The 461373-nt window shown below is 41.5% G+C and carries 446 protein-coding genes, 9 pseudogenes and 1 riboswitch (2 of these 456 only partly in view); of the genes and pseudogenes, 284 read left to right on the forward strand and 171 right to left on the reverse strand.

Annotation, left to right across the window (positions count from 1 at the left end; all coding sequences use genetic code 11):
• The 10 genes from thrS to btuD all read left to right on the forward strand — a co-directional run.
• Positions 1-743, forward strand: the final stretch of a protein-coding gene (gene thrS, locus OCU87_RS07185) for a threonine--tRNA ligase (protein WP_261858113.1). 1186 nt of this gene lie to the left of the window's left edge; 743 of the gene's 1929 nt are visible here — the last part of the coding sequence; the start codon falls outside the window, past its left edge; the stop codon is at positions 741-743.
• A gap of 84 nt (positions 744-827) precedes the next feature.
• Positions 828-1298, forward strand: coding sequence for a translation initiation factor IF-3 (gene infC / locus OCU87_RS07190; RefSeq protein ID WP_062691121.1), 471 nt, complete (start codon positions 828-830; stop codon positions 1296-1298).
• Positions 1299-1392: 94 nt separating this feature from the next.
• Complete coding sequence (rpmI, locus tag OCU87_RS07195) at positions 1393-1587, forward strand: 50S ribosomal protein L35 (protein ID WP_036832349.1); 195 nt, start codon at positions 1393-1395, stop codon at positions 1585-1587.
• Positions 1588-1630: 43 nt separating this feature from the next.
• Positions 1631-1984, forward strand: coding sequence for a 50S ribosomal protein L20 (gene rplT, locus OCU87_RS07200; RefSeq protein WP_048897216.1), 354 nt, complete (start codon positions 1631-1633; stop codon positions 1982-1984).
• Positions 1985-2273: 289 nt separating this feature from the next.
• A complete protein-coding gene (pheS, locus tag OCU87_RS07205; protein WP_062691143.1) occupies positions 2274-3257 on the forward strand; it encodes a phenylalanine--tRNA ligase subunit alpha in 984 nt (327 codons plus the stop codon).
• An 18-nt stretch (positions 3258-3275) separates the two neighbouring features.
• A complete protein-coding gene (pheT, locus tag OCU87_RS07210) occupies positions 3276-5663 on the forward strand; it encodes a phenylalanine--tRNA ligase subunit beta (RefSeq protein WP_261858114.1) in 2388 nt (795 codons plus the stop codon).
• 685 nt (positions 5664-6348) lie between these two features.
• On the forward strand, positions 6349-6645 hold the full coding sequence (gene ihfA, locus OCU87_RS07215; protein ID WP_062691119.1) for an integration host factor subunit alpha: 297 nt from the start codon (positions 6349-6351) through the stop codon (positions 6643-6645).
• Between the two features lie 227 nt (positions 6646-6872).
• Complete coding sequence (locus tag OCU87_RS07220) at positions 6873-7928, forward strand: succinylglutamate desuccinylase (protein WP_261858115.1); 1056 nt, start codon at positions 6873-6875, stop codon at positions 7926-7928.
• 224 nt (positions 7929-8152) lie between these two features.
• Positions 8153-9145: a vitamin B12 ABC transporter permease BtuC gene (gene btuC / locus OCU87_RS07225; protein ID WP_062691117.1), complete on the forward strand. Its 993-nt coding sequence runs from the start codon at positions 8153-8155 to the stop codon at positions 9143-9145.
• Between the two features lie 8 nt (positions 9146-9153).
• Positions 9154-9918, forward strand: coding sequence for a vitamin B12 ABC transporter ATP-binding protein BtuD (gene btuD / locus OCU87_RS07230; RefSeq protein WP_062691116.1), 765 nt, complete (start codon positions 9154-9156; stop codon positions 9916-9918).
• 104 nt (positions 9919-10022) lie between these two features.
• On the opposite strand, the gene OCU87_RS07235 is transcribed toward btuD, so the two are convergent.
• From OCU87_RS07235 to OCU87_RS07260, 6 genes are all read right to left on the reverse strand, one after another.
• A complete protein-coding gene (locus OCU87_RS07235; protein WP_261858116.1) occupies positions 10023-11711 on the reverse strand; it encodes a methyl-accepting chemotaxis protein in 1689 nt (562 codons plus the stop codon).
• A gap of 210 nt (positions 11712-11921) precedes the next feature.
• Entirely contained in the window at positions 11922-13580 is a 1659-nt protein-coding gene (locus OCU87_RS07240) for a putative transporter (RefSeq protein ID WP_094956300.1), read from the reverse strand.
• Between the two features lie 431 nt (positions 13581-14011).
• Positions 14012-15052, reverse strand: coding sequence for a porin (locus tag OCU87_RS07245; protein WP_261858117.1), 1041 nt, complete (start codon positions 15050-15052; stop codon positions 14012-14014).
• Positions 15053-15403: 351 nt separating this feature from the next.
• Positions 15404-16096, reverse strand: coding sequence for a thioredoxin domain-containing protein (locus OCU87_RS07250; RefSeq protein ID WP_261858118.1), 693 nt, complete (start codon positions 16094-16096; stop codon positions 15404-15406).
• 143 nt (positions 16097-16239) lie between these two features.
• Positions 16240-17295 (reverse strand): porin, encoded by a 1056-nt coding sequence (locus OCU87_RS07255; RefSeq protein ID WP_094958891.1) that lies wholly within the window; start codon positions 17293-17295, stop codon positions 16240-16242.
• Between the two features lie 822 nt (positions 17296-18117).
• Complete coding sequence (locus OCU87_RS07260; protein WP_062691142.1) at positions 18118-18732, reverse strand: thiol:disulfide interchange protein DsbA/DsbL; 615 nt, start codon at positions 18730-18732, stop codon at positions 18118-18120.
• A gap of 217 nt (positions 18733-18949) precedes the next feature.
• Here OCU87_RS07260 and yegD point away from each other — a divergent pair, with 217 nt between their 5' ends.
• Positions 18950-20302, forward strand: coding sequence for a molecular chaperone (gene yegD / locus OCU87_RS07265; protein ID WP_261858119.1), 1353 nt, complete (start codon positions 18950-18952; stop codon positions 20300-20302).
• A 112-nt stretch (positions 20303-20414) separates the two neighbouring features.
• On the opposite strand, the gene OCU87_RS07270 is transcribed toward yegD, so the two are convergent.
• A complete protein-coding gene (locus tag OCU87_RS07270) occupies positions 20415-20723 on the reverse strand; it encodes a high-potential iron-sulfur protein (protein WP_062691110.1) in 309 nt (102 codons plus the stop codon).
• Positions 20724-21044: 321 nt separating this feature from the next.
• On the opposite strand from OCU87_RS07270, the gene OCU87_RS07275 reads away from it, so the two are divergent.
• The 3 genes from OCU87_RS07275 (at position 21045) to OCU87_RS07285 (ending at position 22995) form a co-directional block, all read left to right on the forward strand.
• Positions 21045-21698: an HAD family hydrolase gene (locus tag OCU87_RS07275; RefSeq protein ID WP_062691109.1), complete on the forward strand. Its 654-nt coding sequence runs from the start codon at positions 21045-21047 to the stop codon at positions 21696-21698.
• Between the two features lie 179 nt (positions 21699-21877).
• Positions 21878-22471, forward strand: a complete 594-nt coding sequence (locus OCU87_RS07280) for a hypothetical protein (protein WP_261858120.1) — start codon at positions 21878-21880, stop codon at positions 22469-22471.
• 113 nt (positions 22472-22584) lie between these two features.
• On the forward strand, positions 22585-22995 hold the full coding sequence (locus OCU87_RS07285) for a nuclear transport factor 2 family protein (protein ID WP_062691107.1): 411 nt from the start codon (positions 22585-22587) through the stop codon (positions 22993-22995).
• 132 nt (positions 22996-23127) lie between these two features.
• On the opposite strand, the gene OCU87_RS07290 is transcribed toward OCU87_RS07285, so the two are convergent.
• Complete coding sequence (locus OCU87_RS07290) at positions 23128-24522, reverse strand: alanine/glycine:cation symporter family protein (protein ID WP_261858121.1); 1395 nt, start codon at positions 24520-24522, stop codon at positions 23128-23130.
• A gap of 82 nt (positions 24523-24604) precedes the next feature.
• Positions 24605-24704: riboswitch (glycine riboswitch) on the reverse strand.
• 751 nt (positions 24705-25455) lie between these two features.
• Between OCU87_RS07290 and OCU87_RS07295 the strand changes: the two genes are divergently transcribed.
• Both OCU87_RS07295 and OCU87_RS07300 read left to right on the forward strand, forming a co-directional pair.
• Entirely contained in the window at positions 25456-26163 is a 708-nt protein-coding gene (locus OCU87_RS07295; RefSeq protein ID WP_062691141.1) for a helix-turn-helix domain-containing protein, read from the forward strand.
• Positions 26164-26457: 294 nt separating this feature from the next.
• Positions 26458-27531 carry a hypothetical protein gene (locus OCU87_RS07300; RefSeq protein WP_261858122.1) on the forward strand — a complete coding sequence of 358 codons (1074 nt, stop codon included), beginning with the start codon at positions 26458-26460 and terminating at the stop codon, positions 27529-27531.
• Between the two features lie 119 nt (positions 27532-27650).
• Here OCU87_RS07300 and OCU87_RS07305 read toward each other — a convergent pair whose 3' ends face one another.
• Both OCU87_RS07305 and OCU87_RS07310 read right to left on the reverse strand, forming a co-directional pair.
• Positions 27651-30758 carry an efflux RND transporter permease subunit gene (locus tag OCU87_RS07305; protein WP_261858123.1) on the reverse strand — a complete coding sequence of 1036 codons (3108 nt, stop codon included), beginning with the start codon at positions 30756-30758 and terminating at the stop codon, positions 27651-27653.
• Positions 30759-30761: 3 nt separating this feature from the next.
• Complete coding sequence (locus OCU87_RS07310) at positions 30762-31913, reverse strand: efflux RND transporter periplasmic adaptor subunit (RefSeq protein ID WP_261858124.1); 1152 nt, start codon at positions 31911-31913, stop codon at positions 30762-30764.
• A 126-nt stretch (positions 31914-32039) separates the two neighbouring features.
• On the opposite strand from OCU87_RS07310, the gene OCU87_RS07315 reads away from it, so the two are divergent.
• From OCU87_RS07315 to OCU87_RS07340, 6 genes are all read left to right on the forward strand, one after another.
• Entirely contained in the window at positions 32040-32639 is a 600-nt protein-coding gene (locus tag OCU87_RS07315) for a TetR/AcrR family transcriptional regulator (protein WP_062691103.1), read from the forward strand.
• A 214-nt stretch (positions 32640-32853) separates the two neighbouring features.
• The gene (locus tag OCU87_RS07320; RefSeq protein ID WP_062691140.1) at positions 32854-33639 is read left to right on the forward strand and encodes a transporter substrate-binding domain-containing protein; all 786 of its coding nucleotides are present in this window, start codon (positions 32854-32856) and stop codon (positions 33637-33639) included.
• A 64-nt stretch (positions 33640-33703) separates the two neighbouring features.
• Positions 33704-34297 (forward strand): HAD family hydrolase, encoded by a 594-nt coding sequence (locus OCU87_RS07325; RefSeq protein ID WP_062691102.1) that lies wholly within the window; start codon positions 33704-33706, stop codon positions 34295-34297.
• Between the two features lie 113 nt (positions 34298-34410).
• A complete protein-coding gene (locus tag OCU87_RS07330) occupies positions 34411-34917 on the forward strand; it encodes a hypothetical protein (RefSeq protein ID WP_261858125.1) in 507 nt (168 codons plus the stop codon).
• A gap of 108 nt (positions 34918-35025) precedes the next feature.
• Complete coding sequence (locus tag OCU87_RS07335; RefSeq protein WP_062691101.1) at positions 35026-35355, forward strand: hypothetical protein; 330 nt, start codon at positions 35026-35028, stop codon at positions 35353-35355.
• Between the two features lie 171 nt (positions 35356-35526).
• Positions 35527-35808 (forward strand): hypothetical protein, encoded by a 282-nt coding sequence (locus tag OCU87_RS07340; protein WP_062691100.1) that lies wholly within the window; start codon positions 35527-35529, stop codon positions 35806-35808.
• Positions 35809-35898: 90 nt separating this feature from the next.
• On the opposite strand, the gene OCU87_RS07345 is transcribed toward OCU87_RS07340, so the two are convergent.
• Positions 35899-36585, reverse strand: a complete 687-nt coding sequence (locus tag OCU87_RS07345) for a DUF3334 family protein (RefSeq protein WP_062691099.1) — start codon at positions 36583-36585, stop codon at positions 35899-35901.
• 43 nt (positions 36586-36628) lie between these two features.
• Complete coding sequence (locus OCU87_RS07350; protein WP_062691098.1) at positions 36629-36988, reverse strand: glutathione S-transferase N-terminal domain-containing protein; 360 nt, start codon at positions 36986-36988, stop codon at positions 36629-36631.
• Positions 36989-37476: 488 nt separating this feature from the next.
• Between OCU87_RS07350 and OCU87_RS07355 the strand changes: the two genes are divergently transcribed.
• The 7 genes from OCU87_RS07355 to OCU87_RS07385 all read left to right on the forward strand — a co-directional run bounded on the left by OCU87_RS07355 (position 37477) and on the right by OCU87_RS07385 (position 44868).
• Positions 37477-38412 carry a response regulator gene (locus OCU87_RS07355; RefSeq protein WP_261858126.1) on the forward strand — a complete coding sequence of 312 codons (936 nt, stop codon included), beginning with the start codon at positions 37477-37479 and terminating at the stop codon, positions 38410-38412.
• A gap of 5 nt (positions 38413-38417) precedes the next feature.
• A complete protein-coding gene (locus OCU87_RS07360; protein ID WP_390960803.1) occupies positions 38418-39395 on the forward strand; it encodes a sensor domain-containing diguanylate cyclase in 978 nt (325 codons plus the stop codon).
• A 153-nt stretch (positions 39396-39548) separates the two neighbouring features.
• Complete coding sequence (locus tag OCU87_RS07365) at positions 39549-39887, forward strand: DUF3802 family protein (RefSeq protein ID WP_062691095.1); 339 nt, start codon at positions 39549-39551, stop codon at positions 39885-39887.
• 252 nt (positions 39888-40139) lie between these two features.
• A complete protein-coding gene (locus OCU87_RS07370) occupies positions 40140-40862 on the forward strand; it encodes a tRNA-uridine aminocarboxypropyltransferase (RefSeq protein ID WP_062691094.1) in 723 nt (240 codons plus the stop codon).
• Positions 40863-41106: 244 nt separating this feature from the next.
• Positions 41107-42015, forward strand: a complete 909-nt coding sequence (gene nagK, locus OCU87_RS07375) for an N-acetylglucosamine kinase (RefSeq protein WP_062691093.1) — start codon at positions 41107-41109, stop codon at positions 42013-42015.
• 129 nt (positions 42016-42144) lie between these two features.
• Positions 42145-43401: a DEAD/DEAH box helicase gene (locus OCU87_RS07380; RefSeq protein ID WP_261858127.1), complete on the forward strand. Its 1257-nt coding sequence runs from the start codon at positions 42145-42147 to the stop codon at positions 43399-43401.
• Between the two features lie 165 nt (positions 43402-43566).
• Positions 43567-44868, forward strand: a complete 1302-nt coding sequence (locus OCU87_RS07385; protein WP_261858128.1) for a GGDEF domain-containing protein — start codon at positions 43567-43569, stop codon at positions 44866-44868.
• Positions 44869-44919: 51 nt separating this feature from the next.
• Here OCU87_RS07385 and OCU87_RS07390 read toward each other — a convergent pair whose 3' ends face one another.
• Positions 44920-45993 (reverse strand): ketoacyl-ACP synthase III, encoded by a 1074-nt coding sequence (locus OCU87_RS07390; RefSeq protein WP_261858129.1) that lies wholly within the window; start codon positions 45991-45993, stop codon positions 44920-44922.
• A 260-nt stretch (positions 45994-46253) separates the two neighbouring features.
• Between OCU87_RS07390 and OCU87_RS07395 the strand changes: the two genes are divergently transcribed.
• On the forward strand, positions 46254-47231 hold the full coding sequence (locus OCU87_RS07395) for a Gfo/Idh/MocA family protein (protein ID WP_261858130.1): 978 nt from the start codon (positions 46254-46256) through the stop codon (positions 47229-47231).
• 125 nt (positions 47232-47356) lie between these two features.
• On the opposite strand, the gene OCU87_RS07400 is transcribed toward OCU87_RS07395, so the two are convergent.
• From OCU87_RS07400 to OCU87_RS07430, 7 genes are all read right to left on the reverse strand, one after another.
• Positions 47357-47671: a hypothetical protein gene (locus tag OCU87_RS07400; RefSeq protein ID WP_261858131.1), complete on the reverse strand. Its 315-nt coding sequence runs from the start codon at positions 47669-47671 to the stop codon at positions 47357-47359.
• 261 nt (positions 47672-47932) lie between these two features.
• Positions 47933-49303 (reverse strand): SLC13 family permease, encoded by a 1371-nt coding sequence (locus tag OCU87_RS07405; RefSeq protein ID WP_094958118.1) that lies wholly within the window; start codon positions 49301-49303, stop codon positions 47933-47935.
• Positions 49304-49961: 658 nt separating this feature from the next.
• Positions 49962-50645 (reverse strand): SanA/YdcF family protein, encoded by a 684-nt coding sequence (locus tag OCU87_RS07410; protein ID WP_062691089.1) that lies wholly within the window; start codon positions 50643-50645, stop codon positions 49962-49964.
• A 179-nt stretch (positions 50646-50824) separates the two neighbouring features.
• Positions 50825-52513: an NAD-dependent malic enzyme gene (locus OCU87_RS07415; protein WP_062691088.1), complete on the reverse strand. Its 1689-nt coding sequence runs from the start codon at positions 52511-52513 to the stop codon at positions 50825-50827.
• A gap of 238 nt (positions 52514-52751) precedes the next feature.
• Entirely contained in the window at positions 52752-55199 is a 2448-nt protein-coding gene (locus OCU87_RS07420; RefSeq protein WP_261858132.1) for a helicase-related protein, read from the reverse strand.
• A 165-nt stretch (positions 55200-55364) separates the two neighbouring features.
• Positions 55365-55817: a hypothetical protein gene (locus OCU87_RS07425; RefSeq protein ID WP_261858133.1), complete on the reverse strand. Its 453-nt coding sequence runs from the start codon at positions 55815-55817 to the stop codon at positions 55365-55367.
• Positions 55818-55898: 81 nt separating this feature from the next.
• Complete coding sequence (locus OCU87_RS07430) at positions 55899-58061, reverse strand: LruC domain-containing protein (protein ID WP_261858134.1); 2163 nt, start codon at positions 58059-58061, stop codon at positions 55899-55901.
• A gap of 1226 nt (positions 58062-59287) precedes the next feature.
• On the opposite strand from OCU87_RS07430, the gene OCU87_RS07435 reads away from it, so the two are divergent.
• Positions 59288-60175: a LysR family transcriptional regulator gene (locus OCU87_RS07435; RefSeq protein ID WP_261858135.1), complete on the forward strand. Its 888-nt coding sequence runs from the start codon at positions 59288-59290 to the stop codon at positions 60173-60175.
• Between the two features lie 32 nt (positions 60176-60207).
• Here the strand turns inward: OCU87_RS07435 and OCU87_RS07440 are convergent, their stop codons facing one another.
• A complete protein-coding gene (locus tag OCU87_RS07440) occupies positions 60208-60642 on the reverse strand; it encodes an A24 family peptidase (RefSeq protein WP_261858136.1) in 435 nt (144 codons plus the stop codon).
• Positions 60643-60859: 217 nt separating this feature from the next.
• Between OCU87_RS07440 and OCU87_RS07445 the strand changes: the two genes are divergently transcribed.
• The 14 genes from OCU87_RS07445 to OCU87_RS07510 are packed head-to-tail and all read left to right on the forward strand — an operon-like array spanning position 60860 to position 72651.
• Positions 60860-61063, forward strand: a complete 204-nt coding sequence (locus OCU87_RS07445; RefSeq protein WP_261858137.1) for a Flp family type IVb pilin — start codon at positions 60860-60862, stop codon at positions 61061-61063.
• Between the two features lie 54 nt (positions 61064-61117).
• Positions 61118-61894, forward strand: coding sequence for a pilus assembly protein CpaB (locus OCU87_RS07450; RefSeq protein ID WP_261858138.1), 777 nt, complete (start codon positions 61118-61120; stop codon positions 61892-61894).
• Positions 61887-63227, forward strand: a complete 1341-nt coding sequence (locus OCU87_RS07455) for a type II and III secretion system protein family protein (RefSeq protein ID WP_390960669.1) — start codon at positions 61887-61889, stop codon at positions 63225-63227. The genes OCU87_RS07450 and OCU87_RS07455 overlap by 8 nt, the downstream gene beginning before the upstream one ends.
• Positions 63227-63685: a hypothetical protein gene (locus OCU87_RS07460; RefSeq protein ID WP_261858139.1), complete on the forward strand. Its 459-nt coding sequence runs from the start codon at positions 63227-63229 to the stop codon at positions 63683-63685. Before OCU87_RS07455 ends, OCU87_RS07460 begins: the two co-directional genes overlap by 1 nt.
• Before the next feature lies 1 nt (position 63686).
• Positions 63687-64883 carry a nucleotide-binding protein gene (locus OCU87_RS07465; protein WP_261858140.1) on the forward strand — a complete coding sequence of 399 codons (1197 nt, stop codon included), beginning with the start codon at positions 63687-63689 and terminating at the stop codon, positions 64881-64883.
• Positions 64880-66145: a CpaF family protein gene (locus OCU87_RS07470; protein ID WP_261858141.1), complete on the forward strand. Its 1266-nt coding sequence runs from the start codon at positions 64880-64882 to the stop codon at positions 66143-66145. The genes OCU87_RS07465 and OCU87_RS07470 overlap by 4 nt, the downstream gene beginning before the upstream one ends.
• The gene (locus OCU87_RS07475) at positions 66142-67056 is read left to right on the forward strand and encodes a type II secretion system F family protein (RefSeq protein WP_261858142.1); all 915 of its coding nucleotides are present in this window, start codon (positions 66142-66144) and stop codon (positions 67054-67056) included. The genes OCU87_RS07470 and OCU87_RS07475 overlap by 4 nt, the downstream gene beginning before the upstream one ends.
• Before the next feature lies 1 nt (position 67057).
• Positions 67058-67930, forward strand: coding sequence for a type II secretion system F family protein (locus tag OCU87_RS07480; RefSeq protein WP_390960674.1), 873 nt, complete (start codon positions 67058-67060; stop codon positions 67928-67930).
• The gene (locus OCU87_RS07485) at positions 67923-69038 is read left to right on the forward strand and encodes a tetratricopeptide repeat protein (protein ID WP_261858143.1); all 1116 of its coding nucleotides are present in this window, start codon (positions 67923-67925) and stop codon (positions 69036-69038) included. Before OCU87_RS07480 ends, OCU87_RS07485 begins: the two co-directional genes overlap by 8 nt.
• On the forward strand, positions 69035-69556 hold the full coding sequence (locus tag OCU87_RS07490; RefSeq protein ID WP_261858144.1) for a TadE family protein: 522 nt from the start codon (positions 69035-69037) through the stop codon (positions 69554-69556). Before OCU87_RS07485 ends, OCU87_RS07490 begins: the two co-directional genes overlap by 4 nt.
• Positions 69549-70094, forward strand: coding sequence for a tight adherence pilus pseudopilin TadF (gene tadF, locus OCU87_RS07495; RefSeq protein ID WP_261858145.1), 546 nt, complete (start codon positions 69549-69551; stop codon positions 70092-70094). Before OCU87_RS07490 ends, tadF begins: the two co-directional genes overlap by 8 nt.
• Position 70095: 1 nt before the next feature.
• Positions 70096-71316: a TadE/TadG family type IV pilus assembly protein gene (locus OCU87_RS07500; protein ID WP_261858146.1), complete on the forward strand. Its 1221-nt coding sequence runs from the start codon at positions 70096-70098 to the stop codon at positions 71314-71316.
• Positions 71313-71888: an OmpA family protein gene (locus OCU87_RS07505; RefSeq protein WP_261858147.1), complete on the forward strand. Its 576-nt coding sequence runs from the start codon at positions 71313-71315 to the stop codon at positions 71886-71888. Before OCU87_RS07500 ends, OCU87_RS07505 begins: the two co-directional genes overlap by 4 nt.
• Before the next feature lie 10 nt (positions 71889-71898).
• The gene (locus OCU87_RS07510; RefSeq protein ID WP_261858148.1) at positions 71899-72651 is read left to right on the forward strand and encodes a hypothetical protein; all 753 of its coding nucleotides are present in this window, start codon (positions 71899-71901) and stop codon (positions 72649-72651) included.
• Positions 72652-72687: 36 nt separating this feature from the next.
• On the opposite strand, the gene OCU87_RS07515 is transcribed toward OCU87_RS07510, so the two are convergent.
• Positions 72688-73137, reverse strand: coding sequence for a tellurite resistance TerB family protein (locus tag OCU87_RS07515; RefSeq protein ID WP_261858149.1), 450 nt, complete (start codon positions 73135-73137; stop codon positions 72688-72690).
• Between the two features lie 330 nt (positions 73138-73467).
• On the opposite strand from OCU87_RS07515, the gene hrpA reads away from it, so the two are divergent.
• The 3 genes from hrpA (at position 73468) to OCU87_RS07530 (ending at position 78082) form a co-directional block, all read left to right on the forward strand.
• A complete protein-coding gene (gene hrpA / locus OCU87_RS07520; protein WP_261858355.1) occupies positions 73468-77307 on the forward strand; it encodes an ATP-dependent RNA helicase HrpA in 3840 nt (1279 codons plus the stop codon).
• A 227-nt stretch (positions 77308-77534) separates the two neighbouring features.
• Positions 77535-77792, forward strand: coding sequence for a type II toxin-antitoxin system Phd/YefM family antitoxin (locus OCU87_RS07525; protein WP_062691086.1), 258 nt, complete (start codon positions 77535-77537; stop codon positions 77790-77792).
• Positions 77780-78082 carry a type II toxin-antitoxin system RelE/ParE family toxin gene (locus OCU87_RS07530; protein ID WP_261858150.1) on the forward strand — a complete coding sequence of 101 codons (303 nt, stop codon included), beginning with the start codon at positions 77780-77782 and terminating at the stop codon, positions 78080-78082. The genes OCU87_RS07525 and OCU87_RS07530 overlap by 13 nt, the downstream gene beginning before the upstream one ends.
• Before the next feature lie 125 nt (positions 78083-78207).
• Here the strand turns inward: OCU87_RS07530 and OCU87_RS07535 are convergent, their stop codons facing one another.
• Positions 78208-79512, reverse strand: a complete 1305-nt coding sequence (locus OCU87_RS07535; RefSeq protein WP_261858356.1) for an inosine/guanosine kinase — start codon at positions 79510-79512, stop codon at positions 78208-78210.
• Between the two features lie 236 nt (positions 79513-79748).
• Complete coding sequence (locus OCU87_RS07540) at positions 79749-80444, reverse strand: DUF2786 domain-containing protein (protein WP_062691084.1); 696 nt, start codon at positions 80442-80444, stop codon at positions 79749-79751.
• Positions 80445-80622: 178 nt separating this feature from the next.
• Between OCU87_RS07540 and OCU87_RS07545 the strand changes: the two genes are divergently transcribed.
• The gene (locus OCU87_RS07545) at positions 80623-81594 is read left to right on the forward strand and encodes a hypothetical protein (protein ID WP_062691083.1); all 972 of its coding nucleotides are present in this window, start codon (positions 80623-80625) and stop codon (positions 81592-81594) included.
• Between the two features lie 76 nt (positions 81595-81670).
• Here the strand turns inward: OCU87_RS07545 and OCU87_RS07550 are convergent, their stop codons facing one another.
• Complete coding sequence (locus OCU87_RS07550; RefSeq protein ID WP_062691082.1) at positions 81671-82114, reverse strand: DUF411 domain-containing protein; 444 nt, start codon at positions 82112-82114, stop codon at positions 81671-81673.
• Between the two features lie 153 nt (positions 82115-82267).
• A complete protein-coding gene (locus tag OCU87_RS07555; protein ID WP_062691081.1) occupies positions 82268-82624 on the reverse strand; it encodes a hypothetical protein in 357 nt (118 codons plus the stop codon).
• 422 nt (positions 82625-83046) lie between these two features.
• On the opposite strand from OCU87_RS07555, the gene OCU87_RS07560 reads away from it, so the two are divergent.
• The 4 genes from OCU87_RS07560 to OCU87_RS07575 all read left to right on the forward strand — a co-directional run bounded on the left by OCU87_RS07560 (position 83047) and on the right by OCU87_RS07575 (position 87696).
• Complete coding sequence (locus tag OCU87_RS07560; RefSeq protein ID WP_261858151.1) at positions 83047-84774, forward strand: chitinase; 1728 nt, start codon at positions 83047-83049, stop codon at positions 84772-84774.
• 340 nt (positions 84775-85114) lie between these two features.
• Positions 85115-85480 carry a helix-turn-helix domain-containing protein gene (locus tag OCU87_RS07565; RefSeq protein ID WP_261858152.1) on the forward strand — a complete coding sequence of 122 codons (366 nt, stop codon included), beginning with the start codon at positions 85115-85117 and terminating at the stop codon, positions 85478-85480.
• 389 nt (positions 85481-85869) lie between these two features.
• Positions 85870-86364 (forward strand): pilus assembly FimT family protein, encoded by a 495-nt coding sequence (locus OCU87_RS07570; protein ID WP_261858153.1) that lies wholly within the window; start codon positions 85870-85872, stop codon positions 86362-86364.
• Between the two features lie 237 nt (positions 86365-86601).
• Positions 86602-87696 carry a porin gene (locus OCU87_RS07575; protein WP_261858154.1) on the forward strand — a complete coding sequence of 365 codons (1095 nt, stop codon included), beginning with the start codon at positions 86602-86604 and terminating at the stop codon, positions 87694-87696.
• 133 nt (positions 87697-87829) lie between these two features.
• On the opposite strand, the gene OCU87_RS07580 is transcribed toward OCU87_RS07575, so the two are convergent.
• From OCU87_RS07580 to OCU87_RS07600, 5 genes are all read right to left on the reverse strand, one after another.
• Positions 87830-88669 carry a pirin family protein gene (locus OCU87_RS07580; protein WP_261858155.1) on the reverse strand — a complete coding sequence of 280 codons (840 nt, stop codon included), beginning with the start codon at positions 88667-88669 and terminating at the stop codon, positions 87830-87832.
• 110 nt (positions 88670-88779) lie between these two features.
• A complete protein-coding gene (locus OCU87_RS07585; RefSeq protein WP_062691075.1) occupies positions 88780-89397 on the reverse strand; it encodes a DNA-J related domain-containing protein in 618 nt (205 codons plus the stop codon).
• A gap of 266 nt (positions 89398-89663) precedes the next feature.
• Positions 89664-90959 (reverse strand): serine/threonine transporter, encoded by a 1296-nt coding sequence (locus OCU87_RS07590; protein ID WP_062691074.1) that lies wholly within the window; start codon positions 90957-90959, stop codon positions 89664-89666.
• Positions 90960-91811: 852 nt separating this feature from the next.
• Positions 91812-92294 carry a YajQ family cyclic di-GMP-binding protein gene (locus OCU87_RS07595; protein WP_062691073.1) on the reverse strand — a complete coding sequence of 161 codons (483 nt, stop codon included), beginning with the start codon at positions 92292-92294 and terminating at the stop codon, positions 91812-91814.
• Between the two features lie 60 nt (positions 92295-92354).
• A complete protein-coding gene (locus tag OCU87_RS07600; RefSeq protein ID WP_261858156.1) occupies positions 92355-93407 on the reverse strand; it encodes a 3-deoxy-7-phosphoheptulonate synthase in 1053 nt (350 codons plus the stop codon).
• Positions 93408-93701: 294 nt separating this feature from the next.
• Between OCU87_RS07600 and OCU87_RS07605 the strand changes: the two genes are divergently transcribed.
• Positions 93702-94592 carry a putative PEP-binding protein gene (locus OCU87_RS07605; RefSeq protein WP_261858157.1) on the forward strand — a complete coding sequence of 297 codons (891 nt, stop codon included), beginning with the start codon at positions 93702-93704 and terminating at the stop codon, positions 94590-94592.
• Between the two features lie 175 nt (positions 94593-94767).
• On the opposite strand, the gene OCU87_RS07610 is transcribed toward OCU87_RS07605, so the two are convergent.
• The 3 genes from OCU87_RS07610 to OCU87_RS07620 form a co-directional block, all read right to left on the reverse strand.
• Positions 94768-95826: an acyltransferase gene (locus tag OCU87_RS07610; protein WP_062691072.1), complete on the reverse strand. Its 1059-nt coding sequence runs from the start codon at positions 95824-95826 to the stop codon at positions 94768-94770.
• Between the two features lie 217 nt (positions 95827-96043).
• Positions 96044-97558, reverse strand: a complete 1515-nt coding sequence (locus OCU87_RS07615; RefSeq protein ID WP_261858158.1) for a protein adenylyltransferase SelO — start codon at positions 97556-97558, stop codon at positions 96044-96046.
• 248 nt (positions 97559-97806) lie between these two features.
• A complete protein-coding gene (locus tag OCU87_RS07620) occupies positions 97807-99243 on the reverse strand; it encodes a hypothetical protein (protein ID WP_062691070.1) in 1437 nt (478 codons plus the stop codon).
• Between the two features lie 198 nt (positions 99244-99441).
• Between OCU87_RS07620 and OCU87_RS07625 the strand changes: the two genes are divergently transcribed.
• From OCU87_RS07625 to OCU87_RS07635, 3 genes are all read left to right on the forward strand, one after another.
• Complete coding sequence (locus OCU87_RS07625; RefSeq protein WP_261858159.1) at positions 99442-100284, forward strand: CvfB family protein; 843 nt, start codon at positions 99442-99444, stop codon at positions 100282-100284.
• 348 nt (positions 100285-100632) lie between these two features.
• Positions 100633-102249 carry a peptide ABC transporter substrate-binding protein gene (locus OCU87_RS07630; protein ID WP_062691069.1) on the forward strand — a complete coding sequence of 539 codons (1617 nt, stop codon included), beginning with the start codon at positions 100633-100635 and terminating at the stop codon, positions 102247-102249.
• Positions 102250-102590: 341 nt separating this feature from the next.
• Positions 102591-103145: an OmpA family protein gene (locus OCU87_RS07635; RefSeq protein ID WP_062691068.1), complete on the forward strand. Its 555-nt coding sequence runs from the start codon at positions 102591-102593 to the stop codon at positions 103143-103145.
• A 397-nt stretch (positions 103146-103542) separates the two neighbouring features.
• Here the strand turns inward: OCU87_RS07635 and moeB are convergent, their stop codons facing one another.
• Both moeB and moeA read right to left on the reverse strand, forming a co-directional pair.
• On the reverse strand, positions 103543-104289 hold the full coding sequence (moeB, locus tag OCU87_RS07640) for a molybdopterin-synthase adenylyltransferase MoeB (protein ID WP_261858160.1): 747 nt from the start codon (positions 104287-104289) through the stop codon (positions 103543-103545).
• A 148-nt stretch (positions 104290-104437) separates the two neighbouring features.
• Positions 104438-105673, reverse strand: coding sequence for a molybdopterin molybdotransferase MoeA (gene moeA / locus OCU87_RS07645; RefSeq protein WP_261858161.1), 1236 nt, complete (start codon positions 105671-105673; stop codon positions 104438-104440).
• A 377-nt stretch (positions 105674-106050) separates the two neighbouring features.
• Between moeA and folE the strand changes: the two genes are divergently transcribed.
• Complete coding sequence (gene folE, locus OCU87_RS07650) at positions 106051-106704, forward strand: GTP cyclohydrolase I FolE (RefSeq protein WP_261858162.1); 654 nt, start codon at positions 106051-106053, stop codon at positions 106702-106704.
• Between the two features lie 120 nt (positions 106705-106824).
• On the opposite strand, the gene OCU87_RS07655 is transcribed toward folE, so the two are convergent.
• On the reverse strand, positions 106825-107805 hold the full coding sequence (locus tag OCU87_RS07655; RefSeq protein WP_261858163.1) for a TerC family protein: 981 nt from the start codon (positions 107803-107805) through the stop codon (positions 106825-106827).
• Between the two features lie 576 nt (positions 107806-108381).
• On the opposite strand from OCU87_RS07655, the gene OCU87_RS07660 reads away from it, so the two are divergent.
• The 5 genes from OCU87_RS07660 to OCU87_RS07680 all read left to right on the forward strand — a co-directional run bounded on the left by OCU87_RS07660 (position 108382) and on the right by OCU87_RS07680 (position 111765).
• Positions 108382-109746: an FAD-dependent oxidoreductase gene (locus OCU87_RS07660; RefSeq protein ID WP_261858357.1), complete on the forward strand. Its 1365-nt coding sequence runs from the start codon at positions 108382-108384 to the stop codon at positions 109744-109746.
• A 431-nt stretch (positions 109747-110177) separates the two neighbouring features.
• On the forward strand, positions 110178-110546 hold the full coding sequence (locus OCU87_RS07665) for a hypothetical protein (protein WP_062691061.1): 369 nt from the start codon (positions 110178-110180) through the stop codon (positions 110544-110546).
• 43 nt (positions 110547-110589) lie between these two features.
• On the forward strand, positions 110590-110862 hold the full coding sequence (locus tag OCU87_RS07670) for a hypothetical protein (protein WP_261858164.1): 273 nt from the start codon (positions 110590-110592) through the stop codon (positions 110860-110862).
• A gap of 175 nt (positions 110863-111037) precedes the next feature.
• Positions 111038-111286 (forward strand): hypothetical protein, encoded by a 249-nt coding sequence (locus OCU87_RS07675; RefSeq protein WP_261858165.1) that lies wholly within the window; start codon positions 111038-111040, stop codon positions 111284-111286.
• A 230-nt stretch (positions 111287-111516) separates the two neighbouring features.
• Positions 111517-111765 carry a hypothetical protein gene (locus tag OCU87_RS07680; protein WP_261858166.1) on the forward strand — a complete coding sequence of 83 codons (249 nt, stop codon included), beginning with the start codon at positions 111517-111519 and terminating at the stop codon, positions 111763-111765.
• A 91-nt stretch (positions 111766-111856) separates the two neighbouring features.
• On the opposite strand, the gene phnR is transcribed toward OCU87_RS07680, so the two are convergent.
• The 3 genes from phnR to OCU87_RS07695 form a co-directional block, all read right to left on the reverse strand.
• Positions 111857-112564 carry a phosphonate utilization transcriptional regulator PhnR gene (gene phnR / locus OCU87_RS07685; RefSeq protein ID WP_261858167.1) on the reverse strand — a complete coding sequence of 236 codons (708 nt, stop codon included), beginning with the start codon at positions 112562-112564 and terminating at the stop codon, positions 111857-111859.
• 306 nt (positions 112565-112870) lie between these two features.
• Complete coding sequence (locus OCU87_RS07690; protein WP_261858168.1) at positions 112871-114580, reverse strand: putative 2-aminoethylphosphonate ABC transporter permease subunit; 1710 nt, start codon at positions 114578-114580, stop codon at positions 112871-112873.
• A 26-nt stretch (positions 114581-114606) separates the two neighbouring features.
• On the reverse strand, positions 114607-115683 hold the full coding sequence (locus OCU87_RS07695; RefSeq protein WP_390960691.1) for a putative 2-aminoethylphosphonate ABC transporter ATP-binding protein: 1077 nt from the start codon (positions 115681-115683) through the stop codon (positions 114607-114609).
• Positions 115684-115921: 238 nt separating this feature from the next.
• Between OCU87_RS07695 and OCU87_RS07700 the strand changes: the two genes are divergently transcribed.
• Positions 115922-116092 (forward strand): hypothetical protein, encoded by a 171-nt coding sequence (locus OCU87_RS07700; RefSeq protein ID WP_261858170.1) that lies wholly within the window; start codon positions 115922-115924, stop codon positions 116090-116092.
• Positions 116093-116193: 101 nt separating this feature from the next.
• On the opposite strand, the gene OCU87_RS07705 is transcribed toward OCU87_RS07700, so the two are convergent.
• Positions 116194-117207: a putative 2-aminoethylphosphonate ABC transporter substrate-binding protein gene (locus tag OCU87_RS07705; RefSeq protein WP_261858171.1), complete on the reverse strand. Its 1014-nt coding sequence runs from the start codon at positions 117205-117207 to the stop codon at positions 116194-116196.
• Between the two features lie 266 nt (positions 117208-117473).
• On the opposite strand from OCU87_RS07705, the gene phnW reads away from it, so the two are divergent.
• From phnW to phnX, 3 genes are all read left to right on the forward strand, one after another.
• Positions 117474-118592 carry a 2-aminoethylphosphonate--pyruvate transaminase gene (gene phnW / locus OCU87_RS07710; RefSeq protein WP_261858172.1) on the forward strand — a complete coding sequence of 373 codons (1119 nt, stop codon included), beginning with the start codon at positions 117474-117476 and terminating at the stop codon, positions 118590-118592.
• A 125-nt stretch (positions 118593-118717) separates the two neighbouring features.
• On the forward strand, positions 118718-120079 hold the full coding sequence (locus OCU87_RS07715) for an aspartate aminotransferase family protein (RefSeq protein WP_261858358.1): 1362 nt from the start codon (positions 118718-118720) through the stop codon (positions 120077-120079).
• A 68-nt stretch (positions 120080-120147) separates the two neighbouring features.
• Positions 120148-120960: a phosphonoacetaldehyde hydrolase gene (gene phnX, locus OCU87_RS07720; RefSeq protein ID WP_390960695.1), complete on the forward strand. Its 813-nt coding sequence runs from the start codon at positions 120148-120150 to the stop codon at positions 120958-120960.
• A 204-nt stretch (positions 120961-121164) separates the two neighbouring features.
• Here phnX and OCU87_RS07725 read toward each other — a convergent pair whose 3' ends face one another.
• Both OCU87_RS07725 and OCU87_RS07730 read right to left on the reverse strand, forming a co-directional pair.
• Positions 121165-122001: an arginase family protein gene (locus tag OCU87_RS07725; protein WP_062691053.1), complete on the reverse strand. Its 837-nt coding sequence runs from the start codon at positions 121999-122001 to the stop codon at positions 121165-121167.
• A gap of 6 nt (positions 122002-122007) precedes the next feature.
• Positions 122008-122742 carry an IclR family transcriptional regulator gene (locus tag OCU87_RS07730; RefSeq protein WP_261858173.1) on the reverse strand — a complete coding sequence of 245 codons (735 nt, stop codon included), beginning with the start codon at positions 122740-122742 and terminating at the stop codon, positions 122008-122010.
• Between the two features lie 1004 nt (positions 122743-123746).
• On the opposite strand from OCU87_RS07730, the gene OCU87_RS07735 reads away from it, so the two are divergent.
• Entirely contained in the window at positions 123747-124148 is a 402-nt protein-coding gene (locus OCU87_RS07735) for a hypothetical protein (protein ID WP_062691051.1), read from the forward strand.
• A gap of 111 nt (positions 124149-124259) precedes the next feature.
• Here OCU87_RS07735 and OCU87_RS07740 read toward each other — a convergent pair whose 3' ends face one another.
• On the reverse strand, positions 124260-125666 hold the full coding sequence (locus OCU87_RS07740; protein WP_062691134.1) for a basic amino acid/polyamine antiporter: 1407 nt from the start codon (positions 125664-125666) through the stop codon (positions 124260-124262).
• Positions 125667-125857: 191 nt separating this feature from the next.
• Positions 125858-126337 carry a cell division inhibitor SulA gene (locus OCU87_RS07745; protein ID WP_261858174.1) on the reverse strand — a complete coding sequence of 160 codons (480 nt, stop codon included), beginning with the start codon at positions 126335-126337 and terminating at the stop codon, positions 125858-125860.
• 1151 nt (positions 126338-127488) lie between these two features.
• Between OCU87_RS07745 and OCU87_RS07750 the strand changes: the two genes are divergently transcribed.
• The 3 genes from OCU87_RS07750 to OCU87_RS07760 are packed head-to-tail and all read left to right on the forward strand — an operon-like array spanning position 127489 to position 131032.
• On the forward strand, positions 127489-128601 hold the full coding sequence (locus OCU87_RS07750) for a hypothetical protein (RefSeq protein ID WP_261858175.1): 1113 nt from the start codon (positions 127489-127491) through the stop codon (positions 128599-128601).
• Positions 128601-129083 carry a three component ABC system middle component gene (locus OCU87_RS07755; RefSeq protein WP_261858176.1) on the forward strand — a complete coding sequence of 161 codons (483 nt, stop codon included), beginning with the start codon at positions 128601-128603 and terminating at the stop codon, positions 129081-129083. The genes OCU87_RS07750 and OCU87_RS07755 overlap by 1 nt, the downstream gene beginning before the upstream one ends.
• The gene (locus tag OCU87_RS07760; protein WP_261858177.1) at positions 129080-131032 is read left to right on the forward strand and encodes a DUF3732 domain-containing protein; all 1953 of its coding nucleotides are present in this window, start codon (positions 129080-129082) and stop codon (positions 131030-131032) included. Before OCU87_RS07755 ends, OCU87_RS07760 begins: the two co-directional genes overlap by 4 nt.
• A 334-nt stretch (positions 131033-131366) precedes the next feature.
• On the opposite strand, the gene OCU87_RS07765 is transcribed toward OCU87_RS07760, so the two are convergent.
• From OCU87_RS07765 to OCU87_RS07785, 5 genes are all read right to left on the reverse strand, one after another.
• On the reverse strand, positions 131367-131876 hold the full coding sequence (locus OCU87_RS07765; protein WP_261858178.1) for a hypothetical protein: 510 nt from the start codon (positions 131874-131876) through the stop codon (positions 131367-131369).
• Positions 131873-135745, reverse strand: a complete 3873-nt coding sequence (locus tag OCU87_RS07770; RefSeq protein ID WP_261858179.1) for a reverse transcriptase domain-containing protein — start codon at positions 135743-135745, stop codon at positions 131873-131875. Before OCU87_RS07770 ends, OCU87_RS07765 begins: the two co-directional genes overlap by 4 nt.
• Before the next feature lie 997 nt (positions 135746-136742).
• A complete protein-coding gene (locus OCU87_RS07775) occupies positions 136743-139091 on the reverse strand; it encodes a TOTE conflict system archaeo-eukaryotic primase domain-containing protein (RefSeq protein WP_261858180.1) in 2349 nt (782 codons plus the stop codon).
• A gap of 36 nt (positions 139092-139127) precedes the next feature.
• On the reverse strand, positions 139128-139463 hold the full coding sequence (locus OCU87_RS07780) for a hypothetical protein (RefSeq protein ID WP_261858181.1): 336 nt from the start codon (positions 139461-139463) through the stop codon (positions 139128-139130).
• 118 nt (positions 139464-139581) lie between these two features.
• A complete protein-coding gene (locus tag OCU87_RS07785; protein ID WP_261858182.1) occupies positions 139582-139827 on the reverse strand; it encodes a hypothetical protein in 246 nt (81 codons plus the stop codon).
• Between the two features lie 530 nt (positions 139828-140357).
• Between OCU87_RS07785 and OCU87_RS07790 the strand changes: the two genes are divergently transcribed.
• Positions 140358-140582, forward strand: coding sequence for a hypothetical protein (locus OCU87_RS07790; protein ID WP_261858183.1), 225 nt, complete (start codon positions 140358-140360; stop codon positions 140580-140582).
• Between the two features lie 208 nt (positions 140583-140790).
• Here OCU87_RS07790 and OCU87_RS07795 read toward each other — a convergent pair whose 3' ends face one another.
• The gene (locus tag OCU87_RS07795) at positions 140791-141996 is read right to left on the reverse strand and encodes a hypothetical protein (protein ID WP_261858184.1); all 1206 of its coding nucleotides are present in this window, start codon (positions 141994-141996) and stop codon (positions 140791-140793) included.
• Positions 141997-143028: 1032 nt separating this feature from the next.
• Here OCU87_RS07795 and OCU87_RS07800 point away from each other — a divergent pair.
• The gene (locus OCU87_RS07800) at positions 143029-143943 is read left to right on the forward strand and encodes a hypothetical protein (protein WP_261858185.1); all 915 of its coding nucleotides are present in this window, start codon (positions 143029-143031) and stop codon (positions 143941-143943) included.
• 521 nt (positions 143944-144464) lie between these two features.
• Here OCU87_RS07800 and OCU87_RS07805 read toward each other — a convergent pair.
• The 7 genes from OCU87_RS07805 to OCU87_RS07830 form a co-directional block, all read right to left on the reverse strand.
• Complete coding sequence (locus OCU87_RS07805; RefSeq protein ID WP_261858186.1) at positions 144465-145073, reverse strand: deoxynucleoside kinase; 609 nt, start codon at positions 145071-145073, stop codon at positions 144465-144467.
• Positions 145074-145332: 259 nt separating this feature from the next.
• Positions 145333-145617 carry a ParE family toxin-like protein gene (locus tag OCU87_RS25110; RefSeq protein ID WP_420892226.1) on the reverse strand — a complete coding sequence of 95 codons (285 nt, stop codon included), beginning with the start codon at positions 145615-145617 and terminating at the stop codon, positions 145333-145335.
• A gap of 12 nt (positions 145618-145629) precedes the next feature.
• Entirely contained in the window at positions 145630-145773 is a 144-nt protein-coding gene (locus OCU87_RS07810; protein WP_162845638.1) for a hypothetical protein, read from the reverse strand.
• 83 nt (positions 145774-145856) lie between these two features.
• Complete coding sequence (locus tag OCU87_RS07815; protein WP_261858187.1) at positions 145857-146723, reverse strand: viperin family antiviral radical SAM protein; 867 nt, start codon at positions 146721-146723, stop codon at positions 145857-145859.
• A gap of 66 nt (positions 146724-146789) precedes the next feature.
• On the reverse strand, positions 146790-147494 hold the full coding sequence (locus OCU87_RS07820) for a hypothetical protein (RefSeq protein ID WP_261858188.1): 705 nt from the start codon (positions 147492-147494) through the stop codon (positions 146790-146792).
• Complete coding sequence (locus tag OCU87_RS07825) at positions 147485-147829, reverse strand: hypothetical protein (RefSeq protein WP_261858189.1); 345 nt, start codon at positions 147827-147829, stop codon at positions 147485-147487. Before OCU87_RS07825 ends, OCU87_RS07820 begins: the two co-directional genes overlap by 10 nt.
• Positions 147826-148317 carry a hypothetical protein gene (locus tag OCU87_RS07830; RefSeq protein WP_146156708.1) on the reverse strand — a complete coding sequence of 164 codons (492 nt, stop codon included), beginning with the start codon at positions 148315-148317 and terminating at the stop codon, positions 147826-147828. Before OCU87_RS07830 ends, OCU87_RS07825 begins: the two co-directional genes overlap by 4 nt.
• 1020 nt (positions 148318-149337) lie before the next feature.
• On the opposite strand from OCU87_RS07830, the gene OCU87_RS07835 reads away from it, so the two are divergent.
• From OCU87_RS07835 to OCU87_RS07850, 4 genes are read left to right on the forward strand one after another with little or no spacing between them, the layout of a single operon-like run.
• On the forward strand, positions 149338-150003 hold the full coding sequence (locus tag OCU87_RS07835) for a hypothetical protein (RefSeq protein ID WP_261855999.1): 666 nt from the start codon (positions 149338-149340) through the stop codon (positions 150001-150003).
• Positions 149996-151951, forward strand: a complete 1956-nt coding sequence (locus tag OCU87_RS07840) for a DDE-type integrase/transposase/recombinase (RefSeq protein WP_062692747.1) — start codon at positions 149996-149998, stop codon at positions 151949-151951. The genes OCU87_RS07835 and OCU87_RS07840 overlap by 8 nt, the downstream gene beginning before the upstream one ends.
• The gene (locus tag OCU87_RS07845; RefSeq protein WP_062692748.1) at positions 151938-152867 is read left to right on the forward strand and encodes an ATP-binding protein; all 930 of its coding nucleotides are present in this window, start codon (positions 151938-151940) and stop codon (positions 152865-152867) included. The genes OCU87_RS07840 and OCU87_RS07845 overlap by 14 nt, the downstream gene beginning before the upstream one ends.
• The gene (locus OCU87_RS07850; protein ID WP_261858190.1) at positions 152867-154594 is read left to right on the forward strand and encodes a TniQ family protein; all 1728 of its coding nucleotides are present in this window, start codon (positions 152867-152869) and stop codon (positions 154592-154594) included. Before OCU87_RS07845 ends, OCU87_RS07850 begins: the two co-directional genes overlap by 1 nt.
• Positions 154595-156081: 1487 nt before the next feature.
• Here the strand turns inward: OCU87_RS07850 and OCU87_RS07855 are convergent.
• On the reverse strand, positions 156082-156264 hold the full coding sequence (locus tag OCU87_RS07855; RefSeq protein ID WP_261858191.1) for a hypothetical protein: 183 nt from the start codon (positions 156262-156264) through the stop codon (positions 156082-156084).
• A 151-nt stretch (positions 156265-156415) separates the two neighbouring features.
• On the opposite strand from OCU87_RS07855, the gene OCU87_RS07860 reads away from it, so the two are divergent.
• Positions 156416-156622, forward strand: a complete 207-nt coding sequence (locus OCU87_RS07860; protein ID WP_261858192.1) for a hypothetical protein — start codon at positions 156416-156418, stop codon at positions 156620-156622.
• A 77-nt stretch (positions 156623-156699) separates the two neighbouring features.
• On the opposite strand, the gene OCU87_RS07865 is transcribed toward OCU87_RS07860, so the two are convergent.
• Positions 156700-156897, reverse strand: a complete 198-nt coding sequence (locus OCU87_RS07865) for a hypothetical protein (protein WP_261858193.1) — start codon at positions 156895-156897, stop codon at positions 156700-156702.
• 815 nt (positions 156898-157712) lie between these two features.
• On the opposite strand from OCU87_RS07865, the gene OCU87_RS07870 reads away from it, so the two are divergent.
• Positions 157713-158186, forward strand: coding sequence for a hypothetical protein (locus OCU87_RS07870; protein ID WP_261858194.1), 474 nt, complete (start codon positions 157713-157715; stop codon positions 158184-158186).
• A gap of 297 nt (positions 158187-158483) precedes the next feature.
• Here the strand turns inward: OCU87_RS07870 and OCU87_RS07880 are convergent, their stop codons facing one another.
• Positions 158484-160013, reverse strand: a complete 1530-nt coding sequence (locus OCU87_RS07880) for a transposase (protein WP_261858196.1) — start codon at positions 160011-160013, stop codon at positions 158484-158486.
• A gap of 846 nt (positions 160014-160859) precedes the next feature.
• Between OCU87_RS07880 and OCU87_RS07885 the strand changes: the two genes are divergently transcribed.
• The 3 genes from OCU87_RS07885 (at position 160860) to OCU87_RS07895 (ending at position 162524) form a co-directional block, all read left to right on the forward strand.
• A complete protein-coding gene (locus OCU87_RS07885; protein ID WP_261858197.1) occupies positions 160860-161240 on the forward strand; it encodes a hypothetical protein in 381 nt (126 codons plus the stop codon).
• A 128-nt stretch (positions 161241-161368) separates the two neighbouring features.
• Positions 161369-162067 carry a hypothetical protein gene (locus OCU87_RS07890; RefSeq protein WP_261858198.1) on the forward strand — a complete coding sequence of 233 codons (699 nt, stop codon included), beginning with the start codon at positions 161369-161371 and terminating at the stop codon, positions 162065-162067.
• 250 nt (positions 162068-162317) lie between these two features.
• Entirely contained in the window at positions 162318-162524 is a 207-nt protein-coding gene (locus tag OCU87_RS07895) for a hypothetical protein (RefSeq protein ID WP_261858199.1), read from the forward strand.
• 782 nt (positions 162525-163306) lie between these two features.
• Here OCU87_RS07895 and OCU87_RS07900 read toward each other — a convergent pair.
• Positions 163307-163504: a hypothetical protein gene (locus tag OCU87_RS07900; RefSeq protein ID WP_094958925.1), complete on the reverse strand. Its 198-nt coding sequence runs from the start codon at positions 163502-163504 to the stop codon at positions 163307-163309.
• 145 nt (positions 163505-163649) lie between these two features.
• Between OCU87_RS07900 and OCU87_RS07905 the strand changes: the two genes are divergently transcribed.
• On the forward strand, positions 163650-164735 hold the full coding sequence (locus tag OCU87_RS07905) for a S1 family peptidase (protein WP_261858200.1): 1086 nt from the start codon (positions 163650-163652) through the stop codon (positions 164733-164735).
• Positions 164736-165222: 487 nt separating this feature from the next.
• Here OCU87_RS07905 and OCU87_RS07910 read toward each other — a convergent pair whose 3' ends face one another.
• Positions 165223-166266 (reverse strand): IS110 family RNA-guided transposase, encoded by a 1044-nt coding sequence (locus OCU87_RS07910; RefSeq protein WP_261858201.1) that lies wholly within the window; start codon positions 166264-166266, stop codon positions 165223-165225.
• 206 nt (positions 166267-166472) lie between these two features.
• Here OCU87_RS07910 and OCU87_RS07915 point away from each other — a divergent pair, with 206 nt between their 5' ends.
• A complete protein-coding gene (locus tag OCU87_RS07915; protein WP_261858202.1) occupies positions 166473-166799 on the forward strand; it encodes a barstar family protein in 327 nt (108 codons plus the stop codon).
• Positions 166800-166867: 68 nt separating this feature from the next.
• Positions 166868-167254, forward strand: coding sequence for an energy transducer TonB (locus OCU87_RS07920; RefSeq protein WP_261858203.1), 387 nt, complete (start codon positions 166868-166870; stop codon positions 167252-167254).
• A 485-nt stretch (positions 167255-167739) separates the two neighbouring features.
• Here the strand turns inward: OCU87_RS07920 and OCU87_RS07925 are convergent.
• Positions 167740-168643 (reverse strand): annotated as a pseudogene (locus tag OCU87_RS07925) (IS110 family transposase).
• Positions 168644-168981: 338 nt separating this feature from the next.
• On the opposite strand from OCU87_RS07925, the gene OCU87_RS07930 reads away from it, so the two are divergent.
• The 10 genes and pseudogenes from OCU87_RS07930 to OCU87_RS07975 all read left to right on the forward strand — a co-directional run bounded on the left by OCU87_RS07930 (position 168982) and on the right by OCU87_RS07975 (position 176050).
• Entirely contained in the window at positions 168982-169386 is a 405-nt protein-coding gene (locus tag OCU87_RS07930) for a hypothetical protein (RefSeq protein ID WP_261858204.1), read from the forward strand.
• The gene (locus tag OCU87_RS07935; protein ID WP_261858205.1) at positions 169365-169850 is read left to right on the forward strand and encodes a lysozyme family protein; all 486 of its coding nucleotides are present in this window, start codon (positions 169365-169367) and stop codon (positions 169848-169850) included. Before OCU87_RS07930 ends, OCU87_RS07935 begins: the two co-directional genes overlap by 22 nt.
• A gap of 163 nt (positions 169851-170013) precedes the next feature.
• Positions 170014-170289, forward strand: coding sequence for a hypothetical protein (locus tag OCU87_RS07940; protein WP_261858206.1), 276 nt, complete (start codon positions 170014-170016; stop codon positions 170287-170289).
• A gap of 632 nt (positions 170290-170921) precedes the next feature.
• A complete protein-coding gene (locus OCU87_RS07945) occupies positions 170922-171203 on the forward strand; it encodes a type II toxin-antitoxin system Phd/YefM family antitoxin (protein WP_094958601.1) in 282 nt (93 codons plus the stop codon).
• Positions 171200-171487, forward strand: coding sequence for a type II toxin-antitoxin system RelE/ParE family toxin (locus OCU87_RS07950; RefSeq protein ID WP_261858207.1), 288 nt, complete (start codon positions 171200-171202; stop codon positions 171485-171487). The genes OCU87_RS07945 and OCU87_RS07950 overlap by 4 nt, the downstream gene beginning before the upstream one ends.
• Positions 171488-171780: 293 nt before the next feature.
• A pseudogene (gene trpS / locus OCU87_RS07955) lies at positions 171781-172829 on the forward strand (tryptophan--tRNA ligase).
• A 471-nt stretch (positions 172830-173300) separates the two neighbouring features.
• Positions 173301-173687 (forward strand): SMU1112c/YaeR family gloxylase I-like metalloprotein, encoded by a 387-nt coding sequence (gloA2, locus tag OCU87_RS07960; RefSeq protein WP_261858208.1) that lies wholly within the window; start codon positions 173301-173303, stop codon positions 173685-173687.
• A gap of 175 nt (positions 173688-173862) precedes the next feature.
• Complete coding sequence (locus tag OCU87_RS07965) at positions 173863-174126, forward strand: hypothetical protein (RefSeq protein ID WP_062692840.1); 264 nt, start codon at positions 173863-173865, stop codon at positions 174124-174126.
• A 324-nt stretch (positions 174127-174450) separates the two neighbouring features.
• Positions 174451-175011 (forward strand): hypothetical protein, encoded by a 561-nt coding sequence (locus tag OCU87_RS07970; protein ID WP_261858209.1) that lies wholly within the window; start codon positions 174451-174453, stop codon positions 175009-175011.
• A gap of 325 nt (positions 175012-175336) precedes the next feature.
• Positions 175337-176050, forward strand: a complete 714-nt coding sequence (locus tag OCU87_RS07975) for a hypothetical protein (RefSeq protein ID WP_261858210.1) — start codon at positions 175337-175339, stop codon at positions 176048-176050.
• Between the two features lie 174 nt (positions 176051-176224).
• Here OCU87_RS07975 and OCU87_RS07980 read toward each other — a convergent pair whose 3' ends face one another.
• Both OCU87_RS07980 and OCU87_RS07985 read right to left on the reverse strand, forming a co-directional pair.
• Positions 176225-177013, reverse strand: coding sequence for a DUF4394 domain-containing protein (locus tag OCU87_RS07980; RefSeq protein ID WP_261858211.1), 789 nt, complete (start codon positions 177011-177013; stop codon positions 176225-176227).
• A gap of 357 nt (positions 177014-177370) precedes the next feature.
• Positions 177371-177871, reverse strand: a complete 501-nt coding sequence (locus OCU87_RS07985) for an outer membrane protein (protein ID WP_062692844.1) — start codon at positions 177869-177871, stop codon at positions 177371-177373.
• Between the two features lie 163 nt (positions 177872-178034).
• Here OCU87_RS07985 and OCU87_RS07990 point away from each other — a divergent pair, with 163 nt between their 5' ends.
• The 5 genes from OCU87_RS07990 (at position 178035) to OCU87_RS08010 (ending at position 182867) form a co-directional block, all read left to right on the forward strand.
• A complete protein-coding gene (locus OCU87_RS07990; protein ID WP_261858212.1) occupies positions 178035-178514 on the forward strand; it encodes an RDD family protein in 480 nt (159 codons plus the stop codon).
• A 252-nt stretch (positions 178515-178766) separates the two neighbouring features.
• The gene (locus OCU87_RS07995) at positions 178767-179318 is read left to right on the forward strand and encodes a hypothetical protein (protein WP_261858213.1); all 552 of its coding nucleotides are present in this window, start codon (positions 178767-178769) and stop codon (positions 179316-179318) included.
• Between the two features lie 217 nt (positions 179319-179535).
• Entirely contained in the window at positions 179536-180012 is a 477-nt protein-coding gene (locus OCU87_RS08000; RefSeq protein ID WP_261858214.1) for a DM13 domain-containing protein, read from the forward strand.
• 53 nt (positions 180013-180065) lie between these two features.
• Positions 180066-180383: a heavy metal-binding domain-containing protein gene (locus tag OCU87_RS08005; RefSeq protein WP_261858215.1), complete on the forward strand. Its 318-nt coding sequence runs from the start codon at positions 180066-180068 to the stop codon at positions 180381-180383.
• Positions 180384-181034: 651 nt separating this feature from the next.
• Positions 181035-182867 carry a leukocidin family pore-forming toxin gene (locus OCU87_RS08010; protein ID WP_261858216.1) on the forward strand — a complete coding sequence of 611 codons (1833 nt, stop codon included), beginning with the start codon at positions 181035-181037 and terminating at the stop codon, positions 182865-182867.
• Between the two features lie 67 nt (positions 182868-182934).
• Here OCU87_RS08010 and OCU87_RS08015 read toward each other — a convergent pair whose 3' ends face one another.
• A complete protein-coding gene (locus OCU87_RS08015) occupies positions 182935-185808 on the reverse strand; it encodes a C25 family cysteine peptidase (RefSeq protein ID WP_261858217.1) in 2874 nt (957 codons plus the stop codon).
• An 853-nt stretch (positions 185809-186661) separates the two neighbouring features.
• On the opposite strand from OCU87_RS08015, the gene OCU87_RS08020 reads away from it, so the two are divergent.
• A complete protein-coding gene (locus OCU87_RS08020) occupies positions 186662-187570 on the forward strand; it encodes a DMT family transporter (RefSeq protein WP_261858218.1) in 909 nt (302 codons plus the stop codon).
• 696 nt (positions 187571-188266) lie between these two features.
• On the opposite strand, the gene OCU87_RS08025 is transcribed toward OCU87_RS08020, so the two are convergent.
• Positions 188267-189793: a YfcC family protein gene (locus OCU87_RS08025; RefSeq protein ID WP_062692857.1), complete on the reverse strand. Its 1527-nt coding sequence runs from the start codon at positions 189791-189793 to the stop codon at positions 188267-188269.
• A gap of 264 nt (positions 189794-190057) precedes the next feature.
• On the opposite strand from OCU87_RS08025, the gene OCU87_RS08030 reads away from it, so the two are divergent.
• Positions 190058-192604, forward strand: a complete 2547-nt coding sequence (locus OCU87_RS08030; protein ID WP_261858219.1) for an AAA family ATPase — start codon at positions 190058-190060, stop codon at positions 192602-192604.
• Positions 192605-192607: 3 nt separating this feature from the next.
• Positions 192608-194017, forward strand: coding sequence for an McrC family protein (locus tag OCU87_RS08035; RefSeq protein ID WP_261858220.1), 1410 nt, complete (start codon positions 192608-192610; stop codon positions 194015-194017).
• A 60-nt stretch (positions 194018-194077) separates the two neighbouring features.
• Here the strand turns inward: OCU87_RS08035 and OCU87_RS08040 are convergent, their stop codons facing one another.
• Both OCU87_RS08040 and OCU87_RS08045 read right to left on the reverse strand, forming a co-directional pair.
• Positions 194078-194968, reverse strand: a complete 891-nt coding sequence (locus tag OCU87_RS08040; RefSeq protein ID WP_261858221.1) for an MBL fold metallo-hydrolase — start codon at positions 194966-194968, stop codon at positions 194078-194080.
• Between the two features lie 59 nt (positions 194969-195027).
• A complete protein-coding gene (locus tag OCU87_RS08045; protein ID WP_261858222.1) occupies positions 195028-196272 on the reverse strand; it encodes an MFS transporter in 1245 nt (414 codons plus the stop codon).
• A 98-nt stretch (positions 196273-196370) separates the two neighbouring features.
• On the opposite strand from OCU87_RS08045, the gene OCU87_RS08050 reads away from it, so the two are divergent.
• Positions 196371-197267, forward strand: coding sequence for a LysR family transcriptional regulator (locus OCU87_RS08050; protein WP_062692909.1), 897 nt, complete (start codon positions 196371-196373; stop codon positions 197265-197267).
• A 169-nt stretch (positions 197268-197436) separates the two neighbouring features.
• Here OCU87_RS08050 and OCU87_RS08055 read toward each other — a convergent pair whose 3' ends face one another.
• On the reverse strand, positions 197437-197619 hold the full coding sequence (locus tag OCU87_RS08055; protein ID WP_062692867.1) for a hypothetical protein: 183 nt from the start codon (positions 197617-197619) through the stop codon (positions 197437-197439).
• Between the two features lie 391 nt (positions 197620-198010).
• On the opposite strand from OCU87_RS08055, the gene OCU87_RS08060 reads away from it, so the two are divergent.
• The 11 genes and pseudogenes from OCU87_RS08060 to OCU87_RS08105 form a co-directional block, all read left to right on the forward strand.
• Positions 198011-198964 carry a helix-turn-helix transcriptional regulator gene (locus OCU87_RS08060; protein ID WP_094958270.1) on the forward strand — a complete coding sequence of 318 codons (954 nt, stop codon included), beginning with the start codon at positions 198011-198013 and terminating at the stop codon, positions 198962-198964.
• Between the two features lie 165 nt (positions 198965-199129).
• Complete coding sequence (locus OCU87_RS08065; RefSeq protein ID WP_261858223.1) at positions 199130-200200, forward strand: chemotaxis protein; 1071 nt, start codon at positions 199130-199132, stop codon at positions 200198-200200.
• Between the two features lie 56 nt (positions 200201-200256).
• The gene (locus tag OCU87_RS08070) at positions 200257-201975 is read left to right on the forward strand and encodes an ATPase (protein ID WP_261858224.1); all 1719 of its coding nucleotides are present in this window, start codon (positions 200257-200259) and stop codon (positions 201973-201975) included.
• Positions 201969-202313: a YkgJ family cysteine cluster protein gene (locus OCU87_RS25045; RefSeq protein WP_141226250.1), complete on the forward strand. Its 345-nt coding sequence runs from the start codon at positions 201969-201971 to the stop codon at positions 202311-202313. Before OCU87_RS08070 ends, OCU87_RS25045 begins: the two co-directional genes overlap by 7 nt.
• Positions 202307-202636, forward strand: a complete 330-nt coding sequence (locus OCU87_RS08075) for a hypothetical protein (protein WP_261858225.1) — start codon at positions 202307-202309, stop codon at positions 202634-202636. Before OCU87_RS25045 ends, OCU87_RS08075 begins: the two co-directional genes overlap by 7 nt.
• Positions 202637-202665: 29 nt before the next feature.
• A complete protein-coding gene (locus OCU87_RS08080) occupies positions 202666-203538 on the forward strand; it encodes a TMCO4 family protein (RefSeq protein WP_261858226.1) in 873 nt (290 codons plus the stop codon).
• Between the two features lie 46 nt (positions 203539-203584).
• Positions 203585-203935 carry a MerR family transcriptional regulator gene (locus OCU87_RS08085; protein ID WP_062692877.1) on the forward strand — a complete coding sequence of 117 codons (351 nt, stop codon included), beginning with the start codon at positions 203585-203587 and terminating at the stop codon, positions 203933-203935.
• 65 nt (positions 203936-204000) lie between these two features.
• Positions 204001-204378 carry a carboxymuconolactone decarboxylase family protein gene (locus tag OCU87_RS08090; RefSeq protein ID WP_261858227.1) on the forward strand — a complete coding sequence of 126 codons (378 nt, stop codon included), beginning with the start codon at positions 204001-204003 and terminating at the stop codon, positions 204376-204378.
• 481 nt (positions 204379-204859) lie between these two features.
• A complete protein-coding gene (locus OCU87_RS08095; protein WP_261858228.1) occupies positions 204860-205474 on the forward strand; it encodes a hypothetical protein in 615 nt (204 codons plus the stop codon).
• A 51-nt stretch (positions 205475-205525) separates the two neighbouring features.
• Positions 205526-206422: a signal peptidase I gene (gene lepB, locus OCU87_RS08100; protein ID WP_261858229.1), complete on the forward strand. Its 897-nt coding sequence runs from the start codon at positions 205526-205528 to the stop codon at positions 206420-206422.
• A gap of 32 nt (positions 206423-206454) precedes the next feature.
• Positions 206455-206607, forward strand: a pseudogene (locus tag OCU87_RS08105) (carboxymuconolactone decarboxylase family protein); the annotation flags it as partial.
• 150 nt (positions 206608-206757) lie between these two features.
• On the opposite strand, the gene yidZ reads toward OCU87_RS08105, so the two are convergent.
• Entirely contained in the window at positions 206758-207708 is a 951-nt protein-coding gene (gene yidZ, locus OCU87_RS08110) for an HTH-type transcriptional regulator YidZ (RefSeq protein WP_261858230.1), read from the reverse strand.
• The gene (locus OCU87_RS08115; protein WP_261858231.1) at positions 207683-208897 is read right to left on the reverse strand and encodes an MFS transporter; all 1215 of its coding nucleotides are present in this window, start codon (positions 208895-208897) and stop codon (positions 207683-207685) included. The genes yidZ and OCU87_RS08115 overlap by 26 nt, the downstream gene beginning before the upstream one ends.
• Positions 208898-209201: 304 nt before the next feature.
• Here OCU87_RS08115 and OCU87_RS08120 point away from each other — a divergent pair, with 304 nt between their 5' ends.
• A complete protein-coding gene (locus tag OCU87_RS08120; protein ID WP_062692884.1) occupies positions 209202-209618 on the forward strand; it encodes a VOC family protein in 417 nt (138 codons plus the stop codon).
• Positions 209619-209675: 57 nt separating this feature from the next.
• Here the strand turns inward: OCU87_RS08120 and OCU87_RS08125 are convergent, their stop codons facing one another.
• The gene (locus OCU87_RS08125) at positions 209676-209858 is read right to left on the reverse strand and encodes a hypothetical protein (protein ID WP_062692886.1); all 183 of its coding nucleotides are present in this window, start codon (positions 209856-209858) and stop codon (positions 209676-209678) included.
• 317 nt (positions 209859-210175) lie between these two features.
• Between OCU87_RS08125 and OCU87_RS08130 the strand changes: the two genes are divergently transcribed.
• The 9 genes from OCU87_RS08130 to OCU87_RS08175 all read left to right on the forward strand — a co-directional run bounded on the left by OCU87_RS08130 (position 210176) and on the right by OCU87_RS08175 (position 217532).
• Positions 210176-211420, forward strand: a complete 1245-nt coding sequence (locus OCU87_RS08130; RefSeq protein WP_261858232.1) for a serine hydrolase domain-containing protein — start codon at positions 210176-210178, stop codon at positions 211418-211420.
• Between the two features lie 119 nt (positions 211421-211539).
• A complete protein-coding gene (locus tag OCU87_RS08135; RefSeq protein WP_261858233.1) occupies positions 211540-211944 on the forward strand; it encodes a DUF1294 domain-containing protein in 405 nt (134 codons plus the stop codon).
• A gap of 111 nt (positions 211945-212055) precedes the next feature.
• The gene (locus tag OCU87_RS08140) at positions 212056-212412 is read left to right on the forward strand and encodes a hypothetical protein (RefSeq protein WP_094957537.1); all 357 of its coding nucleotides are present in this window, start codon (positions 212056-212058) and stop codon (positions 212410-212412) included.
• A 263-nt stretch (positions 212413-212675) separates the two neighbouring features.
• Positions 212676-213146, forward strand: coding sequence for a hypothetical protein (locus OCU87_RS08145; protein ID WP_261858234.1), 471 nt, complete (start codon positions 212676-212678; stop codon positions 213144-213146).
• Positions 213147-213395: 249 nt separating this feature from the next.
• On the forward strand, positions 213396-214286 hold the full coding sequence (locus tag OCU87_RS08150; RefSeq protein ID WP_261858235.1) for a DMT family transporter: 891 nt from the start codon (positions 213396-213398) through the stop codon (positions 214284-214286).
• Positions 214287-214322: 36 nt separating this feature from the next.
• On the forward strand, positions 214323-214811 hold the full coding sequence (locus tag OCU87_RS08155; protein WP_261858236.1) for a GNAT family N-acetyltransferase: 489 nt from the start codon (positions 214323-214325) through the stop codon (positions 214809-214811).
• Positions 214812-215075: 264 nt separating this feature from the next.
• Positions 215076-215552 carry a hypothetical protein gene (locus tag OCU87_RS08160; protein ID WP_261858237.1) on the forward strand — a complete coding sequence of 159 codons (477 nt, stop codon included), beginning with the start codon at positions 215076-215078 and terminating at the stop codon, positions 215550-215552.
• A gap of 169 nt (positions 215553-215721) precedes the next feature.
• A complete protein-coding gene (locus tag OCU87_RS08165; RefSeq protein ID WP_261858238.1) occupies positions 215722-216117 on the forward strand; it encodes a DUF3465 domain-containing protein in 396 nt (131 codons plus the stop codon).
• A 965-nt stretch (positions 216118-217082) separates the two neighbouring features.
• The gene (locus OCU87_RS08175; RefSeq protein WP_261858240.1) at positions 217083-217532 is read left to right on the forward strand and encodes a hypothetical protein; all 450 of its coding nucleotides are present in this window, start codon (positions 217083-217085) and stop codon (positions 217530-217532) included.
• Between the two features lie 288 nt (positions 217533-217820).
• Here the strand turns inward: OCU87_RS08175 and OCU87_RS08180 are convergent, their stop codons facing one another.
• Positions 217821-219350, reverse strand: a complete 1530-nt coding sequence (locus OCU87_RS08180) for a transposase (protein ID WP_261858196.1) — start codon at positions 219348-219350, stop codon at positions 217821-217823.
• A gap of 463 nt (positions 219351-219813) precedes the next feature.
• Here OCU87_RS08180 and OCU87_RS08185 point away from each other — a divergent pair, with 463 nt between their 5' ends.
• The 4 genes from OCU87_RS08185 to OCU87_RS08200 all read left to right on the forward strand — a co-directional run bounded on the left by OCU87_RS08185 (position 219814) and on the right by OCU87_RS08200 (position 225651).
• Positions 219814-219963, forward strand: a complete 150-nt coding sequence (locus OCU87_RS08185) for a hypothetical protein (RefSeq protein ID WP_261858241.1) — start codon at positions 219814-219816, stop codon at positions 219961-219963.
• 56 nt (positions 219964-220019) lie between these two features.
• Positions 220020-220496 carry a GNAT family N-acetyltransferase gene (locus OCU87_RS08190; protein WP_261858242.1) on the forward strand — a complete coding sequence of 159 codons (477 nt, stop codon included), beginning with the start codon at positions 220020-220022 and terminating at the stop codon, positions 220494-220496.
• A gap of 224 nt (positions 220497-220720) precedes the next feature.
• Positions 220721-224137: a DUF5107 domain-containing protein gene (locus OCU87_RS08195; RefSeq protein WP_261858243.1), complete on the forward strand. Its 3417-nt coding sequence runs from the start codon at positions 220721-220723 to the stop codon at positions 224135-224137.
• Positions 224138-224223: 86 nt separating this feature from the next.
• Entirely contained in the window at positions 224224-225651 is a 1428-nt protein-coding gene (locus OCU87_RS08200; protein WP_261858244.1) for a sugar porter family MFS transporter, read from the forward strand.
• A gap of 95 nt (positions 225652-225746) precedes the next feature.
• Here OCU87_RS08200 and OCU87_RS08205 read toward each other — a convergent pair whose 3' ends face one another.
• Positions 225747-227027, reverse strand: a complete 1281-nt coding sequence (locus OCU87_RS08205; RefSeq protein ID WP_261858245.1) for an ROK family transcriptional regulator — start codon at positions 227025-227027, stop codon at positions 225747-225749.
• 248 nt (positions 227028-227275) lie between these two features.
• Between OCU87_RS08205 and OCU87_RS08210 the strand changes: the two genes are divergently transcribed.
• Both OCU87_RS08210 and OCU87_RS08215 read left to right on the forward strand, forming a co-directional pair.
• Positions 227276-228229: an aldose 1-epimerase gene (locus OCU87_RS08210; protein ID WP_261858246.1), complete on the forward strand. Its 954-nt coding sequence runs from the start codon at positions 227276-227278 to the stop codon at positions 228227-228229.
• A 349-nt stretch (positions 228230-228578) separates the two neighbouring features.
• Positions 228579-229139 (forward strand): hypothetical protein, encoded by a 561-nt coding sequence (locus tag OCU87_RS08215; RefSeq protein ID WP_261858247.1) that lies wholly within the window; start codon positions 228579-228581, stop codon positions 229137-229139.
• Positions 229140-229293: 154 nt separating this feature from the next.
• Here the strand turns inward: OCU87_RS08215 and OCU87_RS08220 are convergent, their stop codons facing one another.
• Entirely contained in the window at positions 229294-229572 is a 279-nt protein-coding gene (locus OCU87_RS08220; protein WP_094958816.1) for a hypothetical protein, read from the reverse strand.
• Between the two features lie 333 nt (positions 229573-229905).
• Between OCU87_RS08220 and OCU87_RS08230 the strand changes: the two genes are divergently transcribed.
• The 3 genes from OCU87_RS08230 to OCU87_RS08245 all read left to right on the forward strand — a co-directional run bounded on the left by OCU87_RS08230 (position 229906) and on the right by OCU87_RS08245 (position 232410).
• Positions 229906-230520, forward strand: coding sequence for a glycoside hydrolase family protein (locus tag OCU87_RS08230; protein WP_261858248.1), 615 nt, complete (start codon positions 229906-229908; stop codon positions 230518-230520).
• Positions 230510-231250: a hypothetical protein gene (locus OCU87_RS08235; protein ID WP_261858249.1), complete on the forward strand. Its 741-nt coding sequence runs from the start codon at positions 230510-230512 to the stop codon at positions 231248-231250. The genes OCU87_RS08230 and OCU87_RS08235 overlap by 11 nt, the downstream gene beginning before the upstream one ends.
• A gap of 353 nt (positions 231251-231603) precedes the next feature.
• A complete protein-coding gene (locus OCU87_RS08245) occupies positions 231604-232410 on the forward strand; it encodes an HNH endonuclease (RefSeq protein ID WP_261858250.1) in 807 nt (268 codons plus the stop codon).
• 206 nt (positions 232411-232616) lie between these two features.
• Here the strand turns inward: OCU87_RS08245 and OCU87_RS08250 are convergent.
• A pseudogene (locus tag OCU87_RS08250) lies at positions 232617-233169 on the reverse strand (IS110 family transposase); the annotation flags it as partial.
• A 189-nt stretch (positions 233170-233358) separates the two neighbouring features.
• On the opposite strand from OCU87_RS08250, the gene OCU87_RS08255 reads away from it, so the two are divergent.
• The 20 genes and pseudogenes from OCU87_RS08255 (at position 233359) to OCU87_RS08345 (ending at position 245806) form a co-directional block, all read left to right on the forward strand.
• Positions 233359-233967: a hypothetical protein gene (locus OCU87_RS08255; RefSeq protein ID WP_261858251.1), complete on the forward strand. Its 609-nt coding sequence runs from the start codon at positions 233359-233361 to the stop codon at positions 233965-233967.
• Positions 233968-234190: 223 nt separating this feature from the next.
• Positions 234191-234607 (forward strand): hypothetical protein, encoded by a 417-nt coding sequence (locus tag OCU87_RS08260; RefSeq protein ID WP_261858252.1) that lies wholly within the window; start codon positions 234191-234193, stop codon positions 234605-234607.
• A 15-nt stretch (positions 234608-234622) separates the two neighbouring features.
• On the forward strand, positions 234623-235291 hold the full coding sequence (locus OCU87_RS08265) for a hypothetical protein (RefSeq protein ID WP_261858253.1): 669 nt from the start codon (positions 234623-234625) through the stop codon (positions 235289-235291).
• 95 nt (positions 235292-235386) lie between these two features.
• Positions 235387-235881: a GNAT family N-acetyltransferase gene (locus tag OCU87_RS08270; RefSeq protein WP_261858254.1), complete on the forward strand. Its 495-nt coding sequence runs from the start codon at positions 235387-235389 to the stop codon at positions 235879-235881.
• A 115-nt stretch (positions 235882-235996) separates the two neighbouring features.
• Entirely contained in the window at positions 235997-236497 is a 501-nt protein-coding gene (locus tag OCU87_RS08275; RefSeq protein ID WP_261858255.1) for a hypothetical protein, read from the forward strand.
• Positions 236498-236646: 149 nt separating this feature from the next.
• Positions 236647-237420, forward strand: coding sequence for an aminoglycoside phosphotransferase family protein (locus OCU87_RS08280; RefSeq protein WP_261858360.1), 774 nt, complete (start codon positions 236647-236649; stop codon positions 237418-237420).
• A gap of 136 nt (positions 237421-237556) precedes the next feature.
• Entirely contained in the window at positions 237557-237826 is a 270-nt protein-coding gene (locus OCU87_RS25050; protein WP_390960808.1) for a DUF6979 family protein, read from the forward strand.
• A 167-nt stretch (positions 237827-237993) separates the two neighbouring features.
• Complete coding sequence (locus OCU87_RS08285; protein ID WP_261858256.1) at positions 237994-238794, forward strand: class I SAM-dependent methyltransferase; 801 nt, start codon at positions 237994-237996, stop codon at positions 238792-238794.
• A 137-nt stretch (positions 238795-238931) separates the two neighbouring features.
• On the forward strand, positions 238932-239453 hold the full coding sequence (locus tag OCU87_RS08290) for a GNAT family N-acetyltransferase (RefSeq protein WP_261858257.1): 522 nt from the start codon (positions 238932-238934) through the stop codon (positions 239451-239453).
• Between the two features lie 90 nt (positions 239454-239543).
• Positions 239544-239645: pseudogene (locus OCU87_RS08295) on the forward strand (GNAT family N-acetyltransferase); the annotation flags it as partial.
• Positions 239646-239708: 63 nt separating this feature from the next.
• On the forward strand, positions 239709-240239 hold the full coding sequence (locus OCU87_RS08300; RefSeq protein ID WP_261858258.1) for a GNAT family N-acetyltransferase: 531 nt from the start codon (positions 239709-239711) through the stop codon (positions 240237-240239).
• 115 nt (positions 240240-240354) lie between these two features.
• Positions 240355-240891, forward strand: a complete 537-nt coding sequence (locus OCU87_RS08305) for a GNAT family N-acetyltransferase (protein WP_261858259.1) — start codon at positions 240355-240357, stop codon at positions 240889-240891.
• 12 nt (positions 240892-240903) lie between these two features.
• A complete protein-coding gene (locus OCU87_RS08310) occupies positions 240904-241149 on the forward strand; it encodes a hypothetical protein (protein WP_261858260.1) in 246 nt (81 codons plus the stop codon).
• Entirely contained in the window at positions 241149-241376 is a 228-nt protein-coding gene (locus OCU87_RS08315) for a hypothetical protein (protein WP_261858261.1), read from the forward strand. The genes OCU87_RS08310 and OCU87_RS08315 overlap by 1 nt, the downstream gene beginning before the upstream one ends.
• Positions 241377-241508: 132 nt before the next feature.
• Positions 241509-242165, forward strand: a complete 657-nt coding sequence (locus OCU87_RS08320; protein ID WP_261858262.1) for a hypothetical protein — start codon at positions 241509-241511, stop codon at positions 242163-242165.
• 118 nt (positions 242166-242283) lie between these two features.
• Positions 242284-242688 (forward strand): hypothetical protein, encoded by a 405-nt coding sequence (locus OCU87_RS08325; RefSeq protein ID WP_261858263.1) that lies wholly within the window; start codon positions 242284-242286, stop codon positions 242686-242688.
• A 132-nt stretch (positions 242689-242820) separates the two neighbouring features.
• A complete protein-coding gene (locus OCU87_RS08330; RefSeq protein WP_261858264.1) occupies positions 242821-243858 on the forward strand; it encodes an NAD(P)H-dependent flavin oxidoreductase in 1038 nt (345 codons plus the stop codon).
• Between the two features lie 253 nt (positions 243859-244111).
• Positions 244112-244564 carry an NUDIX hydrolase gene (locus OCU87_RS08335; protein ID WP_261858265.1) on the forward strand — a complete coding sequence of 151 codons (453 nt, stop codon included), beginning with the start codon at positions 244112-244114 and terminating at the stop codon, positions 244562-244564.
• Between the two features lie 59 nt (positions 244565-244623).
• The gene (locus OCU87_RS08340) at positions 244624-245319 is read left to right on the forward strand and encodes a hypothetical protein (RefSeq protein ID WP_261858266.1); all 696 of its coding nucleotides are present in this window, start codon (positions 244624-244626) and stop codon (positions 245317-245319) included.
• A 97-nt stretch (positions 245320-245416) separates the two neighbouring features.
• Positions 245417-245806, forward strand: coding sequence for a GFA family protein (locus OCU87_RS08345; RefSeq protein ID WP_261858267.1), 390 nt, complete (start codon positions 245417-245419; stop codon positions 245804-245806).
• Positions 245807-246424: 618 nt separating this feature from the next.
• On the opposite strand, the gene OCU87_RS08350 is transcribed toward OCU87_RS08345, so the two are convergent.
• Both OCU87_RS08350 and OCU87_RS08355 read right to left on the reverse strand, forming a co-directional pair.
• Complete coding sequence (locus OCU87_RS08350; RefSeq protein ID WP_261858268.1) at positions 246425-246982, reverse strand: hypothetical protein; 558 nt, start codon at positions 246980-246982, stop codon at positions 246425-246427.
• Between the two features lie 241 nt (positions 246983-247223).
• Complete coding sequence (locus OCU87_RS08355) at positions 247224-248714, reverse strand: ADP-ribosylglycohydrolase family protein (RefSeq protein WP_261858269.1); 1491 nt, start codon at positions 248712-248714, stop codon at positions 247224-247226.
• Positions 248715-248824: 110 nt separating this feature from the next.
• Between OCU87_RS08355 and OCU87_RS08360 the strand changes: the two genes are divergently transcribed.
• From OCU87_RS08360 to OCU87_RS08380, 5 genes are all read left to right on the forward strand, one after another.
• Positions 248825-249664, forward strand: a complete 840-nt coding sequence (locus OCU87_RS08360; RefSeq protein ID WP_261858270.1) for a WYL domain-containing protein — start codon at positions 248825-248827, stop codon at positions 249662-249664.
• A gap of 126 nt (positions 249665-249790) precedes the next feature.
• Positions 249791-250759 carry a metallophosphoesterase gene (locus OCU87_RS08365; RefSeq protein ID WP_261858271.1) on the forward strand — a complete coding sequence of 323 codons (969 nt, stop codon included), beginning with the start codon at positions 249791-249793 and terminating at the stop codon, positions 250757-250759.
• A gap of 10 nt (positions 250760-250769) precedes the next feature.
• On the forward strand, positions 250770-252185 hold the full coding sequence (locus tag OCU87_RS08370) for a hypothetical protein (RefSeq protein WP_261858272.1): 1416 nt from the start codon (positions 250770-250772) through the stop codon (positions 252183-252185).
• Positions 252178-254175 (forward strand): phospholipase D-like domain-containing protein, encoded by a 1998-nt coding sequence (locus OCU87_RS08375; RefSeq protein ID WP_261858273.1) that lies wholly within the window; start codon positions 252178-252180, stop codon positions 254173-254175. Before OCU87_RS08370 ends, OCU87_RS08375 begins: the two co-directional genes overlap by 8 nt.
• Entirely contained in the window at positions 254162-256885 is a 2724-nt protein-coding gene (locus OCU87_RS08380) for a DEAD/DEAH box helicase (protein ID WP_261858274.1), read from the forward strand. Before OCU87_RS08375 ends, OCU87_RS08380 begins: the two co-directional genes overlap by 14 nt.
• Before the next feature lie 254 nt (positions 256886-257139).
• On the opposite strand, the gene OCU87_RS08385 is transcribed toward OCU87_RS08380, so the two are convergent.
• The 5 genes and pseudogenes from OCU87_RS08385 to OCU87_RS08405 all read right to left on the reverse strand — a co-directional run.
• Complete coding sequence (locus tag OCU87_RS08385; RefSeq protein WP_261858275.1) at positions 257140-257580, reverse strand: DUF4236 domain-containing protein; 441 nt, start codon at positions 257578-257580, stop codon at positions 257140-257142.
• Positions 257581-257589: 9 nt separating this feature from the next.
• Positions 257590-257814, reverse strand: coding sequence for a hypothetical protein (locus OCU87_RS08390; protein ID WP_261858276.1), 225 nt, complete (start codon positions 257812-257814; stop codon positions 257590-257592).
• 4 nt (positions 257815-257818) lie between these two features.
• Complete coding sequence (locus OCU87_RS08395) at positions 257819-258529, reverse strand: hypothetical protein (protein WP_261858277.1); 711 nt, start codon at positions 258527-258529, stop codon at positions 257819-257821.
• Positions 258529-259398, reverse strand: a complete 870-nt coding sequence (locus OCU87_RS08400) for a hypothetical protein (RefSeq protein ID WP_261858278.1) — start codon at positions 259396-259398, stop codon at positions 258529-258531. Before OCU87_RS08400 ends, OCU87_RS08395 begins: the two co-directional genes overlap by 1 nt.
• 349 nt (positions 259399-259747) lie before the next feature.
• Positions 259748-259896 (reverse strand): annotated as a pseudogene (locus OCU87_RS08405) (IS110 family transposase); the annotation flags it as partial.
• A gap of 195 nt (positions 259897-260091) precedes the next feature.
• Between OCU87_RS08405 and OCU87_RS08410 the strand changes: the two are divergent.
• Both OCU87_RS08410 and OCU87_RS08415 read left to right on the forward strand, forming a co-directional pair.
• Entirely contained in the window at positions 260092-260490 is a 399-nt protein-coding gene (locus tag OCU87_RS08410) for a hypothetical protein (RefSeq protein ID WP_261858279.1), read from the forward strand.
• A gap of 527 nt (positions 260491-261017) precedes the next feature.
• A complete protein-coding gene (locus OCU87_RS08415) occupies positions 261018-261575 on the forward strand; it encodes a hypothetical protein (RefSeq protein WP_261858280.1) in 558 nt (185 codons plus the stop codon).
• Positions 261576-261847: 272 nt separating this feature from the next.
• On the opposite strand, the pseudogene OCU87_RS08420 reads toward OCU87_RS08415, so the two are convergent.
• From OCU87_RS08420 to OCU87_RS08430, 3 genes and pseudogenes are all read right to left on the reverse strand, one after another.
• Positions 261848-262343, reverse strand: a pseudogene (locus OCU87_RS08420) (IS110 family transposase); the annotation flags it as partial.
• A 237-nt stretch (positions 262344-262580) separates the two neighbouring features.
• Positions 262581-263192 carry a tetratricopeptide repeat protein gene (locus OCU87_RS08425; protein ID WP_261858281.1) on the reverse strand — a complete coding sequence of 204 codons (612 nt, stop codon included), beginning with the start codon at positions 263190-263192 and terminating at the stop codon, positions 262581-262583.
• A gap of 4 nt (positions 263193-263196) precedes the next feature.
• Positions 263197-263961 carry a hypothetical protein gene (locus OCU87_RS08430; protein ID WP_261858282.1) on the reverse strand — a complete coding sequence of 255 codons (765 nt, stop codon included), beginning with the start codon at positions 263959-263961 and terminating at the stop codon, positions 263197-263199.
• A 386-nt stretch (positions 263962-264347) separates the two neighbouring features.
• Here OCU87_RS08430 and OCU87_RS08435 point away from each other — a divergent pair, with 386 nt between their 5' ends.
• The 8 genes from OCU87_RS08435 (at position 264348) to ptsP (ending at position 271912) form a co-directional block, all read left to right on the forward strand.
• Positions 264348-264698 (forward strand): hypothetical protein, encoded by a 351-nt coding sequence (locus OCU87_RS08435; protein WP_261858283.1) that lies wholly within the window; start codon positions 264348-264350, stop codon positions 264696-264698.
• A complete protein-coding gene (locus OCU87_RS08440; protein ID WP_261858284.1) occupies positions 264683-265369 on the forward strand; it encodes a hypothetical protein in 687 nt (228 codons plus the stop codon). Before OCU87_RS08435 ends, OCU87_RS08440 begins: the two co-directional genes overlap by 16 nt.
• Before the next feature lie 6 nt (positions 265370-265375).
• Entirely contained in the window at positions 265376-265738 is a 363-nt protein-coding gene (locus tag OCU87_RS08445; protein ID WP_261858285.1) for a hypothetical protein, read from the forward strand.
• Positions 265739-266022: 284 nt separating this feature from the next.
• Complete coding sequence (locus OCU87_RS08450; protein ID WP_261858361.1) at positions 266023-266727, forward strand: 2'-5' RNA ligase family protein; 705 nt, start codon at positions 266023-266025, stop codon at positions 266725-266727.
• Between the two features lie 29 nt (positions 266728-266756).
• The gene (locus OCU87_RS25055; RefSeq protein WP_390960745.1) at positions 266757-266942 is read left to right on the forward strand and encodes a DUF6404 family protein; all 186 of its coding nucleotides are present in this window, start codon (positions 266757-266759) and stop codon (positions 266940-266942) included.
• Between the two features lie 762 nt (positions 266943-267704).
• The gene (dhaK, locus tag OCU87_RS08455; protein ID WP_261858286.1) at positions 267705-268769 is read left to right on the forward strand and encodes a dihydroxyacetone kinase subunit DhaK; all 1065 of its coding nucleotides are present in this window, start codon (positions 267705-267707) and stop codon (positions 268767-268769) included.
• 2 nt (positions 268770-268771) lie between these two features.
• Positions 268772-269413, forward strand: coding sequence for a dihydroxyacetone kinase subunit DhaL (dhaL, locus tag OCU87_RS08460; RefSeq protein ID WP_239928737.1), 642 nt, complete (start codon positions 268772-268774; stop codon positions 269411-269413).
• Positions 269414-269416: 3 nt separating this feature from the next.
• On the forward strand, positions 269417-271912 hold the full coding sequence (gene ptsP / locus OCU87_RS08465; RefSeq protein ID WP_261858287.1) for a phosphoenolpyruvate--protein phosphotransferase: 2496 nt from the start codon (positions 269417-269419) through the stop codon (positions 271910-271912).
• A gap of 107 nt (positions 271913-272019) precedes the next feature.
• Here ptsP and dhaR read toward each other — a convergent pair whose 3' ends face one another.
• Positions 272020-273951, reverse strand: a complete 1932-nt coding sequence (gene dhaR / locus OCU87_RS08470; protein ID WP_261858288.1) for a dihydroxyacetone kinase operon transcriptional regulator DhaR — start codon at positions 273949-273951, stop codon at positions 272020-272022.
• A gap of 179 nt (positions 273952-274130) precedes the next feature.
• Here dhaR and OCU87_RS08475 point away from each other — a divergent pair, with 179 nt between their 5' ends.
• The 9 genes from OCU87_RS08475 to OCU87_RS08515 all read left to right on the forward strand — a co-directional run bounded on the left by OCU87_RS08475 (position 274131) and on the right by OCU87_RS08515 (position 279139).
• Complete coding sequence (locus tag OCU87_RS08475; protein ID WP_261858289.1) at positions 274131-274781, forward strand: LysE family translocator; 651 nt, start codon at positions 274131-274133, stop codon at positions 274779-274781.
• A gap of 248 nt (positions 274782-275029) precedes the next feature.
• Positions 275030-275362 (forward strand): zinc ribbon domain-containing protein YjdM, encoded by a 333-nt coding sequence (locus tag OCU87_RS08480; RefSeq protein ID WP_261858290.1) that lies wholly within the window; start codon positions 275030-275032, stop codon positions 275360-275362.
• Between the two features lie 50 nt (positions 275363-275412).
• Positions 275413-276069, forward strand: a complete 657-nt coding sequence (locus tag OCU87_RS08485) for a DNA-methyltransferase (protein WP_062689138.1) — start codon at positions 275413-275415, stop codon at positions 276067-276069.
• Positions 276070-276179: 110 nt separating this feature from the next.
• Positions 276180-276320, forward strand: a complete 141-nt coding sequence (locus OCU87_RS08490; RefSeq protein ID WP_261858398.1) for a hypothetical protein — start codon at positions 276180-276182, stop codon at positions 276318-276320.
• 217 nt (positions 276321-276537) lie between these two features.
• On the forward strand, positions 276538-276978 hold the full coding sequence (locus OCU87_RS08495) for a GNAT family N-acetyltransferase (protein ID WP_094956386.1): 441 nt from the start codon (positions 276538-276540) through the stop codon (positions 276976-276978).
• A gap of 105 nt (positions 276979-277083) precedes the next feature.
• Positions 277084-277572 carry a GNAT family N-acetyltransferase gene (locus OCU87_RS08500; protein WP_261858291.1) on the forward strand — a complete coding sequence of 163 codons (489 nt, stop codon included), beginning with the start codon at positions 277084-277086 and terminating at the stop codon, positions 277570-277572.
• A gap of 1 nt (position 277573) precedes the next feature.
• A complete protein-coding gene (locus OCU87_RS08505) occupies positions 277574-277978 on the forward strand; it encodes an NUDIX hydrolase (protein WP_261858292.1) in 405 nt (134 codons plus the stop codon).
• Between the two features lie 59 nt (positions 277979-278037).
• Complete coding sequence (locus tag OCU87_RS08510) at positions 278038-278553, forward strand: GNAT family N-acetyltransferase (RefSeq protein ID WP_261858293.1); 516 nt, start codon at positions 278038-278040, stop codon at positions 278551-278553.
• A gap of 112 nt (positions 278554-278665) precedes the next feature.
• A complete protein-coding gene (locus OCU87_RS08515) occupies positions 278666-279139 on the forward strand; it encodes a pyrimidine dimer DNA glycosylase/endonuclease V (RefSeq protein ID WP_261858294.1) in 474 nt (157 codons plus the stop codon).
• Positions 279140-279188: 49 nt separating this feature from the next.
• On the opposite strand, the gene OCU87_RS08520 is transcribed toward OCU87_RS08515, so the two are convergent.
• Entirely contained in the window at positions 279189-280097 is a 909-nt protein-coding gene (locus OCU87_RS08520; protein WP_261858295.1) for a LysR family transcriptional regulator, read from the reverse strand.
• 146 nt (positions 280098-280243) lie between these two features.
• On the opposite strand from OCU87_RS08520, the gene OCU87_RS08525 reads away from it, so the two are divergent.
• Together OCU87_RS08525 and OCU87_RS08530 are read left to right on the forward strand one after the other, a co-directional pair.
• A complete protein-coding gene (locus OCU87_RS08525; RefSeq protein WP_261858296.1) occupies positions 280244-281428 on the forward strand; it encodes an MFS transporter in 1185 nt (394 codons plus the stop codon).
• Entirely contained in the window at positions 281425-281955 is a 531-nt protein-coding gene (locus OCU87_RS08530; RefSeq protein ID WP_261858297.1) for a chorismate--pyruvate lyase family protein, read from the forward strand. The genes OCU87_RS08525 and OCU87_RS08530 overlap by 4 nt, the downstream gene beginning before the upstream one ends.
• Positions 281956-282072: 117 nt before the next feature.
• Here OCU87_RS08530 and OCU87_RS08535 read toward each other — a convergent pair whose 3' ends face one another.
• Positions 282073-282843 carry a siderophore-interacting protein gene (locus OCU87_RS08535; RefSeq protein WP_261858298.1) on the reverse strand — a complete coding sequence of 257 codons (771 nt, stop codon included), beginning with the start codon at positions 282841-282843 and terminating at the stop codon, positions 282073-282075.
• A 237-nt stretch (positions 282844-283080) separates the two neighbouring features.
• On the opposite strand from OCU87_RS08535, the gene OCU87_RS08540 reads away from it, so the two are divergent.
• From OCU87_RS08540 to OCU87_RS08585, 10 genes are all read left to right on the forward strand, one after another.
• Positions 283081-283593, forward strand: coding sequence for a GNAT family N-acetyltransferase (locus OCU87_RS08540; protein ID WP_261858299.1), 513 nt, complete (start codon positions 283081-283083; stop codon positions 283591-283593).
• A gap of 65 nt (positions 283594-283658) precedes the next feature.
• A complete protein-coding gene (locus tag OCU87_RS08545; RefSeq protein ID WP_062689120.1) occupies positions 283659-284054 on the forward strand; it encodes a DUF2391 family protein in 396 nt (131 codons plus the stop codon).
• Between the two features lie 122 nt (positions 284055-284176).
• Positions 284177-284878: a glutathione S-transferase family protein gene (locus tag OCU87_RS08550; RefSeq protein WP_094956418.1), complete on the forward strand. Its 702-nt coding sequence runs from the start codon at positions 284177-284179 to the stop codon at positions 284876-284878.
• A gap of 36 nt (positions 284879-284914) precedes the next feature.
• Positions 284915-285712 carry a carbon-nitrogen hydrolase family protein gene (locus OCU87_RS08555; protein WP_261858300.1) on the forward strand — a complete coding sequence of 266 codons (798 nt, stop codon included), beginning with the start codon at positions 284915-284917 and terminating at the stop codon, positions 285710-285712.
• Between the two features lie 180 nt (positions 285713-285892).
• Entirely contained in the window at positions 285893-287275 is a 1383-nt protein-coding gene (locus OCU87_RS08560) for a serine hydrolase domain-containing protein (protein WP_261858301.1), read from the forward strand.
• Between the two features lie 584 nt (positions 287276-287859).
• On the forward strand, positions 287860-288771 hold the full coding sequence (locus tag OCU87_RS08565) for a hypothetical protein (protein ID WP_261858302.1): 912 nt from the start codon (positions 287860-287862) through the stop codon (positions 288769-288771).
• Positions 288772-289094: 323 nt separating this feature from the next.
• Positions 289095-290132 (forward strand): alpha/beta fold hydrolase, encoded by a 1038-nt coding sequence (locus OCU87_RS08570; protein WP_261858303.1) that lies wholly within the window; start codon positions 289095-289097, stop codon positions 290130-290132.
• Between the two features lies 1 nt (position 290133).
• Positions 290134-290466, forward strand: coding sequence for a hypothetical protein (locus tag OCU87_RS08575; RefSeq protein ID WP_094956401.1), 333 nt, complete (start codon positions 290134-290136; stop codon positions 290464-290466).
• 74 nt (positions 290467-290540) lie between these two features.
• Positions 290541-290771 (forward strand): signal peptidase I, encoded by a 231-nt coding sequence (lepB, locus tag OCU87_RS08580; protein WP_261858304.1) that lies wholly within the window; start codon positions 290541-290543, stop codon positions 290769-290771.
• A gap of 36 nt (positions 290772-290807) precedes the next feature.
• A complete protein-coding gene (locus OCU87_RS08585) occupies positions 290808-291437 on the forward strand; it encodes a LysE family translocator (protein WP_062689105.1) in 630 nt (209 codons plus the stop codon).
• A 53-nt stretch (positions 291438-291490) separates the two neighbouring features.
• Here the strand turns inward: OCU87_RS08585 and OCU87_RS08590 are convergent, their stop codons facing one another.
• Positions 291491-292123: an SDR family NAD(P)-dependent oxidoreductase gene (locus OCU87_RS08590; protein ID WP_062689103.1), complete on the reverse strand. Its 633-nt coding sequence runs from the start codon at positions 292121-292123 to the stop codon at positions 291491-291493.
• A gap of 364 nt (positions 292124-292487) precedes the next feature.
• Here OCU87_RS08590 and def point away from each other — a divergent pair, with 364 nt between their 5' ends.
• The 5 genes from def to OCU87_RS08615 all read left to right on the forward strand — a co-directional run bounded on the left by def (position 292488) and on the right by OCU87_RS08615 (position 294891).
• Positions 292488-292994, forward strand: a complete 507-nt coding sequence (def, locus tag OCU87_RS08595) for a peptide deformylase (RefSeq protein ID WP_094956403.1) — start codon at positions 292488-292490, stop codon at positions 292992-292994.
• 6 nt (positions 292995-293000) lie between these two features.
• Positions 293001-293354 (forward strand): hypothetical protein, encoded by a 354-nt coding sequence (locus OCU87_RS08600; protein ID WP_261858305.1) that lies wholly within the window; start codon positions 293001-293003, stop codon positions 293352-293354.
• 67 nt (positions 293355-293421) lie between these two features.
• Positions 293422-293823: a GFA family protein gene (locus OCU87_RS08605; RefSeq protein ID WP_261858362.1), complete on the forward strand. Its 402-nt coding sequence runs from the start codon at positions 293422-293424 to the stop codon at positions 293821-293823.
• A gap of 41 nt (positions 293824-293864) precedes the next feature.
• Positions 293865-294215 carry a putative quinol monooxygenase gene (locus OCU87_RS08610; protein ID WP_094956406.1) on the forward strand — a complete coding sequence of 117 codons (351 nt, stop codon included), beginning with the start codon at positions 293865-293867 and terminating at the stop codon, positions 294213-294215.
• Between the two features lie 94 nt (positions 294216-294309).
• Positions 294310-294891, forward strand: a complete 582-nt coding sequence (locus OCU87_RS08615) for a dioxygenase family protein (RefSeq protein WP_261858306.1) — start codon at positions 294310-294312, stop codon at positions 294889-294891.
• Positions 294892-294964: 73 nt separating this feature from the next.
• On the opposite strand, the gene OCU87_RS08620 is transcribed toward OCU87_RS08615, so the two are convergent.
• From OCU87_RS08620 to OCU87_RS08630, 3 genes are all read right to left on the reverse strand, one after another.
• Entirely contained in the window at positions 294965-295459 is a 495-nt protein-coding gene (locus OCU87_RS08620) for a peptidylprolyl isomerase (protein ID WP_062689092.1), read from the reverse strand.
• Between the two features lie 142 nt (positions 295460-295601).
• Positions 295602-298148, reverse strand: a complete 2547-nt coding sequence (locus OCU87_RS08625; RefSeq protein WP_261858363.1) for an Ig-like domain-containing protein — start codon at positions 298146-298148, stop codon at positions 295602-295604.
• A gap of 505 nt (positions 298149-298653) precedes the next feature.
• Positions 298654-298998 carry a HopJ type III effector protein gene (locus OCU87_RS08630; protein ID WP_261858307.1) on the reverse strand — a complete coding sequence of 115 codons (345 nt, stop codon included), beginning with the start codon at positions 298996-298998 and terminating at the stop codon, positions 298654-298656.
• A 178-nt stretch (positions 298999-299176) separates the two neighbouring features.
• Here OCU87_RS08630 and OCU87_RS08635 point away from each other — a divergent pair, with 178 nt between their 5' ends.
• The 4 genes from OCU87_RS08635 (at position 299177) to OCU87_RS08650 (ending at position 303074) form a co-directional block, all read left to right on the forward strand.
• On the forward strand, positions 299177-299599 hold the full coding sequence (locus OCU87_RS08635) for a hypothetical protein (protein WP_062689088.1): 423 nt from the start codon (positions 299177-299179) through the stop codon (positions 299597-299599).
• A gap of 338 nt (positions 299600-299937) precedes the next feature.
• Entirely contained in the window at positions 299938-300759 is an 822-nt protein-coding gene (locus tag OCU87_RS08640) for a phosphate/phosphite/phosphonate ABC transporter substrate-binding protein (protein ID WP_261858308.1), read from the forward strand.
• A gap of 36 nt (positions 300760-300795) precedes the next feature.
• The gene (locus tag OCU87_RS08645; RefSeq protein ID WP_261858309.1) at positions 300796-302694 is read left to right on the forward strand and encodes an ATP-binding protein; all 1899 of its coding nucleotides are present in this window, start codon (positions 300796-300798) and stop codon (positions 302692-302694) included.
• 38 nt (positions 302695-302732) lie between these two features.
• Positions 302733-303074: a response regulator gene (locus OCU87_RS08650; RefSeq protein ID WP_261858310.1), complete on the forward strand. Its 342-nt coding sequence runs from the start codon at positions 302733-302735 to the stop codon at positions 303072-303074.
• A 61-nt stretch (positions 303075-303135) separates the two neighbouring features.
• On the opposite strand, the gene OCU87_RS08655 is transcribed toward OCU87_RS08650, so the two are convergent.
• Positions 303136-303315, reverse strand: coding sequence for a CCGSCS motif protein (locus OCU87_RS08655; RefSeq protein ID WP_062689084.1), 180 nt, complete (start codon positions 303313-303315; stop codon positions 303136-303138).
• A 203-nt stretch (positions 303316-303518) separates the two neighbouring features.
• On the opposite strand from OCU87_RS08655, the gene OCU87_RS08660 reads away from it, so the two are divergent.
• Positions 303519-303809, forward strand: a complete 291-nt coding sequence (locus OCU87_RS08660; RefSeq protein ID WP_062689082.1) for a YkgJ family cysteine cluster protein — start codon at positions 303519-303521, stop codon at positions 303807-303809.
• A 91-nt stretch (positions 303810-303900) separates the two neighbouring features.
• On the opposite strand, the gene OCU87_RS08665 is transcribed toward OCU87_RS08660, so the two are convergent.
• Genes OCU87_RS08665 through OCU87_RS08675 form a run of 3 tightly spaced genes read right to left on the reverse strand, consistent with a single transcriptional unit; the run spans position 303901 to position 305390 of the window.
• Complete coding sequence (locus tag OCU87_RS08665) at positions 303901-304128, reverse strand: glutaredoxin family protein (RefSeq protein WP_062689080.1); 228 nt, start codon at positions 304126-304128, stop codon at positions 303901-303903.
• 54 nt (positions 304129-304182) lie between these two features.
• Complete coding sequence (locus OCU87_RS08670) at positions 304183-304851, reverse strand: glutathione S-transferase (RefSeq protein ID WP_315972482.1); 669 nt, start codon at positions 304849-304851, stop codon at positions 304183-304185.
• Between the two features lie 53 nt (positions 304852-304904).
• Positions 304905-305390: a hypothetical protein gene (locus tag OCU87_RS08675; RefSeq protein WP_261858311.1), complete on the reverse strand. Its 486-nt coding sequence runs from the start codon at positions 305388-305390 to the stop codon at positions 304905-304907.
• Positions 305391-305530: 140 nt separating this feature from the next.
• Between OCU87_RS08675 and OCU87_RS08680 the strand changes: the two genes are divergently transcribed.
• From OCU87_RS08680 to OCU87_RS08725, 10 genes are all read left to right on the forward strand, one after another.
• Positions 305531-306046, forward strand: a complete 516-nt coding sequence (locus tag OCU87_RS08680) for a ClbS/DfsB family four-helix bundle protein (RefSeq protein WP_094956415.1) — start codon at positions 305531-305533, stop codon at positions 306044-306046.
• Between the two features lie 41 nt (positions 306047-306087).
• The gene (locus tag OCU87_RS08685) at positions 306088-306450 is read left to right on the forward strand and encodes an MmcQ/YjbR family DNA-binding protein (protein ID WP_261858312.1); all 363 of its coding nucleotides are present in this window, start codon (positions 306088-306090) and stop codon (positions 306448-306450) included.
• Positions 306451-306654: 204 nt separating this feature from the next.
• On the forward strand, positions 306655-307776 hold the full coding sequence (locus OCU87_RS08690; protein ID WP_261858313.1) for a M28 family metallopeptidase: 1122 nt from the start codon (positions 306655-306657) through the stop codon (positions 307774-307776).
• 123 nt (positions 307777-307899) lie between these two features.
• Complete coding sequence (locus tag OCU87_RS08695; RefSeq protein WP_261858314.1) at positions 307900-308931, forward strand: polysaccharide deacetylase family protein; 1032 nt, start codon at positions 307900-307902, stop codon at positions 308929-308931.
• Positions 308928-309854: a hypothetical protein gene (locus tag OCU87_RS08700; protein WP_261858315.1), complete on the forward strand. Its 927-nt coding sequence runs from the start codon at positions 308928-308930 to the stop codon at positions 309852-309854. The genes OCU87_RS08695 and OCU87_RS08700 overlap by 4 nt, the downstream gene beginning before the upstream one ends.
• A gap of 231 nt (positions 309855-310085) precedes the next feature.
• On the forward strand, positions 310086-311594 hold the full coding sequence (locus OCU87_RS08705; protein WP_261858316.1) for a peptide MFS transporter: 1509 nt from the start codon (positions 310086-310088) through the stop codon (positions 311592-311594).
• Positions 311595-311742: 148 nt separating this feature from the next.
• Entirely contained in the window at positions 311743-311967 is a 225-nt protein-coding gene (locus OCU87_RS08710; RefSeq protein ID WP_239928830.1) for a DUF4177 domain-containing protein, read from the forward strand.
• Positions 311967-312203, forward strand: coding sequence for a membrane protein insertion efficiency factor YidD (gene yidD / locus OCU87_RS08715; RefSeq protein ID WP_062689062.1), 237 nt, complete (start codon positions 311967-311969; stop codon positions 312201-312203). Before OCU87_RS08710 ends, yidD begins: the two co-directional genes overlap by 1 nt.
• Positions 312204-312223: 20 nt before the next feature.
• A complete protein-coding gene (locus OCU87_RS08720; protein ID WP_062689060.1) occupies positions 312224-312619 on the forward strand; it encodes a hypothetical protein in 396 nt (131 codons plus the stop codon).
• A 78-nt stretch (positions 312620-312697) separates the two neighbouring features.
• Positions 312698-313069, forward strand: a complete 372-nt coding sequence (locus tag OCU87_RS08725) for a spore gernimation protein (RefSeq protein WP_261858317.1) — start codon at positions 312698-312700, stop codon at positions 313067-313069.
• 7 nt (positions 313070-313076) lie between these two features.
• Here the strand turns inward: OCU87_RS08725 and OCU87_RS08730 are convergent, their stop codons facing one another.
• Positions 313077-313478 carry a nitrous oxide-stimulated promoter family protein gene (locus OCU87_RS08730; protein ID WP_261858318.1) on the reverse strand — a complete coding sequence of 134 codons (402 nt, stop codon included), beginning with the start codon at positions 313476-313478 and terminating at the stop codon, positions 313077-313079.
• Between the two features lie 227 nt (positions 313479-313705).
• Here OCU87_RS08730 and OCU87_RS08735 point away from each other — a divergent pair, with 227 nt between their 5' ends.
• The 3 genes from OCU87_RS08735 (at position 313706) to OCU87_RS08745 (ending at position 316284) form a co-directional block, all read left to right on the forward strand.
• Positions 313706-313999 (forward strand): hypothetical protein, encoded by a 294-nt coding sequence (locus OCU87_RS08735; protein WP_048898335.1) that lies wholly within the window; start codon positions 313706-313708, stop codon positions 313997-313999.
• 229 nt (positions 314000-314228) lie between these two features.
• Positions 314229-314885, forward strand: a complete 657-nt coding sequence (locus OCU87_RS08740) for a thiopurine S-methyltransferase (RefSeq protein WP_062689056.1) — start codon at positions 314229-314231, stop codon at positions 314883-314885.
• Between the two features lie 421 nt (positions 314886-315306).
• Positions 315307-316284 (forward strand): leukocidin/hemolysin toxin family protein, encoded by a 978-nt coding sequence (locus OCU87_RS08745; protein ID WP_261858319.1) that lies wholly within the window; start codon positions 315307-315309, stop codon positions 316282-316284.
• An 84-nt stretch (positions 316285-316368) separates the two neighbouring features.
• Here the strand turns inward: OCU87_RS08745 and purT are convergent, their stop codons facing one another.
• Positions 316369-317544, reverse strand: coding sequence for a formate-dependent phosphoribosylglycinamide formyltransferase (gene purT / locus OCU87_RS08750; protein WP_261858320.1), 1176 nt, complete (start codon positions 317542-317544; stop codon positions 316369-316371).
• 355 nt (positions 317545-317899) lie between these two features.
• On the opposite strand from purT, the gene OCU87_RS08755 reads away from it, so the two are divergent.
• The gene (locus OCU87_RS08755) at positions 317900-318304 is read left to right on the forward strand and encodes a hypothetical protein (protein ID WP_094957950.1); all 405 of its coding nucleotides are present in this window, start codon (positions 317900-317902) and stop codon (positions 318302-318304) included.
• Between the two features lie 95 nt (positions 318305-318399).
• On the opposite strand, the gene OCU87_RS08760 is transcribed toward OCU87_RS08755, so the two are convergent.
• The 9 genes from OCU87_RS08760 to cspE (OCU87_RS08800) all read right to left on the reverse strand — a co-directional run bounded on the left by OCU87_RS08760 (position 318400) and on the right by cspE (OCU87_RS08800) (position 326286).
• Positions 318400-319275, reverse strand: coding sequence for a DMT family transporter (locus OCU87_RS08760; protein ID WP_261858321.1), 876 nt, complete (start codon positions 319273-319275; stop codon positions 318400-318402).
• A 155-nt stretch (positions 319276-319430) separates the two neighbouring features.
• Positions 319431-320315: a cytidine deaminase gene (gene cdd, locus OCU87_RS08765; protein ID WP_062689051.1), complete on the reverse strand. Its 885-nt coding sequence runs from the start codon at positions 320313-320315 to the stop codon at positions 319431-319433.
• A 245-nt stretch (positions 320316-320560) separates the two neighbouring features.
• The gene (locus OCU87_RS08770; protein WP_205049207.1) at positions 320561-321241 is read right to left on the reverse strand and encodes a CidB/LrgB family autolysis modulator; all 681 of its coding nucleotides are present in this window, start codon (positions 321239-321241) and stop codon (positions 320561-320563) included.
• A complete protein-coding gene (locus OCU87_RS08775) occupies positions 321241-321582 on the reverse strand; it encodes a CidA/LrgA family protein (protein ID WP_094957951.1) in 342 nt (113 codons plus the stop codon). The genes OCU87_RS08770 and OCU87_RS08775 overlap by 1 nt, the downstream gene beginning before the upstream one ends.
• A gap of 204 nt (positions 321583-321786) precedes the next feature.
• Complete coding sequence (locus tag OCU87_RS08780) at positions 321787-322332, reverse strand: hypothetical protein (protein ID WP_261858322.1); 546 nt, start codon at positions 322330-322332, stop codon at positions 321787-321789.
• Between the two features lie 441 nt (positions 322333-322773).
• Positions 322774-324198 (reverse strand): exodeoxyribonuclease I, encoded by a 1425-nt coding sequence (sbcB, locus tag OCU87_RS08785; RefSeq protein ID WP_261858323.1) that lies wholly within the window; start codon positions 324196-324198, stop codon positions 322774-322776.
• A 257-nt stretch (positions 324199-324455) separates the two neighbouring features.
• A complete protein-coding gene (locus OCU87_RS08790; RefSeq protein WP_261858324.1) occupies positions 324456-325190 on the reverse strand; it encodes a DNA/RNA non-specific endonuclease in 735 nt (244 codons plus the stop codon).
• A 274-nt stretch (positions 325191-325464) separates the two neighbouring features.
• A complete protein-coding gene (gene cspE, locus OCU87_RS08795; protein WP_094958976.1) occupies positions 325465-325674 on the reverse strand; it encodes a transcription antiterminator/RNA stability regulator CspE in 210 nt (69 codons plus the stop codon).
• A 402-nt stretch (positions 325675-326076) separates the two neighbouring features.
• Positions 326077-326286, reverse strand: a complete 210-nt coding sequence (cspE, locus tag OCU87_RS08800) for a transcription antiterminator/RNA stability regulator CspE (RefSeq protein ID WP_062689041.1) — start codon at positions 326284-326286, stop codon at positions 326077-326079.
• A gap of 419 nt (positions 326287-326705) precedes the next feature.
• Between cspE (OCU87_RS08800) and OCU87_RS08805 the strand changes: the two genes are divergently transcribed.
• Together OCU87_RS08805 and OCU87_RS08810 are read left to right on the forward strand one after the other, a co-directional pair.
• Positions 326706-327014, forward strand: a complete 309-nt coding sequence (locus OCU87_RS08805; protein ID WP_048898345.1) for a DUF496 family protein — start codon at positions 326706-326708, stop codon at positions 327012-327014.
• Between the two features lie 198 nt (positions 327015-327212).
• Entirely contained in the window at positions 327213-328568 is a 1356-nt protein-coding gene (locus OCU87_RS08810; RefSeq protein WP_261858325.1) for a MipA/OmpV family protein, read from the forward strand.
• A gap of 137 nt (positions 328569-328705) precedes the next feature.
• Here OCU87_RS08810 and pncB read toward each other — a convergent pair whose 3' ends face one another.
• A complete protein-coding gene (gene pncB / locus OCU87_RS08815; protein WP_062689039.1) occupies positions 328706-329899 on the reverse strand; it encodes a nicotinate phosphoribosyltransferase in 1194 nt (397 codons plus the stop codon).
• A gap of 334 nt (positions 329900-330233) precedes the next feature.
• Between pncB and pepN the strand changes: the two genes are divergently transcribed.
• The 3 genes from pepN to OCU87_RS08830 all read left to right on the forward strand — a co-directional run bounded on the left by pepN (position 330234) and on the right by OCU87_RS08830 (position 338387).
• The gene (gene pepN, locus OCU87_RS08820; protein ID WP_261858326.1) at positions 330234-332843 is read left to right on the forward strand and encodes an aminopeptidase N; all 2610 of its coding nucleotides are present in this window, start codon (positions 330234-330236) and stop codon (positions 332841-332843) included.
• 111 nt (positions 332844-332954) lie between these two features.
• Positions 332955-333176 (forward strand): DUF2835 domain-containing protein, encoded by a 222-nt coding sequence (locus OCU87_RS08825; RefSeq protein WP_062689037.1) that lies wholly within the window; start codon positions 332955-332957, stop codon positions 333174-333176.
• 381 nt (positions 333177-333557) lie between these two features.
• Entirely contained in the window at positions 333558-338387 is a 4830-nt protein-coding gene (locus OCU87_RS08830; protein WP_261858327.1) for an NAD-glutamate dehydrogenase, read from the forward strand.
• A 130-nt stretch (positions 338388-338517) separates the two neighbouring features.
• Here OCU87_RS08830 and OCU87_RS08835 read toward each other — a convergent pair whose 3' ends face one another.
• On the reverse strand, positions 338518-339573 hold the full coding sequence (locus OCU87_RS08835) for a GGDEF domain-containing protein (protein WP_261858328.1): 1056 nt from the start codon (positions 339571-339573) through the stop codon (positions 338518-338520).
• Positions 339574-339981: 408 nt separating this feature from the next.
• Here OCU87_RS08835 and pyrD point away from each other — a divergent pair, with 408 nt between their 5' ends.
• From pyrD to rmf, 7 genes are all read left to right on the forward strand, one after another.
• A complete protein-coding gene (pyrD, locus tag OCU87_RS08840) occupies positions 339982-340992 on the forward strand; it encodes a quinone-dependent dihydroorotate dehydrogenase (RefSeq protein ID WP_094958043.1) in 1011 nt (336 codons plus the stop codon).
• A 188-nt stretch (positions 340993-341180) separates the two neighbouring features.
• Positions 341181-341720, forward strand: a complete 540-nt coding sequence (locus OCU87_RS08845) for a cell division protein ZapC (RefSeq protein WP_062689034.1) — start codon at positions 341181-341183, stop codon at positions 341718-341720.
• A 1328-nt stretch (positions 341721-343048) separates the two neighbouring features.
• On the forward strand, positions 343049-345187 hold the full coding sequence (rlmKL, locus tag OCU87_RS08850) for a bifunctional 23S rRNA (guanine(2069)-N(7))-methyltransferase RlmK/23S rRNA (guanine(2445)-N(2))-methyltransferase RlmL (RefSeq protein ID WP_062689032.1): 2139 nt from the start codon (positions 343049-343051) through the stop codon (positions 345185-345187).
• On the forward strand, positions 345188-345478 hold the full coding sequence (locus OCU87_RS08855) for a glutaredoxin family protein (protein WP_062689031.1): 291 nt from the start codon (positions 345188-345190) through the stop codon (positions 345476-345478).
• On the forward strand, positions 345465-347393 hold the full coding sequence (locus OCU87_RS08860) for an ABC transporter ATP-binding protein (protein WP_062689028.1): 1929 nt from the start codon (positions 345465-345467) through the stop codon (positions 347391-347393). Before OCU87_RS08855 ends, OCU87_RS08860 begins: the two co-directional genes overlap by 14 nt.
• The gene (locus OCU87_RS08865) at positions 347393-349426 is read left to right on the forward strand and encodes a DUF3466 family protein (protein WP_261858329.1); all 2034 of its coding nucleotides are present in this window, start codon (positions 347393-347395) and stop codon (positions 349424-349426) included. Before OCU87_RS08860 ends, OCU87_RS08865 begins: the two co-directional genes overlap by 1 nt.
• A 173-nt stretch (positions 349427-349599) precedes the next feature.
• On the forward strand, positions 349600-349773 hold the full coding sequence (rmf, locus tag OCU87_RS08870) for a ribosome modulation factor (protein WP_048898357.1): 174 nt from the start codon (positions 349600-349602) through the stop codon (positions 349771-349773).
• A gap of 255 nt (positions 349774-350028) precedes the next feature.
• On the opposite strand, the gene fabA is transcribed toward rmf, so the two are convergent.
• Both fabA and OCU87_RS08880 read right to left on the reverse strand, forming a co-directional pair.
• Positions 350029-350544 carry a bifunctional 3-hydroxydecanoyl-ACP dehydratase/trans-2-decenoyl-ACP isomerase gene (fabA, locus tag OCU87_RS08875; protein WP_083540845.1) on the reverse strand — a complete coding sequence of 172 codons (516 nt, stop codon included), beginning with the start codon at positions 350542-350544 and terminating at the stop codon, positions 350029-350031.
• Between the two features lie 69 nt (positions 350545-350613).
• Positions 350614-352308 (reverse strand): Lon protease family protein, encoded by a 1695-nt coding sequence (locus OCU87_RS08880; RefSeq protein ID WP_261858330.1) that lies wholly within the window; start codon positions 352306-352308, stop codon positions 350614-350616.
• Between the two features lie 190 nt (positions 352309-352498).
• Here OCU87_RS08880 and matP point away from each other — a divergent pair, with 190 nt between their 5' ends.
• Positions 352499-352963, forward strand: coding sequence for a macrodomain Ter protein MatP (gene matP, locus OCU87_RS08885; RefSeq protein WP_062689023.1), 465 nt, complete (start codon positions 352499-352501; stop codon positions 352961-352963).
• 92 nt (positions 352964-353055) lie between these two features.
• Positions 353056-353361: a DUF3634 family protein gene (locus OCU87_RS08890; protein ID WP_261856914.1), complete on the forward strand. Its 306-nt coding sequence runs from the start codon at positions 353056-353058 to the stop codon at positions 353359-353361.
• Between the two features lie 46 nt (positions 353362-353407).
• Here the strand turns inward: OCU87_RS08890 and OCU87_RS08895 are convergent, their stop codons facing one another.
• Entirely contained in the window at positions 353408-353653 is a 246-nt protein-coding gene (locus OCU87_RS08895; RefSeq protein WP_261856915.1) for a hypothetical protein, read from the reverse strand.
• Between the two features lie 235 nt (positions 353654-353888).
• On the opposite strand from OCU87_RS08895, the gene OCU87_RS08900 reads away from it, so the two are divergent.
• Positions 353889-354578, forward strand: a complete 690-nt coding sequence (locus tag OCU87_RS08900; protein WP_261856916.1) for a PilZ domain-containing protein — start codon at positions 353889-353891, stop codon at positions 354576-354578.
• Between the two features lie 14 nt (positions 354579-354592).
• Here OCU87_RS08900 and OCU87_RS08905 read toward each other — a convergent pair whose 3' ends face one another.
• Positions 354593-354973: a response regulator gene (locus OCU87_RS08905; protein ID WP_062689015.1), complete on the reverse strand. Its 381-nt coding sequence runs from the start codon at positions 354971-354973 to the stop codon at positions 354593-354595.
• 732 nt (positions 354974-355705) lie between these two features.
• Entirely contained in the window at positions 355706-355858 is a 153-nt protein-coding gene (locus tag OCU87_RS08910; protein ID WP_164488544.1) for a hypothetical protein, read from the reverse strand.
• Between the two features lie 302 nt (positions 355859-356160).
• Here OCU87_RS08910 and OCU87_RS08915 point away from each other — a divergent pair, with 302 nt between their 5' ends.
• Positions 356161-356856 carry a pseudouridine synthase gene (locus tag OCU87_RS08915; protein ID WP_261856917.1) on the forward strand — a complete coding sequence of 232 codons (696 nt, stop codon included), beginning with the start codon at positions 356161-356163 and terminating at the stop codon, positions 356854-356856.
• 44 nt (positions 356857-356900) lie between these two features.
• Here OCU87_RS08915 and OCU87_RS08920 read toward each other — a convergent pair whose 3' ends face one another.
• From OCU87_RS08920 to OCU87_RS08930, 3 genes and pseudogenes are all read right to left on the reverse strand, one after another.
• Positions 356901-357413 carry a hypothetical protein gene (locus OCU87_RS08920; RefSeq protein ID WP_261856918.1) on the reverse strand — a complete coding sequence of 171 codons (513 nt, stop codon included), beginning with the start codon at positions 357411-357413 and terminating at the stop codon, positions 356901-356903.
• Positions 357414-357590: 177 nt separating this feature from the next.
• A pseudogene (locus OCU87_RS08925) lies at positions 357591-358188 on the reverse strand (helix-turn-helix domain-containing protein); the annotation flags it as partial.
• A 163-nt stretch (positions 358189-358351) separates the two neighbouring features.
• Positions 358352-358612 carry a helix-turn-helix domain-containing protein gene (locus OCU87_RS08930; protein WP_261856919.1) on the reverse strand — a complete coding sequence of 87 codons (261 nt, stop codon included), beginning with the start codon at positions 358610-358612 and terminating at the stop codon, positions 358352-358354.
• Between the two features lie 144 nt (positions 358613-358756).
• On the opposite strand from OCU87_RS08930, the gene OCU87_RS08935 reads away from it, so the two are divergent.
• From OCU87_RS08935 to OCU87_RS09035, 21 genes are all read left to right on the forward strand, one after another.
• Positions 358757-358996: a hypothetical protein gene (locus tag OCU87_RS08935; protein ID WP_261856920.1), complete on the forward strand. Its 240-nt coding sequence runs from the start codon at positions 358757-358759 to the stop codon at positions 358994-358996.
• 361 nt (positions 358997-359357) lie between these two features.
• A complete protein-coding gene (locus OCU87_RS08940) occupies positions 359358-359687 on the forward strand; it encodes a hypothetical protein (RefSeq protein ID WP_261856921.1) in 330 nt (109 codons plus the stop codon).
• Complete coding sequence (locus OCU87_RS08945) at positions 359687-359845, forward strand: hypothetical protein (protein ID WP_261856922.1); 159 nt, start codon at positions 359687-359689, stop codon at positions 359843-359845. The genes OCU87_RS08940 and OCU87_RS08945 overlap by 1 nt, the downstream gene beginning before the upstream one ends.
• Entirely contained in the window at positions 359845-360027 is a 183-nt protein-coding gene (locus OCU87_RS08950; RefSeq protein WP_261856923.1) for a hypothetical protein, read from the forward strand. The genes OCU87_RS08945 and OCU87_RS08950 overlap by 1 nt, the downstream gene beginning before the upstream one ends.
• Positions 360028-360229: 202 nt before the next feature.
• The gene (locus tag OCU87_RS08955; protein ID WP_261856924.1) at positions 360230-361939 is read left to right on the forward strand and encodes a rolling circle replication-associated protein; all 1710 of its coding nucleotides are present in this window, start codon (positions 360230-360232) and stop codon (positions 361937-361939) included.
• A 14-nt stretch (positions 361940-361953) separates the two neighbouring features.
• Positions 361954-362127 (forward strand): hypothetical protein, encoded by a 174-nt coding sequence (locus OCU87_RS08960; protein WP_261856925.1) that lies wholly within the window; start codon positions 361954-361956, stop codon positions 362125-362127.
• Positions 362120-362629 (forward strand): hypothetical protein, encoded by a 510-nt coding sequence (locus OCU87_RS08965; protein WP_261856926.1) that lies wholly within the window; start codon positions 362120-362122, stop codon positions 362627-362629. Before OCU87_RS08960 ends, OCU87_RS08965 begins: the two co-directional genes overlap by 8 nt.
• Before the next feature lie 25 nt (positions 362630-362654).
• A complete protein-coding gene (locus OCU87_RS08970; protein ID WP_261856927.1) occupies positions 362655-363155 on the forward strand; it encodes a hypothetical protein in 501 nt (166 codons plus the stop codon).
• Positions 363155-363823, forward strand: coding sequence for an ATP-binding protein (locus OCU87_RS08975; protein ID WP_261856928.1), 669 nt, complete (start codon positions 363155-363157; stop codon positions 363821-363823). Before OCU87_RS08970 ends, OCU87_RS08975 begins: the two co-directional genes overlap by 1 nt.
• Positions 363824-364081: 258 nt before the next feature.
• Positions 364082-364933, forward strand: coding sequence for a major capsid protein P2 (locus OCU87_RS08980; protein ID WP_261856929.1), 852 nt, complete (start codon positions 364082-364084; stop codon positions 364931-364933).
• A 10-nt stretch (positions 364934-364943) separates the two neighbouring features.
• On the forward strand, positions 364944-365216 hold the full coding sequence (locus OCU87_RS08985) for a hypothetical protein (RefSeq protein ID WP_261856930.1): 273 nt from the start codon (positions 364944-364946) through the stop codon (positions 365214-365216).
• Complete coding sequence (locus OCU87_RS08990; protein WP_261856931.1) at positions 365216-365365, forward strand: hypothetical protein; 150 nt, start codon at positions 365216-365218, stop codon at positions 365363-365365. The genes OCU87_RS08985 and OCU87_RS08990 overlap by 1 nt, the downstream gene beginning before the upstream one ends.
• A complete protein-coding gene (locus OCU87_RS08995) occupies positions 365365-365577 on the forward strand; it encodes a hypothetical protein (protein ID WP_261856932.1) in 213 nt (70 codons plus the stop codon). The genes OCU87_RS08990 and OCU87_RS08995 overlap by 1 nt, the downstream gene beginning before the upstream one ends.
• Positions 365577-366020 carry a hypothetical protein gene (locus OCU87_RS09000; protein ID WP_261856933.1) on the forward strand — a complete coding sequence of 148 codons (444 nt, stop codon included), beginning with the start codon at positions 365577-365579 and terminating at the stop codon, positions 366018-366020. Before OCU87_RS08995 ends, OCU87_RS09000 begins: the two co-directional genes overlap by 1 nt.
• The gene (locus OCU87_RS09005) at positions 366013-366567 is read left to right on the forward strand and encodes a chemotaxis protein (RefSeq protein ID WP_261856934.1); all 555 of its coding nucleotides are present in this window, start codon (positions 366013-366015) and stop codon (positions 366565-366567) included. The genes OCU87_RS09000 and OCU87_RS09005 overlap by 8 nt, the downstream gene beginning before the upstream one ends.
• The gene (locus OCU87_RS09010) at positions 366567-367298 is read left to right on the forward strand and encodes a hypothetical protein (RefSeq protein WP_261856935.1); all 732 of its coding nucleotides are present in this window, start codon (positions 366567-366569) and stop codon (positions 367296-367298) included. The genes OCU87_RS09005 and OCU87_RS09010 overlap by 1 nt, the downstream gene beginning before the upstream one ends.
• The gene (locus OCU87_RS09015; RefSeq protein ID WP_261856936.1) at positions 367295-368425 is read left to right on the forward strand and encodes a hypothetical protein; all 1131 of its coding nucleotides are present in this window, start codon (positions 367295-367297) and stop codon (positions 368423-368425) included. Before OCU87_RS09010 ends, OCU87_RS09015 begins: the two co-directional genes overlap by 4 nt.
• Positions 368426-368436: 11 nt before the next feature.
• The gene (locus OCU87_RS09020) at positions 368437-369048 is read left to right on the forward strand and encodes a structural protein (RefSeq protein ID WP_261856937.1); all 612 of its coding nucleotides are present in this window, start codon (positions 368437-368439) and stop codon (positions 369046-369048) included.
• Positions 369049-369136: 88 nt separating this feature from the next.
• Positions 369137-369334 carry a hypothetical protein gene (locus OCU87_RS09025; RefSeq protein ID WP_261856938.1) on the forward strand — a complete coding sequence of 66 codons (198 nt, stop codon included), beginning with the start codon at positions 369137-369139 and terminating at the stop codon, positions 369332-369334.
• Between the two features lie 337 nt (positions 369335-369671).
• Positions 369672-369920 carry a hypothetical protein gene (locus tag OCU87_RS09030; RefSeq protein WP_261856939.1) on the forward strand — a complete coding sequence of 83 codons (249 nt, stop codon included), beginning with the start codon at positions 369672-369674 and terminating at the stop codon, positions 369918-369920.
• 91 nt (positions 369921-370011) lie between these two features.
• Positions 370012-370575 carry a hypothetical protein gene (locus tag OCU87_RS09035; protein WP_261856940.1) on the forward strand — a complete coding sequence of 188 codons (564 nt, stop codon included), beginning with the start codon at positions 370012-370014 and terminating at the stop codon, positions 370573-370575.
• Positions 370576-371187: 612 nt separating this feature from the next.
• Here OCU87_RS09035 and OCU87_RS09040 read toward each other — a convergent pair.
• The 3 genes from OCU87_RS09040 to OCU87_RS09050 all read right to left on the reverse strand — a co-directional run bounded on the left by OCU87_RS09040 (position 371188) and on the right by OCU87_RS09050 (position 375457).
• Positions 371188-371646, reverse strand: a complete 459-nt coding sequence (locus tag OCU87_RS09040) for a phage protein (protein ID WP_261856941.1) — start codon at positions 371644-371646, stop codon at positions 371188-371190.
• A 541-nt stretch (positions 371647-372187) separates the two neighbouring features.
• Positions 372188-374281, reverse strand: coding sequence for a PAS domain-containing hybrid sensor histidine kinase/response regulator (locus OCU87_RS09045; RefSeq protein WP_062690678.1), 2094 nt, complete (start codon positions 374279-374281; stop codon positions 372188-372190).
• Positions 374282-374284: 3 nt separating this feature from the next.
• On the reverse strand, positions 374285-375457 hold the full coding sequence (locus tag OCU87_RS09050; RefSeq protein WP_261856942.1) for an FIST signal transduction protein: 1173 nt from the start codon (positions 375455-375457) through the stop codon (positions 374285-374287).
• A 160-nt stretch (positions 375458-375617) separates the two neighbouring features.
• Here OCU87_RS09050 and OCU87_RS09055 point away from each other — a divergent pair, with 160 nt between their 5' ends.
• Entirely contained in the window at positions 375618-376346 is a 729-nt protein-coding gene (locus OCU87_RS09055) for an SDR family oxidoreductase (RefSeq protein WP_261856943.1), read from the forward strand.
• A gap of 105 nt (positions 376347-376451) precedes the next feature.
• Here OCU87_RS09055 and OCU87_RS09060 read toward each other — a convergent pair whose 3' ends face one another.
• Positions 376452-376895, reverse strand: coding sequence for a hypothetical protein (locus OCU87_RS09060; protein ID WP_062690677.1), 444 nt, complete (start codon positions 376893-376895; stop codon positions 376452-376454).
• Between the two features lie 277 nt (positions 376896-377172).
• Here OCU87_RS09060 and ccoN point away from each other — a divergent pair, with 277 nt between their 5' ends.
• From ccoN to uspE, 10 genes are all read left to right on the forward strand, one after another.
• On the forward strand, positions 377173-378600 hold the full coding sequence (ccoN, locus tag OCU87_RS09065; protein WP_094957422.1) for a cytochrome-c oxidase, cbb3-type subunit I: 1428 nt from the start codon (positions 377173-377175) through the stop codon (positions 378598-378600).
• Positions 378601-378612: 12 nt separating this feature from the next.
• Complete coding sequence (ccoO, locus tag OCU87_RS09070; protein WP_062690676.1) at positions 378613-379221, forward strand: cytochrome-c oxidase, cbb3-type subunit II; 609 nt, start codon at positions 378613-378615, stop codon at positions 379219-379221.
• 10 nt (positions 379222-379231) lie between these two features.
• The gene (locus OCU87_RS09075; protein WP_048898373.1) at positions 379232-379405 is read left to right on the forward strand and encodes a cbb3-type cytochrome oxidase subunit 3; all 174 of its coding nucleotides are present in this window, start codon (positions 379232-379234) and stop codon (positions 379403-379405) included.
• A gap of 5 nt (positions 379406-379410) precedes the next feature.
• The gene (gene ccoP, locus OCU87_RS09080; protein WP_261856944.1) at positions 379411-380391 is read left to right on the forward strand and encodes a cytochrome-c oxidase, cbb3-type subunit III; all 981 of its coding nucleotides are present in this window, start codon (positions 379411-379413) and stop codon (positions 380389-380391) included.
• Positions 380392-380511: 120 nt separating this feature from the next.
• Entirely contained in the window at positions 380512-381003 is a 492-nt protein-coding gene (locus OCU87_RS09085; protein WP_062690675.1) for a FixH family protein, read from the forward strand.
• Positions 381000-383384 (forward strand): heavy metal translocating P-type ATPase, encoded by a 2385-nt coding sequence (locus OCU87_RS09090; RefSeq protein WP_261856945.1) that lies wholly within the window; start codon positions 381000-381002, stop codon positions 383382-383384. The genes OCU87_RS09085 and OCU87_RS09090 overlap by 4 nt, the downstream gene beginning before the upstream one ends.
• 1 nt (position 383385) lies before the next feature.
• Positions 383386-383586 (forward strand): cbb3-type cytochrome oxidase assembly protein CcoS, encoded by a 201-nt coding sequence (gene ccoS, locus OCU87_RS09095; RefSeq protein WP_261856946.1) that lies wholly within the window; start codon positions 383386-383388, stop codon positions 383584-383586.
• Between the two features lie 3 nt (positions 383587-383589).
• Positions 383590-384267: a sulfite exporter TauE/SafE family protein gene (locus tag OCU87_RS09100; RefSeq protein ID WP_094957419.1), complete on the forward strand. Its 678-nt coding sequence runs from the start codon at positions 383590-383592 to the stop codon at positions 384265-384267.
• A 73-nt stretch (positions 384268-384340) separates the two neighbouring features.
• Positions 384341-385096, forward strand: a complete 756-nt coding sequence (locus OCU87_RS09105; protein ID WP_062690671.1) for an FNR family transcription factor — start codon at positions 384341-384343, stop codon at positions 385094-385096.
• 209 nt (positions 385097-385305) lie between these two features.
• Entirely contained in the window at positions 385306-386250 is a 945-nt protein-coding gene (uspE, locus tag OCU87_RS09110) for a universal stress protein UspE (RefSeq protein WP_261856947.1), read from the forward strand.
• A gap of 83 nt (positions 386251-386333) precedes the next feature.
• On the opposite strand, the gene OCU87_RS09115 is transcribed toward uspE, so the two are convergent.
• The 3 genes from OCU87_RS09115 to OCU87_RS09125 all read right to left on the reverse strand — a co-directional run bounded on the left by OCU87_RS09115 (position 386334) and on the right by OCU87_RS09125 (position 389194).
• Entirely contained in the window at positions 386334-386693 is a 360-nt protein-coding gene (locus OCU87_RS09115; RefSeq protein WP_261856948.1) for a hypothetical protein, read from the reverse strand.
• Positions 386694-386951: 258 nt separating this feature from the next.
• A complete protein-coding gene (gene ttcA, locus OCU87_RS09120; RefSeq protein WP_094957416.1) occupies positions 386952-387845 on the reverse strand; it encodes a tRNA 2-thiocytidine(32) synthetase TtcA in 894 nt (297 codons plus the stop codon).
• Positions 387846-388003: 158 nt separating this feature from the next.
• Complete coding sequence (locus tag OCU87_RS09125) at positions 388004-389194, reverse strand: D-alanyl-D-alanine carboxypeptidase family protein (RefSeq protein WP_261856949.1); 1191 nt, start codon at positions 389192-389194, stop codon at positions 388004-388006.
• 383 nt (positions 389195-389577) lie between these two features.
• Here OCU87_RS09125 and OCU87_RS09130 point away from each other — a divergent pair, with 383 nt between their 5' ends.
• Positions 389578-391059 carry a carboxypeptidase M32 gene (locus OCU87_RS09130; protein ID WP_261856950.1) on the forward strand — a complete coding sequence of 494 codons (1482 nt, stop codon included), beginning with the start codon at positions 389578-389580 and terminating at the stop codon, positions 391057-391059.
• A gap of 45 nt (positions 391060-391104) precedes the next feature.
• Here OCU87_RS09130 and OCU87_RS09135 read toward each other — a convergent pair whose 3' ends face one another.
• Positions 391105-391455: a DoxX family protein gene (locus OCU87_RS09135; protein WP_062690666.1), complete on the reverse strand. Its 351-nt coding sequence runs from the start codon at positions 391453-391455 to the stop codon at positions 391105-391107.
• 111 nt (positions 391456-391566) lie between these two features.
• Between OCU87_RS09135 and OCU87_RS09140 the strand changes: the two genes are divergently transcribed.
• A complete protein-coding gene (locus OCU87_RS09140) occupies positions 391567-392460 on the forward strand; it encodes a LysR family transcriptional regulator (protein ID WP_261856951.1) in 894 nt (297 codons plus the stop codon).
• Positions 392461-392580: 120 nt separating this feature from the next.
• Here the strand turns inward: OCU87_RS09140 and OCU87_RS09145 are convergent, their stop codons facing one another.
• The 3 genes from OCU87_RS09145 to OCU87_RS09155 form a co-directional block, all read right to left on the reverse strand.
• Positions 392581-394206, reverse strand: coding sequence for an NAD(P)/FAD-dependent oxidoreductase (locus OCU87_RS09145; protein ID WP_062690664.1), 1626 nt, complete (start codon positions 394204-394206; stop codon positions 392581-392583).
• A 242-nt stretch (positions 394207-394448) separates the two neighbouring features.
• On the reverse strand, positions 394449-395549 hold the full coding sequence (locus OCU87_RS09150; RefSeq protein ID WP_062690663.1) for a Fic family protein: 1101 nt from the start codon (positions 395547-395549) through the stop codon (positions 394449-394451).
• Positions 395550-395722: 173 nt separating this feature from the next.
• Entirely contained in the window at positions 395723-396496 is a 774-nt protein-coding gene (locus OCU87_RS09155; RefSeq protein ID WP_062690662.1) for a TerC family protein, read from the reverse strand.
• A gap of 290 nt (positions 396497-396786) precedes the next feature.
• On the opposite strand from OCU87_RS09155, the gene OCU87_RS09160 reads away from it, so the two are divergent.
• Positions 396787-397086, forward strand: coding sequence for a hypothetical protein (locus tag OCU87_RS09160; RefSeq protein WP_390960812.1), 300 nt, complete (start codon positions 396787-396789; stop codon positions 397084-397086).
• Positions 397087-397120: 34 nt separating this feature from the next.
• On the opposite strand, the gene OCU87_RS09165 is transcribed toward OCU87_RS09160, so the two are convergent.
• The 5 genes from OCU87_RS09165 to OCU87_RS09185 form a co-directional block, all read right to left on the reverse strand.
• Positions 397121-398325, reverse strand: a protein-coding gene (locus OCU87_RS09165) for an IS3 family transposase (RefSeq protein WP_261856952.1) whose coding sequence is annotated in 2 segments (ribosomal slippage) — positions 397121-397938 and positions 397938-398325 — 1206 coding nt in all. Because the reading frame shifts where the segments join, the coding sequence is not laid out codon by codon here.
• Positions 398326-398452: 127 nt separating this feature from the next.
• On the reverse strand, positions 398453-399685 hold the full coding sequence (gene pepT, locus OCU87_RS09170; RefSeq protein ID WP_261856953.1) for a peptidase T: 1233 nt from the start codon (positions 399683-399685) through the stop codon (positions 398453-398455).
• A 224-nt stretch (positions 399686-399909) separates the two neighbouring features.
• Entirely contained in the window at positions 399910-401166 is a 1257-nt protein-coding gene (locus OCU87_RS09175; RefSeq protein ID WP_261856954.1) for an ABC transporter substrate-binding protein, read from the reverse strand.
• Positions 401163-402602, reverse strand: a complete 1440-nt coding sequence (locus tag OCU87_RS09180) for an ATP-binding protein (RefSeq protein WP_261856955.1) — start codon at positions 402600-402602, stop codon at positions 401163-401165. Before OCU87_RS09180 ends, OCU87_RS09175 begins: the two co-directional genes overlap by 4 nt.
• 26 nt (positions 402603-402628) lie before the next feature.
• Positions 402629-403333, reverse strand: coding sequence for a response regulator (locus OCU87_RS09185; protein ID WP_094956798.1), 705 nt, complete (start codon positions 403331-403333; stop codon positions 402629-402631).
• A 180-nt stretch (positions 403334-403513) separates the two neighbouring features.
• Between OCU87_RS09185 and ptsG the strand changes: the two genes are divergently transcribed.
• Positions 403514-404953 (forward strand): glucose-specific PTS transporter subunit IIBC, encoded by a 1440-nt coding sequence (gene ptsG / locus OCU87_RS09190; RefSeq protein WP_261856956.1) that lies wholly within the window; start codon positions 403514-403516, stop codon positions 404951-404953.
• 115 nt (positions 404954-405068) lie between these two features.
• Here the strand turns inward: ptsG and OCU87_RS09195 are convergent, their stop codons facing one another.
• Positions 405069-405728: a DUF2987 domain-containing protein gene (locus OCU87_RS09195; RefSeq protein WP_062690657.1), complete on the reverse strand. Its 660-nt coding sequence runs from the start codon at positions 405726-405728 to the stop codon at positions 405069-405071.
• Positions 405729-405977: 249 nt separating this feature from the next.
• Positions 405978-406796, reverse strand: a complete 819-nt coding sequence (locus OCU87_RS09200) for a hypothetical protein (protein WP_062690656.1) — start codon at positions 406794-406796, stop codon at positions 405978-405980.
• Between the two features lie 370 nt (positions 406797-407166).
• On the opposite strand from OCU87_RS09200, the gene potA reads away from it, so the two are divergent.
• The 6 genes from potA (at position 407167) to recQ (ending at position 414501) form a co-directional block, all read left to right on the forward strand.
• A complete protein-coding gene (gene potA / locus OCU87_RS09205) occupies positions 407167-408285 on the forward strand; it encodes a spermidine/putrescine ABC transporter ATP-binding protein PotA (RefSeq protein WP_094956800.1) in 1119 nt (372 codons plus the stop codon).
• Positions 408269-409126, forward strand: coding sequence for a spermidine/putrescine ABC transporter permease PotB (gene potB / locus OCU87_RS09210; RefSeq protein ID WP_062690654.1), 858 nt, complete (start codon positions 408269-408271; stop codon positions 409124-409126). Before potA ends, potB begins: the two co-directional genes overlap by 17 nt.
• Entirely contained in the window at positions 409126-409896 is a 771-nt protein-coding gene (potC, locus tag OCU87_RS09215; protein WP_094956801.1) for a spermidine/putrescine ABC transporter permease PotC, read from the forward strand. Before potB ends, potC begins: the two co-directional genes overlap by 1 nt.
• 127 nt (positions 409897-410023) lie before the next feature.
• Positions 410024-411055, forward strand: a complete 1032-nt coding sequence (locus tag OCU87_RS09220; RefSeq protein ID WP_062690653.1) for an extracellular solute-binding protein — start codon at positions 410024-410026, stop codon at positions 411053-411055.
• 229 nt (positions 411056-411284) lie between these two features.
• A complete protein-coding gene (locus OCU87_RS09225) occupies positions 411285-412328 on the forward strand; it encodes an extracellular solute-binding protein (protein WP_062690652.1) in 1044 nt (347 codons plus the stop codon).
• Between the two features lie 367 nt (positions 412329-412695).
• Entirely contained in the window at positions 412696-414501 is a 1806-nt protein-coding gene (gene recQ / locus OCU87_RS09230) for a DNA helicase RecQ (protein ID WP_261856957.1), read from the forward strand.
• A gap of 26 nt (positions 414502-414527) precedes the next feature.
• Here recQ and cobB read toward each other — a convergent pair whose 3' ends face one another.
• From cobB to OCU87_RS09285, 11 genes are all read right to left on the reverse strand, one after another.
• Positions 414528-415241 carry a Sir2 family NAD+-dependent deacetylase gene (gene cobB / locus OCU87_RS09235; RefSeq protein ID WP_062690651.1) on the reverse strand — a complete coding sequence of 238 codons (714 nt, stop codon included), beginning with the start codon at positions 415239-415241 and terminating at the stop codon, positions 414528-414530.
• 271 nt (positions 415242-415512) lie between these two features.
• Complete coding sequence (locus OCU87_RS09240; RefSeq protein WP_261856958.1) at positions 415513-416241, reverse strand: hypothetical protein; 729 nt, start codon at positions 416239-416241, stop codon at positions 415513-415515.
• 10 nt (positions 416242-416251) lie between these two features.
• Complete coding sequence (locus OCU87_RS09245) at positions 416252-416521, reverse strand: hypothetical protein (RefSeq protein WP_261856959.1); 270 nt, start codon at positions 416519-416521, stop codon at positions 416252-416254.
• Between the two features lie 240 nt (positions 416522-416761).
• Positions 416762-417838 carry a formate dehydrogenase subunit gamma gene (locus OCU87_RS09250; RefSeq protein WP_062690648.1) on the reverse strand — a complete coding sequence of 359 codons (1077 nt, stop codon included), beginning with the start codon at positions 417836-417838 and terminating at the stop codon, positions 416762-416764.
• Between the two features lie 144 nt (positions 417839-417982).
• Positions 417983-418609 (reverse strand): formate dehydrogenase FDH3 subunit beta, encoded by a 627-nt coding sequence (gene fdh3B, locus OCU87_RS09255; protein ID WP_048898409.1) that lies wholly within the window; start codon positions 418607-418609, stop codon positions 417983-417985.
• An 11-nt stretch (positions 418610-418620) separates the two neighbouring features.
• Positions 418621-421476, reverse strand: coding sequence for a formate dehydrogenase subunit alpha (locus tag OCU87_RS09260; RefSeq protein WP_261856960.1), 2856 nt, complete (start codon positions 421474-421476; stop codon positions 418621-418623).
• Between the two features lie 12 nt (positions 421477-421488).
• The gene (locus OCU87_RS09265; RefSeq protein WP_062690646.1) at positions 421489-421686 is read right to left on the reverse strand and encodes a formate dehydrogenase subunit or accessory protein; all 198 of its coding nucleotides are present in this window, start codon (positions 421684-421686) and stop codon (positions 421489-421491) included.
• A 118-nt stretch (positions 421687-421804) separates the two neighbouring features.
• A complete protein-coding gene (locus tag OCU87_RS09270; RefSeq protein ID WP_062690645.1) occupies positions 421805-422392 on the reverse strand; it encodes a TorD/DmsD family molecular chaperone in 588 nt (195 codons plus the stop codon).
• A gap of 10 nt (positions 422393-422402) precedes the next feature.
• The gene (locus tag OCU87_RS09275; protein WP_261856961.1) at positions 422403-424067 is read right to left on the reverse strand and encodes a 4Fe-4S binding protein; all 1665 of its coding nucleotides are present in this window, start codon (positions 424065-424067) and stop codon (positions 422403-422405) included.
• A gap of 294 nt (positions 424068-424361) precedes the next feature.
• Complete coding sequence (locus tag OCU87_RS09280; protein ID WP_261856962.1) at positions 424362-425108, reverse strand: DUF3306 domain-containing protein; 747 nt, start codon at positions 425106-425108, stop codon at positions 424362-424364.
• Entirely contained in the window at positions 425098-425550 is a 453-nt protein-coding gene (locus OCU87_RS09285; protein ID WP_062690642.1) for a DUF3305 domain-containing protein, read from the reverse strand. The genes OCU87_RS09280 and OCU87_RS09285 overlap by 11 nt, the downstream gene beginning before the upstream one ends.
• 515 nt (positions 425551-426065) lie before the next feature.
• Between OCU87_RS09285 and fdhD the strand changes: the two genes are divergently transcribed.
• The 4 genes from fdhD (at position 426066) to OCU87_RS09305 (ending at position 429954) form a co-directional block, all read left to right on the forward strand.
• Positions 426066-426974 carry a formate dehydrogenase accessory sulfurtransferase FdhD gene (fdhD, locus tag OCU87_RS09290; RefSeq protein WP_261856963.1) on the forward strand — a complete coding sequence of 303 codons (909 nt, stop codon included), beginning with the start codon at positions 426066-426068 and terminating at the stop codon, positions 426972-426974.
• On the forward strand, positions 426971-427885 hold the full coding sequence (locus OCU87_RS09295; protein ID WP_062690640.1) for a helix-turn-helix transcriptional regulator: 915 nt from the start codon (positions 426971-426973) through the stop codon (positions 427883-427885). The genes fdhD and OCU87_RS09295 overlap by 4 nt, the downstream gene beginning before the upstream one ends.
• Positions 427886-428196: 311 nt before the next feature.
• Complete coding sequence (locus tag OCU87_RS09300; protein ID WP_261856964.1) at positions 428197-428763, forward strand: regulatory protein ToxS; 567 nt, start codon at positions 428197-428199, stop codon at positions 428761-428763.
• A gap of 210 nt (positions 428764-428973) precedes the next feature.
• Positions 428974-429954 carry a hypothetical protein gene (locus OCU87_RS09305; protein ID WP_094956812.1) on the forward strand — a complete coding sequence of 327 codons (981 nt, stop codon included), beginning with the start codon at positions 428974-428976 and terminating at the stop codon, positions 429952-429954.
• A gap of 54 nt (positions 429955-430008) precedes the next feature.
• Here OCU87_RS09305 and OCU87_RS09310 read toward each other — a convergent pair whose 3' ends face one another.
• The 4 genes from OCU87_RS09310 to OCU87_RS09325 all read right to left on the reverse strand — a co-directional run bounded on the left by OCU87_RS09310 (position 430009) and on the right by OCU87_RS09325 (position 435382).
• The gene (locus OCU87_RS09310) at positions 430009-430152 is read right to left on the reverse strand and encodes a hypothetical protein (protein ID WP_261856965.1); all 144 of its coding nucleotides are present in this window, start codon (positions 430150-430152) and stop codon (positions 430009-430011) included.
• Between the two features lie 263 nt (positions 430153-430415).
• Positions 430416-430721 (reverse strand): DUF4198 domain-containing protein, encoded by a 306-nt coding sequence (locus tag OCU87_RS09315; RefSeq protein WP_261856966.1) that lies wholly within the window; start codon positions 430719-430721, stop codon positions 430416-430418.
• A gap of 308 nt (positions 430722-431029) precedes the next feature.
• Positions 431030-434185, reverse strand: a complete 3156-nt coding sequence (locus tag OCU87_RS09320; RefSeq protein ID WP_261856967.1) for a multidrug efflux RND transporter permease subunit — start codon at positions 434183-434185, stop codon at positions 431030-431032.
• Between the two features lie 27 nt (positions 434186-434212).
• Positions 434213-435382 (reverse strand): efflux RND transporter periplasmic adaptor subunit, encoded by a 1170-nt coding sequence (locus tag OCU87_RS09325; protein WP_261856968.1) that lies wholly within the window; start codon positions 435380-435382, stop codon positions 434213-434215.
• Between the two features lie 304 nt (positions 435383-435686).
• Here OCU87_RS09325 and OCU87_RS09330 point away from each other — a divergent pair, with 304 nt between their 5' ends.
• Positions 435687-436358, forward strand: coding sequence for a response regulator transcription factor (locus OCU87_RS09330; RefSeq protein ID WP_083540933.1), 672 nt, complete (start codon positions 435687-435689; stop codon positions 436356-436358).
• Positions 436359-436381: 23 nt separating this feature from the next.
• Here OCU87_RS09330 and OCU87_RS24995 read toward each other — a convergent pair whose 3' ends face one another.
• Complete coding sequence (locus OCU87_RS24995; protein WP_315972473.1) at positions 436382-436867, reverse strand: type II secretion system protein; 486 nt, start codon at positions 436865-436867, stop codon at positions 436382-436384.
• Positions 436868-437029: 162 nt separating this feature from the next.
• Here OCU87_RS24995 and OCU87_RS09340 point away from each other — a divergent pair, with 162 nt between their 5' ends.
• On the forward strand, positions 437030-438307 hold the full coding sequence (locus OCU87_RS09340; protein WP_261856969.1) for a sensor histidine kinase: 1278 nt from the start codon (positions 437030-437032) through the stop codon (positions 438305-438307).
• A gap of 156 nt (positions 438308-438463) precedes the next feature.
• Here OCU87_RS09340 and OCU87_RS09345 read toward each other — a convergent pair whose 3' ends face one another.
• The 5 genes from OCU87_RS09345 to OCU87_RS09365 form a co-directional block, all read right to left on the reverse strand.
• Positions 438464-438781 carry an AzlD domain-containing protein gene (locus OCU87_RS09345; protein WP_062690631.1) on the reverse strand — a complete coding sequence of 106 codons (318 nt, stop codon included), beginning with the start codon at positions 438779-438781 and terminating at the stop codon, positions 438464-438466.
• On the reverse strand, positions 438778-439539 hold the full coding sequence (locus OCU87_RS09350) for an AzlC family ABC transporter permease (protein ID WP_062690696.1): 762 nt from the start codon (positions 439537-439539) through the stop codon (positions 438778-438780). The genes OCU87_RS09345 and OCU87_RS09350 overlap by 4 nt, the downstream gene beginning before the upstream one ends.
• A 96-nt stretch (positions 439540-439635) precedes the next feature.
• Entirely contained in the window at positions 439636-440469 is an 834-nt protein-coding gene (locus OCU87_RS09355; RefSeq protein ID WP_261856970.1) for an AraC family transcriptional regulator, read from the reverse strand.
• A 202-nt stretch (positions 440470-440671) separates the two neighbouring features.
• A complete protein-coding gene (gene trhO / locus OCU87_RS09360; protein WP_261856971.1) occupies positions 440672-441661 on the reverse strand; it encodes an oxygen-dependent tRNA uridine(34) hydroxylase TrhO in 990 nt (329 codons plus the stop codon).
• A gap of 303 nt (positions 441662-441964) precedes the next feature.
• Positions 441965-443782, reverse strand: coding sequence for an RICIN domain-containing protein (locus OCU87_RS09365; RefSeq protein ID WP_062690628.1), 1818 nt, complete (start codon positions 443780-443782; stop codon positions 441965-441967).
• 538 nt (positions 443783-444320) lie between these two features.
• Here OCU87_RS09365 and OCU87_RS09370 point away from each other — a divergent pair.
• The gene (locus tag OCU87_RS09370) at positions 444321-445049 is read left to right on the forward strand and encodes an endonuclease III domain-containing protein (RefSeq protein ID WP_261856972.1); all 729 of its coding nucleotides are present in this window, start codon (positions 444321-444323) and stop codon (positions 445047-445049) included.
• Between the two features lie 169 nt (positions 445050-445218).
• Here OCU87_RS09370 and OCU87_RS09375 read toward each other — a convergent pair whose 3' ends face one another.
• From OCU87_RS09375 to OCU87_RS09385, 3 genes are read right to left on the reverse strand one after another with little or no spacing between them, the layout of a single operon-like run.
• Positions 445219-447930, reverse strand: coding sequence for a M14 family zinc carboxypeptidase (locus OCU87_RS09375; protein ID WP_390960814.1), 2712 nt, complete (start codon positions 447928-447930; stop codon positions 445219-445221).
• Between the two features lie 9 nt (positions 447931-447939).
• A complete protein-coding gene (locus OCU87_RS09380) occupies positions 447940-449442 on the reverse strand; it encodes an ATP-grasp domain-containing protein (protein ID WP_261856974.1) in 1503 nt (500 codons plus the stop codon).
• Positions 449439-450482, reverse strand: coding sequence for an ATP-grasp domain-containing protein (locus tag OCU87_RS09385; protein ID WP_094958068.1), 1044 nt, complete (start codon positions 450480-450482; stop codon positions 449439-449441). Before OCU87_RS09385 ends, OCU87_RS09380 begins: the two co-directional genes overlap by 4 nt.
• Positions 450483-450664: 182 nt before the next feature.
• Between OCU87_RS09385 and OCU87_RS09390 the strand changes: the two genes are divergently transcribed.
• Positions 450665-451780 carry a M20 family metallopeptidase gene (locus OCU87_RS09390; protein WP_094958069.1) on the forward strand — a complete coding sequence of 372 codons (1116 nt, stop codon included), beginning with the start codon at positions 450665-450667 and terminating at the stop codon, positions 451778-451780.
• Between the two features lie 184 nt (positions 451781-451964).
• Here the strand turns inward: OCU87_RS09390 and OCU87_RS09395 are convergent, their stop codons facing one another.
• Both OCU87_RS09395 and OCU87_RS09400 read right to left on the reverse strand, forming a co-directional pair.
• Positions 451965-452360 carry a DoxX family protein gene (locus tag OCU87_RS09395; RefSeq protein WP_261856975.1) on the reverse strand — a complete coding sequence of 132 codons (396 nt, stop codon included), beginning with the start codon at positions 452358-452360 and terminating at the stop codon, positions 451965-451967.
• 38 nt (positions 452361-452398) lie between these two features.
• Positions 452399-452821 (reverse strand): organic hydroperoxide resistance protein, encoded by a 423-nt coding sequence (locus OCU87_RS09400; protein ID WP_062690625.1) that lies wholly within the window; start codon positions 452819-452821, stop codon positions 452399-452401.
• A 149-nt stretch (positions 452822-452970) separates the two neighbouring features.
• Between OCU87_RS09400 and OCU87_RS09405 the strand changes: the two genes are divergently transcribed.
• From OCU87_RS09405 to OCU87_RS09415, 3 genes are all read left to right on the forward strand, one after another.
• On the forward strand, positions 452971-453438 hold the full coding sequence (locus OCU87_RS09405; protein WP_062690624.1) for a MarR family winged helix-turn-helix transcriptional regulator: 468 nt from the start codon (positions 452971-452973) through the stop codon (positions 453436-453438).
• A gap of 562 nt (positions 453439-454000) precedes the next feature.
• A complete protein-coding gene (locus tag OCU87_RS09410; RefSeq protein ID WP_261856976.1) occupies positions 454001-454516 on the forward strand; it encodes a DUF2505 domain-containing protein in 516 nt (171 codons plus the stop codon).
• Positions 454517-454575: 59 nt separating this feature from the next.
• The gene (locus tag OCU87_RS09415) at positions 454576-455208 is read left to right on the forward strand and encodes a TetR/AcrR family transcriptional regulator (protein WP_261856977.1); all 633 of its coding nucleotides are present in this window, start codon (positions 454576-454578) and stop codon (positions 455206-455208) included.
• A 170-nt stretch (positions 455209-455378) separates the two neighbouring features.
• On the opposite strand, the gene OCU87_RS09420 is transcribed toward OCU87_RS09415, so the two are convergent.
• The 5 genes and pseudogenes from OCU87_RS09420 to OCU87_RS09440 all read right to left on the reverse strand — a co-directional run bounded on the left by OCU87_RS09420 (position 455379) and on the right by OCU87_RS09440 (position 458645).
• A complete protein-coding gene (locus OCU87_RS09420; RefSeq protein WP_261856978.1) occupies positions 455379-456254 on the reverse strand; it encodes a LysR family transcriptional regulator in 876 nt (291 codons plus the stop codon).
• 199 nt (positions 456255-456453) lie between these two features.
• The gene (gene tatB, locus OCU87_RS09425) at positions 456454-456648 is read right to left on the reverse strand and encodes a Sec-independent protein translocase protein TatB (protein WP_261856979.1); all 195 of its coding nucleotides are present in this window, start codon (positions 456646-456648) and stop codon (positions 456454-456456) included.
• Between the two features lie 42 nt (positions 456649-456690).
• Positions 456691-456834, reverse strand: a pseudogene (gene tatA, locus OCU87_RS09430) (twin-arginine translocase TatA/TatE family subunit); the annotation flags it as partial.
• A gap of 68 nt (positions 456835-456902) precedes the next feature.
• A complete protein-coding gene (locus tag OCU87_RS09435) occupies positions 456903-457457 on the reverse strand; it encodes a porin family protein (RefSeq protein ID WP_261856980.1) in 555 nt (184 codons plus the stop codon).
• Between the two features lie 81 nt (positions 457458-457538).
• Positions 457539-458645, reverse strand: coding sequence for an arginine deiminase family protein (locus tag OCU87_RS09440; protein WP_261856981.1), 1107 nt, complete (start codon positions 458643-458645; stop codon positions 457539-457541).
• A 494-nt stretch (positions 458646-459139) separates the two neighbouring features.
• On the opposite strand from OCU87_RS09440, the gene OCU87_RS09445 reads away from it, so the two are divergent.
• Positions 459140-459730 carry a hypothetical protein gene (locus OCU87_RS09445; RefSeq protein WP_261856982.1) on the forward strand — a complete coding sequence of 197 codons (591 nt, stop codon included), beginning with the start codon at positions 459140-459142 and terminating at the stop codon, positions 459728-459730.
• A 66-nt stretch (positions 459731-459796) separates the two neighbouring features.
• On the opposite strand, the gene OCU87_RS09450 is transcribed toward OCU87_RS09445, so the two are convergent.
• Both OCU87_RS09450 and tssM read right to left on the reverse strand, forming a co-directional pair.
• Positions 459797-460468 carry a protein kinase domain-containing protein gene (locus OCU87_RS09450; RefSeq protein WP_062690619.1) on the reverse strand — a complete coding sequence of 224 codons (672 nt, stop codon included), beginning with the start codon at positions 460466-460468 and terminating at the stop codon, positions 459797-459799.
• A gap of 21 nt (positions 460469-460489) precedes the next feature.
• Positions 460490-461373, reverse strand: the final stretch of a protein-coding gene (tssM, locus tag OCU87_RS09455) for a type VI secretion system membrane subunit TssM (RefSeq protein WP_261856983.1). 2587 nt of this gene lie beyond the right edge of the window; the window shows 884 of its 3471 coding nt (coding positions 2588-3471); its start codon lies beyond the right edge, outside the window; the stop codon is at positions 460490-460492.

Below are 461373 nucleotides of genomic sequence, written 5' to 3' on the forward strand. Positions count from 1 at the left end.
AAGTTACATCTTGTATTAAAATGGTATATGATACGTACCAGACATTTGGTTTTAACAACATTGTTGTTAAGCTATCTACACGTCCTGAAAAACGTGTAGGCTCTGACGAAATGTGGGATAAAGCTGAGGCTGACCTAACATTCGCCCTTGAGTCAATGGATATTCCATTTGAGATTCAAGAAGGTGAAGGTGCATTCTACGGTCCTAAGATCGAGTTTACGCTTCACGATTGTTTAGATCGTGCATGGCAGTGTGGTACAGTTCAGCTAGACTTTGCATTGCCAGAGCGCTTAGGTGCAACATACGTGGGCGAAGACAACGAACGTCATACCCCAGTTATGATTCACCGTGCAATTCTTGGTTCACTAGAGCGTTTCATCGGTATTCTTATCGAAGATTATGCAGGCTTCTTCCCAACATGGTTGGCGCCTCAGCAAGCTGTTGTGATGAATATTACTGACAGTCAGTCAGAATATGCTCAAGAAATTGTAAAAAAACTGCAAAAATGTGGAATTAGAGTCAATGCGGACTTGAGAAATGAGAAGATTGGCTTTAAAATCCGCGAACATACTTTGAAGCGAGTGCCTTACATGCTTGTTTGCGGCGACAAAGAAGTCGAAGCAGGCGAAGTAGCAGTTCGAACTCGCAAGGGTAAAGATTTGGGTAAAATGAAGATTGATGACCTTGTTGCATTCTTGCAGCAAGAGATTAGCAGTCGTACGCTTAATGTTTTGGAGGACTAAGGTATTAAAGGCGGAAGAAGAACTCAAGCACCAGTTAAACAAAATGCGCACCGTTTAAACGGTGAAATCCATGGTGTTAGCGAAGTGCGTCTAACGGGAATTGATGGTGAATCAATTGGTGTTGTTTCATTTGTTGAAGCGACTCGTATTGCTAATGAAGCCGGTGTGGATTTAGTTGAAATCAGCCCGAATGCCGAGCCACCAGTTTGTCGTGTGATGGACTATGGCAAGTACCTGTTCGAAAAGGCGAAGGCTGCTAAAGAGCAAAAGAAAAAGCAAAAACAAATCCAGATCAAGGAAGTTAAATTCCGACCTGGTACAGACGAAGGCGATTATCAGGTAAAACTACGCAACCTGACTCGCTTTTTAGAAGAGGGCAACAAGGGTAAAGTCACACTACGTTTCCGTGGTCGTGAAATGGCCCATCAGAATCTTGGTATCGAGCTTCTGAATCGTATTAAGGCAGAACTAGAAGACCTAGCGGTCTGCGAAAGCTTCCCTAATCGAGTTGAAGGTCGTCAAATGACGATGATGCTTGCCCCTAAGAAGAAGTAATTACGGCATTAAAGTAGCTAAAAGCGCTGCTCCGGCAGCGCTTTTGTTCGCCTGATTACTAGTTTATTAACTATCAACAATGCGGAGTCTCATCATGCCTAAGATGAAATCCAACAAAGGCGCAGCTAAGCGCTTTAAAAAAACAGCTGGTGGCTTTAAGTTTAAGCACGCTACAAAACGTCACATCCTGACTAAACGTACTACTAAGAACAAACGTCAGCTTCGTCCAAACGCTATCCTTCCTAAGTGTGAAGTGGCAGCTGTTGCACGTATGCTTCCGTTCGCTTAATCGTTTTTAGTTTTATTTTTATTATTTTAGTTAGGAGTCTCCTATGCCTCGCGTAAAACGTGGTGTACAAGCGCGTGCACGTCACAAGAAAGTTCTTAAACAAGCTAAAGGTTACTACGGTGCACGTTCACGTGTTTACCGCGTAGCTTTCCAAGCTGTTACTAAAGCTGGTCAATACGCTTACCGTGACCGTCGCAACAAGAAACGTACTTTCCGTCAACTTTGGATTGCACGTATCAACGCTGCTGCTCGTCAAAATGGCATGTCTTACAGCCGTCTAATCAATGGCCTTAAGAAAGCATCTATCGAAATCGATCGTAAGATCCTTGCTGATATCGCAGTATTCGACAAAGCTACTTTCACAGTACTTGTTGAAAAAGCGAAAGCTGCACTGTAATTTCAGTCCAGTTTGATTTTGAAAAGGAGAGCCTCGGCTCTCCTTTTTTTATACCTGAGATTCCTTCCCCGTAGCGAAATTCATACTCAGTACTGCTTCTGAATTCAGTCCGTCTCTCAGAGAGATAGCGAATAATCTTTCAATCTATACCTATCAGGGTATTTTTTTAAACAAACAAACCTATTTCTTACAAATCAGTTTGGTTTTAGACGCTTGTTTCTTTAGTATGTATCGTTACGCGAATTTATATCTCCCTTATGGACGCCACCTGTGGGTGGATGAGGAAATGATGCAACATCTAGACGAGATTATTGCCGACGCAACGGCAGCTATTGAGCAGGCTGATTCTTTAGTCGCTCTGGACGAAGTCCGAGTTCAGTACCTAGGTAAAAAGGGTCACTTAACCCTTCAACTACAACAACTAGGTAAACTACCACCAGAAGAGCGTCGCACTGCTGGTCAAGAAATCAATAAAGCTAAGCAAGCCGTTCAAGGACTGCTAGTGGCTCGTAAAGATGCCCTACAACGCGCAGAACTAGAAACAAAACTTGCAGCTGAAACGATTGACGTGACTATGCCTGGTCGTCGTATTGAAAACGGTGGTATTCACCCTGTTACTCGTACGATCGAACGTATTGAAAGCTTCTTTGGTGAGCTTGGCTTTACAACTGAAGCTGGTCCTGAAATCGAAGATGCTTTCCACAACTTCGATGCATTAAACATTGCAGAAGATCACCCAGCACGTACGGATCACGATACTTTCTTCTTTAACCCAGATTTGATGCTTCGTACGCACACATCTGGTGTTCAGATCCGTACATTGGAAGCAAGTCAGCCGCCACTACGTTTTATCGCACCTGGCCGTGTTTACCGTAACGATTACGATCAAACACACACACCAATGTTCCACCAAGTGGAAGGTATGCTAGTTGACGAAAACGTGAACTTTGCACAGCTTAAAGGTGTTCTGCATGACTTCCTATGCAACTTCTTTGAAGAAGAAGTGGAAGTCCGTTTCCGTCCATCTTACTTCCCATTCACTGAGCCTTCTGCAGAAGTAGACGTGAAAGGCAAAAACGGTAAATGGTTAGAAGTACTTGGTTGCGGTATGGTTCACCCGAACGTACTTCGCAGTGTAGGTATCGATCCTGAGAAATACTCTGGTTTCGCATTTGGTATGGGCGTTGAGCGCCTAACTATGCTTCGTTATGGTGTAAACGATTTACGTGCGTTCTTCGAGAACGACCTTCGTTTCCTAAAACAATTTAAGTAATCCAGAGGTTTAATCACTATGAAATTCAGCGAATCTTGGCTTCGTGAGTGGGTTAGCCCTTCGGTTACGACTGACGAACTAACTCACCAAATTACAATGGCTGGCCTAGAAGTAGACGACGTTCTACCTGTAGCAGGTTCATTTACTGGCGTTAAAGTGGGTCAGGTTGTTTCTTGTGAACAACACCCTGATGCAGACAAACTACGTGTGACTAAAGTTGATGTTGGTGCTGAAGAGCTTCTAGACATCGTATGTGGCGCGTCTAACTGTCGTCTTGGTATTAAAGTCGCGGTTGCTACTGTTGGTGCAGTACTTCCTGGTGATTTCAAAATCAAGAAAGCGAAACTACGTGGTCAACCATCTCACGGTATGCTTTGTTCTTTCTCTGAGCTGGGTATCGATGTTGAGTCTGACGGCATTTTAGAATTAGCAGAAAGTGCAGTACTAGGTACTGATTTCCGTGAATTCCTAGGTCTAAACGACGTTACTGTTGATGTTGATCTAACGGCAAACCGTGCTGATTGTTTCAGCATTCGTGGTCTTGCTCGTGAAGTCGGTGTTCTAAACCGTGCTGACGTGACTGAGCCTGCTGTTGACGCTGTTGCAACATCGATTGAAGATACAGTTTCTATCGACGTTACAGCATCTGAAGCTTGTCCTCGTTACCTTGGTCGTGTTGTTAAAAACGTGAACGTGAAAGCTGAAACGCCACTATGGATGCAAGAAAAACTGCGTCGCTGTGGTATTCGCTCTATCGATCCTGTTGTTGATATCACTAACTTTGTTCTACTTGAACAAGGTCAGCCTATGCACGCATTCGATCTAGCGAAGATCGAAGGTGGTATCGTAGTACGTATGGCAGAGCAGGGCGAGAAACTGACTCTTCTAGACGGTACTGAAACTGAGCTAAACGCAGACACACTTGTTGTTGCAGACCACACTAAAGCGCTAGCAATTGCTGGTATCTTTGGTGGTGCTGATTCTGGCGTAAACAATGAGACTCAAGACGTTCTTCTTGAGTGTGCGTTCTTTGCACCTGACCACATCCGTGGTCGCGCACGTAGCTACGGTCTACACACTGACTCTTCAATGCGTTTTGAGCGTGGTGTGGATTTTGCACTACAGCACAATGCAATGGAGCGCGCGACTCAACTGCTAGTTGAAATCTGTGGCGGTGAAGTAGCACCTGTTGTTGGCGTTGAATCTGACGCTGATTTACCTAAGCCAAATACGGTATCTCTACGTCGTACTAAGCTAGATAACCTACTAGGTCACCACATCGAAGATGCTGACGTTGTAGAGATCTTAGAACGTCTAGGCCTAACGGTTGTAACAACAGCGGAAGGTTGGACTGCGACTGCGCCAACATGGCGTTTTGATATCGCAATCGAGCAAGACCTAATTGAAGAAGTAGGTCGTATCTACGGTTACGATAACATCCCGAATCAAGCACCTGTTGCTGCACTAAACATGAATGATCATAAAGAAGCTAACTTACCGCTTAAGCGCGTACGTGATCTTCTTGTTGACCGTGGTTACCACGAAGCCATTACTTATAGCTTCGTAGAGCCAGAGCAACAAACCCTGATTGTTCCAGGTGTTGAGCCACTAGTACTACCATTCCCAATTTCAGCAGACATGTCAGCAATGCGTCTTGGTCTAATCCAAGGCTTGCTAAACACTGTTGTTCACAACCAGAAGCGCCAGCAGCCACGTGTTCGTTTATTTGAATATGGCCTACGTTTCATCCCTTGTGAAACCGCTGAAAATGGCATGCGTCAAGAACCTATGCTTGCTGGCGTTATTGCTGGTAACCGTAGCGAAGAGCACTGGGACATTGAGAGCAACACTGTTGATTTCTTCGACCTAAAAGGTGACTTGGAAGCGGTTCTTGAGCTAACAGCTAACGATGTAGCATTTGGCTTCAAGTCAGCGAAGCACCCAGCACTTCACCCTGGCCAAACAGCAGCAATTGTTGTTGATGGCAAAGAGGTTGGTGTAATTGGTACAGTTCACCCAGAACTTGAGCGTAAGTTTGGCCTTAACGGTCGTACTGTCGTATTCGAAATCGAGTGGAGTGCAATCAACTCTCGTGAACTACCAGAAGCCGCTGCTGTTTCTAAATTCCCTGCAAACCGTCGCGATATCGCGGTTGTTGTAAGCGAAGATGTTGCTGCTGGTGACGTTGTTGAAGCTTGTCGTGCACACGGTGGTGAACTACTAACAGGTGTTAACTTGTTTGATGTTTACCGTGGTAAAGGTGTAGAGGAAGGTAATAAGAGCCTTGCAATCGCACTTTCACTGCAATCAACAGAGCGCACACTAGAAGAAGCCGATATTGCAAATGCAGTAGAAGCAATTGTTGCAGCGCTTGCTGAGAAGTTTAATGCGTCGCTACGCGATTAATACTTTACGCTAGGTTACCAGTAGGCAGCCAAAGCGAGAGAATAGTTTTAGAGGGTGACTTGTTTATCAAGTCACCCTTTTTTTATTCTGAAAATTTACGCTATAGGGATATAAGGTATCGCAACAATTGAATAGATGTTGAGTTTTGATTGTTTTTTGTATCAATATTCCTTAAGTGGATGCGGGGGAGGGGAGTATTGGGGATTAAAACATATTACTTAGCTCCTAATAGAGCGTTGTAAGCGTTCTGTATAAGTCTTTGTTTTCGAAATGCAGCTAAAAATAGTGATTTTTTTTGATCTGTTTCTCAAATTCTCTAAGAGATTGATAGTTGGTTATTTTTGCTGTTTTCTGTATGTAAAGTGGCTGATAATGCTATATGTAGCTGATTATATAGCATTTATTCTCGGTTTTGTGGTTTGATAAGCATGGGCGAGCGTATTGAAATCAAGCATTATTTTGCGAATTAGTCTGTTATTTTCACGTTTGCATAGTGAAAAAAGTTGGCGAAAATCAGCAAGTTGGCTTAAACTTGACTACAGTTGAGCTTGAGCAAGACCTTATCAAATTGCAATCGAGGGTTTACGCACTCTGATTAGGTTTCAAGTCAACAAACCCATTAACAGTGATACATAACTTGAGTTATGTACGCTATCCATTCAACTTAGTCTTGAGGGAGTTATCTATGGCGCTCACAAAAGCCGATTTGGCTGAGAACCTGTTTGAAAATGTGGGATTAAGCAAACGGGACGCCAAGGATACGGTGGAAGTCTTTTTTGAAGAAATCAGAAAAGCACTAGAAAACGGCGAGCAAGTGAAGTTATCTGGCTTCGGTAATTTCGACCTTCGTGATAAAAATCAACGTCCGGGACGAAATCCTAAAACGGGTGAAGATATTCCAATTTCTGCGCGTCGTGTTGTGACTTTCCGTCCTGGCCAAAAACTAAAAGCGCGTGTTGAAAATATCGAGCTCGAAAAATAACAGCTTTTAGCGATGAATACTGAGTAACCCAAACGAACGTGAAGATTCGTTTGGGTTTTCTTTTATCTGGCTGATGCTTTTAATACTAACCTCCATTCCAACCCCTTTAATTTTACTGCTTCTCTTTTCTTGCTAAATCACACCTTAATGTTGCGCTTGTTTACTGTTGTTTAACATTCTTGTAATGTCGATATGTATGATATGTCGAATAAACAAGGAGGTTGTCGATGTCATCACTAGATCGGGTCAAGGCTGGAGAGTTTTTATCTGCAACGCTTGATATGGACAGTGTGTTTGTTGGCGGTGAATGGCAACTACAGTCAGGCGTTTCTTTTCAGCTACGTTCACGTGGTGTCTTAATTATAGAGCCTACTGTTATATCAAGGTCTACGAAAAGCATTATTGTATCTGCAGGGGTACATGGTGATGAAACGGGTCCTATAGAGCTACTACAACAACTTAGTGGCGAGATACTGAAAGGTTTATTTGAGCCTGCTCACCGTCTTCTCTTCATTATTGCGCATCCTGAAGCGACGTTGGCACATACCCGCTTTATTGCGGAGAATATGAATCGTTTATTTGCTCACCGTAATGAACCGAACAATATCGACCGTAAAATAGCGAATACTCTCCAGCAAGAAGTCGATCACTTTTATCAGGGTAGTGATATAGCTGATGTACAGGACGGTGTATCACGCTGGCACTTAGACTTACATAGTGCAATCCGAGACTCTGCCCATTATACATTTGCGGTTAGCCCTTGTAGTGCTTACCCAACACGCAGTAATGCACTATTTGCCTTCTTAGAACAGGCCGAAGTTGAAGCTGTATTATTGTCTCGCGCCGACTCACCGACCTTTAGTTGGTACAGTGCATCTAAATATGGTGCGCAAGCGTTAACAATGGAATTAGGGCGGGTTGCTAAATTAGGCGAAAATGATCTTGAGCGTCTTAGTGCTTTCGATTGTGCATTACGTGTACTGTTACAACAAGAAGAACAACCTTATAGCTGGCAAGGTCGCAAGCTTATTGTATATAAAGTGACGCGTACGATTACGAAACTAAGCGATGACTTTAATTTTAACTTTCCTGCTTCTCAGGCCAACTTTACTTTTTTTGAGCAAGGCTGCTTACTTGGACAGGATCAAGACAAGCAATACTTTTCATTAGAAGGGGGCGAAGCGGTAGTGTTCCCTAATCCCAATGTCGCGCTTGGTCAGCGAGCTTGTTTGCTGGTACAACAAGCCGCTGTCACTGCTGAAGGGCAAATTAAAGTCGTTTAATCAGTCGAAGTCAGCGATAGCCGTTAACTCTTGTTACGCCATTAGCTGTAGATGTTACTGTCTGCGCTGTAGAGACGCTTGTCCGTAAGTTGGTTTCCAAATACATACGCTATAGCGATAGCTTTCAGCGTGTAACACCTTGATAGCACGAGTGCTTCGCTCGTGCTTTCCATTTTGTGGCTTTAATTGTATTGTTACGCCATCATTTTATTACACGTCGGCCCATGCAACTTAACGACCTTATACACCGCCAGCAATTACGCTGGAAAGCATGTAGTTTTGTTATTGTCTTACTTCTCTTACTGGCTTCTTTTTTTGCTTTGTCCGTAGGCGAACTTTGGATTTTGCCTTGGGCACCCAGTGGCGATCTTGAAGCGCAATTACTCTATCAGTTACGTTTCCCACGATTGTTAGCGGCATTAATGATAGGGGCAGCTCTAGCATCGTCTGGCGCGGTACTACAAGTGTTACTAGGAAACCCTTTAGCAGAACCAGGTGTGCTTGGGATCTCTGGTGGGGCTAGTTTAGCCTTAGTTTTATTACTCTTTTTTGCTCCCGTCGATCCTACAGCCAGCATGACGATGAGTGCCGCTATGTTTGGGGCACTGACATTCACCTTGATTTTAGTTGGGCTGTCGCGTGGTGGTCGGGTGTCAACCGCGAAGTTATTATTGATAGGGGTTGCACTCGGTATTCTATCGGGCGCAGTGGTGACTTGGGCGTTCTACTTCAGTACCGACCTGAGTTTACGTCAGCTCATGTATTGGCTGATGGGCAGCGTTGGCGGAGTAAGTTGGTCACAATTGTCGATTGGTATGCTCGTCGTGCCAGTATTACTTTGGTTGTGCACTCGCGGAAAACAACTCGATGTATTAATGCTTGGCGAGGTACATGCGAAACAGCTAGGTTTAGATGTAGTTAAACTGCGCTGGAAGCTAATTATGGTTGTTTCGCTATTAGTTGGGGCATCGGTAGCCTTAGGCGGAATTATTGGCTTCATTGGGCTTGTGGTTCCTCATCTACTACGTCTAGCGCTTGGTACAGAGAACCGTTATCTATTACCGCTGTCGGCCTTGAGTGGTGCGCTTTTGCTCGCTTTTGCTGACACGATCTCACGGATAGCCTTGTCATCTGCTGAACTGCCTGTTGGCGTAGTGACAACGACGATTGGTGCGCCAGTTTTTGTTTGGATGCTGCTGCGTTCTCATATTGATTAAGTGATGCTATGACAATTATTAGTGCAAAAAATCTCGCGATGCCACCTCGGTTGTTACCTGTCTCTTTTTCGTTGTCAGCTGGAGAGATTTTACATTTGATAGGCCCTAATGGCAGTGGGAAAAGCACGGCGATTTCATTGTTATCGGGCTTATTTTCTGCTGATGGTGATATTCAGTTTTTAGGGGTGAATATCGGAAGTTATGATTACCCATCACTAGCGCAGCGTCGCTGCTATTTATCGCAGCAAGATCGTCCTGCTTTTTCAGTCGCTGTGTACCATTATTTAGCGCTGGCGACGTCAGCGTTAGTTAATGTTAACGCGGTACAGTTACAAGTAGCCATTAATGAGATCTGTGATGCGTTAGGGATCAACGACAAACTGAATCGAAATATTCAGCAATTATCCGGTGGTGAGTGGCAACGTGTCCGTTTAGCGGCAGCTTGCTTACAAGTATGGCCAGCCATTAATCCCGATGCAAAACTACTGCTATTAGATGAACCTGCAGCAGCGCTTGATATTGGGCAAGAAGCGGCAATGTATCGATTGGTGAAGAAAATTGCGCGGCAAGGTGTTGCGGTTATTATGGCCAACCATGACCTTAATCGTACGCTTACAGAAGCAGATCAGGTGATTTTACTGAATAACGGTTCTTGTGTTGCGAAAGGAACACCAGATGAGGTAATGACCGCAGAACGATTAACTGATATTTTTGCAACCAATGTATACCGCACCGAAATAGAAGGGCGTAGCTGCTTGTTGTTTAGAGACTAAAGCTGATTATAAATAGCGCAAGATACAATGAAGGCAACGTGATTAGCGTTGCCTTTTTTATTGGTTATTTTTCTGTGTAAACCTTACATCTAAGACAGAGAGGGTTAGCTTGTTTTGAATTGCCCAACCAGCTGTTTTAGCTCTTCGCCCGCTTCATTTAGTTCAGAAACAACATGTTCAGAATCACTATTGGATTGAATAAGGTGACTGACAATATCTTGTATTGAAATCATATTTCTGTTGATTTCATCGGTTACTGAACTTTGCTCGGTTGCTGCTGTGGCGATATGACTGGTCATATCATTGATAGCTTCGACAGCGCCAGTCACAGATGAAAGACTTTCTGTAATCGAGTTAGCAGCACCGACTGCTTCTGTACACGTATTTTGGCTGTGATCCATTGAACTGACAGCATGAGCAACAAGCGCATGTAATTCATCAAGCATCTCTTTGATTTCTTTAGTGCTTGTTTGCGTACGGCTGGCGAGGCCGCGGACTTCATCGGCTACCACAGCAAAACCACGACCTTGTTCACCGGCACGAGCTGCTTCAATGGCGGCATTCAGTGCTAGTAGGTTGGTTTGTTCTGCAATTTCACCGATAACTTTTAATACATTATCGATTTTCTGTGATTGTTGGTTTAGTGAATCAATATGTTTTGCGGCTTGATCAACTTCATCGACCAATGCTGTTATTGAAGCAACCGAGGTATCAACACGTTGTTGTGCAAGCTGTGAATCTTGGCTGGCATTGCTGGTTGCGTTGGCCACTTCATTAGCATTGATCGCCACTTCACTGGCTGCAGAACTCATTTCTGTCACGGCGGTGACCACTTGTTCTGTTTCGTTATTGTGGTCGTGAAGTTGCTGCGTTAGACCCTGTGTCTGTTGATGGATACTCCCAGCAGCGCGACCAACATTTTCTGTTACATCAGAAACTTGTTTAATGATGGTTTGTAGCTTGGCAACAAAGCGGTTGAATGCATTGGCAAGGTCAGCAATTTCATCTTCACCTTGAACATTGAGACGACGGGTTAAATCACCCTCACCATCGGCAATGTCATTTAAGGTATCAACCATATTTTGTACTGGTGTTGTAATGCGGTTGGCACTAAACAGCACTAAAATAATGGTAATAATCGCAAGGATAGCTGAGCTGATTAGCACTAGCTCAAAGCGCTCTTGCATAGCGAGTTCAGCCGTTGTGCGGTAGGTTGCCACTTCCTCTGTAATATCATCAATGTACAAACCAGTACCAATAAACCAGTTACCGTTATTTACGCCAGCAGCATAGCTTAACTTAGGTTGTGGCTGTCCATTTGCTGTTTTTGGATAGCTGTATTCAACAAAACCACCGCCATTACGTGAGGCGCTAATTAAACCTTGGATATAAGCAACACCATTTACGTCACGGGCATTGATACTATTAGAGCCGTGCTTATTGGGTGCCGTTGAATGCACAATATTGGTGCCTTTCATGTCATAGATGAAAAAGTAACCTGAGTCTTCATCAGCAAAGCGGATAGGAGAGAGAAGCGTCCGAATTTTATCAATCGCTTCTGTTTTGTTTGGTGTTGTTTGCAGTATGTTATCAACAGAGTGCTTGATGATCGTTGTTGCATCTTCAAGCTGAAACTTCCTTTCTGAAATGAGTCGTTCTTGATAGTGGACCACTTCTTCATTTAATGCATTTTGTTCTAACGTTACGATAAGACCAATAGCGACGGCCAAAGTGACAAATAGAGGGAGCAAGCTGAGCAATAAAAGTTTGCTCTTTAACTTTAATTTTTTCATAACAACACGCCTAATTATAATATTTATGATTCCTATAGGAATGAAACATGCATTCCTAGTATCTATATCGTCATAAAAATGCTTTGCTTTATAGTATGTTGTTTTGTTTTTGTGAGTTTGATGAGGTTAATCGACTGGTGGGATGAGTGTTTGTGTAACAAAGACGGCCAGTTATTTAGGCACTAGCCGCCTTTGGTCACATTTTTGGCGTTACATCGTCCACAGAAGCAGAGCGAGGATCTGTGGCGACAAAATACGTAAGCACATAACGAGTGGATATACCGTTGCATAAGAGAGTGCAGCAGCACCACTGGTACTGTGGATATTATTAGCAAAAGCTAACGCGGGTGGATCTGTCATTGAACCAGCAAGCATGCCACAGATTGTCAGATAGTTTAGTTGGCCGAATAAGCGAGCAAGCACACCGACGCTGATCAATGGAATTAAAGTAATCACCATACCGTAACCCATCCAACTAAGCCCATCACCGTTGACGAGTGTTTCGACAAAGCCTCCGCCAGATTTTAAGCCTACGACGGCAAGGAATAAAACAATACCAATCTCACGTAATGCCAAGTTAGCGCTTGGCGGCATGAACCAATAGAGTTTGCCAATACTGCCTACTCGAGCCAGGATGAGTGCAACGATTAATGGGCCGCCAGCGAGTCCTAACTTTATTGCTGCAGGAAATCCAGGAAGGTAGAAAGGAATAGAACCTAATAGCACGCCTAAACCTATGCCGATAAAGACAGGCAGCATCTGAACTTGTTGAAGCTTTTGATGCGCGTTACCGACAATACCACTGACGGCTTCGATCGCCTCGTGTCGACCCACTAAATTTAGAATGTCACCAAACTGTAAGGTGGTTTGGCTAGTCGGTACTAGTTCTACACCAGCACGGTTTAAACGAGAAACAACGACATCGTATTTTTCTTTTAGCTCTAAGTCATGGATTTTCTTACCCAGAACGATTTCATTGGTGACCACTAAGCGCTGTACACGCAGCTCTGTACCGCGTGTAGACAGCGAGGCATCGACTTCTTCACCTATCACTAACTGCGCTTTTCTCAGGGCGTGTTTTTCGCCTACAAGATGCAGTAAATCGTTCACTTCAATTGTAGAGTCTGGTCGAGGAACATTGAGGTGCTCCCCCCGTTTTAATCGTGAGCATACAATGTCACCATCGGTGAGTGCAGGGACATCTTTTAGCATGAGTCCACTAAGGTTGGTGTTTTTTACTGCGACATTAATGGTATGAAGGGTTTGCTTTCTTTGACCGTTGTTCGCTTCAAACTCGTCAGCTTCTTTATCAATATCGACTCTAAAAGCTAAACGTAGCATCCACATAGTGAGTAAAATACCGCAGATCCCAAATGGATAAGCCACAGCATAGCCCATACCCGTTAGATCAAGCATGTTCTCTTGTGCGCCCAATTCGCTCAATATTTGCTGTCCAGCCCCTAACGACGGTGTATTGGTTACCGCACCCGAGAAAACCCCGAGAATAATAGGTAAGGGAACGTCGAAGATTTTATGAAGTGCAATGGCGACTAGGCAACCCATAATAACAATAAGCGCGGCAAAACCATTGAGCTTTAAACCAGAGCTACGTAAGGAGGCAAAGAAGCCGGGGCCGACTTGAATCCCAATTGTATACACGAACAGGATCAGCCCAAATTCTTGGATGAAGTGCAGGGTATGTGAGTCGAGACCGATGCCCCATGAGTCAGTAAAGTGACCAACGAAAATGCCGCCAAACAGCACACCGCCAATCCCCAAACCCACACCATAGATCTTCCAGTTCCCAATCCATAAGCCCAGCACAGCAACCAGCGCAAGAATGCTGATCGATAGTGCAATATCACTCATGATAGTCTCCATTTTAGTAAAACAATCCGTTTAAACTTCGTTGGGGATAGCGAGTATTCGCGAACAGCGAAAAGGGCTTGCGCCAGGGGTAGTGAACTGGGACTCAGTAGGCACTGATTTCGCGGAGGCGAAAGGAGTAAGTAGGGAGTAACGCCGATCTACAGCTGGTGTGTCCTAAGCTTAAATTTTTGGCTAACCACTTGTTAAGTGATAAAAGTCAGTGGCTTGCCTGCTACCGTTAAAGTTAATAAACAATAAATACCTTAAAAAAACCGCAGTGTTAAGGTTTGTCATACATATGTGTGGTGGTGGGCACAAAGGAAGTAATATTTCGTTACATTTTGCGAGGGCGACATCGTTTAATCTCGCAATAACTAAAAGCTGCCTATCGACAGCTTTTAGTTGGGGAATATCTTTATAAGTAATCTTGATTAGAAGTTATAACGTGCGAGTAGGGCGTATTGATCTGCGCCTACATCATCACCCGTTGTTGCTTTCGCTTTAGTGCCAAGCTTAAGCTCTAAGGCGATAACAATGTTAGCAGGTACCCAAGCAGCACCAATTAAGCCGTAAGATAGCTCCGCATCACTGTTATCGTCAGTCACACTGTTATAGCCACCATAGACTTGGTACATGTCTTGGATGGTATAAGCCCCAATTAACTCATAGCCTTTGGCTTTATCGACGGCATCACCTGCACCGTTGAAGTTAATGTGGTTCTCATATTGACCATACTGCGCTGCAGCATAGATATTGTTGTTGTCGTACAGAGCAGCAAGTGACCATACTTTGTCATCTTCTTCTGCTTTATATTTGGTTTGACCATACGTAGCACCAAGGCTAACACCCACTTGCTCAATGTCGTAGATCACACTACCTTGTAAGCCATACTCACGATCGCCTGTACTTGAGCCATTTTCAAATTGGTATTGCACCCCAATTTTTACAGGACCAAATTGGTTACGGTAAGTAAGGGCTTCATCGGCTCGGCCTGTACCTGATACACCGCCGTCACCGCCTGCTGCGCCACCTTCATCGCGGCCATCGTATGTACCTGACGCACTACCACCGTACACCCAGAAAACATCGGTCCAGCCTGTTACATCATAATAGACAGACCATTGTTTACCGACTGTAATTGTACCTGCGTTGTCACTGGCAAAATAAATATTACCAAGGCGGTTTCCAAAATCTTGGCTACCGTTGGCAACGGGGTTATAGCCCCATTCTGCTTTTGCGCCTACGATCCAGTCATTGACTAAACCGTGCGTAAAGCCGAAATTAATACGTGAACTGCTATTCACTAATTTGGTTGTACTATCTTCAGAGCCAACTGATTTAGTATGTTCAGCTCGAACAGCCAAGCGACCACCGACGGAGAAAGATGTATCACCATCACGGTATACTTCTGCTGCTGAAGCGGGGAATGCAACTACTGATGCCACTGCTAGGGCAATGAATGACTTATTCATTTCTGTGTCCCTTATTATTGTGTTTTTTATATGATTGTTACATGACGAACAATCATTCCATTTGCGTATAAAACGTAGACGAATGGAGTCATAAAAACATAATTTAAGTTCCACAAAAAAATACATAAATTGGGTTATGAGACAGAGTATTAATATTGGGAACCTCTTTTTTACTTTTAATGAAATTTGGACTAGTAGTTAGAGTTTGGATGAAATTTACAAATGAAACGGGAAGCAACAACGTGGGATTATGCTAAGAGCAAAAATGTACGATAGGAATATAGAAATGAATCGAGTGAAAGAGAAGAAAGCACGCGATCTGTAATTTGAAACAGATCGCGTACGGTGAGGCTACAATTTTAATAGGTGCCTCATAGTCGTAGAGATATCTTCAATACTGTCATGTGCACTGGTGTTAACTAAGTATTTACCACTAACAATAAAAGCTGGAATAGCATTCAACTGCGATTCTTGCATGACCTTATCGGCATACTCCATTTTTGCGACGACAGCATTTTTCTCGTCATCTGATAGCGCATATGGTGTTTTTAAGTTATTGTTTTTATAGATTTTTTCTAGCTGAGCTTTACGCTCTGCTTCGGTTGATTCTGATGGCACTTGGATATAGCCGAACAAATCTTCCATGAATTTTGCGCTAGGCTTGTCGTCGGATTGAATAACAGCGGTATAGTACATAAAAGCGAGCATTTGCGAGCCACGGTCGAAAGTAGCATGCATTTTTTCGATTTTAGTGTTCGTCTGTTTTTCCATCTCAGGGATGATGGTTTCCATCGTGCGGCAGTGTCCACAACCAAAAGAAAACACTTCTAGTACTTGTGGAGCGTTAGTGATTTCCTTAGGAAGAACTGTGTAGTGTGTACCTTGCTTTGGTACATCGGCGCCATTACATCCAGTTACCATGATGAGCATCGAAAAAATTACGATGAAGGGTTTTAGTAAGTGCTTCATAATCCGTAAGTCTTGGTAGAAAGAAGGGCGTACTATAGTCGATGTCGAATCAATGATAAATAGTTTCAGCTCCATGGTTTGATGTGAGTCCATTTAAATTTAATTGCAATTAACGCAGCCTGAATATGACATTATTAGGTTTGCATTAAATGCAAAAAAGGGTTCCTAAATCGGAACCCCAAAAAAGACTCAGTTTTCTCTTTGAAAGCAGTTTTCGTTTAGAAGTTGTAACGTACTAGTAGTGCTAAGACGTCATCAAGTTCTGCGGAAGAGCCATTACCATTTTTGCTGCTGGTATCAATTTTGTATTCAGCGGCTAGAATAATTGGACCAGTGAAGTAGGCAGCACCGACAGTTGCATAAGCATATTTAGCGTCTGAGTTATCATCTGTTAGTTGGTTATAGCCGCCTAATAGTTGGAAGCTGCCAATATCGTAAGAGCCAAAGAGCTCAATGCCTGTAGCATCTTTAATTGCACCTTCGTTGGTAGTTTCTGCACCTGTTAAGCCGTAATCATCTTGGTATTGATGGTTCTTGGATTGGCTGTAGTTAGCCGCAAGGTATAAACCTGAATTTTCATAGCTTGCAACGGCATTGGCGATCTTTGCATTTTCGCGATCATCAAATTGTGTTTCAGCGTATACACCACTTAGGCCAAGACCGAAGTCAAAGTCATAGCCAGCCATTGCTTGGTAACCACCTTTACGGTTGTAACCAGTCTGAGTTGACGTGTCGTAGTTGTCGTCTTCGAATTGGTATTGTAAGCCAACTTGTAGGCCTGAAAAGTTACCACGGTATTGAATTACGTCATCAGCACGACCAGTACCATGTACGCCACCATCTCCAGAAATACCGTCGTAGTTACCTGCGGTATCCCCACCGAACACCCAGAACATATCTGTTTTGCCTGCTACATCGTAGTGAATTGACCATGCTTTACCGATAGTAAATTGACCAATGCCTTCTTTATCTGCGGTGATTTGACCAAGACGATTAGAAAGGTGGCTCTCTTTACTGCCGTTGGCTAACGCATCGTAGCCCCATTCCGCTTTGGCACCTACATCCCAGCCATTTTCTAGGGCGTGAGTAAATGCAAAGTTAATACGTGATGATTCGCTTTGTAAGCTGCTATCGCCATCCGAAAATTGTGCGCTAGCGGCTAAGCGGCCACCAATAGAGAAAGTATTTGTACCATCATTAACAATTTCAATTGCGTTGCTGTAGGTAGAGGTTGTTAATGCTGCGACTGCTAAAGCAAGAATTTTTTTATTCATTTTAACGTATCCCAATTTGTTATTAGTAAGGCATTTAACTCCTAAATGCTTGATAATATTTTTAATGTTTTAGTGACGTTAAAACCAGTAAAAGAACATAAAATGATCAAGTGATATTTAATTTTATTTAGAAATTTTATGATCTTAAATGTATTTAAAGAGTTATTTTTGTTTTTTTATGTTTCATTTTCGAGGTGAATGAGTGCTAAATGGAGCGAGGTATGGTTATGTGAACTGATACGAAATATTAGTCAGTAAAAAAACAATAAAATTCAATTTTTAATCAGTCTTTTTTTAGATAAAAACTTAATTAAATTGCTCAAATAACAATTAACTCAATATACCGCTTAAATTCCAGACTTAATACTAAGCGCTCAGTGAAGCCTTGTGGTAAATAACGTAGTGTTAAGTACGCTGGTTAGTCATGCCTATTGAGAGGAGTGCTGAGCAAAGTTACGGTAGGTTGTATAAATGTTTGATATATAAGTATTGTATGGTTTTAAGTGTTGTGTTGTTCTTAGTGTTTTCGATGTAATTTTTATTAAGCAGAAACTGAACACTTACTCACCTGAATAGGGAAAAGCACTTTTTGTAAGTAGTACTCAGGTGAAAAAGGCTGATGGTAAATAAGCGAGGTATAGAGGGCGAGTAATACTTTAATTACAGAACGGGTTGGGTGCTGCTGTACATGTAATTGATAAAAGAAGAATAGAAATACAAGAAAAATAGAGATAACAGAGCAGTTAATAGTCAAACTTAGATATAATTAAGCCGCTGTAATGGCTTACATTACAGCGGCTTTATACTTATACGGTATTAATACTAAAGTTGAGAAAGGTATTTAATAGTATTTGCTAAATCTTCTAGGCTTTCATGAGCATCACTTTTGACAAGGTATTTACCCTTAACGACAAATGCAGGCACAGAAGCAATTTCCGCATTGGCAACAATTTTTTCTGCTCTCGCCATTTCTTCAAATACTTGCTTATGTTGATCTTCAGAAAGCTCATAAGGACTAAGTAAAGAATGCTGGTTAAAAATCGCAATTAATTGAGCTTTACGATCTGCTTCAGTCGCCCCTTCTTTTTTATCTTGTGTGTAAGAAAAAAGCTGCTCCATTAACTCTGGTTTAGGGTGACCATTTGACTGAATAGCAGCGGTGTAAAAAATGTATGCCGCAAGTTGAGCACTTTCATTGAAGGTGACATGCACTTGTTCAATATCGGTGTTAGCTAACTTTTGTATTTCAGGTAGGATTTTATCCATATTGCGGCAGTGTCCACAGGCTAATGAAAACACTTCCATCACAGGTGCAGTTGTTGATGTCACGGGGGTTGCCACAGTGGTGTACTGAACACCTTCTTTGGGTGTTGAAGTATCGTTACAACCGACAAGTGCCAGTAATCCCACAAAAAGAGGTAATAATATTTTTTTCATAGTGCTTATTGTTGTGATGTATAACTTATCATTATGGATGGTTATTGATGAAAAATCGTGAGCCAATTTCAAAACTTACACTCTTTTACACTTTAAGTCGGTATAGATAACATTTGTGGGCCGAAAATTGTCCATCATGGATAAAAGATCAGAGTAAAGATTGAAGTAATTGCGCAATCCAGTATTATTGCGGGCTTTTTTTGAAGTGGAGTGTGGCATGTTTATTGGGTTTGATTACGGTACCGCCAATTGTTCAGTCGCGATGATGGAACAAGGAAAGCCAAGGTTATTAGCATTAGAGAATAACCAGCACTATATCCCTTCAACTTTGTGTGCTCCTACCCGAGAGTCAGTCAGCGAGTATCTGTACCGTTTTATGGACGTGTCACCAGTAAACGCAACGGGTGAGCAAGTATTGCGTCGTGCCATGTCAATGAACCGAGAAGAAGATATCATTGTTGAACGTGGTGATCTTCTGTTTGGTCAAGCGGCATTGGATTGTTATTTAGATGATCCTGAAGAAGTTTACTATGTTAAATCACCAAAATCTTTCCTTGGTGCGAATGGTCTTCACGATGTGCAAATTAGCTTTTTTGAAGATCTTGTCTGCGCAATGATGAAAAATATAAAATCGAAAGCAGAGCAGGATGCCCAACAGGCTATTTCAAGTACGGTTATTGGTCGCCCTGTCAATTTTCAGGGAACAGGTGGTGAGCGTGCCAATCAACAAGCTGAAGGCATTCTACGTCAAGCTGCACAGCGTGCCGGATTCCAGCATATAGAGTTTCAATTTGAACCTGTTGCGGCAGGTTTAGAGTATGAAAGTACTTTAACTGGAAATAAAACCGTATTAGTTGTGGATATCGGTGGTGGTACGACGGACTGCTCATTAATTGAAATGGGCCCTGAGTGGGTCGGCAAGCATGATCGAACTAAGAGCTTATTAGCGCACAGTGGCCAACGTATAGGTGGTAACGATTTAGACATCCACCTTGCTTTTCGTCAGTTAATGCCTTTATTTGGGTTTGGTAGTAAAACCTTAAAAGGCACTGATATGCCAATCAGCCAGTTTTGGAATGCGATTGCTATTAACAATGTTGCCGCGCAAACTGATTTTTATGGCAGTAGTAACTTCCGCGCATTGGATCAATTACGACGTGATGCTGCAGACCCTGAAAAACTGAAACGTTTAATTCAGGTTTACCACGATACATTGGGTTATCAAATCGTACGTAAAGCAGAAGAAAGTAAAATTGCATTGAGTGATGCAGCGCAATACTGCACTAACCTCAATGTACTGTCTGAATGCTTACAAGCGGATATCTCGCAATCTGATATGGCAGCTGCGATTGAATCACCTCGTGTTAAAATGGCAGAGCTTGTACTTGAAGCGATGCAGCAGAGTGATAAAAAGCCAGATGTGATTTATATGACAGGTGGTACGGCACGTTCCCCTATTTTACGCGCAAGCATTGAAGCCTTATTGCCAAATGTACCAATTGTAAGTGGTAGCTATTTCGGTTCGGTAACTGCAGGCTTAGCGCGTTGGGCTCAGCACTGCTTTAAATAGTTTTCTGATGTCGATTAGGTTTAATATTTAAAGCCCGATGCAATATCGGGCTTTTACTGTGCGTCATATGCGTTGTTTATCTATCAGCGTGAGTAAGCTAAATATGCTGTTATCAGCTAGGTTTAGGCGCGTAAGCAGAGCACCAGCCATTGGCATTCACAACTTTGCCTGGGAATAGGGCACAAGGTCGCCATTCCTCACCATCAGCCCCTTGAATCAGGGCGCAGTTAGCGCAATGTTTTTCACTATCTGGTGAAGCATGAACGTATTTTAATGCTGCTGCTTGGGCGTCATCTTCTGCTAGGTGTGGAAGATCAGCAGCAGAAGCCGATTTGATGAGTTGTTTACCCCCTAATGTTACTCCAATAAGCCCACCAATACTGAGCTGTAAAAAACGACGTCTTGTAGGGTTTGATTTCATTGCTCTTTCCTTATCCATCATTGTTATCCGTACGTTTGCTGCGAGTAGGGTTATATACAGCAAAGCATCACGCAGAGTGTTATACGTTTGTTATTCTCACTCAGTTCATAATTGTAGATTAACTCGTCGATAACAAAGGTCTCTGTGTTCATATTTTCATCTTTTTACTGACATATTTTGGTGACAAATTAGTGTTTAAATTCGGCATTATGATGTCGCGCATAGTTTCACAAATGAATCGCATCAATCGCTTGCAACATTTCCTTTACAAGCGCAAGCTGTCGCGGCTTAAAGAGCAAAGGAAACTTATAAGGTAAGAATATGAATCTATTTCTACTCGATGTGGATGGCACACTCGTTAATTCGAGCGCATTGGATCAACATTGCTTGACGCAAGCAATTGAAGACGTGTTAGGGATCAAAGTGGATCCAGACTGGAGTCAATATCAACATGTGACGGACTCTGGCGTATTGGATGAAGTCATTAAAAAGCATAGCATCACAGAAAGCCGCTTTCTGGTTCATCGAAAAGTTGAAGCGCGTTACCTTGCGTTAATGCGTGAAGAAATGGCAGAGCACCCCCATGCTCAATATGAAATATCAGGTGCGAAAGACTTTATTCATCACTTAGCTCAGCGTGATGATATTCATGTTGGGATAGCAACAGGAGGCTGGGAATCGGCAGCAAAATTGAAGTTACGTGCAGTGGGTATTGATACCTCAATGCTTACATTTGCTTCGTCGTCAGATGCAATGAGCCGTACTGAAATCATGGCGCTAGCGACATTTAGGGCTAAACAAGACAGTGGTGTCGTGTTTGATCGCCGCGTGTTTATTGGTGAAGGGGAATGGAACCGTAATGCCTCGCAAGAGCTAGGGTTTGACTTTGTCGCTGTAGGAAAAAAAGTACAACATCACACACAACTAGCAAATCTATCACATTACCAGTCGGTATTTTCACAGCTAGCAATGTGATTTGAATATCAAATAGAAAGTAGTGGGTCAGTTATTAAAATATTAATAGCCGAATTGATTAAGTAAAATGCTGTTGTGAATCACTCAAGTGATCGTTGTTCCATCTTAATTTGACGGTATTACCGTAGATTGAGTAAGTCAGCTAGATTAGTGGTAAGTCTTTTCATGTAGTTTTATCTATGCCGCGATCTACTTCATCGTTACCCAAACTACTTACAATCTCTCTGCTGCTTTCTGGCGGTTTAGCCCAAGCAGCAGATGAAAACCTCACATATTGCCACAGTTATGCTGGCGTTAACTTTCCTGATTACCGTGCTCTTTGGAATGATGCTCACCCTGAGCAAACAGCATTGAGTTATAAAGCCTTACTTAATCTTGCGACTAAGAGTCATGATAAAACTTATCTGAGTGAATTATTAAGCCAAATTGCGCGTACTTACACTGTACGTAATCAATTCAGTGATGCTGACTATTATCTGAGCCAAACGGCACTCTACTTGGATGATGCTCAAGCCAGCGCTCATGGGCACTATTGGGTAGAGCGAGCCAGGCTAAATTATACCCAACAGCACAAGGTGTTAGCCCTTTCTGCACTTGATCAAGCATGGAAGTTTACGCAAGACGCGAATGATGATCGCTTGCAAGTTGAAGTTGCAATAATGCAGAGCCACTATGATGAAGCGCAAGGGGCGCAATGGATGAAGAAAGCTCTGGCCATTATTGCGACAACGGATGATTTGCGCCTAAAAAAGGAGAGTAATACGTTACTTTAAATTAGAAACGTATATGTATCGCATTGTTCATAAATAGGTTTACACATTTATCCGAATTTTACTAATCTCATAATAGAGCAGTTATATTCGGTTAACGCCAAGGAGTAGCGGCGATGAGTAAACAAGCATGGCTTGAGTGTTGGTTTAACAGCATTTTGGCTGCAGGAAGCGGCTTACGGTTGGCTGAGTGTGCGGCAGATCCTTTTATTTTTCATCTTCCTGGTGGTCGTGAATTAACACTAAGCCACGAACAATACAGTGAATATCTTAAGTTTTGGAATCAACGTTTTAGAGATATGTCCTTTACCTTTGAGCAGGTGATAGAAGCCGATAATAAACTAGTCGTCGCTTATCAGAGTTCTGCTTTGTATTGTGGTGGTTGGTTAAAAATACCAGCAAAAAATCAAGCTGTGACTATGACAGGAATAATGATTTTTAAAATGGAAGAGGGCTTGATGACGGAATGTTGGCTTGAAGACAGTAGTTTTGATTTATACCAACAGTTAACGCGGTATTTAGAATAACGAAGATGGTCACTACTGTTACATGGCATAAAAAGTCTGAGTTGAATAGACCAACAGCCCATGAAAAGAAGCCCAAGCATGTTAATACAATGCATGGGCTTTATTCGTTTACGTTCGTATTTTACTTATCAATTAAGCAGTTTGTTGCTGTTCTACTTTTGTATCTTGCTTTAATTGTGAAAAGTACATACGGCTTTCAGAAATAACCACTTCACGTAGGAGCACCAAGCCGATGAGGTTAGGAATGGCCATTAAACCATTAACGATATCGGCAATTAACCAAATTAGATCCAGTTTAAGGAATGCACCCACGGCGATTAAAACTAAGAAAATAAACTTATAGGGTTTAATGGCTTTCACACCAAAAAGGTAGGTGATACAGCGCTCACCGTAATAGTTCCAGCCTAATATTGTGGTGAATGCAAAGAACATCAAACCGACGGAAACCAATAAAGGGCCCCAGTACGATGATCCTAACCCCGAAGCAAATGCATACGTGGTCATTGCTGCACCAGCGTATTCACTTTCCCAAGCACCTGTTACAACAAGGGTTAACCCTGTCATAGTACAAATGATAATGGTATCGAAGAAAGTACCTGTCATTGATGTTAAGCCTTGGCGTACGCAAGAGTCCGTTTGTGCTGCAGCTGCAGCCATTGGGGCGCTACCTAACCCAGATTCATTCGAGAATACACCGCGCGCAATACCGGATTGAATGGCAAGCATAATACTCGCACCAACAAACCCACCAGTAGCTGCGTGACCCGTAAATGCAGAGCTAACCACTAGCGCAACAGCACTTGGTAGTGCAGAGACTTGGCTAGCAAGTACAGTAATACAAGCAAGAATATAAAAAGCAGCCATTACTGGAACAACTTTACTCGCCACATTAGAAATGGATTTGATCCCGCCAAGCGTGACTGTCGCAACCAGTAATGTGAGCGCGACAACAGTGTATTCACGAGGTATTTCAAACGACAAGTATGCTGCGTCGACAATGGCATTAACTTGCGGAAATGTACCAATACCAAAACACGCCACACCTAATGTGAAAAAGGCAAATAGCTTCGCTAACCACTTGCTGCCTACGCCTTTTTCAAGGTAGTACATTGGCCCACCAAGCATCTGGCCATTCGCATCTTGTTCACGGTATTTGACGGCTAACAGACATTCAGCGTATTTGGTTGCCATGCCAAATAATGCAGCAAGCCACATCCAAAATAATGCGCCTGGACCACCCATTTTGATGGCTGTTGCAACACCAACAATATTACCAGTACCTATAGTGGCAGAAAGAGCAGTACAAAGTGCAGCAAAGCTAGAGACATCACCCTTGGCTGTGTTTTGTTTTTTATTACGTGAAAATACGTAGCTTAACGCTAACGGTAAATAACGTATTTGGATAAAACCTAAACGCAGGGTGAGGTATACACCTGTACCAACAAGCAAAATAAGGAGTGGGGGACCCCAAATAAGGTTATCGACGATTTGTAGTAAATTTTGCAGTGTTTCTAAAAGGGGATTCATTTATGCCTTCCTCAATACAACAAAGGAAGAGATACAGAACAACAGAAATGTTTGATGACAGAAATAAATTCTGCCTGCTGATCATATCTCCTCTGTCCTTTTGCCTGAGAGTTTCACTTGTGAAAATTCACAAGCTTGCTCCTTCGGCGTCCGATTTAACGGATCTCTCCAGAGGCTCCTCCAACAACAGTCCATACCAGCACCTTTTTCAAGGTGGTTATCTGGTGCCTGAAAGATTTACGCTAGGTGTTTGAACAGTCACAAACGGTCAACGCTTACTTCTTCGGCGGGCTCAGTATCTATTATCGAAATAACAAATAGCGTGCCACTCTCCTGCTGCCTTCAACGGAACTCAAATTTTAAGCCGCAATGGTAATCAAAAAAAACGGGGTTGTCTGCAAAAAAAGTAACCATATAGCATAAAAGTATTCGTAAGTGATATAACCAGTGTTTCATTCTTAATGAAACTTGTTTAGTAAAAATAGTCACTAATAAACGTTGTAAAAGAATAACAATGCGATATTAAATTAGGGTTATCTGTGGAAATTACTCGCTCTTAATTCTTTATGGTCAAAAAAATGACGCAGCTGTTAGAATGAATAATTATGAGTGGCATATTCAATAGAACCTATGGTTATTTAAAAGGTGCTAAAAGAGGGGGAAAGACAAACTAACTCATTGAAGCGTGGTAAAACTCGCTTTTTTTGTCTTGAATCATCAACTCTGAGACAAAGTAGAGCGACTGGAATTATTGGATAATTTAGACGTTACTTATTCATAAGTAAGAAAAATTTGTATGTGAAATCATACTAATAATAAGTTGCGATTTTTAGTATTCATCGACATGGAGTGTCAGAGGTTAACAAAGTGAGCGGTTGTTTGCTCATCGACTTTGTTAAGGTTATTTTTGCTGACACATTCAAAGGTGGATTTGTGATTTGGGTAAATTGTTGCCAACAAGATAAGCCGACTGTGGCAAAAGAAAACCTGAAGTTTTCTCACAGTGTGGTCGATGTGTCTCCTTACGAATTGCTCTCTACGATGACAGGGCATGAGCTCATATTTCTTGAAGTACTAAGCTCATCATCTGAAGGTTTTGAACTGTTACGTGCCGTTAAGAATCGTTTCCCATCGGCCAAGATAGTGGTCGTTTACCATAAACTTGATGCCGATCTTGCGCTGAATGTACTCCGAGCTGGTGGTGAGGATGTGATTGGTGCTGATGCAAACCGACAGCAGCTAGATGAATGCTTTACAAGGCTGCATACTCACAGCATTCATACTGATGCAAAAGGGAATTTAGAAAGTCGTGAAATATCGATCCGACCAGCATTAAAAATCATTGATGAAAATATCAGTGCACCACTAAGGGAAGAAGAGCTCGCCAATGCGTGCCAATATTCACCAACGTATTTCTCTCGCTTATTTCACAGCATTATGGGAGTCACACTTAAGCAATACATTATTAAGAAACGATTAGACCTTGCCTGTGGGTTATTGCGCTCAGATCGTGAAAAGATCGCGACCATAGCAAATTCGACAGGATTTAAAGATGTATCGTATTTCTCCCGTGTCTTTAAAAAGCACATTGGTTGCTCACCTGGCGAGTTTAGAATGCGAAAAACAAACTTAGATGTTTGATGTTACAAAATAGGATGCTTGTTGAAACTGGATTCTAACAATACTGCGAAAACGACCATTATTGATATCTCGGCTCGGGCAGTGTATTGCAAAAGATGAAAACAAACTTATTGTCTATGCTTGTGTTTATGTATAATCGCCCTCGCTTTGCTTATGTGACAAAAGGTTACAGTTAATAAGCAAGGCGTTTTCATCGGCGAATTTCATTGGCACTAAGATTACATGACATCTTTCCACGATATACTTGGCACAACAGCTTCTATGTCTCGCGAGGACGTAAAAAAGCGATATAAGATGCTATCTAACCGTTCTCATCCTGATAAGGGGGGATCTAAAGCTTTGATGCAGATGGTGCGTCAGGCTTATGAGCAAGTCATGAAAGGCAACGGTGCGAGCGAAGCAATACGCACTGTCATTAAGAAAGATGGTCGTGTTGACCAACTTCAGAATCAGCTTATCACTCTTGAAAAAATCCACGAAGAGTTACGTATTGCCTTCGATGAATCACAATCTAAATTACGAAAGTCGGAAGCTGAACTTAAACATCTTCGTAGTACCCAATCCCAGCAGTCTCATGATGACTACGAGCTGACTCAACTTAAGCGAGAAAATATTCGCTTAAAGCGAGATATTACAGATTTACAACATGATCTACGAGCTGCGAAATCAACGCAACCTCTACGATCCGCTTCCAGTGAGTTGTCTGAAGATATTAATCCAAACTCGCCTTTCAAAGGGGCGAGTAATGTATTTAAACAGGCTAAAACGACAGGTTTAACTCATAGACGCAAAGTATGGATTGTATTGGCACTGCCGCTGTTGGTAATTATGGCTATGCTGCTGCCTGCAGGTGAACATATTCAAACAATTATTGCATTGTTTGATTCACCGGCTGAAAAGGTTAACTCTCATCCGAAGATTTTGACTGCTCATCCAGATGATCTGGCGAAGAAAAATGCACAACAGCAAGCTGCGATGGTGATGGTGATACCAGAAAAACCCAAAGCACTTCCTCAGCTTAAGTTGGTTAAAGAGTTTGGGGCATGGCACAAAGGATACTTTGCTGAAACGCAACAGCCTTATATTGCGATTCGCAGTGAAGGGGGATCATATGTCTTACATAATTGCCAAGGTGAATTTCAATATTATATGAATCAAAATTTACGCAGTCGCCGTTTGCCTGCGAACTTGATTTATGAACGCCGTGATCGTCACTTTACTATCTATAGTATGCCTTATGGTAATGGCTCTACATTGGCGCAATGGAGCGGCAGTAAGAGTTTGTTGATCAACGATGAATACTTTCCAAATCAAGGCTTTGAAAATGCGTATCAAGATTTATTGAATACGTGTGATCTTGTCTATTAGATAGGCTTTTTCTTAATATAAATAAATGAATGAAGATAAGCCAATAAATACATGAGAGGTGCGCCATTATTCAAATAATGGCGCACTTTTTTGTTTCAACTTCCTTTCTCAATCGCTATTTAGATCTTTACAGATGCGACTGTTGGCGTGACCTCTAGCGGTTTTTTCATCACTGCGACCCGGAATACTGCGGGTACAAAGTAGAATGAAATCATCGTTGCCAGCAAGGTTCCGCCGGCAATGGTGACGGCGAAAGGTGGCCAGAACCCCCCTCCTGCGAGAATGAGTGGCATGAAGCCGCCAACTGTCGTGATCGTTGTAGAGGTTATATGGCGCGTACAGCTCATGACCGCGTTTAGAATGGCTTCTTGGTCACCTTTTACAGCATCAGGACAAGACTTTAATTCGGCGAGAATAACTATCGCAGCATTGATAGCCAGACCCACTAAGCCCAATATCCCAATGATGACAGTAAAGCCGAATGGGTAGTTAAATAGCCATACAGAGAATAAACCTAACCCTGAGGCTAAAAAGCCGACAGTGAAAATGATCTGACTCAGTCTAAATGAATTGAATGACAGCACGACAACCATGATCAATAGCGTAATAACCATGACTAAGTTGGATAAGAGGTTGCCTACTGATTCATCCCGTTTGGCAGACTCTCCGCCAAACTCAATCTTATACCCAGATGGAAGTGTTTGTTGGTATGAAGCTAAGCGCTCTCTAAAATGATCTAATGCTGTTTGCGGTAATACACCTGCACGAATATAGCCTTCGATAACGTTAACGCGTTCACCATTACGGCGCGGAATAGCCCCACGACTTGGTGTCAGAGATAAATCAGCTATTGCTGATACAGGTATACCCGCTACTTCATTTCGCGATTCAACAGGCAAGCGTAAATTACTTAAATGTGTAATGTTTTCCCGGTTTTCATCGTTCACACGTACGCGAATAGGGATTGACTCAGTAGCTTCGATGATAGAACCACTGACACTGCCTGATAATGAGGCTTGTAATAGGCTGGCGAAATCCGAAAGTGATAATCCACTTAGTTGACTTGCTTCCTCATTTACGTTTACCCACACTTTGGGTGTGCCTGGTTGTAAGGTTTCGCGGGTATGTGTGACATCTGGTGTTTGAGCCATGATCAAACGAATATCTTCCCCTATCATTTTTAAACGATCTAAATTGGCGCCGAAAACACGTACTTCTAATGGCGCATTAAATGGAGGACCTTGCTCTAATTTGCGAACGAGAATTTGCGCTTGGGGTAAGGCGTTATCGAGTTGCTGCTGCAATTGAGGGATCAATTTATTAGCAGCGGCAAAGTCAGACATTTTCACCATGGCTTGGGCGAAGTAGGGAGCACCACGTTGTCCTGCGACTAAGTTGTAATAGAAAGAGGGGAAATTGGTGCCGACGAGCCAATTTATTTGTTCAACACTCACATGCTCAGCCATGATTTTATCGACCTGCTCTGTTACCTCAGCGGTGGCATAAATGCTTGACTGAGGCGGCATGAAGAGCTGGATTTCAAACATGTCACGATCTGATGGGGGGAAGAACTGTTCAGTGAGTTGAGTCGCACCCCAAAATCCAGTCAAAGGTACTATCATCACCAATAACGCGGTAATAAAAGGGTGTCTAACACTTAACCCAATCGATTTTCTGAACGTTTCACTGAGTTGAGGTAAATGGATACCTGTATGATACCAAGCGGATGCTTCTTGGTTGTTTGCCCCCGTATTGTCAGGTAACCAGCGTGAAGCAAAGCCCGCCACGATGGTGTGAGAAATAATATAAGAACCGATCAATGAGAACGAAACGGTTACAGCAATCGCGCCAACAAATTCACCTGCCGGTCCTGGCATTAAAATGATAGGGGCAAACGCAAGTACCGTGGTCAGGGTAGAGCCTAACAGCGGAACCCATAAGTGACGAATGGCATTCATTGCCGATTGTATTTTTTGAACGCCTTGTTGACGATAATGTTGAATAGTATCAACCATGACAATGGCATTATCTACCATGATGCCAAGTGCGACGATTAAACCTGTTACCGACATTTGATTAATGGGTAAACCCGTGAATTTCATCATGGTAAGGGTTAGTAGGCTTGTTAAAGGCAAAGATAACGCGACAATGATGGCTGAGCGGAAACCCAGTGTGAGTAGTAGTACAACCAGAATAATAGAAAAGCCGAGTAATAGGCTTTCTGTCAGTTCAGACAAGCGGTTTTCAGTGTAGCTTTGTTGTTCAAAGATGAGGTTTACTTTGATGTTGCTTGGTAGCTCTTGCTGATAGCTCGTTAAAAAATCACGAACACGGTTGGTCCAATTATCGACTCTCAGATGTGGCTGCATGCGTGCGGCAACAATTACAGCGGGTTGACCATGAATATAAGCGAGTTGGGCTGGTGGTGTCGCGGCTGTGCGTTTGACTTCCGCAATATCTTCCAAGCGAATGACATGCCCGTTCTCATCCACAGCGATAGGCACGCGCTTAACGCGATCTACAGAATGTAGCGCATCAGCCACCTCAAGGGAAAAACGATTGTGCTTGTTGACCAACTCTCCTGCTGAATTTTTAGCATCAGCCCCAGCTATCGCGTTTGAAATTGAAATAGATGAACGGCCTAATGCACTTGCGACAGCAGGATCCATGCTGACAAGAATTTCTTCATCTGGCATTCCATATTCGTCAACAAACTCTGTACCACTAAGGTTACGAAGGCGATTGCCTAACTCGGTAGCATAACGTCGCATCGTCAACAAATCTGGGTCTGATGGCCCTTGCCAAGTGAGTGCCGTTATCGCGGTGAAAGCGTAAGCGTGATCGCTGTCTAGATCCGGTCTGGAGGAGCCGTTAGGCAGTAAAGGTTCCGCATCCGAGAGTTTATCGCGCGCACGTGACCATACTGGTTCACTATTTGTGATCTCGTCTTTTAATTCGATATTAATTACTGATATCCCAGGGCGAGAGACAGAGGTGAGATCTTTTATTTCATCAAGTTGGCGTAAGGCGGTTTCTAGTTTTTCTGTGACTAAGGCTTCAACCCGTTCTGCTGTGGCGCCAGGGTAATGAGTAACAATACTGGCATGTCGATTCTTGATGATTGGATCTTCTGCACGGGGCAAGGTATTAAGTGCAGATAGGCCACTGACAACCAATAAAGCAACGGCTAAGACTAATAATCGTGTATTACTGATAATCCTAAACATGCTTTATGCTCCCTTATTATTGAGAGGGAGGGGAAGCTTTTTTACGATAGACACCTTTTGCCCTGGTACTAATCGGTGGAGTCCGTTAGCAACTATTTTCTCATCTGCTGCAATTGCCCCATTAATAAATGCTTGCTCGTTATTGGCAAACAAGACTTGCACACTCCGACGTTCAATGGTGTATGCATTGTTATCTCGACGTAGAGCAAACACATTCCACACCCCGCGTACGCCATCCGTGAGTGCAGAAAGAGGCACCCAATATCCTGCATCATTGTGGTTATCTTGAAACGCGAGATAAGCCAGTTCACCATCTATAACTTGTGCGCTTTGTGGTAGAGCGAACCGCAATTGTACTGTCCGTGAATTAATATCAACACGCGCCCCTGGGTTGAGAAGAGTGACGGGGTAACTTTCCTGTCCTACGCGAACAGTCCAATTCGATGTTTGTTGTTTCAGCTTGGCAAGTTGTTTCGCTGGTAAACCAATATGCGCTTCTTGCTGCGTGCTAGCGAGTAATGTCAGTGTGGGAGAGCCCATAGTGACAACATCACCTTTGGAGATGTGACGAGTGCTGACAGTGCCAGTATAAGGCGCATAGATGGTCGATTTCTGTTGTTGTAATTGATTGGCTGCAAGTGATGCGCTCAATTGACGGTAGTTGGCTCGTAAGACATTTCGTTGGCTGTTTAAGCTATCTATTTCAGATTCGGCACTGAAGCCTTTTTGTTTTAATGATCGTTGGCGTTTTAAGTTAGCTTCTACAAGATCTAACTGGGCTGTTATCTGCGCCTGTTGCGCTTTCAGTTGATCCGCTTCCGTATTCAGTAGTTGAGTATCAAGGATCACCATGGGATCACCGATCTTTACATGATCACCAACATCAACCAGTAACTGAGCAATCTTCCCGCTTAGTTCAAACCCTAACTTTGCTTGCTGGCCTGCCTGAATGGTGCCGACATATTCACGTTGTACTTGATAATTTTCTTGAGCGATCAGCGTGATGCTGTTCACATTGATGTTTTGTTCAGCTTGCTTAGTTTCTTCTGTATCGGCTGATGAGTTGTTGCACCCAGAAAGTAAACTAGAACCAATAATTATACTGATAGCAAGCCGTAAGTGGGGAAGTGAAAAACGGTTCGAAAAGTGTGACATATCGGATCCTGTATCTGTCAACAACATCAAAAGAGAGTATAGTTAAAAAATATACGAATAGAACTGGACTGTCTAGTTTGATTGTAACTAAAATGATAATTAAATGTTTTGGTGTGAGGCGTTGCAGTGACAACACGAAGTGAACAAAAGAAACAGCAAATTTTAAAAGCGGCAGGTGCTTTGTTTTGTGAACAAGGTTATGGCGTGAGTATGGACGCGATTGCAATAAAGGCAGAGGTATCGAAGCAAACTGTTTATGCGCATTTCAAAACCAAAGATGATCTTTTTGATACCTGTATCAGGGCTAAATGTATAGATAATCAACTAGATGGCTCTTTGCTTGAGGATTCTCGAACCATTGATATTGTATTGAAAGAGTTCGTCGTTCGTTTTCAGTCCATGCTGTTGAGTGAAGAAGCCTGTCAAACGTACAGAGCCGCGGTCAGCCAGAGTGATACCCACCCTCAATTAGCCAAAGTGTATTTACAAGCAGGGCCACAAGCAACGACGGAAATGTTAGCCGAATACTTACAAGCCCAGCATGATAAACAAGTTATTAAGCTGTCTTTACCCGCAAATGATGCGGCGATGCAGCTCTTATTAATGGCGCATGGGAAGGTGCTTTATTGGGCGTATTTAGGGCAAAGAATTGAAGATTCAGAACAACAAAATAAGATTTATCTTGAGGCCAGTGTAGATATGTTTTTGAAAGGGCATAGCCAGTAAAACAGAAGCGAACGCATAAAAATATCAAACATCAAATGTAATTAATTTGTTATTTATCAGTGTAAAAGACTGCTATGTTTAATGGGTGTATTTAACCATAGCACTGACGAGTTGCGGGAACATGCTCGTTAACTCAATCCAATTTTTCGGAAAATAAAACGTTCGCTTACATTGAGAGGTCTTTATGCTGGCTGTGTTGTATCGGAACCGTTCGATGAAAGTTATTTGTGCGCTGTTATGCTACATGGTGCTAAGTATATCACCGGCATTGGCCGCAAAAAGCCGTCTGCAAGAGATCATCGATCGCGGTGTGTTACGTGTAGGAACAACAGGCGATTGGCATCCGATGACAATGCGCGATCCCGCAACTAATTTTTATAAAGGCTTTGATATTGATATCACTACCGAATTAGCAAAGGATCTTGGCGTTACGGTTGAATATGTTTCTGCTGATTGGCGCACGCTTGTCAGCGGTGTAGTGACAGATAAATACGATATAACGGGCAGTGCATCACTGAATATGCAGCGTGCAAAAGTTGCAGGTTACAGCAAACCTTATTTCTATCTTGCTTTTGTACCTGTTGTGCATGCTGATAACGTGAGCCAGTATCGACGCTGGCAAGATTTTAATTCTAGCTATGTCAGAGTTACTGCGACGGTTGGCACAGTGCAAGCGATGATCATGAAAGAACTTTTTCCTGCCGCAGAGCATAAAACCGTGCCAGCAGGTAGTACTCCGTATGATGAATTATTATCAAAACAAGCAACCATGACCTTAACCTCGAATATAGAAGCGGCATCGCTGACTAGCCGTTATCCGAAACTCAAGGTTGCTAAAGTGTCAGGGATGCAAAGGCCCACCCCAATCGCCATGCTAGTACCAAACGATGAACAAGTATGGATCAACTATGTGGATCATTGGATAACATTGAAGCAAACACAGGGTTTTTTTGATCGCATCGCGAAAAAATGGGGTATTGCCCATCTGGATAACCGCTAGTAAACGTGGATATTCTTCGATATCGTGGTGGTTAATCACAGGTATCTAGAATAGGGAATTACAGATGGATCTTTCAAAATATCAGGCGTTAATCTTCGATATGGATGGCACCTTGATAGACTCAATGCCTGCGCACGTTGGATCATGGGAAAAAACCTGCGAAGACTTTGATATTCCTTTTGATGCTGATTGGCTTCATAGCCTTGGTGGAATGCCTACAATAAAAACCGCGCAAGCCATTATCGATAAGTTTGGCCTGGATCAACAGCCTCAGCTACTGGCTGAAACTAAATTCCAGCATTATGAGGCCCTTAGTCATAAAGGCGATATTATCCCCGTGACGGTTGATCTTTTAAAGATGCACCGTAAAGAGAAGAAAGTAGCCGTGGGTACGGGCTGTATGCGTCGTCATGCAAATGAACTATTAAATGTAACAGGGTTAATGCCTTTACTTGATGCGGTTGTAACGGCTAGCGATGTGACTAACCATAAACCACACCCAGAGACCTTTCTTGAAGCGGCAAAGCGTGTTGGCGTAGAGCCAAAAAATTGTGTTGTATTTGAAGATACTTTACTGGGACAAACAGCTGCACTGGCGGCTGGTATGGATTGTATTTTGATAACAAATGGCCAAATATCATCTTTTACTACGGCCTAACAATAGGGTAATGGGTGAAAATCACGCGATATCTAACCTAAGTTTCATCAACGGTTCGACATTTTTCTATTTATGATTAGAATCGAACCGTTAAGAATTCCAGATGAAATGTTATGACCCGATCTACCAAACCAGAAAGTGCCACAGAATCCTCTTCCCTGCATGAAACAAAAGTAGGCTCCTCTCGTTCGTCTCGTAAGCGGGGCAAACAAGAAGAATTTGGCATGTCAGAGACGCGTTTCTGGATTCGTCGTTTGAGTAAAACAGGGCTACGTGCGCTCCATATAACGGGTATTGCGATGGCCAGTGCGGGTATTTTGTATCAGGTTGAGAGTTACCAGTGGCAAATGTGGTGGATATTAGCCATGGCGACTGGTGTACTTATGATGATATCTGAAATATTAAGTTCTAAATTATGGTTAATTCAGCTTAAAGGTGTGCTCACTTTTGTTAAGTTAGGCTTACTTGCATCGTTTATTATTCTCCCTGAAAACAAGCCTGTATTATTCGCAACCATATTGATTCTGTCTGTCTTTATTGCACATGGCCCTGCGGGACTTCGCCATTACTCAATTTGGCATCGCCGTCGCATCGATGAGAAAAAACATGTAAAAGGCTAGTAAATAGGCTTTATTTGCGACTCTCTACTGCAATTATTTGTTGTGCTTGTTTAGAACTACTACACTGAAAAAGAACACAATTCTTCACCGTCGAAAAGGAGAGTGTCTGTGATTCGTGTATTTAGTGTGATTTTCTTTACTGTGGCAGTAACCGCTTGTAGCCAAACTGTTGATCAACAAGCTGATGATTATGTTGAAGCAAGCTACGCCTTATGTGGTGCGAAGGTAAAGGCTTTTTCTAAAAGTGATGATGGAAAAATACGAGTTATTTGTCAAAATGACAGTTATTTTGTGGTGAAGAATCAAAGTACGTTAGCGTATATGCAAGAGCTAAATGGAGCATACTGCCACGGTAAAGGGTTCACTGTATTCAGCGAACGCAAGAATTACTACACCTTCACCTGCGCGGATGACAAGAATTTTAATATCCCTAAGTAACGTTTAGCTTTCTTAAGTTGCGAAGACACAAGACCGAAACGGCGTTTCGGTTTTTTTGTGTCTGAATAAAACACATAAAAAAGGCGATTTTTCTTGCCAGCTACGTTGTAACGTAATACTGTGGTTATAACCAGTACGCAAATGATGTTTATTGGTTCACAGGAGGCGCTTATGATTCAAGTAAACTTTGAACTAGCAACGCAAGCCTATGAGAAAGTGCTGAAATATCCTTATGGTGGTGACATTGAACAACATGAATATACTGCGTTAAGGGTGTTTCGCTGGGATCTTGCGCATGCAGGTATGCCAATTAACCAAGCAATTGATTTACGATTGAAAATCGCTGGTTATCGTCCTATTACAACTAAACCCTCTCAAGCCCACCGTCCATTACCTAGCTGTATTGTTGATAAAATGAGTCGTAGCTGGAAAAATGAGCACGGCTACCGTTAAGATTGAAGCTATACAGTACTTACCCAATATTAAAAAGGGCTTGGCAAAACTGCCAAGCCCTTTTTTACGAACCATAGTATAAGGGATTTATTAGATACCTAATTCATCCAGTAAGTCTTGTTCTGATTGCGATACAGATGCTGCTGATTTCGGTTCGTTTGATGCCGTTTTCTTATTTTGCTCTTCTTCAATCAGGCTATCGGGATCGACGTCAGCATGTTGCTCAAATTCTTCAATTTGAATGAACTCAGTTTTATCCATTGCCAGTTCTAAATAGAAGATGTTGTTTTTCTGCGTCGTGAAGCTAACACGGCGAGCTTGTGGACGGTCTAGGTTAGTATCTACTGATAGCAATATTTGTTTGTTCAGCGCCAACATTTTTGGTTGGTTCTGCATAATCGAAATTTGTAGCTCACGGCGAATCTTGCTAGTGAAATCACCGATAACTTGGTTCATTAACTCACCCAGCACATTTGATACATCATCAGATGTATGCAAGATCGCTAACTCATCAGCAGGAATTCCCATTTTCAACATGTACTCTTGGTACAATTCCAATGCTGCATGTTGCGAGAAGTTAGCAACAACTAACCCTGTAAAACCACCATCAAATAAAACAAAACAGCCAATATCTGGCTTTAAGCTTGTTTTATTAATCTTTTGAACCATTGCCGAATAGTTAATACTCGTTTCAGTTGCGGTAGATAATACACCGGAAAAGGACTGACAAAGTTTTAATAAAATGTCGTCAGTCGTGATGGTTTTAGTTTTTTTCATTCTATTTCTCAAACTGTTTAATTATGAATATTACAGTGAAGGTTTATGCAAATCGTTTTTCAAGGTAAGCGATGATATCGTTGGATTCATACATCCACTCGATGTCACTGTTTTCTTTTTCAATGCGTAGGCAAGGTACTTTTCTTGCTCCACCTTGCTCTATAAGTTCCTGTTCCCATGGTGAAACTTTTGCATCACGTGTTTCTAAAGGCAGGTTCAGGCGTTTTGCAGATCGACGGACCTTCACACAAAAAGGGCAGGCTTCAAATTGGTAAAGTGCTAATTTCTTAACCTCATTATTCACCTCTTGTTGTTTATCGGCTTCGCGAGCCAAACCTTTAGGTGAAAATACAGCATTTAAAATTAAGATAAGACGACCTAGGATCCAGCGAACCACTTTCATGTTTATTTACCTGTTTGTTATGTTTTTGTGATTCTGGAGTTTATCACAATCATATTTGAAGGTAATGAGTTCAGATGAAAACAACATCAGTTTATAGTTGATAAGCCATTTAATATATTGTATGCGGATGTTTTTTTAGCCTAAATAACTAGGCAATTGGAGCGGAGGGACTCGATAAATTCGAGGTATTGCTGTTAATGTTGAGTTAAATGTGACGTAAATATTCAGACTATAAAGGTATATTTAGTTATCTACCTGCAATAATCGTCATAAAAACAATAATTTCATTAGCCAAAAAAATGCCACCTTCTGCCTAAAAAGACGATCAGTGTCACTTATTTAATAAAATTAGTAACATGAAAATACCTTATATAAAATCGTTTGATTATGATACCTGTTCTAAAACGTCCTTTGTAAGGCTGGCTAGAGCTGTGTTACATAACTATAACATTTTAATTTGCGACGACTCACCGTTAGTGCACCGAACAATGACACGTTATCTAAGTGCTATTGATAACGTGGTTTTGCATTACGCATTGAATGGAAAAGAGGGGCTTGAGTGCTTACGTCATCATAATATTGATCTCTTGTTTCTTGACCTAACTATGCCTGTTATGGATGGTTATACATTACTTGAATCGTTACCAGTGAATGAATATGGCACAGAGGTCGTTGTATTGTCGGCTGATGTTCAAAAGCAGGCGAAAGCTCGGTGCAAAGCATTAGGCGTTGAGCGTTTTATGAGTAAACCTTTTGAATCATGTGAGCTTTTTGAGAATTTAAACCGTTTAGGCATAACATTGCCACTACAACAATCGCCACTGCAACAAAAGGTGACTTCTCCCCGCGAGGAAAGTAGTTATATTGAAGTGTTTAGAGAGGTTGCTAATGTCGCATTAGGGCGAGGTGCCGCTATTATTTCTGATCATTTAGGGGAATTTATTACTATGCCGTTACCTGTTGTTGCCACAACAGAGGCGAGCAGTTTAGCTATGACGCTTAATGAACTCCGAGATAATGAAAACGCAATTGCTATTTCACAGCGTTTTGTTGGTGGGGGAATTTATGGTGAAGCGCTTGTCCGTTTGCATGGTAAAGATATTGCGGTGTTTGGTGAGCGATTGGGTTTTAGCCAAGTTGATGAACACACCAATGAAGTTGTGATTGATATTGCGAATTTAATGGTGTCTTCATTTCTCGGTGCATTGACCGAACATATGAATATTCCCTTCTCTGTACGTCAACCCATCGTCTTAGAGGAATATATGCACTGGAACGACAATACAAAAAGTGCAGCTACGGTGTATTCCACGATTGAATATGGTTACCGAGCCGAATCGTTAGATCTTGATTGTGATGTATTGTTCTTGATGGACAGTAGTTCAACGCCGGTCATAAAAAAAATAATGGAAACTCTACATTGAACCAGATGAACCTTGCTGATTTTCACTTAACGCTACAGGTGATGGATAATATAGATGCTGGTGTTGTGATCCTTGATCGTAATTATACTGTCATTGCGTGGAATACCTTCATGCAAGCCTATAGCGGTATTAATACAGATCGTATCATGGGGCAGAACTTATTCGATGTGGTTGATGACCTACCTAAAGCGTGGTTAAAAAACAAAATTGAATCCACATTCAAATTACGTATGCGCTCTTTTACTAGTTGGGAAGATCGACCTCAGATTTTCAATTTCCAGAATTTTAGCCCGATCTCTGGTGGTTCTTGTTTGATGTATCAGAACATGACATTAACACCACTGAAGGCGCTAAGTGGCGAATATAGCCATGTTTGTATGACTATCACTGATGTTTCTGACATTGCTAAAAACAAAACGCATTTACGAGAATCTAATGAGCAGTTAACGCACTTGAGTATGACAGATCGCCTTACTCAACTTTATAACCGAGGCCACTGGGAAAGCTGCCTACTTGAAGAGTTTGATCGCTGCCGTCAACTGCAACAACCCGCGACATTGATTATGTTTGATATTGACCACTTTAAAAAAGTGAACGACACCTATGGGCATGTGACAGGGGATGGCGTCATTCGTACTGTTGCAAGCCTGCTAAGAAGAACTAAGCGTCAAAGTGATATTGCTGGTCGATATGGTGGCGAAGAATTTGGGGTGATTTTACCCAATACGACCGCAGATATGGGATTGTACTTTACGGAACGGCTTCGTGATCGTGTTCAGAGTGCAGCCGTTTCGGTAGATGTACGTTCGATTAGTGTGACGATCAGCTTGGGAGTCAGTGAGTGGCACTCAGGATTTCGAACGTATGAGGCTTGGTTAGAAAATGCCGATAATGCGTTGTATCAATCAAAACAAAATGGACGAAATCAAACGACAGTATCAAACTCGGCAGCCTTAGAGCGCGCGGTGATGGCATCGTCTTAATTGTTTAGCTTATAAGTATTGCTTAATCGTGGGGCTAATGGGTTAAAACAGCACCCAAGATTTGATATACAGCAACAAGATGAAGTAATGGGATTGAAATTCTCTCTCTTCTATTTAGAATTGACCCAATTGTAAATAATGTGAAGAACGAATATGGTTGTTGAATCTGAAGGTTACTTGGCGCTGATAGAATATTTTACCGAGCACCTGTCGTTATTCGAAAATGTGAATACGGATACTTGTACTGAAACAGTTGAAGATGTTGTGACTGATATGGTGGCATCTAATCTGATGGTCGTATTTAGTCAGAATCCAGATATAGAGCAAGACTTACGTTTTAAATTGATGAAAGAAGCGGATGCGGTTGTTGAAGATTTAAGTGAAGTGCTTGCAGGTGCATGGACTCGCTGTCCGACCAATGAACAAATTACTTTCCTTGAAGACTATGTCGGTTTGGTAAAAAATCTATTTGATAGCGCGATTAGTCAGTAGTCTCGGTAGATAAACAAAAAGGTCAATGAAGGGTGGAATTGGTTCCACCTTTTTTATTGCCTGCTATTTCACTCTACAGCTTATTCGCGAGATGCAGCGCGACAATAGATGTCGCGATTAAGAAACAAACCCAGCCACGATTAAAATGGGGTTAATGCAGGTGCAGTATACCATCAGATAAAATAGTGCTATTGCAACTTGGCTCAACGCCAGTACAATGCTGGCGTTTTTTCGTTTAAGGTTAACTGCAATATGCGCATTCACGCTGTCCATGAACTCTATGAAGAACGTCTTGCACGTTCGACCCGCCCATTCCTTGCCCGTGGTGCTAAAGTGGAACGTTGTCGCCACTGCATGTTGCGTCCTCATTTATGTATTTGTAGCCATAAACCTGTCATTGAATCAAATGCGGCCTTTTTGCTGGTTATGTACGATGACGAAGTGCTGAAACCAAGCAATACCGGTCGTTTGATTGCTGATTTATTCCAAGATACATTTGCTTATATTTGGTCGCGTACTGAACCTAATGCTGAAATGCTGACGTTATTAGATGATCCGCAATGGCAGCCTTATGTGATTTTTCCTGAAGAATACGCGACTCCAGAAAGGGTAGTGAGCAAAGTACAGCTAGAAGAAGGCAAACGTCCGCTTTTCATTATGCTTGATGGTAGCTGGGCTGAAGCAAAAAAAATGTTCCGTAAAAGTCCATACCTTAATAAATATCCCGTGATGTCTATTAGCCCAGATAAACCGTCGCGCTACACCGTACGCGTTGCCTCTAAAGACAATCAACTCGGCACGGCAGAAGTTGCTGCTCGTATTATTGATGTATTTGGTGAGCAAAATAACGCAGAGACATTAGATTTGTGGTTTGATGTATTTCGTGAGCACTACATGACAGGTAAAATGAATAGACAGTTGCCTGATGCGAAAGCCTTGAATGACTTGAAAATGTACCAATCGCAGCAAGCATAATCGTATTTTTTCAATATGTTAGTGCATGAATGTCGTACATTTATTCACCGAGACTACTGTGATAACGTTAAATTTTAGGGCTTACCAATCAAAAAATGTAATAACTTGCTGTTTCTTTCAACAAACGCGAGCCGTTACTAAGGAATTGCCACTTAAATTAGGATTACATCACAGTCTGTAGGTGTAGAAGTATGGATAATTTTTTCAATTTGATTTTTTGATTAATTTTTCTTGGGAGAACAGGATGTACTACGGTTTCGATGTTGGTGGGACTAAAATTGAATTTGGCGCGTTTAATGAAAAATTAGAACGTGTAGCGACAGAGCGCGTACCAACGCCAGGAGATGACTACGAAAAGTTAGTCGATACCATTGTTGAATTGATCAATAAAGCAGACAAAGAATTTGGCTGTGAAGGACTTGTTGGAATCGGCTTGCCGGGCATGGAAGATGCGCGTGATGGTTCAGTTCTGACTTCGAATATCCCAGCGGCAAAAGGCCGTTTTTTACGTAAAGATCTTGAGTCTAAGCTTGGTCGCGGTGTAAATATCGATAATGATGCGAACTGTTTTGCGCTATCGGAAGCGTGGGATGAATCGCTACAAGGCGAAAAATCAGTCTTAGGTCTGATTTTAGGTACTGGTTTTGGTGGCGGTTTAGTTTATAACGGTCACGTATTTTCAGGCATGAACCATGTCGCGGGTGAGCTAGGTCATACACGTATGCCTATCGATGCGTGGTTCCACCTGGGCGACAAAGCACCGCTGTTTACGTGTGGCTGCGATAATAAAGGCTGTATCGATAATTACCTATCTGGTCGTGGTTTTGAACTGCTATACGCCCACTATTACGGTGAGAAGCTAAAAGCGATTGATATTATTAAGAACCACGAAGCGGGTGAAGAAAAAGCGGTTGAGCACGTTGATCGTTTCCTTGAGCTGCTTGCGATTTGCTTAGCGAATTTGTTTACAGGCCTAGACCCTCACGTGGTCGTTTTGGGTGGTGGTCTATCTAACTTTGAGCTTCTATACCAAGAGTTGCCAAAACGTATATCTAAGCATCTATTGTCTGTTGCTCGTGTGCCTAAAATCATTAAAGCGAAACATGGCGATTCAGGCGGTGTTCGTGGTGCTGCATTCTTAAATATCGCTTAATCTGTTTTTGATAGCGATATAGCTCCGAAGCCTAAGTTAATAGGCTTCGGATATTTCCTTTCTGCTATTTCTTCTCTTATCTCACGCTGTTACTATGCGCGCTCTTCAACATAGTCACAGGTAAACATAATGTCATTTCACGCTTTGGAACTTCATCCTCAGTTATTGAAAGCAATAGACGAGCTCGGCTTTCAAACGCCTACGCCAGTACAGCAACAAGCCATCCCTCACGTACTTGCAGGTGAAGACATTATGGCTGGAGCGCAAACAGGGACGGGTAAAACCGCAGCCTTTGGCCTACCTTTATTGCATCAAATGCTAGAAAACCCAGCACCAGTACAAGCGGCAGGCCGTCCAACAGTACGTGCATTGGTATTAACACCTACGCGTGAATTAGCCCAGCAAGTATTCGACAGCTTGGTGACTTACAGTAAATATACTGAATTAAAAATGGCTGTGGCTTATGGCGGCACCAGCATGAATGTTCAGGTTAAAGCTTTGCAGGCTGGTGTGGATATTCTGGTTGCGACACCTGGACGCTTGCTCGATCATGCCCACGTGGGTACGGTTGATTTATCTAAAATTGAATACTTTGTGCTTGATGAAGCCGATCGCATGTTAGATATGGGGTTCATTGTTGATATTAAACGCATTATGAGGCGCATTAAGCACAATCGTCAGACTTTATTTTTCTCTGCTACCTTCGGTAAGCAAGTTAAAGATTTGGCTTATTCCATTCTTGAAGAACCGACGTTAATTGAAGTGACACCATCGAATAGTGCAGCTGATACGGTTGAGCAAATTGTTCACCCAGTTGATAGGCACCGTAAGCGTGAATTACTGTCTTATTTGATTGGTTCGCGCAACTGGCAGCAAGTATTAGTGTTTACACGCACTAAGCAAGGCTCTGATGAGTTAGCAAAAGAGCTAGGCCTTGATGGTATTAAAGCGGCTTCAATTAATGGTGATAAAAGCCAAGGTGCACGTCAGCGTGCTTTAGAAGAATTTAAAACGGGTAAAGTCCGTGCATTGATTGCGACCGATGTTGCTGCGCGTGGTTTGGATATTGAACAGCTTGGCTACGTGGTGAATTTCGATATGCCATTTAAAGCTGAAGATTACGTTCACCGTATTGGTCGTACTGGTCGTGCTGGGCTGACAGGCCGTGCTGTTTCATTGATGAGCGTTGATGAAGAGCCTTTGCTACGTGCTATTGAAGATTTGCTGGATAAGCGTCTGCCGCAAGAGTGGCTTGAAGGGTATGAGCCTGACCCAACAATCAAGCCGCCTGACCATTTACGCCGTGGCCGTTCATCTGAAAAACGTCGTGCGAAAGCGAAATCTAAAATTCATAAGAATCGCGGTCGAAATTCAGCAAGACGATAACTATCTTATTGCCCACCTTTCCCATAAAAAAGCCAGATTAATTCTGGCTTTTTTTCGAATATTATCGACTACGTTGCATATTAATTATTGAAGCGAAATTAGATCTTGTTGCTTATTAAGTGGTTTGTTAATTTATTATAAGTGATATTAATAACGGTCTAAAGAATGGTCACAGCAAGAATGCATCGGTTATCAATTGTGTTTTTAGTGAGTATTTCGGTATTTGCGATGACTTGGCATTACTTAGGTGGCGCTGATCGTCAATTAGTGATTACACCTGAAATCGCAGAATATAAAGCCATTGATGATAAAAGCCAGGGCGGAGCCTCGGTGACGGACATCACAATATCCCCTGATCAAACGATATTAACCTGCCAGATCGTGAACCAAGCTAAATGGCCTTTTTGTGAAATTGCAATTGATTTAGTATCTAATAATGAGGGGATTGATCTTAGCCGTTTTCACTCTATTGGGATTGATGTTGATTATTTAACGCCCGTTAAAAATGAACGCTTACGTGTATACCTGCGTAACTATGATCCGAGCTATTCCTCGCCTGATGATCCTGTATCTCATAAATTTAATGCTATTGAATTTACTCCGACAGTAGAAAGAGATCTTCAAGTTGTTCCTTTACGATCTTTTCAAGTATTGTCGTGGTGGATTGCGGATTATAGTGTGCCGATTGAAAAATCTGGTCCTCAGTTTAACCACGTGACCTCCATTGAGATAGCGACGGGTAGCTATGTTCAAGAGGGAAAATATACTATTCAGCTTAATAAGCTCGTTTTTTATGGTAAGTGGATATCTGAATCGAATTTAGTGAAGTTATTACTGCTACTGTGGTTGGTGTTTGCCATTATCTACTTGGTATCTGAACAATTACAGCTACGCAGTGTTTTGTCTGAAATACGCGAGAAATCATTACGTTTACGTAAAGCGAATCGCCACTTATTTAAAAAAGCGCAAGCGGTTGAAGCGTTAGCGTACACGGATGCTTTAACTGGCGCTAAAAATCGTAATGTGATTGAAGGGTATTTATCTGAGCTGGTGGATAATGCGAAGGTAAATATACAACCATTCTCCGTTATTTATGTCGATATCGATCACTTCAAATCAATCAACGATAATTTTGGTCATGAAACGGGCGATGAGGTACTGCGATGTTTTGTGGCCTTAATTAATCAACGGATCCGAAAGTCTGATGTATTGGTGCGCTGGGGTGGTGAAGAATTTATTCTATTTTGCCCAGCTACGACCCTTGAAGGGGCTGTGGGCTTAGCGGAATTACTACGTAGTATTGTTGAAACCTACCATTGGCCAAGTGCAATGTCAGTGACTGCTAGCTTTGGCGTTGCTCAGTTAGAAAATGAAAATATTGATGAAGTGATAAAGCGAGCTGATAAGGTTCTGTATTTGGCCAAACAAAATGGTCGAAATTGCGTTATGAGTAAAGCCGTTGAATAAGCACCCCATAACGAGATTATTATGGGGTGTTTTTATTTTGGTTTTTACATTTTAACGACGAGTACAGTGCTTAATTGATTTTTCGAGTAAGTCTTTTGCTGATTGCTCGCAAGGGGGTAATTCAGCCGTCGGTTCATTGATTGGTGTAACACGCGGCCCCCACTGGATCACACTTGCCCCCCAAGTTAGTCCTGCGCCAAATGCGGCGGATAAGATCTTACTGTTAGGCGTAATACGGCCTTCCTCTACTGCTTCACATAATGCAATAGGCACGGTTGCTGCTGAAGTGTTGCCGTATTTATGAATGTTGATGAAGGCTTTATCCAATGGGATTTTTGCGTGATCACACAAGGCTTCAATGATGCGTTTATTTGCTTGATGGGGGATTACCACATCAATATCGTCACTGCTTAACGCTGCGCGTTCTAATACCATATTGGCAGCAGCGCCCATGCCACGAACAGCACGACGGAATATGTCACGACCAATAAAGTCAAACGAGAAATGACCTGCATCAGGGTTAAATCGGTCCATTGATGTGCCGAAATCTGGAATAGCGAGTACATCACGACCTTCTGCATCACAACCAAGTTGTGCTTGCAGCAAGCCTGTCGGCTTATCCGTTTTACTCAGAACCACAGCACCTGCGCCATCACCAAATAATACCGCAGTATCGCGTTGGCTCCAGTCGAGATACCAGCTTAATCGCTCTGCACCTATCACGAGTACATGTTGGTAGTTTCCTGCTTGAATCATGCGTGTTGCCGTTTCTAAACCGTATAGAAAGCCCGTACAAGCTGCATTCATATCAAAAGCGGCCGCTTTGGTCGCCCCTAAATCTAGTTGTACTTTTGAGGCAATATTGGGGATCAGCGTATCTGGTGAGCAGGTCGCGACAATGATTAAATCAATGTCTTTTGCATCTAAACCTGCTGTTTGTAATGCGCGTGCTCCTGCGATTTCTGCAAGTTTAGAGGTGTCAACATGGCTAATACGACGAGATTGAATACCAGTACGTGTTTGAATCCATTCATCGCTGGTATCAACAAATGTGCTTAATAATTCGTTATTAAGTTCAGCGGGAGGTAGGCATTTACCCCAACCTGTAATTTCTGCGTAATACATCTAGCGTTGTACCTTCTCATTATTGTTATCTCTTTTTATAGTACCCCTAGTAAACAGATGTGCAATGTCAAAGCCTCTAAATGCTAACAATGCCACAGACTTAAATGAAAAGGAGTTGTGGGCTGTTTAAAACATCAACGTTGTAAACCTCGTTATATCTATGAGGCATAAGTGTATAATACAGAAGGAAGATGATTGGTGCTGATACTCTCGTCAGTAACGATTATCAGCGTAGTAAAGTAAAAGGGTGTAATAATACAATGATCAAATTTGCAGTAATTGGCACAAACTGGATTACCGACACTTTCATTGAAGGTGCCGTTGCTAGCGGAAAAATGCAACTATCGGCAGTGTATTCTCGCACTCTGGAAACAGCGGAAAGCTTTGCGGAAAAATACAGCAATGTTGTTTGTTTCGATGATATTAATGCGTTAGCAAGCAGTGACATTATTGATGCTGTATACATTGCTAGCCCTAATTCATTACATGCAGAGCAAGCAGCTTTGTTTATTAAACAAGGTAAGCATGTGATTGGCGAAAAACCATTGGCATCGAATATTGCTCAAGTTGAAGAACTTGTTGAATTGGCTCAACAACATGATGTTGTGTTATTTGAAGCAATGAAAACACCTTACACCCCTAATTTTACTGCACTACAGAAAGCACTGCCCAAAATAGGCAAGTTACGAAAAGTGCATCTAACGTACTGCCAATATTCATCACGCTATCAAAAGTATTTGAATGGTGAAAATCCAAATACCTTTAATCCTGCATTTTCAAATGGCTCATTGATGGATATTGGTATTTATCCGCTAAGTGCCGCTGTTGCTTTGTTTAGTGAGCCCTACAGTTTTACGGCACAAGGTGCGATGTTACCTTCAGGCGTTGATGCGCACGGTACCTTAGTTTTACATTACCAAGATTTTGATGTGACGATAGCTCACTCTAAAGTGAGTGATGGCGTGATCCCAAGTGAACTACAAGGTGAGCAGGGGACGATTACGGTACAAGGTATTTCTGAGTGTTTAGCGGTAGAACTTCACCGTAGAGATGAACCAGTGTTGACCTTGTCTGTCGACCAAGTTCCCAATACCATGCAGTATGAAGCCGAAGTTTTTGCTGGATTAGTGGCGAACAAAACCATCATGCATGAGGGTCTTAACCGCTCTCGTATTGTCAGCAATATCATTACTCATGCACGTGGGATTATTGGTGTTCGTTATCCTGCTGATGATTAGACTTTAATTGTGAAGGTTCTAGCAATTGCGATATAACTTCAGGGTATAATATTCACGAACAAATAAGATAACTTATTACATCTTTGTTTTAATTCAAGAAGAACTAAAGCAAAGATGTATCAGTCTTAATTATTAAAATCGTCATTAAGAGCATCAGTGAAAGATATTGGCTCTGCTCTTACTTTCCTCATCAATCGACTCATTCGACTATTATAAGTGCCTGAACACCTTTTCGACGAATCAAGGCCTCTTTGTTTTATTTCACTGGAAATCGCCCAAGACCACTCAGGGTGAAATTTATATGTTTTATCCGCAAGTTCACTGCATAATTCACTATCACTAAACTTAATAACCCTGGCTTCTGGTTCACCAAGAAAGACCGTACATCCAGATAAAGTTGTAATTAACCCTGTTAATAGCAATACTTTGAAATTCATCATAATCTATATAATTCTAATAACCACTCAATAGAAGAGCGAGCAATTATACGCCTGTATGGGAGTTTTGTTAATGATAATTTATTTATTTTCAATCAGTTAATAATGTAAATCATAACAATGAGACCTTAGACAAAGTATGCTATTTGATCAGCTATAACGTGCCATATTCTTTACCTATAGAGATCATCATGCACCCAAATAAAAAGAAGCGACCGTTTGGTCGCTTCTTCTGTTACTCACTAATTTTATTTCAAGCTAGGCTTACCAGAATAGATAAGCGAAGGTGGATAGGGCGCCAATACAAGCAATGTTGAGGTAGATACCGGCTTTCATCATTTCGCTTTGTTTTATGTGACCAGACCCAAATACAATGGCGTTTGGTGGTGTCGCTACTGGCAGCATGAAGGCACATGAGGCTGCAACTGCAATCAGTGCAGATAGAATCACAGGTGAGACACCAAGCGCTTCAGCAACGGTGGCAAACACAGGTACTAAAAGCGCAGCACTGGCTGTGTTACTCGCAAATTCTGTCAGGAATACCACAAAAGCGGCAACAACAAGGATGGTGAAGAATAAGCCTGCTTGCTCTAGGAAGCCACTTAGGCTGTGCGCAAGGAATACACTCGTGCCCGTTGCTTTTAAAACGTTACTTAGACAAATACCACCACCGAACAGTAACAACACACCCCAGTCAGTTGATTTCTCAATGTCTTTCCAAGCAACAACACGTGATGCGCCAAGCAGGACGATTGCACCTAAAGCAACCAGCGTATCGAACTTACTGAAACCACCTAGGAAAGCGTTGATTGGTTTGCTGAAAATCCAGCATGAGACTGTCAGTGCGAAGATTGCTAGCGTGATAAGTTTACCGTTACTCCATTCTACTGGTTTGTGGTCTAGCTCAAAGGTGTGGTTTAGGTTTGGTTTCAGCATTACGTACAGAAGGAACACTGTGATTGGAAGTAAAATGAGCGCAATCGGTAAGCCAAATGCCATCCACTCTGTAAAGCTTAACCCTACTTCAGCGGCTGCAATCGCATTCGGTGGGCTACCTACAACTGTCGCGATACCACCAATACTTGCACAGTAAGCTAAGCCAAGCAGAACAAACACATAAGTGCTACGTTCACTTTTTGCGTTAACTTTATTTAGTACGCCTAGCACCAGCGGGAGCATCATGGCTGTTGTTGCTGTATTACTGATCCACATCGATAAGAATGCCGTCACACCAAATAACATGAAGACAGCGACAGACATACGACCTTTAGCGATTAGTAGTACTTTGTCAGCAATGGCTTTATCGAGTTCTTGTTTATGAAGCGCAGCGGCTAGCGCGAAACCACCAAGAAACAGGAAAATTATCGGGTTTGAGAAGTTGCTCAATGCTTGTGGTGTTTGGAAAATACCAAATCCAACCGCTAAAATGGGCACTAAAATGGCAGTGATACTGACATGCACAGCTTCTGTTAGCCAAAGTACTGCGACAAATACAAGAATGCTTAGACCGACGACAACATCTTTTTCAAAGGGTAGGGTGTTGAACAAAATAGCGAATAAGGCGATATCGGCAAGTAATATCATGCTATTTCGGTCAAACAGCCACTTTTTTAGAGTGAGAGTTAAGGCTGTCATGATTTCTTCCTTTTTCATATGGATTGCTTCGTGCAATGTGGATCGTTGTAGTATGGCTAAATGTTACACCTTCAGAATTCAATGTTAATAGCTTGGTGCTCATATGTTGCTCATCTAGCAAGGGGATGACTAAAACTGTGAGGCTATTAATTAGGAATGTGTAGAAAACCACACACGTTTTAATGTGTTACAGCATTAGAAATTAAGAAATGAGTCAAATATGGAATTGGGATGTTAAATTGCATTGTGTTTTAATGCTGTGGTGGATGTAAAAGTGTGAACTAACTCTACTAAATTTATTTCGTCATTTCTTCCTAGTAGTGAGGTGCACATGCATCTTGTATCATCTGATTCATCAATTAAGTGCGCTAGATTGCGTGTAAAATAAAACTAAAGGCTAGGGAAATGGCACAAGATAAGAAACTTCTACGTAAAATGGTCCAAAAAGATGCAAGTACGCATTTGAAAAAAGTGAGAGCGAAATTTTTACGTAATTATCAACAAGCTGCTTAGTCGCGGTTTATCTGCTTGTCGCATTATAGGTATTACAAGCTCATCGTTGACTGGTTTATTATGTGCAATAAAAAAGCACCACTATCTATGTATAGTTGGTGCTTTTTATTTATGAGCCAAAACTTAAGAAATTATCTGTATTCAGTTATTTACGGTTATCGGGCGGGCCGACAAATTCATGCTCTTCAGCGTCTACTATTGGTTCTTTAGGACCAAGAAAGCGAGGTTGGATATTGAGTAGATATAGATCAATAAATGCTTTCCCGCGGGCTAATACTTCACGGATACGTACTTTCAAGCCAGCCAAACCCTTGGGTGAAGGTACAGCTAAGCAAATTGCATCAATGTTATTTTTTTCCGCAATAAATAATGCACGCTCACAGTGAAAGCGTTGAGTAATGACCACAAAATGATCGGCATCGAAGACCTCACGTGCGCGTACGATAGAATCAAGTGTACGAAAACCAGCATAGTCGAGCACTATATCTTGATCGGGCACACCCGCCCTTAGTAAGTCCCGTTTCATTGTCCACGGCTCGTTATAAGAACGATGGGCATTATCCCCACTTAGGAGTAATACATTCACCTTTTGTTGCTGGTAAAGATCAATCGCCGCTTGAATACGGTATTGGTAGTAAGGGTTTAAGGTTTTTGCGATGTACTTACTGGTGCCTAGCACTAACCCGATAGAGCGTTCAGGTATTTGAGCCGAATCGGTAAAAATACGCTCAGCAGTATGTTCTGACACCCAGCGATCGACAAGCAAACTGCTGCCAATTACAACAATGCCTATAACCGCAGAAACACGTACGATGGAAAACAGCTTCATACCAATCCAAATAATAAAGACTGAAAATATATTACCTTAATACCTTGATAATGTTAGGTAAAAAGCACGTCAAATGTGGTGTTTTTTCAGCCGATTATGTCAATTACTTTAAAAAGTATACCTCTGATACAAGAAAGCCCGCATAAAAGCGGGCTCATGTTTAAAGCTTTTAACCAATTTTAGAATGCTGTGCGCTTGTAGCGACGGTACTCTGATTGCCAGAAGTTTGTATCAATTTTTTCTTTAATACGCTCATCTGTATTTTTCGGTGCTTTACGTTGCTCAATTGCTTTTTTGGCGACAGCAAAGGCAATGTGGCGTGATACTTTTTGAATATCTTCTAATGGTGGTAGAAGAGCACCTGTGCCATTAATAGCCAATGGTGAACATTCTGCCAATGCGCGGCTTGATTCCATTAACATTTCATCAGTAACGCGACGAGCGTTAACTGCGAGTACACCTAGGCCGATGCCTGGGAATATGTAGCTGTTATTACACTGTGCAATAGGGTACGTTTTGCCATTGTAGATCACAGGTTCAAATGGTGAGCCTGTTGCAACGAGGGCATTTCCATCTGTCCACTCGATCAAATCAGCGGGTGTTGCTTCAACACGGCTTGTTGGGTTTGATAGCGGGAAGATGATTGGACGTTCACAGTGTTGGTGCATTTCACGAATAACATCTTCGCTAAATAGACCAGGAACACCAGAAACACCGATAAGTACTGTAGGTTTCGCATTACGCATTACATCAAGCAGTGATACATTGGTGTTTTCAACATCCCACTTATTGATTGTTTTACGTTTTTGAACCAGTTTGCTCTGGAAGTTAAGCAAGTTAGGCATGTCGTCAATTAACAAGCCCCAGCGGTCAACCATGTAAACTTGGCTACGCGCTTGTGCTTCAGAAATACCTTCAGATACCATTTGTGCAATGATGGCTTCGGCAATACCACAGCCGGCTGAACCTGCACCTAAGAAAGTTATACGCTGTTCTGACAGTTTACTTTTTGCTGCTTTACATGCGGCAAGAAGTGAACCAACAGTAACTGCTGCTGTACCTTGGATATCATCGTTGAAACAACATACTTTGTTTTTGTAGCGTTCAAGTAAAGGCATCGCATTTTTCTGTGCGAAATCTTCAAATTGAATAAGCGCTTCAGGCCAGCGGTGTTTTACTGCTGTGATGAATTCATCAACGAATTTGTCGTACTCTTGGCCTGTAATACGTGGATGACGCCAGCCCATGTACATTGGGTCTGATAGGCGTTGTGGGTTGTTTGTACCCACATCAAGTACTACTGGTAATGTGTAAGCCGGGCTGATGCCGCCACACGCGGTGTAAAGTGATAGTTTACCAATTGGAATACCCATACCACCGATACCTTGGTCACCCAGACCAAGAATACGTTCGCCATCAGTAACAACGATAACTTTAACGTTTTGGCGAGATGCATTGTTGATCATCTCTTCGATACGATCGCGGTTAGGATAAGAGATGAAAAGGCCACGGCCACGACGGTAGATATTCGAGAAGTTTTCACACGCTGCACCAACAGTTGGTGTGTAAATAATCGGCATCATTTCAGTGATGTGATTTTCAACCAAACGGTAGAATAGAGTCTCGTTGGTGTCTTGGATGTTACGCAGGTAAATATGCTTATCAATATCGTTTTCGAATTTTTGGTATTGCTGATAAGCACGTTCAGCTTGTTCTTCGATACTTTCAATCGCTTCTGGAAGAAGACCTTCCAAGTTAAAGAACATACGTTCTTCGACAGAGAATGCACTACCTTTGTTTAGCAGAGGTGTTTCTAGAAGCGCAGGGCCTGCGTAGGGGATGTATAAAGGTCTTTTATCGTTGTTCATGCAATAGACTCTGTTCTTGTTTGGAGAATGAGAGAACGAAACACTTCGCTCTAAGGCCGTAATCCTAGTCCTTCAACACGGTGAATTCAAAGGGAGAACGCATTATTTTCGAGAAAGAGATCATGTTTCTACAGATTGGTGTGCAGATTTAATTGAGTTATCTATTTTTCGGCTAAAAGCTTGTTAAAAATTGCGTTTATTTTGCACTCATTTGATGATCAAATGAGTGCAAATATGTTCATCGAATGTCAATAATACGGCTCGCTTTTCGATATTTTATGCGCCAACCTTGCCAGCGAGGGAGCTCCCAACGTTGCGGATCTTGCTTACGGCTACCACTTTGATAAACCACAGTAACTAACTTTCCTGCGGCGGCGTATTCGGCACTAAGATGCAAATCTGCAATATATATCTTGCGCGGGAAGCGTTCATCAAATTCAGCTTGTTCCCACTCGGGAATACCATCAAAGATAAAATCGTCGTTATTGAATAATGCTAAGTCATCCAGAGAGTCAAAACCAAGAGCTTCAATTTGCTCGTTAAGCCATAGGTTAAGGTCGGCAGGGTTATTACGGGTGCAAAGCGTTGGATCAGCAAGGCCTAACTTGAGAAAAAGATTCCATTGCTCAATTTGGTGCTCACGTTCGGTAGCTAATCCTGGAAAGATTTGATTGTTTTGTATCATTTCTACAATCATTGCCGTTGTCACAAGATCACTGACGCTTTGTGTTTGCTCGTCAATCACTCTGCCACTATAAATACGTTGTGTAGTTGATATACATTGCCCATCGATTATTTTGCTTTCATGGTGGTACTGTTCGCCTAATTCTAGATCGACAAGCATTGATAATGGGATAGGTGATGTACATGTTGCTAAATTGAGGGTTTGTTTGACCCCTTTGCCTGGAAGACTAAATTGATCAAACACGACGGCAGCTTCTGCTTTATCTGATAAGCGGCTATCACGCCCTAAGGTGACTTCGCAGTAGCCATTCCCCAAGGCTTGTCGACGTTTTTCTCTTCGAACAAATGCTAATTCTGGTGCCGCTTTTATGACAGCAGCAAGCCAAGCATCTCGCTTAACTGATGTCGCGACATCAAGTTGAGGTAAAGATAAGGCTTCTCTAATTTGTGCTGATATTTGACGTGCTTCTTGTAAGCGATCAGCATCGACAGTCAGAAAATCAGGCGTTGGTTCACGCAAAAGTTTAATCAATAGCATTGCATCACAATGGTGTTTTTCCCATTGTTCGAGCTGTTCTACTACTTCTTCATTGTTTGTTTTTTGCCACAGTTTATTAGAGACAGACAAGGCTGCCGCAAGGTCAACCATCGCTTCGGTTGCAGCCTTATTTGGCATTGCTGTGATTAAGTGAGCAAAAAGGGCATCAATAGGTAATGGGTATAGATGCTTGCCATGTTCTGTGATCAGGCCGTTATCATCAATGGCCTGCATAGATGTGAGCCTTTCTTGCGCTTGAGTAAGCGCCTTCTCTGGTAAGGTATCTATAAAGACTAAATCTGTAAGGCGATGGTCGCAACAGGCAGCCGCAAGCATGGGCTCAGTGAGTTCTTCGCGGTGTAATTCTGGAGGCGTGATCAACTCTAATGGCGCAGCACTGCCATATAGCCGTATGCAGTGGCCAGCAGAAATACGACCTGCTCGTCCTTTTCTCTGTTCAGCACTTGCGCGTGAAATTGCGTGCAAACCAAGGACCGTTCGACCATTACGCTGGTGGGTGCGGCGCTCTAGTCCTGTATCAATAATTAAGGTTACGCCGGGAATAGTTAATGAGGTTTCAGCAACATTGGTTGCGAGAATAACGCGTTGATGTTCGCTGGCTGTCAGGGCGCGCTGTCTATCGGTATCAGAGACGGAAGCATGAAGTGGAATCACATCAATACCAAAATTAAGACTAAGCGGTTTTAGCTTGCTTTGGCACTGGGCAATTTCTTTCCGGCCGGGTAAAAAAACAAGAATGTCGCCTTGGTTCTGGCCTAGCGCTTGTTGGTTATTGAGATAGGTTTGAATTGTACCGAAGACTTTGTTTTCTATAGACCGAATATCAGGGCTATGTCTGTTGTCCACAGCAATATGCTCAACCGTCACAGGGAAATTACGCCCTTCAGCTTTTAGGTGTTCAGCACCTAAGTATTGGGTTAGGCGTTGGCTATCAATGGTGGCAGAGGTAATGACTAAGCGCTGTTTTTGTGATGAATTTGACGTGTTGCTGGAGCTATCTTTGAGTAAAGCGAGTAGTAAATCTGTGTCCCAGCGACGCTCATGAAATTCATCAATGATAATGGTTTTAAATTTAGTTAGTTGCCCTTCGCTTAACCAGCGTAATGCCACACCAGGAGTGGCAAATATAATGTCTGTGTTTTCGTCAAAATGTGCTTCAAAACGAATAGCGTAGCCAATACTTTTACCTATTGTTTCACCTTTCTCTGCGGCTAAGAATTCAGCCAGAGAAGAGCAAGCAATACGACGTGGCTCAATCACTAATACTTTACCTGATTCAGCGGCCCATAATGGTAAACGTGTGGATTTGCCTGACCCTGTTTCTGCCTCAACGACCAAGTGGTGTTGAGCAAGTTTTTCAATAAAAAGAGGTTTTAGCGGGTCGATAGGTAATTGCACAATGTTATCCGAAGGTGATGAGAAGCTGGCACGATCATAAAGCACTCAGGTGACTCGATACCAGCGCTTTCCCGTGTCATCTGGCGGTTGTGTATAAATCGAAGGCAAAAAAAGATGCAGCAGAGCTGCATCAAAGAGGCAATAGTGAGGGAATACACTACGCATCGGGCTAGAAATAAGTAATACCAGCGAGTTTAGTTATGGCGACTTTTAATCGGTAATGACTATTTCATTTGTTGGTAAGGAAATAATCTGGCGAAATGGCTGTCGGGTTCCATCCTGAAACCAAGCCTCTACGAGTAAGCTGGTACGTTGACTGGTGATGGTGAGTTTTCCCTTGAATTTACCCTCTTGCATGGGCCCTGAAATTAAGCGGCTGCTTGAATCGGGAATAGGCGTACCGTCTGTTGCCTCGCTATATCGGCCATAAATATTGAGAAACATGGTTTCACGGGTATCAAGGTCAATATTGACAGTGACAGGGTAGGCACTCTTAAACTTAAACCCTTCTGGAATAACCAGATCCTCAAATTTACTCTCACTAGTTGCCGCGGGGGCTGATGGCTGTGAACCGCCTGATGATCCTGAATCATCGCCCCCTCCGCCGCCGCCACATGCGACGAGTTGTAAGCTAAGTAAAATCAGTAAGCATTGACGTATCATGAACATACCCTCGTGAGTCATTTAATATTCGTTATAAATCGTTTGTTAAATTGGTCGCTATCGTTCGTCGTGTTATTTCGTTTATTCAAACAGTTTGGCTTCAACTGCTTTGCTACGAATAAACCAGTTTTGATTACTGCTACCACCTGATGTCGCGTAACCTTCAAGTTCAGGGTAAGCCGTCAGAATATTGATTCGCTCACTGGGGTGCATCCAGTTATCTTCAATGACAAGTCCCCAAGGTGTGCCATTACTTGTGCGGTAACTGTCGCAATTTGGACCCGGGCAATTGGCGACGCTGTATGAAGAAGTATCTTCTTGAGTAGAGAAGAAGCTCTCTGACGCGAGTGATGTTAAACAATCGCCTTTCAAATGGATTTCGAGGTCGCGTCCTGGGAACTCTTCACTAAAGCTACTTCCGTGATAGCGCCCTTCAGGTGCAAAGATAAATGGGTTAAGGGGCATTTCAGGACCGGATGCCAGCGGTGTTGTGAATGGAATACTGACTTCAAAGGTGAATTGGTCTGCTGCGTCGTCATTACAACCACGCCATACGCGGTAATAGGTGCCTGAGCTTCCTGAACAGGTGGGAGCAGGAATTGCATCTTTTAAGTTGCTTGAAATGATGGCAACAGCATTAGTTTGGCCTGCTTCTAATACATTTGCAGAATGTTGAGTCTTGTCACTAACCACGAGTTTAGTTAGTGCTTCATCAACAGCACCACGTGGTATTTCATCTAGTTGAACAGCAAAACCATTGGAAAAGCTTGCGCCGTAGGCTTGAAGTTTACCGCTAATATCATAGCGAACAATATTACCATCTGAATTAGAAACGGTATCTACGCGGTAATACAGTACGACATCATTAAAATCAAAGTCGCCTTTGTTTGGCCAATTATCTTCATAGGCCAAAGTTGCCCATTCACCTTCACCGGGGTAGTACGAATGGGTGAGGGTTTGTTCTTCAATAGTTACACTGTAATCCTCGACTTCACCGTCTGTCACACCACCAAAAGATTTAAGTCCAGTATCTCTTCCGATTCGAAAACGTGCCCAAGTCGATCCTGCGACTGCCGTTTCTGGTACTCGAAATTTGATACTGTGTGGCCCAGGCGCTAACCATTCATCAACAATGGCCTGCTCGCTCTCTTGATCAAATTTACCGTTTTGGTTCCAATCAAACCAGCCGCTGACATAGCCGTTCGCACCACCGCCAACAGTTATCTGAATAAGTGCATCAGACCCTTGTTTTAACTCAGAGTTAAAAGTAATACCGTCTTCATCATCGCTGCCATCGTTATCATCCGAACTTGGCGAGACAAGAGCTTCACCTTCGGTATCAACAATAGAACCTAAAATGAAATTTGGTCCTACAAAGTGGCGCGGCCCATTTTCTGTCAGCGATGTTTTATAGCTATCGGGTGCATCGCCGAAATCCGTATTCGAAGCAACGACAGGGGCACTGGCACAGCGTGCACCATCATTTTGGTTTGATGAAGGGCCTTGAGCGAAAAATTCAGCGCTAGGTTTAAGGTCGCTGAGGTCACGTAAATCAATACGATAGATTATCCCATCACCATTATTACTAATATACATAAAACCGGATTTATCAAAGTATTGCGCGCCAAAGGTGGTTGTTCCACTCAGCCCTGTTGATCCAACAAGACTGAAAGATGCATTTCCTGCACCATCAAAACTGAATCGATAAAGGTTATTATTGGTATTTTCTACGGCAAACAGATCGCCTGTTTCTGGGTAAAAGGCAAAGTCAGTCAGTTGAAGCGTAGCACCTGAGCTAGTCATTATTTCTTGAGCAACAAGGCTATCATCGCCTGCACTCAAATCAATTTTATACATCCCCGTGCCTTTCAAATAAACGTAATAATGGTTATCAAATACGTCACCAACAAAATAATTTTTATCGGGTAGGCCACTCAATACAGTGAGGTTCTCAACTTTAAATGCTTGGTTTATACGTGTAACAGTGCTGCTGTTTTTATTCCAACCATAAATATAACGATCTGATTCGTTAAAACCGACAGCATTGATGGTGCCGCCAGCTCCTGTATCAGTCTGTTTTGTTGAGTAATTACCTGTAGAAAGATCAACGGCATAAACTGTCGCGGGATTACCTTGAAAAAGAATGGCTTCTGTTGGGCAATCATTAAAAGGGGCAACAGCAAAAGCAGGTGATGTAGCCGCAACCCCGCTAGCAATAACAAATGGAAGTAAAGGTGTCTTCATTCTGGCCTCTGCGTTATCTGTAAATTTGCTGATTTTCAAAACAGCTAAATGACTAGGTGACTTGCTTAGAGGTTATTCAAAATGGTTGCCAAAAATTAAAACGTTGCGAATTTGCATTTAAGTTAATGTTTTTAAATGGTTATTTCTAGGTGCTGTTAGTGGCAAATGCAGATGCTTATCTTGGCTAAATTCAAAATTCGCATTTTGCTAATGAAATGAATAATTATTAATAGACAGCTATATCAAGGAAAAAGGGCAAAATATTTTGGAGTAAAGAAAGGTCAAGAAGGTCTGCGTAAAATAGATATAGGAATACATAGTTATTGACGTTCAAGAAAGTTTAATAAATTACATCAACTGTTGATATGTGTGACAAAATTAACTGCTGGACAACAGATATTTATTAAACATATAAAGTAAAAAGTAGCGTGACATCCCTAATCTTGAGATAAGCGGGGTGGATATATATTTAGAATAATGACTGTTTAGCAAGGTAGTCATGTTGAATCTCTTACTCTAAAAGTCCAGTATCATTTACTATTAAAACTGAGATATTCAAAGATTAAAAGGCTTCACCTGATAATCATCCACTTTTAACTATTTTAATGACCTCGTAATGATGAGCATGTACTTATCAAAAACCCAAATGTAACTAGTAAAAGTCAAACCGTTAAAATGAGTAATTTTAAAAGACAGATGTCAACAGATTTTACGATTGTAACTTAAAGGGACTATCGATATTTGTTGAATTAAAGGTGTGTAGTATCCTACTTATTGCTTGGCAGTATCGATTTGTGGTAGCTGTATTTTCACTCTTCATCAAGAGTAATGTCACTATAAATTCATAAAATGTGATTTGATATTCGGTAGTGAAAGGAAAAGGTAGGCGGTAAATGTAAAAAGGGAAATTGATAGTGCAATATTAATATATAAATAGGAAGTGGGCGGGGGAATAATATTGTATGGAAATTAAACAAAAAAAAGACATTGAGGTGACATTCGTTGCATATTTTCATTTATATTTCTTTAGAAAATTTTATATTTTTTATCATTGTAAAACAGGGGGTTACATTGCTGTTTCCTTGTAGTGTGATCTGTTTCATATAAGTATTCCTTATGGGTAAATAATAAGAAAATAATTGTCATACAAGCATGAGGCTGATAACTTCCGTGCCGTAATTGGGATTAAGTTACGTTTGTCGAAAATAAAAATAAGAATACTAATAATGAAAAAGAGAAATCAACTTGTAGAGAATAAGTACCTGTTTACTTTTTCTCAGGTGGCTAAATACAAGAGTTTTACAATAGCAGCGGAAGCTCTTTATATGACTCAGCCAGCAGTTTCACAGCACATCAAGAAAATTGAAACGAAATTAGGTGTTAGTCTATTTGACCGTTCAGATGGCTTTGAATTGACTAAAGAGGGAGATATTCTACTAAAACATGCAGAAAGAGGTTTAAAAATTATTGATGATTTATATGATGATTTGGAGAGAGTAAGAAGTAAAAGTTTTTTTAAAATTGCAGTATCAAATTATTTTTGTAGTGAGAGTTTTGAGAAAGTCATTCGTGAATTTCATTGTTTAGAAAATTTGGATGTAAATGTTATTTACTATCATGCCTTAAACACTATAAATATTGAAGACTATGATTTGATTTTTTCAGTCAATCACGCCCCCGATTCATTAGGCCGTAGTTTTAAAGCAAGAAGTAATAAATATGTTATTGCGTCTATTGAAAATATAGATGAAGGATTCAGACCAACTAGAATAGTATCGTGCAGTAGTATAGAAAAAAGAACGCTGTTAGCCTTACTAGATGGATATAATATTGATTTAAGAGATGTTACTGGCTGGCTGTCGGCGCCTTCTTCAGAAATTATTAAGTGTGAACTAAATAACGCACAAACATTAGTCGTAACTCCTAACGCTGATATGGTAGGGCCTGAATGTTCGATGATAGAAACAGATCTAGATATTTCTATGTATGTATGGGGAAACAAAAAATCGATTCCCGATATCAAACGTTTTGGTCTTACTGAAGGCATAAAGAAAATTTTGCTAGATACAGCTCAAGATGGAAATGATACCGCTAAATTACGTTTTATCGCTTGAGGAGGGAGCTCTTTTGAGAGCTCCACTGAGTTTCAGGATAAAATTATAGATAAGAAAATAGCTAGTAATCCTGAAAGTGAAATAGCTATACCGTATGGCACACCTTTATCAAAAGGTGTTTTTTTGTTTTTTATAATACAGTATAAATACTCCATTGAAAGCTGCACCCCACCGAAAAAACCAATCATTATGAAAAATAGCCAAATTACATCCCCATGTATTGCCAGAGACAGCGTTGAAATTAATTTTATATCACCACCACCTATAATCTTTATCTTTGTTAAGAAAAAACCAATAACAAAGATTAGGAAAGATATTTTAATTGATTGGATAAAAAAACCATACTTGATAGATAAGCTAGAGCTTAATAAGAAAACACATAGTATGGCTTTATTTGAAATTTTCCTATATTTGAAGTCAGAATAACAAATGATAGCACTTACAATAGTTAGAAGAAGGTAAATCATTATTTATTAATGTGTTATTGGCAATGTTTGCATTATACATTCTATAGTTGAAAATAGTACATCAAGCGTATTTCCTTTACTTATAATAATATAATTAATTACAAGTCTATATTGTATAAATATGACTTATGCACCTATAATTTTTAAAAAATTGAATTTAAACCCTAAAGTTAGTAATTTGTATCCGTCTTTTAATGAACAATTTATAGGTATTAAAATGGTTACTGAAATTTATTTAAAAATTAAAAATCTTATCGCAGATTTTATTGAAGATGAAAGTGGTGTTACTGCTGTTGAGTATGCTGTTATTGCAGTTGCTATGTCAGCTGTTCTGTTGGCTGTCTTTAAAACAGGAATGATGACTGAAATTTTGAATAATGCGATGACAGCAATTAAAGCCAATGTGGATGCTGCTAAGTAATTGTTAAATTTAGTCGGTCAGTAAATGGCCGGCTTCAGATGGGTAAAGGTTGGGATGAACAGAAAAATAATCTTATTAACAGTTTTTGTAATACTTGCAAGTGTTATTTTCTACATCAAAGGAGTCATTTCAATCGAGGATGATAATAGTGTAGTTCAAGAGTCTCAAATTGAGTTAGTTAGCGTTTTTAAATTAAAAAATAGCGTACTTAAAACCCATAAAATTAAATCTTCAGACTATATTGTCTTTGATCTTGAAGAAAGCCAGGCCCGTAGCCAGGGATTGTTGCTTGTATCAAATGGCAAACTTGAATTAGGGAGCATTTACCGAAAAGATCTAGCAAAAGATAGTTTTATTTTATCGACTGATATTGCAAATCCCGAAGATGATGACTACATCTATTTATCTTTAGGAAAAGATAAAATACCTTATTACTATGAAGTTGAAAATAGTGGTGTTTTAGAAGCCATACCACTAGTTGTTGGAGATAGGGTGAGCTTCGTTGCTACAGCATCTTCAAATCTAAATATTAGAGAACAGGGCTATAGAGACCTTGGGACATTAGAAAGCCGAGTTATCATTAGCAATGCAAAAATCATCAAAGTAAATAGATTTGAGAGTGTTGATGGTGGTGAGATTGAAGGTAAAAAACTCAGCATAATTATAGCATTAAGTTCTAGAGATGTGCTTAAGCTAGAAATGGCTCAGAAAATTTCAGAGGTGACACTTGTTCCATCGAATATTTCAAATAACTACATGTTTGTTGGGAGCAGCGATATTGTAGACGGAATTCATGGTGTAAGAGAACTAAGGGCAGGGGTTGATGAATAAAAAATTAATATCATTCTTAGTGATAATATCGAGCATGATATTTTCTATTCCGAATGGTTACTCTTCGGAAGTTTTTAGTCTTGATAAAGGATCCGCAAAGACAATTAGAGTTAAACGGAACATAAAAACTGTTTTCATTTCAAATCCAAAAATAGCGGATTATAAAGTAATTGATGAAAATAAAGTAGTAATATATGGTGTGGATGTTGGTGACGCATCTGTAATTGTTTATGACCGGTCAGGTAACGAGTTATATAATGCGGAACTTATAGTAAATAAAAGTCTACGCTTATTAAAACAAACAATTGTAGCTAGATATCCAGATGAAGAAATCTCGATAATGAATATCGGTGAACAGGTAGTCTTAGATGGTTTGGTTAGTAGCGACGAAATAAAAAATAGTATTTATGATGCTGTTGGTACGATGTTAAAAAAAGAAAGGATAACATCAGTCATTAAAATACATGATAAAAATGAAGGTGATGTTAATGGATTGGAGTACTCCGCTAAAAACACCTATGTAGGTATAATAAATAATCTTAAAGTACTATCAACGAATCAAATTAACGTAAAGTTAACTGTGGCCGAGGTTTCAAGCTCATTTTTAACAAAACTAGGTGTTAAATATAGTGATGCTTTTTCAACAGATACCGCAGGCACTATAGTTCAAAGTGTTTTAGATTTTACAGCAAAAGATATTGTAGCCATCATTTCAGCTAAAGGTGATGATAAAATAGGCCAAGTACTTGCAGAACCAAATTTATCTGTGATATCAGGTGAAAATGCAAGCTTTTTGGTTGGTGGTGAAATTCCGCTGGCTGTAAGAGATCGCGATGGTATCAAAATAATCTATAAAGAATATGGCGTTAAACTCTCTATGGTCGCTAAAGTGACAGATAGCGATAATATTAGATTAACACTGATGCCTGAAGTTAGTTCATTAGATGAATCATTTACACAAAATAATGCTTTCGCAAGCTTACCGTCATTAAAGACGAGACGGGCACAAACAACAGTGCAATTACAAGATGGTCAGAGCTTTGTATTAGCCGGATTATTAACAACAGAAGAGATGGAATCTCTTAGCCGAGTACCGGTACTTGGTGATATTCCTTTGCTAGGTGCATTATTTAGCCATACTGAATCAAACAAAGTAAAAACAGAACTCATCATTGTTGCAACAGTTAATCTTGTAACACCTGTTAAATCTGAAAAAATTAAATTACCAAGTTATAGAAGCACTAATGATCTCAAGAGATTGTTTAGAATAAATTTTACAAGCGAAGATAGTAAAGAATTAGAAAGTACGATTGAGAGCGGAGGGTTTAATTAGTGAATAAGTCTATTTTTTTCATATTTGTTGGTTTGTTTTTGTCTGCATGCTCTAACACAAGTTTTGAAAATAAAGTTGAATATAAAAAAATTCAAGAAAAACTTGAATTTAATATTGTCGATGAAAGTAAAGCTTTAGATCAAGTGGATGACTTTTTTAAAAAAATAAAGGATAAAAATAAAAAAACGAACATTGTTATAAGTTATAAAATAGATAAAAGTTTCTTTGTTGATAAAGTGTCAAGAAGTTTGAAATCGAAAATGTTTGACATGAACGCAGTCAAAAAAATCGTTACGGATGACGATGTTCAAAAAGACATACTCATATCAGCTACATATTTTGTTGTTGCTGATAAAAAATGTGGAATATTGGAAATTTCTTCAGCAGCACAATATAAATTTGGCTGTTCTTCGGAATACAACAGAGCATTAAGCATTCTTAATGCACCAGTGAAATAAAATGAATTTAGACAATCTATTTAAATCATCATCGAATAAGGGTAAGTCTGGCATTAAAGAGCAAGACTTAATTATATCCGAATCAGCAGACATTATTTCTTCAATTGAAGAGATGTATGCAATTGAAGGTTTTTCAAAACCAATCTTTTCTAAAGATATGAAAGAGGATTTTTGGTCGGATAAAAGCTTAAAAATAAGAAATGTTATTATAGATCTTCGTGATAAAGAACATATTAATGAAACCATTTCAGAATTATCGACAAAACTGAATGTTGATATTAGCATTATTGTCATCGGTAATTATGATTCGATAAAATTAAAAAGTCAATTGATGGCGCTTGGTGCAAACTATGTTCTTTGGGATAGTGAGCTGAATGAACTGCTGTCAGCAATATTGTCTGTAACTGGAAAAAAAGTTGCTACTGAAAATAAAAAAACTAGAATTGCAAAAAGAATATTAATTCTTGCATCTAAAGGTGGTGTAGGCTTATCCACGATCAGTTCACTTTTGTGTTATGCGTTAGCAAAAGAATCGAATCTTAAAACACTAATGGTCGACCATGATTCTGGTGCTCTTAATGCAGACATGTTTCTTGGAATTAAAGGGTTGAAAGTTAGACAAGAATCTAACGATCTAACAAATCGAGAGGTAGATAATGCCATCGCTAAAACTTATCTAAGTAAGTCGATAGATAAACTCGACTATCTTATGCTAGAAAAAAACCCAGAGATTTCAAGCTGTCATTCAGAAACGCTATATAATTTATCTAATACGCTAGTTGATGAGTATAACTTTATTATTGACTCAATGTCGCTATCAAGTTTTGATGAATTAGATAAAGCCACATTTCAAGAACGTTACCATCGTGTATTCATTGTGTGTGAGCAATCAGTTTCTTCTTTACGTTCTTATAATTTGATTAAAAAACGTATTGATAAGTTGGAACACAAAATTGTATTTAGCCAAACTCGACCGGCTAAAGATTATGTTATCCCGTTGGATAACGCGAAGGTTCGGATTAAGCAAAAAGAAAGTATTGATGTTTTTTACGAATCTGGCCTTGAAAAAGTCTTTGTTCATAAAGGACCTGATGGTGTGATGGAAACGAAATTTTCAGATCCTATTAGAGAGATTCTTTCTATCTTGACTGGAAAAACTATCCAGCGTAAAAGAAAATTTAAGTTGTTTAATAAATGAATCAATTTAATTCAGTATATATCACTATACGTGACGAAATTTTTGATGCCCTTGATGCATCTAGCTTGATTGAAATTAGCGCTTCTGATCTCGAAACTCAATTAAGAGATTCAGTGAATATTTTGATTGATAAGCGTCAATTTCAAGTATCTAATTTACAAAGAGTAGACTTAGTAAAAGCGTTACTTGACGAGCTCAAAGGTTTGGGTCCACTTCAAACACTGATCGATAATGATAATATATCGGATATTATGATTAACGGTCCACAAAATATTTTTATCGAGTTAAACGGTAAAATTGATAAATCCCCAGTTCAATTTGTTAATGAAAAGCAGCTTAACACTATAGCAAAACGTATTGCAGCTAATGTTGGGCGTCGTGTTGATGAGACTAAACCAATTTGTGATGCTAGGTTAGCTGACGGTAGTCGCGTAAATATAGTTATTCCACCGCTTGCGTTGGATGGTACGTCTATATCAATTCGTAAATTTAAAAAGCATAAAATCAAGCTTGAAAACTTGGTTGAATTTGGCGCTATGTCAGTTGAAATGGCAAAATTACTTTCTATTGCTGCTCATTGCAAATGCAATATATTGATATCAGGTGGTACGGGATCTGGTAAGACAACGCTGCTAAATGCTATGTCAGGTTTTGCTGGAAATACAGATCGCATTGTAACAATAGAAGATGCTGCCGAATTACAATTACAACAACCTCATGTTGTTAGGTTGGAAACAAGGCAAGCAAGTATTGAAGGAACGGGGGAAATAACGGCTCGTGATTTGGTCATCAACTCACTACGTATGAGGCCTGATAGAATTATTGTCGGTGAGTGTCGTGGTGGTGAAGCATTTGAGATGTTGCAAGCAATGAATACAGGACATGATGGCTCAATGTCGACGCTTCATGCAAATACACCGAGAGATGCGATTGCAAGGGTTGAAAGTATGGTCATGATGGCGACAAGCAGTTTACCCCTTGAAGCAATAAGAAGAACAATTGTGAGTGCTGTAGATCTTATTGTGCAAGTAAAAAGACTACATGATGGCAGCAGGAAGGTTATTTTTATTTCAGAAGTTATGGGGCTGGAAGGTGATAATGTTGTCTTAGAAGATATCTTTAAGTTCGTAAATGATGGTACAACTGAAGATGGTAAAATCGAAGGGAAATTTAAAACACCAGGACTTTCAACACGATCAGTAGTATACGAAAGAGCGAAGTTTTTTGGATTAGAGAACACGGTTCGTGAGATATTTCAATGATTCTGTATTTTATTGCTTTATTATTCGCTCTAATAATTGTCTTACTGCTTTTAGAAAAAAGTAAGAAGGAAAAAATTGATAATTTTGTAGAGTTTGATGGTGATTTTGAGGGTGTTAAAGGTGTAAAGTCGGTAATTGATTCAAATAAATTCGATATTACGTTGGCTTTTAAAATTAAGTACTTTATTAGTACGATAAAAGCCGACCTATCTCCAGAACCTTTAAAGTTATTATTGTTTTTTTTAATCGGTAGTGTAGTCTCTATCATTGCGGTTAATGAATTTATACTCCAGCAAGATATAGTTTATTGCTTGATTATTGGTGAACCACTCCTTTTTATTATATTTATGATTAAAATACGTGAACTTAGGCATAAGCGCTTTCAGAATGATTTTCCTGATGCACTTAATATACTATCCGGTGCTTTATCGGCTGGCCAAAGTATTGTTCATGCTTTTGATTATGTTGGAAAGCAGCTAGATAATGAAGTTGGTCGCGAGTTTATGTTTATGGGCGAGAGGCTTTTAATTGGTGAAGACCCTGATGATGTGTTATTAAGAAGTAGCACGAAATTCCCCTATATTGAATACTTCTTTTTTGCCGCGACAATACGCTTAAATCTTAGTCGTGGTGGACAATTGAAAGATATAATAACGAAAATAAATCGCATAATGTTTGAATCTAGGGCTTTAGATAAAAAGAAATTTGCATTAACATCTGAAGCCCGAGGTTCAGCAAAGATAATCGCATGTTTGCCGGTTATTTTCCTTATTATTTTAAAATTAACAAGTCCAGAAAACTTCAATTTCGTTATGTACGAAGATGGAGGGAAACCAATTTTTTATTATGTTCTTATTAGTGAGTTAATCGGATTTTTTTGTATATCTTTGATTTTGAGAGGGGTTGATTAGTGTGGGGGATTATGAATATATAGTAACAGCTTTTGTTGTGTTTATTGCAATGTTACTAACATATTTATGTATGATTGCTTGGGATAGTCTTCAGGCTAGATTGAAAATAAATAATGTTATTGGATCTAGTGATCAAGATCAAAAAAAGCTTAAGATGTTAAATAGTCTAGTGGGCGCTGTCAGCTTTAATCATATAGAAAACAAAAAAAAGCTTATTTCCGCAGGAATTTATAGTGATTTCATTGCTAAAACATATTATTTATTTAAGTTGGTTCCTTTGGGGTTAATGTTAATATTAATATTTATTTTTTATCTAAGTTCAACTATAGATCTGATGTGGGCTGTTGTTTATTCTGTTTTTTCCGTTTTAATCATATTAATAGGCCCTGATGCATACATTTCAATGAGAGGCAAAAAGATAACAAAAAGAATCAGTGGTAGGCTACCTTTTTTACTCGATCTAATGAATGTATGTGTTCATACAGGGATGACTATTGAATCGAGCTTAGATTATCTTTCCAGGGAAATTTCAACAGTAGATGAAAACCTTGGTTATGTGGTTTATAAAACTGTTGAGCGTTCTAAAGTTGTTGGTATAGAAAAGGCAATTGATGAGTTTCATCAAATGGTTCCAACAAGTGAAGCACAAAGCTTTGCAATGACTTTAAAACAAAGTTTGCAATATGGTTCTTCTATAGGCCCGGTATTATCTTCATTAGCCAGTGATATTCGTGAAATAAACATCATGGATTTAGAAGAAAAAATCGGTAAGCTGGGTGCGAAAATGTCAATACCATTGATTGTATTTATTATGATTCCAATTGTGGTTTTGATTGCAGCTCCAGGTATATTAAGGATGATTAGTGATGCATAGATATAAAATTATTATTCCTATTATTTTAATTATAAGTGGATGCTCAACAGCACTAGAAGCCGATAAAGAGTTACAAACTAAAGAGAATATCTTAATTAGTTCAAATGATAAAACGCAACTAGTTCAATTTTATAAACAAAATTTGAAGGAAGACGATAGCTATAAATTGAAGCTAGTAAAAGTATATCTTGACTTGCGTGATGTTAAATCAGCAGAGCTTTATACAAATACATTCAATGATGATGATTATGAAAGCACTGAATATTTTTACACGATGGCTAGACTTAATTATTTAAAACAGAATTATGGTCAATCTTTTATATTTTTGTCTGATTACAGAGATGAAGGAGGAGATGAAGCTAAGTATTATCATTTAAATGGAAAAGTGCTCGCTGAACAAAAGAGGTATGACGAAGCTATTTCTTCTTTTGAGAAAAGTAGACAATCAGGAATGCTTGATAGCGAAGTATTAAATGATATTGGTGTTGTCTACATCATGAAAGAAGATTATCAACATGCTGTTGAAATTTTGTATGGTTTATATGTTAACAATCCTGCAGACAACAAACTCAGATCTAACTTGATACTAGCATCGATTAAGGCAGGCCGGAATGATATTGCACTAGATGCACTAAAATATGTATATTCCGAAAGTGAAGCAAGAGAAAATTTAATCAAATTATCAAAAAAAATAAAGCCTAAAGACATAACTATAAAACAAACAAGTGAGAATTTTAACTCTGCTAAAAAAAATAAATTTTTATCCAGTAAAGACAAGGTTAATAAATTAAAGGATAAAAGTGTTAGTGATAATAAAATTTCAATAATAAAAAGCAAGGATGTCTTCAATTCGGAACTTATCATGATGCCTAAAAATAGAAAATTTAGAATCCAAGTTCTCGCAACTTACAAACTCATTACACCTGAGTATTTAGAATATCTTAAAAATAATTATGGCGAAGTTTACTCGTATACTCATGAGTTATGGAATCGTTATTGTATTGGTGAATTTGAATCATTAGATAGTGCTAAAAACTTCATGTCTTCACTAAATATAAAAGGCGCCTTTGTAGTTGATTATACTAATAAAAAACATGTGAAATTATGAAAAAAATTAGAGGTTCAATTTCAGTCGAGGTGGCATTAGGCTTACCTGTTCTTATTTTAACAGTTTTTGCATGGTTTGATTTATGTGTTATGAGTTATGCCTTTGCTGTGAGTGATCATGCACTTAATGTTGCTACTTCAGAAACAAAAAAACTTGGAAAAGTTGGGGGAGGAACAGCTGAAGATTATGAAGGCTATGTTGAGTCAGCATTAGCGACTAGCAGTGGTATTCTTTTTCCCCTTGTAGTAAAGGCAGATTCTGTGAAGACGGATGTTCACTATTTCAAAAATATCGACTCGTTATCAACATGTAGTGATAAATATAAAAATATAGATGATTGTCCTGGTGTTAATAAAAAACCAAAGAATATGGCTATAGCTATATATAGTCTCAGTTTTCAGTACAAACCAGTATTTTCATACTTTTTAGAACCTATGAACATCAAACGTGAAGTTATTGCTATACAAGAATATGAACGCTGTAAGTTTAAGGTCGGTCCAGGAGATCACTGTGAATAAAGAAAGAGGCATCTTCACTATTGAACTTGCAATGATATTAGTTTTTGCATCTGGTTTATTTGTCATGCAAGTGAATAGCTCTATCTCAATTGCAAACAAAGGGAAATTGCAAAGGGTATCATACTCGTTAGCAACAATTTTATCAGAGAGAAAGCAGCTGTTTAATGATGAAGGTGATATGTGCAAAAATGAATCTAATTGCACTAATGCTATTAATATGATGCTTGATATAGCTAAATCATCTTTATCTAGAATGTCTGGTACATTTGATTCTAATAAATTAGGAATCCAAGTTGAAGAACTAACTAAAGTAAACAATAAGGTTACTTATGTAAAAAAAACCAAAGGGCAGATAAAAGACTGTAATATTGTTGATATTAGTGGGTCGGGTCATTTGTTACCAAAAACATCTAACGATAGATATTTGCCGATTTACCAAGTTTCATTGTGTTATGAAACACCTTTTAATGTACTAGGTGTTGCTGATAATGAAATGATGAATGTAGTTTCGTCATCAATTTCTTTTGCGAGGATATAGAATGTATAATAGGCAAAAGGGTGCAGCTGCTGTGTTATTCATGTGTATGCTTCCTGCAATGATTGGCTTCTTTGCTTTCACCTCACAGGTTGTTCAGCATTTACAATCAGATGCTAAGTTGATGGAAGCAACTGAGGTTGCAACATTAGCTTTAATCGCCACATCCACTGGGAAAAATAAACCTGATGATAGGCTTGCAGAGGCAATTGTCGATCGTTATATTCCGAATAATATAGATGGAATTGAAATTAAAATCCAATCTGTAAAGTGTGACTATGATAATGGTTGTATGTCTCAGAATAAAGAGATATCACCATATAATGATTACACAGTTACTGCTAAATCAAAGCATAACTCATGGATTTCCTTTGGTAATATAGAGACATTAAAGCCTGAGTTTACAGTTTCTAGCTCTACTATAGCTCGAAAGTATCTTCCAAAACCTGTAGATATTTATTTTATTGTAGACATGAGTGAATCTATGGGTAGACCGTTTATGTCTGATCGTTCAAGAAAAAAAATTGATGTTGTTAAATCAACAATAAAAGCAATAACACAAGATCTTGAAAAATTTAATAAACATAGTAATGATAAGAGTAGAGTCGCATTTATTGGTTATAACCATTATAACGTTCAAAACGTAAATGGTGTTAATTACTTTACCGATCAAGTTGTTAATGACAATGCTTATGATACTGTCAGGGAGATGTTTGATGATAATAAAAAGTTATTCACTGACCATGGCTCAAACTCTAATTTTCATGATATAGACCTAACTGATGATTATGAACAGTTCAATAAAGAAATAAGCCCATTTATTGCAAAAGCTTATGGTTCAACACGCTCATGGCAAGGCGTTATTCGTGCAGCACAGGTTACAGATTCTCAATCTGAATATAATGCAGAGCAGATAATTATTGTTATGTCTGATGGTTCAGATTCGAGTACTGATAAGTTACCCAATACATTCTTAAAGTCTCTAGTCAAAAGGGGACTGTGTGAAAACATAGTCAGTAACCTTGAGGGTAAAGTAGATAGGCATGGTAACAAACTTAATGTTATTTTTAGTGTGATTGGAATCGACTTTTATCTTGATGAAACTAAAAATGGTTTTTTCGACTGTGTTGGTAAAAATAACATTTATCAAGCTAAGCAGGGAGATGATGTATACAAATACATTATTAATTTATTGAGTGAAGAAACAGGAAGATTAAAACTATGAATTTTTCAAACAAGTTGTGCTGTGTTTTTTTTGCATTAGGTTTTTTTCCAGTGCACGCCTCATGCATTGATGTTGATAATGCTTATAACCATACTGTTGCTGTAATTTCAAAGACAGAAGTAACTACTCAAGTACGTGGTAATTTATTGAATAAAAATACCAAAGAAAAAATGCAAGTTTTATCTAGTGATAAGATTGTTAGCTCAGAAGCGCCATATTCTAATTCTTGCTTTTATAATGCTAATGATAAAATGCTTACTCTTATCTACGGATTTGATAGTGATAAGTTGTCTGTTAAGCACAAATCAAGTCTAAGAGATTATTTAGATAATGCAGGAAAGGTGACATCAATTGAGATTGAAGGTCATGCTGATTCAAGTGGTGATTCAAAATATAATGTTAAGCTTTCATCACGAAGGGCTAATAATGTTGCTCAGTACATAAGAAATGAAATTGGTAAAAATGTTAAGATTTCAATGAAAGCATATGGTGAATCTCAACCGTCTTGCTCTGTTGAAATAAATAAAAGAAAGGGCTGTAATCGCCGTACAAGTTTGACAGTTTTGCATTGATGAGGAGTTGGTGATTGTTACTATGGTATGTAAACTATCTATTTTAAATAGAGCTATTACTTTCGTTTTTTTGTTACTTTTCAATTGCTTGTCTTTGGCTGGTAATGCTGTTGATTACAATGGCTCTGCTACTAAAGAAATTAAATTTAATAAGCTTCCTTTTTGGGATGAAAATGTAATTGATTCTGGTCCATTTGTTGTGGTGCAAAACACAAAGAATGGATATGTAATTGAATCTAGATTGTCATCTTTGAAATTAAATGAAAAGTATATAAATGCTCAAGCATATTATTCTAAGTTTATGTTACCATCGATTGACAATAACAAATATTTGAATAGCCTCAAATATAGCTATGCATTTTTGTTAGAAATCCCAAAGGATAAATATGCTTTATTGACGATAGAGTCAACGCTTTGGTCCGAAAGCTACATTGGTATTATTGAGGCATTTAGTTTTAATGATGAAAATTATGATCGTATTGTTAAAGTAGACGAAAATCCTATTCGCTTAATTGGAAATGTTTTGCAAGAAGATGCAAAATATATAGCGGTTGTATATAACCCTATTGCTTATTCTTCTGAAGGTCATTTTTTTAGATTTGCGACAAGAGTTCGTTTTAGGCTTGATTTATACTCTTTGGCCACGTCTAAACTCAATAGACCTGAATGTGACGACTTTTATGATCAAAAGTTAGATTTATACTTGAGTGATAACTGTTATTTTAACGATATCGTAAGTACGTTTAGACGAGTCCTATTTTAGTATTTAAAAACCACCCGATATATCGGGTGGTTTTCATTATATTTTTTTTGCCGCTAACTTCGCTTTAATAAACAAAGAGTGATCGATATAGATAAGCTCGGCGACTTGTCTGATCACGGCTTCTTCTTGTGGGTCGATGACACCATCGGCGTACGCGACTTCCCACATTGCTTCAATTAAGGAGTAACGCTGCTCTGGCAAGAGTTCACGAAGCTTAGTTGTAAATTCATACAAGGACACAGACGCTTTGCTTTTAACCGTGGCCTCTTTGAGTAGACTGGCTGCTTCCGCTTCATTAATCTCCAGCAGCATGGTGAGCAAGTGTGCTTTTGCTTGTTCTTCACGAGGATCAATTTCGTGGTCAGCATTCGCGACTTCACACAACAACGATGCCATAGCAAGGTGCATAGACGGGGTATCGACTGCACCACCATCTGTTCCCTCATGCATAACTTGGCGAAATAAAACACGTAACTGTTTGAACATAGCAATCTCTCTATTCTTTTAATTGTGTTGTGAGGTGAGCAAACGTCGTAGATGTAATCAGGTTAAGATGTCCTTTTTTGCACTCCGTCACAAGCTTAACTTTCATTTTTCATAATAGTTGCATGGTTATCGGACATCAAAATTTCCAGATAAATCCCTTACGTTGAAGGTAATTGTTCGTGAAGATGAACAGACCTTTGCTCAAATGTGGTAGAATCGCGCCAGTTTTTTTCGTGTTCAGAATCAGGAAATCCCTTGAGTCAGGATAACAACACCTCTTCAAGCGTTTTAAATAATGAAAAAACGCTAAAAGCGGCGATCAAAGATTGCATGATGCGCGACCGTTTCCGTCTACAGAAACGTATCCAAGGCGCGGCCAGAATTAAAAATGAAAAAGCCAAGCATACCGTTTTTGATGAGATCGCTCTCGATATAGCCAAATCAATGCAAATTGTTCAGATGCGTCAAACGCAGCGTCCAACAATTTCATACCCAGAACTACTCCCTGTTAGTCAGAAAAAAGATGACATTGCAGAAGCCATTAAACATAACCAAGTGGTTATTGTGGCGGGTGAAACTGGTTCGGGTAAAACCACGCAGCTACCTAAAATCTGTTTAGAGTTAGGCCGTGGCGCATCAGGCATGATTGGTCATACTCAGCCTCGTCGACTTGCTGCACGTACTGTTGCCGCACGTATTGCAGAAGAACTCCAATGTGAGTTGGGCTCATACGTCGGTTATAAAGTTCGCTTTAACGATCAGGTGTCTGATCGTAGCCAAGTAAAACTAATGACCGATGGTATCTTGCTGGCAGAGATCCAAAACGATCGCTTCTTAAGCCAATACGACACCATCATTATCGATGAAGCGCATGAGCGTAGTCTGAATATCGATTTCATCATGGGTTACTTACGCGAATTGCTGCCTAAGCGCCCAGACTTGAAAGTGATCATCACGTCGGCAACCATCGATCCAGAACGTTTTTCTAAGCACTTTCTTGATGCGCCTATCATTGAAGTATCGGGTCGAACTTACCCTGTAGAAACACGTTACCGCCCAATTACTGAAGATGGCGATGATACAGATCGTGATCAGCTTCAGGCTATTTTTGATGCGGTTGATGAACTGTGCGATGAAGGGCTAGGGGACATCCTGATCTTCATGAACGGTGAGCGTGAAATTCGTGATACCGCCGATGCGCTAGAAAAACGTAATCTGCGTGACACAGAAGTCTTGCCTTTGTATGCCCGTTTGTCTGCTAATGAGCAAAACCGTGTATTCCAATCGCATTCTGGCCGACGTATTGTTTTATCTACCAACGTGGCAGAAACATCGTTAACAGTACCGGGTATTAAGTACGTTATCGATCCGGGTACTGCGCGTATTAGCCGTTATAGTTACCGTACTAAGGTACAGCGTCTTCCAATTGAAGCTATCTCGCAAGCGAGTGCGAATCAGCGTAAGGGTCGTTGTGGTCGTGTGCAGGAAGGTATCTGTATTCGTCTTTACTCGGAAGAAGATTTCTTATCTCGCCCTGAGTTTACCGACCCGGAAATTCTGCGTACGAATTTAGCGTCTGTTATTTTACAGATGACCGCGATTGGCTTGGGTGATATTCAAGCCTTCCCATTTGTTGAAGCGCCAGATAACCGCAATATCCAAGATGGTATTCGCCTGCTTGACGAACTGGGTGCAATCAATAATAAAGCGACCGATCCGCGTAAGCGTTTAACGCAACTGGGTCGTCAGTTAGCACGGCTGCCGATTGATCCACGTTTAGCGCGTATGGTGCTTGAAGCGCCAAAACAAGGTGCGCTTCGTGAGGTAATGATCATCGCCTGTGCTTTATCTATTCAAGACCCGCGTGAGCGTCCGTCAGATAAGAAGCAAGCATCTGATGAGAAACACAGCCGCTTTAATGACAAAGAATCTGATTTTATAAGTTATGTAAATCTATGGAATTACATACAAGAACAGCAGAAAGAATTATCGGGTAACCAGTTCCGTCGCCAGTGTAAAAAAGACTACCTGAACTACCTGCGTGTGCGTGAATGGCAAGATATTTACTACCAAGTATCTCAGGTAGTGAAAGAGCTTGATTTCAGAATTAACGAACAAGAAGCCAGCTACCAAGGTGTTCATACGGCACTACTGGCGGGTATGTTGTCGCACATTGGTTTGAAAGATCCTGAGAAAAATGAATACCAAGGTGCTCGTAATGCACGCTTTAACATCTTCCCTGGCTCTGGGATTTTCAAGAAACAGCCAAAATGGGTGATGGTTGCTGAGTTGGTTGAAACCTCACGTTTGTGGGGGCGTGTTGCAGCTAAAATTCAGCCTGAATGGCTTGAACCACTAGCACAACATTTGATCAAACGTAGCTACAGTGAACCTCATTGGGAAAAGAAACAAGCTGCTGTCTTTGCCTTTGAAAAAGTGATGCTTTACGGGATCCCTGTTGTTGGCAAACGTAAAGTGAATTACGGACGCATTGACGCACAAGTCTCTCGAGAGATTTTTACGCGTTCAGCGTTAGTCGAAGGTGATTGGGACACCAAGCACAAGTTTTTCCATCAAAACCGTAAACTATTACGTGAAGTAGAAGAACTTGAGCATAAATCCCGTCGTCGCGATATTTTAATTGATGATGATCAGCTGTTTGAATTCTACGATCAGCGTATTGAACACACGGTTGTTTCAGGTCGTCACTTTGATACGTGGTGGAAGGCGACTTCGAAAGAAAATAATGAGCTGCTTAACTTTGAACGAGAAATGTTGTTCAGAGGTGATGCAAGCCATGTTACAGATTTGGATTACCCGAACTTCTGGCATCAGGGCGGGCTAAAACTGAAGCTAAGCTACCAGTTTGAACCGGGTGAAGATAACGACGGTGTGACAGTTCACATTCCATTGCCTATCTTAAACCAAGTTGAGCCTGACGGCTTTGACTGGCAGATCCCAGGTCTACGCCCAGAGCTTGTGATTGCATTGATTAAGTCGTTACCTAAGCCAATCCGTCGCAGCTTCGTACCAGCACCAAACTACGCTGATGCGTTTTTATCTCGTGTAGAAGCGCAGTCAATGCCACTACTTGATGCGCTTGAGAAAGAGCTGAAACGCATGACGGGCGTGACAGTACTGCGTGAAGACTGGAAACCAGAGCAAGTACCTGATCACTTGAAGATTACGTACCGCAGTGTTGATCACCGCAACCGTAAGCTAAAAGAAAGCAAAGATTTATTTGGATTGAAAGAAAGCCTGAAAGATAAGGTGCAAGAAACCTTATCGCAAGTCGCAGATGATGACATCGAGCAAGAAGGCTTAAAAACGTGGAGCTTTGGTGCACTGCCTGAACGTTATCAGCAAAAACGTGGCGGCTTTGAAGTGAAAGCTTTCCCTGCGTTGGTGGATAATAAAGATTCTGTCGGTATCAAGTTGTTTGAAACACAAGAAGAACAGCAAACGGTGATGCAGCAAGGTCTACGCCGTTTAGTCTTACTGAACGTGCCATCGCCGATTAAATACTTACATGCGAACTTGCCGAATAAGTCAAAGTTAGGTTTGTACTTTAACCCATACGGTCGGGTGTTAGATTTGATTGATGACTGTATCGCTTGTGGTATTGATAAGCTGTTAGAGCAGCAAGGTGGACTTGTTTGGGAGCCAGAGAAATTTGAAGCAACCAAAGAATTCATTCGCGCTGAACTTGGTGACACGGTTGTTGATGTGGCGAAGCAAGTGGAAGAAATTCTAACCATGGCTTTCTCTATCAATAAGCGCTTAAAAGGCCGTGTTGATCTGACGATGGCGTTTGCCTTATCTGATATCAAAGCACAAATTGATGGCTTGATCTTCAAAGGTTTTGCAACTGAATGTGGTTGGAAACGTCTGCCTGATATTCTTCGTTACATGCGTGCGATTGAACGCCGCATGGAGAAGTTGCCGATTGATCCAAACAAAGACCGCGTTCATATCCTGAAAATTGATTCGGTAGTGAGCGATTACAAAGAACTCTTGAACAAGATACCGAAAGGGCAGCCAGTGCCTGATCAGGTCAAAGAGATCCGCTGGATGATAGAAGAACTGCGTGTGAGTTACTTTGCTCAGCAGTTAGGGACACCATACCCAGTTTCTGATAAGCGTGTACGTAACGCAATTAACGAGTGTTAATGCGAAGCTAAAACGCGGGCAATAAAATAAGAACCGAAACCTTAGTAATGAGGCTTCGGTTTTTTTATGGGTTAAGATTGATCGCTCGTTCATCTGTGCAATGAACAAGTCTGTAATAACATTTTAGTGTTAGCCTAGTTTCAGATAATAGCTGCGGCACGCATGCTGCTTGATATACTAAAAGTGATAGAATAGTATCACTTTAGAATTCTTTTGGAGCAGCTCTTATGAAAGTAGAACTAGTCACCTCGCTGAAGCGTCAAGCAACTAAGATCCTCTCCGAGCTCCACGACACTAAAGAGCCAGTATTAATTACCGAACACGGTAAACCATCTGCATATTTAGTCGATGTGGATGATTACGAGTTTATGCAAAACCGTTTGGCAATTCTTGAGGGTATTGCGCGAGGGGAACGTGCGTTAGCAGACGGTAAAGTTGTTACTCACGAAGAAGCCAAGGACAAAATGTCAAAATGGCTGAATTAATCTGGACTGAACCAGCGTTATCCGATCTCAATGATATAGCTGAATACATCGCACTTGAAAACGTCGTAGCTGCAAAACAATTGGTTCAAACGATCTTCTCTAAAGTTGAGCGTCTAGAGGCTTTTCCTGAGTCTGGGCGTATTCCACCTGAACTAGAATATCTAAATTACCGTGAAGTTGTCGTTAATCCATGCCGTATTTTCTATAAGCAAGGCGGTGACAAAGTATTTATTCTGTTTGTTATGCGCGTAGAAAGAGATTTGCGAAAGTTCCTGTTGAGTAAGCAATGATCTTTAGGACTGAGCGGCTATAAACTGTTCAATAGTTATGCGCAATGTGTGGCGTTTTGCTAATACAAAAAACGGAGCATGAGCTCCGTTTTAAGTCTATTGATGATCTTGCTAAGATGCGGGGATTAACGTTCCCAGTAATCTTCTTTTAGGCAGTCTTCACGCTCTGGTAGGCCGCGAGATAGGCGAGGAGCGTGCTGGGTTAGCACCTCGTAGCTTACTCGATTAGAGTAGCGACAGATTTGCGAGAATGAAGAGTAAGCCAAGAACTCAGCTTGGTGCTTAGATGAATTCGGCACATTCGCTTTATGGAAGCCGTTAGCAGACATATCGTGCAGTAATGCAGATAGCGCGGCATCACCAGCACCGTTGGTGTTTTTGATTTCCACCGGACCACCTAGGTATGGTGCAATGTGCGAGTAAACACGTAGTGGTTTCACACAATCTGCTTTACGCATAGGGCGGCTGAATTCGTATTTATTGAATTCGGCAATTTGGCCAGGAAGCAGTGGGTGAGTAGACTCACGCTTTAATTCATCTTCAGTGTAGCCAGCCATGTACAAGCCAACAGGGCCTGCAGTACATAACACCATATCAACCCACTCAAGTGCTTTGTCAGCAGCTAATAGTGGATCTTTCTCGCCAGTTAGGGCTTCACCTTCTTCTTCGTTCATTGCTACACAAGTAACGTGTTCTTTTAAGAACTCAATCCACCATTCTTTTTTATCTTCGATCACATATTTTGTGCCAAGTGTAAGAACGACAGGTACGTTATGTTTTTTAGCAAATTCGATAGCACGTAGTGCGGCATCTTTCATTGGGTCGGTTGGTTTACCGCGCACAAGGTAAGATGAAAGCACTAAAGCGGCTGCATTTTCAAATGCGCACTCAGGGATGCTGTCTGGACGAAGTTGATTCATATCACCTTCATTGATTGCAAACGTACGTTCGCCATCTTCAGTGATAAGGGTGTAGCAGCGACCAATTGGACCATCGACAGGCTGTAAATAATCTAAGTCCATACGGCTAGATGTATTACATAGGTAGCGGTAAGCGTAAGAACCAATTTTCAGGTCTTTGCTCATTACACCCAGTAAAATTGACTTGTCATCGGCTAATACAGAGTAGTTATGTAGGGTATTACCTATGGTATCGCCAGGGTACTCGTGGCTGATAAGGTTATGCTCTTTGAGTTCTTCGTAAAGCAATTCAGCTTTATCTTGATCAAGAACCAACGAGTGGCCTTTACTCAGAGAATGACGAGCCAAAAACTCATCATCAACACGTGCTTCAATATCAACAATGGTTTGACCAACGCCAACAATGTGTGCGCGAGCAAGTGGATTTTCTTGTTGAATTTGAGCCATTAATGGATCGCGGGCATTGACTGGGAAGTAATGCTTTGACTTACGCTGACCAGGAAATTTCATGCTGTAGTAAAGGCTATTTTGTTTGGGGGATTTTGATTTGAGTCTACCACAGAAACAAAAGAAACAACCGTTTTCATCACAAAGTAATGACAAAAAGGTGCCTAATGGCTCTTTTTTAATCGACGTGGATCACGTTTTGGGGGCGGGTGTGTATAAAAATAGAAATGCAAGAGGAAACAAATAGAAAGAACAAGCATCAGATGTCGGTTAATACATCTGATGCTCTGTAATACTAATTATTCGAGTAGCAGCTTTTCAGCAGGGCGGCTGCCATCAACAGGGCGGTTTACCGAGATACTGCGGCCTTTCTTCATGCCTTTTTCATAATCATCGGTGATGCCTTTCATCGCTTCTTGAAGCTGTTGCTTGAAGGTTTCACGATCGATGTTTTCGAATTCTTTATCGATATAGTTGCTTAGACGCTGTTCGTGATCATCGTTAGAACTTAAAACAGGAAGTTTCTCTAATGCGCCCTCTAACCAACCTGCAAGGAAAGATGATACACGGCGGGTAACTTCGCCTGAGCTTGCCCCTGTACCGGCAAAGCTATTGCGAAATTGCCCCGTTTGCTGGTTCATTTCACGGTAAACAATATCAAATGCAAATGCGGCAAAAATGGCGCGTTCTGCAACACCGATAAACTCAGCTTCTTTTAGCCCTTTATAGTTTGTTAACACACATTCCACGCCAAAGCGGCGGTTAATACCACGGATAATTTTAAGAATCTGTGGGTTAACATTACTGGGTAATAGCGTTTTACTTTTGGTTTTACCCATTTTGATGAATTCAACATCGTCTTTGTCTAAGCCGTACTTCAACATCAGGCGGTGAGCCATGCGAATGGCTTGTGCGGCCTCATTGACGTTGGCAGAGTTACCAAGCTCTAAGCATTTAGCAATTTTTTTCAGTGCTTTTCGCTTATTTTCAGACATTCAATCACACTCACTATAAAACGGGGGACGTATTTTAACTGTTTTTGCGTGAAATTTCAGAGAAAATTTTCGTCAAATAGGAAGACGTGATGTTCATTGGCTTGAGGAAACCGCAAAGGCTTAGCATAATGCGTCTATAACGTTATATATCGCCAATGGCGCAAGTGCAGATATTCTTATGACAGACCATTATCAGTCAATCGATGTACCTTTTAATTATCGCCATACCTGCTGGTTTTGTGGTGAACCCTACTTTGAGTCGTTCGGGTTCATGCCATCGCCCAATTATGAGCATCAAGAGTACCCACTTATGTTGCCGTGTTGCCAGGAGTGCTTATCAAGTTGTAAATCAATAAAAGTTAGTAGCTTAGATTTACTCCGTGATCGAGTGAAAGAGCAATTACATAAGCGCTACGCAAAGCATTTACAAATTGGGGTGAATTGGACAAAAGAAGAACTGGAAGATTGCGAGTTTGAAGGCAAAGCACTAGAAGGTTTCCGCGAGAGCGCATGGGCAATGTTCGAGATTGCCAAAGAACGCGTGAACTACCAAGGCTGGCCTATCAGCATTGATGGAATACCTGTCGCGGGTATAACGAATGTATTCCAATTTGAATTTGATGGTATTTTTTATACAGGGCTAAACCATGCCGTGCAGCAGCTAGCATTAAAATATGGCATTCCTCAGCCATATTTAGAGCAAGTAGTGGAGCTCGTAGGGCGAAGTAAAATGGCCTATGCTTTGCGTTTTTGTAAGACCTCTTACGGTTATTCAGACGCACAAATCAAAGCAAGTTTAGAGAGTTTAAAAGCGCTGTTAGCCGAAGAAGTGGCTAACGACTCTGTAGCTGCTGTGAACAAGGGGGCAGTATTATCTCGCTCTTTCGCAATCAAAGAGATTAAAGAGCTCATTCTTTATCGTACCCAAATTTCATCGTATGCCATTCAATGGGCGTTAGAACGAGAAATCGATACCTTGCAAAAACTTGCAGATCAAGAAGATGCGTTTTTTGAGCATTTTTCACAAGATTCTGAAGTGGTCGCTTTCACGTATTTTAATGGTTTGCAGATCTATTTAGAAAAGCGGGAAACAGACCCACAATGGGCTGAACAGGAAGACCCAAACCGTGAGTTATTTGAACGTTTTTAGCCGTTGATAAATCACGATGATTAGCGATAATTAAAAACGCCCAGCAATGCTGGGCGTTTTGTTCGGCGCTAATCAGTTATTGATTGTGGCGGGCCCAAACCATGGTCTTACCGTTCTTATCGAACGCCAACACTTCAAATGGCTGCTTAGTTGAGCCTTGTTCCATACCAGGTGATCCAATCGGCATTCCTGGTACCGTTAAACCAATCATGCGCTGAGGTTTTTCTGCTAAAAAGCGCTTAATGTCTTCTGCTGGTACATGACCTTCAAAGGTGTAACCGTCGATTTGCGCTGTGTGACAAGAGGCTAATGCTGGTTGTAGACCGAGTTTAATTTTAATCGGTGTCATTTCAGCTGTTTTAACAACATCTAAGTCAAAGCCATTTTCTTCCATGTGCTCAACCCATGCGCCACAACAGCCACAATACGGAGATTGATAGTTTGTGCCTTGAATAACTTCGGCCATTGAGAAAGAACTAGCAATAAGTAGAGGTAGGGCAACTAAACGTGAAAATTTCATGGTAACTCCAAATGTGACATCTAATACCCGTTCGATTAATCATCTGATAAACAGAAGGGGCATAAATCAATAAATAAGTAGCAGCCTGATTTTTGTGCTGCTAAAGCCTGCTGTGAGCAAAATGAACACCGCAGTTATGACGTTAGAATTGATTTAAGCTTGCACGGGAGGCCGTAGAATACGTTCGGAGTAGCTGAATAGCTGGCTAATAGGGTCACCATAATTATGGCTACCTGCCATTGTCGCCATTGTTAATTGATGGGCGAATAAAATGGCAGAGGCTGCCGCAGAATGGCAGTCACTATTTTGGCAGCTTGCTTTTGATTCACCATCGTCTTGCATCGACATGCAGTGAGATTGTTGCATCATCTTATCGTTACAGCAGCTATCGATGTTATGTGCTGACATGGGATTATTCATAATAACAGAAGCGTTTGCCGCAAGCGGCAAGAAGGAGAGCAGAAGGGCTGCGATAACCCACTGGCATATAAAACGGTTAAGTTGTTTCATATTGCGCTCCTGTTGAATAATGATGATGGAATACAGTGAATTATACGTGTGTTTTTGTGTTTAGGAAGGTAATTGTTATGAGAATTAAAATAGGCCCGTAAAATGCGTTTTATTGCAACGCATTATTCGTTGATGCACTCGCGTTGGAACAGCGTACGAATTAACGTGGACTATGCTTCCATTCCTGATTGTAACCTCTTGTATTCTGACACCAGTTGATTTGATGTCACCCTAAAAATTAGATTCTTTTTTCGGGTTTATAAACAAGTTGTAAGTTAGCGGATTATCCTTAGTGAAGGTTAGAAAATATAAGTGTATTTATCGCACTGATAATAGCGATTTATCTTTATTTTTCCGACAGGTAACGACATAGATTCTAAGTATCACTCAATACAGCGTCGATATAAAAAGGATTTAATCTAATGACTAAACTGAAACATCTTACCCTACTTGTGGGCTGTAGCCTTGCGGCAAGTAGCTTTACAGCAAGTGTTCATGCAATGAATATTCAACCCGACCCACAAAATCCAACGGGTTATATTATTTCTCGTGCCGACGTACAAGCAGTCGAGAATACTAAAACTGCAGATCCTATGTACGGTGTGTGGGCGCAAGCTTTACGTACTTTACCCAATGTTCAAGTCGAAGCTATTGAGCCTGGCTTAGCAACCAACCCAGTAAATGTGAAACGTGCGGAACGTGTTTTTCCTTATGCTGAGTGGGATTTCCTGACCAAAATGGCAGCACCAGAATATACGTATACGCGTTTCTTACGTGCGATAGGTAAATTCCCTGCTTTTTGTGGTGACTACACTGATGGACGAAATTCAGATGCGATTTGTAAAAAATCTATCGTGACTGCATTTGCGCATTTTGCACAGGAAACGGGTGGGCACATTGCAAAAGATAACCACTGGGATAATCCTCTGGGTTTGGAAGAGTGGCAGCAAGCATTGGTACATGTTCGTGAAATGGGGTGGTCAGAAGGTCAAGTTGGATATACCACTGGCTGTGGTCAGAATGATTGGCAAAATAAAAAATGGCCATGTGCTGTAGGGCAAGGGTATTTTGGCCGTGGCGCGAAACAGCTCTCTTATCATTTTAACTACGGCGCATTTTCTGAAGTCATGTACGATGGCGATGCAAGTGTACTATTGAATAACCCTGGGTTAGTTGCCGACTCTTGGCTTAACCTCGCTTCTGCTATTTGGTTCTTCTTAACGCCTCAAGCACCAAAACCCGCCATGTTGCATGTTATTGATCGTACTTGGACACCTTCACAGCGAGAAAAAGATGCAGGCATTGGTTATGGGTTTGGTACCACAATCAACGTGATTAATGGTGGTATCGAATGTGGTGAGCAAAACAAAGATAAAGGCCAGCCTGTTAATCGAATTCGTTATTGGGAAGGTTTATCTTCGCATTACCAAATTCCAATTGAAGCAGATGAAACCAATACCTGTTGGCAGCAAACACCTTACGGTAGCTTAAACCTTAATGGTGCAACTGATGTGTTATATACCAACTGGGATGGTAACTGGAAGTACTATGCAGATCGCCCTGAAGGGTTCTCGTTTGAATGTTCGTTAGTGGGTTTCCAAACGGCTTATTCGGCATTGGTTGCTGGTGATTATGAGAAGTGTGTGACTAACTTATACGAATCACATGCAAGTTGGCCTGAAGTGCGTGTAGTGGATAACTTAGAGCCAGAACCACCAAAGCCGGGTCCAGATCCGACTCCAGGTGAATTTATTCCTTGGGTGCCAGGTAAAACTCAAGTGAACAATGGTGATCAAGTTATTTACCAAAGCAAATGCTTTACTGCTAAAAATAACCCAGGTACTTGGGATACACCAACCCAATCAAATTGGTTCTGGGATGAAATTTCATGTGGTTCAACACCAACCCCAGATCCGACGCCAGATCCAACCCCGGATCCAACTCCTGACCCGACGCCAGATCCAACACCTGACCCTACACCCGATCCAACGCCGGGTGATTATATTCAGTGGCAAGCAGGTGTAACTAAAGTGTCAAATGGTGACAAAGTGACTAATTCAAATAAGTGTTTTGCTGCCAAGAATAATCCTGGCGTGTGGGAAACACCAACGGCATCGAATTGGTTCTGGATTGAAGAAGTGTGTAAATAACGCTTACTCGGTCTGATAACTACCACTGGATTGAGTAGAAAAACAAAGCAGCTTTAAACTGAGTTTAAAGCTGCTTTCTTATTGGGTTCTCTGATTAAAAATGAGGCAGGAGAGTTGCAAAGTAATCATTGATACATTTTGTCATGATTTCCTTCTTGTTTAGGAGCAAGAAGCCCGCAAGCCTCACGTTGCGCTGACATTCGCTGGTGGTCTATCGGTTTTAATACCTAAGTGCGTTAACCGACACAGCTGTATTTTTTCAAGATGAACTAAGTACAGAGTTAATAATAATCAGTCACTATAGATGAAGCCAACGGCTTAAACGCGGCAGGAATTTGGGATGCAATACACAGAAGAAGATCAACAAATATTACATGACACATGGATGAGCTATAAAGCAAAAATGCGAGTGACGCAGATTGAAATGGCAAAAAAACTGGGCATGAGTCAGTTGGTTTTTTCCGATATCTTACGAGGAAAGCTGCCTTTAGAGCATAAGTTCGTTAATCAGTTTTGTGATTTTATTGGTGTCGATCCTTTGCTAACGCTCCCTTCGTTACGTAAAAATATGGGTAGCGCAAACAGTGGCAGTGTACTACTTACCAACCGCTTTATTCTAGATGGCGAAATACGCAATGTACGCTATAGCGGTAATCAGCTGATTGTTGAGTATGAGCATGGCTCAAGTGAAACAACCGTCCAATAGATCATTCTCTCCGCTACTTTTTCATAACAGCCCTTATTCTCTTTATTCAGAGTAGGGGTTTATTTGTTCACAATGAGAATAGACGAAGCTATTGATTATTAACTCCTCACTCATTACTATAAATCGGATAATACAGGGCTAAATTCATTCTATCTTGTAGTAATTAGTTACATTTACACCGTCATGATTACATGCTGCTTTATCCGATATTCCCCTTCGCACGATAAACATCAATATTATTGTTTTATATTCATTCATCTAGTTGATATCGCTTTAAATGCATTGCTACTATTTAATCTAAGGGGTTATTTTAAGTAGTATGTATATATTCCGTATTTGTGCTCATTAAATTAATACTTGTTTTAAGTGCGCGAATATATGTGATGAATATGAATAAAGAAAATGGCTTTACCCTTATTGAATTAATTATTGTCATAGTGTTATTTAGTACATTAAGTGTAATTGCGTGGCCGAGGTTTATTTCTATTCAAGTGGATAGTCGTGTTGCAGCGATGAATGGGCTCAAAGCTTCCGTTCTGACGGCGAATGAACAGATTTTTGGTAAAGCTGCCATTGAAGGAGTAGAAAAGCTTCCAGAGCATAGGTTGTTAATAGATAGGAAGAATAACGTATCAGTCTGGGTTCGTTATGGGTACCCGGTCTGGCAGGGAATGAGTGTAGATCAGCTACTACATGTTAATTTGGATGAATGGTTTTATGGTATCAATTCAGGAGATGAAAAAGAGCAGACTCTTAGGTTTGGACTAAGTAATATATTTAATACGGCAAGAGATCTAATGAGTGATAATGCTAAAAGGTGCTTTGTTTTAGTTAAGAACACGCTGACAACGGTTAGCGTAGAGGTAATATCTGATGAATGCTAAATAATTACTCTGGGAAGCTTAATAAATGAGCAATAAGCGTTGCGGTATTTTACTTGTAGGGTTTTATTTTTACTTCTAATGACAAGCTAAACCGCTAGCTGACTTTGAAAATGAGAGAATGAGAGTAAAAAAAGTGCAATTTTGTACTAGTTCACCATTACAATTTGGTTTTTGATCTGTTACTTTAGTTTTGCACTTAGAGCTATTATTACATTTATCATTAGAAGTTGTTAAATAATGAAATTAAAACTATCAGCAGTATTGATCCCAACCCTTTTATTAGCGGGCCAAGCGTCTGCAATCACTGTTTATGAAGATGATCAGACTACATTTGATGTAGGTGGTGTATTTGTACTTGATGCATTTCAACCTAAATGGGGTGATGATGAAATTTTCTCTGCTGGCCGTAGTATTTTAAACTTTGGTTTTGAGCGTCAATTAACCGCAGATACCAGTATTGATGCAAAGCTAGAGTGGGACCAATTCCTTAATTCGCCATCATCAGGTAAGTCGAACTTCCGTAATCGCTTAGGTTATGTGACAGTCAAAAATGATGCTTTGGGCAGCCTACGTTTTGGTAAACAATGGTCTGCGTACCACGATGTAGCGCGCTACATGGATAACATGGTTATCATCGATCCAGATGCGACACCGATTTACTCTGAAGGTACGGATGGTGGATTTGCTGCGACAGGGCGTGGTGATAACTTGGCGGCATACCGCTACAGCAAAGATGGCTTGAACGTTTCTGCACACTACGGCTTTACCAGTACAGGTGAAGCGGATTCGGCTGCTACAACTACTGTAAAACGTGACCATAACATTGCAGCATCAACCAGCTATGATTTTGATTTCGGTTTAAGCCTTGGTGCGGCCTACCTTGAAAACAAGGTGAGCGTTGATAATACCGTTGGCGTCAATGGCCTGAAAGATGGCGATAAGCAAACAGCGACAACGGTTGGCGGTCAATATGTGCGTGGCGGTTTGAAAGTGGCGACAGCTTACACCAAGGGTGAAAAAATCCATAAAGCAGGTCTATTAGGTGGTGCTAGTACTGCTGAGTGGGCTGACGCAGATGCGTTCGATGTGTATGCGCATTACGTATTTGAATCAGGTTTCCGTCCATTTGCTTATGCGTCTAACGTGAACTTTAAAGAAGATGCTCGTGGTATTAGCGGTGACCGTCAAGTGTACGCGCTAGGCCTTGCTTACTCATTTACGCCAGAAACGATTCTGACGTTTGAAGCGAAGCAAAACAAACTGAATGAATTTAATGCTGATTCAAGCAAAACAGACAACGGCGGTGGTTTCAACTTCGTCTACTCGTTTTAATATTTGCTAAGCACTTTACCTTGAAGTGATGATTAAGCCCTCAACGTTGATGTGAGGGCTTTTTTGATTGAGTTTGATTCGGTTACGAAAGTAAACTACTCGCTCTTTAATACAAAGTGATAGCTGTTTACCATCAAACGAATGTGCCATTTTGGTAATCTTCAACGGCTTGATTTATCTCATCCATACTGTTCATCACAAACGGGCCGTAGTGAACAACAGGTTCATCTATCGGTGTACCTGCCAGTAATAAAACACCACAGTGTCCGTGAGAGGTAATAGCTAAGCTTTCCCCGTTAGATAGCAAGGCTAATTGACCTTGTTGAACAGAAAGGCCATCTACGGTTATTTCGCCTTGATAGACGTATAACATGGCTTGGAAATCTGGGTTTAGGCATGCTTGGATTTGCACATTATTGTCAGCTTGCCAGTCTGCGACGGTAAGAGGCACACCAGTTTGCTGTAATGGCCCAGCGAGCGTTTCCCCATGAATAGTGAGATCACCTGCGATGACGCGGATCAGACTATTGTCGCTGAGCTGTTTTTCAATAATCACATCAGATTGAAAATCGTGATATTGCGGTTCCTGCATTTTTTTAGACGCAGGCAAGTTAATCCAAATTTGAAAACCGTGTAGCTGTTCATTAGACATCATTGGCATTTCACTGTGTACAATGCCTTTACCTGCAGACATCCACTGCGCGCCGCCATCTCGTAACTCTCCCGTATTACCGAGGTGATCTTTATGCTGAAAATGACCGCTGAGCATATAGGTTAACGTTTCAATACCGCGGTGTGGGTGGGGAGGAAAGCCACCAATATAATCATCAGGTGAGAGTGACTTGAGCTCATCAATCATTAAGAAAGGGCTGAAATGTGGGTTTTCAAAACCATGCACACGCTGGATACGCACACCGTCTCCATCTGATGATGGGTGTGATTTAAGAATTTGATTAACTGTTCGGTAGGCCATATCTACTCCCTCGAGTCGCGATGTAATTCATATTGAGAGTGTAGGTGCAGCACAGGTTGGCGAAAAGAGGGCTAAGACGAACAGCTTGTTCTAAAAATTTGAATGATTGATCAAGTCGAAGATAATTGTAATCGCTGCCAAGCCTCGCAAATGGCACGAAACTGAGCCGCATCACCTGTTGGTCGATCTGGGTGCCAGCGTAGCGCGAGCTTACGCCATTGTTTACGTATTTGCTGCGGTGTGGCGTCGGCAGGTAACTCAAATAAAGCGAGATCTTCCGGGCGAGCACGTAATAAGGTGATTTCACTTTCTTGATGACCAATATGATCTTGATAGCGTCGCCAAAAAGAGGAAAGTAACGCTTGAATCGTATCACTATCAGCGTTGTAGTTTGCCCAATCTAAATAGTAACTACGGAGTGGGTCATCAGTATCAATCGCGTTATCTGCTGAATTCATATTGGGCATTAAGCAAATATCCATCGCATGAGCTTGTAGCCATTGCTTAGGGAGTAACATTTCTTGCAGTTGGTAAAGGGCGTTCATCAGCAGGAAGTTACGCTTGAACAGGTCTTTATCTGCGTCATCATCGAGTTGAGACCAAATACCACGCTGTTTTAATTCTTCTGATAGGGTATGGATCATCCAGCCTTTAGGTTGATGTTTCAAGATAGATATCATCGGCCAAATGAGTGGATTGTCATATTCGGAATGCTGTTCAATCTGCATAAACGCTCTTCTTATTAATTATTCTATGTTCTACTTTGCTGGTTAAAATCACTGATAGCGGCATTATAGATTTTGTAGGTAGAGCAACTCGCTAACTGCAATCTATGCTTGGTTCTAAGTGTTTTTCCTTCGCACTATTCTGCTTAGTTAATTAGCGGTATTGGTATTACTTTAGCAGAGTTGTGCTTTTCTCTGATAACGATTACTGAAATTTGGCTACAAAAAAGGCCATCAAATGATGGCCTTAGTATCGGTTGTCTTAAATCTTACTGTGCAAGAGAGTAGAAAATTGCAGAGATAGAAACTAGACCAATGATGGTTATAAAGACATTGCTCAGTGCGCCTGAGTATTTACGCATTGATGGTACTTTGTTGATAGCATACATCGGCATGATGAAAAGAATCATCGCGATGATAGGGCCACCAAGGCTTTCAATCATACCTAAAATACTTGGGTTGATAGTTGCAACAGCCCATGTAGTCAGTAGCATAAATAGTGCAGTGAAAGTGTTTAGCTTTTTAGGGCCAATTTCTTTATTACGGTCACGTGCTAGTTTAACCACTAGGCCATTAAGACCTTCACTTGCGCCTAGGTAGTGACCAAGGAACGATTTAGTAATCGCAATGATAGCAACAACAGGGGCTACGTAAGCAATAGTTGGTGCTTCAAAGTGGTTAGATAGGTACGTTAGGATTGAAACGTTCTGCGCTTTAGCTTCTGCAAGGTTTGCAGGCGAAAGGCTCAGCACACAGCTGAATACGAAGAACATAACTACCACAACCATCATAACGTGTGCACGAATCAGGATGCGTGAACATTGTTTTTCTGCTTGCTCACCGTACTCTTTTTGTTTCGCAACAGCGAAAGAAGAGATAACAGGAGAGTGGTTGAACGAGAATACCATTACAGGCAGGATTAACCACACAGCCATAAGGATAGTCGTGAAGCCACCTTCAGCAGGCATTACTTGTTCGAAAATAGCACCGTTCCAGTAAGGAACAAGGTAAAGTGCAAGCATTAGTAGAACAGCAACAAATGGGAATACCAGTATGCTCATCGCTTTGATGATCAGTTGCTCACCAAGACGAACAACAGCCATTAGGCCGATGATCAATACAAGCGCAAGAATCGCACGTGCTGGTGGAACCATACCAAGCTGGTTAACCATGAAGCTTTCAACAGTGTTAGTCAGTGCAACGCTGTATACCAATAGAATTGGGTAGATAGCGAAGAAGTAAAGCAAAGTGATTACTTTACCCATACCAGCACCAAAGTGTTCTTCAACCACTTCAGTAATATCGGCACCTGGGTTAGAGCTTGAAAGTACAAAGCGTGTCATGCCACGGTGCGCGAAGTAGGTCATTGGCAATGCAAGCAAAGTCATAACGATAAGCGGGATTAAACCACCCACACCTGCGTTAATTGGTAAGAAAAGCGTACCAGCACCTACAGCAGTACCAAATAGGCCAAGCACCCAAATAGTATCGCTTTTGCTCCAGCCAAGTTTCTCAGAGCTGTTTACAGATGAAGAGTCAACAGTATTGTTTTTCACAGTGCCCATTATGGACATCTCCTTTATAGGTATATTGATATAGCCTTCAAAGGGTTTTCGCTAGTGATACTCATAACTGCCCAATTGATGAGTTGGACTAGAAAAAGTAATGCATCCATGTTTCGTCGAGGACGAATGATAACAAGCAGTGAACATTGCCGTGCAGTACGTACTGTACAGACAAGAGAGAAGCAGATGGGTGATATTGCATAACGAGCGTGAATTAAGATAATTCACAAAGCTAAACAAGCGACGGTTCCTAGGTCTAACGAGCGTATCCATACGGCCAAAAAAACTGCTAATGCCAATGTGTGCGTGTATCTCTAATTAAAACCTTATAAATACTAATGAAACCCTGATGACGGGAAGGAGTATAGGGGATTAGCTGTGTTACAACTATTGATTTCTGACAAGTTCTGTATCGTTTGAATAAAAAATATCAATTGTATAACAAATGATATTTGCTCGTCTGGTTTATATTTGGTCGATAAGTTTGGAATTTATTCTTTTTGAGTGAGTTTATGACAATGAATAAAAAAATATGAAATGTGTTTTTTATTTAAAGTGCACTGAAATCGATATTGATACGCTTAGGTTACTCAGTTTTCACCGAGGTGTAACTTGGATCAATCTCGTTGAATTGACCAAAAAACAGGCAGGTTGCAAATGATAAATTGTGGTAATGAATAGGGGGATATGACAACTTTACTGCAGATTAAAATGGCTAATCGTTAAAATTATCCAGTGGCTGCTTATTCTTTTAGCAATGGAATGTATTTTTTGGAAGCTTGCTTTGCCGAATAAAAAAACGCGCAGGCTTTTAGGCCTGCGCATTTTTAACGTATGAATCTATTTCAGCTTTTAGTCGCGGAAATTATCAAACTGTAGTGGTTGGCCTAGCTCTTCAGCTCGAATGGCTGCCATTGCTGCCTGAAGATCATCGCGTTTTTTACCAGTAACACGTACTTTATCGCCTTGGATAGATGCTTGAACTTTTAGTTTGGCATCTTTGATCAACTTAACTACTTTCTTCGAGATAGTTTGATCAACACCTTGCTTGAATTCAACAACACAAGAGAACGATTTACCAGTACGCGTTGTTGCTTGCTGATCCATTGACTGTGCATCAACATAACGCTTGGCAAGGTTACTACGTAGAATGCTGACCAACTGGCTAAGTTGGAAGTCAGATTCAGTGGTGATTTTAACCGCCTCTTTTTCTAGTTTGATACTTGCGTCTACACCACGGAAATCAAAACGAGTTTCAACTTCGCGCGCTGAGTTATCGACAGCATTTCTTACTTCTACTAGATCAACTTCAGAAATAATATCAAAAGATGGCATGTGTATAATCCTAATCTTATTTAGTTAACTAAAAGGGACTCGCCCTTAATTTTAATACTTTTACTTATGTTTTACTGCGTCTGCAAGCATATCAAGCATTGTTGTTGTGTCTTCCCAACTGATGCATGGATCAGTAATCGACTGACCGTATGTGAGCTCATCTAGTTTGCAAGAGTTAACCGCTTGGTTACCTTCAACAATAAAACTTTCCGCCATAATACCAGCGATAGATGTGCTGCCATTACGAATTTGTGTACAAATGTCTTCGGCGACATTGAGTTGGAGGCGGTGTTGTTTCTGGCAATTGCCATGGCTGAAATCAACCACTAATCGTGGCGGTAACTCGAAGCTTTCAAGCGTTTGACATGATTGTGCGATATCAGAGGCTTTATAGTTCGGCTCGTTACCACCGCGTAGAATAATATGACCGTGTGGATTGCCTGATGTGCGGTAGATAGTCATTTGACCATCTTTTGCTGGCGAGCAGAAAATATGAGACTCACGTGTTGCGCGAATCGCATCAACCGCAATTTTGATGTTGCCATCAGTGCCGTTCTTAAAACCGACAGGGCAAGAAAGGGCAGATGCCATTTCACGATGGATTTGAGATTCTGTGGTTCGTGCACCAATGGCACCCCAAGAGATAAGATCTGCCAAATATTGGCCAGTGATCATATCAAGGAATTCTGTTGCCGTTGCAAGGCCAAGCTTATTGATATCAACAAGCAGTTTGCGGGCTTTATAGAGGCCAGTGACTAAATCAAGGCTGCCATCTAAATGGGGATCAGAGACTAAGCCTTTCCAACCTACAACAGTACGTGGTTTTTCAAAGTACGTACGCATCACAATACAAAGTTCATCTCTATATTGGTCTTGAAGATCTGCCAGGCGTTGAGCATAGTCCATTGCAGCCTCGGTATCATGCACCGAACATGGACCAACAATAACCAAAAGACGAGAATCTTTACCTGTGAGGATATCTTCAACTTGTCGACGACATTGAGCAACGTGCTCAGCAATATCATCCGTAATTGGGTAGGCCGCTTCAACTTCAGCAGGAGCGGGCATAGCTCCTAAGCTAACGGTGCGGAGTTCATCGGTTTTCATTGGCATAATACGTGCGCCTACCTTGGTATCTCTTAAATTAACGACGCGTTAAGATAGCCCAAAAGCCAACAGGAATAAACCAAACATGTGATATGTCATAGGTTTTTCCATAAAAATGCATCGGTTTGTTACGAATCGACAACGCATTGCTAACTAAACGTTATTGAGCTATCTCACTATAGAATAGATAAGGTAAATAAAACCTTTCAATATTTCTTGATAAAAGAAGCCTTATGCGGCATGTTGCCAATGTGTTTATTTTGTTTTCGTCATGGAAGATAGGAGTGAAATTAGAGCCTTATGACTAACCCTGCTCAGTCTGTTATTGCTACCTCGGTAGTGTTTACTCAAGCCAGTCAACTCGATCAATCTGATACCATAGGCTTGTTCTCACTGGATGATATTGTAAAGCAACATTACTCATTTCATCCGTATGCTTATGCTTTAACATCGTCTCTGACGCAAGAAGACCAAGCATCGATCGTTGCAGCGTGCGGTGATCTTCCTCCTGCGGAATATTACGTCACTGAGCTGACGAATATATTGTTACAAGCTGCTAAACATCAAAATGGTCAGCCATTACGGGTTGCACTTTCTGGTGTCGAATCATCATCACGCCTTAATCGTGTAGGTTGCGAATTAGAACCAGCAGAAACTAACCCTGCAATGGGCTTACGTGGTGTGTCTCGCTATGCAAATAATGCCCATAGAAAAAGTTTTGCACTGGATTGTGAGGCGATAAAGCGTGCTCGTTTAGGGAAAGAATGCCAGAACATAGAGTTGGTGATCCCGTTTGTACGCACGTTCAGCGAGGCGGCAACCATTATTGATTTACTGGCAGAGCAGGGCTTATGCCGTGGTGCCCAAGGGCTAAAAGTGCATATCCTGGCCGAGCTGCCTGCTAATGCTCTATTAGCCGAAACGTTTTTGCAGTATTTTGATGGCATGGTGGTGGATATTGATGTGTTGGCGCAATTCACCTTGGCATTAGATCCAGAACATGAAGCGTTAACGTATTTGTACGATGAGCAAAACGAAGCGGTACTGACGTTACTGCGTCAAGCTTTGAAAGCCGCTAAAAAAGCGGGTAAGCCATGTGAATTAATTAGTCGCCATCTTGATGATTCACCAAAGTTGGTTCGTTGGCTACACGAGCAAGACATAGCAACCGTCATCAAAGCAAAAGCGTAGCGTAAACGTTAATATTAAAACGACATTGAAGCGACCAAGGTAACCTTGGTCGCTTTTTTTCTTCTTGTTATTCGTCACAGTAAGCTATGTTGGATCAGCCTTGTTATGCCAATTCAGCTAAGGAACGGATTGTTATCTGCGCAAGAGCCTGAGCCCTGACTTACCCTAATTGGTATTAACGCAATAATAGATGACGTAAAGGTGTTCTCTCAATACCACGGGTAATAAGTAAAGATAGAAAGAACACAAGCGGCACAATCATAATATCTAACCAAATACTTTCAATGCTTAGCATAGTCGCAATGTTGAATACATAAATAATAATCAGTAAGTGGATAAGGTAAACGCCAAGTACATCTTTACTTGTATGCAAAATCGAATTTCTAATTACAGTCCTTTTTCCACCGAAATTGGGCTTTTTTAATAACATCATAAATAATCCCACCGCCCAAATAGGTGTGCCAATTAAAAAGTCATGGGTATTAAATGGCATATCATAATGTAATAAATAACGCGCTTCAGTGAAGTGCATAGCCATACCAAGTGCAGCCATCAGCATTGCAATATTAAACTCACAGCGCCAATTTACACGACGTATTTCAAAGCCGATTGCGACCAGTAAGCAGCTAAAGAATGGACCATTACGAGTGAATATTGGGGCTTCTAGTCCGAAGATTGGCTGGTAACTACCAGCAGCTAAACCATACATGTATAAGATGATAGCTATTGGTAATAACAGTGCTACTTTTTGATACTGATTTAAGACGGCAATTATTGCTGTTGCACAAATTAATGCTGGAACATACCAAAGGTGAACTAGTCCACCTTCAAAAAGGGTGTTCAAAGGCGTGCTCAATAAAAATTGCCAATAACCCTCACGCTCAGCAAGATAACCTTGTTCAAGCAGTAGTGTTAAGTTGTAAGGTGCAAGTAGGTAAATAATACTCCAAAAAAACCACACTTTTAAAAGAGGTAAGCTATAGCGTTTGAGTGTCTGCAGCGGGGCGCTGATGAGTTTAGGTGCAATGAAATAACCCGCTAATAAAAAGAAGAGGGGGACTGCAAAGCGGCCCGCTTGATTTAATACTAATGAGAGCCAAGGTTCGCCATTAAAAAGCGGGGTTGTTGAAAAGGGTTTTGCATGAATAGTAATAATCGCGATGAGCGCAATTATTCGCCCCCATTCTAAACTCATTATCTTGGTTGAAACAGTCGGTTGGCTTATCGTTTTCATGAAGTAATGCAATTAAAACTGAATTAAAGTAGGGCTGTCAGTATCCTGAATCCGCTTTAAATTACTAGTTTTATAAAACGCAAAATTGATTGAAATGACGAGATAACGAAGATGATGTGTCGAGTTGTGAGTGAAGTCGATTTTTCGCACAGCAGCATAATGTTAGTAAGGTCATATTATGCTGCGTTCAGTGGGGTCGATTAATTCGATTCGTCGATTAAGAGCTACAACTTATCGCTAAGGTTTTCCCCCATTCGGGTGGAAGCTGAGCCATTGCCTGATAGTTTTGGTGCTCATCAAAGGGGGATGACAGTACCTCCATGAGTGATTCAATACGAGAATAGTCGCCTTGTTCTGCTTCTTGAATCGCGAGCTGTGCTAAGTAGTTACGCAAGATAAACTTGGGGTTCGTCGCTAACATCTTGTTTAGTCGTTCTGCATCACTAACGCTTATGTCTGTTTGATCTAGCTCTTGGATTACCCGTTGCTGGTATTGAGTAAGCCAAGTGGCTAATTGAGCCTGATTTTCATTGCTATGATACTTGTTGGTCGAAGAGGCTGTTAATAGAGCGGTGGTGTTTGAGGCAATATCTGTCACCGATATTGCTGACAATGTTCTAAAGAAGAGCGTGTAATCTAGCTGCAGCGCGGTTAAGCAGTTAAATAAGTTTTTAAATAAATATCCATCTTGGTCGTTGTGCGTTACCAGCCCTAATTTAGCACGCATGTTCTTGCTATAGGCGGTTTGTAGCTGGGGTTCAAAGGTATCTAAAATAGCGTTGGCCGCATCAGATTCAATCAGTGGAGAAAGGGCATAACCAAGCGCCGCTAAATTCCATAAGGCAATACTTGGCTGCTGGTTAAAAGCGTAACGACCCGAATAATCTGAATGGTTACAAATATAGTTGGGGTTATAGTCATCTAAAAAACCATAAGGGCCATAGTCAAACGTTAGCCCGAGAATCGACATATTATCGGTGTTCATGACACCATGAGCGAAGCCAACACTTTGCCAGTCGGCAATCAATGTCGTGGTCAACTCAATGATATTTTGATACATCGCAGCATAAGGAGCTGGGTGTGTTTGTAAATCAGGGAAGTGGTGTTCAATGACATAATCAGCTAATAGCTTTAAATCACCGTGTTGTTGAGTATAAAAAAGATACTCAAAATGGCCAAAGCGGATGTGGCTTTCAGCAACCCTTATCAAGGTCGCACCTTGCTCTACTTTTTCACGGTAAACCGGCGTTGTACTACTCAATACCGCTAGAGCATGGGTGGTTTTAATGCCAAGCCCTGCCATTGCCGCGCTAGCAAGGTACTCTCTAATACTTGAACGTAATACTGCGCGTCCGTCGCCCTGACGCGAATAGGGAGTAAGCCCTGAACCTTTTAAATGTAAATCCCATTTAGCCCCACTAGAAGTAACAACTTCCCCCAGTAACACGCCACGTCCATCGCCTAAATCTGGATTGTATTGACCAAATTGATGCCCGGTATATTTCATCGCAAGGGGGGTAAAACTAGGGTGGGGCAGGTTTCCCGTAAATATCTGTGCAAAGCGATCTGTGGCGACATCTTTCGTATTTAATTCGAGTAATTGGCACACATGAGGATTAAAGCTGACTAAAAATGGATCGTTTAAAGGTTGAGGGGTAACCGCCGTATAAAAAGAGGCCGGAAGTTGGCTAAAGCTATTATTAAAAACCAATCGATCAAGTGTGCGAGCCATGGCAGCGAATCCTGTGCAGTCTGAAATAGGCTGGAACTCTCTAAAACAATTTACTTGCTGAATTATGTGCATGCAGGCGTTTTGTTGAAGAGAAGTACTAACAATAGCTATAAGGTAGCAATATTTCAGCGGCTAACAAGGGACAAAAAGTAGGGTTATCTTAGGTTCAATAACAATAACCCTTATTGTCTCAGCATTGTCTCAGCCTATTTTTTGGTGCTATACACTGAAAATAGCGGTGCTCTGCATCAGAAAATAGGTAATTGAGATTCTTTTTCACTGGCCGTTTTATCTTTAATCGTTGCGTCTGTCCTTTCAGCGGTGGATTTTTTCTTTGGTGCAAGATCAATTGCTTCAATATCAACCACTTTTGAACGATTCATAATGACTTTCCAGCGTTGAATGCGGACAGTATTATCTTCATCGGTTTCTTGGGTGATTAAATTGATCAAGTGGCGCTTTTCTACCGACTCTTTGGTGACTTGGCCGTCTTTGAGTTGGTAAATACGCTGAGATCCTTTTTCCATTAAACTCGCAACGACACGTAGATCAAGCATGATCGATTCGCGTGTTTGTTCATAACCACTCAGGAACTTGATCGGTGACATTCGTGTTGTACTTTTATAGTGCAGTACGGCTTCTTCGCGTTGAGACACTTTATGCTTACGCGCTTTACGTATTTCACTGTCGAGCTTACTGAACTGAGTGTATTCCAGCCATTCCAACTGACGGCCGATAAGATGCCCGCTATTGGCATCAAAAAATTGCTTACGCCACTTAGGTTTGTTTTTTCGGACTAAGCGCCATAGCACTTGTTTTAAATCGTCTTTAAAAACTTCACGTGCAGCATAAATGAAAGACAGAACAACGATGAAAGAGGCGGTAATATCGCCCAGTACACCACGTGCTTTTATTAGCATTATGGTGACAAAAATCATCACAAAGCCCGCGGCAAAACCGGTCACGATTTTTTTCGTGTTGTTACCCAACTCGATGGTTTTTTCACTCATCGTGACAGGGTATTCGATCAAACGGCGTAATAAGCGCATTTTGTTCGACATACGAGTAGGGTCTTGCAGTGCTTTATTGGAGTTATAATTGTGCTTAGTACGGTGCTCGGATTCTTTATTGCAGACATCAAGCAACATATCGCGGATTTCATTGTAATCATTACCGCGGGGTAAATGTGCCACTAATGCTAGACAGCGCTGCTCGGTAAACCAAGAGAGATAATTGTCGATGTTTTCGTAGTATTTCAGCAGCTTTTTATCGGTAGGAATACTTCGGCGTAAACGCTTTAGGATACGCACTGTCAGCTGTGCGACTTCCTCTACTTCTTCAATGGTGCGCTCTTGCTTGTCATCCAATAATTGCTCGGATGTTTTTTCTAACGCCAAGGCATATTGGTAAGCATAGAGGCTTAAGCTTAAGCGGTATTGTTCCGTGGATAATTTTCCACGGCTGGCTAAACGGCTATGAACCAGAGGAAGGTGGTTTACATCACTGTAGTAGGTACGTTTTCCATGAATTGCATTGTGGTAAAACTCGTCTTCACTCACGATTTTATCTGTGAGGCCAAGTTCACCAGGCACGAAAATATAGAAATCTAACTGTCGATTAGTTGTTTCTTGAATAACATGGGAAATCTTAAGTTTATGCCCATCTTTTTTTTCAACAGTGATCACGCTGACAATATACCTCTTGGAGTTTTTCTTATTCTAGTTGATTTAAGTGCCGTTTAGCAGTTGATTTTACAGATGTAAAACTCAATAGCATGAAATTTCATCAAAAATATTTCAGATTGGTCAGGCAGCAGTGTTTAACATCACGTATAATGCGCTCAGCAATACTATTGAAATTATTTACCCTGAGAGTGTCATAGAATGATTAGAATTGGACAATACAACACATTAGAAGTCGTCAAATTAGTAGATTTTGGCGTTTTTCTTGATGGTGGTGATGACTTTGGCAATATCCTACTGCCGAAATCCTCTGTCCCTGAGGGCACTCAATTAGGTGATAAGCTCGAAGTATTTATCTACTTTGACTCTAATGATGAGATTATCGCGACAACAACGCAGCCAAAAGCAAAAGTAGGCGACTTCGCACTATTACGTGTTGTAGGTACATGCGAAATTGGTGCATTTGTGGATTGGGGCCTGATGAAAGACTTGCTGGTTCCATTCAGCGAGCAACGCCGCCGTTTGGAAGTGGGCCAAGATGTGATGATCCGCATTTACACAGATAAAGCGTCTGGTCGTATCGTAGGTTCAACCAAGTTTAACCGTTTTCTTGATAAATCACCGGCAAACTACCAAGTTGGCCAAGAAGTGCGTGTAACAATTGCAGAAGTAACCGATCTTGGCTTTAAAGCGGTGATTGAAGGCGAGCACTGGGGTTTATTATTTAAGACCGAAGCATTTGGTAAACTGTTTATTGGCAAGAGCCTTAAAGTTTACATTAAAGAAATCCGCGAAGATGGCAAAATTAACCTGTCACTGCAAAAAGCAGGTAAAGCCGGCGTGGATGACTTAGCAGACAAAGTGATCGCGACACTGGGCAAAAAAGATGGCTTTATCCCATTGAGCGACAAATCATCACCAGATGAGATTTTCAAAGAATTCCGTACAAGCAAGGCATTGTTCAAAAAGACAATCGGTGGCTTGTACAAGAAAGGATTAATCGTGATTGAACGAGAAGGTATTCGTTTAATCAACAACGATTAATCATACCTTGATGTTAAAAAGCGCGCTTACTTGAGAAAGTAAGCGCGCTTTTTTGTGTCGCCAGTTTATGTGTTGAAACAGCCGCTATTCCTATCTCCATTTTCACGCAGAGCTATCCACTGCAAAGGTCGACCGCGAGTATGTGAGATGTCACTTAGATGCAAAAAGAAGTATGCATAACACTTGTTTGTGATCTAAAAACTAGTCAAGTGTGCTTTTTATGTTATACATGTATGGGTATTTAGGCTTGTTCACATGATTAATAGAAACAAGTGGTTATAACATGATGGATGAGTGTTGTACCTGTACGGGTAATTTAATTATTACGTAAACTTAAAAGGACTTAATATGAATGCGTTAAAAAGCTCTGTAGTGGCAATAGCAGTAGCGATGGCTTGTACTGCAAATGTTCAAGCTGCTGATGTACCTGCTGGCGTAAAGTTAGCGAAAGTACAAGAAATTGTACGTGGTAACGGTGATGAAGTACCGACACTGGATCCGACGTTTTCGTCTGACACTGCAAGTTCACGCGTTATTCAAGACATGTTTGAAGGGCTTGTTTCTGAAGGTCTAAATGGCGACGTAATCCCTGCATTGGCTAAAAGCTGGGAAGTAGATGAGACGGGGATGGTTTATACTTACCACCTACGTGAAGATGCACTGTGGTCAAACGGTCAGCCAATCACCGCAAATGATTTTGAGTACAGTTTAAAGCGAGCAATAAATCCAGCAACGGCTGCACCGTATGCGTGGTATTTAACCATGGCCCGCTTTAAGAATGCAGAAGCCATCAATAAAGGCGAGAAATCTATTGATGAGTTGGGTGTTGAAGCCGTCGATGCTCGCACACTGAAAATTACCTTAGATCAGCCTGTTCCATACTTTACCAAAATGATGGTTCACCCATCGACATACCCAGTTTACAAAGACGTCGTTGAAAAGTATGGCGATAGCTGGACTAAGCCTGAACATATTGTGACTAGCAGTGCCTATAAACTGTCTAAGTGGGTATTGAATGAGCGTATTATTCTAGAGCGAAATGAGCGCTACTGGAATAACGATAAAACGGTTATCAATCAAGTGACTTACTTACCAATTCAAGATTTGACCGCTGAATATAATCGCTTCCGTACAGGTGAAATTGATATCACTTCGTCATTTCCGCTTGAGCAATATAAAGCGATTAAACAAGAACGCCCGAATGAATTGCTAACCATGCCTTCGCTAGGTACGTACTACTACTTGTTCAATATGGATAAAGCCCCGTTTGATGATGCGCGTGTGCGTAAAGCGTTAGCATACTCAATTGATCGTAATGTTGTGACTAACATTATTCTTGGTCAAGGCCAGCTTCCTGCTTATGGCGTAACGCCACCATCAGTATCGGGCTTCGAAGCACCGAAACTCGCATGGGGTGAAATTAGCCAGAAAGAGCGTAATAAGAAAGCGAAAGAACTGCTAGCAGAGGCGGGCTATGGCCCAAGTAATCCACTTGAGTTTGAACTGGTTTACAACACCAGTGAGTCACATAAAAAACTGGCGTTAGTTGTTTCTTCAATGTGGAAGAAAAACCTAGGCGTTAATGTTGATCTAGCCAACCAAGAATGGAAAACTTTCCTAGAGAAACTGAGTGCGAAGGACTTTGAGTTGGCGCGTTATGCATGGGTAGGTGACTACAACGAAGCATCAACATTCTTGTCGTACTTTGAAAGCCACGGTATGAACTACTCTGGCTGGAGTAATATTGATTACGATAAAGCAATGGCAGGTGCGATTAAAGCCCCTAGCGATAACAAACGTAACCAGTTCTACCAGAAAGCTGAGCAGGTATTTGCAGAAGAGATGCCTGCAATTCCATTGTATTTCTATACACGTTCAGTGCTAAAACAAACAAAAGTCGGTGGTTATTCAATCGAGAATGCTGGCGATGCACGCTTTACCCGTGATATGTATATCACACAGTAAATACACAGGTTAAGGCTAAATAGGCATAGTTAACCAGTGCGATTAGGATGAAAGCCGAGCAGAAATGTTCGGCTTTTTCTATTTAGGATAAAGAGGAGGATTAATAGCATTGCATTCTTTAAATCATGCCAACATCTTAAACGTAGCGACACACTTCCAAAGGCATTTAAAACTGAAAAGCGCAACAAACGTATTGTTAGGCGAATATCAATATTTCGCTTTTTCATCATGAAAACAGAAACTAATATTGCGAGGTGAATCCATATTACTTTTTATCTTCACTGCTGCTTTAAGTCCGATTTGTTACTGTTTGTTCTTATTTCACAGTAGGAAAAAGAACAATGAAATGGATGAAGGTTGGTGCTCTGGCTATAGCATCTTTAGTTATGCTGGGATGCCAGTCGAATGGTGATGGTCAATCTCAGGCTCAAGAAACCTACAATGAATCAGCAGCTGATCGTTATATGAGTCAGCTATATACTAAAGCTGAACGCATTATTGAGCGAGAAGATGGTGTGATTAGTCGTAATGGCGATCAGATCACAATCTTACTCGATGGCGATCGAAGTTTTGATTACAACAGTGCGTACATTCGTAGCGATAGTCATAAAGTATTGAGTGCTTTATCTGCACTGATAGCAAAGAACGAAAAATCCAAAGTATTCATCGGTGGGCATACCGATAGCTTAGGTCGCGATGAGTACAACCGTTCATTATCCGATAAACGCGCGAAATCCGTTTCAAATTACCTCACATTACGCGGTGTTGATAAAGAACAAGTAAATACTTATGGTTTTGGTGAAGTGAGCCCAATTGCTGACAATGATACAGCCTCTGGTCGCCAGAAAAACCGCCGTATTGATATTCGAATTACACCGAACCTAGATGAATTTTAGTGAATGTAATGCGGCTATAACATGTAGCCGCTAACTTCATATCTACGTACTTTTAACTAGTCAAATCAATAACAATTTAATTGTTTTAGTCGTAATTATAGGGAAATAAAATGTCTGCAAATTCAGCAATGACTTGGGCGAGTTACTTTGTCAGTTTTGCTTTCTTTTTATCATTAGCATTGGGAATGATTGTGGCTCACGGATAGGTAAGTAGAGTCGAGGATACACCAGCCGATAGAGTGTTTGAGTAAGTCAGAGTAAATAACGTAATTGAGGCAGTGTGTGTGATTACGATTAAAAGAAGAAAACACGATATAAAAAAACACCGCGATGAAATGTCATTTCTCGCGGTGTTTTTATTGGTGGGGCTAAAATTAATAGATGCAATATGAACGGATTAGCTACAAACAGGGCAGCTTGGCTGCTTGCCTAATTTCATTTCTCGCCAATTCATCGACATCGCATCGAGCATCAAAATTTTACCGGTTAGTGGTGTTCCCATGTTTGCCACGACCTTAATGGCTTCCATCGCTTGAACAGCACCGACAATACCGACAACAGGTGACATGATTCCTGCTTCTACACAGGTTAATGCTTGTTGGCCAAATAAAGTACTTAGGCACTCATAACAAGGCTGATCGTCTTGGTAGGTATACACACTGATTTGACCTTCCATACGAATCGCCGCGCCAGAAATTAGCGGTGTTTTGGTTTGGAAGCATAAGCGATTAAGTTGATTACGCGTATCGACATTATCACTACAATCAAGCACTAAGCTATGTTGTTCAATCAGCGTTAACAAAGCAGCATCGTCGAGACGCTTCGCAATGGTTTCAACGTGTAAGTTGGGATTAATCGTTTCGAGGGCGCGTTTTGCTGAATCAACTTTTAGCTGACCCACAGTGCTATCGTTATGTAATACCTGACGCTGCAAGTTAGACACTTCAACTTTATCATCGTCAATAAGCGTGAGTTTGCCGACACCAGCTGCAGCAAGGTACTGCGTAGAGGCACAACCTAAACCACCAGCACCAAGAATAAGCATTGATGATGCTTTGAGCGCTTCCTGACCATCAAAATCAAACTGGCGCAGAATAATTTGACGGTTATAGCGAAGCATTTCTGCATCGGTTAATTCAACCACAGTAAATCCTATTAAACGTAACGTTTTAAATCATGGAATAAAGCGCATTGATGAAATACGCTCATTCAAAGTGAAGCGATATAACTACACTTAGTGCAAATGTATTGAGTACAAATGCATTTAGTACAAATTACCTAGTACAAAATATTTAGTACATAGTGTGATTGAATAGCTCAATCGTCACGTCTTCACCCGCTTGAACACGACCACGTTCAAGTTCTAGCACAACAAAACAGTTAGCATGGTGCATAGAATTAAATGCGCCAGAACCTTGATTGCCCGTTGTTGCGACTTCAACTTGGCCGTTAGCGTTAATGCTGTAAATACCACGTTGGAAATCAGTACGGCCAGGGCGTTTTTTGAATAACGTTGTCGCTTTTGCTGTTAGGCGCTGTGGCGGTTGGTATTGCGTGTGGCCTGCAAGTTTAGCTAGCATAGGCTGCACTAATTGATACAGGGTCAGCATGGCTGAAACAGGGTTACCCGGTAAGCCACAGAACCAAGCATTATTGATGGTTCCGAATGCAAAAGGTTTGCCCGGCTTCATGGCTATTTTCCAGAAACCAATTTCACCTTGTTCATCTAAAATATCTTTGGTGTAGTCAGCTTCACCGACACTAACGCCGCCAGATGTTACCACTACATCCGCTTCAGTTGATGCTTTATGGAAAGCTTCACGCAGTTGTTCTGGGCTATCAGGAATAATACCAAGATCTAAAACATCACAGCCGAACTTCTCAAGTAAGGCACGAATACCGTAGCGGTTGCTGTCGTAGATTTGGCCAGCGGCGAGGGTTTCCCCTAATGGACGAAGTTCATCACCTGTCGAGAAGAAAGCCACTTTAGGGCGAACAAGTACGGAAACTGTAGCTATACCCAAAGAGGCAAGCAGTGGCATTTCACGTGCAGTGACGCGAGAGCCTTTAGCAACTACCACATCATTTAAGCGCACGTCGTCACCGATAGGGCGGACGTTGTCATTGGCTGGTGGCTTTATCAAGAAACGAATATTGTCGCCATCGACTTCGGTTTCTTCTTGCATGATGACGGCGTCAGCACCTTCTGGCATTTGGGCGCCAGTCATGATGCGAATACATTGGCCTGCTTGCCACTCACCCTCGAAAGGGATACCTGCAAAAGATTTACCCGCAAGGGTTAGGGTATCGGCATTAGCCAGATCTGCGGTGCGAACAGCGTAACCATCCATTGCTGAGTTAGCAAAAGGTGGAACGTTAATTGGCGAGCGAATATCTTCAGCAATCACATGGCCCATTGCATCGGGTAGGGCAATGGTGTTTTTTGCTTCAAGTGCTGTTACTTGAGCAAGCATTTTTTCAAGAGCAGTTTCGATAGGCATTAGGCCCGGAGTATCGCAACATCCCATAATCAGTCGTGTCCGTCGTTAGTGATGTACCCACAGAACTAAATCGGTGGGACTAAATGATAAGTCTTGGCTTATTTCGTTATTAGGAAAAGAACATCAAATAGAACAATGATTTCTCTATTGATTCCTTCTGGGTTAATTATGACAAAAAATCTGACTATGCCCTATACCAAATATGGCTAAAATGTGGAATCTCTTGTTTTGTTAAGCTTATATATTGAGTCTCTTGAAGGGAAAACGTTTGCGAGTGTCTAAACACCTACTAATTACGAGGTGTAATTCTTCTCATTTGGCGGTATCCTTCGGGGCAGATTTAAGCACTGGCATTGTAAATTAGGCTATTTCGCATTTAGGCCTGAGCCAAGTGGAGGGAAAGAATGACAGCATTAAGTGAATCCGCACTGTTAGTGCGCGACGCCCTAGCGGCACGTGGCCTTGAAACTCCGATGACCGAGAAGAAGGTTAGTCGAGAAGAGAAAAAAGAGAAAATTGAATTCCATATGCGTGAGATCTTAGAGTTGCTCTCGCTAGATTTAAGCGATGATAGCTTGATGGAAACTCCGCATCGTATTGCGAAAATGTATGTCGATGAAGTTTTCTCTGGGCTAGATTATGCTAACTTCCCTAAAATTACCGTCATCGAAAATAAGATGAAGTGTGATGAAATGGTGCGGGTTAAAAACATTACCTTAACCAGTACTTGTGAGCACCACCTCGTGACTATCGATGGTAAAGCGACGGTGGCGTATATTCCGCGTGGTAAAATTATTGGTTTATCCAAGATTAACCGCATTGTGCGTTTCTTCGCACAGCGTCCACAAGTACAAGAGCGCTTAACGCAACAGATCTTAGTCGCTTTACAGACGTTACTGGAAAGTGATGATGTTGCAGTAACGATTGATGCGACGCACTACTGTGTGAAATCACGTGGTGTGATGGACGCAACCAGTGAAACGACCACCACAGCTCTTAGTGGTATCTTCAAAAAGAACCCTGCAACACGTGCTGAGTTTCTCCACGGTATTCGTTAATCGCTAGCTATAGCGGCAATTTATAGAGATAAAAATATCCAGATATAAAAAAACCGCGAATTTTCGCGGTTTTTTATTACCTGATTTTAACCTCAGCAGATTAACTGCTAGCAGATAGGCTTATGATTCATTATTAGCGTTAACATCTGCTTTTACGACAACAGCTTGATCGCGTGTTTTCCACAAAGATGCTGAAATAGCGATCGTAATAGTCAGTGCAATAACAGCTAAAGATACCGGTGTAGGAATCGCGTAAGCCGTTTCCATTAATAGCATCTTGATACCAATGAAGCTCAGAATAAACGCCAATGCCACGCGTAGGTAGCAGAAACGCGTCAACATGCCTTCCAGTACAAAGTACAGCGAACGTAAGCCCAATAGTGCAAATACATTTGCTGTTAGTACCAAGAAAGGTTCTTGAGTTACGGCAAAGATTGCAGGAATTGAATCTAGCGCAAACATCACATCGGTTAGTGCAATCACAGCGACGACGATGAGTAGCGGTGTAGCAATCCAGCCTGTTTTCCCTTTGAACAACATTTTGTTGCCGTGATATTCATCAGATACAGGTACACATTTCTTCACGAGACGAACAGGTAAGCTGTTTGAGAAATCTTCCTGTGCTTCATCTTCTTCACGCCACAATTTGTAGCCTGTGTAGAGTAAGAATGCGGCAAAGATGTATAGCACCCAATGGAACTCAGCCAATAGCTGCGCACCCACACTGATCATGACTGCACGCAATAACAATGCGCCGACTACACCTAACATGAGTACGCGAGGGCGTAAATGTTCAGGTACAGCAAACTGACCGAAAATCAATGCAAAAACAAACAAGTTGTCGACGCTAAGTGATTTTTCGAGCAAGTAACCAGTTAAAAATGCGGTTGCCGCTTCATTGCTTGTATAGCTACTGTCTGGTGCCATAACGGGCCAGTAGAAGTAGATAACAACATTAAAGATTAACGCGAGTGCAACCCAAAATAAGCTCCAAATAGCCGCTTTTTTAATGGTGATTTTACCACCACGGGTTTGATATAAATCGAGCGCTAACATTAACAACGTTAGAACGGCGAAGCCTTCGTAAGAAAAAAGGCTCATAGGGTTTACTCCTTCCAGATCACGCGGAAGGCAAGAGCACTAATATAGATGGCTGACTTTGACCTTCCGCGCATTACGTACAGGTACACCTAGGGCGTACATCATTAATGGCGTTGGTCTTGTCAAAGTTGATGATAGGTCATTAACTTACGGCTGCCGGGAGCAATGAGGCTCCGGGATGACGACAGGCGAACATTCACTTATGCGCTTAGCAAGCATCGCTAATTACAGTCAGTAGAGTGTGACTACTCCCCAAACAAGTGGATTCTATTCCTGAAAATGTATTCACGCCAGCGCTTTTTTCGATCTTAGCTATAAAGATAATTTCTATGACAGAAAAAAGACCAAAATGAATTTTCTGTGTCACTGATAGTGGATGTATTGAGCCTTAACCTCCATTTGGTAAAGTAGTAATCAGGGTGCTGGTCTATACCAGTGGGGTTGTCATTATGAGTCTGAATAGAAAGGGCGGTTCAGTTTATGCAAACGAATACAGAAACAAAGCAGGTATTGGAATCAGATAAGACCAGCACATTAAATGACAGTCGTTTCCAGCCATATTGGTTCGATCAGGCAATGAAGCAAGAACCGCTTTCATCACCGAATGTACTGACGCGAGATACACAAACAGATGTATGTATTGTCGGTGGTGGTTACACCGGGCTATGGACAGCTATTAATATTAAACAGCAGCAACCAGAGTTGGATGTGGTTGTAATAGACAAAGGCTTGTGTGGTAGTGGGGCATCTGGCCGTAATGGTGGATGCATGCTGACATGGTCCACTAAATATTTGTCGATGAAAAAGCTCTACGGTGAGCAAGAGGCGATTCGTTTAGTACAAGCATCAGAACAAGCCGTTTTTGAAATCGAACGCTTTTGCCAGCAGCATGACATTGATGCTGAGTTGCGTGTCGATGGCACTTTATATACCTCAACAAATGCAGCACAACAAGGCGGAATGGATCCTGTGTTAGCGGCGCTTGACCGACATGAAATCAATAGTTGGCAGCAATGGCAGATAGATCGTGTTCAGCAAGACGCTGGGTCTCGTTTACCTTGTGAAGGCTATTATTCGCCTGCGGCAGCAAGTGTTCAACCGGCTAAGCTAGTGCGCGGCCTTAAACGTGTCGCTGAAAAAATGGGTGTCGTTGTTTATGAAAATACACCAATGGAAGATATTAATACCGATGTGCCTATTACGATAACAACACCAGAAGCTGATATTTACGCAGGGAAGGTTGTACTCGCCTTGAACGCATGGATGATGGAGAAGTTCCCAGAGTTTAAACGCAGTGTGGTATTGGTCTCTTCGGATATGGCAATCACAGATCCTATTCCAGAAAAACTCAATGCGATAGGCCTTTCAGATGGTAAAACCGTCGTTGATTCGCGCATATTTGTTCATTATTACCGAACAACACGAGATGGACGATTAATGTTAGGGAAGGGAGGCAACTACTTCTCGTTTGCCAATAAGATAAGCAAAGTATTTGATCAACCTAGCCAGTACACCAATATATTACGCCAGTCATTTAATCGTTTATTCCCATCGCTGTCACAACAAGGTTTTGCAGCCACTTGGACAGGGGCGTCAGATCGCTCGACCACAGGGTTACCTTTCTTTGGTAAGTTGAAACAGAACGCGAATATTTATTATGGTCTTGGGTATTCCGGTAATGGTGTTGCTCAAACATGGATCGGCGGAAAAATTCTGTCTTCTCTAGTACTAGGACAAGAGAATAAATGGAGCCAATGTGGACTGACTACTGGGCCTAAAGGGTATTTCCCACCTGAACCGATCCGCTGGATAGGTGCAATGATGGTACGTAATGCTATTCGCAGAAAAGAAGCGGCAGAAGATGAAAATAAAAAACCGTTTTGGTTTGATAAGCAACTCGCAAAGTTTGCGAATGCAGCAGGTAAATCGGATAAAGGTTAATTCTTGGGTAGGTTATATTATTCATTGCTAAATATTAACAACATGTCTATACCTAGGTGATTGAATTAGCTGGAGCCCTTAAATGTATATCGTTCATGTTATTGATTTTTATTTTGTGAATAGTGTGAAGTTGCGAGTTAAGTAGCGTTATTTGAATAAATGTTAATGTATGATCAATATCAGAAGTGATTATAAGGAAAATATGCACAGATATTAATTGAATTTATCAGTCTGTTTTCTATATTACCACTCACACTGCTGTTTTTTAAATGCACCTCAATGCTTATCTGATGGGCGGGGGAAGTGATTTTAGAGTAATGATTCTACTCTAAGTGTTTGTAATTTAAGTATGTTAAAATTAATAAAAGTTAATTTGAGTATCTTTCCTTCACAAGACAAACTAGCCTGCCTTAAACGACAGGAAGAGAAAAATGAATAATAATAACGTTACTAATATCAAAGAAATGCTAGAGGTTATTCGAGGTGTTGGGATTAAGCTTGATGATAACAACGTTGAAGAAGCGTTGGAAACCCTTGAGATGAAATCTTACTTGAAAAGTGTTCTTGATGTTGCAAAGGCCTGTGAGTTAGATGTTAGTACAGATAAAGTTAAAGTCGCAATAACTATAGTTGCTATTAACTACAAAAAGTGTGAAGGTCAGATTGAATCAAACTTACATAGCGTCATAGAATCGCCAAGCCACTCATTATTTTTAACAACCATAAAAATGACTCCTCAATTTCACCAGTTACTTAATATTACTGGGGATTCTGTTTGTTATAGTAAATATCTTTGGTAATAATACTTCCTATTATATAAAACCCTAACCGTTTAATAAAATTATGATTGTTGATAAAATTAGAAAGTTAATTCACTTCGGTAAGATGATGGAAATTAATCTTGCTGATGATAATGTGAAATCGTGTATTGTGGCTGTTTCTATGAATGAAAATATTCATGATAATCAATTGGGCGCAGCATTAATGTCTGCTTACCGAACACAATCTTCGTTATTTATCAGTGCACTCAGTAGTACCTCTGAGTTTAATATGGTACTTGATATTCTCAACGGTGAAGTGGGTGATTTTATAAAAACTAGCAAGGCTGAATATTAAGATGTTAGCTTAGTGATGATTGTGTCATTAATTGATGTGGTGATAATAGTTTGGGTCAAAATATGCTTCAATGACACATAATTAGTGATATTGAGCAAAGTTACTGGATAACTTCGCGGTTAATTGATAAGTTCACACCTAATGGAAACAATGTTTTATTAATGGGTGAGTATCAATGATCCGTAATCGAGTAAAGTGGTTAATACAGTTTTGCCAAGAAATGAATGTAAATATTCACAATAACAAGGCTAAAGCAAGTATTGTTGCGATATCGATGAATGATAACCTTCAAGATAGTGAATTGGGTGATTGTTTTATTCACGCATACCAAGCACCATCAAGCATCTTTATGGGTGCTCTTCAAACAACAGATGAATTTAACGCTATCCTCAATATTCTTAATGAACAGTTGTTGGAAGGCTGAAGACCCTGTTGTTGGTGGGATAGGTTGCTTTTGTGTTCCGCAAATCTTTCCCATGGCCTTTAAGTGTTATATTAAACAGTTTTTGTAGATTCTCTTGAGTTTAATGGCGTTATTTTGCTATGGTTCGATGGAATTTAAACGATGTTTTATTTGTTTTTATAATAATAAAAATTAACCATCCTATTTAACCTTTAGGTTTTATTTAACTAGGATGTATGACAGGTTATACAATGATTCAAAATAGAATAAGAAGCTTAATACAGTTATGCCGTGTGGTAGAACTAAACGTTAATGATGAAAAAGTACAAGCGTGCATCGCTGCTGTTGCGATGGATGTTAGCTTGGATGTGAACACGCAGGGAGAGGCTTTAATGAATGCGTTTCGTTCACAAACATTGCCTTTTATTAATGCGTTAAAACGTACTGAAGAATTTAGGGAAACAATTGCTGTTCTTAGCGGAGAGCTCAGCGTTAACTAACCATAGATTATTATCGATTAAAGGCAAGAACGATGAGGGGATCTCGTTCTTGCTTTTTTAACCGACCACCTTGCCTGACTTTATTTCTTGTTTAGCCTTTTGACAGCGTTGCGACAGACTCAATACTTAATGCGTCGTGTCGCCAATATTCCAAATCACAATCAATCATGCGGTCATGCTGGTCGTAATTTAAACGCTCTATGAACATTGCAGGGCTGCCTGCCGTTGCTCGTAATGCTTGGGCTGTTTCCCCTAATAGAGATGTAGTGCTGACTCGATAACGCGTTTTCGCGTACAAGGTATTGTAGTGTTCACGGTATGTGTCGGTAAGTGATGTCGTCACATCGAGTTCAAGCAAATTAGGGAAGTATTCTGGCAGTATAAAATTGGTGACTACCATAACGGGTCGCTCATCAAGAAAACGTAAACGATCAATGCGATAGACTTCCGTGAACGGAGAAACACTCAACAAAGATGCAGCCCGGCGACTTGCTGGCACTAATTTGGCGTCCAGTAATTCAGAACGTGCCACACGGCCTTGATCTGTAGCCATAGATGAAAAGTTTGTTGTTAATGTCGGGTCATAGCGAAGTGGTTCGGGTGACACAAACCAACCACGGCGATCCTCACGGTATAGCTTTCCTTCTGATTCAAGTAACGCCAAAGATTCACGTAAAGTGATCCGCGTGGTATTAAATGATTCAGCTAGCTTTCTTTCAGCAGGAAGCTTGTTTCCCGCAGTGAGTAACCCTGCGTCAATTTGCTCGTTGATCGCTTCCATGATTTTTATGTATTGCACAATTTGCCTTCTGGTTAAATGCCAATTCGATTACTCATTCTGTGATAACAAAATGTGGAGACAAAACATCGCCATACTGGTTTTGTCAGAGGCATCAATCGGATAAGCATTATGATGCCAAAGAGTGAAGCTTAATGGAATGTAAAATATAGCGTACCTATCAGCACCGCTAGTATCACATTGCTGGAAAGCCGTAGGGTGGTTGAAGAAGTGGGGTAATGGATCTCGAATGCACATATATAGGCCGATTAGAAACACTGTAAGCCATTCACTCACAGTGTTTATCTATAAACTTGAAGAGTGTATTTAGCGTTTACGCCACGCTTGGGTATGGTGATCGAGTGTTTTATTTAAACCCACATGCACCAATTTTATCACTGCTGCAGTCAATAATATCATCACAGACATCGCCGCTGCGGGACCGGTTTGCCCTGCATCGTCCATGTTAAGAACGGAAACAGAAGCAGGCATAGTATCGGTCGCATATAAGAACACAATGGCAGAGGTTGTGGTCATCGCATTAACAAATAAGTACACCGCAATCTCTAAAATCGCAGGGGCGCATACCGGTACAGTCACTTTAAAGAAGGTCTTGTACTGTGGCATTTTGATAGAGGCCGAAATAGCTTCTACCTCGGCAGGGAGCTGTTTAAGGGCTGTTAGCGCCGTCATATGACCCACAGTGTAGTAGTGAATAATGGTATTGATAACCAAAATCGCCATGGTGCCATACAGCATAGAAAACGGGTTAGCTTGGTGATTAAAGAAGAATATATAGCCCAAGCCCAGCACCAAACCTGGTACAGCCATTGGAATAATAGCGAACATTTGCAGTAAGCTACGTAATGCACCAAAGCTACGACCTTTCTCGATACAGTACGCACCTAAGAAAATAACGATTGTTCCTATAACGGCAACTAAGCTACCCAGTTTTAATGAATTAAAGTACGGTTCCCAGCCATAAGTACTGAATTCCGCAAAGTTGTAGTTATTAAAACTTAGGGTTAAGTTCCATGGCCAAAAGGTAACGAGTGAGCCATAAACCGCCATGCCGATGATGGCCAAAATAGCGAAAGAAATAACAGCACAAAAAGTAAAGCAAACACTATCACGCAGCGCACTTGGTGTCGGTACATAGGCGACGGAGCGTGAATCAAACATGCCTTTTTGTTTTTTCTGTACCCAACGATCGCCAACAAAGGCCAACACAGCTGGCAGCAATAGCACCACACTGGCTACCGCGCCCATTGAAAAGTTTTGTTGCCCAACAACTTGCTTAAAAATGTCTGTGGCTAATACGTTGTAGTGCCCGCCAATGACTTTAGGTACACCAAAATCACACACGACTAAGGTGAAAACGACGATCAAGGTACTGATTAAGCCGTATTTCGCGGCAGGTAGTGTCACCACAAAAAAGGTTTTGAAGGGGGAAGTGTCCAGCGCTCTAGCGGCTTCATACAAACGCGCATCGGATGTTTTTAGTGACGTTGACAATATCATCAGTGCATGAGGGAAGGTCCAAAAGATTAAACCCATCGAAATACCTATTGGGCCATAAATGGATTGGCCAAATAACAGCTCTTTGGCGATGCCTTGATTACCAAATAAGTAAATTAAACTGATGGCGGGTAAAAGTGACGGCGCAAGAATAGGCGCAGAACCTAATATGGTAAACAGCCCTTTAAATGGCATGCAGCTACGGGTTAACGCATACGCATAACCAAACGCTAAGATGCCAACACTCATGGTCACGATAAGCCCAATAGTCACCGTGTTTTGAACTGACTGCCACAGTGCTGGAGAGGTTAAATACTCGGCAAAGTTAGCCATCCCCACGTAATGGCCTTGGGTGTCCTGCACACTTTTTTGCAGCATACTGGCGAGCGGACCAAGGACAAATACTCCCATCATTAAAGTCAGTAAGATAAGAATGATCACCAAGGTGACGTTGTCACTGCTTAATTTGTTTTTTAGCTGAAATACATAGTGGCGAGCCACTGAATGTGGGGGATTCATCGTCGTATCCATGATGTGTACAGACCTTATCTATTTAGCTGAAAAATGTGAGCGTGTTGTTTCGATATATTGATATGCATGAAATGACCACGCTCCAATCCCAAGCGGCGTGTTTCTCGAATAGGTACATCGACTTTAATGTTCTTAGCAAGGTGTTCGCCTTGCAACTTACACTCAGCGCGAACATAGGTGCCTTGGAACTCTAAGTCTTCAATTTTGACGAGGAAAGAGGAGTCCGACAGTTGTTTGTCGGCGGTAAAATGAAGATCTTCAGGCCGTAGTGCAAGTTCAAAACGATCGCCACGGCTCAGGGAGTCACAAGGCTTTTCTAGTAACGACTCCCCAATGCGAATTTCGTTATCGCTAACCACAGAGCTAGGAATGAAATTCATATTACCCACAAACTCAGCAACAAAGCGTGAAGCGGGTTGTTGGTAGATCTCTTGAGGTGTACCAACTTGCTCAATAACACCATGATTCATCACCACAATACGATCAGCCATCGCTAAAGCTTCTTCCTGATCGTGGGTCACCATGATGGTGGTAATTCCGAGTTGACGCTGTAAACGACGGATCTCTTCACGTAGATGAGTACGTACTTTTGCATCTAAAGCCGACAAAGGTTCATCAAGCAGTAACAAACCTGGTGATAATGATAAGGCACGGGCAAGTGCAATTCTTTGCTGTTGGCCCCCAGACAGTTGGTTGGGGAACTTAATGCCCGATTTGGGTAAACCAATTACGGATAACCAATGGTTAACGATGTCATCGGTTTCTTTAATGCTTTTACCTTGGTTGCGAAGACCCAATGCAATGTTGTCGAAAACATTTAAGTTAGGAAACAGCGCATAGGACTGAAAAACAATGCCAAAATCACGCTTTTCTGGGGATAAAAAAGTGGTGTCTTTACCACTTTGAAGGATCTTTCCGCTGCTGGCGAGATCTAGCCCTGCAATGGCACGTAATAGGGTTGTTTTACCGCAACCTGATGGACCAAGAAAGCAGATGAATTCGCCTTTATTGATCTCAAGAGAAATGTTGTTAAGGGCTGTGAATTGGCCAAATTGTTTACTAACACTTTCGATCTGTAGATAAGTTTCCATGTTTACACTCAATCATTTGGTATATACCAAATTTAGCGAGAGGGTGTTACAGCAAAATGACATTAGGTTGACGGAAAAAAGACAACTGCACAGTGGCGAACTTATGCAACTAAGTTAATACTTAATGTTGGCTGAATCACGGTTTATTTGTCGAACTAAAAAAAGTAATTGAATTGCTGGTCATTTTTTAGTCGACTCAATTTTGTTATTTTGAAACGAAATAACTGGATGAGGAATAATGATGGAAATGAAAATGCTTAAACGAAATATTTCTTATATGGAACGTGAGCTTTCAGAGATGAAAAAGGAGTTGGCGATGTTAGAAGAAAGTGACTTCCAAAGTAAGAAATTGGATACAGTTTTCAAACCTGAATCACTCATTGCCTCGGAGCTAAGTGTCGTTGACTAAGGATATAAATGGCACATTTTAACCATTTTAGTGGCTGTAGAGTGATAAAGGAAACGGTGCAAAGGCACCGTTTTTATTTAGATGAATGACCTTATTAATTGCTAACCACGAGGCTCTGATTTTGCATCGAATCGGTTAGACCACGCCTTCAAAACTTCACTGCGGTTTGCCGCCATTTTAGAAAAGTTCATCTTCACCATGGCTTCTTCGACATTCGGGTAGTTTTTCACGGGTGTACTGACATTACTGTGGCCAACAACAGGGTAGAACTCGTTGTAAAGCTTATTGGCTTGTTTAGAGATAGACCAATCCACTAAGCGTTTTGCCGCATCTGATTGAGTGTTCACAAGACCAACCGCTTCTGACTCCCAACCGACACCGCCTTTCGGCAGAATAATGTCTATCGGTGCACCTTGCGATTTCAATTTAGCCCCACGGATCGCCATAGAAATACCGATAGCAACTTCGCCCATCCCCGCTTGCACACAAGGCTTAGAACCTGAGTGGGTATAATGTGCAATATTGCTATCCAGTTTGCTCATGTAATCCCATGCTGCGTCTTCACCCATGAGTTCCATCCATGCTGACACTTGCATGTAACCCGTTCCCGACGAGGCAGGGTTTGGCATTGCAATCTGGCCCTTATATTCAGGCTTTAGGAGGTCTTCCCATGTTTCAGGCTTAGGGAGGTTTTGTGCTTTTGCCACCGCTTCGTTGAAACACACAGCATTGAAGAAAGCATCGTTACCAAACCAAGCTTTGTTATCTTCAGGATCAACCATAGTGGTACGGATTTGGTCTAACCCTTTTGGTGAATAAGGCTTGAGCACACCGTTATCTTTCAGCAGTGCCATCGATGATCCTGCTAACCCCCAGACCACATCGGCATGAGGATTGTTTTTCTCAGCGAGTAATTTAGCCGTCATGATCCCCGTTGAATCACGTACCCATTTAATCTTGATATCTGGGTTTGCTTGCTCAAAACCTGATTTGAATTTCGCTAGCATATCCGTTTCGAAAGCGGTGTAAACAGTCAGCTCTTCAGCAGCAAAAGCAGAAGTTGCAGTCAGTGCAGCGATGGCAGTTAAGGGTGCAATGATCCAACGGTTTTTCATTTTTGTTCTCCATGAACTTAAATTGGTATGTACCAGATTGATGCGGCAAGGATGATGCTAGAGCGGCAATATGACAGTTCAATGATTGGATGATGTCACTTTGTTAACAGTTTTATGAGGCAGAGATGACAGCGTAAAAACAGACTAAAGAGAGGAGGAAAACGGAATATGAAAGTTTTATTAACTCTGTCGCTAAGGCATTTACAGGCAATCGCCTGAGTCGTTATAGTTTTCCAATCTGGTGTAGTCCAAATGGAAAGAGCGCAATGGAAAACGTTGATAATCAATATTTACTGTTAACACCGGGCCCACTCACGACCTCACGTGGTGTGCGTGAAGCCATGCTAAAAGATTGGTGCACATGGGATGATGACTATAACAAAGACATTGTTCAGGTGATCCGACAGCAATTAGTCCAATTAGCGACGCAGCATCATGGCTACACAAGTGTATTAATGCAGGGGAGTGGAACGGCATCTGTAGAGGCAACTATTGGTAGTGTGATTCCTGCTGATGGTAAATTATTAGTGGTGAACAACGGTGCTTACGGTGAGCGTATTGGGCAAATCGCGCAATATCTTAATATTGCTCATCATGTCATTGAATTAGACGAAGTCACCCAGCCAAGTGTTGATCAGTTAATTGATGTATTAGAAACAGATCCTGCGATTACCCATGTTGCTATGGTGCACTGTGAAACTACCACAGGGATGCTGAACCCGATTGAAGCTGTGTGTGATGTGGTTAAATCGCACAACAAAATCATGATCCTCGATGCAATGTCGAGCTTTGGTGGTATCCCTATGGATATTGGCGAGCTTGGGATCGACTTTATGATCAGCTCTGCAAATAAATGTATTCAGGGTGTACCGGGCTTTGGTTTTGTCATTGCGAAACAAACCGTACTTGAACGTTGCAAAGGCTTAGCACGTTCGCTGTCGTTGGATCTTTATGATCAATGGCAATGCATGGAGCTCAACCAAGGGAAGTGGCGTTTTACCTCGCCAACGCACACGGTACGAGCATTTCATCAAGCACTGATTGAGCTGACCGAAGAAGGAGGCGTTGCTGCTCGCTTTAATCGCTATTCGACCAACCAAAAGATTCTGGTCGAAGGCATGGAAAAGCTCGGCATTCAATGCCTGTTACCTTCTAAATTGCACTCTCCAATCATCACGTCTTTCTACTCGCCAGAACATCCTGATTATGACTTTAAGCCGTTCTACAATTTGCTGAAAGAAAAAGGTTTCGTTATTTACCCTGGCAAAGTCTCTCATGCTGATTGCTTCCGCATCGGTAACATTGGCGATGTGCACAATCATGATATTGAAAACTTAATCACAGCAGTAAGTGAATCTATGTACTGGTTGGCAGGTAATCAATAATGGCTGAGTTACAGGGTCACGTCATTCCAGTTCAAGCTACGCAAGGGCAAGCGACAGGCGCTGAAGTAGAGACTCAGGTGCCGACTCAAATGCCGAGTCAGATCCCAAATCAAATAACGAGTCATATGGGGACGCGCGCGCTACGCAGTGAAGGGGATACTAATATCACGCCCGCACGTGAACGCTGGGTTGAATCTATTGCTGACCAACAAACGCAGACCATGTTAGCGCAAGACAGCCAATACTTTTTGCATCAAGCCATGTCGACACCCTGTTTAGATGCACTGGTTGGGGCGAATGGTATTTACCTAGAAGACGCTGCGGGTAAGCGCTACATGGATTTTCATGGCAACAATGTCCATCAATTGGGTTATGGCCATCCGCATGTATTAAGCCGAATTCAACAACAGCTGGCGAGTCTGCCGTTTTCACCGCGTCGTTTTACGCATCAAACGGCAATAGACTGCGCCAAGAAGCTCACTGAGATTGCAGGTGGTGATCTTAACCGTGTGTTGTTTGCGCCGGGTGGTACATCCGTGGTGGGGATGGCATTAAAGTTAGCGCGTTATATCACGGGCAATTATAAAGTGGTCTCCTTGTGGGATTCGTTCCATGGTGCGTCATTGGATGCGATTTCAGTGGGTGGTGAAGCCTGTTTTCGTGAAGGTATGGGGCCATTAATGGCGGGGGTAGAACGCATTCCGCCCGCGGTGAGCTATCGCGGCGCATTTCCTTCGCAAAGTGGCAGCGATGTTCACTATGCCGATTACCTTGAGTATGTGATTGAGAAAGAAGGTGGCATTGGCGCGTTCATTGCTGAAGGTGTGCGTAATACCGATGTGCAAGTGCCGAGTAAAGCCTACTGGCAACGCATACGAGAAATCTGTGACCGCCACAATGTGATGCTTATTATCGATGATATTCCTAATGGCATGGGTCGTACGGGTGAATGGTTCACCCACCAAGCTATGGGGATCGAGCCTGACATGCTTTGCATTGGTAAAGGGCTAGGTGGCGGTGTTGTTCCTATGGCGGCTTTGGTCACTAAGGATGAATGCAACACGGCAGCGCATGTGTCTTTAGGGCATTACACCCATGAAAAAAGCCCAATGGGTTGTGCTGCTGCGCTCGCAACAATGGAAGTGATTGAGCAGCAAAACCTGTTAGAGAAAGTGCGAGACGATGCTGCTTATGTCGCTGATCGTTTAGAAAGCATGAAACAACGTTTTCCTATTATTGGGGATGTTCGTGGCATTGGCTTGCTGTGGGGGATCGAACTCGTTACCGATAGGGTAACTAAAGAGCGTGCTTTTGATGCTGCCGAGCAGGTGCTATATCGCTGCCTTGAATTAGGCGTCAGTTTTAAAGTTTCGCAAGGTAACGTATTACAGCTGAGTCCGCCATTAATCATTGAACGGGAAGACTTAGCTAAAGCACTCGATATTGTCGAGCAAGCGATCTCAGAAGCCACCGATTCGACTGCATGAGTGTCTTTAAGCTTGTGCTTAGCACTAGCTGCTTAGAGTTGATTGAATAACAGCATTTTAGGATAAAAATGATGAAGCAAGTACAAGCGGTAATGTTTGATTGGGCTGGAACTGTCGTTGATTTTGGCTCGTTTGCGCCGACGTCTATCTTTGTTGAAGCATTTAAACGTGAATACGATTTCGATATCTCGCTAGCGGAAGCCAGAGTGCCGATGGGGCTTGGCAAGTGGGACCACATTAAATGTGTCGGTGAATTATCAGACGTTGATCAACGTTGGCAGGCTAAATTCGGTAAGCCGATGGACACCAATGACATCGATAAAATTTACCAAACTTTCATGCCACTTCAAATCGCCAAAGTAGCCCAACATGCTGATTTGATCCCAGGGACAAAACAGGTGGTTGCTGGACTACGAGATCAAGGTATTAAGATTGGATCATGTACGGGTTATCCGCGAGTGGTATTGAATGAACTCTTGCCAGCGGCAAAAGCAAATGGGTTTAGCCCTGATTGCGCTGTGGCAACCGATGATCTTGCGGCTGGTGGACGACCTGCGCCCTATATGCTGCTTAAGAACATGATTGAACTGGCGGTAGATGATGTAAAAACATGTGTGAAAGTCGATGACTCAGTACCGGGTATCACCGAAGGGCTCAATGCGGGCATGTGGACAGTGGCATTGCTGCTGTCAGGGAATGAAGCGGGTTTGACGCAGCAAGAATTTGAGGCAGCAGATGATGTGAAGTTAATGCAAGCCCGCAATAAAGCGAAAGATGCCTTTGCTATGTCGGGGGCGCATTATCACATCGATACCGTGGCGCAATTACCTGAGGTGATTACCGATATTAACCGTCGATTAACATTAGGTGAACGTCCATAGTTAAGCGTACCGCAATTTTGGTTTTGGTTTTAAGTTTTAGTTTTAGTTTTTTAATTTAGATGATGTAAATAAACGTAGCAGCCTCTAATACATAGAATAGAGGCTGCTTTGTTTTTACTTATTATTATTTGTTGTGTTTACTTATAGTACTGTCTGTATTTGAGCTTTCTGTTCTTTTAGAACCCTTGTGTTTTTATTAAGTGATTAGGCCGCGTGAGTCAGAATAGGGGGCAGTTCACACAAGGCATCTAAGATCTCTTTTGTTTGTCTAGAGCATATCAGGTTGTCTTTCGCACCCACCAACTGGATCATTTTCACTTTCCCCGATAAAACACTCTGGCGAAGTGTACGAAGAATCATTTTGTTATTTAGCCGGTTGTTATCATCAAAGCCTGCACTTGGCATTAATGCGGTTAAATCAATCGTAATAATAAGGTGATCACAGTGATTGGTATAACTCGCTAGCTGAGATTTAAGCGACGTACGATTACGAAAACTGTATTCATCCGTTGATAGCCAATTCACACCAAGATCGTCAGCATATTCATACAGCTGGCTTGTTTGGATCTCTTCATCAATGCCTAAGCAAAGTAGCCGAGTATTGTCATAACGGTTTAATGCAAAATGAAACGTTGAACCCAGCTGAACATCCAATGTTTGTTTTAGATCGAAGCGATGACCGATATTGACTAAACCTATCTCTTTATCTTTCAATGCGACAATTGGGAGAGCGTGCAGTAAAGTCTCATGGCAATTAGAGAGCACGACAGGGATAGAATGCAGCCCTAAATGTTTGCTTAAGCAGTGCTGAAAAGCGGTAGCATTATTGTCGTTTACCACAAAGTTTCCCGCATCAGAATAGCTAGGGGTCGACTGCTGTGGGTATAGCCAGTAAGAGGCGAGTTCAAGGCTCTGTTGAGCAAATTCAAACGCAGCCTGAGTCATTGGCTTAACACGCTCACAAACCGTCATAAGTGTAAAAGGGTGAACAGGTTGGTTGTGGTTGTGACGCATACGATAGCGTTTGAATATGCTTAACATTGTGAATTACCTTTCAGGTGGCAACACGCGAGCTGCCTGTAATACATGTAAGATGATCCGCTCTTTATTGGCTTCAACACGGTGCGCAGGAGCCATAACAGAAATAGCGCCGATCAACTTACTCCTTTTCATAACGGGGGCACTAATGCCAGATACGCCGGGGTCAATCTCCGAGGTACTGACAGCAAAGCCATTGCGTCGTATCTTTTCTAACTCTGCTTGCCATGCATCCATCCGATCTTCTTCACCAAAATAACGCAAGATTTTTTCACAGCGTTGAGGTGGTAAATACGCCAACATGACTTTTGATGAAGCCCCCCAAAGTAGTGGCTGGCTTTGCCCTTGTACAAAGCTACAGCGAAGTGCTTGCATGCTTTCTTTTTGGCTTACACACAGTGCTCGATATCCAACAGGCACCATGTATGCGGTCATTTCTCCTGTCTGTTTTTGTAGCCGACTTAACACCGCATCGACAGCATCTAAGTTGTGTTGACTTGTCTGATAGCTGCGCATCAATAACAGAGCCGCAGAACCGATAATGAGCGTTCTATCGTAGGGACTTTCCTCTATCAAGTTCCATTCTTTCAGCACTTTTAAATGGCGGTATAAGCTGCTGATAGGGACTTGGAGTTGCTCACTTAATGCCTTAGCCGATATTGGCGCCTCGTTTACGGCAACTTGCATCAGAAGCTGCAACGCCTTTTCGTTAACTTGGTTTGCTGTGTTTTTTTTCTCTTTCATGCTTATTTTTATCTCGATTTATCACGCACCTCAACTGTAATTCTTACTCAGTGCGAATTTTAAATAAACTGAGGGGGTATTTTCTCATCAAATGAGAAAAAGGTGGAGGGTTATATGCGGTTGACCGGTAAGAGCATTGAATGCAATGCCTGATTAGGCGTGTCTGATTGTAGATGGGGTTGATTGGGGATGTGCCGGATTGAGTGCGCAGGCTCTAAGGTTATTGTTCTGTTTTATCACTTGCTTGAATAGAGAGGGTGATAGCGTTTGATAGTTATTAGATGAATTAACGGTTAAGAGCTTATCACTGCAGTGATTAGTACCGAGATCGCGTGTTCTAGTGTCGCGATGAAATAAATGCTACCACTAGTGAACTGTAGCGAATTTAGAATAATATGCTGATATTTATTATTTATGGTCATGGTATTAGTTGCTGATATTTCTATATATAGACAAGTCTGTTTATATCTATGAATAAATGGATATTTTATTTCGATTGTTTTTTTTGTAGGAACAAAGGCGTAATTTACTTATGAAGGATGAAAATTGATCTTTGTTTAATCTATTGTTTTCAAAGGGTTTTGTGTTTTTGTGAAATGCTGAATCGGAGAGGAAATAGTTAATTCAATAATGTTAAGCTAATTATTGCTATTAGCGTTGTGGAAGCATTAATCATTTATTAATGCTAAATATTTTTACTACTTTCCTTATATATAATAAATTTATATACATATCGCCTTAGTAAACTATTTTAATCTTAAATTATCACGATGAGGTAATGTTGTTTATATCTCGTGCCTCACTTGTTAATCAGTTGTTCTAAATATATTTAATTAATGATTTAAATAATCTAAAAGCAAGATCGAACGCAAATTTTCATGATTTTGAAATACCCAAGCGGCAACTTAAACGTATATTAAATATTAAAGGCAAAAGATTTCATTGGGCATACACTCTGTTTCGTGAAGGAGCGTAACGCACCATGTTTCGTATTAAGGATAGATATGAAAGCATATAGCGAAATCGTCGATAGCGAAAAGGTGGTATTCGACTACACATCTTTTCTTTCAGCGTCTTGCCAGCAACACCATTTAACGTTCATGGATGCACTCAAATCGATGATCCCAGCTTTTGAAGTATCTTGGAAATCATCAGCCCCAAGCGGATTATCAGATTCTGAGAAGTTGCAGTTACAAGCGTTGAAAGTGTTGTCTACAAGCGTTAGCGATGCAAATAACGTAATACGGCTACTAAGGCTTGCCCGCACAGAAGGAATCATGTGCTTGCAAATAACCATGCCGTACGCTCTTGATTATGATCAACTCGAAATGATCACAGATAAAACAGACTGTGATATTACGTTTGAAGATGATAACGGAGAAGTGCTGGGTATTTGCATTCATTAGCTTTGTAACGCATTAAACCGTTGATAGAACGATACAAAAAAGCCAGCAATTCGCTGGCTTTTTTATGTGGTGTTTTATCAGTCTACACCTCACTGTGTAACACTGACGACGCTATAGCATTCCGTGCCATAGCATGCCTACAGCTAAGGTTGCCGCTACCGTTAACAGACCCGCAGCCGCTTTCTCTTTTCCTAAAAAGGCGGATACACCTTGCTCTCGCTTCGCCTTGACATAAAAGTACAGTCCCGGAAGGTAAAGCAATGCAGACAGCAATAAGTAATTAAGACCCGATGCATAGAGTAGCCATAAACCGTAAAGCGTCGCGCAAATACCGACAATAAGAAGTTTGCCTCGGTTTTTCTGCTCGATAGCTACGCGCAGAGTATAAGCACCCACAAGGAAGTAAGGCACTAGGATCATTTCAGAAGCAATCGCTAGTAAAGTGTCATAAGTACCACCTGCAAATACCACAAAGAAAAGTGAAAGCTGCACACAAATATTGGTGAGTTTCAGAGATTTCACTGGGCTACCAGCGGCATTTTGTTCTGTATAAGCACGCGGAAACATATTTGATTTAGCGGCTAGGTATGGTGCTTCAGACGCTAATACCGTCCAACTTAAGAATGCACCACATACTGAAACCAATAAACCAACCCCAATAAGCACACCGCCCCAAGGGCCAAGAACATGCGTTAACACTTTCGCCATTGAAGGGTTCTGTAATTGCGCAAGGGCTTCTGTACTGATCACACCCATTGAAAGTAATGTCACGAATACATAGATGGAAAGGGCAGTAAGTAGACCAAGAATAGTCGCACGGCCAATATCTTTACGGTGGCGAGCACGGCTTGAAACCACCACAGCCCCTTCAATCCCGATAAATACCCACACAGTAATTAGCATGGTGCCTTTTACTTGTGACAGCAAATCATGCTGTTCACCGAAATGTAAACCCGTAAAGTCGAATACAAATGTATCCCATTTAAAGGCAATAAAGGTGGCAATAATAAAGATAAACAGAGGCACCAGTTTAGCCACTGTCGTGATCAGGTTGATGATGGCCGCTGTTTGAACGCCACGTAATACAAGGTGATGTACAGACCAAAGTAAAACGGAGGAACCCGCAATAGCAAGCCAAGTATTCCCTTCGCCGAAGAGCACCAGTTCTGGTGTGTCGAAAAACATACCTAGCGTACTAAAAACGATCACTAAATAAGAGACGTTTGCCAGCATGGCACTTAGCCAGTAACCCCATGCAGAACAAAATCCGATGAAATCACCAAATCCAGCTTGGGCATAACCGAAGACGCCGCTTTCGATGTGTGGCTTCATTTGAGAAAGGTATTGGAAAGAGAGGGCAAGGAAAATCATCCCGATGCCGGTGATCATCCAACCTATGATTACTGCGGCAGGGCTGGCAACAGCTGCCATATTCTGTGGAAGGCTAAAGACTCCAGCGCCGATCATTGAGCCGATCACTAGCGCTGTCATAGAGCCTAACCCGAGTTTGTTATCCAAAATTGCACCCACTATAAATTCTTCGTGAGGGAGATAATAAAGGATCTTATTTTGCTTATTCGTGTGTTTGCACTAATTTTGTGACCTAGGGTGTTCATATCTAAGTAAATAAGACGGTTCATTGCCTTGGATCAATTATCAACTAAGTCATCAGTTAAATTGATGATGCCGTCGATATGACATATTTGTGCTTAATGAAACGTAATGCACTGTTTAGCTTGCTCCTTATTAATCACAAAGGCTAAAGATTTACCATTCTGTGCCGCTTGACGAATCGCTGCTGTTTGAAATGCCTCAATATTACCTGTCGTGATCACCGCGCTACAATTACTACTCTTTAATGCTCTTTCCATCAAGCTTGATAATGATTTTCCTTTGGTTTTATGAAGCACTAGTACTTTGTTTAAATCAATTCCCGCGCTGGTTAGTAGCTTTTTATCGAGCAAAGCGTCGTGGCCTATGAACATGATCCAGCGGTTTTCTTGATTGGCTTGCTTAAGTAAGCGTAGGAAGTAAGCAAGCTGAGTTTGGTGTTCGTCTGTGAAGCTAACTTCAATCGGGCAGCTAACAGACTGTGCAATAGAAACAGATGAACCTTGTAAAGATGAGTACGTTGATTTGTACGCTTGTGAAGCAGAAACAGAGTGTTGTGATTCAAATAGTTCAGCCATTGTCATCATCCTTACTAGTGGTTATCTATACATGCTGTATGTATATACAGTATTGTGAAATTAGACATTTGGCAACTGATAATTTTGAATATGGAAGAGTATTCAAAGAGATTAGGTGTGTGTTTAATGATGCTTTTTGTTTTTAAGCTTCTGTTTATAAAGAATTATTTTCTGGTGGCGTTCAGGTTGTAATTAAAAGAAAGCAAAAAAGAGTGTGGTGTTTTTCTGACATATCTCACACTGTATACAGTAGTTCATACAGTAGTTCATACAGTAGTTCATACAGTAGTTCATACAGTAGTTCATACAGTAGTTCATACAGTAGTTCATACAGTTGTCAGTTCCAGCCTCATTTGGGATTCTGTATAGCTAAATGAGATTCTGATTTTCTTCTTATCCTACTGTTTTTAATAGTTTTATTACTTAATGAGCATTTTGATGCAAATCAGCTTGTCTAATTTAGGTAGTGGAAACCTGAAAAGTGAGAGTCTAGTAGCTTGAATTACATCACGCCTGCAAAGAGAACTGTATAGAGTGAATATTGGCCGGTATTACGTGAGGGTTTGTCACTGCTGGTGGTTAGAACCTAATCAAATTAGATCCTGCGATGCAGAACATGAGTTAAGAGCGTGATTTTCCTTCCTGTTGAGCCTTACATTCCCCCATAGATTTCAATGTAGCTAACATTCGCGCCCCAAAGAACGCTCAAAAATCGTGCTTATAGCATATATACGCTGATAATAAAGTCAGATGTGTATGATAAATTGGACATTTATCAAATTTTATATCAAATCAGTTGGTATTATACAGCCTACATTTTGTTAGCACGGATACGGGGGCCGTCACCTGAGAGCGGTAGCATGTCTATTCGCTTTGCATTACTAAAGTAGTTGTGTGTAGCCTGGATGGCTTCTGAAATGGGGTATACCATTTCAGATTGTGAATAAATTTGTAATTGCACGTGAAGGCACAGTGCTCATGGATATCTAAGTCCAGTTAACTTTGAACGACAATATGTCGCTTGGCCGAGTGTCCAAGCTAGCTGGTGCAGATTAGTGCAAAGCCACTACCTAGATTATGACTATTTGGATGGGTAGAGAGAAGCTTATAGTTTTGGGTCTCAAGCTTTACGTTAAAGGATAGCGAAAATAATGACTGATGGTTTTTCAAATAATGCGACGCCTAAATACCTTGGATATGTTTATCAAGTACTAATTGCTATTGAAAAATGCTTTGAAGCTCAACCGAATGAAACTATTTGGATAGAGTGCTTTGGAGATGTTTATAATGGGCACACATTTACTGAAGTAAAGCACCATTTTGGGCATCATAATCTAACTAGTAATTCAAAAGATTTCTGGAATACATTAAAGAACTTGGTGGTAGAGGACTCTTTGCAATTTGAAAAAGTGGTATTGCATACAACTTCAACAATACCAGAGAACTCAATTTTTCATAATTGGAATGAATTATGCGTTGAAGAGCGATTTGAAAAAATAAATTCTTATGAGCCTTGTGATACAACGAAGAGCAATTATGATAAAATTTTCAAAGAAGCATCAAGCGAAGAGATAAAAAGTATTCTATCTAAATTTACTATTGAATGCTCAAGGTTGCCAATAGATCAGCAATGGGAATGTCTGATTGGTAATAGAAAGCTACGTTGTTTATTAGAGCAATATCGAGAGGATGTACTTCACTGGATCTATTCTTACGTAAATAAACGTGCTATAGATAATAGGAAATGTTGGAAAATTAATATTAATGATTTTGATGATGCATTTCAATATCAAGTAAATAGGTATGGTGGAAATAAAATCCCTTTTCCAAAGCATGATATTCAACACAAGCCTGATAACTCGGATACATTCAGGTTTTTAGATGAATATAAGGATATTGGCATTCGGGGACAAGATCGAGGAATGGCTCTCAATGAATATTTTCAAACTAAGAATAGTGAAGAGAAGCTTGTTGATTTTAAACCGGATATTATGCCCGAGGTGATTGAACAATATTTGGATGATGTTATAACAAAAGCGGAAGGGTATAAGAGCCAACTGTCTTATGAAATTGAATCGGAAGATATTGGAACAAGCGTTTCTAGTAAGGCTTCTAGAGAGGCATACTTTAAATTTCACAATAGTGATGTTTTGGGTATTCCTGATGTGTCAGATACCAAAGCGTATTTTATGAGAGGGAAATCTCATGAGGCTATTAATAAATCAAAGTATACGTGGAAGTATAAAGTTGAGGATTTCGATTGATGAATCCTGAAGATATTCGTAATATTAAGTATTCACCAATGTTAGTTTCAGAAATTTTATATCATTTCTGTATGGGTTCGAAAAGAGTTGAAGAACGTGGAGTTAAACTAGAATTAATATATTTGGTGCTTCCCTTTATAATGGAAGAGGAGTTTAGAGCTAAACTTAAATCCTCAAATGTTAACAGTACATTTAAGACTGCTTTTCTAGATAAAAAATTAAATTTAAAAGAGAAGTTATTTTATATAAATGACAGGGTAAAATACTCAAAAAAAGTTACAAATGACGGCTTGATATATTTGAATTCGATTTGTCATATATCAGTTGATGATTATTTTAATATACATTGTGAGATTGAAGATATAAGCTCAAGCAATGATATTAAATCTGAATACCTAAAGGCGGCTTACAATTTAGGTTCTATATTTGCGAAGGAGGGATATGTGAATGTATTTCTTAAAGCTAAGGTGAAAAATATATGAAATCTTTTCTTAAAAATATAATTTTGATAGCGAGTAATAAAGAAAAAAGATCATTGAGATTCTCTCAAGGCCTAAATGTTATTACTGGTGACTCTAAAACGGGCAAAAGTGCCCTTATTGAAATTGTAGACTACTGCCTATTTTCGAAGCGGTCGACGGTTCCTGTGGGCAAGGTTACAGATTTTACAGAAATATTCTGTTCTGTTTTTAAATATGACGAGAAAACTATAATACTAGGAAGATCAAAAAGTAAGCCAACAAAGTGTTATTTTTCTGTGGAATACGATAGTGATTTTGATGCAATGGCTTCAGTTGATTTTGATTATTTTTCAGCGATAAAACCAAGAACACGGCAGGAGGTTCAACAAGACTTTGAAGAGCATTTAGGACTTTCTGTTGATGATACTTCTTTACCTGAAGATGATGAACATGGAAGGAATAAAGGAAAGGTTTCTATAAGAAATGCGACATCATTATTCTTTCAGCACCAGAATTTAGTGGCCAATAAGCATAGTCTTTTCTATAGATTTGATGACTTTTTGAAAGGAAAATCAGTAATTGATCAGTTTCCAATTTTTATGGGATGGGTAGACAATAAATACTATCGTTTAAAGAAAAGAGCTGACAAATTAGATAAAAACATAAAAAAAATAGAGAAAGAAGAAAGAAAGTTAAAGTTAACGGTTCAAGAACAAAAAAATAAACTCCTGACACCTATTCAACAATATTATAATGTGTTGAACTTACGCTTCACTGAAAGTGATGCTTCGCTAACTAGGTTGAAAGAAATTGCTAATAATTTGCCTGCAGTGCCAGTTAATGCAGAGCAAAATGTGGATTTTAAAACCCAATTGATGGTACTTGAGAGAAAGAAGAATACAGAGTTACGCTTACTGTATGAATACAACCAGTTAATAGACCTTATAGAAGCTAATGATCAAGAATCATCCGATTATGCTCATTCAATGAATCAGTTAATTGAGCTTTCAAAAAATGAAAGGGATGTAGCGGCTTCTGTAAGTTGTCCTGTATGTAGTTCTGTAGTTGAGCGTGTAGGCTCAAGGGTAGAGGCTGCCCATCACTCAAGGGAATCACTACTGCAAGAGCTTTCTAAAGTAGGGGTTTATAAGAAAGACAGCTCAAAATCTTTAAACTCACAGTTACTTAAGCGTGACCAGCAAAAGCTCAAGGTTGCAGGAATTGAGAAAGAAATTAGACAGCTCAATAAATTATATAATGTTAAGAATGATCTTGCCGTTAGAGATGTGTTAAATCAGATTAAAGGACGAGTAGAAACAACTTTAGAATTCGTAGTCGATGTTCAAAAGCAAGAACAAAAATCTACAAATCTAGAGGATATGAAGGCCGAGTTAGAATTTAATTTAGCTGCACTGAGAGGGTATGGTTTAGAGCATAAGTTTATAGAGGCCAATGCTTTGATGAATGAAACCATGAATGAGCTTAAAAATAAGCTAGATTTTGAAGAAGATTTACGTGATGGTGAAATGAAGTTTAAAACTGAAGATTTTTCATTTTATTATTACTGCAACAAACAGGAAATCAGGCTCTCTGAAATGGGAAGTGGCGCAAACTGGCTAGCTTGTCATTTAGCTGTGTTTTTATCACTACTTAAATTAATTGCCAAATCAGAAGCTGTAATTCCAGCAATGTTGTTTTTAGATCAGCCTAGCCAGGTATACTTTCCAAAAGTTACACATCGATTCTCTTCAAATAATAAGCAAGAGCTTATGGGTGAGGAGCGTTTGGATGAGAATATTAAACAAGTGATTAATATTTTTCAGGTTATTAAAGAGTTTTTAGATGAATTGGAAAGAGATCCTAAAGTTAGATTTAGACCACAAGTGATTGTACTCGAGCATGCTGATGAACCACAATTTGATGATTTTATACGTTACCGTTGGGCAACCGAAGGCGATAAGTTAATTTAACTATATTCTGTACCCCAGAGCGAATTCTGGGGTGCTTTTTATCCTGTTCTCGTATAATTTCAAACTTGGCTTCTGAAACTCATTAAGTGCTTCAATTAAATTTGGGTGCATATCTGCATCAATATCTGAGTGTGTATTGAGTTAATCAATATAGCTCTAAGCTAAACACCTGAGAGCTAGCACCAATAACCTCACGAAGGAAGAGCTGATTTACCAAAAGCATTCGTTGAAACTCAATGGATAGTTCTACCTGATTTTTGATTTTGGTAATAAAGTCCTTTGTGTATGATCCTACATCAAAGAGCCAGCCCTTGTGACTGACTCTTCATGATGGTTAATCTGTCACTTGCTCTGTTGTTGTCAGCCTTTCTTCTTGGTGCTGCTCTCTTGTATCTTTAAGGGCTTCATTTAAAACTGCCATCAATTCAGGTCTCCACTCTGGGCGTTCAATAGAGTTTGAAGTTTTCAGATACCATTTGTGCATTTTGAGCTGAGATTTAATAGCAGTTTTCCACTCATTATCAGACTTGTCACTTTCTAATACTTGTTCGAAAGTAAATAACATTTGCGAAACAAACCAAGGGTATTTAGGGTTGGTCTTACCATTTTTCTTTATAGTACTTTGGTCACCATAGGCGAAGTCAGGATTCTCAAAGCACAGTTTCAGATATTCTTGATAAGCTGAATAGGCCGTAGCTCGTCGAGATTCTCTACGACCAGAACGTAATTGAGCAACAGTAAATGCCAAAGCTATACCTGCTATGGTCATCATGAAGATATCGGCTCGTTTATCCCAAAAGTCGAAGGTTAGTAGTTGAGCGATGTTGGTATCTAAACAAATCATTTACTATTTCCTGCTGGTGGGGTTTTAACTGGTTTATTGGACTTCATTGATGACCCACTGCTTCTAAAATCAAACATATTCATCTCGAAGCTCGAAATTGATACTTGATGAGAACCATGAGCATGAGTAATGAGTTTATGGAATCTCTCTTTGTATGGGGCCTTCGCTACTGAACCGCCAAACTCACCACTGTTAACCAATACGACGTGTTGATACATATGGTAAAATAGTGCATCAACCATGCTGTCAAAGGTTGCGATATCTTTATTCATAGCTGAAATGATATAGGCGTTTGATTTCTCTTTTAGATCTGCGCTGAGTTCAATATCTGTAGCGTCATAGCAAATTGACCCAGTGAGTTTGAATCCTTCTTGATTTGTGTATGCAGGATGCAAAAGTTCAACGATGAGCTGGTAAGGACGCCAAGGGGTTATGTAACCTTTTTCGCCTGCAGTCATATTCCATTTACCTTGTAAGCGTTTTATAAATCGTCGGCCAGAGTTTTTCTGATTGGGAATTATCCATATAGCAGAGTTATTAAGTTCGTGACTACTGTTAATATGGCTAAATCCTATGCCTGCAAAGACAATAGCTCCCGTTTTATCAGACAACCTCTCAAGAATATCCAGATCGTCGGGCGATACAGATAGCTCAGGCCATATGATTAAGTCTACTTTGCCCTTTAGCATTGGTTTTTCATTTACGCTATCTACACTAGCGATATTGTGCAGTATTAGCTCTGATACTGAAGCAACATGACGCCTATGCTTTGCACGATATTTAGGTGTATCAAGTTTCAGTCCATATTGACCAAAATCGTCTACCAATGGTAAGAGTGGTTGCACCATGATTACATTAAGGTGTTGCTTATCTTTAGACCAATTTAGGCTGACCTTTTCGACGTACGTAGGTATATTCGACAGATGGCAAAAGCCCTTTGATTGGGCTTCTAACCGACTCTTTATGCATTTTTCTAACTCTAGCAAGTTCCATTCGTTTGGCCAGTCATAATTATTACTTGAACTATCAACACCAGGCCATTGCAACAGCTTAAATAAAAGAGATGATAACCAGTCACTCATTGGAGATTTGCTTTCACCAAATGCTTCGGGGGAGTGCATCATTCCGATTTGACGCTTTAACATATTGGATCTAATCCCTCGGTAAGCAGGACGATCTTGATTTTGGATTGAACTGCCACTCCAATCTACCGAGCCTAGGAGACAGCTTCGAATGAACATGCCTATGTAATAGAGTGGCTTGTGCTCATCGGTTAGCCATTTTGGTGGCGCATGAAAGAGTTTGTTTGGTTCAGTAAAGTACTTAGGCTCTATATTTAGTTCGCATGAAGACTCAAGGCGCAACAGAGCTTTCCAATCTGAACATTCGACAGTGGAATTAGCTATATCGATGGGCTCTGAAAATTTTAGCTTATCTAGTTTGCGTAGTGTTGCAAGAAGAAGTTTAAGAATGCCATTTTCATGCTTGAATGGATTGTGATTTGATCTCAAAACTGACAATAACGAGATTTTTTTATCATTGTAATTTGATAACTCTCCACGTACTTTGGCATGATCAGTAAGCCCCAGGTAACTAGCCAGCTCACTAGCTTTTTTAGTCCAACTAAGCCCTTGTTTTTTTGATGTTGAATACAGAGCCTCAAAAAACTTAGGTTCACCTAACATAATAGTTTTCCCTATATTAGCTAGGTTTTGCTGATTGAGTTTTTGGGCTCTGATTCTTGTTACTCGACGTCTACTTTGTCTTGGAGGGGCTGTGTTGTAGATTGCTTCTAAAGCACTTACTACGGAGCGGATCACTTTAGGTTTATCTAGTGAAATTTGATGAGCTAATAAAACTGCTGTGGAGAACTCATTTTCTGGAAGAACGATGTCAATGTTTCGGAAGCCATTTAGTAATTGTGTAATGACGTTAAATGTCTTGTCGTTTAATTCTTCTTTTAGTGCAGAGTCGTTTCGTATCAAGCAGAAAAAAAGGATTTGTTCTGTAAGTGCTTCGTTTAGATTGTCGAGCTCAAATAGCTTAGAGGAAGCATAGTTTTCTAGATACTCAAAATAACCTTTAGGGTCTGAGTGAGCAGGAAAAGCCCATCTATCTTTTGTATGGATAGCTGTTGCAGAATGACGCAGTATCTCACTCAAACAGTACTCGGCAAATAGAACCAACTCTTTATCATCACGCTGACGCACTTCTTCCAAATTCGAAAGTATTGGACGTAATAGCTGAACGTGTGGAAACAGCTCTAAGCCTTTTTTCATAAGGAGCAAAAGGGATGGATCTTTTGTCCATCTAGATACTAGTTTGCGCGCCATTCTCTCCTGTAAGTAATCCCAGCTCCCAGGGATAGCTTTTCCTTCATCATTAACTTCCTGCGCGATCATGTTGCGCTTTTGACCTAACAAGTTATGTATTTTGTTAGCAGTGAAACGCAGGAGCGTGTCTTTTCGAACATCGTTAAATGTTTTATCAATAAAGGCTAATTCACTAGTAAAATCGAAATCTATTTTCTCTTCGTCGAGGCTTTCTGTGCTTAGGTTATCAGAAAGTTCAATTAAGCCTTCAAGGTGCCCCAATTGCTCATCTAGTTCATGTAAAGGCATTGGGCCGCTTATTTTACCTTGGATATCTGCTAGCTTGGCAGATACGGCACCTTCTTTTGAGCTGAAAATCTTGACCTTGGTTTTAGATTCCTGAAGAGTAAGATTTAACTTTTTAGTATAAGGCTCAAATGTCGAGGTGATTAGTTTTGCGAGTTCTTTCTCTGAACGAACGTGTTTCTTGGCTTTTACAATCAATCTAAGATCATCTACGTAACGGCATGCGTCTACTAGCATAACGTCACAATCCTCTGTTAGAGGTTTACCAATCAGTTGAGAAACATGTTTATCAAAATCAAGCATGTAGATGTTTGCTAAGAAACCGCCAGCAACCAAACCTTGAGGAATGCCTTTTTTGTTTTTTAGGATTGGTATATCTTCATTACGACAGACGTCTTTGTACAACTGCTTTGATTTAATTGTCCATCTCCAATTTTGGAACTTGTCTAAGACATGTTTAATACAGTCGTCAGGTTCAGCACCAGTCATATCTTTAACAAGCTTAGAAATTGTCTCAATGAGCAGCGGTCTTTCAACCGAATCATAAAACTTTGCAAAGTCTAGATGAACTTCGTATATCTGCTCCTCACTTGTTTTTACTCGTTTAGCCTCTCTACCAAAGTGTATTGGTCTAGCCAAAAACTGCTGATAGTCTTTAAAAAACTTGCTGTAAGTATTGCTGTTGCCCCACGAGTAAGCTGCTTCGCCATCATGGTATGTGCAATGTAGTCTATTGCCGTAGTTGATTACTTTTTTCTCATGAACCTCATCGAAGTCAGTTGATGGGTCGCCTTGCATGCTCTCAACTCTATTGGCGAGCAGCATCATAAATGCCGTAAATAGTGTTTGGTCATCGATAGATACATGCGCTAATGGGCGCATTGGTTGACATAAAGCCTCAAAGCTTTCGTCTTTTTTTTTCTTTGGTTTTGGTAACCAATGTAATGATGTGCCACCAAAGTCAAAATCGCTGTCTGAGGTTAACTCTACGAACTCCCAAGCATTAGATTTTGGTGCAGGTATAAGTTTAAGAGGTGAAAGCTTCAATTTTTGGGATTTCAAAGCTGAGGAGATAGCACTGATTCTTAAATCTAGTTCTATAGCTGATTTGTCTAAATCAAGGAAATCAACATACCAATTGATCCCTCTGATGTGTTGATGGGATTTTTTCCAAGCATTTAACAATATAACCTCATCTAGGAGGTATTTTTCGGTCGGTAAAAGTTTGTTGTATTTTTTATCAAGCAACATTGGCGAGAGTCGGCTAGGTAGTTAGTGATCCTTTGGTGTGTATTTTACTGTACTTGCATGCCCAGTATAAATGACATTCATCATCATAAGTTAATCTGAATCGCTAAAACCATCTGATATGGGGTGACGAACGGTGGAGAGCCTTTAGTTCCCTTACATTTGCTAGTTTCTTCTTTGTGGTTGACCGATTTACAGGAGGTACCTAGCTAGCAATCACACACTTCAGGGGGACATTTATGTTAGCTTTGTCTGTGGTGTTGGATCTGTTCAATTTGAAGGTGAGGAGGTTTTCAGTGATCGGCCTTACATGCTAGAGCATGTAGAATCGGTTTTACATGCGATCGCATGTAAGCATAGGTAGATATCTTTCCTGCACACTGGAGTAATTACTACACACATTTATGGGGGAATAAGTGCGGAAACAGGGACTTTTGCCTGCATATCACTAGACTAATCAGTCATTTTCTACATAACAGTGGATTAAGGATTTTCTTATGTAAGAGCCTGCCTGGCTCACTCTGCTTCTTGATGTGCATATAATCGGATTGCATTGAGCTCAATAAATGACTCTGCTTTCTGTTTAATCTTAGCGCTCAGATCACACAGAGAGTGCATCGCAACTTCTTCTACATCCTAGTCATCAATGGGCAACGATAGATTCATCGCTGAGCACGAGTTCAAGCGTGCTGATACAGTTTGAGCCCACAAATAAGAAATGAGTTAGCTGAGCTGACTGCTTATGCGATGAATTTGTCTGCTTTTCCTATACTTTGCACCTCTGCGCTTTTATCTAATTCAAGAGCGTTCTCCTTATCATCATCGCCACATCTTTGTTTCGCTTATTCTACTTTTATCAACAGGTCTTTAATGAGACATCGCCCCCCAGGTTAAAGGACAAAAGTGACGTTATGGGACAGCTTTAAGGACAAAAAACAGAGTTAAAGGAGAATTCCATTGAAATTTGTCCTCTGGTTTGTTTGGGAGGAGTTGTATCGTTTTACCCTTTTGGAGTGGCAACCTGATATCCCATGGTTTTGTAGCTTTTGGCTCTTTTATCAAACATTCTTTGTAGCATTGGTAACTTGATATCCACGTAATCATAGATAACCGTGTCGTGTTTACCATCTGATTGCCGATGAATACGGCCTGCATATTGGGCAAGTGATCCTCGCCAGGAAATTGGCATAGTGAGAAATAATGTATCGAGGCGAGGAAGGTCGAAGCCTTCACCTATGTATTTACCTGTTGCGACGATTACTTGAGCATCTTGTAATTTCTTATTTGCGTCTTCTCGCTCTTTGGCTTTCATCGCTCCTCGAAGCACTACAGCGCTTAATTTTTGGGCCTCTAATAGTTTTAAGAGTAATTTGGCATGCTCCCTTCGTTCTGTCAGAAGTAGTGGGTTGCGACCAGATTTAATTGCTGCAGTCACATCATTTATGATCTGTTGGTTTCTCTCATGATTCTCCATAATCCAGTGATAGACGGAAGCGATGTGAGGTCGTTTTTCTATTTCACTGAGCTCAAGCGGTGGTTGGTTGTGTACATGTTTTATGTGGACGGTTTGAGTAAAGGAATTGCTATGGCTTGAAATGACCTTATGCCTTACTGGGCCAGCTAGCATAAACATGATCTTTTGATGTCCATCTTGCCTATCTGGTGTAGCTGTTAGTCCATGTACGTATTTAGCATTTACTTCATTGATAACCATCTCATAGTTTGGTGCTGAAATGTGATGACACTCATCGATGATCACTTGGCCATATTGGTGGGTTAGTTCTGATATGGTGTTATCGAGTTTGTTAATTAGACTTTGATAGGTAGCAATATCGATCTGTCCTGTTGGCTTTTTCTTACCTCCGCCATACACGCCGACATCAATACCTGATGTAAATGAGAGGATACGATCTTTCCATTGGTCTAACAGTTGTCTGCTGTGGGTTAAAATGAGTGTATTTACTTTTCGTTTTGCGATTAAACCAATTGCGGCAACAGTTTTTCCGAAAGCCGTTGGAGCGTGCAAAATTCCAGTATCATGAGATGCCATGGTATCAACGGCAGTTTGCTGATCTTCTCTGAGTGAGCCTAGGAATTTGATGTGGCCTAGTAGCTGTCCGGCGGTTCTTTTTTCATTGAAGATGATATTGATCTTTTGGCTATCTAGTAGGGTTCGAACTTCATCAAAGCACCCTCTAGGAAGGGACAAATAGCCTTTTTCAATATGAGCACAACTGATATAGCGAGGTATACCATGTGTAGAAAATCGCATTGCTTGTGTTTTAAAGAATGTTGGATTTGAAAAACTCGCGACTCGCTTTAGGTTGGTGATTACTGGAGAAGGTAGTGGTTCGGTTGGTATATAAATATGATTTGCTAATGTCACTTCTATGGAGTCAGGGCAGTTAGGAATTACGCTATGGGTAATAGGCTTATTTGTGTCCCATGGTTCAGTTAGTTCAAATGTTTCCTTAGTGGTTGATTGGTATGACTCCACGAGTTTGAGTACTTGCTGTTGTGAAAAACGTCTGATTTTTGATAAGAAGTCCCACTGATCGAGTTGGGGGTTCAAATTTTCATCCACAAACACGCTGAAGCCATGGTTTCTGGGTTTTAGTTGTAGAGGGAGTGCTATCAGGTTACCAAACCCTCCTTCAGGCATCACATCTTGGTTTGGAAACAATCTGTCGTAAGAATCAAAAGAAAGCGATGGTTGAATTTCCATGGCTTTATCGAGTATCAAGAAGCCAAGTTGGCGGATCGTTTTTGCCGATATGGGTTCAGAGAAAAATACCCACAAATGTGCGCCATTTCCTGAGCGGGAAATCTCAATGGCATGAGGAATATCATAAGCTAAACATGCTTTAGATGTTGCTTGAATGGACTCTTGCCAATCGGATTTATCAAAATCGATAGCAAGGAGATGAGAGCGACTGTCTTTACAAAGAGGGTAAAGTCCTACGACTATTTTTCCGGAGAGATGATCGTAAAGTGTTTGATTGGTGATGGGCTTAAATTGCTGGTTTGGACATTCTCCACACTTCACCTTGGGTTTTGCACATACTCCGTTTTTCCATTCGTTATCACATGCTAATGAGTAGCCATTTCGACCCGTGCCGTTTTCCCATCGTATCGCATAAATATCAGCTCTTCCTTTAAACAGGCCGGCAAAAATTGCGATCTTTTGTTCAGGAGTCATTGAAGGGGTTGGTGGCGGTAGATTTTGTTGTTTTAACAACTCTTGTTTATGAGCTAATAGTTTTTGCTTTTCAGCATCAAGTTGCCGCAGACGAATGTTGATCGCCTCAAGTTCTGATGACAGATGGTCTTGATTAGTAATATCAGGCAATTGAGGCACCTCAAATTTTTAACTTGGTTACCATGTTTAACTGCTTTTCTTGCGAAATGCCAATTCCGCTTTGAATATTTCAATCCTCCAGCGAGGCTGATTTTTTTGTGTCTGAATAATGGCCTCAATATGATCGGTATCAAGATTTTTTAGAGGCTTGAATTCGACAGGTTGATTACCGTCTTTACCTCGTGTTCCCCAAAAGAAACCTTGCCTAACTTCATAATGAGGCGCATCAGAGTAGATGGATAGCTCCTCAAATGGCTCAGTATTAACGTTGCGTCGTAGCTCATCCGTCCCCCCGTCCACCATATAGGTCTCTCCATTCTTATCAACGTAAGTGACATAATCGTGACGATGTCGGCTAGTCAAGATTGTCTCGTCAGGGGTTTTAATTCGGTTTAGCACTATATGTTTCATGTGAGAGCCACGCTTAATTATGGCGGTCGTATTGGGTTAGATTATCTAGAGTTACCTTAGATTGGTGCTGTTAACCACCTTCCCGAACGCAGGTATTTCTACTCATACCTTTCGGCCTCGATTCTTCATCACCAAATGTAAGATAAAGATGGTTTGGTTTTGAAAAGTTGCCGATGGTGCAGATGCCCCAAGACCAGCAGTCGCTGTAGTCTTTATCTTGCTCTTGCATCATCTCGAGTTCGGCTTCTAACAGTTCGTGAATCGCCTCAATATATTTTGGTGTTAATTTGATTTGGTGGTTGTGATATCTAGCCATTTGACTCCAACCTCAGAAATTAGATCTATACTGTGTTTATATACAGTATTGCTCCGATTTGAAAAATAGCAAATTGATGGAGGGCTAGTATGGATATACCCAATATTTTAAATCTTGAGCATGAACTAAGAGTACCTACTGGTTTCGATTTAACGCTGGTGATGCATGAGTACGGGCTTTATGTCAGCCAAAGTCAGCTCATTACACATTGGTATTGGCTCTATCCGTCGCTTTTTATCGAGATGAAGAGGCTAGAAGGGTTATATATTCGCTCCCCAAGCAATCGGACTTGTTTAGCCTCCAATGTGCATTTCAATTGTGTGTACACCAAACCTGCAGTGATGGATTTAAACCGTCGAAGGTTCAGTTCTCGTATTCATTCGTTAATGACGATGATGCACGTGAAACGATTGATGACTTTTGGCTACAGCTGTTGAAGCAGGTGAAGTGCTTAGAAGGGTTGCGACGAGCTGAGGGGTGAAAGCGTCCACTGTTTTGTATGTTCGAGCTAAATGTGAAGTGAGGCAAAGATGAAAATTAAAGAAGCGTTGATTGCATTTGGTATGACGAGCCTACTCGTTATGAGCATCAATATCGTTCTTAATTCAATCATCCTCGTTGTTGTATGGAATGGCTTGGTGTCCAGTATTCATCCCACCTTACCTGATTTGAGCTTCTTTAATGGTGTTGGAGTGATAGTCGTTACTTATATTGTGCGGGGTAAATTCTCGATTAAGGTGAGTCTTTCTAGTTAATTTGCAGCTGCTCCGTTGTTGGTTAGAATTCTAACTCGTAGGTATCGTGCATATATAGATTCGAAGCCCTTGTACCAAATTTATGAGGTGGAATACATAAAGGTATCACAATGGGTGTGGATATGAAGTACTCTGGAACGTTAGTTGAATATTCATACCGCCCAGCATTTTCAAATGACAAGGCGGCAATAGAACTTTGAACTCAATATCAGTTCGCTTTGACCCCGTTGATAAACTGCTTCCCAAGTGATTGCTTGAACGTAGTTGTATAGTTACCTGACTCTTCCTCGTTCCATAGTCTGTCCAATACGTTTTGGTTGATTTCAAATAGTTGAACTAGCTTTGGCGTGATAGTGATATTGAAGTCAACTTTAAGGGACTTCTCAAATGCCTTTCCTGACTCTCGATTAGTTAATCCTTTATAGTTTGCAGGCATTATTTCAAGTTGCCCATTTGTACTTGAGTTATTAACGAAGATATTGATGTTCTCGAATTTGATCCCATTACCTATTATGGATTTTAATGCTGCCTCAATTGTTTCCTCTGTAGGATTGTTTTCAATCAAATCGATGAGGCTGCTAAGATCTTGAGTTTTAACTCCGTTAATCTCACCACTTAAACCAAGTTTGTTCGATAGCTGGGTGATGTTTGAAGATTGAAGGTCTAGTGAGTTAACTTTCCAATCAAGCTTCAGGTTCGTATTGTCGTCAATCGTAATTGCTGAATCAAACTTCGCGTCTTTGAAGCTAACTCCACCAGAACGATCGTTGTAGCCTCCATCATTGGCTATGATTTCAGTATGATAAGTATTGTTGGTGGTATTTGTTTTAAGCTCGATGCCGTTTAGATAGACCTGTTCTCTTCGTTTAGAGATTCTAATGCCGTCAATTTTTGTGGATGTAGTGAAGGCATCTTTGTTGCCGTTAAGTAGAATCTCGACATCACCAAGTTTGAAGCTACTTGAACGGCCTGCGTTGATTTCTCCGAATGAGAAGTTGCTTTGTAAGTCTAAAGACTGATTGTTGGTATCGAATTTGTATTTTATGTTTTCATTTAAGCTCGCAACCTCTTTGATTAACGTTGAGGTTAGTCCTTTATCCTTCGGGAGGCTAAAGTTACCTTCAACGCTAAGCCCAAATGGCGCAACCGTTGCTGTGTGCTTGAGGTAGATTGGTTCAGGAAGTCTTTTTGAACCATTGTTTATGTAGATAGCGAAATCCTGCTTGACGTTGTTATTGTTGATTTCGACATCGATGAGTTGGACATCAATGAACTTGTTTTTTAGTCCAATTAGTGAGCTTTCAACTTCACTAGTCACAGTTTCTGCTGCATTCTTAATTAACATGTTATTGGCAACGAACGCACCACCACCGATAATGGCTGTACAGCCGATTGCGATTATAATTTTTTTCATCTTAGCCTCTGACAAATATATGAATCGGTTTGTTATGCTACTTTATATGAGTTTAGTTTCAACTCTGTCGGTGGGATTTTATAAGGTATTGAATAATAGTCAATTTCTATTTTTTACGAGTGCTAATTGAACGGGTTAATCAAACAAGATGGCGAAGTGATTTAGTTGACCGTAGAATTGATTCAAGCATTGTGTATGAAGCCTTAGTATTAAATGACAAGTCCCATAAAGAACAAATTTCCCTTATTTTGAGGTTAAGACCTATATTGTTTCTTGGTAATAACTTTGAAGTTCGTCAAGAGTTACTTAATTGCATTCTGACTTTTATAGTTGCCACTCTCAGGCTACACATACGGGGAAGTTAGATACAAAGATTAAAGTTTCTTATCGTGCTCGTTTAGAAGCTGCTTGCTATGATAATCACTCTTTAATCGTGAATCTCAGTAAAAACTGTCATTTATAACTACGGTCAATTGGGAGATCTAAGGTGCTTTTTCCCAACATCAAGTCATGTCGGCCTGTTTTAGCTCATCTTTGCCCCACTATCATTTAGAGTTGAAACTCATTAGCAGACTGTTAATGCGAGCTTGTGATACATTTTCTAATCGCTTTACGAAGTATCAGACATCAAAAAAAACTGCCAGTGAAAGACCTTCAGTTATGGGGCATCGAGCGAATACTATGCTTAATTTTATGGACGCTTTTGAAGTACTAAACGTAAGCTTTTGTCCCATTAGACTTCATGCCCCATGACTTACCGCTATACTCAAAAATAAAGTACATTTTTTGAAGAAAGCTTGCTGTGTTATAAAAGATTTGTTAATTATAAAATATGAAACGAATTTATGTAAACGCAATTAACACGACCACTACCACCACGATAAATTTCGGGGGGTAGCTTTTTGCGTCTTTAAAAAAACCCTCTGAGCGAAATCGCCAGAGGGTTTTTTTATACCTGAAATTTTAATTTAATTAGTGAAAATTTAAATTTTCTGAGTTGATCAAAATAGGCAAGCTTTACTTGGAGCAGATATGAAATTAGCAAAAAATGAAAAGATAGATAACTCGGCTCCGCAGGTGCTTGGTGAAGCAAAGGCTCCTACTGGGGCGGCTGAAACAACGCCAGTCATCATTTACGGCAAGCGTCGTATCAAGGATGACATGTTAGAAGAGTTTAAGATCCAGTATCAAGCGTTTTCCAAGTCTGTCTACGAGGGCAATCCAGACGTTAAGGCTATCTTTGCATTTCCTGATAAAGAAGAACCATTGGTTTACTGGCATGTTATCTGGGTTAAGAGTGCAAATGCTTTCGCTAACGATTGGGGCCGACCAACTGAGAGTGAACCGTTATGGGCTACTTATAAAAGTACAGCAGAAGATCCTGATACACTGATTGTGTATGGTGGTTGGGACAAGGATACACTTGCTGAGACTCAGAATATTCCATGTGTGCGTTACGATTTTAAGAAAAGTATGGCTGGTTTTATTAAAGCAGATGGCGGAGGAGAAGAGGGCCCTGCATTATTCGGATTTACAATGCGCTATGTTAAACCGGGCCAGATGAAAGAGTTGGGGACTTCTTTTCAGAGCGTATGTAATTTATGGTATGAAAAAATCCCAGGGATCTTGATGGCCGCTGCATTTCCTGATGAAAAGAACCCGAATTTAGTCCATGACTTAAGACTCTTTGCAAACCATAGCGCATTTTTGGCGCATGTAGATAAATCAGATAAAGAGTTAATGGAAGCGATGGGGAGGTGGTTTGAAAACTACGACACAAGCATCCCATTCTCAGGTCAGCTTTACGCCGCCAGCACGAAAGATGATGCTTTGCATACAAGCTCGATCAAGTCCAGCTCAACGCCGCGAGCCCAGCTTGAGACGTTCCATTTTGGGAAGTCTGGCATGTTAGGCCAGATGCCAAATATGACGAGAAACGACTCGTGAACAATCGACTCTAATAATTAGCAACATCAGGCCAATGTTACGGCGCTTCATGCCTCTGCATTGGCAGGTGCGCAATGCATTAACCATAGTATTTCCTAATCTAAACTTGTCGCTCTAGAGTGATTAGTCTAAGTTGTTTTTGTCCAGAACTTTTATGGATTGAGCTTTTACACTTGGCATTTTTTGCTTCGAAAGCCCCCTAAGTCTGTTTCGGCTCAGGCTTTAAGTTTCTAATACTATGGTTTACATCCACCGAAATATACAAGTGCTAGCTCTATCGGACAAGAAGCGATAGGTGGTTTATGTCAACGTGTTAAAGTGAACATTGTCATTCCCCTAATTTTAAACAAATACCCCATCACCAAGGTGGTATGGGGCATCATAATTATTCGGTTGTTCTTATGAACGAGGTTATGCTCTAGGTTTAAAATGCAAAGAGTCAATGTCGATATTGACTCTTTGTCAGTTAGTAGAGCATATACAGAATATTGCAAAATTTCATTCTTCATGCCTAAATGTATTTATGAATTACTCCCTCCAGAAAGAACGCAATCAATCCGATCTTTCATTAGCTGGTAATTTTCTTCCACGGACATATTACACTTTTCTGATGTGTCAATTTCTACAATGGGAATATCAAACCACTGAAAGATCTTTTTGTAGGCTGTTTCTACACAATTATTTTGCGTTACTGCATCACCGTACCACTGAACAGTGCCATTTCTGGCCGCTATCCTGCTGTTTATAGTTTCAGCATCGGCCTTAACAAAAACTATTACATCTGGAAGAAGAATTTTTTTTGCAATGTTAAGTGCATCAAAGATCTTCTTGACCGTATCTTCTTCAAGCATAATTGTCTGGTATGCCAAGGTTGAAAAGATATATCTGTCTAGTATGACATCTCCAGACTCTAATTCCCCCGAAATCTCATGACTCTTCAAGAAGTTGTTTAGCAAAAAAAAGAGTAAAGCGCTCTCCTTTGACTGGTAGGAGTCAATGATATTTCTAAGTTCCTGTGCTTCTACCACTACCGCAGAATGAACAACGGCTTTTTTCTCTTTCGCGAAGAGTGAACTTAGCGTTGTTTTTCCGCAGGCATCTAGCCCTTCAAAAGCAATAAATTTATTCATTTGTTCCTCATTTCTTTTTATTTAAAAAGTGTCTTGGTTATTCTGAGTTGAATTAGACGACTAGGCTGATGTGTAACAATGTCATACCTTTAATTTTTAACAATTGTTATCCACATGGTATAAATCGATGGGCTTTAAAAAAGGACTTATAGCATTTACTACGTGTAGCTTCCTCTATAAGGACAATTACTAAGCTCTTCGATAATTGTATAGTTTGTGAAGTCAGCAGTTATCAGTTCAAAATGAAATGCAGTTCTTTTTATATCTTCTTTAGCCAGTGATTATAGTCAGCATGGCTCAAGCAAAGATAAGGGCCATGATGTCGCTGATTACTTTTCACTACCACTCGATAGTTCTTATTAATTGAATAGCTGATGTAGTTACGGTTGCGTGTTAACCGTTTTCCCTTTAGCTGGTTTAATGAAAATGTGTTGGATGCAATCTTACCGCATAGCTGTATGGCCTTTTGTGTAATGTAAGGGGGCAGTTGCCCCCCTAGGTGAACAAGTTTGCGATGAGATAACAATATAGTTTGCTTCTCCATCGATTACTCCGGTTATTTATTACCTTTTTGATTTGGGTTCATTTGCTTACCACGGTTACCTTGTGCCTGATCATATTGACGGTTAGTACCTGGAGTTCCTTTATTTGGGTTTTGTTGGTTACCTGAATTGTTTGCTGGAGTGATTTTTTTAGACATATCTGATTCCTCTATAAATGTTGATTTATGTGCTTCTTCATAAAGCAAAACCATTGTTAATTTGTGCAGTGCACAAAAAAGTTTTATTTGTATCGCGCAGAAAACTTCTTAGGATTAAAGCCACTTTCTTTTAAAGCTATACCTAAAGGTGTAGTTAGCAGAGATCGGCTCTTGAGGTACCCGCTGTGAGTATTTTCGTTCTGAAAAAAGCAACCGCTTGGATCTATCATCAGATATGAACCTCTCATCGAGGCATTATCTTCAATCGACATAACTGAGTTGAGTGACTGATGACGAGTGACGAAATTGGTAAAATCACTATCTGATATTTCAGGTATTTCATCGTAGATCCCCAGTACTTGGAGTAGTTTCCATTTATCTGGCTTAACTTCTGAGATTAGGGAAGATAGGTCTTCATTGATATTGAACTGGTTAACAACAGTATTAATTTTTAGCTCCGTCTTAGGTGCATGCTTTCTTATTAGATGACTGATGTTGCTCAGTTGTCTCGGTGTGATCACCGAGCCACTTCTTGTATTGCGTCCGATCTGTTGTTGGCATGCCTGGTTTGCCGAATCATAGCTAATACCAATCATGCTCATACGATGAGCCTGCTCCTTTATGAAGCTTTCTGTAAGCAGGTGGCCGTTGGTAATGATTGATATGTCAAAGCCTAAAGATATTGCACAATCAATCGCATCGATAAACTTGTTTTTAAGCAGTAACGGTTCGCCACCGGCAAAGTTAAGTCGAACGCTATCGTAGCCAAGCTCTGACTGGACAGGGTTGGGGTTTAAAAAGTAATTACTGAGGTTTGTCAGTAACTGATTTACAGTGCCTTCTTGTTTGTGAATTTCATTTGGTTTTTCCCATTTTGCATAACAATAGTGACAGTTATAGTTACAACGCTCTGTCATGTGAAAGTTGATTACTAGTTGTTTAGTAGACATAACACTAATCCTGTAATTGATAACAGGAGTAGTGTTACGTTGTGCACTGCACAAAAAAGTGTTTTTTTAGTCGGGAAGACGAGAAAGGAAGTGGGTAAAGCTAACGGCCTCTTTATATTGTTGTTGAATAAAACTTACAAGCATTTGCAGGGTAGTGTCTTTAGCCAGAAGGTCTGAGTCCAAAGTTTGTGCTATTTGATATGCAGCTTCTAGTTCATTATTTAGAAAATCAAGAAGTAGCTGCTCAGTCGCGGTGAGAGCAAGGCGGTTTTTCAGCAATAGTTCTCGTAATAGACTGGCATTAGTTAGCTTGAAGTTCAGTTGTGGCAGTTGTTCATCTTTGAACGGGGTGTCCAGTTTTTGTTCAGTTAAGCTGAATTTAGGATCTTTCAGTTGAGTAATAAAGCTGGAAGCTGCCGATGAAAGCTGATGCTTATTTTCGGTGATATCAAGGTTATGTAATATCTCTTCGATTAATCGTGCATAACTGTTCCTTTTGGTTGGCTCATGCATAGCTGATCTAACGGTTTTTGGATCACCAAGAAAAGCATCTAACAGGAATGCATTAAACAGAGGTACTAGTGCCTTAGGTTGTAAATGAACTTTACCTCTTTTACCCATACTGGCGTCAGCAAACCCCTCATTTATTACTAAAGTTTTGGGAATAGTTTCGTTTCTTACAAATGTGTTAGCTTTGCTGCGTAAGCATGAAGCGTTGATACCAAAAAGCTCTTTGACGGCTTGGTTTGTGTTTAAATAACTTACTGGCATACAGCGTCCTGGATAAATCTGTCTTCACTATGGTTATAGGATATATCTAGTTTCGCGATTTTTTGTGCTGCTCTGTATGTTGAACCGTAATGACAACGTCGGGCCGATTCAAAGTGACTAATTGCTCCGAGGCAATAGCCTGCTCGAAAGCTTTCTTCTTTTGATGTGGTCAAAAAAGCGGCAAACATTTCATCACCTTTCTTATTGTATAGCTCAATGTATTCTTGACATGCAGATTGAAGAAAAGCAGGAGAGCCTGGATGATTGACTCTATCTGTTTTCGCAACTGAACAGAAAGATATGCTGATAAGAGTGAGGAAAAGTAATGGTTTCATTGTAAGCTGTCCTGAGATTTATCTGATTTAACTTTTTTAGGTGCTGGCAGGGCTAATTTACTTTCTTGGATAATAAAGATGCTAATTCCAATGCCCGCTAATATTAGAAGGAAGCAAGCTATTTTGAGTACAGGTTCATCTAAATAGGAGGTGATCATTAATATGTTGTGTCTGATGATGAAGTTTCCGACCAGAAACAAAAAACCCTGTGGTAAAAAGTAACTTTCAATACTTTTAAATATGCCTGCTTTCGATAATTTAACTGTACGGCAGTAATTGAGAGTTAATCGGGTGAAAGCAATTATAAAAATTAATTCTGAAAAATCTAATTCACTGAATGATATTGAATACTCAAATATCTGTTTGTATAGCAAATTGGCAAGGGAATAAATACCAAAAAGAGAAATGACTATTTCCCAGAAGTATTTGAAAAGGAGTTTTATTGCTTTACCTATTCGAGATAGCATTGATTGATGATGTTGTTCCATGTCTTTGTTTTGTTCTATTCGCTTAAGATATGAAACAGTATACTTATTTTGGCGTATTGTTGATACCTAACAGTCTAATATTTAGAGGAAAATTGAGTTTTTGGTGATTGTGAGCCTTTGAAATGAACGTGTTCCCATCAGTCGTTGCTAGTTGAGTTAGTGGATGAGTTGATAGTACTAACAAGTATGAACTCAATACCCGAGTACCTAGTCAGAGCCTAACCTAGTATGTAACTGGGGCACCACAAGTACGACATATCGCATTTAAATCTTCGGATGTCCGCGAATCTATAAAACGACTATCACTATCCATACAGAATCTGAGTCCAATTCTGTGAGAGCTAAAAAGCATTCAACTTCACCAAAACAAATGTATACCAAAAGGGTTGATTATATGCAATAGACTTCTCATGTGTGGATTTGTAGCCAAAAGTTTGAACCTAGCTGTAAATAGATGAGGCTATCTTGAAAAACAACATAATAGGTTGGTTATTATATGTTTGCTCATCACCGGACACAGGACGTTCATATGAGATTAAAGGCGTGCAAGTGCATCTTGATGCCCTCAGAAGTTTAGTCATTAGCACTAACCTGTAAGTCCTGAAGTTTCTCATAATTAGGTTAATGAGATAGGAATTTATTACTTTACAAGAGCCATTGCTGAAGAGGAGGGGTGACTTGTTAATGATATTTTTGGATACTAGAAAGCGGGTTCACAAAGGAAGTGTTATGAGCTTTGTTGACTAATTTTGATGGTCGAGTTGATGTCTAGATACTTGAAATTGATCAAATTTTATTGGTTAAGTGAATTTTTTAAGTTCATGTTTTAGTAAGGTTTTGATGTTAGTTATGCCAATATTAATGCGATATCTCTTTGATTCACTTTAAAATATTGAGTGAAAAAAAGCTTGATTTTGGATTATGTTAGTACTAACATAATTGTAAGTGCTAAAAATGCGCTTGTTATATGTTGATTTTGCGGCTAATCTTCTCTGTGTCTATAAACAGAGAGGATTTTTCATGCTTGAAAAAAATCACCTAAAAGATAGTTATCTAAACGAGAATCACTTCATTGATAACTACCTTATTCATCGAATTTATCGCTATGACAAAGTCAAAGCGATCACATCATTCCCAAGTATCAAACATCCTAAAGCCCAGCTTTGTGAAAGCACACTTGAAGCAGAGGTTTGCCTCGTCAAAGATTTCGATCCGCGAGTTGTAAAACGTTTGACGCAACCTTTCACTATCGATTTTGGTGATTTTCGTTATACACCTGATGCCATCACTCGTGAGAGTGATGGAAAAGAATACATAGAAGAAGTGAAACCAGCCTCTGAGCTGGATAAACCTCAGGTGATCAAACGATTACGTGAAGTCGAGTGCCGTTTATTTCGCAAAGGTATCAACTTTCGTGTTGTTACAGATGAACTCACATCAAACAGACTCTATATAGCAAACCTTTGGCAACTATATCGCCATCGTAGTTACCCTCACGATCTAACGTGGCTTTCAGAGGCGCGTGCCGTATTTGGTTCTAATTGTCTGTTCGGTGAGCTTTTTCGTTGGATAGGCGAGCAACGTATAAATATCGCATCTCTCTACTATGCTATTGCCCATCGCGAGGTTTTGTGTGATTTGCAGACTCCATTCAATGACCATATGGAGTTGATTCTAAATGCGTGATAGCTACGGCAATTTTCAAAAAAACCAACGAATAGAAATTTTAGGCAAGAAAGGGTTTATTAAACATATTTGCCATGAAGACACACTCATAAAATTTGAAAAGACAAAAATTAGCAAGGTATTTGAAACGAGCTATATTCAGCAGATGTTCTGTAATGGCAGCCTTAAAATCTTAAACACTGAGACGCTGATCCCAACAAAGGAGATGCTGACAGAGCGTGAATATGCAGAACTAGAACGCAAGCGATCGTATGTTGATTACATGCTGGCTCATTGCTCAGGAAAGCCTACATCGCAAGACGCATATGACGATATGTTGACCGTGATCCCATCCCAAATCGGCGATTTAAGTCCACCGTCTAAATCGACAGTTTCCCGCTGGATTAAGGACTATAAAACAGCAGGGTCACACATAATGGCGTTTGCTCCTCGAAAAACGGGGCCGAATCGTAAAAGCCGTGTGCCATTAAGCCGCTTAGATGATATCTATGACGCCTTGCACCAAGATTATTTGAAACGAAATAACAAGTTCCTTAGTACTATTTATAAGGAGCTCGAGTCTGGATGGAAGCATAATAATATTAGCAACTTTCCGTGTCGTTCAACTTTCTACAAGGAGGTTTACGCTTACTTAGATGAGGGGGAGGTTATTGCTTCAACAAAAGGTCAATCAGCAGCGAACAAACACGATCGTTTAGCCATTGATCAATACCTTGTTACCTCCATTTTAGAGCGGGTAGAAATTGATTCTGCTTATATCAATATTGGTTTGTATGATGACGATGGTAATTATCTTGGCCCCGCTATTTTAACTGTTGCTATTGATGTATACAGCCGCGCGATCTTAGGTATATCCCTAGAAGTTGGTCGAAAAGGTGAAAGTACCGAGCATATCGTTGATTGCTTGCGAAGCGCTATATTGCCTAAAACCGATAATGAGGCCATTCCTGAGCAATTTCGCAAAGGGTGGCCTATGTGTGGGAAACCAGCACAAATTATCTCTGATGCAGGTGCAGGATATGTATCAAAAGCATTTACTTTATTACTGTCCTTTCTAGATGTGTCGCGCCAAACCACGCAAGTCAGGCGACCATGGAAGAAGCCGTTTATCGAACGCTTCTTTCGAACATTACGTACCCGCTTTTTACATACGACGCCTGGCTATATGTCTTCAGGGCGAAAGTCTGAAGAATTAGAGCCCGATCAGACACTAAAAAGAACGGCAACGTTAACGGTCAATGAGTTTAAAAATTGCTTGTATCACTTTATCGTAAATGATTACCACCATACACCACATAAAAGCCTCAATGGGGCGACACCATTTGACACATGGGAGAAAAAGGCAGCGTACAGCGGAATTAGTTTTCCTGAACAGGCTCAGGTTATTCGTATGCTATACCCGCGTTTGAAGGTAGCGACATTGGATCCTTTTAAAGGTGTTCAGTACGAAAATCTTCGGTTCAATTGTAAAGAGCTTCGAGAGCTTTATTCAAAAATTAAGAAACGTTCGGATAAGAATAACCCAAAGGTAGAACTACTAGCGACGCATGCAGATATGTCTCATGTTGCGGTTGTTGATCCTATTACTCAAGACTTGATTCACGTCAAATGTGTCCACCCAAGGGTAGTTGCTGGTATGACATTGGCTGAGACAAAAAGCTTTAACGGAACAATTCCCGCTGGTGTTACTGGGCCTGTGATTAATTATGCGGAAATGACAGCGGATAGTGTTGCGCGCAAAAAAGCCAAAGATGCTAAGGCGAAACGTGAACGACAAAAGGCGAAGGCTGCTAAGAATACGAATAAGCCAGCCAAACTTGATGAGCTGCACGATCTTATGGAACTGCAGTTAAATGATGAGTCATCGTATAAAGCTTATTTGGGTGCTGACGTTGATGATGACAATTTTACTGGTTTTAGTAAGGGGCTGTGGGATGATGAAGAGTAGTGTTTTAGCAAAATATCGTAATGATGTTCAGTTAGGTTTTAAAGCGACAAAAGTTGAGCATCCGCACTATAAATTAGCCAAAGAGTGTCTGGTTAAGGCCATTGGCTTTTCAGGCACTGATGACTTTGAGTCTGTGGCGATTAGCGGCCCCACCGGTGTTGGTAAGAGTACGCTATGTCGGGCTTTTCGTGACGAGGTTAACAGCCAGGTTCCGCCCAATTCTGATGAATTGCCCGTTGTCGTTATTACGGCCAAAAATGTCACGACACCTAAGTCATTTTTCAGCGCGCTGCTATATGAACTTGGTGATATTGAACCGACCAAGGGTACCTCGGAAGATATGAGAATACGGCTTCGTATCCTTATGCAAGGACGAGGCGTGTTGATGATTATTATTGATGAATTTCAAGACTTGTTTGAGGGATATACGGGCGAGAAAGCATTTAAAACGGCAATGTTTTATAAGGGGTTTATGAAAGAAACACTCATCCCGATAGTTATTGCTGGTACAGAGTCAGTCGAGCATGTGTTGCAAGTTGATGGGCAGTTTCACCGTCTTTATAACTTATATCGGATTCCAAGCTTTTCTATCGATACCCAGCAGGATACGGAATATTACAAGTATTTTGTTGATAAGCTGATGAAGCGCTCACCATTACCATCATCTGTCGTCTTTGAAGGCAAGATGTTGGAGCGGCTATTTCTCGCTACAGGCGGTAGTATGGCATTGCTTAAAAAGCTTATAACAGAAGCTATTCATGTGGCTCAAAAGCGTGATTGTACGGAGCTAAGCAAAGAGATCTTTGCCGATGCTTTTTCGAGTTATTTCAAGCTGAGGGAAACGCAGCTAGGGTTTAATCCTTTCCTGGCAACTAGTCAGCAGTTGAATAAGAAACTGATGAGGGGCGTGATCTGATGGAGTTTGGTGTACGTGATGAGCACTCTCTGGCAGTTCGCCGTCCGCCAATGCTTGGAGAAAGCCTCAAAAGCTTCCTGTTACGCCTGGCTAACGTTAATGCCTGCAAATACAAGACATTAGTTAAGCACTTGGGGTTTGGGCCGAGCACGTGGTTTACGCCTGGTTCGGCGTCAGAGTCAATGATGTATACGGCGTTAAGCAAAGTGCTTAACGTCAGCGAACAAGCGCTGTTGGAAATCCTAAGAACACCATCCATGAAAGATCTATGGATACCCAGTGTGATAGGGACGAGTGAAATGAAGGTACGTACAGTTCGGGCTTGCCTTAGTTGCTTGTCTGAGGCTCCGTATCACCGTCAGGCATGGCAGCATGCGATGTATTGTGTATGTACGAAACATAATGAGCAGATGATTGATTGCTGTCCACATTGTGGAAATGGCCTTGAACTGGACTTTTGTTTGAATGGACGTTGCCATGACTGTGGCTCTCATATGTCAGATGGGCCTGTACAGGTAATGACTGTGCCTGTATGGCAGAAGGAAGTATTTCAAGGAGCTCAGTCTAGAGAGTTACTTCAATCGTTATTGGGGATGAGCATGGTTGCTGTTCGGCCGTTGGATTTATTCACCTCGGATATCCGAGTGAGGGACATGCGTGTCGTAGAAGTGATGGCGTTGATGCAAAAGGCCTGGAATTTGCTTAATAGTTATACTGCTAGGCAGACACTAAAAGAGGCTCTGAATCGCCGTTGGCATGAGGTGAACCAGGTAATGGGTGAAGAACTACCTCTGACGCTGTACCGTGAGGCTACAGCATTAGCCTTGGCTAATGATAATGCTAGTGATGGCGAATTGGATGCACCGGTATTTGAAAGTGACTCGCGCGAATTTGACATCATCAAAAGTACGAAGCGTTTTGCATTCTTGTGTGAAGGAGCCTCTACAAGAGGTCTTGTAAAGGCCACCCAACTAATGAATTTTCTTGGGATAAAACCGAAAGATTTTGAACAGTTAAGACAGGCTGGGGTCTTTATCCAGATCAATCCTAAGGCAGCCAAGAAAGATGCGCTTTATTGTTTAGAGGCAGTTGCACGCCAGTTTTCAAAACTGATTCGGGTTGATAATGTTGAAGAAGGATATGTGGCATATGATGAGTTTGTACCGGTAGCGTGTAAGTTCATCTCTGGGCTGCATGAGGGGAGAGTGTTAGTGGATATATTTAACTGTGATTTCCCTACACAGTTGCTGTCAAATCAAAAAGGAACAGTTATTGGACGATTGTATGTACACAAAGAAGCTTTTTGTGAAAAGTACACAGAATGTGACATTTATGAATATCAAACGGTTCCAGTAACGTTTCTGCCAGGTTTCTTCGGGACTCAGATGCCCAATGTCAGGGCCGCGTTAAAAAGTGTTTTTGTTCAAAAGGTTATGGGTTTTGATGTCTTAAGGGCAAAAGAAGATATTCCAACATCTGCTTTAAAAGAACTTCATGATAACTACCTGATTTTAAATAAGTGGGCATACTCACATAGCAAGAGTAAGACTAAGTGTCTGTGTGCATTGAAGCGGGCTAAGGTCGACCCCCTAGTGAGGGTCAATGAAGAGCATTGCAACTCTTTTGAGATATATCCTAAGAGTGCAGAACAAGTACTACTTGATAGATATGATGAGTTGGCCCAGAACTATAAGGGTAGGAAGCGAAGGCTAAAAAGTGAGTTTTAAAAGTTAAGGGCACCTGATTTATCAGGTGCTTTTTTTTGTCTGAAATTTTGAGACTTTGCGATTTCAAACAGGGTTTATTTTTATATTAATATCATCATAGAATCTGCTATATTAATTACTAATATGGCTTTCCAGACAGTGCCATCACTCTTCTTTACCCTCTAGGATATCCGGCAGAAATCCCACGAATTACTGGATTTCTTCTGATAATCTCGCAAATTGTCGGATTTTGTACAATTTAAAGTTGGACAAATCTTCCTAACTTATTGATTTTCAAATACCCCAAATCTCATTAAATATTGGACATGACACAGTTGTCAGTTCCAGCCTCATTTGGGATTCTGTATAGCTAAATGAGATTCTGATTTTCTTCTTATCCTCCTGTTTTTAATCGTTTTATTACTTAATGAGCATTTTTATGAAAATCAGCTTGTCTAATTTAGGTAGTGGAAACCTGAAAAGTGAGTGTCTAGGAGCTTGAATTACACACGCCAGCAAAGAGAACTGTATAGAGTGAATAGTGGCCGGTATTACGTGAGGGTTTGTCACTGCTGGTGGTTAGAACCTAATCAAATTAGATCCCGCGATGCAGAACATGAGTTAAGAGCGTGATTTTCCTTCCTCTTTGCCTTACATAGTCGATAGATTTCAATGTGGTGAACACCTGTCTGCCAGGTAGCGCTTAAAAATTGCGCATTTAGCTCTTGTTGACTTACAAGTCGATAGTAAATGCCTAGTTAATTAGACTTTCGTCAAGTTACATATCCAATCAGTTGGTATTATACCGCCTGCATTTTATTACTATGCATGCGGGGACGTACCCGAGGGCGGTAGCGTACTTAATGCTCTTCATTATTGAAGTTGTTGTATGCGGCTTGGGTGATCTTTGGAGAGATATATACGAACACAGATCGTAAATCTCGTGCGTATATCTGCGGATTTGGTGGGGATATACGAATTCAATTCGTAGAAGAAAATGTTACCCGACTTGGTTGAGTTCTTTTTGCTTACCTAACTCCGCTGTTGTTGTACGTTGGTCAATTCCAGATAAATTCGTATGCAGTAAGAGTTGTTCGTCGTTCATAGCGGCTTCTTATTTTTAAACTTCTCAATGGTTTGTGTGAATGTTCGCTGGTAACCGCGCCAACTTCTGTAGTTGGTATTAACCATGGTTCGGCCGTGGCGGTTGATGCTCCGCGTACTCCCAGTTCTTAAATTTCTCAGCTATTGCCGCACCATCATCGAGGATAGCCGCTTTCAATATTGTGGTCGGTGCGTGGGCAGGGAAGTGGTTATATTTTGGTGGTTGTAGTGACAATGTAACTTTGTTGGTGTTGTTCGCGGCTTGAGTTTGGGCTGCCTTTTTATCAGTATTGGCGAGTGTTTCTGGTTCATCTTTTCTAGGTAAACCATAGTGCTAACTTCATCGTAGCCGCTATTTTGTAGGTAAACGCGCAGTAATTACCGTGGTTATATTTTTGAATTTGTCAGCCTTGAGTTGAGTGTTTGTCGCGCTTAATAAGCGCCGTTTTTAATTGCATTTCATCATGGCAGGCAAGCTGCTTTAGCCAAGTCGAACGGCCGGGTAACAATGGCATTAATGTGACGCCTGACACTCGGCGGTTTTGGTTTGAAGTGACTTTGGTTTTGTAAGTAATGCGTTGGCGCACCTTATGCCAAGGCGTTACCCGACTTGGTTGAGTTCTTTTTGCTTACCGAACTCCGTTGTCGCTGTGAGTTGGTCAATTCCAGATAAATTCGTATGAAGTAAGAATCGTTCGTCGTTTGTAGCGGCTTCTTATTTTTAAACGTCTCAACGACTTGCGTGAATGTTCGCTGGTAACCGCGCCAACTCCTGTATTTGGTTTTAACCATGGTTCGGCCGTGGCGGTTGATGCTCCGCGTACTTACCTGTTCTTAAATTTCTCATCTATTGCCGCACCATTTTCGAGGATGGCCGCTTTCAATATTGTGGTCGGTGCGTTGGTAGGGAAGTGGTTACATTTTGGTGGTTGTCGAAAGAAATAGCATTGTGGGTGTTGTTCGCGGCTTTAGTTTGGGCTGCCTTTTAATCAATATTGGCGAACGTTTTTGGCTCATCTTTTCTAGGTAAACCATAGTGCTAACAACATCGCAGCCGCTATTTTGTGGGTAAATGCGCAGTGGTTTTTGTGGTTATAGTTTTGAATTTGTCTGCCTTGAGTTGGGTGTTTGTCGCGCTTAATAAGCGCCGTTTTTAACTGCATTTCATTATGGCAGGCAAGCTGCTTTAGCCAAGTCGAACGGCCGGGTAACAATGGCATTAATGTGACGCCTGACACTCGGCGGTTTTGGTTTGAAGTGTATTTGGTTTTGTAAGTTCAGCGTTGGCGCACCTTATGCCAAGGCGTTACCCGACTTGGTTCAGTTCTTTTTGTGTACCTAACTCCGCAGTCGCTGTGAATTGGTCAATTCCAGATAAATTCGTATGCGGTTAGAATTATACGTCGTTCATAGCGGCTTCTTATTTTTAAACGTCTCAACGACTTGCGTGACTGTTCGCTGGTAACCGCGCCAACTTCTGTAGTTGGTTTAACCATGGTTCGGCCGTGGCGGTTGGTGCTCCGCGTACTCACCAGTTCTTGAATTTCTCATCAATTGCCGCACCATTTTCGAGGATGACCGCTTTCAACATTGTGGTCGGTGCGTTGGTAGGGAAGTGGTTACATTTTGGTGTTTGTAGTGACAATGTAACTTTGCTGGTGTTGTTCGCGGCTTTAGTTGGGCTGCCTTTTTATCCGTATTCGTGCACGTTTCTGGTTCATCTTCTCTAGGTAAACCATAGTGCTAACTGCATCGTTACCGCTATTTTGTTGGTAAACACGCAGTCATTTCCGTGGTTATAGTTTTGAATTTGTCAGCTTTGAGTTGGCTGTTTGTCGCGCTTAATCCGCGCCGTTTTAAATTTCACTTCATCATGGCAGGCAAGCTGCTTTAGCTAAGTCGAACGGCCGGGTAACAATGGCATTAATGTGACGCCTGACACTCGGCGGTTTTGGTTTGAAGTGTATTTGTTTTTGTAAGTTCAGCGTTGGCGCACCTTATGCCAAGGCGTTAGGGCTAAAAAGGAAGCAGTGATATGTTTGATACAAATAAAGCAAATCCGATCTTAACCGAGTTTGGTTTTGAACTTAAAAATACGAGTGGTTTTGGTGATGATTATCGATATGAGTTAGGCAATGGATGGGAAGTAACTGCCTATTGTTCGTTTGTCGGGAATCCATTTGCTAACAACGTGGATCATACAAAGTATGAAGAAGTAAATATCCACCTGTTTGACTGTATCGGGACAGAATACATCTGCAAATCAGTCGACTCTTTGAAAGAAAAGTTAGCAAAAGTGGTCGAAACTCTCAAAAGTAATTCAGATGACGATGATATTTTAAAGTGTCCTGAATGTAATCGATACGTAGGTGTTAAACGACCAACTAGAGGGCAAAAATGGAAACCCTTTTTATCATGTAAGGGCATGATTGTGCAGGGTAGGGGCAAAAACAAAGATGTTTTGTGTCGTGGTGTGTCCAAGAAGCTGCGAGCAGAGGTGATATTTTAGCCCTAACAATCTGTTTAAGAGTGATTCGCAACGCTTGGCATTTTTGTCATGCGTTGGGTTTAGTGTTTAAGGTGGTATGCGGAAGCTTCGGTATTGCGTTGCTCACACCTTAACAGGGCGTTGAGGCTGTAGAATTTCTCGCTTTTTAGCCGATTTTCCATGTTTGATCGCCATTTATTCTACAGACAATGCCCTAAATGCTGCGCGATGATAGTGGCCTTTATCATGGTAAGGAAAGATATAGCGGCAAGATGAGAGTTTAGCGGCGTTTTTCGTTGATTTGAGAGGTTTTACCCTCTATATAATGCAATTTCGTAGCTTTTCTATGTTGTGGAGCATGCTGAACATCGCCCATTGGGCGTTTACTTTCTCTTTTCCTCTCAGCGTAAACCGGTTCATCTGTTTGTTGACGGTGATGTTGCCAAAAACAGGTTCAACGCACCCAAGCCGCTTACTGTATTGCCGCCTTCCTTCTGGGCTATCAATCTTGTCTTTCATAGCTTGCATGTGGTCAAAGCCTTTGGTGTTTTTGTAGATGAAGAACACTTGTCGGCCGACTTGCTTGCCAGGTGGTTTTCTCATGCACTGTGACTGGTGAACACATTGTCGGCAATCATTGAGATAACCACAAAACTGAGCGCCCCGTTCACCACGGATGACAGCATTTTTACTGCTTAGCCGCATTATTTTTCCGGCAGGGCAGCGACAAGTCATTTCGTCTTGGTTGAATTCAAACATGGAAATGGGGTAACAGGTTTTGCCTGTTTTCGAGCGTTTCTTTCGTTTTTTCGCTTGCTCAGTTTGATAGGTTTCACTGCTTTGAAACAGTGGGTTGCGGCTGCGAAAACCGGTATCGGCGACGTAACAGTCGTATGGCGTTTCTGCTAAGAACTTGAGGTTGGTTTTACTGTGAAAGCCACTATCAGCGGTGAACTTGGTGGTGTACTGTGCCATATTCGGTAGCTTATCCAGTTGGGCTTTTAATGCGAGTACAGCAGGCTTCAGTGTTTGCTGCTCACCAACGCTTCCCCATACTTGGCTGTGCAGAATGATTTGGTGTTTGTCATCGGTGATGGCGATGCCGTTATAACCTTGAATAGTACCTTTAGACGTAGTCATTTTGGCGCTGTCGTTGTCGGTAATATTGCTTTTTATAGGTTTGTTGCTGCTGCCAAGTTTATCTTGAGTATTAGCGAGAAACGCCCCAATTTTATCGGCGCCCTTATCAAGCTTTTGCTTTTGTCGTAAGTCTTGTTCGATAACGTCATTTGGGAGTGCATCTTGGCTTTGATGACGCTCGATAATACGTTGGCTGGCGCGTTGAAGTTTCTCTTTCTTGCGTCGTAACTCGTCGTGTGTGCCACTCCATTCTTTACTGGCATTGGATGAAATTTTACAGCCATCAATAGCAAACATGTTACGCCCGATAAGGCCTTGTTCATCACATATCATTAGAACTTGAGTAAACAGTGGCTCAATGGTGTCCTTCATCTGTGCGATGAAAGACGCAATAGTGGTGAAATGTGGTCTTGCATCCCCAGATAAACACATAAAGGTGACATTGTTGATGCAGGCTCTTTCTATGCGTCGGCTAGATAACATGCCGAGGGAATAGGCGTAAAAGACAACCTTAAGCATGATAGAAGGAGGGTAAGCCGCAGCCCCATTTTTGTCGTTGTGGTAGTGCGCATTAAAGGGCGAGAGGTCGAGGTGATTATCAACAATGTGGGAAATCGCATACTCGATAGTGCCGGGGATGAGTTGTTCATCGATGATGACAGGAACGAACATGTTTTGGTTCGAGTAATCGGTTTTGAAGTTGGGCATAACCGTGTCTCGTTGTGAATAATTTAGATTAGATCACAAGGAGTTAGTGCGTTCAAGTTCATGTCGTGATGAAATGGCGGTAGGATCAGAATTGAGACGGGCGAGAAGAAATTCTACAGCCTCGTTACCCGACTTGGTTGAGTTCTTTTTGCTTACTTTACTCCGCTGTTGCTGTGAGCTGGTCAATTCCAGATAAATTCGTATGCAGTAAGAATCGTTTGTTGTTTGTCGCGGCTTCTTATTTTTAAATATCTCAACGGCTTGCGTGAATGTTCGCTGGTAACCGCGCCAACTTCTTTATTTGTTTTAACCATGGTTCGGCCGTGGCGGTTGATGCTCCGCGTACTCCCAATTCTTAAATTTCTTGGCTATTGCCTCGCCATTTTCGAGGAATGCCGCTTTTAATTTTGTGGTCGGTTCGTTGGCAGGGAAGTGGTTACATTTTGGTGGCTGTAGTGACGGTGTAACTTTGTTGGTGTTGTTCGCGGCTTTAGTTTGGGCTGCCTTTAAATCAATATTCGCACAAGATTTTGGTTCATCTTTTCTAGGTAAACCATAGTGCTAACTTCGTCGTAGCCGCTATTTTGTGGGTAAACGCGCAGTAATTTTCGTGGTTATAGTTTTGAATTTATCTGCTTTAAGTTTGGTGTTTGTCGCGCTTAATCTGAGTAGTTTTTAATTGCATTTCATCATGGCAGGCAAGCTGCTTTAGCCGAGTCGAACGGCCGGGTAACAAAGGCATTAATGTGACGCTTAACACTCGGCGGTTTTGGTTTGAAATGTATTTGGTTTAGTAAGCTCAGCGTTGGCGCACCTTATGCCAAGGCGTTATGTTTAGGAGGTGGTATGAATCCAGTATTATCTGGTTTATTAGGTGTTTTAGTTGGAGCATTATTGGGACACTGGTTTGCATTAGGTCGAGACAAGCGTAAAGAGTATAATGATCGAGTTGAAATAATTAGGAAAATGCTACTTATCGAAAAGAATAACTTAAAAAATGGGGATGTAGGATCTAATGTGGTTAAAGATGATGACGTACTCAATCTTCAAGTATTACTTAGTGAACGGTCTGCAAGTAAATTAAGTAAAGTTCACTCAGATTATATATCTGCATACGAAAATGCTGGTGATTATAATGATGATGGGATGTACGAATTCAATCCTGGAGCTAAACGTAATTTGGAAAGAGTCATCGATTTATACCTTAAACATGCCAAGATAAAATAAACATAACAAAACCATTAGCTTGATGTTGTTTTATTACGTATTTTGGGTCTGAAGTTTGGCGGGTTTTGTCAGTGTGCCGTGGAACAAATTATGGAAGCGTTATGTTTTTAGTTAGGTAGTACAGAATAATGTTTACAAAGAAAGACAATATAGAAGAAGTAAACCTTCACCTTGACTTGTTAAAAGATAGGTTTAAGTATGAAGTAAAGTATTTACGGGAATATATAAACTTCACATCGCAATCTGTCGATGAAAGAACTCAAAAATTAGGTGATAAAATATATCAGGATACTTTAGATAATCCTGAGCATGAGTCCCTATTACAAGATATGTTTATAAAAGAACAAAAAGCAATAAGTAGCTATCTATATCATTCAGCAATTGTTTTAGTTTATACCGTATTGGAGAGTACATTGTCTCAAATATGTACTGAAGTTAAATTTAAGGTTCGTGCAGACTTTTCATATGATGGGCTATCAGGTGGGAATATTATACAAAAGGCAGTTGAATACTTAAAAATAACAACAAGCTTGCCATTTTCTTCCATTGAACATATTTGGCCTAGAATTGGACAATATCAAAATCTTAGAAATTCAATAGTGCATCAAAATGGCAAGTTTTCTGGTAAAGATGAAGGTACTATCAGTAAAAACAGAAATAAAATGTTGAATATGTTTAACTCACTAGAGCTTAGTGAAGATGAAAAGCAGTTTTACATAATGAGTGATGGACTAATTCGAGAATTTATTGATAAAACTGAGTCATTAATTGAAGTGATAGTTCAAGATATTGAGTCAAAAACATACCTGGTTGTAAACAAAACATAACAAAGCCATCAATACGACCACCAACGCTCGGCACTACGAGTTTGAATTAGCAGTGATGTTTTCGGTGGTCTATCAACATTACTGTAATGCGTTGTGGCGTATTATGGCAGGCGTTACCCGACTTGGTTGAGTTCTTTTTGCTTACTTTACTCCGCTGTCGCTGTGAGTGGGTCAATTCCAGATAAATCCGTATGCAGTTAGAATCGTTCGTCGGTCATAGCGGTTTCTTATTTTTAAACGTCTCAACGACTTGCGTGAATGTTCGCTGATAACCGCGCCAACTTCTGTATTTGGTTTTAACCATGGTTCGGTCGTGGCGGTTGATGCTCCGCGTACTCACTTGTTCTTAAATTTCTCAGCTATTGCCGCACCATTGTCGAGGATAGCCGCTTTCAATATTGTGGTCGGTGCGTTGGCAGGGAAGTGGTTACATTTTGGTTGTTGCCGTAAACAGTAGAATTATGGGTGATGTTCGCGGCTTTAGTTTGGGCTGCCTTTTTATCAGTATTGGCGAGTGTTTCTGGTTCATCTTTTCTAGGTAAACCATAGTGCTAACTTTATCGTTGCCGCTATTTTGTGGGTAAACGCGCAGTAATTTCCGTGGTTATAGTTTTGAATTTGTCAGCCTTGAGTTGGCTGTTTGTCGCGCTTAATCCGCGCCGTTTTTAGTTTCACTTCATCATGGCAGGCAAGCTGCTTAACCCAAGTCGAACGGCCGGGTAACAAAGGCATTAATGTGACGCCAGACACTCGGCGATTTTGGTTTGAAGTGTATTTGGTTTTGTAAGTTCAGCGTTGGCGCACCTTATGCCAAGGCGTTACCCGACTTGGTTGAGTTCTTTTTGCTTACCTAACTCCGTTGTCGCTGTGAGTTGGTCAATTCCAGATAAATTCGTATGCAGTAAGAGTCGTTCCTCGGTCATAGCGGATTCTTGTTTTTAAACGTCTCAACGACTTGCGTGAATGTTCGCTGATAACCGCGCCAACTTCTGTATTGGGCTTTTACCATGGTTCGGCCGTGGCGGTTGATACTCAGCGTACTCACTTGTTCTTAAATTTCTCATCCATTGCCTCGCCATTTTCGAGGATGTCCGCTTTCAATAGTGTGGTCGGTACGTTGGTAGGGAAGTGGTTACATTTTGGTGGTTGCCGTAAACAGTAGAATTGTGGGTGTTGTTCGCGGCTTTAGTTTGGGCTGCGTTGTTATCAATTTCATCGTAAATGTAAGGTGCGGCTTCACTAGGTAAACCGTAGTGCTAACTTTATCGTAGCCGCTATTTTGTGGGTAAACGCGCAGTAATTTTCGTGGTTATAGTTTTGAATTTGTCTGCCTTGAGTTGGGTGTTTGTCGCGCTTAATAAGCGCCGTTTTTAATTGCATTTCATCATGGCAGGCAAGCTGCTTCACCCAAGTCGAACGGCCGGGTAACAATGGCATTAAGGTGACGCCTGACACTCGGCGTTTTTGGTTTGAAGTGTATTTGGTTTAGTTAGTTCAGCGTTGGCGCACCTTATGCCAAGGCGTTAAATTGTTCACAAGTGCAGTTATTGTAGGCAGCTAATTTTGAGTTGGATCTTTATTGATGATATATCGAAAAAAAAGTTTGAATGAGCACCATGTTGAGTCTGCTGGTGCAATAGCATATGTATCAGTTATTGATGAAAGCACAGAAGAACATGGGATTGGCACTGCATTTCATGTTGGAAATGGCCTATTCATTACAGCAAAGCATGTTGTAGAAGGGAAAAGCATTGTTGAGGTTGCAACAACGAAACGTGCAATTGAAAAATACGAGAATCGTGCATACCGCAATGAAACAGCAAACTTCACAAACCCGAAACGGCTTAAAGTGATAGATGGCCCGAAGTTTTCTGAAAGTTATGATTCTGTTGATGTGGCCGTGTTTCGAGTTGAATTAAATGGTATTAACCTTCCACGGTTAACATTTGACTCAGCTACTAGTCACTATATTGATGATACCTCGTACCTGTTAGATAACGTGTTAGTAATAGGATATCCACCAATTCCTTTTTCGAAGATGCCGATCCAAGTTGCATCATTAGGCCAAGTTAATGCAGTTATTGATGTTAGGCATTCAGCGTACCCTCACTTCATTGTCTCAAGTTTAGCTCGTGGAGGCTACAGTGGTGGGCCTGTGCTCTCGGAAAACGGCAAAGTTATTGGAATTGTGACCGAAAGTTTGGTTCACAATAACAATTTAACCGAATCGGGGTTTATGAGCATTTTATGCGCTGAAGCGGTTATATTAGAAATACAAAAACACTATAGCTTCGATACGGAAGAACATGATGTTTATTGGAAATTTGAACAGATTGTAGAAGTAAAATTACGCGACCCTAGCAAAGACGTCGGAGACCTCAATGCGCGCATACCAGACTCAGTAATACATGTATGTGACATTGATCCTGAAGCTTGTGGACATATTGAATGTGGAGATGCCAGCTTGCTTGCTGGTGCCGTACAACTTGTTGAAAAATTGTGTTCAATTGAAAAATTAGAACAGTACTCCAGTAATACCATCTTTTCATTTTATTCTCATAGTTACGGAGACACGTTGAGGAACGCCGCATTTGAACTCAAGAACTTTTTCATAGAAAACGGGTATGTTGAGATCTCTGAGACAGATAGTTTCGATTCAGGCGAATAACAATTTAACACATATGAGCCTTCGGGCGTCAAGCGGCAAAGTGGATCCTATCGACCGCGTAAGCGGTCGACTAAAAGTCGATTAACAAGCGCGTCCTCTTCGTTAGTCAGAATGGCCTTCAAGTCACGCTTGCGGCAAACACATATTGAGGATCTCTTATGCAGTCTCAACTGCTGCCTGTTTAGTTGCATTCCATTGCGGTGAAACAGGGTCGCTAGACATTTATCGGTTAACCCACATCTGGCACTATTCAAAGGGTGATGGTTACGATATTCGTACCAGTTAGTTTCAGGCTCAGTGCGGGTGCAAACGTTCTTGTTAATCGTATTAAGGCACGTCAGTGAAAGGGCTAATCAAAGCATCGTGCTCTGGTTTATTGGTACACGCGTCAGTTGTAAGGTCATGGCCTTATCTCATGGTTTAATGACAGCGATTCGTACTCGACCATATTGGCACAGTTAGACGATGAGCCTCTTTCACTGCGTGGCTAACGCTTCATAAATTGATCTTCATTGAATAGTGTTTTGTTCCTTAACATGAAGTAAACACATCGCCCCAACTTGTGAGCGAGTACAGATAGGGCTTTCGACTTTGGCATTCTGCGTTGAAGCTTGGCTAAATAGCGTTGGGCATCATCATTACCTCGAAGATAAAGTACGCAAGCTTCAGAGAACGCCCATTTAAGATGAGCATTTCCAATTTTGGCACCTGAAGTACCATAGATTTTACCTGCTGATTCAGCTTTGCATTTGACTAGGCGAGAGTAAGAAGCAAACTTCTGTACTGAATCAAAGCGTTGGATGTCACCGATTTCATAGAGAATGGTGAGGGCGAGTATTTTACCGACCCCTTTGATAGATTTGAGTAAATGGTATTCACGATAGAAGTGTTTAATGGCATGGTTTTCCACCTGTTTTTCTATCTGTCGAAGTTCTTTATCGTAATGTTCAACGAGGTTTAAATCGAGATTGATATTAGCTTGAACGTATTTATCGTCAAAGGTCTCGCGTAGTGCATCTCGTGCCTGGCTATAGCGAAGATTGGTTCCATGGGCGGGTAAGTTATATTGACTCAAAGTGTTACTGACGTGTGCTTTGAGCATTGCGCCATGACGGATAATTTTCATTCGGCGACGTAATAAGTCACGTGTAGCACGCATTGATTTAGGGTAATGATAGGCGATGGGGAATGTGCCACCACGAAGTAGTTTGGCAATTTTAAATGAATCAATTTTGTCGGTTTTAGCTTTACCGCCGTGAATCGCTTTCATGTACAAAGCATGTCCGAGAATAAAGTCGACCGCATTGTCTTCACACCAGTCGGCTACCCAATACCAACAATGCATACATTCAACGCCGACAATAATATTTCCGATATAGGGTTCAAGAATTCTCATTAAATGTTCGGGTGAGGCTTTAATTTCTTGATGGATACATATTTCACCATCATGGTTGATGATACAGACATATAAAGAACGGGCATGGAGATCTATCCCGCAGTAATAAGGGTGGTTCTTCGTATAAAATTGCATATGAGTCTTCTCCGTTTTTTGGTTTAGTCGCCTTCCAGCATACTCCTTTGGGGTATGTTGTCGGAGAAGGCTCAATAAGTATCAAAGGCATCAAGGTAACGCGTTACACTCGGCGGTTTTGGTATGAAGTTCAGTGGGCTTTGTAGGTTAGTCGTGGCGCACCTTATGCCCTGCGTTATATATTCAGAGTAGAGTTAGTAGATCCTATGCAGGTAATTATTGATTTCAATGAAATAGAAAGTTGGAAATCATTTCATTCTGTTTTCAGTGAAATAATGGGTTTCCCCGATTCTTATGGTGAAAATATGGATGCATGGATTGATTGTATGTCCAGCATTGATGATCCTGAAACTGGCATGTCAACCATAGTTGTTAAGTCAAATGAAAACCTTGATATGATTGTCCTTGGTATGAGTAATGCTCTCAAAAATACTCCTGAAATATTTCAGTGTTTTTTTGAATGTACAGTGGCAGTCAATCAACGCTTTATAGAAACGGACTCAGAGACTCGGCTAAAGATAGTTGGTATTTAACAAGGTAATATCAAGTGATGTAAAGTTCGGGAAGGTTATTAAAATAGAGTAAGCATTATAGGATAGTTATGAGGAAGTTTTTATTTACTTGTTTTTTTCTTGTTTCTTGTCAATCAATAAATCATGATGAAGTACCTTCGAATAGTGTATCTAACAATGTCATGCCGAGAACAATTCATGATGAAACAAAATATCCACCGCCATATCACCGAGTAAACCCAAGGTACCCTAATGACGCAATAAGTAATAAGATTGAAGGGTTCGTTGTTCTTGGTTTTGATGTTGATATTTATGGGGGAGTGAAAAACATTACAGTTAAAGAGTCCGTACCAAATTCTATTTTTGATGATGCTGCAATAGTTGCTTTTCAACAATGGAAGTTTGCTAGGTTAATAGTAGATGGAGAACCTAAAGTGCAGAGAAACTTGCAAGTAAGGTTGGAATTTAAGCTATGAACATAACACATATGAGCTTTCGGGCGTCAAGCGGCAAAGTGGCTCCTATCGACCGCGTAAGCGGTCGACTAAATGTCGATTAACAAGCGCGTCCTCTTCGTTAGTCAGAATGGCCTTCAAGTCACGCTTGCGGCAAACACATATTGAGGATCTCTTACGCAGTCTCAACTGCTGCCTGTTTAGTTGCATTCCACTGCGGTGAAACAGGGTCGCTAGACATTTATCGGTTAACCCACATCTGGCACTATTCAAAGGGTGATGGTTACGTCATTCGTACCAGTTAGTTTCAGGCTCAGTGCGGGTGCAAACGTTCTTGTTAATCGTATTAAGGCACGTCAGTGAAAGGGCTAATCAAAGCATCGTGCTCTGTTTTATTGGTACACGCGTCAGTTGTAAGGTCATGGCCTTATCTCATGGTTTAATGACAGCGATTCGTACTCGACCATATTGGCACAGTTAGACGATGAGCCTCTTTCACTGCGTGGCTAACGCTTCATAAATTGCTCTTCATTGAATAGTGTTTTGTTCCTTAACATGAAGTAAACACATCGCCCTAATTTGTGAGCGAGTACAGATAGGGCTTTCGACTTTGGCATTCTGCGTTGAAGCTTGGCTAAATAGCGTTGGGCATCATCATTACCTCGAAGATAAAGTACGCAAGCTTCAGAGAACGCCCATTTAAGATGAGCATTTCCAATTTTGGCACCTGAAGTACCATAGATTTTACCTGCTGATTCAGCTTTGCATTTGACTAGGCGAGAGTAAGAAGCAAACTTCTGTACTGAATCAAAGCGTTGGATGTCACCGATTTCATAGAGAATGGTGAGGGCGAGTATTTTACCGACCCCTTTGATAGATTTGAGTAAATGGTATTCACGATAGAAGTGTTTAATGGCATGGTTTTCCAACTGTTTTTCTATCTGTCGGAGTTCTTTATCGTAATGTTCAACGAGGTTTAAATCGAGATTGATATTAACTTGAACGTATTTATCGTCAAAGGTCTCGCGTAGCACGCATTGATTTAGGGTAATGATAGGCGACAGGGAATGTACCCCCACGAAGTAGTTTGGCAATTTTAAAGGAATCAATTTTGTCGGTTTTAGCTTTACCGCCGTGAATCGCTTTCATGTACAAAGCATGTCCGAGAATAAAGTCGACCGCATTGTCTTCGCACCAGTCGGCTACCCAATACCAACAATGCATACATTCAACGCCGACAATAATATTCCCGATATAGGGTTCAAGAATTCTCATTAAATGTTCAGGTGAGGCTTTAATCTCTTGATGGATACATATTTCACCATCATGGTTGATGATGCAGACATATAAAGAACGGGCATGGAGATCTATCCCGCAGTAATAAGGGTGGTTCTTCGTATAAAATTGCATATGAGTCTTCTCCGTTTTTTGGTTTAGTAGCCTTCCAGCATACTCCTTTGGGGTATGTTGTCGGAGAAGGCTCAATAAGTATCAAAGGCATTAATGTGACGCCTGACACTCGGCGGTTTTGGTTTGAAGTGTATTTATTTTAGTAAGTTCAGCGTTGGCGCACCTTATGCCAAGGCGTTATTCGTATAAACTTTGCAATAGTGATAGCTTTGTAATTTACAGCTAGGTGTGTGGTAAATCGAAAATATTTAAACCCTTATACTTTTAAATTTCTTACATAATATTAAGAAGTTATGCTGGCAAAATTCAATTCAATTGTAAATTTTTTGGAGTACATTTTGTCATTTGAAATAACAAGCTTTGTTGGTTTAAAGAAGAAAAACAATATTAATGATGTCAAGCTGTTACAAGCATTATTGAATGTATATTCACGTCGAAACAACAGTGAGTCGTTAACAATTACAGGTAAATGTGATAACGAACTGATTGATAAATTGGTTGAATACCAGAATAAGCATCTTAAGATCTCCAAGCCGAAAGAATATGCAGAGCCTAATGGGAAAATCGTAAAATCCTTAAATGAACTGGTTCGTTCTGTTTTTAAACCGATGTCCACTACACCTCCAAAAGTTGGTTTACTAACTTGGAATGCAGAAGGGAATGAAGGTGGGCATATCACAGCCGAAAATTACATGTCCCAAGTGAAAGTTCTGGTGTTACCGTGGGTAGAGGCTATGATTTGAGAAGGAAAAAATCAGCTCTGATTCGTAAAGATCTTGCAGCCGCAGGCTTAAAACCGGATGTTATATCTAAGCTAGCGAGTGCTGTTGGTTTAAAAGGAAAGCAAGCAAAACAGTTTATCATTGATAATGATTTGGTTGATTATCAAGTTACAGTTGATGCTCAAAGAAAGTTATTTAAAATAAGCTATGATTTTGAGGCGTCAGAAGTAAAAAGAATTTGCACTAAAGCTGATGTTGTTAAGAAATATGGTAATACAGATTGGGGCAAGTTGGACATTACTATTAAAGAAATAACAATAGACTTAAAATTTCGTGGTGATTATACGCCAGCAGCTAGAGAGTACTTGCAAGAAACTATAGCTAATAATGATCTTGAAAGTTTTAAGCGAGTAATTACTAATAGATCTCTCTGGGCAAGTGTTCCTGGTGACCGGTTTAATAAGAGGGTTAAATATGTTCAGTAATTTATATCCTTACGGTGCAAAATTTATGATGTCTAAGGTGATATCATGTTGTTGTATGTTGCTATTTTCTTTTTCTGCAAGTTCGAGTGTTTTACCTGCATCGATAGATAAAGTCCAAACATATAGAGTTAATGACTTTCTTGTTAGAGTCGTGAAGCATAACATGGAAGTAAACCCTATACTCGAAATTGATAAAATAAGCACTCCAGAATTTAGAGTCATTGATAGTCTTAAAATAAAATCAGTAATTGTTGGCAATGAAGAGTTAATCTTTAACGGGTCCTCAGGTGTTTTTGTTGAATCATTTTCATCAAAGAATAGCGATATCTTTTTTTCTTTAGAATATTTCTATTTAGAAGGGGGAAGCAATTATATTGATTGCGTTGTCTCATTTAATGAGGGTTTAATTAGTGCGCCAAAATGTGGCTATAAAGATTAGCGGCAAAAGATGCATAACACATATGAGCCTTCGGGCGTCAAGCGGCAAAGTGGATCCTATCGACCGCGTTAGCGGTCGACTAAAAGTCGATTAACAAGTGCGTCCTCTTCGTTAGTCAGAATGGCCTTCAAGTCACGCTTGCGGCAAACACATATTGAGGATCTCTTACGCAGTCTCAACTGCTGCCTGTTTAGTTGCATTCCATTGCGGTGAAACAGGGTCGCTCGACATTTATCGGTTAACCCACATCTGGCACTATTCAAAGAGTGATGGCTACGACATTCGTACCAGTTAGTTTCAGGCTCAGTGCGGGTGCAAACGTTCTTGTTAATCGTATTAATGCACATCAGTAAAAGGGCTAATCAAAGCATCGTGCTCTGGTTTATTGGTACACGCGTCAGTTGTAAGGTCATGGCCATATCTCATGGGTTAATGACAGCGATTCGTACTCGACCATATTGGCACAGTTAGACGATGAGCCTCTTTCACTGCGTGGCTAACGCTTCATAAATTGATCTTCATTGAATAGTGTTCTATTCCTTATGTTCGGCGTTATAATTTTTCTTAGTATTGCTGAATATTTATACTTGCACTATAATCGGTACAAAATTAAGTACAACTAAGGTGTTATTATGACTCGACTAAGATTAGATCAAGATATTCAACCACTTTCAGAGTTTAGAGCTGGCGTAGCTTCGTTTATTCGTCAAATTAACGAAACTCGTAGACCTTTAGTAATTACTCAGCGTGGCAAAGGTGTCGCTGTTGTTTTAGATGTTGCTGAATATGAAGCAATGCAAGAAAAAATAGAGTTACTGGAAGAATTGCAGCAAGCTGAAGCTCAAATCGCTAGTGGCTTCGGTTTATCAAATGAAGATGCTCGTTCTAAAATCTTGGGACGTTTACGTTCATGAATGTTGTTTGGTCGCCGCTTGCTTTAGACAAAATAGGGCAGACAGCAGAATACATTGCATTAGATAATCCATCTGCGGCAGAAAAATGGGTTAATGAAGTATTCGACAAAGCAGAGAATTTAGGTTCATTTCCAGAGTTAGGTCGCCTTGTTCCTGAGCTAAACAGAGCTAATTATCGTGAAATTATTTTTGGTAATTACCGCATTATTTATAGCGTAACGTTAAGAATAAATATTTTAACGGTTCGTAACTGTAGTCAATTGCTGACTATGGCTGATATATAAAATTCTAACAAATGCATCAACACGATTTGCTACACTCGGCGGTTTTGGTTTGAAGGGTAATTGGTTTAGTCAGTAATACGTTGGCGCAACTTATGCCAGACGGTATACCCACGTAAGCAAAACTCCACTTGAATTGTTTTCCGGTGAGTGGTAGGTTAAAACAATGCAAGTAAATCATACGTTTAATCTAATCTCAGTTTCATGGTGGCGTTCTATCTTATAGAGCGGCGCTGAATCACATTTGTTCAAAGCCGTCGGAAGACTGCTTATGAATAACGCAATTTATGTCTCCGATGGTACAATTTAGGAGTCACATTTTGCATAATCGAATACATACTGTTAAAAAAGAAAAAGTGTTAACTGGTGATAGAGCTACAGGGCAGTTGCATCTCGGACACTTTGTCGGTTCACTTCAGCAAAGGGTCGCATTACAAAACGACTATGAACAAACCATTTTGGTTGCCGATTTACAAGGTTTAACTGATAACGGTCACAATCCCCATAAAGTATCTTCCAATATTTTGAATGTTGTTGCTGATTATTTAGCCGTTGGCATTGACCCACAGAAAACGACAATTTGCTTGCAGTCTGCGATCCCAGCATTATCTGAATTGACAATGTATTACTCAAATTTAGTGTCTGTCGCTAGATTACAGAGAAATCCAACAGTTAAAAATGAAATTGCAGGTAAGTCATTTGGAGGCTCAATTCCTGCGGGTTTCTTAACATATCCGATTAGCCAAGCTGCCGATATTACTGCATTTAGAGCAACGCTCATCCCTGTTGGTGATGACCAGTTACCAATGATTGAGCAAACGAATGAAATAGTGAGAAAACTAAATCATATAGCCCAAGATGATATTTTAGTTGAGTGTCGACCGTTATTAAGCAAAGCCCCTCGTTTACCAAGCACGGATGGTAAAAGTAAAATGTCTAAATCAATGGGTAATTGCATCCTCTTAAGCTCTGGAGAAAAGGATATATCAAAGGCGGTAAAATCAATGTATACCGATCCTAATCACTTAGCAGTTGAAGACCCAGGTAAAATTGAAGGTAATGTTGTTTTCACATATCTAGACGCATTCCATCCAGATTTAGCTTATGTTGATGATTTAAAGGTTAGGTACCAAAAAGGTGGTCTAGGAGATGGGGCCACAAAAAAATTCTTGAAGAATGCTTGCAGGAAACTCTAAAGCCAATTAGAGAACGTAGAGATACATTCATATCAGATAAAGCTCAATTAATTGAAATTCTTAGTATTGGTAGCGAAAAGTCACAAGATGAATCAAATCAAGTGTTAGGTAGCATTAAACGAGCATTTGGTCTTAATTTGTTTCGGTAGTCGATATCAAAGCGTGGGGATCAAATGCAACCAAGGTGATGCTGGACACTCGTCGATTTAATAGGCTTTGTTGAGTAAACAATAATCCACTTTATTAAGGAAGATATTCAAGAAAGCCAGCCTGTATTAGCATCAAGATGGTCACGAGTTGGTGCTTCAATTATTGATGTAGTTATTCTCAGTGTTGTAATACTTCCTGTAGCTTACTTCACGGGTGGGTTTGATGGACTTAGTCAGGAGGCACCAGTTGAGAGTCCCTTTATATACCAGATCATAATAGCTGTTCTTGGTTTTGGTTTATATTGCATTGTGAATGTTAGGGCATTGATTTTCCTGCGTCTCGTGTGGAATTGGAATATCACGCATCTAGCTTTCAATCTTTTGTATTTATGGTGAATTCATTAGATCAGAAGGTAAGTTGCGGTCGTTATAAGTTTCTAGGAATATACACAACTCACAATAGGTAATAATATGTTTTTAGAGGGTTTTCATCATGTGGCGATCATATGTTCCGATTACAGTGTCTCAAAGTATTTCTACTCTGAAATTTTAGGATTAGAGATAATTGCGGAAACGTATCGAGAAACACGTTCTAGTTATAAGCTAGACTTAATGCTGCCAGATGGTGGACAAATTGAACTGTTTTCATTTCCCGATTCACCTGAAAGGGTATCAAATCCGGAAGCTCAAGGTTTAAGGCACTTAGCCTTCTCAGTTGCTTCAATACCTCAAGCGGTAGAATATTTACGCTCTCGTGGTGTTGGAAGTGAACCAATTAGAGTAGATGAATTAACAGGCAAAAAGTTTGTTTTTTTCAGAGACCCAGACGGTTTACCTTTGGAGCTATACGAAAAATAAACAGAGCGAATGCATCAACACGATTTGCTACATTCGGTATTCTAGATTCCTTTGGGTTTACCGTATTAACTAGCAGATTTAAGCTTCATCTGCATGGTAGTAAACGTGGTGTACAGGTGCTATACGAATTGGTGTGATTGATAAATATGTATGTAATCAATGTTGAGAGTTAGCTATGCAAAGTGGAACGTTAAGAGATTACAGTGAAGACATGTATAAGGTTTATTTTGAGATAGGAGAATACCAAGAAGTAGGTTTGGGTGTTTTTACTGCATTTGTCGGTGAGCGGCACTCAAAACATATTCTACATTTAGAATTTGGGTACGAAGTAACAATGCCTATTCAATGTGTACCAGAAGTTGTAAGACTTTTAAATCAAAAAAATATAGCAATTTACCAAATAATACGTGGGGAAAAAACAAAAGAAACATGGCGTTAGCCGACAGAGTCCTCCCACGTTTAGAGACTCTTTACTAAGTCAGATCTAGGGGCTAATTGTGAGGTGCCCATCACATCACTACAGATGTTGTCGAAACGAGCCGAAGTAATAACAAGATGATTTTATTCGTATTTAAAATGCGACAGAGTAACGAATTTGCGACGCACTATATAAAAATATAACAATCGCATGCTGGGCTTGGTTTTAATTTTATTTGCATTAAAGGTGTAAGCTGTTGATGTTAAATGATTAATTTTTTTGGCATGTATCTTGATTAACCTAATTTACTTTAGATACAAATAATCTGGTAATTAAGGTGATCATATGAAAAAAGTAATATCAGCCATACTCTTTATGACAGCGCTTTTTAGTTTTAATGCATCCGCATCATTAATTGGGGATGACATTTTCATTGCATGTTCGCAATCTTCAGGATCGCCAGATCCTGCATGTGAGGGGCTAGGCCTTGTTCCTGCAACTGTGACTAATAATGTTGAATATCCTGACTTTTTTAACTTTCAAAATTCTATCAGCATTGATGTATTAGCTAACTCAATTGAGGTGGCCTTTGAAAATGGTCCGTATTGTGGGTGGTTCACATGTGACGGACAAGGCTTTTTGCAATTTGATTTAACGGATCTTGATTGGATTTCGATGCCAACAAGTTTTATTTCAAGTCTGGACGTAGTGACTAACATGACGGGTGTTTTGACGAGCTTTGGCCCTGATAGTGTCTCTTTTTCATTACCAGAGACACAGGTAACGAACGATATGTTTTTGACTATTAATCTGATTACAGCAGCCATTCCTGAGCCTTCTGTTTTTCTTGTGCTTTTAATGCTAATTATCGGCTCGACGGCATATCGAATGAAAAAACAGTGGTAGTGAAATACAGCAAGACTCAAACATTATAGAATTAAGCACGTATTATTCCCCCTTTAAAAGAGGGGGAATACTGTTATTTCTTCCTATCTTCAATCTTCCTATATATCATTTCCCTTCCGAGAGACTCCCTGTATAGCGGCATATGTCTTGAATGTAGAGTTCAGCCGTATAATTAAAGCAATAAAGCGTGGCCAACTTTAGCTGACCACTAAAAGGGCTATCCGCTTTCACCCTTCATTACGACAGCACAAAAAGCACTAAGCTAACGTTTTTACTCTATGATTTTTGTATTCAATACAGAGCTTGCTATTGTAGATACAGTGTAATGGCAGCAAAAGAGGCGCTTATCAAGCATCTTAAATGTGTGGATTTAACACAGTCAAAACAATGGTTACAGCCAGAGCAGAGGCAAGCGTTGGCAGAGATCATCATTGCGAGCTTCTCTAATGTTGATCCTGAAGCCTATTTGTTTAAGTACTTTGATAGTAGCGAACCTTATCAGAGGAAATTGCGCCTGTACTTCGATCAGGAACGGATTGTCGGCTACTGTTTACTGACTTTCACCAATATTTCCAACAAGGTTGTCATCAAGGCATCCGCTGCATTTTTGCCTGATTATCGAAAGGGCAGCAATACTTTTATTTTTTCACTTCAGGAAAGCTTAAAAAGTTGGCTGAGTAAACCTTGGCGTAAGCACTATTATGCAGACACTATGCTTAGCCCGGCCATGTACCGTGCTATCGCGAAGAATACTGGGGTCATTTGGCCGCATTTTTCACATCGTGCGCCAGAAGCGCTATTTGACCATTTTAACCCAGACGGAGATTCTAGCGCAGAGAATGCACTTCGGTGTTTGGTTTCGGTCGATAGGGTGAGTAATTACAACCAAGCAGAATTGGACATGTTACTGACCAGTGATAAACCAGAAATTCAGTATTATTGTAAGTTGAACCCGCACTTTAATAGCGGTGTTGCACTCTTTGTTATTATTCCTGTAAATCTGAAGCAATTCTTACTGACATTACTTAAAAACAAGTAAAAACAAGTAAAAACAACATGTAAATTAACTCATTAGGCTTAATAGTCTACGAAGAAGGACTTTTAGGTTTATAAATGAATCCGTATTATATTTAGTTTGCTTAAAATGAGATTAAGAGCCACCTCAAATAAGATGACCCCTTAGTTAGTGTCTGTATTAGAGTTCTAATTAATATTAACTACGAGCTTTACGGCGTACTAAACATAAGCTCAAAAGACCCATTCCAAAAAGAGCAGCGGGTTCAGGTACACGGATTGTTAAACCTTCGACATCTGTACCGTTTCTTGTAATAACAGTTGCTAAACCTGTTAATGGATCAATTTTGAAGTAATCGCCGTCATCATCTGCTGCAAATAAGTTAATACCATCTGTTGCAAGAGCAGCCTCTGCGCTAAGACCTGAAAGAGTACTCCCAGCACCCACTAAGGAAGCAACGCCTGTCATGGTATCTATGGTGTAGAGGCTATCTTCGCCAGCATCGACGCCAAATAAGATGTCGCCCAGAAAAGTTAGCCCCTCAAGATCAAACCCCACTGAGCTGTTAAGAGAAGTTGCCGCACCTGTCATAAGATCAATGGTCCAAAGATCGTTAGAATCACCCGCGATAGCTAAACCACTAGTAGAAATAGCAAACCCCGGATTCCTAATATTAGTACCAAGTGCACCAACAGATGTACCGACACCTGTTGTTGTATCGATTGTGATGAGGGAATTGCTTGAATCATCGATACCGTAGAGCGTTGAGCCAAAAAATGAAATGCCTTCAACGTCACTAAAACCAACTGCGCCAACACTACCGATAACAGTACCCATCCCAGTCGCAAAATCAATGGTATAGAGTGTTGAGCTTGTTGTGTCACCATCAACACCAAATCCAATCGGGGCTGATTGGGCTGTACTTGCAAAGATTGAAGCTGCGAATAATCCAGCCGCTTTGATTAAGTTGCTTCTACAATTAGTCATCTATATTCCTTATTCCTTTATGGATAGTTATAACGCTATATCTAAGAGAGAGCACAAAATATGCCATATTATAATATTTTTATATTTCAGATGGTTATGATGGGTATTGTTTATATTGAGAGTAAATATGTAAATATTTCTGACAGTAATTCTTAATAATAATATTAAATCGTTTTACTTGGAGACGAGTGTGAAATGGGTTGGGATTGATCTTGTTTAGCAAGGGGAGAGTGGCAGATAAAAAGAAGGTAGTTATATGGTGATATCAAGCGAGGGTATATATGAGCATCTTAAATAAAATGTATCCAACTGCGATGAAAGGCCTAAAAAGGTTGTAGGCCTTTATGATTAGTGGCATTAGTTGAATCGGTAATTAATACCAGCACTTAAGCTATCTTCTTGAATATTATCTTGACTGGCTCTCATTCCGAATGAGTGATTGTAATTACTCACAATCTGGAAATGATCATTAATGTTGTAACCTAATGATGCGCCGAGCATTAGCCCGAGATCTGATACTTTCATATGATCATCTTTATAGCGGGCATAGGTTACCCCACCTTCAGGAGAAACAAAGAAGTTGCTCTGTTGAATGCTAAATGGCTTTTCAATAGCCAGGGTGTAATTGTCGTAGTCTGCACCATCGCCTTTTAATGATGAAGCCGATCCTTTTAGGTTTCCCCACGCCAGTTCGCTGCCAGCTTGGAATTTGAATCCATTCATATTGGCGTGCTGGCTTCCAACTTTGACATTACCGTACTCGTAATTAGCACCAAAGTATGAATTTACACCCTGAGCTTGAGATAGAGCAGGTAGCAGGATACCCATAGTAATGATAAGTACTTTAATTTTTCTCATTGTTATTCTCCTCTATGGCTGAACAATTCCATAATATTTAAAACGCCGTTCATTTAAAGTGTTATATTAGCTAAATTAGATTGTGTTTATGGTGGAAGCACATTAAAGCTAGGTAGGCTACCGTGATGCTTCATGCATGCAGTGACGAGGAAGGAGAGTAAAAATGAATTGTGAAGTAATAACACCTGATAATGAACATGAATATGTGGGGTTTTGGGCCCGAGTAGGGGCTTCTTTAATTGATTGTGTACTCATAATATTAATAATAATGCCACTAATGTACATTGTTTATGGTGAGAGTTATTTATATTCTGAAGATATGCTACTTGGGGGAACAGATGCTTTACTTAATTACGTTTTCCCGTTATGTGCAACAATCGCCTTTTGGACATATAAATCAGCAACACCAGGAAAAATGGCGATCAAGGCAACAGTTGTCGATGCTAAAACGGGCAACCCTTTAACGTTAAAACAGTCTTTTCTCCGTTACTTTGGTTATTTTGTTTCGACCATACCATTAGGGCTTGGTTTGTTTTGGGTGGGATGGGATAAAAAGAAACAAGGTTGGCATGATAAAATGGCTGGTTCAGTTGTTATCCGTATTCGCAGTAAAGGAACTGATAAAGTAACCTTTAGCCAATAATCGTTTAAAGCTGGTTTGAGGTCTTCTGCATTATTATACCACGTCAAATCAGCCATTTAAGTGGGATGGAAACCTGAATTTAACCTTTAAATGTCAGACATAATCAAGCTAGGAGTAGAAATTAGGTGTAAAATCAGGTTTCAGAATACACTGGTATTTCAACGGGTATTGTTGGCACATCAGCAGTAAACAGTGTGAACAAGCATAAACCTTCGATATCTCCTCGATTAACGTTCTAACAAGAAGAAAAACATGATCAAACGGCCACTTATCATTCCGCGAAATTTACTACCGCTTAATGTTGACACCTATCCACCCAAGTTTGCGAATAACACTAACGTTTATTTCTATGATTGCCACCAAGCCCAGCCTGCTTGGTTACAGCAGTTATTCACTGTTTGGGGGATTGTACGTGATGTGGCTTTTGATGATGATATGAAAGAAGTGGTTTATCAGCTTTACTTACCAAAAGAGCGACGCTCTATCTATGTGTATGAAAAAGAACTAGTGTCTGACTGTCGTGATAATCAAAGTGAGTGCCCATGGGGAGAGGTAGAGTCGACAGTACAAGATGGGATCATGGTGAAAGTAGCTGATCGGTTAGCACCTGACGTTTTACTGGATGATGTTGTAAAAGCTCTAGAGTTAGATGCCATTAGCTATATGCGTCATAAACGTAGGATTCACGTGTTACTCAGAACCGCTAAATCAGTTGTACGTGTTAGTTACGATCGTCAGCCAGAATATCGAGTTTTTGCAAAACGAGCGAGTTTATCGGAAGCTAAGCAAGCCCTAATGATGTAATCGGATCCTGTTAGGGGATACACCGAGTCAGAACGGAAACTTTACTATCAAATTCAAATAATAAGAACTACTCTGACATTGAATATCCACCTCTGGTGCTACATATTATACAAGTATAATAGTGCATGTTGAGAGTGCCCAGTTCGGGCGCATAGTTCGAGAGTTGTGCTTAATATGGAGAGAGCACAGGTTTGAGTTTGAGTTTAATGGAGGCGGAATGAAAATAAAAATCTTGATAATACTTCTTGTGAGTCACTTATCTGTGGGTGCCATTGGCTTTGCGCTAGGGATATATGCATTACCCATTCTTATTGCTCCGACGTCACCAACAGCCACTGAAGTATCTACAATGTCTTCACAAGCTCAATATTCTGCAGAGTTTCGAAAAGATCTAAAAGACAGTGATTCATTTCACTGGGGGCAAGGTCAGGTTTCCGTTGGGCCTGAATTTATCACCCTGATGGGAGAACTTGCACCGGGACCCGACTATAACCTTTATCTATCGCCTGAGTTTGTTGAAACAGAAGCCGATTTTAACCGCATCAAAGCGAGCATGGTCCAAGTTGGTGAGGTAAAAACCTTTGAAAACTTTGTCGTGCAAGTACCACAAGGCGTTGACCCTTCTCGTTATAACGCCGTGATCATTTGGTGTGAAACTTTTGGTGAGTTTATTACTGCCGCTAAGTATCAATAATAACCACAGCTAGCAGACGCTTTGGTATGGAAGATTACCCTTACGGAGATATTATGAAATTTGTAACAACAGAAAATATTATTGGCGAAGAGATTGAAGCAGCACTTGGTGTTGTGACAGGCAATGTTGTGCAATCTAAGCATGTTGGCCGCGATATTATGGCAAACTTAAAAGGTATTGTCGGTGGTGAACTAAAGGGATACACCGAGATGCTGGCGGAAGCACGCGGCATAGCGATTGAACGCTTGCTTGAAGATGCGCAAAGCCAAGGTGCAGATGCCGTAGTTGGTGTCAGGTTTACAACCAGCGCCATAACCCAAGGTGCATCAGAAATTATGGCTTATGGTACAGCTGTAAAATTAAAAAGATAAATAAGAAACGGATGTTTGTACTATAGATTTTGCACACATCAGAAATGCTATATTTCAAGTTTCAGTTTCAATTTAAAGGTGTGCAGGTGACATTTATACCTAATAAGGTCATCTGCAACTTATTATATACTCCATATAATTAATGTGATACTTCACATGTAAGTTTTAATAATTTATTTATTGTGTGTTTAATTACTGTTTTTTTATAAAAGTCATTTTATTTAACAATATAAATTACATTATCTTATTCTCTATGATTTATTTATATATATTCCTAGTGTGAAATTTAATTGGGAGCAATATGTCATTTATGCATGCAGATTATTGCTAAGTGTTTCTATCAGCGCATTATATGCCTAGTCATATTGCTAGTGGGTATTTAATTGTTCGCTAAAGGTTTCTCTGTTGTTAATGGCGAATAACATACTCACTTTCTTTATTGACTAAGATTCTTGTTCATATCTTAACTTTTAAGGTACAGGCTGCTTGCCTTTATCTGTATATCTATAGCTAGATGAATTTAGGTACGACTATGAACAAGAGGCGTCGCTTGTTCCCTCCGATAATTACCTATGATGGGGTGAATAAAGCGATGGTCTAAAAAAGAAATGTTTGGGCATTTCAAGGGACAATATAGCTAGGAAATAAATCATGATAAGAAAAAATATTATAACGCTTGCTATACTAGGGCTAGTGGCAACCACAACAGTTAGTGCAACAGAAATGACTGAACCTGTAGGCTCGGCCGTTAATATGTTAAGTGAACTACAAGATGTTAGTGATGTTAACTATATTAATGCAGGGTATTTAGTCGAGGAAAATGCGGTTCCTCCGTCATTGTCCGAGATCAAAACACAGGTTTTAGACCTTGGGAAACGTTACTTTATCGACTTCAGTAATATCGCGACTGAAGACGCTAAGAATAAAGCAAAAGATAAATTACGCAAAAGTATCGGGGTCTTTTTATCTGGTGATATGATCATCATCAGCCCGTATAAAGGTGAGTTGATGTTCTCGTTGCTGGATGGCATTGATGATCCCAATATCACTCTGTTAGAAGCTCAGCCAAAACGCGCCTCACGTTCGAAGCGAAGTGCGCCATTACTCTCTAGTTCTGACAATACTATTCCTAATATGGCTTTTTACTTAAATGCTTACCGCCGAATTTCAGATGACGAATGTAACCTGACGTTCAATACTTATCAGGGGCCAATAAAAAGCCGTCAGATGTGTAATAACGGTCATATCTCTCTGATCTACAAAGTGAACCTTCAGCGTTCATTGCGGTATGGTACACAAGGATCTGCAACACCAGATGCGAAAATCGTCCGCATTGGTATCGATGATTCCACCCAAGGGACGGGTATTCACCTAAATGATGCGGTTGAAAAAAGACTGTTGGCGATGCGTGGTATTGAATGGCCACTAGGCGGTGATGAAGCAGAACTTGTCACGACAGCGATAGCCCGCAGTTACGACTTTAACTTTGATGCGTCGAATAATAAAGCCAGCATTCTTCGTACAGTGCCTGCGTCTAACCTGAATGCCAATTATAACCATAAAGAAGTGTCGACGTTTAATTTTGGGATAAGTGGTGGGGTTGAAGTAAATAAAGATGGCCCTAAAGGTAAGTTAGATGTGAACGCGAGCTGGAGTGAGTCTAAATGGCTGACGTTTGATACTCGTGATTATCGCGTAGAGCGAAGTACTCATGGTGCAAAACATGTTGAATTCAAATGGGCAAGACAGCAATATCCTAATGCTGAATCAATTAAGAAAACAACAATTCATGGTTATACTGCAGGCTTAGTATTACCCGCTGATACGAGTAAAGTTAATTCAATTGGGTATGAGAGTTTTACGCCTAAAATGGAGGTGATCTATAAAGCTGCTCCAACGGAAACGGGGACAACAACGCTATCGGTAGATTCAGCGGTAGATATTACAGGGTTTAGATATTACACCAATGTCACAGGTTTCTTTGGTGTTCGTACTTATTACTCGAAAGACAGTGATAATCAAGTTAAACACATTAATAACAAAGTAAGCTTTGTGGTGGATTGGGATCACCCTGTATTTACTGGTGGTCGACCTGTTAACTTGCAATTGGCTAGTTTTAATAACAAGTGTATTGCAGGTGATTACCTAAATAAGTTAAGTGCTAAGACATGTAATGAGGATAACTTCCAACAAGCCTTTATTTATAACAAGGTAGGGCAGTTTGTCAGCGCCCAAAATACCAAGTTATGTTTAGATGGTGAAAACCTAAATCAGCTTGGAACATGTGGTGCTAATCTTTCACAACGCTGGACATGGAAAGAAGGTACCAACCAACTGCAAAATGTGTTTACCCAAGAATACTTAGGTCACAATAAAACGACAGGTGATCTAATTATGGCTGCTGGGCCGACGAGTACTATCAGTACTGATTGGTATTCTGCTTATGTAAATGTATTTAAACAGTCATCGGTACACAGAAACTAGTGTCGGTTAATCGACGTTAATTATTATCACTTTAAAAAGGGGAGCCTAAGTTAGGCTCCCCAATTTTTTATTGAACGATCATAGTGTGTGTCGAGGAAGATGACTTCCCTTTATCATCAGTCACTGTCAGTTGGAAGGTTAACTTAGCATTCACATTTGGTGTTAGTGCATAAGCATAACGGCTGGTTGGGTAAGCTATTTGTACTGTTGGACCTGAAACTTGGCGCCACTGGTATTGGCTGATCGAACCATCAGGATCAGTTGATTTAGTTCCATTTAGCGCAGCCCATTGAGAGAAAGAGGCGATTTGCTTCTCAGGGACGATAGCAATAGGCGCTTTATTATTATCCGGATTTTCAGACTTAACGACGATAGTTTGAATAGCCGAATCTGTGTTGCCATTCTCATCAGTCATGGTGAGTTTAAACTTCAACGTTGTGCTGTAATCTGGCGTAACTGCGTAGGCATAATTTTTGTCTGCGTAATCAATGCGTACTTTAGGCCCTTCAATCTGTGTCCATTGAAAATGTACTTTGGTGCCTTCAGTGAAAGTTGATTGAGTACCATCTAATACCACCCATTGGCGGGCTGGTGATTCTTGGCTAGCAGACACTTTTGCTGTAAGACTGGTATTGCCTCCAACAGCGATCTCACCTTCATAAGCGGGGGCGTTGTGTTCGGTGACAGTGAGTGTCATTGATTCCGTCGGTGTGATATCGAAGTGTGCGACACCATTTTCATCTGTTGTGACAACATGCGACTGACCTGACCTGACTTGACCTGACTTGCCCTGTCTTGATTTGGCAACAAGGGCAACACGTGCATCTTTAAGTCGAGTACCATTGCTTTGTACAACCACATCAAATGCAGATTGAGCGCCACTCGCGATGTTTTCAGGGTAGGTTACTGTTAATGCTTGTGGGCGTTGAGTGCGTAACTCTAGTTCCGGATCACCAAACCAGCTAAAGAAGCGGGCAGTGGAAAGCGCAGTACCTTGGGTGCCGTAATGGCTAAATAGACGGTGTTTAGCACGGTTTACTGCCATTGCTGGACGCCAAGATACAGGGTAGATATTACTTGACCAGTTACCGTCGTAATCGTCCCAGAAGCTATCCATGATTGCGGCATGCATTAGGTCGTTGTAACCGGAGTAACTCACTCGCACAGCACCAGTAAAGCCAACTGCACCACCATTAGGGTTACGCATCCAAGACTCTGCAAAAGAATCTTTGCCGTCGAACCAACCCGTTGCACAGTTTAAACTGAAAACAACAGGTGACATGTTACCGTTAGCGAGTGCGTTGACATCGGTTGCCGTATAGTGAGGATCAGCCCAGCCAGAACCATCACCGTAACCATGATCTCGGTGCATGACTAAGCTAACACCTTGATTGATCGCGTCTGAGATTTGCACATGGTTGCCGTTGCCTTGGTCTTTCCAAGCTTGGGGTACAGGGCTTGGTGGTGTTACACGAGCACTACCGTAATCCCAACCACCGTATTTTAGTTCTTTGGATAAATCGGCATCCCACTGAAGTGCCGTGTGGATTTGAAAACCCTTATTAAATAAATCACCAGGACCGCCAAAGAAGTCATAGTCAGGGCCTAAGAAGTCAGCGACACGATGGAGATCTTCCATAAACATACGATCAGCTTTTCTATTGCCATCGTTATCTTGGTATTGTCCAGCAAGTAATACATTGTTGTAGCGTTCTGAATCAACAGGTGTTTTTTCGTAATTTAAAGTACGAGTAACCATGCTGGTGATCTGCGCTTCGGTATCACCTGGAAGGCGACCTAGTACCAAGTCTGGGTACTTATCAGTGCCATCGACTAAGGTGTATTCGAAATCTGTATGCCACTTGTGGTTCTTACCGTGATAGCCGTGACCTGTGATTTCCCATGCAGGAATATCTTCATGATCACCAACAAGTAGTACGTACGAGGTCATTGTCCCGTTGCTGTAAGAGTCTGTAATATATTTCTTGATGTCTTCTTGTGTATTACCTGTTTCTGTCACAGTGGCAACATGGACCTTGTAGCCTTTTTGGCGCTTCCAAGCTGCTAATGGTGCAATGGCATCTTTGAATCGATCTGCGGTGATGATCAAGTAATCTGCATTTTGTGCAGGTGTTAGCGCAGCATTGTTTTGAACATTAGGTTGAGCTTGTTCAGCTTTAGAACGGATATCAATAACAGAATCTGTTGGTGCATCAAACCCTAACTGATCAGTGCGTTTTGAGTGCGCCCCTTTGTTTTTAGGCAAAGTGTAGTCAACGTGAAAGCGCACTTTTTTGGCGAAACGGACTGTTTTTTCAATCGCACTAAAATCCATTGGACGATACGAAATAACCGCGTAACTTTTGCCACGAACACGCACTGTTTCAACGACAGCAACGGGTGGCATCTTGGCATCTGTCACTAAGCTATAAGCGTCTTCATCTTTTACAAATGGCATATTTTGGTCTGGGCGGGAGCCATCCATTTCAACCACATCAGGGAAGGGGAGTTGAACAGGATCAACTAATGTGTCTTTGAACGTTTCAGACCATTCGACCTCATCAATAATAATATTCAGTTGCGCGCCATCTGGAATGCGAATTAGCTGTTGGTAGCCAGTTAGGTTTGGCTTTCCTGGTTCAACCGGGCCGCTGCCATCTGGTAATATAATACGGTCATAAATATTACCATCAGCCATTTTTACTTTAGCCATCGTGAGGGTGGTTAGTTTAGCCTCAAATATAGCTTTACTGTTATTAATACTTAACAGAGAAAAATAAGGATTAGCTTTTTCGTCTTCTGCAGCAGAAGCAATATCCGCTGCCAAATCAAAATTGATAATACGCTCATTAAAAATAGAGGCGTCAACATGCTCGACAGCAAATGTGGATTGTGAAAATAGTGCGAGCGTTAAAAGTAATCTCGTTTTATTGAGTTTCATTGTTGTCTCCGGTATGTGTTGTGTTGTTTGAATTTTGAGTTTTTTATATTTTATAAAATGACCGGTCTGATATTTCAGCCAGTTATTGTTGTATTGAGTGTTTTCTTATTATTTAATTTATACAGTTGTATTTGAATTATTCCTGAAAATGGGCTGTCGCTTTAAGTTGTTGTTTATGCTCTGTTTTGTGTCTTTGCTTCACGTCATCTCTATGAGTTTTTATCTTTTTAATATCGAGTTGATAAAGAATGTATATCATAAATAGATAAGTGCATCGCAGAAAAGTGCATGTATATTTTGGTTTTGTAATACAAATGTGATGTTGCTCTAATAAAATATTCTCCTGACTGTTTGTTTTTGTCCTAATGCTGACCCTTATTAGGGGGGCTGTTTATTTTTTTATAAATTAAAATGTAATGAATTTTAATTTTGTAGAGGGGGATGCTTCGATTGTTAAGATAAAATAGATTAGGTCGCTTTATTGTTTTTAATGTGGAGGTGTTAAAGTTTCAAGGTGAATGAAAGTTCTAATAAACCGTCAAGGTATACGCTATCTAGCATTAAGTGTCATAACGGTTTAAATGATTTTTACTTGGCTACTTGGCTACTTGGCTACTTGGCTACTTGGCTACTTGGCTACTTGGCTACTTGGCTACTTGGCTACTTGGCTACTTGGCTACTGAGTACTCACTTATCTTTTAGTTGATCTTTTCGTGGTGGGGACAAAATAGTGCTTGTTGCTTATGGCAAAGCTGATGAAGTAAACAGAGTAATTATTGTGTTTTTCCCTTTCATTCCGTCGCTCAGTTCCATAAGATCACATCTTCTATACACATCAAATAATTACGGATTTATGCCAGCTCAATTTATGAATTTTATTCCCATTGGTGTCAGATATATGTTGGTATCTGCACTGGCTTTTGCACTTATGTCTAGCTGCGTAAAACTGGTTAGCACACATGGTATTCCTGTTTTTGAAATAGTGGCAGCGAGAGCGATTGTTTCCCTGATCATCAGTTATGTGGATGTGAAGCGAAAGGGCATTTCAATTTGGGGTAACAACAAAAAATTACTGGTGGCACGTGGTGTTGCAGGTTCACTTGCGCTGGTTTGTGTGTATTACGCTGTGGCGACATTGCCCTTAGCCGAAGCGACAATTCTTCAATACATGCACCCTGTTTTTACGGCTATTTTAGCCTTGGTATTTCTGCGTGAAAGAGTACAAGCCTCGACTGCTATATGTATCGCCTGCTGTATTTTAGGCTTAGGGTTAATCGTAAGCCCTAACTTGTCTGCTGAAAGTGCTGCTGAGCTACCTATGTTTAGTGTGATTGTCGCGTTACTGGGTGCGCTGGGTAGCGCCGTTGCCTATGTGATCGTAAAGCGATTGAGTAAAAGTGAAGACAGTTCCGTGATCATTTTCTATTTCCCACTTATTGCTTTGCCATTTTCACTCTTTTTGTTGGGCGATGATTTTGTGATGCCGAATACAGAAGCTTTATTCTTGCTGTTATTTGTGGGTATTTTTACTCAGATAGGGCAAGTAGGGCTAACCAAATCAATGCAAACTGTCGCTGCTGGTAAAGCAACAGCATACTCGTATGTACAAGTGGTCTTTTCGATCATACTGGGTGTGTTCTTGTTTAATGAAATACCATCAGGGTGGACATTGGCTGGTGGGGCATTAATCATTATTGGTGCTTTAATTAATGTCTTTGGTAGCATGAGACCTAAGCCGATGAAAGCAAAAGAAGTAAATTGATAGGTTGTTAATGAGTGATGAAAAGACCTACTAGGGTAGGTCTTAACCTAGGGTTAGAGATTAAAAAGTGTCTCTAACAAAGCGTCTTCTGAGTTAAACCACAGTGTTGATAACTCATTATCTCTGTTGACTTTAATAAATGATGAAAACACTTTTGATTCTTGGTTTTTATCTAGAAAAGTCAGAGCATTCGCGACTGAACTAAATGATTCGCCATTTTCATAATTGATCATAATATTACATGCTACAAATTCCATATGTTTTCACTCCAAGCTTATCTTCCATTGACGTATAAATAGTAACTAATGATTATTAATTTATTCTATAGTTATTACTCTCACATTAATTTGAAATTTGTTAAATATCTTTCGTTATTCCGTTAATTAATTCTTACATTTTTTATTGTTAATGATGTTCGTTTTTAGTGCGAGTTTTTTTGATACGATTAATTATCATTAATCGACTTGTTCATAATGATAAGATATTGCTGTTATACATAGTTAGACGCACGCTTAATATGTGCTTTAACTTATCTGGGAAATAAATTGAATAAGTGAGAGACAAAATTATAAAAAATGAGGGAGTGTGAAAATATAATGGAATACGAAAGGTACACAATTAGAAAACTATATAAAAAGCTACTGAGAATAACTGACACTACAGTAGCTTTTTAAAAGTGTTGTAGAGGGCGTTAATCTAAAGCATCATCACCTGTGCAACCAGTAATAGCGAACCAAAGCCCAGCAAGAAGATAACGATGGGCAGCACGAACTTGATCCATTTGTTAAATGGAATGTCGAGCATTTGTAAAGTCACCAGCACTAAACCTGTTGGTGCTAAGAATAGCATTGCGTATTGCCCCCAGTTGTAAGCTGATACCACAATGTCGCGAGGGATCATAACTGTGTCAGCCAGCGGTGCCATAATAGGCATGGCCAATACAGCTAAACCCGATGAAGACGGCACAACTAAGCCTAACAAGAAGAAAATAAACATTTGCGAGACAGCAAACACACTGCCGTGCATGCCAGTTACTAACTGTGATGCCCACGCCAAGATAGTGTCAGACACCATACCTTGTTCAAGGATGATATTAACACCACGGGCCATCCCAATAATCAGTGATACTGCCACCAATTCAGACGCACCTTGAGTGAAGGCTTCAACCGCTTCTTTTTCTTTCAGACCAGAGATAAAGATAATAATAATGGCAATGGTTAAGAACGAAGCTGCCATTTGTCCAAACCACCAACCTTGAGTCGATACGCCCCAAATCATCATTGGGAACGCGATGGCGAACAAACCTAGAATAACTTTACGGCGTAAGGTGAAAGGGATTTTTTCATTCAGATCTTTGCCTTTCAAGAAACGTTCGCTGAAAGCTTCTCGGTCTTCATAGGTGTAAGAGAATGAAGGATCGGCTTTGATCTTCTTGCAGTACCAGTACAGATAGCTGATCACTGTGGTAATACCGACAACCAAACCAAATGTACGCACGCCAATCCCTTCGGTAAATGAAATCCCCGCGGCATTAGAGGCGATAACGACACTGAATGGGTTAATGGTCGAGAAAGCCGTACCAATGGAAGCGGCCAAGAAAATTGCGCCGACACAAACGATAGAGTCAAAGCCAAGCGTTAAGAAAATAGGCACAAGGATAGGGTAGAAAGCGACGGCTTCTTCTTCTAATCCGCAAGAGGTGCCACCCAGTGCCATCACGATACAAACAATGGCAACAAACAGGAACTCTCGCCCTTTTGTTTTCTCTGACAGCCTAACTAGCCCAGCATTAAAAGCGCCGGTCTTGTTAATCACGCCAATCATGCCACCTAAAATTAAGATGAAGACAATAATGTCAGCGCCTTCAACCGTACCTTCTACCATCGCAATGGCAATATCGCTGAAACCTTTGGGTGACTGAACCAGTTGCTCATAGGTGTCGGGAATCGCAATTGGTTTGCGAATGGTGCCGTTAACAAATTGGTCGATACCTATGTTGATGTTGAGTTTTTCTAGCTCAACTTGTGTTGCTGGCACCGTAGTAACTTCACCCATCGGGCTAGAGACATGAAGTGCATTTTGACTGGCGTCGTAAGAGAGTTTTGAATAAGAGCCTGCAGGAACAAGCCAAGTTAAACCGATCGCAAATAAAGTAATGATAAATAAAATAGTGAAGGCGGTTGGGAACTGAAACGTTTTGCCTTTTTGTTTGGTAAGCAGCATAAGAATTTCCTCTAAGCCGTATTATTAGACAGGAGAGATAGTCAATCCATGCATATACGGTAATATGTTACCAAATGTAATAACGTCGATTTGATCACGAAGTTAAGACTGTCTTTTATGAATAAAACTGATCTTAGAAGTGCGTGAATAACCAAAGTTAATATATTGTAAACCCATAGCGTTAAAACAAGATTTGTTTTCAAATCATCAAATGGTATGATGTTCTGTATGTTGGGTGGGGAATATTAATAAAGTAGGTAGCGAGTGAATTTTCAAGATTTAGTCAGCAAACTTGAACAATATGGGTTTCGTAACGACGGCATCAATAAGGACTTTGAATATCGTTATGAGAACAATAACGAGATAGGTAAGGTATTTTATCAAGGGCTAAAACCGTTATTTGAATGGTTAAGCGAACGTAATGATATTTCCTTTTCTACAGGGAGTTATGGAGATAAATATAATCTGAAATTTTACTTAGATAGAGCAAGCGAAGATGCTGGTTCGGGTACGTTTATATTTAGTCTAAATCTTCAAGTAAACAGTGGATACCTTTCATTTTCTCAGACAGAAAATCTATTACTTGCTTTCTCATTCCAAGCGGTTCTCAGTGATGGATATCACCCGATTGTTACCCCAAGGAATAATATCCGTCGTCGAGTTGATTTTTTAGAGCAAAAAAAAGCGTCAGGCTTAGCAATTATCCCTACTCAAGACATTTCACAATACTGGCAAGCATGTTTGGTTGAGCTTGGTATTTCCTTTAGTGATACAAGCCCTCAATTTTGGCAACGTTGCGATCAAATCTCTCAACCAGCAGAGCAAGCTTTTTTATTTGGTATTGCACGTCAGCTTTCGCAAATCCTTCGATACTATAATGCGCAAGCATATTCCAATAATGACAATCAGTTTCTTTATCAAACGAGTAATAACACACTAGGTGGAATGAAGCTTGGGGCTGCTGGTTTGAGTTTTGAATTTAATTTGTCGCAAGCGAATAGTAAGCAAATAAGCTTTTATCAAAATATTAAGAGCGTTCTGAGTGAACTTAACTTGCCTTTTACGCAAGAAGATAATTGGTTAAAAATCGCGATTAATAACAATACCTTTTACAAAGCTCTTACTTTGATGAAGCGGTGGTCTAAAACCATTGAACCTGTATTATCCGACCAACAAGAGGATGGCGAAATGACGGCTGAAAATCACAACGGTACGACTATAACTTATTCACCACTTAACCAAATTCTATTTGGCCCTCCAGGTACAGGTAAAACCTTTGAAACAACAGAAGCTGCAGTAAAAGCGGCTGATCCTGCGTTTTATTGTCAGCTTAATATTGATCCCGCAGCGGGAGCGACCACAGAACAGCGTCAAGCGTTAACAACAAAATATAAAGCCTTGTCGGAAGCTGGACGTATTCGCTTTGTGACCTTTCATCAAAGCTATGGCTATGAAGAGTTTGTCGAAGGCCTAAGAGCGGAAACCACAGAAGATAATCAGATTAGCTATAAAGTGAGTGACGGTATTTTTAAGTCGATATCTAATGCGGCTTCTGTCTCAGAATTACACTTGGATGCTGATATTAATCATAATGGCCGAGTGTGGAAGCTTTCAATTGAAGGCGCTCATAGCAATGCCGCAAAAAGTCACTGTTTAGAGGCGAATATCGGCGCTATTGGCTGGGGGAAAACCGGCGATCTGAGCCAAGAACCGCGCAATGAATACTTTTTATCGCAAGGTACTAACAATCAAAACTCGCTCAATTACTTCTCGCAAGAAATGGAAGAAGGCGATCTTGTTCTTTGTATCGATAGTAAAACATCGGTAGAAGCGATAGGGGTTGTGTCGGGGCCGTATCGTTATGTTGAAGACGGTGTACCGTCTCGCCATGATTATTGTCACCAGTTGCCAATAAAGTGGCTGGCAAAAGACTTCTCTGTCGACTTTAAAGAGCTGAATAATAACACGCAATTTAGCTTGCCCACCTGTTATCCGTTATCGCGCTTGAGTGTTGCCGAAGTGCTGAATCACCTGCATAGTCACGGGATTGAATTAAGTGACAGTGCCCCTTCACCTGCACAAAGCCACGTTGAACAGCATAATCATGTACTGGTTATTGACGAGATAAACCGTGGCAATATCTCTAAAATCTTTGGTGAGCTTATTACGCTAATCGAAGAGTCTAAACGTGCCGGCAATAATGAAGAGATCACGTTAACCTTACCGTATTCCGGCAAAACGTTTGCAGTTCCGAATAACCTTTACATCATAGGCACGATGAATACGGCTGATCGCTCACTTGTTACGATGGATACCGCACTGCGTCGCCGTTTCGATTTCAAAGAGATGATGCCAAAGCCCGAATTATTCAATAACAGAACAGTGAAGGGTATCGATCTAACGCGTTTACTAGCAACATTGAATAAACGCATTGACGTTTTATATGACCGAGAACATACGCTGGGCCATGCTTTTCTTTTCCCTGTGTTCAATGAGGCGAACGAAGACAATGCCTTTATTAAGCTGAAGGATGCATTCAAGAACAAAATTATTCCATTACTAGAGGAATACTTCTACGAGGATTGGAATAAAATCCGCTTGGTACTTGGCGATAACCAAAAAGAATTGGCTGACGGTCGCGATTACGCTTTTATCCACACTCATACTGACTCTTACGATGCACTGTTTGGTAATAACCACGGTTTAGAAACGTATGAAGATAGCAAGGTCACCTACAAGCTGAAAGCCTTTGACGATGCGGTATGGGATCAGCCTGAAGCTTACATTACGATTTACTCTAAGAGTGAGTAAGCCATGGTGAAGCCAAAGAAAGAAATCACCGTATTTGAGTTTGATTTTGTAGCTAAGGCGATAAAAGCCGAATGTGGTACCAGCCATCCTAACGTTCATACCGTGACAGCCAAGAGTTACGATTACTTGAAGTTGATGTGCTTAGGCGAGAAGAGTGATCGTAAGTTATTTAAGCTGCGCAGTATTGATGGGATGGAAGTCTTGCAAGTGCAAAACTATGCCGGGGTCATATTCACGCCAGACAAGACGCAAATTGAAGTGCTGCCTAAAATTGGACGGCATTTAGATGCTGGTGAACAGGGTATTCAGCAGGCGCGTCTATCCTTAATCACTATGCTTAGAGCATTAAAGGGGTTTGAGCATGTACAAACCGCGAGTGCGAATATTGCAGCGGAAAAGATGCCTTTACTTGAGGTGTTCATTACGCAATTTTTGCAATCAGTGAATTACCTCGTTAAGCGAGGGTTACGAAGTGATTATGCACGCCGAGAAGACAATTTATCCTTCTTGAAAGGTAAGCTGAATATAGGCAAGCAGCTACGCCATAATGTGGTTAATAAGCATAAGTTGTATTGTGAGTACGATGAGTTCTTACTGGATCGCCCTGCAAATCGGCTACTGCACTCTGCATTACAAAAAGTGAAAGCGCTCACGCGAAGTGTTTCTAATCAGAAGTTACTGCAAGAGCTTGCGTTTGTTTTTCATGACATACCGAAAAGTCAGGATCACCAAACGGATTTTACCAAGTTGAAGCTGGATAGGAGTATGGATCACTACCAAGTTCCGATGCAGTGGTGCCAGCTGATATTAAACGGTTACTCACCACAGAGCATGAAAGGGGCAACCCATGCTGCGTCTTTATTGTTCCCGATGGAGAGAGTGTTTGAAGACTATGTGGCGAAAACACTGAAAGATCAGCTCGCTAATAAAAGGTCAGACTTACAGCTAGACACGCAGGCAAGCGGTAAGCATTTAGCGGTTTACCAAGGGAAAGGTAAGTTTAGTCTTCGCCCTGATTTGCTTATTAAGCGGGGGATGTACAACAAGGTCGTACTTGATACTAAGTGGAAACTGCTCGATAGCGATGTCTATAACGCCAATATCTCTCAGTCTGATATTTACCAGATGTTTGCTTATGCGAAAAAGTACTTAAACCAAGGCGGCGATCTTGAACAGAGTAGAGAGCTTCAACAAGGCAGAGAGCTTCAGCAAGGTCGAGATGTCGTGTTGATTTATCCCATGCAGCCTCATTTCAAGCAAGCACTGCCAGCTCCTTTCGATTTGGATGATGGTCATCGACTCTGGGTTGTTCCATTCGACATTGCGCCTAAGAAAAGCCAATGCCATTGGGCTGAAGCCTTACTAAGCAGTGATGAGAGCCAGTACTTTGATCATTTAGTCGCTAGCGCCTAAGTAAAATCGAAAGCGAGGGGCATGGCTTCTCGCTTTCGTATTTCAAAACCAGATCGGGGTTTAAACGTCGACACGTCGCCCTGTCGGTAAGTGCTCAAGCTTATCGCCAAGTACTTCTTTGAGTAGCGCGAATGCTTTCATACCAGTGCAATGACCAGTGTAAAGCTTGTCTATAGGGTAGGAGAGTAGCTGTTTACCAATTTCACGGATGTCTTCTTTACTTCCACCAATGCTATTGAATACGGGTAAACCCACTAAATGAAAACCACCGACAACTGCTTTTATACGGGTATCAGGAAATAGCGTGACCGCCGTATCAACCATGTTAAGTACGCCGTTGTGCGCACACCCCGTAAAGACAATCAGTCCATCTTCTTCTTTCACTACCATCATGAGTTCATGATCAAAACTATCGTGCTGGCAGCCGTGCTCTGATTCGGTGTACAGGTATTGATTCCCCTTTGGCTGAGGGTATTTTTGATTGATGTTAATGATCAAAAATACATTCGGCAGTATCTCAGTGGTGTCTTGTATCAAGTTAAGCTGGGAATTGTTTTTTCCGGGTAAGCCTTTATCGAATACGCCTTTATCGAATAAGAGTTCGTCGAGTAAGCCTTTGTCGATCCCGACGTTACTGGTAAACCCAAAGGCTTTGAACCGATAATCTTGGCTTTCACAATCTCTAAAATAAACGGATGCGGATGTATTACGCTCGATAAAATGTCTCACACCATTACAGTGATCGTGATGACGGTGAGAGATAGCCACAGCATCTACGTCTTGAATACGAATACCCAGTCGCGCCGCGTTATCGCAGAAAGTCTGACCGCTTCCTGCATCAAATAAGAGTTGCTTACCCATGGTGCTAATATGGAGCGATAACCCTCGTTCAACACCTAAATCTGGTCTGTTTTCTAAGCGGGAATTATCAACGAGTGCGGTAACTATCATAACGTCCTTGAGTCTAAATTTGTCCCCAGTTGTCAGCGGGGAGAAGATCGGTTTGCCATTCAGGATTTAGCCGCTGGAGCCTTATCATACTCTCGTTTGTTGCTGCCATTGTTAACCCACCAAAGGATGGGTGTCAGCATGATTAAAACCGTAGCGACAGTGATAACCTGAGTAAAATCAGGGGCTGAATCTGATCGTAAGGTTATCAGAGTACTACTTATGGTACTACCAAGCCCAACAGCAAAGTGTTGAATGGCACTCTGGAGACTGATTATTTTTGTCCGCGTATTGGCTCCCAATGAACTGATAAGCTCAGTGGTAATGATCAAGGTTCTAACGGAGCTGGCAATAACAAAAATAGTGAAGGTTATCGCAGCGAACATGGCATCTAAAGTGTTAAAGCCAAGGTGAATCGCAACAATCATCGCAATAGATAGCAAAGCAATCAGGCGACTGATGGAACTGCTTTTCACCGACATTCTGGCATAGGTTTGGACTGCCAAAAAAGAACCGAGCCCGCTAATGGTATAACACAAACTAAGCTGTGAGCTTGGAATATCAAGCGTGGTAATTAACATCACGGGATACTGTGTCGAAATAACGAAGGTACTGACCACAGCGCTAGTGATAATAAGCAGAGCCAACTGCAATACGCGGTTTGTGGCTGGTGGTTCGGGAGTCGTGCTCTCGGGTGTGAAAGGGGGAGTTGGCGGCGTTACTGTTGAACCTTGGCAATGCTTAGAAAGTGTAAATAGGATTGAAATACAGATAAATCCGCTACCAAGTAGCTGAAAGCCAAGCTGCCACTGCGTTGCTGATGTTGAAAATAGAAGCAAAGGCACACCGAGTGCGAGCGCCAACGGGAAGGCACTGAGTAAAATCGCCATGTTTTTCTTTCTATTGTTGTCGCTTGAAACCAAAAGCAGGTAATTCAAATTAACAACAGCCAAGGCCCCGCCAAAGATCCCTGTTAGTAGTCGTGTAAACAGTATGAGATAAAAGTCATTTAGAACGGATGCAAGTAGGGTTGTTACTGTGACTCCTGTAAGTAAAAGGAGGATCCGCTTTCGCTCATGGTTTGCATTTTTACTGCCCTTTATCACCAAGCAGATCACGGCGGCAGATAATGCATAAGCCGCAGTGAGGTAACCCGCTTGAGCCCCCGTGACGCCTGTATCTAATGCGATTGATGCACTAAACGGAACAATGATTAGCATATCGAGCGCAATCAAGAAGTGTAGCGAAAAACAGCAAAGAATGAGGCTTATGTCACTAACTTTCAGTTGGTTAAGTTGTATTTTCATAGTTATTTCTTATCAATAGAAAGCAACTATTGTAGGTGTTAGTGTCGCAGGATAAAGTGGCCTAAATGGATTTGATAATCCTAAAAAATGGGATAGTTATGATTGACCAAATCGATCAGCAGTGGCTGAGAAGTTTTCACTGCGTGTATGAAAACAACAGCTTTAAACAAGCGGCAGAATACCTTGGCATGCCGACATCAAATGTTAGCCGTCATGTTGCCTTACTTGAAGAGCAGCTAAACGTACGCTTGTTGAATCGAACAACACGTCGTGTCACACCAACAGAGTTTGGTGAACAACTGTATGGCTCAACCATCAACTTAGTTGGTGCCTTGAATGATGCATTTAAGGAAATTAGCTATCACTCTCAAGCGGTATCAGGACAGCTGAAAGTGTTAATGCCGGATATCCCGATGCTTGCAGATGCTGCCGTCTCATTTTGTCTTCAATATCCAGAAATCTCTTTCTTGTGCGAAACCAGCTTGAGCCCCAAAGAAGACTTGCTCGATGGCTATGATTTGGTTGTGACGTTCAACCGAGGAAAGCTGGCTGATAGCGGCTGGGTGGCGAAAGAGATCATGCGCTACCCAAGTGTGGTTGTCGCAGCCCCGAGTGTTATTGAACGTTACGGGCGTCCCCATAAGCTTGCAGAGCTAAGTCAGTTACCTTGTATAACAAGCCTGACAGCATTAAATGGCGTGCCTTGGGTATTTAAAGACAGCGCAGGCCAACATGTTCATCAGCACGTAAAGTCATCATTTAAAGTAAACAGCGGCACCATGGCGAGATCGGCAGCCTTAGCTGGGATTGGCTTTTCAATTCTCCCTCAGTGGTCATGCGTAGCTGAAATTAACGCGGGTTTACTTAAAAAAGTAGAACTAGAAGCACAGCCAGAGGATTTGGTGTTATATGCTTTTCATGCAGGAAGAAAGCATTTAGCCACCAAGATATCTTTGTTCGTTGAATGTCTGCAAAAGGCGCTCAACAACAGCTAAAAACGAAAGTGGCTATAGCAGAAAAACTTACAGCAGGAGAGCTTCAGAAAAAAGCTCAATATGATGGGGTAATCATATTGAGCAGAAAAAGTAGTGATGAAAGTTACTTATATTATTGTTGTTATCACCGTTCAAAATAGTGGAGCGGCATCAGATCGGTCTGCAGCCATTAAAAGGTGCCGGTGAGTAAATCAATGAGTTCACTTTCAGTTGTTGGCATTGTATCTAGTTCAATAAGTGCTGAGGCACCGCCTTTCAACATGTAAGCGGTTGCTGTGCCGTGATCATGGTGAAACCATTTACCGTTAACACACACGTCCGTGTAGCATCGTGAATCTTGTTTTAATTTCATTTGTCACCTCTTGTTGACTGTTAACGCATTATTAACATGCCTGAAAGTTCGCCAAGGTGAATATGATTTAGATCAATATTGTAAATGTTTACCACTATAGTGTTATCCATTTGAGTGGGTTTTGTGGTGTTGGTGTTGCTTTTGAAATGGGCAGGCATTCAATTTTTGGAACGAAGATAACGAATTTATAGTAAGAAGGACGCCTGAATAAGTATTCAGGCGTTTTTTTTAGTCTGTAGATTATTGCACATACTTTACGGTATGGTGTTTTGTTTGTTTTTTAAATATGTATAATGTGCGTCACATTATGTCGTATCCATAATGATAATAATCATAACAACCAATGATGTAGCGTAATTTTGCGTTGTGGTAAAAGGCCTGATTGATCAATATGGCAAAAAGATCCAGTACACAAGAATCGGTAGCGTTAGCATTTGAACTGTTAAAACGTATTCCTCGTCACAGAAAAGTGACGGCCAGTGAGTTGCGTAATCAGCTTGAAAGTATCGGCATTACGCGAGATATAAGAACGATACAACGTAACTTAGAAACCTTATGTGAACATTTTAATATCACCCGCGATGAACGCAGTAAACCGTATGGTTACTCGTGGAATAAGTGTGGCGAAGGGCTGGCAATGCCGAACTTAAGCTCTCATGAGGCGTTGTTATTGAGTATGGCTGAGGACTACTTAGCCAACCTATTGCCTTCAAATGTGATGGCATCGCTAGATGGGTTCTTCTCGGAAGCGAGATACAAGCTCAATCCACACTGTGATAACAGCAAAGATAGAAACTGGCTCAAAAAGGTCAGGGTAGTAAGTGAAACCCAGCCATTGCTGCCACCTAAGCTAGATAGCGAAGTGTTGAAAGCGGTAAGCGGGGCTTTATATAACGACAGACTACTGAATGTGGAATATCACAATGCACGCCAACAAACACGCACTGCACTTGTGATGCCGCTTGGACTTGCGCAGCAAGGCTGCCGTATGTACTTAGTTTGTCGGTTCGATGGTTATGACAACGAGCGCGCTTTAGCCTTGCACAGAATAACGAAGGCAGTCGTCTCTTCATTTAGTTTTGAGCGGCCTAAAGACTTTCGATTGAGCCAATATGATGCTGATGGGCGATTTGGTTTTGGCGAAGGCGATAAATGTAAAATCGTATTTTGTATTACGAAGCCAGCAGGGTATCACTTGCTTGAAACACCACTGGCAGAAAACCAAACTGTCGAAGAGTTTGATGAACACTATAGTATTTCAGCAACCGTTATTGATTCACTAAGACTAAAAATGTGGGTACGAGGTTTTGGTGATGATATTTGGAATGTAAGTTACGGTAAATAAAACGAGCGTGACTTCTTTTACAACAACATGAATAAAAATCAACTTGGTGAATGTTTTTATTCATCATGGTGACTCATCATATCTGAAATAAACGTATGACTTTTACTCTTTCATATAAAGAGTCATTTAACAAAAATATTAATAATATATAAGTAAGGACGCAGTATGGCATTACCATTTATTTTAGCGGGTGCGGCAGTTGCAGCTGCAAGTTTTGGGGCAAAGAAAGGGTATGATGGTTATCAAGATAAATCATTAGCGAATGATATTTTGGAATCAGCGAAAAGCGATTACGAAAATGATAAAAAATTATTCGACAAAGCAAATGAACGCACAACGAAAAGCCTTACTCAGTTGGGCGAGCTACAGCTGAAAGTGGGTGAAGATTTTAAAGAGTTTCGTACTATTGCAGACAAGTTGCTTGAAAAAATTAATCAAGCGGGCTCGAAAGATATCAACATCGATTTTCCCCAGCACAAGCTGGATAAAATTGATGGTTTAGCGTTATCAACCACAGCCTATTTGGGTAAAGTTGCAGGCGCAGGTATTGGTGGTGCGGCGGCGGCATACGCGGTATACGGTGGTGTAATGGCACTGGCAGCAGCATCAACGGGTACGCCCATTGCGGCACTTTCAGGCGCCGCGGCCTATAACGCAACGATGGCGGCAATTGGTGGTGGTTCGCTGGCTGCGGGCGGCTTTGGTATGGCTGGTGGCGCAATGGTATTAGGTGGTGTTGTTGCTGCACCTATTATGGCAATTGCAGGTTGGGCATTTGCAGCACATGCAGAAGAAGCATTAAGTGATGCACGCAAAACACGCGATGAAGTTGATGATGCCATTTCAAAAATGACCAAAGGTCGTAGCCAGTTAAATAAGACACGTGGTTATGTTGTTCAAATTAAAACCGAAACACAGCGTCTCTATGAAGTATTCCAAACATACTTTGATAGCTTGAAAGCGATGGATCATTTGATAAAAACAGGTGCAAATATCGATGCATTTAGTGATGATCTTATTCAAATCATTCAAAACGGCTACCAAGTAGCAGCAATCTTGACTGATATTATTACTACGCCATTGTTTAAACCTAAATTTGATGAAAACGGTAAAGTCATTATTAAAGATAACATAGTGCAAATTGAAACAGACAAAGAAGGCATGCAGGTAATTAACGGTGCCGCTATTGATGCAACGCTAGCGAAAGCGCAGTTTGATTCAAAACAATTCAATTAATAACTAATGAAAGGTGGCAATAAATGTCACCTTTCACGTTATGGAGTATGTAATTCATGTCTGCAACATCAGCCTCTGTACGCGCCGATTTTCATTTAACTGAAGAACTAAACAAAACCGTAGTACAAAGTTTAGTGAGCTCATTTGGCCTCGATTTTTTACTGTTTGAAGATAAAAAAGGCGGCGAAGTTGCCACTGTTCATAACGTACGTAAACACCATAATGGTGAGTCTGATATCTACGTTGCTGAGCAAGTAAAACAAGAATATGAAAACAGAGGTGCTTATAAGCCTGCAAAACTTGATGCGGACGGTAATCAAGTGTTCAACAGTAAAGGTAAAGCGGTAAAAGTTGATCGCTACCATGCTGACAGTGGATATAAAAGCCGAGGAGCCGTTGATAAGACATTGCAGCAAGAAGGCCAATTATACGATGCATATCGTGGTCAAAATATGGCACAAAACGACAATCGCCAGCTTGATCATATTATTTCATCGAATGAAGTGCACAACGATGCTGGCCGTGTACTTGCAGGGCTAGATGGTGTCGAATTAGCGAATCGAGGTTCAAATTTTCAATCTACTCATTCATATATTAATAACCTTAAATCAGCGCACTCAATGGATGCATTTTTAGGGGATGTACTGCCTCGCACCCTAGAATCTAAAAAAGCACGGATAAAAACAAATCAAGATAAACTGGTAGCAATGCCAGAAAGTACGCCACAACAGCGCCATGAAAAACGTAAGCTTGAAGGCAGCATTGCGAAAGACAAAGGCCACGTTGAAGTATTAGAAAGCATCGACGCAGACAAAATGCGTGAAGCGGATAAGCAAGCGCGTCAGCAGTACGATGGTCAGATCAATGCCAAGTACTATACCAGCAGTAAGTTCCTTAAAAGCACCGGGTATGAATCTGCAAAATCAGGGCTAAAAATGGGCATGCGCCAAGCCTTAGGTATGATTTTGGCCGAAGTGTGGTTTGAACTAAAAGAACACATTCCGTCGCTTTATAAAGACTCGCAAGGTAACTTCACTTTAGAGCGTTTTCTTGATCGTTTAAAAACGATGGCCGTTGATATTTGGACCCGCATTAAAGCGAGATTTAAAGACATTCTTACCGAATTCAAAGACGGCGCTATCGGCGGTGTACTTTCTAGCTTGACCACCACTGTCATGAATATCTTTTTCACCACTCAAAAGTTGATTGGTAAGTTGATCCGAGAGATGTGGACCAGCTTAGTGTCAGCAGCAAAAATGGTGTTTTTTAATCCCAGTAAACTGTCGGCTGGCGACTTAGCGCGTGAAGTCACCCGTATTTTGTCCACGGGTGTCGCAGTCGCTATGGGGGTTATATTGAATCAGCACCTAGCAACGGTAATGACATTTCCTTTAGGTTCAGAACTTGCTGCATTTCTTAGTGCCATTGCCACAGGCCTGATGACATTAGGTATCACATACTTTTTAGATCACAGCGAGGTGATGCAAAAGGTGTGGAACTTCCTTAATCAATTTAAAAGCGAAGCGCGTCGCACATTAGAATACTTCCAAAAAGTGAATGTTGAACTAGACCGTTATTTGGTTGAGCTGGCCGCCCTAGAATTTAATTTAGCCCCACAAGAAATGGCGCAATTTACCGATAGTTTAGTCGCCGTTAATAGTGAATATGAGAAAGGCTTGATTCTTACGCAGGAAATCAAAAAGCGCGATATTGAATTACCATTTGAAGCGGGTAACTTAGATAGCACGCGGAGTTGGTTGAAGAGCTTATGTTAACCGAAAACCTCAAACCATTTCCGTGTAACGGCTGTGGGAAATGCTGCGCGAACGTTCACCTGTCAGAAATAACGCTGCCACTAAGTCGAGGTGATGGCATCTGCCGTCACCTTGATACCGCGACAAGGCGTTGCAAAATTTATGATAACAGGCCAAAGATTTGCCAAGTAGAACTGCAATATCGAGAGCATTATTCAGAACAGTTTTCATGGGATGATTTTATCGCGATTAACCTAGAAATTTGTGAGAGTCTGCCTGATAGAATTACCAACAATCCTGATGATCTTGAGAGTGATAGAAGTAGAACATCAGCGAAAGACGAAGGAATAAAATGCTAGGTAAAATTGAATCGGCACTGGAGAAATTTAATGCCTCAGCAGTAGAGGCTAAAGCCGTTGTCGATAGTACACAGAATCTCGCACTAGAGGCGAAAGAGTTAGCGCCAATGCTCGACTTGGTTGATGAACGTATTCAAAAAGCCGCCGTAAATCTAAAAAAAGAAGTGCTAGAAACGATCGACCAAGCACATGCTAAACACAAGCAGGAAATGGAAGCACAATTTACAATAGAGCGAAGCCATCAAAAAAAGATGTTATTGCTTAACGTGGGTATCGCGACCATGGCTGTTATTACATTCGTCTTTCAGCGTATTCTTAGTTAGCTTTATCTTACAAAGGAATCCAAATAACAGTGCTCAGTAAACTCAAAGCCATTAAAGCGGCATTACCTCGCGTAAACCGTAATCAATCAATGTCCGATCCAAGCTCTGCCGTTGAATTGCATGTCATTCGTGAAGGTAAGCAAAAGCCCGAGACCAAAACCGAGACCAAGACCAAAACCAAGGCAAATGCAGCAACCATACTCGTGATTAACGGTTTTATGTCGGGCAAAGGTTGTGATGTTTCTGACTGGCTCGAAATTGTCGATACCTTATACCCTGATCACAAAGTGATCCATGTGAAATGGAAGGCGGGTAACTTGAGCGACTTGCTGTTGGACGATGGCTTAATTCAGTTAATGCCGAGTGTGACCACACAAGATTCGTTAATCAAAAAGTTAGGTGTAGCAGGATTTTCTGCGATCAATAAAGTCTCTGGGCATTGGCGAAAAGCGTTTGCTGAAACCGAAGTTGTGGGTGTCGCACTGGCCGATTTAATTGAGAAAGATCCTGAATTAAATGGTTGTGTGTTGATGGGGCATTCACTCGGTGCTCGCATTATTCGTCACACCATGGAAAGGCTGACAACCAACAAAGTTAGCCAATGTTATTTGTTAGCGGGGGCAGTGTCATCGCATTCTAAATTGTGGAATACGGTTTTTGATAAACACGCGACCACCGCTTTTATCAACTGCATGAGTAAGACAGATTCAGTACTAAAATACGCTTATAAAGCGGGGACATTATTTCGGGAATCACCGATAGGTTTACATGCGTTAGAGCACAAAAATCATACCGCGATTACTAACCTTGATGTTACTGACGTTGCTAGTAAGCACACCAAGTTTAAGCATAAAGCCTTGGGTGAGTTGTTGAAGAAAGCATTTTCTGACATGAAATCCTGAGTAGAAGTATCGCGAGATCCTAAAATAAAGAGACAAGGACGTTTAAATGAATATTAGCCAATTTTCAGCGCTGACTGGATTGTCGCCTCATACCTTAAGGTATTACGAAAAGATTGGTTTGTTAGCATCTGTTTCTAGAAACCAAAGTGGTCATCGTAATTATTCAAAGAAAGACCAAGAGTGGGTCGCTTTCATTACTCGTCTTAAAGAAACGGGTATGCCGTTGAATCAGATCATGGAGTATGCAAAATTGCGTGAACAAGGGATTGAAACCGCGGATCAAAGGAAAGACCTGCTTGAACAGCATTCAGACAACCTTCAAAAAAGAATAGCAAGTGAACTTGACCACTTAGAAGCGTTGAAGAAGAAAATTGACTATTACAATCAGCTAATTTAACCATTGACTTAGAGTTAACTCTAACAAGTATCGTCGCTTTAGTGTTTATTAACTGGAGTGTAGAAATGGACAATCAACGATATGTAAATGGGTTAAACAAGCTTAATGAGATTGATGGTGAAGCAGGGCAAAATGTCTTAAAGAGTTTGAATGATATTTGCCCCGATCTTGCTAAATACATCATTGAGTATCCCTTTGGAGATATTTATCAACGTGATGGCCTTGATTTAAGAACAAGAGAATTAGTCACGGTTGCGGCATTAACGGCTTTAGGTCACTGTCAGCCGCAATTAAATGTGCATATTAATGGTGCATTAAATGTTGGCTGTACACCCAAGGCGATCACCGAAGTGATCCTACAAATGTCTGTTTATGCGGGCTTTCCCGCATCATTAAATGGGATGTTCGTTGCTAAAGAAGTTTTTAAATTACGTGAAGAATAAGTCGTGTAAAGCAATTTACATATGCGTTAATTCTATTAGTAAGCGATTAATAAACGATAAAGCAGCTATTTCTAGCTGCTTTATCGTTTATAGGTGTAAGCAGACCGATTAACCTTGCCATCGATAGTCCTCATTTTATGTGTCTGAACATTGATGATGGCACTGCTATGGTTAGAGCTATGCATATAGGCCTCCCTAATATCAATATGATAGTCAGCTAACCTAATAAAGACTCCCATTTAATGAAGGTTTTTCATTTTGGTTTAAATGTACGTTTGTTTATTATTTGGTCAATCAAGTCAATATGGAAGGTGAAAGCAATATTTAACTCACATTTTAAATGGTTTCCTATTATAATCACCCATATTCAACTGGTTGATATGGCTTTGGTTTTACTTGGTTGGGTTGGATTATAGCAGGTATTAACATACTGAATACTATCTATGCATTTTATTGTTTTTTATTTAAAAGAGGGTTAATCGTGCCATATGTGTTTTTGATACTAGCTGTTATCTTACTTGGAGGTTGTGCTTCTAAGACTGAATCTAAATGGATATACCAAACGAGAAAAGCCACACAAGAAGAGGTTAGCAAAGCAAAAATAGAATGTGACTGGGATTTAAAGCTTGATCTTGCTTATCGACAGATATTATCGTCCCCATCAGCTAAGATTACACCTGAAATTAATTCTATTTATAAATCAATGAGGCGTTGTATGGCGATACAAGGTTTTATCTCTGAATCAATAATTGAGAAAAACACAAATACAATGTTAGCTGAAGTCACAAAAAGAAATAATGAATCATGTCCTATTATCATTGATGAATATACTAAGCTCGACCGTATATATAGTACTGACAAGCAGTACATTGCATTGTATACACTTACGGGATTGAACTTTGACTATATCGATAAATATGAGTTTTTTACAAAAATAAAAAAGGCACTTATTGAAAATGTTTGCTCAAACTATATCAATATAGCATTTATGAATAATGGTGTTGATTTTAATTATATTTATAAAGATGATAATCAAAATGAAGTTATTTCTATAATAATCGAAAAGTCTGATTGTGTAGACGAAAGTGTTTTATAAAATTAAAGATTTAATGTTAAATTGATTGTGGTTTTTGCTTAAGGAGTGAGTGTGGGTACGTTTTGGAAACCAAATATCTTGGTCGTAATCGTCTTAGGGTTAATAGTTCAGCCATTTGTTTTTCTTTATGTTAATAAACCAAGGTACTTTGTTTTATACTTTCTATTACTGATAGGTGTAATGATATTTTCGCCTGATTTTATCGGTGCTTTAATTCTAATATGTCCTATTCATGGCTATATCATTGCTCGAAGATATAAAGGTCAAGGTGTCAGACCTTGGTTTGCTCGATGGTGGGTCACTATACTTTGTTTTTTAGTCATGCTTTCTCTACTGATTACAATTCGAGTGTTTTTCTTCGATTTATTTAGAGTACCTGCTAACTCTATGAGTCCTTTTTTGAATCCAGGCGACAAATTGGTGGTGGATAAGCGAGGGTTTGGTAATTATAGATATTTTGGAATGCAGTTTTCGAAAATACCTGCATCAGTTAATTTAGAAAGAGGGGATGTGATTGTTTTTCAATATCCAAAGAACACTAGTATTGATTTTGTGAAAAGAATTGTAGCTTTACCGGGGGATAAAATTACATATATAAACAAAAAAATTCAGATTGAAAAATATTGTCGTAAAACTAGTTGTAGCGGGGATGGTAATAGCGATTATTTAAATATTGTGAGAAATGATAAAGGTAAATTACTTGATAAAGGCCTTTGGCTATATGAAGAATATGCTGGTAATAATAAATACGACATTTTGATAGATAAAACAAAAAAAGATAGAACTAGTAAGTACTTTACTCAAGAAAATTCTAAAGTTGGTGAGTGGATCGTTCCTTTAGGGCACTATTTTGTCTTAGGTGATTATAGAGATAAAAGCCTTGATAGTCGTTATTGGGGCTTTGTTCCGCAAGGAAATATAATTGGAACTGTAGCAATAGCTTGGTAATTTGTAAAAGGTAACTGCTACAGTAATCAAATGTGCATATTAATGGTGCATTAAATGTTGGCTGTACACCCAAAGCGATCACCGAAGTGATCCTACAAATGTCTGTATATGCGGGCTTTCCCGCATCATTAAATGGGATGTTCGTTGCTAAAGAAGTCTTTGAATCACGCAATGAATTGACATAGTAGAGTCACCAAGTGATAGCTGGTAGATTTCGCCTTACCTGACAGTGAACAGTGTTAATTAAAGTGATGGGAGAGCGTTGAGTGTTCCCATCATTTACTTGTTATCACGTGTTTGGTTGATGAAAATGGGGCGCAGATACTTAATTCTTATTAGCAATATAGCTGCTTAATTGTCTCTTTCAACCACTGAATCTTAGGGTTATGGCCATTTCTTTTATGCCAGATCATAGTGAACGGAATACTGAGCTTGGCGTGTGCTTCTGCTTCTAAAGGAATAGGTAAGCAGACGAGATCTGGGTGTAACTGCTGGGTATATTGCTGGCAATATTGAGGTGCAGTGGTGATCATGTCGTGCCCTGATTGTGCCGCCATAAACAGTGATTGTTCAAAACTTGCCATGGTTAGTGCGACATTACGGGTTAAACCGATTTCAGCGAGTACTTCGTCTAGCGCCCAAGATTCGCTCTTTTCCCACACAATATTGATGTGCGGATACTGCAAGAATGCCTCTAGATCCCAATCTTGTTGTAATGCTGGGTGGTCTTTGTGTAAGAAGACCACTGGTGAATCATGAAACAAGACTTCAAAGTCGATGAAATACGGCAGTAAATCGAGGGATTCTTTCGAGCGTGGGTGCGATTCTCGCCCTGTAAAACCAATATCCGTTTCGCCCTGAATGATTGATTCGAGTGAATCGTAATCCCAGTTTTTAACTTTGATTTTTGCGGCTGGATAAGTGCGGTAAATTTCTTGTGATAGCGCATTAAACATAAGCAGCAAGAGTGGCGATTCTATGGTGAGATTGAATTGCACACCTTCAGGCTTATCATCGTTTCGCATCGCTAAAAGCTGGCTGCCAATTTGCAGCCAGTCTGAAAGATCTTGTGACATACTCTGTGCGAGAGTCGTCGGCCGTAGCCCTTGTGGCGTTTTGACAAATAAAGGGTCGTCGAACCAATCGCGAAGCTTCGTCAGTGATTTACTCACCGTTGATGGCGTTACATTCAACTTCTTCGCTGTCTTAGAGACACTTTGCTCCTGTAATAGAAGCTGCAAAGTGAACAGTAAGTTAAGATCAAGCCGTGCTAACGATTTCTTCATTGGTCGAATAATTTAAGGATGGCGATGGCACCAATAATATTAGAGCGACGCAGATAATGCCACCAAACGCTAATACTATCGCCAACATATTCAATGCACTAACGCCAATAACGCCCATAAACCAAATGAATAATGCCGAGCTACAAACCTGCATGATCCCCAGTAACGAACTTGCCATGCCAGCCCTTAGCGAAAATGGACTGAGCGCCTGACTCATAGATACACCAAACCCAAGTGAGAAACCCGCACAAATAAGCGCAAAGCTAAACAGGTTTATTGTCGGGTTTAGTTCAGCTAAGCCGGTCACTGTGAGGATGAGTCCAGCCGCAAGTAACAGTATTTGAGAAACGAGCATTAAGGTACGTTGTTTAAACATAGCCAGCGAAAAAGGTGCGGAAAACGAGGTGATCATACTCACCAAAGCCGTTAATGCCATGACCGATGAATAGTCACCGCGGCTATAGCCCATGTTGCCCATGATCAGCATAGGTGAGGTATTCACATAGGTAAGAATGGTCGTGACACCAATAGAGGTAATAATCAAACGGCTGACGAAAAAGCGCTCCCAGAACGGTTCTTGTTCTGCGGTATTACTCTCGGGTTGATCAGATTTGTCTGCAGTAATGCGTGATTTTTTGTGTTGATTGGTTTCTCGTAATACAAACACTGCGATTAAGCACACCAAGACGCCCATAGCTGCCATGGTGGTAAATAATGTCGGCCATGGAAATTTCAACATGATTAAGTGCCCAAGCACAGGCGCTAATACTGGCACAATACAAGTGATCCCATTGATCATCGATAGCACTTTGGCACGACGTTGATCGTCTAAGGTGTCGCGCAATATTGCAAAAGCGACTACGTAACAAGAGCCTGCACCGATACCTTGAGCAAATCTAGCCATCAAAAAGGTACTACTGCTTTCAGCTAAGCCGCCTAGCTGAGAGGCTAATGCAAAGGTAATAGCCCCAAAAATAGCAACGGGCTTACGGCCAATCGAATCTGAAAATTTACCTGCAAACAGCATGGTTGTTGCCATACCTGCCAGATAAATCGAAAAAGCGATATGAAGCTGAGATTCACTTGCTCCAAGATCTTTCGCGATATGTGGTAAACCGACTAAGTACAAATCAATCGCGGTGGGGTAAAGCAAAACAAGTGCAAAACTACAAAGAAGATATCGAACCATGAAAACCTCACTAAAATGTTGTGAGGATATTAGTCGTCAAACCTATTTAACGCGAGTTACAAATCTGACAACAGGTATTTCCATTTAGGACAAACCCTTAGATTGGTAAGCGCCTCCATTTTTGGTTGTTAATTTTTTGGCTAATAGTGCGAGTATGGCGATTGAACCAGGTTAGGCGTATGCATTGGTCAGATTTAGTGCATTTGAACGATAATAAATCGGTTAAACCAGTGCTGGTGGCGATTTACTTTATAATGATGAGGAAAATAGATAAGCACAACTAGACAAGAAAAGTAGGTAGCATATGCAGCAAAATATTGTTCACATTGCACTGGTAGTAAAAGACTACGATGAAGCAATAGATTTTTATGTAAACAAACTAAAATTTGAACTTATCGAAGATACCTATCAACCAGAGCAAGATAAAAGGTGGGTTGTTATCGCACCACCAAATTCTCGTGGCGTCAGTATATTATTAGCAAGGGCATCAAAACCTGAGCAGCATGATTTTATTGGCAATCAAACGGGGGGACGCGTCTTTCTTTTCTTAAGCACGGATGATTTTTGGCGTGACTATGAGCGTATGAAGTCGATTGGTATTAACTTTGTCCGTGAACCTCAAGAGCAGGACTACGGCACAGTTGCTGTGTTTGAAGATTTGTATGGGAACCTTTGGGATTTACTTCAGTTAAGCCCTGAGCATCCAATGGCAAAAAGGTAATTCTTTCGCGTCGAAAGGGCATGAGCTCTTAGAATGAGAGCTCATGGAAGACGAGAGCTAGTGTTGAATCACGATACTTTCTTTATCTGTCGTGAATAAGTTCGCTCTATTTTGGTCGATAAGTTGAGCGGCGTAAGATGGTGTTACCGCTTGCACTTCACCTTTTGCTTTTAGGGTTAGTGATTCCCACGCATGATCTTTGTACTTACCTGTTTGCGTGTACTGAATGAGTATTTTCACTGACTTGTCTCGCTTATTATTGCTATTAACGTGCTACTAACATTAATCGCTTTACTGCAGTTACACACCCGTTAAATGTGGAACATAAGATTAACCAAACCGACAAGTAAAGTTAACGAACCTTATGGCCCTTTATATGTCACTCGTGTGCTTTCCTGCTTTAGATATTGCGACTTCATTCAGCCAGCCCATTTTGTATATCCGCTATGCTTACCCTAATATCTTTAATACCTTTTGAAATTATATAGATAAAACCAATCTCAGGTTGGTGATGTGTTAATTACAGTTAGATAACTTCAATAAAATGGAATATAACCATGCTAATCAAAAGCTTAAACACCTTTAGCGCAGCGGCGGTCTTTACTTTATTAACCAGTTTTTCTCAAAATGTGCATGCAGACACTCAGGTAACACTAAATGATTTCTATCGTCCTTTTGAGTTATCCGAAATTACACCTCAAAATATGCAAACTTGGCCGTATTATCGATATACGTCAATGAATTGGGATGACTATGGCTTGTTTGGCACTGTCACGATTCTAGCGGCGAGAGAACCGGCTAAATTGGTAAGTGCGCAGAAAGGTTTCGATATAGAGCAAGATCTTGGTGATGGGCGTAAGTTGGTTGAATCATTAACGGCCACTCAAACCAAAGGTTTTCTGATCCTTAAAAACAACGAGGTTCTTGCTGAATTTTACGATAATGGATTTACTCAGAAGCAAACACAGCTGCTGCAATCATCGTCTAAGACCTACGCGGGCATCGTGGTTTCAACATTGATCGATGAAGGCAAAATAGATCCTGCTGCAACCATTGATTCTTACTTGCCCGATTTTAAAGATTCAAAACTCGGTAAGGCAACAGTACAGCAAGTGCTTGATATGCAGTCTGGCCTGCTACCCGCAACGGATTATCATGTTCCGGGTGGCGAAGCATTCATGTTTGAAGCAGAACAAGGCTTAAAACTGGGAGAGACGGTAGGCCACCGCAACGCGATAATTACTACCAAAGCACAGAATGCGCCGGGCGAAGTGTATACCTATAACGATAAGAATACGGATCTTCTTGCCATATTGGCAGAGGCCGTTTCGGGTCAACACTTTAATAAGCTGCTGTCGAGTATGTTTAATGATTTTGGTGCAACCAGTAATGGGTCGATTGCACTCACTGTCGATGGAACCGCCAGCCCGTCATACGGCATAAGTTCATCGCTGCGAGATTACGGTTTATTCCACCAGTGGATAGCCCAAGGCAAAGCCCCTAAAAGTTTTTACGATTCGGTTCACGACACAAAGAAAGATTTACTCGCTAAATCCGAGAAAGGCAAGGGCATGGCGGCAGGCTTAGGAACGCTAGTCACCTATGGTTCACAAGGGTGGTACTTACCCGAGCATAAAATCATCGTATCCATCGGTTCTTATGGTCAGGTGGGTTTCAGTGATATGAAAAGCGGGGTGTCAGTGGTGTTTATGCAAGACTGGGAAGACAACGGTGTGGCAGAAAAATTAGCGCAGAATCTAACTAATGCGTTATTCGTTATAGAAAAACTCAGCCAAAATTGAGGCCTCTAACAGGTCTTGATGTCTATAACAGGTAAAACAAGTGAGGCTGTCAAATTGATAGCCTCTTGTTCAATCTTAGTGTATTACATCTGCTTTATTCTAAACCTAAAAAAATAACCATGAAGTCATTAAATTTCGGTATCAGTGCGGTTTATCTTGTGTTTGTAACTTGCACTGTACTTTTTTCTCACGCGCCCGTTGAATTTTTAGCGAGCTATATTGTTCTTAGTCTTTTTACTTTTGCTGTTTACGCGAAAGATAAAAGGGCAGCGGTTAAAGGCGAGTGGCGAACGAGAGAAAGTACACTTCACTTGCTTGCATTATTAGGTGGCTGGCCAGGAGCTTTGATCGCACAAAGTAAATTGCGACATAAGACTAAGAAACAATCATTTAAGTTGGTATTATGGATAATAGTTGCTTTAAATTGTGCGGCTTTTGTTTGGACTCAAACGCCGACAGGAAGTGCTCTTAGCTATACCGTGTTAGCGCAACTACATCAGTTGTTAGCAACGGTACTAAGTTAGCTGGCGTTTATAAATGAAGGTCTATGTCTAGTTTGGCTTTTAGAGTGAACTTCAGTCCAGCAAAAAGCTAAAGAGTATAAAGTGTGTTGTTATTTTAATGAGTAAGCATTGATGGATGTATTATTAATTAGCGTTATTGTGCTTTTGATGTTTTTTGTCTTTCCTTATGTGAGTTCTCGATTCAACGATGCAGTCAATGACAGTCACCGCATTATTGAAGTAACAGGCGATCATATTTGTGTTCGTCAGTTTGCAGCCCAAAGGATACTGAAGTTACGTGGTAAATCACTTTCAGTATCGGACATTATTCGTATTCAGTACGCAACACAATTGCCCCAAGGTATTTGTGTTTCACTCTTCAACAAAAGCGATGCAGCTGTTGATTTTTGGGTGTCTGAACTTCAGCTTAAAGCCATTCAGTCGACATTGCGCAAAGCTTGTCCTTTGGCAATAGTTGAACGCACCTGATGCGCCGTAATGTAAAGGCACTGTGTTGTATAAGGGCTTATTGAGTAAGAGCCATTATTGAGTAAGAGGCGTTATTGAAAATGACAGCGCTAGATGCATTTGTGTTGCCATTTAACAAACACCAGCCTAATTAGGTAGGGTTGTATGTAACTGATGCTTTTGTAGTTTCAAAAGCAATAAAGATTACTCGTATATAAAGTATTGAAATAGGACAGAGTAGGTTGCTAATCATATAATTTCGATGAATTTATATGGAGTTAAAAATGAATAATGTTATCAAGCTTTCTTTATTATCATTTGCAATGTCTGGTTTTAATACTTACGCAGGAAGCTTTTCTCTGGAGTCTTACTCTGACAATCAATACATTCTAAAAGGTAACGGTAATAGTGCGTTTGTTGATACTCAGGGAGCAAATGCGTTAATGCTTGTTGATGAGTTCAGCGTCACTTGTGAAAAGCGTCATTACCTTGTGCCGTTGGTTAAAGGCCGCATTGATAACGGTGAATCTAACGCAGAGTCTTTTGAATATTTTGTGTTTAATAAGAACAAAGATACCTACTCGCCACTAAAAACAGTGAGTTCATATAGCGCAATCGATCGTAAATCTGGTGAGGTAATAACCAGTCACCTATTGAACCCAGCGAGCGAAAATTTCACCAAGACACTCTGTATTTTTATTACCAATGAAACAGATTTCGAATATCCCATTCAAGTGATTGATAACCAATTATAGCCGCGTGCTTATTCTTAATGGCAGGCTCGCCTTAGAGATTGATTGTATTGTGTTGTGTTGCCTCTTTGTTTCAGAGCGATGGCATCAATACAATTGTTTGGTAAAACTGAATAGTTAATTCAAATAAAGCTCAATTATCAAACTATTTCGAATAGATACAATGTACGGCTATGTTCGTACATTCTAATCATCGCTTTCCCCTTATAATTTATTCAGGTAGGCGACTTAATAGTAAAATTGGCGCTTATCATGAGAATATTCCTAGCTATGCTTGCCCCATTATTGTGGGGTACCACCTATGTGGTTGTGTCTAACTACTTCACTCACTGGTCTCCCTTTGCATTAGCGGTTTGGCGTGCACTGCCTGCGGGCCTACTACTCCTTGCCTTAAAACCGACATTCCCCAAAATGCACGAACTGCTGGGGATCTTAATTGTGGGTTTCCTTAACATCACATTATTTTTCGGTATGCTCTTTAACAGTGCATTGCACATGCCTAGTGCTTTGGTGGGGGTGGGTATGATGGCATTACCTGTAATAGGCGTGCTGGTGGTTGGTGTTATTCATCATCAAAAACCATCTTGGCTACAAATAACCTCGGCATTACTTTTGGTAGCCTGTGCTGGGTATCTATTCATAATGAATAACCCGCATATTAGCGTGTCTGCAATCTTGTTTTTACTGGGTGCGATGACAACCTTGATCACTGGTAGCATTGTCACTAAACATATTATGAAGTCGATCCACTGGTGGAAATTACTGACTTGGAAATTGATTTTTGGTGGTTTGATGCTAGCTCCACTTGCATGGTGGGATATTCATAGTCACACAAATTATGTATCACCAATACCCAGTACACTCATGCAGTGGGGCGCGATGTTCTGGCTGGTGGTTGCGCTAACATCGCTGGCTTATAGTGTCTATGTCTATACTATTCCGCTTATTACTACGACAGAGCTAAGTTTCTTTGGTACGTTTAATCCAATACTCGCTATGGTACTTGGCGCGACTTTAGTGAGTGACGCCTTTAGTGAAAAGCAGATCATTATTATGGCGGTAATGGTCATGATTAATCTCGCTACACAGTACTATGAAAGCCGTAAATCTAAGGCTTCTCCAGATGCCGTCATCGAGTATTAAATTGGCTATAACCGTTTCGTTGCTAACAAGGAAGATATGAAACTAAGAACGTTTGACCAACAGGACTATCATCAGCTTATTCAATGGATAGTGTCAGCTGAAATCAACTATATGTGGGGTGGTCCTGCTTTTACTTATCCGCTTGATACCGAGCAAATTCACATCCATTGCCAACAAAGCCAGATTTTTCCTTTTCTGTTTACTTGCTCGGACAGCAAGCTTGGTTACGTGGAGTTGTATCAAGAATCTTGCGATCATTTTCGTATTTGTCGTGTCTTTATTGCAGGTGATCACCGCGGACAGGGCTTAGCCAAACAAATGCTGCTTCAGCTTATCGACAAAGCCGTGAATACTTTTAATGCTAAGCAAGTGAGCTTGGCAGTTTTCGATCATAATCATGCTGCCAAAGCGTGTTATTTATCGCTAGGGTTCGAGGTTAGTTCAACGGAAAAAGGGCTTCGTTCTTTTAACGGTGAACCGTGGGATTTAGTAATAATGTCAAAGGCGGTGCGGTCCAAGGTGTAACATATTATTAGTCCTGATTTTCATCCTCATCTATAAAAGAAGACAAAATAACCATGAATAAGTTGAGTGACAGTTTATTCGGTATTTTTGTTTTATTATTCGAGCTGGCGCTTAATACGATCATTATTTACTAATAAACGATGTTTTGAATATTTATAAGATTGCAAAAAAACACTTTGTATTAAATGGAATTTATATACAATACCATTTCAATTAGCTGCAATTCATGTGGTTGCATTTCGTTTTATAAATTAAGTGGGAATAATGAAATATAAAGGAATTATAAATGTATGGGTTGTATTTATAACTTTACTTATCTCGGGGTGCGTAACACGTGGACCTATGGAATCTTTCTATGGTCCAATCGAAACACCTAATTATACTGAATTACTTAAAGGTTCAGTTATAAATAATGATGAGAAAATTATATCTGTGTCAGAAGGTACATCTGCAGTTGGAATGAGAGCAATTGGTGGGGCTGTATTAGTTTCTGATAAGCGAGTCTTTTTTGCTCAATGGAGCACTGATTTATTAAAATATTATACTGTTTACTCGGTAAACTATGACGATATCAAATCGTATGGCATGTGCAGCCCACTAGCTTCAACAGTATCTTTAATTGGCAAAGTTTTCTGTGTTAACGATGGTACAGAGGAAATTCTATTTGCAACTGAGCAGGTAGATAGCATCCTGTATGAAATCAAGCGTCATAATTCAGTCGCAAAAAGAGAAGATGACTAATAATGGAGGTTATGGACGGCAATTCGCCAGCTATAACAAAGCTGCAAATGCCAAGCACTAACACCAATGCTTAGTATTTTTAATACAACGTTGTGTCGTGTTTTACGGCGCAATGATTTGTATTTTGTGGCATTATATAAATGCAACGGATATAGTGATGAGATTAAATATGAATAAAATTCTTAAATGTATATTAGTTTCATTCTGCTTGTTTTCATTATCGGCTTGGGCTGACAGTGGAGTGCTGAAACAAGCTTATGAAGCGCATCAAAGTGATATTCAGGTGCAAGGTTTTGGCACGGTAATTCGAATACTTCCTGATGACACTAAAGGGTCTCGGCACCAAAAATTTATTCTGCGGTTAGATAATCACCAAACGATTTTGATTGCCCATAATATTGATTTAGCCCCACGCGTTACAAACCTGAAAGTTGGGGATACTGTTCGTTTTAACGGTGAGTATGAGTGGAACAGCAAAGGTGGTGTCATTCACTGGACGCACCGCGATCCTCACCACCACCACGCTCATGGCTGGCTGAAACATAATGGACGAGTGTTTAGCTAAGATATTGAAAAAGCTGTGTACCTCATGATTTCACTATTGCGTGAAAGGCACAGCTTGAGGCATGGGGCTCTTCCCTTGTTTCATGCCATAACTTGAAAGAATATATACGGTAAACGTCTATATTTTCTTTCTTGTTATGTGTTTTTGTCCAATTAACCATACCAATTGTTAGGTTTAATAATAAACGCATTGTTAAAATACTGATTTCACATCTTGTGTTAAGCTCGCATCAAAAATGCTTAAGTTAAGTGAAAGTTTTACGTATGATCTTCATTTACATCATGTGTTGAGAATGCCCGTTGTACTAGATATATGCAGCAGTGGCGTAGATGTGAATGTTAGTATTCAGGAGGAGTTCATGTGACAGTGATTAAACCTAATCCAATTATCCAGCTGTTGTTTATCTTAGGCTCTTTAACTGGTTTTATTATAATGTTCGCTCTACTAGTTGAGTTATTTATAGCTGGGGATTTTCAGAGTGTGTATTTCATTCTAGTCGCTATTTGTATTTTGTTAGGCTTGGCAACAAGCTTTTTTTAAAAAGCTGTATTAGGCTCAAAAATTACCGCAAGCAAACAGGGTGTTGGTCTAGGTAATCAGCAGTATTTTTCGTGGTCAGAGGTATCAAAGGTTGAGGCTACTACGTGGACAGGCCGCTATGCTGGAATTTAGAGATACCTAAGAAAAAACATTTACAATGACGTACCCTTCTGGAAAAGACCAATGGGCTGCAAAGAGCTATATTATGTTGAATTCAATACGGGTATGCTGTTTACGGCTTCATCACAAGATATCGTTGATGTACTCATCGAAGCACAGCGAAAAGAATTCATACAATCTGTTTAAGAGTGATTCGCAATGCGTGGCATTTTCACCATGCGTTGGTTTTGGTGTTTAAGGTAGTATGCGGGAGCTTAGGTATTGCGTTGCTTACACCGTAACAGGGCTAGTTTTCGGGAGTTTTTATGAAGCCTTCAAAACCAATAGGCAAATATATTTCTGGTCTCAAAACAGCACTGAGGTCTTACGGTGCTACTCAGCGGGATCAGTATTCATGGGTTGCAAAAACAGACGAGTTCTTTGTATTTACAGCTGAGAGTGATCACCTAGATAAGGTAAACAACGTATATTCACATGGTGGTGGGTCATTTGCTAAAAAGGTGCGGCCGCTATCGACAGCCTCTGGTGATGCATCATTGACTGTAAGTCATGCAAAGGAGCTATTTGATGCGATTAGTGTTACGTATACTAACAATGAATATTGCAAATTGCTGATCGTAAAAGGTACCAAATATGGCACCGACAAAGGTGGAGTGAAGGCGGTAATGGATCCAGACCTATGGCAGGCTACTTCGTTCTCAGGTTCTGTGGAGGGCGGCTTTGAGTTTCAACTTGATCGCACTAAAGAAAACTAACGAATTGCTTAAGAGTGACGGCTACCTCTGGCATTTTGGATTAGGTTGAGTTCAGTGATTACGGTGGCTTTGCTTGAGTTTCGTGGTAGTTAGCCGCACCTTAGCAAGGCGTTGAGGCTGTAGAATTTCTCGCTTTTTAGCCGATTTTCCATGTTTGATCGCCATTTATTCTACAGACAATGCCCTAAATGCTGCGCGATGATAGTGGCCTTTATCATGGTAAGGAAAGATATAGCGGCAAGATGAGAGTTTAGCGGCGTTTTTCGTTGATTTGAGAGGTTTTACCCTCTATATAATGCAATTTCGTAGCTTTTCTATGTTGTGGAGCATGCTGAACATCGCCCATTGGGCGTTTACTTTCTCTTTTCCTCTCAGCGTAAACCGGTTCATCTGTTTGTTGACGGTGATGTTGCCAAAAACAGGTTCAACGCACCCAAGCCGCTTACTGTATTGCCGCCTTCCTTCTGGGCTATCAATCTTGTCTTTCATAGCTTGCATGTGGTCAAAGCCTTTGGTGTTTTTGTAGATGAAGAACACTTGTCGGCCGACTTGCTTGCCAGGTGGTTTTCTCATGCACTGTGACTGGTGAACACATTGTCGGCAATCATTGAGATAACCACAAAACTGAGCGCCCCGTTCACCACGGATGACAGCATTTTTACTGCTTAGCCGCATTATTTTTCCGGCAGGGCAGCGACAAGTCATTTCGTCTTGGTTGAATTCAAACATGGAAATGGGGTAACAGGTTTTGCCTGTTTTCGAGCGTTTCTTTCGTTTTTTCGCTTGCTCAGTTTGATAGGTTTCACTGCTTTGAAACAGTGGGTTGCGGCTGCGAAAACCGGTATCGGCGACGTAACAGTCGTATGGCGTTTCTGCTAAGAACTTGAGGTTGGTTTTACTGTGAAAGCCACTATCAGCGGTGAACTTGGTGGTGTACTGTGCCATATTCGGTAGCTTATCCAGTTGGGCTTTTAATGCGAGTACAGCAGGCTTCAGTGTTTGCTGCTCACCAACGCTTCCCCATACTTGGCTGTGCAGAATGATTTGGTGTTTGTCATCGGTGATGGCGATGCCGTTATAACCTTGAATAGTACCTTTAGACGTAGTCATTTTGGCGCTGTCGTTGTCGGTAATATTGCTTTTTATAGGTTTGTTGCTGCTGCCAAGTTTATCTTGAGTATTAGCGAGAAACGCCCCAATTTTATCGGCGCCCTTATCAAGCTTTTGCTTTTGTCGTAAGTCTTGTTCGATAACGTCATTTGGGAGTGCATCTTGGCTTTGATGACGCTCGATAATACGTTGGCTGGCGCGTTGAAGTTTCTCTTTCTTGCGTCGTAACTCGTCGTGTGTGCCACTCCATTCTTTACTGGCATTGGATGAAATTTTACAGCCATCAATAGCAAACATGTTACGCCCGATAAGGCCTTGTTCATCACATATCATTAGAACTTGAGTAAACAGTGGCTCAATGGTGTCCTTCATCTGTGCGATGAAAGACGCAATAGTGGTGAAATGTGGTCTTGCATCCCCAGATAAACACATAAAGGTGACATTGTTGATGCAGGCTCTTTCTATGCGTCGGCTAGATAACATGCCGAGGGAATAGGCGTAAAAGACAACCTTAAGCATGATAGAAGGAGGGTAAGCCGCAGCCCCATTTTTGTCGTTGTGGTAGTGCGCATTAAAGGGCGAGAGGTCGAGGTGATTATCAACAATGTGGGAAATCGCATACTCGATAGTGCCGGGGATGAGTTGTTCATCGATGATGACAGGAACGAACATGTTTTGGTTCGAGTAATCGGTTTTGAAGTTGGGCATAACCGTGTCTCGTTGTGAATAATTTAGATTAGATCACAAGGAGTTAGTGCGTTCAAGTTCATGTCGTGATGAAATGGCGGTAGGATCAGAATTGAGACGGGCGAGAAGAAATTCTACAGCCTCGTTAGCCCTCAGAGTCCTCCACGTTTTGTAGACACTTTACTAAGTTAGAACTACATCGATTTAAACCAACACGAATTCACCTTAATTAAATTCTAATAAATAGAAAAAATGCAGGTATAAGCAGGGAGCTGTTATGCCTGCAAAATTATTGTATTTAACCTTCTATATGCTGCGTTTTTTAGAACAGGCAATCTAAGCCTATTTTTCCATTCAAATGTAATTTTTTCTTGTGATACCTTTCTCTAACCTCTGAATATTCTGGGTTATAATGAAATGAGCTTATACAATTTAATATATCAGTGCTTTTAAGCTGTGACTGTTAATTGCTAAGGAGGTGAGTATGACATTAGCTCAAAAAATAGCGTTAGGCTTAGGCTCGGGGTTATTGGCAGGCTCGGTGGCAGAGGTTTTAACTGAGTGGCAATTTAGCTGCTTTGCGCTAGGCCTTTTGTTGCTCAATTGCACGTTTGTCTCTATGAGCCTAAAGTGATCGCTGTTTGATGACTCTCATCGCGTTTCTAACCTGATTTTATTAACAAGAAAGATATGAAGTTAAGTCCCTTTGAGCAACAGGACTATCACCAGCTTATTAAATGGATAATATCAGCTGAAACTAACTATTTATGGGGTGGCCCTGTTTTTTCTTACCCGCTTGATACGGAACAAATTCGCATTCACTGCAAGCAACACCAAGTCTTTCCTTTTCTGTTTACTTGCTCGGACAGCAAGCTTGGTTACGTGGAGTTGTATCAAGAATCTTGCGATCATTTTCGTATTTGTCGTGTCTTTATTGCAGGTGAACACCGCGGACAGGGCTTAGCCAAACAAATGCTGCTTCAGCTTATCGACAAAGCCGTGAATACTTTTAATGCTAAGCAAGTGAGCTTGGCGGTTTTCGATCATAATCATGCTGCCAAAGCGTGTTATTTATCGCTAGGGTTCGAGGTTAGTTCAACGGAAAAAGGGCTTCGTTCTTTTAACGGTGAACCGTGGGATTTAATATTGATGGAAAAACACTTATAAATCATATCTTTAGATTTATTTTCGAGCGCCGGTTTAAGCTAAGTGCGCGTGTTGATACAAAGACCACTCATAGTCCAAGCCTCACTCTACACTCTGTCGATAGGTCGCATTTATTACTAAACATTGTTTAGTAAAGCGCGTGATTGCTTCATACATTCTGCTAACAAAATATTCCTTACACTGCTCATAACTTAATCATAACGGCTGACAGGTGGTTATAAGTCATGAGTACGAATGCAAAAGCTTGGGTTGAACAGGTTGTTCTTCCTACTTACCCAACGGGCAAGGTTGATCCCAATCCGCTGTTTTTAGAGAACCGTGTTTATCAAGGCTCATCGGGTTCTGTTTATCCTTACGGTGTCATTGATAGCATTACGGATCAAAAAGTCGATCAAAGCTATCAAGCGGTATATATCGAAAATGATTACATTAAAGTCATGCTACTTCCTGAGCTTGGTGGACGCATTCACCGCGCGTATGACAAGGTAAAAGGGCGTGACTTTGTGTACTACAACGAAGTGGTTAAACCCGCACTGGTTGGCTTATTAGGCCCGTGGATTTCTGGTGGTATCGAATTTAACTGGCCGCAACATCACCGCCCGACGACTTTTATGTCGACTGATTTCACCATAGAGCATCATGATGATGGCGCCGTGACCGTGTGGATGGGCGAAGTCGAGCACATGTACGGTTTGCAAATCATGGCGGGCTTTAAGGTTTACCCAAACAAAGCGCTGATTGAGATCACGGGTAAAGTCTATAACGGTAACGAAACGCCCCGTCAATTCTTGTGGTGGTCGAACCCAGCCGTTAAAGGTGGTGATGATCATCAAAGTATCTTCCCGCCTGATGTGACCGCGGTATACGATCACGGCAAGCGCGATGTTTCTAATTTTCCAATCGCAACGGGCGAATATTACAAGGTGGATTACTCGCCAGGTACTGATATCTCGCGCTATAAAAACCTGCCTGTACCAACGTCTTATATGGCGGATAAATCGGCTTACGACTTTGTCGGTGCATACAGCCACGACGAGCAGGGCGGTTTGCTTCATGTTGCCAATCACCATGTCTCACCGGGTAAAAAACAATGGACCTGGGGTAACTGCGATTTCGGTATTGCATGGGATCGTCAACTCACTGATACCAACGGCCCCTACATTGAATTAATGACAGGTGTCTTTACCGACAACCAACCCGATTTTACATGGATCGATAGCCATGAAGAGAAGGTGTTTGTTCAGCACTTCTTGCCATACAGCAACCTTGGCAATGTGCATAACGCCAATACCGATGTGGCGATAAAACTTGAACGCTCAAATGGCAAACTAGCGTGGGCAGTGTACGCCATTGCAGAAATTACTGATTACACCATGGTGATTTCAGACGGTAAGCATACCCTGTGTGAAACGTCATTAACCATGATGCCGGGTGAAACTCGCCAAGGGGAGTGCTTGCTTGATGGCCAATGTCTTGATCAATGTTTTGGTCAATGTGTCGACCATGTCGATCAGAGCGAACTCACAACAGCTAACCGCTTAACCATGATAGTCACTGCTGCAGATGGTTTCAGCTCGTTATCTTATAGCGAACATATCGCCGCAACGGACGAACCAACGCCAGAACCTGCCACGCCGCCCGCATTACCTGCTGACGTCGACAGTGTTGAAGCCTTGTATTTCATCGGTCAGCACCTTCAGCAATACCATCATGCAACGCGAAGCCCAGTTGATTACTACCAAGAAGCGTTAACGCGTGACCCGAACCATTACCAAACCAATGTGGCCATGGCATCGCTGGCGTACGAGGGGGCTGATTACCCCGCAACACTTTCCTACGCCAATGCCGCACTGGCACGAGCTCATCAATTTAATAAGAACCCGCTGTGCGGCAAAGCGAGTTACTTGCGAGGTTGTGCCAATGAGAAGTTAGGCCACTTGGACCATGCCTTTAGCGATGTCTTTAAGGCAACGTGGAGTGCTAACTGCCGTGATACTGGGTTTTATGCCGCAGCTCGTATTGCGACTAAGCAATCTCGTTGGGGGGAAGCGCTGGATTATGCGAGCCGTGCTTTACAGCTTAACGGCATGCATTACCAAGCAGCGACTCTGAAAGCGCACTTGCTGATCACGCTGAACCGCGCCACCGAAGCGGCTGCCTTTATTAAAACGCAAAAAACGATTCAGCCGCTGGGCTATGGCTTGGCTTTCGAGCAATACCAGCTCAGTCAAACAACCGCAGATTTAGCCTTATTCAAACACCTAATGAACGGGCGCGAAGCCAATGCGATCCATCTGGTGAATTTCTATTTGTCGATTGGGGCTACGGAAAGTGCAAAAACCGTATTAGCTCAGTGTGATAGCCAAGGCGCGATGACTTGTATCTACCAAGCTTATTTATCTGATGTGAAAGCTGACGTTAAGACGTGGCTAGACACGGCGGCAGAGACCTTCGCAGATAACGTGTTGTTCCCCAATACATTGACGGAAATTGGGGTGCTGGATGCTTTCCCTGATCACTATTTTACTCAGTACTTATTGGGTTGCTTCTTCTACGCCAAACGTAATTATTCTCGCGCAGTACGCCACTGGGAACAGGTCTTACACCTAAATCCTGACTATGCGCCGGTATTACGTAACTTGTCGGTTCACGCATACAACAAATGCCAAGATCCACAGAAAGCCATTGAGTTGATGTCGCGTGCGTTTGCACTTTCGCCTGACGATGCCCGTATTTTGTACGAGTTAGATTTCCTTCATCAAGCTGTAACGACCGAGCCTGCAACGCGATTAGCACTGTTACAATCGCACTTAGAGGTGGTTGAAAAACGGGATGATTTAACCGCAGAGCTGCTCAACTTGTGCAATATCACAGGGCAGTTAGAGCAGGCTGCTGAGTGTTTAGCAACAAGACAATTCCATCCATGGGAAGGAGGCGAAGGACGCATCACAGGCCAGTTTGTGGTGAACAAATTACGCGCAGCTCTGGGCTTAATAAACCAGCATGCCTATACCGATGCAATTGCATGTTTACAAGCTGCGCTACATTACCCGCATAACTTGGGTGAAGGGCGTTTAGTTGGGCAAACCGATAACGATCTGTATTACTACCTAGGTTATTGCTACCAACAGCTAGATCAACATCAACAGGCTGCTCAATATTTCAAATGTGCTACACAGGGTAAACAAGAAATAGGGCAAAGCCGTTATTATAACGATCAACCTGCGGATTACTTGTTCTATCAAGCCGCGGCACTGCATCAATTAGGCGAGACTGAAAAAGCGGTTTCACTGAATGAAAATATGGTGGCGTGGGCTGACGTAGAAGCTGATACACCCGTTGAGACGGACTTCTTCGCGGTATCGCTGCCTGCCTTGATTGTGTTTGATGGTGATTTACAAGCCGAGCATCAACAGCATTGCTTGTTCGTGAAAGCCATGGGGCTGCTGGGGTTGGCGTTGATAACCGAACAGGGTAATCATATTGCGTACAGCACAGAAGATGCCGAGACAGATCAGCAACTAACGTTTGAACACACTTTGCAGGCATTGTTAACCCAATCGCCAGCACATACTAAAGCGAACTTATTTAAAGAAGTCGCGCAACATCGCTACGCCTTTGGCCGTTACGGTCAAATGTAATGGATAGGTCACCTCGGGTGATCTATCGCCTGAGGTGACCATAAAACAATAACTTGAATAGACGTGTACCTCTACAAGGATTGATTATGAGTAAGACAAGCGATCAACTCAACATGAGAAATATCTGGCTCATCAGCCTGGTTGCTGCCTGCGGTGGGTTGTTATTTGGTTATGACTGGGTGGTTATTGGTGGGGCAAAGCCCTTTTATGAAGCCTACTTTAATATTACTAGTGCGTCGTTGTCGGGTTGGGCAATGAGTTCGGCGTTACTGGGTTGCATGGCAGGGGCGTTCATCGCAGGTACTGTCTCTGACAAATACGGACGTAAACGTCCTTTGATCTTAGCGGCACTCTTGTTTGTGATTTCAGCATGGGGCACCGCAGCGGCAGACAGTTTTAATGCCTTTATTGTCTTTCGTATTATTGGCGGGGTAGGGATAGGTTTAGCCTCTGCGTTATCACCTATGTATATCGCCGAAATAGCACCTGCAGAAAAACGCGGTAAGTTTGTAGCGATTAACCAGCTAACCATAGTGATTGGGGTATTAGCGGCACAAATCATTAACTTGATGATTGCAGAGCCTGTGGCAACTGGCGCGGCACAAGCCGACATTTTACAATCATGGAACGGCCAAATGGGTTGGCGCTACATGTTTGGTGCCGAATTGGTGCCAGCACTCGCGTTTTTACTTTTGATGTTTGTGGTGCCTGAATCGCCACGTTGGTTAGTGAAAATGGGAATGGCAGAAAAAGCCAAAGGCACATTACGTCGCATTGGTAGTGAAAGCTATGCTAGCCGCACCGTGGCAGAAATTGAAAGTACACTGTCAGCCGAAACCCGTTCGCTACCTTTTAGTGCGCTGTTAAAGCCAGATGTAAAACCCATTTTGATCATTGGTGTGGTGTTGGCAGCGTTCCAGCAGTGGTGTGGGATCAACGTGATCTTCAATTACGCCCAAGAGATTTTTGCTTCCGCTGGGTTTGACATTAACGACACCTTGAAATCGATTGTTGCCACGGGCTTAATCAACCTGGTCTTTACGATTTTGGCGATTCCGTTTGTTGATAAAATCGGCCGTCGTAAATTAATGATTGTTGGCTCATTTGGCCTAACCATTATTTACGGCTTAATGTCTGCGGCTTATGCATTCGGCATGTTAGGACTGCCTGTGCTGTTATTGGTGCTGGTGGCTATTTCTATCTACGCACTGACATTGGCACCTGTGACTTGGGTCTTGCTGTCTGAAATCTTCCCGAACAAAGTGCGTGGTACCGCCATGTCGGTTAGTACGCTTGCACTCTGGGTGGCGTGTTTCGCACTTACATATACCTTCCCATTACTTAACGCTGGGTTAGGCGCATCGGGTTCTTTCTTACTGTACGGTGTTATTTGTGCTTGTGGCTTTGTTTTCATCTATCGCCACGTGCCAGAAACCAAAGGTCGTTCATTAGAAGAGTTAGAGAAAGAGCTGGTGGCACAATCGGCTAATCTAGGCAAAAAAGTAAACGCATAAGCGTAAAAAGCGATACCAGTAGCAACGGCGATAACCACTGCTACAACAGTAGAAACAAGCATAACGGAAAAAGATCACCCCAGCGGTGATCTTTTTTATGCGAGAAACAAACTATCCAGTTCCTGTTCAACCCATAAATAGCTCATGCCCATCACACGTTCTATTTGGCTTAGCTGACCAAACGACACCAGTGTTTGATCTTGGCGGCGGGCATTCTTATCTTCAAACGGATTCGTGAGTGTTTGATCTGTGATCGTATTTAACCAAGGTTGACCCAAGGCACAAGTGTTACCGTACAGAATGATTTTATTGATGTTCAGAGTGATCAGAAAATTATACAAAGCTTGACCAAGTACTGTTGCAGCGCGTTGCGCGACATCTAACGCGATAGGATCGTGTTGTTGATAGCGCAGAACAAAATCATCAAATGCGAGAGTTTGTCCTTTTTCTATCTTTATCTCTCGTGTTTGCGGAAAGTGCGCACTCTCATCCTTACGAGTTGTCTTGTTATGACGGTGTAACGCAGAGTGTTGAGCATAGCGCTCGCACAAGGCTTTTGAACTGGCTTCGGTCTCTAAACATCCTTCGCGGCCACAACCGCAAATAATGTCGTTATTTGCCACTTTAGTGTGACCGATTTGCCCACTGCCAAACATTTTGCCGCGGTAGATATTATTGTTGATCAGGAACGAAGAGCCGATCCCGTAATCGATATTCAGTACGCAGAAATCCTGCCCACTGTGGCCGCCTAACCACTTTTCTGCCAGTGCCATCATCACACAATCATTATCGACCAACACATCAACATGTAAGCGTTGTTCGAGAATGTATTTAAGCTCTATGGCTTGTGTCCACGGGGCTTGTGGCATCCGCATTGACGATCCAACATGAGTATCCACTTGTCCATGTACCGCAATCGATAGTCGATACGGTGTGGTGCGGTTCACTTGGCGACAGGCAACAATTACAGCAACAATATCGTCGATGAGTGCCTCTGGCGTAGCAGGTGCAATGGCTTGATTGATGAACGCAGAGCAGGGGGTAATTTCATTATCGACCATGATGGCCTGAATGCGGGTTGGAGACACGTTAAGGCAAATGGTATCGGGGCGATGGCGCGATACATTGTACAAGCCTTTAAAGTTGCCCTTGCTAACGTGTGGCGACACGGTATTTTCAACGCGGCCTTGCTCGATTAATGCATCAATGATCTTGGTGATCGCTGGAATGCTTAATTGTGTTGCCTGCGCCAGTTGTGATTTGGTCATCCCTTTGTTTTTATACAGCAACGCCATGATGATACGGCAGTTATATTGTCGCACCTGTTGGTTGTTAAGGCCCTTATGGCCATTGAACCCTAAGGTATTGGTCATCATTGTTTGTCACCACCTAATCAAAGTCGCTTTACTGGCTGCGTCATTAACCCTATTACTAACCACTCTTTAGGAATCCGTGTTTGTTCATAAGCCTTTAGTAATAAGTGTTTAGTAATCCCTGTGACCTCGCTATCACTCAACGAACCATCATCCTCTTACAGTAGCTTTTATTAAGCAGATTTCGGGCTAATTACTTATTGAGTTAATTAACAAGTAGCACGGTATCACAACGGTAGAAGGGTTAATTTATGGCAACTCACACACTCGAAAATGACACATTGAAACTGGTAATTAATGAGCGGGGTGGGGTTATTGATGCCTTCCAATACACGTATAACAATGGATGCGAATATGTCTGCAATCAAGGCGAAGAACATGCTTTCAATATTCTGCGGCCACGAACAAAACTGAGTGAGCACAGCGCGGGGGAAGCCAGCATGTTCCCTATGGTGCCCATGGTGAACCGCATTCGAGGTAACAACTTTGAATGGCAGGGACGCCAAGTAACATTGCCGATTAATTCACAAGTGGATCCCGATTTCTTTTTACACGGTGATGGCTGGTTAACCCATTGGCAACTGTGTCGGCAGAACCCGCAAGAGTTATGGCTTGAATTAGTGATGACGTCAGACATTAAAGGTGTGTGTCACTACCAAGCCAAGCAGCGTTTTCAGCTAGAACAAGACAGCCTGATTGTCACCATGACAGTGACCAACCTTAGCGAGGAAGCCTTTCCGTTCGGGGCGGGTTTTCATCCCTTCTTTCATTGCTTACCCGATACACAGGTGCAGTTCTCTGCGCTTGGCGTATGGCGGGAAGATGCGACTTATCTGCCAAGCGACTATACAACGGCTATTCCCACAGTATTCGATTTTGAACAAGCCAAACCTATCCCCAACGCATGGATAAACAATGGTTATCGGATGGATAAATCGGGGGTAACAGCCACCTTGAACCACAATAATGGGTTACTCGTCACGCTCACCAGCCCGTGCCATTACTTGCAAGTGTATAAACCTGAAGGGCAAGCGGGTTTTCTGTGTTTAGAACCACAAAGCCAAGCGGTAAATGCCCACGCAGAATTAGCGTCGTTGGCTATAACACCATTAGATACGGCTAGTCACCGTGAAAGCCTAACAATATTGGCACCAAAGCAGAGCATGCAGATCACCATGACGATTAAGGTTCAGGCCACGGTGTAATACGCTCGAAACCTCGAAACCTCGAAACCTCGAAACCTTGAAGCTCAACCTCCCGAACTTATTCCCTGCCTAAATCCTAAAAAGAAAAGCTATCACTCCAGTGCCTAGCTTTTCTTTTTTACTGTTGATTTGTCCAAATAACCATACAAAAACCGAGTTTGATAATAAACATGTTGATATAATACCGCTCTCATATAATGAGTGCTTAGTTAGAACAATCATAGATAGGCTGAGTGAGGGGGTTACGTATGCGAATCGTTTATGCCATGCGGAGGTGATACTCGCTGCGGTAGATTGGTGCAGTGGTGGCGTGGATGTGGTTAGGCTAATCTACATATTCGGAGAATGTATGCAGAAAAATAAGAAACCAACAGGGGTAAGCAGGAGAGTGTTGCAATCTATCAAGCATTTGCAAACTGATGATTTTGAGGGGGCTCTCGTTAATTTATTTCCGGCAATAGATCAAACGGCAAAACGACGAAGACCAAAAGATGGTGTAGGTAAAAGAATCAAAGCATTCCTAGAAGATGAAGAAAAACTAATCTCAACCATTGCCACAGGTAACTGTTTATCCAATATTGTATGTGATGGTATTAGCATTACAGATGCACTTTATAAGTTTGGTAGAACTTCAATTGCACATGAAGGTGAGCTCGACCCGAGGCTAGAGTTTAACTTGAATGGTTCGATACAGATCGGTTCAGATAAATGGAATCTCCCAATAGGTTATATCACAGGCATGTGCGCAGCAGTGATTGTAGCCGAAGAGAATGTGGCAGAAAGTTTTGACGATCAATTGGTCATTTCCGTTTTTGGTAAGCAGTTTCCTGTCGAGTCACTATGGGGCAATTCTCAACAGATTAAGACACACATTTGCAACGAATTTAGAAATAGTGAACTCTTTGACTAAACTAGCCTAACACATATGCCATTAATACGACCAACGCTGGGTATTTTTGGTTGCAAATTGTAGCGTGGTGTTTAAGGTGGTTTTATTGAGTTTGGTGGTACGTTGCTCACCACTTAACGCGGCTACCAAAAGGGGGAATCCCCCCCTTAAATTGCTATTGATCCGATGCGATGAAATCTCGAATACCATCAGAATACCCAAGAGCGAATGCTTGGTGAACACTCTTATGTCGCCCATCGGCTCTTGCTTGGCTATCGCCCAATTCGTCGATATTTAAGTGGATCGAGTTTCTTAACTGTCGCCCTTGCTCATAACCGGAGTTGTATGCACATTGGCAACATTTATGGCGTCCATTGTCGTGCATTTGGTGGTTACTAAGGTTCGTGAGAACAGATTCATCTAAACGGCGGATATGTGTTTGATTACAAGGCATAGCAAACTCCTATCATATAAAGTGTATAGCAAGTTATAATCGTATTTGCACATTAAGAACAATGCGTTAGATCAAAGGTCTATTGCGCGTGGACGGAATTGGTATATACAAACTGTTTAAGAGTAATTCGCAACGCGTGGCATTTTTTCTATGCGTTGAGTTTAGTGTTTAAGGTGTTATGCGGCGGCATCGGTATTGCTTTACTCACACCTTAACAAGTCGTTAAATGGCAAAAAATTCGATCTGTGTCGGAAGAATATTGACCATAACATGATGATATATCAAGACTAACTATAATCAGACATAGTGGATGGTTATAAAGTTAGAGGATATATGGTTACTGCAACTGAAAAGGCAGCACTAAAGGCAAAACTGGAAAATTATGAGGGCAAGGTTAATCATATGTACCTTGATTCGAAAGGTTATGTAACAGTAGGTGTTGGACATTTAATTAAAGATCTTGCTAGTGCACAAAAAATCAATTTCAAAAAAACAAATGGATTATCAGCGACTGAAGACGAGATAAAAAGTGATTTTGAATCTGTAAAAAAACAGTTAAAAAATAGAGTTTCTAGCTACTATAAGAGGTTTGTTAGCTTAAAACTTCTAAATACGGAAATTGATACTTTAACTAACAAGCATATAGATAGTTTTGAGAATGAGCTGAAAATTATTTTTCCTAGTTTTGCAACATATCCAACTGAAGTTAGGTTAGCTCTTTTTGATATCATTTTTAATGTTGGCATGACTGATTTGAATTCTAAGTGGCCTAACTTTAAAAAAGCAATAAAATCACAGGATTGGGAAACAGCGGCTAATGAATCCAATAGAAAACCGCCTGTTTCAGCTGAAAGAAATAAATATGTAAAAAATTTAATTTTGAAGGCGGCAGCAGACAAGAAAAAAAGAGAAGAAGCTAAAAAAAAGAAGGTGAAAAATGAGCAATAAATCATGTTGTTTTTTTATTTTGCCAATATCGTTCATAGCCATGCTTTCAATTAGTGCGTGTAATGCAATTGAAAAAATACCTGTATCATTGGCTGATGGCCTAACTTTACCTGAGCTTTTATCTTCCAATGTGGAGTTAATTAATGTAGATGAATTATCGACGTTAATAAAAGAACCTTGGTATTCTGAAATAGTAGTTAGGACAAATGGCGGGCATGAGTTAAGTTTATCTTCTTGTGATGAATATTTTATAGGCTCATCTCCTGAAGCACTAACAGTAAAACCATATGAGATGAATGCTTATCTTGAGCTAAAGGTTATGTGTGAAGCATCAAGGTTAATGTTAAGTGCAAAACCATCGAAGTTAAGCTATTTACCTATTCCTATATTAAAAGAAAGTTCGCCTGACTTTTGGCCGAAGCCATTATCTTTTATAACTTCATCAGCAGAGTCGAAACGAAGTAATCAAAACCCAGAGTTAAAGTATTGGTCTGATGTTACACCTATTACGAGTTTCAAAAAAAACTCTGAGTCAAGCTTTACGTATTATCACATTGGCGGATTTCAAGAGGTTGGTATTATTGGTAGAGGAGACCTCAATAATGATGAAATTGAGGATTTGATTGTTGTAATTCGTGATCATGTATCAAATGGTAGTTACTTTAATATGCGCTTACTGGTTTTAAGCGTTGATAATCAGCAACGTTGGTCACTGATCTCAGAACATTAAGCATTCAATACATATGAGCCTTCGGGCCTCAAGCGGCAAAGTGGATCCTATCGACCGTGTTAGCGGTTGACAGTCGACTAACAAGCGCGTCCTCTTCGCTAGTCAGAATGGCCTTCAAGTGCACTGAGGCCATGAGTGATTAGAGTCTCTTTTTGTGAATGCTAGAGCATTGATTTTCTTGCGGCTCGTGTAGAATTTGGATATCACGCATCTTGCTTTCAATCTTTTGTGTTTATGGTGAATTCATTAGATCAGAAGGTAAGGTGCGTGTCTACTTATTGAACTACAAAGGTATTTTTTGGGGATTCGTAAGTGGCAGACGTTAGGTGCTATCAGTATATTGAGGAACAGTAATGGAGCAGTTTTCAAAAAAACTTTCGGTAGAAGACTTCTTAGAGGTTACGGGTTATCCCATTTTTGACCGAATTAAGCAGCTAGTAGATTGTTTAGAGGTAAAGTATATACGCTGTTGGTCAACTGATGCTGTTACCACTGCAGAAATTCACATCACTCACCCAGTAGCCAAGCACATTACTATCGGTACAGGAAAACACTATAGTGGTAGAACTCGAGTCGCAATAAGCCTAAAAGAAACGAGTTTATTTGAGAAGCTTTATGGAAAATTACCTCGAGAAAGCTCTTCAACTTACGTTAAATATAACGATGAAGGGTTTGAAATGCTCCAGCATATCGCTGGGAATTGGGAAAAAGTGCTCTCTCAGGGTGATGAAGATCTAATTAATACTATAAGCGTGGTTGCTGGTAGCAAGGATTATACAGAGTATGAGAAAAGTGCGCTGACTAAACAAAGAATTGGACACAGTACATATGCTAAGAAAGTAAAGGCTTCTGCTGGTAACAGGTGCCTTATTAATTCCAACATTAGTCGAAATTTAATAGCGTCTCATATCAAGCCTTGGGCAGATTCTGAAAACTATGAAAAAGTGGATATTGCAAACGGTCTATGTCTATCTCCTAACTATGATGGCTTATTTGAGGATGGAATAATAAGCTTTAATGATGATGGTAATATAATTATTAATGGCTTATCCAAATGTGAAATGAAGGCTTATGGGCTCACTGGCAAAGAAATAATTACAGTTAATAAACCACAAATTAAGTATCTTTCCTGGCATCGAAAACATAGGCTTAAGAGTTAATATCATAAGAACGCACATGACACATATGAGCCCTCGGGCGTCAAGCGGCAAAGTGGATCCTATCGACCGCGTTAGCGGTCGACTAAAAGTAGACTAACAAGCGCGTCCTCTTCGTTAGTCAGAATGGCCTTCAAGTTACGCTTGCGGCAAACACATATTGAGGATCTCTTACGCAGTTTCAACTGCTGCCTGTTTAGTTGCCTTCCATTGCGGTGAAACAGGGGCGCTAGACATTTATCGGTTAACCCACATCTGGCACTATTCAAAGAGTGATGGTTACGACATTCGTTCCAGTTGATTTCAGGCTCAGTGCGGGTGCAAACGTTCGCTTTGAGCATTGCATCATGACGCCGAATTTTCATTCGGCGACGTAATAAGTCACGTGTAGCACGCATTGATTTAGGGTAATGATAGGCGACAGGGAATGTACCCCCACGAAGTAGTTTAGCTATTTTAAAGGAATCAATTTAGTCGGTTTTAGCTTTACCGCCGTGAATTACTTTCATGTACAAAGCATGTCCGAGAATAAAGTCGACCGCATTGTCTTCGCACCAGTCGGCTACCAATACCAGCAATGCATACATTCAACGCCGACAATAATATTCCCGATATAGGGTTCAAGAATTCTCATTAAATGTTCGTGAGGCTTTAATCTCTTGATGGATACATATTTCACCATCATGGTTGATGATACAGATATATAAATAACAGATCATGGAGATCTATCCCGCAGTAATAAGGGGGGGCTTCGTATAAAATTAGATATGAGTCTTCTCCGTTTGTTTGGTTTAGTCGCCTTTCAGCATACTCCTTTGGGGCATGTTGTCGGAGAAGGCTCAATAAGTATCAAAGCAATTAAGGTGATGCTCGGCGGTTTTGGTATGGAGTTTAGTGTGCTTTGTTAGTTCTGTGAGGCACACCTTATTGCATGTGTTAAATGAGGTACATATGACACAGTTTGAGTTTGGTTTAATGTTTATTGTTCCACTTTCAATATTAAGTGGGTTACTTTGTGTTTCATGGGCGTCAGGGAAAAATTTAAATTTAAAAATATGGGCTATAAATGGAGTTATTTTGGGGCCTTTTGCTCTATTTGTATTGGCATTTAAGAAAAGAAAAACTATTGATCCTCTAAGTCAAAGTAACCATAATTCAACATTTATGAGTAAATTACGTATTGTTGATGTTGCAGTTATTCTAATAATGGATGTTATTGCGATAAGTGTAGTCGCATATTTAGTTCTGTCTCAGCAATTAGAGATTAATGAGTTTGAACAGAAAAATATGATTCAATTCGTGTTTTCTTTCTGTATGGTTTTTTTAAGTTTTGTTGTGATTTTTTCTAAGGATAAGTTTACTAACTTGTTCTTTTACATGATTTTAACTCTGTATCTTTTGAATTATTCGAGTTATGTTCTTCTATGGGAACCCACTAATAGTTCTTCCGACTCAGTTAAGGCGTTAGTGGATCTGATTTTATCCCGATTGTTAATTATTAGAACAGTTCTCTGGCCAGTATATACTTTTGTGAAAGTAAAATTAGATCAGCGTCAGTAAGCACTCAATAGTGCTCAGGCTAGAAAAAAGTGGAACCAGTATTTAGTGACTTGAGTATCTAAATTAAAAATAACCATTTGGTCACATTCGGCCCCATTTAACAAAAAAATCAAGGTGATGCATACACTCGGAAATTTTGGTTTTGAGTTCGGCGTGCTTGGTTGGTTCAACGTGGTACACCTAGTTGTAGGCGTTAGGAAAATATTCATTCAATGTGGGTCTTATGAATGTAATCAAAGAAACAAAGAAGATTATTAGGGTCATTTATTGGTATCAATACACTGGAGGTTTACACAGACCGCTTAATGGTTCCCATTTTCTTGGTGCAATCTACCTGATCTCTATGGGGGGAGTTTTTATTTTTGGGATATTTAACTACTTAACAGCATTTCAGGTCAATCTTGTCATTAAGTATTATTATGTTTTTATTGGTGTTGGTTTTTTGCTTGGATTTTTCATTTGGCGATACGTGTGCTTGAAAAACAATGGGTATAAAGAAGGTGAAGGATATTTTGATTTAATACCCGAAAAGTCTAGAAAGAAAACGGGTTGGTGGATGAATCTAGTTTTTTCAGGTTTTTGTTTTTTTCCATATATATCATCTTTGCTACTTGGTATCGTAGTAAAAGTAATTAAATGAGGTCTGCACTGCAACGTGTCTAACAAGGCCATCAAGTGTGGTGTGGACTTCGGTAGTTTTGGTTTGAAGTTCAGTTGGCTTGGTGAGTTCGGCGGGGGGCTCCTATGGCTGGCTTTAGGTAAAGGTAAGGATATGTCATCAAACAACCAAATAGCGAGGCTTCACAGGTGGATCATTAGAACTCTGCTTGTTCTAACTGCTTTTAGTGCTTTAGGAATGATAACGAAATTTGTACCCAGTAACTCTTATGCTTTCTGTGCTCAGATAGTAGTAGGCGTAGCAGTTGTGATATTTTCACTTTTTATCTATTACCAGTTACACAGAGCTAACGTTAATAATAAAAAACGTAACTCTAAAGAATATAAAAGCCTGAACCTTCCGGAAATTGTATCTCCTCCTTTAGTTGCATTTTTCTTGTTTTACTTCAGCTTAATCTACGGTTTTCCATCTTTAATTCACATCGTAATAGCTAATGATAAGGGAAGGGCTGAATTTATAGCTTATAAACCAACGGTTAGTTACTCTAGTACATCCGGTCGGTGCAAAGGTGCAATAAAAGTTGATACCCCGCTATTGTTTACCCAACGTATATGTAACGTGAATCAGAAAGCGTATGAGTCACTGAATGATGGCGACACTTTAGTTGTGTATGGTCGGCAGTCAATTTTTGGCATAGGGCTGTAAAAGGCCATCAAGTGTGAGGTATTACACTCGGTATTTTTGGTTTGAAGTTCAGAGGGGCGAACCTTATGGCAAGGCGCTATGTGCTTAGAGGTAATATGGAAATTACGAAAGCAGATATTGGGCATGCAGAGCTGTTCAAAAACTATGCAGAAGACTGTGTACAAGAAGGTTTAGAGCTCTATGATGAGGCAAAGCTCGATAGTTATGCTTATTTAAAAAAGCGAATAGCTTATTCTGAGGGCAAAGAATTACCTGCTGGTTGGGCTCCTATATCGACTTATTTCTATATTGAGTCAGGTATTATATGTGGTTCAATTAGATTCCGTCATGGCACAAACGAGTATATTGAAAATGTTATTGGTCATATAGGTCATGACACTTTAGCGCGAGCTAGGGGCTGCGGCGTTGCGACAAAGATGCTTAGGTGGATAGTAAATAATATCATTGAGCATCGAGTTATTATTACTTGTGACGAAGACAATACCGCATCGAGTAGAGTGATAGAAAAATGTGGTGGTGAGTACCTAAGCACTTTCTATTGCGAAGATGAGCAACGTAATGTCCTTCGTTATCAATTAGAGCGTACATAAAAAATTGCTCAATCAGACAGCTAACGTGTGGCATTTTTGGTTTGCAGTTACGTATGCTTGCTTAAGGTAGTCGTAAGCACCGTTTAGTAAGGCGATAAGTTTACAGGGAGGCTTAGTGAAAAAATTAATTGCTTGTCTACTTTTAATTATTTCTTTTTCTGCGTATGCCAATATGGTTTGGCCTGCAGTATATTTGGAAGCTCGATTATTCTCATGGTGGGCAATATCTGCTGGGTTAGTTATTGAATCTATTTTTGTGCTGAAATTATTTAATTTGCCTGCGATAAAGGCTTTCATTGCCACATTTTGTGCTAATTTTGTATCTGCTGTGGCAGGCATTATTTTAATCCCTCTATCGGGTATTGCTTGGGAAATATTTCCAGGTTCTATCTTCAATGAATTATTTAATATGGGGACATTTAATCCAATTACATGGAGCGCTACATTCATAATCGCGTGCATGATAAATGCTGCTATTGAAGGAGGAGTTTATCAAAAGTTATTTAAATTACCTTTCAAGTATAAAAGTAAAACATTTTTTTGGTTTCTAATAGCCAATGCATTTAGTGTTGGTGTCGCTTTAATAAGTGTTTTTATTAACCCATTGAAATTGTGAACTTGCAGTGCCATCAAGGTGATACATTACACTCGGCGGTTTTGGTTTTAACTTATGTGGTTTCGCTGGTCTTTTTGAGTGCGGTGCAGTTGGCCGCAAAAAATTGATAGTAGTGAGTATTTGGAACGACTTCATAATAAGGGACTATGATGGAAGAACTTCAAGGTGGGCGTGAAGGGCTCATTTTTCGCTCGGAAGATAAAGTGTATCGACCAAGTGGTTTTTGGTCTGTTTCAATCCATAAATTGCTGTCTCATCTCGAAAGTGAGGGCCTTAATGGTGTGCCAAAATCATTTGGTTTCGATGATAATGGGAATGAGGTTTTATCTTATGTGTGGGGTGATGTTTACAATTACCCTCTAGTTGGTGCTATCTCGACGACTGAAGCATTGTGTTCTGCTGCCGTACTTTTAAGTCAGTATCATGATGCAACAGTATCCTTTGTTCAAAGTGAACAATGTAAAGATTTAAGGTGGCGTTTACCTACAAGAGAGCCGCAAGAAGTCATCTGTCATGGTGATTATGCTCCATACAACGTGGCATTAAAGGAAGATACAGTTGTTGGTGTTTTTGACTTCGATACGGCTCATCCTGCACCAAGGATTTGGGACGTGGCTTATGCTATTTATTGTTGGGCGCCTTTTAAAACGAATCCATATGATTCGTTAGGTGATGTAACAGAGCAATCCATTCGTGCAAAGCAATTCTGTGATTCTTATGGCCTATCATATAAAGATCGTATTCAATTAGTAGACACCATGGTGTCGAGGGTACAAGCCTTAGTTGATTTTATGCATAACGAAGCGGCCAAAGGTAATAAAGCATTTATAGCGAATATCAGAGATGGACATCATTTGGCTTATATCGCTGATATTGAATATTTAAAGCGAAATAAAGAACAAGTAACTAACTATTTATTGTAAAAATATGACATCAAGCAAGGTGACGTTACATTTTGCTATTTTGTTGATAGTTGGGGTGCTTGGTTGGTTTAGACTTAGCGTACATTAAGAAGGATGTTCCAAGGGCGCCTTTCTTGTTTTTTCTGAGGATGATTTAATCCAAGGCGTACCGAGTGGTAGTTATACCTGGTCGAATTTTAAGAAACAGTATGCTTTAGAGACTCTGAATTTATTAAACAAAAACCCAAATAGTCAAAATGATCTAAAAAAATTCTGGGTACAGTCATATAGCTCGATATCTAAAATTCATAATAGTCAGATGGACGTTTGGTGTTTTCCTAGAGTGTGGTTGAATAAAGAGGGCAAGCTACAAGTTGTCTTGGCACATTCAACTGCTTTCGTGTTAAACAAATTTATCTGTATTTAGTTATAACAGTTTTAGCGAACCTGATACCCACTTTTATCGTCGACAGCTGATAATGCATCTGGGTTGGGTACTGTCGTTGTATCTGGTAGTGTAACTAAGTTGGGTGAAAAATAATTTAAATAATAAATTCAGTTTCTTAATGTACATTAATTGCAAAGGAGGAAGTCGTGCAAGAAGAATACAGGGATTACTACGCAAAATTTGACGAAGATAAGCGTCTTCTATCTCAAAATATAACGCGTATTGAGTTTGATACAACACTAAGTGTATTGGGGCCTTATATTACGTCAGTAAGTCACTTAACTGAGCTTGGTGCCGCGACTGGTCGTTATTCACTGCACTATGCTCAGCAAGGTATGAATGTGACGGCAGTAGAGTTAGTTCCTGAATTAGTAGATCAACTCAATGGCAACGCTAAGAGTCAACATTTAGACTTGGCTGTTTACGAAGCAAATGCAACTAACGTAAGCTTTATTGAAAGCGGCACTCAAGATGTCGTTTTAATTTTAGGACCGCTTTATCACATACAATCGCAATCAGACAGAGAAGCGGTATTAAAAGAAGCAAGTCGCATATTAAAACCCAATGGTGTGGTTGCCATTGCGTATATCAGCCGTTTCTTTGTTGCGGGTTTGCTAGCAAAAATGTCCTGTAGTTTAGTTTCTCCTGAAGTGCTAAGTGAATTAAATGAAAGTGGCTTAGTCAGATCATCTAATGTAGATCCATTTTTTAGAACGGGTTACTTTGCTAAGCCTTCAGAAATTGAAGAGTTAGCAATTCAGTCAGGCTTTAGTGTCGAAAGTCATATCGCAACCGATGGGTATGTTCGTTTTATTGGTCAGGAAGTCAATCAACTCGATGAGCAGCAGTATCAAGCATGGTTCAAGTATCATCTTTCAACGTGCTCAGAACCATCATTGCTGGGTAGCAGTAACCATGGTTTAGTTATTGCGAAAAAGAGCAGTTAACAAACGACTAAAAGTGATACTAACGCGTGGGGTTTTCAGTTTGAATCAGCTTTAGTGTTTACGGTGTAAAGGTTTGGGCTAGGTGGTAACGTTACTTATTACTTAACCTGACGTTATGTGCAAAGAGTAAATATGAAATGAAAATACATTGTCGAAAGTTGTACGATATTGATTATTCAAATATGAGGTCCCTCCTGCTAAGAGATGGGGCGAACGACTGGAACTACATTACCGAAGACAGCATATCAACTCAATTCGCCTTGATTGATGAAGGGAGGGCATCGGTTGTTTTAGCTGAAGTGGAAGAGGGGGAGATCATAGGGTTTGCCGTTGTCATTCATAGTGACGCATTCCCAGCCAAACTTGCAAAATACACAGATTTTTCTGATATCGCTTACATTAAGGAAGTTGTTGTTAGTAAAAATCATAGCGGAAAAGGCTTGGGTTGTAAGTTGCTTCAAGAGTGTGTCCTTATCGCCTGTAGTCGGAATGCGAGTACCGTTTTCGTTGAAAGGCATGAGGAAAATGCGGCTTCTGCAGGGATGATGCGCAAGGCCGGATTTGAAATTATTGACACATTTTATGACCCAAACAAGAGGTCAACAGGATCAAGAAATACGTCAGTATTAGCAAAATGCCATACAAAAGTATCAAGGTGACATTTATATATTTTCTCAGGGTTTCCAGCCTTAGGTAAATCAACATTAGCAAAGTTACTTGCTAAAGTTGATTAATGCCATGTACGTTCTCAACAAGAAGCTAGGTTGAGAAAAGTACGATACTACCGAGGTGAGTATTATGACTCAGTCAAATACGGCGTGTTACGCTCGGAGTGGTTAGAACACAAATAATGAAGTATTTGGTCGGATAACTGCCCAGCCAGTATTTTATGTTTTGGAGGAGTAGTCTGTTATATGGAAAGTAAGCGATTAAAACTCACTCCGCCATCATTAGAATATGCAGATTCGATGTGGGCTATTATTCAAGAAAGCGAAGCAGAATTAGCTGAGTTTCTTCCTTGGGTATCTGAATCTCTGACGCTGAATAAACTGAAAGATAATATTGAATTTGCCGCCAAAAATTACGACAACTTTTCTGATGACTTCTGGTTTAATGTTTTTGAAAAAAGATCAGGGGCTTTAATTGGTGCTGTGGGCTTTATTGTTCGAGACCCTGATGTGCCATATTTTGAAATTGGCTACTGGCTTAGTACCGCAATGGTCGGTAAAGGCTATATAAGTGAAGCGGTGAAGATTGTTGAACGCTTTGCTTTTATCGATAACAAGGCGCAAAGGGTTGAAATTAAAATGGCGGGCTCTAACGTTAAGAGTCGAGCGGTTGCTGAGCGTTGTGGCTATCAACTTGAAGCTAAATTAGATAATGGACGTCGTTTAGTTTCTGGCGAGTTGGACAGCACGGTTATTTACGTGAAAACTGCGTTATAACAAGCAGAAAAAGCTGATAGTGGACTTCACCCGTTTAGTGGACACGTAAGGTTAGGCGATGGCCTAGAATGCCACTAATGTGCAGTGATGCCAGATGAAGAAAAAGGAACTTTCAATGTTTAAACTGGTAACCAAGCGCCTGATTATTCGAGATATGACGCTAAATGATGAGCGTGCTTTTGTCGCGATGTCTCAAGACCCTAAGTATCAGCGCTTTTACGATGAAGGTGATTGTGAGCCGAGTAAATACCGAGAGCTAACGCATCTGTTTGTGGCCCAGGCCAATGAGCGGCCTCGTCAGTCGTATCAGTTGGCGGTTGAAGACAAAGATTCAGGCGCGTTTATTGGCACGGTTTGTCTACGTTTAGAGGCCAATAACCAAGCATCGATGGGGTGTGCGTTCGCCAGAGGCGCTCAGGGCTGCGGCATTAGCTTGGAAGCGGCTCAATCTCTGGCAAACTTTGGCTTTTCTGAGTTGGGTATCCATCGTATTTACGCCGAAACAATTAGCAAAAACCTTGCGGCAATTAAGTTGTGCAAATCACTTGGGATGAGGCAAGAAGCTCATTTTAGAGAGCATCGTTTCTTTAAGGGAAAGTGGTGGGATACTATCGTTTTAGCGGCTTTACGTTCTGAATGGACACTGGCTTAATAGGAACTAAGCATGATACACAGCATTGAAGCATGGATAGATGAAACGAACGCGATGTTTGCCGATAAGCGGCAAAGCTGCTCTCAATTTTCTCAGCCTTTTGCTGGGTTCTACTCTAAAGAATTCCTGGCTAACGCATATTTTGTCGTCGTTGAGAGCCTTCCAAAGCCAGATCTCCCAGAGTTGCGCGAGGCTGGTTTAGGCGATTTCCTCGATATGGACGTTCAGGGGATCACATATAAAATACCTATTACATAGTGCCGAGTGTTGCGCTTGATTTAAGGTTGCACTTCCATGAATTAGTGCATGTATCTCAGTGGAATGCCCTTGGGGCTATTGGCTTTTTGCAGCGCTATATTTCTGAAGTGCAGACTCTTGGTTATGCCGAAGCGCCGTTAGAGAAAATCGCGTATACATTTGATTATCACTTTGCACAAGGTGGACAAAAAATCGATGTCCCAAGCTACATTGAAAATAATATATAAATCAAGCATTAAAGATAGCGCCTTAAGCTTGGGGTTTTAGTTCCAATTGGGTAATGTGTTTACGGTGTCATGGATTAGGTTAGTTAGTTCACTATTTTAACGCGGTCTTTAAAAACGGTAGGTATCAACATTATGCGAAAGTTAAAGCAGCTTATAATTCTATCTGTTTGTTTGATCTTCATAGCTGCTGGAGCAGTAAATCAAGGTGTTAGTGGCTTTCTTTGGTCTTTGCCTTTTGTTGTCGCTTTTATCTATGTTTTACGGTCATTTTCGGTAAAAGCAAAAATAGCTTTAATGACTTTTGCCGCGACTCTTATTGTTCCATTAGCCTGGAAGCATGAAGAAAATAAAATCATATATCCTTGGATTGATAGTGCATTTACAGCGACTTGTACTTGGGAGGCTATAAAATACGAACGAGGTTTTACAGGCTATGATTACGCAACGTTAGTGCCAAAAGGTGCTGAAGTTGAAGAGCAATATGTAATTAGTAGACATGTTATTCCCTGTGATGTTGATTGGAAATTAACTCGTGTATTTGTACGGCATCCAAATTTAGGTACATTGTATTATCCTGTCTTTTCTATAGCGGGTTATGAAGCCACAATGTCGGGGTATGAATTAGATGATGCTATTAAATCGCAAACGTTGAATCATAGCCAAATACATTCTTCTTATGAGCTTCAATCTGAATGGACGAACAGTTTGAGTTTGTTAATGATGTGGGCAGCAATACCGATAAAGCTACTCACTGGTGTTATGTCATTTTTTGCCCATACAAGTGCCTAGAACACATTCCCAGCGCTTGGCATTCTCAGTTCTAGAGTGGTTTACGGCGCTGTGTTTTAGGAAGGCGTAGCAGCGTTGTTCACCCCTTAACAGGGCGATGAACGTACACGGAGGTACTATGTATAAACCAAGGGAAATAGAAGGCTTAGTCGATTGGCTAGATCCTGATGGTGTAAAAATATATACGATTTCAGCCGATGAAAGCACTATCGATATGGATGCCTTTAATCTGCGACTTTCCCAAGTGAAAACGATGCAGCCAATTGATTGGGCTGACACCGCTGCTTTTGTTATTTTCCACAATGGCGCAAGTGCTAAGTATCTGGTTTTGGTGTGGTGGGGTAATGATAATGAGCTATTTACTTCTGTGTCGGTTGAGGTAAATGGTGATTGGGTTATTGACCCTGCTAAGTATTCCTTTTGCCTTTATGACATGGAAGTGATGTGGAAAGAGCGCAATATCTATATTGAAACAATGGACTCTGGCAGGCCGTCGCTAATGAGGTATCGTACTTGCCGCTAGCCGTATGCTTAACAAGGGATCTGCGTGCCGTTTCACTTACCTAGGTTTCGTGTTATTGCAGTGCAGGTTGCGTCGCTCATCGCTTTGCAGGGCATTAGGCTTCAACAGTTAAATAGTTAGTAAAGGAATACTATGCACTACAAGGAATTATTAGGGACGGATTTACCTATTATTCAGGCGCCGATGGCTGGCGTCCAAGACAGTACTTTGGCGATTGCCGTCAGTGAAGCTGGCGGATTAGGCTCTTTACCCTGTGGCATGTTAAGTACGGAAAAAATCATCAGTGAAATTGAACTGATCAAAGCGTCAACGCGCAATCCATATAATCTTAATTTTTTCTGTCATGAGCCTCGCTCTTATGATGAAAACCGCCAAGCAATTTGGCGAAATATACTCAAGCCATATTTTACTGAGCTAGGCGCTAAAACAGACCTTTCCGCTGGTAGTAATAGAGTGCCTTTTAGCCATGATATTGCTGATGCTATTGAACCTTTTTCACCTGAGTTCATTAGTTTTCATTTTGGGCTACCAGACAAAGATTTATTACAACGTGTAAAAAGCTGGGGAACAAAGGTTGTATCGTCTGCGACGACTGTTGAAGAAGTCATTTGGTTAGAGTCGCGAGGTGTACACGGAATCATCGCCCAAGGACTAGAAGCAGGCGGGCACAGAGGAATGTTCCTCTCTAATAAAATCTCAACTCAAATCGGGTTAGTATCGCTTGTTTCTCAGGTTGTTAATCGCGTTAATGTTCCCGTTATAGCCGCAGGGGGGATCAGTGATAGCAAAGGCGTGAATGCTTGCTTGCAATTGGGAGCAAGCGCAGTGCAAATTGGAACGTCATATTTATTGTGCACCGAAGCTAAAACATCAGAGATACATAAGCAGGCATTAACGAGTGACAAATCATCGCACACGGCTGTAACGAATATATTTTCTGGTAAGCCTGCTCGGGGTATCGTGAATCGTGTCATGGATGAACTTGGCTATATGAGTGCATTTGTTCCTGAATTTCCGTTTGCTTCAATTGAAATGTCGCAACTACGTCATAGGGCCGAAAAGCTAGGGATGGATGGTTTTTCTCCGTTATGGTGTGGTCAAAATACTCAAGGGTGTAAAGAGATTTCCGCAAAAGCACTCACAGTTCAGCTTGCCGGAAAGCGTGAGTAAACGACTATAGCGTTAATTGTACAAATGACGACATAGGCGTTGTAATGATTGTATACGGCGATTTACAATCAGGCGGTTATGAAGCACGTCAAATAATGGAACTGCGGTTTTTCTCGTCAACTGCTCAGGTGGATGCCTGTGAAGTGATGTGCGGTTGGAAAGTTAGTCGCCAGCACTATTAGCATGGTATTCGCAGGTGTTTATTTTTGTGGGGATGCCCACCAATCTCAAAATATAACATTAAGAGGTAACAATGATCCCAGTAAATACATCCATCGTTTCGGGTGTCGCGCTATCGGAAATTAACGGTGAAACAAAAATGCTGTTAATGAAACGAGTGAAAGGTGGCTTCTGGTGCCATGTTGCAGGCTCGATAGAAGACGGTGAGACTGGTATTAATGCTATTGTTCGAGAGTTTCAAGAGGAAACTCAAATAGAAGTAGAAAATTTGTACAACGCTCAATTCCTAGAGCAGTTCTATGAACCTAGCGCGAATGTTATAGAGCTCATTCCTGTTTTTGTGGTTATGTGCCCACCGGAACAGGCGGTTATTTTAAATGAAGAACACACTGACTATAAATGGTGCACTTTAGAAGAAGCATTAGAACTCGCGCCGTTTCCAAATCAGCATGCTGTGTTTAAACATGTATGGTCATACTTTGTAGATAAAAAAGTGAATACGCTTTATCGAGTAAAGATCGGATAGCAAAGCTTAGATAGAAAAGGCCAGGTAGAAAAGGCGATTTTCAGGAGGAAATTATAACAGTGAAGTATTGTTCAAATGAGTTTGATGAAGCATTAGACAGCCTTGGTCATTATCAGATCTATCCCGATCTAAAACCTTGGGTTGGTTGTGAATATGCCGCATCGAGAGTAAAGATTTTAGTGATTGGTGAAAGCCACTATTTAGATGTTGGAAGCACTTATCACCATAACCCAGAAGAATGGTACGCGGGTGTCACCGTATCAGATAAAGAAGATAATGGCTGGATTAAGACGCGAAATATTATTTCCAACGGTATAAAGAGCAAATGGAAATCTAAGTCCAAAGCGATATACAGAAACATAGAGAAAGCGCTCTTTGAAAGTGAGGCTGATTTTCATCCGAGTTCAACCGCATTTAGTCGTATCGCATTTCTGAACTACTTCCAGCGCCCAGCGGAACAAACGGGTAAATCAATTAAGGTATCTCAGCTTGATGCTGATGTAAGCAAAAGTGTTGTGGGCCAAGTAGCTAAAGCTATTGCACCTGAAATCATCATATTCACAAGTTCACTGGCATATCGCCATGCTAAACGAAGTGGTTTGTTAACCGAATTTGATGCGCAATCCATAAAATATACCCGAACGCCTCATCCTGGAATGCCATGGTGGAACCGAGTTTCTAAAGCTTATGGAAACCGCACGGGTAAGCAGCACTTTGTTGATTTTGTAAATTCAGCCGTAAAAATTGAGGCTTAGCAAAGCGATTAAAGCGAGGCTGGTATGTTTGCAGTGGTAGCCGTGGATAAGGCGTTGCTAAGGTTCTACTGCAATACATCTCTAAATGGAGTATGAAATGTATAAAGGATCTTGCCTTTGTGGCGCTATCAAATTTGAAGTTTCTGGAGTACTTGAAGCAACAGATGCTTGCCACTGTAATCAGTGTCGGAAATGGACAGGACACTTTCTTGCCAGTGCTGAAGTCTCGCGGGACTCATTACTCATCGAGGGGGAAGCAAACCTCTCTTGGTATCACTCATCTGAAAAAGTTAGGCGGGGCTTTTGCTCACAGTGCGGATCATCTTTGTTCTTCGATCCTATCGATAAAGAAAAGCACCATTGGATAGGAATTGCATTAGGGTCATTTGATAAGCCGACAGGGACAAACCTTGGGCAACATATTTATGTCGCAGAGAAGGGGGATTACTATGACATTAACGATGATTTGCCGCAAAATGAACATTAAATAAAGGCTCTCTACATCAAAAGTCGATGCTGCCGTTACCTCCAATAACTTGAAAGCATTCAGCACTAACTTAACATCTAGTTTTGTTTTATTGCTATGTTATTTTGTCCAAATAACCATACAAAATGTTAGGTTTAATAATAAACGTATTGATATCACACTGCTTTCATACTGCGCGCTTGGCCCACTCTTTTTTTGGGGCTTAAATGTTATGTGTATAAAGCACTAAGCTAGATTTGAGTTCATGAATTATCTTATTTCGCATAAATTTAGGAGAGAGGATTTTAACAATGCTTGCATTATTTATTAGCCACCACTCAAAGGTATGTCTTGATTCTTCCAGAGACCATTGCTTTGTTGATGCCTCGAACCACTGATAATTTTCATGCGTAAAACCTGCATCTTCAAGTTGATTGGGTGTAGTGCTAACGAGTGGGCTGCGGTTTTACCTGAACTTAAGTAATAAGTAGCCATATAATGCGATCTTGTTTGTATGTTTATTAAAGTGATTCACCGCAAATGTTGGAATCTTTATTGACGTTATTCATTGTTTGCCGTTATTAACGTGCTGATTGTTAGCGAACTGTTTGTTAACGCATTAAAAATGTTAATAACTGACTACCCCTCCTTGCCTTCATGTGTTAGATCTAAGTTGCTTAGGAAAAGAGAGAACAGATTCGAATTGTCGAGTTTGTTATCTCTAGGCGAAGTATCTAACCCATCATACTCAGAACACTTGTAGAGAGCATTCTTGTGGCGGCGCAAAGAATAGTCCCCAGTTTCATATCCAATACAATCCATTATAAGCCACTCTATATTTATGTTGTCCAGCGGAGGGTGAAAGCAATGCTCTGGGAATAACCCTTCCAATAATGATAGTTGTTTCTCTAGAAAGGCTTGAGCGGGGGAATCAGGCACCTCTGAATACCAACATTGCAGGTCTTGGTATATGGCTGTTAGATATTGCTCTTTATGAAAAGTGCCGTTAAAACTAATTTCTTGAAAGCGGCGTCTATCTTTGGGTACTTGCGTACTCTGTTCTATTGTGCGGTAGAAGTCTTGCAAAAATAACATGGACTTACTTAGGTACAAGTTTGCAGGGTGATGTGCACCTTTTGCAAGGCGGTGCCGCCTTGATAGCTCACTCTTGTTTTTTCTAATCAATTTGCGTTTCATGCTTTGTAACCTAATAGTCTGGATTGAGTGACAGCTTTACATCGTTTCCGAGAGTGTCTTGTATATGACTCATTATGTCTTCGATGGAAGCATTATGGAGTCTGACAATAATTAAACTCGCGGCGTGATCCCAGTACATGATCACGCCATCGAGCTTATTTCCAACATGAGGGTTAAGCAAACCTTCTAATTCACCAACCTCATAACTATTATGAATATAAATTTCCTGCATAACGTCACTTTAATTTTGTGAGCTTTTGTTGGATTGATATGCGTAGATAATGGCAGATAAATCATCAAGTAGATCACTGACCGTTTCCCACTTCATATCAAAGTTATTTAGGGTAAATTGATAGCCATCGATCGGGGATGACGAACCGTCAATACCCAAAGTTTCCGGTAGATCTTGGGTGAGAACAAAGTAGTTAACGAATCCTTGGTCGGACATACCGCCGTCTCCTTCTGAATTACAGAATATGTGCATATAAGTCACGTCATCGACCTCAACACTATCCACATGAGCGAGATAGATTTTTTCAAGATCACAGAATGAACTGCTCTCTGTTATTTGGAGGTCAGGCATCCCAAATGTGTAGCGTATATACGCACAAATATGCTGTAACAATGACTCTCTTGTTTGGTTAATTCGACAATCCAGTATTGGGCACTGGTGAATACGTTTTTGCTGTTCAACCTCGGAATACTCCAAATCATCTAATGCTGATATAAGTTCAGGCTGTTTTAACTTGAAGTAAGTTGTACTGGGCTCAGTTATTTGAGTGTTTGAAGTAAACGCTAGCACTGTTGCGGTTTCAGCTATTTTTTCACGCCAATACAGCTTGTCTAACCATTCATTTGGGATCGCTTCGGCGCCGTAATAGGCTCCAGCAATTTGGCCATAGACAGCACCGGTAGTGTCAGCATCATCACCTAGATTAGCAGCAAGTAGCGCGCCTTCTTTGAAAGTATTAGACTGAACAAAGCACCAAATGGCCGCTTGAAGTGAGTCAACAACATAACCGCGACCAAAAATATCTTGGCGTGTTGTTGTTGACTGAGTCGCAACCGCAATCGCATGGCGCAACTCATTCACTTCCTTGGTTTGTGTGTTACACACAGGAAAGCTTTCGAGTAATTGGTTTAGAAACTCTTGTTTAGATCCTTCTCCAACAAACAGTTGAGACAATAATTGAGCAAGCATACGACAAGCTTCGACAGCTCGCTGCTCTCCATGAGTGGGTAGAGAGCTCAGCGCTGCATAGTTGATGGTTTCTTGCAGTGAATAACCCTTAATGTGTGAATAAAAGATCACGATGGGTGCGAGGCGCATAATACTGCCATTCCCAGCAGAGCGTGGCGCAGTGGAGCCTGCATTCGGCTTGCCGTTTACCTCAAAATTCGTCAATGCATGAGAAACAGTGAGTCCAATATCAAAACACTCTCCGGTGCACGAGTTGTAGCCAAAATCGCGCCAACGAATATAGCGCTCAAGTTGATCTTGTGGATCGTGTTCTCCGCATTCTAATAGGGAGTCGGCTAAGCATAGTGCCATTGAAGTATCATCTGTCCACTGGCCAGCTTCCAATACAAATGGGCCGCCACCCACCATATCTGTGATGGGGTCAAAACTCCCCTTAGCTTTAAACTCTAGGGTTGTACCAAGCGCATCTCCAATGGCAAGCCCGAGTAAACAGCCTTGTGCTCGTGAAAAAAATGCATTCCGTTTTGACAAGATAAGTTACTCCATTTAGACCATGCGTTAGACGATGTCTATGGTAGAGTAGAATGATAAGATACGATATGTGGTAAAAGTGTACATATCTTAATGGTATTGAGGTTTTTATGAAGTGGGATCAGCACCAAAGGTTTAGATTAATAGAGCTCATCGCCTATTGGGAAGGCCGTTTAACAACCAATCATTTGTGTGAAAGCTTTGGTATTGGTCGACAGCAAGCATCAAAGGATATTAACTTCTATATTCAACATATTTCTAGCACCAACCTTATTTATGATCGCAGCCTGAAAGGGTATGTGCCAAGTGAAGAATTTGAACCTAAATTCATAACGGGTAATGCCCAAGAGTTCTTGAATCTACTGGCTAGTCAGGAAGCCAGTGCGAATATCTTTGCGCCTATGGAGTTTACTGGTGGATCGGCCTGCTCATTACCTATTCCCATGCGGGAAGTGAACGCTGAGCATGTGCGAAAAATTCTATTGGCTTCGAAAGGTCATTTAAGATTAGAAATTGCCTACCGTTCAATGAATAAACCCGTCGCTGAAAAGCGTGTAATTACACCTCATTCTATCGTTTGTACCCCTTTGCGTTGGCATGTTCGAGCTTATTGCGAAAAGAACAGTGAGTATCGAGACTTCATTTTAAGCCGATTTGAAGGGCCACTAACGGTTCTTAATGAGTCGGGTCATACAAAGCAAGATGATAGGAAGTGGCAGGAAAGCGTTGATATTATATTTGCTCCAGACCCACGTTTGTCTCAGGATCAGCAATCTATCATTCGCCATGAATATGGTATGGAGGATGGGAAGATTATAGTGAACTGTCGGCTCGCACTGGTCCGCTACACTCTGCACGCATTGAATGTCTATTTAGAATATGAAGATAAAATTGTTGGTAGACAACAATTGATAGTGGTAAATAAAGAGGAAATATTGAGCCACCTTTAGCCTTCTTTCTAGAGTATTTTAGTTGGCGACTAAGCAAAGTGATGGCGAGCTAATCTCACTTTAGGCTCAGCATTTGAGGTGTGTCACTTAGAGCGACATATCAGAAATGAGTTTATTTATAGTACGATGGCCCATTATTTAAAGGGGGATTTTGTGCACAATTTAATTTTTATTGGTGATGTACATGGGCGCAGCGACAAATTGCTTTCCTTCATTCAACGATATGGCTGTGACGATACCCAGTTCGTATTCGTCGGTGATTTAATTGATAACGCGTTAAACGAAGAGACAGACCATTTAACTACCTTGAATACGATTCACCAGCTATGCGAACAAAGCCGGGCGGTTTGTATCATGGGCAACCATGAACTGAATGCCATCGGTTGGAGTTTACAGAAGAGTGATGGCAGTTATTGCCGGCCAAGAAATAAATTAGGTAACCTCAAACAGCATCAGTGTTTTTTAGCGGCCGTTGGTTCAGATAGTGCTGAGCACCAACGTTGGGTTGAATGGTTCAAGTGCTTACCGATATTTGTTGAATACGACCATGCCCGAGCCATTCATGCTTGTTGGAATCAGCAGGCTATTGATCAGATAAGACCATACTTAAACTCAGATAACTCTCTAAAAGATCAATTCTGGTATCAAGCTTTTGATGAACAGCATGAACTTTACCATTTGTTAGAGACGTTATTAAAAGGGCCAGAGCTTGCGTTGCCAAAAGGTTATAGCTTTTTAGATCAAACCGGTATTGAGCGCACACAGGTTCGTGTCGCTTGGTGGAAAGGTGAGGCTGAAAGTTTAAGTTATGCGGATATCGCACTGTTACCCGAAGAGGCGCGTAGTCAATTACCTCAACAAATGATTCCAGTCACAGTGCAAAGAATGTGTGCCAAGCCAGAGAAACTGACGGTAATTGGTCATTATACTCTTCCCGTGACAAGAGCTCCTCAGACTATTGGTCAGAATGTTGTTTGCGTTGATTTCAATGCGGCGAAAGGGAGCAACCCGTTAGTAGGTTATAAGCTTGATGTGAGTAATCAATTAGGTATTTTCGTGCACAACTATATCGATGATTTAATGTTAAATACTTAGAGTCGACAAAATGTTTCTTAAAAAATTTTTCACCGAGTTTGACGATACACTGACTCAATCCTTAAATATTGATGCATTAGGGATGACGATGATTTGGTCTCGGTTAGGTCAAGACATCTTTCACAACCGTGTTAGCTCTATCTCCAATGATGTACGCAATTATACCCTGAATCTCCTTCACCACTACGTAATTAAACAAGTAGTAGAGTCGCAAGTACGATTAAGCAGTGGTTTACACTCGGTGTACGGTCACACCGACACGTTGGCGTTTAAACAAGCGTGCTTAATCTATTTAGAGAATTTATTCGTGTTCTCTATGCTTCAAGCAGAAGCGAATCAACAGTGGAAGGTACAAACACAAGGGATCCTAGGAACTTCAAAGGCGCGTTTACTTCTCAGTGCGGGTACGCTAACCCAACCGCTGCTGTTTACTAAAGAGCAGTCAGGTCAATTGTTAATAAGGCAGCTGACCTTAGGGGTTAGCGGTCGTTACAAAACGCCTTTTACTGAAATGATGTTTTTTGATAAAGAGTATCGCTACCATCACCCCCAAAGCGCCTTACTATGGGAGAAAACGTCAAAGTTCATTGAAATGAATGAAGGGTTGAGAGACTTAGCAACTACCTTGGTGGCGCATTTTCACAATGTGGTCAAATTGGATGCAAAAGTTCCTGAAATTTCATGGCAAGAAGTGTCAGAACAGATCAAACAAGCGTATGCACAGCAGTTTTCGACTCCTGCTATTGTAGGTGAACAAAGTAAAGCGTTTTGGCTTAATGTCACTGAACTTGATAAAAATGCAGCAGGTTCACTTTATGGGATAATCGATGCCAACCAATCTGACATTGATTCCAAACAATCTAACTTAAAGACAGTCCAGCCTTTTTTTGAACAAGCGATTAAAAATGAACAAGATGAGGCTGAAAGACAGAAACTAATTCATATCTGCCGTGTAGAGCCGCTACTTGCTGAGTGTGAGCTGCTGTTTACGGTGCTAATGAATCAACGAGTTCAAACAGAGGAAGATATCTATAAACGCTATCTCGGATTAGGTCGTAACGTCAGCTCAATTATCCATCTTGCACGTGAACTGCAAAACGAGATAAGTATTAAGTCCAAGTTTTCAGGTGTCGCTCAAAAACGCTATGAACAGCTATTGGCTTTGGGGACGTTGGAGGAAGCGAATTCACTAGATAACATGATCACACTTGTCGAAGAGTTATTGAAATACCACCTTACAATCATGAATCAACGTGGTCAAAGTCCGTGGGTTGAGCGTGATAGTCAAGGTGATTATCGTTGCCATATAAAACTGCGAACCTTGCCAACAGCTGAAACAAGGCCCTATAAATCATGGTTCAATCGCTATTATCTTGATCAGTTTAGCCAGCTTATTCGTGGCTTAGAGGGCAAAGTGAATGACTAAACCATTTAAAATGGCTGAAGAATTGACGAGACAGCTTCAGTCATTAGGGCAAATCAAACATGCGTGGTTCACGACATTCAACCTCAATATGGATTTTTTTGAGCTGCATGTGTTGTCAACGTTATTGCAAATGGATAAACCGCGCAGTCGAATTGATTTTGAGTTAATGCAGCAAAAGTTAAACGGTCGCGTCAAAGACACACGAAAAGGTGCTGTTACCGCGAGTATTGATGTAAAAGTGTTTGCGGATCAACGCATGTATGATGCTAGCGATCTAAAACGCACTGCGATTGAAGTGTATGGCGTTAACCCTGCTTTACTTGATGGCGGCCGAAAGAGAGTGTTGAATAACAGTACTCTTTTTCATCCTAAAGTTATCTATCTTCAAGACGAAGAGGGACGGGTGATACTAGGAGCGGGAAGTGCGAACTTGACACTCAGTGGTTGGTCGACCAATCAAGAGGTCTTCACCTTTCAGCGCGTAGAGTGTAAACATCAGGTAGAAGCGATTCGAGCATTTTTTAGGCCACTGTTTGAAGCCAATAGAGTTGAAACTAAAGTCCTTCCTCAAACAAAGATGCGTTCTGACATTCAACCGTCAGATTGGCATTTTGTCCATACGTTCATCAAAAATAGCAGTGATGGAAGACATAAGACATTATTGAATCATCTGTTGAATCATTCAGTGGATGAATCACGTGATTTAGTTGTTTGGTCACCCTATTTTCCTTCAGATCTTACGGGGTTCATACAGCGTCTAAAAGCTGTGGCATCACCAAGCCTACTGAAACTACATATTGTGCCTGACTTGGTTGAAAATCAACGTATGCGAACCCAGTGGTCAGAAGATTTATTCCCCTTGCTTGACGAGTCAGTGTGCTTTTATCGTAGCCCTGTAGGGAAAGATGATAGAAGCGAGTTGTGCCATGCCAAAGTGTGGATGACAGAAGAAAAACTGGCGATAGGATCTTGGAATTTTACCTCGCCAGGCTCAAATATTGATTTAGACCGTAAAGATACAGGGCAGGTTAACATCGAAGCGGGAATCATTGTGGTTAATCAACAACAGTTAGCACCTGTATTGACGAAACCATTGAGTATTAACAAAGATCATTTCATGCAAGATACTGAACTTAGCCAGCATTCGCTTGAAGTCACGGATCTTATGCCGATTGAAATTCGTGTGGTCTTTGATTGGAAAATACTCGCATATGAAGTTGAACTGAATAAGATTAATAACGCTCTAGAGTGGAAAAGTGTCGAGCTACGCTTACCTGACGTTGAAACCCCTCTAAAGTTTGAAATTCAAGAAAACGAAGCGATTTACACCACTAAGATCACGCTGGTTCAAGAACCACAAGCTTTACTAGTAAACCATGCCTATGAGCTAATTTTAGCTGGTGGTACCCGCTATCGAGGTTTTATTGTCGAATGCAATAGTCTTATGCGACGAGTGGAAGAGTTTGAGTCTCTTGATGACATTTTCAATAGTCTTATTGACGGGCGCTCTTTACAAAGCAACCCTAGTGCATCGCTTCGCAGTGTGTTACTTGGCAATGACCAAGATTGGTTAGAAGAGCAAGGAGCTGGTTCATCAACTGAGCCACAGTTATCGTCAGCAGTGAGCTACTTTAGAATGTTTCAAGCGATGGACAGCTTTGAACAGCGTATTAGCAGTTTAAAAACTGACTCGATGCGAGAACAATACGCTTTTGTTATACCGGGCTGTCTGGTTGAAATGCGGTCAAAAATAGGTGATGAAATGGCAAAAAGTGCCAATGTATTTAATTGGTATATGAAACAAGAGTTTAATTTGCTCGTAGATCTTGTAAAGAACGAAGCTGAAGGTGATGCTCTTAAACTACGTTTGAAAGAGTTGCGAATTGAAAGCAACGATAGCGAGGCTCGATCGACAGGCCTTCAACAATGCATTGGAAGTCGTGAGTATCGAAAACTCATAAAAGGTAAGTGTGGTTATGTCTCTGTCTGATTGGGCGAATTTGACGCCAGAAACTGTTTCACAGCAAATGAGCTTCGTAGAAAATGATAAAACTTGGCGCTATCAAGCGAGTAATAACACCTCTATGCCAGCTAAACAGGCCGAGGGTGTCGCGTATCTGTGTCGTTTGTTACAACAATATAACCTTGCCTTGCTTGCCGATGAGGTGGGTATGGGTAAAACGTTTCAAGCGATAGGTATCATTCGTTTGTTGCAACAGCTAAAACCAAATGCAAAAGTGTTGGTGATTGGACCAAATAGAAATATTTGCTCACAGTGGAAAGGGGAGTTTGGCGCTTTTGATGAAAGTCACTGGCACGGTTATGTACCAGAACCACTAATGGTGGCAGAACCTGAATCGAAACTAGCAGATATGATCACACGTGTAGGGGAAGGTGAACACCATGTGTATTTTACCACCATCCATGCATTGAGTGGATTGACTAAAGAGTTAGACACAACGAATAAGGTAGAGCTAGCTCGCCAACAAGCACTTGAGTTAAAAGATCGTGTAATGAACTACCTTGATCAGCAAGGGTTCGATCTATTAGTGATTGATGAGGCGCACTATCTCCGTGCCCGAGAGGGGGGTTCTCAAAAAGTTGCTGCCGCAAAAGCTTTCTTCGGTGAGGCTGACGGAGAAACAAGACTAGCACAAAATGTTTTGTTAATGACGGCAACGCCTACCCATTCATCAGTTTATGATGTCGCAAATATATTGCGCTATTTTACACCAGAGGAAGAACTGAAAAATAACGCAACCAAAAGCGATTATGACGCCGCTCAATTGCTACAAAAATATGGCTTGAGACGTTTACGCTTGTTACAAGATAGTAATGGTATCCATTACACGAAACAGCACTATCGTAAAGAGATTGGTCAGCCCGTTTCTTTTGCAAAGCATCAAAATGCTGAGCTGTTTTTTGGGCTTTATCAGCGCCAGTTGGTTAAACAGGTTCAAGCTAGAGCATCAAATCGTAAGTTTCTTTATGGGTATCTTGAAGGGTTTGAATCCTTTGGGGAGCATGAGCTAAAAGCAGTCGAGTTTGATGATGAACAATCAAGTGCAGATCATGGTAAAGAGGCATTTAGCAAAGCGCTTGATACAAAGTTACTAAAGGAGCTAAGTGAAGAATATTATCAATGTTTTAACCAATTTCCAGAGCATCCTAAGTACAAGGAGCTGGTTGATAATGTTGTCCCTAGAACGCTGACGCAGCCATGCCTTAATGATATTAAACATTTGGTGTTTGTGCGCCGTATTCCCTCGGTACGGGAGTTAACGAAACGAGTAAATACACAATACGATGATGTATTGGGGCAAATGTTGGCTAAAGCTTTAGGTCTGGATGAAAATGAAAAGAACGCTTGGCAGCAAAGCTATTGGAGCAGGGCCTGGTTAAATCGTCACCGTAAAAGCAAAAATAATGAAGAGGCTGAAGAATTAGATAATTCAGAAGAACTGACGTTAGAAGAAAATCAAGAAATCAACGAGTTAGGTGAAGATGATCACCAACTCCGTTCACGGATCACAGAACTATTTGTGATGAAAAAACGTCCCAAAAAAGGTCCCGATGAGCAAAGTGATCATGCGGACGTAGAATTTCAAAATACTCGATGCACGAATGTAGCTCTTCGTTTTAGAAAACCTGAGAGCATTTTCTCTCTATTTCTAGAACCATCATTAGATTACGAAAGTGAAGAGTATAGTTACTATTTTGAACATAAAATAGGCAGCCGTAAACGTGCTGTTTATTCAACAGCGGCGCTTTACCAACGGTCACAACGACACGATTTGGAAAAGGTTTCTGTCGATGAAGAAACTCGTATTGACGTTGGCTTACCCACGATTTGGCAATACCTTTTCGAACGGCTGAGTGACAAAGAGAAAGCATTGCTTCACCAGTGGAAGCCAGAGACCAAAGAGAACTTTGCGAACTACTTTAAGGCAGGGATATTGTTTGCAAGTCCAGTGATGGTAGAGTTGTTTTGTTGGTTCTATTGTTTTAATCATGGAGATGAAAAGTCTAAAAGTGGCGAAAGTGCACATGCTCGTTACTTAGGTTTTATCCAATATATATTGCCTAAGTTATCCGATTCGATGTTGCTGTGGTATTTCAAAGCGGCGCTAGAGACATTTGAAGATATGTGTAAGAAAGTTGCTCGTGTCAAGCTTGACGGCTATACCGATGACTGGCGAGTCTTAAAAGGTCATACTTCACCTGCTGCGTTTGCCAGCGGTGAAACTTCGAACCGCGACAGCTTACAATTAAGTTTTAATTCGCCGTTTTACCCCAATGTATTAGTCGCGACATCAGTCTTTCAAGAAGGGGTTAACCTGCATTTGCAATGTAATCAGGTTCATCATTACGGAATTGCGGGAAGCCCGGGCGATCATGAGCAACGTGTAGGGCGGGTAGATCGACTGTTTAGTAAGGTCAATAGGCAGTTCCAAAACGGCGAACGAGGTGAGCTGAAAATTAGCTTCCCATACTTAGAAAATTCGTTTGATGAAGACCAATTGGCCTCATTTTTAGAGCGAAAAACCCGTGCTGAAAGTAAGTTGGATAAATGTCTACTAGATACTAATGATGCCCAAATCGGAACGGGAAAAGCGGAGAACTGGCAGGGGTATTTAAAGCAACCAGAGGCAGCGGATGAAAGCAAAGTTGAAGACCCATACCCAGCTAGGTTTGAGTGATTATATGGCGGCTCTGACTTATGGTTTAAGGAAGAGCTCTTGCTCAATAGCTAATTTACTGAGCTTCTAGTAGTCATAAATGAACTTAGTTAGACAATGGAAGATTGGTTACGTACAGCCTATAGGGTCGCAAGAGAAGGGGACCGCTTAGAGTATCTGTTTAGTGATGAGCATAGCTATTAGCGGGTGGGGAAGGTAGGTCTATGGAATAGAAAGGCTTTCGACTCCATAGACCTTTGTATGTAGCGATTATGCTAGCGGTTGAGGTAAAACAAACCGCCTAAAATAGCGAAGTTAATCGCCCAATTGATGGTTCGTGTATGAGCAAAGTAATAGAACGTAGTAAAGAGATAACCGCCATTTGCTTCTTTGGGTGAGTCCTCTCCGTATTCTAATTCATCTTCTTCGCTGGAACACGCCTTACTCTCTGTAGGATCAGAGGTAGTGAGTTTTGCGGAAGAAGCCTTTTTTGATGAGGAGTCATCTAGGCTTTCGTGGTATGACAATCCACTTCCCGGAACACCCAATGTACCGCGTTTGACTCCAAGAGAACCATCTTTTTTAGTTCCGACATTAACGTTGGCTCCAGGTACACCAACGGTTGAACTTGTCGTCACTCCGTTCTTGCCTGACCAACTAAGGTTGAATGTGAGCCCTGGTGCAACCTTGACTCTTTTTCGAAATCTTAATCCCATGATAAAGCCTTACAGAATACGTCTTAGTAGGAAGCGGAAAATTGGAATAACGACTAGCAAGGATACTAGCACTAAGTTTGTCCACTCAAGTTGTGTGTTTGGTAGTCGACTGACTTGCTCGAACCCGTGGATCTGGGTGAAAAGTAAGAAACAGAAAAACAACCACGAAGACGTGTGCAATATCCAACGTCCACTGGTGAATAGCATGACGAGGAGATCAAAAACAACAAACATAGAATTACCTAGTTAGCAAAAAATCTGGACCACCAAAAACAGAGTAGTCGTAGATTAAGGTGGCTTTTACACTGCAGCCAATGCCGTTATTTCTGCAGTTGTTCTTTGCATATTGCACTACATTGGCATGAACTTTTTGGGCGTGATTTTTTGGATCCGATAATGAATCCATCTTTTCTAGCAAAGCTAATTGGTCACTGATCTTTTCTAACTCATCAACACCTTCAAAGGCGATATTTAGGTCGAAGTTGCCTTTAAGCTGTTCGTTGTGAGCTTGTACTCGAGATGACAGTGAACTCATTGCTTGAGAAAACAGTTTGTCGTCTTGCTTAGTGAGCAAATAAACATCGGCATTCTTATAATCTAAAGCAACAAATTCAGAGGTGTAGCTTTCACAATGTTGAATTCCATTACAGGTTTCAAGTATTCTTGGAAATGCTCTTACAACGTATTGACCTAGTAGGTAGGCTGAATTGTTTTTAGCTGCCTCAACTTTTGCCATGGTATGCCAATGAGTATGATTTTCTAATGTAACAACAAATTCACCTTTATTGTTTCTCGGTAGCTCAGCTTTAGGGAGTAGCCCATAGGTGATCGTATTCACGGCGTACATAACTCCAGCCGTTCCCGCGATAACTGGTAGCACAATAGTTATCACAAAAAACGTAAGAGCAAGGCCGATAATTGTATTTAATGGATCGGAAGCTCTACTCATTAAAACACCTCGAGAACGAATTTTTTACATGCCAGCAAGAACAGGATAGGCAAAATGATGGTCTTAAGTACAAAAAGCATCATGAGGTTGATAAATTTGATCATCGCATTATCGATTGACTCCATAACAGAAACAATCATCTCTTTAGGCCCTGCAACCGTCGATTTAACAGTATCCCACTTTTTAGACATACCGCTCATAAAACCCTCGCTTTCTTCATTCTCCGTGGTTTCTTCGGGAAGAGAAGTCAATACATCCATTTTCTGCGAAATAGACTTTGATAGCTCGGTAGCTTGAGATTCATTTTCATTGATTGATTTCTCGATGAATAGGTAATCAGCACCTAAAGATAGAGATACCGAGACAATGACAGAAAAACGAACAATCAGCAGCACTTTAAATGCTTGAGTTGCTTTATCTTTATAGAATGATAAAGACTGAGCCCACAATGTTGATAGCAAAGCGCCACCCGATAATACGATTAGGAAGTTGAATAACTTGCTAGACATGGTGACCAGTAGAAATTTTTGCAGGCTTAAAGAGGCTAAGGCAAGCGCCATCGTATGCTTAAATAGATCTAACATGTCGCTGATTGAGTTCAGCAGTTGCCCAATATCAAAAGACGCTAACCCTACAGAAAGTTCAACACTTTTAAACATTGAAACTAAGGAATCAAGTAGAGAGGCAGTACCGAAAGTGATGAGAGCAGAGCTTAAAGAGTGATTAACCGCATCATGTGCTATACGATCAAGAGCGGAGGAGCAAGCAATGAGCATTAGCAATGCAATAAATAATGAATAAGATGCTTTCTTAGTGAGTATTGGGGACTTCGTGCTTTTTTGTTCAAGATTTGAAGTAATAGTGGTCATAGTATTCAACAAGAAGTAATAGTAAAAAATCTAATATGCACTATACAGTACAGCACTCCGTATATCTAGGCTTGTTTGATTTGTCTAATTACTAGAGCTAAAAGTAGTTCGTTTTAGAAGATGCTCAGTGATGAACGTAGAGCGAGTGGAAGAAGTTTTTACACATAAGGCCTTGGACTCTTTTACCGTATTTCGAATACAAACTATGGTAAGTTAAGCTAGTTAAATGTGGTATGTTGTAAAAATGTGGCTCTGTTCGTGAACATGCCGCATCGAGAGTAAAAGTGTTAGTGATTAGTGAAAGCCACTATTTAGATGTAGAAAGTACGTATCACCATAACCCTCAAGATTGGTATGCGGATTTGATTTTAATGCAGCGCGTTGAAGGACGGGCGACAGCAACACAAATAGCAACGGCATTATTGAGGTCGTTTTTAGCGCCCGTTCTGAAAGGTGTAACATTTTGGCCGCCATAATTTTTGGCGTGTGACCGAGTCTTGCATTGGCCGTGGTAGTCACGGGTTGTCAAACAACGGGTAAAATAGTGCCGATAAGCTATTAAGATCAATATCGTGGTAAAGCTAATAATAAGGCATTTTCCAGAGGTCCTTTTTATTGAGTATTTGAGGGCTATAATTAGTATTTACGCTAAATTTGCATTGAATAATATAAACTTACAATAGGAACAGAGTAATGAATAGTAAAGTACTAAGGTTTGGTTTTATCGCCGCAGCGTTAATGAATATTGGTGGTGTGCTAACTTTCTCTCGATTTTTTACTAACTCGGTAATCAATGAGTTCGATCCGGTTGTAATGTCTAATTTTGGTCTACTTATGATCCTTGTTTGGGGGCTTGCATATTTAGGCGCTTCTTTTGTTAACTCAAATATTAAGTGGTTAGCGGCGGCTTTTGCGTTTGAGAAGCTTGTCTATGTTATTGCTTGGTTAGTTTGGTTTTCAGGTAATGACATTAGCTCTGTTTATGAACAGGATTTATTTGCAGGCTTTTTCTATAGTATCTACGGCCTAAATGATTTTATATTTATGCTGTTTTTTGCTTGGGTTTTTATACGTCAGAATAAGAACGCATAATCTATCATTGATTAAATGCCTTTGTTATTCATCAATAGATAATGACAAAGGCTATATCAAATTAACCGTAGAAAAGCGCATAACACATAAGAGCCTTCTGGCGCTGGCGGATCCCCACATAATTTACGCACGATAAATGTTCCTTGCCATTATAATTAGGATGCATAACTTCCAGCGCATTAGAAAAATAAGCGAAAATTCATCTTGCTTTCAATTTTTTATGTTTATGGTGAATTCATTAGCTCGGAAGGTAAGTTGCGTGTCTACCGATTGAACTACAACGTTATTTTGTAGGGATTCGTAAATTACAGGCGTTATGTGTAGCTAACTAGTCCTATAAATGTGTTCTAAATCATAGTAATAACATATAGGTAAGTGGTTGCAATTGCACTGCGTTGCTTTTGCGGCTGGACTGCATTATTCTGCTTTCATTTGTTAGTGATATCAATGTCTTGTGATTTTTTATTTTGACTAAATAAATAGAGTTGTGCATTCATCACCTTTGTAATACTTAATTGGAATAGTTCATGAATAATAAAATGTTGTTAGTTTGTGCGTTAGGTTTTTCGTCTTTAATTGTTGGCTGTGGCAGCGATAGTTCGAGTGAATCTGCAAGTGATGAATCAAATGCAGTAAAAAAACAGTTTTCAAGTGAAGTGGTAGGAACATGGGAAAAGTCATGTTTTCCTATTTATGACCCGCTGGATGCGAATAAGATACTTGCTTATAATTCAATGTTAATGACTGTAAAGTCAGATTTATCATCAACAAGTAAAGTGGAAGTTTATGCTACTTCTGATTCTCAATGTTTATCATCCACCAAAACTATCACAATGGGTTCAAAATTTGATGTAGATGGAAAAATATCAACGGATGAAAGCTATGAAGCTTATGCTGTAAATATAATACCAAAGAATATTGATGGTGGTAGCTGGGAAAGTGAATCTACTGTTTATTCACTATTATATATCGATAGTGAAAAAATGTATTTTGGTCAACCTTCGACTAATAATACTGGATCATCAAAAGACAAGCGACATTCAAGTTTGAACTTGAAATCATACTTCACGAAAGTAATTTATTAACGTGTTCTACATGTAACACATATGAGCCTTCGGGCGTCAAGCGGCAAAGTGGATCCTATCGACCGCGTTAGCGGTCGACTAAAAGTCGATTAACAAGCGCGTCCTCTTCGTTAGTCAGAATGGCCTTCAAGTCACGCTTGCGGCAAACACATATTGAGGATCTCTTACGCAGTCTCAACTCTGCCTGTTTAGTTGCATTCCATTGCGGTGAAACAGGGTCGCTAGACAGTTATCGGTTAACCCACATCTGGCACTATTCAAATCTGACAATAGCGAAGATTGGTTCCATGGGCGGGTAAGTTATATTGACTCAAAGTGTTACTGACGTGTGCTTTGAGCATTGCGCCATGACGGATGATTTTCATTCGGCGACGTAATAAGTCACGTGTAGCACGCATTGATTTAGGGTAATGAGGCGACAGGGAATGTACCACCACGAAGTAGTTTAGCAATTTTAAAAGAATCAATTTTGTCGTTTTTAGCTTTACCGCCGTGAATCGCTTTCATGTACAAAGCATGTCCGAGAATAAAGTCGACCGCATTGTCTTCGCACCAGTCGGCTACCCAATACCAACAATGCATACATTCAACGCCGACAATAATATTTCCGATATAGGGCTCAAGAATTCTCATTAAATGTTCGGGCGAGGCTTTAATCTCTTGATGGATACATATTTCACCATCATGGTTGATGATGCAGACATATAAAGAGCGGGCATGGAGATCTATCCCGCAGTAATAAGGGTGGTTCTTCGTATAAAATTGCATATGAGTCTTCTCCGTTTTTTGGTTTAGTCGCCTTCCTGCATACTCCTTTGGGGCATGTTGTCGGAGAAGGCTCAATAAGTGTCAAATGCATCAAGGTGACACCACCAACGCTCGGCATTCTAGGTATGATTTTGCTTCGGTGTTTTCGGTGGTCTATCAACATAATAGTAATACGTTGCTGGCGTATTATGGCCGATGTTATGTGTTCCGCTGTGTTAGCGGAACATAGAATCTTGATTAACAATTGGTGTTGTCAATTTTACACGATACTGTATGTGTTTCTTTTTTTAGTTTACTGCTGCTCGTCTTAACGGCTGTTGTTTTACTTAGAAATAGTTTGGCTGACTCCTCACCATTCTTTAGTGCTAGATTTAGCCAATGGTATGCTAAATATTGATTCTGTGGGAAACCACAATCACCGTCTTGAAAGCACATTCCTAGATACAATTGACTAGTAGATAGACCATTTATCGCTGAATCATTTAGTAAATTAAAGCCCATTAATTTTTGTTTTGACTTTTTTGAGTCTAAATATGTAAGTCCTAGTAGTTCAGTAGATATTAACTCTCCTGCTTTTGATGATAATTGTAGATATTTAATGGCATTATTTATGTTATTGCTCTTTAATAATACTTCTGCGTAGCGGTATTGAGCAACGGAGTTTCCGCTATCAGCTATTTCTTTTAGTTTGCTAATTGAAAGATCTCGTAATGTATTGTCATTTGAGTTAATTGTTGCTAGTGCAGAGATTAGTTCTCTGTTATTTTTCGATTTTATTTTCTCACGGATAAATAAAGTACATAAAAGTGAAATTATGATAATTGTAGTAAATGCTAATATTTTCTTCATTTTATCACCAGCTACACTTTACGAATAAAGTCGCAGTTTCGTACTGATTTGGGCGCTCTAACTGATTGATGTTTATACTTTCCAGCTTCTCGCCTTTAGCTTTGTAACTGGGGTGGCAAGTTTCCGTTATTATAGAGCTAATGTAGGTATTTGGTCTGAAATCGTCTGTAGAGTCAATTAAATTTATCAAATGAACACCACTAAATATAGGTGCTCGCCCATAAGAGCGTTCTACCTTTAAGTAGATAATGGTAACTGCAAATACACCACCTATAGAGTTGGGGTTTTTTGAATGTATTTTCTTCGAAAACTCGGATAGATAGCCTCGTATTGTTTTATATAAAATTTTGGCCCTACCGACTTGTAATATAATCCCAACGGCAAAAGCCGTGCCACCAACAGTAGTTGTTCTTTTTGTTAATGATGTACCAGGCATAATTGGTGCCATGGCGCGCATTTTAGTTGATGGTGGTACGTTTTTTCCCTGCCAATGAAGTCGGTTTGTTATCTTGTTTGCCTTATGATACGAAGCATTATCGAGCGCTTTAAGTAATGATTGCTTTCTTTTCTCTCCGCTATTGTTGTTTGGCGGTACAGATAGTGGCCCTGCAAATGAGTTATGTTTGGTTTTATTAAATTTTTGTTTTTCTACACTATTATCTGTTACTTCAACGCAATGTTTATATAGTCTATTAGATGGATACATGTGGTTAATATAATCTGCCCCCAAAGAAAACAGGCCGTTTTGAGTAATAACTGTAAATTTCATAATAAATTCCTAGTTAAGGGTAAGGCAAAATTGTATAATTTTATTATGCTATGTATTCGAGTTTTATGTGAGTTAAAATTATAACTGCGATAAACTTCTCATCTAGATGCAAATATGCAGTTGAAGGTTTAATTCCCCAGCTGTATTTTTATCTGCATAACTCATAAGAGCCTTCGGGCTGATCCCCCACATAATTTACGCATGATAATTGTTTCTGCCTTGAGTAAGGCCTCCTCATTTAAACTATTTTCGATGTTACATAAATATTTGTAGTGAATCGCAGTCTAAGCAACGCGGACAATTTGCTGATTCATCGCAATACATCAATTCGTTATTCTTGAGCTACTGTCGATGAGATATATCCAAGAATTGAGTGAGGTTTGAGAATGGCTGCAATGCAAGAACAAAACAATATGGCAATCCATATTGTTGAAAAGACTATGCCAATAGATCGATTGGTGATGATTATGTATAACTCGCCAAGTGAAATCGTCTATCAGCACTTCAGGGCTGTAAATTCTCATTTAAAAGATGACTTGGTTAAAGTAGGGCAGGTTGTCTTGCTATCGCCAGCTGAAAGTAATATGTGTACGCTTGAAGAAGCGAGCTTCTTAGATATTGCCAAATCAGTAGATAGAACACTTATCGCTCTTGATCGCTCTGAGCGTGAAATCTTAGCTAAAAGGTATGATTTTTATCTAGTGTGGCGAGTTATAACGGGTTGTTACTGGGGGTAAGTAATAACGCATGGAATGCACATGTTGCTCAGGTTAAGTTAGTCCTCAAAGATATAGAAAAAACTTACATATCAAGTTATACCCGCAATGGTAATTTGAACAATCGAACATTTTTCTCTAAGCGTAATGTACAATTTCAGCGTTTAAATATAGCTTTAAATAAGTTTGGACAGCCAACAATAAGTGATAATTTGCTTGCTGGTGATATTAAGAAAAATCTAGGACTCAGTAGTAAGAGTATTGTTCATCGTTGGGGAAAGCAACAAGGAAAGATAACAGCTATTCCTGAATTCTCAAAAAACTATGCAGCAGTTGCTAAGATGTCACGTAATTTGAAACGTGTTGGTTACGTCGGTATTGCTTTAACGGGAATTGATGCAGCAGCTACCATCAAGAGATCATGCACTTTAAAGAATGAAGAACAATGTACTAAAGCTAAATATTCTCAACTAGGTAAGGCTTCAGTGAGTATCGCAGGAGGTACTGGTGGAGGAATGCTAGCAACTTGGGGGTTATGTACTTTAGCTTTTGGCTTACCTTCCGGAGGGACGAGTGCTTTTTGGTGTGCTGTTGTAGCTGGTGGTACTGGGGGGTACTTAGGTGGCAAATATGGTGGCTTAACGGGTGAATATTTGGGAACTGAAATATATAAAACACTATTAAATAAGTAGAGATTTATGGATGGATTAAGTTCAACCTCAGTTGTTATTATGTCTCTGACAACGGTTGGTATACTAGGTATATTTACTTGGGTTGTTGTAGTTATTTACCTGAAATTAAAATGGTTAAAATACCTTGAAGATGTTCTTGATGAAGGAGTGCGATATTATTCTCTAAATATCTTTCTCGCTGGTCAGGGAATATTGCAATATGGCACTGTATTTCTAAGTACATTTCATGCTCAACGATATAAAATGCTTAAAAAAAGAGATAAAGTCTCAAAGGGTATTCAGCGTTTATTTATTTTTGCGTTCAGCTTATTTATGTTAAGTACGTTGTGTCTTTTTTTGGGAATGGCAATTCACCAATTTTATGTTTAATGTATAAATTAAGCGTAACGTCTTTATCAGACCCTTGAATCATAAAAAGCAATCAAGGTTACGCAACACTCCGTATTTTTGGTCGGAGTGTTGCTCTATCGGGACACCGACTTCGAATGAATGACGTGGGAAATTTTGAGAAAAGCTGTAAAAATCAATTTCTAATACATGGCGTTTAGTCTTATTTTAGTCTGAATACCTATGTCACAATAGATCGTCACTAGCATTGGCTCACACTGCAATGCTACGTTATGTAAGTGGCATAGTTGATTTTAGGGAAAATGATGATTCAAGCTATCTATGATGGAATGTGGGACAAATTCATTATTGCGTCTGACCGTAATGAATATGAGTTAGATAAACACCTTTTAGATCTTGAGAGTGACACTCGAAGAGGCATCACCGCATTAACTTACCTAAAGCAGGGAAGTGGCTCTACGCTTGATGAAATCGTTAAGTTTCAAACAGCAGTACAAGAAATAGAGCCAAACCAATATTATCACCCGATTGATGAGCTGCACCTTACTGTACTGTCGGTTATTTCATGTATCCCAGCGTTTGAACTGAATGAAATTAACACCAAGTCTTATGCTGATGTATTTCGGTCTGTTCTTCGTTCTTCACCACCGATTGAAGTAAAGTATCAAGGTGTTACCGCGTCACCTAACTGTATCGTGGTTCAGGGGGTTCCTGTGAATGACGCCCTTGAAAAACTCAGAAATAACCTACGGACTCAATTGACTGATGCAGGCTTAAGGGTCACGTTCGACAGTCGTTATAAACTGGTTACAGCTCATAGTTCGATTGTTCGTTTCCGACTCCCCATCAGTGATGGACAATCGTTATTAGCCTTGTGCCAGCAATATCGAAACCACAAATTTGGCCGTATCGTGTTCACAGACTTCGAGTTAGTCTTTAATAATTGGTATCAGAATTTAGCAGTAACAAAATCTTTGGCGAGTCACTCGCAATTATTACCCCACTCTTAATGTAGATTAAGGTGTAAAATCGGAGGCTTATGTGGCTGATTCTATGGCAATTTCAAGAGTCACCGGTTTATCACCTATATGGCGCTCTATTCTTTGGCGCTCTATTCTTTGGTGTGACAACGGGGAGTGTTTTAGCTGTTAATGTCTTATTGACTAAAAAAAGATTAAAGATACATAGCTGGGAGCAATGGTTGAAAGATAATCATTTTGACTAAGTTCGTTCCTTGTTTCTTGTTTCTTGTTTCTTGTTTCTAAATTTTCATTCCGATCCTGATTTTTCCCTCTTGCTTTATCAATAATGACTCGCCTTCCTTTCTGTTTTTATGCTTGGTGCTTAAGCTCCGTATTCAAGCCGTAGCGCAATCTAGCGGCTCTTCGATTTGTTTCGTTATGAAACGCGGTGGGGCTGCTTTATTACAATCGTGCGTGACTAAAATATTATTTATTGTTGAGCTTTTAAGCTGTTTTTCCTCCGGTCTTTTTTCTGTTCTGGTGCTCGGATCTTCTAGGTGGAATCGAACCTTGAGCAAAGCTATGCTTGGTTGCTTTTTGCTAAAGGTGTCACAAAATTTCTCTGTTTACTCGCTAGGAATGCTGAGAAAGAAGGATGCAAATCTTCGCTTTTTTGTGGCTAATTTCTTTTATTTCAATTGATTATGATTATTTTGATGCTGGGTTAGTGAACTTTGGTGAACTGATCCTGCTAAATAATTTCCGCTATAAATTCAAATGTTATTCGTATTGGGGCTGCGAGTGAAAATGGCGTGTGATTGATCACGAAGCGGCTAGCTTCTGTTTATTTTGTTCCGTTATGAAACGTTTTTATCTGGTGGTTCATTTCATAATGAAACGGATAATTTTGCGTTGTCATGTAACTCATGACCTCTAGGATGGAATCACATCCCAGCGAATAAATACCTTGAAACTCGCTGCGAAAGGAATCAATCAACAATCCCATTTAACAAGAGTGCTAAGCCATGAAAAAGTTAATTAACCGTGTTGAAGATGTCGTGAAAGAGCAAATGGAAGGTCTTGTGCTTTCTCGTCCAGAGCTGAAAGTCAGTTATGAGCCACGCTATATGTGGCATGAACCTAAACAGCAACAAGTTGCTTTGGTTTCTGGTGGTGGTAGCGGTCACGAGCCTCTTCATGCGGGTTTCATTGGTGAAGGTATGTTAACGGGCGCTTGTCCTGGTGAAGTGTTTACTTCGCCAACGCCAGATCAAATGTACGAATGTGGTCAGAAAGTCGATAGCGGTGAAGGTGTGCTGTTTGTGATTAAAAACTACACCGGTGACGTACTGAACTTTGAAACTGCCGTTGAGTTGTTACATGCCGATGGCGTGCGTGTTGGCGCTGTTCTAACAGATGATGATGTGGCGGTAAAAGACAGCTTGTATACCGCTGGTCGTCGTGGTGTTGCGGGTACTGTACTGGTAGAGAAAATGGTGGGTGCAGCAGCTGCACAAGGTTACGATTTAGATAAATGTGAAGTATTGGCGCGTCGTATTAATAACAACTGTCGTTCATTTGGTGTTGCTCTGAGTGCGTGTGTTGTGCCTGCTGCGGGTAAGCCATCATTTGTGCTGGAAGAAAATGAAATTGAGTTTGGGGTTGGCATCCACGGCGAACCGGGTATTGAGCGTCGTGCTTATGAAGATGCGAATACGCTGGTCGATCAAATGTTTGCAGAAATTATGGATAACGCGGGCTACAGCCGCACGCAGCGTATTTGGAATCGCGAAAGCGGTGATTGGGATGAAGTTGAAACTAAGATCAATGATTTCAATACAGACCAAGACTATATCGTATTGGTTAACGGTTTAGGCGCGACACCAGAATCTGAGCTTTACGGTGTGTACCGCCGTCTAGCGCAAAACTGTGAGCAGGCGGGTTTACGTATTGCGCGTAACCTTGTTGGTAACTACTGTACTTCGCTAAATATGGAAGGTATCTCAATTACCTTGTTGCAAGCAGATGAAGAGATGCTATCGCTTTATGATGCACCAGTGAACACAGCGGCGATGACCTGGGGTAAGTGATTATGGCTATGCAAATTGAGAAACAACATATCATTACTTGGCTGAATCTGTGCGCAGATACCTACGCCGAGAACCAAGACTTTTTAACGGATTTAGACCGAGACATCGGCGACGCCGACCATGGTCTGAACATGAACCGTGGTTTTACTAAAGTACGTGAAACGTTACCGAAAGTGGCAGAACAGAATATCGCGGCCATTTTGAAAAATACCGGTATGACGTTGCTATCAAGTATTGGCGGCGCGAGTGGCCCGCTATATGGCACGTTATTTATTCGCATGTCTGCTTCTGTGGGCGCCCGTGAAGTCTTGAGCTTTGAAGAGCTGGTAGACGATCTTAAAAGTGGTGTCGATGGTGTCGTTTCTCGTGGTAAAGCGGAGCTAGGCGACAAGACGATGTGTGATGTTTGGTTGCCAGTGTTACAGCACCTTAAAGCAGCGTTAGAGCAAGGCGCCAGTGGTGATCACTTGTTGGATGAGATGATCGAAATCGCTGAAAAAAGTACCGTTTCAACTATCGAAATGCGGGCTAAAAAAGGACGTGCGAGTTACTTAGGTGAGCGGAGTATTGGTCATCAAGATCCGGGGGCGACGTCATCTTTGTTAATGATCAAAGCGTTGAAACAAGCCATTACAGGGTGCTAAACCATGGTGGGTATTGTTGTAGTTTCGCACAGTATATTACTGGCGCAAGGCGTGGTCGAATTGGCCACGCAAATGACCCAAGGCAAGGCTAATATTGCGATTGCCGCAGGAGTCGATGACCCTGAAAATCCTATCGGTACTGACGCGATTGCGGTGATGGCCGCGATTGAGCAAGCCTGTGATGACGATGGGGTTGTGGTGCTAATGGACTTAGGGAGTGCCTTGCTAAGTACTGAAATGGCGCTTGAGTTGCTTGATCCTGAGTTGGCCGATAAAGTCTCGCTGATTTCAGCGCCAATTGTTGAAGGCACTATGGCTGCATCGGTCGCGGCGGCAGCAGGTTTGCCGCGTGAAGCTGTTATCGCTGAAGCCAGCAGTGCGCTTGATGTAAAAAAAGCGCACCTTGGTGAAGCGACGGATGCGCAGCAATATGATCAGCAAAATACGCAGCAAGAAGACCTGCAAAATGGCCAGCAAGATGACCAAAGCAGCGATGACAATTTACCATCAATCGTGTCGCAGATACCTGATGGCTTAACCCTCAGTTTTGAATGGCAGGTACAAAATCCGCATGGGCTTCATGCACGTCCTGCCGCGGCGATTGTCGGTGCACTCGCCAGTTTTGATGCAGACGTGGTGCTATTTAAAGGCGATAAACAGGCAAATACCAATAGCCTAAACAGCATCGCTAAATTGGGTGTACGTTGCGGCGAGGTGATCCGTTTACAAGCAAATGGGGCCATGGCACAACAAGCGATTGATGCATTTACTTTGCTCGCTAATGATCATTTTGGTGAAGCAGCGCAAGTCAGCAAAATGCTGGCGGATGAGGGCTGCCTTGGCGACCAGGGCGAACAGGACGGAGAAAATCCTGAAGAACCATTGGTACAGAGCCCAGAAAATGCGGCACCTGAAGGCGCGTTAGCGGGGATCCGTGTGAGTGACGGTGTCGCGATTGCACCTGTGGCGATTTTCAGTGCTGCGATGCCCGCAGTGCCGAAGCGTGAATTTGCGGGTGAATCAGCAGAAATGACGGCGTTGAATAATGCGATAGCGCAGGTTCAGCAAGATCTAACAACCGAAGCTGCAGAGCCACACGGCGCTATTTTTGAAGCGCATAGCTTAATGCTGGCTGATCCCGAAATCACCCGCGCCTTAGCGTTGATGATAGCGGAGAGTGTAATATCTGAGCAGGCATGGCTTGCGGTGATGGAAGGGCTAGCAGCGCAATATGCGGCCGCTGAAAGTCAGTACATGCGCGAACGTGAAGCGGATATTTGGGATATTACTCGTCGTGTCATGGTTGCGCTAACGGGTGACAAAGGCTCTGCGCTAACATTGACTGAACCTGTTGTTTTATTTGCCCGTGATCTGATGCCATCAGATGTGGCAAGTTTAGATAAATCTAAGGTATTGGCTATTTGTTTAAGCGAAGGTGGCAAAACCTCTCACAGTGCTATTTTGGCGCGCGCGATGGGGATCCCCGCCTTGGTGAAAGCCAAAGGGTGTTTAGAACAAGTTCATGCAGGGGAGCCTGTGATATTGGATGGTTTCGCTGGGCATCTCTGGTTTGCACCTACAGCGGATATTGCACAGGCGTTGGAGTTAAAACGCCAGCAGTGGCGTGATGACATTGAAAACAGTGCGGCCAATGCGCAAGCGCCAGCAATAACCAAAGCGGGTCGTGCTATTAGCGTGTTAGCCAATATCGGTGGGCCAGACGATGTCGCGCAAGCCTTGGCGTGTGGCTCAGAAGGTGTAGGACTATTTCGTACCGAGTTCTTATTCCAGCAAAGTGATGCGTTGCCGAGTGAAGAAGAACAGTATCAAGTCTATCGCGATATTGCCGCAGCCTTTGGTGATAAACCTGTCACAATTCGTAGCTTAGATGTGGGTGGTGATAAACCGTTAGTAGCGTATCCGATGCCTGCGGAAGAGAATCCGTTCTTGGGACAACGCGGCGTACGTTTATGCTTGGCACACCCTGAGTTGTTTGCAACTCAACTGCGAGCAATATTACGAGCGCATGCTGAGCAGCCAAATATTCAGTTAATGATCCCAATGATTGCGACTGTGGATGAAGTGCAGCAAGTGAAAGCACTGCTAGTTCAACAATGCGCGCAACTGGGGCTTAGCGATACAGGTTTGGCTGTTGGGATCATGATTGAAGTGCCTGCGGCAGTATTCAATGCTGATGCCTTAGCGAAAGAAGTGGATTTTTTCTCTATCGGCACCAACGATTTGACTCAATATGTGATGGCTGCGGATCGGGGTAATAGTGCGATTGCAGAGTTAGTCGATTACTTCCAACCAGCCGTGATCAGCGCGATTGCCCACACTTGTGAAGTTGCTAATAAAGCGGGGATAAGTGTGAGTATGTGTGGTGAAATGGCTGGGGATACCAAGGCAACAGAAACGCTATTATCACTTGGTCTTAGTAAATTCAGCGCAAGTGCAGCATTGCTGCCGGCGTTAAAAGAGACGATACGTCATAGTTAAGTTTTAGTATTAGTTTAAGTGTAAGTTTTAGTCTTATTTCTAGTCTTAAGAAATGGCCGCCACTAGTCTGGCGGCTTTTTTGTGTTTGGCTTTTAACTGATTATGAATTAACGGAGTTTTTCACTCAAACCGTACTTATCTATTTTGCGCCACAGCGTAGTGCGACCAATAGCGAGTGCTTTAGCCATTTCAGACATCTTGCCATCATAGGTATCCCACGCTTGAATAATGGCTTTCTTTTCTAAGGCTTCAAGGGTCAGCATGGGTGAATTGTGTTGAGGGTGTCCATCTGCGTTGTGCTTAATATGGTCGGGAATGTCTTTAAGCTGAATCCGATTGCTACTGCGGTTTAGCAGTAACCGCTCCATGCGGCTTTTTAATTCAGGATCGTTCCCCGGCCACGCAAACGCGAGCAATACATCTAATGCCACAGGATCGATCTGAATGTGTACTTGATGCCGTTTTTCGTAATCAGCCAAAAGGCGCTCAATATGTAAAGCGATGTCTTCTTTGCGATTACGTAACGGTGATAGCGTGAGTTCATTGTTGGAAATGGCATAGTAGAGCTGACGGCCAAACGAGCCTTGTGCGACGTAAGCACTAAGATCAGAAGAGGTACTGGTAATTAACTGGAAGTTCACAGGGATTAGGCGTTGGCTATCGCTGCGGCTGACTAATCCGGTTTTTAGTAGCTTCAGTAGTACCGATTGCAGCTCTTGATTTAAGTATTCCACCTTTTCAAGCAACAAAGTGCCACCGTGTGCTAACTCAAATTTAGATGGCAAACCGTTGTCGGCATCAAACCCTAATATTTCTCGGCTCATATTATCGCTGCTGAGTGTACGACAGTTAACAGTGATAAAGGGGCCAGCCTTGAATTCACACTCATTGTGAATGGCCATCGCCAGTGATGATTTTCCGACGCCTTCCTCACCACAGAGCAAAAGAGGGGACTTGGATTTCACCGCGCGTTTTGCCACGGTAATTAAGTGTTTCATTTGTTTTGAGCGTGCAGGCAAGGTGGCAAAGGTGTATTTAGCACTGCCGCCAATTTGTTGTTGGGCTAACTCGCGAATTTTGTGAACGGGGTGAATGAACAATAGGGTTGAGCCATCTTGTAACTGACTGACCGACAAAATCGCCTCGATAAACTCGCTGTTGACTTCAACTGTGGTCAGCTTGCGATAGGCGTTTTCATGCTGTTCGAAGTAGGTCAAAATATTGGGCGCAAAGCGAATAATATCAAAGATGTTTTTGTCTATTACATTCAGGGCGCTGATCTGAAAAAGCGTCTCTGCTTGCTGACTTACCATGGTGATGCGCTGGTTGGCATCCCAGGCTAATAGGCCATCATCCATGCATGCAACCGTCGCATTGTGCATACTGACTAGTCGATTCATATTCTCTTGTTCATACAGCAGTTGCAGCTGTAGTGAGATTTCTTTTGCGCAAGAGGCAACAATTACACTGTTTTCGCGGCGATATTGGTTGGCGGTTTTTACCAGTGCCATGGTGCCACGAAGTTTACCGAACGAATCAAAAATGGGTGCGGCACAGGCACCGTAGGGGTGCAGTGAACGATTGAAATGGTTAGCTGCAAATACTTCAGAAGGAAGGTGAGTGTCTATACACAAGCTAATAGCATTGGTGCCAATTTTGCCTTCCGAAAAAAAACAGCCTTGTACAATGCCCAAGGTTTCTAACTCATCGACTAAATCAGGGTGTCCGATTCGCTTTACCACACAGCCATTGTCGTCAGTAATGAGCAATACGATAGGCTCGTGATATAGCAGATCAAAGGTATCTTCAACAACAGTGGTAGCACATTGGATAAGGCTTTCATTTCGTTTTATTAAAGAGTTGAGGGTAGAGCCAGATGCCACATGCGGTGGAGACCAATGTACAGCGCTGCACTGTTTAACGCAGCGTTGCCACGAAGCAAAGCATTGCGTTTGTGCAAATTCAGGTGAGACCCAATGGTGTTTATGGAAGAATTCCCAGCAATTTTGGCTGGAATCGATGCAATAAGCCGATGGCATGAAATATATACCAGCAAATAGTAATCGAGTATTTTATCGTGACGATGAACTGCGTAACGTGACCATACTCTCATATGTATTTATGGGATCTGCTGTAATAACGGTACTGTGTTTATTTATTCAACTTTCGCGGGATATTATGTAATAGTTGCATATTAATCAACAAGGAGGTTGTTAGTATGGATGCAAATTTGTTAGGTATTTTCGTCACGGTGGCGGTCGCTCATTTTTTAGCTCTGCTTAGTCCAGGGCCTGATTTTGTCATCGTTGTAAAAAGTGCCATTCGAAATAGTGGGAAAAATGCTTTAGGTGTGGCTTTGGGTATTGCGACTGCAAATGCCGTGTATATCGGCTTGTGTCTAATCGGTGTCGGGTCAATTTTAGCGGCTTCAGTGCCTATTATGATTACGCTTAAAGTCATCGGTGGTTTGTTTCTTATTTACCTTGCTGTACAAGCAATACGAGCGAGAAAGGGGGGGTATGAAAATATTGATGTTGCTGAGTCTCAAATATCCCACCAGACCACGTTTATTCGCGAATTCAGCACAGGCTTTATGTCTGGGGTACTAAACCCTAAAAATCTATTATTCTATTTGAGTCTTTTCACGGTAGTGCTAACTAACGAGGTAGGTTTTGCTTTTAAGTTAGGTTTAGGTATTTGGATGACATTGGTTGTGTTTATATGGGATGCCGCCGTTATTTCTCTACTCTCGGCCCCAAAAGTCAGAGGGCAGTTTACTCGCATTGCATATTACATAGATAAAGTGACTGGTGTTATGTTGGGGCTAATTGGTTTTACGATCGTTAAATCGGCACTTATACGACAGTAAACAACCTTGTATTTGGATCTAAGCAATACACGCCATCAGGGTGATGTTGGGCACTCGGCGGTTTTGGTCTGACGTTGAGTGTGCTTTGTCAGTGCTGGGTGGGGATTCGTATGTTGCGGATGCTATAGTGCACGACAAATTTGAGGCTGATTTCCGTGATGTCGCTTTTATGTTCGTAGTCATAATGAATAGACTGAACACGATAAATCATTAAAATATAAGTAAATCAATTAATAGAAGTCTATCTAATGTCATTACCTCCTTGCCCTAATTGCAGTTCTGAGTTTGTTTATCAAGATCAAAGCCATCTAGTTTGCCCTGAATGTGCTTATGAATGGAACCCAGTTGAAGAAGCTGAAAATCAATTTACGGTACATGACGTAAACGGAAATCAGCTTGAGCAAGGTGATAAAATTACATTGGTTAAAGACCTTAAAGTCAAAGGTAGTTCGCTGAACCTTAAAATAGGTACCAAAGGTGTAATAAAGCGAATTGTTGAAGGCAAGGATCATCAATTAGATTGCAAGCTTGATGGGGCTGGGGAAATGTTGGTGACGGCAAAATACGTCAAGAAAGCGTAAGTCTATTAAGCTTGAACCCAAGCGCTTTAACAAAATAACATAGAGGTTCGATGCAAATTTATAAAGATGATGCTGTCAATTGGCTGTCCACGCTCGCAGATGAGAGCGTTGACCTTCTGATTACAGATCCACCCTATGAATCGTTAGAGAAACATAGAAAAATAGGAACGACCACTAGACTTAAAGTTAGTAAATCTTCAAGTAATCAGTGGTTTGGCATATTTCCAAATGAACGCTTTGAAAGTCTATTGGCTGAGATCTATCGCGTTTTAAGTAAAAACGCGCATTTATATTTATTCTGCGATCAAGAAACAATGTTCCTAATTAAGCCCATTGCAGAACAAGTAGGGTTCAAATTTTGGAAGCCAATTATATGGGACAAAGTTTGTATCGGTATGGGGTATCATTACAGAGCCCGTCACGAATATATTCTGTTCTTTGAAAAGGGTAAGCGAAAACTTAATGATTTAAGTATCCCTGATATATTGGAACATAAGAGAGTTTACAGAGGTTACCCAACAGAAAAGCCTGTTGGTTTAATCGAAACCTTAATCTCTCAAAGCTCGACTCAAGGAGAGTTAGTTGTTGACCCATTTTTTGGTTCAGGGGCTACACTGCTTGCAGCCCAAAATTTAGGTAGACGTTATATGGGCTGCGATATTTCAGATTCTGCTCATGACCATTTCAAAGCGCGTGTCACACCTTAGCGCGTCGTGATGATTGCTCTACATTTAACCTGACCTGTTTTAGTTTAGTCATTTGTATCTAATAGCCATTTTTTAGTGGCTATTAGATGCGGTTATCACTTTATGATTTTATGGCTAGTTCGACTGTTCCTTCTAATCTGCATCAGATTACGTTAGCGGATGCACTTTGGTTCTTACAGCATTCCTTTCCTGAACAAACAGCCGAGTTAATGCGTGTGGCAGACTACCAATGTCGTTGGCTAGCAAAATGAAACTCATAACGTGTTTAAGTGTTTAAGTGTTTAAGTCTAGGGCCCTAAAACTTAATATTTTATTTGAGGGCCATTCTGACCTTGTCGGTTTAACTAGGACAGCCGTTACCTATGAATCAGAAGGCCATATCATCAAGCTGATTCACCGCTTGGCTTGGCTTGGGTTTGTTTGGTTTAGGCTGGGTAGGCGCTTTGTATTCGAAGGGAAATCGATAAAATGAACGTAGAATTACGAAATATAAATATAGATAACTTCTACGAGCTTTGTCTGCTTGAAGTCACACCGACTCAAGCCAACCATGTAGATAGTAATGCCGTTTCTTTGGCTGAAGCTAATTTTATGGAATTCCCTTGGTATCGGGGAATTTACGTAAACAATAAGCCTGTAGGTTTCATCCTCGTAAACGCAGACACAGTATCGGGTAAGTTTTCATTGTGGCGGCTAATGTTGGACAAATCTCAGCAGTCTAACGGCTATGGCCGTATGGCTATAACAATGTTAAGTGAAGCATTGCAGCAAGAGTTTGGTATTTCCAAACTCTACACAAGTGTTGTAACCGGAATCGAAAGCCCAATAAGTTTCTATTTAAATTGTGGGTTTGCTTCAACTGGGGGTTTGGTGGCGGGGAGAGAAATTGAGTTATGCTTATCTCTTTAGCTCGATACAAAGCACCTCAATGACAATCACGTAAACTCAGATAATCAATGTTTGGAAGGCATGCTAGCATGAGGGTTAGGGTGTTGACCGCGTAGAGAATTTATAATGAAAATAGTGAAAGTTGATAGCAGCAATCAGCAGGTATATGCGAACTTATACCAAGGCTATGCGGCAGAGTTTTCAAAAATTATCGGAGATAAGCCAGATGAAAATGGTTTGTTCGAAATCTATCCGAAGATCGGAAACCGCGTAGCAGGTTATTTATTATATATTGATGGTGTCCCTGCGGCTCTTACTGCAATAGAAGAAAAGTCATCTGATGAATTTGAAATTTGTGACTTTTATGTCGTGCCATATTTTCGGAAAAACAAAGTAGGTAAAATTTTTATCTCTCGTCTTTTTGAACGCCTAAAGGGTGCTTGGGAAATCAAGCAAGTTGCAGGTGCTGATCATGCGGTGAAATTTTGGCGTGATGTGGTGAGTGACTATACATCGGGCAATTATGTTGAGGATGAGTACCTTGATGATAAGTGGGGTTTAGTTACTCGGCAGTGCTTTAATCATCTATCAGCTAGGTTAGGAAGTAATAACTAAAATGAAAAAAATAATTGATAAGTTGGCTTGGTTATATATTCGTGATGGTAAGTTGTTAACGGTGAGGTCGAAAGGCAAAGCGCTGTTCTATTTACCGGGTGGAAAGCGCGAGCAAGGTGAAAGTGATGAGCAAGCATTGGTTCGAGAAATCAATGAAGAGATCTCTGTCGATTTAGTCTCTGACACCATTAAGTATGTTGATACCTTTACTGCGCAAGCTGATGGTAAAGACGACGGCGTGTTAGTGCAGCTGACATGTTATACCGCGGAGTATTCTGGCAAGTTGAGTCCAGATGCCGAAATTGAAGAACTGAAATTTGTAGATGCTAACGATGAGACAATATGTTCACTTGCCACTAAAGTCGCGATGGATTGGTTAGTGTCTCGTTCACTGATTTCTGAATGAGTGTAAGTCACAAGAACAAGTGGTTGAAGCGAGTTTAATCATCTGAATAAGGAGAGGGAATGCAAAAGGATATTGAAACTGAAAGGCTGGTATTGCGGCCTTTTCGCCTAAGCGACAGTGAGCGAGTTGCTGAGTTAGCTGGCGAGAAGGTTATCGCGGATATGACGGCCAATATTCCTCATCCTTATGAGCCTGCTATGGCATACGAGTGGATTCAAACGCACCAAACTCAGTATATTGAAGGTGAAAGCGTGGTTTACGCCATCACCTTGAAAGACTGTGACGATATTATTGGGGCTGTCGGTTTTCCGTTATTGGATCATGGTTTAGGTGTCTTAGGTTATTGGCTTGGTGTGCCGTTTTGGGGGCGGGGAATCGCGTTTGAAGCCGCGGAGGCGTTGGTTGAGTTTTATAAATCACATCATGGCCTTACAGAGCTTCATGTCATGCATTTAGCTGAAAATGAACGGTCTAAATCCGTAATTAAAAAGCTGGGCGTTGGCTATGTAGAAAATATGATGCGACAGATGCAAGGGCAAAATCGCGAGATTTGTGTTTATAAATCAGTGTTTTGACGCAGAGCGGTAGTAGCACCATTGCTGGATATTGTGATCGATATACCAGCACCTACGTTTACTAGGGTAACAGTTCGATAAAAAGAACAACGAATAGTCAGTAGGAGGTGTAATGAACATTTTTATTTTGGACCAAGATATTAAGCAATGTGCGCAGTACCATTGCGATCAGCATGTTGTGAAAATGATTTTGGAAAGTGTGCAGATGCTTTGTACTGCGCTGAATAAAAAAGGCTTTGTGACACCCTATAAGTCAACCCATATCAAACACCCTTGCGTGCTGTGGGTTGAAGCCTCTTATGATAACTTTATTTGGTTACGAGACTTAGCGATAGAGCTGAATAAAGAATACAAATATCGTTATGGCAAAGACACTGACCATAAATCAATGGCGGTCTTACCACAGATCGCAGACCTCGTTTTTCCCTCAATAGGGCTAACGCCGTTTCCACAAGCCATGCCTGATATCTACAAAGTGGATGATGATCCGATTTTAGCGTACCGCCAATTTTATATGGGCGATAAAGCAAAATTTGCCAAATGGACGAAACGAAGCCCCCCACAATGGTTCGTCATCAATAACTAAATATTTTCACTTAAATTGATGACGGATGATCAATGGCAATGACAGTCTCTTAATTGCCTGAAAAGTACTGCTGAGTCAGCTCTTCCATAAAGTTTAATATGGCTTTTAAACGTGGAGACTGGCTTGTTTTACTAGCATATACCGCATAGATTTTAACATCAGGTGTTACTTTTATATTTTGAGCTATTTGCACTAGCTTCCCTTGTTCGCACAGTGGGCGGCAATAGATCTCGGGTAGTAATGTTACGCCGTAACCATTGGCAATCATATCTCGAATGAGTAATACATCTTCAAGCTGATTGGCCTTGTTAAAGGCGATTGGGCGCTGAATGTTATCTTTTTCTGTCATGTAAAGCGTTGCGGGGAAATTCTCTTGTACATGATAGAAGGTGACGTGTTTTTGCAACATCTCACTATTTGGGCTTTGTAACTCTGGATTTTCTGCCAAGTATTCAGGGGTGCAAAACCAGAATAATTTTAATTTTGCTAAGGGCTTAGCGTAAAACCCTGACGGTTTTAAATCACCTAATTGAATGGCGAGATCTAACTTTTCTTCTAATAGGTTGGGGCGGTGAGACACAATCCGCATGCGTAATTGGATGTCGGGGTAACGCTGGGTAAACAGGTGTAATTTGGGGGCGAATACTTCACGCGATAAGGCGAATGTGGTGGCGATATTGATTTCACCGACTAGTGATTGTGATGCGACTTCGTTGCCAACTCGGTCGATGTTATCAAGTAATGGTGTTAGTTGGGTATAGAGTTGCTCACCATCTGAGGTAAGCTTTAAAAACCGACTATTGCGTTCTAGTAAACGAATATCTAACACATCTTCTAATCGTGCTAATGAGCGACTCACACTTGATTTTTGAATGCCTAATTTAATAGCAGCTTTAGAGATACTGCCTGTTTCGGCAATCGCAATAAAAATAGGGAGATCATTCAGGTTCCAGTTCACACGATTACTCTTATATTTCAGGCGAATCCATTTAATAACATAAATACACCTATTACCAAAACAACACAGCGTTGTCTTTTTTGAACTAGTTGGCCTTAGCCAAACCCATTAACCTTTTTGTCAGTTATCTTCCTTAGGAATATTTGATGAGAAATGAAGAAATAAAAAGACTAACAAAGTTGTGCTTGTTACTGGGTAGTAGTTTATTTGTGATGGCCAATGCGGCGATTGTACCGTCATTGGCTGAACTAAATCATGTGTTCAATGATCCATTTGGTGTGTCGTTAATAATGACCTTGCCAGCGCTCGCTGTGGTTGTTTTTGCCCCTTTTGTGGCTAGCATTATTAACGCGCTGGGTGAGAAAAACACGATTCTACTTGGATTTGGTTTATCGGGGTTGGCTGGAAGTAGCGGTTTATGGATAGATTCACTGAACATGCTACTAGTAGGCCGTTTTGTATTGGGTATGAGCATTGCAATTTGCATGACAGTGATAAACGACTTGATAGCGAGCTATTTTGATGGAGAGGCGCGAATACAGTTTATTTCCCATCAAGCGATTGCGGTCAATGTTGGTGGCATTATGTTTGTCGTGGCGAGTGGGTGGTTAACGACAATTCACTGGCGTTTACCTTTTGCCATTTACCTTGTGGCGATTATCGCACTAGCGCTGTCGTTGAATGGTATTGTGCCGGTAAATAAGGTTAAGCATTCAGGGCTTAAGCGTATTCATTTCCGTGATTATAAAGCTGTTTTGCCGTTCTATTTGCTAGGGCTATTCGGCATGCTGTCGTATTACCTGATCATGATTGACCTGCCGTTTACCCTAAAAAGCGCGCTGCATTTTAACAGTGCCCAAACAGGTATGCTATTAGGTGGAATGAGCCTGATTTCTGCGACTGTTGCCTATTTATTTAAGTTTGTCCTAGCGAAAGTGGGAGAGCAACGCACTTTGGCTCTGTGTTTTTATTGCTTCATGGTTGCATTTTTCATGCTAACTTTGGTTGACCTTCGTTGGGGGGTCTACGTTGCTGTTGCAAGCACAGGAGTCGCGTTTGGTTTATTACTGCCGATTCTCACGCATTTAGTGATTATGTATAGCACTGAAAAACGTCGAACCGCGATGCTGAGTGGTTTTGTGATGTTCTATTTTACGGGGCAGGCGTTAAGTGCATTTGTCCGCGATGCGAATGTCGTCTTGTCACCTGGTGCTTTGTACATAGGCTTTGCCGTTGTAAGTGCGATTATTGCGACCTTGCATCTTGGTGTTCTTGATAGCATGGTTCGTCGCAAGCGAGATGTGCTGACAGCTAAAGAGGCCGAGGCATGAATTATTGTGTGGTTGATGCGAAATCACTGCCTTCTTACCTCAGAAGTGAGGGCTCGTTAACTCGCACATTCAAAGCGGTGTGTGGCGGTTTTCATATTGAGCAGAAGCGTTTTAAGCGAAATGACCCGTTTTATACTCGGGAGTGTTTATTGCTCGATAACGGAAGGCCTTTGGTGTGGGCGCGATCTTTTCTCTTTTCGACTCATAATGAAACGATAGAGACTTTTTGCCATCTAGGTAGTCAATCATTAGGTGAACGATTGTTGTTCGCTTCTGAAAATAGATCGACTAATAAAGGTGCCAGTTGTATTGAAGCGAACAAAGCGACGGAAGGAACACTTGCGCGTGGCCCTTATACTTTCTTTGAAGTTAATGGCGCAGATCCCGAACTACAAGCTGCTATGGGCGATGAGGCTATTCCCACGGTTAATTATGGGCGTAGCTCGCAATTCACATGGTCGCACCATGATTCAGTCTTGTTTCTGTCGGAAGTGTTCTCGCCTTATGCTGAGGCTGTATTAGTCTAAGAAGCTATTACGTGGCAATCTAATAAGCCAGAGTCAGTCTGATGTGTTACTGACTGACTCTTGTTTGTTTACGTCGCTGGTAAAAGGGAGTGCCTAGCTACTTAGCTACTTAGCTACTTAGCTATTCTCGCTGGCATCTTGTCGTTTTATCGCCTTATGGCCGTCTTCAGATACGCCTTGTTTCCAATAACTGCTTATGTAAATGTTTTCACGATCGACATCTTTTTCGTTACGGAAGTAACTGCGTAGGGCTCGCATAGAGTCAAAATCACAGGCTGTCCATACAGAGGCGGTACCTTCTAACCACGCCAGTGTTCTGACCTTTTCCGCTAATGACTCTTCCCCTGTTAACCAGATAACATGAAAGTGCTCAGGCGCATCGATAGTTTGTATATCCTTGTGATCAATCACTTTGATCACAGCGTAACCTTTTGCGTTTTGCGGTAGCTTTTGAATTTTGGCAGAAAGGGCGGGTAAGGCTGTCATGTCCGCCACCATGAAGAACCAATCTGCAGCTAAGTTCATTTCGTTGATGATGCCTGGGCCTGCAACATTAATGGTATCGCCAACTTGTGCACTCATGGCCCAACGAGCAGCAAAACCGCATTGTAAGTCTGTTGTGATATGGCGAACAAAATCCACCTCTATGGTGCAATCAGTCGCCGAAAAACGTCGAACAGTGTAGGTGCGCATAGCAGGTCGCTCACCTTCAGCGACTGTGCTTAAATCGGTTTCACCTAGGCTATTAAAGAGCAGCTTGATGTAGCCACCTTCGCAATCATTAGGGAAATCAGCCAGCGAATCGCTATGAAATACAAGGCGCTGCATGTTGGGTGTGATTTGTTCTGTACTAATAACAGTCAGTAATTTAGGTGACGGCTTTTTCATTTCTCTCTACTCGATAATTATTCTCTTTTGCATTTAGGTTAGCAGTCCTCATCTATTCTGAATAGCGCTTTTAACTAAATTTACACTCTTGGTGTAATTAAAATTTCTTCGCACTTTGCTCTTTATATGTCCGTCTTATCATGGTTTTATTTAGTCATAGAGTGATAGGTTAAGCACGCTATAACGCCGCTACAGCGACGTTATGTCTTAACGTTATGAGTGAGGTATTAAGAGAGTATGAAAATAGAGTCGAGTCGTTTAACAATGCGGGTAATCACTGAATCTGATTGGGCGCTGTTCTTACAACTTTACCAAGATCCAAACGTCATCGCGCTGTGCTTTGATTTGCTCGATGAAGCGGGTATTCGAGAGAAGTTTGAGTCGCGCTTATTGCCTTGGAGTCCACAGGCAGAGTCTTGGCTTTGTCTGGTGATTCAAGACAAGATGACAGGCGAACCTATGGGTATCACGGGCTTTATTATTGAAGATAATATCGCTCAAGTGGGATACCTGTTGTCGCCTGATTTTCATGGCCAGCAATATGGCACCGAGTCATTGAAAGCACTGATAGCGTGGGCCGAATCTACCCATGATATTAACCGTTACCAAGCCGTTGTTACTGAAGGTAATGTTGCATCTGAACGCGTGCTTATGAAATGCGGTTTTAATCTTGATAATGTGATACCAGAGGCTTATGAGATCGGTGGTAAGTTATATGCTGATCACTATTATGTCCGTAATACGGATTGATAAGAGCCTGAATATACAATAATGACAGTATCGCCACTTCTCTCGTAGGGGCAAAGGATAGGGATATGAAATTTAACTTCAATTTCGAAGATGCGAGCCAAATATTTGTGGGTGCATTTGCTTTGGCTGTCCCTATTTCTTTTTCAGAAGAAGCATGGCGATTAGGTGAAACATTACCAAGCCGTAATTTACTACTGCTCATTGTGCTGTCTGTGACTTTCCTGACGTTGTATACCTATGAAAGTGTGTTTCAGCGCAATGTTAGCCAGAGAAAGCTTGTGTTTATTTTCCGTATTGTTGTTGCCTATTTGATGGCGGCTTTGGTGGTGGCTTTGGTGTTGTTCTGTTTAGATAAATTACCGTTAATGAGCGACCCTTTGGTGGCGTTAAAACGTATTATTGTGATCACTATGCCGGCTTCGATGGGCGCGATTGTAGTGGATAGCTTCGATAAGGAATAATGCCTTTTATTTGTTTACGCAGTGCGGAAGGCCTAAGACCAAAGACCAAATACCTAAGATCTAAGACCTTGCAGATGTTAAGTCTGTAGGTGTTCATGCTGAAAATCGACAAGGAAAGTGATTTGTACACTCTGTTTTACTACCCGAATAATGCCAGTTTGGCTCCACATTTTTTATTGCATCATATGGGACTTAACTACGATCTCGTGTTGGTAGATAAGAAATCCAACGCTCAAAAATCACCAGCGTATCTAACATTGAATCCTGCAGGGCGTATTCCTACATTGATTGATCACTCGCTCGAAGGCGCTGTCGGGCTCGATGCTGATTTAAAACGTGGTCTGGCGATTTTTGAAAGCCCCGCTATTTGTATTCATTTGTGTGAACAACACCCTGAACAGGGGCTCATGCCAGCATTAGGGAGTAGAGAGCGCCCATTGTTTTTCCAATGGCTAACGTATTTGAATAACACGTTACAAGCTGAGCTTATGGTGCGTTATTACCCTCATCGTCATACCAATGATAAGAGCACCATCCCTAATATAGTGGCAGCACAAGATGAACGAATTGCTGATGCTTTGTCAGTAATCAACGCTCAGCTTGAAAGTAATTGTAGAGAGAACAAAGTGTATTTGTTGGGTGACACTGTCACTGCATGTGACTTCTTTTTGTTCATGTTGGCGGAATGGTCGTTGTCTATTACGCCATCGCCATTACATTTTGACTATTTAGCCGCTTACCTAAAGCGTCTGGCTGCTCATCCAACGGTTGTTGCGGTATGCGAAATCGAACAGATAGATCTCTCGCCGTTTAAGCCTTGTTAGCATGATAATTAATGTTGCCACAGTGATAGGAAATTTATGGAAATTTCACTGATTCAAACCGATGTTTTCTATAAAGATAAAATTAAAAATCTCGAGCTGGTGGCAGAGGTATTGGCGAATAGCGAGCGTGTCGGCGATATTGTTGTGCTTCCTGAGTTATTTTCAACGGGGTATATATTTGAATCACCATTAGATATTCAAGCTTTGTGCGAAGATTATGATACGGGTCCAACCATTTCAGCGTTAAGTCGTTTAGCTGCAAAATACGGCACAACCATAGTAGCTGGTGTTGCCGAAGTAGATAAAGGGCAGTTTTTCAATAGTGTTGCTGTGATTGGTGGCAAAGGTTTGATTGGTAAATATCGAAAAATAACTCAAACCAATATTGATAAGCTGTACTTCTCGCGCGGGGATACGCTTTTCACGTTCGAATATCAAGGTGTGACCTTTGGTATCGCCGTTTGTTTTGATCTTTGGTTCCCTGAACTTATCCGTGAATACAGTAAATTGGGGGTAGAGGTGCTGTTACATCCTGCCAATTTTGGTGGTGAGCAAAGTTTACATATCTCAAAAGCAAGGGCGATTGAAAACAGTGTGTATGTCGTGACATGTAATCGTATTGGTTGCGATGTGACAGCGGATATCGTTGGTGAATATTGTGGTAAAAGCCAGATCTGCGCGCCTAGCGGTGAGTTGTTAGTTCAATTTGGGGGTGAGGCTGGGGTAAAAACTGTGAATATAGCGGTGGAGCCAAGTGCAAGAAAGAAAGTTATTGGTGTGGATTTAATCGCAGAAATGAATGCGGTTAACCATCAGCTAGCGTTAACAAAGTAATATAACGTTAGCATTGATCAAAGAGAGTGTATTTGAGCGCGTGAAGAATACAGCAGCGTGGTCTCTGAACATTACGCCGCTTATCTCCACAGTTTACCTACTTAGTTTCACGCAAATAAACATGCACTAAATATTATTCATGATCGCAATACTGACTAACGTAATTGAAGGAGCCATAGGATGTGGGTTTGTGTCGTTAGAGGTGGGATAAAACGATGTGCTTTTATCATTAGCTTGATTGTTGCTGTACTGTTTACATCAAGTTTCGCGGTTGCCGAAAGAGCCTTTGATAAAGCAAAAATGGATCAGTATTTACATTCGCTCGCTGACAATAACAAGGCGACGTTAAGTGTCGTTTTTACAGAAAAAGGTCAGGTTACCTACAGTAAACAAACAGTGTTGCCGAAGGGTGCAATAACGGCATTTAAAGGCAATCAACAATATAAAGTGGGCTCTATTACTAAAACCTTCACCTCGGTTTTAGTATTCCAACAAATAGAGCAGGGCAAGCTCACCTTATCAACGCCACTGTCTGATTTTTATCCCAACATAAAAAACGCAGAGAAGATAACAATAGGCCAACTACTTTCGCACCGAAGCGGTATTTTTAACTACACTAATGCGCCTGAATTCAATGCTTACTTTGCTAAGTACCAAGATAAAAAGGAGTTGCTGGCAAGAATAGCGTCGTATAAACCTGTGTTTGAACCTGATGCGAGCTATGAATACAGTAATTCTAACTATGCGTTGTTAGGTTATATTTTAGAAGACGTGACGGGCAAGTCTTATACTGACTTAGTGCAAAATAATATTATCTCGCCGCTCGATTTGAAAGAGACCAAGTATTGCGCTGAGGAAGCGGATTGTGGAAAAGCGTTAAAATCGTTCTACTTTTACCAGGGCCACTGGAATTTGATGCCGCAATGGTCAATGAGTGTTGCGAATAGTGCGGGGGCTGTACTCTCGACCCCTTATGATTTAACGCGTTTTATTCGTGCCTTGTTTCACGGTGAATTGATTTCACACCAGTCGTTGGCAATGATGAAAGGAATTAAAAATACAACAAGTAAGGGATTATTTAAGTTGCCTTTCTATACAAAATCAAGCTATGGCCACCGTGGAAAAATTGAAAGTTTCTTATCGGATGTTAGTTATTTCGATGCTGATGATGTCGCGCTTTCTGTCACTGTGGATGCTCTGAACCATAATTTTAATGACATATTAGTGGCGGTATTAAGCATTTATTTTGATCGTCCTTTTGAGTTACCTGACTTCGACCGTAAGCCGATTTCATTAGCTATTGCACAACTGAAAAAGTACGAGGGTACTTTTACTACACCGAGCGTTGATGTCGAGATTAAGGTTTTTTTGCAAGACGGTATGTTAATGATGCAGGCGGCAGGACAAGCACCTTTACCTGCAGAGCCTTATAGTTTGTATGAGTTTGAATATAAACCAGCAGGTATTCTTTGCAAGTTTGCGAAAACTAAAGACGGTGCTGTTGATTATACCCAGTTTACACTGCATCAAGTGGATTGGATCTTGCCTTATAGTAAGCAATAACAAAGCGCGAACAAGACAGAACTTAACCTAGGCTAGGCTCTTTTTCCATTCTGCGAGTATGGCGAATATGTGAAGGGCCAATGCCGTCCCCCCCTATGATAGAAGCCTCTAAAGCATGTCATTTTTTTGCATAAGCCAAACACGTCTCAGACGATAACTCATGCATTGCTTGCAAAGTATCGTCAATTTTTCATATTTCCGCTATATCCTTAGTAGAGAGCTGTCGTGCAGAATTTTAAAACTGTCATATATTATTAATGACATCACTATTTGATGTGTCGTGACGCTGATGAGTAACGGCTGCGGTGATTTTAATTTACCTATGGCTGCAATGATGTTCCGCATGGAACTAAAAATTTGAATTGCCTCGATATTGCTACCTCTTACTTTTCAGGTGCAGAGGTGTTTGATTATATAGTGAACGCGGAGCAGTTACTTGAGTTGACCTCGACATTGAGTAGTTTCAAGTAACTAATTACAAATAGAATATATGGGTGTTACCAATAATAAAGGCTCACACCAAGCTATAAGTGGTTGAATCATATTTGCCTATTCAGTCGGCATCAATTACCACAGAGGGATGTATGGATATTTTTGTTAGAAACGGAATTTTAGCATTAGCGAATGTTGTTGAGCAGGACAGTAAGGGATGGTTCGAAGGGCATGTTGGTGCATCTTTACTTGCAGGGGCGGCTTTATTGAAAAGTGATATGCTTTCAGACGCGTCTTATGAGAGTCTACAGTTAAGATTACATCTACAATCAGAAGAATATGCCCATCTTTTAAAGCCGTTAGCGGTAAGTAAACTGACGACTAACTATACCCCTATTATTGATGCGATCGAACAAAATACAAAGCAACTGAGTCGCTCTGGACATGGTGTGATTTATGGCGCTTTGGTGTTAAAGGCATTATCAGATAACAACTTAAAGGTCAGTGAAAACCTTGTGGCGAATATCGCTAAATTAATCATTAATTGCACTGATGATAATTGGAAACGGTACTTTGGGCTTGATGATTATCGACATTATCCGATGTTTGAAAACACCCTAAATTTTAAGCGCAACCATCAAATAGGAAACGGAAAAATAGGTGATAAAGAGATTGAAGCATTATGTGCCGTAGCTATAGAGCGCAGTGTTGATCAAGTTTATCACGATGCAAAAGGGTATTTTTTCGCAGGGGAGAAAATACACGGCATTACCCATGCCCATGCGGTTTTCCTGCTTCATACGCTCGGTTACACAGCGTTAGCCAGTAAGGTGATTCAACCATTACTTATTCAGCTGGAGCTGAATGATTTAAGACCAGAACCCACCACCGATTTAGTGTTAGCTCAGCCGAAAAAATTGGATTTGTCCGATCCTACAGTGTGGGGGTGTGACTATCGTAATGAACATCAAATAAAGCTGGCGCACAGCTATTCTGAATTATCAGCAAGGCTTAATTTACCATTGTCGGTTTTAGATAACTTATGGGGGGCGGTATCAAGTTAAGTGAAACTCCCTCCGTTACTGATTTATCTAGACGTTACGATAAAAAGTAACGGGTGCTTACTCTTGAGTGTAGCGGTGCGGAAATACGTTGTGAATGTGTTTGTTGGAGCGCTGCATTGAGTGGTCTTTTTCTCTATTTTACAGTGGTATAAACTCGATCTGCGTCGAAATTATTTCGTGATATTTAAATGGTTAGATCCTAAAGAATTATAATGTTTTCGTCAGTAAATGTAGCTCAAAAACGTACGCGGACACCCGTTTAAAGCGCTATAAAGGCGCTTGGTTTGATTGGTGAGACATTTTATTCTTAAAAGGAATTAACTATGAATGCAAAGTCTGAATATTTACGTAGCCCTCGTGGATTTAGGTGGTGGTTGATAAGAGTCGTAATGGTAACTGTAGCGATTATTGTGGCTGCTGTTGCTTATTTATTGGTGGTCGGTGCATCAGCAAAATCGGAACTGATCGAGAGCAACCCTGCGCCAGGGCGTCTCGTTGATGTAGGGGGCTATAAGATGCACATTAACTGTATGGGGGAAGGCTCGCCAACTGTGTTGATGGAGGCTGGAGCGGGGGATTTTTCAGTTACTTGGTCTGCTGTACAGCCTAAGCTCAGCCAAACAACGCGTGTGTGCAGTTATGACCGATCTGGATTTGGCTGGAGTGAACCAAATGCAGAGCAAGCGCGAACAAGTCAAACTATGGTTCAAGAATTAGAAACCTTGCTTGCTAATGCCAATATTGAAGACGAGTTAGTCTTGGTGGGACATTCATTTGGCGGCCTTAATGTTCGTTTATTTGCGGATCATCACCTTGATAAAGTGGTTGGTGTCGTGCTGGTGGATGCATTACATGAAGATGTGTCACCTGAAATGCAGCGTATTAATTCAGAGGCCCAATTGGCTTTAGTGGAAGAGCTTCGCGTTGTATCTATCTTGCAGTCGATAGGGCTTTTGGCATTATCACCAGAAGAAATCCCCGAACAAGGTTTGCCACTTGAAGCTATGGCGCAGTACCGTGCAATATTAGCCACAGGTAGCCAAGTCGATACAATGATTGCAGAGTTAAGCGCGATTGAAGACAGCCTGACTTATGCGCGTAGCCTTGATCTGAAGCACTTAGATAATATTCCAGTAGCGGTACTGACAGCGACGCACCGTAATCAGCCTTCTTTATCAGAAGATCAGAATAAGCAGATGGCGAAAGCTTGGAACAAGATGCAAATAGCACAAAGTAAATTGTCGTCAGAGAGTTATTTTGTATCTACATCGAAAAGTGGTCATTACATTCAACTGGAACAACCCGAACTTGTCATTCGTACCATAAACAAGCTTGTTACAAGGGCGCGTTACAAGGGCTAAAATGATGTTACTTGTACCCACGATAGCGATTTTAGTTTTATATTTTTACTTTTATGGTATTGAAGGTCTTAATTTTCATGTCATCTCTGCCGTCGTTGTTATGGCTATGTATTTATTATTGTTTTATGTCGCTTCACCATCAGGTTTGCAGTACAGCGGTTCAAAAATGGGTGGCTTATATCTATGTCTTCCAGTTGTGTCATTTGGGGCATTAGTTTTTGCTGATACGGATGAAAACAGTCATGAACAAAAATGGTGTTTTGTTCTTGGAGGATGGTTTGGGCTGCTAACAGCCTTATCATTTCTCGTTTTCTTTAAGTTTTATTATTGGTGATTAAAATAGGTATCGATATACCTATTACGTTGTCACTTCACTGCTGCGTTAATATTGGTGATCAAGGAGGATCGATGCTTAACGTGAATAAGAAGGGCTCGTTACGATCCAGTTTTTCGCCTGTTCGTGTCCCCGATGGTTACTATATGGCACTTGGGGATAACCGAGATAATAGCTCAGACTCTAGAGCGATAGGTTTTGTCCCGAGGGATGAAATTGTGGGAAGAACAAAGCGTGTTGTTTTGTCGTTTAATTATGATAACTACTATATACCGCGCAGTGATCGTTTCTTTAAACCGCTATAAATAGTGTTAAAGCTGCGCCGTAGCTAAGGGAGCTGTATGACGTTTACATTGGCATTATTAAATGTCGCATTAATTTGGATGTTTGCGGTTGCGACACCGGGGGCAAATGTACTATTAACGGTGAATACAGCTTTGCATTATGACCGAAAACTAGCCTTGTACTCCGCTTTTGGTGTGAGTACGGCTATTTTGCTATGGGCCTTTTTCGGTGGCTCAGGCTTGGTGATTTTGTTTACGCATTACCCGCAACTATTTGGTTTCATGAAGCTGGTCGGTGGTTGCTATTTATTGTATCTGGGGATTCGTCAGATCTATCAAACACGAAAAAGTAATGCGCTAATGACAGGTGCGAATGCACCGACAGTGAGTTTTCCTTCCTCAAAAAAGATCTTTTTGACGGCCTTCATTACAAGCATTTTGAACCCTAAAACCGGTTTCTTTGTGGTCAGTGTGTTTAGTATTTCGATGCCAGCGCACATGACAGGGTGGATGGTATTCGCCATCATGCTCACTATGTCCTCAATTACATTGGTGTGGCATGTGTTTCTCGGCGTTGCATTTTCGCGGCAATCTGCCAAAAGTGTTTATCAACGCATTTCCCATTATATTGATTACGCGACGGGTGGCCTGTTTACTCTGTTTGGTATAAAAGTGATGGCGTCTTAAGAAGTAAAACCCAGCGAAAGGCTGGGTTTTACTGGATCTCTGTGTCTATCGCGTTACCAAGTTAATGTTGGGTCGATACATTGATAGATCTCACCGATGCTTGTTTTGTCTGCGAACAGCTGTAAAGCGAGCTTTGCGACTTCGCTACGGTGGATCAAACCGTGAACTTCAGTGTGTTGAGAAAGCTCACCATCATTGGTGACGTCTCCATCTTTTAAGCCTCCGGGGCGCAAAATAGTGTAATCCAGCGTGCTCGACTGAAGCCAAGCTTCTGCTAATGATTTTTCACGAACCGCAGCACCAAAGCCTTTTTTGGCGGCGTCTGACAAGTATTGCCATGAGTCACCACAACCTAGCGACGTGACGAGTAAGAAACGCTGGATCTGGTGTTGCTCCAGAGCATTGATTAAGTATCGGTGACCAATGTAATCAACCGGTACATCGGCATGGAAACTGCCCATAGTCGATACAACCCAAGCATCGGCTGGTATCGCAGCTACCGCTTTTTCAACTTGCTGAGCATCTGTTGCATCACAGCTAATAGATGGGATCCCTAGTGCTTGTAGACGAGGGTTTTTTGATGGATTACGTGCAACGGCAATAACGTTTTCACCTTGGTGATGAAAGTAGTCGACCATGGCTGCGCCTAAACCACTTGCCGCTCCCCAAACAACAATTGTATTCATAGATAAATCTCTTTCTGATAATGATAATAGTTTACATTTTCATGGGTAAATTGCTAGTTATCAATAGGGTGTAAGCATGAGTATTTCAAATAGCGCCAGTATTCATTCAGCTTAATAGATGATTCGTACAGCTTGCACCAGCAATATCTATACTTAAAGTTGATAATTGTTATCAATTAGGCGTACGATCTATGCCTTACTCGATCACAAATTGCTTTTGTATCTGTATAACGCGAGAAAGCCTGTAATATCATTACGATGAATGCGATTAATCGAGCAAGGTTGCTATTAATTTGGCAGATTAAATCGTTTGAACACTTTCTTACCAATATTGATATTGAAGATACTTAACAGAAGACGTGCTATGGCTATTTTAGATATTCTGACAATTCCAGACCCAAGACTCAAAATTCCAGCAAAGCCGGTAACGGATATTGCTGCAGTTCAACCTTTCATCGATGATTTGCTCGCAACCATGTATTCGACAAGTGATGGTATCGGATTAGCTGCAACGCAAGTTGGTAGCACCAATGCCATTGTTGTTATCGATATCTCAGAAAATCGCGATGATCCTTTAGTGTTAATTAACCCAGAGGTAGTGAGCGGTAGCAATAAGGCAATGGGGCAAGAAGGGTGTTTGTCAGTCCCAGGTTATTACGCAGATGTAGAACGTTATACGTCTGTGGTGGTCTCTGCGCTAGATCGTAATGGCGATCAAATGACGATTGAAAATAGTGAATTTCTCGCTGTGGTTATGCAGCATGAAATTGATCATTTAAAAGGTAATTTGTTCATTGATTATCTCTCGCCATTAAAGCGAACAATGGCACTAAAAAAAGTTAAGAAAACAGTGAAAGCGCGATCGGAGTAGCGACAAATGGATAATTTGTTTACTTATATCGCCGCGATAAAAGGGCATAGTTCTGATGTTGTGATCGCCACTCAAGAGACACATTCACACCAATATATTGATGATGGTGTTGAAGTGAATGAAGAACAGACGTCTTATGTTTTCAATAATGGTGTCGTTCTTCAGTATTGCTCGGAAAAAGACAGCCTAAACGGCACTCCAGAACATACCGCTGATAATGTGTGTGAAGAGTGCTGGATTAGCTATCAAGTAGTTGAGTCTGACGTTTATGCGATCAGGCCTATGAAGAAAGTGTTCAATAATAAGTGCCAAGAAGCCTTTTGGGTGAAGATTCAGCGAGAGCAACAGTTGGCACATTAGTTATCACCAAGAATCGGATAAATTTGGTCTACGCTGTGTAGAACAAGATTAATGAAAGGAATGGATGATGAAAGGGAAATGCCTTTGTGGAGCAATAGAAGCCGTTGCTGACGATCAACATGATGTCGGCTTATGTCATTGCGATATGTGTCGGAGATGGACCGGAGGTCCATTCTTTGCTGTTCATTGTGGACCGAATGTTACCTTTCTTGGTGATACCCCATTAATCTATCAATCTTCTGAGTGGGCAGAGCGAGGATTTTGCGGTAAATGTGGTACGCATTTGTTCTACCACTTATTACCGAAGAATGAATATATTCTCTCAGCTGGCTTATTCCAAGATCAAGATTTTGACCTAGAAAGCGAAATATTCATTGATGAAAAGCCTGATTACTACGCGTTCAGTAACGAAACAAAAAAGCTAACTGGCCAGCAGGTGTTTGAACAAGCAACAGGGAAAAGCAGTTAACTTAAAAGTAACCTACATATCTAATTAAAAAGGAATTTACTATGACTAGTCGTGTTTATGTACTCGCGCAGTTTAAGCCAAAAGACGGGAAAGAAGCCGAGTTGTTTGAGGTGTTAAAAGCATTAGAGCCAGACGCGTACCGCGAAGAAGGCTGTATCCAATATATGCTGACGCGCCAAATCGATCATCCAAGTGCAATCCGAAATGATTACCCAATCGTGTTTAATGAAATTTGGGAAGATGCGGATTGTTGGTCTGCACATGGTCGACGTAAACAAATTCAGCACTTTTTTGAAACCCAAGTTAAAGCAGAAACTGGTCTAGTCGCTGATGCAATTGTGACGGCTTACACCGATGAAGGGCATGATTTTGATGCGCCTATTTTTGAGTAGCTTTGTCTCAACAGCATCGCCAATTAGTTTATTTGAATAAGCACTGCCACAATGTAAGTAATGTCGAAGGCTACTTACTATCGGGAGAGGTATTATGCGCAGGCGTCACTTCCTTGCATTGTGGTCACTGTTGTTCGCGTGGCGTGCGAAAGCAAAACCAACCACCGCTAGCTTGTTAACGCCCCCTCAAGCGGAAGGGCCATTCTATCCCGTAATACCTATACCGAGCCGTTCAAATTTAATCGCTAATGTGCAAGGGCTGATAGGTAAGCCTTTGATTTTGCAAGGGCAAGTTCGCAACCGCCAAGGAAAGCCGTTACTCGGTATTCAAGTTGAAATTTGGCAATGCGATGGCGCAGGTATTTACGATCATCCTCAGCAGGCTAACCACACGGCATTTGACTCTCATTTTGCCGGCTTTGGTGGTGTTGAAACCGATAGTAAAGGGCAATATGCCTTTCAAACCTTGGTACCAGTGCCTTACAACAATCGACCACCACATATTCACGTTAAGCTATGGCAAAAAGATCGTGAACTATTAACAACTCAGCTGTATCTGAAAGGGCAGACAGGCAATGAATGGTGGGGCGGAGAAGAACGAGAGCAACTACAAATCGATATTGTTCAAAACGGTGAACACTCGGAGGCCAGTTTTGATTTTGTAGTGAATGCTTAATATTGACGTTAAGTGATAAAGAGTGCCATATAGCCTTGGTTGCTAGGCACTCTTTTACTTATTCAGAGAGGTATTACTCTTTGATTGTTACTTTCTCAATAACAATTGGCTCGCTTGGTACATCATCGTGGCCGCGCTTACAGGTTGTGCGCACAACCGCCATTTTCTTCACGACATCCATACCCGCCGTTACTTTACCAAACACACAGTAACCCCAGCCCATATTGGTTGTTGCAGTGTGATCCAAGAAATCGTTATCATCTAGGTTGATGAAAAACTGTGCTGTTGCTGAGTGTGGGGCATCAGTACGTGCCATTGCGATTGAACCAATTACGTTCTTCAGACCGCGATTTGCTTCGTTAGCAATAGGATCTCGTGTTGGTTTTTCATCCATATCCGCAGTGTGACCACCACCTTGGACCATAAAACCTTTAATCACACGGTGAAAAATCGTGCCTTCGTAAAAACCATCTTGGCAGTACTTCAAGAAGTTCTTAGAGGTAACGGGCGCACGCTCCATGTTTAACTCAATCTCGATGTCGCCCATGTTGGTACTTAAAATAATCATTTGGTTTAACCGTGTTGATAGGTATTTAGCGGCGCAGTATACGGAATTACCTTGTTAAGCGTAAAGTTATAAAAGAAAACGCTCAGTAAAGACTGAGCGTTTATTGCGTTTTTAAATCCTGTGACTTTAAGCTTGATGAATACTACTGTGCATTCATCGCTTTTAATTTATCACCGACAGGGCCAGAGAAGTTGTAGCCGTCGTGCTCATCCCAATTGATAGACCATGTCATCACGCCACCGAAGTTAGGGTAAAGCTTGGTTGGAACCACCGTGCCACACTTGGTACCTTTGGTCGCACAATCAAGTGCATCTAAGATGTTTTGTGTTGGCGCTTGGCCTGAGTTCGCAGAGCTAGGACCCGAGGGTAAACCGTAAGCGACTTGGTCATCACGCAGTGGTGCGAATTGCGTCCCATCAGCCAGTTTAAAGCCCTCTACCAGCATACGTGCTGATGCAACCATCATATCCACAGAACCTTCAGGTGCAGAAGCGCCATTCATGTACGGATTAGGCAAGCCACCGTTGTTGTATAGCTGAACATGGAGTAGGTCGAGGGTATCGCGTAGCTCGTTAATCAATGGAATATAAGCCCCCCAAATACCGCTGTAAGCTATCATGCCACCTTGAACGTATGGGTGTTCTGGTGCCATGGTTAAGTACATGTCACTGCCCATGTTGGTTTCGATTTGTTTAAGTGCTCGCGGTAAACGTGCTTGGATTTGCGTGCCATGAAGTAAGTTAGAACCACTTTCTAGGTCAACATCTAACCCATCAAATCCCCATTCTTGAATAATGCTGGTTAAGCTACTTACAAAATTAGCTTCATCGGTATCAGTATTTAAGGTGATGGTACCTTCCGCGCCGCCTAAAGACAGTACTATCACTTTACCTTGCGCTTGTAGCTCGTGAACGTCTTGCTTAAAGAGTTCAGGGCTTAATGCAGGGCAGCTGCTGTGCATGTCGCCAGCGTATAAGTTGAAGTGCACTGTACCATCGCTATTACGATCGTTGTCTGCAAAGGCAATATCAATAATATCCCAAGCAGGTGAAATTTCACGTAAGCGAATAGGGCAGCCAGCACCGTTTACAAAGTTGTGCCAGTAACCGATGAGGTTATGTTTTACTGCTGATTGCTCGACAACTTTTACAGAAGCAGCTGGGGATATGGCCGTGGCGCCGAGTGTATCTGTTGCTATCGCTGTGACGGTGTAACTACCTGCGGAGCCTGCTGTCCAATTGGCTTGGTAAGGTGCCGTGGTGTCAGATGCAACAATGCTACCGTTAACTAAGAAGTCCACTTTTTGGATTGCGCCATTAATGGCAGAGGCTGTCGCTGAGAGATTAAACGCCTTTCCTAAAGTAACGGTTGACCCGCTTACTGGTGAGGTCAAACTGGTGGCTAATGCTTGATCGCTTACACTGACTAGCACCGATGATTCTGCATTATTGCCTTCGTTATCCGTCGCAATCGCTTTTAAGCTAACATCACCTAATCCTGTTGCAAGCCAATCTGCCGCATAAGGCGCAGTTGTGTCTGTACCTAGGTTGTTATTGCCAGCAAAGAACTGAACTTGGGTGACACTGCCGTCAGCATCGGATGCAGAAGCGGCTACTGTGATACTACTGCCTGCAAGGATAATGCTGTTATTTGTAGGGGATGTAATCGCCACTTCAGGCACTATGGCGCAGATGCCTAAATCACTCCAAGCATCTGTCCAATGTTGGCCATTACCGGGTTCATAAGCCCACGCTGCGTTGGATGAGCACCAGCCAGCCACATCACAGTGATACTTATGGTTTAAGTTTTGTACTGTGTCACCAACTTGGTAGCTGTGTCCTGCAGTGTAGGTTGGAATGCCTTGGCATCCACCACTCTCAGAACCACCAGATACCGCCACTGTGATTGTTTCGCTAAATGTTGCGGTGTTTTCGTTATCGATCGCTTTTGATTTAAAGCTATGTGTACCTTGTTGGGCTATCCAAGTGTGTTCATAAGGCGCTGCGGTATCACTGCCGACTAAACTGTCATCGATATAGAAATCGACTTGTGAAATTGATCCATCTTTATCAGTGGCAGATGCGGCAAGAGTTAGGTTGTCATTTGCTCGGATTTGAGATGTGCTGGTTGGGTTCGTTAGACTAATTTCTGGTGGTAAGTTATTGGTTGGGTTAGATACTGAAACATTAACTGTTTTGCTACTGGTCGCGCCTTGGTCATCGGTCACTTTTGCTTTAATGGCATGGCTACCCGCAAGGGCAGTCCAATTAGTCGTATAAGGTGCTGTGGTAATTAGTGCTAAAGCGGTGCCATTTAATAGGAATTCAACGCTCGCAACAGTCCCATCAGGATCACTTGCTGCAGCACTGAGTATAACTGCATCACCTGTAGTAAATTGGGCATTGCTGAGTGGCGAAGTAACAGTAATGCTTGGTGGCTGATTATTGGGCGTGCCGTCGCACTGGCCTAATGCTGTCCACTCTTGCCATTGTCCTGAGTGTGCCGAAGGCTCATTTCCTTTCGTCCACCAGTTGGCTTTGTACACAATACTACTGCTTTGTACTTGATCATTCGTGCTGTAGGCGGTGCTACTATTCCAGATCTCAATCTGGGAGCAGTCCATGGCATTAGCTTGCCCAATAGCGCTTAAGCTACCAATGATGGCGCAAGCGATTAACGATTTTTGCATCATAATATCCCTATCAAATAGTGAATGTAATTACTGATGAAGATTGTTGTTTTTCCCTGCTAAAAAAGAGCTCACATCGAAGACGTAAATTAAAAGCCTTACAAGTTCAATCATTAGCTTGTTTAGGCCAAAAGAAGAGGTGTTTTTTAAATTAGATTCAATAATTTATATGACATTCACAAGCTTGTTAAAATGCAAAGTAACAATATGAGTTATTTGGAAGCAACTCGATGTTTTTTAGTACGGAAAAATAAGCGGTTAGATACAGCGGAAGTTAAATTTGCACCTGTATCTTATTGTTATTAAAGGGAGGTGATTATCTATAAATAATGGGAAGTGCGGTCGATGCTTCGATGGCAACGCCTGTAATCATGCTGTTTGTAGAGAATCATTTGGTTTGTAGATAGGTATATTGCTTTTTCGTTAGCGATTAGGCTTATCATCCAGTTCTAGGTTTTACTCGGGAAAGGCATCCCGAGTTATAATGATGCGGTGAGTTGTTTAGTTATTTACTTTCGAGTGCTTTTGAATCAAATGTTACGCCGTTCCAACCATATTGGATGAAGTTTCTAATATTCAAGTGGTCTGTATTATGAGGGTGTTTCAACACATCATCGCGATAAAAACGACCAAAGCAGGCAAGGGTCTGTTTCTCTGTTAATGCATTACGTTGCCCAAAGGACAAAATCTTACACGAACCATTATTTTCACCCGCCTGATTGCTTACATCCCCATTGCTAAATGCGGTTGGTGTGAAGGTGTAATGTTGGTCGATGATAGCCATTGTTTGTTCAAACTCGATATGGCTCGGGTCGTGTTTTAGTTGCGCTAAAAATTGTGACAATTCCATTGATTTCTTTATCTCCACTTGATTATTCATAGTTAGATTACGCAGCCACTATAGCGTGTCAAAAACCAATTAAAATTGCTATTTGAAACTTTGAGCTAACTTCCAAAATAAAGGAGTTAAGCTGCTTCGTTAGTTGCAATAAGATTAAATAGGGAAAACAAAAAATAGGGAAGTAGGCATGAAAAAACCATTTGTTATTTTGGCTATTGTAGCGGCTGTATTACTTATTGTTCGACAGTTTGCTAATACTGAGCGAGTACCCATAACGGTGGCATTGCCTGATACCCCTTCATTTACTGTTTCAAACCAATTTGATGGCAACTGGGAAGGGAAAAGGGTTGATGTCAGTGGTGATAAAATATGTTTGCAAACACGGATAATCGGTAACATTGACAATGGTCAGGTGACTTTAAAGTTGATGTACAATAATACGATACTGAAAGGTTGGATTTCAGAGAAAGGAAAGCTAGAGCTGTATTCTGATAGTCCAAGGTGGGGTTATCGCTTTAATGGAATCGTGACGAATAACAAGATTGACGGCGAGTGGAAGGTTACCAACGCGCGATGTCATGGCACTTGGCATATAGAAAAAGCCAGTTGATATAAATACCAGTTGTAATGACTTTACTATTAATCCATATGAAACAAATCCTACCGTATTAAGTAAGCCTTCAAACACTATAATTTGAATGTAGAGTTGCACTATTCTCACTATTAAATCCTACTTAACAGAGTGGGATTTTTTTGCGTATCGTTCAATGAATTGTTTTGGCATAAAGATTGACTGTTACTTTAGCAAGCTATGCAATTGGTTGCTATTTGGTTAAAGCTCTTTGCAATGAATAATAGGCGAATTGAGCCACTCTGTATCGCTTATGGCGCATCAATACAGAGTGTGTTTATAACTGCCTTGGGAAAAGCGAATAAAGGAGTACTAAAATGCAAACCAAAATGAATTGCGTAATCGTAAAGCAGCTATGTATTGCCTTGTTGGTCTTAATTTCTTTTCAATCGTATGCGGAGCAGAAAGAAATTGTTTTTGGTGTAGTACCGCAGCAATCAGCGTCTAAATTAGCAAAACAGTGGGGACCGTTGCTCGAAGCCTGGAGTGACGTTACTGGGATCAAGTTTAGCTTTGCTACAGCTCGTGATATTCCAACGTTTGAAGAACGTTTAGCAGCAGGTGAATATGATATGGCCTACATGAACCCTTATCATTTTACCCTCGTTAACCATGCCCCTGGTTATACTGCGCTGGCCCATGCCAAAGATAAACGAATTACCGGGATAATGGTGGCGCAAAAGGATTGGAGTGGTTCTATTGAATCTTTGAGTGATCAATTACTTGCTTTTCCTGCCCCTCGAGCGTTTGCAGCATCCATTCTCACGCAGTCAGAACTGCGACAGAAAGGGCTTTCTATAATGCCTAAATATGTTGGTGCGCATGATTCTGTATATATGGCGGTTGCTAAAGGACTTTATCCTGCGGGAGGTGGTGTTATGCGAACATTTAACAGCATCCCAGATTCTTTAAGAGAGCAACTCAAGGTCATTTATAAAACGAATAGTTATACGCCTCATGCCATTGCCTATCTGAATTCGTTAGACGCTGACACAGCTAATCAATTACGTAACAGTATAGACTCGCTTAATCAGCACCCTAAAGCGAAAGCGATGTTTGATATGCTGAGTATTAAAGGTTTTGAACCAGCGAAGGATAGCGACTGGGATGACATCGTAGGGTTAGGCATCAACCTTTAGGTAGAAGCGATATAAAAGTAAGAAGGGGGGCATATTGTGAAGTTAAGAACTAAGACAATTATTGGCATCGCAGTTATTGAAGCCCTTGCTCTTGCGCTACTTATTGTTACTGGATTGCAATGGCTAAAATCATCGAATGAAAATCGGTTGAAAGTTGGTACAAACCAATTGGCAAGTGTTTTTGCAAAAGCAACAAGAGATGCGGTATTAGCGACGGACTTAGCCTATTTAGATAGCTTTGCTGAATCCTTGGTTAGTGAGCAAAATCTTGCCTATATCCGAATTACCGACCGTAATGGTATCGAGTTAGCACGGCACGGTGATTACACCAATGTTGATACTACCGTCTCTCCAGCTGATGTAACTGATGACGTTTATGATGTGATAAGCCCAATTCAAGTCGATGGCCAGCTTTATGGCAATGTTGAGATGGGGGTAACAGTTAACGACCTTCATGTCATGCTTAGCCAAGCCACACGCTCAAGCTTGTTAATTGCCATTGCTGAAATGTCGCTGGTGGCTTTGTTCTCTTTAGCACTAGGGACATACTTGATGCGTCGGCTTGATGTGTTAAGAAAGGGGGCAGACAAGGTGGCTAAAATGGGGCCCGGAGCGCAAATTATGGTAACGGGCCACGATGAGGTAACGCGTGTTAGTACCGCCTTTAATGAGATGTCTCATTCTTTAGCTAAAGCACAAGAAACACTGGCAGAAAAACACCAACAGCAAATTGCACTAACGGAAAAAGTCACTGAACTTGCTCAGGTTGCCGAGCATGCTAGGGATGTCATCATAATCACAGATACGGACGGTAAGATAACCTGGGTAAATCCAGCTTTTGAAAATCTTACTGGTTATACCTTGTCTGAAGTTGTTGGTCAGTCTCCTGGTTGTTTACTACAAGGTGATTGTTCTGATCTTGAAATTGTTCATGAAATGTCACGGAAGATAGCTCAGAAGGAAGCTGTACGCGTTGAGATCCTTAATTATGCTAAAGGTGGTGAGTCGTATTGGGTTGAGCTAGATATTTCCCCTGTAACAGATAGCGACGGTGAAATAGTGCGGTTTATTGCTGTTGAACGCGATATAACTAAGCGCCGACAGGTTGAGGAACAATTAGAGACAGCCCTTGAAGAGGCGACGAGAGCAACTAAAGCCAAATCTGAGTTTCTGGCTAACATGAGCCATGAAATTCGAACACCAATGAATGCGATTATGGGCTTTAGTGAGTTACTTCTTGAAAAGTCTATGCATTCAGAACAACGAGAGCAGTTGGAATTAGTGCATAAGTCGGCTGCAAATTTAGTCACTATTATTAACGACATTCTAGATTACAGTAAAATTGAGGCAGGTAAATTATCATTAACAAATGAATGTTTTAATTTAAAAGAGGTGGTTGAGTCTACGATAGATCTGTGTACTTATCAGGCGAAAGAGAAAAATTTACCATTAGTTATGAATATATCTTCAAAGATAAATACAGCAGTAGTTGGAGATAAAGGCCGCCTTAACCAAATTCTTTTAAATTTAATTGGAAATGCGGTTAAATTTACGGATTCAGGCTCAGTCTCGGTGAACATTGATGCTGAAGCACTTGTTGGAAAAACGCGTTTCCATATTTGTGTACAAGATACTGGGATAGGAATACCAGCAGAAAGACTCCCGTTTATTATGGAAAAATTTGAACAGGTGGATAATTCGGCAACCCGACAATATGAGGGGACAGGCTTAGGTTTAGCCATTTGTAAACGCTTAATCCAACTCTTTGGTGGAGAACTCACTGTATGTTCCGAAGCAGGAAAAGGTTCTTGTTTTTCCTTTACCATGACGTTAGTTAATCAGCCAGCCAAGTCTCCGACAGCGGTTAATCAAGATCATTACATAGCCGATGATCACCGAGTGAACGATGTAATTGAGCATAAAAAATACTCATAGCAGAAGATAGCTATGTAAATCGCTTACTGATAGAAAAAATGTTGGCGGATACGGCCGTTGAACTCCTCTTTGCCGAAGATGGAGAGCAAGCTGTTGCGCTGTATCGGGAAAACCTTCCAGATCTCGTTATCACTGATATTTCGATGCCCAACAAAGATGGTTATGAAGCGACGGCGGATATTCGTGCGTTGCAAGAAATAAACTATCCTTGGTGCCCCGTTATTGCCTTGTCTGCGCATGCTATGGCTGAGGAGAAGAAAAAGAGTCTTGCTTTAGGGATGGATGATTACTTAACAAAGCCAGTTAATAAGGCAGATTTGATCAAAATGATTGCTAAATGGATTTCATATCAAGAAAAAAAAGAAAAACGAAAAGGGTAAGGTGCTTGAAGTTACTCCCTCCAGTTTATGGAAGGAGCTCGCTTGTTCTATTAAATTAATATTAAGAGCATGAACCACAACAAAAACCTGGTTCACCGTGTTTTCCTTTTTTCTTCTCTGCTGTTTGATCTTCAGTACCTTCGATTACTGCTTGTGTATCCTCAGTTTGTGCTTGTTGCGTCAAAACTGCATTTGTTTCAGATTCATCTTTTTTAAATAATTTTTTGAATGATAGTGCCATGTCGTTTCTCCGAGATGTTTGTACTTCTAAAGTTGCATTTCATGTGCATGTTATTGGTCTTGGTTAAATTGGTCAAGTACCTATTTATAACCTACGCATTACATCAAGATTTATCGCAGTAAAAGGACTGAGGGCATCACATTGCTATTGCACCGTTAAATAATAAGATATGATGCGGGCAAATACGTATTTTGAAGCTGTTTATGAATATTGAAGTCAAAAATGTCCCTGCTTCTGAAGTGACATGTGCTAACTGCCAAGCATGTTGCTGCCGTCTAGAAGTAATGATATTGACAGATACAGGTGTACCAGAAGAACATATTGCAACAGATAATTGGGGTGGCGAGGTAATGGCTCGTTTAGACGATGGTTGGTGCTCAGCACTGGATCGTGACACTTTGATGTGTACGATTTACGAAAATCGCCCTTGGATTTGTCGTGAGTTTGAAATGGGCTCTTATGAATGCATTGATGAGCGTATAGCGAACATGTAAGCCGAGTACGTTAGGCTAAGCTGGTGGTTTATCCCAAACTTTATTGAGCATGATGAAGGTATAAAGCTTGGGATAATCGTTAGAAAAACGTTTACGCGTTAAACGCCTTTTCAAAATTCTTTTGATTCCAACCGATCACCACCTGATCACCGACTTTTAATACTGGAATAGAGCGAGCTTTCATTGCACTGAGTTCTTTCTGAGCGCGGGGCGTCGCAGCGTTCGTTAATCGGTAGGGAATTTTCTTCGCATCAAGGTAACGCTGTGCGTCTTTACAGTGCGGGCAATTGTCTTTTACGTAAAGGGTGATCTTTTTCATTTGGTGTCTTTTCTTATTGTGCGTTAAGCAAAATGAATCTTCACTTAGGGCTGATTAACTTTCAAAGCTTAAAATAACATTCTCACGTTCAACAAGCCATTCTGGATAGGGCCTCATCGCTTTTGCATACAGCGGATTATTATAGTGGTTAGTAAGCCACTGTCGAAATTTAGGGTAAGGCGCCAGTTGAAACCATTTTCGATCCACTTTTGAAAATTGGCGCATAAAAGGGAGCAGTGCATAGTCTGCAAGCGATGGTGTATTACCCATTAAAAAAGCAGAATGCGTTAATTTATCCTCCAATGCTGCAACAAAGCCCTCACAGATTTGCCTTGCATCAGCCTCTTTCTTGTCATGATAACGTGCAGTTGCCCTGTATTGCTCTAACTGAGGAATAAAGACATTATCATGCTGTTCGATTAGCTGGCGCATTTCATTAGATGTTTTAGGCTCTCCTGTCCTCAATAAATTATTAGGGTCATTGGTTGTTAAAGCCCAATACATAATGGCTAAGCTCTGGTCGATGACTTTATCTTCTTGCGGGAAGTAAAGTACGGGGACTGTCCCTTTGGGTGATACAGCGAGCATTTCGGCGGGTTTATTTTGCAGCTTAACATTACGTAATAATACGGTTTGGTTTGCTAATAGTAAGCTAAGTCTTGCTCGTATTGCGTACGGGCAACGTTGTAAGGAATACAGAATAGGGTAATTTATATCACTCATCGGCTCTCTACCTTAGCTTAATCACAGAGTATACATACGCTAAAGATAACACCTTATCGTAGAGGGGACTCTTGAAGGGTGTATTGGGTTAAAAAGGATTGAAGTGGCTCAATACCTGATTTTTGCTGACACTCTTCTTGCCAGCAGGTGTAAATAGCGGTTTCGTGGGCGGCGATAAGCTCAAATACCGGCAACTCTATAGCAGAATGCATTTCTGTTTGGTTATACCAATCCCGGTATTGACGTTCATAGGGCTTAACCCAAGCTTCAAGTGTGATCACTAATTCATCCCAAGGCAGCGCTATCCACTTTTGTGCGTCTGCTTCACCTTTGCTAATCATTTTGGGGTCATGGTTATTGTAATGCTGTTGAACGCTATCAAAATAAGCTTCGATCAGTTTTGCCGTACGTACTTCGACTGCTATCAATGTATCCCAAAGTGTTTGTTGCTTTTGTTCTGTGTAGTGCTTGGCAAAGTACTCAAAAAAAGCAATGCCGTATAGCTCGCCTTGATAAGCTGTCTGTATATTTTGATTCATTTCATGGCCTTCGTGTTTACATGTGTTGATTTAGCCGCTGGTGGCATACATTAACGACGTCAGATAATGGAGGTATGTTAGATAGTTAATTTAGTAAATCAAGGTATTGATAATGATTCGCAAATAAAAAGGAGCTTGTCGTGTCTTCTGTTCCGCAAAATAAAGTAGAGTTACTTAGCGCAATCAATGAGGCGTTTAGAAAACTTCACTGTGACGTTGTCACTATTCCAGCCGAGTTGACTCGCCTTTGTGAAATTGAAGGCAATGTGAAAGGAACAAGGATCAGTGTCTGCGATACCTTAGCTTATTTGCTTGGCTGGGGGAGACTTGTGATGTTTTGGTATGAAGAAAAAGCAGCTGGGCGAGATGTTGAATTTCCAGCTGATGGTTATAAGTGGAATCAGCTAGGGCTGTTAGCCCAGCACTTTCAGCATGAATATCGTGATTGGTCTTTTCTTGCGCTTCAGCAAGAGCTACAAGTAACGACAGCGTCGATTGTTACCTTAATTGATAGTTTAGATAATAGCTGCTTGTATGAACAGCCATGGTATGAAAAATGGACATTGGGGAGGATGATTCAATTTAATACATCATCACCGATGAAAAATGTAAGGACAAAGATACGTAAATTTAAGAAAGTTCACCAGCTGAGTTAGTCTTAGCTATGCATGTTTATTGGATATACACGGAGTAGCTCATGAATAAACATCAAATAGAAACATTGCTATCATCGTTTACTGGTTCCGATGTGTCATCTCCCTTTGGTCCTGATGCTTTAGTTTATAAAGTGAAAGGTAAAATGTACGCACTCGTTTCTCAAAATGAAGACATAGCGCGTGTTACGGTGAAATGTAAACCTGAGGATGGTGAAGTATTAGTATCTCAATTTGATTCGATTTCTCCTGGTTATTACATGAATAAAAGACACTGGATAACGATTAAACTTTGTGGAGAAGTTGATTCAACGCTATTAACGGATCTTGCTCATCATTCTTATCAACTTGTTGTCGCTAAACTAAAAAAAGTAGAAAGGGAGTCTCTTCTTATTAATAGTGACTAGTGTTTTGATTAATAACTGTTGAAGAGTGAAGGGATACGATTCATGAATATGAAATATATATTCCTTTATTTTAGAAGTGATCAAATTCTCACATTAATAACAAAATAGTGCGGCTATTAATAAATAAGTGGAATGTCACAGTTACTTTTATCATTTAAACGTTATTCTTCTCTTAAAATTCAACCCATAAAATGAGATGCGATAATGAAAAAAGGAATATTTCAGTGCTCTGCATTAGCAGCAGCTATTATTTTATCTGGCTGTAATAGCGATTCATCTGATGATAATAATAAAGTCGATTATGGCGCAAAGGCTGTAAGTTATCTTGTTGAAATTGCAGATGAAACGCAAGGTATTGGCGATCGTGAAGCAAGCACACAAAAAGAAATTCAAACAGGGAATTGGATATACGATAAATTAACGGGTTTTGGTTTTGATGTTAATGTTCAACCATTTGCTTATGAAAAGAAAGGGAAAACATATTTTTCAAATAATTATATTGTAGAGAAAAAGGGGAAAGTAGATAAAACTATTATTTTGGCTGCACATTATGATTCCACTGGTGTCGATCATGGTTCGTTAGGTGCAACAGATAACGGTGCTGGTCTAGCTGCCGCTATTGCTATTGCTGAAAAGCTACAACAAACAGAATTACCATTTAATGTCCGTATTTTATATCCAGGAGCTGAAGAAAACGGTCTAAACGGTTCGTTATATTATGTCAAAGATGCATTAGCGAATGACAAGCTTAAAAATGTCATAGGCATGATAAATTACGATACTGTTGGTGGTGGCGATATCGTATATGTCCACGCTGCGCATTCTGATTATGCAGAGTATAAAAGAACATGTGAGTCTTTGGGGTTAACAGAAACGGACTATAGCTTTGATACAAAAATGCGAGAAGCGATGCTGAAGGCTTCTGTTGATGTTAATGGCGAAGCGGATAAGTACGTTATTCACCCAACATTCCCAGGTTACCCTGAAGGCGAAACGGGTTCATGGTCGGATCATGCTGGCTTTGCGTGTGCGGGTATTCCGATTGCTTATGTTGAAGCAACTAACTTCAATATTAATGGGGCGGATGGCTATGATGGCTATTCTCAAACCACTAATCCTGCGATGTGGGATTGTTACGACGCTGATAATAAAACGGCATGTAATCGTGCTGAAGAGAAAAAATGGGGTAAAATTTGGCATACCGAGTTTGATCGTATCGATAAACTGGAAGAGGCTTTCCCCGGACGTGTCGATAAGCAGCTTAGCGATAATGTGAATATCGTTTTAGAGTTATTAACGAGCAACAAATATATTCAAGTTAAATAGCGATGCGACAGTGAGCTATTGATGTTAATCCCATTTATGAGGCTTGTTCATGAATGGGATTTTTTTGCGGTTATGCACCTCGTGTGCCATGCTCATATTGTTCGTATATGAGAGGTGACATGGATGGCACTGAAGCTTGCAATTGTAATACATGTTGAAGAAGAGTTTGATTGGCATGGTTGCTTTAGCCGAGCGAATAATACAGTTTCGCCACAGCACACATTAATCAATACGATTGAAAAATTACTTGCGATAGGTGCCAAAATCACATTGGCGATGGATTATGCTTTTGTCACGAGTATTGAGGGCAAGAAAGTCATTGATCATTTCTTACCTTTAGAGGGGGAGTCTATTGAATTTGCTGCCCACCTTCACCCTTGGTTGACCCCGCCGTATCAAAATAATTTTTCGCTTTCTACTACAGCGGCATCATTTCCCTGTAATTTAACGAAAGAACTTGAATTTCAGAAATTAAAAACACTGACAGATATGATTGAACGTGTGAGTCGAGTTAGGCCAGTAACTTATTTAGCTGGGCGCTATGGTATTGGAGTAAATACGCATGGCGCCTTAAAAAGGCTCGGTTATAAAACAGACTTAAGTTGTTCTCCATATTATGACTTCACACCCTTAGAGGGACCGAATTTTAGTTCACTTACCTGTAAAGATTATTTAAAGGATAGTGTGTACTATTTACCGCATACTACTGCGATGACTTGTTGGTTTTCTATTCTCGAAAACTGGCTAAATGCAAACCCTCAAACATCTTTTAACCGAAGTGACCGCCTAGATTATAGGCTAGCACGAAAACTCTTAGGGGTGAGGTTAGATAGGTTATCTCCAGAAGAAGTATCATTAGCACAAATGCAGCGGGTTTTTAATGCTCAGCACAAACAGGGGCAGGAGAAATTTATTATTTCTTTCCATTCCACAAGTCTAATTCCTGGCGCTACACCATATACCCAGACTAAATCTGACGTAGATCGTCTAGTAGAAAGACTAATTGATTTTATTACGTGGTTTTACTGTAATCATGACGGAGAAGCCTTTTTACCGAGGGAATGTAATTTATATTCCGGAAAGTTGGTGACTAGCCAAAACAAAAAAGAGTCAAATAAAGTTCATATGGCTTCGAATATAGAGGAGGAGTTGTGAATCATATTATTCAAGCTGTATCTAGGCGATTTAATAAGTTAGCTTGTGATCAAGTAATGAAGAAGATCATTACAACAGCTCCAACGAGTCATATCGGCTCTAACGATGTAGCTGTACTTTCCATGATAGGGAAGCGAGTGATTAATGATTATCTGGTGGCAATAAAATCATTTTTATTTTGGTATCCAGAAGTCAGTGTACATGTACTGAGTGATGGAACTTTAGATGATTCTGACCGCTTATTGATTCGCTCGCACATACATTCAGTCACTTTTTATACTTACAACGATGTTTCTATGGAAGGCCTTCCAACAGGTAACTGCTGGGAAAGGTTGGTTACCTTGCTCAATTTGGCAGAGACACGTTATGTCATTCAATTAGACTCGGATATTGTCGTTAACGCAGCTATCCCTGAAGTAAAATCAGCCGTTGAATCACAAGTCTCATTTGTAATTGGTGATCCGAACTGGAGTCAAGCCGTTCCTCTTGATGAATTATCTCGACTTGCTTCTCAAAACCTGTCTCAGCACGTTCAATCCCAGTCTGAGCATGTAATGTCACGGATCCCTAGCTTACATGACAAATCAGTTTGTTATTTACGAGGGTGTGCTGGCTTTACGGGCATCCCTAAAGGTGTGAACAAGCTAGCACTATTACGGCAGTTCTCTCAGGAAATGGCGGCAATACTTGGCGAGGAAAAATGGAGTGAGTGGGGCAGTGAACAAGTTGCATCAAACTTTATTGCTTCTACGTGCCAAGGTGGACATGTTTTACCTTGGCCTCAGTATCAAACATATATGTTCCCGCAAAGCACAACTCGCCTTGAAAAGACGTCGCTGATTCATTTTATGGGAACGTGTCGATATAGACATGGTGAGTATAAAAAAGCAGTAAATAGAGCGTTAACTATGTTGTCACTCTAATATTGATTATTCATGTTTTATAGCAAGATTATGCAGCTAGAGGAATTGCCTTTATCTGCATTTTTTCGTTATAATTACAATAGCTTATAGTCCTGTATTGAGACTTGTGATCAAAAAAACCATTATTCCATTGGGTGAATTGGCGTTTGTTGCATATTTGCATGTTGGATCATTATTTAACAGTTCTGCGTATGTTAGTTTTCGTGGTGCATAATGTTGAAGGAGTATAACATGCAAGATGCAAACACTAGATTCCCCAGTATTGCGAAGGTTTTAATTTTGCGGCAGTTCCTTTGGGGAGCTGCTTTTTACGGGGCGTATGTTCTATTAACCAAATATTTTCTTTTTGAGCTAAATTACAGTGAAGCTGACACCATCATGATGATGGGGGCATTTGGTGCTGTTGGTCCCGTATTTTCAGCTGTTGGTGGGTTTATTGCTGATAGGTATATTGGCTCATTCCGTGCGGTATATATTGGCTACACCATTTACACTATCGGTTTCTTCTTATTGGGGATGGGTGCATCCACACTGAATGTTCCTCTCAGTATTTTCTCGATTGCTTTGATCGGTTACGCTCGAGGGCTTTCTGCAACCAGTCCGACAGTGCTATTGGGTAACTCATACTCAGCGACAAACAGGGAAGCTTTCCAACAAGGTTTAACGGTTAACTATTCCATTAATAACTTGGGGTCGTTTGCTTCTAAATACCTTTTCCCATTCTTGGTAGCGTACTTGGCTTATCAAGGTAACTTCTTTATTTCATCATTTTTGATGCTGATCACCTTGGTGCTTTTTGTTACTTTCCGAAAACAACTAGCTCAAGTTGGTAATGATATTGACCGTCGCAGCGTTAGCATGAAAACATGGGGTTACTTTGTGGTTGGCTCTGCATTAATGCTTGGCTTAGTGTTCTGGATTTTCTCTAATCTAGATGAAGGTAAATACCTCCTTTATGGACTGGGTGCATGTGCGATTTTGTATTTCATTTATGAGATCACTAAAGCATCGGCAGCATACAAATACAAAATGTGTGGTGTGTTAATTACTATCTTTATCATGATCGTTTTCTATTTTTACTATGGTCAGATGCTTACCTCGATGAACATCTACGCTATTAACTTAATGGGCGATCAAATCCTTGGATTTATTCCAATTAGACCTGAATCAAATGCGGCTTTTAACCCATTGTGGTGCTTTGTGTTGGGTGGACCAATGATTTATGCGTATAGCTGGTTAGAGAACAAAGGTTACTCGCCAACTATTCCGACCAAATTTGCTGTTGCGTTTATCTTCAGTGGTATTGCATTTAGCTTGTTAGGCTTATCAACGAGCTTTGTGGGTGAAAATGGCAAAATCTCTGCTGATTGGATTTTGTGGGTTCATTTCTTCCAATCTATGGCTGAATTGATTGTAGGGGCTTTGGGTGCTGGCTTCATTTTTGAAATGGTGCCGCGTTACCTTTCTGCGTTTGCTATTGGCCTTCGTTCAGTTGCCTTGTCACTCAGTGGGATTTTAGCCGCAGTTATTTCGACTAAGATTGCATTGCCGAAAGGCCAAGAGCTAACGCCTGAAATCATTGAAGGGGTTTATGCTAGTTACTTTTATAATCTTGCGATTCTTGCCATTGTGATGGCAGTGGTAACACTTGGATTATCTAAAGTAATAGCGAAGCTGATTAACAAAGGTGAAGAGTTAGAGCGTATAGAGAACGCCTCACAAACCTCGCCACAGTCGTAAATCTCTCTGAATGTAAGCCGCACCCTTATTCATTAAGGCTGCGGCTTTTTTTTGTTTAATTACAGTGCTATAAAAGAACTAATTATGTTAAGAATAGTTACTTAACTTACATTCCTATACTGATTGATTGGTTACAGATAGAGAGAAAATGATGACGGCTTTTAAAGAATATAAAATATTACACATTGTTGAAGGTGGCTGCGGTACCTTGTTGTTAGGCTCTAGTGGTTTACCATTAAAAAAGCTGGAAGCAACATTGAACGAAGAGGCGGCTGATGGATGGCAGTTGGTGTTTCAGGTTATTGAGCGTAAACGCTTTTGGTTATTTTGGAACCGTGAAGCCGTTATTGTCACGTTAGGACGTAATGGGTAATGCTTATTAAGCGTATAGCGTTAAGCATGATTGAACGTTATCAACGGGGTGGTGGTTCAAAGCATTACTTTAACTTGGAATGTAACTTTGAACCCACTTGCTCGGAATACACTCGGCAGGCGATTGAACATTATGGTGTCGGGAAAGGGATTCGACTCGGTATGAAACGTATCCGCCGTTGTAGTGACCCCGACTGTATTCATAAAATTCAGGACCCACTCCCTAATGACGCCTAGCGAAATATAGCGAGTTTAGTATGATTTTACGTCACGCAAAATTGAGTCAACAAGAAGATGCATTACGCGTACAGATCCGTCAGTTAACCGATGCGCAGAGAAAACAATATTACAAGCTAGAAGCTGAACAGGTGAAAGACCCTGATACGTTTGCTGTGCTTAATTGGTTCTTTGTTGCGGGTCTTCATCATTTCTATTTAGGTAAGTTTGCTCGAGGTGGAGTGAATTTAAGTCTGTTTTTGTTGTCGATATTAATACTTGTCATCTATCCCAATCATTGGGCAGGTTACAGTATATTTGTCGGCATCTTGGTGATAGAACTACCGCAATTGCTTAGTTCACAAAATATTGTACATCATCATAACAATCAGATAATGGCAAAGTGTTTAGCGGATGTACGTCATCCTAAAGCCTAGCTAGCTCTCGTTTACTTAAAGGCGACGCCGAGCTCAGCGAAAAGTTTGGCTAAGCACTTTGTAAATGAGGAATGCAGTTTGAAATCGATAGTAAAAATGATTGTGTTGGTATCGGCATTGGGTGCGCTAACAGCGTGCAGTGATGAAGGTGAGCTCGTTGCGACACCCGTCAAGAATGTTCAGAATATCGAGGCAGTAAATAGCCAAACGTTGGATGTGCAATGCGATACAGGCATTTGCCAATTTGAGTTATCCACCAGCAGTCATGATGAAATAACCGTCAATATGTTTTACGACGGGCAACGTGCCTTTGAAAAAATTGAAGGTGTCAGTGTGACAGGCCCTTCAGGTGCAACGGTTAGAATTGAGGGTAATAATCAATTTACGCTTATCCTAAGTGGTGATGATGAACCAACCAAAGTACAGGTTATCGACTATTACCGTAACTAACCCTTTTTCACTTCTGATCACAAGCTTCAATTATCTTTCGTCTGTGGCGATTTGACGCATTCGCTACAGGCTTAGATGGAATTGGTTGCCTTTCTGCCAATAAATGACGTATCGCGAGAATAGGGTGCTTATAGAGCATCCTTGGTCCGCTATAACGCATAATCGTTTGTGATGTGTTTTTGTAGTCTGCTTTATAGCAGTGAATTGGGCATTGTCGGCAGGTTGGTTTTGCTTCACCGTAAGGGCAACGATCAAGCTTCATTTCTGCATAGTGCAAAAAATCATCACAGTCAGCACAAAGTGTTGTCCCTTGGTGATGATCTCGGCAATAAATATGAACCATCGCAGTTAGGGTTTTGAACTCGATATTTAATGAGCCAAGTAATATAAGCCCTGCATCCGTTTTCATGTGTATACCTGATGTTTTTACGCTAGTTATGAACCTATATATAAAATACACCTATTTGGTTTTGTGAGCAAAAGTTGATCACAAAACGTGATTTATATGACATATTTAGCGAAACAGGTAAGCAACATGAAAAAATAACGTGTTTTATTGCAAGAACTGGCCTTGATGGGTTGATTTCATGGGGTTCGCGCAGTAGTATCCGCTCCTCTTTTTTTGTGGTGGTGTATATGAGCAGATTTGAGTGCCTTGAAAGAATTGTTGACGAATACCGTAAGAAAGTTCGCGACGCTGAGTTCAACAAACAGAATGACAGTGAAGTAGCTAAAGTATTGGTATTATTGGTCGGTAACTCTATGTTTAGCTTGGCAGATGAATTTGCGGATTGGGTTAACCGTGGTGGCGATCGTTCATACGGTGGTAAGTTCTTCGTTTCTAAGCAACTAATGACGTTGTTAGAGCCAGTAACTTTCCGTGGTGTGACTGTGCGCCGTGACTCGATTAAGCTATTCCGCGTGTCTTAAGCTGACCGCATAATAGAAATTCAATGACTTTCATGAAGAAAAATTGAAGACCAAATTTTTCAATCCAGCTTCATAGACGAAGTATGATTGAACCAAAAGGATGCCTCGGCATCCTTTTTGCGTTTTTAGCGCATGCATCTTGTGCTACTGGTCGAGATTGGTATGCTAGCGTTAATACAAGCTAGATAACTCTAGATAAAATAATAAAGTCAGTTAAGAGAAAATCAAAATGGACGCAGAATTTTGGCATAGCCGTTGGGCTGAAAATCGAATTGGATTTCATTTGGATGATGCAAACCCATTATTATTGAAATATTGGGCTGCATTAGATGCAACGCGTGCAGACAGCGTATTAGTACCTATGTGTGGTAAATCCATTGATTTGGACTGGCTTGCACAAAAGCACAGCAGTGTTGTTGGCATTGAACTAAGCCAAATTGCGGTACGGTCGTTTTTTGCAGAGCACCTCTACACGCCAATGGTGATAGAGCAGGGCAATGGCCAAGCTATTTATGAATTTGATGAAATTAAGATTCATTGTGGTGACTTCTTCACTGTACCGGTTGAACCTACAGATGTGGTTTACGATCGTGCGGCACTGATAGCTATGCCTGAAACACTGCGTAAGCAGTACGCTGAGCGTTTGTTATCACTGACGAAGCCTGGTGGCCGTATATTACTTATCACGCTGGACTACCCGCAAGAGCAGCTAAATGGTCCTCCATTTTCTGTCGATGAAGCGGAAGTGAATGCGTTATTTGAAGGCTGCAATATCACGCTGCTAGAGCGTGATGATAAAGATGAATCCCACCCTCGACGCAAGCAAGGTATCTCACGTTTTGCTGAAGAGGCTTGGTTGATTGAAACGCCAACATTAGCGTTATAAGAACAAGCCATGAATAATAAAGAAAGGAGCGCAACGCTCCTTTTTTTGTATTGGTCATTTATCAGCAAGTGATTATGACAATACTTTAATCATGGAATCACCATGCTCTAAGCTGCCTAATTAACCAGCATAAAAATCAACGTACTGATAAAATTATCAGAGCAAGATCAACTTTTTGAGAATTTTTCTTCTTTGATTTTTGCGAGCGATATATCGCTTTGTGGTATTCATCCCTATAAACCCCCTTCCGTATTCGTCAGTGGTATTTAACCTATTAATTTGATTTCTAATAGGTTTACCTTGTTATTAAAGTCGATGATCTTTCATTCTTATATGCCATTTAGTGCCAACCTTTGTCGAGTTGATGCTTTTTAGTCAAGGTGTTAATTTCTGGGACTGTTCCCATAGGATGGATATTAAAATGAATAATAAAATACTAATGCCTGTTATTTTGGGCCTTGCAGCGGCGACTACAACACCTGTTTTTGCTAATGAGGTTGTCGAGAGTATTATTCTCGATGAGGTCAGTGTAGAGGGGTACGTTAAAAAAAGTTTTGAGGTGAAATTCGAAAGTGAACCAGAATTGTTTCCGTATGCCTTCCGTGGTAGCCGAGTGCAGATGAAATTACTGGTAGAGCTGTTCTATAATTCAAATAATGGAAAAAAAGCTGCCCGTGTTGTCACCTTAGGTAATGGCTATGTGCCGGGTAAGTCTGGTGTGGAACTAACATATGATGCGCCACTACTTGCGCGTTTTACCCAAAATTACCCTGTAACGTTTGACTACAGTATTTATCAGGCTGGCGGGACACCAATTTTTGGTGATGATTACTCACCACAAAATGAAACCTCAGATGTTTCAGTATCAACGACCACAGTGGCACCGACTATTGGCCTGACTGCAACCGCAACGCCAGGATCAGCACCGAGCTTTTCAGGATCGTTAAGCTCTCAATTAGGTGTGGCATATACCTCTCGCTATTCAAGCAAAGATTATGTAACAGCAGTACAGCCTTCTGTAGGTAATGCACGTGGTACAGGCGTTAAGTGGACGACATCGCTTAGCCAGTTGTACACCAATGATTATCAGTACTATGGGAAGTGGGCGGGTGTTTATCATTACACAGATTGTTATAACGAAAACCTGTTACCAGAAGAGAATTTCCCGCGTTTGATTTATGGCTTTAAACCTAAGTTTCAATATGTATTTACCCCGGAACTAGAACGAGGCACTGAACCAAAAACACAAATGATTGTTCGCGCAGGCATGAAGCAAGTTGAAGAAGGCTTTAGCCGTGGTGCTTGCACCTGGTCTGATTACGGTACCAAAACCCATTACACTGAAGCTCAAGTTCGCTTTTCAATAGATTGGGATCAGTTAACGGTACAGCCTTATTAGTATTAACTAATCGAGGTATTGTAATTAACAGCCACTTAGTTACGGTGTAACCAAGTGGCTGTTTGAATATGATAAGAGGTTGAATCAGAAAACGATTTTCACATCAGCCGCGGTATCGACGGCATCTGTAACCGCTTGTTCAATCGTATCACGACGTGTTAGCGCCACACCCAAACGGCGACGGCCATCAATTTCTGGTTTACCAAATAACCGTATTTGCGTTTGAGGACGTGATAACGCTGCGGGTAGGTTATCAAATCGAATGTTTTGCGAAGTCCCTTCTGCAAGGACAACAGCAGATGCTGAAGGGCCGAACTGGTTAATACTGTGAATAGGTAAACCTAAGAATGCGCGTACGTGTAAGGCGAATTCTGACAGCTCTTGTGAGATCAGTGTCACCATACCTGTATCGTGTGGGCGAGGTGAAACTTCACTAAAGAGTACTTCATCACCTTTGATGAATAGCTCTACACCGAATAGGCCATACCCACCCAGTGCGTTTACCACTTTTTCAGAAACAGCTTGTGCCGCTGCAAGTGCCTTGTCTGACATTTGCTGCGGCTGCCATGATTCACGGTAGTCACCATCTTCTTGGCGGTGACCAATTGGTGAACAGAAATGAACACCATCAGATGCACGAACTGTAAGTAGCGTGATTTCATAATCAAACTCTACAAATCCTTCGACGATGACACGACCCGCACCAGCACGACCGCCTTCTTGAGCATACTTCCAGGCTGATTCGATATCTGCAGGGGTTTTAATCACACTTTGCCCTTTACCTGAAGAGCTCATGATTGGCTTCACCACACAAGGTGTACCAATGCGCTCTACAGAAGCGACAAAGTCATCATATTGATCTGAAAATTCGTAAGGAGAGGTTGGAATCTCGAGTGTTTCAGCTGCTAATCGACGGATACCTTCGCGGTTCATTGTTAGCTTAGTCGCATTTGCCGTTGGAACAACGTTTAAGCCTTGAGCTTCAAGCTCGACAAGTGTCTCTGTGGCAATAGCTTCAATTTCAGGTACCACGTAATGCGGCTTTTCAAGTGCAATAACACGTTTCAATGATTCTGCATCTAGCATATCAATCACGTGGCTACGGTGAGCAATGTGCATTGCAGGTGCATCTGCATAACGGTCAACAGCAATAACTTCTAAACCTAAACGCTGGCATTCAATGGCGACTTCTTTACCTAATTCACCAGAGCCAAGAAGAAGAACGCGAGTTGCATCAGGGCGAGTAGCTGAACCTAACATTGATAATCCTTACGAGTGAGTATTTAAACTGCGGACGATCATACCTGATTTAAACAATTGCGCAAACGTTTGCGTTGATAAGGAAGTACACTTGATTAAGAGTTAATCAGCCTAACGAATAATGGTTGATAAGTAATAATTACTCTTTGGTAAAACGCGGTAGGGAATAGGGTGTAAAAACGGGCATATATTCAACTATCGCCAAATGTTCCGTTAGGTTTGTAAAATGATTGTCAGACTTTAAGGTTAGGCCTCGTTAAATACGGATTGAGTCGTTACAGTGTGGGCAATCTAGCAGTGTTACTTTATTAGGCTGCTTCAAATCAAGATTCATATTGATATAGGTAAATGACCAATGAAAAAGTTGTTAGTGGGTTTAGCATTGATTGCTGCAGTACCTTTCTCGGCACATGCATCTAAAGGTATCGGTGTGTTCTTAGGTAGCCCGATGTCTGGCATTCAGTACAAACATGATGATCTTCGTTTTTCGTTGGGCGTTGAAAAGTTCGGTGTCGCATTCGACAAAACATTCAATATGGGCACACTTACCGACAACCGTAAGCTTGATAGTTTGTACACTTTTGTTGGCGCACAGTATGTTGATCACCATAACAAAAAAGTGGGTGTACGATCAGGTGTTGGCTTTCAGCTACCCATCAATAGTTTCGAATTATACGGTGAGCTAGGGCCGTCGTTGTATGTTGTTGAAGAAGTGGATTTGGATCTTGAAGCTGCATTGGGCTTTCGTATCCGTTTCTAACCTAATATGTCAGCAGAATAAAAAACGCCACCTCGGTCGAGGTGGCGTTTTGCTATCAAGTATTGATTTAAAAGTGATGATGATTTATCAGCATCTTATTTTTTACGACTTTCCCAATGGGTAATGAAGGCGACGGAAGCAATAATGATTGCGGCACCTAACCATAATCGGCCTGGTGGCACCCAGCCAAACACAATCCAGCCAGCCAGTACATTGAGTGGTAATTTTGCATGGTCAAAAGGTTGTACAAAAGAGGCGTCGGCAACCGCATAGGCTTTCGCTATTGCCCACTGCGCTAATCCTGTTAATAGCCCTGCACCCACTAATAATCCCCAAGTCTCTACAGAACTCGGCATTGTAAAGTCGGGTAGAGCCAGCAAAATATTGAAAGGCGTTATTAGCAGCAACAGATACACAACCATGGTGGTTGGTGAATCGTACGCTGACATTTTTTTCACCATTAATGAATAACTCGCCCAAAAGAATGCGGCGCCAACGGGTAATAACGTCGCCAAGTTAAAGTCATTCCCCCATGGTTCTAGGATGATCATTGCGCCAACAAAGCCCGCGAGGGTGGCAAACCAACGAGCAGCCCCCACACGTTCACGTAAGAAAATCCCTGAGCCAATTGTTGCGAATAATGGCGAGGTCATCAGTAGGGCGATACCTTGCCAAATAGGAACGGGATAAGCCAATGCCCATAACCAAAGCTGAATACCGATAACAGAGAGAAAAACGCGGACACAGTGTAAGCCGAAATGTTGCGTGCGCAAGGCTTGGCGGAGTCCTAAGGATCGTAGCCAAGGTAGCATCGCAATAAGCGCAATGAAGTATTGAATAAAAGCAACGGTAGTCGAAGGTAAGTGAAGCTTCACGCTCAGTACTTGAGCTAGGCTATTAACAATGGCAAATGCTAAGCCTGCGGTGAGCATCCAGCTCGCGCCTTGGATTGGATTATGGTGTTGAGACATGAGTAAGAGGCTGTCTGATGAATAGTGTGAATAATTTACAGAATCATACGCTTGTGCACTTATATCACCAAGCATAAATGAAAAAAGCGATGCCAATATATGGACATCGCTTTTTCTACGGTTACACAATTAGCCTAATGGCTGGTGTGTACAACTTATAGCGCACTATAAGTTAATGGGATATCTGGGTTGAGTGCTTCAAGGGTATTTTGCGTATCAGCAAGGTGACTAATGCTGCTACTTTGCTCAACAAGTGCGGCTTCAATGATACGGCTTAATTCGTAACCTGCCATATTCATATTGATAAGTGCCACTTGGAGCGGTGGTAGGCTTGGATTGAATGCGGCATTTTCAGCATACATGCCAACGAAAATACGACCGTCATCCGTTTTTAAAGCAACGCCACTGAAGTTTTTGGTATAAGGCGCGTGAGCACGGTTAGCGGCTTGGCAAGCGGCTTGAACCAGTTCGCTCTCTTCATCAACACCAAGACCATGATTGATTTCAGTTAAGAGTCTTTCTGTGATACCGAGATCGCTTGGGCCAAACGATTCTGGTAAATATTGTTGTAGGGTCTTTTCTTCACGCTCAGGTAACTGAACCTTGATGGTGTCTGCTGTGCTCAGTTCATTCATGAATTGACGGCAGTGACCACATGGGCTGTAGTTGATGGTGATATCTTTAACACCCGTTTCGCCTTTAACCCAAGCGTGGCTAATCGCAGATTGTTCTGCGTGGACCGTTTGCGAAAGTGCAGCGCCGACAAATTCCATATTGCCGCCGAAGTATAGGCGACCTGAGTTGCCTCGAACTACTGCACCTACACAAAAATGAGAAAGGGGAGACACAGAATACGTGGCTGCAAGAGGAAGCAGCGCAACGCGCAATTCGCTGTCAGTCATATGAGTTTGGCTGAGTAAGTTGTCGAATTGCTCTGCACTGATGGTAGCATCGAAATTGCCATCTTCCAGCATAGGCTTGATTGCAGTTGCAAGATCAGCCGGTAAAGAACCTAAAGCATCCATTACTTTAGTGTGCATGGTGGATTTCTCCGTCTTGTGTATGGAGAAATATTGTAGACAGGTCAAAAGAATAATAGTGTGATCATGATCACGTTGTTATTTATCTTGTTTCACCCATTACATAACTGAGAGTGAGGTCACACAAAGGGGCTAATTCGATATCCTTATTTTTCAATGAATTAGTTTTGTATTCGATTACTTGCACATAACGATACAAACCCCATTAATTACCAGCTAATTCTAATTAGCTAACAGTATTGGCACTAATAGCCAAATAAGGCTGCAATGAGTGGGAAAAGCACAGGGGCCAGTATTGACGTCATGACACCACAGATCACCAAAGCCAGTGAACTAAAAGCACCTTCTTGATAATTTTCTTCTGCGGCTTTTGCAGTCCCAAGTGCATGAGAAACCGTCCCCATGGTTAACCCTTTGGCTATCGGTGCTTTAATGCCAGCCAGCTTAAATAGTGGGTAGCCCAAGACAGCACCAAATAAGCCCGCAATGATCACCATAATGGCTGCAATAGCGGGTACACCACCAATTTGTTCTGCAACAGCCATAGCAATGGGTGTCGTTACAGATTTAGGTAAAATACTTGCAACTAACTCGACATTTGCACCTAGCGCAAACGCAATACCAGCACCCGTTACCATAGAAAGTACACTGCCAATAAAGCAAACAGTAAAAATGGTTTTCCACTTTGCACGGATTTGTGACAGTTGCTCATAGAGCGGGAAAGCAAGTGCGACAACCGCAGGTTCTAGTAGTGCATTGAGCCATTTATTTTGTTCAAAATAAGTTTCATAAGGCACATTTAGCCACATGAGCAAAGGGATAATAATAATTAAGCAAATAAGTAGTGGGTTAACAATGGGATGCTGAAGTCGTTTTGAAATAAGACGAGCAATATAAAAGACCACCAAGGTCGTGATTAACCAAATCATTGCTTTTCCTTATGGTGCGCTGCAATACCGATAACAAGAAAGACGACTAAGCTGCTGCCAATGGTACTGAGTAAAATAGGAAGGCTATTGGCACTTAATAAAGCAAAGTGATCCATGAGGCCAACACCCACAGGCACAAATAGTAGCGCCATATGACGAATTAAGAGATGGCAACCTGATTGGACCCAATGAGAGCGTATTAGGCCAGCAGACAGTAAACCAAAGAGAATAAGCATGCCTAGGATGCTACCGGGTATAGCAAGCCCAAGTAATGCTTGGATACCTTTACCCAAGAAAAGGCAAACGAGAATGATGCTGAAGGAGCGTAGATAACTCATGCTTTTATGCGATGCCAGAAGTAATGCTATTGCTTGATGGATTTATCATACAAAATAAGTGTGACCTACGCCACACTTATTTGAGGAGTTAAGTGCGGGGTAAATTTGGTCTGACAGGGGGATATGCCGCCAATTTTAACGCTTACTTTCTGTTAATTACAAAACAGAGTAGCCAAAAGCATTGCTATAGGCGGTGGTTCAGTACTATGACAATAAGATATTGTCAGCGAGAAAGAACAACGCCACTCCCGCTGCGGCCAGTAATAGTACTGAGATTTTGTGTAGCATGCCGTGCTTGACGATATGTTCAGTCGCGGATTCTTGATTGTTCTCCTCTTGTTCAACGGCTTCGTTTTTAAATTGCGTAAATCCTGATTGTTTAAAAGTATGAACCAGCCGACAGGTTTTACTGGGTAGCGGTACTCTAAAACCATGGTTGGTAACCACTTCAATAGCAATGGCGGGTTGATCTTGATAACTGAGTTTGTGATTAAGCGACACTAACAACGCATTCAGATCGAAGTTGCTTTGATTGTTTTCTTCGTAACTGTCGAGTTGAATAAACGTTTTACTGTATAAGGCTTGAGGGTTAACCACCTCACCAGCACAATAGCATAACGCTTCCAGTAAGCGTGACTCATGCACCGTTAGTAAAGTCTCAGACCCATCCTGCCACACTAAAATTCGCAAGTCGGGTTCAAAATCTACGCTGGGGAAACGATAACAGCGCGTCAGGGCTTTTGTTGTCATAGCTACCACTTAATGCCATTAAGCCAGAGTGTATATCAAGCGTAACCGATCATCCTTAGTGCGCGAGATATTGATATGGCTATGTAATATCAATTTAAATAAGTAACTGATCATTTGGGCTGGTTAAAGTCACTGATAACGACGATATAGATTTTGCAGCTAGCATCACTCCGCTAACTGAAATCTATTCCTTGTTTTGGTGACTGTTCAGCGCAATGACCGAATAATGACTTATTCAGATTGCTATAAGGTGAACAGGCATCAAACCGATGCTTGTTCGCTAAAGTAAGTGTGACTGCCAAGAGGGATTCCTTCAACTTTTGAAGGGCGGAAACTGTCTTATTAAAAACACCCTGAAAGCTAACGTTATCAGGGTGTATAAGAAAGTCTTGCTTGTGAAGAGCTTAATGCGGGAAGTTATGTTTTTTTACTGCCGTTAAGTTAGGCTAGCTGGATGACATAGTCATACACTTTTTTCAGGATAGCCATTTTCTTTTCGTCTTCTTGGTGTTCCATTGCCACATTATCCAAATTTTCGATATAAGACGGCAAGTGTGTTTCAAAGTAATCTTGGCAGTGGTGCTTCCAACGCATTTGCTCTTGCGGCGTTAGTGTTAGCGGAAAATTACGGGCACGATAACGGAACAACAAAGGCTTAATTCGCGCATCGGCGACTTGAGGTTCAAAATCGACGAGCTCAAGTGGATCCATTTCACGGATAATATCCATAGAGGCACGATCGGCATGAGAGAAGAAGCCATCATATAGCTTGGTATCCACGTTATCATGAGGTTCAAATTCACGATCAACACTGAATATTTCAACTAACTTTTCACGCACTTCTGGGTGAGCTTTAAGTATCTGAAGGTGTTTCAAGCAAAGCTCGCGATCAATACCCAAACGTTCTGCATCATCAGCTTTCAATGTTTTTGCAGGGGCAAGCACTGGGCACTTATTTAGGTGAACCAGCTTCACTGGCACTGGGAGCTCATCGGGACCAAGATCGCTGCGCTTAGTGTACAAACGTTGACGAAGAGTATCTGCATCAAGCTCAATCAGTGGCGTTGGGTCTTTGGCGAGGTTTACTGTAATAACCGCGTTCTTGTTGTCTGGGTGCCATTCCATTGGAACAATCCAGCTGGTATTACCGCACTCAGAGCCAAACATACCTGATACATGCACTAATGGCGTTAAATTAATAATGTCGATAAGTTCTTGTAGCTTACGTTTGTTACGTAAATCGAATAGGTAGCTAAAGAGCTTAGGCTGATTTTTCTTGAGGATCTTAGCTAACTCAATGGTGGCGTATACATCAGCCATTGCATCGTGTGCATTAGCGTGTTCAATGCCATTCGCAACAGAAAGGTGTTCTAGTTTAAAGCTCGGGAAGCCTTCATCATTGGTTGGCCAGTTTACACCTTCAGGACGAAGTGCGTAGCACGTGCGCATTATATCGAGCAGATCCCAGCGCGAGTTACCGTTCTTCCAGCTCCATGCATACGGGTCGAAGAAATTACGATAAAGAGTATAACGGCTCACTTCATCATCAAAGCGCACGTTGTTGTAACCAATGACACAAGTATTTGGTTTGGAAAGCTCATCATGAATCTTGGCGATAAACTCATGCTCTGGTAAGCCTTTCTCCATTGCCTCTTGTGGCGTAATACCAGTGATTAAGCATGCTTCAGGTGAAGGGAGGTAATCGCTTGGTGGCTTACAGTAGATGACCAAAGGTTCCCCAATAATATTGAGGTCCATGTCGGTACGAATTGCTGCAAATTGAGAAGGGCGATCTATCGATGGGGTCGCACCAAACGTTTCGTAATCTAACCAAAGCATGGTTGGTTGATGATTGTTATTACTCATTATTTTTCCCTGCTGGGATGAATTACTTTACTGTCTTTATAGTAACAAATAATGGGGGAGCAACTAAGGTATTATGGCATCTACCTAAATATTTATTCTTAGAGATAAGTCTTTTACTTGATAAGTAACTAGCGAAGTGAGTCAGGATCTTGCAATCAGTATGGAATGCTAATGTTGCAAAAAGGCAGCATGGCTGCCTTATGGGGCTGGATTAGCTTGCGTGGTTAAATTTATCTCTGTTTGTCATGAGTCATAAACTACCACATATTCCATGTTTGGGCTTCAATGTCATTTTCAATACTATCTGGCAGTGCACTGAAGAAATCGAGTTGCGTTACTTGTTCAACTTCATCAACAGTTGTAATGAAAGAGGGTAATTCTGAAGATGAGATTTTACGGTGTGGAAGAATAAATGCGATTGCATCGTTGTCAGTAGGGTCGAGAATTACCTTATAGAAGCGATGTGGAATATAGACACCGTTACCAATATACGTTTCATTACCATCCCAAATAGGGCCAGATACGACATAAAGTTCGTTGTAGGTGTTAGCCCATTCACGTACTTTTTCTTCGAGTCCTTTCCATCCACCCCGATTAAACCCTGGTAGTTGTGGTGCCATGTTAGTCATCAAGAAGCTCTGTTGCATCGAGACTTGAGAGAAGTCCATGGTACCAGACGGTGCTAAGTGTCCTCGGTCGTATCCTGATTTTGAATAGTCACTGCTGGTTGCGCGAAAAGCGATAGGTAATTCTTTATCAGTACGAAAGCTGTTAGAGCGTTTATAGAAAGCATTCACACTTTCTTTTGTGATGTGATAAGCAACCCAATTGGAGACCTTGTTTTGATAATTATAACCAGCGGCATAACCATCTCTACATAGGACTTGGTCGCTGTTGTTGGGTGTTCCTTTAACGAGGTGTTGATTACAAACTGCAGCAGAAGCGGATATTGATAGGCTAAGGCTAAATATTGCAAATAAGAGGTGTTTCATGTTTCGTCCATATTCTATAGGTGTACAGGACGAACAATAATATTGACGAGAGGTATGCGAGGGTATTGATATGCCTATAAATTGTGATTGGTGTTTTTTATAAATTCAAGCAGTGAGGTTTTACGCACTTTATCAACGATATTAGTAAGATAGGAGTGAGTTTTGATTTATCTTGAACGATATCGGAGTTCTAGAAGGGAATGGTCAATGACAGATGTAAAAAAGGGCGTCCGGAGACACCCTTTAGAAATTTTATAATCTGACTACATCAGAATTATGCACGCTCAACGTTTGCAGCTTGAGGGCCTTTTTGACCTTGCTCGATGTCAAAAGAAACTTTTTGACCTTCAGCAAGAGATTTGAAGCCTTCACCAGTGATCGCACGGAAGTGAACGAATACGTCAGCGCCGCCGTTGTCTTGAGTGATAAAACCGAAGCCTTTCTCGTCGTTAAACCACTTAACGATACCAGTTGCTTTAGACATGACATGTCTCCTGAAAATAATAAAAAACACGCACTATTGCGTACTTAAGCCAACATAATGAATTACTTATGGACAAAAGAATGAGAAGCTCTTCAGGACAATAGCTTAATTGTAAGCGGTAGAACGAAGGGTCTTTCAATACTTGCATAAATAGGACTGCATTACAGGCCGAGAAATATTAAGCCACAGTGTTTAGGGTTGGGCAAGATAATATTTTGAATATTCATTAGTGGAAAAAAGAAATGTGATAGATGACGCAATAATCAAGCAAAAAAGTGTTTGCTTTGAATGGGTTAAAGTCGATATGAGGGTGATGTTTTCAATTGATTTTGGTGATGTTTGGGCGAAAAAAAGGGCTGTAATCACAGCCCTTTTATCTGAATTATCTTGTATTCAGAACAATTACATTGCTTCTACGTTAGCAGCTTGTAAGCCCTTAGGGCCTTGCTCTGTTTCGTATGAAACTTTTTGGCCTTCTGCTAGCGTTTTAAAGCCATCGCCAGTGATAGCGCGGAAATGAACGAATACATCAGCACCGCCATTATCTTGAGTGATAAAACCAAAACCTTTCTCTTCGTTAAACCACTTAACGGTACCTGTAGCTTTAGACATGTTGTCTCCTGAATTCCTTACTTCAACAAATTGCCAATAGTCCTTGTAACAACAGTGATAACTAAAACCGGATACCTTCAGACAACATACCTAGCGGTGCATGTAGAAGCTTTGCAGTTAGTTACCGATATCGAAAAAACTATCGGTCACCAAAAGACTAGGCACTATGGCGAAAAAAGCAAATGTTTGAACGTTTAAATTGTGGGCGGTTTCACACCAATTGGTAATAAATTCAATGATCTTTGAAGTTATACCATTTTGTCATAATTGATGATTACACTTAGGCTTGCATTTGTATGTTCAAAATCATGGTAGATGAAATAATAGTGATGAAGCGGCTTGGTTGCTTGAGCTTGGGTAGTACTTTCTGATATAACGTTTTGCAGCAAGGGTTTAGTAGATTTAAATAAGGACAAATAATGAACAATATCCTAGAGTTGGTTCGTCAAGCTCGTCGCAAGAATAAATTGAAGCGTGAAATTTTAGACAACGATCGTAAAATTCGTGATAACCGTAAACGTGTTGAGCTACTAGAAAACCTAATGGAATATATCCGTCCAGGTATGAGCCACGACGAGATCGTAGAAATCGTTGAGAATATGAAAGGCGATTACGAAGACCGCGTAGATGATCACATCATCGTAAGTGCAGAGCTTTCTAAAGAGCGTCGTGAAGTAAGCAAAGCAGTTAAAGAATTAAAGCGTGTAGAGATTGCTGCTAAGCAGTAATAGCGAAACCGCTTTAAATAAGACTCATCAATAAAACCTGATAGAAATATCAGGTTTTTTTTGTGTCTAAATGACGGAAATTTGATAATTATCCCAGTTATATCTGTTAAAATTGTTTTTTGCTTATTATATACACGGTATTAATGTCATAAGGCACTAGGCTAGCATTAATACAATTGTTTACTTGAGGATCCCTACTTGAAACATTGGCTTGGCTTAACACTGTCTTTATCTATGGTGTTTCCTACGGCATCTCTTGCCGATACAAACGAACAATTATCCGATACCGCCAGTGTTGAGGAATTACGTGAACACCGTGAAGAAGAAAAAAGATGGGGACTCGCAGCTGTTGTCCGCAAAGCAAGTATTCCTTATTCACAGGGTGCCAGTGCAGACGTTGATGACTCATCGGTTATGTCCTTTGTCCCAATGATGTTTTATCGCGGAGATAAATTATATATCAATGGCACCGAGACGGGTTACCAGCTTTATCAGAAAGAGGAATTTTCGGCCAACGCTGTACTGCGCATGCATTTCATCGATATTCCTGCTGCTTATCAAAACTCGATTGGTGGTGATACTGGGATGGGAGGGATACAGCTAAGATATCAGTGGGATAAGAGTGTTTATAGCTTTGCTGAAGTTGTAACAGATCCTAGTGCGCACTTTCAGGCAAATGTAGAAGTGGGGGCGAAGTATGAAGTGGGTGATTGGTATTTCCATCCATCAGCAACTCTGATCAATAAAACTTCAGACTACAATACACACTATTACGCTTTTAATCAGACACATCTCGGTGGCGGTTCGGATATTAAAGTAGGTGGTAAGTTACGTTATCACGTCGCTTCTAATTTGTATCTGTTAGGTGGTGCTTATGCCACATACTATGATCGTAACGTTCGTCATTCAGAGACTATTGATGATAATTGGCATACAGAGTTTTATGCTGGTTTTGGTTTCTTCAATGATTCGTCTAAACCAAAGCGTTCATCAATCTCAACGAAACCGTATTTACGTGTGGCGCATGGCTGGGCGACCCCTTCAAATATGGGTGAGATCCTCGCGGGTGAGACAGTTAAAGATGAATATAACAATCAGCTAAGTTCTGTTTTTTACGGTCATCCACTAACGGATGAGCTGTTTGGAATTCCACTCGATATTTATTTAACACCTGGTTTGGTTACGCACTGGGGGTCTGAGGTTCAAGATTTCACTACCGAATTAGTGGTGGCAATTAAAGCTTATTACACTGTCAATTGGCCTGTGAAGTGGCGCTTAGGTGTTGCTGAAGGTTTGTCTTTTGTCAACGACATTACTTACATCGAAAATTCAGAGATGGAACGTAAGGGGTACGAACCAAGCAAGTTACTGAATTACGTTGATTTGTCTCTTGATATTAACATCGGTGATCTTATCAATAAGAAAGAACTTGATAATGTTTGGCTTGGTTATAGCATGCATCACCGTTCTGCTATTTTCGAACAAGCGTCGCAATTTGGTCGTATCAAAGGTGGTAGTAATTACAACACTGTTTACCTACAGTTTGACTTCTAATACGCGATAGTAAGGGGACTGTTTGCGCTATAGCCAGTCCCTTATTAAGTCGATTTTCAGATAATAAAAAGCCGAGATCTTATTAAAGAACTCGGCTTTTTTAGTTTTAATCAAAGCGTAGTGCGAATGAATGCCAGTTACTGAGCAACATCAAAAGCTTGTCGGAGTTGAGATAAGTATCCCTCGTCACGACACATGCTTTTGCCTGGTTCATCAGAAATTTTGGCAACAGGACGCCCTTCGCATTGTGTTAGCTTTAGGACGATATTTAATGTATCGACATTAGGCAGGTCACAACTTAGCTGTGTACCAATACCAAAACTCACATTAGTGCGACCATAGAAATGCTTATAAATTGCTAAAGCTTTATCCAGCGTCAAACTGTCAGAAAAGACGAGTGACTTGGTCATTGGATCGATGCCTAAAGCTTCATAGTGGGCAATGGCTTTCTCACCCCAAGTGACAGGGTCACCACTGTCGTGACGCAATCCTACAAAGCGATTAGACAGACGTAGGTCAAAATCACGCAGGAAAGCATCCATGTTGATGCAGTCTGTAAGCGCGATGCCTAAGCTGTCTGGGTACTCTTGTAACCAGCGATTAAGTGCGAGCTGCTGTGAGTCAGCCAGTTCACCTGTGAGCTGCTGGTGGGCTTGAAACCACTCATGTGCTTGTGTACCCATAGGTGTTAACCCACGAGTGCGCGCAAGGTGGTAATTTGACGTCCCTTTGAAGTAAGGGAAGTGTTCAGCAAGGTAATCCACTACATGGTGCTGTACGGCTTTAGAGAAGCGACGTCGCGTACCAAAATCAACTAATGCGAAATCTGACAAGTCAGTTCCTTCGGCATGTTGATAAAAGCGGTCAATTTTAGATTTAAGCTGAATAATGGCGGCTTCTGGCGTTACTTCAGGGTAGCGAGCAGCACAACGTACTTCACAAATGATTGCGAGCAGTGGTACTTCCCAGAAAATGACATCAAGCCATTTCCCTGTGATTTTAATCGCAAGTTGATCACCAGAAACATCAAGTTCTACCTGTTGGCTATTCAGCGAAAACGTTTCTAAGAACGTCAGGTAGTCTTGTTGAAAGAAGCCAAGCGTAGAAAGATAGGTCAGCTCGTCTTTAGTGAAAGACAGCGAATCAAACTGAGCTAATTGCGCTTGAATAGCCTCAAAATAAGGGCGTAGGTCTTCTTTGCTGCGACAATGGAATTCAGCAACCACCTCTGTTTCAGGGTATTGATGGAAAATTGCTTGGTGCATGTGCAGTTTATATGCATCTGTATCCAGCAGTGAGTCGATAACTCTATGTGTTCCAGTCTGATTCATATTAAAAGCTGTGTTTGTACGCCATTAGATAATTTATATGATTCTGCCCGCATTCTTGGCTAAATGCGACAAAATTAGGGGGCGTACGATACGCTTAAATCTCTCAAACAACAAGGAACAGGCTGTTCAGCTGATTAAATGTTCGACTATTGGCAGGTGATACACAGAAATATTCGATTTACTTACGTATAGTTGTAAACAATTCTTGTTTTTATGGGTGAGAGCGATATAAATACCTGTGCTAAAACGACTCTAGCAACATAAAACAACTTCTCGTTATCTTATTGAGGCTATACAGCCCCGATGAGTTTTTGCGTAATAAAAGGAAGACATAATGGCGGATCAACCCCAAGCAAAATACCGTGCAGACTATCAAGCGCCTGAATACACCATTACCGATATCGCCCTAGACTTTGACTTACATGATACAGCAGCTCGCATTGTTGCTGTTAGCCAAGTAAAACGTTTAGCTGAGCAGGATGCCGCGCTGAAATTGGATGGTGATGCACTGACGCTTATTCGCGTTGAAGTGAATGGCGAAGCCTGGACTCAATATGAAGAGACACCAGCAGGATTAACGCTAACAGGTTTACCTGCATCGTTTGAACTCACCATCGAAACAGAAGTAAACCCTGAAGCAAATACACTACTTGAAGGCTTATACAAGTCGGGTGGTGGGTTCTGTACTCAATGTGAAGCTGAAGGTTTCCGTCGCATTACTTATTACATGGATCGCCCTGATGTACTGGCGCGTTTCACGACCACAGTGACAGCCGATAAGGCAAACTTCCCATACCTACTGAGCAACGGTAATCGTATCGCTCAAGGTGATTTAGACAATGGTCGCCATTGGGTACAGTGGGAAGACCCATTCCCAAAACCAAGCTATTTATTTGCGCTTGTTGCAGGTGATTTCGATGTGCTTCGTGATAAATACACCACAGCAAGCGGCCGTGATGTTGAGCTGGAAATTTTTGTCGATAAAGGCAACCTAGATCGTGCTGATTACGCAATGACATCGCTAATCAATTCCATGAAGTGGGATGAAGAGCGTTTTGGTCTTGAGTATGACTTAGACATTTACATGATTGTCGCGGTTGATTTCTTCAACATGGGTGCAATGGAAAACAAAGGCCTTAATGTCTTTAACTCAAAATTTGTCTTAGCTAACCCACAAACAGCAACAGATGTTGATTACCAGGGTATTGAAGCTGTCATCGGCCATGAGTACTTCCATAACTGGACGGGTAACCGAGTAACTTGCCGTGATTGGTTCCAACTGAGCTTGAAAGAAGGCTTAACGGTTTTCCGTGATCAAGAGTTCTCATCTGATTTAGGTTCGCGTGCAGTAAACCGTATTAACAATGTACGTATTGTTCGTGGTCCACAGTTTGCTGAAGATCGTGGCCCAATGTCGCATCCAATTCGCCCTGAACAAGTGATCGAGATGAATAACTTCTACACCTTGACGGTTTACGAAAAGGGCAGTGAAGTTATCCGTATGATGCACACTTTACTGGGTGAAGAAAAATTCCAAGCGGGTATTAAGCTTTACTTTGAACGTCATGATGGTACTGCTGCAACGTGTGATGATTTTGCATTAGCAATGGAAGATGCGTCGGGTGTCGATCTTACGTTATTCCGCCGTTGGTACAGCCAAGCAGGTACGCCTGTTGTGAATGTAACAACTGAATATGACGCAGAGAAAAGCAGTTACAGCGTAACGGTTAAGCAGCGTACGGCAGCAACGGCTGGTCAAGAAGAAAAGTTAGCACTTCACATTCCGCTTGATATCGAACTATATGATAGCAAGGGCAATGTTATTGAGTTACAGCGTAACGGTAATGCGATTCATCATGTACTGGATGTAACAGAAGAAGAGCAAGTATTTACGTTCGATAATGTCAATGAGCAACCTGTTATCTCATTACTACGTGAATTCTCAGCACCTGTTGTACTTGAATATGACTACAGCGATGAAGAGCTTGTTTTCTTGATGGTGCATGCGCGTAATGAATTTGCACGTTGGGATGCGGGCCAAATACTATTGGCTAAGTACATCCGTGACAATGTCACTAATGTACAAAATGGTAAAGCGGTTGAATTCCCTGACAGTGTTGTTGATGCTTTCCGTGGTGCATTACTGGATGAAAATCTGGATCCTGCATTTATTGCAGAAATGCTGACGTTACCAAGTGAGAATGAAATTGCTGGTTGGTATAAGTGTGTCGACGTTGATGCAATCAATCAAGTTGTTGGCGAGATCCAAAAGATTCTTGCAATAGAAATGGAAGATGAGCTATCTGCTATCTATCATTCTTTAGCGCAAACAAGCTATACCATCGAACATGATGCAATGGCTAAACGCGCACTGCGCAACCGTTGTTTGTCTTACCTGGCTTGTACTGAAAAGGGGAACGATTTAGTTGCAGAGCAGTATCAAGCATCAGATAACATGACAGATACCATGGCTGCAATGGCGGCGGCTAACAATGCTGAACTTGCTTGTCGTGCACAGCAAATGCAAGATTTCAGTGACAAATGGACACACGATGGCTTAGTGATGGACAAATGGTTTGCACTGCAAGGCGCTAACCCAGCGAATAATGCACTAGCAAACGTTCGTGAAACCATGAACCACCCAGCATTTGACCTGAAAAACCCGAACCGTACTCGTAACTTGGTAGCGAACTTCTGTGGTAACAACCCAGTCCGCTTCCATGCAAAAGATGGTTCTGGTTACTTGTTCTTAAGCGAAATCTTAATGGCGCTTAACACATCAAATCCACAAGTCGCTTCACGCTTGATTGAACCTTTCTTGAAGTATCGTCAGTACGATGATGCACGCCAAGCATTAATGCGTACAGAGTTAGAAAAGTTAGCGAATCTAGAGAACCTAGCCAAAGACTTATACGAAAAAGTACAAAAAGCATTAGCGCTTTAACGCATAAGTTTTCAATGCCGTTATAGCGAGTTTTGTAATTTACAAATGCCAACTGTAAGAGGTTGGCATTTATCTTCTTATTAATTAAATAAAGAGGTTAAATCACGTGCCATGAAATCGTACACATTTTCAGTCAATATCAGCTATCAATCATATCTACACCATTATTCTGGTGCGGCAAGTAGTGTGGTTGTTATTACTGATAATGGCTTGCGCTTACAGTTACCTGCCTCTCGATTCCGTCCATTTTTAAGCCAACTCGGCGTAAAAGGTCGATTTAGAGTTAATGTTAATCAGCAGAACAAAATTGATGGAATAGAGCAAATTAGCTAATTGCGCCACGTTATAAATAGAAGTAACTTAGTGTTAACATTACGAACGAGATACATGAGTGCCTACGGTACAAAATAGCAAAACGATAACGAATTGACTGAAGGTTATACTGAGAAAAATCATGGTTTGCTATTAGATAAATTAATATGAGAAAGAATTGGTTAGACCAATTAACCAGCTGGGTGTTTAAATTTGCACATACTTTGGCTAAGAGAAATTATCTATCGATACTAAATCTTAACCTTAGTCACATATTCGATTTTTTGTTTGATTTTCAGAGTAATTAACGTAACTAAATAGCAACAAAACACTCTACAATAGCTCCACGCATTATGCGTTTATACTAAATTTATAAAAACATAAAAACGATGGAGCATCACGATGACCGCACCTGACCCAATCGTGCCGGTATTGCTTGAAAAAGTGTATGGCTTAATCCAAGAAAAAATTGAAACTCCCCAGCAGTCATTAGTCGAAGTTTTTGCTCAGCGGTTATTAGGACAGCTAGCAGATGACGATCTTTTGCAGCGTAACGAATCTGATCTCTATGGTGCTGTGCTGAGCTTATGGCATCACCTCCTTAAGACCGATCCGGAGCAAACATCGGTTCGCGTTTATAACCCGACATTAAGCCGTTATGGCTGGCAGTCTACCCATACAGTGGTTGAGATAGTTGTACCTGATTCACCGTTCTTGGTTGATTCAGTCCGTATGACGCTTAATCGTTTAGGTATCACAAGCCACTTAATGCTAAATGGCCCTTACTTCTTTAAACGTGATGCAGAAGGTGTACTTACTGAAGCATGCGGCAAAGAAGGGGATCTACAAACACTATTCCATATTGAAGTCGATCGACTAACAGATAAAAAAGAAATGGAAGTGTTAAAGCAAGAGCTTGAGCAAGTGCTTGTGGACGTAGACTTAGTCGTTACAGACTGGCAAGCGATGCAAGATAAAATGCAGGCGATTGCTATCGAATTAAAAACGGCACCTTTACCTGTCGATGATACACGTCGTGAAGAAGCCCTTGAATTACTTGACTGGGTAACGCGCCATAATTTCACTTTTATGGGCTATCACAATTATGATCTGAAGGCGGTTGAAGGTGATTACCAGCTTTGCCCAACGGAAGATAAAGGTTTAGGTTTACTGAGTAAGCCAAATAAAGCTCGCTGTTTGTTGCTTTCCGATTTACCTGAATCAGCACGTTTTGAAGCACGTAAGCCTGAAATTATGATTCTGACTAAAAGTAATGGTCAGTCAAAGATTCATCGCCCTGCATATATTGATTACATTGGTATCAAACGCTTCGCTGAAGATGGCAGTGTGATTGGCGAACATCGCTTTGTGGGTCTTTATGCGTCAACGGCCTACCACCAAACGGCAATGAATATTCCGCTGATCCGCAATAAGATGTCTCGCATTTTAGAGGCGTCAGGTTATTCGGCGGGTTCGCATTCTTGGAAAGCGCTGAACAACTTACTGGAAACCTATCCACGCGATGAGTTGTTCCAAGCAACTGAAAAAGAAATGCTAGACGTGGGTTGCGGTGTTGTTCAAATGCAAGATCGTGACTTACTTCGTTTGTTTGTCCGTCGTGATCCATTTGGCCGTTTCTTCTCTTGTATGGTGTATGTCACTAAAGAGCGTTACAACACGGAGTTGCGCAGCAAAACTCAATCTATCTTAAAAGATTACTTTGGCTCAGCGCAAAATGTTGAATTCACGACTTTCTTTTCAGAAAGCCCATTAGCAAGGACGCATTACATCGTGAGGGTAGACAATAATAACTTCAATATTGATGTTAAAGCGATTGAGCATAATTTGGTAGAAGCTGCGGCGTCTTGGGAAGATCGTATCGGTGATGCGCTGGTGGCTAATTTTGGTGAAAGCCGTGGAACATCACTGGCTAAAAACTACGCCCGCGCATTCCCACGTTCATATAAAGAAGAAATGCTACCTGGTTCTGCCGTTGCAGATATTGAGCAACTTGAAAGCCTAAGTGAAGACAATAAGCTGGGTATGTTGTTCTACCGTCCACAAGAAGAAGCAGCAGATTCACATTTCGTGAAGCTAAAACTCTTCCACCGTGACGAACCAATCCATCTATCTGATGTGATGCCAATGCTTGAAAACCTTGGATTGCGAGTGATCGGTGAATCGCCATATCAGATCACTACCAGTAAAGGCACGGTATTTTGGATCCTAGATTTTGCGATGCTGCATAATGCATGCAAGGGCATTGATCTTCGAGAAGCTCGTGATCGTTTCCAAGAAGCATTTTCGGCTATTTGGCATGGCACATTAGAAAGTGATGGCTTTAATCGCTTGGTATTATGTGCAGGGCTAACAGGCCGTGAAATTACTATTTTACGCAGTTATGCACGCTATATGCGCCAAGTTGGCTTCCCATTCAGTCAACATTACATTGAAGAAACGCTATCGAGCCATAATGATCTTGCACGTGATCTTGTTGCACTCTTCAAGTTGCGTTTTGATCCAACCAAGAAGCATTCAGAGAAAGCAGAGCAAAACCTGATCGCCAAGCTGAATGACAAACTGGATCATGTCGAAAGCCTAGATGATGACCGTATTATTCGTCGTTATATGGAAATGATCTTAGCGACACAGCGTACCAACTATTACCAACTTGATGACAATGGTAAAAACAAACCTTGGCTATCGCTGAAACTACGTCCGTCAGACATTCCTGATATCCCACAGCCAGTGCCATTCTTTGAGATCTTCGTTTACGCACCTGACATTGAGGGTGTTCACCTTCGTGGTGGTAAAGTTGCGCGTGGTGGTTTGCGTTGGTCGGATCGTCAAGAAGATTTCCGTACCGAGATCCTGGGTCTGGTTAAAGCGCAGCAAGTGAAGAACACAGTTATTGTACCTGTTGGCGCAAAAGGTGGCTTTATTTGTAAGCGTCAGCCACAAATGACAACGCGTGAAGAGATTTGGACGGAAGGTCAGCGCTGTTATAAACGCTTTATCCGTGCCTTGCTTGATGTAACAGATAACATTATTGATGGTGAGCTAATTCCACCAACCAATGTGGTTCGCCATGATGAAGATGATCCGTATTTGGTTGTTGCGGCAGATAAAGGTACAGCGACATTCTCTGATTTAGCGAACTCTGTCTCTGAAGATTATAACTTCTGGCTGGGGGATGCTTTTGCATCGGGTGGCTCAAATGGTTACGACCATAAGAAAATGGGTATCACAGCAAAAGGTGCATGGGAATCAGTTAAACGCCATTTCCGCGAGTTAGGTACAGATTGCCAAACAACAGACTTCACTTGTGCTGGTGTGGGTGACATGGCGGGTGATGTATTCGGTAATGGTATGCTGCTATCGAAACATATTCGCCTAGTCGCTGCATTTAACCACATGCATATCTTCATTGATCCGAATCCAAATTCAGAAAAAACATGGCCAGAACGTGAACGTTTATTTAATCTGCCACGATCAAGCTGGGAAGATTATGATCAAAGCTTGATCTCTGAAGGCGGTGGTATCTTCTCTCGCCGCAGTAAGTCGATCAAACTGACGCCGCAGATCCAAAAGCTACTGGGGACACGTAAACAAACGATGCCGCCAAACGAATTGATCCGTTTGATTCTACAAATGGAAGTCGATTTACTATGGAATGGTGGTATAGGTACCTACGTTAAAGCTGAATCTCAGACACACACGGATGTAGGTGACCGCGCGAATGATGCTTTGCGTATCAATGGCAATGAGCTACGTGCAAAAGTAGTGGGTGAAGGCGGTAACTTAGGTATGACCCAGCTTGGCCGTGTTGAGTTTGCTAAACGCGGTGGATTGGTGAATACCGATTTCATCGACAACGTAGGTGGTGTTGATTGCTCCGATAACGAAGTGAATATTAAGATCTTACTTAATAGTTTAGTGGCTTGTGGGGATCTAACGTATAAGCAACGTAACCTTCTGCTAGAAAGCATGGAAGACGAAGTTGGCGAGATCGTACTTGATGATGCTTACTGTCAAAGCGAATCAATTTCCGTAACACAGCAGCAGCAAGTGCAGCTGCTAAAAGAGCAAATTCGCTTTATTCATCACTTAGAACGTGAAGGTAAGTTGGATCGTGCACTTGAAGATTTACCGGATGACGAAACACTGGCAGAGCGTGAGAAATCAGGCATCGGCCTAACACGCCCTGAGCTAGCTGTTTTAGTTGCTTACGGAAAAATGGTACTAAAAGAGCAGCTTGTAACGGATGAAATCTCCAATGATCCGTACCATGCTCGGTTGTTACCAGCGTATTTCCCTGCACAGTTAAAAGAGAAATACCGTGCGCAAATGGACAGCCATCCACTGCGTAAAGAACTGATTGCAACCTCGCTTGCGAACCAAATGTCGAACGAGATGGGTTGTAACTTTGTGACTCGCTTACAAGAGGAAACGGGAGCAACAGTTGCTGAAGTCTCTTCAGCGTATGCAGTAGGGCGTAGTGTCTTCAACTTTGATAAGTTCTTTGATCAAATTCGAGCGCTAGACAATGCCGTGTCGGCAGAAACACAGTACGACATGCTTTATCGTTGTCGTCGTATGTTGCGCCGTGCGACACGGTGGATTTTACGTAATCGTGATCGTAAGTTAGGTATAGAGCAGCAAATTTGTGTTTATCAACCTGTTGTGAACACGTTGAATGAGAATTTAGAACGTTACCTTGTAACTGAAGAGGTTCAGGAACACAAAGATCAAGCTGCTATCATGGTCGACAAAGGCGTTCCACAAGCGCTTGCAGATAATATTGCACGTTTAAGTAGTTTGTACTCTGCAATGGATATCGCACAGATTGCTAAAGAGCTTAAACAAGAAATTGACCATATATCGCGTATCTACTTTGTATTAGGGGCTGAACTTTCGTTGCACTGGTTCCTACAGCAAGTAAATAATCAATCGGTTGATAACCACTGGCAGGCTCTTGCTCGTGCGTCATTCCGTGAAGATCTTGATTGGCAGCAGCGTCAATTAACATCGGCCGTTATTACCGCTATGGTTGATGGTTCAACGCCAGAGCAGGGTATTGAAGCTTGGATGCAAGAGCACGATAAAGCTATTTTACGCTGGGAAAGTGTATTAGCTGAGTTTAAGGTTGGTAATGTTCATGAGTTTGCGAAGTTCTCTGTTGCATTACGAGAGTTGATGTTACTTAACTTGAACTGCCGTTCTAGCATCTAACTAATACGGTTATATTAATCAAAAGCCAACGCATTGCGTTGGCTTTTTTGTTGGATGTTATTCGTTAATAAGGAACCATACTGAAAGCAAACTTAAACGATCCTTTTTAGATCCTTCGATATGAGTTTTACTACATAACCTGTTGATCTAAATTGAAATCAAGGTTGGTTACACTGTCACTTACTGCGTTAATTATAATTTGATTTCGTCCATTTTCTTTTGATTGATACAAAGCGATATCTGCACGTTTGATCCAACTAACCGCATCATCGTTAGTGAAAGCTGGGCTTAAACCCGCGCTCATTGTTATTTTTGCATGGTAAGGATAGTGGTGTGTACGGATCTGCTCATTGAGCTTATTTAGTACCTTATAGGCTTCGTTTATATTGGTGTTATCAAATAAGAGTAAGAATTCATCGCCACCAAGTCGAAATAAAAGATTTAAATCCCGCGTGTGTTTATTGATGATTTCGACGATTTGTTTGATCACCTCATCACCGACATCATGACCATATAGATCATTTACTTGTTTGAAATGATCGATGTCTATTAAGGCGACACAAGCAGAGTACCCGCGCTTTTTTTGAGTAATGGAACGGTTCATAAACGCATCAAGTTGATGGCGATTCAATGCACCAGTTAATGCATCACGGGTTGATAAATAACGCAGTTCAACTTGAAGGCGATGGATTGCTTCAATGGCTACATGGGCTATGCTGGCACAGGCAATGAGTGACGACAGAAACCTAGCAGCAAACTGCCAATCGACATGATGAAAAGATGCGATGCTACAACCAACAATTAAGCAGGCATTCGTGATAAGTGCCTGACGTCGAGGAATGATGAAAACCAGTGTTACAACAATAGGGTACACCCAATAACTCACGAGCATACCGAGTTCATAAATACTTAAACTAATACAAATAACGAGTAATGAAAGTGGAATGCCATTGCCGATAATTTTGCGTTCAGCATAAAGTAAGCCAATCATTTCTATGACGAAGCTAAGCTCGAAAGCGAGGAGAGAAAGGCCTAATAAGGTTTCACCTATCAGTAAATTTTTAATACCGAGTGGTATAAAAGTGAAGATGGTTACCGCAGTAACAAATTTAAGAATGTGCTGACGACGATAAAAGTCCAGAAGTTCATCATCACCATGTTCAAAACGAAGTTTATTTAATGTCATAAGCGGCCTTATTGAAATGATTGTTGGCCAAACCAGATTCAAAGAAGCATGGTTTTACTTTGTTATGCGTTTAACTTACCTTTAAAACGTATGTTTTTAAAGCTTACTCATCCATTTATGCCTTATATGAATAGGCTTGGTGTCAAATCTTGTTATTTTTAATAGAGATAAGAGAGAACTAAGCGATAAACACAGAGCTTGTTTGGACTGAAAGGGGGAAAAATTACACTAACAGCGTAAACGTTTGCTTATAAAGTAAAATTTAATTTTTACTAACTCATTGTAAATAATCAGGTTAATTATAACTTACTGTTTTAGGTATGATTTTCTTAAAATTCTGATTGATGTTAACTAAGAATGTGTGAATAATGTCATCCCGTTTATACGGGGCTTTTATTCGGAGGTACTATGTTATACCGCCTCGCACGATCTGTTATTTTCAAGCTTGACGCTGAAAAAGCACATGATCTTGCCATTCAGAACTTCTCTCGCTTTACCGGCACTCCTCTAGATCTATTCTATCGTCAACATGTTCCTGATCGTCCTGTTGAAGTGATGGGCATTACCTTTAAAAATCCTGTTGGTCTGGCCGCTGGCCTAGATAAAAACGGCGAATGTATTGATGCATTTGGTGCAATGGGTTTTGGTTTTGTTGAAGTGGGTACGGTGACACCTCGTCCACAATCTGGCAACGACAAGCCACGCTTATTCCGCGTGATTCCAGCTGAAGGTATCATCAACCGTTTTGGTTTTAATAACCTTGGCGTTGATAACCTCATCGAGAACGTTAAAAAATCGAACTACGATGGTGTTATTGGTATCAACATTGGTAAAAACAAAGATACGCCAATAGAAAAGGGTGCTGAAGATTACCTTATCTGTATGGATAAAGTGTACGAGCACGCAGGTTATATTGCGGTTAACATTTCTTCTCCAAATACTCCGGGCTTACGTACGCTTCAGTACGGTGAAGCACTTGATGATCTTCTGGCTCAACTTAAGCAGAAACAAAAAGAGCTTGCAGAAAAGCACGGTAAGTATGTTCCACTAACACTTAAGATCGCGCCAGATCTTGAAGATCACGAGATTGTGCAAATCGCACAGTCACTGATCAAAAATGAAATCGATGGCGTTATCGGTACTAACACCACGCTTGATCGTACTTTGGTAAAAGACTTACCACATTGCGATGAAATGGGTGGGTTGAGTGGTCGTCCGTTACAAAACAAAAGCACTGAAGTGATTCGTCGTTTGGCTGAAGAGCTAGATGGCAAATTGCCGATTATCGGTGTGGGTGGTATTGATTCAGCAATTTCTGCACGAGAGAAGATGGAAGCGGGCGCTCAGCTTGTTCAAATCTATTCTGGTTTCATTTATCACGGTCCAAAACTGGTTAAAGACATTGTGACGAATATTTAACCTATCAAGGGCTAAAAGCACATTTGAAAGTGAGTTTAGCGACGCGATTGTCAAAATTACACAATGATGAACAATGAAAGGGGAATTTATTTCCCCTTTTTTTTTGTCGGTGTAAAAGTAAAATTGTTCTAAAGTTTTCTGTAAGTCGTTGGATAAACAGTATAAAGAACTAAAACTGGAGCGTTCGCGTGCTAAAGCCAAATAACTCATGGAAGTGGTATTTTGACCAACAACATAATTCCCTAATGCTAAGTTTGGGGAATGAAATGGTTTTTCGTACAGCGATTCCAGCAAAATTCTTGATCACTTGCGCGATGCAGGAAAACACCTTCACTGTTGAAGATGCTACCGCTTTTGAAACCTTCAAAAGTAGCATTGAACATCTAGACCTTCCAAAGCCACGTAAAGCCGAGTTAGCGCTTAATGCCGTTGCCGCAGGCCGGTTTCACAAACCTATGATGCCTAAAAGTTGGTTTTTCCAAACTCAGTCTCATGGTTATGAGCCAGAACAAGGCGAAATAGTAACGTTAGCGACAGAAACAGGGCATGGTAAGTTCATTGTTATTGAAAACAGTGGGAGTGCTAGCTTGTGTATGTTGGCTGAACAAGAGACTCTAGCACTCAATAGCACAAAAGAAATGAACTACTGCGATACCATCAAAGTAATGAATGACCGTATACCGCCGTTTGTAGAAGAACTGCACCTAGGCTTAGCGTTAGTTGGCTAGTTTTTCCTTAAAAAGACTTTTACAGGCGCTATAATTACAGTCACATCATGCTTATGATCCGACTATAGATAGCTTAACCCCAATGTATATTATGCCCCTTATTCTTTAAGCTCTGGGCGTCTCCATGCCATTCCTTTTACTGCCTGACGTTCATTGATCGAAGACTTTCGTCTAATTCCGCGGCCTAATGCGGTTGTTCAGTGCCAATCCCCAATACTTTCTTATTCAATCTAACGTTATCTAATTTATAGGGCTAGCTTACTATCAGCAGGCACAATAGAGCATCTTGGTCTTAATACTAGGCGTGCCCAAAGCCAAAGCCCTGAGGTAAAGGGAGAGGTTAGCTCGCTAGCATAACTCTATTCTGATTGTCCGAATAAGAGGGTAGGAGTTAGAAGTACGATATATGATTTTTATACATTCAGGCCGATTAAAACTCTCGATATAACGGCCTACAAAACCCCAGGCCACCAAATCACCCATTAAGCACCCTAATTTATGTTGAATTTAATCTTCTATCGACTCTTTGGGTGGTTATTTTCTGAGCGCGCTGGTGGTCGTTAACTGTACGATAGAAGTGATATCACTCAGAAAAATCACGAATAAATGTAATTTTTTTGTGCCCCTTTTACGCTTATAAATGCAAAAAAATACCATTCATAACTTGGTTATACCAAAGATATGGGCGCGCGACTTCCTCATTTTCCCTGTTTATGTAAGTGGGTTACACCTTGTGTTTCCATTGCGTCCCAACAGGAAAGTGAAGGGTAACTATGGTTAAGCTTAATAGCGATGATAGAGCCATGTCGAAGTGAATATTGCACATGAAGAACGGATTAAGAAAGTTTTATAGAGTGAGTGCTTTGTTTTAATTCTTATATATCAGATAGTTGAAGCTTGTGTTTCTTTATGGAAACAATGTTAAACGGATAGTTTGTAGAGTTGTCTCGCTTGTACATACTTGTTTAAAGGCTAGATTGTTTCTTGGTGTGGACGATATTTCTGGGGTGTTTTATATGCCCCTTTTTTTGGTAAGCGTTTGGCGCTATACATGTACGAGAAAGATAGAAGAGGTGCTTTTTCTAGCTGCTGTGAACTTAGTGATAATTTAGTGACGGTGTAACTATGTTGTAGGTCTATTCTGTATCGGTAAGTACACAAACCGCGTGTCGATACGAGAATAAGCCGATGTTTTGTTGGTAGTTTGGCAGTGACAGCGCATTAACTGAGTGTTTTTTAAGTAAATATGAAAAGCATTCGTTGATTCGCGAGGTATTTTTGGGGTTTTCGGTTATAATTCCGAACAACTAAAGTGCGAAAAGAACTCCATGAATCAATATCTAGCAATCACATCTCGAGGTCTTGAGAACCTCCTAGCCGAAGAACTTAATGAACTCGGCGCGCAAAGCGTTCAAGTCGTCCATGCGGGCGTACGCTTTAAAGCTAATCAAGAAACGGCTTACCGCTGTTGTCTATGGACACGCATCTCATCGCGTATCATCCAAGTACTGAGCGAATTCAACGTTCGTGATGATATGGATCTGTACCTTGGCGCTGCGGCGATCAATTGGACAAATTACTTCAATAACGCGACACGCATTGTCGTTGATTTTAACGGTACTAACCGTGAAATCCGTAATAGCCAATACGGTGCGATGAAAGTAAAAGATGCAATCGTGGACAGTTTCACGAAAGCAGATCTTCGCCGTCCTAATATTGACCGTGACCAGCCTGATCTTCGCATTCATATGCGTCTTTCTGGCGAGAAAGGTGTGCTAGGTCTTGATATGGCCGGTAGTGGTCTTCACCAACGTGGCTACCGTACTGAAGCAGGTCGTGCACCATTACGTGAAACTCACGCAGCTGCACTTGTTATCAAAAGTGGCTGGACACCAGAGCAACCCTTACTCGATCCTATGTGTGGTTCAGGTACATTGTTGATTGAAGCCGCAATGATGGCGGCAGACATTGCACCTGGCCTTAAACGTAAGCGTTGGGGTTTTGAGTCAATTAAAGACTTTGATAAAGAAGCGTGGCTTGAAATTCATGCAGAAGCTTCTGTAAAAGCACGCCGTGGTGTTGCTAAAGTTGAGACTAAGTTCTTTGGTTTTGAACTAGAACATCGCGTATTAGCCATTGCCCGTGATAACGCAGGTCGTGCAGGTGTTAAAGAGCTAATCAACTTCCAACAAGGTGATGCAACCGAGCTGAAAGCCCCTGAGGGTTTTGATGCGGGTACTGTAATATGTAACCCACCTTACGGTGAGCGTTTAGGTACAACACCTGAACTGATCAGCTTATACACAGAGCTGGGTAACCGTCTTAAACTGGCATTCGCCGGTTCAACTGCAGCGCTGTATTCTGGTTCTAATGAGCTACTTAGCTGCATTCGTATGCGTGCAGACAAGCAATTCAAATTAGCGAATGGTGCACTAGATTGTGTATTAAAAACGTATTTGATTACTGCTGGTGGCGTTAAGAAAGAAGAAGGCGAAACAGAAGGTCACATTGAGCAAAAAGATGTTGCACCTGATTTTGCTAACCGCCTGAAAAAGAACATCACTAAGCTGAAAAAATGGGCGAAAAAAGAAGGCGTTGAGTGTTACCGCATTTACGATGCTGACTTGCCTAATTACAACGCAGCTATCGATAAGTATAACGACTACCTGATTATTCAAGAGTACGCGGCACCTAAAACTGTACCTGAAGAGATCGCTCGCCGTCGCATTATGGATGTGTTGCGTGCAACGATTCAGGTTACGGGTGTTGATAATAGTAAAGTTATCTTGAAAGTGCGTGAGCGCCAGAAGGGTAAAAATCAGTATCAGAAACTGTCGAATGCTGAACGCCACATTATTGTTAACGAGTACGGTGTTGATCTTAAAGTAAACCTTTATGATTACCTTGATACTGGTTTGTTCTTAGACCACCGTATTACGCGAAAAATGCTAGGTGACATGGCGAAAGGAAAAGACTTTCTTAACCTATTCGCTTACACAGGCTCTGCGACTGTGCATGCAGCTTGTGGTGGCGCTAAATCGACAACAACGATTGATATGTCAAATACTTACCTTGGTTGGGCTCAAGAAAATATGGAGCTTAACAATCAAGTTGGTAACCAGCATGAATTCATTCAAGCGGATTGCTTGCAGTGGCTTCAAGAGGTTGATGACACGTTCGACCTTATCTTTATCGATCCACCTACGTTCTCTAACTCTAAGCGAATGAAGCAGACGTTTGATATTCAGCGTGATCACATCATGCTAATGGAAAACTTGAAGCGTATGCTACGTACTGATGGTCAAATTGTTTTCTCAAACAATAAGCGTCAGTTCAAAATGGATTTAGAGCAACTGAATGAACTTGGCTTAGATGCTAAGAACATTTCTGATAAAACACTGCCTATGGATTTTGCGAAGAATAAGCATATTCATAACTGCTGGATTATCACTCACAAGGAAGGTTAAGTGCTAATAACCCTTTATAGCACGGAAGGATGCCACCTTTGCGAGCAAGCTTATCGCTTGCTCGTTGAGGTAGGGGTACAAGAGCACGTTCAGGTAATAGACATTGCCTTTGATGACGTGCTCTTTTTGCGTTACGGCGTCACGATACCTGTTGTATCAATCTCATCAGAGGCATCAACTGCAGCGGCAGAAACTGCATCTGATGATAATTCTCTCTCAATTTCTGAACTTGGCTGGCCGTTTGATCGTGCCGACCTTGCAGTATGGTTAAAAAACAATGGCTTTAATTAATATTAGTAATGCGCAGCTGGCGTATGGTGATCACGCTCTACTTGATAAGGCGGAATTTGTTCTTCAGCCAAACGAGCGCGTATGTTTAGTGGGCCGTAATGGTGCTGGTAAATCAACCTTCATGAAAGTAGTAACGGGCGATGTACTGCTTGATGACGGCAGCATTCAGCGCCAAACAGAATTAAAGATTTCTCGTCTAGAGCAAGATCCACCGCGTAATGCGGAAGGTAATGTATTTGATTATGTTGCGGAAGGTCTAGCTGAAGTGGGTAAGGTACTGAAAGAGTATCACCACTTACTGGACTTAATTGCGGTTGACCCGAGTGAGTCAAACCTCAATAAATTAATGAAAGCGCAAGAAAAAATCGATCACGCCAATGCGTGGCAGTTTGATAACCAAATTTCAGCTGTTTTAGAAAGCTTGCACCTTGACCCGCATACTATGCTTACTGATTTATCGGGTGGTTGGCAACGTAAGGCGGCTTTAGCTCGCGCACTAGTTTGTAATCCTGACATCTTGCTACTTGATGAACCAACAAACCACTTAGATGTTGCAACGATCGAATGGCTTGAAGGTTTCCTCAAGAGCTTCCGTGGTTCAATTATCTTCATTTCTCACGACCGTGCTTTCATCCGTTCGATGGCAACACGTATCCTTGATCTAGACCGCGGTAAACTGGTTTCTTTCCCTGGCGACTATGAACTGTATCTTGAAAGCAAAGAAGAGATGCTCCGCGTAGAAGCAGAGCAGAACGCCGAGTTTGATAAGAAACTCGCACAAGAAGAAGTTTGGATCCGCCAAGGTGTTAAAGCGCGACGCACCCGTAACGAAGGCCGTGTACGTGCACTTAAAGCGTTACGTGAAGAGCGCAGTGAGCGTCGTGAAGTGGTTGGTAAAGCCGATATGAAACTTCAAGAAGCGAATCGCTCAGGTAAGATTGTATTTGAAGCTGAGAATATTGCTTACAGCTACGGTGATGCGCAAATCATTAAAGATTTCAGCTTCACAGTGATGCGTGGCGATCGTATCGCACTTATCGGGCCAAATGGTTGTGGTAAGAGTACATTGCTGAAAGTGATGCTAGAGCAACTTACACCAACATCTGGCAAGTTCCACTGTGGTACTAAAATTGATGCGGCATACTTTGACCAGTATCGTGAAATTCTAGATCCGGAAAAAACAGTAATGGACAACCTTGCTGACGGTAAGCAAGAAGTGACAGTAAATGGTGTAACACGCCATGCATTAGGTTACTTACAAGACTTCCTTTTCCACCCTCGTCGTGCTCGTACTCCTGTTAAAGCACTATCTGGTGGTGAGAAAAACCGCTTGTTATTAGCGAAGTTGTTCTTAAAACCGAACAATTTATTGATTCTCGATGAACCAACGAACGATCTAGATATCGAAACATTGGAACTTTTAGAAGAAATACTTGCCAACTATCAGGGTACATTACTATTAGTGAGCCATGATCGTCAGTTTGTTGATAATACTGTGACAACAAGCTGGATTTTTGAAGGTAACGGGGTTATCGACGAATACGTAGGCGGTTATCATGATGCTCAAGAGCAACGCGCTAACTCTCTAACAAATATTGCTAAAAACCAGGCTGCTGAATATGAGCAGGCGAAGAAAAAGCAAGAAAACAATAAACCGCGAGAGACAACGCGTTCTACGCCCAAAAAGAAGCTTTCTTATAAGTTTCAAAAAGAGCTAGAAGGTCTACCGCTTATCATTGAAGAATTGGAAAATGAAATTGCTTCTATTCAGGAACAAATAAATGATCCTGCATTCTTCCAAGATGTAAAAAATGATACTGAAGCCACACTGGCTCGTCTTGCCGCCGCTGAGCAAGAATTTGAAGTAGCATTTGAACGTTGGGAAGAATTAGAGGCAATGCAGAAGGAATCCTAATGCGACAAAATATGTTAAAGCTTTCTACACTGGCGGTTCTGATCGCTGGTGTCACTAACGCTAATGCCGCTGTTTACAAGATAGTTGAAGTTGATGAAACTGGCTCTGGTCTTAGTGCTATTGATTCAATTAACTATTATGGGAAAAACACATCAGGCCGCACTGAAACTTACGCTCAGGCTATTCAGCAATCTAGCTCTACTGATGACTGCTTTGCTGGCACTTGTGGCGATTACAAAACGGTAGGGGAAAGCCGTTTTGGTCCTGCAGGTATTGAATACCGTGATGATGTTGCTTATACCTCAGACATTTTGCAGCGTATCAATGATGTAACTACGTTAGAGTCATACTGTAAAGAAAACCTAGGCTTCAATACATGTGATAAATGGGCTAAAAGTCGTTATTACGGTGCTGGTTACAATACTGAAGATGAACGTGATGAGTCTGGCTATGCCGGTTTGTTACGTGAACAACAAGCTTTTCGTAACGGCTATACACGTAACTCTTTCTTGCTGGTTGATGGTCAGCCTCAAGCTACGTTTGCAGAAGACAGTACTAAATACGCAAATGCGGGTACATTAGGAGCAATTCAAGCCGACTCTATGAATTCGGTGCCAAATGGCATTACCACCATTAACGGTGTTGATTACGTTTACGGTGTAACGAGTTCAGCATACTTCAACGAGGGCACGCGTTACGCACGTACATTCGCTAAACGTGGCTTTGTTCAAGACGGTGCAAATGTAAGTCTTGAGCTTCCACCACCATCAAACGGTACTAAACTAGCTCAAGCAATGGGTACCACAACGGCTTGGAAGGGAGTTAAAAACCCAACTGACGATAAAATGTTAGTAGTGGGTAGTGCGTCATTTAGCGAAAGCCATTTAGATGATAGTAATAAGCTACCAAGTAGCAGCCAGCTTCATATTAACGGGCAGGATGTTGCTTTAGACAAAGATAAGCTTAAGGAATGTTCGACTCAGGCAAATGACGGCAAATTGGCTGACATGTACAACACATGGGAATGCCAATTCACTGTTTTTGCTAATGATGCGTATCTTTGGACTGTTGATACAGCAGCGCAAACAGCGACCCCTGTTCGTATTGCAAATCGTACTTTGGCCCCTAAAGATCCTGATGAAGATCGTCGTTCTTACCAAGCTTCTGCGCGTTCAATTGAGAATGTAAATGGTAAGCCGGTAATTGTTGGTTACTCAACAGAACGTGTATCTAATGATTATTACGCTCAGCGTGCCACAGTTTATACTCCGAAAGATGGTGTTGATTTTTCAGGTACGATTCCAGCAGATAGCTGGACGGCGAAGTTTATTGGTCCTGACATCAAAGACGGTGACAAGCGTCAGTTCACTTATACAATGGCGACAGACATTAACCAAAACAACAAGGTTGTTGGTGTTGCTAAGTTAGAGCGTTCGGAGTCTCGTGCTTATGCTGAGCGTATGTTTGTTTACGATAACAACAATAGCCAGTTTAAATATTTAGATTCAAATGTTAGTGGAATCTTCTTTGATGGTTCAAATGGTTACGCATCTGCAATTAATAATAAAGATGTTGTTGTTGGTAAGTTAGACTCTGAAACCGCTAACCAAGTAGATGGCCGTCAACGTCGTCAGCGAGGCTTCCTCTATAATGCTGGCTCTGATATTACGGGCTCACCTTTAAAGGCTGGTGGCGCATGGTTCCTTGATGATCTAACTAACAATAACGATCAACAATCAAATAGCTACCGTATTGCTGAAGTATCTGATATCAATGATGCAGGGGTGATTTCTGCAACCGCAATGTACTGTGAGGGTGGTTATGATAACTTCTCGCAAGGTGCTACTTGTAAAAATGATTCAAAAGACCAAAATGACTCAGAACGTGTTGTTGCGGTTAAATTAGTACCTATTCAAAACGGCGACATTCAAACGCGACCAGCAGAAGAAACGCAGATCAAACGTAACGGTGCCTCACTGGGTATGTTCGCTTTGACACTGTTAGGCTTCATTGGTTTCAGAAGACGCAAATAAAGTTTCGTTAACTTTGGTCAAAACTCATACAGGCTCACAAATTGTGAGCCTGTTTTGTTTTTGGGGTTGATCATTATTCATAAATCACTCATCTTTATATCTGGAGTCATAAAAACTCCATCATTATGAAACTGTAATGAAAGAAATAATAAGTAAGGAATGAGGACCGAAGTATGAAGAGACAAAAGCGGGATCGTTTAGAACGCGCACAAGCTCGCGGTTATCAAGCAGCTTTGAATGGGCGTTCTAGTGAAGCGTGTCCATATCAGGCAACGGATGCCCGTACAAATTGGTTAGGCGGTTGGCGAGAAGCAAGAGGCGAAATACAGCAAGGTCTCTATAAATAAATCCCCCTCAAATTACCTTATTTAGCCCCTTAGGAGAGGGGCTTTTTAATGTCTACTATATGCGGTTATCTCTTCAATTACTTTGTTTTATGCCTTCTGTGACGCTGTAACTGCTGGTGGCGTTCAACTTTTTTATTCCAGATTGCTTACCATTCTCTACTAAGCAATGAGTAAATCAGTACATCTCCGTATGTAAGGCAATAAAAAAGGCCACATAAAAATGCGACCTTTTAGTACTCAGTGCTTAATGGCGAATTAGAAAGCGTCAGTGTCTTTGAATAGACCCACTTTTAAATCTTTAGCGACGTAAATTTCTTTACCATCAACTAATACTCGACCATCGGCAACGCCCATAATCAGTTTACGGTTGATAACGCGTTTGAACTGAATGTCGTAAGTGACTTTTTTTGCTGTTGGTAGGATTTGACCAGTAAATTTCACTTCACCCACACCTAGTGCACGACCTTTACCTTCGCCACCTGACCAACCCAAGAAGAAACCAACAAGCTGCCACATAGCATCAAGGCCAAGACAACCCGGCATTACAGGGTCACCTTTGAAATGACAATCAAAGAACCACAGGCTTGGGTCTATATCTAGCTCGGCATGAATGAAACCTTTGCCGTGATCGCCACCTTCACCAGTGATTTTAACAATTCGATCAATCATTAGCATGTTATCAGAGGGTAGGCGCGGGAACTCAGGGCCGTGTAGCTCACCTTTACCACATGCAACTAGTTCTTCATATTCGTAAGATTGAGGGCGATTCATCACTATTCGTTAGCTCCTTGAAAAGTATGGGAGCAATTTAGCGTACACGTGTAAGCTAAACAACTCGGATCAGTGCTGGACAAACCAGTTCCTGATTCGCGTTAACCAACTGAGTTCATTAGAAAGATCGCCATGATGGAAGTGATCTATGCGTTCCGCAATGCGCGTTAGCAAGGTTTCTACTTCTTCATCGTCACTTCTAAATGTTACACCAGTCAATAACGGAAGGGTTTCATCGACATTCTCAACAGGCCATATATGGAATCGTCCTGCTTTGATTGCTTCAACCACTTCATCATTCAAGCATAGATTAACTAGGTTTGTTTTAGGTAAGATCACACCTTGGCTACCTGTTAAGCCGCGATGAACACAAACCTTATAGAAGCCTTCAATCTTTTCGTTAATACCACCTACAGCTTGTACACGTCCAAATTGGTCTACAGCACCTGTAACGGCGACTTGCTGATTGATAGGTTGGTTTGATAATGCAGAAACAAGCGCACAAAGCTCAGCAAGTGAGGCACTGTCACCATCGACTTCGCAATAAGATTGTTCAAATACGATAGAAGCAGAATAAGGCAGCGCTTGATCAAGGTCTAATGCTGTGCTGACGAACGCTTGCATAATCATCATGCCTTTAGCATGGATATTACCAGCAAGGTCTACTTTACGCTCAACATCAGAGATATCCCCATCACCAAAGTGAACCACACAAGAGATACGTGCTGGTTCACCATAAGATTGCGGGTGTCCAGGTACCTCAACAACCGTTAAGCCATTCACTTGGCCAACTTCTTCACCTTGGGAGATAATAACGACCATGCCATGATGAATGTCTTCAATTGCGCGTTCAGGCAAGTAGGATTCACGGAATTCTTTTGCTTTTAACGATGCCGCGAGGTGTTCTGCGGTAATTGCTTGGCCTTTCGATTCTAATGCAGCTTCAGATAGAATGCCTTGATGCCATATAGGGCAAAGAGGGACGCGATTCTTATCTTCTGCGTAACGTGCACCTGTGCGCAATAGCAATGTTATCGCATCAGCATCAGCAAGCTGAGGTAGACCAGCATGCTCACAAACCGATTTTACATAGCTCAAATAGTCAGGCATGGTTTCATCTGATAGAACGAGGTCTTGTTCAAACTCGCTGTACATAGAGAAGCCAGTGCTTAAATCAGGTTCTGCACCATCAAGCTCGGCCATTAAGTAGCGATCGCCCATTAGAACAAGCTTAACATTTAACTTCTCTGCAGGCGGTACGCTATAAAGCGTTTTATTCGATGCTGGCTGCCAATCTAATTCGCCATTCATCAGTACGCTCTTTAAACGAGGCCACAAAGACGGGTTAGCTAGAATACTCGTCACAGACAGAACAAGGTAACCACCATTTGCTTGATGAAGTAGGCCATGCTTAATTTGCTGCTTAGTAATTGCGCCGTCTTCGAGCGGTGGGTAAACCGCCCCAAAGAGTGTCATTTCAGTAACGTTTTCACCGGCAATAATAATGCTTGCATCAGTTTTATTGAGTTCAGCATCAGATTGAGCTAATAATTCAATAACATAATCACGATAGATTTTGTTATCTGGTGCAATGACACGTAATACTCGTGGTTGATAAGGTATTGCGGTGAACCGGCGTACGGCATCCACAAGTCGGTCTTGAAGAAGACCCGTAGTAGCAGATGGAATCGTATCGAACTGATCCATAATTTCAGCGTATTGTGTGTAATCAGGGATCATGGTACGCCAAGTTTCTTGATGCATAAGCTTGTGCTTTCTTTCGTTACTGTGAAAAGGACAGCAGTATAAAGGAATCATTGCCTTCATAATAGCTATAAGGGCGATGATATTCGCGAAAACAAATAGTTAAACATCATCTTGTGATTGAGCTTTAACTTGCTTACAGTTACACTGTCACATGTTAAGTGTAGACTTTTGAGAATCCCTTTACATTATGAAATATCAACAACTTGAAAATCTTGAAGCTGGCTGGAAATGGACTTACCTGGTCAAAAAATGGAAAGAAGGTGAAACGATCACTTCACACGTTGATACCAGTGAAGATGAGGCGGCTGTTCAACAGCTTCTAGCAATAGAGCATGAACCAACGAAAGTGATTGCTTGGATTGGGAAGCATATCTCACAGGAGCTTGATAATAAGCTAAAACAAGCAATTAGAGCGAAAAGAAAACGGCATTTTAATGCAGAACAAGTTCATACTCGCAAAAAATCTATCGACTTGGATTACCGTGTATGGGAAAAGTTAGCAGAAAAGTCGCAGGAACTCGACTGTACGCTGTCAGATGCGATTGAATACTTGATCAGTGAAAGTAATCGTTCTGAAACCGCAACGCGTAAAGTGTCTGATATCAAAAATGAGTTATCTGAGTTGCTAGATTTTGACTTAAACGAAAGCTAATACGTTTTTTGCCGCTATCCTCTTAACATCATAATAGTAGGGGATTTTAAGCGACTATACTGAATATAAGCATATTATTACGGGGAAAGCATATGGAGTATGTGGTCGTTCTAGCCGTTGTTGTTGCGGTTTTTGTCTTTTGGGATCGCCCAATTATGGTGATTCAATTTGAAGATGGTGAACTAATTAAAACAAAAGGGAACATCCCTAATGGCTTTTTGATGGGCTGTAAAGATATTGCTCATAAGCAACCATTCTCAGGCAAGGTTAAAGTCTATAAAAACCGCTTCACTACCAAGTTGGTTTTTTCAAAATCAGTTCCATCTAAAATCAAGCAGCGTATTCATAATGTATTCCCATATTCTGGCGGAAGTAAAAAGCATGGCCGCCGTGCTTGAGTGATATTGACTTACTGTAGAAAAGGCTTCCAAGAGGAAGCCTTTTTTATTTAACGCTATTCGATAATGCATTATGGTGATGCAAATAGTTAGCTACAATCTCTTTAAGTTGTAGTAGTTCATCTTTTGTTTGCTGGTGGTTGTCTTGTTCTTGTTTTAATTGATTACCGAGTTCAACGGCCATATAACCACCTTTTATGAGCGCCTTGGTGGTAACCTTATTACCGGTAAGCTGCTTTAAATCTTCGATCATGTAGAAGTGTTTATCCACATCTCTTATTGTTATAGCCATACTGCCTCCATGAAGAAGAAGCATTTTATCTAATACCATCAATAACTTCCACTAAATGATAGCATTCTTACTAGGCAGGTAGTCGTTGGCATATGGCGTTTTGCAATCATATCACCCTAACGCACTATAACTTATGGTTCCGAGTGAATTATTGCATTGAAAGTATAAAGTGAAATACATACACTATGTAGATCACCTCATATCTAGCTAACTATAAATGGAATAAAAGACGCACATGTCTAATAAGGATAGAGAAAAGCTAATACCAGGTGCGCAAGGCGCTCTATTAATTAAAAACAGCAGCATTGTGACTATCAGTATTAAAACGCCACTTGGACGTATATTCCGATGTGAAACCGTTTTTATTGGTACAGATAGCCACGATTACCTATTACTTGAAATGCCTTCAATTCCCAAAAAAGACATTGATATGTATTTGTTAGAAGGTTTTAATATTTCGATTAAAGCCGTTTCAGATCGTGGGGAAGGCGCCATTATTCGATTTGCAAGTCGGATTGAGCATCTGATATTTAAGCCCATAGGCTTACTTGCAATTAGTCTTCCTCATTCAATGATGTCGACGCCCTTAAGAAGCGAACCACGTTTTGAAGTTACCTTACAAGGTAAAGTCATTCTGTCTGAGCGGCAACTGCTTGTTGAATTGCAAAATCTATCTCATAAAGGATGTTGTTTTCAGCACAGCATTCACGGCCCTGAAATTAACCTAGACCAGAAGGTCGATATATTCATTACGAACCCAACATTGAAAACGTACTTTCAGCTATCGGGTTCAATCAAAAGTATTAATCGCGTTGGCGTATTCTGTCAGTATGGTGTGATGTTCGACCCGCAAGGCTGTAGTAATACCAAGTTGCTGTTAAAGCAACTTGTTTTTGATGGTGTTGGGTTGTCATTCAAAAAGTAAGCTTTAACTTTTGTTTACAAAATGCTCGGTGTTGGTAGAACCTTAGTTAAGCACCGTTCAATTTTTTGTATCGATAGGGGCTTTACAATATAGTCAGCAGGTTTTAATAAAATAACCTGCTTTACCGTTTCCATTTCACTATCACCACTCACAATCACAACAGGAAGGCCAGGGAGCTGTTTCTTAATAAACTGCAATACAGGTATACCGTCGAGTGGTTTTTCTAAATTCAAATCTAAGAATACACAATCAAGCGTATTGTTAATTAAGGCGTTAACCGCCGTTTGTGGTGATGTTGTATGAATAATCGATTGAGGTTTCGCACACTTTCGAAGGAGCTGAGTCAGAATTTGAGCCATCATCTTATTATCTTCAATTATCATAAATCGCTTCATACCACGTCCTTTGTTTCAACCACGCTTCATCCTTGTTAATAAGCTTAACTTTTATTGATTAAAGAGTGTAGGAATAAGTTGGTTTTTATTCATATAATCAATCGTTTGATCTCATTCCTACTATTGTCGGACAATACATTATTTGTTTTTGCAGCTATTTGCTTTCTTTAATTTCTTAAGGGCGCTTATCTGTTTTTTCATGCGTTTCTTTTTTTGTTTACTTGCCATGATGTATTTTTTATCAATATCTGTGCGTTTATTCTTAATGCCACTGCATGATAAGTATTTGTATTGCTCGATGTAGTCATCCACTGATTTCGTTTTCGCGCTACTTGTAAAAGGGAAGGCTAAGCAAAGTATTAACAATATACGCATTTAATCTATTCCAGATAAAAATAAAAGCTATAAAGTTAGCCGTGGTGGTTCAAGTTTGCCTAATTAAAAATGGGAGCATGGTTTATCTACGAATGTTTGCTGGCATTTCGTTCATGTAACTACTGGAGATTATATCGCATTATAAAAATGTCACACTGTAACGTTATGCAACGCAGAGGTAGGGGGTGAGCTAATTTGTGACGATGTCACTTATTGAAAGGTTAATAAATACACTGGTGTTGTGTATCTCTGAGGGGGGAGTTGTAAGGCCTTAGATTTACGAAGTTAGCTTAACTAAAATAGAAAAAGGCAGCTAATTAGCTACCTTTAACAATCAAAACAGAATGCAATTTTTGATTATGCTTTCTTAATGTCTCGAACTGGGTAAGTCAGTGTCATATCACCCGCTTTAACATGGATGTAAGCACCGCCAGCACTAAAGCCAGTGATAACCATAACACCTAGATCTACACCTTTAGTCGCTACAACTTGATCATTAAGTTCAAACATTATCTAACACCTTGATTATAAAAGATTATGACAGCTATCTATGCGCGTATTTAATCAGAACCTGGGCCAATGAACTAATCGATTTACTTGTCGTATCGATTAGTTATTTTTTATGTGTGGCGACTTAGTACAGGCGGAGAAACGAACGAGAGTGAGCACAGCCAAAATTACAGTTACGGTGTAACTATTTTTATAGTAAGAACAATCCGAAGAGGATAAAATCGGAATAGAACCTATGATTGTTGCTTACGGTGGTGAGATAAGGATAATAACCCTGTGTTGAATTAGAGATTGTTGCAGTCATGCGCCTAGATAAATTTGTTTGTAAAAGTACCGAGTTAACCAAAAGCCAAGCTATCCAACGGATAGCGAGTGGAGATGTCAGAGTTAATAATGAGGTTATTACAAATGAGAGAAGTCAGGTTCATGAGAACAACATAGTGACTTTAAGCGGAGCAACCCTTAAAGCTCGTGCATTCCGATATATTTTAATGCACAAACCGGCCGGTACAATTTGTTCTAATATCGACGAAGTTTATCCATCGCTATTCAATTATATCAAGGTAGATAACCCAGAAGAGCTGCATATTGCAGGGCGGCTGGATGCAGATACAACAGGATTAGTTTTAGTCACTGATGATGGTCACTGGTCGTTTAATATCACAGTTCCAACTAAACACTGCGAAAAACGTTATCGCGTTGGTTTATCTCGGCCTATAGCAGATGACGTAGTGGAAAAATTTAAGCAAGGCATAAAACTACAAGGTGAAAGCCAAGTCACTCGGCCCGCAAAGCTCGATGTAATTAACCCGAAAGAAGTCATCTTAACTATCACTGAAGGTAAATTTCATCAAGTGAAACGTATGTTTTCGGCGGTAGGTAACCGAGTCGTATCATTACACCGAGAAAGCATTGGCAAGGTAAGCCTAGATGTTGAAGTAGGAGAGTGGCGCTATCTGACCAACGATGAGGTCCAGTCTTTTTCTTGTAACATTTAGTTGAGCCCAGGGTAATCAGAGTTGTTGTTCTCTCAATAGATTAGTTACCACGTAACTTGATTTAAGAGGTAATATAAAGCGATACCAAAAATAACCGTGCCATTACCATCTGTAGATGACTTAATGCCTTTAGCATGGTTAATCACTTTAGGCTTATGCATGGCAACTAAGATCCTTAATTGCTCTATATTTTGAATGTTTCTCTCGGCTAATTTTTTTACGTAACTGCTAATAAAATAATTAGCACGAGGCGATGATTCAACTTCCTTGCCAATGAGACGCAAAACCTCAGACTCTACACTACGGTAAGCTACGTCATGATTAATGAAATGACATAGTGAGGCTGTGTTTATTACTAACTCAGCAGCTTCAGGTATAGACTCTGTATCTGAAGTAACTTGATCTGCAGTCTCATCAAAAACTTCAAATTGAACACTTTTAGCCCTTGTTGCAACTAGCTCAGCTTTAAGTTCTGACAAAATGGAATTCGCTACACCTAAAAGTGTTTCGACCTGAGATAACTTGCTGAGTATCAGTTTTTCATTATGAATATTCATTTTAGTCCCTTAAAAATAAGAGAATATTTTAAAATAAATAAAAGTAAATTTATGCGCGCATTATGGCGGTAGTAGTAAATATCTTTAAGAATTTCACAATGAAAGTTGTCGTACATGTTTAGGTAGCTGTGAACACGAAGGAATAGTGCCATCAGGCTTCACGACTCACTGTATGTAAAAGAAGGCTGACGGTTTCCCGTGTTGTTACAGGTGCATTCCTGAGTCGCCACAAAAAAACGGATTCTGTTTCGCTGAAACGCAGATTCATCAATCGACCCGTGGCATCATCGATATAGACTAAGAGGCAACATTTAGGACTGCGACCTTCAAACCAATCATGGTGAGAGCCGTCGATCTGAATAAGTTCACCAAGACAATCGCGACGGTAACGAGGTTGATAAACTCGAGGTTTACGTTTGGTATGCGGAACCCAAAGGCCATCCGTGATCATCCATTGGCGGAGTGTTTCAACTGAAACGTGAATATCGTGACGTTCCGTAAGCTTTTCATGCGCGAGTGTTGGACCAAAATCTGCGTAATGTTCACGGATCAACACCAGACATCGAAGTTTCATTGAATGGTTAATTCGGTTACTCGAGGATTGACCTCGGCGTTGATGAACAATGGCCGGAGCACCATGTTGTCGAAAGCGTGTTACGAGCCGCTGAACTTGACGAACGCTAAGGGAAAGAATACGGGCAGCATCTGCACGACGGATCCTTTTTTCACAAACATCTCGGATAGCACCAAGTTTTAAAATCTCTTTGTCATTCATAGTCACCAACATCATTTAAAGCTCGCATCAACCAAACAGATACGAATTAAGATAGGTAAAAACGGGACATTTTAGTTTTGCAGAAAAGAGACATTTTAACTTTGGGTTATCACACTCAGTGCGCATTATATATAGCGTGGTAAATCAATAAGTTATAAGTGGGCTAGGTGAGGTGAGTAGATAACACATTGACGAGCCTAGGGTTTTCGTATTTATCTTCAAGTAGCCCATGTACTACCTTCTGATCGTCTATTTCCAACATATCGGCGATTTGGAATGCTATATCCCAATCCATAGAAGACTTCGAGTTCATCCAATTACTTACACGCGCAGTGCTAACACCTAGTTTCTTTGCTAACTGATAATCAGTTGGTAGAGAATACTTGGCTTTAACCTTGTTCAGTAAGTCAATTGTGTAAGTCATTAATTACTCATTCTTTCGCGTATTTTCACACCATAATAGGCGATCATTTTGTTTTTTCCCATAGCAACAGGCATTTGCCAGCAACAGCGTTTTGCTGTTTATTAGTATGCATCACACAAACTGCTTGCATATGGGGATATAGACATGGAAACAGTCAAACAAATAGTTAGTGATCCAATCCACGCACCATGTAAAGACATGGCAGGGTGCGCTAATTTCAAACCAGAGTTAACGGCCAAGTCCGCGCAATTGGTACATCAACTGCGAAAACAATTTGGTTTTAAGACGCAAAAACAGCGCGCAACAAAACGCCGCCAATATTTGACATACCTCGCTGAATACCAAGCTCAACGTGACGCTTTCATCACTGGAGGTGCACGATGAGTTCAATTATAGGCAAGCGACCGCATATCAGTGAAATAAATGCTTGTAGTGTTGAGGAAACAAAAACTCAATCAACAAGGAATATGCAAAATGCACAAACGCCAACAATCACAGCTATTGAAAAAGCTAGTTCAAGCCAATGCGAATCACACCGCCTCGTTCACCGTCAAAGAGTGGCCGTTTGCAGTACAAATGCTAGCGAAAGTTTTACAGATACAAAGACCCGAAATGTCGTTATGCCTAGTGACAAACCCGACTGGGAATCTTTGCTTATCTGGTCTTTGTTACGTGTCCGAAAACGTATTCTCTCTTATCGAACTTGCGCCAACTTATCATCGGAACTCAATTGTGGAGTACGAAAATGATGAGTGGTTTACAATCGAAGAAGAAAACCTTGAGCCGATATGGCCAGAAATCACAACTCCCTAAGCAAGCAACCAAAGCCCCTTCGGGGGCGGCGGTTTCTTCCTTGCCATTCCATGTGGCAGACGTACCGCTAGAGAAGGCGGTCACGGCAGAATACATGGCAAATCACGCGAGAAACGAAGCCAAGAAATCACTGCGCTTATCACGTTGGTATCGCTTAGATGGTGATCATCAAGAAGCTGTATTTCTCTTAAACGATGCCGCTGAATTTCGCCGTGTGTACCAAGCCTTCACTAAGGCCATTGATGTAATGGGTGGCCTGTAATGAATCACACCCTTTATGGCTTATTGAAAAAAGACCTTCGCGCCAGTATTGCACTGGCACGGAGTTACCGCCTAAGTGGTGAGCGCCGTTTAGCAGTGCAATTTCTTAATGATGCAGCTCAAACCCGTTATGAATTGATTACGTTGCGAGGCTGCTAATGGACGATTTCGGCTTTGGTTGGTTCGCGTTTGGTTGGTTCATTGCTTGTTTGTTGGGTTGGTCGGCTGGAAGGCATGAACAACCAAAAGCAATCACGCCTAATGAGTTTGGTATGGGGATTGTCTACGCATGGGCAATTGTCGGGATTATTTCTTGGCTGATGTTTTTGAGGGGAATGTAAGTCATGGTTTCTCGAAATGTAAGGTATGAGCAAAAGAAAACCGAGGCAGGTTTAAAAAAGCTAACAGTATGGGTACCTGCTGAAATCGAGGGTGAATTTAAGCTTTTAGCTGATACTTGTTGTGCCAATCGGCACCTTTCTTTCAATACGGTTCGAGACTTAAGAACTGGGCGGTATATATCACTTGAAAGGGGTGTCACTGATGACGATAACAAATAAAGATCTCCGTTATGTGGCTGCCGCCGTGCAGCCACAAGATGTGACCCAAAACCACCAAGCCAGCTATGATGCTGGTTTTTTAGGATTCGATTTTTGCGGTGCGCGTCCTCAACCGATTACGCCACAGCAACTGTGGGAACTAAACCGCGTTAACCGCGATACTGATTTTATCGCCCAACAACAACGTGACCACGTAACGAATACGCCGACTTTTAATGCCCAATCGCTCCGCGCAGCGGCGGCACGAAGTGACGAAGACAATAGGCTTGTCCAAGGGCGCAAAAGTCCGACACGACTAAAACAGTCAAGAATTGCGCACCGTGTAGGGGTTTTAAACAAGGCTAGGCGAGGTAATACCACGTTAGACAGTGCCGAGGCTTTCTACAATCACGACACCTTGTACGCCAGCACAGAGGCGAATGAAGGCAAGGCATTATCCACAGTTCGACTGATGAATCGTGAATGGTCGGGGCAATTTCGTGTTTTGCACCATACCCAAACCCGACCAAGTGACGCACCCGAGCAACAAAGTGGTGATCGCTACACTGAAAACCTGACTAAACGCGCTGTGACCAAAATTTTTGAGTCGGGCGCGTATGTTGCTGCGTGTCATGGCGGGTTCACCACATTTTTGACCCTGACGTTTACCCCTGAACAGCGCAACGCCATATTCAGCAAAGACACCACGCTCGGCAAAGAAGTATCCCGTTTTTTAGATGGGGCGAAAAAAATGTATCAGCGTGGTTGGCACGGTATCGGCAAAGATGAACAACCGTTTGAGCTAGACGGCATTGAAAAACCATTTCATTACATGTGGGTGGCAGAATGCCCGGCAAATGATGACGGTGAACCTAACCCGCATGTGCATTTGTTGATGAATTGGAATGTAGAACGTAATTACTTTGAAGCGTGGGCAAACCGAATCGAAAGCCTTTGGGGCAATGGGTTCGCGCACCTTGAACATATTAACCAACCCAAAGCAGCAGGTTCTTATTTAATCAAAGCTGTGGGTTATGCCGCTAAAGGTGAAAATGCAGACCAAGGGTTAATCCGTGGCAACCGTTACAACATCGCCCGCTGTAGTCGTGCGCCAGCATGGGATTGTGTTGCCAGTTTTGAAGCCAGCAACATGGCCGCGATTATCAAAGAACTGGGTTACAAGTTAGAACAATGGCGCAAACCCTTAACCCGCCGATTAAAGCGCATTGAAAAGCAAAAAGACCAAGCGATTGCCGCCAAGGCCATTGCTAAAAAAGCCAAGAAACCGAAAGAACACCTCAAAAAACTGTCGGCCTTAATTGCCAGGCTAGAACACCAAGCCAAAGCCGCACGCGACCAAATCAAAAGCCGTGGTGTTCATGCCACAAGTAACAACCTGTTTTGTGTGTCGTTTGATGGTGAGCAATCCGAAGAAAAAGCCTACGACTTTCTATTGTGGGCGGCTGGCGCTCGGGGTTGGTCGATGGTGGCCACCGATGCTGATGACGATTACCACAAAGCGGTTGATGTTGCTCGCGATGCTGCGCAAAGCGAATACGCCGACCACTTTTACCGCTTCAAAGAAAAACGCGCTTACTGGCAAAGCGTTTTACATGATCCACTTTCACCACCGATATATTCAGAGGACGAAATCAAAGCCACTGAATCTTATTCAATGATGTTGGTCGAGCAGTACCAACAACTCGCAGCCTAACAGTAAGGAACACTATGAGTCAGTTGCAAAAAATCACGGATGAACTTGCTCAAGAAGTCGAGCAGGCCAAAGGCAATATGTTTGCAGGCAAAATCCTCGCGCCATTGCGTTTGGTGTTGGTATGGATGCAAGGCGTCAACGACAAGCTAAATGAACTTGAACAACGTAGTGGTGGTTTCAATGGCTAAAACAGACAGCAACGGTTTTCCAGCACGTAACACCGCCAACCCAACAATTGGCGGCCAACGTTGTGAGTGTGGTGATGTGCGCACGCTGCATCAAGCCAAAGGTAAGCGGGCGAATTTCTTGTATTCCGTCTGTGATAACTGCGGCACTGACCAACGCACGGGCGACCCCGTGCAAACCAAATTCAAAGCGCATTACCCAAGCATGGCCGCCTTACTGGCAGCCGAACAAGCCACCAAACAAAGTGACCCCGTAACCTTACCCGAAGGCATTGAGGCAAATGGCAACCACCAAGAACCCGAAAGCATCGCTCAAGAAACACCGCCAGCACTGCAAAAACCAAGCGGTAAAAGCAGCGATAGTGAAGCAACAACAACTACGGTTACAAGCCGAAAACCAAACCAAACAGAAACCGAACCCCAAACCGAAAAACCTGCCTTCTGGGCAATCTTTCGCGGGGTGGTTCTCGGGGCTATTTGCGGCGGTGTTATCACACGTTTCTAATCAACATTAAACCTATAGGCTATTTATGGACGAACAAAACCTAGTACCAGAAAACAACGAAAGCGTTTCACCTGAACAAGAAAGCGCGATGATTAAAGCAATGGATGCGGTTGATAAAGCCAATGATACCCAAGATTTTGACCCCGAAGCCACGGCCAAGGCTGAACAAACCGAATCAGAGCAAAACGCGTTAGCCGAACAAGGCGCACAAATGACCGCTTACATGGGGTTAGCCGCCATTGAAATGGCGATTCAAAGCACGGTGCACCCACGCTTTAAAATCCCTGACCATAACCGTGATGACGTGATCAAAAATTGTGCCCCTGTACTCATCAAATACGGGGCGTTATTGCCTGAATGGTTAGCGGCTTACCAAGCTGAAATCACCGCGCTAAAAGCCATCGGTTCATTGGGCATGGCAAGTTACGGCGAAATCAAACGTTTGAACGCCGAAGATAAGGCCTTGCTGGCCGCCGATGCTCAGAACGATGACCAAGTGGGAGATACCACACAGGAGGCTGCATAATGAAGCCGATTAATCCCAATAACAGCTTAGCCAATAACCATGTGTCACTGATTAGCACCTCGGGCGGTGGTAAAACCTCCGCCGTGAAAAAGCTATTCATTAAGCCGACTGACCAAGCCGTATTTTTTGACCCGTACGGCGATTATGACGAACGCATTGCGGGGCGTATGGTGCGCACCTATGAGAAATGGGGCGATTTTACCCGCGCTGTCTTGGCGGGACGCAAAACCAACCAAGGCTTTAAGATTGCCAAAACTTTTAGCGGTGAACCGACTCAAGAAGATTTTGAGCGTTTCGCCCAAATCGTGTGGGGCTGTGGCGATGGCAACCACACTAAACCGCTAAAGGCCGTGTTTGAAGAGTGTGCTCAGTTTGCTGATACCTCGGGCAAGGCCAAAGGCACACACGGTTCCATCATGCGGGTTGGCCGTAAGTTTGGTATCCATGCGATTAACCCGTTTCAGCGTGGGCAAGAAGTACCCAAAACCATTTTAGGTAACAGCCGTTACAAATGGGTGGGGATTCAAGCCCGTGAAAATGATGCTAAGTACCTCGCCGCTGAAACAGGCATACCGCTCACTGAGATTTTAAGCCTGAAAAAGCTGGAATATTTCTTAAAAGACGGTGACACCATGAACAGCCACACCAAAGACAAACTTCGCTTTTAGTGTGACCCAAAGCAAATATCACCAAGCCCGTGACCTATAGGTTTACGGGCTTTTTTTTGTTTGCCTTAAAACCGAATCCCTTGCTTTTCTGATGTGGCTTTAAGTCATTTAAACCACAGAGAGAAATCAAATGAATGCAAAAACGAAAGGCTACATCGTAACGGGCTTTATTGCCTTGGTGGTTGCGGGTGTAGTGGTTTGGGCGTCTAACAACGTTGATGCCGTTGAAGACCAAATCGGTTAAGGGAGCGCAAACAAATGGAATTACTTAGCACTAAGTTTGCACCTCGCCCGAAAGAACTCGACCCCGTTGAAGGCGTGGGTTGGGGTAACCGCGCGTCACTGCGTTTGGTTTCGGGCCCGACGTATCACAGCATTGAGCTTGTGACCGACATTCTTGACCCAAAAGACATTGAACGCGTTGAAGTGTCACTCAATGGTTCGCCAATTTACAGCGTATCGGCTGACACCTTGGTTGCCATTCAATCACACCGTAAAAACTACGCCGAAGCTGGCCGTTACATCATCTCGTTTGGTGATGCCACGCTACGTACCAAAATCGGTGTCCGCCAAACCGACCTTGTGACTAAACAAGGTGAAATCTGGTTTGTGCATATCACGCTCAAAGCCAAACCCACGGCGGATGCACAAGGCCAACCGATTGTTGCGCCGTCTATTCGTGCCCGTGCGCATGTGCTACCCGCACAAAGTGAGCGTTACTACATGCCGCGCCTCAAAGAAATTACATGGTTCGCGTCTGCCGCTGGCCGAACAACCTTTGATTTTGCCGAGCGTAGTGCAACTTTCAATATCAAGCGTATCCACTTCAAAGATGAGTCGATTGATCGTGTGCGAATTTTGCGTGACTCGTTTGAAGAGCTGAACGTCACCAAAGCCGATAACGCGTTCGATTTAGCCCAATCCAAGAAAGAACAAACCCAAGGCTGGTTAAGTCTCGACTTTATCCGCTACGGCTTTGGTGCAGAAGGCATGTTAAACACCGCTGCGCATAGTCAATTGGGCTTTGAGTTGGATAAATCACAAACGGGCAGTATTCCCGTGATCATCGAAGCGGTTGAACAGGTCGCAGCGTTACCAACGGCGGCTTAAAGGGGGGCTTATGTTTGATGATTGGGGTGAAACCCTCGGCGGTATTACCGATTCCATCATAAGCGGGGGTGAGTCTTGGGTTGATGGTTGGTTTGATAATGAAACCAACAAAGTCAAAGACGCCGCGCCCGAACAACAGCGCCCGAAAGAAGAGCCTGCCCGTCAACCCGACGGGCAACCCATTAATTACCAACCACTGACCAGCACCAACATGATGTTGATGATGGGCGGCGGCATGGTGGTGTTAATGGTGTTCATGTTCTTAATGACGCGGGGGAAATAATGCCATTACTTTTCTGGCCGTTATTGGTCGGCACTGTGGGTTTTGTTGGGGGCATGTTCACGGGTGAGGCATTTAGCCGCACCCTGAAACTGTTGATTACTGTCGTGATGGGTTTATGGCTCATCAATATCACGGGGGTATTGAAATAATGATGCCAGGTATCGGCGCACTCACAAACAGCGGTTCAATGCCGATTGATGCAGGCGGTGGTTCGGCTGGACCATCTTCTGCAACCGCTGATAACAACATGGGTTTCAAGGTTGGCGCTATCAATATGGGTGGCGGCAATGCACTGGGGAATTGGTTGCCCGTACTGCTGGCACTGCTCGCGGTTTGGTTTCTGATTAAGAAGGTGGGCTGATGTATTTCCGAATTATTCGACCAACGGCCGCCGATTTTGATGCCAACCTGAAATTTTTGAAAGCTGCCTTTGTCGGCTCAGATGATCCTAAAGGCGAGTTTGAAGAAACCCGAGACAAGATACTCAATCAGGGCGCGTCGTTCTATCTGCTATCAGGTAAAGGCGTGAAATTGTGGTTCGCGGGTAAAGTCATGAACGATGGCGGTTATCACATTATTGCGCTCGCTGGCCGAGGCTATGTGATGGAAGGTGCGCTTTACATTATTGAGCGTGTTGCTGCTTGCGGTTATCCCTTTGTGACCTGCCATACCTACCGCAAAGGCATGCGCCGTATCTTCAACCGTTTAGGTGCAACAGAAGAACAAGTACGCGAGCTGGCGAACACCTCAGAAACGAAGCACCGATTAAACCTGATGGATGATACTGGAGGGTTAAATGGGTAAGGGCGGCAACAGTAAAAGTGACAATACAACGACCAGTACCAACACCAGTGGTCAAAATGCCATTCAGGGTGACAACCTCGGTGTCGCCATTTCTGGGGTTAACGACTCAAACATCGACGTCACCATGACAGACCACGGCGCAATGGAACGCGCCGCAGAGTTGGGAGAATTGGCGTTAACCAGTAACACCGAAGTCAGCACCAAGGCGTTAGAAACCAATGCCAAAGTGACCAGTGATGCCTTAAACATGGGCAAAGACGTGGTGAAAAACGCCATGAACTTTGGTGAAAAGGCATTAACCACTAATGCGGATGTGTCGAAAACGGCCATGAAGCATGTGACCACGGCGCACAGTGAGAACTTGCAATACATTGCGGGCATGGCTGGCAACCAAGCGGCACAAAACAGCAAGAACCTTGAAACGCTGACGGAATTAGCAGGGATGAAAGCCGACGGCGGCCAAGTCCAAACCACTAAGCAGATGACCATTACCGTGGGTTTGGTGATGGGGTTTCTTGCCGTGATGTTTTTGATGCGAGGTAAGTAATGTTTAAGCAAATGATGCAGCCATACCAGCGCACCGATTTTCAATTGGTCGGCGAATTTCTTTATGTGGAACGTTGCACGGGGACGGTACTCATTCAAACCGACCGTGGCGAATACCGCCTAAAGCAAGGCGCTCAGGTAATAGACCCTAAATTGGCAGGGCGTTTAACCATTGAAAACCTCGGCGATGCGGGTGAAATCGAATTGATTTCAGGTTATGGCCGTTACGTACCGCCCGCCGATGGGCAACAAGTCAGCGTTGAAAAGATGCCCGCGCTTGAAATGGCCGCAGGGCAAAGCATGAATGTTGCCGTGACAGAGCAACCCGCGATGCAGTTAGCGCCAAACCAAGCGGTAAACATTGAAGCCATGCCCCCAACGGTACTGGCTGAAAATCAAAACGTTGCCGTTAGCGCGTTACCTAAAGTGCAACTGGCAACAGGGCAAGTGGTTCGCGTCACCGCAACCACACCGCTGCTCACCAAGCCGACAGGCGGCAGCGAGTTAACAGCCACGCAATTAACAGTGACCGCAAATGCAGCGTCACTGGCTGCCAATACTCGCCGCTGCCATGCGGTTATCAAAGCCAAAGCCACCAATGTGGCCGAAGTGGTGTTGGCAGGGGGCTTTTCACTGGCCGCAGGCGAAAAACAAAAGATTGAAGCCACTTGTGAACTGACTTTCTCAGGCACAGACGGCGACATTATTGAAATTTACGAGGTAGTACGATGACAGGGAAAACCTTGCGAGAACAACTGCCAGCAGGCGACCCACGCAACAAAGTGGAGTTTCTTGCAGATGAATTAGAAGCCCGCTCGGCTGAATTGCTCAAGCTATTGGGCAAAGCCAGTGGTATCCGTAGCTGGGTACACAACGGGGCGTTCTTGGATAACATCACCGATAAAGTTGCTCAACTTGAATACGAAGGGAACCAAATAGACAACGCCGTTGTAGGTTCACCGAATCAAAATAGCTGTGCGCTTGGTGACGGTTGGGCATTCGCATCATCTTCAAAAAACGACCCAACCGTTCTAACAGGCGCTTTCAGTGCTAAGCGCCAGTTGTATTGGCATGGCTTTAGTAAAGCTATCCCGTTTGATAGCCAGAGTATTTGGTGCATGGCGAGCAATGTAAAAGGCTCTGTTTACCAAGTTATTCAGTTACCCAATATTAAAGCGAAATACAAAGCCCGTATCTATTTCTCAACGGAGGTAGGCGCAAAGATAACCGTAGGGGCGAGTTGTTATGGTAGCGGTTCTCTTTATCCGTTGAGAGTGTCGCAAGAGTTAATTTCAACCCGCGCCACGTATGATTCTGATAACACAAGCCCGCACTTTGGTGCGTTCGATGTGCAGACGTTAGAGAGTCAAGAATTTGAAGCGTCGAGAGCGGGTGAATATACGGTGCTGTTTGTTGAAATTGACCCACAAGCAGAGAGCAAAAGCCTCTTTTTGCATGGTGTGGAGCTAATCCGTAGTGATAAAAACCCAACATGGGAAGCGGAAAACGTCACCCATCAAACCGATATGCTGGGGTATCAACGCTTTGTTGATGGCTTGAATTACTCTTGCCGAGACTTTGCCCCCGAACAACCGAATATTTACACCTTTAAAAGTAACAGACCCAAAGGGGTTTCGTTCGCGTGTCCTCAAGGCTTTGATAAGCATTTTTCATTCACGGGCTTTTACATTGGTAACAAGGCTTACAACGATGCTGACGGTGTGAAGTTGTTATCTGTTGATGGCGATACGATTACAGTATTCATTCCTGACAATGTAGTGAGCCGTTTTGGTGATGCTTTGTATCTTGGTGTTTATCTGAATTGGTCGGCGATGCCTGTACGTATTGGGCTTTATTAAGTGGTGAGCGCGTGAATTCTAAACGAGTTGTAATTGTTGGCGGTGGCTGTGTCGTTCTAGGTCTCGGTTTGTTTGCATATTTAAATAAAAAGCAAAAACAACATAAGAATGCCGCGCTTATTCATAGCGGTTCGGTTGCTCTTGGGAATAACCCAACAGTAACCGACATGAAAAATACTGTTAATTTCATAGGTGACATGATGGGAAATGTTTTAAAAAGAAAACCGCGCGGCATTCGTAATAACAATCCTTTAAATATTCGTGAATCAAAAGGTGATCGCACGAATTGGAAAGGTGAACGTAAAACCGATGATGACAAAGCATTTGAAGAATTTACGCATGTGAAGTACGGCTTTCGAGCAGCAACGCGCATTCTTCGCAGTTATCAAAAGCGCGGTATCAATACCGTTTACTCTATTGTGCATACGTTCGCGCCAGCGCATGAAAACAACAGCGACCATTATGTAAATTTTGTTTGTCGTGAAACGGGGTTTGATAAACATCAAATGCTCGATGTTCGCAATAAACAAGTTGCCGCGTCACTGCTAAGAGCCATGGCAAAAATGGAAGTCGGGCACTTGTACCCAATGCACGAAGTAATGGAAGGGGTAAAACTGGCATGAATAAGGCCGCAACCACCATTGCAATTAGCGTCACGGGCGTCGTTATCGGCGCTTACACACTCAAGTTTTTAAGGAAAAAAGGTTGGCTATGATTGATTTTAAACAGAAAAGCACCCGTTCGGGTTTACTGCTGTTAGGCGCTGGCGTGGCGGGTTTGGTCACGGGTAACACCGAGCTGGCAAACATTGCCATTTCAGAAGGCAGTACCCAAATCGGTGGCGTTGTGCCTTTGGTCGCATCGTTAGCGGTTGGCCTATGGGATATGCTGCGTAACGAGAAAAAGTAGGAGAGTGACGAGTATGGAGTTATATCAAACCATACTCGTGGCTGCGGCCACGGGGTTTTGCTCAGCGTTTGGGACGGGTATTGCTATGAAGACGGATATTGCTTGGATAAAGAGAATGTTAGAGAGCCATGATAAGCGAATTTCACGGCTCGAATAGTATTTTTCTTTACATGATTGTTTATCTTTAATGAATAAGCTACTTGTTGTCTAGTGTGCTGGTTTCACGCAAAGCATACGAGAAGACTAATGTTAGCCTTCTCGGTTAAATATATCTGTTGTTGCATAAAAATAAATTTACCAGATAATATGCTTTACCTTTCCTAACCATCTAACATATATGAAATTAAGTCATACCAAACACAAAGAAATCATCGATAAGGTTGAGGCGTTAAAATGCGATGGGTATCCATTGATCACCAAAGAACAAGAGTTGACGGATTTTCTCAACGAATTAATGCCTGATGTCGATGGTGATATCAAAGATCAGTTAGTCGAGCACTCTGTTGAGGGTAAACCAGTCGATTGGAGTTCTTATGTGCCAATTTTATTACAAGTAATAACGCATCACTTTGAGTCCAAAGGCTAACAGACTGTTCAAGAGGCATATCATTTTCACTATGCGTTATGCAGCGACTTATTCACCCCTTAACAGGGCGTATGAAAACTACAGGGATAATATGGATTTTGAATCAGCATTTAGGATAATTTTGGCGGCAGCTGGAAGTACTGCTGCCATTGGCTTTATTGGTAAATTGTTTGCCAATACAATCGCGACAGGAGCTATTAAAAAATATGATTTAGTTAATGCACAAACGCTAGAAGAACAAAAACAGCAGTATCAAAAAGAAATAGAGAGTTTGAAGTCTCAATTGCTAAAACTTCAAAAAGAGCATGAGGTTGCGTTCAGTAGCTTGTATCAAAGACGCGAAGAAGTCATTACAAAGTTATATAAACTCATGAATAATTTTGTTGAAGTTAGTGACAAGAAACTGCGAGTTGATAACTCCCTTGATATAGAGCCTAGTTTTAGAGAGCTAAGTTATTTCTTTGATCTTAACCGTTTGTACTTTCCTCAATCTGTTGCATTGGATATTAATGGAGTTATTGTTACGGGATATGGGCTGTTGAAATCTGAAAATGAGAAAGAGTATGAGCATTTAGCAAGTCAGCTTAAAATTCAAGTGTTTAATCAAATGGAATTTGTTTTTCGTAAAATGCTAAAAAGCGAGGAACATCGATAAAATTTTCATAAAAACCAGTCAAGGTGACGCGTTAAACTCGGCGGTAGATGTTCTTGGTGAGTTCATCGTGGCGCACCTCATTGCAGCGTTAGGTGTCATTATGGAATTGGTGCCTATATCTCTTTTTTTCTGAGTGTTTAGTTGCATACTAATCGCGCTTTGAAGTATCAGATTTATTCAGAATAAGAGGGCTTAAGTATGACACCGTATATGAATCATAATGGTAACTCTAATGTAGAGGCATATGAGGTTGATGGTAATTCAATCACAGTAAAATTCATGTCTGGGAGATGGCAATACTATTTATATACGAGCCAGAGACCAGGTGCAGCAGTAGTTGAACAAATGCAAGATCTTGCTAGGCAAGGACAAGGCTTAAATTCATATATCTCACGAATTGTCCGAACCAATTTTGAGCGTAAGTGGTAAACACCATACAAACTATTCGCACGTGTGGCATTTCACTATGCGTTGATTTTAGTGTTTAAGGTGGTCTGTATTACGTTGCTCATACCTTAACGCAGCGTTATAACAAAGCTTTCATTACGGATTCCCAACGCCTGACAAAGCCCGCAGTTCGCGGGCTTTTAATATTAAAGGCTAGGGAAGTTGTCACATTCTTTTCTTGGCTACCTCGCGATACATCTTCTTTTTCTCTTTGGTTACCGTGTCACTTTTTGGTTGCTTCAGACGGCGACCACCACGAAACGGTAATGGCGTCACCACATTGGAACGCACGGGAACATAGTCCAATTCGTACATACGTTTTAACTGATGATACTCATCAAACCGTAACGCGACAGAATCCAGCTCTTTGGGGCTGAACATTCGACCTTCGGGCGTGATAATCACACAGCGTTCCTCATCAATCCGAAATCCCGTCCAGCGGGTATCATCAGGCAAATAGCCACGAACCCGAATCAACAGCAGTTTTTCAGCCATTGGATTAACGTCCATCCAGCCAGATAACCAACGTTTTACGGTGATGGGCTGAACATGAAACCAAGCCGCACCTTGGGGAATATCATCGAAACAACGCCAAAACAGCTTAACAAACGATTCGTGGAGCATGATGTACCTCGCAAAAAATATCTAAGTTTGATTCTATTTTTCGATTGATAAGGTGTGTACTGATAGGTAAAGCCGATTACCGTTAACAATTCTAGGTATCGAACCAAAGCACAAACTTATCAAGCACAGGCAAGATAACCACAGCAACAAAGTGATAAAACCACAAAGTAGTTATATAGATAATTGTTTCCAAAGGATTTTTTGATAGAGAAATCATAGGTTTCGGCATTAACTCAGATTGGGCTTGAACCATGTTAAAAAAGTACCACCCAGTGCGCATTATATATATTATGTTAAATAAGGTGTCTAGAGATGGTAATGTCAGTACTACTTGGCATCTATTTGTTCTCCTCTTCTCTTATTTAGGCTCGTTACGGCGTGTTATTTAACAGTATTGCGTATTTACCATAAAATAGGTAATAAACACCTATGTTTAAGTACTGCTGCAAATGTTCAGTTTGCATGGTGCTTCAACTTAAGTGTTTATTACAGAGTCAGCGTTATGCTGACTCTGTAGATCTTTTCAAGCTATTGCTTAACACTAACTTGCTTTAGCGGTTTGTGTAATGAACTGATACTTGCGCAAAATCAGTTCAAGCTCAGGAACTTGTATGGGTTTAGCAAGGAAATCATTCATTCCTGCGTCTTCACACAAAATACGATCCGAATCCATCGCATTTGCTGTTAAAGCGATGATTGGAATTTTGTAACCGCGCTTTCTAAGAATCTGTGTGGCTTTTAGCCCATCAAGGACCGGCATGGAAATATCCATCAGGATAATATCGTAGCTGTTTGGATTTTGGTTATACATTGCGATAGCTTCATCACCGTTATTGGATATCTGAACCTTATGACCTCGTTTCTCTAACATCAGCTTCGCAACCAGCTGATTCGTTTGACTGTCTTCTGCAAGTAAAATACTCAATCCATGATCACTGGCTGGATATATTTCTTTTTGCTGCTCTGAAAGCTCTGTATTACAGTTTAAGCATGGCAATATCATAGTAAAACAGCTACCAGATCCTAAGTCGCTTTCCAGTCTTATTTCACCACGCATTTTAGTAATTAAATGTTGGCTAATAGCTAAACCTAGTCCGGTGCCACCATAGCGTCGTGTGATACTACAATCTGCTTGAATGAATGGATTAAACAAGTTTTTCTGAGCTTCTTTCGCGATGCCAATGCCTGTATCGGTGACTGATACGTGAATTTTACCTTCTATGGCTTTAGCGACGATATGAACTGCGCCATCATTAGTAAACTTAATGGCATTACCTACTAAGTTAAACATGATTTGAGCGATTCGATTTTTATCACCATGAATAAATTCAGGGATAGAATCTTCAATATACGCTGTTAAATCTATATTCTTGATGATAGCTTGTTCTTTTAACTGGCTAACAACTAGATCAATGCTCTCTTGGATACGCATTTTTGAATGATAGAGCTCAAAGTTTCCTGACTCTATACGCGATAAATCTAAAATGTCGTTAATGATTGTTAGTAGTAATTGTGCTGACTGATCCATTTGATTGAGCCAACTCTTTTGCTCAGTATCGAGCCCAGAATCAGCTAATGTATCCATCAATCCTAAGACACCATTGAGCGGTGTTCGAATCTCATGGCTCATCATCGCTAAGAATTGTGATTTGGCTTTGTTTGCTGATTCAGCTTGTTTACGTGCTTCTAGTAAATCAAAGAGACGCTGTTTACGGCTGGTGATGTTTTTGGCTGTTCCGCGGTAGCCAAGCAACTTACCTTTTTTATTAAAGTATGCTGTACCACTTATACTGATCCACAAGCCCCCTTCACTATCAGGCAACTGCCACTCAACATCTTCAAACGATTCTTGGCTTTCAAGCTTTGTTAATAATTGTTGGCGTACACTTTCTTGATCATCAAAGATATCGAGGATGTTTTCATTATCGACGATATGGCCAGCAAGATCAGGAGCGGAGATATAGGTAAATATATAATCGGTGTCGATTTCCCAAAACCAATCACCGACAGTATTTGCGAAATCTTTAAACCGCTGCTGGCTATAGGTGAGCTCTTGGGTTCTTGCCGCGACAAGCGACTGTAATCGTTCTCTGTAATCGATATCAATGATAGCCCGCTCTAATAAAGGTCGGAAGCGATCAAGTACACGTCGGCAATGTGGTGTGAATTGCCCTTTTTCAGAGTGGATAAAAATGAGTAAAGCATCACCTGTGCTTACTTTGACTCCTGTGAGCAATGCTGAATGGCAATATGCCATTTGCTCTGGCGAGCGTTGATAGAACTCTTCAACACGATCTGGCGCAAATAGGACAATACTTTCACCATTCATACAGCGAATGAATGTATTAGAGACATCCCAAACAGTTGATTGAAATACTGGGCTCGTTGATACTAGCTCTAGTAATGGCGATGATTCATCTTCTCTGGTTAATACAATCGCATTTTCAAAGCCAATGTACTTACGAAGAACAGATAGTAAGCTGTTGAATACTTGTCGTTTATTGTTAGCACCTGCCATTGCTGAAATACCAGCTAAAATAGCCGCGTTTTCATCACGAAGCTGTCTTTCCCTTTCATTACTACGTAACAAATCGAGCAATGTTTCTTGTAATTTTTCAGACTCAAAACGAGGCATTGGCTAATCCCTGTGAAATAATACGGCTGAAATCATCAGGTTTCCATGTGCATTTTCACCCCCCGTAAACTGACCTTGTTCACCAAACGTAAAGGCGCATACAAATGGAGCATCATACATCGCAGTGTTAATATAAGTAGCAACATCATTCATTTTATCTTGAACTCTTAACATGCAACCTGCGCAGTAAATAGCGATGCCACCTATGGGATCAAGCGCTTGGCTACTGCCTATTTCATTAGCAGATTCAATAACCCGACCAGCTCTACTGACAAGCCTTTCTTCAGTACCTTCCATAAAGTAAAGCTTTTCGCCTTCATTAATAGTGGCAAAGAATTCGATCCCACCTCGACTAGTCAACTTACACGGATGTGATAATTTAAAATAAGGTAAATCATGCAGCTTACCGACGATACGTCCCAGCGGGTTTAAGCTACTTTCTCGCATAATCCCCGAAGCCGTTAGCGGTTGCCCCAACCAACCAGAGTACACTTCACTTGCTGGACGGCCATTTAATTCAATAATCTCACGACCTTCAACTTTAGTGGCATAAGCATTTTTCCCTGTACTTGCATACCCAGAATGAAACGAGAAACTGATTTCACACGATGGGTAAAAAACACAGATCCCAACACCATCTTGGGTACTTTGTTCCTGATTGAACAACTTCCAATTGCCTTTTACGTAGTCATCTGCAGCACTACCACCAATAATAGGAACAGGAACGGTGAGCTCGTCTTCTATTCCTTTTAATACTTCTTCTTCTGCACCTGGAGTAGCATGAAGCAAAATTAATGCCGGAAGTTCTCCAAAGCGGTTACTATTTTCAATTGCTTGAAGAACGGCTTGTTTTGCCATGTCGTATGGTGATTGGTTTGAGGATACAATAGCGGTTCCATACGCTCCTCTATAATCACAAAGCGCCCACAGCGCAATCCCCTCGCCTTGTTTATAACCTTCGTCAGTCATCACACCTTGGCAAGATGTGCATGCCAAAATTTGACTATCAGGGTAAGCTTCTGCAAGTCTAGCTTGAATGGTGAGTTCGTCGTAATGTTCAGATAAGTACGCTAATACTAATTTAGGGTTCGCAATTTTCATATTGAGTTTGCGAATAGCGTCTGAAATTGCTTGTTCTGATGAATGAAAGGCTGAAAAGCTAGTGGCTACATCCATAATTTTAATTATTCTTAGCATTAATTTTTATTAATGATAGTCATTTTTTATCTAACAATCAGCCTTCTATCGTATTTTTAATTAAATAAGTGTTAAGAATTTTGTCACTTGGCCGTTATGGATGAAAACGATTGCTTAATCAGCGTAGTAAGGAATAAAAATGATACACAAGGTGTTTTTGGTCACTGGCGGTGCAAGAGGTATAGGGAAATCTATCTGTGATTTACTAAGCAGACACGATGCCGTCGTTTTTGCCTTGGATATTGATGAAGAGTCAGGATTTAAGTTAGTGGCAAATAATCCACTCATCCGTTTTCGTCAAGCAGATGTGACTAATCAGGCTGAGATCCAATGTGTTATTGATGAAATTCAGAGTCAATATGGACGGTTGGATGGCTTAGTGAATAATGCAGCAATTTCTAATCCCTATAATGCGCCATTAGCTGAGCTTAATTTGCACGATTGGAAACGTACGATTGAAATCAACCTGACAGCCCCTTTGATGATGACCCAAGCTGCTCTATCGCTACTTAACTTAACTCAAGGTGCCGTTGTGAACATAGCCTCTACCCGAGCAGTGCAAGCGGAAGCAAATACAGAAGCATACTCTGCGTCTAAAGGCGGCTTAGTTGCATTAACGAAAGCCTTGGCGGTCAGCTTAGGACCAAATGTACGTGTGAACTGCATATCTCCGGGGTGGATACATACCAATGAAGACGAAGTGCTACGCCCTATAGATCATAAGCAACATCTAACCGGCCAAGTTGGTCATACCGTCGACATCGCAAACATGGCGGAGTTCTTATTAAGCAGCAAAGCAAGCTTTATCACTGGTGAGAATTTTACTATCGACGGCGGTATGACAAAGAAAATGATTTATGCTGAATAAGCGCAATGCAAGGTAAGATAAGTTATGTTTTGGTCAAACAAATAGAGGCCTATTGATTAAACCTCTATTTGTTATCTAAACCAAAAATTACTCTTTGATTGTTAATTATTTTTCAACACTGAATAGTGCATTTATTTCTTTTTGGCCTTCTTTAATTTTTATAGCCCAATCCATTTTATCGTGCATGCACGCTGGCACCATAAATTCACCCTGCCAACCACTGTCGTTTTTTGTAAATATCACAGGCACAGATCCCATATACATACTGACACCTTCCACGATTGCTGTAGGTTTAACATTTGTGTTATCAATTTGTATGATAATGGCTGTATCAGCTTTTAACGCATCTGAAACAAATGAAATCGCAATGTTTTCGTCTGAGCTTTCAACCAAGCATCCAGTTGTTGATAAATGACATGTTAAAACTGTCTCGTTTTCTTGCTGAGTTTGGTTGTAGGTTATTGTTCTCCATACAAATGCTGTAATTAACACCACCATCAAGATGATTATTTGAGCAAGCCTGCCTTTAGTAAGTTTTTGTGCCGCCATATATTTGTACATCCCGTGTTACAGAGTTCAAAGTTTTCACATAAATGTTGCTTAACCGTAAACATAGTGTGGGCATCACACTGTTAATCATCTGTTATCTAACGTATTATGCGCAATGAAAATGCCACTTTTACAAAAAAATAGCAATTTGATTGTTAAGTTGTTCAAAAAAACAATATGACGTTAATTTAGCTACTGGGTGGTATTGCGACAACTTGTTGTTCGCACAAGGAAAGTAAAGAGTGTAGTTGAACAATAAATAGTGGAAGCATGCAACATGAGCCAAGTAAAGCAGCTTGAACAAAACTACAACTATACAGTCGTTCGTCAATTCACCTTAGTAACTATTCTTTGGGGTATTGTCGGTATGGGTGTTGGTGTATTAATTGCCGCCCAGCTAGTATGGCCGGCGCTAAATTTCGACCTACCTTGGTTGACATACAGCCGTTTGCGACCATTGCATACTAATGCAGTGATTTTCGCATTTGGTACTAGTGCGTTATTTGCTACGTCTTATTACGTAGTACAACGTACCTGTCAAGCAAGACTATTCGGTGGGAAATTAGCGGCGTTCACCTTCTGGGGTTGGCAAGCTATTATCCTGTCTGCGGCAATTTCATTGCCGATGGGCTGGACATCCGGTAAAGAATACGCAGAACTGGAATGGCCGATTGATATCGCTATTGCAGTTGTTTGGGTAGCCTATGCCATTGTCTTTTTCGGTACTATGATAAAACGTAAAACGTCACATATTTATGTGGCTAACTGGTTTTTCGGTGCCTTCATTCTCACGGTAGCGGTTCTACACATTGTTAATAGCCTTGCAGTACCTGTTTCCATGACTAAGTCTTACTCGGCTTATTCAGGTGCAGTCGATGCAATGGTTCAATGGTGGTATGGCCACAATGCGGTAGGTTTCCTACTGACAGCCGGTTTCCTAGGTATGATGTATTACTTCGTCCCTAAGCAAGCTGGTCGTCCGGTTTACTCGTACCGTCTATCTATCGTTCACTTCTGGGCATTAGTATCACTTTACATTTGGGCTGGCCCGCACCATCTTCATTACACAGCACTACCTGATTGGACTCAATCGTTAGGTATGGTGATGTCTTTGGTTCTATTCGCTCCTTCTTGGGGGGGAATGATCAACGGTATCATGACGCTGTCAGGTGCATGGCATAAACTACGTTACGACCCTATCCTACGTTTCCTTGTTGTTTCATTGTCTTTCTACGGTATGTCTACCTTCGAAGGCCCAATGATGGCAATTAAAACGGTTAACGCCTTATCGCACTACACGGACTGGACTATCGGTCACGTACACTCAGGTGCTTTAGGTTGGGTTGCAATGGTTTCTATTGGCGCCCTATACCACCTCATTCCAAAACTGTTCGGTCAAGAACGCATGTACTCAATTAAATTGATCAACGTGCACTTCTGGCTTGCAACGATCGGTACGGTACTTTACATCGTAGCTATGTGGATATCTGGTGTGATGCAAGGCCTAATGTGGCGTGCAGTGAACACCGACGGTACATTGACTTACAGCTTCGTTGAGTCGCTACAAGCGTCTTACCCATTCTACTTCGTTCGCTTCATTGGCGGCTTGATCTTCTTGTCTGGTATGTTCTTGCTTGCGTACAACGCATACAAAACAATCTCAGCACCGAAAGAAAGCCTGAAAGCCATTGAGCAACCAGCATAAGGAGTTCGACAGATGAGCAATCGTCATGAAATTGTAGAAAAAAATGTCGGCCTCCTAGCCATTCTTATCGTCATTGCGATCAGCTTTGGTGCGCTAGTAGAAATTACGCCGTTGTTATACCAAGACCAAACCACTGAACCAGTTGAAAACCTACGCCCTTATACGGCCTTGGAGATGGAAGGTCGTGACATTTACATCCGTGAAGGTTGTAACGTTTGTCATAGCCAAATGATTCGTCCATTCCGTTCTGAAACAGAGCGTTACGGTCATTACTCCGTTGCAGGTGAAAGTGTTTGGGAACACCCATTCTTATGGGGTTCAAAACGTACAGGGCCTGATTTGGCACGTGTAGGTGGTCGTTATTCTGATGACTGGCACCGTGTTCACCTTCGTGACCCTCGTGCTGTAGTTCCTGAGTCAAACATGCCTGGTTTCCCTTGGTTAGAAGAGAACGTACTGGACGGTAAGTTAACTTCTAAGAAACTTGCAATCTTTAAAGATAACTTTGGTGTGCCATACACTGATGAGCAAGTTGCTAATGCAAGTGAAGCGGTTAAAGGCAAGACTGAAATGGATGCACTTGTTGCTTACCTTCAGTCTCTTGGTCACGCGATGAAATAAGGAGCGTTCTATGGATATTGGAACTGTTCACAGTATTTGGACTGTCATTTTGTTTTCTAGCTTTATCGGCATTGTCGTATGGGCTTTCAGTAAACGTCAGAAAGCCCGTTTTGATGAAGCGGCTAATCTAGTGTTTGCTGATGAAGAGAAAGACGTGGCAACGCGCGATAAAGACAGGAGCTAGGAAGCATGACGACGTTTTGGAGTCTATGGATTAGTATCATCACTATCGCGACCTTTGTTGGTATTGCTGCCCTGCTTTATTGGTGTAGCCGAGACAAAATGGGTGTCGAAGAAGGTGAAGATATGGGGCACGAATACGATGGTATTCGTGAAATAAACAACCCACTGCCCAAGTGGTGGTCCTATATGTTTTGGGGCACACTGGTTTTTGGCGCAGTTTACTTAGTGCTATATCCTGGCCTAGGTAACTTTAAAGGCGTACTTGGTTGGACAAGTTCCGATCAGACTGTACGTTCAATGGCAGAGTCTCAAGCTTCTATGGAGCGCTCTCGTCAAGAGAAAACACTGGATCAGTACGCTAAAGAGTTAGGTGACGCACAAGCACGTTTTGGTGAAACATTCAAAGCACTGGCGTACGACAGTACAGGTAATACTTTACTGCCAATTACGCAAATTGCTAAAAACGATGAAGCAATTAAAGTCGGTCAACGTTTGTTCATTCAAAACTGTGCACAGTGCCATGGTTCTGATGCACGTGGCCAAGCGGGCTACCCTAACCTAACGGATGACGCTTGGTTATACGGTGGTGAGGCTGAAACTATCAAAACAACCATCATGAATGGTCGTATTGGTGTGATGCCTGCATGGATTGATTCACTAGGTGAAGACGGCGTAAAAAATGTGACAAGTTACGTGCTTTCAATGTCGGGCCGTAAAGTGAATGCTCAAGATGCCGCAGCAGGCAAACAACGCTTTGTTGTGTGTGCTGCTTGTCACGGAACGGATGGCAAAGGTAACCCTGCATTTGGTGCACCTGACCTAACGGATAACACTTGGCTATACGGTGGTTCTCGACGTGCCGTGGAAGCAACGATCACTCATGGTCGTCAAGGTGTAATGCCTGCATGGAAAGATGTACTTGGCGAAGAAAAAGTACAGCTTATCTCTGCTTACGTATGGAGCCTAAGCGAGTCAAATAGCAAATAATTTCCGCTATTCATCATCAGTTACAGTTAATCATAACGTTAACACTTTTAACTGAGACATAACCTATAGCCCCTGATACTCTCAGGGGCTCTTTCCAAGAAGTCTTCGAAGGTAATCAGCATGCAAAAACCATGGTATAAGCAGTTTTGGCCTTGGTTCCTTATGGCAATTCCTGCAACATCAATTATCTATAGCCTCAGCATTGTTTATGTCTTCTCACAAAACCAAGTTGATCTTGTTGCTGAAGATTATTACAAAAAAGGTAAAGCGATTAATCTTGACCTATCACGATTAAAAGTAGCCGATGCGCTTAAATTAAAAGCAAGTCTGCAAGTGGTCGATGACCAAATTACAGTTAATTTCGATAAAGGTGAACTAACGCAATTTCCTAACTTGCGTGTCACTTTCACCCACCGTACTCTTGCAAACAGAGACTTTACTCAAATGGTTAGTGCCGATCTAAAAGGCAGTTACCACTTCAACACATCAGCGCCAGTTCAAGGCCCTTGGTTCGTTGAGGTTGAACCATTTGAAGGCGACTGGATGTTGCAAGGCCCTGTAGCACTTCCAACATCCGACCCGATTTCGTTGTACGGGCAGATCAAGGAATGACAAAAGATTGTTACCACTGTGGTGACCCTGTTTTAACGGGTCACCAATTCCAAGTTGAAATCCTGGGCGAAACACGCGACATGTGTTGCCCTGGTTGTGAGGCAGTTGCACAGACTATCGTTGAAAGCGGCCTCACATCTTATTACGAATACCGCACCGCTCCTGCCGAAAAGGCTGATCTTGTACCGCAGCAACTCCAATCACTCCTTTTATACGATCATGAAGAAGTTCAGCAAGAGTTTGTCCGTAGTAATGAAAACAGCAAAGAAGTGACATTGTCACTTGAGGGCGTATCTTGCGCTGCTTGTGCCTGGTTGATTGAAAAGCAACTCATGCGCGAAGTCGGTATTATTTCTATACGCGTTAATACTACAACTCATCGCGCTTTACTTGCGTGGGATCCTGAACAAACTAAGCTCAGTCACCTTCTCTCTTGTATTCATAAATTGGGCTACAAAGCTGCGCCATTTGAGGCTGATGCCCAAGAGCAGCACTACCATGAAACCATGAAGCAATACCTCTATAAACTTGGTATTGCTGGTATTGCGACCATGCAGGTGATGATGCTGGCAGTAGCTCTGTATTTTGAAGTGTTTGGTGATTTAGACGCAGAGTTTAGAAATTATCTTCGCTGGGTAAGTTTGATTTTTGCAACTCCTGTCCTCTTATACTCTGCTCTACCTTTCTACTTAAACGCATGGCGAAACTTACGGGCATTGACTCTGGGGATGGATGTCCCCGTCTCTATCGCCTTGTTATTCGCGTATGTCGCAAGTATTTACGCGACAGTGACAGAAACAGGAGAAGTCTTTTTTGAATCGATCTCCATGTTTACTTTCTTCTTATTGCTTGGGCGGTTCCTTGAAATGCGCGCTCGTCGTCAAGCTGCGGCAGCCAGTGCTAACTTGCTAAAGCTTGTGCCTGCAATGGCAACATTAGAAGACGGTAGCCAAATCGCGGCCAAAACATTAAAAGTGAACGACATAGTGTCTGTTCTTCCTGGGGAAAGCTTACCCGCAGACGGTATTGTACTTTCTGGGGAAACCCACATCGATGAATCTATGCTGACTGGCGAACCCATGCCAGTTCCTCGTAATAAAGATGAACTCGTTTATGCGGGAACCATTAATGGTGATGGCAACATTAAAATTCGTGTCACACAGGATCGTCAGAATTCATTAATCTCGAACATTGTCCGCTTACAAGATGAAGCACAAATGTCGAAACCAAAAGTTGCCGTATTAGCCGATGTAGTCGCACGATACTTTGTGGCAATTATTTTGATCGTGGCTGCAGGTACTTGGTATTACTGGCATCAGCAAAAACCGGATGACGCTCTATGGATCACCCTTGCGGTCTTAGTTGCTACGTGCCCATGCGCCCTATCACTTGCTACGCCGACCGCGTTAACATGCTCGACATCTAGCCTTGGTCGATTAGGCATTCTACTACGTCGCGGCCATGTGCTGGAAACCCTATGTAAAGTTAACCAACTTGTTATTGATAAAACAGGGACGCTAACAGAAGGTAATGTTCGTCTTGTTGAAACGCGTTTGTTCAGTGATGTAGCAGAGCACGATGCGTTAGCGGTGGCGGCAGAACTTGAGCGCTTTGCTAATCACCCAATAGCGAATGCGTTTAAGCCCTACCGGAATAAACACACCTTGTTTAACAATGTAGAAAATACAATTGGGCAGGGTTTGCAAGGTGACATAGATCAGTGCACTTGGCGTATCGGTCAACTTAGTTTTGTGCTTCAAGATAACTCTAATGCTGAGCAGCTTACTAAAGAAATGGAAAATCAATTTCAAGTATGGCTATCGCGAGATACAGAGCTAGTCGCCGCATTTAAACTGGAAGACCCAATTAGAGAAGACAGTGCAGAGCTAATTGAACAATTTCACCGTGCTGGTATAAAAGTTACCATGCTTACAGGTGATAACTCGGTTAGTGCACAGGTTGTTGCCGATAAACTTGGTATCGACAAATTGGTTTCTGGTGTAACACCGGAAGGGAAACTTGATTACCTTCGTTGCCTTGATAAAAATGACGTTGCACTCATGATTGGCGATGGCGTGAACGACGCCCCTGTTCTGGCTGGAGCTCACCTTTCAGTCGCAATGGGCGGTGGTACTGATATCGCAAAATCATCAGCAGATATGGTGCTATTAGGCGATCAGCTGACTCGCATTCTTAATGCACGTAAATTGGCTTTGAAAACCAAAAAAATCATCCGTGAAAATTTAGCATGGGCACTAGGTTATAATTTAATTATTCTGCCATTAGCGGTCGCAGGGTTTGTTGCACCTTATATAGCAGTAGTGGGAATGTCGGCGAGTTCGATCATTGTTGTATCAAATTCTTTAAGGTTATTAAAATAAAATGGCTAGTCTTTACATTTTGATCCCTATTGCCATTGTATTGGTTTGCATTGCTGTTGGTGTCTTTTTATGGGCAGTTAAGTCGGAGCAATTTGAAGATCTTGAACGACAAGGCTTCGATATCTTGTTTGATGAGAGTGAAACAAAAGCAAAATCGACGCCAGATTCAAACTCAGAATCAGCACCTAAAAAGCCAGAGTAAGCCATGAGTATTGATTTTTATGCTGCGTTTGTCATTGGCCTAATGGGCGCTGGGCATTGCTTAGGAATGTGTGGTGGCGTTGCCGCGGCACTCACCATGGGAATGCCTAATCAACAGAAAAATAATAGGTGGCATTATTTATTAATGTACAACCTCGGCCGCCTACTCTCTTATACTATCGCTGGCGGTATCATTGGTGGCGCTTTTGCTGGTGTAGCAACATTGAGCGGCTCTTCTTACGCTTTGATTTCATTGCGTTTATTTGCTTCTGTCATGATGATAATACTCGCGCTTTACTTAGGGCAATGGTGGCAAGGTCTTGTAAAAATAGAAAAAGTTGGTCATATTCTTTGGAAGCGTATTGCCCCTAAAGCCAATACCTTTTTACCATTAAAATCACCGATGGCCGCATTACCTTTTGGGGTACTGTGGGGATGGTTACCTTGCGGGCTGGTTTACTCGACATTAAGCTGGGCGGCAGTATCCGGAAGCTTAGTTAGCGGCAGCCTGGTAATGCTTGCTTTTGGCTTAGGAACACTTCCTGCCATGCTCGTTGTGGGCGGGTTAGCCTCTCAACTAAAACAGCTACTCAGTAATTTATATTTCAAGCGTGCAAATGCTTTGTTGTTATTGGGTTATGGTATACATACTGGTTACATAGCAATCAATCAAATAATGTAGGTTTTTAATACTCGTCATATTGCTTCATAATATGTTAAAATATTGACCTACATCAAATTGGTTAGACAGGCTTATGATTTCAGACAAACTTACAACCAAACGTATCCAGTCAGGCGGGTGTGCAATCCACTGTCAGGATTGTAGTATTAGTCAGTTGTGTATCCCATTCACTTTGAATGAGTCTGAATTAGATCAGCTCGATCAAATTATCGAGCGAAAAAAACCAATCCAGAAAGGCCAAGAGCTTTTCAAAGCAGGCGATGAATTAAAATCGCTTTATGCTATTCGCTCCGGCACGATAAAAAGCTACACCATCACCGAACAGGGTGATGAGCAAATTACAGCTTTCCATCTTGCTGGTGACTTGGTTGGTTTTGACGCGATCAATGAAATGCTACACCCGAGCTTTGCTCAATCACTCGAAACATCTATGGTTTGTGAGATTCCTTTTGAAATCTTAGATGACCTTTCGGGTAAAATGCCAAAACTTCGTCAACAAATCATGCGCTTGATGAGTAACGAGATTAAAGGCGACCAAGAAATGATTCTACTGCTTTCTAAAAAGAATGCAGAAGAACGTTTAGCAGCATTCTTATACAATTTATCACTACGTTTCTCTCAGCGTGGCTTCTCACCTCGAGAATTCCGCCTAACTATGACACGCGGTGATATTGGTAACTACCTAGGTTTAACGGTTGAAACTATCAGTCGTCTATTAGGTCGCTTCCAAAAATCAGAAATGCTGAGTGTTAAAGGTAAGTACATTACGATTCTTGATCATGAAGAACTGGCACGATTAGCAGGTGTGAGCAAAAGCAACAGTCTGTAATAATCTATTCTTCAATGAAAACAAAAAGTGATACGTTTTTGATGCGTATCACTTTTTTTATATTTGCCCTCCGTATTTATCCCCTTTTTCCCCCACTTGCGTTACAGTTAGTTATACCTGTTTGAAATCTATATTAGGTATCTGTACTTTTTTCAGGTTAATGCAGTTGCCAACACAGTCGTGATGACAGTTTGTGTAAGGGGGCAGTTATGACACAGTACAAGAATATTTTGGTTGTTGCCGATCCGGCGCAAGACAATCAACCCGCACTTTCGCGAGCCGCGCACCTTGCTCAAGGTTCACCAGAAACTAAAATTACACTGTTTCTCGCGATCTACGATTTTTCTTATGAAATGACCTCAATGCTCTCGTCTGACGAACGGCAGGCTATGCGCAAAGGTGTGGTTCAACAACGAGAAGAATGGTTAAAAGATATTATTCGTCCTTTTACTGAAGACGGATTAAGTATCGAACTCTTAGTCGTTTGGCATAACCGCCCTTATGAAGCCGTGATTGCTGAAGTGTTTAGCAACCACCATGACATCGTGATTAAAGCCACGCATGAACATGACAAACTCGGTTCCGTTATCTTCACTCCAACAGATTGGCATTTACTACGAAAATGTCCATGCCCTGTTTTAATGGTGAAAGAACACAATTGGCCTGAGAATAGCGGCAAGATCATTGCGAGTGTAAATTTAGCCGCAGACAGTGAGACTCACGAAGCATTAAATGATTGCATCATTAACGAAGCAAAACGCTTTGCAGATACGCTTAATGCCGAAGTCATTATTGTTAATGCTTACCCATCAACACCAGTGAATATTACCATTGAGTTACCAGAGTTTGATCCAGCATCTTACACCGATGCTGTCCGTGGGCACCACCTAACCTCTATGAAAGCGTTACGCCAAAAACATGGTATATCTGAAGAGCAAACTTGCGTAGTGGAAGGTCTACCAGAAGATGTTATTCCACAAGTGGCCGAAGAGCTTGATGCCGAAATGGTCATTCTTGGCACAACAGGCCGAACAGGCTTATCTGCCATCTTTATTGGTAATACCGCAGAGCATACGATCGACAGCCTAAACTGTGATTTGTTAGCGCTAAAACCAGAAGGCTATATCAGCCCGTTAGCACCAAACATCGATTAACAGTTAGCTTGAAATAGCGTATTAGTTTTAGATACAAAAACGGAACCTTGATAGGTTCCGTTTTCACTTAAGTCTTAAACAATTTATTTAGCAACAGGTTGAACGGGCTGTACCGCGTTAGCATTTTCTTTCTTTGTTTCAGAGCTAATACCCGCCAAGGCTTTCACTGCCGTTGTAATAAAGAGTTCTTGGTTTTTTTCTTTACAGTATTTAGTGCTTAAACCGCGTCGGCTCCACTCACTCGCAATAGCAAAACGAGTATGGACAGAATCACGACCATGCACATATGTATCGCAAAGCTCTTGATTAGACATTTGCTGTGGTGAAGAATATACCGTGCTGCTTCGTAAGCCTAACTGCTGCGTCTGCTGTGATGAACATCCAACAAGCCCAAAGCTAAGTAAACCCGCTAATACGAATGTTCCCTTTTTTACCAAAGTCATAAATCCCTGCTTGCTTAAACGATGACTAATTGTGGCAGCTACGTTGAGGCTACCAAATAGATTAACTGCAAGTTTACAGTAAATAGCTATAAAAGTTAGCGGTTTAGTTCGATGTTTTGGGAACAGGCTCAAGGGGGAAAGAAAGGCTGATGCAGAATGAGGCACGTGTAAATAGGCGCGAATAGGGAAATTCTTTATCTAATTAACAAAAGGGCAACTATAGTCGCCCTTTCTCATCATGCTGAATAATTGTTGTGATTAAACGTTAGTCACATCAATAAACATAGACTCATCAATGTTCGTTGATGATACTTCAGCTTCAGTGAAAGCATACTCTGCACGTTCACCTTCACGATCTAGCGGCAAGTTAACAAAATCAAATAGATTCTTATCTGCTAATTGGCTTGGGCTAATGTTCTGAATTGATTTGAAAATACTATCAACACGGCCTGGTGTTTTCTTATCCCAATCAATCAACATTGCTTTAATATTCTGGCGCTGAAGGTTTTCTTGAGAACCACATAGGTTACATGGAATGATCGGGAACGCTTTATGTTCAGCGTATTTGATCAGATCCTTTTCACGGCAGTAAGTCAGTGGACGAATAACCACGTTACGACCATCATCTGAACGAAGTTTAGGAGGCATCGCCTTTAAACGAGAACCGTGGAACATGTTCAAGAACATAGTCTCAACGATATCATCAAGGTGGTGACCAAGTGCAATCTTCGTTGCCCCAATTTTCTCAGCAAACGAGTAAAGCGTACCGCGGCGTAGACGCGAACATAGACCACATGTTGTCTTGCCTTCTTCGATTTTCTCTTTAACCACTGAATACGTATCTTTATCTACGATGTAGTAAGGAATATTCAGGCTTTTGAAGTATTCTGGCAAAATATGATCAGGGAAACCCGGTTGCTTTTGATCAAGGTTAACAGCAACAACATCAAAATGAATCGGCGCTGCTTTTTTCAAGTTCAAAAGGATATCGAGCATCGCAAATGAATCTTTACCGCCACTGATACATGCCATCACAACATCATTTTCTTCAATCATGTTGTAATCGATAATTGCATTCCCAACATTTCTCCTTAAACGCTTTTGGAGTTTGTTGAATTCAAGTGTCTCTTTTCTATTATCATTCTGATTCATTGCGACTTCTCACACTGTCGAAGATATCGACTGTAGATTTCCTAGATGGATTCTTTGTAGGGCGTGGATTATACGGATTTTTCTGCGATGTTGAAACATCTGTATAGCGGGATCTAAAAAAGCTGCTTAATGCAGCTTTTTTAGTGTGTTTTGAGAGGCTATTTGAACAAGCTTAAAAAGAAGCGTTTGATGTAATCAACAATTTGGCTAAAGATACCACCTTCTTCTACTGTTTCGAGAGCAACAAGCGGTGCTTCACCGACACTATTGTCGTTCACTTGATAAATCACCTTACCGACAACAGTACCTTTACGAACAGGAGCAACAAGCTCATCATCTAATTCGACATGGGCTTTTAGCCATTTAACCTTATTGCGTGACGCGGTAACAAAAGTATCCTCGCCTACCCCAAGTTTAATTTCGTCTTTATCACCCATCCATATTTTTTCATTAAGAATGGACTCGCCTTGCTTGTGTGGTGACACCGTATCAAAGAAACGGAAACCATAGTTCAGTAGCTGTTTGCTTTCTGCTTCACGGCTTTTTGAACTACTTGCTCCCATCACGACCGAGATTAAACGCATATCATCTTGAGTGGCAGAGCTCGCCAAACTAAAACCAGCCCCACTGGTGTAACCTGTTTTCATCCCATCTACATTCAAGCTTCTATCACCCAGTAGACCATTACGGTTACGCTGCGTAATGTTGTTATAGTTAAAAGAACGCTCACTATAAAGAGAGTAAATGTCAGGTAAATCGTGAATTAATGCCTGACCTAATAACGCAATATCATAAGGCGTGCTGTACAGGTTATCAGCATCTAATCCATGTGGGTTGGAGAATGAAGAGTTGGTCATTTCTAATTTTTTGGCCCATGAGTTCATTAAACTCACAAAAGCCCCTTCCGACCCTGCAACATGCTCTGCAATGGCAACACTGGCATCGTTACCTGATTGCACTATCAAACCACGATATAAGTCCATCATGTTGACTTCAGTGCCAACCTCAATAAACATTTTTGATGAATCTGGGAAGTTTCGTGCCCATGCGTTACGGCTGATCACCACTAAATCGTCAGCATTAATATTACCTTGCTGCATCTCTTTACCGGCTACAAAACTGGTCATCAGCTTCGTTAAGCTGGCAGGGTTAAGTTTTTCATGCGCATTTTTTTCTACCAAGATTTTTCCTGTGTGGTAATCAATAAGCACATAGCCTTTTGAACCCAGTACTGGAGCATCAGGAATTACTGTTGGTGCCGCTGTTGCGTTAAGAGAAAAAGATAAAAGCATCGCTGCTGTCAGCGAACAAGCAGGCAGCGAGGATAAAACGCGTGGAATGGTATTCATCGTGCTACGTATTCCGTATAACCAAAAGATACATCCAGTATATATAAGCATTTCACGAATACATGCTTCTCTCATCAACAATTACGATTGAGGTTAAATTCTGACAATTTTTCACGATAATTTACATTACAAAGAGTGAGTTCTTGGCCATTTTGTTACACTAGCGACTCTTAATTACTGCTATAAAGCGTGATATTGCGATTAATCGTAAACACGTTACTATGCTAAAAGTGATTTTTAGTATCATCACGTTAAACCAATAGTTATTCATTTACGAAAAGCCTAAATAAAATCGATGCAAAAACATAAAGGCTATAGATTGAAACAAGTGGATACCCACATTAAAGTTCGCCATTCAACAGGCAAGATTACAGGGAAAGAATATGTCTAATTATCAACAGCTCGAAAAACACTTCAAGAAATTGTCTCGCTTTAATCACTTAGGTGCAATTTGTGGTTGGGATCAGGCCTCAATGATGCCTGAAGGTGGTAACGATGCTCGCTCAGCAGCAATGGCTGAACTGGCCGTTTATACCCACCAATTATTAACAGACCCAAAGCTACAAGCTCTCTTTACACAAGCTGAATCTGAAAGTCTTTCAACAGAGCAACAAGCCAGCCTACGTGAAATGAAAAACCGCTGGCAGCAAGCCACAGTACTGCCAGAAGATCTAGTTGAAGCACAGTCTAAAGCAGGATCTGTTTGTGAGCATGCTTGGCGAAATCAGCGTAAAGACAATAACTGGGCTGATTTCCAAACGAATCTTGAAAAAGTAGTTGAACTGTCTCGTCAAGAAGCTCAGATCCGATCTGAAGCTACTGGTTTAAGCCGCTATAACGCGCTAGTTGATTTGTACGAACCAGGCATGACGACAGATAAGCTTGATGTTATTTTTGCTGATGTGAAATCTTGGCTTCCTGACCTCATTCAACAAATACAGAAGAAACAACAATCGGAAAGTGTGCTAATGCCTCAAGGCCCTTTTGCTATTGATAAGCAAAAAGAACTGAGCGTTGAAATGATGAAGCTACTCGGTTTTGATTTTAATCATGGCCGCCTTGACGTCAGTGTCCACCCTTTCTGCGGTGGTATACCTACCGACGTTCGTATGACGACGCGTTACGACGAAGTAGATTTCACCTCCGCATTAATGGGGGTTATCCACGAAACAGGCCACGCACGTTACGAGCAAGGTCTGCCAAAAGAATGGGCTGAATTACCTGCGGGTGAAGCGCGTTCAATGGGGATTCATGAATCACAAAGTTTGTTGTTTGAAATGCAGTTATCACGCAGCTTAGAATTTATTAATTTGTTAGCACCAACGGCACAAGCATTGTTAAACCGTGAAGACGACCCAGCGTTTACGGCAGAAAACATCACTCTTTTTAATACACGAGTTAAACCAGCTTTTATTCGTGTCGACGCCGATGAAGTCACCTATCCTGCCCACATTATTCTTCGCTATGAAATCGAGCGAGATTTAATCGAAGGCAAGATTGAAGTGGCAGATATTCCATCACTCTGGAATCAAAAAATGACAGAGTACTTAGGTGTGAATACGGAAGGTAATTACACCGATGGCTGCATGCAAGATATTCACTGGACCGATGGCAGCTTTGGGTACTTTCCAAGTTATACATTAGGTGCAATGTACGCCGCGCAGTTCATGGCTACCATGCGCAAAGAAATGGATGTAGAACAGCTCATTAGTGACAATAACCTTACACCTATCTTTACTTGGCTTGAAGCAAACATCTGGTCAAAAGCATCCACACTCACAACCGATGAACTTGTAATTCGAGCAACAGGTAAATCGCTGAATCCGAGTTATTTTAAAGAACATTTAATAAGCCGCTATCTATAAAATCTAATAAGGGCAGCAATAGCTGCTCTTATTCCTATTTCACACCTATAAAACACTCACAGCCACAGACAATGCCAAGGTTACCATTGCAGGTATCCCATCTTGCCAGCGATCAAAGCGAAAATGGAAGAATAGCGCCCCGACCGAGGTTGCTCCTAATAAAGCCGCACCACTCCATAACACCAATGGGTTTTCTATTACGAATAATGAGCTAATAAGTAGAATCACGCCCGCTAACTCAATTAAACCAACCACAAACATGGCTGCTCTATTGAGGCCATACTTATGGAAAAAAGCGAGCTGTGTTTCAAAAATTATTTTCTGCCAGCCAAGTAATTTTACGGAACTCGCAAATGCAAAAAAAGCGATTAACAGCAGCACTAAGACATCTTTCATTGTTTCATTCTCCTCGTTGAATTAGGCTATTTAAACATTCCAAACGAGATGGAAGAATGCTATTTTTGTCATAGTTAACATTCTAAAATGGAATGATTTAGGTGGTGTTGTATGGACAAATATGAATGCATAACGCTATTTGCTCGAACGGCTCAACTGGGGAGTTTTACTGCGGCGGCAGATGAACAAAATCTAACTCAAAGTGCGGTGAGCAAAAAGATAGCTTGGTTAGAAAATCGTATTGGGTTTACCTTGTTTTATCGTAACAGCAGGAAAATATCGCTAACACCACAAGGCGCTGAGTATCTGATCTATTGCATTAAATTACTTGATGAAATGACGCATACTGAATCACGCTTGAAAGGTGAACTCACTCAAGTCAGTGGTGAACTCAAACTCTCGGTTCCCAGCGCTGCCGCAACAATATTACTGGCAGAACCGATTAGTCAGTTTATGACCATGCACCCTAACCTTGTCATCAATGTATCGGTAAATGATCGGCAGGTAGATTTAATCGAAAGCAGTGTAGATATTGCGATTCGTGCGTCGTACCTAGAAGACTCCGGCTATAAGGCGCGTTTGTTGTTTACCAATGAAGCGGTTTGTTTTGCTTCGCCACAGTATTTAGCAAATAAGCCCACGCCAAAGACAATTAACGATCTTAAACAACTTCAATGCTTAACCTATTCTTTTAGCTCCCCGTCCAACATATGGGGATTTAAAAATACAGACGGTACTTTTTCTAAAGTCGCAGTTAGAGAAAGCTTTAAAAGTGACAGTGCTGAGTTATTACTTGAAATGGCATTGCTAGGGCATGGTGTCGCGCTATTACCCTGTTGGATGGTTGAACAGTATCTCAGTAAAGCTCAGTTAACCTTAGTATTAACAGAATACGAGCCAATGAAACTTCCCATGTATGCCGTATTCAAAGCGAACGACTATCAACCTCAAAGGATAACGTCTTTCGTTAGTTTTCTTGCAAATTACTTTCAGGAACGTTTTTGACGTATGCTTCTTCGAGTTAGCTGTTTCAGTCACTGGAAACCAAAACGTAAAAAAGCCGCTAAAATTAGCGGCTCTTTTGATATTGCAGCGATGCACGTCTAGCGAGATTAATCGTTGACGTTAGCTGTGTTTTTTTAGCATATCAAGCGCAACCGCTTCAGCGATTTTGATGCCATCAATACCTGCAGACAAAATACCGCCCGCGTAACCTGCACCTTCACCACCTGGGTATAAGCCTAGTGTGTTAATGCTTTGGAAATCAGCGCCACGTTTAATTTGAACCGGTGATGATGTACGAGTTTCAACACCCGTTAGCATTGCATCTTTACTATCAAAACCGCGGATCTTCTTAGCAAACGCAGGAAGTGCTTCACGAATCGCATCGATAGCAAAATCAGGTAATGCATCACTTAGATCTGTCATTTTAACATTCGGTTTGTAAGATGGTTCAACCGCTTCAAAAGGCTTACCTTTACCAGCAGCTAAGAAATCACCAACCATTTGTGCTGGCGCGTCGTAGTTGCTTCCACCCATAACATAAGCATTACGTTCTAGCTTACGCTGAAGCTCAACACCTTGTAGCGGATCGTTATTAAAATCTTCAGGAGAAATACCAACAACAATCGCACTGTTCGCATTACGTTCGCTACGAGAGTACTGGCTCATACCATTGGTTACAACCGCATGCTCTTCCGACGTCGCGGCAACCACAACACCACCAGGGCACATACAGAAACTATATACAGAGCGACCGTTTTTGCAGTGATGCACAAGTTTGTAATCTGCAGCACCTAAAATTGGGTGACCCGCATTTTTACCAAAACGCGCTTGGTCAATCATCTCTTGTTTGTGTTCAACTCGGAAACCAATAGAGAAAGACTGTGCTTCCAAATGTACGCCTTTATCATGCAGCATTTGGAAAGTATCACGCGCACTATGGCCGATTGCAGCAACAACATGTTTACTGTTGATCACTTCGCCACCGTTAAGCGTTACACCTACAACCTGACGTTCGCCATTTACTTCTTCGATGTTGATTTCTTCAACACGCGTTTCGAAACGAATCTCGCCGCCAAGTTCAATGATCTTAGAGCGAATTTTCTCAACCATGGTCACTAATTTGTAAGTACCAATGTGCGGTTTGCTAACGTAAATAATTTCAGAAGGTGCGCCCGCAAGAACAAACTCTTGTTTAACTTTAAGACCAAGGAAACCTGGATCTTTTACTTGGCTATAGAGTTTGCCGTCAGAAAACGTACCCGCACCACCTTCACCAAATTGAACATTCGATTCAGTATTTAATTCACTGGTACGCCAAAAACGGAATGTATCTTTAGCGCGTTCATGTACTGATTTACCGCGTTCTAACAGAATTGGTTTAAAACCCATTTGAGCTAGAATTAGTGCTACAAATATGCCACAAGGGCCCATGCCGATCACAATCGGACGCTCCGTTAAATCACTCGGAGCACTGGCAACATATTTGTATTCAGTGTCTGGCGATTGGCGCACGTTTGGATCGTTGTCAAAGTTTGCTAGCAGTAACTCTTCATCAACATTTTTTAGCGTAATATCTAAAGTGTAAATTAAGGAGATTTGACTTTTCTTGCGTGCGTCATAACCACGTTTAAATACATGGATATCAACCAGTTGCTGTTCAGATATTGACAGTGCTTTTAAAACATAATCTTGTAATGCGTTTTCAGCGTGATCCAGCGGTAATTTCACTTGGTTGAGACGTATCATAATTTACCTGATATATGGACGAAAAAAATGAGCGCGTAGTTTACGTGATCTATCTAAAAAATGTAATAAACATTATTTGACGAATTAGCCACATAGTGTTGTTCATGCTCTGCATGACATCAACGATTATCCCCTATCCGGCCTATAAAGTAGCGTACGCCTCATAGTTAGGCTATTTATTAAGCACTCAAGCAACTCATAAGCGACCAAACTGTATTTACTGTGACGTTATCTGATGTGGCTTAAAAGTTAACGATATACCGTGTACTTCGACCGCCAGCATCTGTTTTCTGTAAACAACCCAGTTTAACTAACGCTGCAAGGTGACGAGTTGCAGTCGGACGGCTGACTTTAGCTACTTTGGTATACTGACTGGCATTAATGCCAATATCAAAATCGCCATCTAGCATTCGGTTCATGACCTTCATTTGCTCGGTAGTTAATTGCGTTTGATCTATGCGTCGCCAAAAATTTGTTTTTGCGACTGTTTGTTCTATCTCTGCCAGTACATCACAGAAAGTTTGATTCAAAGTTTCTAAGAACCACGTTAACCAGTCTGTAATATCTAAATCACCCTTTTGGGTAAGCTCTAATATCTCATAATAAGATTTGCGCCTAGCCAGTATACTGACAGACATAGCGTAAAAACGTACTGACTGTTGTTCTGCTTGTGCCAGTGCAAGGTCGGTTAACAATCGCGTGATACGGCCATTACCATCGTCCATTGGGTGAATGGTAACAAACCAAAGATGGGTGATCGCTGCTCGGATTAACGGGTCTAAAGTGACATTGTCACGCGACTGATTAAACCAAGTAATGAATTGTTCAAGTTCTTGTTCTAGCTGATGACGCTCTGGTGCTTCAAAATGAATCACAGGCCTATCGATACGACCAGAGACAACCTGCATGGGCGCATCACCGCGTAGCTTGCCCCCTTCGACTGGGTTAAACATGGTATAGCCTTCAGGGAACAATAAGCGATGCCAATCTAAGATCCGCTCTAGCGTTAATGCGGAATCAAGATTATTGACCGCATCGAGCATTATCTCAGCAAGACCATCACTTTGCTCAGATGTTGGGTAAGGCTTGTCTTCTGTCACGCCCAATTTATTGGCCAATGATGAACGAACAGAAAACGCATTTAATTTCTCACCTTCAATGGCACTCGAATGAATGATGTTCGCCAATAGCGTATCAAGCATGGCTTGTTGTTCATCTTCGCCTTTAGCTGACACCTTCCCCAGCAAAACCCCTTGGTTGAATCGGACATCGCGTAATAGCAAAGCTAACTGAGGCTCACGCCAAGTAAAGTTTGGCCATTGTTCTTGCTGCCATATCCACATACTTTCACCTCGATGATGCAATTAAATCCAACATTCAAATCACATTATGATTCAAATATTCACCACATTCAAATCAAAGTATGATTCAAATAATAACGTATTTGAATCATTACCTGGAAATACAAAAAAGGCAGAACATAAGTTCTGCCTTTCGGAAACAACCAGACTGGTTATTAACGCACAGCGTGAGTCTTAATAGCCCAACCCGCTTGCTGTGGATACAAACGGTTAATCAATGTTTTACGTTTTCTTTTCAGCAAGATATGGCAACCTTCCATAATCAAACCAAAGGCCATCGCAAAATACACATACCCTTTGTTTACATGAATAGCAAAGCCTTCAGCCATTAACAAACCACCAAGCAATACCAAGAATAATAATGCTAATGTTTTAAACCCAGGGTAACGGGTCACACAGTCGTTAATTTTCTCTGCACATAACACCATGACAACAGCAGACGCTAATATCGCGGCGATCATCAAAGGTACTTCATCTGTCATACCTACAGCGGTAATCACTGAATCCATCGAGAACACGGCGTCAACTGCGACTATCTGTAATAAGACTAATGCGATACCAGCGCGAACAGTGCTTGCTGTGTGGCTCTCATCTTGTGTTAACCACATCCACAACTCTTTTAAGCTTTTCGCTAGCAAGAATGCGCCACCTAAAATCATGATCAAGTCACGACCAGTAAAGGCGCTATTCATCACAGTAAATAATGGTGCGGTCAGTGACATAACCCAACTGATAGAGAACACTAAACCTATGCGCGCTAAAACGGCTAAAGCGATACCGAGGTTTCGCGCCAATTTACGCTGGTACGCAGGCAAACGTTCACATAAAACAGAGATAAACACTACATTATCAACGCCTAATACTACCTCTAGGGCAAATAGAGTCGCTAATATGATCAGTGATTCAGGTTGAAGGAAAAGTTCTAGCATGTTGCGTACTCCAAGAAGGTGGAGTAACTAAGGGGTGAGCGACTCGAGGGGTCGTCCATATATGTATTTAACCTTTTGTTAGAATGAGGCTGTATTTATCCATTTACTGATAAATTCAGCAATCTGATAAGTGTAACTATTTGTAACTGCTTAAATGCATAGCGACACACTACTAGCAACCTCTCGCTTTCACCAACTTCAAATTTTTTTGTAATCTGTTAAGTGCGTTTCATATTACACTGAGAAAGTTATCTATAATCATAAGGTAATATGCATTCTTTCAAGGGATTATCATGCCATACAAAGCACACGATTTAGATTATAAAGGTGAAAGCAGCGGCGTTCACAACTGGATGACTCAAGATGGCCACAGTTACTACTGGCACCCTGAGTGGCTACACATTGCTGAAGATCAAACGGGTTTACATGCCAAAGAACAGCTAGATGTTAACGCTGGTGAACATGGCACAAAAACGCAGGCTGTTACTGCGATTTTAAAACACCTAAACGATTGGGTTGTTGATAGCTTAGGTAAGCACCAAGAAATTGAAGATTTAGCGAAGATATCTGAAAACGAGCTAAAGAAATAATGACCCGTCCTGATATGGGTTGACACTTGATTGACTAAAACGCTCGATGTATTTCATCGGGCGTTTTGTATTTTAGAGCTGTGTGAGGCCTATATTCATTATAGATTTTTACTGATTCGGCGACCATTTTCTTTGCTTCATCTAAATCATTCGGCTTATTCAACAGATACTCCATCTTCAGTATTCCGTTGATCCTCTCTGCCAACGCATTCTGATAACAGTCATAGCCATCAGTCATTGAGCAAGATACATCATACTGTCGATGCAACTCTTGGTATTCAACAGAGCAGTACTGAACACCTCGATCTGAGTGATGAACAAGCTCACCTGTATTCTTCCGCTCTTTCAACGCGTTTAAAAAGGCCTGCTTGACCGTGCGAGCTTTCATATCATCACCTATGTGATAGCCCACGATTTTTCTTGAGTAAGCGTCCGTCACTAAACTGAGATAAGTACTACCACGTCGCGTTGCTAGATAAGTAATATCGGCAACCCATAATTGCTCTGGTCTTTCCGGTATTAAGCCTTCTTTGATTCGATTTGGATGGCAGTAAAAGCGATGATTACTGTTTGTGGTTCGATGATAAGCCCTTCGATTTTGCACTAATAATCGATTCATTCTCAACAGAGAGAATAAGCGGTCTCGCCCGATTTCAATATCGTTCTGAGCAAGTAAATACTTGATCTTACGAGTCCCTATACGAGGGTGCATCATCCTTTGATCCTTCACGAAACCGAGTACTGATTCATCTTTCTTTGTTTGATGAATTTCTGCAACACAGCGCTTGTAGAAGGCTTGTCGTGTAATACCTATGAAGTGACAAGCTTTAGTGACGGTCAACTTTCTGACCGTTTTTTCCTTAATAACTCGGCCTTGCGCTTCTTTGAGATTCGGACACCGAAATCTCGATCCATGACTTTTACTACCGCTTCAAAGAACTCAGCTTTGAGCTGAGTCTCTTCCAATTGCTGCTCGAGTTCTTTGATTCGTTGCTCTGGGGTTTGAGTTGAGGAAGGGTTTGACATAGTCGCTCCTAACGCTCTCGATTGTTCTATTCCTTTAGACCAATCTAGTTGACCATGTTTGCGAAGCCAAACTAAAACGGTAGAGCGACCTTGGATCCCATAACGCTCTTGAGCTTGCTTATAAGTCATTTCGCCTTTTTCAACTTGGCTTACGACTGCCAATTTAAAGGCAAGAGAATAATCTCGTTGAGTACGTCTACTTGTTGTTTTCATGACACTCTCCAATTTCATGTTGGAAATGTGTCAACCATATTTAGGACGGTACATAATAAAAAAAGAGAGCTTTCAAAGCTCTCTTTTTTCTATGTGTAATACCAATTTAAACTATTGAATCAATAGTTTACTTGCTGTATTTGCTTGCCGTTGTTTGAACTAGCTGAACAATCACTTTAACCGCTAATTCCATGCCTTCAATCGTAATAAACTCATGAATACCGTGGAAGTTATAACCGCCAGTGAAAATATTCGGGCAAGGTAGACCTTTAAATGACAAACGTGCGCCATCGGTGCCGCCGCGAATCGGTTTAATGTCAGGCTTAACATCACACGCAATCATTGCTTCTTTTGCGTATTCAATGATGTGTGGATGTGGCTCTACCATTTCACGCATGTTGTAGTAGCTATCTGTTAATTGCAGCTCTACGCGGCCTTTTGTTAAACGGCTGTTTAGCTCGTCCACCTTTTGCTGCATGAACGCTTTACGCTGCTTTAATCCTTCACGATCAAAGTCGCGAATAATGTAGCCTAATTCTGTTTTAGCAACTGCAGGTTCCATTGATTTCAAATGGTAAAAACCTTCGTACCCTTCTGTGCACTCTGGCGTTTCTTCTGCTGGCATCATTAACTGGAATTGCGCTGCGATATTCATCGCATTAACCATTTTGCCTTTTGCCGTACCTGGGTGAACGTTAACGCCATGGCAAATTACATCTGCCGAAGTTGCGTTAAAGTTCTCGTACTCTAGTTCACCAATTGGACCGCCATCAATAGTGTAAGCCCATTCAGCATTGAATTTTTCAACGTCAAAAAGGTTTGCGCCACGACCAATTTCTTCATCAGGTGTGAAACCAATGCAAATATCACCATGTGGAATACTTGGGTTCGCTTTCAGATGAGCAATCGCCGTAATGATTTCAGCAACGCCAGCTTTATTGTCCGCACCAAGAAGCGTAGTACCATCTGTTGTGATGATATTGTGACCATGTAACTTATTTAGGTCTGGGTACTGAATAGGAGAAAGCACTTCATCGCCAATGCCTAAAGCGATATCGCCACCTTTGTAATCTTCAACGATCTGTGGCTTAACATCTTTACCAGATGCATCAGGTGCTGTATCCATGTGAGCAATAAAGCCAATTGCTGGCACTGGGAAATCAACATTTGATGGTAAGCGTGCCATTAAGTAACCGTGTTCGTCTAAGGTTACATCGCAAAGCTCTAGCTCTTCTAGTTCACGCTTTAATTGCTCAGCAAGCACTAGTTGGCAAGCCGTACTTGGGCAGTGCGCAACTGAAGGGTTAGATTGAGTTTCAAAGCTAACGTATCGTAAAAAACGCTCAATTAATTTATCCATGTCCCGCTCTTATGTTTCAATATGTATCAGAATTCGAAGTGACCATACTAAAACTTAAGTAAATATGAACATTGAGATGTGTCAGTTTTATATAAAAAAAACCTGCAAAAATTAAACACAGAGCACACTTTAAATAAAAAGTTCTTATTGATTAATGTGTTACACCATATTTGCGCGCATTAAAATTCGCATAAATATGCACCTTTTTAATATTTAGTCCGATATTAGAACGCTATTCCGGTTTTACTGACATTTTGAAGATGTAAAATTACATCATCAGTAGTGACTGTCGGATCGTTAAAAAATCGGAATAACTCATTAAGAGCCGCTTTTTGAATGAGTGGACTCACCGCCATCGAATCAACAATACTCGGCATAACATTACCCGTCTGGATCGCTTGCTGAAGATCTTGTTGTGACTTGACTGCACATTGGTTATAGCCTGTTAACTCGATGTCTTTTCGTGTGGGAATTGAGCCTTTTTTAAGATTAAAGTCATGTAGAAACTGCTTGCTTGATAATATACCCGCAACCTTCAACGCTTCTGTTTCAGAAAGCTGCGCACTATTAAAGAAGGCAAAGCTGTCAATGTTATAAAGAAAGCTCGCAGTCTTGGATGGCGTTGGATAACAAGAAATAGAATCAGGGAACTCCCCTGTTGTTGACATTAACTCACCGGCTACCCAATCACCTGAAATCTGGAACACGCTGTCACCGCGTAGCAATGACTGCGATGCTTGATCCCAGCGTTGCTCTATTAGCTTACCTCCAATAATATTGCTGATCTGACGAAACTTGCTAAGTGCCTCATAGGTTGATGGGCTACTTAGCGCGTCAGCATCGAGTTCAATAAACGCTTTTTGATAAAACGCCTGTCCACCGATACTAAAGGCTATGTTTTCAAATAACTGCCCTACCTGCCAAGGTTCGTTCCCTATGGCTAGTGGCATGACTCCTTTTTGTTTCAGTGCGTTAAATACCGTAATCAATTGTTCCCATGTTTGTGGCACTGTTTGTTGATATTCAGCGAGCTTATTGTGGTTAACCCACATCCAGTTTAAACGGTGAACGGTGACAGGTATCGCGTAATAGTCACCGTTGTATTGCTGAATAGAGCGAACAAATGGGTATAAAGTCTCTTCCCACTGCTGTTCTTTAGCCAGTGAAGTCAGCGGATGTAAAAAACCTAAGGTCGCCCATGCTTTGATCGCAGGGCCTTCTATCTGTGCTAACTCAGGTGGATTGCCAGCAATAGCACGGGCTTGGAGAATTGATTTTGCTGGCGTACCTCCACCTCCCCGTACTGGCACATCTACAACTTTAATCTGGTGCTTTGCTAACTCGGTTTTCACCAAATTTGCCGATTGCACTTCCCCAGTAGATGTCCACCAATGTAAAAAATGCAGCTCTTGTTGGCCTTGTGCAGATGCAGCTAATAATGAACTAGAATACAAGCCTGCGAGTAATATCAGCTTCTTCATATTTTTCTCGGTAATGCTATTTGCACTTCTAAGCCACATTCATGGTGATTACGAATACGTAAATCACCGCCCTGTGAACGCGCAATACTTCTTGAAATTGTTAACCCTAACCCCGACCCAGCCAGATCTTTACGACCAGCACGATAGTACGGCTCAAATGCTTTTTCTATTTGCTGCTGCGTTAAGCCATCACCATAATCACGAATAACAATCAGCACACTTTCTGGTGTTGATTCTGTATCAATATCAACGACTACGTGATCACCGTAACGCACCCCATTATCGATAATGTTTGTAATGCAGCGTTTAAGCGTAACTGGCTTAACAAGGTAATAAACTGATGACTGTGCTTGTATCTCCACTTGTATAATTTCGTGGTTATAGTCTTCAGCGCAGTCAAGCAACAACTGCTTAAGATCGACCTCTATTGGCATCTCGTGTGTATCAGTGTCTTTCATGCAACGTAATGCGCCATGTAACATGGTGTCCATTTCATTGAGTAACTTTTCGAAACGCAGTTTGGCATTCTCATCATCAAGCATTTCTGTTCTGAATTTCAAACACGCGAGTGGTGTTTTTAAATCATGTGAAATCGCACTGAATAACATGTCGCGATCGGCCATGTACGCTTGAATTCGACGGTTCATTTTATTAAAAGCATGAATTGCAGCTTGCGTTTCATTACTACCTTCTTCTTTTAGCTCGGTAATGTGAAATGTTGACCCCATTAAGGTTGCTGATTTTGCGAGTGCTTTTATTGGTCGAAACTCTCGTTGTAGCAATAATGTGGTACAAATCATCAGCAATACTGTCGTGATTGCTAAGAAAAGCAACTGGCGATGGTCAATGAACTGGGTTGTTAGTGCAGAAAAAGAAAGGGGGATCACTGACGCGATATAAAACCACTCTCCTTTTGCCATTTCGATTTGAACAACAACGATGGGTAAATCCAGCTCACTTAATGACAATCCATACTTGCTCCAAATAACAGGCAGCTCAGTGAGCTTTACGCCACTATTAAATAATTTGATGTCTTCTCGTCGAGTGATCGATACCTGAATGTTAGAATGATGCGGTAACGTTTCTTTTAAGGCTACTTCAGTGAAATCGCTGAGCCAAGGTGCAAACGTTAATGAGTCTAAGTTTTCAATATCTAGCAAGGTGTTATTGATGGAAATAAAGAATCGAGTCCCACCGGCTTCTCTGAGTTGATTTAGAATTAAGTGTCGATAATTAATGGGTAAAGATTGAAAGTAAGAAAAAGTATCAGTAATAGAGCTTGATAAACTGGTTAACGTATCCTTCGCGGTTTCTTCTTTATCTAATTTGCTGGCATAGAACCAAATAGCCCCTGCAACTAATTCTGCTACCGTAATAATAACCAGCAATGCGACACTAAATCGAAAGGTAATCGACTTAAAATAAGATGATTTCATTTTAAATTGTCTTATTTTCAATCAAATTAAACATCCTGAATATCGTCAACGGCAAACATATAACCTTTGTTACGTATGCTGACAATAATCGAACGTTCAATATCGTGAAGGTGTTTACGAAGGCGGCTCATTTGCACATCGATACCGCGCTCAAAAGGATCGGCATCTCGCCCCCACAAACACTGAGCAATATCATCACGGCTCAATAACTTATTGGGGTTTTGTAACATCATCAGCAATAAAGAGTAATCGGAGCCTGATAATTTGATGCTATCGCCAGCGATATGATTAAGCTGACGTTTTACTGTGTCAAAAGACCAATCAAGAAAGCGTATTTTACGATTAAGGGGAATATCAGAGGTAAATTGAGTACGGCGTAACAAAGCTTTAATTCTAGCTAGTAGCTCGCGAGGACTGAATGTTTTGGTTATGTAGTCATCTGCGCCAATCTCTAGCCCTGCAATCCGATCGATTTCATCTGTTACTGCGGTCAGCATAATTATAGGCACATGAGACGTTAGCCTAATTTTACCACATAGAGTGAGACCATCATCCCCTGGCAACATAATATCTAAAATGATGAGGTTCATTTCATGTTGATTTAACTGTTTCCACATTTCATCACCGTCCTCAGCGACAAATACACAGAAACCAGCACGAGTAAGATATTCGCTTAAAGCATCTCTAATTTCTTCATTGTCATCGACAACTAATATTGATTTGCTTTCCATTTACTTTCACGACCTCTCACTTTTATATAGAAACATTATATCGACTGCACTTATTGATAGCGAGATATACGCAGCACTGATTTGTAAGCGTTCTATTACAAACGGATAATGATATTTAACCTTCGCTCGAAAATATTTCGTTAATGTAGGTGCTGAATTAAACATATAAGGAATGTACCTATGTTCAGCGCTATTTTTGGTCTGTTACAACGGATTGGTCGGTCACTGATGTTACCTGTGGCCGTATTACCTATTGCGGGTTTATTGCTTGGTATAGGCTCTGCAAATTTCACTTGGTTGCCTGATTTAGTGTCAGAAATTATGGCCATGTCTGGTGATGCTGTATTCAGTAATTTGGCGCTAATTTTCGCGATTGGTGTAGCATTAGGATTAAGCGATAATGACGGTGTCGCCGCTTTGGCCGCAACCGTTGGTTTTGCTATATTGACGGCGACCATGGGCGTCATGGCGAAGCTTCACGGTATCGAAACTGCAATGGTCATTGGTATTCCAACCATTAACACAGGAGTATTTGGCGGTATCGCGATTGGGGCAATCGCATCTGTTATGTATAAGCGTTTCTACAATATTCGGTTACCTGAATACTTAGGTTTCTTTGCGGGAAAACGTTTCGTACCAATAGTAACCGGGCTCAGCGCTATTGGCCTTGGTATTGTCATGAGCTACGTATGGCCCCCAGTTGGTAATTTAATTAACGCATTTTCGCATTGGGCAGCCTACCAAAGCCCGACTCTTGCGTTTGGTATCTATGGCTTTGTTGAACGTTCTCTTATCCCATTTGGTCTTCACCACATTTGGAACGTCCCTTTCTTCTTTGAAGTTGGTGAATATGTAAACCCAGAAACTGGCGCCGTGATAAAAGGTGAAATCCAGCGCTACTTAGCAGGCGACCCAACAGCAGGAAACCTAGCGGGTGGCTATATGTATTCAATGTGGGCACTACCCGCTATTGGTTTGGCTATTTACAAATCAGCACGCAAAGAAAAACGTGCCTTGGTCGGTGGCATCATGGCATCCGCAGCACTGACTTCTTGGCTAACAGGTATCACAGAGCCTATGGAGTTCTCATTCCTGTTTGTTGCACCAGTTCTCTACGTGATCCATTGTATTTTCACAGGGTTAGGTTTCGCCCTTGTCAGTGCACTTGATATTCATCACAGCGTCACGTTTGCACATGGTGCTATCGACTTCCTACTCTATCTTCCACTGTCTAAAAATGCATGGCTATTTATTGTGATTGGGCCACTATGGGCCTTAATGTACTACACCGTTTTTAGCATCTTAATAAGAAAACTGAACCTAATGACGCCCGGGCGTGAAAGTGATAACACAGATATCAGCCAAGTTGCTGAAATAGGTACTGAACTGGCGGAGCAGTTAATTGAATCGTTAGGCGGCAAGGCAAACATCAAAAATGTCGATGCTTGCATTACGCGTTTACGCGTCACACTACATGACATTAAAAAAGCGGATATTGCTAATATTAAAAAGCTGGGGGCGCGTGAAGTATTAGTGATTGGTGATAACTTACAAGCCATCTTTGGTACGCAATCAGATAATATCAAAACAGAAATAAATGAGGTTTTACTAGCAAGCTAACACCGTTAATTAGCTAAACAGATAATATGCGCAGGAAAAACACTTAGAACCACGCATAGATTGCAGTTAGCTAAAAACTAAAAGGGCTTTCAATGAAAGCCCTTTGTGTATGCGCTTATTGTGCTGGAAGCCAAGGCGTGATTTTTGTAGGAACAGTAGGTAACGTTAGCTGTTCATTATCTTGTAGTTGACTCAGTTGAAGGACTAACTTGTTATCTTTGATGGTATAGGCATTGTCTTTATTGGTCACAATGCGTTTATTGGTAACATCAGCAAAGTGAACAACAACCCCTTCCACACTTGGCATGAACCAAGACGAGAACATGCCACCGAGATCCGACATCATGTTATTCATTTGTGGTACTAACTTTGCTATATCATCTTTACCAATAGTTTGATCAAACTGAGTATTGGCAATGACTTGCATCGACATATCGCATGTAATGCCATCATCAATCACAAACGTCACATCAGGATTTGCCTGACGAAGGTTTTTATCTACAGGAACAACAAGTTCATTACTGGCTGGGATCACCAATTCTTCATAATGTTCTTCTTTTTGCATCCAGCCTTTTTTAACGTCACAGACATTGCCTGTCGCTTGATTGACCAAGTACAACGCGATACGAACGTCGTCGTGACCTTCTTTGATATTTTGTTTAAGCTTGCCGTGTAATGCACTGTAGCGTAATTCTATATTTTGCGCAGTTGCGGCTTGAGAAATGAATAGCGTTGATGCGCACATGCCCGCTAATAGCCAATGGCTTACCTTCATCCTTTTACTTGGCTCCATAATATAATTCAGCTCACACAATACCACTCTTACAACGGGTTACTGCGTTTTCCACATAAAAGCGTGATTAGTACCGTGTTATATCCCTTGGATTCAGAGACTAAGCCCACTGTTATCGTGCGTAACAGCTCTCAATAACATATACAATCAGCCTCTGCCCAAGACAGACAACAATAGATATAAAAAAAGCCTCATTAATATAATGAGGCTTCTAATTTATTTGGGGTGTCTTTAAGCGTTAAACACATCACCTTTCGTGCTTGGTGGCGTGGATTCGTCATCGTTGGCGTCATCTTTTTTCGCCACTGATGTTACTTGCAAAGTAATACCAAACAAGTTGCGATAAATAATCCCTTTCACATTAAAGAAGAAAGGAATCGTCCATAATAAGCCAAGGCCAGCTGTCGCGAATGAAATCATAAACATTATCATCACAACGAGGTAAATCGCAGTAATTGGCATTAACTTACGAACCGTGGCCATCAGTGAATATTGAATGGCTTTTAGTGGTGTTGTTCGTTTTTCACAGACTAAGATAATCGCCATGCCAAATGCCATCGACATGAATAAACCAATCAACGGGAAAAGCGTACTACCAATGCCTTGAATCGACGATGTAAGCAACATTGTAATGATCGAAACCAGCGCGAATGGAAACCCCTTCACTAAATGACTAGGCTTAGATGGCAAACCAACCGCATGGTTAAGTGCCATTAAACTCACCCCTACATATAAGGGAGCACTTAGAACATCGGCCCAAAAGTTTGACATGTAACCAGCTTGAATGATCTCTGCTGTCATTTCTTGTCCATTCGTAAATGTATCAAAGAAAACGGCAGGACTACCAAGCTGCACTTGTAGGCCCAGCATTAGCAGAGCAATTTGTGCTAAAAACAATCCGATGATTGCGGGTAAAAACGTCAAAAAGTGACGCGCTGTTATTTTCCATGCTTCTTGGAGCACGCTCACTGCTTGTAAATCAGCCTCCCCTTTTAAGGCTTTGTCTATCGAGCCACCAAGGTGGAAGTTTTTCTTTAATTTATCACTCATAACAGATCACATCTTTCATCAGGGAGCATTATTGTACGCACCCAAAGCGCCTAAAGCACCCAAAGGCCATAAAAAGTTGATTAACTACGTTTGTATTGTTCGATTATTAACCGATAATAACAAGGTTGACGGTTTATGTAACCTGTATTCATTTGTTGTACAAACTGAGTGATAGATAGTGATAATTAGCCATCTTGAAGGTGTAAATATCTGTTACTTATCAGTCACTTTTAAATGGAAACATTTTTCTCATAAATTAACGAAAAAAACGCTTTAAATTGCTGGACTAGGGGTCTATCATGCGCACCCTGAATTTTAGCCTAAATATTAGGGACTTCCCCATAAGTTCCAAGGTGGAGATAACGTAAAATTGAACGCTGCACACACTTCAAAGAAACCCGTGATTCAACTAAAGAATCTATGTAAGAGTTTCGACGGCAAACAAATCATCGCGGACTTAGACCTGAACGTAAACGATGGTGAATTCCTTACCATTCTTGGCCCTTCAGGCTGTGGTAAAACCACGGTACTTCGTTTAATTGCTGGATTTGAGAATGCTGACAATGGTCAGATCATTCTTGCTGATAGTGATGTAACCGCGCTTCCAGCCGAACAACGCCATGTAAATACAGTATTCCAAAGTTATGCGCTTTTCCCACACATGACGGTGTTTGAAAATGTTGCGTTCGGTTTACGTATGCAAAAAGTGGCCGAGAGCGAGATAGAACCAAGAGTGATGGAAGCATTACGTATGGTTCAACTCGACAAGTTTGCACCGCGTAAGCCTCATCAGCTTTCTGGTGGACAACAACAGCGTGTTGCTATCGCCCGTGCAGTCGTGAATAAACCTAAAGTACTTTTGCTTGATGAATCTTTATCAGCACTTGATTACAAACTGCGTAAGCAGATGCAAATTGAATTAAAACAACTTCAACGTAAGTTGGGCATCACATTCATTTTTGTTACCCATGATCAAGAAGAAGCTCTATCAATGTCAGACCGTATTATCGTTATGCGTGATGGTCACATTGAACAAGATGGTTCACCACGTGAAATTTACGAAGAACCGAAAAACTTATTTGTTGCCCGCTTTATTGGTGAAATCAACGTTTTCGATGCCACTGTAATTGAACGTCTTGATGAAAAACGCATTCGAGCAAACGTTGAAGGCCGTGATTCACTCGTTCATTGTGAACTTGATGTTCAATCAGGCGACAAAGTAAAAGTACTGCTTCGCCCTGAAGATATTCGTATCGAAGAGCTGAACAACGGTGACAAAGCCAACGGCATTATTGGTTATGTACGTGAGCGTACTTATAAAGGTATGACACTTGATTCTGTGCTTGAACTTGAATCTGGTAAGTCAGTTATGGTTAGCGAATTCTTCAACGAAGATGATCCTGATGTAGATCACTCACTGGATCAGAAAGTCGCTATTACCTGGGTTGAAAGCTGGGAAGTGGTGTTGGCTGATGAACAAGAAGCTTAATCTCCAAAATATCATCATTACAGTCATCGTTTCATGGCTGTTATTGTTTGTTTTCATCCCGAACTTGATGATTATCGGCACCAGTTTTCTAACTCGTGACGAAGCAAACCTGATCGAGATGACGTTCACGCTGGATAACTATATCCGCTTGTTCGATCCACTTTACGCAAAAGTAATGTGGCATTCGTTCTACATGGCAATCATTGCAACACTGCTGTGCTTGCTTATTGGTTACCCGTTTGCTTATGTGATCGCGAAGATGCCTGAAAAATGGCGTCCATTCATGTTGTTTTTGGTGATTGTACCGTTTTGGACAAACTCGCTAATTCGTACTTACGGTTTGAAGATCATGCTGGGTACCCGTGGGGTATTTAACAACACCCTACTCTACCTCGATATTATTGATAAACCACTGCGTATTATGTACACCGAGTATGCCGTAATGGTTGGCCTAGTATACATTCTGCTGCCTTTCATGGTGTTACCGCTTTACTCTGCGATAGAGAAGCTAGACAACACTTATATTGAAGCAGCACGCGACTTAGGCGCGAGTAAGCTACAAACGTTCATTAGAGTGATTATTCCACTAACCATGCCGGGTGTGATTGCAGGTTGTTTACTTGTCTTACTACCAGCATTAGGCATGTTCTATGTGTCTGACTTGCTTGGTGGCGCGAAAAACTTACTGATTGGTAATGTTATCAAAAGTCAGGTTCTTAACGCACGTGACTGGCCGTTTGGCTCAGCCACAAGTATTGCATTAACTACTGCCATGGCAATTATGCTTTATGCCTACTACCGTGCAGGCAAACTGCTGAACCGTAAAGTGGAGCTGGAATAATGGGACGTTCTGTTAAATTCAGTTTTATGACCTTGGTATACGCATTTTTGTATATGCCAATCATCATCCTGATTGTTAACTCATTTAATGCCAGCAAATTTGGTATGAAATGGGGGGGCTTTACCACTAAATGGTATGAGCAACTAGTCACTAATGACAGCCTAATGCAGGCAGCTTGGCACTCAATCAACATCGCGGTGTTCTCAGCAACAGCCGCAGCATTAATTGGTAGCTTAACGGCAGTCGCTCTTTATCGTTACCAGTTCCGTGGCAAAAAGTTTGTTAACGGCATGCTGTTTATCGTAATGATGTCACCAGACATAGTCATGGCAATCTCATTACTTGCGCTATTTTTGCTGTTAGGTGCAGAACTAGGGTTCCTAACCTTGTTACTAGCCCATATTACATTCTGTCTACCCTTCGTTGTGGTAACAGTATATAGCCGCTTAAATGGTTTTGATGTGAAGATGCTAGAAGCAGCACGTGATTTAGGTGCAAGCGAATGGGTAATTTTGAGCAAGATTATTCTACCGCTAGCAAAACCAGCAATCGCTGGTGGTTGGTTACTGAGCTTCACCCTATCACTTGATGACGTTATTGTGAGTTCATTTGTGACAGGGCCAACTTACGAAATTTTACCATTGAAGATTTACTCTATGGTTAAAGTAGGTATTTCACCTGAAGTTAACGCACTAGCAACCGTGATGTTAATTGTTTCTCTTATACTCGTAGTCTGTTCGCAGCTACTGGCAAGAGAGAAAGTAAAGTAATTCGTCTATTCTAAGGCAACCGCTTTAAATTTGGCATTCGCCAAGAAAATGCAAGTGGCTTCATAATTCGTTATGAGCCACTTGTTTTTTATTAACACCTCATTGAGGTTTTGGAGTTGATACAAACATGAAAAAATTGTCCGCTTTTCTAGCCGGCACTGCGTGTGCTGCTGCTTTGTTCTCTAACACGGCAACAGCTGCAGATAAGGAACTTGTCTTTATGAACTGGGGGCCGTACATTTCTACTGAGCTCCGCGAGCAGTTCACAAAAGAAACAGGCATTAAAGTGATTTATTCGACTTACGAGTCGAATGAGACAATGTACGCTAAATTACGTGCCCATCCACAAGGTTACGATTTAGTTGTACCATCAACTTACTTCGTTGCAAAAATGCGCGACGAAGGCATGCTACAGAAGATCGATAAATCGAAGTTATCTAACTTCCAAGAACTCGATAAAAACTACTTAGATAAACCTTTTGATCCAAACAACGACTACTCTATTCCGCACGTTATCGCGATGACTGGTTTAGCGGTAAACACAGATATGTACGATCCAGAAGATTTTGATAGCTGGGCAGATCTGTGGAATCCAGAACTAAAAGGTCAACTAATGCTGATGGATGATACGCGTGAAGTATTCCACATCGCATTACGTAAGCTTGGCTATTCAGGTAACACTACCGATCCTAAACAAATCGACGAAGCGAAAAAAGAGCTAGAAAAACTAATGCCAAACGTATTGGTTTTCAACTCGGATAACCCAGCAGCACCTTACCTTGCTGGTGAAGTTGGTTTGGGTATGCTTTGGAACGGTTCTGCGGCAGCAGCACAAAAAGAAGGTTTACCAATCAAGTTAATCTGGCCAAAAGAAGGCGGTATCTTCTGGGTTGATAGCCTAGCAATTGCGAAAAACGCGAAAAACGTTGAAGCAGCGCATAAGATGATCGACTTCCTACTACGTCCAGATGTAGCAGCTAAAATCTCAGAAGAAACGGGTTACTTAACCGCGGTAGAGAAATCTAACGCTAAATATAAAAATGATCCTACCCTATTCCCACCTCAAGCAGATCTTGACCGTGGTGAGTGGCAGGATTCTGTTGGCGATATGAACATTCGCTACGAAAACTACTTCTTAGAGCTTAAAGCGGGTCAATAAGCCGCCTTAGCGCTCCAGCAACAAAAGGCTTCCAAATATGGAAGCCTTTTTTGTATCTATTACATTTATATCATACTGTTTTATGTGATTAATCACCTTTTTATCATTACCCTCTGCTATAATTCGCCCGCTTTTCCCTTATCACGTTATTACGTATTTTATCTACACTAAGGAGAGACGGTTTCGCCGTCCGAGAACACCTAAAACTATATAAGTTGGAGTTATATCAATGAAAAAATGGTCTTCCCTCGTCGCAGGTGGCGTATGTGCTATGGCTATGATGGCAAACACTGCTGTTGCTGCTGACGAAGAGCTTTACTTCTATAATTGGTCTGAATACATTCCAAGTGAAGTACTTGAGCAATTCACCAAAGAAACTGGTATCAAAGTTATTTATTCGACTTATGAGTCGAATGAAACTATGTATGCCAAATTAAAAACTCATGGTGAAGGCTATGACCTAGTCGTTCCTTCAACTTATTACGTATCTAAGATGCGTGAAGAAGGCATGCTACAAAAAATCGATCGCAGTAAACTGCCTCACTTTAAAGACTTAGATCCTAACTTCCTGAACAAACCTTTCGATCCAAGTAACGACTACTCTATTCCCTACATTTGGGGTGCGACCGGTATCGGTGTGAACTCTGAAATGATGGATAAAGCTGAAATAAAAGGTTGGGCTGATTTCTGGGATTCTAAGTGGGAAGGCCAGCTAATGATGATGGATGACGCACGTGAGTTTTTCCACATCGCGCTACGCAAGCTTGGTTACTCTGCCAACACACAAGATCCAGCAGAAATTAAAGCGGCTTACGAAGAATTGAAAAAGCTAATGCCAAACGTATTAGTTTTCAACTCTGACTACCCTGCTAACCCTTACATGGCGGGTGAAACATCGTTAGGTATGCTTTGGAACGGTTCTGCTTACATGGCACGCCAAGAAGGTGCTGAGATTGACATTGTATGGCCAAAAGAAGGCGCAATCTTCTGGATGGATAGCCTAGCAATTCCAGAAAAAGCGAAACATACAGAAGCGGCTCATAAGATGATCGACTTCTTACTTCGCCCAGAAAATGCCGCAAAAGTAGCGCTTGAGATTGGCTACCCGACACCCGTTGCGACAGCAAAAGGCAAGCTTCCAGCAGACTTTGTTAATGACCCAAGCATCTACCCACCTCAAGAAGTGATGGACGCTGGTGAATGGCAAAACAGCGTTGGTTCAGCAAATACGCTTTACGAAGAATACTACCAAAAGCTAAAAGCAGGTCAGTAATTTAACGTATTGTTGAATATATAAAAAACAGCCGAATAGCTTGTTTTTTTGCACAGAGGTCCCTCATTTCTAATGAGGGACTTTTTTAAATTACCACCATTAGCGATTCAAACAAGAACCTGATACTAATTCTGGTTAAATAGCATCTGACTTAGCCAAATCCATTGTAAAGTCACCTATCGCTTTATTCGTAATTACTCATATCATCTGAAGATATTGCTATTACGGGCTTTAACAGCACTCTGGCGATATTCACCAATACCTCGAACAACACATATAATCCGATTCTATTTTACTTACAGGCCATGATTTCAAGTTCAACCCACTGTAAAGTAAGATAACCACTTCGCGATAGAGAATAATCATAATGCAGCGTCCAACCCCGATAGAGGTTCTAAAATCAGTCTTTGGTTACGATAGTTTCCGTCATCAACAACAAACCATTATCGAGACCTTGGTTGAGGGTGGTGATGTACTGACCTTGATGCCAACAGGCGGAGGAAAATCGCTCTGTTATCAGATCCCTGCTATTGTTCGTCCTGGGGTTGGCGTAGTGGTTTCACCTTTGATTGCCTTGATGAAAGATCAGGTAGATGCGCTGCACCAAGTTGGCGTTGCTGCGGCATACTTGAATTCTACGTTGACCAGTTATGAGCAACGTGAAATTGAAGACTTAATCAGACGTGAAGAGATACAACTTTTGTATATTGCACCAGAACGTTTGATGATGGAGTCTACCCTATCCTTGTTGTCTCAGTGCCAAATTTCACTATTTGCCATCGATGAAGCACACTGTGTAAGCCAATGGGGACACGATTTTAGGCCTGAGTATCAGCAGCTTTCTGTCTTGCATCAACGTTTCCCAAATGTACCGAGAATCGCTCTAACCGCCACGGCCGATCAGCGTACCAAACAAGAAATTATCAGTCAGTTAGGCTTGGATGCAGCGCAAGTCTTTGTGCACAGCTTTGATCGACCGAACATCCGCTATCACGTAAATGAACCCACTAATGCCAAAAATGATTTGTGGTCGTTCATCTCAGCACATCACGCCAACGACGCTGGTGTGGTGTATTGTTTGTCGCGAAAAAAAGTGGAAGAAACTGCACAGTGGTTAGTGAGTAAAGGACGAGTCGCTCTCGCATATCACGCAGGTATGCCAGTTGAATTACGTAATGAACACCAACAACGTTTCTTGCGAGAACAAGGCATTATTATCGTTGCGACAGTGGCCTTTGGTATGGGAATAGACAAACCTGACGTACGGTTTGTTGCTCATCTTAGCCTGCCTAAAAGCATGGAATCCTACTATCAAGAAACAGGGCGTGCAGGTCGAGATGGCGATCCCGCTAACGCATGGATGGCTTACGGCATGCAAGATATGGTTATGCAGCGCCAAATGGTAGAAAACTCTGAAGGAAACGACGCCTACAAGCAGGTACAGATTCAAAAGCTCAATGCATTGTTAGGTTATTGTGAGCTAGTCACTTGTCGCCGTCAGACCATTCTGGCGTATTTTGATGAGGCGTTATCTACACCTTGTGGGAACTGCGATAACTGCCTAACACCCCCTAAAACATGGGATGGGACGCAAGCTGCACGAAAAGCACTTTCGACGGTTTATCGTTGCGACCAACGTTTTGGTGTGACGTATCTCGTCAATGTATTACTGGGTAAAAGTGATGAACGGATGGTTCGATTTGGTCATGATAAAGTCTCCACATTTGGTATCGGCACGGAGCTTAATGCCAATCAATGGAAGGGGGTTTTCCGCCAATTGATAGCTGGCAATTTTTTGCGCGTAGAAGGAGACTACAACAGTTTGAAATTGACACCACAGTGCCGCCCTATTCTCAAAGGAGAACAGAACGTAAAACTGCGCGAGCTACGTAATAGCAAGCCAAAGAGAGAGTCAAAATCGAGCCAAACTATCGACCTCTCTGCCGCGGATACCGCGCAGTTTGAAGCACTTAAAGACGTTCGTTCAAGCCTAGCAAGAGCGCAGAATGTTCCTGCTTATATTATTTGCCATGACGCCAGCTTAAAAGCCATCGCAAAAAATCGCCCACAGACACTAGAGCAGCTGAGTCAAATCTCTGGCTTTGGTGAAAGTAAAATCAGTAAATATGGTGAGCAGTTACTGGCAATAGTAAACTCAAATTCGCTTAGCTAACATTCTGATAAAAAGCGTGGTGCCATTCAATCTTCAAGAAGCTCAGCCACAAATTTAGGCACTAACTCAGAAGCAGGCCCATAGCGTTTTTCAGCAAACTCGCTTTCAACATCGCTTGGCTCTAGGTTTAATTCAACTGTGTGTGCTCCATGCATTGCCGCTTCGTGAACAAAGCCTGCGGCAGGATAAACAGCCCCAGAGGTACCAATCGAGATAAACAAATCAGCTTCGAGTAGTGCCTCGTGGATAGCGCCCATACCAATTGGCATCTCACCAAACCAAACCACATTTGGACGCATAGGCGCAGGAATTTGGCAACAGTGGCAGTGATCATCCAAAGTGATGTTCCCTGTCCATTCGATAGACTGCCCTGTTTGACTACACTGCGCTTTTAACAGCTCACCATGCATGTGAATAATGTTTTTACTTCCTGCGGCTTCGTGCAAGTTATCAATGTTCTGGGTGACAATAGTCACCTTACCATCAAGCTTAGCTTCAAGTTCCGCTAATGCGAGATGGGCTGCATTTGGTGAAACCGTTCCACCTTCTAACTGCTGACGTCGTAAATTATAAAAGTTTTGAACCATTACAGGGTCACGTTTATACCCTTCTGGCGTGGCAACATCTTCTATACGGTGGCTCTCCCATAGGCCATCTTGGTCGCGGAAAGTTCGGATTCCACTCTCAGCTGAAATTCCAGCACCTGTTAGTACAACGATATTTTGATAGGGAAAAAGCATACAGATATCCTTACTCAGCCATGTATTACTTAGTTATACCACTCTTTCAGTGGGGGTATAACCAATTCGTATTAGACAATAGTCTAACAAATCAGGGAGTTGTGATATATCGCGGTAAATAGATTAAATTAAGACGAATAATATAAAGTTATAGTGCACTAGCTGTGTTCTATCCTAAGGGTAAGAGTGATTTATCACCAGATGTACGACCATGACATCAAAGTGGTAAATCACAGAATTATGGATTTACTGAATGTAATCAAACAAGATGTTATTCAATAGAAACCAGTTTATATGGGTTATCGACCTCACCAAGCTCAACAGGACCGACACCTTTGCAGTAAGTTCTTAGTTGGTCCTTCGGCGACCATGACGCTTCAAACTGAGCAACAAAACAATCCTTTACCGTATCACCATCACCATACTTATAATCCGACTTTACATACGGCGTAATTTTATAGAGCTCATTAACCTCAGCCTTATCACCAGGCGTTGAGTCCTTACACGTTGTATCTAGTACCGTAGTGGTAAGCATATCGATACGTGACACGCTTTCGCCTAACATAATTGGGGAATAGCCACTCGTTAAACTAAACTCATAGCGAGAGTTTTCTGAGCACTTTTCATTTGTTTTACTAACGAGCACTGAATCAGCCGTGCGTTCACTCCACGTTTGAGAGAAAGTCACACGCCCTTCTTTAGTCGTTTCTTCTTTTACATATTCACCATTCTCGTACACCATGACTAGCTTTTCGATAGCACCATCCCACGCAGTACGCTGAAGTGTGATTATAGCGTTACCCTTTGGCTGATAGTCCGCCATATCGATAAGATTTGGATGCGGTTTGGGTGCTGGTTGAACCAAATTCCCTTTGCTATCGATAACGGTTTTACCATTCACTTTAATATCACCATGAACATCAAGTGACGCTGCTGTTGCACCTGCTGAAAGTGAGGTTGTAATGGCAAGAGCTAAAAATGACAACATAGACCTTTTCATTTAAAAATCCTTATTTAATGACGAGATTGCCTTTAACGGTTAAATCTTTATTAATTACAAGGGTATTATTATTACTTGGCAGAGTAACCGTGACAGTTTGATTGGCGTCTACAACGCCTTTGGAAAGTACTTCTTGATTAAACTCATCAACCGAGGAAATAGCCATATCGCCAGTTGTGGGTTTAGGTGGCGTGTTATCGCCATCGCTATCCGATGAACCATTACAAGCCGCCAGAAATACAGTCAACGTACATATCGAAAGTATCCTGAACTTTTTCAATTGCGCCTCCTGACTTATATATCAGGCTTTATTTTATCGCCGCTCACATTCACAATTCTCATAAACAACAATCATTTGCGAGTCAAATCTCGCTTTTACCGTACGCCAATGACAGCAATCTCATTTTACTTTTGATAGTTTTATATATGAGTTATTAACACCCCAAAGCAACACTTGGTTTCTATAGGCATAAAAAAACGCCGCGATATGAATCGCGGCGTTTTATGTACTGAGTAGCAATTACGAGGTTTTCGAGCTTGGCTTGCCTTTCGCTTCCGCTTCGGCTTTTTCATCATAACCCGGTTGGTTTTCAGGAAGATCTTTTACTTCTTCATACCAAAGGTCATGGTGCTCTTTCGCCCAAGTCTCATCAACTTCACCGGTGATCATGCCATCAAGTGCCGCTTCCATACCGAATAGACCGATATAAATGTGGAACACAAAGCCACAAATCAAGATAAGTGCCGAGAACATGTGCACAAGGTTCGACAGCTCCATATCACGGCGTGTTTGGTCAAAGATTGGGAAATCCAGAACAAAACCACTGATAGCCGCAACAATACCAAAGCAAATAAGCAGCCAGTAAATCGCCTTTTCACCACCGTTCGAGAAACCCGCTGATGGGTGCGTACCTTTATGCTTACCAACCATGCCGCCCATTTTCATGAACCAGCGTACATCAACCATGTTGAAGATACTTTTACGCCACCACTTCACAAGCACTGCAACTAACAATAGGAAGAAAATAGGCCCCATGTAGTTGTGGTATTGCTTAGCTGCATAAATAATCCAGCCCCATAGCTCAGACGGTAAAATGGGCTTCAAGAAGTGTTTACCATAAACCAAGGTTAAGCCACTGAACGCAAGCGTAAGGAAAGTGAATGCCATACTCCAGTGCAGTGCACGGTCAATACGGCTCCAACGTTTAATCTTACGTCCTGTTTTTGGCTTACTCAGTTTTAGCGGGCCAACAACAACATAGGCAAGTGTCACCATTGCTAAGCTACCAAAAATAGCTAATGCACCCAGTGGAGACATCCACTTTTCTTTTAACACGTACCATGTTTGTCCCGGCACACTGATCAATACACCATGCTCTGGTGATTTTGATGTGGTGTAACCTTCTTGACCATCCTTGACCATGCGCCAATAGTCAGCGCCAGCGAAACCTACCGCTTCTTTTTGAACCGAAGACTCGCCCAAGCGCTCATTATCCGTACTCGTATTCGCTCCTTCACTAGCAAACGCTGACAAGGTAAACATCAGCATGAATGCGGTTGCTAGCAAAGTGAACCAATGTTGGATTCGCTTAGTCATTAAAACTCCTGACTGTTTCGATAACAGTTGAAAGCGCGCGTTTTTATTCGTTTCTATCAGAGATATTGCCCTGCTATAAAAACGCGCTCAGTTTGTTACTGATTCATGGGCACACTATTACTATTTTGTGTACCCAATAAACCATTATGCTTTACGAGCTTTGCCCGCATCGTATGCTAGATCGTCAACATTCACGTTGCTTGCCCAACCTGCTTCTTTTGCACCACGCGCAACAACGCGCTCGCGGTAAACATCAGAAATCTTAGCTGCGTCACCTGCAAGTAATGCTTTAGTTGAACAAAGCGAAGCACACATAGGTAGCTTGCCTTCAGCAATACGGTTTGCACCGTACTTTTGACGTTCCTCTTCAGAACCAGGCTCAACACCAGGGCCACCCGCACAGAAGGTACATTTGTCCATTTTGCCACGCTCAGCAAACGCATCCTGTTTAGGGAATTGTGGCGCACCAAACGGACAAGCAAATAGACAGTAACCACAACCGATACAAAGATCTTTGTCGTGACGTACGATGCCATCTTCTGTTTGCTCGAAACAATCAGCAGGACAAACCGCCATACAAGGCGCATCGCTACAGTGCATACATGCTACTGAGATTGATGTTTCACCCACCTCACCATCGTTAAGCGTTACAACGCGACGACGTTGAATGCCCCACTCTAGTGCATCATCATTTTCGTTTTTACATGCAGTAACACAGCCGTTGCACTCAATACAACGCTTAGAGTCACAAAGAAATTTCATACGTGCCATTTGATGACTCCTTACGCTTTAGAGATCTTACATAGAGTTACTTTTGTTTCCTGCATTTGAGTAACAGGATCGTAACCGTATGTGGTTGCAATGTTTGCAGATTCGCCCGAAACATACGGTGCTGTACCTGCTGGGTAGTTGCCACGTAAGTCTTCACCTTGGAACTTACCGCCAAAGTGGAACGGAATGAACGCTAAACCAGGTTTAACACGACGAGTAACCATCGCTTTAACGTGGATACGGCCTTTCTCTGCACCTTCAACCCAAACCATCTCACCGTCACGGAAACCAAGGTCGTTAGCATCTTTCGGGTTCACCTCAACAAACATCTCTTGTTGAAGCTCTGCAAGCCATGGGTTTGAACGCGTTTCGTCACCACCACCTTCGTATTCAACCAAACGACCAGAAGTCAGAATAATTGGGTACTCTTTCGAGACATCGTTGTCCTGAATCGACTTATAAAGCGTTGGCAGACGGAACATTGCTTCGCTGTCATCCCATGTTGGGTAATCAGCAACAAGATCACGACGCGGTGTATATAGTGGTTCACGGTGAAGTGGCACTGCATCTGGGAATGTCCAAACAACAGCACGCGCTTTTGCGTTACCGTAAGGGATACAACCATGCTTGATCGCTACGCGTTGAATACCACCAGAAACATCAGTTTTCCAGTTTTTTCCTTCAGCTGCCGCTTTCTCGTCAGCGGTTAATTCATCCCACCAACCAAGTTGCTTTAGAAGCTTAGCGCTAAACTCAGGGAAGCCACCTTCAAGTTCACAGCCTAAAGAGTAGCTATCATCAGCAAGTAGACTTTCACCGTTACGCTCAACACCAAAGCGTGCACGGAAGTTACCGCCACCCTGTGCAACTGTTTTAGACGTATCGTAAAGAATGTGAGTACCTGGGTGTTTCATCTCAGGCGTACCCCAACAAGGCCAAGGTAGACCGTATGTTTCACCGTCAGCTACGCCACCTTCACCTTCAAGCGTTGTTTTATGGAAGGTATGCCAGTTTTGCTGGTGTGCTTTCAAACGCTCAGGGCTTTGGCCTGTGTAACCAATTGTCCACATACCTTTATTGTATTCACGGGTAATGTCTTCAATTACAGGTTGGTTATTTTCAACTTTAATGTGCTTGAACAGTTGATCAGATAGACCCAATTTCTGAGAAAGTAGGTACATGATCTCGTGGTCAGGTTTAGATTCAAATAATGGATCGATAACCTGATCACGCCACTGGATAGAACGGTTTGTTGCCGTTACTGAACCTGTAGTTTCAAACTGTGTCGTAGCTGGAAGTAAGTAAACGTCATCTGTACGGCCGTTCATTACAGCAGCAACACCTGGGTACGGATCGACGATAACCATCATATCCAGTTTACCCATTGCAGTGCGCATTTCTGGACCACGTGTTTGTGAGTTCACTGCGTGACCCCAGTAGAACATGGCACGGATGTTATCGTTCTGCTCGATGTTATCTTTGTTTTCAAGTACACCATCGATCCAACGCGATACAGGAATACCTGCGCTGTTCATTGGTTTCTTGCCACGGTAATCCGCTTGGTCGAAACGACCTTTTAGCCACTCGTAGTCAACATCCCAAACGCCAGCCCAGTGTTTCCACGCACCTTCAGACAGGCCGTAGTAACCAGGAAGGTTGTCAGAAAGCACGCCAAAGTCAGTTGCACCTTGTACGTTATCGTGACCACGGAAAATGTTTGCACCGCCGCCTGCTTTACCCATGTTGCCTAAAGCAAGTTCAAGGATACAGTAAGCACGAGTGTTGTTATTACCTGTAGTATGTTGCGTACCACCCATACACCAAACAACACAACCCGGACGATTTTCAGACAGTGTTTTCGCAGTGCGGTAAACTTCAGCTTCAGGCACGCCAGTTACGCGCTCAACTTCAGCTGGTGTCCATTTCGCCACTTCTTGGCGAACATCATCCATGCCGTAAACACGTTGACGGATAAATTCTTTATCTTCCCAACCGTTTTTGAAGATGTGGAATAGCACACCCCAAATGAAGGCGACGTCAGAACCTGGACGTAGTGACACGTATTCATCTGCTTTAGCAGCAGTACGAGTACGACGTGGATCGGCTACGACGATCTTACAGCTGTTCTTCTCTTTCGCGATCAGAATATGCTGCATCGCAACTGGGTGAGCTTCTGCTGCATTTGAACCAATGAACAGAATCGACTTACAGTTGTGCATGTCGTTCAGTGAGTTGGTCATCGCACCGTAGCCCCAAGTGTTAGCTACACCTGCAACCGTGGTTGAGTGACAGATACGCGCTTGGTGGTCGACGTTGTTAGTACCCCATAGCGAAACCATTTTACGGAACAAGTATGCTTGCTCGTTGTTGTGTTTCGCAGAGCCTAGCCAGTAAACAGAATCTGGGCCTGACTCTTCACGGATTTTAAGTACTTTTTTACTTACTTCGTCCAGTGCTTGTTCCCAGCTAAGTTTGGTCCACTTACCGTTAACCAACTTCATTGGGTATTTTAAGCGACGCTCACCATGACCATGCTCACGCAGCGCAGCACCTTTCGCACAGTGTCCACCGGCATTAAAAGGATGGTCAAAAGCGGGTTCTTGGCCAGTCCAGACACCTTCTTGTACTTCAGCGTAAATACCACAGCCCACAGAACAGTGTGAACAAATAGTACGTTTAATTTCCGCAGGCGCAGAGCGATCAACTTCTTTCGCTTCTGCTTTTTTCATCATGCCTGGAGCAAACATGCTTGCACCCGCAACACCACCAGCCGCAGCTAGTGAGGTATTACGAAGGAAAGTACGACGAGATACACCTAATTGGTTTTCGTCCTTGCTCACGTTATCGGAACGTTTTGTCAGTTTCATTTATAGCTCCGCTTACAAGGTTTCGTAGTAGTCGCGAATGTGTTGCGTTTCGCGATAGCCGTTAGTTTTAGTTTCTTTTGCTTCAGGCTTTTCTACCGTCGCATTTGCAACAGTTGCAGTTCCTGCAACCACCGCACCAGCAGCCACGCTTAGACCAATGTTTTTCAACAATTGGCGGCGGCCTTCATTAGGTTTATTTTGCTCACTCATGGAAGCTTGCTCCTTTATCGTTTTACCCGATTTATCGGGCATCGATAGTTTGTTATAGCTATGGTTACGACCGTTAAGTTAAAAAGCGTGAAACAGAGCTAAGCCCTGCTTCAAGAACTTAAACAAATCGTGTCTTTTCTACAGTCAAAAATTGCAAAGCCAGTTCGCCAATAGCAGTGTAAAAAACAGCGCTGTCAGCTGACTTCAAATCGGCACAAAAACGTTCAAACCAAGTCGCGATATGACGGTTAAAGAACGTTTTTTGCAGATGGTCATCACCCCCTTCCACCAGCATTGCCATTACTTCTAGTAGGGCTGCAATGTGATCTTCAGGTTCTTTTACATTTTCTTCGCGTTGAAACCCAAGTTGAGCTAAATCACGACGAAGATGCGCAAGCGGCATTTCCATCAAAGATCCAGTTAAGTACCAAGAACCAAAAGGTACGATCTCGCCACGACCGATACCAATGAACAGATCTTGATATTCTTCCTGAACACTAATCGGGGTTGTTTTTTCAGCCGCCAGTTTCACTAGAGGCCAAGTTGCTGCCATACCTGAAATATGAGGTTGAGGCGTCGCAACGTCTAAGCTAGAAAGCCAGTTAAGAATATTGTCATCCGGCGCTTTACGCAGAAGGTGCGCAAGCATGGAGTAAATATCTACACGTAGGGTCGTTTCTTCGTTTTGCATTACTTGCTGTTCCATTTGTTTACACCTACACCTTTAGCTGACTTTCAGGATCGCTTTCCATTTGAGAGAAAATGTCGCGAACACGACAATCTTCACACATAGATAAACGACGAATTGCTTCACCTTGAAATTGTGAGTGACCTTGTAACTTTTCAGTTAACATTTTCACCATAGAAGCAGGTGCAAAGGCTTTACCACAACTGGTACAACAGGCAGCTTCTTCTTCATGAACAACTTGTGCTTCAGTACGAGCTTGTGCATCCCAATTAAAACCAGGTTTCATTGAAATGACTTTCTCAGGACACGCCTTTTCACACATGCCACATTGAATACAATCTTGTTCTATGAATAAAAGTCCAGGGCGTTCACCTACAGCATGTAATGCACGTGTTGGACAAACTGCCACACAACTCATACACAAAGTACAATCATCTGTTTGGCAATCTACTGAGCCGTAAGGTGCATTCGCAGGCAATTCAGAATGTTCAGGTTTTGCAGGTGAAACATCAGCAAGTAACGTTAACGCAGCAAATAACTTGTCGCGCTTATTTCCTTCAAAACGTGCTTGTACATCAGTAACCAGTGCAGCCTCGTAAGCATTGAATGATTCCACCTGAGCAAAATCAAACAAAGTAATACGATCTGCTTCAAAACCTAGTTCGGTTAAGAAAGCTTGAGCAATAGCAAGTTCATCAGACAAAACACGATCAATCGTTGCTGGAATGTAATCTGTATTCGTAGCAAGTAGGACTTGATGCGCACCGTATGCCAATGCACTAAACCAAGTATCTACCCCTACAGTTGCAAGCTCTTCAAGTGCTACCGGAATAACAGTTGACGGGAACAGAGCTAATGTACGAATAACAGATGCTTCATCACGATTACCGTAAAACAGAATCGTAGGCGCTGAGCCCCCTTCTGTTTGATAACGATCTAAAAGGCGATACACAAAATGTTGAGTGTTATCAGGATCTGGCAATGCGTAACTAATCGCTTCAGTCGGACATGCTGTTGCACATGTACCAACACCTTGGCAAAGGTATGGATTAATTTCGATAGCATGACCAGTACTGGTTAATGCTCCAGCAGGACAAGCATCAACACAACGATCACAACCGCTAACACCACGCGACGAGTGTGCACAAAGGTCTGGGTTCAAACGAAAGTATTTAGGCTTATCAAATGTCCCTATCATTGCAGGCAATTCTTCAACCAAATCTGCAACAACAGCACCTTTTGCCGTGGCATAATAACCCGGCGCAGGAATTTCAATCTTAACAATGCCTTCAGCCGTCATATCTAAAACAATATCGAAACAATCACGGCCAGTAGCCACTTTTGCTAGATTTACGTTTGTCTCAGAGATAGTACCGTCTACACGACATCTCACATCAAATGCACCAAGGTAACCCTTAACAGATACCTCTTTACTGAAATACAAGTTTGCTACTTTTTCAGCCTGTGCAGACTTTTCAGTCGCCAGTAGGGTTACTGAATTAAGTGTAGAAAATTGTTCAGCCAGTGCGGTAATTGTTAGCTGCTCACCAATGATCAATAAGTTCCCGCGGCTTTCATAAGAAACCGTAGGAGGGATCAGATTCGCTAATTCAACCGTACCTGTAATGGCAGAGAATCGAGCGGCTGCATTTTGATCATTGCTTGCTAGTGCTTCTAGTGTACTTTTTAACATTCTTATTCCTGTGTACTCGTCACCGTTTGTCGATGTCGATTAAAGGTCAGATTTAAAATTCATGAACCTTTGTGCTTCTATAGAGCAATAACCGAACCAACTTTTAACGGAATAAAATGACCTATAAGGAACTAAAGTCGGAAAGGGATACCTTGGTTTACAACGAGTGCGACATATTGTCTCTCGCTATGCACTTGAGTGCGCCAAAATGTCCCGCTAATTTTTAAGGGTATTTTTCCCTTTTTGTCCCACTATTGATTTTTTGCTTTATAACCAACTCTTTTAAACTGATTACTAAGCTTTTTTATGAGACTCGACTTCGTTGAGCTGACTTGTTATTTCTTCATTAAGTGAACAATTTGCTGTGGCATCCGTTGTCTCCGCTTCAAGTAAACCATTCGATTCACCATCAGCCGCAAGATCAGTAGGGACAGATGCCTCAACATCTTCTTCACTTAGCGCTTTATCATCTGGTACAACAGCCAATTCATCGCGACTTAATGCCTCATGAGCATCTGTCGCCTCTGTTTCTGCTAGTTCTTCTACTTTCTCTGCAACATTGTTAATCCAGCCACGTAGCTGTTTAACAACCGACGTATCAAGTTTAGGTATATTTGAGAAATCTTCCGTATGATCATCCATATCACTGATATAGTTGAATTCATCAGAGTGAAAAAGCTTACTAAGTGCAGCTTTCTTTACCGAACGCTCAACGCCTTCTTTCAAAAATGCAGCAGCACCTGAATCAAAACTCACGCCAGCAACATCGGTTAATGAAGGCAGCGCATCATGTTTATCTTCATCACCAGCATCGAGATTGGGTAATGCAGTACCACCAGCTTCAACGGTATCCACCGGTTCATTACAACAATCTGCATCATGATCAGCTAAGGCACTTTGTTCTGTTGTCGCGGATAACTGAGAAGCTTGTAACTCGGGTAACGAATCCGCAGTCAAGCTATCTACTTGATTAGACGTTTCATTTTCTTTTTTTACCGCAAGCTTACGGCTAGCCCAACGCTGAAAAATATTACTTGCCACTTGAACGACCTTTACCTTTTCTGTTCTTACACTTCTTACGGCCGCCTTCGATCAACTCACCATGTCGACCTATAAATGCTTCCATCCATGCCTGAACCGGTAACGGCGTCGTGATATGAAGTACCTGATAATCCCCATCCATATAACTACTGGCGACTGATTGAGCCGCGGTTATATGGACAGGCTTCAATTGCTCGTTTTCTTCTTCACAAACAATGAATAAGTGCGGATCGCGTGAACTTAAGTTAAAGCGATAATCAGAACGTTCATCGCGAAAGAGTTCAAGTGGTAACACATGGCTTTCAGCGGCACGTTGTTCTTCATGCAGCTCAACGTCTTCTATCGACCACGACAGTGTTGACCAGCGTCCAACCTGCTTTTCTTCTGATACTAATCGAAAGCCAATAGGCCAAATCGATTCATTCTTATAGAGATCAGGCACGCTTACTCCTTTATTCTTGAATACATAACTTACACAATAGTCGTGAATGAAAATGAGCAGCATTTCAATTGAATATGCGCCATGCTATTAGCTGCACACAATCGAAAACACGCTATTTCACCATGTACAAAGCAATTATCAGACCAACTTATACACTTACTAAAAATAAGGAATATGATCATTCCATTATAAGATTGGAACAATCCTTGCAAAAGACATAAAGAAGACGAAAACAGAGACTTCAGAGATAGCTAACTCACGGTTTTGAGATTATCTCGTTACATTGAATGAGAAGAATTATCGATATAGATCAAGAAGTAATCATTCTCTTTCAATACATTCAACGCATAATTACTAAGCCTCTCTCAACATTAAGAGAATAGTCGGCATAAATAAACTTGCCGCACTAATGCTAAGACAAAACCGTATAAGCACTTAGCTTCACAGTGCAGCGAGACAGCTCGCAATAAATCAAAGACACTATTTAGACAGACAACCATAGCTACAGGACATTTATGAATCCACTGCCAAAAATTATTAAAACCAACGCCTCAGTGAAGCAAACCATGACTGTCGATATCATGGACGAATACGGCGATATGATGACCAAAGAAATCGCCTGTGAGCACCCATTAACGGTTTACCTTAATTGGGTTGAAGTCGTGACTTTGATGACATTAGGTGAACGCCCATCCGCGCTTGTGCTCGGTTATCTTAAAAACCAAGGTCTCATTGCAGATTTAGAGAGTATCGAATCCGTTATTATCGATTGGGACACCAACTCAGCGGCGGTAATTACTAAAGAAGACACAGGCAACTTAGCGAAAAAGCTAGAGAAGAAAACAGTCACCTCTGGCTGTGGTCAAGGCACCATGTTCGGTAACGTTATGAAGAAGTTGGAAGGTGTTACCCTCCCCCAGCCTCAACTTCCCCAATCTCAGCTATATGGTTTGCTTGAATCGCTTACTCATCATAATGAAACCTATAAAGCCGCAGGTGCCGTTCATGGCTGCGCCGTTTGTAAAGGGACCGAAATTGTCTCTTTTGTCGAAGATGTAGGTCGTCACAATGCGGTTGATACCTTAGCGGGTGAGCTATGGCTTGCAGGCCAGACGGGCGAAGATAAAATCTTCTATACCACAGGCCGCCTGACGTCAGAGATGGTAATAAAAGTGGCGCAAATGGGGATCCCTATTTTGCTTTCACGCTCTGGGGCAACACAGATGGGCTATGAGCTTGCCCAAAAGCTTGGTATCACTATGATTGCCCGTGCCAAAGGCCATCGCTTCCAAGTGTATAACGGCATGCAGAATCTGATTCTAGATATTAAAGGCAATCTCGACGAACAAGCCAAAAGCTTTAAGTTAAAAGATTCTAAACGTGATAGCGATAAAGGGAATGATAAGAACGGTGATAACCAATGAGTACCGACTTCCCAGAGTTCATGAACGCCAAGCAAGTGGCTGAATACCTTGATTTAAACGAAAAGAAAGTTTACGCGTTAGCTAATGAAGGTTTGCTGCCTTGTACCAAAATTACCGGTAAATGGCTTTTCCCCAAGGCAATGTTAGATAAGTGGCTACTTGAATCCTGCAATAACGGTGTTCAGAACGACCGCTTGTTAATTGCAGGCTCTGACGATCCGCTACTGCAAATGATTGTCGGAAAGATGGCCAACCAACTCGGCAGTACTGCGCTTGTGGGTTACACCTCGACAGGAACTCGACAAGGGCTAGCGATGCTCAGTAAAGGTCATGTTGATATGTGCGCCATCCACTGGGGCAATGCGGAAGAATCAGGGTTACGTCATCCTGCGTTATTGCAACAATACCCAGGGCATAAGAATTGGGTGTTAATCCATGCCTTTGAACGCCAGCAAGGTTTAGTGGTGAATCCAGAAGTCGCGCAGCAATTTGGGGATCGTGAGTTAAAGCCACAAGATCTACTCGCTTCTCGTTGGCGATGGGCGCTTCGCCAAGAAGGTGCAGGCAGTATGCGAGCTTTAGAGGAGTGGCTTCATAACCATGCGTTTAATCTCAGTATGCTTACCAAGGTAGATACCTGTAATTCCGAGCGTGAACTGGCGTCGGCGATTGCGCGAGGTCAAGCTGATGTGGGTTGTGCGAGCCAAAGTACCGCTGGCGAATTTGGTTTAGGCTTTATCCCGCTTTGCCGAGAAGCATTTGAACTTGTAATTCCTAAAAATATTTACTTCCGTACTCTGCAACAGCAGTTATTGCAGCAACTTGAAGAAATGGAAATTCAAGTGCGAGGTGAGCAACTTGGAGGGTATAACTTCCAACGTACGGGCAAACAAATGTGGAGTGCGAACTAACGTTATTCGCTCCGTCTAATACCTCGCACACTGACAACAAATCATAATTTACCTTATGGCTAAAATGGGTAGTAAATGACTGGGCAATATACGTCTCATGATTTTGCTACTCACTCTAACCCTTTACTGTGTTTTTACTCAATATTTACCCCCCAGCGCTTACTATTTGCATTCAGCCTATTTCACACTTCTAGATGATGAATGCAATCATGTCTTTAAAACCATCAATTAATTCAACTCGCATAAACGCCCCTAAACCATCGAGAGTCAACAGACTCACCAGCCTAAAAATCAGCACAGTAAAAAAAGTAATGGCTCAGAAGTCGACACCTCTCGCCTTCTCCTGTGTCATCATCACTGCATCAATCGTCATCTTCCCTCAAGAAAGCCTGTACCAATTTTTACTGACGACGAAGCAATGGCAATCCCATACCCAGTCATTCCTTGAGACTCGCCAGCCACCTACTCGCCATGAGCAACAAGACACTCAGAAAATAAATCAAAAAAGCACTCAACAAGATAAACTCACCAAACTGCACAATGAGCCAACCCGTTATCATATCAACACAGCAAGTCAGATGGTTTTCTTACCCAATAAGCAATACCAAAAAGTCACTGTGGTGAGCTATAGCAGCAATAATCAAAAGCCGAATGAATTTGAATACATGGAAACAGGCACTTGGTCTGTTAGCGGTCAGTATATTGAAGCAAACCCCAGTAATATTAGTGACAACAGCCTAAACAACGACATAGTAAATTTGCTACAGCGTAACAACTTACTTGAAATCAAAACGAAGCAAACCTACCACATGAGCGTGAGTCTTCTTAAAAAGCCAATATTGAAAAACCTGTCATTCATGCCACGTGCGTTTTATTAAATCATAGTAATGTTATACATTCTGACTATCTATGTAACCACGACATCTAATTAACATTACCAATCTATTTTTTATGGCGAGTTATGTGACAGGAATAACTCAATCTATATATTCTTTATCTTTTTATTACCTTACCACCAAACAATCACAGTAAAATTATGCACTTACAAAACAAGAGAGGATTTATAACCTCTCCATTGAAGGCATTTTATGAAAAACAACTTACGCCACTCTATCGCTCTATCAAGCCTACTACTTCTATCTGGCTGTACTCTTGCCCCCGTTGATGAGCGAGTTAAAAGCGATGCTGTCGAATTTGCGGATAACCATCTTACACCTAAAGATGGATACAGCGTGCCCTTACAACAAATGAACGTTGTGACACAAGCTCGGCCCATTCACGAAAATAATCTAGATAACTTCTATATTGGTCGCAAATATCATAATGTTAGCAATGCAGCGCTTGGCTTTGACATTGCTGGCGTCGTTCTTGGTTCATTGAACCCTTTGGAGTTTGGAGCATTTGCTGCCTTAAACATGATGAACCGCACGAGTATTCATGGGCTTTACAGAAACAACATTATGGTAGTCGTTGAACCAGTTGTTGATGGTGATGTTAAAGCCGCTTTAAAGAGAGCTAAAGATCGAAGTATCGAAATCATTCGCAACGCTTACTCATCAATTGATGTAGATTCAAAAGTATACCTTGCGAGTGACCTTGGTCATATTAACCCTTATGATCAATCACTAATCGCACTTTTTGACAAAAAAGAAAAAAATAAAGCGGTTTACTGCTCTAACCCCGATGCTTATCGAGTTATCGAAGAAACGCAAAAATACAGTTATGATGACTTAGGCTGTTATGCGTCAGTGTTTGGTGAAGGCGATATGTTCCTTAATAATACTGAAAATACATTATTCCCAATCGGTAACTTTATTACGATGTTCTCTTCGTTACCGTCCATTACGCCTTTCGAAAAGCTTACTTCAACATCAGAATACGACTGGGTTTATCAACCTAGTTTTAGTTTCTTACCTGAAACACACACAAGAAACATTGCGATCAATAATAAAATTCAAATAGTCGATCACTACAATAATGGTCGTTTAAATGAAAATCCAAGCGTAACTATGTTGAAATCTGGTAAACGAACTTACTTCAATAAAAAAGCACAAGAAGTTGCCATATAATAAAATTAAATAAAAACCAGTAATGATAATTGCTGGTTTATCTAATTAAAATACTTAACTTAAAATTGAAAAACCAACCGCAGCATAAGCCATCAACTTTATCGTGATTAACCAAGCTTGGCTCCACTCGTAATTCAATTTTAGCCTCTCAACCAGCTTGCCAATGATTAAGATGAAAGCAACATACAATACAAACATAGTGCCAAAATCCGCGAGGCTTTCGCTACTGGTATACCGCTCGCTACGCCACGGTATTAACCTATGCTCTAGAATGAAATGCGTATAATCCAGCTCATAAAAAAACTTAACGCAACAAAGAAAAGCAACTGTAGCAACCACTTTGAACATTTGATGAAAGCCTCTAATCCAGGCTACGGATCCATTTGTCTTCATAAATACACTCAAATGCAAATGCCATAGCTAATTGCTTAGCTATGGCTTAATTTCATCTTAGGGATTTATTAGCTTTTACCGTGAAAAGCAAAACGAGTCATTTCTTTCCCTTCAGGTGTTACCGCTTTGTACTTCACTGATTTTGAATGATTCATTGAAAGTGGTACAAATACGCGTCCTTTCTCGTTCGTTTTGAATTCATTCTTACTTTGCGGCACGTTTGTTGCTGATACAACAGCGTCTGCTACAGGCTTTCCATTATCTGTCACTGTTACCCACGCTCCATTTTGTGAGTCAACTACCTTCAATCCAGCGAAAGACATAGAGGAGAAAGCAATAAGCATTGATGCGAGTACGACATTAGACTTTTTCATAATTGAAATCCTATTAGTTATTATCTTAGAACAGGGCTTTGAAGCTGTACGTTCGTTTCCTCTGAACATGAATCTAATATAGCAACTAGAAGGTAAACGCTCGGTAAACTAAGGTAAAGATAATTAAACTTCCTGCAAAATAGATACCTTAACCAAAATGACCAACCCAAAAGCCAATTAATATTAAACAAGAAAAGTAATATGGCGTAATTAACTGGCATTTTATTTGCCTGAAGAAAAAATAAAATGACCTCACAAAGACTGTAAGATCATTTATTATTTCAAATACGAACTCATCGCACCAAGTGTTATTTTACTTCTAGTGAGTTCATTAATTTATCTTCATCTGTCTTCACTTCGATTGAATTATTGTTTCGCACGTACTTTTCAATTAGCTCATTAATAAACACAAAGAACACAGGCACAAAGAATACAGCCAGTACCGTACCACTGATCATTCCCCCCAAGACCCCTGTTCCAATCGAGTTCTGGATCTCCGAACTTGCGCCTGACGCAATAACGAGTGGAATAATACCGCAAGTAAATGCTAATGAGGTCATCAAGATAGGACGTAAACGCATCTTCGAGGCCTCAATTGTCGCTTCCAGCAATCCTTTTCCTAAGCCTCTTTGTATCTGAGCAAACTCGATGATCAGAATCGCATTCTTGGCCGACAGACCTATGATGGTAACCAAACCCACTTTGAAAAATACATCATTTGGCATATTGGCAACCATCACAGCAGCAATCGAGCCAAGAATACCAAGCGGCACAACCAGAATAACCGCTAACGGTGTCGACCAGCTCTCGTATAACGCTGACAGCACAAGGAAAATGACCAACATAGAAAAGGCTAGCAACATGGTTGTTTGCGATTCCGCTTGTTGCTCTTGGCGCGATAAGCCTGTCCATTCTATTGTGCTGCCTTTAGGTAAACTTGCCACAATCTTCTCAAGCTCAGCCATTGCCACGCCACTTGAAATGCCTTCTGCGGGTGCAACCGACACAGAGACAGACGCGATACCATTAAAGCGGGTTAATTGTAGCGGCGTACTTTTCCAGACAGGTTCTATAAACTCGGACAAATACACCATACCACCGCGATCATTGCGAATAGAGAGCTTCAATATATCTTCTAAACGCATACGGGATTCGGCATTCGCTTGAATAATCACTTGCTGTAAGCGGCCTTTATTCGGGAAATCATTTACATAGTTTGAACCTAACGCTGTAGAAATCGTTTCACTGATTGAAGTAAAAGACACACCAAGTGCTTGTGCTTTTTTACGGTCTATCTTGAGTTTTATACCACTCGTTTCAGGTAAGGATTCAAAGAACACACTTGCAAAAGCACTATTCTCACGAGCTTTTTGTAAGAATTGACTTTGTACTTGTTGGAACTTGTCATAGCCTGAGTTTGAACGATCCATTAGCTGAAACGAAATGTTCGAAGATGTACCTAAACCATCAATGGCCGTTGGCAACAAGCTAAACACTAAACCTTCGTTAAGATCTTGTAGATGCGTTGATAGCGCCTCCACTTCTTGCTGTGTACTTGTTCCATTGCGTTCTTTCCAATCTTTTAGGGTCGTGATCGTAAACGCAGAGCCTGCACCTGAACCACTAAAGCTAAACCCAAGGATCGACATATTCGCATCAACCCCTTCACGAGACTCAACAAAACTCTCAACCTTCTCAACCACTTTCATCGTGCGTTCTTGTGTCGCATCTGACGGTAGCTGAATAGACGTTAAGAAGTAGCCTTGATCTTCTTCGGGCAAAAAGGTGCTTGGGATTTTACCAAACGCGTAGACAGCAACAGCCACGAACACTAAATAAAACACCATCATTCGCCCAGTGCGAACCACCAGCTTTGCAACCCAGCCTTGGTAACGATTAGTGAACCGCTCGAAAGCTTTATTAAACCAGCCAAAGAAGCCGCCTTTATGCGTATGGGCTTCGTTATGGGGTTTTAATATCGTGGCGCATAATGCAGGTGTCAGCGTTAATGCCAAGAAAGCCGAGAAAAGAATCGATACCGACATTGCCAATGAAAATTGCTGGAAAATAAGCCCCACCGTACCCGTAGCAAACGCCATTGGAATAAAGACCGCAGAAAGTACGGCCGTAATACCAATCAAGGCACCGTATATATCTTTCATCGCCATTTGTGTGGCTTTCTTGGCCGATACACCCGTTTCCGTAATAACACGCTCAACATTTTCGACCACCACAATGGCATCATCTACAATGATACCAATGGCCAGTACCATACCAAACATCGAAAATACATTGATGGAAAAACCGAACATCAGCATTACCGTAAAAGTGCCTAATAGCGCAATGGGGGCAACGATGGCAGGAATAATGGTGTAACGGATATTCTGTAAAAAGAGATACATGACAAAAAACACCAGCACCATAGCCTCGAACAAGGTCATCACAACCTTTGTAATCGACACTTTTGCAAACGGTGCTGCATCCGACGTAATACTGTAATCCATACCTTCAGGCATAGACTGCTTTAATTCATCTAAGCGCGCGCGGATACCGTTCGATGCAGCAATGGCATTGGCGCCCGGCGATAACTTCACTGATGCACTCGTTGAGGGCTTACCATTCTCACGGTTTGAGTATTGATAATTTTGAGAACCTAGCTCAACACTTGCGACATCCCCCAGTAAAACAGAGCCGCCATTACTTTTTGAACGCAGCACAATGTTGCGAAAGGCTTCAGGAGTTTCTAATTGCCCTTGAGCCATTAAAGGTACAACGGTTTTTTGACCAAGGCTGATTGGCGCATCACCCACCTTACCCGGTGATATTTGCACGTTCTGTTCTTGAATCGCTTTGGTTACATCACTAACAGTTAAGTTGAACGCATTGAGTTTTAGCGGATCGATCCAAATACGCATGGCAAACTCGGCACCAAACATTTGAATACGGCCAACACCAGGAACACGTTTTAGCTCCTCGGTGATATTTCGGATCATATAATCGCTAAGTTCGGCTTCAGTGAACGCACCATTCGGCGAAATCAAGCCAACATACATCAAAGTGCTTGATGATGACGACTCGACTTGAATACCCGTTTGACGAACAGAAAGCGGTAAGCGCGGTTCAATGGCTTTTAGCTTATTCTGAATTTCAACTTGTGCCATTTCGGGATTAGTACCGTTATTAAAGGTCGCTGTAATTTCGGCACTACCGTTCGAATCCGATGACGACTTAAAATACATTAAGCCTTTAACACCAGAGATCTCACGTTCGATTAAAGACACTACCGTATCATTAAGGGTTTGAGGGCTTGCGCCTGGATACGAGAGGTACAAGCTAACACTTGGCGGAGCAACACTCGGAAAACGCTCCACGGCAAGCTTAGGAATGGCGATCACACCAGACAGGATGATCAGTATTGCTATCACCCAAGCAAAAATGGGGCGATTAATAAAAAATTGAGACAAAATGGAATTCCTTACAATCTTGCGTCTTTACGCCGCTTGAGCATCTGACTGCCACTGAGAAGCATTGATCTGTGCGCCCTGCATGACATTCTCATGTCCCTCAATGATCACAGCATCACCACTTTTAATACCCTCTGACACAACATACTGATGGTCTCTGATACCCGCTAAGGTAACAGTGCGTTTCTCTGCTTGATTTGTTGAGGTAATAACAACGACATACGCATCACCATTACTTGCTCGTTGAATCGCTTGTTGTGGCAGCAAGAAGGCGTTTAATGAACGACGGGGAACCTCAGTGCGTACATACATGCCAGGAAGAAGCGTTTGCTGCTGGTTGTCTGCAAGAATACGAACGATTAAATCACCGGTATTCACATCAACACTGATACCAGAGAAAACAATTTTTCCCATAATATCGTCAGCACCATCGTTAGAGAGCATGATGTTCACCCCCAAGCCTTTTTGATTGGTCGCATCACCTTTCGCGACCAACTTACGCAGTGTCGGCAATTTAGAGGCGGGTTGGCGCACATCGATATACACCTTATCGATCTGTTTGATGATCGCTAACGCCTGAGCGTCGCCTTTGTTGACTAACGTCCCTTCAGTAACAAGCGCTTGCTCAATAATGCCGGAGATAGGTGCGCGAATCGTCGCGTACTTAAAGTTAAGTTTGCTTTGCTCTAACGTCGCTGCATTTTGCATAACATTGGCAGCCGCTTTTTTATAATTAAATTCTGCTTCTTCAAATGCTTGCTTACTGACTGAGCTCGTTTTATCCAATGCTTGCAAACGGCTGTATTTTCGCTGTGTTTGCTCAAGGTTTACTTTAGCCTGTGCCAGAGAGGCTTCTTTTTCATTGATATCAATAACAAAAGGTTCTTTATTAATTTGAAATAATGCTTGGTTATTGGCTGTCATTTCCCCTTGTTTAAATAAACGCTCGGTAATAATACCGCTCACTTGTGGCCGAATTTCCGCTGTACGAAAAGCCACAACACGCCCTTGCAGTTCATCAAATAAAGTGACGGCTTGTCGCTCTGCTTTCATCACCGCAACATTGGCAATTAAAGGCGGCTCTCCTTCGGCGGCTTCTGTCTTTGCTGTAAAAATATTTCCCTTGCACCCAACCAGCAAAGTACTGATCAGCATGGTGGCAATCAGCAAGCGCGATTTTTGTCTATCTACAGTCATTACTGCTCTTCTCACGATAAGGCGCTATCTCACCCATTGGAGATAACCCATCAAATAAAAAAGAACCATAACGTCGACGCAGTAAAGAGAAGGTAAAAGATCAGCAAAACAGGCGTACAATGAAAGTGTTATCAATCAGAAAGAGAAAACAGATCAGACGGTAAAGCACCATTTACTCGACTTTTACTCTCGCTAATGTAACTTTCACCGTAAGCTCTGATTTCAGATAATAAGTGCAGCCAAGACAAGTACCGCTACATGGCTTATCACTACGACTTATCCGCAACACGATATGAAGGTAACGATGACTCGAGTTCTATTAATCGAAGATGACCGTGATTTAGCTGAGACACTGCTTCAGCTTATGGAATTTGAAAACATAGTGCCAGACTATGCGAGTAACGGTGCCGCAGGGTTAAACCTTGCACAGACCAATCGCTATGATGTGCTGATTATCGATATTGGTTTACCTAAAATGGATGGACTAACCTTGTGTAAACACCTTCGCCAAGAAGGCTGCCAAACGCCAATTTTATTTTTAACGGCCCGAAGCAGTATTGACGACAAGCTAGAAGGCTTTGCTTCGGGTGGCGATGACTATTTACCCAAACCCTTCGATAACCGCGAATTATTGGCGCGAATCATGGTGTTGTCTGGCCGTCGAAGTAATCAAAGCCCTGTCATTAAAGTGGATGATTTGGAGCTGGATAATAATGCGCATCAAGTGATGAGAGGCGATCACACCATCAAGTTAACGCCTGCGTCCTTTACTATTCTTGAAGTATTAATGCGTGCAAGCCCAAACGTTGTGAGTCGCGAAGATCTAGAAAGCGCACTATGGGGTGACGATGCCCCCAACAGTAATACGTTAAAGGCACACATTTACTACTTACGTAAATCACTTGAACAAGCGCCTGGTATCAAGCTATTGCATACTGTTGCGGGCAAAGGTTGGGTGGTTAAAACAGAGCAATAAAGCCGGCGCCTACAACTCATGAATTAGCACTCTTTATCATCTAAATTTATTTTTAAAGGCAATAATGACTTAGGAAAAGAAGCCGTAGTCACTCCTCGGGCAATAAATAGATAGCAGCGGTTGCTCGGGTAACCGTTATTAACTTTATTCTCATCTAAAACAACAAAGATTGATGGCATATCAGCAGAACCATTATCAACAACGGTAAAACCATCGGTATTCATTGCAGCGGCAATATTTTTCGCATTGAGTGACATCACACCTTGGCGCACATAAATACCCGTATTGGGAATTTCGGTATCATACATAGAGTTTTCGATACCCGCTGTCATTGCTTTTGACATCACGATACCATCAGCCGCATAAAATGCGCCTTTAAAGCCATTTAACGCAGCTATTCTCGCGTCGCGTTGTACGTTTAAAAAACGCGGAGCAGCGGTAACCGCTAAAATACCAAGGATAACAATCACAACAACCAGCTCTATAAGCGTGAAACCTTTATTTCTCAAAAGAGCATCCCCTATTAGCTATTTATACCAAAATAGCATGTCAAAATGATTGCATCATTGCTTTTAAAGGTTTTCATTTGAAATATAACAAGTTAACGCAGTCATTCAGTCATATTGACTTAGTGGCATGTATTCCTATTAGGACTTTCCTCAAGTGGCCGTATGAAAATCAATCAAAGCTTATTACGTATAGTTTTCGTATCCATTGGTAGTGCACTACTGCTGGTTATTCTTTGCTACTCGCTTCTGGCTCAGAGCTTCTACTTTTGGGGGCTAGATAACTCACTGGCCGTTAACTCAATTCATGTTTCAAATTTAGTGGATCAGCAAGGAATTGAGATTGTAGAAAACAAGGTTGATGTTATTGATGCGGAAATTTTCCGAGGTTATGACGCTTTACCCGAAGATATCAAAAATAAGTTCACAGTTGATCAACTTAAAATGGACGAACACTATAACTTTGAAGTGAAAGACAATTGGTATGACTTCCCTCGGGTTATGTATTTCATTCACCCTGCACAAACTCAAACAGGGCTAACCTATTACATCGTCAATACATTCGATGACACCTTCTTACAACCTGAAGTTGAAAAAATCGAAGAAGGGTTACCATCAATTACCATGGTTTCAGGTGTCATCATTACTCTATTCATCTTTGTCGGGTTACTATTGCTTCGCTATATCGCTCGGCCTATCAGCAAGCTTCATCAATGGGCACAGCAGTTAACATTAAAAACCCTCGCGGATCCTGTACCTGCTTTTGGTTTCCGTGAACTCGATGATTTGGCCGAGAAGATTCATACCAACCTACAAAACATTGAAAAAACCTTAAGTCGAGAATCGCAGTTTCTTCAACATGCGAGCCATGAACTAAGAACACCGATTGCCGTGATTTTAAGTAACGCTTCTTTAATGGATCATATGTGGCACGATGCACCACCAGCCTGCCAAAAACCGCTAGACCGTATTAACCGCGCAGGGCTAACCATGAGTCACCTTACTGAAACCCTACTCTGGTTAACACGAAATAAAGACTATCAACCAACAATTGAAACCTTCAATGTCAGCCAATTAACAGAAGAGTTAGTAGAAGAGCACCAATACTTGTTGGGGGGCAAAGATGTAACAGTAGAATTAGCGCTATCGCCTGTCACTCAAGCACTTCCTAAAGTGATGATACGCATCATTATCGCTAACTTGATCCGCAATGCCATGCAACATACCGACAGCGGCCATATTTTAATAAAACTTGAGCAAGGAAGCCTAACCATAGTCAATTGGGGTGAACTACTTAAAGGCGAAAAGAGTGATGGTTTTGGTTTAGGGATTAAATTGGTAAAACAGATTTGTACTAACCAAGGCTGGCACTACCAACAAGATGTGGTCAATGATGCCTGTACCGTTAAAGTATTGTTCAACAAAGTGAATCAAAAAATTTAAACAATCGCCACGCACATCAAGTGAATTGCGTTGAGTGAAAATACTCACCAACGCACTTGGGTTCCGAGCGGCTAGAAAGCCACTATAGATTTCTAGCCGCTAGATAGTAAGCGCTTTTAAATGGCGCTAATCATAAATTCATATGGCTCTTTATCATTAACTAAAGAGATAGAGATTAAAAAACAAAAAAGCGCCCATACTAAGAATAATAGAGAGTAAGACATTGCCTGTTTTCCACACCAATAGCGCCGTAATTATCGCAGCAAGTAGGTAAGGATTAGTTACACTCACAGACAATTCACCGTCCGGAAGAAAAATAATAGGCGCCCAAATCGCGGTTAAAATTGCAGGGCTGGAATAGCTCAGCAACCTTAAAGCATGGTTATTTAGCTTTAATGGTACTCGCGGCTCAAGGAAAACGTAACGGCTAAAAAACACGATGGCTGTCATTGCCAGTATCGATAGCATTATCATTCCTGCTCTCCTCCTGATTTCGTCTCAAGATGCTTCTTAGGCGAATTTCTATCCAGTAATGTCTCGCACATATAGCCTGTCACCATGCCGAATATCGATGCGATCATCAAAGCTGCATCAATCTGCATGAGTGTCAAAAGCACAGATACAACTAAAGAAACACCGACAGAAGCTAAAAGAGGTATCGATTTTATTTGCGGAATAACCAAAGCAATAAAAGTCGCGGCAACCGCAAACTCCAAGCCCACCTCATTCAAAGAAGGAAACTGACTACCCGCAACGATGCCAACAAAACTCGCTAGGTTCCATATCAGGTAAAACGAGCCACCAGCCCCAGCGGCGAACCAAGGGTTAAACGCTTTATTAGATTGCCCACCACACACAGCAAATAACTCATCGGTAAGCCAAAAACCCAGGATTAAGCGCCATCGCGTTGGAAGGTTACTAATTTTCCCTCGCATAGACACGCTGTACAAAAAGTGGCGAGAAGTAATAAAAAAAGTCGTGACCAACATAGTGCCAATACCGACACCGGCTTTAAACATCCCTGCTGCCACTAACTGCGCTGAGCCTGCAAATAGTACCGCAGACATCGCCTGAGCTTCTATACCGGATAATCCCGCATCAATAGCGTAAGACCCAGCTAAAATACCCCAAGGAATCACCGCAATACTCAACGGAAGCACCGCTATTACACCTTGCCAGAACGGTGATTTTCTCTCACTTGATTGCTTGTTTTTTGGGGTGTTGTTTCGGATGTTATTTTGAACCACGGCTTCACCTTATTGTTTCACCAGAGTAACTACTTCCTTCAATCTAGTTTTTTAAGGTTATTAGCGATTGTACAAACTTGCTCACCGCTTTTTTATGTACTGACCCGGAGTATACCCGTTGGCTTTTTTGAAGTGACGATGGAAATGACTTTGATCGTGAAAGCCGCATTCCTGCGCTGTATCTGAAATACTATAACCCAATTTTAGTAGTTTTCTGGCTAATCGCAGCCGCGACTGGATTTGATATGCATGTGGAGGGAGGCCAAACTCTTTTTGAAAAGATCGCACTAAATGGTAAGGGCTAATCGCAGCCAGTTTAGCGAGTTCATCTAATGAAACATCCGCTTGCGGATAATCATCCAAAAACTCTTTTACCAGTAACAACTGCTTCTGCGCTTTGGTCTCTAAATTTGGATTGAGTCTTGATTTAGCGTGCTTTCCCATCAGTTTAACTAAGGTGTCGTAAATCAGTGTCTCTCTTAATAGTCGATTCTCTGAATTTTCTAACGTATTGAAAACAAGGCGAAGTTGATTCGCTAATTCAGGATCGGAAATAACGGCATTAGGGAAATATGGTGCGCCATAGCTAGGTAAATAAAGGTCTTTCGTTAACTGCTCGAGTTGCTTAGGTAACGGATACATAGCACGGTAAGCCCAGCCACCTTCTGTCGCAGAATGGCCACTATGCACTTCATCGGCATTGACTAAAATAATGGTATCTTGTGGAGCAACGTGGTGTCCTCCTGTACGATAAAACCGCTGAGCACCTGTTTCAATCACTCCTATGGTATAGCCCTCATGGCTATGACGAGAGAAGTTCTGCTTTTCGTATTCGGCATCAAGAATTTCAAGACCACCAAGCTCATCGGTAATCTTATAGTCAGCTCTTTCTTTACTGGTTTTCTTGCTAGCCATTCAGTCTCGATTATTTTTCTAAGTTCAACGCAATGTTTCACTTTCAGTCTAGCGTACACCTCACAGATATTTTTGTACAAAATTGCGCTTTACAACCAAATACCTAACCAAACAAGCACCTATTCAAGCAAGTAACTTTATTCCCCCCTTAATACTAAAAGAATAAGCTCTTATCCCGAGACGAATAAGAGCTAAAATCCTACTATTTCACTTTTTGACCTGAGCGCTGCTGTTCTTTCATCGCTCGCTTTTCCTTCTTCCGCTGCTCGATTAATTGCACAGTGTCACCGCCAACGTGCGTTTCGCCACGTGCGATAGACAGCTGCACTTGTTTTTCTCGCTCACGAAAGCGCGCTTTTTGTTCGTTGCTGTGTTTATCAACACACTTAGGACAACTCACCCCTTTTTCAAAATGTTCTGACGCTTGTTCATCACTGGTGATCGGTAAACGACAAGCATTGCATACATCATAATCACTTCTTTCTAGCTGATGATTAACAGCCACGCGCCCATCAAAGACGTAACAATCACCTTCCCACATACTTTCATCTTGTGGCACTTCTTCAAGATATTTAAGAATGCCGCCTTCAAGATGATAGACTTCCTCGAAGCCTTGCTCTTTCATATAGGCAGTTGATTTTTCACAACGAATACCGCCAGTACAAAACATAGCGACTTTCTTATGCTTGGCTGGGTCTAAGTTCTCTGCGACATATTGTGGAAATTCGCGGAATGTTTCAGTATTTGGGTTCACCGCATTTTTGAATGTGCCAATATCCACTTCGTAATCATTACGCGTATCAACCAGTAGCACTTCAGGATCAGAAATCAGATCGTTCCAATCGCTTGGCTTAACGTATGTACCCACAACGTTAAGAGGATCAATCCCCTCTACGCCCATGGTCACAATTTCTTTCTTCAGTTTTACTTTAGTGCGATTAAAGGGCTGTTCTTTACTGAACGACTCTTTGTAAACAACATCGGCAAGACGAGTATCTTGCTTGAACCATTGCAACAAGGCATCGATTGATGCTCGCTTGCCTGCAACCGTACCATTGATGCCTTCGCTCGCCAGTAGCAAAGTTCCGCGAATGTTATTCGCTTTAAGAAGATCAGTGAGTGGCTGGCGAATGGCTTCGTAGTCATTAAGCGTGACAAATTTATAAAGCGCACATACAACATATTGAGACATAGTTTTTCCTTCTGCGAGCTGGAACGTAAATCCAGTGCGGGTCTTTTACAGACTTATTAAAATCACACGAAGTATAACGAAGCATAGCGAGGACAAAAACCAACCAAAAACAGGGCTATATAGCATTACAAATTGCAAGGGTTAGTAATCTAAAGATAAGTAATAAACACTGAGTCAGTATATTAACAACCATAACTTTAGCACTAAACTAACATGGGTCAGGCTATGTTATTTAGTAAAGAATAACTCTACCGAAGCAACACACACCTGACCCAAATTGTTCCAAACCAACAGTTAATTCAGTTAACCGCCTACATTAAAATCACCAAGGCGAGAGTCAAATAAATTATCATTTGATGCTGCCTCCGCTGACTCTATTTGTGAAACATTAATCTGACTACCATCTTCCGTAGGTTGAAGTACTTTCAAGCCATTAATACCTTGAGTATACAAGAGGGAGAAGTTACGAGTTTCATCGTACCACTGCCAAATAAGGTTATTGTTATTCGTCGTGCGTGAACAATCTGCAATCGACAATTGCTCCTGCTGAGTTGATAAACACTTATTAATGTCTTTAGCATACACATACTTTTTATTATTCGGCGTATAATAGAAAAGCTGGCGTGTATCTTCTTTTTTACAATCGGAAAGCGAAACGAAATTATCCGGTTTTACCGTCAAGCATTGTGATTGACGGTCTGATCCTTTTAAGGACGATAATGTTACAGGTTGAGCACCAGAGAATATTGAACTATTCCAATCAACAGTAAATTGAGTAGATTTACTATATTGATGTAATCTGAACTTTTTATCATATGGATTGTAACCAGCTTGTGAACCATGGTAATAAAGCCGTCCAGCAGCCCAATAGCTATACCCGAGGACATTCATCCCTGTCACAGTGGCCTTTATGTTCAGCGTTGATAGCCCAGTTTTATAATATGGGCTGGCATATGTTGAAGAGAAAACGGGCACAAAACCATTTGAATATGGTGTTCCTTCCAATTTACTTAAATCAAGAGGATCATCGTATGAGCTACTCGCGTAATTCCAGCACCAGTTTTCTGTATTCTTCAACAGGTTACAATACCCCTTGTAATCAGTAATATGAGAACCGTAACGTTTATTACGATAAGTGATATTAAATGACTGAGTTCCATTACTTACATCAAACCCCATGTAGTCACCATTTTCGTAAGTCACCGTCTCTGATGTTTTCACACCTACAGACTTAATAGGTACCTTAGGGATACTAATGCCTATATTAATATCGACAGTTGAGGTTTTACTGAACTTAGAAAGGTTCTTATCGGTATTTTTCGGCACAAAGTCATAGAGCTCAATATCACTATCTTGTAAAGAGGTACTGATTGAAACTTGGTCGAGATAATCAGGGTAAGAGTAATAACGCGACTGATGCGCGGCGTAACCATCCTGAGTCCAACTCCGAGGCCACTCACCTGTCGCATGAAAGTTAACACCTGGACTCTTCACTAAGCTCACCCTCACGAACTTCTTATTGTCAGGGGAAATTTGGCCAAATTGGTGAAAGAATGGATAACGTGAAAAAAAATCCAGCTTATATTCAAATACTGCTTTCTGACTACCATTGAAACGCTCTGTATTTGAAAAAGGGATTTCTTCTCTCACATATTTCGTTGTTACCATGTTTTGTTGTGAGCTATTACCGCTCATATTTACAGAGCGCGCGTACCTGCGATGCGAAGCTGTGTTGGAAGAAGTATGGCTTTGTAGCGGTTTATCGATTTCAGAGAGAAGCTTATCCGGTTTTATCTCATCAAATAAGCTAATTACACTTTCAGTTTGACTATAAGGGTTTTTGATAAGTACATAAGGATGTTCAAAGCCAACACCAATCAAGTGAGCAGTTTTCTCTTTTCTTTTTTGTACATCCACAGTGGAAGAGTTGATAAAAATATATTGGTCACAACCGATCGGAATAGGTTTCTCATCTTGGTTTGAAAGATCAACAAAGCACCTTTCATCGTATGAGATTGCACCAGTGAGAATTGACTGAATTTCTTCATTACTCATATTTAGTGCAAATGAGTTCGAAGCAAACAGCAAGCTAAAAGAGCCTAACGCCATTACAGTTTTCATTTTGGTTTCCATAATAAATAATATTTAATATGATGCATCAGTTGAACATCACAATTTTATTAGTATCACAGTTATAAATTTATCTTTATAAAAGTTTTTATTGATGTGCAACAAATCAAATACCAAACGTTTGCTATTTTAATACAGATGACTTATACCAATTGTCCTTTGCTGTTCAAGCACAATTATTTTGTATTAGTAACTTTAAAGTAAAATATCTTATCTACTTTTAATCCACTTTATTTAACCCGAAATCACTATGATGTTTTCACCCAATGATAAGATACTTTATAAATCACAGATTACATTATTACTATACGGTACAACTTTAGTGATTTTATAATCATATCATCCCTCTTTAAATATTTATAAATGCCGACCTTTAAAATAACTATTTCCCTGAAGGTAAATATCCACTTCATCATTCCTATTAACTTAGCGCTATTTCTGTAACGACGGACTGCTCCGTTTTGAGCCTGTCAGCTAGAATTATGGAATGCGATCATCCTTTTTACTGACATTAGCTCTAAGGTTAATCTTGATACAGCAATCTCAACAACAGCCAACAAAGCCCGTAGACCAACTCACATTCATCCAAAGTATCTTTGACACCTTGGTGCAGCACTATGGTGATTATATTTGGTGGCCGAACGATAATCCGTACGAAATCATGCTAGGTTCTATCTTGGTGCAAAATACGAACTGGAAGAATGCCGATAAAGCGCTGAGCAATCTAGCTGAGAATAAATTCCCGCAACATATCGCAGCCATGTCATTAGAGGAATTAGCACAAAGCATTCGACCCAGTGGTTACTACAATCAAAAAGCCATTAAGCTAAAATCGATGACGGCTTGGTTTAAGGGTTACCAATACGATATCAACAAAGTGCGCGCACAAGATAAAGTAACTCTGCGCAAAGAGTTATTAAGCGTGAAAGGGATTGGTGGCGAAACTGCAGACGTTATTTTAGTGTATGCGATTGGTAAGCCATCTTTTGTTATTGATGCTTATACGCGTCGTATCTTTGAGAGAAATGGCCTTACTGTTCCCAAAAGCTATGAACGATTTCACGATTTAATGGAGCAAGCTATTCCTCTTGATACGGCTCGCTATGCTTTGTACCACGGCTTGATGGTCGACCATGGACAAGCCTTTTGTAACCCCAAACCTAAGTGCCAGCACTGCCCTCTTAGATTGACCTGTGTAACTGGGCAATCGCATTTAGCCGATACGCCTAAACCAATATTTCTTGATCAAAAGAAATAGACTCAACCTTACTTTATTCCAAATAAAAAAGGCTTCCCTACAGAAGCCTTTTGCTATCATTTTAAAAAACCGCCAATTATACCCACTGAAAAGAAAGCCATCTTAATGAGCGGGCAATCAACAACAACCGAATAAATGCTATCTATATTTATTCTTTGAGCACTGTGGGCTACTCACCGTCCCGATAACGTTTTTCAGCTTCATCTTGCGGTTCAAATTCATCGCAGATGATAGGTGTCACTTCATCGGTACTGAATTTGATCATCGCAGGAATAGAGTAATTCGGCACATTATCGTAGCTAAATACCGAATAGTATTTTGGAATATTAGCATTGCCGAATCGATCAAAGGTGTAACTGTCTTTACCTGCATACAACTTCACGCCATCAAACGGTGAGCGTGGCGGATGGAAACTATTGCGTACCACATACGCGCCAACAAAATCATTATGTTCTGGATTATCCCACGTCAACTTCACTGCACCATCTTGCAATTGTGCTTCAAGGTTTTGTGGCGATTCCAACGCCTGATAACGACGCTCAATATAGTCAATCACCAGCTGTGGGCGGTGCTCATCTTCCAAGCCATACCAATCAACTATGGCTTCTTTTTGACGCGAGGCCGATGTCGCACGGATGATCAGCGTGACATGCTTACCTTCGGCATGGAGTTGCTCTAGGTATTGCCGTGCCGAGCTATCAAACATGAAGCGCTGGCGAGGTGACTTCGCTAAATCCTCACTACTCACTTCATAACCAATAAACTCAATTTTTTCTCTGTGCTTCACACTGTAGTAATCAAGGCTATCGAGTTCGGCCATTTCAACCGTAAAGCGCATATGTTGATCTAGCCCTACTAGCGAGCCACTTTCGATTTCAAAGTAAGCTTGGGTAATCGCAATATCGACACTGTTACTGATGCACGATAACGAAAACCCGACCTGACCAAATACCGTTTCACCTTGATAATCAAATCCTGAACGTAGTTCAGCAGGATAATGTGCTTCACTCTCTATGGTATGACAGTCGGTTGCCGATAGCGCGACTTGATACGGTTTGCGTGTATAGATTAAATCTAGGTTTGGTCGGTAATGGATCCCACCGCCAAAGCGTCCGTAGCCAATATCAAACTGCATCATCTGCGAGTCATTACACAGAGGTAAACTGTCGGGCCCTTGCAAACGCAATAACAAGCGCCCTTTTTCTAGTTGCTCTTCCACCAGCCTTTTCTCAAGCGCACTAAATCGCCATGTTTTCCAGATCCCTTGTGTCAGTTGATCTGAATCGATGGCATCGCCTAAAGTTTGAATCGCCGTCGCTGATTGAATCTGTGCAAAATCGGTAATATCGCTAATATCTTCTGGGTTAAGGATAGATACCGACCACTCTCCATAGTTTTCTATTTTGGCGCCAACACGGTTCATCGGATACAAAGAGAACACCGCATCTTTAATGATCGCATCATCGGGTAATCGATCGATATTGAAATCTATCACCCCATAGCAAGCACCTTTGGTTTTGTTCACGCCAATAAAGAGCGAGTTATTACCAAAATGTTCTCGGTTCTGACTTGCAGTTAGTTCACCGACATAGCCAATCTGTTCAGGATTTGGAAATAAGGTGAAAGCAAATTCATCTTTTTCTAAGCAGGTTTTGATTTTCACTTCAGGAGCAAACGGTGACTTAATGCGATTAAGTCGGTTCACTTTGCGCAGGTTGTAGAAATAACGATGACCCGATTTTAATTGCTTATCGATATAACTAAGCTGCGAAGTTATCGCGATAAGGTTTTCTCGAGTACATTGATACTTAGGCGATTCACTGCGGTAAATCTGGTAGTAACACCCGTCCTGATCACTTTGAACTTCATCTGTTTGGTTGCCTTTGCTGGCATCACACCTAACATCACTATTGCCATCATCCCATGTAAGCTCCACCTGATTAGCGAGTACTTCTTTGGTGGTGAAGTTTTCCGGCCGTTTGGGTGCTAAATCAGAGTAATTGATCGCAGTGCCTAACGCATAAAGCAGTGCGGGGATATTCTCATCCACACTTTGCGACATATTGATCAGATAATCAGGGATATTGCGACTACCCACTTCGACTACCGAAGACAAAATACCGCGATCGTAGTAATACTCACGGCCACTACCGTGGATCAAATTGGCGGGTGGCTTACCACGATGAATACCGTACTGGCGCTTCGTCACTTTGTAGATTTCATTCGCCATATTGGCGCACATGATATTCAGATCTGTGCCTTCAATTTCGGCTTCATGGTTAAACTTATGCGCAGGGAAAAAGACATTTCCTTGGGAATGGTAATCTAAGGCAATCTGAATATTACTGTGGCTTTCAACAAACCCTTTAATAGCTGAAGTCTCTGGTTCAGAAAATGCAGCTTGGCCACCGTAAATATTAGATTGAGTATTAGTTGAGCGCTTAAAGTTGATACCAAAGTTTCGATTCAAATCGACCCCAAAAGTACCGTCTCCATTGTCTCGTCGATTTTTACGCCAGAATGAAAAATGCTGGCGTGAATATTCAAAACCGTCGGGATTTAAACACGGCACCATATAAAGAGTATTGCGAGTTAGAGCTTCAACCACATCTGGGTTACTTGGATAGTTATCTAACAAGTACTGTACAAAGTTAACCGCCAGTTCAATCCCAATCCACTCTCGCGCGTGAATGGTCCCCGTGTATAACAGTGCTGGTTTAAGATCCGCGTAGGCGACATCTTGCGATACTGTCACCATCATGATCGGCCGCCCTTCATGGGTTTCACCGATGCTTTCTAAGCGGATCAAATTCGGGTGCTTTTCCATTGCTTGGGCGAGAAAGTCTATTGTGTCTTGATACGACAAATATTGCTTTTTCATCATTTATCCCTAGTTGAGAAGCTCACACTCACGCCACTGGCAGAGGATAGCATCCAGCTTTTTCTGCTTTAAATTTCGGAATGTCATGAGCTGTTCTGGCTGATCGTTCAAAATACGTAAGGTGCCATCAACACCTAAGGTATCAACTATCTCGGTGGCTAAACCGTGACCTATCCCTTTTACCGACATGAAAAAATTAACTAATTGTTGTGATTCAATGACAACGGACTTTTGAGCATCAGTAAGATCTTGGAGCTCGGTAACACCTTGAACGTCACCCTCGCCATTCATCAATTTGGCAAGGTCTTCAATTCCGGTATCTAAATCATTTTCAGAACTCAATTCAGATAGCAAAGATTCGAATGAATCAGACTCATCCATTGGGTTATTTGGAGTTTGCTCGCGCGCTGAGCCAAAGTATGAATCTTTGAGTTTCCCCTTATTCAGGTCTTGGAAGTTCCATGCCTCACTTGGCCACTCTTCAGCATCTTCATGATAGGTATTTAACAGCGAATAATGTTCATCAGCGGGTGCGTATTCACCTGTATCGGTCGATTCACTGGCATGACCAAATTGAATATGGCGCATAGTACGCAGTAATGATGAATCCACTTTGCCTAACTCTTCCCAGTTACGATCTGCAAAATAAGGCTGAGTAAATTGCGCGGGGGCGAGTTGCCACATTAAGTATTGTCCAATCCAGTCTCGAATATAAGGGAAAGCGGCAAAGGCCGTGGCACATTCTAAAATGGTGTACTCATCTTTAGTGCTGACGGCGATATCACACGCCCAGTATTCAGCTTGCGCCGCTTTCGATACTCGTACCGCTAAATCGAGAACTTCACGGGGTACATCTTGATAATCCATACTGCCACCTTGGCTAGTATTGGTTAACCATTCCCCTTCAGGTGGTCGACGCCAGAAAGCACAAACAGGCTGGTGGCCCACTAACATCACGCGGATGTCGGCTTTCATTGGGACAAAGTCTTGGATATAGGCAGGAAAGTAGCGACGCTCTGAGAACAAACGTATCGCTTCGTCGACGCTATCGACTTTATGGACAAAATACCCGCCATAATTTGAAGGACCATAAGAGCGTTTTACAATCTTAGGGTACTCAGCGTCACGCAAGTATGCCAAGGCTTCATCAGGCTGATAGAAAATATGTGTTTTGGGGATCGGCAGTTGATACTTTTCACAAAAGTGGGTCACATTTTCTTTCGATTTATTGCTGAATTGGCTATCTAGCGACGGAATAAATTTTACATTCGGTAAAGCCCTCGCAATATCACGGAAGGTTTCATACGCAGTCGCAGGGATATTACCTATCAGAACATCAATCTTCTTCTGCTTCACTTCGTTGATAAAACGCTGCTTATCGTTACCCCAATGATAAATCACTTGTTCGATTTTATCTGGCCACCCTTGAAAATTAGAGCGATCAAAAAAACGTAAGACATGATCTAAATAAAGCATTCCAATTTTTGGCAATTGTGGTTTCAATAAACTCATAGCGCTTTGTCCTTAATAGTAGCGGCCGCAGTTCCAGTCAAATCAGCATTGAATATATCGTTCACAGCCGATGGCATATCGATAGGCTGCTCTATCTCTAAACCCACCTCACTGGATACACAGGGTAAATCGATACGGTGACGAATCGTTCGGTCGATCAAATCGCAAAGGTAATCTATTTTGGTGTTATTGAAATCGAGCCCTAAACGCTCTTGATCCGGGGTGGCGAAAGCTGGGATACCATTGACTTCGAGCACCACATATTCTTGATGTTCGATATCGTAAATAATGTCGACACCAGCCACTTCTAGCCCTGTGATCTTCGCGGCTTTTAACGCGAGATCGATCACCTCTTGCGTAGGTTCACGCTGAATCACACTGCCACCACTGGTAATATTGGTTTTCCAACTTCCTTTTGCCGCCTGGCGTCCGTAGCAAGCTACGTATTTCCCGTCAACAATGTCGATTCTGTAATCGGTGTAATCGTTTTCAATCACACGCTCAATATAGAACTGTGGCAAATTTTGCATCGTGATATACGGCAGCAATAAATCAAGATCACGCTCACTTTCGAGTTTAATAATGCCGTTACCACCCCAGCCATTCACTGGCTTACAAATCGCTTTTCCTTGCCAAAACCGAAGGTGTTCCTTCACTTGTTGGATATTATGTTTATTACAGACGATATGGTCGGCTGTCGGAATAGCGTGGGTCTTGAGAAGATGCGCGGTGCGGAATTTATCTTCTGTCAGCTCAAATGCCGCATAATTATTAATGGTTGGAATCATACTGCTCAGCGTTTGGTATAGGTACATTTGAAAAGGTCCCTGCTGTCCCGCGTTGTACGAGAAAAACAGATCCAAATCCTCCATTACCTGACCTTTGCAAAAAATACTGCCGTTATGTGCAGTAGCGTCGTTTAAATCCAACCCTGTAATGACTTCGACATTCCTCTCATTCAGCTTTGCGACGATTTTTCGCTCAATTTCTGTCCCACCTGAATTTTGATACATCCATAAACCGACACGATGAGTGGCCATAACATTTTCCTTAAATCACTCGACTTCAAAAGTATACGAAAAGAGAATTTGAATATTCCAAAATAGATATTAATATAGTTGCACATCATAATGTTGCATCAACTTTATAACAGTGACCTAGGTGGAAGTTCTCATCGACTAATCGCCCGTTGAACGCAATTACACTAAGAAGGAATCAAGCTGTGACGCGTATCGATTTTACGGATTTAAAAACCTTGGTAAGCATCAACTCATGGACCCAAAACAAGGCGGGGGTTGATGCCAATGGCGAGTTAATGCGAGGGTGGCTTGAAGCGCTCGGGATGACGATGACAACGTACCCTCGTGAACATATTGGTAATCACTTGCTATTCACTAGTCCATTTGTAGCGAATAAACCTCGGCTATTATTACTCGGTCACATGGATACCGTTTTTCCGCCTAATACGTTTGAAGGATTTACCGAAGATGCTGAATGGGTATATGGACCAGGTACCTGTGATATGAAAGGCGGCAATTTTGTTGCGTTAACAGCGCTGCGCAATATCTTTAAGAAAAATGGATGCATCACCAATATTGATTTTCTCTTGGTTAGCGACGAGGAAACAGGGAGCGATGACAGCAAAGCGATCACCCTTAGCATTGCAAGCCAATACGATGCATGCCTAGATTTTGAGGCGGCTGGTGAAGATCACGAAGTAGTTAATGGCAGAAAAGGCGTCGCCACTTATTGTATTGAACTCACAGGTGTCGCCGCCCATGCTGGCAACCACTATGCGGTAGGGAAAAATGCCAACCTTGCCGCCGCTCGCTTAGTGATTGTTCTTACCGAACTCACTCACCTTGCCAAAGGAACCACAGTCAATGTCGGATTAATGGAAGGAGGAACAAGCACCAACACCATTTCACCTTTTGCTAAATTGATGGTTGAAGCCCGATTCACTCACTTAGATGAACAAGATCGCATTCTTCGTGCTATTCCTGCCTTAATTTCGCTCCATGGTGTTGAAGGTGTTTCTGAAAAACTGACTGGCGGGTTACAGCGTAACGTAATGAATCCAACACCTGCGCAGCAAAGTCTTATTGATATTCTATCAAGCATCATTGGCTATCCGCTAAAAACGGAACAACGTGGCGGCGTCAGCGATGCCAATGTCACCGCAGGTGAAGGTGTCCCTACCCTTGATGGCTTTGGCCCGTTTGGCGATGGCGATCATACTGAGTTTGAGCGAGCGTCTAAGAAGAGTTTTGCTCGACGTATTAATGAGGTAACAGCAATCCTTCATCATTACAGCCGTAGCCATCATCCCGATTGCTAACCACTTTTAACGAAAGTGGGCGTTTGCGAATGAGTAGAGATTTGGCCTCTGCTTATTTGGGGGATCAAGCCGCTGATTTAAATTGACGTAAAAGCCACGTTTATCACCGCGGCTTTTACGTCATGCACTGCTACCATACAACTACATTTTCTGTGTTACATACCATGCAGCCGATGCAACAAATTTAATTTTTACGATTTGCTTTTAAGCATTCAGGCATTGAGTGACCAGAAAGCACTAACAAGCCAGCAAAAATACCTAAGTTCTTAATGAAGTTTTGCATCTCGTGCGCCCCCTCTAAACCGGGGTAATTCCAGAAATCATGCAATGACACATTAATCACAAGCACTAATCCAGCCAGTAATAGTGCAACTATCCACGTAAATCGGTTAGCAATTAATAAAACGGCAGCGCCAATTTGAAAGACACCAGCAAGCCCTAATAGTACAGGAACAAAAGGCATGTCATGCTTTTCCATTAATTGGATATGCATATCCCACGACACAAATTTCATGATGCCTGGAATTAAAAAATACAATGCCAAAAGTACACGGCCAGCAGTCAACAATAGAGTGTTCATGCTATTTATCCTTAATCACTCTGATACAAATCATCGAATTACAGTGCAACGCCATTAACTGATAGTTTTACATCGATATTGCCTTTCACTGCATTTGAATACGGACAAACTTGATGTGCTGTTTTTACTAATTGCTGCGCTTGTTGTTCTTCTAAATCGAGTACGACAGCAAGCGCGACTGTTAATGCAAAGCCACCCGCATTATTTGGCCCTATACCTACTTCAGCCGTCACTGGGGCTTGCGTTAATTTGATTTTCATTTCTCGTGCTACATGAATAATCGCATTTGAAAAACACGCAGAATAACCAGCAGCAAACAATTGTTCGGGGTTAGTTGCTTCACCTGTTCCGCCCATTTCTTTCGGGTAGCTGAGAGCGAGATCTAGCATGTTGTCGTCTGTAGTTACTTGGCCATTACGTCCTGCTGATGCCGTTGCTTTCGTTGTGTACAGTGTCGTCATGATGATGTCCTTTAAATTATATACGATAATAAGTAGATTGAATTGCTAGCAATTATATTGCGCGCAATTCATTTGCAGCAAGTATAAGTCGATCAAAAGGTAAAACACAAGTATATTGTGCACAATCTATTTTCAGTATGGGGTTTGAGATGGCGAATTTAACTGATAAACATAGCCTAAATGAAGTGGAATCAACTCAATTATTACTTAAAAATCAAGTATGTTTCTCTCTTTATAGCGCATCAAATGCAATGATCCGAGCCTATCGTCCATTACTAAATGAACTTGATCTCACTTATTCTCAATACCTAACAATGATGGTTATTTGGGAAAAAAGTGGCATTAACGTAAAAGATCTTGGCCATGATCTTCATCTGGACTCAGGAACTCTTACGCCTTTACTTAAGCGATTAGAAACAAAAGGCTTCATTACAAGAAAGCGCAGCAGTGAAGATGAACGTATTCGTTTGGTTTTCTTAACCAACCAAGGCGCAGAGCTAAAAAATAAAGCGCTTTCTGTACCTAATAGTATGTTCTGTAAAAGCAAACTTGAAATTGAAGAACTGCAACAACTCAAAGCTAGTTGTGACAAGTTACTAGCAAACTTACAAAACTAATCCTCTAAGCACACTATCTATTTTTATGTATAGTGTGCCTCCCCTTCCTTAACCTGGTCGACATTAACGCAATGTTTTGATTGACCAAAAGATTTATAGGAAGTTGCCATCTTATCTATATGAAGCGTGTGTAAAAGATAAAAAAGCCACCTGTGCCTAGCAGGTGGCTTTTCCGCTTTCTCTGGAGCATGACACCACATCATTACAAGAAAGTATTTCCTCTTCACAAGTTGTTTGTGAAGCATGTCTTAAAGCGTGATGCCTATGACGACAATATGCAACATCACACCCAACGTAAGTAAATTATATAGTTCACAATTAAACCAGTTCGTGTTGTGCATCACAAAATATCAAACCTAAACTTAAGTTTCAGCCATGTAACAAAAATAGAACAAAGACTCTATTTCATTTAATTGTGAGCCGTAGCTACAAACGAACGAATACTAAATAGGAATATTGATCAAGGGCTAATTTTTCAGTCTTTCCCTTTGAATTCAAATGCTGCTAGTTGCACACTAACTTAAGTTGTCTGACCAGTTTTAAGAAGTTAAAAGGAAGAAAAATGGATATTTCTGTTACTCACGATTACCAAATTGATTTGGACTCAATACTTCGTTTTTTTAGCGAAGAAGATCTTATTACTGATAAGTATGCTCAACTTTCAGCGAAGAACGTCAAAGTTATTGCCATTAAAGAGACCGAAGATGGTTTTAGCGTCGCTACACAGCGTGATGTTCCTGCAAACGTCCCGGCGGTTTTAAAAAGCATTCTTGGTAGCTTTAATACGATTCATCAAAGCGAAACTTGGCATTGGCAAGGCGATGAATCTTTGATTTGCAAGATGACCGTTGAGATTGTTGGCGTACCAGCAAAAATCACTGGCTCTATGTTATTTAGTGAGCCGGCAAAAAAAGCAGGTGGTGATGTAGCGACACGCAACCAAGTAACCGTTTCTGTGACGAGTGCAATGCCATTGATTGGCAGTACTTTAGTGAAGTTTATTAGCGAAGACATTAAGCAGCAGATGCAAAGTGAATACGAGTTTCTACTAAGCTCAGCGCCTGAACTAGCAAACTAAGTTGACTGGCATTTGTAATAAACCGCGTTTAACAAACGCCGTCAAGACAAGGAATAACCATGAAAACCCGTGATCGGATTCTCGCTGTTAGTCTCGACTTATTCAATCGAAAAGGCGTGGCCAATGTAAGCACACTCATCATCGCTACCGAAATGGGAATAAGTCCTGGTAATCTCTATTATCATTTTCGTGGTAAAGACGAGATTATATCAACGCTGGTAGAGGAACTTCACAATTCGCTCAATCGTATTAGCCACGAGTACAAAGATCATGTGACTGATTTTGATGATTATTGGCCATTCTTGCACACCATTATGGCGCTATTTACTCATTATCGATTCCTGTTTCGTAACCTTGATAACCTCAACAGCCAAAGCCCACAGATAAAACGTAAAATACGCACTCTGGTGCTTAAATTACGTACTTTAAGCAGTGACATGCTCGCGCATTTAGCCGATCTAGGCATGTTAGATTGCGACGCATCAAATCAGCCTTTAATTGCTGATAACTTACTACTTGTGAGCTTAAACTGGCTAAATTATCAAACGCTGCTTCACGATAAATTAAGTGAAGATGAATTGATTCGTGCGGGTGTGTTACGTCTGATTTCGATGGTAGAACCCTACCTATCAGAAAATGCAAAATCGCCCTTTTATACTCACCAAGATCTCGTTGATGAGTTAGTGCAATAACACCTACAACAAATCTTACTCTCGAAAAATAAACGCTGTTATTGCACCAATAACGGCGTTTACCTTTAACCCATCTTGAATCATTCATGTATTAGCTAATACCCTCGCCTTATTTATGAATACATGCAGTACCAAGTAAAAGGCAATCCGATATAGCAGCAATAACTCTGTTATTTATTAGTAAACAGGTCTGAAAAATAAGTGGCAACAGGCCGAGTATGGGCTTTTTGCTTTATCAATAAATCAAACGCAATCCCTCTTGTCGATAATGCAAATTGAGGCATAAACGTCGTCAATGCCCCAGTATTCACCCTATCTTCAATCTGACATTTAGGTACAAACGCCCACCCAAGATCTTGTTCTACAAACTGAATTAAATCATTCATTGAACTGAGCAACATCACATCGTTTGAAACGATCGCTTCTATTTTTAGCATCGGGTTATCAAACATGCTTTCACAGACTAGTTGCCTTGTCGCAATCAGTGTTTCGTTATCAACCTCGTCCATATCCGCTAATTCAGAATCTGGCGAACAAACACAAACTGTATCAGCAATAACGAACTGATAAAAATCGGCATCGGTATCAACACCCGCACCTTGTGCTCTTATTAACACATCAAGAGAATCATTCACAAAGAGCATGTCCATTTGCTTTCTAGTGCCGCGCTGAAAATTAAACTTTGTATTTGGAAACTGGCGAATAGTTTTCGCAACTTGCTCTTCAACAAGTTGTATCGGTACTAATTCACCTAAGCCAATAGTAAATGATTCTTCCACATCATCATTAACAGCTGCTATCACATCTTCAAGGCGAGTCGCTTGCCTTAAGAGTGTTTGCGCATGAATCAATAGTCGCTCACCCGCAGAGGTTAAGGTCGGTCGTTTCGTTGAACGGTCAAATAAAGCAAAACCAAGGTCATCTTCCATATTGGAGATACACATACTTACGCCACTAACACTTCTACCGAGAGCCTTCGCCGCGGCACTAAATGAACCATGCTCTACAGCAGCAACAAAAATTGTAAGGTGCTCTATATTAACCATGACCTCTCACTCATTAACGCAATCTTCATGCGTTAAGTGTAAAGCATTATGATTTAGCTTGTTTGAAATAATATTATTACTGTCTTATAAATCAGGAGTATGGCTAATTCAGCAACTTTATAACTTATGAAAGGGAGAATGTTGTTATAGCTTAAGGAAGACGTTCAGAGGGGGTTAATCACCATCCTTGGTTTAAAGGCTAATCAGTTTTTTTTGAGGTGTCGATAGGGTTTAATTCTGTTTCTAATTGCTGAGATATATTAGAAGCCATCGTCTTTGCTTTATTTATCAGCGATACAAGATTTTTTACCATCTCAAGCAATTCTTTAGGGCCAAGAACCACTAAGCCTACAACTACAATCATGATTAACTCAAACATACCAAAATCAAACATATGCGCCTCCTAAGGCTTGGGTAATGGGTTTTGAGCGACAGTTGGTTCGTCCTCTGATATCGCTTTCTTAAAACCTTTAACAGATGTACCAACATCGCTACCTAATGTTCTCAGTCGCTTTGTACCAAAAACCAAGCCTACAATGACTGCGATAATGGCAAGTTGCCATACAGAAATACCACCCATAATCATCACCTCAATTTAGTAAATATGTAAAGTTGTGCTGGGCAACTAAGCCCAGCATATATAACAAGTTAGAATTTATAACCCACAGTAATTGTGCCTTGCGTTTCTTCAATATGACGATCTTTCACCTTGCCATTTTGAACTCTGCCATCGACATAGACACCCACTGGTGTATTTAATCGAGCACCGACGGCAGCATGAACACCTGCCGCTGTATGGTTTTTACCATCAGCCTTATCTAGCTTGATATCATCAAAATTCGCACTAACACCAAGCGCCGCATAGGGTTTAATATCAAAGTTACCAACCTCAAAGGCGTAGCCTAGTTCCGCCTCTGCAAACAAAGAACTTTTATTAAATTTCTCTTTTTCGCCGGATAACTCACTGTGACCTCGCCCGACAGTACCACCAGCATTTAACGAAAATATACGGTTAAAGTCATAGCCATATTCTATCTTGGCACTTTCACTGTCTGATAATTTAGTGGATTGCTTGGCACTTGAATCAAGCGATAATTTACCGCCTTGATAACCAGCACCCAAACGATGGCCTGCATAATCATCAGCAAGTACAGCATTAGATAAAAATAAAGTTGATAGTGCAATTAATGTGAATTTTTTCATATTATTCTCTTTTAATATCAATAATCCTTCATTTATATTGATATGGAGAGCATCCAAACTCTCCAGAGTATTAAATCGAAATTAAGCTTGGCGCTTTAGTGGATGCGTTGAACAACGTGGACCACCACCAAAGGCTGAGGCATCTGCATAGGGTAATTTCACACACTCCACGCCACGTTTTTCTAATTCATTAATAATGCGTATATGTTCTGCACCAATAACAGTTTTGTTTGGAGCTAAGTTAATGCCATTACAACCCATCGCCTTCGCTTCTTTATATGTTGCGTTAACGAATTCCCAATCTTTCATAAATTCAGGAAAACCATCGCACCCACCAACAACACCATCGAGGTGACATACGGCTAATCCCGAACGAGGTGTCATGAAGATACAATCTAAGTGAATAAACTTATTTGAAATCTCTATGGTATGAATGCGATAACCTTTCGGCTCAAAGTGCTGACGAATCCACTCGATCCCTGCATAGCTTGATGCAATACCAGCATGCCCAATTAAAATATCTTTACCGAGTACGAATACGTCGCCACCTTCGATATATGGTTGAGCATCATCTTTCAGATCCGCAGTTGGAGATGGCTGAGGCATCGAAATATGCGTCTGTCCAGTTTCCTTCACATGCGCTGTTACACCTTCGAATAAATGCGGATGCGTTTTGCGACGCCCACGGGTACGGCAGTACGTATTAATAACCTGATCATCGATAGAAAGCGTGTTATCACGTTCGAACATCGCGGAATAACCTGGCACACCAAACTGAGCATCGGCAGCTGTCGCAATTTCAGGGCGAACAACCTTCACACCATGTTGCTTCATAATTTCAGCTAAAGCATGTTGCTGGTCGCGAGAAGATGCATACCATTCAGGAGCTACTTCTTCAAATGTCTTGCCTGCAGACTCACGAAGACTTTTTTTCACTTCTTCAGAGATACCTTGATACGATTCCAGTACCCAATCTAGTTCAGGGTATGCAAAGCCTTCTGTACGACCAACAATCACCGCTTCAAGTTTGTCCCACTCGTTATATACACCGTTACCTTTAGCGTCTTTCATAACTGGTGTTTTCATTGATGATGCTAATGCTGAAGGTACCATTGCTGCCGCTGTTCCTACTGCCGCCGCTGCACCTGCAACCTTGAAGAAATTACGTCTATTCATTGATTTGTTCATATCTACATCCCGTCTTAATGGCTAGCTGTTTCGTTGTCTTGGGATGTATTATCAAGAAGAAGGGCTGAAATGTTTAATTGATTACTTTCAGGTTTATTGAAAGAAGAAACTCAAATCTGCGGAGCAACAAGAATAAGTGCACATGCCTCTATTTACTTCAATCGCTATACTCTATTTTCAATAATAATAACGAAAACATATATAACCGTTATATGTCTGCTCGCCTTAAAGAAGCTAATTTGCATCTCAATTATTGTGCTTGGCTTTAATGCATAACTTAATATCTGACATTACGAAAAGTTAGCGTGGCATTCTCTCTCTTAAATGACTTGAAACGGCAACGTGATCCCTCGCCCACATAACGATTAAACCACTTTCTTTGGTGGCATAGACAAACAAATTTAGATACAAAGGTATAGAAATGCACCTTATTGCAAATGCAATCACAGGCACCTAAAAATATGTTGTACCTTTTGCAGCTTTAAAAGGAATTTATGATGACTGCAACCAAAAATATTGAAAAAACGATTATCTCAACGAGTTACATCTCTAAATTAGCTGCGCATACTTCTACATTCATGGCTGCGCGCAGTAAAGATCGCACTTTTCTGCCTGCAACAGGGGCGCATTGGTGGCTCGTTTCTCTCTCCAATCCTATTTCGGTCGAAAAGTTTTTATCTCATATTTTTTCTATTGGATTCTATGGTGATATTGATGTACGCGGCAACGAGATTGAATTACAAACAAAGTACCAAGCAGAAGCCGCAATGATCAACGCATATTGTTCACCAGAAGCCTTCCCGATTACGATTACTGATTTAGCGGCTGAAGCTATTTATGTGGCAAATGACAACCATGCCCTACTCTGCAACCAACGCTACAATGGCGCACTAAGTTATGGGGGCGAGCGCTTAGTGCACATGCAATTTAGTGTTACCCCTTCAAGCTGGGCGATGCTTAATGTGCTTTCTCAGGTAATTAGCATTCACGCTATTGTTCATTTTGCCCCTAACGGATACATGGTATTAAAAGCCTCAAAAGATGAGGAACAAAGAATCATTCATCACCTTGAATCTTACTTATAGCTCTATATAACTTTACTTAATCATTAATAAAAAACCTCGAACTATAAAAGTATCGAGGTTTCTTATTTAAACTTTAGCGTATAACCAGGCTAGCCACTTATCTACCTGCTTAGCTTCCTTAATAGTTAACCCTGCAGACTTTAATTGAAGTAGCCATTGTTGTAGTGAATACCAATCATCTTTTTCTGACACGCGATGATGCCCATAGGTTCGAGATTCAGAACAAAAGCCCAAGGAGAATTGTATACTCGATTGCGTATTAACCAGCGTATTAATCGGTAAGGCCGCGCCAAAATCGATAATCGTGATTGCCTTCGACTGTTTATCGAGTAATACATTCGAAGGTTTAATATCGCCATGAACCCAGCCTTGCTGATGGATAAGAGTTATCGCCCGCACTAGTTGTGGCACCAAGTCTAAAAAGAGAGAAACTTGATGCTGCTCCAAGCTAAGTAAAGAGTCACCTGCGACATACTCAAGAACTAATAACTGCTCATCGACTAACCGCTCGATCGGCTGGCGAAAATAATGCGAGTGGCATTGCTGTAAACAACGCCATTCACGTTCTAGTTGATCATCTTCACCTTGCTTGATCACCACTGGCTGCATGAAATTGGCTTGCCGATCGTGCGCAAGCCATACCTTATCCGAGAGTGTATCAATGACGTCAAAACGTTCTGTCAGCGGGTGCGTTACTCGTGCAGGGCATGAGTGTGAGTCATGAAATGCGACCTTCATATTTCTACCTTAGTCATGCAGCTACAGATTGGATGAAAGATGAAAGTTATTCAGCAAACGCTTATTCAACACACTATTACTGCTGTCCAGTGCGTATTCAAACACTATGCTTTGATCTTCTAAACCATAATGAAGTTTGCGTATTCTTCTGTCCGCCGTCGCGCTTGAACTACCATCAAAAAGCAATCTAAACAGAGCCCATTGCCCGGTATAAGACTTAGTCGCGATGCGGTTTTCACCACTGTAGAAATTTGCCGACATATAATCGTTTGCACCAATCGATGGCCATATCACCTTGCTCCACAAACGAGGGCCATGGCGATAGGTAAAGATATTTTCATTCTCTCGCACATTAAATTGTGTGGAGGAGGTGCTCATTGAACTGGCTCTAAACTTCAACTTAACCGCAAGCTGCTGACCTGTAGGACCAAAGAAAATAGTACTGATTTTCTTCGCTTGGTTAAGTTGATTTAATGTTGCTTGCTGTATTGGCAACTTACGGCCATCAACCTCTGCTAATTTTAAGGTGTTATTATCCCAATATACAAAGGGCTGTAACTGCTTAGTAATAAAGGTATCTAGACGCCCTTGCGGTTTGAACATAGTAGCAAAATCATCAATTGCGACTTCACCTCGTCCTTGCAGTGCAAATGGAAAACGTCCTTCAACGGCTTCGCGATAAAAATGATAGACCTGCCCTTGCCATTGCTGGTTAAGGTAGCCAACGCCACCTTCAATCACGCCCTTCCACGCTTGCTTATCAAGGCTTTTGATCCAGTCTGCAACTTGCCCCGGTGCTTTGCTTGATTGGCGTCGGAAGTTAACTAACGCATCTTGGCTACCTGCCGCATGGGCTTGTGCATTCGCATACAGCACACGCTGTGGTTCACTGCTGGTTAACGCTG

Source organism: Photobacterium sanguinicancri (genome assembly GCF_024346675.1).
In the GTDB taxonomy this organism is placed as follows: Bacteria; Pseudomonadota; Gammaproteobacteria; order Enterobacterales; family Vibrionaceae; genus Photobacterium; species Photobacterium sanguinicancri.

Bases quoted from the DNA above. Each gene is read 5' to 3' on its own strand.
- OCU87_RS09185 (WP_094956798.1), bottom strand. From the start codon at position 403,333: ATGGAAAGCAAATCAATATTAGTTGTCGATGACAATGAAGAAATTAGA.
- OCU87_RS08090 (WP_261858227.1), top strand. From the start codon at position 204,001: ATGGACAATCAACGATATGTAAATGGGTTAAACAAGCTTAATGAGATT.
- OCU87_RS07730 (WP_261858173.1), bottom strand. From the start codon at position 122,742: ATGAAAGAGAAAAAAAACACAGCAAACCAAGTTAACGAAAAGGCGTTG.
- ttcA (WP_094957416.1), bottom strand. From the start codon at position 387,845: ATGAATCAGAATGATAATAGAAAAGAGACACTTGAATTCAACAAACTC.
- OCU87_RS07525 (WP_062691086.1), top strand. From the start codon at position 77,535: ATGAAAGTAGAACTAGTCACCTCGCTGAAGCGTCAAGCAACTAAGATC.
- OCU87_RS08570 (WP_261858303.1), top strand. From the start codon at position 289,095: ATGAATGCAAAGTCTGAATATTTACGTAGCCCTCGTGGATTTAGGTGG.
- OCU87_RS07450 (WP_261858138.1), top strand. From the start codon at position 61,118: ATGAACAGAAAAATAATCTTATTAACAGTTTTTGTAATACTTGCAAGT.
- OCU87_RS08935 (WP_261856920.1), top strand. From the start codon at position 358,757: ATGGAAACAGTCAAACAAATAGTTAGTGATCCAATCCACGCACCATGT.
- OCU87_RS07725 (WP_062691053.1), bottom strand. From the start codon at position 122,001: ATGTTAAGCATATTCAAACGCTATCGTATGCGTCACAACCACAACCAA.
- OCU87_RS07915 (WP_261858202.1), top strand. From the start codon at position 166,473: ATGCAGGTAATTATTGATTTCAATGAAATAGAAAGTTGGAAATCATTT.
- tatB (WP_261856979.1), bottom strand. From the start codon at position 456,648: ATGTTTGATTTTGGTATGTTTGAGTTAATCATGATTGTAGTTGTAGGC.
- OCU87_RS08070 (WP_261858224.1), top strand. From the start codon at position 200,257: ATGTCTGCAACATCAGCCTCTGTACGCGCCGATTTTCATTTAACTGAA.
- OCU87_RS07605 (WP_261858157.1), top strand. From the start codon at position 93,702: ATGACTAACCCTGCTCAGTCTGTTATTGCTACCTCGGTAGTGTTTACT.
- OCU87_RS08625 (WP_261858363.1), bottom strand. From the start codon at position 298,148: ATGCAAAAATCGTTAATCGCTTGCGCCATCATTGGTAGCTTAAGCGCT.
- OCU87_RS08635 (WP_062689088.1), top strand. From the start codon at position 299,177: ATGAAAAAACCATTTGTTATTTTGGCTATTGTAGCGGCTGTATTACTT.
- OCU87_RS07585 (WP_062691075.1), bottom strand. From the start codon at position 89,397: ATGCAGATTGAACAGCATTCCGAATATGACAATCCACTCATTTGGCCG.
- OCU87_RS08425 (WP_261858281.1), bottom strand. From the start codon at position 263,192: ATGAAGAAAATATTAGCATTTACTACAATTATCATAATTTCACTTTTA.
- OCU87_RS09435 (WP_261856980.1), bottom strand. From the start codon at position 457,457: ATGAAAAAATTCACATTAATTGCACTATCAACTTTATTTTTATCTAAT.
- OCU87_RS07795 (WP_261858184.1), bottom strand. From the start codon at position 141,996: ATGAAAAAAATTATAATCGCAATCGGCTGTACAGCCATTATCGGTGGT.
- moeA (WP_261858161.1), bottom strand. From the start codon at position 105,673: ATGGGATGTTGCGATACTCCGGGCCTAATGCCTATCGAAACTGCTCTT.
- OCU87_RS08980 (WP_261856929.1), top strand. From the start codon at position 364,082: ATGGAATTACTTAGCACTAAGTTTGCACCTCGCCCGAAAGAACTCGAC.
- OCU87_RS08685 (WP_261858312.1), top strand. From the start codon at position 306,088: ATGAATAAACATCAAATAGAAACATTGCTATCATCGTTTACTGGTTCC.
- OCU87_RS09000 (WP_261856933.1), top strand. From the start codon at position 365,577: ATGTATTTCCGAATTATTCGACCAACGGCCGCCGATTTTGATGCCAAC.
- OCU87_RS08920 (WP_261856918.1), bottom strand. From the start codon at position 357,413: ATGAATATTCATAATGAAAAACTGATACTCAGCAAGTTATCTCAGGTC.
- OCU87_RS09395 (WP_261856975.1), bottom strand. From the start codon at position 452,360: ATGAACACTCTATTGTTGACTGCTGGCCGTGTACTTTTGGCATTGTAT.
- OCU87_RS09365 (WP_062690628.1), bottom strand. From the start codon at position 443,782: ATGAAAACTGTAATGGCGTTAGGCTCTTTTAGCTTGCTGTTTGCTTCG.
- OCU87_RS07570 (WP_261858153.1), top strand. From the start codon at position 85,870: ATGAATAAAGAAAATGGCTTTACCCTTATTGAATTAATTATTGTCATA.
- OCU87_RS08005 (WP_261858215.1), top strand. From the start codon at position 180,066: ATGAAATTTGTAACAACAGAAAATATTATTGGCGAAGAGATTGAAGCA.
- OCU87_RS07550 (WP_062691082.1), bottom strand. From the start codon at position 82,114: ATGAAATTTTCACGTTTAGTTGCCCTACCTCTACTTATTGCTAGTTCT.
- OCU87_RS07805 (WP_261858186.1), bottom strand. From the start codon at position 145,073: ATGAATAAATTTATTGCTTTTGAAGGGCTAGATGCCTGCGGAAAAACA.
- OCU87_RS09305 (WP_094956812.1), top strand. From the start codon at position 428,974: ATGAAAAACAACTTACGCCACTCTATCGCTCTATCAAGCCTACTACTT.
- OCU87_RS07385 (WP_261858128.1), top strand. From the start codon at position 43,567: ATGGTCACAGCAAGAATGCATCGGTTATCAATTGTGTTTTTAGTGAGT.
- OCU87_RS07515 (WP_261858149.1), bottom strand. From the start codon at position 73,137: ATGTTCAAACAGTTACGTGTTTTATTTCGCCAAGTTATGCATGAGGGA.
- OCU87_RS08335 (WP_261858265.1), top strand. From the start codon at position 244,112: ATGATCCCAGTAAATACATCCATCGTTTCGGGTGTCGCGCTATCGGAA.
- OCU87_RS09105 (WP_062690671.1), top strand. From the start codon at position 384,341: ATGATTTCAGACAAACTTACAACCAAACGTATCCAGTCAGGCGGGTGT.
- OCU87_RS07285 (WP_062691107.1), top strand. From the start codon at position 22,585: ATGAGTAAACAAGCATGGCTTGAGTGTTGGTTTAACAGCATTTTGGCT.
- OCU87_RS08600 (WP_261858305.1), top strand. From the start codon at position 293,001: ATGGATAATTTGTTTACTTATATCGCCGCGATAAAAGGGCATAGTTCT.
- OCU87_RS09050 (WP_261856942.1), bottom strand. From the start codon at position 375,457: ATGGATGTAGCCACTAGCTTTTCAGCCTTTCATTCATCAGAACAAGCA.
- nagK (WP_062691093.1), top strand. From the start codon at position 41,107: ATGTACTACGGTTTCGATGTTGGTGGGACTAAAATTGAATTTGGCGCG.
- purT (WP_261858320.1), bottom strand. From the start codon at position 317,544: ATGTTAGGTTCAGCTACTCGCCCTGATGCAACTCGCGTTCTTCTTCTT.
- OCU87_RS08630 (WP_261858307.1), bottom strand. From the start codon at position 298,998: ATGGAATTGTCACAATTTTTAGCGCAACTAAAACACGACCCGAGCCAT.
- recQ (WP_261856957.1), top strand. From the start codon at position 412,696: ATGCAGCGTCCAACCCCGATAGAGGTTCTAAAATCAGTCTTTGGTTAC.
- OCU87_RS08965 (WP_261856926.1), top strand. From the start codon at position 362,120: ATGGCTAAAACAGACAGCAACGGTTTTCCAGCACGTAACACCGCCAAC.
- OCU87_RS08860 (WP_062689028.1), top strand. From the start codon at position 345,465: ATGGCTTTAATTAATATTAGTAATGCGCAGCTGGCGTATGGTGATCAC.
- OCU87_RS08045 (WP_261858222.1), bottom strand. From the start codon at position 196,272: ATGAAAATACAACTTAACCAACTGAAAGTTAGTGACATAAGCCTCATT.
- OCU87_RS08055 (WP_062692867.1), bottom strand. From the start codon at position 197,619: ATGAAATTAAAACAAGATTCACGATGCTACACGGACGTGTGTGTTAAC.
- OCU87_RS08760 (WP_261858321.1), bottom strand. From the start codon at position 319,275: ATGTCTCAACACCATAATCCAATCCAAGGCGCGAGCTGGATGCTCACC.
- OCU87_RS09270 (WP_062690645.1), bottom strand. From the start codon at position 422,392: ATGGAACAGCAAGTAATGCAAAACGAAGAAACGACCCTACGTGTAGAT.
- OCU87_RS08270 (WP_261858254.1), top strand. From the start codon at position 235,387: ATGGAAATTACGAAAGCAGATATTGGGCATGCAGAGCTGTTCAAAAAC.
- OCU87_RS07405 (WP_094958118.1), bottom strand. From the start codon at position 49,303: ATGACAGCCTTAACTCTCACTCTAAAAAAGTGGCTGTTTGACCGAAAT.
- OCU87_RS08150 (WP_261858235.1), top strand. From the start codon at position 213,396: ATGAGAATATTCCTAGCTATGCTTGCCCCATTATTGTGGGGTACCACC.
- OCU87_RS08955 (WP_261856924.1), top strand. From the start codon at position 360,230: ATGACGATAACAAATAAAGATCTCCGTTATGTGGCTGCCGCCGTGCAG.
- OCU87_RS07770 (WP_261858179.1), bottom strand. From the start codon at position 135,745: ATGTTGCTTGATAAAAAATACAACAAACTTTTACCGACCGAAAAATAC.
- OCU87_RS07220 (WP_261858115.1), top strand. From the start codon at position 6,873: ATGTCATCACTAGATCGGGTCAAGGCTGGAGAGTTTTTATCTGCAACG.
- OCU87_RS08895 (WP_261856915.1), bottom strand. From the start codon at position 353,653: ATGGCTATAACAATAAGAGATGTGGATAAACACTTCTACATGATCGAA.
- OCU87_RS08525 (WP_261858296.1), top strand. From the start codon at position 280,244: ATGAGAAATGAAGAAATAAAAAGACTAACAAAGTTGTGCTTGTTACTG.
- OCU87_RS08960 (WP_261856925.1), top strand. From the start codon at position 361,954: ATGAGTCAGTTGCAAAAAATCACGGATGAACTTGCTCAAGAAGTCGAG.
- folE (WP_261858162.1), top strand. From the start codon at position 106,051: ATGACAGCATTAAGTGAATCCGCACTGTTAGTGCGCGACGCCCTAGCG.
- OCU87_RS07445 (WP_261858137.1), top strand. From the start codon at position 60,860: ATGGTTACTGAAATTTATTTAAAAATTAAAAATCTTATCGCAGATTTT.
- OCU87_RS08050 (WP_062692909.1), top strand. From the start codon at position 196,371: ATGATTGACCAAATCGATCAGCAGTGGCTGAGAAGTTTTCACTGCGTG.
- OCU87_RS08505 (WP_261858292.1), top strand. From the start codon at position 277,574: ATGAAAAAAATAATTGATAAGTTGGCTTGGTTATATATTCGTGATGGT.
- OCU87_RS07750 (WP_261858175.1), top strand. From the start codon at position 127,489: ATGACTGATGGTTTTTCAAATAATGCGACGCCTAAATACCTTGGATAT.
- OCU87_RS07540 (WP_062691084.1), bottom strand. From the start codon at position 80,444: ATGTCTGAAAATAAGCGAAAAGCACTGAAAAAAATTGCTAAATGCTTA.
- OCU87_RS09005 (WP_261856934.1), top strand. From the start codon at position 366,013: ATGGGTAAGGGCGGCAACAGTAAAAGTGACAATACAACGACCAGTACC.
- OCU87_RS07320 (WP_062691140.1), top strand. From the start codon at position 32,854: ATGAAAGTTATTTGTGCGCTGTTATGCTACATGGTGCTAAGTATATCA.
- OCU87_RS07440 (WP_261858136.1), bottom strand. From the start codon at position 60,642: ATGATTTACCTTCTTCTAACTATTGTAAGTGCTATCATTTGTTATTCT.
- OCU87_RS07885 (WP_261858197.1), top strand. From the start codon at position 160,860: ATGAATCCAGTATTATCTGGTTTATTAGGTGTTTTAGTTGGAGCATTA.
- pepT (WP_261856953.1), bottom strand. From the start codon at position 399,685: ATGGATAAATTAATTGAGCGTTTTTTACGATACGTTAGCTTTGAAACT.
- OCU87_RS07365 (WP_062691095.1), top strand. From the start codon at position 39,549: ATGGTTGTTGAATCTGAAGGTTACTTGGCGCTGATAGAATATTTTACC.
- gloA2 (WP_261858208.1), top strand. From the start codon at position 173,301: ATGTTTTTAGAGGGTTTTCATCATGTGGCGATCATATGTTCCGATTAC.
- OCU87_RS08695 (WP_261858314.1), top strand. From the start codon at position 307,900: ATGGCACTGAAGCTTGCAATTGTAATACATGTTGAAGAAGAGTTTGAT.
- OCU87_RS08485 (WP_062689138.1), top strand. From the start codon at position 275,413: ATGCAAATTTATAAAGATGATGCTGTCAATTGGCTGTCCACGCTCGCA.
- OCU87_RS07660 (WP_261858357.1), top strand. From the start codon at position 108,382: ATGAAGCAAGAACCGCTTTCATCACCGAATGTACTGACGCGAGATACA.
- OCU87_RS08115 (WP_261858231.1), bottom strand. From the start codon at position 208,897: ATGGTTCGATATCTTCTTTGTAGTTTTGCACTTGTTTTGCTTTACCCC.
- OCU87_RS08905 (WP_062689015.1), bottom strand. From the start codon at position 354,973: ATGAAGCGATTTATGATAATTGAAGATAATAAGATGATGGCTCAAATT.
- OCU87_RS08375 (WP_261858273.1), top strand. From the start codon at position 252,178: ATGACTAAACCATTTAAAATGGCTGAAGAATTGACGAGACAGCTTCAG.
- OCU87_RS08930 (WP_261856919.1), bottom strand. From the start codon at position 358,612: ATGACTTACACAATTGACTTACTGAACAAGGTTAAAGCCAAGTATTCT.
- OCU87_RS09145 (WP_062690664.1), bottom strand. From the start codon at position 394,206: ATGATACGTCTCAACCAAGTGAAATTACCGCTGGATCACGCTGAAAAC.
- OCU87_RS08515 (WP_261858294.1), top strand. From the start codon at position 278,666: ATGAACATTTTTATTTTGGACCAAGATATTAAGCAATGTGCGCAGTAC.
- OCU87_RS07755 (WP_261858176.1), top strand. From the start codon at position 128,601: ATGAATCCTGAAGATATTCGTAATATTAAGTATTCACCAATGTTAGTT.
- OCU87_RS08020 (WP_261858218.1), top strand. From the start codon at position 186,662: ATGCCAGCTCAATTTATGAATTTTATTCCCATTGGTGTCAGATATATG.
- OCU87_RS08745 (WP_261858319.1), top strand. From the start codon at position 315,307: ATGAATAATAAAATACTAATGCCTGTTATTTTGGGCCTTGCAGCGGCG.
- uspE (WP_261856947.1), top strand. From the start codon at position 385,306: ATGACACAGTACAAGAATATTTTGGTTGTTGCCGATCCGGCGCAAGAC.
- OCU87_RS07535 (WP_261858356.1), bottom strand. From the start codon at position 79,512: ATGAAATTTCCTGGTCAGCGTAAGTCAAAGCATTACTTCCCAGTCAAT.
- OCU87_RS07610 (WP_062691072.1), bottom strand. From the start codon at position 95,826: ATGAAAACGATAAGCCAACCGACTGTTTCAACCAAGATAATGAGTTTA.
- OCU87_RS08300 (WP_261858258.1), top strand. From the start codon at position 239,709: ATGGAAAGTAAGCGATTAAAACTCACTCCGCCATCATTAGAATATGCA.
- btuD (WP_062691116.1), top strand. From the start codon at position 9,154: ATGACAATTATTAGTGCAAAAAATCTCGCGATGCCACCTCGGTTGTTA.
- cdd (WP_062689051.1), bottom strand. From the start codon at position 320,315: ATGCACACTAAAGTAATGGATGCTTTAGGTTCTTTACCGGCTGATCTT.
- OCU87_RS08535 (WP_261858298.1), bottom strand. From the start codon at position 282,843: ATGAAAAAGCCGTCACCTAAATTACTGACTGTTATTAGTACAGAACAA.
- OCU87_RS09035 (WP_261856940.1), top strand. From the start codon at position 370,012: ATGGATTTTGAATCAGCATTTAGGATAATTTTGGCGGCAGCTGGAAGT.
- pyrD (WP_094958043.1), top strand. From the start codon at position 339,982: ATGTTATACCGCCTCGCACGATCTGTTATTTTCAAGCTTGACGCTGAA.
- OCU87_RS08990 (WP_261856931.1), top strand. From the start codon at position 365,216: ATGCCATTACTTTTCTGGCCGTTATTGGTCGGCACTGTGGGTTTTGTT.
- OCU87_RS08155 (WP_261858236.1), top strand. From the start codon at position 214,323: ATGAAACTAAGAACGTTTGACCAACAGGACTATCATCAGCTTATTCAA.
- OCU87_RS07975 (WP_261858210.1), top strand. From the start codon at position 175,337: ATGGCAGCAAAAGAGGCGCTTATCAAGCATCTTAAATGTGTGGATTTA.
- OCU87_RS07415 (WP_062691088.1), bottom strand. From the start codon at position 52,513: ATGAACAACGATAAAAGACCTTTATACATCCCCTACGCAGGCCCTGCG.
- ihfA (WP_062691119.1), top strand. From the start codon at position 6,349: ATGGCGCTCACAAAAGCCGATTTGGCTGAGAACCTGTTTGAAAATGTG.
- OCU87_RS25055 (WP_390960745.1), top strand. From the start codon at position 266,757: ATGTGGCTGATTCTATGGCAATTTCAAGAGTCACCGGTTTATCACCTA.
- OCU87_RS08985 (WP_261856930.1), top strand. From the start codon at position 364,944: ATGTTTGATGATTGGGGTGAAACCCTCGGCGGTATTACCGATTCCATC.
- OCU87_RS07950 (WP_261858207.1), top strand. From the start codon at position 171,200: ATGAATGTTGTTTGGTCGCCGCTTGCTTTAGACAAAATAGGGCAGACA.
- OCU87_RS07890 (WP_261858198.1), top strand. From the start codon at position 161,369: ATGTTTACAAAGAAAGACAATATAGAAGAAGTAAACCTTCACCTTGAC.
- OCU87_RS09420 (WP_261856978.1), bottom strand. From the start codon at position 456,254: ATGGTTAATATAGAGCACCTTACAATTTTTGTTGCTGCTGTAGAGCAT.
- OCU87_RS09410 (WP_261856976.1), top strand. From the start codon at position 454,001: ATGGATATTTCTGTTACTCACGATTACCAAATTGATTTGGACTCAATA.
- OCU87_RS07600 (WP_261858156.1), bottom strand. From the start codon at position 93,407: ATGCCAATGAAAACCGATGAACTCCGCACCGTTAGCTTAGGAGCTATG.
- OCU87_RS07250 (WP_261858118.1), bottom strand. From the start codon at position 16,096: ATGGAGCTGAAACTATTTATCATTGATTCGACATCGACTATAGTACGC.
- OCU87_RS09155 (WP_062690662.1), bottom strand. From the start codon at position 396,496: ATGCTAGAACTTTTCCTTCAACCTGAATCACTGATCATATTAGCGACT.
- OCU87_RS08615 (WP_261858306.1), top strand. From the start codon at position 294,310: ATGCGCAGGCGTCACTTCCTTGCATTGTGGTCACTGTTGTTCGCGTGG.
- OCU87_RS09045 (WP_062690678.1), bottom strand. From the start codon at position 374,281: ATGCCTCGTTTTGAGTCTGAAAAATTACAAGAAACATTGCTCGATTTG.
- OCU87_RS08835 (WP_261858328.1), bottom strand. From the start codon at position 339,573: ATGACATTAAATAAACTTCGTTTTGAACATGGTGATGATGAACTTCTG.
- OCU87_RS08540 (WP_261858299.1), top strand. From the start codon at position 283,081: ATGAAAATAGAGTCGAGTCGTTTAACAATGCGGGTAATCACTGAATCT.
- OCU87_RS07505 (WP_261858147.1), top strand. From the start codon at position 71,313: ATGAATTTTTCAAACAAGTTGTGCTGTGTTTTTTTTGCATTAGGTTTT.
- OCU87_RS09445 (WP_261856982.1), top strand. From the start codon at position 459,140: ATGATGACTGCAACCAAAAATATTGAAAAAACGATTATCTCAACGAGT.
- OCU87_RS08235 (WP_261858249.1), top strand. From the start codon at position 230,510: ATGAGCAATAAATCATGTTGTTTTTTTATTTTGCCAATATCGTTCATA.
- OCU87_RS08575 (WP_094956401.1), top strand. From the start codon at position 290,134: ATGATGTTACTTGTACCCACGATAGCGATTTTAGTTTTATATTTTTAC.
- OCU87_RS09055 (WP_261856943.1), top strand. From the start codon at position 375,618: ATGATACACAAGGTGTTTTTGGTCACTGGCGGTGCAAGAGGTATAGGG.
- OCU87_RS08065 (WP_261858223.1), top strand. From the start codon at position 199,130: ATGGCATTACCATTTATTTTAGCGGGTGCGGCAGTTGCAGCTGCAAGT.
- matP (WP_062689023.1), top strand. From the start codon at position 352,499: ATGAAATATCAACAACTTGAAAATCTTGAAGCTGGCTGGAAATGGACT.
- OCU87_RS08915 (WP_261856917.1), top strand. From the start codon at position 356,161: ATGCGCCTAGATAAATTTGTTTGTAAAAGTACCGAGTTAACCAAAAGC.
- OCU87_RS08670 (WP_315972482.1), bottom strand. From the start codon at position 304,851: ATGAGTGATATAAATTACCCTATTCTGTATTCCTTACAACGTTGCCCG.
- OCU87_RS08435 (WP_261858283.1), top strand. From the start codon at position 264,348: ATGGCTGCAATGCAAGAACAAAACAATATGGCAATCCATATTGTTGAA.
- OCU87_RS07580 (WP_261858155.1), bottom strand. From the start codon at position 88,669: ATGGCCTACCGAACAGTTAATCAAATTCTTAAATCACACCCATCATCA.
- OCU87_RS07380 (WP_261858127.1), top strand. From the start codon at position 42,145: ATGTCATTTCACGCTTTGGAACTTCATCCTCAGTTATTGAAAGCAATA.
- pncB (WP_062689039.1), bottom strand. From the start codon at position 329,899: ATGAATCAGACTGGAACACATAGAGTTATCGACTCACTGCTGGATACA.
- OCU87_RS08970 (WP_261856927.1), top strand. From the start codon at position 362,655: ATGGACGAACAAAACCTAGTACCAGAAAACAACGAAAGCGTTTCACCT.
- OCU87_RS07670 (WP_261858164.1), top strand. From the start codon at position 110,590: ATGATTGTTGATAAAATTAGAAAGTTAATTCACTTCGGTAAGATGATG.
- OCU87_RS08160 (WP_261858237.1), top strand. From the start codon at position 215,076: ATGAAATATAAAGGAATTATAAATGTATGGGTTGTATTTATAACTTTA.
- OCU87_RS07300 (WP_261858122.1), top strand. From the start codon at position 26,458: ATGCTATCTAACCGTTCTCATCCTGATAAGGGGGGATCTAAAGCTTTG.
- OCU87_RS08690 (WP_261858313.1), top strand. From the start codon at position 306,655: ATGAAAAAAGGAATATTTCAGTGCTCTGCATTAGCAGCAGCTATTATT.
- OCU87_RS07255 (WP_094958891.1), bottom strand. From the start codon at position 17,295: ATGAATAAAAAAATTCTTGCTTTAGCAGTCGCAGCATTAACAACCTCT.
- OCU87_RS07530 (WP_261858150.1), top strand. From the start codon at position 77,780: ATGGCTGAATTAATCTGGACTGAACCAGCGTTATCCGATCTCAATGAT.
- OCU87_RS07625 (WP_261858159.1), top strand. From the start codon at position 99,442: ATGATTAGAATTGGACAATACAACACATTAGAAGTCGTCAAATTAGTA.
- OCU87_RS08950 (WP_261856923.1), top strand. From the start codon at position 359,845: ATGGACGATTTCGGCTTTGGTTGGTTCGCGTTTGGTTGGTTCATTGCT.
- ccoS (WP_261856946.1), top strand. From the start codon at position 383,386: ATGGCTAGTCTTTACATTTTGATCCCTATTGCCATTGTATTGGTTTGC.
- OCU87_RS07985 (WP_062692844.1), bottom strand. From the start codon at position 177,871: ATGAGAAAAATTAAAGTACTTATCATTACTATGGGTATCCTGCTACCT.
- OCU87_RS09300 (WP_261856964.1), top strand. From the start codon at position 428,197: ATGGCTCAGAAGTCGACACCTCTCGCCTTCTCCTGTGTCATCATCACT.
- OCU87_RS08560 (WP_261858301.1), top strand. From the start codon at position 285,893: ATGTGGGTTTGTGTCGTTAGAGGTGGGATAAAACGATGTGCTTTTATC.
- trhO (WP_261856971.1), bottom strand. From the start codon at position 441,661: ATGTCTCAATATGTTGTATGTGCGCTTTATAAATTTGTCACGCTTAAT.
- OCU87_RS08305 (WP_261858259.1), top strand. From the start codon at position 240,355: ATGTTTAAACTGGTAACCAAGCGCCTGATTATTCGAGATATGACGCTA.
- OCU87_RS07330 (WP_261858125.1), top strand. From the start codon at position 34,411: ATGACCCGATCTACCAAACCAGAAAGTGCCACAGAATCCTCTTCCCTG.
- OCU87_RS08730 (WP_261858318.1), bottom strand. From the start codon at position 313,478: ATGAAAACGGATGCAGGGCTTATATTACTTGGCTCATTAAATATCGAG.
- OCU87_RS09175 (WP_261856954.1), bottom strand. From the start codon at position 401,166: ATGAAGAAGCTGATATTACTCGCAGGCTTGTATTCTAGTTCATTATTA.
- OCU87_RS09275 (WP_261856961.1), bottom strand. From the start codon at position 424,067: ATGTTAAAAAGTACACTAGAAGCACTAGCAAGCAATGATCAAAATGCA.
- OCU87_RS08900 (WP_261856916.1), top strand. From the start codon at position 353,889: ATGTCTAATAAGGATAGAGAAAAGCTAATACCAGGTGCGCAAGGCGCT.
- OCU87_RS07595 (WP_062691073.1), bottom strand. From the start codon at position 92,294: ATGCCATCTTTTGATATTATTTCTGAAGTTGATCTAGTAGAAGTAAGA.
- OCU87_RS07400 (WP_261858131.1), bottom strand. From the start codon at position 47,671: ATGATGAATTTCAAAGTATTGCTATTAACAGGGTTAATTACAACTTTA.
- OCU87_RS08705 (WP_261858316.1), top strand. From the start codon at position 310,086: ATGCAAGATGCAAACACTAGATTCCCCAGTATTGCGAAGGTTTTAATT.
- potB (WP_062690654.1), top strand. From the start codon at position 408,269: ATGAACAAGAAGCTTAATCTCCAAAATATCATCATTACAGTCATCGTT.
- OCU87_RS09415 (WP_261856977.1), top strand. From the start codon at position 454,576: ATGAAAACCCGTGATCGGATTCTCGCTGTTAGTCTCGACTTATTCAAT.
- OCU87_RS08605 (WP_261858362.1), top strand. From the start codon at position 293,422: ATGAAAGGGAAATGCCTTTGTGGAGCAATAGAAGCCGTTGCTGACGAT.
- OCU87_RS08330 (WP_261858264.1), top strand. From the start codon at position 242,821: ATGCACTACAAGGAATTATTAGGGACGGATTTACCTATTATTCAGGCG.
- OCU87_RS08495 (WP_094956386.1), top strand. From the start codon at position 276,538: ATGAACGTAGAATTACGAAATATAAATATAGATAACTTCTACGAGCTT.
- OCU87_RS08410 (WP_261858279.1), top strand. From the start codon at position 260,092: ATGAATAGTAAAGTACTAAGGTTTGGTTTTATCGCCGCAGCGTTAATG.
- OCU87_RS07355 (WP_261858126.1), top strand. From the start codon at position 37,477: ATGACACGTTATCTAAGTGCTATTGATAACGTGGTTTTGCATTACGCA.
- OCU87_RS09060 (WP_062690677.1), bottom strand. From the start codon at position 376,895: ATGGCGGCACAAAAACTTACTAAAGGCAGGCTTGCTCAAATAATCATC.
- OCU87_RS07970 (WP_261858209.1), top strand. From the start codon at position 174,451: ATGAAAAAAGTAATATCAGCCATACTCTTTATGACAGCGCTTTTTAGT.
- OCU87_RS07785 (WP_261858182.1), bottom strand. From the start codon at position 139,827: ATGGCTAGATATCACAACCACCAAATCAAATTAACACCAAAATATATT.
- OCU87_RS07310 (WP_261858124.1), bottom strand. From the start codon at position 31,913: ATGTCACACTTTTCGAACCGTTTTTCACTTCCCCACTTACGGCTTGCT.
- OCU87_RS09025 (WP_261856938.1), top strand. From the start codon at position 369,137: ATGATTGATTTTAAACAGAAAAGCACCCGTTCGGGTTTACTGCTGTTA.
- def (WP_094956403.1), top strand. From the start codon at position 292,488: ATGGCTATTTTAGATATTCTGACAATTCCAGACCCAAGACTCAAAATT.
- OCU87_RS07560 (WP_261858151.1), top strand. From the start codon at position 83,047: ATGACTAAACTGAAACATCTTACCCTACTTGTGGGCTGTAGCCTTGCG.
- OCU87_RS07695 (WP_390960691.1), bottom strand. From the start codon at position 115,683: ATGGAAACTTATCTACAGATCGAAAGTGTTAGTAAACAATTTGGCCAA.
- OCU87_RS08510 (WP_261858293.1), top strand. From the start codon at position 278,038: ATGCAAAAGGATATTGAAACTGAAAGGCTGGTATTGCGGCCTTTTCGC.
- OCU87_RS08365 (WP_261858271.1), top strand. From the start codon at position 249,791: ATGGCCCATTATTTAAAGGGGGATTTTGTGCACAATTTAATTTTTATT.
- OCU87_RS09355 (WP_261856970.1), bottom strand. From the start codon at position 440,469: ATGGCTAGCAAGAAAACCAGTAAAGAAAGAGCTGACTATAAGATTACC.
- dhaL (WP_239928737.1), top strand. From the start codon at position 268,772: ATGGCTATGCAAATTGAGAAACAACATATCATTACTTGGCTGAATCTG.
- OCU87_RS09330 (WP_083540933.1), top strand. From the start codon at position 435,687: ATGACTCGAGTTCTATTAATCGAAGATGACCGTGATTTAGCTGAGACA.
- OCU87_RS07865 (WP_261858193.1), bottom strand. From the start codon at position 156,897: ATGCCATTGTTACCCGGCCGTTCGACTTGGCTAAAGCAGCTTGCCTGC.
- OCU87_RS08390 (WP_261858276.1), bottom strand. From the start codon at position 257,814: ATGTTTGTTGTTTTTGATCTCCTCGTCATGCTATTCACCAGTGGACGT.
- OCU87_RS07410 (WP_062691089.1), bottom strand. From the start codon at position 50,645: ATGAAGCTGTTTTCCATCGTACGTGTTTCTGCGGTTATAGGCATTGTT.
- fabA (WP_083540845.1), bottom strand. From the start codon at position 350,544: ATGAATCGCCCTCAATCTTACGAATATGAAGAACTAGTTGCATGTGGT.
- OCU87_RS08260 (WP_261858252.1), top strand. From the start codon at position 234,191: ATGAATGTAATCAAAGAAACAAAGAAGATTATTAGGGTCATTTATTGG.
- OCU87_RS08565 (WP_261858302.1), top strand. From the start codon at position 287,860: ATGGATATTTTTGTTAGAAACGGAATTTTAGCATTAGCGAATGTTGTT.
- OCU87_RS07900 (WP_094958925.1), bottom strand. From the start codon at position 163,504: ATGCCATTGTTACCCGGCCGTTCGACTTGGGTGAAGCAGCTTGCCTGC.
- OCU87_RS07655 (WP_261858163.1), bottom strand. From the start codon at position 107,805: ATGAGCCTTTTTTCTTACGAAGGCTTCGCCGTTCTAACGTTGTTAATG.
- OCU87_RS08430 (WP_261858282.1), bottom strand. From the start codon at position 263,961: ATGAAATTTACAGTTATTACTCAAAACGGCCTGTTTTCTTTGGGGGCA.
- OCU87_RS08195 (WP_261858243.1), top strand. From the start codon at position 220,721: ATGAGTACGAATGCAAAAGCTTGGGTTGAACAGGTTGTTCTTCCTACT.
- OCU87_RS07280 (WP_261858120.1), top strand. From the start codon at position 21,878: ATGCCGCGATCTACTTCATCGTTACCCAAACTACTTACAATCTCTCTG.
- OCU87_RS07500 (WP_261858146.1), top strand. From the start codon at position 70,096: ATGTATAATAGGCAAAAGGGTGCAGCTGCTGTGTTATTCATGTGTATG.
- dhaR (WP_261858288.1), bottom strand. From the start codon at position 273,951: ATGCCATCGGCTTATTGCATCGATTCCAGCCAAAATTGCTGGGAATTC.
- OCU87_RS08450 (WP_261858361.1), top strand. From the start codon at position 266,023: ATGATTCAAGCTATCTATGATGGAATGTGGGACAAATTCATTATTGCG.
- OCU87_RS08415 (WP_261858280.1), top strand. From the start codon at position 261,018: ATGAATAATAAAATGTTGTTAGTTTGTGCGTTAGGTTTTTCGTCTTTA.
- OCU87_RS07235 (WP_261858116.1), bottom strand. From the start codon at position 11,711: ATGAAAAAATTAAAGTTAAAGAGCAAACTTTTATTGCTCAGCTTGCTC.
- OCU87_RS08790 (WP_261858324.1), bottom strand. From the start codon at position 325,190: ATGAAACACCTCTTATTTGCAATATTTAGCCTTAGCCTATCAATATCC.
- OCU87_RS07340 (WP_062691100.1), top strand. From the start codon at position 35,527: ATGATTCAAGTAAACTTTGAACTAGCAACGCAAGCCTATGAGAAAGTG.
- rplT (WP_048897216.1), top strand. From the start codon at position 1,631: ATGCCTCGCGTAAAACGTGGTGTACAAGCGCGTGCACGTCACAAGAAA.
- rpmI (WP_036832349.1), top strand. From the start codon at position 1,393: ATGCCTAAGATGAAATCCAACAAAGGCGCAGCTAAGCGCTTTAAAAAA.
- OCU87_RS09225 (WP_062690652.1), top strand. From the start codon at position 411,285: ATGAAAAAATGGTCTTCCCTCGTCGCAGGTGGCGTATGTGCTATGGCT.
- OCU87_RS07715 (WP_261858358.1), top strand. From the start codon at position 118,718: ATGGGGACGCGCGCGCTACGCAGTGAAGGGGATACTAATATCACGCCC.
- OCU87_RS09030 (WP_261856939.1), top strand. From the start codon at position 369,672: ATGAAATTAAGTCATACCAAACACAAAGAAATCATCGATAAGGTTGAG.
- OCU87_RS07555 (WP_062691081.1), bottom strand. From the start codon at position 82,624: ATGAAACAACTTAACCGTTTTATATGCCAGTGGGTTATCGCAGCCCTT.
- OCU87_RS08995 (WP_261856932.1), top strand. From the start codon at position 365,365: ATGATGCCAGGTATCGGCGCACTCACAAACAGCGGTTCAATGCCGATT.
- OCU87_RS08145 (WP_261858234.1), top strand. From the start codon at position 212,676: ATGAATAATGTTATCAAGCTTTCTTTATTATCATTTGCAATGTCTGGT.
- OCU87_RS08205 (WP_261858245.1), bottom strand. From the start codon at position 227,027: ATGATGACCAATACCTTAGGGTTCAATGGCCATAAGGGCCTTAACAAC.
- OCU87_RS09195 (WP_062690657.1), bottom strand. From the start codon at position 405,728: ATGAAGGTAAGCCATTGGCTATTAGCGGGCATGTGCGCATCAACGCTA.
- OCU87_RS07590 (WP_062691074.1), bottom strand. From the start codon at position 90,959: ATGGGCACTGTGAAAAACAATACTGTTGACTCTTCATCTGTAAACAGC.
- OCU87_RS07850 (WP_261858190.1), top strand. From the start codon at position 152,867: ATGGAGTTTGGTGTACGTGATGAGCACTCTCTGGCAGTTCGCCGTCCG.
- OCU87_RS07345 (WP_062691099.1), bottom strand. From the start codon at position 36,585: ATGAAAAAAACTAAAACCATCACGACTGACGACATTTTATTAAAACTT.
- OCU87_RS08610 (WP_094956406.1), top strand. From the start codon at position 293,865: ATGACTAGTCGTGTTTATGTACTCGCGCAGTTTAAGCCAAAAGACGGG.
- OCU87_RS09085 (WP_062690675.1), top strand. From the start codon at position 380,512: ATGCAAAAACCATGGTATAAGCAGTTTTGGCCTTGGTTCCTTATGGCA.
- OCU87_RS08660 (WP_062689082.1), top strand. From the start codon at position 303,519: ATGAATATTGAAGTCAAAAATGTCCCTGCTTCTGAAGTGACATGTGCT.
- fdh3B (WP_048898409.1), bottom strand. From the start codon at position 418,609: ATGGCACGTATGAAATTTCTTTGTGACTCTAAGCGTTGTATTGAGTGC.
- OCU87_RS07260 (WP_062691142.1), bottom strand. From the start codon at position 18,732: ATGAAAAAAATATTATTACCTCTTTTTGTGGGATTACTGGCACTTGTC.
- OCU87_RS08280 (WP_261858360.1), top strand. From the start codon at position 236,647: ATGGAAGAACTTCAAGGTGGGCGTGAAGGGCTCATTTTTCGCTCGGAA.
- OCU87_RS07940 (WP_261858206.1), top strand. From the start codon at position 170,014: ATGGAAGTAAACCCTATACTCGAAATTGATAAAATAAGCACTCCAGAA.
- OCU87_RS08910 (WP_164488544.1), bottom strand. From the start codon at position 355,858: ATGTTTGAACTTAATGATCAAGTTGTAGCGACTAAAGGTGTAGATCTA.
- OCU87_RS07760 (WP_261858177.1), top strand. From the start codon at position 129,080: ATGAAATCTTTTCTTAAAAATATAATTTTGATAGCGAGTAATAAAGAA.
- OCU87_RS07270 (WP_062691110.1), bottom strand. From the start codon at position 20,723: ATGAAATCAAACCCTACAAGACGTCGTTTTTTACAGCTCAGTATTGGT.
- OCU87_RS09345 (WP_062690631.1), bottom strand. From the start codon at position 438,781: ATGATAATGCTATCGATACTGGCAATGACAGCCATCGTGTTTTTTAGC.
- OCU87_RS09115 (WP_261856948.1), bottom strand. From the start codon at position 386,693: ATGACTTTGGTAAAAAAGGGAACATTCGTATTAGCGGGTTTACTTAGC.
- OCU87_RS08640 (WP_261858308.1), top strand. From the start codon at position 299,938: ATGCAAACCAAAATGAATTGCGTAATCGTAAAGCAGCTATGTATTGCC.
- OCU87_RS08825 (WP_062689037.1), top strand. From the start codon at position 332,955: ATGAAATCGTACACATTTTCAGTCAATATCAGCTATCAATCATATCTA.
- OCU87_RS08120 (WP_062692884.1), top strand. From the start codon at position 209,202: ATGCAGCAAAATATTGTTCACATTGCACTGGTAGTAAAAGACTACGAT.
- OCU87_RS09135 (WP_062690666.1), bottom strand. From the start codon at position 391,455: ATGAAAGATGTCTTAGTGCTGCTGTTAATCGCTTTTTTTGCATTTGCG.
- OCU87_RS25110 (WP_420892226.1), bottom strand. From the start codon at position 145,617: ATGGAGAAGCAAACTATATTGTTATCTCATCGCAAACTTGTTCACCTA.
- OCU87_RS08015 (WP_261858217.1), bottom strand. From the start codon at position 185,808: ATGAAACTCAATAAAACGAGATTACTTTTAACGCTCGCACTATTTTCA.
- OCU87_RS07745 (WP_261858174.1), bottom strand. From the start codon at position 126,337: ATGGCTGAACTATTTGAATCACAACACTCTGTTTCTGCTTCACAAGCG.
- ccoO (WP_062690676.1), top strand. From the start codon at position 378,613: ATGAGCAATCGTCATGAAATTGTAGAAAAAAATGTCGGCCTCCTAGCC.
- yidZ (WP_261858230.1), bottom strand. From the start codon at position 207,708: ATGAAGAAATCGTTAGCACGGCTTGATCTTAACTTACTGTTCACTTTG.
- OCU87_RS08215 (WP_261858247.1), top strand. From the start codon at position 228,579: ATGCAGAAAAATAAGAAACCAACAGGGGTAAGCAGGAGAGTGTTGCAA.
- OCU87_RS09140 (WP_261856951.1), top strand. From the start codon at position 391,567: ATGGACAAATATGAATGCATAACGCTATTTGCTCGAACGGCTCAACTG.
- OCU87_RS08210 (WP_261858246.1), top strand. From the start codon at position 227,276: ATGGCAACTCACACACTCGAAAATGACACATTGAAACTGGTAATTAAT.
- OCU87_RS09340 (WP_261856969.1), top strand. From the start codon at position 437,030: ATGAAAATCAATCAAAGCTTATTACGTATAGTTTTCGTATCCATTGGT.
- OCU87_RS07465 (WP_261858140.1), top strand. From the start codon at position 63,687: ATGAATTTAGACAATCTATTTAAATCATCATCGAATAAGGGTAAGTCT.
- OCU87_RS07700 (WP_261858170.1), top strand. From the start codon at position 115,922: ATGATGGAAATGAAAATGCTTAAACGAAATATTTCTTATATGGAACGT.
- OCU87_RS08545 (WP_062689120.1), top strand. From the start codon at position 283,659: ATGAAATTTAACTTCAATTTCGAAGATGCGAGCCAAATATTTGTGGGT.
- OCU87_RS08650 (WP_261858310.1), top strand. From the start codon at position 302,733: ATGTTGGCGGATACGGCCGTTGAACTCCTCTTTGCCGAAGATGGAGAG.
- OCU87_RS08135 (WP_261858233.1), top strand. From the start codon at position 211,540: ATGAAGTCATTAAATTTCGGTATCAGTGCGGTTTATCTTGTGTTTGTA.
- OCU87_RS09250 (WP_062690648.1), bottom strand. From the start codon at position 417,838: ATGACTAAGCGAATCCAACATTGGTTCACTTTGCTAGCAACCGCATTC.
- OCU87_RS07735 (WP_062691051.1), top strand. From the start codon at position 123,747: ATGAAAGCATATAGCGAAATCGTCGATAGCGAAAAGGTGGTATTCGAC.
- OCU87_RS07630 (WP_062691069.1), top strand. From the start codon at position 100,633: ATGAATGCGTTAAAAAGCTCTGTAGTGGCAATAGCAGTAGCGATGGCT.
- OCU87_RS08710 (WP_239928830.1), top strand. From the start codon at position 311,743: ATGATGACGGCTTTTAAAGAATATAAAATATTACACATTGTTGAAGGT.
- OCU87_RS07800 (WP_261858185.1), top strand. From the start codon at position 143,029: ATGAAATTAGCAAAAAATGAAAAGATAGATAACTCGGCTCCGCAGGTG.
- cspE (WP_094958976.1), bottom strand. From the start codon at position 325,674: ATGTCTAAAGCAACTGGTATCGTTAAGTGGTTTAACGACGAGAAAGGC.
- OCU87_RS08400 (WP_261858278.1), bottom strand. From the start codon at position 259,398: ATGACCACTATTACTTCAAATCTTGAACAAAAAAGCACGAAGTCCCCA.
- OCU87_RS07485 (WP_261858143.1), top strand. From the start codon at position 67,923: ATGCATAGATATAAAATTATTATTCCTATTATTTTAATTATAAGTGGA.
- OCU87_RS07455 (WP_390960669.1), top strand. From the start codon at position 61,887: ATGAATAAAAAATTAATATCATTCTTAGTGATAATATCGAGCATGATA.
- OCU87_RS07845 (WP_062692748.1), top strand. From the start codon at position 151,938: ATGATGAAGAGTAGTGTTTTAGCAAAATATCGTAATGATGTTCAGTTA.
- OCU87_RS08350 (WP_261858268.1), bottom strand. From the start codon at position 246,982: ATGAAACGCAAATTGATTAGAAAAAACAAGAGTGAGCTATCAAGGCGG.
- OCU87_RS08740 (WP_062689056.1), top strand. From the start codon at position 314,229: ATGGACGCAGAATTTTGGCATAGCCGTTGGGCTGAAAATCGAATTGGA.
- OCU87_RS08555 (WP_261858300.1), top strand. From the start codon at position 284,915: ATGGAAATTTCACTGATTCAAACCGATGTTTTCTATAAAGATAAAATT.
- OCU87_RS09440 (WP_261856981.1), bottom strand. From the start codon at position 458,645: ATGAACAAATCAATGAATAGACGTAATTTCTTCAAGGTTGCAGGTGCA.
- OCU87_RS08165 (WP_261858238.1), top strand. From the start codon at position 215,722: ATGAATAAAATTCTTAAATGTATATTAGTTTCATTCTGCTTGTTTTCA.
- OCU87_RS08175 (WP_261858240.1), top strand. From the start codon at position 217,083: ATGAAGCCTTCAAAACCAATAGGCAAATATATTTCTGGTCTCAAAACA.
- OCU87_RS09125 (WP_261856949.1), bottom strand. From the start codon at position 389,194: ATGAATACCATTCCACGCGTTTTATCCTCGCTGCCTGCTTGTTCGCTG.
- OCU87_RS08945 (WP_261856922.1), top strand. From the start codon at position 359,687: ATGAATCACACCCTTTATGGCTTATTGAAAAAAGACCTTCGCGCCAGT.
- phnX (WP_390960695.1), top strand. From the start codon at position 120,148: ATGATGAAGCAAGTACAAGCGGTAATGTTTGATTGGGCTGGAACTGTC.
- OCU87_RS09380 (WP_261856974.1), bottom strand. From the start codon at position 449,442: ATGAGTTTATTGAAACCACAATTGCCAAAAATTGGAATGCTTTATTTA.
- OCU87_RS07840 (WP_062692747.1), top strand. From the start codon at position 149,996: ATGCGTGATAGCTACGGCAATTTTCAAAAAAACCAACGAATAGAAATT.
- OCU87_RS07690 (WP_261858168.1), bottom strand. From the start codon at position 114,580: ATGAATCCCCCACATTCAGTGGCTCGCCACTATGTATTTCAGCTAAAA.
- cspE (WP_062689041.1), bottom strand. From the start codon at position 326,286: ATGTCTAAAGCTACAGGTACCGTTAAGTGGTTTAACGAAGAGAAAGGT.
- ptsP (WP_261858287.1), top strand. From the start codon at position 269,417: ATGGTGGGTATTGTTGTAGTTTCGCACAGTATATTACTGGCGCAAGGC.
- OCU87_RS08325 (WP_261858263.1), top strand. From the start codon at position 242,284: ATGTATAAACCAAGGGAAATAGAAGGCTTAGTCGATTGGCTAGATCCT.
- OCU87_RS08735 (WP_048898335.1), top strand. From the start codon at position 313,706: ATGAGCAGATTTGAGTGCCTTGAAAGAATTGTTGACGAATACCGTAAG.
- OCU87_RS07390 (WP_261858129.1), bottom strand. From the start codon at position 45,993: ATGTATTACGCAGAAATTACAGGTTGGGGTAAATGCCTACCTCCCGCT.
- OCU87_RS07705 (WP_261858171.1), bottom strand. From the start codon at position 117,207: ATGAAAAACCGTTGGATCATTGCACCCTTAACTGCCATCGCTGCACTG.
- OCU87_RS25045 (WP_141226250.1), top strand. From the start codon at position 201,969: ATGTTAACCGAAAACCTCAAACCATTTCCGTGTAACGGCTGTGGGAAA.
- OCU87_RS07815 (WP_261858187.1), bottom strand. From the start codon at position 146,723: ATGTCTACTAAACAACTAGTAATCAACTTTCACATGACAGAGCGTTGT.
- OCU87_RS07905 (WP_261858200.1), top strand. From the start codon at position 163,650: ATGATATATCGAAAAAAAAGTTTGAATGAGCACCATGTTGAGTCTGCT.
- OCU87_RS07370 (WP_062691094.1), top strand. From the start codon at position 40,140: ATGCGCATTCACGCTGTCCATGAACTCTATGAAGAACGTCTTGCACGT.
- OCU87_RS07790 (WP_261858183.1), top strand. From the start codon at position 140,358: ATGAAAATTAAAGAAGCGTTGATTGCATTTGGTATGACGAGCCTACTC.
- OCU87_RS08755 (WP_094957950.1), top strand. From the start codon at position 317,900: ATGAAAAAGTTGTTAGTGGGTTTAGCATTGATTGCTGCAGTACCTTTC.
- OCU87_RS07825 (WP_261858189.1), bottom strand. From the start codon at position 147,829: ATGAAACCATTACTTTTCCTCACTCTTATCAGCATATCTTTCTGTTCA.
- OCU87_RS08380 (WP_261858274.1), top strand. From the start codon at position 254,162: ATGTCTCTGTCTGATTGGGCGAATTTGACGCCAGAAACTGTTTCACAG.
- OCU87_RS07835 (WP_261855999.1), top strand. From the start codon at position 149,338: ATGCTTGAAAAAAATCACCTAAAAGATAGTTATCTAAACGAGAATCAC.
- OCU87_RS07945 (WP_094958601.1), top strand. From the start codon at position 170,922: ATGACTCGACTAAGATTAGATCAAGATATTCAACCACTTTCAGAGTTT.
- OCU87_RS07350 (WP_062691098.1), bottom strand. From the start codon at position 36,988: ATGAAAGTGGTTCGCTGGATCCTAGGTCGTCTTATCTTAATTTTAAAT.
- OCU87_RS08085 (WP_062692877.1), top strand. From the start codon at position 203,585: ATGAATATTAGCCAATTTTCAGCGCTGACTGGATTGTCGCCTCATACC.
- OCU87_RS09130 (WP_261856950.1), top strand. From the start codon at position 389,578: ATGTCTAATTATCAACAGCTCGAAAAACACTTCAAGAAATTGTCTCGC.
- OCU87_RS07470 (WP_261858141.1), top strand. From the start codon at position 64,880: ATGAATCAATTTAATTCAGTATATATCACTATACGTGACGAAATTTTT.
- OCU87_RS09315 (WP_261856966.1), bottom strand. From the start codon at position 430,721: ATGAAAAAGTCTAATGTCGTACTCGCATCAATGCTTATTGCTTTCTCC.
- OCU87_RS08185 (WP_261858241.1), top strand. From the start codon at position 219,814: ATGACATTAGCTCAAAAAATAGCGTTAGGCTTAGGCTCGGGGTTATTG.
- OCU87_RS07395 (WP_261858130.1), top strand. From the start codon at position 46,254: ATGATCAAATTTGCAGTAATTGGCACAAACTGGATTACCGACACTTTC.
- OCU87_RS09015 (WP_261856936.1), top strand. From the start codon at position 367,295: ATGACAGGGAAAACCTTGCGAGAACAACTGCCAGCAGGCGACCCACGC.
- OCU87_RS08480 (WP_261858290.1), top strand. From the start codon at position 275,030: ATGTCATTACCTCCTTGCCCTAATTGCAGTTCTGAGTTTGTTTATCAA.
- OCU87_RS07245 (WP_261858117.1), bottom strand. From the start codon at position 15,052: ATGAATAAGTCATTCATTGCCCTAGCAGTGGCATCAGTAGTTGCATTC.
- OCU87_RS08000 (WP_261858214.1), top strand. From the start codon at position 179,536: ATGAAAATAAAAATCTTGATAATACTTCTTGTGAGTCACTTATCTGTG.
- OCU87_RS07980 (WP_261858211.1), bottom strand. From the start codon at position 177,013: ATGACTAATTGTAGAAGCAACTTAATCAAAGCGGCTGGATTATTCGCA.
- OCU87_RS08530 (WP_261858297.1), top strand. From the start codon at position 281,425: ATGAATTATTGTGTGGTTGATGCGAAATCACTGCCTTCTTACCTCAGA.
- OCU87_RS08130 (WP_261858232.1), top strand. From the start codon at position 210,176: ATGCTAATCAAAAGCTTAAACACCTTTAGCGCAGCGGCGGTCTTTACT.
- OCU87_RS09150 (WP_062690663.1), bottom strand. From the start codon at position 395,549: ATGTGGATATGGCAGCAAGAACAATGGCCAAACTTTACTTGGCGTGAG.
- OCU87_RS08940 (WP_261856921.1), top strand. From the start codon at position 359,358: ATGATGAGTGGTTTACAATCGAAGAAGAAAACCTTGAGCCGATATGGC.
- yegD (WP_261858119.1), top strand. From the start codon at position 18,950: ATGTTTATTGGGTTTGATTACGGTACCGCCAATTGTTCAGTCGCGATG.
- OCU87_RS08500 (WP_261858291.1), top strand. From the start codon at position 277,084: ATGAAAATAGTGAAAGTTGATAGCAGCAATCAGCAGGTATATGCGAAC.
- OCU87_RS07680 (WP_261858166.1), top strand. From the start codon at position 111,517: ATGATTCAAAATAGAATAAGAAGCTTAATACAGTTATGCCGTGTGGTA.
- OCU87_RS08360 (WP_261858270.1), top strand. From the start codon at position 248,825: ATGAAGTGGGATCAGCACCAAAGGTTTAGATTAATAGAGCTCATCGCC.
- OCU87_RS08830 (WP_261858327.1), top strand. From the start codon at position 333,558: ATGACCGCACCTGACCCAATCGTGCCGGTATTGCTTGAAAAAGTGTAT.
- OCU87_RS07675 (WP_261858165.1), top strand. From the start codon at position 111,038: ATGATCCGTAATCGAGTAAAGTGGTTAATACAGTTTTGCCAAGAAATG.
- OCU87_RS07305 (WP_261858123.1), bottom strand. From the start codon at position 30,758: ATGTTTAGGATTATCAGTAATACACGATTATTAGTCTTAGCCGTTGCT.
- OCU87_RS08025 (WP_062692857.1), bottom strand. From the start codon at position 189,793: ATGCTGCTTACCAAACAAAAAGGCAAAACGTTTCAGTTCCCAACCGCC.
- potC (WP_094956801.1), top strand. From the start codon at position 409,126: ATGGGACGTTCTGTTAAATTCAGTTTTATGACCTTGGTATACGCATTT.
- OCU87_RS07765 (WP_261858178.1), bottom strand. From the start codon at position 131,876: ATGATTTGTTTAGATACCAACATCGCTCAACTACTAACCTTCGACTTT.
- OCU87_RS09400 (WP_062690625.1), bottom strand. From the start codon at position 452,821: ATGACGACACTGTACACAACGAAAGCAACGGCATCAGCAGGACGTAAT.
- OCU87_RS09090 (WP_261856945.1), top strand. From the start codon at position 381,000: ATGACAAAAGATTGTTACCACTGTGGTGACCCTGTTTTAACGGGTCAC.
- OCU87_RS09100 (WP_094957419.1), top strand. From the start codon at position 383,590: ATGAGTATTGATTTTTATGCTGCGTTTGTCATTGGCCTAATGGGCGCT.
- OCU87_RS07425 (WP_261858133.1), bottom strand. From the start codon at position 55,817: ATGATACGTCAATGCTTACTGATTTTACTTAGCTTACAACTCGTCGCA.
- yidD (WP_062689062.1), top strand. From the start codon at position 311,967: ATGCTTATTAAGCGTATAGCGTTAAGCATGATTGAACGTTATCAACGG.
- rmf (WP_048898357.1), top strand. From the start codon at position 349,600: ATGAAGAGACAAAAGCGGGATCGTTTAGAACGCGCACAAGCTCGCGGT.
- btuC (WP_062691117.1), top strand. From the start codon at position 8,153: ATGCAACTTAACGACCTTATACACCGCCAGCAATTACGCTGGAAAGCA.
- fdhD (WP_261856963.1), top strand. From the start codon at position 426,066: ATGAATCCACTGCCAAAAATTATTAAAACCAACGCCTCAGTGAAGCAA.
- OCU87_RS07820 (WP_261858188.1), bottom strand. From the start codon at position 147,494: ATGCCAGTAAGTTATTTAAACACAAACCAAGCCGTCAAAGAGCTTTTT.
- OCU87_RS08035 (WP_261858220.1), top strand. From the start codon at position 192,608: ATGGTGAAGCCAAAGAAAGAAATCACCGTATTTGAGTTTGATTTTGTA.
- OCU87_RS08720 (WP_062689060.1), top strand. From the start codon at position 312,224: ATGATTTTACGTCACGCAAAATTGAGTCAACAAGAAGATGCATTACGC.
- OCU87_RS08890 (WP_261856914.1), top strand. From the start codon at position 353,056: ATGGAGTATGTGGTCGTTCTAGCCGTTGTTGTTGCGGTTTTTGTCTTT.
- OCU87_RS08060 (WP_094958270.1), top strand. From the start codon at position 198,011: ATGGCAAAAAGATCCAGTACACAAGAATCGGTAGCGTTAGCATTTGAA.
- OCU87_RS07920 (WP_261858203.1), top strand. From the start codon at position 166,868: ATGAGGAAGTTTTTATTTACTTGTTTTTTTCTTGTTTCTTGTCAATCA.
- OCU87_RS08385 (WP_261858275.1), bottom strand. From the start codon at position 257,580: ATGGGATTAAGATTTCGAAAAAGAGTCAAGGTTGCACCAGGGCTCACA.
- OCU87_RS07880 (WP_261858196.1), bottom strand. From the start codon at position 160,013: ATGCCCAACTTCAAAACCGATTACTCGAACCAAAACATGTTCGTTCCT.
- OCU87_RS09075 (WP_048898373.1), top strand. From the start codon at position 379,232: ATGGATATTGGAACTGTTCACAGTATTTGGACTGTCATTTTGTTTTCT.
- OCU87_RS07965 (WP_062692840.1), top strand. From the start codon at position 173,863: ATGCAAAGTGGAACGTTAAGAGATTACAGTGAAGACATGTATAAGGTT.
- OCU87_RS09220 (WP_062690653.1), top strand. From the start codon at position 410,024: ATGAAAAAATTGTCCGCTTTTCTAGCCGGCACTGCGTGTGCTGCTGCT.
- OCU87_RS08370 (WP_261858272.1), top strand. From the start codon at position 250,770: ATGTTTCTTAAAAAATTTTTCACCGAGTTTGACGATACACTGACTCAA.
- pepN (WP_261858326.1), top strand. From the start codon at position 330,234: ATGGCGGATCAACCCCAAGCAAAATACCGTGCAGACTATCAAGCGCCT.
- OCU87_RS07325 (WP_062691102.1), top strand. From the start codon at position 33,704: ATGGATCTTTCAAAATATCAGGCGTTAATCTTCGATATGGATGGCACC.
- OCU87_RS08345 (WP_261858267.1), top strand. From the start codon at position 245,417: ATGTATAAAGGATCTTGCCTTTGTGGCGCTATCAAATTTGAAGTTTCT.
- ccoN (WP_094957422.1), top strand. From the start codon at position 377,173: ATGAGCCAAGTAAAGCAGCTTGAACAAAACTACAACTATACAGTCGTT.
- OCU87_RS09405 (WP_062690624.1), top strand. From the start codon at position 452,971: ATGGCGAATTTAACTGATAAACATAGCCTAAATGAAGTGGAATCAACT.
- OCU87_RS08585 (WP_062689105.1), top strand. From the start codon at position 290,808: ATGACGTTTACATTGGCATTATTAAATGTCGCATTAATTTGGATGTTT.
- OCU87_RS07830 (WP_146156708.1), bottom strand. From the start codon at position 148,317: ATGGAACAACATCATCAATCAATGCTATCTCGAATAGGTAAAGCAATA.
- OCU87_RS08010 (WP_261858216.1), top strand. From the start codon at position 181,035: ATGATAAGAAAAAATATTATAACGCTTGCTATACTAGGGCTAGTGGCA.
- OCU87_RS09240 (WP_261856958.1), bottom strand. From the start codon at position 416,241: ATGAAAAGGTCTATGTTGTCATTTTTAGCTCTTGCCATTACAACCTCA.
- OCU87_RS09040 (WP_261856941.1), bottom strand. From the start codon at position 371,646: ATGCTCCACGAATCGTTTGTTAAGCTGTTTTGGCGTTGTTTCGATGAT.
- OCU87_RS08445 (WP_261858285.1), top strand. From the start codon at position 265,376: ATGGATGGATTAAGTTCAACCTCAGTTGTTATTATGTCTCTGACAACG.
- cobB (WP_062690651.1), bottom strand. From the start codon at position 415,241: ATGCTTTTTCCCTATCAAAATATCGTTGTACTAACAGGTGCTGGAATT.
- OCU87_RS08255 (WP_261858251.1), top strand. From the start codon at position 233,359: ATGACACAGTTTGAGTTTGGTTTAATGTTTATTGTTCCACTTTCAATA.
- OCU87_RS08040 (WP_261858221.1), bottom strand. From the start codon at position 194,968: ATGATAGTTACCGCACTCGTTGATAATTCCCGCTTAGAAAACAGACCA.
- OCU87_RS08975 (WP_261856928.1), top strand. From the start codon at position 363,155: ATGAAGCCGATTAATCCCAATAACAGCTTAGCCAATAACCATGTGTCA.
- OCU87_RS08665 (WP_062689080.1), bottom strand. From the start codon at position 304,128: ATGAAAAAGATCACCCTTTACGTAAAAGACAATTGCCCGCACTGTAAA.
- OCU87_RS08320 (WP_261858262.1), top strand. From the start codon at position 241,509: ATGCGAAAGTTAAAGCAGCTTATAATTCTATCTGTTTGTTTGATCTTC.
- phnW (WP_261858172.1), top strand. From the start codon at position 117,474: ATGGAAAACGTTGATAATCAATATTTACTGTTAACACCGGGCCCACTC.
- OCU87_RS09265 (WP_062690646.1), bottom strand. From the start codon at position 421,686: ATGAGTGAGCAAAATAAACCTAATGAAGGCCGCCGCCAATTGTTGAAA.
- OCU87_RS08880 (WP_261858330.1), bottom strand. From the start codon at position 352,308: ATGCATCAAGAAACTTGGCGTACCATGATCCCTGATTACACACAATAC.
- OCU87_RS07430 (WP_261858134.1), bottom strand. From the start codon at position 58,061: ATGAAGACACCTTTACTTCCATTTGTTATTGCTAGCGGGGTTGCGGCT.
- OCU87_RS09310 (WP_261856965.1), bottom strand. From the start codon at position 430,152: ATGTTTGTATTGTATGTTGCTTTCATCTTAATCATTGGCAAGCTGGTT.
- OCU87_RS07665 (WP_062691061.1), top strand. From the start codon at position 110,178: ATGAATAATAATAACGTTACTAATATCAAAGAAATGCTAGAGGTTATT.
- OCU87_RS08220 (WP_094958816.1), bottom strand. From the start codon at position 229,572: ATGCCTTGTAATCAAACACATATCCGCCGTTTAGATGAATCTGTTCTC.
- rlmKL (WP_062689032.1), top strand. From the start codon at position 343,049: ATGAATCAATATCTAGCAATCACATCTCGAGGTCTTGAGAACCTCCTA.
- OCU87_RS07545 (WP_062691083.1), top strand. From the start codon at position 80,623: ATGACAGACCATTATCAGTCAATCGATGTACCTTTTAATTATCGCCAT.
- OCU87_RS07290 (WP_261858121.1), bottom strand. From the start codon at position 24,522: ATGAATCCCCTTTTAGAAACACTGCAAAATTTACTACAAATCGTCGAT.
- OCU87_RS09375 (WP_390960814.1), bottom strand. From the start codon at position 447,930: ATGAAAAAGCAATATTTGTCGTATCAAGACACAATAGACTTTCTCGCC.
- OCU87_RS08780 (WP_261858322.1), bottom strand. From the start codon at position 322,332: ATGACAACAAAAGCCCTGACGCGCTGTTATCGTTTCCCCAGCGTAGAT.
- OCU87_RS08245 (WP_261858250.1), top strand. From the start codon at position 231,604: ATGGAGCAGTTTTCAAAAAAACTTTCGGTAGAAGACTTCTTAGAGGTT.
- OCU87_RS08490 (WP_261858398.1), top strand. From the start codon at position 276,180: ATGGCTAGTTCGACTGTTCCTTCTAATCTGCATCAGATTACGTTAGCG.
- OCU87_RS07615 (WP_261858158.1), bottom strand. From the start codon at position 97,558: ATGGCTCGCACACTTGATCGATTGGTTTTTAATAATAGCTTTAGCCAA.
- OCU87_RS08395 (WP_261858277.1), bottom strand. From the start codon at position 258,529: ATGAGTAGAGCTTCCGATCCATTAAATACAATTATCGGCCTTGCTCTT.
- OCU87_RS08180 (WP_261858196.1), bottom strand. From the start codon at position 219,350: ATGCCCAACTTCAAAACCGATTACTCGAACCAAAACATGTTCGTTCCT.
- lepB (WP_261858304.1), top strand. From the start codon at position 290,541: ATGCTTAACGTGAATAAGAAGGGCTCGTTACGATCCAGTTTTTCGCCT.
- dhaK (WP_261858286.1), top strand. From the start codon at position 267,705: ATGAAAAAGTTAATTAACCGTGTTGAAGATGTCGTGAAAGAGCAAATG.
- OCU87_RS07565 (WP_261858152.1), top strand. From the start codon at position 85,115: ATGCAATACACAGAAGAAGATCAACAAATATTACATGACACATGGATG.
- pheT (WP_261858114.1), top strand. From the start codon at position 3,276: ATGAAATTCAGCGAATCTTGGCTTCGTGAGTGGGTTAGCCCTTCGGTT.
- hrpA (WP_261858355.1), top strand. From the start codon at position 73,468: ATGATGCGCGACCGTTTCCGTCTACAGAAACGTATCCAAGGCGCGGCC.
- OCU87_RS08865 (WP_261858329.1), top strand. From the start codon at position 347,393: ATGCGACAAAATATGTTAAAGCTTTCTACACTGGCGGTTCTGATCGCT.
- OCU87_RS07240 (WP_094956300.1), bottom strand. From the start codon at position 13,580: ATGAGTGATATTGCACTATCGATCAGCATTCTTGCGCTGGTTGCTGTG.
- OCU87_RS08230 (WP_261858248.1), top strand. From the start codon at position 229,906: ATGGTTACTGCAACTGAAAAGGCAGCACTAAAGGCAAAACTGGAAAAT.
- OCU87_RS08775 (WP_094957951.1), bottom strand. From the start codon at position 321,582: ATGAGTTATCTACGCTCCTTCAGCATCATTCTCGTTTGCCTTTTCTTG.
- OCU87_RS07475 (WP_261858142.1), top strand. From the start codon at position 66,142: ATGATTCTGTATTTTATTGCTTTATTATTCGCTCTAATAATTGTCTTA.
- OCU87_RS08075 (WP_261858225.1), top strand. From the start codon at position 202,307: ATGCTAGGTAAAATTGAATCGGCACTGGAGAAATTTAATGCCTCAGCA.
- OCU87_RS08655 (WP_062689084.1), bottom strand. From the start codon at position 303,315: ATGGCACTATCATTCAAAAAATTATTTAAAAAAGATGAATCTGAAACA.
- OCU87_RS07870 (WP_261858194.1), top strand. From the start codon at position 157,713: ATGTTTGATACAAATAAAGCAAATCCGATCTTAACCGAGTTTGGTTTT.
- OCU87_RS07995 (WP_261858213.1), top strand. From the start codon at position 178,767: ATGATCAAACGGCCACTTATCATTCCGCGAAATTTACTACCGCTTAAT.
- OCU87_RS07360 (WP_390960803.1), top strand. From the start codon at position 38,418: ATGAACCTTGCTGATTTTCACTTAACGCTACAGGTGATGGATAATATA.
- ptsG (WP_261856956.1), top strand. From the start codon at position 403,514: ATGTTCAGCGCTATTTTTGGTCTGTTACAACGGATTGGTCGGTCACTG.
- OCU87_RS09260 (WP_261856960.1), bottom strand. From the start codon at position 421,476: ATGAAACTGACAAAACGTTCCGATAACGTGAGCAAGGACGAAAACCAA.
- pheS (WP_062691143.1), top strand. From the start codon at position 2,274: ATGCAACATCTAGACGAGATTATTGCCGACGCAACGGCAGCTATTGAG.
- ccoP (WP_261856944.1), top strand. From the start codon at position 379,411: ATGACGACGTTTTGGAGTCTATGGATTAGTATCATCACTATCGCGACC.
- OCU87_RS07275 (WP_062691109.1), top strand. From the start codon at position 21,045: ATGAATCTATTTCTACTCGATGTGGATGGCACACTCGTTAATTCGAGC.
- OCU87_RS08140 (WP_094957537.1), top strand. From the start codon at position 212,056: ATGGATGTATTATTAATTAGCGTTATTGTGCTTTTGATGTTTTTTGTC.
- OCU87_RS08475 (WP_261858289.1), top strand. From the start codon at position 274,131: ATGGATGCAAATTTGTTAGGTATTTTCGTCACGGTGGCGGTCGCTCAT.
- OCU87_RS08675 (WP_261858311.1), bottom strand. From the start codon at position 305,390: ATGAATCAAAATATACAGACAGCTTATCAAGGCGAGCTATACGGCATT.
- OCU87_RS07435 (WP_261858135.1), top strand. From the start codon at position 59,288: ATGAAAAAGAGAAATCAACTTGTAGAGAATAAGTACCTGTTTACTTTT.
- OCU87_RS07910 (WP_261858201.1), bottom strand. From the start codon at position 166,266: ATGCAATTTTATACGAAGAACCACCCTTATTACTGCGGGATAGATCTC.
- OCU87_RS08190 (WP_261858242.1), top strand. From the start codon at position 220,020: ATGAAGTTAAGTCCCTTTGAGCAACAGGACTATCACCAGCTTATTAAA.
- OCU87_RS07635 (WP_062691068.1), top strand. From the start codon at position 102,591: ATGAAATGGATGAAGGTTGGTGCTCTGGCTATAGCATCTTTAGTTATG.
- OCU87_RS07575 (WP_261858154.1), top strand. From the start codon at position 86,602: ATGAAATTAAAACTATCAGCAGTATTGATCCCAACCCTTTTATTAGCG.
- OCU87_RS07990 (WP_261858212.1), top strand. From the start codon at position 178,035: ATGAATTGTGAAGTAATAACACCTGATAATGAACATGAATATGTGGGG.
- OCU87_RS09200 (WP_062690656.1), bottom strand. From the start codon at position 406,796: ATGAGTGATAAATTAAAGAAAAACTTCCACCTTGGTGGCTCGATAGAC.
- sbcB (WP_261858323.1), bottom strand. From the start codon at position 324,198: ATGAGTAATAACAATCATCAACCAACCATGCTTTGGTTAGATTACGAA.
- OCU87_RS09450 (WP_062690619.1), bottom strand. From the start codon at position 460,468: ATGAAGGTCGCATTTCATGACTCACACTCATGCCCTGCACGAGTAACG.
- OCU87_RS09180 (WP_261856955.1), bottom strand. From the start codon at position 402,602: ATGAAATCATCTTATTTTAAGTCGATTACCTTTCGATTTAGTGTCGCA.
- OCU87_RS08620 (WP_062689092.1), bottom strand. From the start codon at position 295,459: ATGATTATTTTAAGTACCAACATGGGCGACATCGAGATTGAGTTAAAC.
- OCU87_RS08590 (WP_062689103.1), bottom strand. From the start codon at position 292,123: ATGAATACAATTGTTGTTTGGGGAGCGGCAAGTGGTTTAGGCGCAGCC.
- OCU87_RS08805 (WP_048898345.1), top strand. From the start codon at position 326,706: ATGAACAATATCCTAGAGTTGGTTCGTCAAGCTCGTCGCAAGAATAAA.
- OCU87_RS08310 (WP_261858260.1), top strand. From the start codon at position 240,904: ATGATACACAGCATTGAAGCATGGATAGATGAAACGAACGCGATGTTT.
- OCU87_RS07810 (WP_162845638.1), bottom strand. From the start codon at position 145,773: ATGTCTAAAAAAATCACTCCAGCAAACAATTCAGGTAACCAACAAAAC.
- OCU87_RS09385 (WP_094958068.1), bottom strand. From the start codon at position 450,482: ATGGCCACTCATCGTGTCGGTTTATGGATGTATCAAAATTCAGGTGGG.
- OCU87_RS07490 (WP_261858144.1), top strand. From the start codon at position 69,035: ATGAAAAAAATTAGAGGTTCAATTTCAGTCGAGGTGGCATTAGGCTTA.
- OCU87_RS09010 (WP_261856935.1), top strand. From the start codon at position 366,567: ATGTTTAAGCAAATGATGCAGCCATACCAGCGCACCGATTTTCAATTG.
- OCU87_RS08200 (WP_261858244.1), top strand. From the start codon at position 224,224: ATGAGTAAGACAAGCGATCAACTCAACATGAGAAATATCTGGCTCATC.
- OCU87_RS09295 (WP_062690640.1), top strand. From the start codon at position 426,971: ATGAGTACCGACTTCCCAGAGTTCATGAACGCCAAGCAAGTGGCTGAA.
- OCU87_RS09325 (WP_261856968.1), bottom strand. From the start codon at position 435,382: ATGACTGTAGATAGACAAAAATCGCGCTTGCTGATTGCCACCATGCTG.
- OCU87_RS08290 (WP_261858257.1), top strand. From the start codon at position 238,932: ATGAAAATACATTGTCGAAAGTTGTACGATATTGATTATTCAAATATG.